Source organism: Winogradskyella sp. PC D3.3, assembly GCF_054366245.1.
In genome coordinates, this window is sequence record NZ_CM135962.1 from 358,528 (window position 1) to 819,900 (window position 461,373).

Below are 461,373 nucleotides of genomic sequence, written 5' to 3' on the forward strand. Positions count from 1 at the left end.
AAACGTATCGATTCTATTTTAAAGAACCACACGTCAACAAGCGGAAAAATTTTAGGTGATGTACTTTCAAAACAAACCAGTTATATTATTAAAAGCTGTGATATGGAAGGCGAAGCACACGACCAGCTTCATGTGGTACTCGTTCCTATTCTAGAAGAAATTACAGATATAAAAGACCTAGAAAATGCGTCAGATATAGATAAAAAGGTAACAACTTTAAAACGCTTAACAGCCACCTATTTTCAATATTTCAAAATATAGCTTTAACTGACATAAATCATATAATTAAAGACAAAATAGTCTGAATTTTGAATTATGATATTAAAGGTTATACATAAAGTCACGGCCTTGTTTTTAACGTTCGTTTTATTAGCGAACAACATTAACAATGTGGTTATTGTAACCGATTTTATAGTCAACCAAGATTTTATTGCTAAAACACTTTGTATTCAAAAAGACGATCAAAAAGGTTGTAACGGAAAATGTCATTTAGCAAAGCAATTAGTACAAAACAACACAAGTTCTAGTTCAGATGCACCACTACCAGACACTGACAGAACACGCTTAGACGTTTTTGTTATTTATGAAACTACAAACCAAACTATTGATAATTTTAATCAATTATCAAGATTCCAAAACAATACATATTACAGAATAAAACAACCAGTTTCTGGCTTTTATGCTATCCCTACTCCCCCTCCAGATTTAAGTTAGTTTTTTGAAGCTTTACAACGCGCAAATTTCCATTTTTTGAAACCAAATCGGCTTCAAACAGAACAATTACATCAAAAAACAACTTAAATACATTAAAATGAAATATCCATGAGCTACATTTCAATGAAATAAGTAGGATCACAAGGATATTCCATCTGACAATAATCTTAAATAAAAACAAACAGATGAAACTTAAATATATATTACCAATTGCATTTTTCGCCTTATTCTTTTCATGTTCAACAGATAACGATGATGACGCAACACCAATTAATGAAATTGAAGATTTAGAACTCATACAAACCATTGTAAACGGTGACCAAACTATAGAGCTTTACAATGAAAAAGGCATGTTTGAAACTGGCTATAATAGGATTAGTCTTAGACTTAAAGACAACACAACAGATAGCTATATTGAGGATGCTACCCTTTCTTGGATGCCAATGATGCAAATGCCAACGATGCAACATTCTTCACCTAAATCTACAATTTCTAAAGCTTTAGGAAAAGATACCGTTTACGAAGGTTTTATCATCTACCAAATGACAAATACAGATGGTTCTGGTTGGTCATTAACTTTAAACTATAATATAGATGGTACAGATTATTCAGTTACTGAAACTATCTCTGTAATGCAATATGAAAACCAAAACACAGCGAGTTTTATGGGTAGCGATGGCACCAATTATATCTTGGCGTTAATTGAACCAAAAGACCCAAGTATTGCCGTAAACGAAATGAAAGTTGGTTTATTTAAAATGCAAGATATGATGACATTCCCTGTTGTTGAAGATTATACTATTGCTTTAGATCCACGTATGCCTGGCATGGGAAATCATTCGTCACCAAACAACACGGATTTAACCTTTAATAATGCAGACAATTTTTACTATGGCGATTTATCATTAACCATGACTGGATATTGGAAATTAAATCTAAAGTTAATGAACGCTAATGGCGAGGTTTTAAAAGGAGAAGACGTAACAGAAGAGAACGAAGCAAGTAGCTTATATTTAGAATTAGAGTTCTAAACTCTCCTTTACTGTTATTTAGAACGAGGCACGACGTGAAGAATCTCAACTGTAATACTGGTTGTGATTCTTCAGGTTCCCCTCTTCTTCTCTAACACATTTTACCCATTGATTTTAAACACTAAAATTTTTAGCTATGAAAACGCTAATAACAGTCGTTCTATGTCTGCTATTGTCTTCTTTAGGATTTACTCAAGACAACAATACAGAGACAAAAAAAGACACTACAAAACTCGAAGAAGTCCTCGTACTTTCAAGACGTAAGTTAAGCAATCACAGACAAGAAAAAACACTGTCTAGCATTGATGATTATCTTGAAAAATCTAACAAAATAACCATGATAAAACGTGGTAATTACGCTTGGGAACCAACCATTAACAACATGGCAAGCGAGCGTCTGGTAGTGACTATCGATGGCATGCAAATTTTTGGTGCCTGCACAGATAAAATGGACCCAATAACGTCTTACGTTGATGTTTCTAATCTCGAAAAAGTCACTATTGGTTCTGGCCAAGAAGGCACAGAAAACGGACATTCAATTGGTGGTGGCATTGATTTAAAATTACCATCGTCTAAATTTAACGGTTCTGGTTTTAAATCTGGATTAGACCTAGGCTATGAAACCAATGGTAACTATAAAGCAACTGGATTAGATTTAGAATACACAGGCAATACATTCTTTATTAGCGCAGATGGTATTTATAGAAAATCTGATAATTATGATGCAGGTGGCAATGAAGAAATCTTATATTCTCAGTTTGAAAAATATAATCTCTCACTACAATCAGGTTATAAGTTTTCTGAAACTCAAAGTATCGATGCTAACCTTATTTACGATAAAGCTACAGATGTAGGTTATCCTGCTTTGCCAATGGATGTTTCTTTAGCTGAAGCTTTAATTGCATCGCTAACGCACTATTACAAACCTGAAGATAAAGTCTTAAAATCTTTAGAAACCAAATTGTATTTTAATACCATAACGCATATTATGGACGATACAAAGCGACCTGTTGTTGCTATAAGAATGGACATGCCAGGTTGGAGCGATACGTATGGGTTTTACAGTAAAGCCGAACTGATGAAAAACAAACATCATTTCACACTTAACATTAATGGATTCTATAATAAATCACTTGCAGAAATGACCATGTTTTCTAATAACCCAAGTGAACCAGATATGTTTATGTACACTTGGCCAGACATTAGAACCCTGTATTCTGGTATTTTTATTAAAGATGATTTTCATTTTAGTGAAGATGAAACACTCGCATCTTCTATTAGATTAGGCTATCACAATAACAAAATAGCAAAAGAAGTTGGCATTCAGAGTCTTGAAATTTTCCATGATACTGTAGACGAACAAAGCAATAGATTTTTAGTGAGTTTAGCATCTAAATATCAACTTAAAAAGGACAATTACAATCTCTCTGTTGGTTTAGGTTATGGTGAACGCGCACCTTCCGTTAGTGAAGGTTATGGTTTTTATTTATTCAACAGTTTTGATAATTACGATTATATAGGCAATCCAAATTTAAAGGACGAAAAAGCCTTAGAAGCCAACTTTAGTTTTAAACAGAAATTCAACGCTTTTGAAATTGGTTTAGAATCATCTTACTTCCACATTATGGATTATATTATCGGTGAGATTGCGCCAGAGGTAAGTTCAATGACTATTGGTGCCAATGGTGTGCGTGTTTATACCGCTTTAGACCATGCTTCTATTTTTAATACCTATGTAAATAGTAGTTATAAAATATCGGAACATTTTGCAATCAATGGAACGGTTGGCTACAATTACGGTAAAGGAAATGATGGCGAAAATTTACCACTTATAAAACCGTTTTCTTACTTTACTGAATTCAATTACAACACACCTAAATTTACTGCCGCATTGCAACTAGATGGCAACGAATCCAAAGTAATTACAGCCGTAAGTATGGCGAAAACAAAACTGCTGATTATGCAATATTAAACCTTAATTTAGGGCATGTATTTTATAATAAACTCGGAAAAACAGTCTTAAAATATGGTGTTGAAAACATATTAGACACCAAATATTCTACTTATGCCGATTGGAATAACTTTCCGAGACAAGGTCGTAATTTTTACTTAAACCTCTCTTTTGTTATACAATAGACCAACTTGTAAAACCCTATAAAAGTGACTTTTATATTATACAGACATGAACACCACAGAGAATACTTTAAAACCGTTATAAACACAGCAGAAATTACTGTTAGTTATGTCTTAATTTCCCTGTAAACTCTTCAATAGTAATAATAAACACTATTGGAGTTTCTTCAGAATCAATCTTAGCAGAAAACTCACTTATAAAATCGAGATTACGTAATTCTTTTCGCAGAATAACATCTTTAACTCCTAAAGAAAATTCATGCAACATGGCTTTGGCACTGCTGCGTTCCAATTCTATAAATTCTCCATGCGCCACAACAGATTTCCAATTGGTAATAGACGTGACTTCAGAAACCTCTAGCGCAACCGACTTATGTTGGCGTAAAGCGTTTAGTTTATGCCCTTCACCAGAATAACAAATAATTCTATCATCCGTATAGAAATATGTAATTGGCACAACAAAAGGTTTTCCTTGATAAACATAAGCCAAATGACCTATATAGTTTCGACTCAATAATAATTTACATTCTTCTTTATTTAAGGTTTTTATCATGGTTTTCTGACTTTAAACATATTGAAATTAGGCTATTAATGACTGTGTAAGACTAGCAATGGTAATTTCATTCTAGACTTTAGAACTTTACTTGCTGAGGTACTGAATAAGCGTTCTAATAACGATTTATCTTGCGCAATAAAAGCCGTTATATCTATCGCGTTAGTTTGAAGGTAACTCGAAACAGCAAAATCTACGGGTACATCTTCAATGAGATAATACTTGGAATCTAACAACGACAAGCGCTCTTTATCTCCTAAAGCAATTTGAGAGGTATCCTTTTCTGATGTCACTCTAAGAACATGTAATTTTAGATCAAAATCTTCTATAAAATCCATAATATCTTCGCGCAAATGGTTGTTTAATTTGCAATCGTTATTTAAGGATACAAGAAATTCTTTAACTGGTAAAAACTCATAATTACTCGGTATAACAAGAGTTTTACATTTCACCTTTTCAATCACGTTAATCGTGTTACTACCAAAAATAACCTCTTTAACGTTAGAGGCACCATTGCTTCCCATCACCACAAAATCGATAGACCATTTTTTTATTGCTTGGTTAATAGCATCGGTAAAGACATCATAATCTATTATGGACTCAAAGTGATAATCATGATTATTATAATCATTTTTTAACGTTTCGATTAAGCTATCTAGTTTAGCTCTTGGTTTATTTGTTATAGAATCGTGAATAGAATTTTGAGAAGACGAAACTAAATCGTCTGTAATATAACCTCTTGCTTTATGCACGTACATAAAGTAAAACGTACATGTTTTAGAAGCAAAGAAACGCATAGCATAGCTTATGGCGTTTGTAGCATTTTGAGAAAAATCCGTAAGTAAAAGTATCTTTTTCATCCTTATAAAACTTATTACTAAAGTTACTGAAACTCGTTAAATTAAACAATGATATAAATCATCGTAACAGTCTCTATTTCCAAAACACATCAATTTCGTTATCAATAAATTTTTCAGGTTGATGTATTAATTCTATTTGGCGCCATTGTGCTTGCGTTGCTACGTTTTGAATTTCCGGAAATAAAATACGTTCTTCAAATCGAATATGTTGCTCTAACGCTTCTTCAATTTTACTCAGTATTTTTATATCATCACTTGTATCTTCAAACAATCGCTTTAGCCTTCTATGCTCAGCTAAACCACGTTTTATCATTTCATTTTCAGCATCCATAATTGTAAAAACATAAGTTTCTTCCAATTCAAAATGAGGCATCAAATGATTCTTAAAAAACCAATTCGCATAAGCTCTAATGCGTTTTGGGTTTATGTCTTTACTAAATCCTGCTCTAATTTTCCAAGACAATAATAACCCTTGATGGTGTTCTCTGCTTAAAGGTTGAAGTGCTTTATGTCGTTTTTGAGGCTTAGGTTGCATAAGTTTTGCATTTAATAATATTGAATAATAGTAAGCTAATACCTAATGGTAAAAAAATACTGAAAAGAAATAGTAATACATAATAATGAGGAATCAAACCGCCTCCGAAGTAAAATAGAGCCCCTTGAATTAACAAGAGTAATTCAGTTAAAACGAAACCAAAAAGGAAACTATAGATTCCGAAATCTAAAGTTTTAGATGTGCTTAACAAATGACTTTTTAAAACAAAAGCAAATAGACCTCCTGAAATGACACCTAACATAAGTAAGTGAATAAAACCAATAACAAAATTGCGATGATTATAAACGACTTGAGAAAACTCGGGTAAGATAGATAAAAATTGACACAAGACTTTTAAAATAAAACAAACGAAAGCAACACGGTACATATAAAACACTAACGCTATGTCTTTATCTATAAATGCGTTAATCTTAGATTTTATGAGTCTGTAAAATTTAAAAAGCATCACCACTTGAAGACTAACACCACAACCATTAATCCATAGTAAACTATTATAAGGAGCAAACCATTGAACCGGTAATGCAAATGTCAATACCGTTGACGCCACTAATAACCTATAAAATTGCCGAAATAATTTACAATCTTCAACCTTTAAAAGATGAAAAAGCACGGCAATAACAGCCATTAAAAACCAGCCATTAAATTGAAAATGTAAAAAGAACTGAATTGCAATTTGATAAATCGCAGAGGCTGATCCAAATATCGCTACTACTGGTCCTAAACACCAAACTCCGATAGTAGAAACCCCCATAAATAGAAGTGCCGTTTTTAATAACTTTTCTGAGACCACAGACGTACTTTTAGCATGTTTCCAGATGAGATACACAAAACAATAACTACAAAAAATATGTAAAGTCGAAAAGGTTATAGAAATAGCAGCATACCCTTGAAGCGGAAAACTGATCATCATCCCAATAACAGCAGATTCAGTTAACCAAAACAACCGATTGAATAGCTTAGTTTCAACAGAAACAAAATAATGAACAAACAGCGTAAATAACATTAAATACACCCAACCCAACATGGCGATATGCGAATGTGCATGCATTAAAAATCTATAATTAACACCTATGGATTCTAAAAATGAAAAGCGCAATGCCAATCCCATTAAAGCAGCAATTAAAAAATTAACAAAACATACGATGACAAGCTTTTTTGGCATGTTGTTAAATTACGAATTAGTTATGAATACAAGAAGAAAACCCCAAAATGCAAGGGATAACATTTTAGGATTTTCATAAAAAAACAATTTAAGGGATTGCTATTAACCAAATTGTTGTTCTAGTTTAATGGCCTCAGGAAACAATATATTATTTTCTAAGTGAATATGTAGGTGTAAATCTTTTTCAAATTCATCTAACATCGCAAAAGTGACTTTGTACGTATTACAAGCATCTTCTGGTGGAGTGTAATTATTTGAAAGCTTATCAATTTCTCTAAAACGTTCACCTTCGGTATCATGCTCTTCCATCATCATAGTAATAGGATTTTCAACTGTACCAAATTGTGGTGATGGCACTGCTCCACCCTTTAATTTAGCTGCTACCATTTTTTTTATGAATGGAAAAAGAATAAGTTCTTCTTTTTTTAAATGCGCCGATAATTCACCTGCCGAAGCTGTAAATAATTCGTTTATTTTAAATAGCTCTGGATGACGTTCTCCATGTACACGACATAATTTATCTAAAAACTGACGTAATACAGGGATTTTTTCCTCCACGTATCTATGGTGTTTTTTTTCAATGTATTCTGCCAACAAATCTAGTGGCCAAGATTTATAATCAATAGTTTCACCAAATCTTGAATTTAAAACGAAATCAATTTCCTCCATTAATTTATCACTATCAATGCCTTTTTTTTCACAAGCCTCTTCTACGGTTCTGTTTCCATTGCAACAAAAATCAATTTTGTATTTAGAAAAAACTGCTGCTGTTCTAAAATCATCAGCAACATATTGCCCTATTTCTTTTTGGGTATTTTTTTGAAGTGTTTCCATATTACAGTTTTATTTCGGATAGTTTTATCCTATTTATATTCAAATTTTTTTTTAGATCTTTAAAAATGAAACTCCAGATTTGATATCTAAAGCGAGTTGCTCTAGGCTTGTGTTTTCTAGCATATGCTTCAATTCTTCTCTAATACTTTTAAATTTATCGTGTACAGGACATGGATGGTTTTCATCACAAGTATGTAATCCTAATCCACAACCATTATAAATACTATCACCATCAATAGCATTAACAATCTGAGAAAGTTTAGTTTCGGCGATTTTATTCTTATCAATTTCAAAACCACCATAAGCACCTCTTACCGACGTTACAATGTCGTTTCGCACTAAAGCTTGTAGAATCTTAGCGGTAAAAGCTTGTGGAGAGTCAATCTCTTCCGAAATTTCTTTTGGACTAACACGTCTATTCTCAGATGAATTAATAGCAATAAAAATTGCAGCTTTTATTCCATATTCGCAAGCTTTAGAAAACATTACATAATTAATTTAGAGGACAAAAATACAACATTATTTTAAATAAGATAAATTTATCTGAAATAAATACCTTAAGCATATTTGGCTTTATACCAAACCTTTTGCCATTCGCGCTGTAACAGCATAAAAGTGACATCTTCCGATAGTTTTAAAGCATCACTACCATCTAATTCTCTTATTTTAGCTTCAGAGACATCAACGATATAAAGTAAATTTAAATAGTCCGAAAACTTAGATTGTATAAGATTAAACACGGTTTCTTGAAGTAGAAATTTTAAACTTGTAGGCAAGATTTCTTCATCAAATTCCAGATCTATATTAGCGTAAAGCAAATCTTTGTTCAATTGAACAATCAATTTCTTATAGAGCTGTAATTCTTCAGCCTCCACTATTAAATCTTCAAAATTTGATGGTAAATTCATTAGGTATTATACGCGTCTATTCATTAATTGCTCTCCAAATGCTCTAAGTGATTGTTTTTTCACTTCTTCAATATTCAAAGTCTCTAAAACGTCAAAAGCTTTGTTGGTATACGCTACAACTGCATTTTGAGTTGCTTCTGCTGCACCAGATTTTTTAAATAGCGCTTTAACCTTTTCAACTTTATTACTGTTGGGGAGATCAACATTAGAAATAACGGTCTTCAAATTTAAAGTATCATCTTTAGAACCCAGTTCCATCGTTTTTAAATATAAATAGGTCTTTTTGTTTTCAATAATATCACCTCCAACTTGTTTTCCAAAGGTTTCAGGGTTTCCAAAAGCATCTAAATAATCGTCTTGTAACTGAAAAGCGATTCCTAATAAGCGTCCAAATTCGTAAATGGCCTCTTGATCTGCATCTGAAGCCTTGGCTACAATCGCACCCATTTTCATAGCGGCACCCACCAAAACAGCGGTTTTGTATTCAATCATTTTTAAATATTCCGAAATCGTAACATCATCGCGAGTTTCAAAATCGATATCATATTGCTGCCCTTCACAAACCTCCAAAGCCGTTTTACTAAAAAGTTTTGCTAATGCCTGAAATCTTTCAGGATCATAATTCTCAAACAATTGATAAGCCATGATCAACATGGCATCACCAGACAAAATCCCGGTATTTAAATTCCATTTTTCATGCACGGTTTGCTCGCCCCTACGCAAAGGCGCATCATCCATAATATCATCATGTACTAACGAAAAATTATGAAAAACTTCAATAGACAAGGCTGCATCCATTGCATTCTCAATAGATTCACCAAAAACCTCAGCGGTCATTAAGGTTAAAATTGGTCGTAACCGTTTGCCTCCCAACTGTAATATATAATTAATAGGACTATATAAATTTTTGGGTTCTCTGTTAACTGTAAAACCCTCTAAATATTTTAGAAAGGGCTTTTGATAGTGTTCAATATGTTGCATAAGACAAAAATAAGGTTTTAAACATATTTTAAGCGAATGTTGCCTGTGTTAAAAAATCATTAAAACTTTGGAAACTTTTTTGGTTTCTAAAGTTTCCTGACGTAATTTTGCACTTTAATAACAAATAAATTCTACGTTTCTAGAGACACATAATGAGAGAAAAAATAATTGATAAATCTTCTAATCTTTTTTTAAATCTAGGTTTTAAAAGTGTAACGATGGATGATATTGCCAATGAGTTAGGCATTTCAAAGAGAACCATTTACCAACATTTTGAAAACAAAACCAAACTGGTTGAAGCAACCACCTCATTTATATTTGAGAACATTTCACATGGGATTGATTGTATTTGCGAATTAAATAACAATCCTATTAAAGAAATATATGAGATTAAAAAATTTGTATTGCGTCATCTTAAGGATGAAAAATCATCACCACAATATCAATTACAAAAATATTACCCTAAGATTTTTGCTAACGTTAAGCATAAGCAATTCGATAAAATGCTAGGTTGTGTTACTCGTAATTTAGAGCGCGGTGTTGCACAAGGGCTCTATAGAGACACCATTAATATCGGTTTTGTAGCACGACTTTATTTTAGTGGTATGATTTCAATAAAAGATCCAGAAATTTTCCCTCAAGATCAATTCTCAATGCGTACAATTATGGATAATTATATCGAATACCATTTAAGAGGTATTTGTTCTGATAAAGGCTTAAAAACACTAACACAATTAAACACCAATCTCAAATAACTAATGAAAAAATCACTAACATTACTGATAGGTTTTATCATTTTTCAAATCGGGTTTTCGCAAGAACAACCAACAAGGTATTCACTGCAAGAAGCGATTGACTATGCCTTAGAAAATAATAGATCTGCCTTAAATGCCGCCCGCGATATTGAATCCGCAAAACAACAGAAATGGGAAACTACAGCAAGTGGTTTACCACAGATAAACGCTAGTATAGATTACCAAAACAATTTAAAACAACAAGTGCAATTAATTCCTGCCGAATTTTTTGGTGGTCAACCCGGAGAGTTTGCAGAAGTTATGTTTGGAACGAAACAGAGCATGACGGCGTTTGCAACATTAAATCAAAAAATATTTGATGGCTCTTATCTTGTCGGGTTACAATCGGCAAGAGTATTTTTAGAAATTTCAAAAAATGCAAAAACAAAAACAGACCTCGAAGTCAGAAAAGCCGTAATACAGGCTTATGGTAACGTCCTTTTAGCTGAAGAAAGTATTAAGATTTTAAATAGAAATATTGAAGTTTTAGAAAAAAACCTTTTTGAAACCAATAAAATCTATGAAAATGGTTTAGGCGAAGAAGAAAGCGTTGAACAACTACAAATAACACTTTCGGGTGTAAAAAGTAGCCTTAACAACACCAATAGACTTAAAACCCTAGCCTACCAGATGTTGAATATTACTTTGGGACGCGATGTTTATAGTACATTGACGCTTACTGATAATTTAGAATCTTTAACCATAGAGAACATTTCACTTCTTTTACTTGAAGCTGAAGCAAATCCAGAAAGCACCATTGATTATCTTATTTCTAAAAACAACAAACAGTCTAAAGCGTTATTATTAAAGCTAGAAAAAAGTAAAGCTCTACCAACCCTTAATGCTTTTATTAACGGAGGCTATTCTGGCTACAATGAAGACTTTGCTTTTGCTAAGAAAAGTCAAGACTGGTTTGGTTCATCATTATTTGGGGTTAGTTTAGATATCCCCATTTTTAGTTCCGGAATGCGAAGTGCTGCAACTCAACGTGCTAAAATAAACCTAGAAAAAGCCGAAACAGATTTAACAGAAACAGAACAGCGTATTAAACTTGAAATCGCATCTGCAAAAAGTGATTATCAATTTGCCATAGAAGATTATGATAACAAAAAACAAAATTTAGCACTCGCCGAACGCATTGAAGCAAAAAACCAAACTAAGTTTTTTGAAGGTATTGGCTCTAGTTTTGAACTCAGACAAGCACAAACCCAATTATACGCTGCACAACAAGAGTTATTACAAGCAATGTTAGACGTTATTAACTCTAAAGCGGCTTTAGAAACAGCATTAAACACACCAATCAACAACTAAAAAATCACTATCAAAATGAAATACCTATATCCAATATTAATCATTGCTGCATTAACGGTCTCGTGTTCTGGCGACAAGAAGAATTCTGTTGATTACGTTATAGAAAATGGTAATTTAGAAACTATAAGAGTAAAACGAGGAGAACTTGTTGGAGAACAACAAGCTATCAACGACAAAATAAAACGCTTAGATGAAAAAATAAAAACCTTAGACACCACTAAAAACGTCCCTTTAATTACCACATTTAAGGCAGAAACTGAAGTTTTTAATCATGTTTTAGAGCTACAAGGAAACGTTACCACCAAAGACCTTTTAACCATCACACCCGAATTCAATGGTATTTTAACCAATGTTTATGTAAAAGAAGGTCAAAAAGTAAGTAAAGGACAAGTCTTAGCTAAAATTGACGATGGAGGACTAAGTCAGCAATTGGCACAATTAAAAATCCAAGCTGAATTAGCAAAAACGACTTATGAGCGTCAACAACGTCTTTGGGAACAAAATATCGGAAGTGAAATTCAATTTTTACAAGCCAAATCCACATACGAATCACAACAAGAAGCCGTTAACCAATTAAACCAACAAATTGCTAAAGCAACTGTTAGAGCGCCTTTTTCTGGTACTATTGACGACATCATTACCGAACAAGGAAGCGTCGTAGCGGCAGGACAATCACCAATTATGCGTATTGTAAATTTAGACAATATGTATATTGAAACAGAAGTCCCAGAACGTTATGTTTCTGATGTTACCAAAGGAAAAAATGTTTCGGTAAACATTCCTGTTTTAGGAAAAACAATAGAAACAACCATTCGTCAAGCCGGGGATTTTATCAACCCAGCCAACCGAACATTTAAAGTAGAAGTTGAAATTCCAAATAAAGACAAGTCCATAAAACCAAACTTATCAGCACGTTTAAAAATTAATGACTACACTAATGAAAATGCGCTATTAATTCCACAAAGTGTTGTGTCTGAAAATTCAGAAGGAGAACAATATGTTTACGTAGTATCTGACAAAAACGATAAAGGTATTGGTACAGCAAAACGTACCATAATAGAAACCGGAAAAACACAAGGTGATATTATTGAAGTGTTAAAAGGCCTAAAATCGGGTGCTGAAATTATTAAAGAAGGTGCACGTAGTGTAAGAGATGGACAATCTGTTGAAGTTATTAATTATGAAACTAAAAACTAATGGCTGAAAATAAAAAAAATACCGAAAAGGAATTTGGCTGGTCATCGTGGGCAATTAACAATAAGACCACAATGTATGTGCTTATTGCTGTGTTTTTCTATTTAGGAATTTCAGCTTTTTTCGACATGCCAAGAGAAGCATTCCCAGAGGTTAATGAAACTAAAATTTACGTTAGTACCATTTATCCAGGAAATACTGCTGAGGATATCGAAAAGTTAATTACAGATCCTGTAGAAGATAAGCTAAAAACCGTAAGTAACGTTGTAGAAATCACTTCAACATCACAAGAAGATTATTCTATGGTGGTCATAGAATTTGATGAGAACATTACTGTAGAACAAGCCAAACAGAAAGTAAAAGACGAAATTGATTCGGAAACAGCAGGTGAAGATTGGCCAACATTTAACGGAGCAAAAGTAGAACCTGATGTATTTGAATTGAGTCTTTCTGAAGAAATGCCAATTCTAAATATTAATATTTCTGGAGATTATCCAATTGAAAAATTAAAGGATTATGCTGAATATCTTCAAGATGAAATAGAAGATTTACAAGAAATTAAGAAGGCCGATATTCGTGGTGCTCAAGATAAAGAAGTTGAGGTTGCTGTTGACATCTATAAAATGATGGCAGCCAAAGTAACGTTTAATGATATTCTTGGTGCCATTGGAAATGGAAATATTACACAGTCTGCAGGTAACTTAAAAGCAAGTGGACAACGACGTACCATAAGAATTATTGGAGAAATTGAAAAACCTTCAGAACTTGAAAACTTCGTTGTAAAATCAGACAATGGGAATCCTATTTATTTAAAAGATGTGGCAACCGTTTCATTTCATGAAGAAGATAAAACCACATTCGCAAGAAAATCTGGAAAACCTGTAGTAATGCTAGACGTTAAAAAACGTGCTGGTAAAAACATGGTTGCGGCTGCAGAGCAAACACAAGTTATTGTGCAGAATGCCATAGACAATGTATTCCCAAAAGATTTAGAAGTTACCATTACAAACGATCAATCACCAGTAACCATTGGGCAAGTAGACGATTTGGTAAACAACATCATTTTTGGAGTTATTTTAGTCGTTACCGTTTTAATGTTCTTTTTAGGATTTAAAAATGCGCTATTCGTTGGGTTTGCCATTCCAATGTCCATGTTTATGTCGCTTATGATTTTAGGTCTTATTGGCTATAGTTTAAATACTATGGTGCTTTTTGGACTTATTATGGGACTTGGAATGTTAGTAGATAATGGTATTGTCGTTGTTGAAAACGTCTATCGTTTAATGGAAGACGAAGGTATGGGACGTGTTGAAGCTGCCAAAAAAGGAATTGGGGAAATTGCATATCCTATAATTATCTCTACAGCGACAACAGTTGCCGCTTTTATTCCGTTAGGACTTTGGCCTGGTATTATGGGAGAATTCATGAAAATTTTGCCAATAACCCTATCCATCGTTTTAGGATCTTCTTTAGTAGTTGCTATCTTTTTTAATTCCGTACTCGTATCGCGTTACATGACTACTGAAGATAAAGATATGCCCTTAAAGCAAATTATTAGAACTACAATTATAATTGCAGCATTTGGAATACTAATCCTCGTTTTTGGTGGAGCTTATAGAGGTTTAGGAACCATAATGATTTTTACAGCAATTATGCTTTGGGCATACCGCTATTTCATTAGAGGTTGGGCAAATAGTTTCCAAAACAAAGCTTTAGTAAGCCTTGAAAACTGGTATGAAGTGCGTTTAAGAAATTCATTATCTAAAAGACAACCATATATTTTAACTATTGCTACGTTTTTATTATTAATTGCCGCTTTTATTGCCTTTGGAATTTCTTTAAGTACACAACGTACAAAAGTAGAATTCTTCCCCGATAATAAACCTAACCAAATTATTGTCTATATAGAATATCCACAAGGTACAGCCATTGAAAAGACCAATGCTATTACCGCACAAATAGAAAAACGTGTAGATGCGGTTATTAACGCAGACCAATACATGGATGGCGACAGAAATTTCTTAGTAGAAAGTGCCGTTTCTCAAGTTGGTGAAGGAGCCGGAAATCCACAAACAGACATGGGATCTGGTGCTGAAATGCCACACAAAGCTAAGATTACAGCGTCTATGCGCGAGTATAAATATAGAAAAGGTGAAGACAGTGAGCTTTTACGCCAAAAAGTACAAGAAGCGTTAGTGGGTATTTTCCCTGGTGTATTGATTTCTGTTGAAAAAGATGCCAACGGACCACCTGCAGGTCCCCCAATTAATATTGAAATAGACGGTAACGACTACAACGAATTAATTGCAACTGCTGAGCAAATGCGAACTTTTATTAACTCTAAAAACATAGCAGGAATTGATGAGCTTAAAATAGATGTTAATAAAGACAAGCCTTCTATGCTAGTTGAAATTGACAGAAAAAAAGCAGGAGAATTAGGAGTTACCGCAAAACAAATTGGAGATCAATTGCGTAATTCTATCTTTGGTTCAAAAGCAGGAATTTTTAAAGAAGATGGAGATGATTTTGATATCTATGTCCGTTTTAATGAAGCTAACCGTTATGATAAAAGTGCCCTTTTTAATCAAAATATTACCTTTAGAGACAATACAGGGCAGATAAAAGAAATTCCATTATCTACAGTTGCGAAGCAGAAAAACAATTCTGGTTTTAGTGCTATTAAACATAAGGACACCAAACGTGTTGTTACCGTTTATTCGGCTTTATCACCAGGTTATACTGATGCTGGAGCAATTGTTGCTCAAATTCAAAATGAAATGAAAAGCTATGAAGGCTTATCTGAAGACATTCATATTGATTACACAGGTCAAATTGAAGAACAAAATAAGCAAATGGCCTTTTTGGTTGGTGCCTTTTTCACTGGACTTGGTTTAATTTTCTTTATCTTAATCTTTCAATTTAACTCCATTTCAAAACCAACCATTATTATGATTGCTATTTTCTTGAGTTTCATTGGTGTCTTTGGTGGTATCGTTATTTCAGGAAGTGCCTTTGTTATTATGATGACCATGGTTGGTATTATATCACTAGCAGGAATTGTAGTAAATAACGGTGTGGTGCTTTTAGATTACGCTCAATTACTAATTGATAGAAAGAAAAACGAACTGGATTTAGAAGAATCTGACTATTTAACAACAGAAGATTTGTTTGAAAGCATCGTTAGAGCTGGTAAAGCCCGTTTAAGACCCGTTTTATTAACAGCCATAACGACTATTTTAGGTCTAATTCCTTTAGCTATTGGTTTAAACATTAACTTCTTTACCCTATTTTCAGATTTAGATCCTAACATTTATATGGGAGGAGATAACGTTGTCTTTTGGGGGCCATTAGCGTGGACTGTAATTTATGGTTTATTTGTAGCAACCTTCTTAACACTGATTGTAGTACCTATTTTATTCTTCTTAAGTATAAAACTTAAAATGTGGATGCGCCTTAAATTTACATCTGAGCCCTTAAGAGCTAATGAAACAGAGGCCTTTAATCAAATTGAAGGTTCATCTCCACTTGAGATAAACAATTAAATTGAAATCATTATTTAAATAAAAAAATCCGAAGTCTTTACTTCGGATTTTTTACTTTTGCAATTCTAATAAAAATCTATGTACAGAAGTCACAATTGTGGTGAATTAAGAGCATCACACAGCAATACAGAAGTTACACTTTCAGGATGGGTTCAAGGTGTTCGCGACAAAGGGTTTATGATCTATATCGATCTTCGTGATCGCTATGGTATAACACAACTCTATTTTGATGAAGAACGCACACCTAAAGCTATTATAGAAAAGGCTCAAAAGCTTGGACGCGAATTTGTAATTCAAGTAAAAGGAAACGTTATTGAGCGTGCTTCTAAAAATCCAAATATTCCAACTGGAGATATAGAAGTATTAGTTTCAGAATTAACCATCTTAAACAAAGCTTTAGTTCCACCATTTACTATTGAGGATAAAACAGATGGAGGAGACGACATAAGAATGAAATATCGCTATTTAGATATTCGTCGTAATCCTGTAAAAAACAGCTTAATTTTTAGAGCTAAAGTCGCTCAAGAAGTAAGAAATTATCTTTCTAATGAAGGTTTTATTGAAGTTGAAACACCATACCTAATCAAATCAACTCCAGAAGGAGCTAGAGATTTTGTGGTTCCTTCTCGCATGAACGAAGGCCAATTTTACGCTCTTCCACAATCGCCTCAAACCTTCAAACAATTATTGATGGTTGGTGGCATGGATAAATACTACCAGATTGTAAAGTGCTTTAGAGATGAAGATCTACGTGCCGACAGACAACCCGAATTTACACAAATAGATTGCGAAATGGCCTTTGTTGAGCAAGAAGATATTCTTAATGTTTTTGAAGGCTTAACACGTCACTTACTTAAAGAAGTGAATGGTGTTGAAATTGAAAAATTCCCAAGAATGTTGTACGACGATGCCATGCGCTTGTATGGAAATGACAAACCAGATATTCGTTTTGGGATGGAATTTGGGGAATTAAATGCAGTGACACAACATAAAGATTTCGGAGTATTTAATAACGCTGAATTAGTCATTGGTATTGCAGTCCCTGGAGGAAACCGTTACACAAGAAAAGAAATCGATAAATTAATTGATTGGGTAAAACGTCCACAAGTTGGAGCATTAGGTATGATCTACGCGCGTTGTAATGACGATGGAAGTTTTAAATCTTCCGTAGATAAATTTTATGACCAAGACGATTTAGCAAAATGGGCTGAAATTACAGGTGCTAAACCTGGAGATTTAATCTGTGTATTATCTGGCGACACTAATAAAGTAAGAGCACAATTAAGTGCCTTACGAATGGAATTAGCAACACGTTTAGGATTAAGAGACCCTAAAGTATTTGCTCCATTATGGGTTATTGATTTCCCATTATTAGAATTAGATGAAGAAACAGGGCATTACCATGCCATGCACCACCCCTTTACGTCACCAAAACCAGGACAAATTGAATTACTAGACACTAATCCAGGCGAGGTAAAAGCTAACGCCTACGATTTAGTTTTGAATGGTAATGAAATTGGTGGAGGGTCTATCAGAATTCACGATAAAGCCACACAAGCTATAATGCTAAAACATTTAGGTTTCTCTGAAGAAGATGCCAGAGCACAATTTGGCTTTTTAATGGATGCCTTTGAATACGGAGCTCCACCACACGGAGGTTTGGCTTTTGGTCTAGATAGATTAGTTGCTATTTTAGGAGGACAAGAAACCATAAGAGATTTTATTGCCTTCCCTAAAAACAATTCTGGTCGAGATGTGATGATTGATGCTCCTGCACCAATTGATGATGAACAACTAAACGAATTAAATTTAAAACTGAACTTAAAATCATAACATTATTTAATCCTGCTTCTTGCAGGATTTTTTAATAGCTCTAAGCCATGCAAACAAAGCGCCCGTTATTTAAGAGGATTTTAATATGGAGAGCAAAACATATTTCAAATAAGCAATTTATATATTTGCTAAGTGTTTTAGTAGGCTTTACTTCTGGGTTAGGTGCGGTAGCTCTCAAAAATTTAACCCACTATATTCAACTATTATTAGAAGGTAACTTCGTTCATTATTACCATCAAGCGTTTTATTTTCTATTCCCAATTATTGGATTGACTTTGGTTTATTTAATTATGAAGTATGTCATAAGAGCGCATGTAAGTCATGGTATTCCATCAACACTTTATGCCATTGCAAAACGAAAAGGCATCATAAAACGATTTCAAATGTTTGGGTCTGTTCTCACCGCACCTGTAACGATTGGTTTTGGTGGTTCTGTAGGATTGGAAGGTCCTGCCGTTGCTACTGGAGCCGCAATTGGGTCTAATATTGCTTGGCTTTTTAGAATGAATCAAAAGACCAAAACCTTACTCATTTGTTGTGCTGCTGCTGGGGCATTATCTTCTATTTTTAAAGCTCCCATTGCTGCTATTATTTTTGCAATTGAAGTTTTTAGTTTAGATCTAACCATTGCATCTATGCTTCCGTTATTATTAGCATCGCTTTCGGCTATTTTAACTTCTTATTTTTTCTTAGGAGATGATGTTTTACTACCCTTTCGAATCGATGATAATTTTAGTATTTCTGATGTTCCTTTTTATGCTATTTTAGGAATTTGTGCGGCGTTTACTTCAATCTACTTTACAGAAGTTTATGAGCGTATTCAAAAGTTTTTTGATAAATTAAACTCACCAATTAAAAAACTCCTTGTTGGTGGTATTGCTATTGGTATACTCGTTTATTTAATTCCACCACTTTATGGTGAAGGTTTCAATGTTATAAATAGTCTTATTGCCGGAAACCCAGAAAAAGCCTTAGTCAATAACTTTCTAAATTTAGATTTATCTAATATTTGGGTGGTAATTGTGCTTCTTGCTGGACTCGTCTTTTTCAAAATTATCGCAAGTGCTTTAACTTTTGGTGCAGGTGGTGTTGGTGGTATTTTTGCACCTACCCTTTTTATGGGTAGTATTATGGGAAATTGTATCGCCAAAATAATTAACCACTGCGGTTTATTTAACACTCCTGTTAATGAAAGTAATTTTACATTAGTAGGTATGGCGGGTTTATTAGCTGGTGTATTGCACGCTCCATTAACGGCCATATTTTTAATTGCAGAACTCACAGGGGGGTATGACTTGTTTATACCTCTAATGATTACAGCTGCAATTTCATTTGGGATAACAAAATACTTTGTTTCACATTCTGTTTATACCATGGAATTAGCACGTAAAGGAGAACTCATAACACATAATAAAGACCATGCTGTATTAACCTTAATGGATATCAATAAGGTTATAGAAACTAATTTTATTCATATCACAACAAATATGATGTTAGGTGAAATTATTAAGGAAGCGGTTATAAAATCTAACCGAAACATTTTCCCCGTTATAGACGATAAAAACAAAACGCTCAAAGGGATTATTTTATTAGATGACTTAAGACCAATAATGTTTGATCAAACCTTATATAATGAAGTGTACGCGAGCGAATTGATGCAAAAACCTCCAGAAGTAATTGATATTGAAAACGATAAAATGACGGATATTATGAAAAAATTTCAAGATAGTAGCGCTTGGAATTTACCGGTTGTAAAAAAAGGTGTTTATGTCGGTTTTATTTCTAAATCAAAATTATTAACTGCTTACCGACGCGAATTAATTAATTTTACATCTTAATATATAGCATATTATCTAACATAAAAGGTTTTAGAAACCTGATCGTTTTTTTGAAAGATGCCAACAAAACCCTTCATAAAACACTTGCTTCTACTGCGATATAAGTATATATCGCAAAAAAACTTTATCTATATACTTAGTATTGCCGTTGGTTTAGTAACCGGTATTGCTGCGGTAACACTAAAAAACATCACCTATACTATTCAATCAGGCTTAGAACAAGGTATTATTTTTTCTCAAAATCAGCTGTATTTCATATTACCTGTAATTGGTCTTTTTTTGGTTTTTCTTTTTACACGATATATCTTTAGAAAAGCACTAAACCCTTCAATTCCTCCATATATAAAACGTGCGATACCTTCACTTTTATATTCCTTATTAAGACAAAAAGGATTACTGTCTTACAAACTTATTTACCATCCATTAATAACGGCCCCTTTAACGGTTGGATTTGGTGGTTCCGTTGGGTTATTAGGACCTGCAATAACCTCTGGATCTGCATTGAGCTCTAATTTAAGTCGGATTTTACGTGTCGACAAAAAAACAAGAACTTTACTTATCGCTTGTGCTACAGCTGCTGCAGTTGCATCCATGTTTAAATCACCAATTGCGGCTATTGTTTTTGCTGTAGAGATATTTAGCTTAGATCTTACATTTGCATCGTTATTACCATTATTAATAGCCTCTATCTCTTCTGTATTAACCTCTTATTTCTTTTTGGGTGATGAGTTACTTTTTAATTTTAATGTCACCGAAAAGTTCAATCCAAAGGACACTGCTTTCTATATGCTTTTAGGATTAGGTACCGGTATAGCTTCTATATATTTCACTAAGATGTATTTTGCTATCTATACCTTTTTTGATCGATTTAAATCCAAATTCACCAAACTTATAGTTGGAGGAATTGCTATCGGTATCATGCTTTATTTTATTCCTCCACTTTATGGTGAAGGTTTAAGTTTTACTAAAGACTTATTTGAAGGCAACTATCTTCATGCCCTAGGGTCTAATCCTTTTGATAAATACGTTCATAACGTATGGGTTGTTATTGTATTACTTATTGGATTTACCATATTTAAAGCCATAGCAATGACAACCACTTTTGCCGCTGGAGGTGTAGGAGGTGTAATTGTTCCAACAATGGTAATGGGAAGTGCCTTGGGAAATGTTGTGGCCAAAATAATTAATAACATTGGTTTTGGTTTTCATGTTTCTGAATCCAATTTTACATTAATTGGTATGGCAGGATTAATTGCAGGAGTAATCCATGCACCATTAACTGCTATTTTTTTAATTGCAGAAATCACAGGAGGTTACATTCTATTCTTACCACTAATGATAACAGTTGCTATTTCCTATATGATTACCAAAACATATATGCAACACACCATATACACGCGCGAATTAGCAGAACGAGGAGATTTATTAACTCATGACAAGGACCAAAGTGTTCTAACCGTAATGACCTTAGATTCGGTTATAGAACAAGATTTTATTGCACTACATCCAGAAATGAGTTTAGGTGAAATGCTAAAAAAAGGAGTTTCAAAATCGAGTCGAAATATATTTCCAGTTACAGATTCTAACGCTATGCTTGTGGGTATTATTCTGTTAGATGATATTCGCTCTGTGATGTTTGACCAAAGTTTATACGAATCTACGACTGTTGAAACCTTTATGCATCAAGCTCCAGATTATATTATATATGAAAAGGATGCTATGCAAACGGTCATGAAAAAGTTTCAAGATTCAAAAGCATGGAATCTACCCGTTATAAAAGACAACAAATATTATGGTTTTGTTTCAAAATCGAAACTATTAACCGCTTATCGTACCGAATTAATTAACTTTACATCTCAAACCTACTATTAGGTTTATTGAAAACTCCCTTTAATGAAACCCATAAAAATCATCACATTTATTGCTTTTTTAGCTTCTCTAACAAGTATCATTAGTGGTTTAATTCTAGATTTAGAACATTCTCAAAAACTCATTGGCTTTGGGGTACTAGGATTATTTTTTGTAGTTTTTCCATTGTTTTCTTACTACAGATGGAAAGACAAAGACGTTAAAGACTACATGCTTACAAAAGAAAACCTTGATAAAATGCGCGAAAATCAACGCAACTCTAAACAATAATTCATTGATATTGTGCACGTATAATGAAGCATTTAAATAAAAAAAAACAATTTCTTAACTTGAGGTTTTATTTTTATTTTATCTTTACGCTTTAATTTTTATTTATATTATAATGACTGGAACAGTTAAATTTTTTAATGATTCAAAAGGATTTGGATTCATTACCAACGAAGAAACAGGAAAAGACATCTTCGTACACGTATCAAACCTTAATGGCGTAGAATTACGCGAAGGTGACACCGTAGAGTACGACGAAGAAGAAGGAAGAAAAGGTTTAGTAGCTGCCAACGTGCAAGTGCTTTAAGTATATATCTTACAAGTTTCAACGCTCAACCAATGGTTGGGCGTTTTTTTTGCTTTATCCTCAATAAAATGAAGCAATATCAAGTTCGCAAAAAGGACACTAAAAAGCCTATTGAAACACTATTGGTAAATCTTGTTTTGCAATCTTTACAATATAATAAGGCTGTGTCAATACACTGGTTGCTTTCCCCTTAGGACTCGAATGTTTTACTGTCACTAACATCTTTTCAGACGTTTTAGAAATATCTAAGTCTATGGCATATCCTCCACTGCCTTTTACATCATTAAACACAGCAATAACTGCATATTTTGAAAAGTCAATTTTTGTTTCTGTAAAATGTTCTGAAACATTATTTACACTATTCATTTGCTCCATTAAACGCTCCCAATCCCTCTGAGTTTCAATGATAGTGTTTTGCTTAGCAATCCCTTCGGATCCTGAACCATAAAGGTTACCTTTTGAAATTAAAACAGGTTCTACAGTCGTCATTTTTGCATTATTTTGATCCATCTTATGGCATTTACAACTAAAAACAAATAGTAATGATAATATAATTAGTGTCTGTGTTTTCATAATAAGTATTGATTTAAAGTCTAAAATTTACGCCAATTAATTTAAGTTCCGTTTTTCAATAAAAAAGCGTTTCATTAGTGATGCTGCTTCTTCAGCCAATATACCACTAACCACTTCCGTCTTTGGATGTAATTGTGCTCCCATCGTTTTAAAACCTCTTTGCTCGTCTGATGCCCCATAAACTATTTTAGAAATCTGACTCCAATACAAGGCTCCTGCACACATCTGGCAAGGCTCTAAGGTAACGTACAAGGTGCATTTATTCAGATATTTTCCACCTAAAAAATTGGCTGCAGAGGTAATCGCTTGCATTTCGGCATGTGCTGTTACATCATTTAAAAGTTCTGTAAGGTTATGTGTTCGTGCAATAATTCTATCTTCTACTACAATAACTGCACCAACTGGTATTTCTCCTTTTTCATAAGCCTTCTCTGCTTCCTGGAGGGCCTTTTTCATAAAGTAAGTATCGTCAAATGGGTTTATCATAGTTGTAAAAATACGATTTCAAAATTATTCTAAATCATTGCGGCAAGAAATTTGATATCTAAAAACAAAGGCCAACCTTATGAAACCACATGACTCCATTTCAATTCCAAAACCATGCCGCGAAGATTGGTCTAAAATGACAAGGAATAAGCAAGGACGCTTTTGCCAATCGTGCTCAAAATCTGTAATTGATTTTACACAAATGCCACAAGAAGAAATTCAAAATTATTTGGCCGTAAATACTGGTACAAACATTTGTGGACGTATTAAAGCATCTCAACTAGAACAGATTCGCATTGAAATTCCACAACACATCATTCAGCAACAAAGGAGTTTTCATAAACTATTTCTTTTAGCCCTATTAATTGCAATGGGAACATCGCTATTCAATTGTTCCGATGGAAATGGAAATATAAAGAAAATTGATGCTGTAAAAATTACCAACACTTTAGATTCTATAGAGAACAAAACGTTTCATACTGATTCAATTTTAACAGATGAGGTAACTGAAATCCCAGAAATTGTTGGTGAAATAATCCTGCCATCTCAAGATGAAATTGTAATTGGATTTTTGATTACAGACACCCCTCCTGAATTTAAAAATACTCCAGATAATTTATCTCCTTCAGAAAAAAAGAACTATTTATCTCGCAAAGTTACCGACATAATTAAGAAAAACTTTAATATTGAAATTGCTAAAAAACTGGGAATAATAGGAAAGCATAGAATTTTTACCCAATTTAAAATTAATGAAAACGGATTTATTACAGATGTCAAAGTTCAATCTTCTACGCACTCTTCTTTAGAAAAAGAGGCTTTAAGAGTAATTAATTTGTTACCACAATTTACCCCAGGAAAACAGAACGGCGTAAATATTGCAACAATACATACCTTACCTATCGTTTTTGTAATCGAAGATTAATAAAATCTCGTATTTTTACAAGGTGAAAACAGCATTGTTAAAACATATCAATCTTCCTGAAGATTTACGCCAACTAAAGCCTGAAAACTTACCTCAACTCGCCCAAGAATTGCGACGCTTTATTATTAATATCGTCGCTACAAAAGAAGGTCATTTAGGGGCAAGTTTGGGAGTTGTAGAATTAACTATTGCCTTGCATTATGTCTTCAACACTCCAAAAGATCAACTCATTTGGGATGTAGGTCACCAAGCTTATGGACATAAAATCTTAACGGGAAGAAAGGACGTTTTTGATACCAATAGACAACTCAATGGTATAAGCGGTTTTCCTAAACGCAGTGAAAGTATATATGATGCTTTTGGTGTTGGACATTCATCAACCTCAATTTCGGCAGCTTTAGGAATGGCAATTGCCTCACAACTAAAAGGTGAAAACAAACACCATATTGCCGTGATAGGAGATGCCTCTATTGCTAGTGGAATGGCTTTTGAAGGCTTAAACCATGCTGGAGTTACAGATGCTAATTTACTCGTCATCTTAAACGATAATGCCATTGGTATAGATCCTAGTGTTGGAGCCTTAAAACAATATTTGACTAACGTCAAAAAAGGCACTGAAAAGCAAGACAATATTTTTGAAGCCTTAAACTTTAATTATTCAGGACCTATTGATGGTCATGATTTACCATTATTACTTTCAGAATTAAAACGATTACAAACGATAAAAGGTCCGAAATTCTTACATATTATTACCACCAAAGGAAAAGGTTTAAAACAAGCTGAATTAGACCAGGTCAAATACCATGCTCCAGGAAAGTTTGATGCAAAAACAGGAGAACTTCCTATTAAATCTCAGTTGAAGCAGCCACCTAAATTTCAAGATGTGTTTGGTAAAACCATTGTAGAACTGGCTTTAAAAAATGACAACATTGTGGGCATTACGCCAGCTATGCCTACGGGTAGTTCTTTAAAGTATATGATGGACACCCTTCCTGACCGTGCTTTTGATGTTGGTATTGCAGAACAACACGCTGTAACCCTTGCAGCCGGAATGGCAACGCAAGGCCTTATTCCGTTTTGTAATATTTACTCCACCTTTTTACAACGTGCTTACGACCAAATCATACACGATGTAGCTTTACAAAATTTACCCGTTATCCTTTGTTTAGATCGTGCTGGATTAGTGGGTGAAGATGGAGCTACACATCATGGCGTATTTGACTTAGCATACCTAAATTGTATTCCTAATCTGGTTATTTTTGCACCACGAGATGCCATAGCTCTTAGAAATATAATGTACACTGCTCAGTTAGGAATAGACTTTCCATTGGCTATTCGTTATCCTAGAGGGCGTGGTCATTTATTAGATTGGAAACAACCATTTAAAGCTATAGAAATTGGAAAAGGTATCTGTTTAAAAGAAGGGAGTCAGATTGCGGTACTTTCTATTGGAACCTTAGCAAAAACAATTGAAGAGGCTATTTCAACCATAGCACAACATGATGCTATTAGTCATTACGACATGCAATTTGTTAAGCCTCTTGATGTCCCTTTGTTACATGAGATCTTTAAGAACCACGATGCTATACTGACTGTTGAAGATGGCACTATAGTCGGTGGTTTTGGGAGTGCAATTCTAGCCTTTGCGAATACGCATCACTACAATCAAAACATCAAAGTCTTAGGCATTAAAGACCAATTTATTGAGCATGGAACGGTTCAACAACTTATGCAGTTACAACAATTGGATGCACCAGCAATTAAGAAAACCCTAGAAGATTTACTCCTCAATCTCAAGAATAGCTAAATCCGACTGATTTTCAACTTGTTCAGTCTTCATCGTTTCATAGCTTGTTTGCTCTAAACTTTCGCTTGTAATATCATCCAAGAGAAGTAAACACGTTACAACAACTAAGAAAATGACTAGCCCTCCAAGTATATTATTCTTCATAAGTAGGTATTTAATGGGTTGATTCTGAAGTAAAAGAAAACAAAATATCGATAAAAAACAAATTTATTCGCTGAAATACACTACCCTATTCTATTTCATTTGAAATTATAAGATCTGACCTTGCAGTTTTTTATGCAATAACATGGCATTTGTATCTGATAATTTCGATATATATAAACACATTGCTAACAGATTTTCATATAACGATTCATTACTGAGTTTTAATGTTTCTGGCAATGTGCTATATAACAACGCATCATAATTAGACATGTTGTTCTCATAATAATGCAGTGCCATATCTCCAAAAGATTCTAATAATTGATTTAGAATTTTATATCCAGCGATTTCTTTATTAATAACTTCTTTAGAGCGATACACATTTTTTATACTAATATTAATAATATCCTTGATTTGTGCTTTATACTGACTAACATCTAATAAAGCGGTTTCAAATTTACCCGCCAAAATAGCCTCTTCGTGCTTCATAAATAGCGAAGCCGCTTCATTAATTAAGCGCCCAATAGCTAAGGCTCGTAAGTAGCTCACCCGATCTTCTGTGGTTTTTAAAGCACTATAATTTTCGGTTTTAATACTCCCTCTCACCAAGTTAATTAAGTACTCTAAAGCATATTCTTCTTCAATTAAGCCTAAGTTGATGCCATCTTCAAAATCGATAATAGTATAGCAAATATCATCAGCGGCTTCCACCAAAAACGCTAATGGATGTCGTTGATAAGTTACATATTCATCACTTCGTTTGGTTAAGCCCAACTCCAATGCTATGGTTTCAAACATTGCTTTTTCACTTTGAAAAAAGCCATATTTTTTATCTACAATATGATCTGATGGTTTTTTAGGCAATGATTCTTTTGGATACTTCATAAAAGCTCCTAAAGTGGCATAACTTAATCTTAAACCACCTTCTCTACCCTCTCTACTTTCCGTGAGAATCTTAAAGCCATTGGCATTACCTTCAAAATCACATAAATCTTGATACTCTTTTTCAGTTAAGTACTTTTTAAATGTAGCACCCTTGCCTTCTTTAAAATAGGCACCAATTGCTTTTTCTCCAGAATGGCCAAACGGAGGATTACCAATGTCGTGTGCCAACGCTGCTGCTGCAACAATAGCCCCAAAATCATTAATTTTATAGCCGTGAACATTTTCTAAGTGTGGATGTTTTTTCAACAACAACTGCCCTACTCTTCTTCCCAAAGAACGTCCCACAACACTTACTTCTAAACTATGCGTTAAACGTGTGTGGACAAAATCGGTTTTAGACAAAGGCACCACTTGGGTTTTGTCTTGAAGTCCTCTAAATTCTGAGGAGAATATAATACGGTCATAATCTACCTCAAACCCTAAACGAGTTTCATCTTGTTCTTTTCTTAGTCTTTTATTGGTATCTCCGTAACGCTTTAAGGAGAGTAGCTGTTCCCAGTTCATAGTTTAATTCTTAGAAGATGCAAGATATATAAATTGCTATACAATTGATTACTTAAAGCTTATATAGATGTTATAAATTTTAATGTTATCTAATTGTTTCCAGAATATAAATCTACATAATATTAAGCTAACAATCACCTAACCTTTTAGTCACGAATCTTTAATTTTCATATAACCTACAAGAACGCTAATCAGAGTTTCTTTGCAGCATAACATTTAATGAACAAAAACAAAATGAAAACAATTAAAAACTTATTTTTCTTACTTACATTTTCGCTTATCGCATTTAACTGTAGTAGTGATGATGATAACAACACTGATGATGGTGGAGACACTAATGAATTGATTCAGAAATCAGGTATTCTAACTGAAGATGAAACATGGACATCAAACAACATTTATCAATTAAATGGAAAAGTCGTTGTAAACGATGGTGTTACTTTAACTATCGAAGCTGGTACTATTATTAAAGGTGCTGAAGGACAAGAATCATTAGCTTCTGCTTTAGTTGTTGACCAAGGAGGAAAAATAATTGCTAACGGAACAGCTAGTGCACCAATTATAATGACCTCTGAATTAGACAACATTACTTTTGGGCAAAACACAGGAACAAGCCTTAACCAAAACGATACTGGTCTTTGGGGTGGATTAATCATTTTAGGTCGTGCACCAATCTCGGTCAGTGGAGATGTTGAAACGGCACAAATTGAAGGTATTCCTGCAACTGAGCCTTATGGTCAGTATGGTGGTACAGATGCCAATGACAACTCTGGTATTTACAAATACATTTCTGTAAGACATGGTGGTATCACTATTGGTTCTGACAATGAAATTAACGGTGTTACCATGGGTGGAGTTGGTAACGGAACGACAATCGATCATATTGAAGTTGTTGCGAACCAAGATGATGGTTTTGAGTGGTTCGGTGGAACTGTAAACGCAACAAACTTAATCACCTGGGGTAATGGTGATGATGGTTTAGATGCGGATCAAGCTTGGTCAGGATCTGTAAATAACGCCTTAGTTATTCAAGGAAGTGAATCTGGTAGCGCATTAGAATTAGATGGTCCTGAAGGATCTGAGGCAACAGAAGATGGTTATACCATGAGTAATATTACTTTAATTGGTGATGCTTCAACGTCTAGCTATATCGCAGATTGTAGAGATGGTTTAATTGTAAACTTAAACAACATATTAGTTTACAACTTCGGAACTGAATCTACAGTAAGAATTAGTGGTGATGACTCACATACGGAATTTGCAAATGATAGAATATCGTTTTCTAACTGGGAAATTGTTTTACCTACAGGTGTTGCTTTAGCTGATATCATTCAAGCTGATGCCAACCAAGAAAAATTCACTGATAATGCTTCTGCTATAACTGAAACAGAAGCGACAACCGGAGCGAACACAAGTGTATTTGGCTGGACTTATGCAGCGTCTCAAAACGCATTCTAAATTAACAAACATAATTCTCAAAATGTCCGGAAATAACTTTCGGACATTTTGTATATTTTAAAATCATATTAAAAATGATTAAATCCGTATCTCTTTTTTTTGCAATCGTATTATCCTTTTCTTTCGTAGCAGCACAACAAACCGGAACTGTAACAGGTAAAATTTTTGACGGCGAGTTTAACGATGTACTTCCTTTTGCTAACGTTGTCGTTAAAAATACCGCAACAGGTACTACTACAGATTTTGATGGTACATATAAATTAACATTAGATGAAGGCGTTTACACTTTAGTATATTCCTTTGTTGGCTATGAAACAAAAGCTATTACAGATGTTAAAATCGAAGCAAACAAAGTCGTAGAAGTCAATGTTACTTTAAATCCATCTTCAGCGGCATTAAGTGAGGTGGTAATAACAACATCTGCTCGTAGAAATACCGAAGAATCGGTATTAAATCTTCAACGTAATTCTGCTGTTTTACTTGATGGCCTTTCCATAGAAAGCATAAAAAAGGCTGGAGCTAGTGATATTGCATCTGCCATAAAAAGTGTTCCTGGTGTTTCTGTTCAAAACGGTAAATTTGTTTATGTTAGGGGCTTAGGAGATCGCTATACCAAGTCGATATTAAATGGAATGGATATTCCAGGGTTGGATCCGGATAAAAATACTGTTCAAATGGATGTGTTTCCAACTAATATTTTAGAAAATATCATTGTCATAAAATCAGGATCTGCCGATTTACCTGCAGATTTTACGGGAGGTGTTGTAGATATTATCACTAAAGATTTCCCTTCAAAAAAAGCCATGAGCTTTTCACTTTCTACAAGCTATAATCCGGATATGACTTTTAATTCTAATTATGTCACTTACGAAGGGAGCGGAACAGATTTTTTGGGTTTTGATAGCGGGGATAGAGATTTACCTATATCATCGTCTACTAAAATTCCAAATCCGGCGTCGGGTAACAACTCTAGTTTAGAAGGCATTACACGTTCATTTAATAGCACCTTAGCTGCGGAGCGCGAAACAAGCTTACCAAACTTTAGCTTTGGTTTTAATTATGGCAACCAATTTGATGTTGGAGAGAATCGATTAGGTTTAATTGCTTCATTAAATTACAAAAATGAAACCTTGTTTTACGAAGGTTTTGAAAACGAAGTTTATCAGAAAAATGAAGACCGTAGTATTAAGGCATTACGATTTGACCGTAGACAAATTGGTGATTTAGGAGAAAATAACGTCTTGTTAAGCGGATTAGTAGGCTTATCTTATAAAACCGATAACGCTAAATACAATTTTAATGTCTTACACATACAAAGTGGAGAGAGCAGAGCAGCTTTATTTACTCAAAACACAGAAATATCTAATGATATTGATGTCGATAAAGACAACTTAGAATATACCCAACGTTCTTTAACCAACTTTTTAATTGGTGGTCAGCATAACGATATCGAAAATGATTTCGTTACAGAATGGAAAGTATCACCTAGCTTTAGTCGTGTTTATGATAAAGACGTAAGATTAACCACTTTTATTTTGAACAATGATGGATCCACAAGTATTAGTTCTGATGCTGGATTTCCACAACGTTTATGGAGAGACTTAGAAGAATTTAATGCGACGGCAAAGGTCGATTTCACAAAGAAGTACGATTTATTTGACAACCAAGCGGCTCTTAAATTTGGAGCTTTAGGAAGTTATAAGCAACGTAATTATGACATTTATAAATATGAAGTTGCCTTTAGAGCAGTAACGACTTCAGATTTGAACGGAGATCCTAATGCGATTTTAGATCCCAATAATATTTGGACACCTGAAACGAATTCTGGTTCTTATATCCGTGGAAACTTTGAACCAGCAAACTCTTATGAATCTACACAAAACACTTTAGCTGCTTATATATCTAATGAATTTAAGATCACAGAGAAATTAAAATCTATCGTTGGTTTACGTGCTGAATACTTTACAACGTTTTTTACAGGACAAAACAATTCGGGTACTCAAATTTATGATAACGAACAAACTATAGATGAATTAGATCTATTTCCTTCAGCGAACTTTATCTATGAAGCTAATGAAAAATCTAATATTCGTTTATCTTATTTCCGTACGGTAGCAAGGCCTAGTTTTAAAGAGTCTTCAGTGGTACAAATTTCAGATTTATTAACGGGACTTATCTTTTTAGGAAATATTGATTTACAGCCTTCTTACATTAATAATTTTGATGCGAGGTATGAATTCTTTGGAGAGAACGCACAGATGTTTGCCGTAAGTGCTTTTTACAAAAGATTTAAAGACCCTATTGAATTAGTAGCTTATTCTTACGTTGCTCCTAATCAATTTACACCTAGAAATTCACCAGAAGCGCAAGTCTTAGGGCTGGAGTTTGAAGGTCGTAAAAACTTTAAGTTTATTTCAGAATCTTTAACTGACTTAAGTTTAAACGTCAATGTTTCTATTATCAAATCTGAAATTGAAATGGCAAAAGGAGAAGGTCAGGAATATGAATCTAGACAACAATTTGCAAGAAATGGTGAGACGATTGACGATACACGTGAATTACAAGGCCAATCCCCATTTTTAGTCAATGTGGGTCTTAATTACAATAACACCGATTCTGGTTTTGAAACTGGACTTTTTTACAATGTTCAAGGAAAAACCTTAGAAGTCGTTGGTTTTGGTCAAAATCCTGATGTATACACACAATCCTTCAATAGTTTAAATTTCAATCTATCAAAACGTTTTGGAAAAGATGACCGTTCTAAAATAAGCTTGAAAATAGATAACATTTTAAATGACGACCGATTAAGTCAGTATGAATCTTATGGAGATGTTACTGCTAATTTTTCCTCAAGAAACCCGGGCACCACGTTTAGCTTAGGCTATAGTATGAATTTATAAAATTCAATACATGTTATAAAAAAGAGCTGTAAAAATATTACAGCTCTTTTCTTATTTATTTAACTAATGAATCTAATCTCTAGAGACCAAAGCTCTATCCTTAGACCATTCTACAACACTAACAATAGCATTGTTTGTATAATCTACTTCTTTTAAAGTTTTATCTGTCCAATAAAACCATTTGCCGACTTTTTTCCCATTATCATAATTTGCTGAAGCACTCTTATTACCATCCATAGTAAAGCTCAACCACTCACCTTGTAATTTACCATCTAAAGTATAAGAACCTGTTTGGCTCACTACTCCATTGTCGTGAAAATAAGTTACATCAATTAAATTGGTGTCTTCATTAAGCTTTAGTTCCCGCTCTTGCTGAGCAAAAGAAACCATACCGATTAAAAAAGCGAACAACATTAAAACATTTTTGCTCATAATTTTGGGTATTAAAAAATTTATATTACTCAAATATAAAGAATAGTTAACATTTAAACAACAATTCCTTAACATTAAGTTTACATAAGAATACTAAACAACTATCTATCAACAATGTAACACAAACCATATAGCACCAAATATTAATAATTACTTAATACTAAGATTACAGTGCCATTAAACGACTTATATACATTTGCCATTGTCTTATAAGACCAATTAGTTTCGTATAATCTATTAGTTTTTGTCGACTATTTATCATGAATACTAATGACTGCCTTTGGCCAAGGCAGTTTTTTTTACACCTAAAATTAACACTAAGGAAACATATATATTTAAAATAAGTAAGTTCTTTGCAACGACAAAAACTGATATTTTAAATGAAATTCGCATTTAGCGCTATTGCTATCATTGCTTTAAGTGTTTTAACTTCTGTAAAAGCGCAAGACCTTAGCGACACTTCATTTGGCAACGGAATAATTAATTACGTAGCCAAGGATAGCTCATTTAGTATAAAATTTGCATCGCGTTTTCAGGTGCGCGCTCTTTCTTCATGGGATTATGATGGAGATCAATACGGTAATGCAGATTACAACTTTATAGTTCGTAGGGCACGATTAAAATTTAATGGTTTTGCCTATTCCCCTAAATTAAAATACAAATTAGAACTTGGTCTTTCCAGTAGAGATTTATCTGGCGCTAATGAATTCAACAGAAATACACCTCGTTATATTTTTGATGCTGTACTTATGTGGAATTTTTCAGGCAACTGGGAACTCTGGACCGGACAAGCAAAATTACCAGGTAATATTGAGCGCATTGTTTCTTCTGGAAATTTACAATTAATAGACCGCTCTTTACTTAACAGTTGTTTTAATATAGATCGCGATTTAGGGCTTCAATTACATCACACAACCAATTTGAGCGCCCATTTTTTAATGCGTGAAAAATTCGCAATTTCACAAGGTGAAGGTCGTAATGTATCAGAAGGCAATAAAGGAGGTTTACAGTACACAGCACGATTAGAGTTTTTACCCTTTGGAGAATTTCAATCTAAAGGAGAATACAGTCAATCGGATTTGAAACGCGAAACAACACCAAAATTGATGCTTGGATTCACTTACAATTATAATGACAGTGCTGTACGAAACCAAAATGGTTTAGGAGATTATATGTTTAGAAGTGATGATTCACTTTACGAAACGGACCAAACGACTCTTTTCGCAGATGCGATGTTTAAATACAAAGGATTTTCATTTATGGGCGAATACGCTAAACGCAGCGCTAGCCATCCAATTGCAACAGAAATAGATGGTACAACTCCAACAGGAGACATTGTACTTACCGGAAATGCCGTTAACCTACAAGCGGGTTATTTATTTAAAACCAACTATGAACTAGCAGCACGTTTTACTACGGTTGATTACGAGTCGGTTACAAATACACTCCCTGTTAAACAATACACCTTAGGAGCTTCAAAATACATTGTAGGTCATAAATTAAAAGTTCAATCCGATTTAAGTTATAAAACCTTAGACGGAAACGACGACAACATTACGTTTAGACTTGGTTTTGATATTCATTTTTAAATCAAAAGAATAACAATTAGATAACACACTCATTAAATTGTATAAAGATATTTGCAAACTTATTTTAATTAAAAATTATGGATAATATTTATTTATTAATGATTATTGCTTTAGCGATTTTAGCTATTGCCGATTTAGTAGTTGGTGTAAGCAATGATGCTGTAAATTTTTTAAACTCAGCTATTGGCTCTAAAGCTATTTCCTTTAAAACCGTAGTGATTATTGCGAGTGTAGGAGTTGCTGTTGGTGCCATATTCTCTAGTGGAATGATGGAAGTTGCACGTAAAGGTATCTTTAATCCTAGTGAGTTTATGTTTAATGAAATCATGATTATTTTCATGGCAGTAATGATTACAGACATTCTACTATTAGACTTCTTTAATACTATAGGGATGCCCACCTCTACTACAGTATCTATCGTATTTGAATTACTTGGAGCTTCTGTAGCTATGGCATTGATAAAAATTGGTCATGCCAATGGGTCATTCTCTGATGTTATTAACTATATCAACACCTCTAAAGCAACAGAAATTATTTTAGGAATACTGCTGTCTGTCGTCGTCGCCTTCTCTATTGGTGCCCTAGTACAATGGTTTGCAAGATTATTACTGTCTTATAATTTTGAACAAAAAGCAAACTGGGTTGGTGCCATTTTTGGTGGACTTGCCTTAACCGCAATTACCTATTTTATTTTTATAAAAGGATTAAAAGGCACTTCTTACGCTAATAACAATTACGATGTGTTAGGTGGTGTAACCATGAAAGATTTCCTAGAACACAATGTCTTATCCATATTAGCTGCAAGTTCTATTTTTTGGTCTGTATTAGCGTTTGCGTTAATTACCTTTTTAAAGACCAACATCTATAAGTTAATTATCATTGTAGGAACCTTTGCCCTAGCACTAGCTTTTGCAGGAAACGATTTAGTTAACTTTATTGGAGTTCCTGTTGCGGCATTTAATGCCTTTGAAGCTTGGGTAGCTTCTGGATTAGCTGCAGATAAATTTCCAATGGCCGTACTTGCTGAAAAAGTACCAACAAACAATTGGTTATTATTTGCTGCAGGAATGATTATGGTATTAACCTTATGGTTTTCTTCAAAAGCAAAAAAAGTAGTTAAAACATCATTAGATCTTTCTAGCCAAGGAGAAACAGAAGAACGATTTCAACCTAACTTTTTATCACGTGGTTTTGTAAGAAGCGCAATGTTAATGTCTCAAATGTCAGCCTATATCTTACCAAACACATGGCAACAAAAAATAGATAAACAATTTGAACCCCAAGTGGTTTCTAAAAAAGTAAAAACAGCAGATCTTCCAGCTTTTGATATGGTTAGAGCTGCAGTCAACTTAATGGTGGCAGCCGTCTTAATTTCTATTGCAACGTCATACAAATTACCATTATCAACGACATATGTAACGTTTATGGTGGCTATGGGTACATCTTTAGCCGATAGAGCTTGGGGAGCAGAAAGTGCTGTGTACAGAGTTGCAGGTGTAATCAATGTTATTGGTGGTTGGTTCTTTACTGCATTTAGTGCATTTACTGCAGCAGCTTTAGTGGCTTATTTATTAAACCTGAACCTTCATGTTATGTTTCCTATTTTATTGCTAACGGCCTTTGGTTTATTAATTAGAAACTATCTATCTCACAAGAAAAAATCTAATGCCATTGCAGAAGAAGATAGCTTAACTAAAACGGGAAGTAGTTCTGTACAAGGAGTTATCATTGAAAGCGCTAGTAATATTGCTAACGTTGTAAAACGTGGAAACCGCATTTACACTAATGCTATTGAAGGCTTAGCAAAACAAGATTTAAACTTACTTAAAAAGAATAAAAAACAAGTTAATAAGCTCTCTGAAGAAGTCGATAATTTAAGAGACCATATCTTCTACTTTATTAAGAACCTAGACGAAACAAGTTTAAGAGCGAGTAGTTTTTACATCAATATCTTAGGCTATTTACAAGATATGACCCAATCTTTAGAATACATTTCTAAAACTAGTCATAAGCATATTAACAATAACCATAAGAAGCTTAAATTTAGTCAGATTAAAGAATTAAAGGAAATTGATTTAGCCCTTGAAGATCTTTTCAATAAGACTAAAGAAGCATTCGATTCGCATTCTTTTGAGAAAATTGGAACCATTATTAAAGGTAAAAAAGACGTCTTTGATTTAGTCACTGATAAAATTGCGAAACAAGTCGCTAGAACACGTACAGAAGAGTCGAGTCCTAAAAACACTACGCTTTATTTTAGTTTACTTCTAGAAACTAAAGATTTGTTAACCGCAGTCATGAATTTATTAGAAGAATACTATAATGCACATGACAGCTCTGTTGAGCCTGCAACAATTCATACAGAAGAAGAATAGACAATCTATTTATTTTAATAAGCATTTAAAAGCTTCAAGTCCCTATAAGATTTGAAGCTTTTTTTATGGACTAAATCAAAAATTAAACCCTACAATTTCAACATGTTATATTAGGTTTAGAAAAACAGCAACGGAAACCGTCCCTTTTCAGAAGTTTTAAATGTCATAGTATTTGTAATAAAATTTAACATTCAACATCCAAAAACCGCCCTTAATCGTATATATGACTTTAAAACTATAATAACCAAAAATTATAATATGAAGAAAGTTTCAATCTTATTAGTAACAATGATTTTATTAAGTGCTTGTGTATCTAAGAAAAAATACTTGGCCTTAGAACAAGAACATGGTGAAACCGTAAGTGAATTGACTAAAACAAGAGTAGAAAAAGAAGATTTAGAACATAAGTTTTCTGTTATTGAAGCCCGCGTTAACCAATACAATGCCAAAATACAATCATTAAATGAAGATGTCGAAGGCTTAACCATTGAAAATCAAGCTAAATTTCAAGTTTCTGAAGACGGCACAGTAGCTTCTGGTGCAAGCAAAGAAAAAATGCGTGAAACATTGAAAAATGTAGATGCAGAAAAATTAGCTGGCGCAAAGACTTTAAAAGATTCTATGAATTTAGCCATTCAGTACAACTTAAGTAAAGCAATGAACACTAGCGATCTTAACGAAGACGAAGATATTGTAGTAGATATTAACGAAACTGTAGTTATGATTTCTATTGCAGACAACATGTTATTTAACACTGCAAGTTACCGCGTAGGAAACAAAGCGGATAAAATTTTACAAAAATTAGCTGATGTAATAAACTCTGAGCCAAGTTTAGATGTTATGGTTGAAGGTCACACTGATTCTAGAAGCATTAACACTGATAAAATTGCAGACAACTGGGACTTAAGTGTATTACGTGCCACCTCTGTTGTTAGAAAACTACAAAATCAATTTAAGGTTGCACCTGAGCAATTAATTGCTTCTGGACGTAGTAGCTACCAACCTTTAGTAGAAAACAACTCTAGCGCCAATCGTGCTAAAAACAGAAGAACACGTATTATTTTAATGCCAAACATTGACAAGTTCTTTGCTATGATGGAAGAAAAATAAATCACAAATCTATCTAGATTTAATACCCAAAGCACCCTCCCGAACAATTCGGCATTGGGTGCTTTTTTTTGTTTGATATATTGTAATTTGTAGAAAAAATAATTACTATGAAATCTTTTCTTGCATTTGCATTCTTCTTATGCGCTTTATCTGGTTTTAGTCAAAATCTATCGTCTCAAGAACTATTAAACAAAGCCATTAATTACCACGACCCAAATGGTAACTGGGAACGCTTTAACGCTACGTTTACTGTGGTAATGACCATGCCAGAAGCCGCAAAACGCACTAGTAGTATTTCAATTAATTTGCCTGCTGAATATTTTAGCGTCACCGCCACAAAAGATACTACAACCACCACATATACTTTAGATAAGAACAAGTGCCAAATGCGTTATAATGGCAAAGTTTTAGATCGCATAGCCGCAAAAGAAAAGAACATGACCTGCGATAGAGCTACACTTTATAAAAACTATTATTCGTATTTATATGGTTTACCTATGAAATTGAAAGATCCAGGCACTAATCTTAGTGATACGGTTGAAACAAAGACCTTTAAAGGCAAAACGTATTTGGTTCTAAAAGTCACATATGATGAAGCTGTAGGCAGTGATATTTGGTACTTCTATTTTAACCCAAAGACCTATGCCATGGAAATCTACCAGTTCTTTAAAACCGATGAGCATGGCAAAGCGAAACCTGATAGTGGTGAATATATATTGCTTTCTGAAGAAAGCTTCTTAAACGGTATTAAAATCCCTAAAGTGAGAGCCTGGTATTACAATAAAGCCGATAAATATTTGGGGACGGATACTTTGGTTGATTAATAGGTCTCTTAATCTATATTTGAATAAAAAAGCATCTCATTTCTGAGATGCTTTTTTTATTTACATTCAATTTATGCAACGTTCCATATCGTTTTAACTTCATCGCAAATCATTTCAATATCATTCACTGTATCAGAAAAATTTTTTGGAACCGAAATAATTGAATCACCAAAAACATCTATAGATAAACAAAGAGAATCAAGAACTTCTTCATCATCTTTTGCAATTACTTCATTCAAATACTTGAAAAGCAAAGTCGATATGTATCTAGATTGTAAATTATCAAATACATTATTCTTTGAAATATGAATTTTAACCGCTCCTAAGTATTTTTTCCCATCTAATTCAAGTCTTATTATAACATCAGGAGAAATAATTATTTCAACTCCATTTAAGAATATCGATTTAAATTTAGGTTTCTTGATTACTTCATGTGGAACATTACAAAGTAGATCTGGTAATTTTAAATTGACAAACCTCTTCATAGCCTCTAATGAGACTACTTTATCATTTATCTGTCTTACTTTTTCAGGTTTTCTAGATAATAAATCATCCATTCCATTAAGAATAGGCTCTAAATCTCCATGTTTTTCTATGGTCTTCTTCATCCTTGCTTTAGCAAGCTGATAATATGCCATCCTAAATTTATTCGGCTCTTTTTGTTGTCTAATAATTGTTCTCTTTTTAGCATCTGTAGCTTTAGAGAAATCAGCAAGCTGATTAATTGAAATTAAATAATTTTTATTCATGTAATATAAGTATTTCTATGGGCTTATTTTTAATTAAAAAACCCAAAAATGTTCATAAGTCCTAAAACGGTTAATAAAAAAAAGCATACTTAAAGCCCTGTTATATATGTGTTTTGAACTCAAAAAATCACTATAGAAATATTTAACTTGGTAGGTAGAAACTAATTTTGTTTCTTTGAAGAAGAAAGTAAGAGATTTTTTAAATCTCATATTATTTTTTTATTACAAAGTAGGCCTAGGAACCAATTCTTGTAAAAAAACAAAACCAAGAGGGATATTTCACGATGTCCCTTTTTCTGTACTTATCTTCAGCTAATATTATTATCTAATCATACTTATTTTTTTTTCAATTTAAACAATTAAAGATCAACACTTTAATCAGCTATTTTCATATTCAATTAAGTCCTAAAAAAAGCGCCTTGAATTGTCTTTATCAAGGCACTTCTCTAATTAACACTTGTACTTTTATTATACTAGCTATTAACCTTCACAGCTCGTACATTCTTTCTTTTGCTTAAACTTCTGTGCAGCATTCATACTGTGTTGGTAGTACAATGATTTTACACCTAATTGCCAAGCCGTCACATAGATTTTATTAATATCTTTTACTGGCATATCTGGATGTACCATAATATTTATAGACTGCCCTTGATCAATGTGGTTTTGTCTATTTGCAGCTTGGTAAATGATGGTCATTTGATCGATTTCAGAATAGGTTTTAAACACCTCTTTTTCATGATCTGTAAGTCCTTCTAAATGTTGTACAGAGCCATCATAATCTCTAATACTTCTCCACACCTCACTAGTATTCATGCCTTTTTCTTCTAAAAGTGCTACTAAATAAGGATTCTTAATTGTGGTTTTTATTTTCGCAATATCCTTAACGTAACTATTAGACCAAATTGGCTCAATACCTTGAGATACTTGTCCTAAAATAAACGCTGAAGATGTTGTTGGTGCTACAGCATTTAAAGTAGTGTTACGTCTTCCGTAACCTTTTAATACTTCTGGCTCACCAAATAATGTTGCTAATTCTTCAGATGCTTTAACTGATTTTTCTTTGATCGTTTTAAATATCTGACTGTTTAAATCAAATGCTTCTTTACTATCAAAAGCTACCATTTTAGATTGTAATAACGAGTGCCATCCTAAAGCTCCTAATCCTAAGGCTCTATTTTCTTTAGCAAAGTTATAAGCCTTCTCCATAAACATGAAGGTTTGTCTGTCATCTCTATCTGCAGAATCTCTATACACTTCTAATTTCGTAATGAATTCTTCTAAAACAGCATCTAAGAAATATACCATTGTTTCAACAGCATCCGTATCTTTCCACTTATCGTAATGCAATAAGTTTATAGAAGATAATACACATACAAACGACCATTTTTCGTTTGTTGGTAACATAATCTCTGAGCACAAGTTACTTGCGTAGATTTCATGATTCTTATCTTGATATACATCTGGAGCTGCATTGTTAGCATTATCTCTGAAGAAAATATAAGGATAACCTATTTCACCTCTACGTTGTAATACTTTTGCCCAAATGGCTCTTTTATCGGTGTCGCCATCAATCATTTCTTGCATCCAATCGTTGCCAACAGTTACCCCATGTGTTAACTCTTGTATAGGATTACCTTCAGTTCCTATTTCTAAAAACTCATGAATATCTTTATGCTCTATTGGTAAATATGGAGAAAAACGACCTCTTCTAACAGAACCTTGACTTACGACATCAACCATTTTTTCAAACAGTTGCATAATGTGTACAGCACCAGAAGATTCTCCGTTATTTTTTACAGGAGCTCCTCTATGACGAAGTTTTCCGAAATAACCTGAAGTACCTCCACCTAATTTAGACATCATACCAACTTCTGACTGTGTATAGAGAATATCTCCCATATCATCAGAAATATGTGAACCAAAACAACTAATTGGTAAGCCTCGTCTTTTTCCAAAGTTAGACCAAACTGGAGATGCTAATGAATAGTAGCCTTCTGCCATATAGCCATAAAACTTATCGGCAAAACCATCAATACCTAATATTTTTTCGGCATTATTAGCAATTTCTCTAATGCGTTCTTCAGGAGTTGTATCTTCAGTAAGATAACCAGAGGCTAAAAACTGACGACTATGCTCGGTTAGCCATTTTATTTCTGGTTCTGCTTTAGCTTCTTTTATAGCTTCTTTTCTGGCTTTAATTAGTTCTTCATGATTTGAAGTTGTTGTAGTTTGAGGGTTCTCTACTTTGTTGTCTAGGTCTAAATTAGTGTTGTCGTTCATGGTTTAAAATAAGTCGTCGCTGGTTATACTTTTTGTTCTTTTGCTATAGTTGATAGATCGCTTCACGAAAAAATCCCCGTGTTTTGTTCCTATAATTTCGTCATCAAACCATTCGGTTTGTGCTATTAATTCCTGATTGACTTCAAATACTTTGTCAATTCCAATACTTTCTAATGAATTATTAAATCTGTTTTTAATAAACTCATTAATAACATCTTTAGGTAAGAAATCTAATTCTCCGGCTTCAAAAATCCAATCAATAAGTTTGCTTTCTGAGATAAAAGCTTCTTCACATAGTTCTTTAACTAAGACGCTATGTTCCTCGTCAAACCATGTTGGGTTTTCACGCTTAATAATTTTGATAACATCAATACCAAAATCACCATGTATTTGTTCTTCCTTAGATGTCGCTTCAACCACATTAGACACTCCTTTTAGCATATTTTTATGCTTATTGAACGCCATAATGATTAAAAATTGAGAAAATAACGATACATGTTCTATAAAGAGAGAAAACAATAAAATGGATTCTGCATACTCTTTATTATCTTCACTTTTCGCATTCTTCAAAGCCGTTTCTAAATAATGAACACGTCTCATTATCACAGGCTTTTTCTTTAGGTTTTTAAACTCGTTGTTAAGACCTAATATCTCTAACAAATGCGAATAAGCATCGTGATGACGCACTTCACTTTCTGCAAATGTTGCTCCTACAGATCCGATTTCTGGCTTAGGCATTTTATGATAAATGTCTCCCCAAAATGATTTTACAGCGACTTCAATCTGCGAAATAGCAAGCATTGTATTTTTAATGGCATTTTGCTCTACAACCGTCAATCTTGTTTTAAAATCCTGAATATCACTTGTAAAGTTAAATTCAGAATGAATCCAATACGAATGTCTTATCGCATCGACATATTCATTAAGCTCAGGATACTCATAAGGTTTTAAGTTAATACGCTTTTCGAAAATATTTGTTTTTCTATTTCTGGCTTGTTCGTCTCTATATAATATGTAGGCTTTAGCAACCCCATGGAACGAACTTTCCATTAATTTTTCCTCTACTAAATCTTGTACTTCCTCTACAGTAGGTAAATAATTATGATCCTTTCCTTTTCTTTCCAACAATGTTTGTAAAACATTTACTGAAATGGTATTAGCATCTTCCTTACTCCCCGTTCCTACAGAAAGCATTGCTTTTTCAACAGCATTAGCAATTTTATTTAAAACAAACGGACTTGTTTCATAATCCCTTTTAATAATCTGAGTAATCTCCATAATTCTTTTAATTTAAAGCCTAAATAGCCATTAGAATGATTTGATATCATTCTAAATTTATTGATGAATCCGTTAAACGTTTTATGTTTTTCCTTTATAGAAATAAAGGGCTGAATTTTATAAAAAATGATTTTAAACAGGCTTTTTCAAATCGAAAAAACTCAAAAAATCTAATTTATTTTGCTCACAACAAAGATTGACAATTGTCATTAAAAATGAAAGGTAATTTTATAAACATTGTCAACAAGTTCTTAACAAATTCGTTTATACCCCAACAAAAAAGAAGATTGTAAAATTTTAACACAACAACCTACAAAACAAGCACTTAATCCAAATAATGAATCTAAAAAAATGTAAGATTTATCGTGTTAAAACAAAGGTTAGTAAGCGAGTTTATTGATAGTTAAGGCAAATAATTTCTTTAGAATTGGACCACAAAAAAGAGCGTTATGATAACGCTCTTTTTTCTCCCTAATAACTAACTAAAATTATTGATAAACAATTATACATTGTTTATCAAAATTTAATAACAGTAATGAAACGTTCAGAATTCTATCTATCCTGAATTATTGCTGATTAATGGCATTTAACCAAAAAGCAAACCCCTAATTTGCTTTGTTTTTTTTTGGTTAATTTCATTACACAAATATCACTATATTTTACTATACTTCCATACACACTTGTATAAATGGTAAAAAAACATGTGTAAATGGAGGCTCAATTATAATCGATTATTTTACGCATTCTATACACAAAACCATGCATTGCATACATATTAACCATCAAAACCATCAAGATATACCTATATTTATATTCAATAATTTATAAGCATGTTAAAAGCAGTAATCGTAGATGATGAACCAAAGGCAATACAAAGTTTAATTTGGGAAATCAGTAATTTTAATGAAGAAATAGAAGTTATGGCCTCTTTTTCTAATCCAGATGACGCCTTGACCTATTTAAATTCGCACACACCAGATTGTTTGTTCTTAGACGTCCAAATGCCAACCATTGGAGGTTTTCAGTTTTTAGAGCAACTCAATAATCCCGAAATTGCAGTAGTCATAACAACTGCCTATGACGAATACGCCATAAAAGCCTTAAAACACGATGCCATTGATTACTTATTAAAACCTATAGATTCGGATGATTTAGCCAACTGCATCACAAAACTTAAAAAGCATAGTGACCGTTCCATTAATTCCTTAAAGTTAGAACGAATGCTCACAAATTTTAATTCGCAATTCAATAAAAAAAGATCACCATCAATACCGATGGGAAACTGCTTTTCTTAGATGTCGACGATATTATATATATAGAATCTGATGGTAATTACAGTACCTTGTTTTTACAAAATCAGAAAAAGATAGTGCTTACCAAAAAACTAAAAGAAGTTGACGCCATTTTACCAGAGCATTATTTCTTTAGGATTCACAATTCTTACATCATTAACCTTAATAAAATAAAAGCCTTTATAAAAAATGAAGGGTATGTTATTATGGAAAGTGAGCATAAAATTCCCGTAGCACGACAACGTAAATCAGATTTTCTTGAAAAACTTTAATTATGAGCATTTGTTTTAAGCATAAGCTACTAAGTTTCTGTTTTATTTTTGTCTTTTTCATTTCGCATAGTGCAACACAACAAACCAGCTTTGAAAATGCTCTTATTTATATAAAGACAAATCAACCTAGGCTTCACATTAAAATAGATTCTCTTTTTAAACCATTTGAAAATGACAGTATAAAAATGAAGCGCTTACTAAATGTATCCAAAGACGTTGATGCTTTAGAAACCGCTAGTTATGCCCTCAACGCATTAGGCGTTATACAACGGAACATTTCTAAATACGACCAGGCCATTCAGTACCACGAGGAAGCTAAAGTTTATGCCGAAAAAGCAGAAAGCACAGAATTTAAGATCATTAGCCTTAATATGATTGGTGTAATTTACAGACGTATGGATATGGTTAAATTAGCTTTAAACCATCATACCGAGGCCTTAAAGATTGCTTATTCGGTTGTTAACCCTTCAAAAACCATAGCACATAATATTGCTATTTCTCAAAATAGTATTGGGAATATTTACTTGACTTTAAAACAATATGATTTAGCAATCATTCAGTTTAATAAATCCCTTAAAATTGAAGCTGAAACTCATAATAAATTAGGCTTAGCCATCAACTATCACAATATTGGTTATGCTGAAGAAGCTAAAGGACATTTAAGCGCAGCCTTATCTAATTATCAAAAATCATTAGAGTATAACAACCAGATTAATTCAGAAATTGGGCGTGTTATTTGTTACAATAGCATTGGTAGCATTTATCTTAAGCAAAACAATTACAAGAAAGCAGAACCTATTATAAAAGAAGCTTTAGACCGCGCCTTAAACATCAATGATCAATATTACATTTCGGCTTCCTACCTTAATCTTGGGCAGCTAAAAATGGAAACTAACCGACTAGAATTGGCGGAAGAACGCCTAACAACTGCCTTGAATATTGCTAAGGCTCACCATCTAAAATCTACTATTGTTGAGGCTAGCAAATTACTATCCCAAATCTACCAAAAGAAAAACGATTATAAAACAGCCTTAAAATACTACCAAGAAGCCGTTGAAATAGAAAACACCATCTTAACAGAACAAAATCTACAGTATGTTAATGATATTGCTATAGAATACGAAAACGAAAATAAAACCAATCAAATAAAAACTTTAGCTCAAGAGAACGAAACGGTGCGCTTACGACTAGAGCGAAACAAACAAATTTTACTTTACACCTCTTTACTCTTAGGGATTATAGGGATTGCCCTCTTTATTATCCACAGAACAAAAGCCTTAAAGCACGACAAACATATTTTAACCTTAGAACAAGATATGTTACGAAGTCAAATGAATCCTCATTTTATTTTTAACTCTCTAAACTCAATAAAACTTTACATCATTAATAATGATAAAACCAATGCTGTTTATTACCTCAACAAATTTTCGAAACTCATCCGAAAAATTTTAATGGCATCAAAGGAAAAAGAAACCTCCTTAAAAGACGAACTTGAAACCATGCAACTTTATATGAATATTGAAAACATTCGTTTCTCAAATGAAATAGACTTTACAATTACGGTAGATCCCTCCATAAATACTGAAGTCACAAAAATACCATCGCTAGTGCTTCAACCTTTTTTAGAAAATGCGTTGTGGCATGGTTTATCTTCCAAATCGGATAACAAAACAATTACCCTAAATGTTATTAAAAACTCAGCAAATTATATTACTGTTGAAATCACCGATAATGGTATTGGCAGAGTTGCATCGCATAAAATTAACGAGAAGAAACAACTCCAAAGAAATTCAGTAGGTATCAATATTACAAAAGCAAGATTGGCTAATTTTTCAGAAGCCTTTCAAAACTCATATACTTTAGAAATTGAAGATTTATACGAAAACAATAAACCTAGTGGTACTAAAATAATTTTACAAATACCAACAAAATTAAAGGCTAACATTACAATTTAAAGCCAAGCATCAAAATTCTATTAGAGTAATGTAACACGTTTTATTTTCCGAAATTTTTCTCAGCCACTTTCTCCAATTCAGCATACCAATCTTCGCCAAATTTTCTTATTAATGCCTCTTTTACAAATTTGTAAACAGGTACTTGTAATTCTTTGCCTAGCGTACAGGCGTCATCACAAATTTCCCATTTATCGTAATTAACACCAGAGAATTCAGTGTATTCTCTAACACGTATTGGATATAAATGGCAAGACACCGGTTTTTTCCAAGAAATCTCACCTTGGTTATAAGCTTCTTCTATGGCACAAAGTGCTGTTTTTCTCTCATCAAAAATAACATACGCACAATCCGCACCATTTATTAAAGGAGTTTCTAGTTCTCCAAATTCTGAGGTTATAGATGTACCTTGAGCTTCAATAGCGTCGATACCTTCTTGTCGCAGAAATGGCTTCACTTTAGGATAAATAGCTTCTAAAATTACCGCTTCTTCTTTTTCTAATGGAGCGCCTGCATCTCCATCGATGCAACAGGCCCCCTTGCACGCTGAAAGATTACAAACAAAATCTTTTTCTATAATGTCTTCTGAGACTATGGTTTTTCCGAGTTGAAACATCTGGCAAAAATACTTAAACTTAACCGATATTTAATATTGCTAATATGTAATATTATCGCACCTTTGCGAAAAATTTCAAATCCACAGCGGATGTTTAGCCAATAAGATCATAAAAACCAAATACTTATAGCTATATTAAGAAACAATATAAAGATTAAAATCACAACGAAATGCAACTTAATTTTAAAGAAATATTTACAGCTTTTATGATCCTTTTTGCCGTAATTGATATTATTGGAAACATTCCAATTGTCATAGATTTACGCAAAAAGGTTGGACATATTCAAAGTGGAAAAGCCTCTATTATAGCAGGTGTAATTATGATTATTTTTCTTTTTGTTGGAAAGAGTTTACTAAGTCTAATTGGTATCGATGTTAACTCGTTTGCTGTTGCAGGTGCTTTTGTCATCTTTTTTATTGCCTTAGAAATGGTTTTGGGTATTACACTTTACAAAGACGATGAACATAGTGCTGTTACAGCTTCTGTTTTCCCATTGGCATTTCCACTTATGGCAGGACCAGGAACATTAACCACTTTATTATCCCTACGTGCAGAATTTGCCATTGAAAATATTATTGTTGCTGTAATTAGTAATGTTGTTGTTATTTATATAGTATTAAAAACATCTTCAAAAATTGAACGTATCATAGGTACCAACGGAATTAACATTATAAGAAAAATATTTGGTGTAATTTTGTTAGCCATAGCAGTAAAGTTATTTGCCCATAACATTAAAGCGTTATTGGCTTAATTTTTTTAAACATGAAAGTATTTACACTTATTCTATCGATTATTGCTTTAGCGCTTATTATTTTTAATGCAACAAAGTTAAATTTCGAAGCACTTTTTGAAGGAGAAAGTCAAACCGCCTTAATTACAATTGTAGCCGCACTTTGCGCACTCGTATTATTGCAAATTCTTAGAATTTCTAAGAAGATTGAGAAACTAAGTAAAAAACGCTAATGCTTTTTGACACGTTAATTATTGGTGGTGGAGCTGCAGGACTATCTTGCGCTTTAATTTTAGGTTCTGCACAACATAAACCTTTTGCAGAAGGCAAACATATTGGCATTATAATGCACCAAAAAACATCGCATCTACAAACCGCTTTGTTTAATAATGTTTTAGGATTACAACCAGGTACGCTTGGTGCTGACATTCTAGAAGATGGTAAAAAGCAATTAACAGACCTTTATCCGCATATTACTCAGATTGAAAATGAAAAAGTAAATGCTATCGAAAAGCATGACGATGGTTTTATAGTTACTACAAATCAAAGCCGTTACCGATCTAAAATTGTAGTTGTTGCAGTAGGTTACACCAACTTAATGACTATAAAAGGGCTTGAAAACTACACAGAACCACACCCTAGAGCTGCTATTGAAAAAGATAGAATTTGGTTAAAAAATACAGATCATCTTATTGAAAAAAACCTTTACGTAGCTGGAACTTTAGCCGGATGGAGAAGTCAATTTGCCATGGCATGCGGAAGTGGAGCACATGTAGCAACCGATATTTTAACCCTTTGGAATGATGGTAAACAAACCAAGATTCACGATAAAATTTAAAAACTTAATCTTGTTTAAAGTTCGGATATTCGGTGCTTAACAAAATTACTTCTTGCACCATAATATCTTCCTTATTTATTATTTCTTCAAACACATTGTCATCAAATAACTGTTGTGCTAACGTTGCTTTAATGAGTCGTTTGATTTCGGCATTATAGACTGTGAAGGTAATATTAGTTCGCTCTCTATTATTAACGTAGTCCTGAAAACGCACCACAATATCATCACTTACTTCAAAATTATTAATAAAATCGTATTTCGTAATATCTTGATACAACGTGCGATCTTTATCTAATTCTTCAAAAACGAAATAACCAAAATGACCGCGTCGTCTTAGATAATTTATAGTTTCATTATCAAACAATCGATCTACAGGAACAAACACATCTGGAATGATACCTCCACCTCCATAAACCACTTTCCCTTTTGGAGTTGTAAACTTTAAGGAATCATCAACAACGATGCTTTCTTCATCGGCTAACTCCCCATTTCTTAAACGTTTATAATAATCATTATAGTAACTTTCGCTATCTCCATTGGTATAGGGTTTTTGAATAGAACGTCCTGTGGGTGTGTAATATCTAGATACGGTTAAGCGTACAGCACTACCATCGCCTAAAGCCATTTCTCGCTGTACCAACCCCTTACCATAAGAGCGTCTTCCAACAATAATGCCTTTATCATTATCCTGAAGTGCGCCTGCAATAACTTCACTTGCTGACGCCGAATTTTCATTGATTAGAATATAAAGTTCCCCTTCTTCAAAGTCTCCTCTACTTGTAGCATAAATACGCTCTTCTTTCCCTCGTTTATCTTTTGTAAATAAAATAAGTTTATCGTCTTCTAAAAATTCATCTGCAATCTGCTCAGCAATTCCTAAAAAACCACCCGGATTATCTCGTAGATCTAACGCAAGTTTTGTTGCTCCAAGATCTTTTAATTCATCTAATGCAGACTTAAATTCTCTAAAAGTAGATTCAGCAAAACGATTCACTTTTATATACCCTAAATCATCTGTGAGCATATAAGCCGCATCCACACTTTTAATAGGAATAGCTTTTCGTTTGATTTCAAACTCTAATAATTCTTCTTCACCTTTTCTATAAACGGTAAGTTTTACATCTGTATTTTTATCACCTTTTAGCTTTTCCCCTATAACTTCGTTAGAAATATTAGGTCCATAAAGCGTATCTCCATCAGCTAAAAGAATACGATCACCACTCATAATACCAGCACGTTCACTTGGTCCTCCTTCGGTAGGTTTAATAACGGCAATACTATCATTATAAGAGTAGAAGTTAATACCAATACCAACAAAATCACCTTTCATATTTTCGGTAATTCGTTCTAAGTCTTCCTTAGGAATGTAAGTGGAATGTGGATCTAAATTATGTAAAATCCCATTTACCGTAACGTCAACAATACTATCCGTATTGACATCCTCTACATATTCATAATCGATATAGTCTATTAACCTGTTGAGTTTATCTTTTTTGCTATTGGTAGTAAAGAGGTTATCTGAAGTATCCGAAAAATTCAATTTTCCTCCCATGACAACACCAGCCCCAATTGCAACTCCGATAATTAATGGTATGTATTTATTCTTTGTTGCCATACTATTTCCCATCAGAATGGGAATCTGTATTTAAATCTTCAATAAGTTCTAATTCTATACCTGCTTTTTCAGAAAATCAACTCCTGAACAGTCCTTATAATCCTGATTATAAACAACTCTTACAATCCCTGCCTGATGAATTAACTTACTACATTCTTTACAAGGAGACAATGTAATATATAAGGTTGCACCTCTACAAGATTGTGTAGATGATGCTACTTTTAATATAGCATTGGCTTCAGCATGTAACACATACCATTTAGTGTAGCCTTCATCATCTTCGCAATAATTCTCAAAACCCGTTGGTGTACCATTATAGCCATCAGAAATAATCATTCGATCCTTAACTATAAGAGCTCCTACTTGTTTTCGCTTGCAATGGGATAGTTTACCCCATTCTTGTGCTATACGTAAATAAGCTTTATCGTAACGTAACTGTTTTGTTTTTGGCATTAAATATTAGTATTAAACAGAGGTTATGTTGTTAGTAACGAAGATAAAGGGATAGTATTTTACAAGCCATTTACTTCTCGTTAAAGTTTTACCAAACTTTTTGGTTTATTTTAGAAAATCACTTTCTATGAGCATAGGAATAACCAAGCCCGTTACAACAGCAGAAATCACCATAACCCAATCGCGCCGCGAAAATCTAAAGACTGTTTGACATAAAAACCCTATAAATAAGACTATAAAGACAATTATAACTTGAGCAAGTTCAATCCCTAAAGCAAATTCAACAAGAAGTTCCAATTTATTTTCCGATTGTCCTGAAAACATTTTAAACTCTCTTGCAAAACCTAAGCCGTGTATAATTCCGAAAAATAAAGTGGTAAAAAACAACAATCCTATTTTATTGTTTTTCGATTTTTTACCCGCCGTAAACACGTTATAAAGTGCCATAATTAAAATAGTAACTGGTATTAAAAATTCTACTAATTCACCATTAATACTCACAATACCATATGCCGCTAAAACCAATGATAATGTATGACCTAAGGTAAATGTTGTTACTAAGAAAAGAACGCGCTTCCAATCATTAAAAACATAAGGCACAGCTAATACCATTAAAAAAAGAATATGGTCATAGCCATTAATATCTAAAACATGGTTCATGCCATATTGCACATTAAACCAGAAATTTTCTAACATAATTATTGTATTTGGGAAAACCAAAGTTACAATTAAAATGCAATATGTTTCCATTAAAATAAAGTGAATAAAATTTGTGTAATCCTATTTTCTTTCGGAATATTGTAACACACAAAGTTCAAATAACTTACTGAAATGTTATCAAGAAAGGTGGAGGGATTAGACCCATTGAAGCCTTAGCAACCCTTAAATTTATTAAGAAGGTGCTAAATTCTACTTAATTGGCGATTCATTTATCGCGAAATTGGATAGATAACCAAACCTAATTACTCATCTGTAATTACTACTCTTTATAACATTTTCTAGAAAATTGCGTCTACGACGTATTTGTTTTTTTGATATTATCAAATGATTAGAAAATGAGTTCCAAACACATTGAAACACAAGCTATACGTACACAGATTGAACGTTCGCAATACTTAGAACATTCAAGCCCTTTATACCTCACATCGAGTTATGTTTTTGAAGATGCTGAAGATATGCGTGCCTCTTTTGCAGACGAAAAACAACGGAATATTTACAGTCGCTATTCCAATCCTAACACTTCTGAATTTGTAGAAAAAGTTTGTAAAATGGAAGGTGCAGAACGTGGTTACGCCTTTGCTTCTGGTATGTCTGCTGTATTTTCAACATTTGCAGCCTTATTAAATTCTGAAGATCACATTGTATCTTGTCGTAGTATTTTTGGTTCTACGCAAACCCTATTTAATAACATATTGCCAAAATGGAACATTGCAACGAGCTACTTTAAAATGGATGAATTAGATACCATTGAAAGTCTAATTCAACCCAATACCAGAGTGATTTATGCAGAAAGCCCAACAAATCCTGCTGTAGATATTTTAGACTTACAACGTTTAGGAGATATCGCTAAAAAGCATGGACTTATATTTATTATCGACAATTGTTTTGCAACACCATATTTACAACAACCTATAAAATTTGGTGCCGATTTAGTCATTCATTCTGCCACCAAATTAATGGATGGCCAAGGCCGCGTTTTAGGAGGTGTTGTTGTGGGGAGTTCCAATTTAATTCAGAAAATTTATTTGTTTTCTAGAAATACAGGTCCTGCTTTATCTCCATTTAACGCTTGGGTGTTATCTAAAAGTTTAGAAACCTTAGCAGTTAGAGTCGATAGACATTGTGATAATGCCTTAAAAGTTGCTACCTTTTTAGAGTCTCATAAGAATGTGAATGTTGTAAAATATCCATTTCTAAAATCACACCCGCAATACGAATTAGCCAAACAACAAATGAAATTAGGCGGAAACGTTGTGGCTTTTGAAATAAAAGGAGGCATTGAAGCCGGTAGAAACTTTCTAAACTCCATTAAATTATTATCACTATCTGCAAACTTAGGAGACACTAGAACTATTGTAACACATCCAGCATCAACAACACATGCTAAAATCCCAGAAGATGTAAGATTAGAAACCGGCATCACTTCAGGATTAATACGAATTTCTGTCGGTTTAGAACATCCTGAAGATATTATTAACGATTTAAAACAGGCTTTAGAAAACTAAGGTCAGTTCGAGTGATTTTATGACATCGGAATAAAATTGTATCGAGAACACATACATATTATGAGCACAATAAAAGACGAATTACAAAAACGAATCTTGGTTTTAGATGGAGCCATGGGAACCATGTTGCAACAATATAACTTCTCGGAAGAAGACTTTAGAGGCGAACGTTTTAAGGATTACCCATCTCCTTTAAAAGGCAATAACGATTTGTTATCCTTAACCCAACCAAAAGCTATAGCTGAAATTCACGCTAAATATTTTGAAGCTGGTGCTGATATTGTGGAAACCAATACCTTTTCTGGAACCACCATTGCCATGGCAGATTATGACATGGAAGATTTGGTGTATGAATTGAATTTTGAATCGGCTAAAATCGCCAAAGAAGTGGCAGATAAATTCACAAAAGCAAATCCTGATCAACCGCGTTTTGTTGCAGGTAGTATTGGACCAACAAACAAAACCGCAAGTTTATCACCAGATGTTAACCGCCCAGAATACAGAGCCATTACGTTTAACGAATTACGTATTGCCTATAAACAACAAGTAGAAGCCTTAATTGATGGCGGTGCCGATTTACTTTTAGTGGAAACTATTTTTGATACTTTAAATGCAAAAGCCGCTTTATTTGCCATTGAAGAAGTCAAAGAAGAACGCCATATTGCTATTCCAATTATGGTTTCTGGAACCATAACGGATGCTTCAGGAAGAACCCTATCCGGACAAACCGTAGAAGCATTTTTAACCTCAATATCACATATTCCCTTATTAAGTGTTGGCTTTAATTGTGCCCTTGGCGCGCAACAGTTAAAACCGTATTTACAGCGTTTATCTAACGAAACGAATTTCTATACCTCAGCACACCCAAATGCGGGATTACCAAATGCTTTTGGAGAATATGACGAAACACCAAAACAAATGCAAGGCTATATTGAAGACTACCTTAAAAATAACCTTATCAATATTATTGGCGGCTGTTGTGGCACTAGTCCCGCGCATATTAAAGCCATTGCAGATGTCGCAAAAAACTACAAACCAAGATTAATACAAGAATTAGCATAATGGCAGAATCTGATTGTAAGAAATACTTAACCTTATCTGGCTTAGAACCGTTAGTGGTAACGCCAGACAGTAACTTTATTAATATTGGAGAACGCACCAATGTAACTGGTTCTCGAAAATTTCTTCGGTTAATTAAAGAAGAAAAATACGATGAAGCCTTAGAAGTTGCCAGAGACCAAGTCGATGGAGGCGCACAAATTCTAGATGTTAATATGGATGAAGGGATGCTCGATGGGGTTTATGCCATGACGACCTTTTTAAACCTCATCGCTTCAGAGCCCGATATTTCTAGAATCCCCTTAATGATAGATAGTTCTAAATGGGAAATCATTGAAGCTGGTTTGCAAGTTGCACAAGGAAAATGCGTGGTTAACTCTATAAGTTTAAAGGAAGGCGAAGCGCAATTTAAACACCACGCCAAACTCATCAAACGTTACGGAGCCGCAGTTGTGGTAATGGCTTTTGATGAAGACGGCCAAGCGGACACTTACAACAGACGAATCGAAATCTGTAGACGTTCCTATCATATTTTAGTGAACGAACTTCAATTTCCTGCGCAAGACATCATCTTTGACCCTAATATTTTTCCAGTAGCCACAGGTATGGAGGAACATCGCAGAAATGCGCTCGACTTTTTTGAAGCGACCAAATGGATTCGTGAAAATTTACCATATGCTAACGTTTCTGGAGGTGTGAGCAATGTGTCGTTTTCGTTTAGAGGAAACAATATCGTTCGTGAAGCCATGCACTCTGCCTTTTTATATCATGCCATTAAAAACGGTATGAATATGGGCATTGTAAATCCAACCATGTTAGAAGTTTACGATGAAATCGACAAAGATTTATTAGAACGTGTTGAAGATGTTTTATTTGACAGACGTGAGGATGCTACAGAACGCTTATTAGATTTCGCCGAATCGGTAAAAGGACAAAAAAAGGAACACGAGGATAAGGTTTTAGAATGGAGAAGTCATCCGTTGCAAAATCGAATTACACATGCTTTAGTAAAAGGTATTGATGCCTTTATCTTGGAAGATGTTGAAGAAGCACGATTGGCATCCGCCAAACCCATTGAAGTTATAGAAGGTCATTTAATGATTGGGATGAATGTGGTTGGCGATTTATTTGGAAGCGGTAAAATGTTTCTGCCTCAGGTGGTAAAATCGGCTCGCGTAATGAAAAAAGCCGTCGCTTATTTACAACCGTTTATTGAAGCTGAAAAAGACGGCAAACAAGAGTTCGCTGGTAAAATTTTAATGGCGACAGTAAAAGGTGATGTTCATGATATTGGAAAGAATATTGTAAGCGTTGTGTTAGGTTGTAATAATTACGAAATCATTGACCTTGGTGTTATGGTACCACCAGAAAAAATTATTGAAACCGCCATTAAAGAAAAAGTAGATATTATTGGTTTAAGTGGCTTAATTACGCCTTCGCTAGATGAAATGGTCTATGTTTCTAAAGAACTCGAAAAACAGAATGTAAAAATCCCACTTATTATTGGTGGTGCAACAACCTCTAGAGCGCATTCTGCTGTAAAAATTGCACCGCACTATAACAATACAGTGGTACATATTAATGATGCCTCGAGAGCGGTAACTGTCGTTGGCGATTTACTAAAATCAGATAGCATAATATATAAAAATCAGATTCGTGAAGAGTATGATTTGTTTAGAGAACAATTCTTAAAACGAACCAGAAAAAAAGAATATTTAACGCTTACTGAAGCTCGAAAAAACAAGTTTAAGATTGATTGGAATACTTCTGAAATTGTAAAACCAAAACAATTAGGCATTCAAGTTATAGAAGATTTTGACATCACTAAATTGGAAGAATTTATTGATTGGTCACCGTTTTTTAGAAGTTGGGACTTACATGGAAAATATCCAGAGATTTTAACGGATAATGTGGTTGGCGAACAAGCCACAGAATTATTTGCCGATGCTCAAGAATTGTTGAAACGCATTTTTAACGAAAAGCTTTTAAAAGCAAAAGCCATTTTTGGTTTGTTTGAAGCCAATACGGTTAATGATGATGATATTGAGGTTAATATAGAAAAATCTCACCTCGAGCGCAGTCGAGAGGTCTCAAATTCAGGATCTCAGAAAAAGATCTCGACGGCACTCGACGAGACAAATTAAAATTCTTAACCCTTCGTCAGCAATCCAAAAAAGCCCAAGGTAAACCCAATATTGCACTAGCCGATTTTATTGCACCTAAAGTTTCAGGAAAACAAGATTATATAGGATGTTTTTGTGTGTCCACAGGATTTGGAACAGCAGCATTAGCTGCTCAATTTGAAGCGGAACACGACGATTATAATTCCATTATGATTAAAGCCTTAGCTGATCGTTTGGCAGAAGCTTTTGCGGAATACCTGCACAAAGAAGTCAGAACCAAACATTGGAGCTATGCAAAAAACGAAAACTTAACTAATGCCGATTTAATAAAGGAACAGTATAAAGGTATTCGTCCCGCACCTGGTTATCCTGCTTGCCCAGACCATTTAGAAAAGACCAGCATTTGGAAACTTTTAAATGTAGAAGAAACCATTGGAGTAAAACTCACGGAAAGTTTAGCCATGTGGCCAGCGGCAAGTGTTAGTGGTTATTATTTTGGAAATCCCGAAGCCAAATATTTTGGATTAGGAAAGATAAAAGAAGACCAAGTGGAAGATTATTCTAAAAGAAGAGACATTTCAAATGAGGAAGCAACAAAATGGTTGAGTCCTAATATTGCAGATTAATAGAGTTATAATTATAGACCTAGCAGATTTTAAAAACCTTGCAAGTCAAAAAATAATGTCTATAAAAAATTAAGATTAAACATTAAAGAGATACCTGCTTTCGCAGGCAATACTATGAAAGTAACAGACCACATAAAAAACGCGAACGGAAAAACCTTATTTTCCTTTGAAATCATTCCACCAAAAAAAGGAAATAGCATACAACAATTGTATAATAATATAGATCCTTTAATGGAATTCAAGCCGCCTTTTATAGACGTTACCACCTCTAGAGAGGAGTATTTGTATATTGAAAAAGAAGGGCTTTTAGATCGTAGAATCACACGTATGCGACCTGGAACTGTGGGTATTTGTGCGGCCATATCGCATAAATATAATGTCGATACGGTGCCGCATGTATTGTGTGGGGGATTTACAAAAGAGGAAACGGAGTACTTACTGGTGGATTGTCATTATTTGGGTATCCATAATGTGATGGCTTTGCGTGGTGATGCTATGAAACATCAAAAATATTTTGAAGCTTGTAATGGAGGCCATCAATTTGCAAAAGACCTCGTTAGTCAAATTCAAAATCTGAATAAAGGACATTATTTACATGATGTGATTGAAACTGATGGTAAATCTGATTTTTGTATTGGTGTTGCTGGTTATCCTGAAAAACACTTAGAAGCTCCGTCACTAAAAACAGATCTAAAACGCTTAAAGCAAAAAGTAGATACTGGTGCTGATTATGTAGTAACCCAAATGTTTTTTGATAACAAAAAATATTTTGAATTTGTTGAAGCAGCTAGAGCCGAAGGCATTAATGTACCTATAATTCCAGGTATCAAACCTATTGCTGTAAAACGCCATTTACAATTATTACCACAAGTCTTTAAAATTGATTTACCTGAAAATTTAATAGACGCTATAGAAAGCTGTAAAACCAATGAACAAGTCAGACAAGTTGGTGTAGAATGGGCTATTGAACAATCTAAAGAACTCCAACAAGCGGGTGTCCAAGTATTACATTATTACTCTATGGGAAAAAGCGACAACGTAAAAGCTATTGCCTCTGAGTTGTTTTAACAGTTGAAGAGTTTAATTAAAATTTTAAAAGGTCTAAAACTTTATTTCTTTTTAGTCATAACATTTAGAGTTAAACCTAAAACAATACATATTATACCCACTAAACTCCAAATGGTGTAGACTTCTTTAAACCAGATTAAGCCAATAATTATGGTAAATATGACTTCAAGGTATTTTAATGGTGCCACTTGATTGGTTTCCCCAACTTGCATGGCTTTTGTCATATACAATTGGGCAAAATACCCAAACACCCCTAAACTCATAAGAACAAACCATTCGTTACCTATAGGGTTTACCCAGCTCGAAATAGATAGCAGTCCTCCAATTACTGCAGAAATAATCATAAAGTAATTGACGATTACAACGGGGTGATCTGCACTTCCTATTTTACGAATAAAAATATAAACGAAGCCTGCGAATAAGGCTGAAGTTAACGCTAAAATCACTCCAAGAAGTTGAATATCGGTATCATCATCAAAACCCTTCAATATTAATACGCCAGTAAATGCAATTCCAAAAAACAACCATTGAACAGGTTTTATCTTCTCCTTTAGTATAAATAATGCGAAAAATGTAGCGAAAATAGGAGCTACATACCTCAAAGAAACTGCTGTTCCCATAGCAATATATTTTAAGGATAAAAAGAATAAGGTCATTGAGATAAGACCGACAATACTTCGCATTATCATTAATCCTCTTTTATTTCCTATTAAAGAAATCCTGTTTTTTAATAAAAATGGTATGGTAAAAAACAAAGAGCCTAAAGCTCTAAAAAACACAATTTGATAAACACTAAAATGGTTTAAGGACTTTACAAATACATTTAAAAATGTAAATGCTAAAGCACTTATTATCATGTATTGTATTGCTTTTTTCAGAATATGTTTTTTTTAATGGTGACTATTATACTCATTTTAGAGCAGGCAATTTACGTATAAAAACGAGGGCTATTCTATATCGTTTTATCAATTAATTTCGAATTGATGTTTTAACTAAAAAAAGAGCAACTTAAAAATTTAAGCTGCTCTTTAACTTTACTAAATATAAATCAACTACTCAACTACAATACGTTTAGTCACTGAATTATTACCAGAATTTATTTTAACCAAATAAACACCAGTTGTCAATTCTGAAACATCAACAGTATCGTTTATTAATTTTTTTATTGTCAATACCTTTCTACCAAGGACAGAATATAACTCTACGGAATCAATCTGAGTATCATCAGAAGACTTGATAGTTAAAAATGACTTCGCAGGATTAGGGTAAACGTTTAAACTAGACGCTGAAAATGTTTTTGTTGATAATACTGTTGTATTAACTAAAGCTAGATTATCTAATCTAATTTCAGAGTCCCCATTCATCCAACCTTTATCTTTACCCGAATCTCCATGTGCTGCTGCATCATATGGACCAACTGCTCTAATAAATATAGCAATACTCGTCTCCGTTCCGGTATTAAAAGTTAACTGCGGCATAGCGTTTGTATCTTCATTTCCTGGAGGAACAATTGTAGTATATGCTAATTGATTAGCGGTATCCTCTACTGCAGCTACAGTATTATAACCAAAGCCATCTTGTAATGCCTCTGAAGGTATAGCATAAAGCGGTGTATACCCGTCTACATAGGCACTCCCTTTTAGGATGATTACTTCAATATAATTTGTAGTTGTTGGATCATCCTTATAAGTATATTCTAAATCTAGCGTATAATTACTCTCAGCAACAACAGCAACTTCTTGATAAATACCATCAGATTCTAAGTCATCTAATTTTAAGACCTCATTTCCTTCCATTGTAGAAGATTCCCCCTGGTCAGCAATATCTTTATTTATCCATCCAGCACAAGAACAATCCGTACCTTCATTCTTAGCTATTTTATCAAAAACAGCATTATGGACAACGGGTTGCACTTGAGCATAACCCAAAGCGGTTACTAATAAAGATAATGTAAAAAGTAGTTTTGTTTTCATAATCGAAGTTTTAATTAATTATTATTCATTTAGTTACACTTACTAAATTGGTTTACCAATCTGGTTTACCAAATATAACAAAAAAATCAAAACCGATAACGTTTTCGCAATTAAATTGATAAAAAACTTTGATATTTTAAGTCATTTTAATAAAAAACAAACCTTTATTTCATATAATAGACAATAAATTAACATACCTATACTTATTACCATAAACTCTGATTATTGCCAAATACATATGTAATACGATGCTCTAACTTTTATAAGATCTAATAAGAAATTTATAGAAGCCCAATTCAATCTTATAAAATGTAACGTTGCAATTCTATGGTAGAAGAAAAGATTACCAATCTCATTTCTCGTAGAGTATAAAGTCCAAATGCTACATCTTTAGTTTCCTATCCTTTTAAAACATTAACTAGACTAAGATGTGAACGTTGTTTTATGTCTTCAATAGAGTGATGCCTATCAATATTTACAAATTCAATAGGAAACGAACTATTTGTATATTGTGATTTATGTTTATGCTCTGAAGAGACAACGATAATACCATCGATGGACCCATCACTGAGGCTCTTTATGTAGTTTAACTCTTTAGTACTCGAATTAAAGGATTGGTAAAATAGTATTCTATACCCAAAACTTTCAGCTGATTTTTGTAAATGACTAAGTGAATGGCTATAACATATTTCGGTAATTTCGGGTATAATTACAGCTATAGACCCTGTTTTTTGCATCCGAAGAGAAACAGCATAATTATTTGGAACATAATTATACTGTTCTGCTATAGTTTTAATTGTATCGCGTGTCGCTTTACTAATTTCATGCTTATTATTTAAAGCCTTAGATACCGTAGATATAGAATATCCTGATAAAAATGAAAGTTCTTTTATAGTTACAGCTGCCGATTTCAATTCTTAAGATTTTAGTGCGCTAATAATACTTAATGCATTTCTGGTATCTGATTCAATTTTAGCTAAATCATAGCTACCATCTGCACCTTTTGCAATCAATTTAGAGCCCATTCCAACACAAGTGACTCCAGCTTTAAACCAACCTTCAAGATTTTCTTTTGTTGGCGAAACACCACCTGTTGGCATAATACTCGTCCAAGGTTGTGGACCACGAATAGCCTTAACAAAATCAGGTCCATAAATACCACCTGGAAACAATTTTACAACTTCACATCCAAGTTCTTCCGCTCTACAGATTTCGGTTAAAGAACCACATCCTGGAGACCAAGCGACTTTACGTCTATTACAAACAATTGCAATGTCTTCTCTTAAAACGGGGGTCACAATAAAATTTGCACCTAAAGCCATAAATCGAGACGCTGATGCTGCATCTGTAACAGAACCAACACCCATAATCATTCCCGGTAATTCTTTAAGCACCCATTTATTAAGCTCACCAAAAACTTCGTGAGCAAAATCACCTCTTGCTGTAAATTCTAATAATCGTGCACCACCATCATAAGTAGCCTTGATTACTTTTTTACTAATTTCTAAATCTGCGTTATAAAACAATGGTACCATTCCGGTTTGTTTCATAACATTTGCGACTTCTATTCTTGTATAATTTGCCATAATTTATCTTGCTACACGTCCTGAGGCATCACCTCCCATTAATTTTTCTACTTCTGCAACTGTGACTAAGTTAGCATCACCTTTTATAGTGTGTTTTAAACATGAGGCTGCAACAGCAAAGTCTAATGCATTTTGATCATCTTCAGGATATTTTAATAATCCGTAGATTAATCCTCCCATAAATGAATCACCACCACCAACACGATCAACAATATCTGTAATTTGGTATTGACGTGTTTCGTACATTTTTTTACCATCATATAACACACCTGCCCACGTATTATGAGACGCAGAAATAGATCCTCTTAAAGTTGTGATTACTTTTTTAGCTCTTGGAAATTTCTCCATCATTTGCTTACATACAGATAAAAAGGCTTCTGCTTTTACATCATGTCCATGTTTATGAACATCTAAACCATCAGGATGAATACCAAAGTGCTTTTCAGCATCTTCTTCGTTTCCTAAAATAATATCACAATACGAAGTTAATTCCGTCATTATTTTTTCTCTATGTGCATCATCACAGAACGTCCAAAGTTTTGCTCTATAATTTAAATCCGTAGAAATAGTCACTCCCATTTCGCTAGCCACTTTTACAGCTTCTAAACATGCATCGGCTGCACCCTGAGAAATTGCCGGTGTAATACCTGTCCAGTGAAACCAAGCCACATCTTTAAAAACAGCTTTCCAATCTACCATTCCTGGTTCAATTTCAGAAATTGCAGAATGCGCTCTATCATATACTACTTTACTACCTCTACTTACAGCACCTGTTTCTAAGAAATAAATTCCTAAACGGTCACCACCATAGATAATTTTATCGACTCCAACACCTCTTTTACGCATTTCCATCATTGCACATTCTCCAATATCATTCTTTGGTAAACGTGTTACAAAATCAACAGGCACACCATAGTTTGCTAAAGAAACCGCAACGTTAGATTCACCACCACCATAGATGACATCAAAATTATTAGCTTGAGAAAATCTTAAAAAACCTTGAGGTGCTAATCTTAGCATAATTTCTCCAAAAGTGACTACTTTTTTCATTCTGAATATTTGTTTATTTAGTTATAAAATTCAATTTGGTTAATCGATTAACCAATTGTTTTAAAAATAAATCAAAACGTACAAGCTTTGATTCTTATGGTTAAACTATTATATTTGCTTAATCGATTAAGCAAATATATAAAAACTTGGCGAATAAAAAAAGAACTACCCTAAAAGACATTGCAACTGCCTTAAACATCTCACCTGCTGCCGTTTCTAAAGCCATGCATGATGATTCGCGCATTAGTGAGAAAACAAAAAAAGCAGTTAAGCGTATTGCTAAAGAATTAGACTATCAGCCCAACCATTTAGCTAGTGCTTTACGAAAAGGAAAAAGTAATTTGGTCGGTGTTATTGTACCAAGAACCAATAGTAACTTCTTTTCTTCGGTTTTAGAACACATGGAAGCCGTACTTAATAAAGCGGGCTACAACATCATCATCACACAATCTAATGAGTCTTTTGAAAAGGAATGCAAAAACATAGATACTTTACTATTCACTCAGGTTGATGGTATCATTGCCTCTATGGCTAATGAAACCGTTGATTTGTCTCATTATGAAAAAATAAAGTCTAAAGGAATTCCGCTAATACTATTTGATAGAGGTGAAAACGACTTAAATGTGGATTATGTTGGAATCAATGATTACGACAGTAGTCATATGATTGTAGAACATTTAGTTGAAAAAGGATGTAAACGCATTGCCCATATTGGAGGTTATAGACGAACGCGTATCTTTAATAACCGAATTAAGGGTTATGTGGATGCTTTAAAGAAAAACAACCTACCAATAGATGACCGTTTAATTATTGAAAGTTCTTTAACACTTGAAGATGGTAGACGTGAAATGGAACGCTTACTTCAACTAGAGAACAGACCTGATGCTGTATATATAGCAAGTGATTATGCTGCTTTAGGTGCCTTACAAATTCTGAATGAAAATAAGATTAATGTGCCAGAAGAAATCCGGTTAATTGGATTTGGAAATGAACCGTTTACGTCGTTAGTCACTCCTTCCATATCGAGTGTAAAACAACACAGTAAAGCTATTGGGCGTCTTGCTGCTGAAACATTTCTTAAACGCGTTGATGAACCTCAACTAAAGCAGCGTTTAAATAAAATAATATTGAAAGCTGAATTAATAGTTAGGGATTCTTCGAAATAAAAAATGCGTTATTGTATCTCTACAATAACGCATAATTAATATCATATTATTTAGCTTACGCTTTAGATACCTAAAGCTTGTCCACCACCAATTTGGATGGTTTCTGCAGTTATAAATGAAGCATCTTTACTTGCTAAGAACGACACAACTCCTGCCACATCTTCTGGCTGACCTAATCGTCCTAACATAATATTATTAGCCCATGAAGCAAAAACTTCTGGTTTAGTCGCTTTAATTTGTGCATGGAACGGTGTATCAATTGTCCCTGGAGATACTGCATTCACTCTAATTCCGTATTCTGCTAAATCCTTTGCTAAGGCTCTAGTTATAGCATGAACACCAGCTTTAGATGTTCCGTAAATTCCAGCTCCTGGTCCACCGGCAGTCCATCCTGCATTAGACGTATAGTTAATTATAGAAGGATGATCTCCTTTTTTTAAGTAAGGTATAGCTGCTCTTGAAGCAAAGAATACTGAATCTAGGTTAAGTGCCATTACATTTCTGTAAAATTCAGTTGTCATTTCTTCAAAGCGAGATCTCCCCCTAAACCACCAGCGTTATTTACAAGTACATCTATTCTACCGTATTTATCACCAATTTTTTTGATGTTTGCTGTAACTTCATCTTCTTTTGTAACATCAAATCCGTAATACTCTGCATCGACGCCCTCTGCAGCAAGTTCTTTAATTCGTTCTGCTCCAGCAGCATCATCAATACCATTTAAAAATACAGTATATCCGTCTTTACCTAATCGTTTTGCCACTTCAAAACCAATACCACCTGTTGCTCCTGTAACTATAGCTACTTTTCCTTTATTCTCACTCATCTTTATTAATTTAATATATATAATTATGTTATACTTTTCTTATCACTGGTTTCACTTTTGGGATAAAAATCCACACGCTAGCTAAGGTTAACAGTGATAAAGTTGCTCCTATTACAAAAGCTGGTGTATAATTTCCACCACTAGTTAGCCATGGAACTAAATAGGTTAAACCAGCAGCTGTAAGTTTAGCGGCCATACCAGAAAAGCCAGCTAAAGATCCTACGGTTTTCCCACTAAAAAGATCACTAGGCAACGTCTGAACATTTCCAATTGCGGCTTGGAAACCAAATAAAATAACGGCCATTAATATCACAGCTGTTGTAGCACCCGGATTTTGCATATCGGTTATGGCCATATCTACGACACCAATACTATTTAAGAAACTAATCACTCCAGTTTCAATCCCAAGTGGGTTTGCCATAGCCAATAATGCTGGAAGCATGATTAAACAACCAAGTGTAATTACCATTTTACGTGTTTTATCAACACTCCAACCTTTTTTAAGCTTATTTCGTGCTAGAATACCACCATAATACGCTCCTACCATTGCACCTGCATAAGGCACCCAACCGTATAACGCCATTGATTTTACATCCATAGCAAAAACTTCATTCAGATAGATTGGAATCCAAAAAACAAATAACCACCAAATAGGATCGATTGCTGCCGACGCTAAAATGACACCCCAACTTTGTTTATGCCCAAGTAATTCTCCCGTATTTGGATTATACTCTTGATCTTCGACACCATCTCCATCAAAATCTTCGTTTTTTTGACCTGTTAAAATATATTCACGCTCTTCATCTGAAATCCAAGGATGATCTTTCGGAGCTGCTTTTACTAAAATCCACCAAGGAATTAACCAAAGTAAACCTGCTAGACCTATAAGAATGAATATCGCTTTCCAACTAAAATATATTGATAAAGTCGCAATTAATGGAATAGAAATAATTCCACCGATGGCGGCACCAGAATTAAAAATTCCTTGGGCAAGCGCACGTTCTTTTGTAGGAAACCATTCCGCGTTACCTTTAGTTGCACCAGGCCAGTTCCCAGCTTCTGACACCCCTAATATGGCACGGAATATTCCGAAACTTAAAATACCATTAGCAAAAGCATGTAATGCCGTAGCGATAGACCAGACCCCAATTGAGAGTACAAATCCCATTCGAGTACCAACCCAATCGAAAATTTTACCAAATATGGCTTGTCCAAACGCATATGAAAAAACGAAAATTATTGAAATTAATGCGTAAATTTCCTTTGTTTCATCCGCTGTATGTCCAGGATACAAATCCTTAGCTATTTCTGGCCAAAGGACACTTAATGACGTACGATCTATATAATTAATAATCGTAGCAAGAGCGATTAACGCCACGACCCACCATCTTAATCCTATTAATTTTCTACCTGTTTTTTTCATTTAAATTGAATTAAGACGACTTTTTAATATTATAACAATACTGATACAACACACTAAAGTGTTCTTTCATTTTTTGTTTTGCTAGTTTTGGATCTTGACTTTTTATGGCTTCATAAATGTCATTATGTTCCTTAATACCTTGTCTGGCTAAATTTTTATCACAGACATGATATTTTTCAAAATTCGTTATGATTTCTGGTGTAATTATTAACATAAAATTATTCATTATACTGTTTCTACTAGCTCTTGCTATAGCCAAGTGAAATAACAAATCTTCTTGTACGGCATCCTCACCTTTTTGTACCTTTTTAGAATACGCATCTAAGGCGTCTTTAATTTTTTCTAGATCTTCATCTGATCTCCTAAGCGACGCTAAGCGTACTGTTTTTAATTCTAACAAAATTCGAGTCTCTACTAAATCTTTAAAATCGGGATCTTCTAATTTGAGAATATCCTCAATCATTCCATTCATTGCAATAACACCGATATTAGCGACAAATGTTCCACTTTGCGGAATTGAATCTAATAAGCCGTATAATTCTAGTTTTTGAATGGCTTCTCTTACAATACTTCGTGATACCCCAAATTTTTCAGATAACATTCTTTCTGAAGGTAACTTGTCACCAGGTTCAAGATTTTTAAAATTTATAAGCTCACCTATTTTAGAAATTATGGTCTTTTGCGTATCGAGATTATCTACTTTTGTTAATATTTTTAATTTCATATTTTAAAAACTTATAAATTGGTTATCCAGATTAATGGCGTTAAAGTTATATAAATAATACTCAAATACTAATCTAAAAAAACTATTTATTAGCGTTCAAAGAATCCCACTTAATCAACTAAACAACAGTAGAATTCGATAAACGACTAACTCAAATATACTTTTTAATGACTCACTTCTAATTCATAATATCTTACTTTGGCAAAGGAGCCTTCATCTCGCGATTGAAAGTAATTCCCTGCTTTAAAATAATTTTCAAATACTCCCCATTTTTTAATATGAATACTTTCATAAGCTTTGTATTCTCTATTATTTAAAATGATTAGCATTTTTCCGTCTGAAACTTTAACTTCTAATGTGAACTTTTTAAAACCAACTTCCTCTTCAAAATTGAAACCTTCATCATCATCCCAGGCATCTTCATGTAATATTTCAGTATCTGAAGCATTTAAGTTCTTTAAAACTTTCGTTTTTACTCTTATTTTACCTTTATCCCAATAAATTTTTAACATCGGTGGAGCATTATTATCATCTTCACCTATTAAGTCACGTTGTTCATTAGTTAACCTACCATGGATTTGCATTATAATGACACGATGGTACTTGCCATTAGCATCTTTAGTAACCTCATCCATTGCCAGCTTACCTTTCATTGTTCCGCCTTCTTCAAATGTCCAGTTTACATTGTTTTCTCCTGGCACCATTTGCTCTCTTAATTCTGACCTTGTATATTTTGTGTTTTTAGTTTTAGAATCTGTAGGCATAGCATGAAATACAATTGCACCTCTTGTAGAATCTATATACATATAAGGTTTGGCAATATCAATACTTGCAAAATTTAAAATCTCTGGCGGCTCTATTTCATAAGGCTTACCCTTTTCATTTGCAACTGGCAACGTCACTTTCCAATGACTTAAATCGATATTAGGTAATTTGTGTTTTTTTCTTTTTTTCTTCTTTTTTTTCTTTTGCTTACTCGTTTCTATATTATTGTTTGAAACGGATTGATTGACTTGACAATTAACAGTAAAGACTGACACTAATATGATAAGAATCGTTGTTTTAAATTTTATTGACATAAGTATCAGTCTTTATGTTATATCTTTTTTACTTTATAAATTAATTATTAGCAACAATAGTTACAGTGTCAATTCGAATTTCTTCATCTCCACTATTAAATCCAAAGTCACCACCTCCACCGCCAGTGCTAGGTCCACCTATACCTCTAATGTAAAGCGCAACACTGTTATTTGCTCCGGCATTAAAAGTGTAAGTCGTAGTGTTGTAATCTTCATTATTAGGATTATTTATAGTCTCAACTAAAAGATTATTTGCAGGATCTTCTACTTGTGCTATAGTTGTGTACCCATAATCATCTTGAGGAAAATCAACCGTCTGAGAATAATATGTTGCTGAATACCCATCAATATATCCAGAACCCGCTAAAACTCTCACTTCAAGAACACTAGGATACATACCTCCTTCTGAACCTTTAAACGAAGTCACTAAAGAAATTGTATAATCCGCATTGGGCACCACTTCAAACTCTTGGTATGTTATATCAGGCTCATTATTATCATATTTAAGGACGTTATTTGAACCACCGTTTCCAGAACTAGATTCTCCTTGATCTCCAATACTCTTATTAATCCATCCAGAACAAGAACAATCAGAACCTGAAGATTTAGGAAGTTTATCAAAATCGGCATTCACTAAAACTGGATCTGGCACTAATGGCTCTTCTGGCTCTACAATTACAATTTCTTGAGATGTAGTACTTTCTACACCTAAATCATCTGAAGCTGTTAACGTCACTGTAAAAGTCCCTTCTCCTGGATACGTGTTAACGGCATCTACATCTGTAGATGTGTTACCATCACCAAAATCCCAAGCATAAGTTGTGGCACTTGTAGAACCATTGGCGAATGTGTAAGTTTTCCAAATATCACCTGTACCTGCTCCTTGTGAATACGAGAAACTTGCACTAGGGGGGGTTGCATCAGCTATAGAGTTTGAACCTAAAGGTTCATATTGCTCAAAATCTTCACAGCTATTAAACATTGAGATGGATGCTACCGCAAGGACAGCCCAAAATGTATTTTTTATCTGATTTTTCATTGTTAATATATTTTTTTAGTAACCAGGGTTTTGTTCTAAGACACCGTTACTTAAGTTAATTTCTCTTTGTGGTATTGGTAATAAAAGATCGGTTGCAGAAAAGCTTCCGTTAGTTGATGCAGAAAATGCTGATAGTACATTTTGAGCTTCGTTAAAACGAATTAAATCAAATAATCTATGATTTTCAAAAGCTAATTCTACGCGTCTTTCATCTAACAATTCTTGTTTTGTAATAGGGTTTGGCGCATCAATAGTTGGCATATTTGCTCTAAGTCTTACCTCGTTAAAAGAATCTCTTGCCGCCTGTACTGTGGTCTGATTACCTCCAGCCATTATTGCTTCAACATGCATTAAAAGCACATCAGCATAACGTAAAACAATCCAATCATTACCAGCAGAAGTTGGATCTGTTGATGTCGGTGCAATACCTAAAGAATCATCTCCATTAGGAAGATACTTTACAACTTGAAATTGTGTTGGTTGTTCAACATCTACACGAAACGAATATTCTGTTCTATCTCCACCTAAATCATTCAATGCTGTTCTTACATCTGCAGTGGTATAGTTTACACCACTTGTTCTACCAACAGCATTTAACCATTCTGCAGAGAAGTTTTGGCTATCTTGAGAATCTCCTTCAAAACCAATAGAAAATATAATTTCGTTATTTAACTCATTATAGAATACATCTTTAAAATTAGGTTCTAAAGCAAATCCACTATTCATAATATCCTCACATAAAATTTGAGCATCTAAATAATTAGTCCCTAATGTTAAGTAAACTTTAGCTAACAATGCTTGTGCAGCAGCTTTAGAAGCTCTTGATTTTGAAGAATTATCTAAACCATTAATTGCTGTAAGTAAATCACTTTCTATTAAATCATAGACTATTGATTTATCAACTCTAGTATATGCCATAGAATTGTAATCTGGATCAGATATTTCTAAAACTTTATCTACTAAAGGTATATCTCCATATAAACGCACCAAGTTAAAATAAGCATAGGCACGTACAAATTTTGCTTCACCTTCAATCTTTGCTAAGTTTTCGGGAGTTGCAACATCTAAATGCTCTAAAACGGTATTTGCTCTAAAAATTACATTATAAAAACTTCTGTAATAATCACCAACAAAACCATTTGTTGCCTGAATCGTATAGTTTTCAAATTGAGCGGCTTCACCTTCACTACTTTTAGTTCTGGTGTTATCGCTTCGCATTTCAGTAAGATAAAACTCGATCTGTATCCCATGATTATCATTGTTACTCGTTGAGTTGACACCTTGAATGCCGTCGTACATGTTTATAAGTGTCGCATCTAAATCTGCTTCAGTTTCAAAAAATGTCGCTGCATTAAGTACAGACGTTGGTTCTGGACCTAAATAATCTTCGCTGCATGAAAATACCGCTACAGCAAGAATTAATAGATTAAGCTTTTTAATGTGTTTTGTTATATTTTTCATTTTAATTTTTTATTAAAATTCTACATTTAATCCTAATGATATCGTCCTGTTTATTGGAGAACCACCTCTTTGGTATCCATAAGTTGTAGACAGTTGTGTACCAGAAGTATGATAAATTGACTCTGGATTAAATCCTGTGTAATTATCTGCAGTGAAGTACAATAAATTTTGACCTGTTGCATATACTCTAAGTTTCGTAATCTTTAAAGTCTCAGCAACACTACTTGGTAATGTATACCCAATATTTACCGTTCTTAACGCCACATAAGATGCGTCTTGGATAATAGAGTTTGTAAATATTTTCTCTTTAATGAATCCTTGATTAGGTGTTGATGAAATAAAATCTTGAGCAGAGTTAAATTGATTAAATATATATTGATCTGCCATGTTTCTAATTTCAGCGCCATGACTTCCTTGGAACATAAAAGAAAAATCGAAATTGTAAATTTTAAAATCATTAGAAAAACTCCAAACTAAATCTGGATAAGGATTACCTAAGATTGTTTTATCATCGTCATCAATTAAACCATCACCATTTAAATCTTTAACATAAACATCTTGTGCTTGACCTCCAATTGGATGGTAAGGGTTAGAAATGTATTCTAATGGAATTTCAGAATCTACGACCCATCCATAAAAAGAAGAAATTGGGTTACCTTCTAAATTAATCCACTCTGCAGCTCTTTTATCATCTACAAATTGAATTTGACCATTTGATTCCGCAAAATCAAGTAATTCATTTTTGTTTTTAGAAGCTATAAGTGTAGAATTCCAAGAAAAATTCTCTTTTGAGAAGTTACGCGAACGCAATTCTAATTCTATACCACTGTTTCTCACTTCTCCTCTGTTAACTAAAGCATCTTGAAATCCTGTAGTTGATGATATTGGATTATAAAGCAATAATTGATCACTTGTTCTATCATAATAATCGAATGAACCTGTAATAACATTGTTTGCAAATCCAAAATCGACACCTGGATTTATTTCTCTTAAACGCTCCCATTGTAAATCGGCATTAGCAATATTTAATGGATTATAGCCATTGGCGATACTTCCGTCGATCACTGCTGTTGTTGAACCAATTAAAGAATACGATGGAAAATGATCTAATTGATTAATATTAGTATCTAAAACGTCGTTTCCTGTAAATCCATAACTGATACGTAATTTTAATTTACTAATGATATTACTTTCTTCTAAGAAACGCTCGTTAGTAACATTCCATCCTGCAGAAAAAGCAGGGAAGTTTCCATATTTAAAGTTATCTCCAAAAATTGAACTCCCATCACGTCTAAAACTAGCTGAGAATAAATATTTATCATCATAAGCATAATTAGCTCTAGCAAAAACTGAGAATAATGATTTTTCATATTCTTCTGAACCAAAATCTATAATAGACGTGGCTGCCGATATGGTTTGTAATTTATCCGTTTCATATCCATTTCCAGAGATCCAATCATTACTAAAATCCCATTCCTCTGCTGCAAAACCAGCAACACCTGAAACATCATGTTTTCCAAAATCCTTATTATAAGAAAAATAACCATCAGTAGACATGTGTGTGCGCTTCTCATTAAATAAATCTAATTGTGCTGCTGACGCTCCATTTCTACTTGCTTCTACACCTTGCCATCGACGTCTTTTAGTATACTGTAAATCTCCACCTACAGAAGCTCTAACACTTAAAGCGTCTGTTATATCATATTGACTATAGATACTACCAAAAATTTTGAATTTATCATCTGTACGATCACGTTCTAAGATCTTAGCAACAGGATTGGTGTTTGATGTATTACTAATACTTGTTCCACCACTAGCTAATGGTGTTCCTGTATCTAAATCATAATTATCGAACATACGTTGTAATGCATAATCCCCAATTTGTGCATCTGCATACGCTCCTCCATCTCTTAATCTATTTACAAACTGAATATTGTTTTCATCCAAATATACTGGCAACCACGATGGTTGACGTAAGATATCGTGCGTAGAACCATCGAATCGACGTCTTGATGTTATAGAAGGCGTAAGGTTTACACCAAATCTAAACTTTTCACCTAATTTCGTATCTACTTTTAATTTAAGGCTGTATTTTTTATAATCATCTGTTAATAAAACACCTTCATCATGGATATAACTTAAAGCTGTACTAAATTTTGTTCTTTTACTACCACCTCTTGCTGAAAACGAATGACTTGTAATAGTACCGCCATCAAAAATAACATCTTGCCAATTTGTATTTGCATTAATAAGTTGTTTGTATTTTGTTCTATCAGACAAAGTTCCTGTTGCTGCTAATTCGGCTGCTGCAGTTTCCTGTACACTAAAGGTATACGCATCACTTTGTCTAGCTTCTTTAAACCCCGTAAAGGTATTTAAGCTAAATTTTGTTTCACCTTCTTTACCATCTTTAGTTGTAATCATAATGATACCGTTAGCACCACGAGAACCATAAATTGAAGAAGATGCTGCATCTTTTAATACTTCAAAAGATTTTACATCATTCATATCTAATGATCCTAAATAATCTGAATCAACAACTAATCCATCAACAACAATTAAAGGAGTAGAGTTCCCTGTAATTGAACCCGCACCACGAATTGTAATCGTTGGAGCAGAACCAGCTTCACCTTCTGTGGCTGCGATATTAACACCTGACACCTGACCAACAAGTGCGTCATCTACACGTGCTACAGCTATTTGATCTAAGTCTTCATTTACAACCTTAGAGATGGCTCCTGTTAAATGACTTTTCTTTTGTGTCCCATAACCAATAACGACAACTTCACTTAACGAATTAGAATCTTCTGCTAAAGCTACATTTAACGTTTTTTGACTATCGATAACAATAGTTTGAGTGACATAACCTATGTATGAAAATTGTACTACATCTCCTTTATTTACATCGAGTTGGTAATTTCCATCAAAATCGGTTGATGTACCTCTAGTAGTTTTGACAACTATAATGTTTGCACCTGGTATGGGCATGTTATCAACTGCCGAAGTGACGGTACCTTTTAAGGTATAAGTCTCTTGAGCAAAGACTATCACACTAAAAAACAGTGTAATAATAGTAATGAGTTTAACTTTTAAATTCATAATTCATTGTTTAGATTAAATTAGTTACTTAATAATTGGTTATTCCACAAATACTTGAATAGTAGGCATATAATATATATGTTAAGTCGGGGCAAATCCTATATTTTTTTGGTAAACCAATTTGGTTTACCAAACTGGTTTACCAAATATATATAAATATTTGTTAATTACAACGTTTTCGTGACTTTTATATGTTAAAATAGCAAAGAATTAAGTTAAAATAGCAAATAACAACTTTAATTGTAGGAATATTATCACACAACTATAACGCGCTCATCTATAGAACTAAAGCCATCTATTGGCTTATCTTCAAATATGCAAGTTATACTGTAAAATATAGTGCGATGTCATGCATTCGGAATATCAATAATCAATTACAAGCGTTTCCCCCTTTAATAATAGCTCGCAGACTCAACTTAAGCCTTATCCCCAAAATAAGCGACCTCACCTCCACTTAAGAAATCTTCTCTTACAGGGCTAAATGTATCAATTAGCTCCCCTGCTTCTAAACAAACAGCACTATGCCATAAATTCGGTTCAATATAGACTCCATCTCCTGCTTCGACAATTTGTTTTTCACCATCAATTTCAAATTCAAATTTACCTGAAACACAAAAGGTCGCTTGGGTGTGAAAATGTTGATGCGGTGCCCCTAATGCTCCTTTTTCAAATTTCACTCTTACCATCATAATTTGATTATCGTAACCTAAGAATTTTCTTGAGACTCCTCCTCCAAGTACTTCCCATTGCATGTCTTTTGTGATGATGTATTTTTCGCTAAATCGTTTCATATGTTTTTATTTATTGGTTTATTTAAAATAATAAGAACCTGACCACTCATAATTCTTATCGTTAATTTTTACTTTGTGAGTCGCTTCTTTTGAAGCATTACTATTTGCGGTTATAAATAGTTTGGTAGTACCATTTACATTGGTTATTGCAATTGCCGTGTAGTCTTCTGAGTCTAATTCTACTTTCAACGTTTTAATACTACTATTTGAATTTACTGCAGATTCTGAAACAGGACTATAACTACCATGCGATTCTATAACTGAAACAAATAGGGTGTTTTTGGTGTTTTTTCGTCTTAGCATTAATGCCGCTTCGCGTCTTAAATTAAATTCTGGATCGTTAGCTCCAATTCTCGTAAATAACAAGTCATCATTCGCATTGGTAACCGAAGTTAACGTATAAAACTTCCCTTTATTCAACCAAGACAGTTTACTATTATCACTAGATGCCTTTGCTGTTCCTTCAACAAACAAATGTTGATAGCCATTTTTAGTTCCTAAAGGGTTTAATGATTTGGGGGTTTGGTAATCGAAACTTGTTTCTACAACCTGTCCTAAAAAATAATAAGGAAAATCATATTGATTTGCTTTATCTGACGTCACCTTCATGATATCTAACATATACGGCTTTTCAAAATCTTCATCTCTCAAAATTGCCATGGTACGAAGCATTTCGGTTCCAGGATATGCATTGACTTCTTTTGCACTTGCGACTTGTACGTTTTTATTTTCTGAAGAAAAATAATTTAAAACCGAATGATGTTGACTCCCTATGTCATACTTCCCATTGAAATGAGAGGTTTCATTTTGTATCACCGTATTGTGTGCAATAGTTTGTTTAGCCCAAGTTTTGTTTTCCTTTAGGTAATTTCCACCACCTTTTTGTTCGATATTTACAAACCGTGCTAAACCATAATCTTGAAGAATTTCTTCTCCTTTTTCATATAATGAATACGACAACTTATCATAATGACCATGACTAGAACCTTGTGCAGCATATTTAAAAACCAGCTCTATATCTTCATTTCTCAAAATAGCAACACCTCCTTGGGTTCCTTCTGGTCCATCAGATAAATTAATTGATTTTTTGTTGAATGGTTTTTCATTACCGTTTTTTATTCCAAGTGCAACGGCCAAACCAGAATCATCCAATAAGACTTTATTCTGTTCTTTAGCAATACTTAATAATCCTGGATCTTGTGTTCCAAAATGATAGGAAATATCTACTGCTGTAACTAAAGCATCATTGTAATAAGACATGCCTTTTTGACCATCGTTAAGCGGAAAGAAATCACCATCTGCATCCGATAAATTTAATAGGGCATTAATCGATTTCAAAAGCACTCCCTCTTTATATTCAAATATTTTTAATTCTGGTTTTACGTTATGTAATCCTTCAGCAAAAATTAAAAACGGATACATGGCGTAACGTTGGTAATATGGGCCTTCGTTATAATAACCATCTGGTGAAAATGGCTCTTCTATATTGGCTAGAAAACCAGCTTTCCCGTCTTTATTTAAAAAGCCACCATCATCATCTTTTTTATCCGCATCTAATGTTAAACCTTTAATGCCATAAAGTGCACGATCGATTAACTCTTCGTCATTCATAACTAAACCAATCATACCCACAGCTGCATTTCCCCATGTACTATGATTGTGTACTCTTTGGTAAAATTGTGGACTATCTATTGAAATATGATCTGCAAAGGGTTTAAACAAATTAGTTTCTAGCGTATTCCGTTCGTCTTCAGACAAATAATTATATATACAATCGTAAGCCTGACTCACATACACCAACCAATTAGAATCGTTTAAACATTGCCAGAATAATTTACCTCGTGCATAAGATCTCGTTTTAGGATGTAATGGCAATGTTTTATACATCGCTTCATATTGCATCAACATATCTTTTACATATTTGGCATATTTTTCGTCATCTAGGATCTGATACAATACACCTGCTTTTTGCATCATTATCATGTTGCGTTTATGACGCACATGGGTATAACCACCAGAATAATCTACAGGAATTGGTGTATCGATACCTAAAGCTATTTCGGCATCGATTTCCTCTTGAACTGCTTTCAAGGTATTATCAAAAATTGGAATATTACCCAATTGGGCTCTAATATCTTTTACGCCTTGTGCTGTAAGTATAAGTTTAGGATGTTCTTCTATTGTTGATGTTTCAGTCGTATGCTCTATAACAGATGTATGTTCTTCTTTGCAAGACATAACAACCATACTTACTAAAATAATCTGAAATAATTTAGTCCATGAAAAATTCATAAGAAAAGCGTTTTTGAATTGGCACACCAAATTGGTTTACCAATATACTGATATTTGTTAATTTAAAATAATTTAACTTTTAGCTAAAAGTTAAGGCTTCATTCATGTGAGCACTACATATTGTAAACACCACCATTGATATCTAAAGTCGCACCTGTAATAAATCCATCGTATTCGGACGCTAAAAATAAAACAGCACGAGCGACATCATCTGCATTACCTGCACGTTGGATTGGAATACCAGCCGTTGTTGCAGCCGCTGATTCTTTCGTTGTATGCGTGTTGTGAAATGACGTCCCAAGAATAAGACCTGGAGCAACAGCGTTAACTCGTGTGCCTTGCGCACCCAATTCTGTAGATAGGGCACGTGTAAATGTTAAGATGGCACCTTTACTAGTCGAATACACCAATGACCCTGGATGACCACCTTTACGTCCTGCAAGCGACGCTAAATTAACAATACTACTGTTATCCTGTTTTGCTAAATAGGGAGCTGCTGCTCGTGTTACAAACATCATAGACGTAAGGTTTATATCCATAACCTTATGCCAAAATTCAGTCTCCATTTCATTCAACATTTTACGAGCCACTAGTGAACCAGCATTGTTGATCAGTATATCTAAACTGCCTAAAGTTTCGACGGTTTTTTCAACCAGAGCATTTGCATCGGCTTCTTTTGTTAAGTCACCTGAAATCGCAATCGCTTTCTGTCCTTTACTATGTGCGTATTCTACTAATTCATTAGCAGTATCAGCACTAGAAAAATAATGGATAGCAACATTAGAACCACTATCTATAAAATGTTTTGTAATCGCTTCTCCAATACCCTGTGCGCCAGCTGTAATAAGAATATTTTTACCAGCTAATTTATTATTGTTCATAGTCCTCTTGTATTAATTGATTTAATCGTTTTTAGTAAAATAACCTTCGTTAGAAACGGCATCTTTACTTATTGAAATACTTCCTTTTTTAAACCATACCTCAGCATAGTTTCCATCTGCATATTGTTTTTGGATATCTCCATTATGTGTTTCAGCACCAGAGCACCAATTTTTATTTACTTCTGGCGATTTTCCATTGGTTTGATTGTAAGCACCAAGCTTAAAAAAACAACCTTCACCATCGTATGCAGTTTTGCGTTCTACTCCATCTTGACCAATTGGAACAAATAATTTTTGTGTTTGCTCAGGAATAGCTTCGGTAGTTGTATATTCTGATTCAATTAAGTTTTTTGTAAAAAATTTAGTATCATGATCTTTACTTGTGAATTTTAGTGTCATAATTCCATTTTTCACTTCAATTTCATAGCTAAACTCTTCACCTAAGGCAATACCATCTTTAGGTTCTTCTGGATATGTATTTACAGAATCACCAACAACAGCAAAGTCATTGCCCCAAACCGCTGAAGAATAATCCCATCGTTTAGAATTATCATCGCCTGCGGTATTAATTTCATAATGCCAAAACACCGAACCTTTGGTATGACCTGGGAATTTTTTATAAAATATTTTAAGCGGTTCGTTTTCAAACGCATCCGCACTATGAATCTGCCCTACAACAACGGCATGCGACGCTGCTACACGCGCATCACCAGTAGCGGAGACATTCATGACTTTAAGTGTTGCTGTTAATTTATCATTAGCCGTTTTTGGATACCATTTTTTTATTTGTGCCAATTCTGTTCTTGTGTTATTAGAGGTCCCGTGGGTATCTCCTCCATTTGGTGCTTTAAACACAACCCAATCGGTATTACCATCATTTACCGTATAAAAGAAATCTTTGTTTTCAAAATTATTAGCAATACCTGCATTTGAGCCATCACCTAAAATCAATTTCCAGTCATCAAAAAATGGAATAACGTCGCTTGCGTAAACGGTTTTTTCAATTTCTTTTTCAACAGGTTCTTTTGCTTCATTTTTACAGCTATTTAGAATTAAGAAGCAACTAAAAAGCATCAATGTTGCTGCAGATAGGGTATGTTTTTTATTCATATTTAAATTATTTAAAGTCATTATTTTTTAATCTTAATTATTAGAAATAGTCTAAAAGTGCTACCACGCCATTATATGAAATCACTAGAGAAAAGAACAAGGCGGCATATAATCCGATGTAAACTCCTAGGCTGGTTTTATAATCTTTCATGACTTTTTTATTGCTTAACATAAGGATGATGCCGAGTATTACAATTGGCAATACAAACACATTAAAGACTTGGGATAGAATTTGAATTTCAATAGGATTTGCTCCAAACGCAGGACCAATTAAAGCCACTAAACAAGCTATAAAAGTTATAATTCTAAATTGTTTGGAATTGGTATCTAATTCCCCAGATTGATAATCTGCAATCAATAAAGGTGCAATTAATAAACAAGGAAAAATAGATGATAAGCCTGCACTTAATGCTCCAAAAAAGAATATGGTCACAGCCCATTTTCCTGCAACGGGTTCTAAAGTATTTGCCATATCTAAAACCTGAGTAACTTCTTTACCTTGATAATACAAAGCACCTGCTGCCACAGCCATAATAACTCCACTAATAATAAAGATTAAAACAGCTGCTGTAATTGCATCTCTTTTTTGTTGCCCTAAGTTTTTGATGGTCCAACCTTTTCCTTTTACAAATAGTGGTCGTGATAAGAATGTCGCAGAAGCCATCGTGGTGCCCACAAAGGCTGCCACTAGCATTTGACCTCCTGGTACATCTGGAATTGTTGGTAGTAATCCTTTTACAACATCTACTGTAAGCGGCTGTACAAAGCATAAGGAAAGCACAAAAGACATTCCCATTAAGGTTACAAATATGACTAATATTTTTTCGAAAAACGTGTACTTACCAACCAACATTAATAAGTAGAATGTCACAATAATAACAATAGCTGTGATGAGTACGGTTTCATATTTATAAGCCGATAAGCCTTCAAAATTTACAGCTAATATTTCAAAAATTATATTCGATGAAATTCCTAAGATTCCCATTAGTGAATTCCATTGTCCGAACGTAATACCAATAATAATGGCAATAGCTAAAACTTTACCTAATTTAAAATGTTTTTTAAATCCAAAAAGTGCGGTTTCTCCGGTAAGCAAGGCGTAATTCCCGTAAGCAAACATTAAAATTCCCGAAAAGACGCAACTGATTAAAAGTACCCACAATAATTGCATATTGAATTTGCTTCCTGCAACAATCATAGAGGTGACACTACCTGTACCAATCGTATAACCAATCGCAAATATCCCTGGACCAAACCCTAATATGACAGCAATGATTTTTTTAAGAAACGATTTTTTTGGTGTGGTTGCTTTCATATTAATAGTGTATTGGTTTTTGGTTGTTAGTTGCTAGTGTCTAATTCCAGTTGGTGTGATGACTTTTCCCAGAATCATCATCTAATCTTTGATACGTATGCGCTCCAAAATAATCGCGCTGTGCCTGAATGATATTTGCAGACGCATATGGTGTTGTAATGCCGTTTAAAAATTGAACAGCTTCTCCCAAAGCAGGTGTTGTAATATCATTAAGTACACATTGAGAAACCACCTTTTTTACTGAAGGTCTGTATTGATTCACAAGGTCAATTAGCTTTGAATTTGTTAAGATGTTGGTGGTGTCTTTAAAAACCTCAACCAAATCTTCCATTAAAGCCGATCTAATGATGCAACCATTTGTCCAGATTCTAGCAATTTCACTAAGATTTAAATCCCATGAAAATGTATTTGAAGCTTCTGAAATCAGTTTAAAACCTTGATAATGATTTATAATTCTAGCAAACTGATACGCCTCTAAAATGTCAATTGTAGTTAGATTTAATTCTGAAGTACTTGAGTTTTTAAAATTCTGACTTAACTGAAGGCGTTCTTCTTTGTAAAAAGAGATATATCGTGAAAATAAAGCAGAAGCGATTAATGTACTTGGTACACCGAGTTCTGCTGACGCCATAGTGGTCCAATTTCCTGTGCCTTTATTTCCGGCCTTGTCTAAAATTTTATTGACCAACCAATCATCTCCTTCTTTCTTTCTAAAAATAGCAGCTGTTATTTCTAACAAGTAGCTATTTGCTGTTGGCTTCCAAGTCTCAAAAGTATTAGCGATGTCATCTGGATTTTGACCTAAAGCTTCTAAAATAGTGGCAACCTCAGCTAACAATTGCATTTCTACGTACTCCACACCATTATGTACCATTTTTATAAAATGACCACTGCCTTCTGGTCCAACATAGGTGCAACAGGGTAAGCCGTTTTTATCTTTAGCCGCTATTTTTTCTAGAAAAGGTTGTACACTTTTATAGGCTTTAAGATCACCACTTGGCATTATAGATGGTCCTTTTAAAGCCCCTTCCTCACCTCCGGAAACTCCAGCTCCTATAAAATGAATGCCTTTGGTTTTTAAATAATCAACACGCGTTTTTGTGTTTACATAGTTAGAATTTCCGCCATCAATTAAGATATCGTTTTCAGACAAATGTGGTAGTAAATCTTCAATAACATAGTCTATTGTTTTTCCGGCATTCACCATAAGCATAATGCATCTTGGTTGTTGCAATGCGTTTACAAAATCTTCAATATCATCAAAAGCTTCAGATTGAGATAATTCAGGAAATTTAGCTTTAAAATCTTTAGCAATATCGACCTCAACACCATCCACATGCCTATTAAACATTGCAATCTTGAATTCGTTATTAGCCAAATTTCGGCATAGGCTTTTCCCCATAACTCCTAAACCAAATAATCCAAATTCTGACTTGTCCATTAATTCGTGTTTTAAAGTTTTTATAATGCTTTCTGGCGTTAAGCTAATATCAATTTGAATAGCATCTTTTGGTTCTTCCAAAGTATCAAACTGCGATTTCAATAATTCTGAAGGCATAAAGTGATTTCGCCTTCGATTCACTCTATTATAAATTTGATTAAAATCTCCTCTTAGATATACCCATTTTGTTTCGGCTTCAATATCTAAACTTAAAATGTCTCTATACTTTTCCTTTAATGCAGAACAGACTATGATGCAACTGTTTTTAGTCAATTGCTTTTGAGCTAAAGCATTCAATGTTTCTAACCAACCTTGTCTATCATCATCATTTAAAGGCAGTCCAATAGACATTTTTTTAATATTCGCTTTTGGATGAAAATCGTCACCATCAAAAAAAGGAAGATCTAATTCTTGCGCAAGTAATTTTCCAATAGTGCTTTTTCCACATCCCGAAACTCCTATTACAAATATGACTTGCTTCAATTTAATTTTCTTTTATTAATTAGGAGGTGTTGCCGAACCTACAGTTGCCGATTTAAACCAAACTTCGGCATAACTTCCGTTGGCATATTGTTTTTCTATATCTCCACCATAGGTTTCAGACTTGGTAGATTTACCGTTAGCCTGATTATAGGCGCCTTGTTTGAAATAATTTATTTCACCAGCATAAGCAATTTCTCTTTCTACACCAACAGTTCGTCTTGATGCATACCTATCTATAATCTGTTGTGGAATTTCAGATTTTGTAGCAAAATCTGATTGTATTAAACTTTTAGTAAATGTTATGGTCTCATGTCCTTCGCTTGTAAAGGTTAAATACATAATACCCTTATAAACATTGACTTCATAGCTAAATTCTTCACCTAATGCAATACCATCTTCTGGTTCGGCAGGACTCGTTGTTTCATCATCTCCAACCACAGAAAAATCATAGCCCCAAACTGCTGTTGAAAAATCAAATCGGCCAGAGTTATCTCCTTCAGTATTGATTTCATAGTTCCAAAACACTGACCCCTTCGTATGACCCGGAAATTTTTTATAGTAGATTTTAAGGGGTTCATTTTCATGACCTTCATCACTATGAATTTGTCCGACAACAACTGAGTATGACGATGCCACATCGGCATTTCCAGTAGTAGATACATGTTGTACTTTTAATGTTCCTGTTAATTTTCCGCCAGTTTCTGGAATCCAATGGGCCTTTTCACCAAGTTCTGTTCTTGTGTTACTCGATGTTCTTGAAGTGATACCAGAATTTGGTGTTTTATATACGACCCAATCCGTTTCTCCATCATTTTCAACATAAAAGAAATCCTCTTTTTGGTAGTTTACTAAATCATCAACATAGGTTCCGTCTCCTAAAAGAATTTTCCATTTGTCCATAAACGGAATAACATCACTTGGGTATTTTATGGCCTGCTCTGTTTCGTTTTCAACTGCTACTTCAGAAGTCGATTCCGTATTATTTTTACATCCAACGATTAGTAAAAGTGTAAAAATTGTATATAGTGATTTTTTCATTTTAAGCGTTTTATGAGATTACTACCTGCGCAGGAATACATTAATACATTAATGTCATTACTAAGTTTTCTTCGGTCTTAATTTGTCCTGAATTAGTTACTGTATTGTCAGATTCTACATTATTTTTTGCTCCCCAAAGAATCGATACAAATTGTACAGGATTGTTTTTAAATGTGTTATTCGTAATAGTTACATTCACAATACCATTGTGGTTTAATAGTCTTTTGTTTTTCTCTTTGGCACCACAATTTGTAAATGTGCTATTAGTAATTAAAAGGTTTCCGCCAATAGTAGACTCATCATAACCACCTCTATAATAATCGACAACATTTTGTTTTACGTTGTTGAAATCACAGTTGTTAATAGTTAAATATTCGGTATTGTAATCTCCTCTATCGTTGGTTTCTTCTGATAATTCTATACCATTTTCACAATTTGAAATAGACGTGTTTTCAAAAGTTACACGTTCAGAAAAGGATTGTTTGTATACTTTTAAAACATAGTTAAAATCGTTGATTTCTGTATTAGAAACCGTTAATCCAAAATGATTAGACATATTCTTTTTTAAACTCGCAAAGGCATAATTGGAACCATTTCCTTTTAAAGTCAAGTTGTTTACGGTCAGTTTCCCTTTAGGTTGTAATGAAAACAATGGTGTATTTGACGCTCCAGAAAAAACAAGTTGTGCTTTTCCTTTCGACTGAATTGTAAGCGTTTTAGTAATGGCTAAAGATTCTGAAATGGCATAAACACCTTCTGCTATGGCGATAATATCTCCATTACTAGCCGCATCAATTTTAGTTTGTAAATCTTCTGCTTTAGTTACTGTATGTGTTACTGGATCGACCGTTTCAATTTCGTTAGAATACCAAGATGGTCCGTATTTGGATTTATCTAAAATATTCGGATTTGTAAAATCGACTCCTACAACGGCACCAATACTGTTACTGTCTTTTCTAGAGTTGCCAAATAAGTCGTTTTTGATGGTTTCAAAATCAAAACCATTAAAAGGTTTTACGTCACTTGGAAGTCCTATTGGAAGTAAAATATTATCAGACACTTTTTTCAACTCTAAAGAGGCAGAAATAATTCCGCCATCAAAGTCTTTAAATTCCAAACCTTGATTATCTACGACATTACTTTTAAAAGTAACACCATCTGCTTTGTCATTTTCAACAACAATATTTTCCAATCCTTTCGCATTGTAAATAACATTATTAGCAACAGTGGTTCTGATTGCTCTTGCAGAACGAATTTCAGATTTTGGCAATACATCTGCTTGCGCAATGTTGGTCCCTACACCAAATTGCCATGGCGAACTACAGTTTACAAATGTGTTATAAGCCACCACCAAATCTGTCACTTGGTTATACCGATTTAATGGTGATTTTGGAATACCATTCATAACCGCCAATGGACTTCTGAAGCTTTTTCCCTTTAGGTTGAAAAAATAATTATTGGTTACCCAATGGCCGGTGTTTATAATACGAATACCTCCATAGTTTTCATTTTCGCCATCACCAATAAAGTAGTTACCGTCAATAGTCACATAGTTTCCATGTCGCGTTACAACAGAACCTTCACTTTTATAAAAAACATTGTTCTTAATTATGTTGTTATTCGTTTTACTTGAAATGATTTCAACCTCACCATTACATTCTTCAAACAAATTATTTGCAATGGTTGTATTACTTGGGCTCATAGACGTAAAACTACTTCCCAACTGAATCGTTTCACCTCTTGCTCCACCTTTTCTAGGTCGCGGTCCAAAATGGTTATTTATAATTTTGTGGTAATTTTTAATGCTTTCAACCCCTTTTAAATCGACTCTAACGGTTGGGCCACCATTTGTTTTTCCGGCCAGATAACTATTGCTTAACTCGTTATGTCTTCCGTAAAACTGAACCCAAAGATCATCATCATCGCGCTGTAGTTTATTGAAGTCTACAATAACACAGTTGGTTACTTTACAGTTATTTGCTATCGTATTTTTGTCTAATCTGAAGGCTATGACATTTTCGGATGGTGAATATCCGTTTCTAAAATGTAAACCGCTAACTTCTAAATATTCACCACCAAAAGCGAGGTTTGAAACCCCTTCAATAAAAACTTTGCCTTCGGTTTCTGCTTTAATGGTTATAGGATGATCTTTGGTTCCTTGTCCTGTAAATTTAATTTCAACATCTTTCCAAACTCCATTTTTCAAAACCAAATTATCACCAGGTTGCGCATTTTTTATCGCCTCATTTAGTTCTGTAACGTTAGAAATTAATTGTCCCGATGCTTTGTTTGTTTTAGTAGACTCATTACAAGACAAAAACAGAACTAATAAACTAATTGCAAATAGATATTTCTTCATTATGTATTCTTTTATTATTTAATGCGTAACCTCAAGTTCGTAATATTTCACTTTTGAAAAAGCTCCTTCTGCTGTTGAGCCCAAATAATTACCTGCCTTAAAATAATTTTCATAAGGCCATTTATCTAAACTTATATCTTGATATACTAAAGGTTCATTATCATTAAGCTGTAATTCTAATCTGGCGTCTGATACGGTAATTCTAAATTCAAATTCTTCAAAACCAACATAGCCCATATTGTCCTTAACATCTGTCCAAGTAGCATTTGATGTTTCTAACAAATCATCTCCAGACGTATTTTCATCTATAAGCGATTTTTTATGAGACCATATATAACCATCTTTCCAATAGATTTTAATTAAAGGTGGACCATTATTTGAAGAAAAGCCATGAGTTTCCATGTCTTCAATAGAAATAATCCCATGAATTTGCATCACTATTGTTTTGTGATATTGACTACTGCTTTCAGAGTCCTGAGAAATAGCAATCAATTTTAATCTTCCTGTCATTTGACCACCTTCTGCTAACGTCCAATTTTCTCTTGCATTTAAAGGATTAATTAACTCTCTTAACTCTGTTCTAGAATAGGAACTATTCGTCGTAGCTATGTCTGGATATGTATAAAACTCAATGGAAGCATCAGAAACATCATCGTACATATAAGGTACAATGGCAGGATTTGTTCTGTAGGCTCCATTCACTAATGCTGCTGGTTGGTATTCATCTGGACTACCATTATTATTTTCATCTACAGGCAAGGTAACTTTCCAGTTAGAGAAGTCGATGTCTGCATAGACTATTGGATTATCATCTTCAGAACCTCCGTCATCGTCATTATAAACGACATCATCAGTAACATCGGCATCCTTTTCAGAACACCCAAATAGAAGTAATGTGCACATTAAAGGTATCAAGATATATTTTAATTTCATATAACCTTCATTAATAATTGGTTAACCAGATTGGTTAACCAAAAATACCATAATTTTTGAGATTACAAAAAGTAATTAGGTTAATTCTGTATATAATTGGGTTAATTGGATAAACATAATATAAAGAAACCAGTCTACAGTCTTATTGCAAAAACACTATAAATAGGCTTACTTGAAAGCTACATTAACATAATATAACCACAAATACTAACTAGTGATTTTTAGAAAAAAAACACGAGCTAATTCAACATAACCTCTATCAAACATTTCAAGTAAATAAAAATTCATAATCATTATCAAAATTAAATATAACATAGCCCTCACCCACAAATACAAGCAGATACCCCATTACTTTTCATTACTAAAAGTTACTGAGAATTAATATTTAATTATACATTTGAACTATTACTAATTACAACATTACATTTTAATATGAAAAACAAATTATCTTTAGTATTCATTTTTTTATTTTCAACCCTTATTTATGCTCAAAAATTAAAAATAAAGGAAGGGGCTTTCAAAAACCTAAAAAACATAAAAGAATACTCTTTAGTATTTGACTACTCTAATTTACAAATACCAAAGTATGACTCTGAAGAAGATTTTCTTAAAGACAAAATGGATAAGCGCGAAGAGAAAGAAGCTGGATCTGGAGAAGAATTTAAGACATCATGGTTTGAAGACAGAGAAAACAGGTATGAACCAAAGTTTATTGAATCTTTTAATAAACGATTTGACGATAACATCGTTGAAGTTAATAAAGGTGAAAACTCTAAACATACAATGGTTATAAAAACCACTCTAATGTATCCTGGCTACAACGTAGGCGTATGGAGACAAAACGCAAAAATCGAAGCGACTATTACCATATTTGAAACTGATAATCCTGACAACATATTATTCTCAGGAGATTACACCAAAATTGAAGGAAATGGAGCGATGGGTTATGACTTTAACTCAGGATATCGTATTTCCGAAGCTTATGCTAAGCTCGCTAAAGAGTTTGCTAAAGGTTTAAAGAAAAAAGGGTTAAAATAAATTTAAAGAAAAGCGAATAATCATTTATTCGCTTTTTTCTTTTTCCATATCTATAACATGTGCCACTGCTTTTACGAGTCTATGGTGGTTTTTCACAAAAGGATTGGTATCATCCCAAACATAACCTGCTAAAACAGAACAAATTTGTTTCTTTATTTCAGGATTTTCAGGTCTATGAAAAAATAATTTTTGCAAATTTCCAGTGTACCATTCTTTTACATAAGTTTCAAAAACACGAACCCCTTTTTTCATGTAATCAGAATAGTCTACTTTCCAATCCACTGTTTCGTTCTGAAGTGATTTAGTAATCAATTTTGCTGCTAACAATGCCGATTCCGTAGCAAATGTAACACCAGAAGAAAACACTGGGTCTAAAAACTCTGCACTATTCCCTGTTAACACATAACCTTTTCCATATAACTGTTTAACAGACTTAGAATAGCTAGAAATCTCAATAGGCTTAAATAAAAACTCAACATCTTCAAATCGTTCTCTATAATAATTAGAGAGCTTCAACATACTTTTTAATTTCTCAGAAGACGTGCCTTTAAATGATTCTAAATAATCAGAAGAACCAACGTAACCAATACTCGTTACTCCATCTGAAAATGGAATAACCCATAACCAAGTTCTTAAATCTATAACATCAAAAGTAATCCGAGTCCCCTCCCAACCTTCAGGACGGTTTATATCTTTTACATGTGTAAATATTGAAGACTGATTAAGAAGTTCTGAACTTTTTTCTAAATCTAAAAGACGCGGCAAAACCCGACCATAACCACTAGAATCAATAATATATTTAGCACCAACACTATTTAACTTACCTAACTTATTTTTAATAGTAGTAACTGAAGAACCATCCTCATTAAAATCAACAGCAATAACTTCTTCTTCAAAAGAAATATCAACACCTCTTGTTAAAAGTTCATCGGTAAGTGTTTTATCAAAATCAGCTCTTGGTACTTGCCAAGTCCAATCCCACCCTTTAGTATGTTTTTTACTAAAATCAAAATTACAAACTTCATCTCCTCTTAAAAATCGAGCACCATCTTTCACTTCATAATTGCGTTTTTTCAAACAATCCAGTAAACCTACTTCCTCAAAATGATCCATACAGCGTGGCAACAAACTTTCCCCAATTACAAATCTTGGAAACAGATTCTTTTCAACCACCTTAACTTTTAAACCTTTATTATGCAAATAAGAGGCCGCAACACTACCAGATGGTCCCGCACCTATAATTAGTACATCTACATTTTCAACACTCATAATAGTAATAGTATAAAAATCATTTATTATTCTAAATTTGCATCCCAAAATAACTTCATTTTTCGTTATTTAACTATTATTTTTATTAAATATTACCAACTTATATAGATGCTAAAATTAACCGGAAGTTTAGATGTTGAAGATTTTTACAAAATCATTTTCGAAAATAACCCCATAGAAATAGACGAAACTGTTTTTCAAACCATAGAAAACAGCTTTAATTTTTTAAGGGATTTTTCTAAAAATAAAATTATCTATGGTGTTAATACTGGTTTTGGACCAATGGCTCAGTACAAAATTGCTGACACAGATCGTATAAAACTACAATACAATTTAATACGAAGTCACGCTTCTGGTACAGGAAACCCAATTCACCCTTTATATGTAAAATCGGCGATGCTTGCGAGACTCAACACGTTGTCTTTAGGAAATTCTGGTGTACATAAATCGGTTGTAGAACTTATGACTCAATTAATAAATCGTGATATTATTCCTTTAATTTACGAACATGGAGGTGTTGGTGCAAGTGGAGATTTAGTACAACTAGCACATTTAGCATTAGTATTAATCGGTGAAGGAGAAGTATTTTATAAAAATGAATTAAGGTCAACAAAAGAGGTTTTTCAAATTGAAAACTTAAAACCAATAACTGTAGTTTTAAGAGAAGGATTAGCTTTAATGAATGGCACTTCTGTAATGACAGGTATTGGCATTGTTAATGCAATTAAAACTAGACAGTTACTGAATTGGACTATTTTATGTTCATCTGCTATTAATGAAATTGTAGAAGCTTACGACGATCACTTATCATCAGAATTAAATAACGCAAAAAGACATAAAGGACAGCGTGAAATCGCAAAACAAATGCGAGCAAATTTAAGCGACAGTAAACTCACTAGAAAGCGTGAAGATCACTTATATAACAAAGCACAAAACGCCACTGTTTTTGAAGAAAAAGTGCAAGAATATTACTCTTTACGTTGTGTACCTCAAATTTTAGGACCTGTTTTAGATACTTTAGATAGCGTTGAAAATATTTTAATTGAAGAAGTAAACTCTGCAAACGACAACCCTATTGTCAATGTAGAAAAGCAGCATGTATATCATGGAGGAAATTTCCATGGAGACTATATATCCTTAGAAATGGATAAATTAAAACTTGTCGTTACAAAAATGAGCATGTTGGCAGAACGCCAATTAAATTATTTACTCAACCCAAGTCTTAATAATATTCTTCCTGCATTTGTTAATCTCGGTACATTAGGCTTAAATTTTGGTATGCAAGGTGTTCAGTTCACAGCCACCTCAACTACTGCTGAAAATCAAATGCTATCGAACCCAATGTATGTGCATAGCATTCCCAACAACAATGACAATCAAGACATTGTAAGTATGGGAACTAATGCCGCATTGATTACTAAAAAAGTAATAGAAAATACATTTGAAGTTGTAGCCATAGAAATGATTACCATTATTCAAGCTATTGAATATCTAGAAATACAAGACAAGGTATCTTCAAAAACAAAAAAAATGTATGATGATATTAGAAATATTGTTCCTGCATTCAAAGACGATGTGGTAATGTACCCTTATGTTAATGAAGTTAAAAACTTTATTATGAATCATAAAAATAACATTGAAAAATAAACCTCAACTAAAAAATCGATATACATGAAGTGCGCACTAATAACAGGGGGCTCTAGAGGCATAGGAAAATCAATTTGCATACAACTTGTGAAGGATTCAGATTATCATATTTTAATTAATTACCAAAGTAACAAAGAAGCAGCCTTAAACACATTAGAAGCAGTAAAAGAAGCTGGAGGAACTGGCGAATTATTACAGTTTAATGTTGTAGACATTGAAGACGTTCAATCTACTTTAGATAATTGGCAAGACAACAATAAAGATGCTATTATTGAAGTCATTGTCAACAATGCTGGCATCACAAAAGATGGCTTATTTATGTGGATGAAACCAGAAGATTGGCATAACGTCATCAACACAAGTCTTAATGGGTTCTTTAATGTTACCAACCATTTAATTCAGAAAATGCTAGTCCAAAAATATGGACGAATCATAAATTTAGTATCGCTTTCGGGGCTAAAAGGCACACCTGGTCAAACCAATTATTCTGCAGCAAAAGGTGCCGTAATTGCTGCAACTAAAGCTTTGGCTCAAGAAATTGCAAAACGTAATATTACGGTCAATGCGGTTGCTCCTGGATTTATTAAAACAGACATGACAAGCGATTTAAACGAAAAAGAACTTAAAAAATTAGTACCTGCAAATCGCTTTGGAGATCCTGAAGAAGTCGCACATCTAGTCTCTTTTTTAGCATCAAAAAAAGCATCTTATATTACAGGTGAAGTTATTAATATTAATGGAGGTATTTACTCTTAAATAAATTACCAAATGGGAAGAGTTGTAATAACAGGCATGGGCATATATTCCTGCATAGGCGAAAATTTAGAAGAAGTCAAAACATCGCTATATAATGGAACGTCTGGAATTGTTTTCGATGAAAAACGCAAACTTTTTGGTTATCGTTCTTGCCTAACAGGCATGGTAAAAGAGCCGCAACTAAAAAAGCTTTTAACAAGAAGGCAGCGCATTAGTTTAGGAGAAGAAGGCACTTACGCATACATGGCAACGATAGAAGCGCTAAAAAATGCAAACATTACCCAAGAGTTTTTAGACGCTAATGAAATAGGTATTATATACGGAAATGACAGTACTGCGAAATCTGTAATTGAAGCCGTTGATATTATCAGAGAGAAAAAAGATACCACTTTAGTAGGTTCAGGATCTATTTTTAAAGGCATGAATTCTACGATCACCATGAATCTCTCAACAATATTTAAACTAAAAGGTATTAATTTCACAATAAGTGCGGCCTGCGCAAGTGGTTCTCATGCCATTGGAATGGCATACCAACTTATAAAAAGTGGTCTCCAAGATTGTATAATATGTGGAGGTGCCCAAGAAATTAACGAATTGGCCATGGGCAGTTTTGATGGTTTAGGTGTGTTTTCGGCAAATGAAGAGCAACCCGAAAAAGCATCGCGTCCATTCGATAAAAATAGAGACGGCCTCATACCAAGCGGAGGAGGTGCAACACTTGTATTAGAGAGTTATGAATCTGCTGTAAAACGTGGAGCACCAATTTTAGGTGAAGTCATCGGTTATGGTTTTTCATCTAACGGTGAACATATTTCAACTCCAAATGTAGATGGTCCGTCTAGAGCAATGAAAAAAGCAATAGAGCAAGCTAATATTCCAATTAGCAGTATTGACTACGTAAATGCACATGCTACCTCAACACCTGTTGGTGATGCCAATGAAGCTAAAGCTATATTTGATGTTTTTGGAGAAAACGGCCCTTATGTAAGCTCTACAAAATCAATGACTGGTCATGAATGCTGGATGGCAGGCGCAAGCGAGGTTATCTACTCTATGCTGATGATGCAAAACTCATTTATTGCTCCTAATATTAATTTAGAAACCCCCGACGAAGATGCCTCTAAATTAAATTTAGTGAGCAAAACTATAGATAAAAAAATTGATGTATTTTTGTCAAATTCTTTTGGATTTGGAGGAACAAATTCAGCCCTAATAATAAAAAAATTATAGTCCCAATTATGAACAAAGAGGTTATTATTGAAAAAATAAACGACTTTCTTATAGACGAATTTGAAGTTGAAGCAGAAGAGCTTTCACCTGAAGCTAATTTAAAAGAAGCACTAGAACTAGATAGCTTAGATTTTGTTGATTTGGTAGTTGCTGTTGAGGCTAATTTTGGTGTAAAGCTAGCTGGAGAAGATTTCATCAATATCTTAACACTTCAAGATTTTTACGACCTTATCGAAAATAAACTAAGCTAAAATTGACTAAAATTGAATGGCTACAGAATGGGAAGGCAAGTCTAGAGGTTCGGTTTTAGGGTATAAAATTTTTGTTTTTTGTATCAAAAAACTAGGCTTACACGCTGCTTATTTCGTCTTAATTTTTGTTGCGTTCTATTTCTGTTTTTTTGCTAAAGATAGTACAAAGTCTATTTATTATTACTTCCGAAAAAGACGTCAATATTCTAAATTCAAAAGCCTTATTAGTATTTATAAAAGCTATTTTGTTTTTGGACAGACTATTATAGATAAGATTGCTATTTCTTCGGGTTTTAGAGATAAATTCAGCTATCATTTTGATGGTATTGATCAGCTCGATACAATATTAAAGTCTAAAAAGGGGGGCATCCTAATTAGTGCCCATGTTGGTAATTTCGAAATTGCCGAATACTTTCTAAACGAACTTGAAGAAGACGTCAACATTAGTTTATTGACAACAGATTCTGAACATGGTGATATTAAAGCTTACTTAGAAAGTGTAACGACCAAATCGAACATTAAATTTATTATCATAAAAGATGATTTATCGCATATCTTTGAAATAAACGCAGCCTTATCTAGAAATGAAATAATATGCATCACTGGAGATCGCTATGTAAAACCATCAAAATCACTAAAGCATAATTTATTAGGTAAAGAAGCACATTTTCCTGCTGGACCTTTTCTGTTAGGATCACGATTAAAAGTCCCCGTAATCTTTGTTTATGTGATGAAGGAAACCACTAAACATTATCACCTTTATGCCAGAACAGCAGAAGTAAAACAACGCGATGCCGAGGGCTTACTAAAATCATATACCGAAAGCTTAGAATGGATGCTCGATAAATATCCGTTACAGTGGTTTAATTATTTTGATTTTTGGAACGATATAAAAGACTAACAATAGCATGAACTTACTTAAAGAACCTATTACGGATTTAAATATCATTTTAAAATTAATTCCGCAACGTGCCCCTATAATTATGGTAGATTCATTATTGTATTTTAAAGAATCTAAAGTTATTTCCGGACTAACCATTGCCGAAGATAATATGTTTGTTCAAAATGGATTATTAACAGAACCAGGACTTATAGAACATATGGCACAAACTGTAGCACTTTATACAGGGTATCATTTTTATATCAACCATACACCTGCCCCAGAAGGCTATATTGGAGCCATTAAAAGTGCTACCATAGAAAAACTTCCTAAAACACAGACACGACTAGAAACGGAAGTTAAAATCTTACAAGAAGTAATGGGAGTTACCTTAGTACAAGGCACTACCAAATTAAACGGAGAAGTGATAATGACTGCTCAAATGAAAACGGTCTTAAAAAACTAAAGTTTAAATGAATTCTAAAAAACTAAATAACACTTCGGAAACATCATTAAAGGTTTCTCACGATATAAGAGTACGTTTCAATGAAACCGATGCTTTAGGTATTGTTTGGCATGGCTATTATCTACATTATTTTGAAGATGGACGTGAGGCTTTTGGAAGAAAACATGGCATCTCGTATTTAGACACAAAAGCGGAAGGTTATGTATCGCCTATAATAAAATCGAGCTGTGAGCACAAATTACCTTTGCGTTATGGAGATATTGCAACTGTAGAAACCACCTATATAAATACACCTGCTGCAAAACTTATCTTTAAATATAAAATTTTAAATGAAGATGGAAAAACGGTTTGCACAGGAGAAACTATTCAAGTTTTTGTAGATGACAACAATGATTTATCACTAACACTTCCACCTTTTTTTGAAGCCTGGAAAGCAAAAAACAAGCTTTTATAATTTCATATGAAGGACATCTTTATCACTGCAAATACCATTATTTCTCCTCTTGGATTTAATTCTGAAGCTAATGTTTCGGCAATCGCTAAAGAACAATCAGGGATTACTCTGCATAACAACATTAGTACTTCACCATGCTATGCTTCTATAATTGATCATATAAAATTAAACGAAGCATTTAGTAAAATAGGAAACCCTACCACTTATACAAAATTAGAGAAAATGATGATTTTGTCCTTAAATGACACCATTTCTCGAGCTTCCTTTTCAATTTCAGATAAAACGGCTTTAATCATTGCTACAACAAAAGGCAATATTGACGCTTTAAACAACAATTTTGAACCAGAACGCGCGTACTTATCTGTATTAGCTCATAAAATTAAAGATTTTTTCGGATTTAAAACCGAACCTATCATCATATCCAATGCTTGTGTTTCGGGGATTTTAGCCATAGCAGTAGCAAAACGATTCCTTCAAAATGAATACTATGATAATGCTTTTGTTGTTGGTGGGGATATTGTTTCTGAATTTACCTTATCCGGTTTTCAATCCTTTCAAGCCATTAGCAAAAAACCTTGTCAACCCTTTTCAAAACATAGAACTGGTATTTCTATAGGAGATGCTGCAGCTTCCGTTGCTATTGCTACTGATACATCAGAAAGTGAAGCTATTCAAATTATAGGAGATGGTTCTTGTAATGATGCTAACCATATTTCAGGACCTAGCAGAACTGGAGAAGGCTTATATTTAAGTATCATTTCCGCATTAAAAGAGGCAAATATAAAACCAGAATCTATAGATTATATTTCGGCACACGGAACCGCTACGGCATTTAATGACGAGATGGAAGCAATTGCTTTTAACAGAGCAAAACTAGAAAAAACACCTTTAAATAGTTTAAAAGGGTATTATGGTCATACTTTAGGTGCTTCTGGTTTGTTAGAAGCCATTGTAGGAATGCATTCCTTAAAAAACAATATGCTATACAAGTCTTTAGGCATGGACGAATTAGGAGTTACTATGCCTCTAAATATTATTGAAACCACATCTAAAAAAGAACTAAAGACCTTTATAAAAACTGCTTCTGGATTTGGAGGCTGCAATACTGCTGTAATCTTTAAAAAAGTGAAACAATGAAAAAGCAGTTAAAGACTATCGCTTATTGCCATATAAAGAATAATACTATTTCTATAAACGGAAAATCGATTATCGCGAAAGATAAAGACCTCTCATTTTCTGATTTTGCAAAACAAATCTATAAAGACAAACAATTGGCTTATCCTAAATTTTTTAAAATGGATAACCTATGTAAACTAGCTTTTTTGGCTTCAGAATTTCTTTTTGAAGCAACAAAACTTGATTCTGAAATTATAAAAAATACAGGTATTGTACTTTCTAATAGAGCTTCTAGTTTAGATACAGACAGAAAGTATCAGGATACCATTACAGACAAAAACAATTACTTCCCTAGTCCTGCTGTATTTGTTTATACCTTAGCCAATATTATGATTGGAGAAATTAGTATTCGGCATCAAATAAAAGGAGAAAATGTTTTTTTTATTTCTGAAAAATTCAATGAAACACTTATAGAACACTATGCTTCAAGCCTAATTACAAATAAAAAAAGTAGTCATATACTTTGTGGTTGGGTCGATGTGGATAACAATAAGTATGATGCATTTATGTATCTTGTGGCAGAAGAAGGATCGTATAACTATTCAAAAAAAATTATAAAAAAAATATATACTCAAAATTAATGGACGCATTAAAAAAAGAACTCAAAGAAAGTATTATTGAACAATTAAACTTAGAAGATTTTACCGTTGAAGATATTGCGGATGATGATGCATTATTTGGAGATGGCTTAGGACTAGATTCTATTGATGCTTTAGAACTTATTGTAATGTTAGATAAAGATTACGGTATTAAATTAACAGATCCGAACGAAGGTAAAGCTGTGTTTGTTTCGGTTGAAGTCTTAGCGACTTACATTGCAAAACACCGCACCAAATAAAATGCAAAAAAATCGTGTTGCCATAACAGGAATGGGAATTATATCTTCTATAGGAACTACTGTAGAAGCGAATTTGCATGCGCTTTTAAATTCTAAAAAAGGCATTGCACCTATTGTAAATATAGACACACGACATAAAAATGAAATTAAGGTTGGGGAAGTTTTACAAACAAATCCGGAACTTGCAAAAAGCCTTCATCTGCATGAAAATCACAACTATTCAAGAACAGCATTATTAGGTTGTATTGCCGCACAACAAGCCGTAAAACACGCTAATATCGATACTATTGACGCCTTTAGAACAGGTTTAATATCTGCAACAAGTGTTGGAGGTATGGACTTAACGGAAAAACATTTCCAAAATTACAACGAGGAAAGTCGAAAATTAATCAACAGTCATCATGCTGTAGATAGTACCGAAAAAATTGCAGCACTTTTAGGCATCACCAATTTTACATCAACCATTAGTACCGCATGCTCCTCTGCCGCAAATGCTATAATGCTTGGCGCTCGACTTATAAAATCGGGACAACTAGACCGTGTAATTGTTGGTGGAACGGATGGATTAGCAAAATTCACCATCAATGGATTTAAAACGCTAATGATTTTATCGGATACCGATTGTACACCTTTTGACGCCAACAGAAAAGGGTTAAATTTAGGAGAAGCTGCAGCCTATTTAGTACTAGAATCTGATGCTGTTGTAAAACAAGACAACAAAACTATTTTAGGGTATTTAGCAGGTTATGGTAATGCGAATGATGCCTTTCATCAAACGGCTTCATCCGAAAATGGTGAAGGTGCTTTTTTAGCGATGACTAAAGCTTTAAAGGTTGCAGAAATCAATCCGGAAGACATCAATTATATTAACGCACACGGTACTGCTACACATAACAATGATTTATCAGAAGGCAAAGCCATAAAACGTATTTACGGAGATTCCGTTCCAGATTTCAGTTCTACTAAAGCCTTTACTGGGCATACATTAGCTGCCGCAGGAGCGATAGAAGCTGTTTATTCTATTTTAGCCCTTCAGAATAACATAATGTTTCCAAATTTGAATTTTAAAACTGCGATTCCAGAACTAGATCTAGTTCCGGTTACCGAAGTCACTAAAAAACCTTTAAACTACGTGCTTTCTAACTCATTTGGTTTTGGTGGGAATTGTTCAACCCTTATATTTTCTAAAAACTAATGAAACCCTGTTATATAAATAGTGCGGTTTCAATTTCGGCACAAGACACCTTAGACAATTCTAGCTTTTTAGAAAACATGATTTCTTTTGAAGGACAACTCGCCAAAGCTATTCACCCTAATTATAAATTATTTATAAGCCCCATTGCAAGTAGGCGCATGGCAACTAGTGTAAAAATGGGAATTGCTGCAGCAAAAAAAGCTTTAGAACTAGCAGAACTAGAAACACCTGATGCTATTATTACAGGCACAGGTATTGGTTGTATAGAAGATTCTGAAAAATTCCTAAATGCCATACTCGACAATGATGAAGAATTTTTAACACCAACATCGTTTATTCAATCGACACACAATACAGTTGGTGCTCAAATTGCATTAACTTTAAAATGTAAAGGTTATAATGTAACCCATGTACAGGGCGCTGCTTCATTTGAATCTGCCCTTCTAGATGGACAACTCTTATTACATGAAAATGAAGCCAAAACGGTTTTAGTTGGCGGTACCGATGAATTAGGAAAACACCTCATTAACGATATCATACTAGCTGAAGCAGCAGAAAAGCAACCCATAACCACACCTTTTGGAGAAGGAGCTCATTTTTTTAGCTTATCCCAATCCAAACAGAACCATAGTTTTGCAGCTATAAAAGGACTTAAAATTTTTAATAAAGCAACAACTGAAACTATTAAAACTAAAGTTGAAGATTTCTTAAAAGAGCATCATTTAACAACCGAAGATATTGATGCCATAGTACTCGGGAAAAACGGGGATGCTTTTGATGAATTATATCAAACACTTCAAGATTTCTCTTTTAAATCCACGCCTCAATTACATTATAAGCACCTTTGCGGTGAGTTTTTTACAGCTTCTGCCTTTGGCTTCTGGACTGCTGCTAATATTATAAAACATCAACATATTCCTGAGGTTTTAAAGCTAAATACCATTAAAAAATCGAGCTATAAAAATATTCTACTTTATAACCAACTAAAAGGGCATCAACATAGTTTCACGTTACTAACATCATGTTAAACTTTAAAAACATAAATCGTTTTACGCTTGTGCTTTTTATTGGATTGCTAATAATTAGCTTTTTTACTTCTATCCCTTTTTTTGTATTTATTTTAGTTCTTATAGGTTGGTTAATCGTTACAATTATAGGCAGTTTTAATATCACCTGGAACTACCATTTAAAAGCTTATAATTTCAATAAAACTTGCGATAAAAAGCAAGTCGCCATAACTTTTGACGATGGTCCAAATGCCGAATTCACACCACAAATTTTAGACTTACTGAAAACTTATCATGCTAAAGCTACTTTTTTCTGTATTGGTAAACATATAAAACAACAACCAAAACTGGTACAACAAATGATAGCAGAAGGACACACCGTTGGGAATCATACCTATTCCCATTCTGAAATTTTTGATTTCTATGGGAAACAAAAAGTGATTGATGAAATTGAAACAACCAATGCTTTAGTTGCTTCTATAATAAATAAAGAAATAATATTGTTTCGTCCACCATATGGGGTTACAAATCCTGCAATTACAAAAGCCCTAAAACACACTAAACACAAAGTTATTGGCTGGAACATACGATCGTTAGACACTGTAAAAAACGACGAAAAAACGATTTTAAACAGAATTACTAAAAACATCACACCAGGAGCTGTTATTTTATTGCACGATTCACAAAATATCACAGTACGTGTTTTGGAACAATTGTTGTTATTTTTGCAAGAGAACAATTATCAATCTATAACAGTAGATACTTTATTTAATATAGAAGCTTATGCGTAATATTTACTTTTTCTTTTTTTAGGTATCGGAATTCAAATCTCTAGTGCACAAAAAACACTAACTACAAACGAAATAAACACATTTAAATCGGCTGTAGAAAAACTAGATAGCAATACAAAAACAATTGTTAGTGATTTTGTACAATATAAACATCTTAGTTTTTTAAGCAATGATGTTGAAACACAAGGAAAACTGGCTTTTAAAGTCCCTGGTTTCGTGAAATGGGAATATACATCACCATATAAATACAGTGTTATTTTTAAAGATGATAAATTATTTATTGATGATGAAGGTGATAAAAGCAAAATAGATATTGGCTCTAATAAAATGTTTAAAGGTCTAAACAGCCTTATTACCAATAGCGTTAAGGGCAATATGTTTGATGATAATGCCTTTGATATTTCCTATTTTAAAGTGGATGATTTTTATTTAGTGAAGTTTATTCCAAAGGATGAAAACATGCTTCAATTCATCGCTAAATTCGAATTAAAATTCGATATAAAAACTAGTGATGTCACCGAAGTAAAAATGATGGAACCCTCTGAAGATTACACCAAAATTGTTTTTAAGAATAAAACTCGAAACACAACTTTAGATGAAGCGGTTTTTAATAATTAATCTATTCATTCTTTCCCTGTTTACGTCTTGTGCAATTCCAACGGTAAAAGGACTTTCGGAATATGATACTAAGTCTACAGATTTTTCAAACCCTTATTTTGCCAATAGTCATACAGATTATGTTTATAAAGCAAAAATTAAGGCTTACCATAACGATTTTGGAGGTATTTTAATTATAAAAAAAATTGAAGAAAACAAGCACCGCATTGTATTTACTACAAATTTTGGTAATAAAATATTCGATTTTGAATTGATAAATAATGAAATAAAAGCACATTTCATTATGAAAGAGTTAGATCGAAAAATCATAATTAATACTCTTAAAAGAGACTTTCAAACTTTAGCACAAGAGCACAATAAAATCAATAAAGCTTTCACGAATAATGATGGAAATATAATTTACCAATCGAAATTCAAAAACGATTTAATCATTACCTAATCAATCAGCAATCACAGCAACTCTTCAGAATTATAAACACGACACATTCCAAAGAAAAAATTATTATTTCCTTTTCTAATGTGAAAAACACTATTGCAGAACATATTAAAATTGAGCATAAAACAGCACCTATTCAAATTGATTTAACTTATTTAAATCACAAAGAATAAACGTTATATTCTTTTCTATTCATAAGATATTTCCTCATTTTTGTGTCCTACTTAACCAATTATAAATCCCTATGAAACACTTAACTATTATCTTAATCACAATATTGTCGTGTACCTTTCTCAATGCCCAAGTTGAAATTAAACCAGGAATAAAAGCAGGCATGAATATTGCAGGGTTGAGCCATCTTAAAGAGAATGGTGGAATAAACAGCGAAAAATTAACAACCTTTCATGTAGGAGCGACCTTATCTTTTAAATTTGCAAGCTTTTACACCCTTCAACCTGAAATCTTATACTCTAAACAAGGAAGCAACTATAAATCTTTTGGATTTACTGATACACAAACCATAGAACTCAATTATTTATCTATACCTGTAAACAACAAATTTTACATTAGAGATAGTGGAATTAACTTTCAAATCGCACCTGTGATTGATATTTTATTGAGTCATAAAAACGTAAACGACCCTCAAACCATTGATTTTGCTATAGCTGGCGCCATAGGTTATGATATAGGCAATGGATTAGTAATGTCTATTGGCTACAAACAAGGTCTAACCGATTTATTAGGTAGAAATGTAGATACTGGTAACGGTTATGAAACTACAGATGTTAGTGAGTTAATATTAAATAACGTTATCCAATTAAGTGTAGGTTACCAATTCAAATTATAAACAGATGTTAATTAAGGATTTTTACACTGTCTTAAAAACAACGGTTATTGACACAAACACGATTCATGTGACTTTAAAACTGAATAAGAATCACGATGTGTTTAATGGTCACTTTCCAGATAATCCTGTGACACCAGGTGTTTGCATGATTCAAACCATTAAAGAAATCACACAAAATCATGTTAATAATTCTCTGTTCTTAAAGCATATTTCTAATATAAAATTTACGGCTTTAATCAATCCTAATATAAATGCTAAACTCATTTTAGAGCTTTCTATTATAGAAGAAAACGACACGTTTAAAATTAAAAATATCACTAAATTTACAGATGGTACTATTGCGTTAAAATGCAATGGCACATTTATCAAAAAACTAAAGAATTAGTCTAGTCTTAAACCTAATTCTCAATAACAAAAATGAAGGATATTACCACGCATCATAAACTAAAAAACTTTCAGTGTTGTGTCATTATACCAACCTTCAACAATCCTAAAACCTTAAAACGCATTATTGAAGGCGTTTTAAATTATACCGAAAACATTATAGTTGTAAATGATGGATCAACCGATATAACATCGAAAATCCTTGAAGACTATGCTCAATTAGAACAAATTCATTTTACAAAAAACAAAGGTAAAGGCCAGGCTTTACGTGCTGGATTTAAACATGCTGAAATTTTAGGTTATGTATATGCGATTACTATAGATTCTGATGGGCAACATTTCCCAGAAGACATTCCTGTATTTATTGAGGCACTTGAAGCTTCTGATAATAAAAACCTCTTACTCATTGGTGCCAGAAATATGAATCAAGAAAGTGTTCCAAAGAAAAGTAGTTTTGGAAATAAATTTTCTAATTTTTGGTATTGGGCAGAAACCGGCATTAAACTACAAGACACACAATCGGGGTTTAGGCTTTACCCAATTCAACATTTAAAAGACTTAAAATTTTATACTTCAAAATTCGAATTTGAAATCGAAGTGATTGTAAAAGCCGCTTGGGCAGGCTCTACTGTAAAAAACATCCCAATTCAAGTTTTATATGACGATGACGAACGTGTTTCTCACTTTAGACCTTTTAAAGATTTTACACGCATTAGTATTTTAAACACGTGGCTTGTTATCTTAACATTACTCTATATAAAACCTCGTGATTTTTTCAGGAAATTAAAAAAAAAAGGATTTAAGCGTTTTATAACCGAAGATGTTATTGGTAGTAACGATTCTCCTCAAAAAAAAGCATTATCTATAGCTTTAGGTGTTTTTATAGGTATTTCTCCGCTTTGGGGTATTCAAACCATTACCGTTATTTTTTTAGCTTTGCTTTTGAGGTTAAATAAAACAATTGCTTTTGCTTTTTCAAACGTAAGCCTTCCGCCTTTTATTCCTTTTATTATTCTTACGAGTTTTCAATTAGGAAATTTTATATTAGGCGAAAATGTAACATTTGATATAAATGAAATTATAGCAGGTTTCGAGGTTTTAAAACATGTAAAATCTTATATCGTTGGGAGTTTTGCTTTAGCGACATTAGCTGCTTTATCCGTCGGAACATTGAGTTATTTTCTTTTTCTATGTTTTGGAAATAAAAACGTAACCGCAACCAATGCATAATATTTTGCACAAAATATATCAATATTTTAATGCCAGAAAATGGTTTGGCTTTTGCATTTTAGGATTTTTACTATTGGGCTTAGTATTCATTGCTTCTAAAATTGAATTTGAAGAAGATATCACGAAACTAATTCCTACTAATGCAGAAAATTCGGAACTGCAGAAGGTTTTAAAAAACGTCAACTTTACTGATAAAATCATTGTTAACATTACCAAAGGTCCTGATGGTTCTGTTGAAGATTTAACCCAATATGCATCACAGTTTATTGATCGCATCAACACCTCTTCTAGTCCATATATAAAACAAATTCAAGGACAGATTGATGACCATGAAATTCAGAAAACAGCCAGTTTTATATATGACAATTTACCGCTTTTTCTAAATGAAGCAGATTATAAAACTATTGCGAACAAAATTCAAAAAGATAGTATTGCTGCCATTACTTTAAAAAATTACAAAACGTTAATTTCACCATCAGGTATTGTTGCTAAAGATTTTATTCTAAAAGATCCTTTAGGCTTATCATTTATTGCTTTAAAAAAACTACAAGAGTTAAGTTTTGGTGAGGATTTCACCTTACAAAACGGGTTTTTAGTAAGTAAAGACAAACAGCATATTCTGTTATTTATTACACCTGCTTTAGGCTCTAATGAAACGGCTAAAAACACCCAATTTGTAAAAAATCTATACGATACCAACGCCAAACTAAACAATGCTTTTACAAATAAAGCAAGTGCCGAATACTTTGGTGGAACACTAATTGCAGTCGCTAACGCCAATCAAATAAAAAGCGATATTCAGCTTACTATAGGTATTGCGTTAACTGTACTTTTACTCATATTTATACTTTTTTATAGAAAAATAACCATCCCAATTATATTATTTGTCCCAACCATTTTTGGTGGACTTTTAGCTATTGCACTACTCTTTTTAATACGCGAAAAAATATCAGCCATTTCTCTAGGGATTGGTTCGGTGTTATTAGGGGTTACACTCGATTATTCCTTACACATTCTCACACACATTAGAAGTAACACTAATGTAAAACACCTGTACCAAGAAATCTCGAAACCTATTTTAATGAGTAGTTTAACTACGGCTTTAGCATTTTTATGTTTGTTATTTATCAACTCACAAGCTTTACAAGATTTAGGAATATTTGCAGCGGTTAGTGTTATTGGCTCTTCGTTTTTTGCACTACTTTTTATTCCTCAAGTATATAAAGAGCAAACAAAAACGTCCAAAAAAAGTACTGTATTAGACAAAATTGCGTCTTACAACATTCATAAAAACAAATGGGTAATTATTGGTTTACTTCTATTGTGTTTTGGTAGTTTCTTTACTTATAACACTGTTATTTTTAACAATGATTTAAGCGAGATGAATTATATGCCAAAAGACATTAAGGCCGCCGAATTACGCTTAGACAAACTTATTAATAGCACTTCAAAATCCATATACATTGCCGCCTACGGTGATTCAGAAGAAAGCACACTGCAAGTTAATGACGCCATTTTAACCAAGCTTCAAAACTTAAAATCGGAAGAAAAACTTATTAACTTCAGTTCTATTAGCTCTCTTGTCCATTCTAAAAAACAACAAACCCAACAAGTGGAACGTTGGCAATCTTTTTGGGACGAAAGCACCATTGCAACCACAAAACAAAACATAACAGAAAGTGGAACTGCTTTAGGGTTTAAACCAGAAACCTTTAACCGTTTTTACACACTTTTAAATACTACATTTAAACCTTTAGATAGTAAAGATTACAAAGCGATAAACACCTTTTCTATTGACGATTATATTACAACTAAAGATAATTATACCACCATTACAACCTTAGTAAAAGTAGATGAAGCAGATGCCGTTATAAATGCCTTTAAAGAGGATCCACAAACTTTAGTGATTGATAGAAAACAAATGAATGAGACCTTTTTAGGCCATCTAAAAAACGACTTCAACAGTTTAATCGGCTATTCTTTAATTGTTGTTCTAATTATTCTATTCTTATTTTACAGAAGCTTATCACTAACTTTAGTAACAGCAATTCCAATTTGTCTAACCTGGTTAGTAACCATTGGAATTATGGGGTTATTTCATTTAGAATTCAATATTTTTAATATCATCATATCTACATTTATTTTTGGTTTAGGCATTGATTATGGCATTTTTATGACCAATGGATTATTGCATGAATACCGAACAGGTGAAAAATCATTGACCATACATAAAACGTCTATTTTACTTTCGGTAATCACCACTATTTTAGGAGTTGGAGTTTTAATTTTCGCGAAACATCCTGCACTATATTCCATATCATTAGTATGCCTAATAGGTATAACCTCAGCAGTACTTATAGCTTTCACGCTTCAACCTTTACTTTTCAAATTGTTTATTGGTAGCAAAAATAAACGCCCTGTTTCGTTGCGGGTATTCATTCATTCTATAGTCTCATTTACTTATTTTGGCTTAGGTAGTATTCTATTATCCTTGTTTAGTGTTACCATCTTAAAAATTATTCCGCTTCCGAAGAAAACAAAAATGAAATGGTTTCATGTTTGTATTTCAAAATTCATGAAATCGGTATTATACACCCATTTGTTTCTGGTTAAAAAAGTAATTAATGAACCTAAAGAAGATTTTAAAAAACAAGCTATTATTATTGCAAATCACACGTCTTTTTTAGATATTCTAGCCATTGGAATGCTACATCCAAAGATTATTTTCTTGGTGAATGATTGGGTTTACAATTCACCTGTATTTGGAAAAGCCGTACAATTGGCTGGATTTTATCCAGTATCAAGTGGTATAGAAAATGGATTAGACCATTTAAAGAAAAAAGTAGAACAAGGTTATACCTTAATGGCTTTCCCAGAAGGTACACGTTCTAAAACCAATAAAATTAAGCGTTTTCATAAAGGGGCTTTTTATTTAGCAGAACAATTTCATTTAGATATTATACCAGTGCTTATTCATGGGAATTCAGAAATTATTCCTAAAGGGGAATCCATGATAAGAGATGGTCATATTACTTTAAAAATCCTGGATAGAATTACACCGGAAGATTGTCGTTTTAGTACTAATTACTCACAACGCGCTAAACAAATTGGGGCTTATTTTAGAACAGAATTTAATGCTTTTAGAAAAGAAAGAGAAGATGCAACCTATTTTCACAACATCCTTTTAGAAGAGTATAGATATAAAGGCGATGTACTATACAAATCTGTAAAAAAAGATATTAACACCAACAAAGATCTTTATAAAAAAATTATAGATACCGTTGGTAAAAAAGACACTATCATACATTTATCTGACCATGCTGGTCAACTTGATTTTTTATTAGCCTTAGATGCTGTAGATAGAAAAATCATTTCATATATTGAAAACACGGAATATAGAATACTTGTTAAAAACAGTTTTATCACCAATTCTCGTAACATAAATTGTGTAGATTCTTTTGAGGAAACATTGTCTTTTAAGGCAAACATCTTAATAATAAGTGCGACTAATATTTCAGAAGCACAACTAAAACCAATGGTCCAATCAGACTTAAATCATATCATTTTATTAAAAGAAGGTAAGCATTTGTTAACGACAAATAAACACAATTTAGATTTTGATTGCACCTATCAGACAGAAAATATGACTATTTTATCAAAACAGTAAAAAAAGCATGAAATCTCATTACGATGTTGTTATAATAGGAAGCGGTTTAGGCGGTTTAGTTTCTGCCAATATATTAGCCAAAGAAGGCTATAGTGTTTGTGTTCTAGAAAAAAACAATCAATATGGAGGCAACTTACAAACCTTTGTTCGCGATAAAACTATTTTTGATACAGGAGTTCATTATATAGGTGGTTTAAATGAAGGTCAGAATCTTTATCAGTATTTTAAGTACCTCGATATTATTGATGATTTAAACCTAAAAAAACTAGATGAAGATGGCTTTGACATCATTACTTTTGAAGGTGATGACAATGAATACAAACACGCACAAGGTTATGATAGATTCATTGAAAATTTATTAATTGATTTTCCTGAAGAAGAAAAAGCCATTGTTACGTATTGCGATAAATTAAAAGAAGTTTGTAGTCAATTTCCTCTATATGGTTTAAAACACGGAAAACCTTATTACGAAAACACCGATATTTTCAGCTTAAAAGCTAAAGATTATATCGATTCTATCACCGATAATAAAAAACTACAAGCTGTACTTGCAGGCACTAATTATCTCTATGCTGGTGATGCAGACCGCACGCCTTTTTACGTACATGCATTAACTATTAATTCATACATAGAAAGTGCATATCGCTGTGTAAATGGAGGTAGCCAAATTTCAAAATTACTAATTAGACGCCTCAAAGAACATGGCGGTGATGCGTTTAAACATCATGAGGTGGTTAAATTCGGGTTTCAAGACAAAAATATCAGCTCGGTTTTTACCAAAAATGGCAAAGAAATAAAAGGGGATTTGTTTATTTCTAATATAGAACCAAAACTGACCATAAAATTAGTTGGTGAAGATAAATTTAAAAAGGTTTACACCAAACGCATTAATAATATCGAAAGTATCATTGCTGGTTTTAGCTTATATATTGTTTTAAAACCGAATACGTTTAAATATCAAAACAAAAACATTTACCATATAAAAGACCCTAACAAAATTTGGGATGGACAAGATTACACGGCACAAACGTGGCCAGAAGGTTATATGGCATCCATGGGGATTAATAAAAAAACCGATATTTATGGCGATAGCATAACAGTAATGACCTACATGCGTTACGAGGAAGTAGAGCCCTGGGAAAACACCTTTAATACGGTTGCTTATAAAAATGACCGAGGACAAACTTATGAAGAATTTAAAGCCGAAAAAGCCGAAATCCTCATTCAAGAATTAGAAAAAAAATATCCTAATATTAGAGACTGTATTCAAGAAATATACACCTCAACCCCATTATCGTATCGCGATTATATTGGGTCAAACAGAGGTTCAATTTATGGCTATGTCAAAGACGCTAATAACCCTTTGGCTTCTTTTGTTTCACCTCGTACAAAAATTAAAAACCTGTTACTTACAGGACAAAGTTTAAACATGCATGGCATTTTAGGTGTTACTATTGGCGCTGTTCTTACCTGTTCGGAAATCGTTGGCATGAAACCGTTATTAGAAAAAATATTAGAAGCGAATAAACCCAAAGAAAGCATCGAAAACTAAAAAACATGAAGCTTAATCTAAGCATATATCACGGGCTTTTACTTTTTCTATTTATAAGTATAACCTCATGTGGCATATCAAAATCATTACACGATATCCCCGATGTAAGTGCTTATAATTCGGTAATTCCGGAACGTGTACAAACTTCCGATTCTACTTTTACGCTAGGAAACAATCACCTCAGCAAAAACCAACAAGGCTTATGGGAACTTTATGTAGAAGGTAATCCTTATGAGAGGGGTTTAATCACAGGAAGCCTTACCCAAGAATTATTCCACAAACAAGAAGGTATCTTTGTGTCTAAAATTGATGAATTTGTCCCTTCCAAAACCAAACAAGCCATATTAAGACGTTTTTTAGCTTGGTACAATCGCAAATTATATCTTAACGTCCCATTAGAATACAAAACAGAAATTTTAGGGCTTTCAAAATACGCTTCACCCGACTATAATTATATTGCAGAACCTTATTTACGTGTGCTTTATTTTCATGGTGCTCACGATATTGGTCATGCCTTACAAGATTTAGCTTTAGTAGGTTGTACATCTTTTGCGGCTTGGGATGAAAAAACTGAGGATGGCAGCCTAATTATTGGTCGGAATTTAGATTTTTATGCTGGTGATGATTTTGCTGAAGAAAAAATGGTGGCTTTTACCAACCCAACCGATGGTTACAAATTTATGTCCGTGACTTGGGCTGGGATGTTAGGCGTACTTTCAGGTATGAATGAGCATGGCCTAACCGTAACCATAAATGCAGGAAAATCTAAAATTCCTTTGGTAGCTAAAACCCCTATTTCTATTTTAAATCGTGAAATTTTACAATACGCTACTACTATTGAAGAAGCCATTGCTATTGCAAAAAAACGTCAAGTATTTGTTTCTGAATCTATTTTAGTAGGAAGTGCCGCAGACCGAAAAGCGATATTAATAGAAGTATCTCCAGAAAATTTTGGGGTTTATGAGGTCGAAAATTCAAATCAATTGATATGTTCTAATCACTTTCAAAGTGAAGCTTATGCCAACGATAAAAAAAACCTAAAACATATTCAAGAAAGTCATTCGCAATACCGTTACGAACGAATGGAAGAACTTCTAGACCAAAACCCAAAGTTAACCCCAAAAATTGCGGTTGACATTTTAAGAAACAAAGAAGGTTTACACAACAAAGCTATCGGCTATGGTAATGAAAAAGCTCTAAATCAATTATTAGCTCATCATGCCGTAGTTTTTAAACCCGAACAGCGTTTAGTTTGGGTCTCTTCCAACCCTTATCAATTGGGTAAATTTGTAGCCTATAATTTAAATGACATATTTAAAACCCCTAGTAAAACGTCACTCGCAGATACAGCATTAAATATTGAAGAAGACCCGTTTCAATACACAGAAGCGTATATAAATTACCAAAGCTATAGACAGTTAAGGCAAGAAGTGCTAACGGTAATTAACAACAACGCTACTATAGCTTTAGACCGTCTTTTAAAACTTGAAGAATTAAACCCAAACTATTGGGAAGCCTATTACTTAATTGGCGTTTATTATTATAATAAAGGCTATTATACAGCAGCTTTACATACATTTGAAAAGGCTAAAACCAAAGAAATTACCACCGTTCCCGATGAAGAACAAGTGGATAACTACATTAAAAAATTAAAAAGAAAGTTAGAGTTATGATTCCTGAGATAGAATATGCATCCAAAGCCGAAATACATAACTTTCAAGTTGAAAAACTAAAGACACTTTTAGAGTATTTAAACACGAATTCTGATTTTTATAAGCGCTTATTTAGTACGCATAATATTGATATTTCAACAATTAATTCGCTTGAAGATTTAAAAGTAATTCCAACCACCACAAAAGACGACCTTCAACAACATAACGATGATTTTATTTGTGTCCCAAAAAACAAAATAGTAGACTACGTGACCACTTCAGGTACTTTAGGCGACCCTGTGCTTTTTGGTCTCACCGATAACGACTTAGACCGTTTAGCATACAATGAAGCTATTTCATTCGCTTGTGCTGGTGTTGGTAAAGACGATGTTATTCAACTAATGACTACCATAGACCGACGCTTTATGGCCGGATTAGCTTATTTTTTAGGCGCAAGAAAACTTGGGGCTGGTATTATTAGAGTTGGTAATGGCATTCCTGAATTGCAATGGGATTCTATTTTAAAATTTAAACCGACCTATATTATTGCAGTACCTTCCTTTTTATTAAAACTAATTGAATATGCTAAACAGCATCATATAGACCTCAACACCTCAGGAATAAAAGGCGCCATTTGTATTGGTGAACCTTTAAGAGCACAAGATTTTTCATTAAACACCTTATCTAAAAAGATAAAAGAACATTGGCATATTGAATTGTACTCTACTTATGCGTCTACCGAAATGAATACGGCTTTTACGGAATGCGAACAACAACAAGGAGGCCACCAACATCCCGAATTAATTATTACCGAAATATTAGATGACAACGACCAAGCTGTAAGTGAAGGAGAATCTGGTGAACTTACTATAACAACTCTAGGTGTTGAAGGTATGCCCTTACTTCGATTTAAAACAGGAGATATTGTAAAAGCACATCACGAAACATGTGCCTGTGGCAGAAACACCATGCGACTAGGTCCTGTGATTGGTAGAAAAAAACAAATGATAAAATATAAAGGCACCACTTTATATCCGCCAGCAATGCATAATATTTTAAATGATTTTAGCGAGGTTGAAGCGTTTGTTATAGAACTTTCTCACAATTCTATAGGAACAGATGAAATCCTGATTAAAATAGCTGTAAACACCCCTACAGAAAGTTTATTAATCAATATTAAAAATCATTTCAGAGCCAAACTAAGAGTGCTTCCTAAAATTGAATTTTACGATAAAAAGGAAATACAGAAATTGCAGTTCCCAAAAATGAGTAGAAAACCAGTAATGGTTATTGATAAGCGAAAATGAATAAAAAAATCAGTCTAAATAGTATTACTTAAAATATAAAAACAAAAAAGCCTCTATCTTTCGATAAAGGCTTTTCGTACTCAAGGCGGGTACACAACCCTGAAAACAAAAGAAAATAAAAGAAACAAAAAAGCCTATTTTAAAGGGGTTAAGGGCGTTTTTAAAAATCACTACTTTCTTTTATTTGCCTTTATTTTCATATTTTTGTTACTGTGTTGTTACTAATTTAAATTCAAAAAAACTATGAGTGTAAAACTCCGAGAAAGAAAATTAGCCAAAGGAGCAGTAAAATTTTACTTAGACATCTACCATAATAAAAATAGACATTATGAATTTTTAGATATTAAAATTGAGGCCACTGACAATAAAACTTCTAAAGCAGAGAAAAAAAAATTAGCAGAATTAATACGATCAAATCGTGAAATTGAATTAATCACAGAAGACACGGATTACATTCCTAAACATATTAGATCTATTAGATTCAAGGATTATGCTAAATCATTCATAGATGAATATCAAAAAAAAGATATTAGAATGATTATTGCCGCTAATAGTAAATTCATGGAATTTGTTAGTAATAAAAATTTAAAACTTTCTGATATAAATCCATCTATAATGAATGGGTTTAAAGATTTCCTAAATGACAAAGCAGGATTAAGTGGTGACTCACCCCACAATTACTACACAAGATTTAAAAAAATATTAAAAGATGCTCAAAACAAAGGATTGATTAAATCTAATCCTGCAGATGGAATAAAATTTAGAAAAAAAAGAAATTCTGATGATCTCACCAAGCAAGTTTTAACTAGCGAAGAATTACAAACTTTAGCAGAAACTAGATGTGGAAATAATGAAGTAAAAAAGGCTTTTTATTTGCATGCTTTACAGGATTGGGATATGCCGAAATTAAGACATTGACATGGATGAATGTAAAAAACAACAGACTTACAACCAGAAGAGCTAAAACTGATCAAAAAATTGAAATAAAATTAAAAGAGAGTTTGATTAAACTAATGGGTGAAAAAACACAAGATTCAGACTTAATATTTGACCTGACTTCTAATAGCAGAAGTACTATTTCAGATAATGGAATAAATAAATGTATAAAAAATTGGGTTGCCAGAGCTAAAATAGAAAAGCACATTACTTTTTACTGTGGAAGACACACTTTTGCTACGCAACTTCTTACCTATGGAGCAAACTTAAAAACAGTAGCCGATGCTCTTGGACATACTAACACACGAAATACAATTAAATATCTTAATTATATAGACAGCTTAAAAGACGATGCTGTTGACAACCTACCTGATATAAAAATATGAAGTACGAAAAACTATACTTAAAGAGCTTTAAAAAATTCACAGAAGAATTTAAATCAAAAATTAAACACGACTTAGAAAATTATAATTCACAAGGTAGAACCTACGAATTTGCCCAGAAAAAAATTATAACTGACATCTATAAAAAACATGGTGAATTAAAGATTGAATCCAACCCAATAAACGTGTTAATTGGGGATTTTGACAGCCGTTTAGATGAATTTGTTGCTGAACATCAAATGCGAGTTCTATCAACAACAATACTCGATAAATTTAAAACTATCAATATTGATAAAGAATATAATTACGATCAATTTATTGAAGAACTAGCTTTTATCAATTCACGGTCTAAAATAACGAACTCCTTTAGAGGAGACATAAGGACATCTACAAATTTCTATAACCAAAAACAAATAGATAAAATTAACTTAACTATTACTCCTTATGATAGCTGGACTAATCATACAGATTCAAACTCTACAGAAGAGAGTCCTTCTGAAAAAGAAATAAAACCAATTAAATCTTTTGACATTCGAAATAAATACAAATCATTATTTAAAGAAGAGTCAAATTTCTATTCAGAATTAACAGATTATTTTATTAATAATGAATTAACGACTTTTCAAGATTTTTACAATGTCTTTACAAAACCATTTGATGAACACAATAGTAAAGTACACTTTTTTTGCGCCACTCAAACAGCCACCTACCTTCTATCTCAACTAAAATTTATCGTCAAAAACTTTTCGCAAAAAAATATAGGTGAATCAAAACTGTTCCGTACAAAATATGGAAGGGTAATTAACGCAGGTCTTCTTTCTAAATCTAAAAAAGATATTTCAAATGAAAACATTATACTCATTAATACTATTCTAGAAAAATACATTAAAAAGTAAAAATAATTGTTAAAGTTTCTTCTTATAATCTTCTTATATGAATCTCATATGAAAAAAAGAAGAAGTCAGTTGTTAGAAATTCCAACATTTGCTATGCGCATAATAAGGAATAGCTATTCCATTTTTAAAAATTTTAAAACAACAAAAAATGGACATGAAAAGTATCACTCAATTATTTAAAAATGAAATTTTTGTATTAAAGACAGTATTAACTTTTGAAGAAGCTTGTTTTTATAGTGGCTTAGCGAAAAGTACTATGTATAAACTCACATCGTCAAACGAAATACCACATTACAAACCAAAAGGCAAGCTTATTTTCTTTAAAAAAGAGGAATTAGAAAATTGGCTTTTACAAAACAGACAAGAATCTAATGAAAATCTTGAAAATGAAGCATTAAAGTATAGTTTAAAAAACAATAAACACTAATAGTATGAAAAATATCATATTAAACATACGTGTTAGTGAATCTACTAAAGATGACTTAGATTTACTTAGTTGTACTTTAGACAAAAGTATTTCGAGTCTAATTCGAAATGCAATAAATGATTTTATTGATAAAACCATTGAACAGTATTCTAACAAAGAATCTATATGTACAATAAAGGATTATGAGCTACTTCAGTCCTTAGGTTTTACAGAGTTTATATTTTGGCTCTATGAAAAAAGGCGAACCCCTTATTTTTATGAAATAAATGAACTCTACAGTCAATTTATTGAACTTATAAATAACTTAGAAACTCATCCATTATTCACAAGTGAAATTATGGATGAGTTTAAAAAAGTAAAACTAGAATTAGAAGCGTATTTAAATACAGACAAATACATTACTGATTTACAATTTCCATTAGATAATGAAAATTGCTTCAACTATGACAAGCTTGCATATTTCATGTACAGCATACGTTATACTGAAGAAAACAAAAAAATAATTCATATTAAATAATACAATTTTATGAATTATGATACAACAGAAAAAATAGATGAAGCTCTACAAGGAATTATGGAGAGCGATTCTGATTCAGCTATTAAAAAACTGAATTATATTCTAGATAATATACCTAATACGTACTCAGACTTAATTAATCAAGCTTTTAAATACAAAAGGATTCCAAAAGAATATTTATTAAGTTCTATATTATTCACTATCAGCACCTCTATTGGTTTAACATTTTATATGAAATCATTAGGTTACAAAAATTATGGTAACTGCTATTTTACAATAATAGGAAGTCGTGGGGATGCAAAATCCGAAGCCATTAAAATTGCTACCAAACCCATTAAAATAACTGATGATAAAGATTATCAGAATTTTAAAACTGAGTTATCCATCTCTACAAATGAGGAGATAAAACCTATAAGAAAACAAATATTAATACAAAATGCAACAATAGAAGCTGCTCAAAAAATTCATGCAGAAAACCCTAACGCTGTAGGTATTGCAATTGATGAAATTTTCGCATTGATTGAAAAGATGGCTAATCCAAATAGCAGAGATGGCATTGCATGGCGAAATTTTTTCTTAGAAGGTTATACTAATGGATATATAGACGTTTCGAGAAAAACAACTGAAAGCTTTAGAATTAACGAAACCTATCCTACTTTAATAGGTGGATTACAACATCAATTCGTTCCTAAGCTTTTTGCTAATGGAAATTTAGAAAGTGGATTTATAGATAGACAGTTTTTCACACCTAAACTAACCTCTAACATAAAGTTATTTTCAGGAAGAATTGACCCAAAAGTCGAAAACAATTACAGTAAGGCTATAGAAAACATTATTGCTTATAAAAAACAAAGTGAATCGCCAGAAGAAGCTATAAAGCAATTTGAAATAGCGCTTGACAAGGAAGCAGATGATAGGATTTTTATATACACTCAAAAGTTAATCAATAGACAAAGTAGAGCGCCATCAATTATAAAAGAATACATGTCTAAAATGCAAATATCTATTCAAAAATTATGTGTAATTCTATTTATTATGGAACATGCACCTAAACGAGAATTTGCATCTAAAATGTCTATTAAAACAGTTGAGCTAGCCATTGAACTTAACGAATTTTACTTTATAAATTTCAAACAAATCATTGAGAATAATAAAAATTTAAAAGAAGATACATCACTGACTACTGATGCCATTATTAGATTAGCTAAAACCAATAATGCATCTCGAAAATCTGTAATAGAAATTACAGGTTTAAATAAATCAACGATTAGTAGAAAGTGGAATAAACCTTAATTAATATTCATGCAACCTGCAACTTTAAAAAAAAGTAAAAACCATCATAAAATATTTATTTACAGAATTTTACGATACAATTTTAATAAAACTAAAGTTGCAAGTTGCATACTATATCTTTTAATATGATGCATAAAATTGAAAACAAATTAGAATTTAGCAACAAAAGAGATAAAAACATAATTACACCTTGTTGCCATAAAACAAATAAAGACAATAAATTCGTTACTTACAAAGGTTACCCAAGCATATATGGATATTGCCACTCTTGTGGTACTACTAACTTACCTCCTACAGTTTATAAAAATGATTCAGGAGAAAACTTTATTTGGAATGAAACCACAAATAAATTTGAAATTCTAACTACACAAATGCCCTATAATAATGTATTACAAAACCGTAATACATATACCGATTTGTATGACAAAAACGTAATACAAAAACAAAAAAAACAACATACAATTGATTTTGAGGTCGTTAAAAAATTTACACAATACCCAAAAGAAAATAATCTATTACAATATTTAAGAAGTAATTACACTTATGAGGAAGTAGAAAAGGTAAAACAAATGTATTACATCGGTACTAATAAAAAGTTATGGACTGTTTTTTGGCAAATAAATAAAAATGGATTAGCACAAAAAGCAAAAGTTGTATTATACAACAAAAACGGCAAGCGTACTAACTATTTTAAAGTCCCTTATAAAAATGAAGATGGTTATAATAGTTGCCTTTTTGGAGAACATCTTTTAAAGAATAATACAAAACCTATTGTATTAGTTGAAAGTGAAAAAACCACTATAGTTAGTGCAATACAATTAATAAATTATACATGGCTATCCTACGGAGGTATAAACGGTCTTACCGATAAGAAATTGGAAGCGTTAAAAAATCAAAACATCACCATAATACCAGATATAAGCAGAAAGGCTGTAAATATTATAAAAAACAAAATTCCTAAGATGGAAGAGCTAAATATAAAAGCAAATATTTTTGATATGACCGACAACTTGAATGACGAAGAACTAAAACGAATAGGATGGTACAATTGTGATATTGAAGATGTTTTTAGGTCGGAACTGAGCATATAATTAATCTAATAGTAATTTTAACTTTAAACCTAAATATTCATCACTTTTGCTATCTTTAGCCTCCCTATTCTAAATTTCAGTCCCCCCTTCTCTATGAAAAATTAATTAGGATAAATAAACATGCATAAACAACCCAACCAAAACCCTGAACAAATAGCAAGGGATCGCATAGACGAAATGCTACATGAAGCTGGATGGTTAGTTCAGTCTAAAAAGAAAGTTGACTTATCTGCTGGAAAAGGAGTTGCAGTACGTGAATACCAAACTGATGTTGGACCTGCCGACTATGTACTTTTCGTTAACCGAAAACCTGTCGGAATTATAGAAGCAAAACGTGAGGACGAAGGGCACAGACTTACCGTTGTTGAAGAACAATCGAAAAGTTATGCAGAAGCAAAATTAAAATACCTAAATAACGACCCTTTACCTTTCGTTTATGAAAGTACAGGAACCATAACAAGATTTACAGACTACAGAGACCCAAAACCAAGAGGGCGACATGTTTTTAGTTTTCACAAACCTGAAACCATTGCTGAATGGTTAAAAAAAGGAAAATCACTTCGAGAAAGATTATTGTCTATTCCCGAATTAGATGTTACAGGATTGCGTCCTGCTCAAATTGTAGCCATCAATAATCTGGAACTTTCATTTAAAAAGAACAGACCAAAAGCCTTAATTCAGATGGCTACTGGAGCTGGAAAAACGTTTACAGCAGCAACTTTTGTGTATCGTTTGCTAAAACACGCTGATGCAAAACGTATTTTGTTTTTAGTGGATACCAAAAACTTGGGCGAACAGGCAGAGCAGGAATTTATGACCTTTCAGCCCAATGACGATAACCGAAAATTCACAGAACTTTACAATGTGCAGCGTTTAACTTCAAGTTATATTGCTTCCGATAGCCAAGTGTGTATTTCAACCATACAACGTTTGTATTCTATTTTAAAAGGAGAAGAATTAGACGAAAGTGCAGAGTTGGAAAACCCAGAAGAAAATACTTGGCTGAAACAACAAATGAGTAAAAAGAAAGCGGTTCCTGTGGAGTACACGCCAAAAGTACCTATTGAACAATTTGATTTTATCGTCATTGATGAAGCCCACCGTTCCATTTATAATTTATGGAAACAAGTGTTAGATTATTTTGATGCTTTCCTTATTGGTTTAACGGCTACACCTGATAAAAGAACCTTTGGTTTTTTTAATGAAAATGTGGTGAGTCAATACACTTATGAAGAATCGGTAACAGATGGTGTCAATGTGCCTTATGAAGTTTATACTATAGAAACCGAGATTTCTAATCAAGGTGCTGTTGTAGAATCGGGTTGGTTTATAGATAAACGTGACAAGTTAACCCGAAAAAAACGTTGGGAACAGCTAGATGAAGATGTGAATTACCAGCGTAACGACCTTGATAAAAAAGTAGTCAATCCTAGTCAAATTAGAAACATTATTCGTGAATATAAAAAGGCTCTAAAAACGACCATTTATCCCAATCGTGTGGATGAAAATGGCGATTACGAAGTGCCTAAAACATTAGTGTTTGCAAAAACAGACAGTCACGCAGACGATATCATCAAAATTATTCGGGAAGAATTTGATGAAGGCAACGATTTTTGTAAAAAAGTAACTTACAAAATTGAAGAAGACCCAAAATCGGTGTTAAACCGTTTTAGAAATTCTTACTATCCTAGAATTGCCGTTACCGTTGATATGATTGCAACCGGAACAGACGTAAAACCTTTAGAAGTTTTATTGTTTATGAGAGATGTTAAGAGCATCAACTATTTTGAACAAATGAAAGGTCGTGGAACTCGAACAATCAATAACGATTCTTTGCAATTAGTTACCAAAACAGCTAAGAGCAAAACGCACTTTGTTATTGTAGATGCTGTGGGAGCTACCAAATCTAAAAAAACAGACAGCAGACCTTTAGAGCGTAAACCTTCTGTGCCAATGAAAGATTTATTGGGAGCCGTTGCGTATGGTCACGTTGACGAAGATTTATTCCTTTCTCTTGCCAACCGATTAATTCGTTTAGAGAAACAGATTACCGATAAAGAAAAAGATAAAATATTGGAGTTTTCTGGTGGTAAAAACCTAAAACAAATTACCAAGGAATTAATTACGGCTTTCGACCAAGATGCCATTGATGAAAAAGCACAAGTAGCCATTGATAAAATTCCTGTGCAAGACCAAACACCTGCCCTAATTGAAGATGCCAAAAAGAAGGCACAAGAAGAATTGATACTTGAAGCCAGCAAGACCTTTAACGGAGAGTTGAATACTTATTTAGAGAATGTACGCAAACAGCACGAACAAATTATAGATAGCATCAACATAGATACGGTGACCAAAAGCGAATGGGACACCACTTCGGTAGATAAAGCCACCCAAATTGTAAAAGATTTTAGCGAATATTTAGAAGCCAACAAAGACGAAATTAAGGCGTTGAGTATCTTCTACAACCAACCTTACAACCGTAGAGATATTACCTTTAAAATGCTTAAAGAGGTGATGGAAAAATTACAATTAGAAAAACCTTTGTTAGCACCCCATTATGTGTGGGATGCCTATGCAACGATAGAAGATGTAAAAAGCAAACAACCAAAGGACGAGTTAACCGCTTTGGTCTCTTTAATTAGAAGAGCCTGTGGTATAGACAGCGAATTAAAAGCCTACGACAAAACCATAGAGAACAATTTTAAAACGTGGATTTTTAAGCAAAACGCAGGACAACACAACCGCTTTACCAAAGAACAATTAGATTGGCTACGAATGATAAAAGACCACGTAATGAGCAGTTACCATATAGAAATAGACGATTTAGACTACACCCCTTTTGATGCCAAGGGCGGAAAAGGCAAAATGTATCAGTTATTTGGGAATGATATGAATGAAATTATTAACGAACTCAATGAAGTACTAGCAGCCTAGCCAATTTTTGAATGATGAATAAAGAATTACGAATGAAAGAAGATTGGGTACAAAGCACTATTGTTGAGTCTTGTAGAATACACGATAATTTAAGAAAACCGATAAATTCAAAAGAAAGAAATGAAAGAATAAGTGGTAAAAAAACTGAAGAGTTATTTCCGTATTATGGTGCTACTGGTCAAGTTGGATACATTGATGATTATTTGACAGATGGAGACTTTGTTTTAGTTGGAGAAGATGCAGCACCATTTTTAGATTATTCAAAAGATGTTGCTTATAAAATTTCTGGAAAAACTTGGGTCAATAATCACGCACATATATTAAAATCAAAATTCAATGATGATTTTTTACTTCATTATTTGAATAACTTTAACTTTAATGGATATGTTTCTGGTACTACAAGATTAAAGTTAACTCAAGGAAAATTAAAACAGATACCTATAGTCCTTCCCCCACTAGTCGAACAAAAAGCCATCGTCAAAAAAATAGAAGCCTTATTTAGCAGTTTAGATAGCGGTATTGCCGACCTAAAAAAAGCACAAGACCAATTAAAAATTTATAGACAAGCGGTTTTAAAAAAAGCTTTTGAGGGGGAATTTAGTATTAATAAATTAGGAGAAGTTGCAGAAGTTAAAAGAGGAAAATCTAAACATAGGCCAAGAAATGATAAATCTCTTTTTGGTGGCAAATATCCATTCATCCAAACGGGAGAAATAAGAGCTACTAATGGTGGCACAATTACAAAGTATAATAATACATATTCCGAAAAAGGTTTAGCACAAAGTAAACTGTGGCCGAAAGGAACACTTTGCTTAACAATTGCTGCAAATATTGGGGAAACAGCTTTTTTAGGTTTTGATGCTTGTTTTCCTGATAGCGTTGTTGGGATTATACCTAATGATGAATTACTTAATTCAAAATATCTGAATTTTTACATACAGAAAATAAAAGAGGAAATGGACAGCAAAGCTTCTGCAACAGCACAAAAGAATATTAATGTAAGAATTTTAGATGCTTTAGAAATTCCAATTCCAACTTTAAAAGAACAACACCAAATCGTTCAAGAAATAGAAAGTCGTTTATCAGTTTGTGATAAAGTAGAAAAAGACCTAGCAGACAGTTTAGAAAAAGCACAAGCCTTACGCCAAAGCATTTTGAAGAAAGCCTTTGAAGGTAAACTATTAAGCGAAGAAGAAATAGCAGCCTGTAAAGCTCACCCCGACTATGAGCCGGCTAGTGTTTTGTTGGAGAAGATAAAAGAAGAGAAAAAGAAATAATCAATTACGAATGATGAATTACGAATGATGAATTAGGAATGATGAAAACAGAAAATGTTATAGTGAGTAAGTCTTATGCTTTTGCAGTTAAAATTGTAAAGCTGTATAAATACTTATGCGAAGAAAAAAAGGAATATACCTTGTCCAAGCAGTTGTTACGTTCTGGAACTTCAATAGGTGCAAATATTGAAGAATCTCAAGGCGGTCAAAGTAGAAAAGATTTTTTTGCTAAACTCACCATTTCATACAAAGAAGCCAGAGAAACAAAATATTGGTTACGCTTATTAACCGATACAAATTATTTAGAAAGAGAAAAAAGTGAAACACTAATTAATGATTGTGAAGAACTTTTAAGAATCATAGGAAGCATTCAAAAAACTATTCGTAATTCATAATTCGTAATTCATAATTCGTAATTCGTAATTCGTAATTCGTAATTCGTAATTCATAATTGAACTTTAAATGAATAAGGAACTAAATACAAGCAACAATTTTTTACTCTACACCAACGAAAATGGTGAAGTAAAAGTAGATGTACTGTTAAAAGACGAAACCATTTGGCTCACCATTAACCAAATGGCTGAATTGTTTGGTATAGACAAAAGCGGAATTTCAAGGCACATAAAAAACGTAATTGAAACAGGAGAATTACAGCGAAATTCAGTTGTTGCAAAAATTGCAACAACTGCCACAGACGGAAAAACCTACCAAGTAGATTTTTATAACCTAGATATGATTATTTCGGTAGGTTATCGTGTCAACTCAATTAGAGGAACGCACTTTAGAATTTGGGCTACCAAACAACTCACTGAATTAATAAGAAAAGGGTTTGTTTTGGATAATGAAAAACTGAAAAACCCAGACAATCCTTTTGGTAAAGATTATTTTGATGAGTTACTGGAGCAAATACGTGATATACGCTCTAGTGAAAAACGTTTCTATCGTAAAATAACAGATATTTATGCGCTTGCTGTAGATTATGAGCCAACTGCCGAAGAAACCCAAGAGTTTTTTAAAGTCGTACAAAACAAACTCATTTTTGCAGCCACAGGAAATACAGCAGCCGAGGTAATTGCACAACGCTCTAATGCAGAAAAAGACAATATGGGTTTAACTACCTGGAAAGGTGCTAAAGTTAGAAAGCAAGATGTAACCGTTTCTAAAAATTACCTCAAAAAAGATGAACTAGATATCCTAAACAGAATAGTTACAATGTATCTAGATTATGCAGAGTTACAAGCCAAAAATCATAGACAGATGTTTATGAAAGATTGGCGAGAAAAATTAGACGCTTTCTTACAGTTTAACGGACAAGAAATTTTACAAAATGCTGGAAATATTTCGAAGAAGATTGCAGACAAATTAGCAATAGAAAAATATGAGCAGTTTCATAAAAATAGGTTGCAATCTGAAAGCCAAAAATTAGATGATATTGACCAAGCAATAAAACAAATTAAGAAATGACAGATTCAAGCATAATATCAAAAATATGGAACCTTGCCAACGTACTTCGTGATGATGGTGTAGGTTATGGTGATTATTTAGAACAAATAACCTATTTGCTATTCTTAAAAATGGCAGATGAACTCAATAAACCACCTTATAACAAAGGTTTGGTTTTTCCAAAGCTAAAAGATGTAGAAGGCAATGAGATTGCAGATGCAGAAATTTGTAATTGGGAAACCTTATCTAGCAAACGTGGTGCTGAATTAGAATCGTTTTACAGCCAATTATTGCGTACACTGAGTACAGAAAAAGGAACGCTTGGACAAATTTTCACTAAAAGTCAGAACAAAATACAAGACCCAGCCAAACTGTTAAAAGTCATCAATCTAATTGACAAAGAAGATTGGAGTATGATGGGAGCAGACATAAAAGGTAAAATCTACGAAGGTCTTTTAGAGAAAAACGCAGAAGATACCAAAAGTGGTGCTGGACAATATTTTACACCAAGAGCCTTGATAAAAACCATGGTGGCTTGTATACAACCCAAGCCTATGAAAACCATTGTGGATCCAGCCTGTGGAACGGGTGGTTTCTTTTTAGCAGCTTACGATTGGATTGTAGATAACAACAAATTAGACCGAGAAGAAAAAGAGTTTTTGAAGAACAAAACTTTTCACGGAAACGAAATTGTTGCCAATACCCGTAGAATGTGTTTAATGAATATGTATTTGCACAACATTGGAGAAATAGATGGTGAATCGTTCATCAATCCAAACGATGCCTTAATTGCAGATGATGGAGAGCGTTACGATTATGTGTTGGCTAATCCGCCTTTTGGTAAGAAAAGCAGTATGACTTTTACCAACGAACAAGGTGAAATCGTAAAAGAAGATTTAAGTTACAATCGTCAAGACTTTTGGGAAACAACATCCAACAAGCAATTAAACTTTTTACAGCATATAAAAACGCAATTAAAAATAAACGGAGAAGCAGCAGTTGTGCTTCCAGATAATGTATTATTTGAAGGTGGAGCTGGCGAGGAAGTGAGAAAGCAATTAATGAAAACCACAGAATTGCACACCATTTTACGTTTACCAACAGGTATATTTTATGCACAAGGAGTTAAAGCGAACGTTTTATTTTTTAACAACAAACCAGCTAGCAAAGACCCTTGGACAAAAGACATTTGGTTTTATGATTACAGAACAAACGTGCATCATACCCCAAAGAAAAGTCCGATGCGTCAAGAGCATTTAAAAGAGTTTATTGAACTGTATAATGCTGGTAATATTAACAAGCGAAAAGAAACTTGGAGCGAAGAAAATGAAGAAGGAAGATGGAGAAAATACACGTATGATGAAATCATTGAGAGAGACAAAACGAGTTTGGATATTTTTTGGCTTAAAGACAAAAGTTTGACAGATTTAGATAATCTACCAGACCCAGACATTTTAGCGAATGAGATAATTGAAAATATAGAATCTGGTTTAAATAGCTTTAAAGAAATTATGGAAGTAATTACATCACAAGACGATTAATTAAATGATGTATGGAAAAAAAAATTTTAGAACTAGAAAAAAAAATTGACCATATAATTGAAATACAAAAACAAATATTAGAAAAACTAACCTATACATCAATTGAAAAACCAAAACCTGCCTTTAAAAAGCTGACTAAAAAACAGGTAAAACAAGAGCTGGAAAATGAATTTAGGCTTTGTATATTAAATGGAAATGATATTAAGCAAAAATTTAATTTAGCAATTACACCTCAAAAGAATCGTATTTTGAAATACTTAAGAACTAATGACCCCTCTATTTTTGATGGCTTAAAGAGAAAAAATTAGAGCATAACTATTTCATACTAAAAATTTAATAAAATGAGATGTCCATTTAATAAACCTGAAAAAATCATTTTAATCTTTTATTAATTATCACAATATTAAATTTTTTCCTAATAGTTATTGAACTCAAAAAAAGGTTAAAATACTAATATTCTGTTACTATTTTGTTACTAAATAAAACATAAAACCCTGTTAAACAGAAGTTTAACAGGGTTTATTCGTACTCAAGGCGGGAATCGAACCCGCACGTCTCGCGACATTGGATTTTGAATCCAACGTGTCTACCAATTCCACCACTTGAGCAATTTCGGATTGCAAAAATAGAAAAATATTTCTGTTCATCCATCAAAATTAGTAGGTTTTATCCTTTTTGTAGTAAAATAATTTTCTAAATTTGACGCGAACAAAAACAACAACACAACACCAACTAAATAACTGATATCAAATGCCATACGAAACTACTGAAGCGAAAATTTTCGCCTGTTCACAAAGTACCTATCTTGCAGAACAAATTGCAGAAACCTACGGAGTTAAACTAGGTAAAGTCATAACATCAACTTATAGTGATGGAGAATTTCAACCGTCTTACGAAGAATCAATTAGAGGAACTCGAATTTTCATTATAGGCTCTACCCATCCTGGACCAAAAAACTTAATGGAAATGTTGTTAATGATAGATGCTGCTAAACGTGCTTCTGCTAGACACATAACAGCAGTAATGCCTTATTTTGGTTGGGCTAGACAAGACAGAAAAGACAAACCTAGAGTTCCTATTGCTGCAAAATTAGTCGCAAAAATGTTAGAAGCTGCTGGCGCAACACGAATCATTACAATGGATTTACACGCAGATCAAATCCAAGGGTTCTTTGAAAAACCAGTAGACCACTTGTTTGCATCAACCATATTTTTACCTTATTTAAAAAGCTTAAATTTAGATAATCTTACCATCGCTTCACCTGATATGGGAGGTTCTAAACGTGCTTATGCTTACTCTAAAGCTCTAAAAAGTGATGTTGTTATCTGTTATAAACAACGTGCTAAGGCTAATGTGATTTCTCATATGGAACTTATTGGTGATGTTACAGGTAAAAATGTTGTACTAGTAGATGATATGGTCGATACTGCTGGAACACTAACAAAAGCAGCTGACCTAATGATTGAACGCGGAGCTTTAAGTGTAAGAGCAATTTGTACCCATCCTATTTTATCTGGAAACGCTTACGAAAAAATAGAAAACTCTAAACTAGAGGAATTAATTGTAACGAATTCTATTCCTATAAAACAAGAAAGCAAAAAATTAAGAGTATTAAGTTGTTCAAATCTATTTGCTGAAGTCATGTATAATGTACATCACAACAAATCTATTAGTAATAAATTTGTAATGTAAATCGCTATTGAGACTATAATAATCAGCTCTTTTTAGTCGTACTATAATTAAGATTATTAAGACTAAAACTTCTAACTTTAGCTAAAAATATATGGTCGCAATAAAAAAGCGCCCCATAACACTAATATTCTCATATAAAATATCTAAATTTGCAGCCCTCAAAATGAGGGAATTAAAAATTAACAAATATTTCAAAAAATGAAATCAATTACAATTAACGGATCTCAAAGAGAAAGCGTAGGCAAAAAGGCAACTAAAGCCTTACGTAATGCTGGTCAGGTTCCTTGCGTTATGTACGGAGGAGACAAAGCATTCCATTTCTCAGCACCAGAATTAGCTTTCTCAAAACTTGTATACACACCTAACGCACACACAGTTGTGATTGTTTTAGATAACGGTGAAGAATACAATGCAGTAATGCAAGATATTCAATTTCACCCGGTAACAGACAGAATTACACACGTAGATTTCTATCAAATTTTCGAAAACAAAGCGATTACAATGGAAATCCCTGTGAAAACAATAGGATCTTCTAAAGGGGTAATGAATGGTGGTAACTTAAGAATGCCTTACCGTAAACTTAGAGTAAAAGCTATCCCTTCTAAATTACCAGATTTTATTGAGATCGATATTACTCCATTAAAAATTGGAAGCAAGTTCTACATTACTGAACTAGCAAACGAAGATTACAAATTTTTACACCCAGACAACACTGTTGTTTGTCAAGTAAGACGTAGTAGATTAGCTGTTGTAGATGCTGATGACGATGAAGAAGAAGTTGAAGCAGGTGATGTGCCAACAACTGAATCTGATGATAATGCACAAGAATAGATAAAAACTATTTTAAATATTAAAAAGAGACTTTCTGTTTAGAAAGTCTCTTTTTTTTGACTAATTTTTTAGTACATTAAAACCAAAATCCAAGATTAAAAAACCAATAACCATTACCCGTATCCGGAGAGTAAGTGTACTTCCCTTCTAATGGTCCTAAAAAGGTTTCTAAAGAATAACCAATCGCATAACCATTATATTTAGGAGACGAAACAAATTCACCAAATTCAAAAAGACCATCATCTATATTAGCATAATTTGCAGCTAATAAAATATGATGCTTTTTAAAAACCTCATAATCTAAAGTGAATGTCCCTTTAACAAAACTATCTCCTGTTAGGGTTAAATAATCGTAACCATAAAACGAATAAAAATTATTTATAAAATTAGTGCCATACCCGCCTAATCCAAATCCTAATGCATTTGTAGACTTATCCCCAACTTTAAACCCACCATTAACTTCCGTTTTTAACGACAACTTATCATTAAAACTCAAGGCGTAACCAAGATCCGCTTTAACTATTGAAAACTTTAAAAACTCGGTATTAAAACCTGAAGCATCAAAATACAAATGGAAATTCCCGTTAAAATAAAAACCGCTTTTAGGAAAATAAAAATTGTCATAACTATCAAATTTTAAATTGCCAAATACACTAAAATAATCTGTATTCTCAAATACAATTTCATTCTCCATGTCGTCATCTAAGATGGTTTCTGAGGTTATTTTAAGGCGCTTATGCTCCGCTCCTAATCGCAATGAAAAATCTTTTCTAAATATTGTTTGTATATACACTTGATTAGTAAAATCTGAAATTTCTGCATCAATTTTATTCAAACCCGAAAGCAATGGTGAGTCTTCCTCTAATGCTAATCTAGGATTAACATTTTTGTTAAACTGATTAAAACGCGATTTAATACCTAAACTAATATAGAATCCCTTATCAATAAAGTAATCGAAATTATACCTCGAATTATCTCCTAAAATTAAATCTAACGACGCAATATCGTTATTAAACAATAATTTCTTTTTAGTTAGATTAGCTAGTAGTGCACTTTTATAAAGTTCATCAAAATGAATCCCTAACTTAAGAAATGTCGTGGTTTTAGATTCTTTAATATTACCTATAAAATTAAACTCATCCTCGTTTTCTGTAGGCTCCAAATGATACCTAAACGTATCAAAATTATTAGTTGCTACAAGACTGTTTATGCCTTGTCTAAAATCAGCATAACTTATTTTTTCGTCTCCCTTTAGTTTTAATTTACCAATCAAAAAGGCTCTGGTGTAGTGTTCATTTCCTTTTAGCTTTACATGGTTAATTTTAAGACTGTCTAATAATTTAATATGTTTTGGTTCTGAAGTATTAGGTTGTTGACGTTTTATATCTTGAAGTTTAGTTAATTGTATTCTCGCTGCAATTTCACCATGTGCAATGATATCTTTTCCTTCATCAAATGAAATTACAGAAAAGTTACTAATATCTGGTTTTATATAAATATCAGTTAATTTCGCCTTGTTTTTCATGGCATTTATGGTCCGAAAATTATTTATCTGTAAAAGAATATCTAATCCCGACTTTAACGCTTCACGATCTTTTAATGCGTCTTGAACATCAACCCCAATAATAACATCCATGCCTTTAGCACGTAATTCTTCAACTGGGAAATTATTAGTCACCCCTCCGTCTATTAAGATATCTCCATTAATCGTTACAGGTTGAAACAAGGATGGTAAAGCAGCACTCGCAGTTACGGCTTCAGCTAAATCACCCTTGTCCATAATCAGAGATTCTCCAGTTTCTATATTGGTTGCTACACAAAAAAACGGAATCGGTAATTTATTAAAATCTCTAATTTTATTAACAGGCATTAATAATTGATACATTAAATTATAGACATTTTGCCCACGAGATAAAGCCGAAGGTAAAGTAATCTTAAAATCCTCAAAAGGTAAATTTACCGCGTATTTTTGAGTGTTTTCGCGTTCATAAAAGGACTTAGAGCTCCTAGAAAATGCATCGTTAATTAAAACATTAAAATCTTGTTCTTTAAATATTTTTTCCAATTGTTTTCCTGAATAGCCCGAAGCATATAGAGATCCTATGATGGCGCCCATACTAGTGCCTGCTACATAATCTATTTTCACTCCTAAACTATCTATAACTTTGAGCACACCAATATGCGCAAAGCCTTTTGCCCCACCTCCACTTAAGACTAAACCGACTTTGGGCTCAGCAGAAATTGAATGCTCTTGTGCTTCTACAGGAAAAAGTACCATTAGAAATAATATGACTATAAGATGTGTTGTTCTCATGCTTCTTTTATACCTGATAGGTTTCGATTTAAAATCGAAAGACTACTTTAATTTATTGCTATTTGACGTTTATGCTTTATGATAATAATTATATACTTTATTTGCCCTTGACACACCAACAACCGCTTCCAATTCATCTAACTTAGCATTCGCAATACGCTTAACCGTTTTAAACTGCTTCATTAAATCTATAATCGTTTGCTCACCTACACCTGGAATATTTTCGAGCTCAGTTGTCAATGCCCCTTTACTTCTTCGATTTCTATGATGTTCTATCCCAAAGCGATGCGCTTCGTTTCTTAGTTGTTGTATCACCTTTAAGGTTTCACTTTTTTTATCTAAATATAACGGAATTGGATCATCTGGATAAAATAATTCTTCTAAACGTTTTGCAATACCGATAATCGCAATTTCATTACGTAACCCTAAAACATCTAAACTTTTTAAGGCCGAAGACAACTGTCCTTTTCCTCCATCTATAATAATCAATTGTGGTAAGGGTTGCTCTTCTTCTTTTAAACGTTTATACCGTCTATAGACCACTTCTTCCATAGATGCAAAATCATCGGGACCCTCTACCGTTTTGATATTAAAATTACGATAATCTTTTTTACTCGGTTTACCATTCTTAAAAACAACACATGCCGCTACCGGATTTGTACCTTGTATATTAGAGTTATCGAAACATTCAATATGCCGTGGCTCTTCAGACAAATGCAAATCGGCTTTCATTTGTGCCATTATTCGATTGGCATGACGATCTGGATCTACAATTTTTATCTGCTTCAGTTTATCCATTCTGTAATACTTTGCATTACGTATAGATAAATCTAAGATACTTTTTTTATCCCCAAGTTTCGGGACTGTTATTTTTAATTCACCTCCTAAATTTACTTTAAAAGGCACATAAATTTCTTTTGAATTAGAATTGAAACGCTGTCGAATTTCAGTGATGGACAATTCTAATAATTGCAAATCTGTTTCTTGTAATTTCTTCTTTAACTCTAAGGTGTGAGATCTAATAATAGAACCATAACTTAACTGTAAAAAATTAACATAAGCGTAGGTTTCATCACTAACTATTGAAAACACATCAACATTATTAATCTTAGGATTTACAATAGTAGACTTCGCTTGGTAATTTTCTAAAACTTCTAATTTTTCTTTTATTTTCTGAGCATCTTCAAATTGCATAGCTTCGGCATGCTGCCTCATTTGTATTCTAAATTGCTGTAAAGAATCTTTAAAATTCCCTTTTAGAATTTCTCTAATCGCCGTAATGTTTGCAGCATACTCTTCTTCGCTTTCATAGCCTTCACAAGCTCCTTTACAGTTTCCTAAATGATATTCTAAGCAAACTTTATATTTACCTGTATTGATCTTGGTTTCAGACAAATCATAATTACACGTCCGTAATTGGTACAAGCCTTTTATTAAACCTAGAAGCGTCTTCACCGTTTTCATACTGGTGTAAGGTCCAAAGTATTCCGAACCATCCTTAATCACACGTCGTGTAGGAAACACTCTTGGAAAGCGCTCTTTCTTAATACAAATCCATGGATATGATTTATCGTCTTTTAATAAAACGTTGTATTTAGGCTTATACTTTTTTATGAGGTTATTCTCAAGCAATAAAGCATCATTTTCGGTTTCAACAACAATATGCTTAACCGAAGCAATATTTTTTACTAAAACACGTGTTTTACCATAGTCGTGATGCTTAGTAAAATAACTACTCACGCGCTTTTTTATATCTTTAGCTTTCCCGACGTAGATTAAACGTTCGTCTGCATCAAAATACTGGTAAACACCAGGCTGATGAGGAAGCGTTTTTATCTGTATGTCTAATGTAGATTCTGGCATTTAACCAAAGGTAATAATTCGTAAAAAGATATGTGTATAATTAATACACTTTATCATTACCTTGCGCCTCTTTTTATATATTTCAGATTATGACAAAAAAAGTGTTGGGACGTGTAGACAAAGTCAATTTTCCCGAATTAAAACTCAACAACATTGATGTTAAAATAGATACAGGAGCCTATACTTCTGCAATTCATTGTTCTAAAATTAGAGAAGAAGACGGCAAACTTTATTGTATTTTTGAGAGTAAAGGCCATCCTAACTTTAAAAGCGAAGAGATAGCTTTTGATACCTATACTTATACCGATGTAAAAAGTAGCAATGGACATAAAGAAAACCGCTACAAAATTAAAACTACCGTTGTATTCTTTGGTAAAAGCTATAAGATTAACTTAACTTTAAGCACTAGAGACGATATGAGGTTCCCCGTATTAATAGGCCGTCAATTTTTAAAACACAAATTCTTGGTCGATGTCGATTTAGAAAATCAATCCTTTAAACAAAACATAACTAAATGAACATAGTAATTCTTTCGCGCAATGCCGAACTCTACTCTACACAACGCCTTGTTGACGAAGCTGAAAAAAGAGGTCATAAAATTGAAATCATTGACCCCTTAAAATGCGACATTATTATAGAGAAGGAGAAACCGACTATTTATTATAAAGACCGTTATTTAGATTATGTTGATGCTATCATCCCAAGAATTGGAGCTTCAATTACATTTTATGGTTGTGCCGTAGTACGACAGTTTGAAGAAATGGGAGTATTTACTATTGCCGCTTCAGATGCCATTACACGTTCTCGCGATAAGCTAAGAAGTTTACAACGTTTAAGTAAAGCTGGTATTGGAATGCCTAAAACCGTTTTCACAAACTATTCTAGAGATGTTGAAGAAGTTATTAATTACGTTGGAGGAACTCCTGTAATTATTAAACTCTTGGAAGGAACCCAAGGTCTCGGTGTGGTTTTAGCCGAAACTAAAAATGCTGCAGAATCTGTTTTAGAGGCTTTTAATGGTTTACAAGCTCGCGTTATTGTACAAGAATTTATTAAAGAAGCTAAAGGTGCTGATTTAAGAGCCTTAGTTGTAGATGGCCAAGTCGTTGGAGCTATGAAACGCCAAGGTAAAGAAGGCGAATTTAGATCTAATTTGCATCGTGGTGGTTCTGCTAAGATTATTAAGTTAGATGAAGACGAACTAAAGTTAGCCATGAATGCTGCTAAGGTTTTAAAACTACCTGTTTGTGGTGTAGATATGCTACAATCTTCACGTGGTCCTTTGTTATTAGAAGTTAACTCTACTCCTGGATTAGAAGGTATTGAAAGTGCAACTCAAAAGAATATAGCCAAAGCCATTATTACTTTTATTGAACGAAATAGAAACTAAAACATGCCAAAAGATATTTTAAATATTTTAGGAGTCGAAGTTCCTCCTGGTAAAAGTGTTACCGTAACCTTTGAAGTGGCAAAATTACATACCAGAAACACGTTAGAAGTTCCTATTATAATTGAACGATCTAAAAAACCTGGCCCAACAGTTTTAATGACTGCTGGTATCCATGGAGATGAAGTTAATGGCGTAGAAATTGTGAGACAAATTATCGCCAAAGGCATTAACAAACCTAAAACAGGTACCATTATCTGCGTACCTGTCATCAATGTTTTTGGGTTCTTAAATATGGACCGCCTTTTTCCTGATGGTCGAGATTTAAATCGTGTTTTTCCTGGGAATTCTAAAGGCTCTTTAGCTAGTAGAGTGGCTAATTTTGTTATGACCGAATTGGTACCACATATTGATTTTACTATGGATTTCCATACCGGAGGAGCTGGTCGATTTAATGCCGCTCAAATTAGAATTGTAAGAGATAATGCAAAACTTACAGAATTAGCTCATGTTTTTGGTGCTCCTTTTATTTACTATTCTCAAAACTTAAATAAATCCTTTAGAAACGCTTGTGATAAGGCTGGTGTACCAATGCTATTGTTTGAAGGTGGAAAATCATTTAATATTGATACAAATATCACCAATACAGGTGTTAATGGAGCAAAACGGGTTTTACATCATTTAGGCATGCTAAGAAGCAAGTTTAAAGTTTCTAGACCTAAGGTTAACGCCGTAGTCATTAAAGACAGTAAGTGGCTCAGAGCTAAGTATTCAGGAATGTTTAAAGCCACTGTAAGCATAAATACATATGTAGATAAAGGACAAGTCTTAGGGAATATTACAGATCCTTATGGTAGTTTTAACTTTTTTGTAAAAGCGCCAAATGCCGGTTATATTTTTAATGTCAACGAATCACCTATAATTTACCAAGGTGATGCTATTTTCCATATTTCTACAGAGATTGAATCCCAATGAGCAAGCCTTTATTAAGAAAAAAATACAAAGATTTACGCCAAGCGCTATCCGAAACCCAAGTTGAAGATTACAGTTTAGCCATTGCCAATAAGCTGCTATCATTAGACATTTGGAATAAAACCTTTTATCATATTTTCTTAACTATTGAAGAACAAAAGGAAATCAATACCGATTATATTCTAAATATTCTATCAGGAAAAGATAAAAACATTGTGATTTCTAAAAGTAATTTTGAAGATTATTCCATGACGCATTATCTACTTATGGATAACACCAAAATTATAAAGAATACATATAATATTCCTGAACCTGTGGATGGTATTGAAATTCCATCCTCGCAATTAGAAGTGGTTTTTATTCCACTTTTAGCTTTTGATAACACAGGACATCGCATTGGATATGGGAAAGGTTTCTACGATCGGTTTTTAGCAGATTGTAAACCTGAAACTTTAAAAATTGGCTTGTCTTTTTTTGATGTTGAAACTGAAACTTTTGAAGCGTCAGAAATGGATGTTAAACTGGACTATTGTGTAACTCCGAATCAGGTGTTTCAATTTTAGAAGGTTCTTCAAATGCTTTTTTATTAAACACAATTAAAATTCCTATTCCGGTACTAATCGCCATATCGGCAACATTAAACACAGGATCAAAGAACGAAAAGTATTTGCCTCCAATCAATGGTACGTTATCTGGTATTACACCACTCCAAATTGGAAAATGTAGCATATCGACCACGTTACCATGAAACACCGTAGCATAGCCACCTTCTTCTGGTAAAAACTCCGCTACCTGCATTACACTGTCATTAAACAAAACACCATAGAATACAGAATCTATAATATTTCCTAAAGCCCCTGCAAAAATTATTGAAATCGCAAAAATTAAAGTTTTAGACTTCTTCTTCTTCGTGACATCAATGAGCCAAAGTGCAATACCTGTTACGGCCACAATTCTAAATAAGGTTAAAACCAATTTTGCGGTTTCATCTGAAATAAAACTTACAAAATCACTCAATTTCGTACCCCAAGCCATGCCATCATTTTCGATAAAAGCAATTTTAAACCATGAAAACACAGTAATATCTTCTCCTAACTGAAAATGTGTTTTGATGTAAATTTTACTAATTTGATCAATCAGTAGAATCACAACAATGATAATTGTAGCTTTCTTTAACGACATGCAATGATTTTGAGTAAAAATAAGCGTTTAATCTGGCTTAACAACGGTAATATTTCCATTTATAGACTTCAATTTCCATATTGAAATTTGATTAGAAAAATCATCTACAGTAATTTTTCCATGATTAGAATGCGCTTGAATAGCTGCACTTTCGGTTATAACGTTAATATCACCATCTAAAGTATTTATGGTTGCTGTTTCCGCTGCACCTACAAAATCACATTGTCCTTCTAACAATGCAACATAACACGATTTAAAATTCCCCTCTAAATATACTGAACCAATATCACTTTTAATAGTTAACGAAAGATTCTCTGGAACTTCCATTTGCAATACGGCCGCAATCACCTTGTGAGCATTACGTTTATCGTCTGGAATATCACCAAATGACAAATGCTCTAAACGTAATTTTAGTGTAGTATCTTTTTGTGTTATTACTATCTGGTAATCATTTTGATATTCGCCATCTAACGTTGATTTAACCTTTATTTTATTTGTTTTTGAAGTTGAAATCGCTATTGAAAAAACTTGATCTCCATCTATTGAAATCATTTCTATCCCAGTTGCTTGTATCGTCTTTTCTAAAACATTCTGAGCTTTGGCACTTAGCGTATTAAAAATAAAAAGTACAAAAAAAGCCATGAAATTAATATTCCATGGCTTTATGATTTTGTTTTTATTCAAAATAGAATCTCATGTCATTGAGATTCCTGCTTTCGCAGGAATGTTACTGCATATTTTTAGCTTCGATACTTAAAGTGGCGTGTGGTACTAATTTTAAACGTTCTTTGTTTATAAGTTTCCCGGTTACACGACATACACCATAAGTTTTATTTTCAATACGAATGATGGCGTTTTTTAAATCGCGAATAAACTTCTCTTGACGAATTGCCAAAGCAGAATTTGCTTCCTTACTCATGGTAGCACTTCCTTCTTCAAAGGCTTTGAACGTTGGAGATGTATCATCCGTTCCATTATCAAAGTCATTCATATACGCACTTTTAATAAGTTGTAAATCGTGCTCTGCTTTTTTTATTTTTTCTTGAAGTATAACTCTAAATTCTTCTAAATCTTTATCCGAATATCTGTTTTTAATTTCTTCTGCCATTATATTAATGTTTTTTAATAAACAATTTAGTATTTACGTCATCAAATACAATTTCTATACCATTGTTTAAGGTGTCCATAATTTGTAATTCTTCAGTTAATGTTTCCGATTTAATATACGCTTCATTTGAAGATATGGCCTTTACAATTTGGTCATCTTTTAGAATTTGTACGTCAATTCTATCTGTAAGCTCAAATCCTGAATCTTTACGTAGGTTTTGAATACGATTTACTAGTTCTCTAGCAATCCCTTCTTTACGTAAATCTTCATTGATGGTAACGTCTAAAGCTACTGTTAAAGCACCTTCATTAGCCACAAGCCATCCTTCAATATCTTGCGATGTAATCTCTACATCTTCCAATCCTAAAGTAACGGTTTTTTCTCCAATTTTAATATCTAATTGACCTTTTTGCTCAATATTTTTAATATCATCAGCACTAAATTGAGCTACCATACTAGCAATCAACTTCATATCCTTACCAAACTTAGGCCCTAAAGTCTTAAAATTAGGTTTTATCTGCTTTACTAAGATATCTGAGGCGTCTTCTAAAAGTTCAATTTCCTTAATATTGACTTCATGTTTAATTAACTCAGAAACAGCTTCTATTTCTTCTTTTTGTTGTTGATTCTGAACAGGAATCATTATTTTTTGAAGCGGCTGACGTACTTTAATCTTTTCTTTAGCCCTTAATGATAACACTAATGAACAGATCGTTTGTGCATTATACATTTTACGTTCTAAAACGACATCAATAACACTTGTATCTGCCTCAGGAAAATCTGCTAAATGTACACTTTCAAACGTTTCTTTTTTAGTCACGGCATTTAAATCTAAATACAGACGGTCCATAAAGAATGGTGCTATTGGTGCACCAAGCTTTGCGATGGTTTCCATACAGGTATAGAGGGTTTGGTAGGCCGAAATTTTATCGGTTTGGTAATCACCTTTCCAAAAACGTCTTCTACTTAAACGCACGTACCAGTTACTTAAATGGTCTTGTGTAAAGTCTGAAATGGCGCGCGCTGCCTTTGTAGGCTCATATTCTGCGTAATATTCATCAACACGCTGAATTAAAGTATTCAATTCCGATAACACCCAACGATCAATTTCTGGACGTTCTTCTAAAGGAATATCGGCTTCACTATAATTAAACCCATCAATATTGGTATATAAGGTAAAGAATGAATAGGTGTTATAAAGTGTTCCGAAGAATTTTCGACTTACCTCAGCAATCCCTTCGCTATCAAATTTTAAGTTATCCCAAGGATTTGCATTGCTTATCATATACCAACGTGTGGCATCTGCACCATATTTAGATAAGGTTTCAAAAGGATCTACGGCGTTACCTAAACGCTTAGACATCTTTTGACCGTTTTTATCTAAAACCAAGCCGTTAGACACCACATTTTTGTATGCCACAGAATCAAAAACCATAGTTCCAATAGCATGTAAGGTATAAAACCATCCACGTGTTTGGTCGACTCCTTCAGCAATAAAATCTGCAGGAAAGGCTTCGTTATTATCAATTAAGTTTTTGTTTTCAAAAGGATAATGCCATTGTGCATAAGGCATAGAGCCTGAATCGAACCACACATCTATTAAATCGCTTTCGCGTTTCATGGGTTGACCAGATGCTGAAACTAAGACGATTTTATCCACTACATTTTTGTGTAAATCGATAGTATCATAGTTGGCTTCAGACATGTTACCAACTTCAAATTCTGCAAAAATATCTTCAGACATCACGCCTGCTTCAACAGCTTTTGCCATTTCCGCTTTTAATTCAGCAACAGAACCAATACAGATTTGTTCTTTTCCATCCTCTGTTCTCCAGATTGGTAATGGAATTCCCCAAAAACGAGATCTAGATAAATTCCAGTCGTTTGCATTTGCTAACCAATTACCAAAACGACCTTCTCCAGTTGATTTTGGTTTCCAGTTAATGGTGGTATTTAACTCGTGCATTCTCCCTTTAACATCGGTAATTTTAATAAACCAAGAATCTAATGGATAGTATAAAATTGGTTTATCCGTTCTCCAACAATTTGGGTAACTGTGCTTATATTTTTCAACCTTAAAGGCCTTATTTTCTGTTTTTAATTGAATAGCAAGCTCTACATCTACAGAACGCTCCGGAGCTTCACCATCCTCATAATATTCATTCTTAACATATTTACCTGCATATTCCCCCATTTCTGGTCTAAACTTCCCTTGTAGGTCTACCAATGGCACTAAATTACCGTTTTCGTCTTTTACTAAAAGAGGTGGGATTTCTGGCGTGGCTTGTTTTGCAACCATGGCATCATCGGCTCCAAAGGTTGGTGCTGTATGTACGATACCTGTTCCATCTTCAATGGTTACAAAATCTCCAGAAATGACTCTGAAAGCATTTTCAGGATTATCGTTTGGTAACGCGTATGGTAATAACTGTTCGTAAGTTATACCTACTAAATCTTTTCCAACGAATTCTTTAACGACGTAATAAGGGATTTTTTTATCGCCTTCTTTGTACTCAATTAATTCTGGTTTGGTTTCAACACGTTTAAATTTTCCATCAAACTGTTTATTGACTAAATTCTTAGCCAATACCACATTCATCGGTTTAAAGGTGTATTGATTATAGGTTTCTACTAAAACATAATCAATCTTTGGACCAACCGTTAGTGCGGTATTACTCGGTAATGTCCAAGGCGTTGTGGTCCAAGCTAAGAAGAAAATATCTCCTTCATCTTGAAGAAAATCTGGCAATGAATCTGCGTTAGCTTTAAACTGAGCTACAACTGTTGTATCTGTAACATCTTGGTAGGTTCCTGGTTGATTTAATTCGTGTGAACTTAAACCTGTCCCTGCTTTTGGGGAATATGGCTGAATCGTATAGCCTTTATATATTAAATCTTTTTCGTAAATCTGTTTGAGCAACCACCATACACTCTCCATGTATTTAGACTTGTAAGTAATATAGGGATCGTCCATATCTACCCAATAGCCCATTTTTTGCGTAAGGTCATTCCAGATATCGGTATAACGCATCACTGCTTTTTTACAAGCTTCGTTATAGTCTTCTACGGTAATTTTTTTACCGATATCTTCTTTGGTAATACCCAATTCCTTTTCTACACCAAGTTCTACAGGTAAACCATGTGTATCCCAACCTGCTTTACGTTTAACTTGAAAACCTTTCATGGTTTTGTAGCGTGGAAAAATATCTTTAATTGCACGTGCTAAAACGTGGTGCACACCAGGTAAACCATTTGCAGAAGGAGGACCTTCAAAAAACACAAAAGGTGGTTTTCCTTCTCTTGTAGTTACACTTTTATCGAAGATATGGTTAGCTTCCCAATAGTTACCGATTTCATCTGCAACGTTTGGCAAGTTAAGTCCTTTGTATTCAGGGAACTTTGTGCTCATTATTCTGTTTTCTTATAAGTCTGCGAAATTAATGAATTTTAAGGAAAAAGAAGACTAATTTTTAAACCAGAAATCCAACCAAATCCTCAATCTTAGAAATGAGTTGAATTTTAATCACTGTCTTTTTTAAGGCTATTTTATTGTATTTAGACACAAAAATGGTTGAAAAGCCTAATTTTTCGGCTTCAAGAATACGTTGTTCTACACGTTGCACGGGTCTAATTTCACCTGATAAACCAACTTCTGCAGCAAAGCAAAAATCACTTTGTAAAGCGACATCTTCGTTAGAGGACAATATAGCTGCAACTACAGCTAAATCTATAGCAGGATCATCAACTGTGATACCACCTGTTATATTTAAAAAAACATCTTTGGCTCCCAAACGAAAACCGGCTCGTTTTTCTAAGACCGCCAACAACATATTTAATCGTTTAGCATTAAAACCTGTAGCAGAACGCTGTGGTGTTCCATAAACAGCAGTACTTACTAAAGCTTGCACTTCAATCATTAAGGGGCGTAAACCTTCTAAAGTTGCAGCAACTGCGTTCCCAGATAATTCTTCATCTTTTTCTGAAATTAATATTTCGGATGGATTAGAAACTTCTCTTAATCCTGAGCCTTGCATTTCATAAATTCCTAATTCGTTGGTTGAACCAAATCGATTTTTGTTAGCTCTTAAAATTCTAAATACATGATTACGATCACCTTCAAATTGTAAAACAGTATCAACCATGTGTTCCAAGATTTTTGGACCAGCGATATGGCCATCTTTAGTAATATGCCCAATTAACAAAACAGGTGTTGCCGTTTCTTTAGCAAATTTAATAAGCTCTGAAGTACATTCTTTTACTTGAGAAATGCTTCCTGCAGAAGATTCAATATAATCGCTATGGAGGGTTTGAATAGAATCGATAACCACAATATCGGGTTCCAAAGCTTCTATTTGCTTAAAAATGTTTTGTGTTTTTGTTTCGGTAAGAATGTAACAGTTATTGCTATTAGGTTGAATACGTTCGGCACGCATTTTTATTTGTTTCTGACTTTCTTCACCTGAAACATAAAGCGTTTTATACTCTAAATTTAACGCAATTTGAAGTAATAATGTACTCTTACCAATACCTGGTTCTCCTCCTAAAAGTGTTAAAGACCCAAGCACCATTCCACCTCCTAACACGCGATTAAATTCACCATCGCGCAGGTCTAAACGCGCTTCTTGTGACGTATCTATCTCATTAATTAGTAATGGTTTTGAAACCCGTTTTGAAGCTGTCGTAGGTGTTTTCCACCCACTTTTCTCAGGTTTTTGAATTACTTCTTCTGTAATGGTATTCCATGCTTTACAAGACGTACATTGACCTTGCCATTTTGCATATTGACTACCACAATTCTGACAAAAAAAAGTTGTTTTTACTTTAGCCATATTTATTTTCCGTAAAAACGGAAATCTCTTTAATTATAAATATGACAAAATTAAGACAATTTTAGTTGATGTCTTTAAACCAACCTATAATAGCTAAAACTTTTAATGTGGCCAATTTTGAAGGCCAATTTGAAAACAAAAATGTTTTTGTTTTCCCATATAAAGATTCAAAAAAATAATCAGATGATAATCTATATTTTCTAGTTCTCTTCCTCATCATCCTCGTTTTCATCATCGACATCAACCACAGTCAGCTCATCGATTTTAGAAAAAATATAATCTCTATCAATATGACTCACATCATTTAACGTTAACGCAGATTCATAAAGTTTTTTAGCCTTTTTTGTTTTACCTAACTTCTCTGCGGATTGTGCTAAATAATATGTTCCCATTAACGATTCTGGGTGAAGTTTATTTGCTAACGCCCCTAATTTACTTAAGGATTTGATATCTTCACGTTGTTCTGCAATTTTTATAACTTTCTCTATTTCGTCTTCACTAATTTCTTTTTTAATACCGAATAGTTTTTCTATTCTTTTGTATCTATCAGTTAAGTAATTATCTAAAGTCCCTTCATAAGGCAAAACTTTTTCTTCCAATTCTTTTTCTCGCAATGGATTATAAATATCAAAAATCTTTTCAAACGAACGTGCCAGAGCACTTGTAACTAACGTATAATGATTTTCGTCTTTAAAATCATCAAAATAATAGGTTAGATTTCGATTCTCAACCGCCTTTATTTGAGCATCAGTAGACAATATACTTTCTCGTATTTCTGGTATATCCTTTTCAGATGTTGCCAAATAATAGAAAATATCATCTTTAAAAAGTGATAAGCGCTTTGAAACAAAGTTATTTAATGACCCTATAAAATCTGGACTAATACACACATAAGCTTGAAAAGCTAAGCCTTCTTTAAACAAATAAGAGTTAATAAAATTCCCCATGTTATCATGACCAACCGCAACCCTAAACTTACTTGTATTGTATTTTTTATCTATATAAGGGAGTAATTCGTCTGAAACAAAATCGTGAAATCGAAGTCCTGATTCTGTTGGCAATCCCGTTGCTGGGTCATAGTAACCATCATAAAAACGGTTTTCACCTTGCATAATACCAACAACTATTGATCCTGGCATATTGTCAAAATACGTTTGAAAATCAACTTGACCCACAACAGGCTCGAACAAATAATCACCATCAAAAACAATAATTACAGGATACTTTTGATCCGCACCTGCATCATAATCTTTCGGTAATTTAATTTTTAGTTTACGTACGGCATTAAGTTCTGCCGAGGATATTTCCTGGTAAGTGACTTGTGCAAATGAAGCGGCACAAATTAAACATGCAAGAACTACGAAAATAGTTTTTCTCATGATAAGTAGGTTTAGATTTGGGATTCCAAACATACTAAATTATCGCCAAGTTGTCAATTTTTTTCGACGAAATACCCTATTCTTTCATTCTGTCTTGAATTTCGTACATTTTATCAAGCATCATTTCTTTATCAACAGATTGCGAAGGTTCTAGTAATAAGCCCGACTTATAACGCTGTAAGGCTCTTTTCAAATTACCTTCTTTTTCATTATACATACCTGAATAATACGCGCTTAGCATTGATTTAGGAAATTCTTTGCTAACGAGCTTTGATAATTTCTCTAAAGAATCTAGATCGTCTTTTTTATTACTAGCTGCGGCAATAGCTCTAATATCATTTTCAATCAATTTTTTTTCAAAACCATAAAAATGCTCTATGTCTTTATACTTTTTAATCAAATAATCGTAAGGGGATCCTTCAAAAGTCAACACTTTTTCCGAATATTCTTTAGCATTAATGGGTTTAAAAAGCGCAAATATCTGATTTAAAGCTTTCGGAATTCCTCTACCAACTAAAGAATAGTGATTGGCATCTTCAAAATCATCAAACTTATAAAGAAGCTTTTTATTCTCAATGCTCGAAATAATTGCATTATTTTCTAAAATTGAAGTCCGCATCGCTTTTATATCTGCATCCGCTGTCGCCATATAATAAAATGTCTCTTGGTTTAAAATAGAAAAACGCTCTTGCAATCTATTAATCATTTCTGGAGCAAAATCTGGACTTAATGCAACATAAGCTCTAAATAATGGCTCATCTTTAAATAAATAATAGTTTATAAAATTAGCACTCAAATCATGACCTACAATAATTCTAAAATTAGAGGCATTGTAATTTTCTTCAATAAATGGTAATAATTCAGCTGCCATAAACTCGTAAAACGCCGCTCCATTATGTGAAGGAAAAAAAGATTCATTATCGTAATAAAAATCATCAATCCGTGTTGTAGCCTGACTAATACCAACCACAATACAATCTGGAATATCTTCCCAATAAGACTGGTAATCAATGTTACCAGCAATAGGCTCAAACAAATAATCACCATCTAAAACAACTATTAGCGGGTATGAGCGCTTTTCTTCAGGATTATAATTTCTTGGTAATTGAATTTTTAATTCACGTTCCCCTTCAAGCTTATAAGAATCAATAGTTTTATAAATCGCCTGGGCTTGCATATTTAAGCCTATAAAAAGAGCGATAAGACATAGGTGAAAATTCTTCATGTTGCGCATAAACTAAAAATTTAAAGTAAGGTAAAAAATATTTTTATAATGATGTTTTCTTTCTATTGTAAATAGGTAAATATAGTAGTGACAAACCACCAATAACAATAATAACTAAGGTTTGCGTTGACCATAATATCCAACCAAACGCTCTACTAGGATCATCTGCCATACCAAATAATGAAAACGCAATAACAATAGCCTCAGGAAATGAGCCTATACCTCCATTGGTAGCCGCAATACTAAAACTAGATAAGATAAACCCAATTAAAATAGCTGCAATTGTTATGTGTTCTAATTCAGGTAAAGCAAATGTCGTAACATAAAACATGAGCACGTACATTCCCCAAATAAAGAAGGTATGCCCTATAAAAGCCCATTTTTTTTTCATCTTAAAAATACTAAGCGCCCCTTCTAATAGTCCGGTTACAAAGCTATTAACTTTTAAAGCGAATTTAGAGCTGCTTTTTTTTAAAAACACAAACAATAGCAAGCCCCCCAAAAGTAACACCGAACCACCTAAAAACAAAGAAGTTATATTAAATTTTTCCGCAAAAAAATTAAAAATAAATTCAAACTCTAAAAAAAAAGCGATGGTAATTATAGCAAGTAACATTATAGTATCTGCAATGCGTTCTGCAACGATAGTACCAAAACCTTTTTCAAAGGGAACCCCTTCATAATTCTTCAAAATGGTTGCTCTTACCACCTCTCCTGCTCTAGGAATAGTAAAATTTATTAGATATGCCGCATATACCGCCATTAGACTATTACCAAACTTAGGTTTAAAACCTAATGGTTCTACCATGTAAAGCCACCGATAAGCTCTAGACATATGACTTAGTACACCTAATGAAACACCAAGAATTATCCAACTATAATCAGCATCTTTAAAATATTGAATTAAAGTTGGTATGGAAATTTTAGACAAAGAATACCACACTAAGCCAACCCCTAAGAGCAATGGCAAAACAACTTTTAGGATGGATTTAGGTTTGCCCACGCTTTACTTTAGAAGATTAGTAGCTTCGTCTGGAAACACTAAGGAAGGCTTAAACACTTTAGCTTCTTCAATATCCATAAATGCGTAAGTAATAAGAATAAGCGTATCTCCTACAGCTACTTTTCGCGCCGCAGCTCCGTTAAGGGTTATTTCACCACTATTACGAGGGCCAGGAATACAATAGGTCTCTAAACGCTCACCATTGTCGTTATTAACAATCTGAACTTTTTCACCTTGTATTATATTAGCCGCTTCCATTAAGTCCTCGTCAATAGTTATACTACCAATGTAATTAAGTTTGGCTCCTGTAACCTTTACACGATGAATTTTAGATTTTACAACTTGTATTTGCATACCACAAAGATAATTAATTTAAAGCGATATTATCTATCAATCTTATATCGCCTGCATATACAGCTATAAATGCTCTATATGTCTTTTTTGTTGATTTTCGTTTTACCGGTTTTAAGGTCGCAATATCCGCAATAACAAAATACTCTAACTCTAAGAGTGGTTGTTTTTTAAATTGCTCAGTAACCCATTCCGTTACTAGTTTAGCACTTTCTGTGCCAAACTTAGTTTTGGCAGATTTTAGTGTTTTATAAATAAATGGAGCAGCAGCCCTATGTGCCGATGAAAGTCTTGCATTTCTAGAATCTCATAGCTAAACCATCTTCAGCTCTGTGAATCGGACAACCAACAACTTTAACAGGGATGTCATGTAGCTCTAACAACTTTCTAATAATTTGTAATTGCTGAAAGTCCTTCTCCCCAAAATAAGCAAAATCGGGCTTAACAATTTCAAATAAACGTTTAACAATAGTACCAACTCCATCAAAATGCCCTTGCCTAAAGGCACCTTCCATTTCATGCTCTAAACCATCATAACTAAAGGCCTCTGACGTAATATTACTGCCATAAATATCTTCCTCGGAAGGAGCATAAACAATAATACGACTATCACTCACCGTAGTCAATAAGGCAATATCAGCCTCTAAAGTTCTTGGATATTTAACCAAATCTTCAGCATTGTTGAACTGGGTGGGATTAACAAAAATGCTAACAACAACAAAGTCGTTTTCACTTAACCCTTTATCAACCAATGACAAGTGTCCTTTATGCAATGCACCCATTGTAGGCACAAACCCTATTGAGCTTTTTTTAGCTCTTAAAGCATCAATATGATGCGACAAATCTGTTTTATTTAGAAATCTTTTCACTGTGATAACAAAAAATTAACGCGTGCAAACATAATATAATACTAGCAATCTGCACAAATTTTTGTAATTTTGCATGTTTTTTACTATTAATTTCAAAAGCAGCAGATTTATGAAAGATAAACGAATATTATATGTGTCCTCGGAAGTTGTTCCATATTTACCAGAAACTGAAATTTCTTCAATGTCATTTGAAGCCCCAAGAATGGTGAACAAACAAGGAGGTCAGATAAGAATATTTATGCCTCGCTTTGGAAATATCAACGAGAGAAGACATCAACTTCATGAAGTAATTAGACTATCGGGTATTAATTTAGTCATTAATGATTTGGATATGCCTCTGATTATAAAAGTAGCATCTATTCCAAAAGAACGCATTCAAGTTTACTTTATTGATAATGAAGATTATTTTAAAAGAAAAGCAACCTTAACAGATGAAGACGGAAAATTGTTTTCTGACAATGATGAACGTGCCATTTTCTTTGCAAAAGGTGTTATTGAAACTGTTAAAAAATTGAATTGGGCTCCAGACATTATTCATGTTAATGGTTGGTTGGCTTCCTTATTGCCTTTATACTTAAAAGAGTTTTATAAAACAGAACCATTGTTTACTGAAAGTAAAATAGTTACCTCTGTATACAATCAAAGCTTTGAAGGTACGTTAGATAAAGATATGATATCTAAAGTAAATTTTGACGGATTAGATACTGAGGCAACACAATTATTAAAACAACCTGATTATATTAACTTAATGAAGGTTGCTATAGATAATTCTGACGCTATTATTAGAGGATCTGAAGCACTACCTGAGGAATTAGACACTTATTTAAACAATTTAACAAAACCTGTATTGGACTATTATTCTATTGACGAATTTGCAGACCCCTATACAGAATTTTATAATAATGCTGTCTTAAACAGTTAATACGACTTATGAAAAAAAACAGAATTACCCTCCAGGTTATATCTTTCGGTTTAATTATTCTAAGCTTTGTGGCTTGCGATAATGATTTTGCATCCTTAGAATCTGATGTTCTTAACAGTGATGTCGCAACTAACTTTGATATAGATTCAAAAAAATACGATGTTATAACTTACACAAAAAAACTAGGACCAGTTCAAACCAACAGACTCGGTCTAAGCACCCTAGGCATCTATGATGATCTTTATGGCAGAACAACAGCTAGTTTTGTAACTCAGGTTACACCTAGTATCTATAATCCAACCTTTGGAGACGATGTTCAAATTGACTCTGTAGTGCTAAATCTGCCTTATTTTAGTGAAGCAACAGGTTTTGACGATAACGGTAATACATTATATACTTTAGACTCGGTAATATCTAAAGGAGAAAATTATAATAAAATAAAATTGAGAATCTTTGAAAACAATTATTTTATTAGAGATTTTGACCCGAGTGGGAGTTTTGATGAGAGTCAAGTGTATTATTCAGATAAAACAGCAACAAACTCAGAAGTCATTTCTGAAGGAGTTTTAGAAGGTGAAGAATTAACTTTTATTGATAATGATGATCCTAACGGAGATGTTTATGGTAATATTATTACAATAAGCGAAAAGGGCCACATACTTACCGATGTTAATGATATCGATGACGATGGTAATAAAACCGTCTTATTGAGACAGCCACCTGGTATAAGAATAAAACTAGATCCGGACTTTTGGCTAAATAAAATTTTTGAAAAAGAAGGGGACCCGGTTTTAAGCAACCAAAATAATTTCACTAATTACTTTAGAGGCTTATACTTTAAAGCTGAGGCCGTTAATAATGATGGTAGTTTTCTTATCTTAAATACAGGAAGTGCTAATAATGCAAATGTTACTATTTATTATACAAAACTAACAGCATCAACTACGGATGACCCAGATCTTACAGATCAGTCTACTGTTGTTCTCAACTTTGGCACAAATAAAATTAATTTCCTTGAAAACACGTTTTCACAACCAATACCTGATGGAGATGAAAATCTTGGAGATAACGAAATATATTTAAAAGGAGGACAAGGATCTGTCGCTGGCATAAAACTATTTGATGGTTTTGATAATGATGCAGGTATTAGTGAGTTCGATAAATTCAGAAACGATTTTGTTAACCTAAACCCTGACGACAATACCTTTGAGAGTTCTAAACGCCTAGTAAATGAAGCAAATCTTGTTTTTTATGTTGATAGAAATCAACTCGACTTATTAAACGAAGACCCAAACAACGAACCAGATCGCCTTTATTTGTATGATATGACAAATAAAACACCTTTAATCGATTATGATTTAGATATCACAAATACTAGCTTACCTTCGTTCTCTAAAGCTAATCATCTTGGAATTTTACAACGTGTTGACGATGAATCTGATGCGGACTACGAAAAAGGGGTTAAATATAAAATGAAAATCACTGAACATATTAATAATTTATTATTGAGAGATTCAACAAATGTTGAACTTGGTCTCGCTGTTTCTTTAAATGTAAATATTGAAGATCCTAGTATTAGTATCTCACAGAATAAAGTTAAAACTATTGATGGTTCAGATGAAACTGTTCCTGTAAGTTCCATTTTAACACCAAGAGGAACCATATTGTATGGCAATAGAGTGTCAGATGACAGTAAACGTGTGTATTTAGAAATATATTACACAGAACCAAATTAAAAAAACAAACCTATGTGCGGAATTGTTGGATATATTGGCCATAGAGAGGCTTATCCTATTATTATAAAAGGACTTCAAAGATTAGAATACAGAGGCTACGATAGTGCTGGTATTGCCTTATACGATGGTAATGCAATTAAGCTATCAAAAACCAAAGGCAAGGTTTCTGATCTTAAAAACAAAATAGAAAGTGAGATTTCAACTCAAGGAACGCTAGGTATTGGTCATACACGTTGGGCTACACATGGTGTCCCAAATGATGTCAATTCTCATCCACACTACTCTAATTCTGGAGATTTAGTAATTATTCATAATGGTATCATTGAAAATTATGATTCCTTAAAGAAGGAATTAATTAAACGTGGATACACTTTTCAATCAGATACAGATACAGAAGTATTGGTAAATCTTATTGAAGAAATAAAGAAAAACGACAACCTAAAGTTAGGTAAAGCAGTTCAAATTGCCCTAAACCAAGTTGTAGGTGCATACGCCATCGCTGTTTTTGATAAAAACAAACCAAACGAGATTGTTGTAGCAAAACTCGGTAGTCCATTAGCCATTGGTATTGGTGATGATGAGTTTTTTATAGCAAGTGATGCCTCGCCTTTTATTGAATATACTAAGAATGCCATTTATCTTGAAGATGAAGAAATGGCAATTGTTAGAAGAGGTAAAAAAATAAAAGTTAGAAAAATTAAAAATGATGTTTTAGTTGATCCATACATTCAAGAACTTCAACTTAACCTTGAACAAATTGAAAAAGGAGGCTACGATCATTTTATGCTCAAAGAAATCTATGAACAGCCAAGTGCTATTTTAGACACCTTTAGAGGTCGACTTTTAAGTAACGAAGCCATTATTAAAATGTCTGGGGTTGAGGATAATATGAAAAAATTCTTAGCAGCAGATCGTATCATAATCGTAGCATGTGGTACATCTTGGCATGCTGGTTTAGTTGCAGAATATATTTTTGAAGATTTAGCTAGAATCCCTGTCGAAGTAGAATATGCCTCAGAATTCAGATATAGAAATCCTGTAATAACAGAAAAAGATATTGTTATCGCTATTTCTCAATCAGGAGAAACCGCAGATACTTTAGCCGCTATAAAATTAGCAAAATCTAAAGGAGCATTTGTTTTTGGAGTTTGTAATGTTGTAGGTTCAACAATCGCAAGAGAAACAGACGCAGGCGCCTATACACATGCTGGCCCAGAAATAGGTGTTGCATCAACAAAAGCATTTACAACGCAGATCACGGTTCTAACTTTAATGGCACTCCGATTAGCAAGAGCCAAAGGAACAATGTCTAGTTCAGAATTCAGACACCATCTTATTGAATTAGAAACAATACCAAGCAAAGTTGAAGAAGCTTTAAAATCTGATGCTTACGTAAAAACTGTAGCAGATATCTATAAAGATTCTACAAACTTCTTATATTTAGGTCGTGGTTTTAATTTCCCAGTAGCATTAGAAGGGGCTTTAAAACTAAAAGAAATATCTTACATCCACGCAGAAGGCTATCCTGCTGCTGAAATGAAACATGGTCCTATCGCTTTAATCGATGAACAAATGCCTGTTGTAGTTATTGCGACTAAAAAAGGACATTACGAAAAAGTAGTTAGTAATATTCAAGAAATAAAATCGAGAAAAGGTAAAATTATCGGTATTGTAACAAAAGGTGACACTAGCGTTAAGGAATTAGCCGATCACGTAATTGAGGTTCCAGAAACCTTAGAGTGTCTTACCCCTTTACTGACCACTATACCATTACAATTATTATCGTATCACATTGCCGTAATGCTAAATAAAAACGTAGATCAACCTCGTAATTTAGCTAAATCTGTTACTGTAGAGTAGTAAGATTTTTATAAAAATCATCTTTCTGAAGCCTTAAAATTGAATAATTATCAGTTTTAAGGCTTTATTTTATCAATAAAAAGCTATGCACGCATAATTTTTATATATTTATTCATTAATATTCATATATTTAATTAAATTGCTAATCTAATAAATTAACTAATCTCTAACATGAAGACAATTTTAAAGCTTTTCACGATGCTTTTTTGCGTGGTATCTTTTGCACAAACCACTATAAAAGGTACAATTAATGACAATACTGGGTTACCATTACCTGGTGCAAACATTGTAGTAGTAGGTACTAGTACAGGTACCGTATCAGATTTTGATGGAAACTACTCTTTAAAAGTAACACAACAACTCCCTTTCTCAATTCGTGTAAGTTACGCTGGTTTCGAACCTCAGACTATTGAAATAACAGAGAACAACCAAACAGTAAATATTACATTAGCTGAAGGTAACGAATTAGACGAAGTTGTAATTTCTGCTTCTCGTACGCCAGAGCGAATTTTTGAATCTCCTGTCACAGTAGAGCGTTTTGGTTTAAAAGAAATTAAAAACACGGCTTCAGCAGATTTTTACGGTGGTTTAGAAAACTTAAAAGGTGTAGATGTCAACACTAGTAGTTTAACCTTTAAGTCGGTAAACACAAGAGGTTTTGCAACAACCGCAAACACACGTTTTATGCAATTAGTTGATGGAATGGATAATTCTACACCTGCTTTAAATTTCCCAATAGGAAACCTTGTCGGTATGGTTGAAACAGATGTGCATAGTGTTGAATTATTACCAGGAGCATCTTCTGCATTATATGGTGCAAATGCCTTTAATGGTATTTTATTTATGCGAAGTAAAAATCCTTTCGATCATCAAGGTATTAGAGTTGCTATCAAAAAAGGAATTACCTCACAAGAAGCCGCAGGCGATAATGAATATACAGATGTAAGTCTAAGTATGGCTTATAAATTTAGCGATAAATTTGCCGCTAAAATAAACTTCGGTTATTTAAATGGTACGGATTGGGCCGCAACGAGCGAAGTTGACAGTGATATGTTTGGTGGTACAAGAGCTACTAACTTAAACTACAATGGAATTAACGTTTATGGAGATGAAGTGTCTGCAAATATTAATGATTTATCAGGAGGAACTGGCATTGTTCCAGATGTATTTGTAAGTAGAACAGGATATAACGAACGCGATTTAACAGAGCATAAAGCGCAAAGTATTAAAGCGGATTGGGGATTATATTACCGTCCAATAGAAGATAGTAATTTTGAAATACAATATGTAGGTAAAGTAGGTACTGGTACAACAATATACCAAGGAACTAACCGCTATAATATTGATGGATTCTTTCAAGAACAACATAAAATAGAATTAAAGAACGACAATTATTATTTAAGAGGTTACGTCGTTGGTGATAAAGCTGGTGATTCTTACGATATGGTATTTACTGGGATAAATATTAACAGAGCTTGGAAAAGTGATGCGGATTGGTTTGGTGATTACATAAATACTTACGTAGCCGCAACTTTAGGTGGTGGTGCTACAGATGCTCAAGCCCATGCTGCCGCAAGAGCAGCCGCAGAAAGTGGAAGATTTGAACCAGGTTCAGCAGAATTCAAGAGTGCATTCAATAGAATTATAAAGGACCCTGATTTAGCTACAGGATCTCAATTCCGAGATGCTTCTAAATACTATCATGCCGATGGTAATTACAATTTTAGCCACCTAACTGATATTGCTGATATCCAAGTTGGGGGATCTTACCGAAAATATAAATTAAACTCTTTCGGATCTATCTACACAGATTACGATGGTACTATTGACTATAGTGAGTTCGGTGTTTATACACAAGTTCAAAAAAACTTAGAACTTAATGATGATATGGAATTGAAAATAACAGCGTCTGCACGTTATGATAAATCAGAATTCTTTGATGGTTTTGTATCACCTAGACTTTCATTAGGTTTAACATTAAACAAAAACCATAACATTAGAGCCTCTGCTCAAACTGGATTTAGAAATCCAACAACTCAAGATTTATTTATTGGATTAGATGCCGGTAGAGCTATATTAGTGGGATCTGCACCAGATAATTTAGATCGCTATTCTAGAGATTTCACATCAAGTAACGGAACCGTTTACACACAAACTGGTGCTGCCGCATACAATAACTCTTACACAGCATCTTCTGTACAACAGTTAGCAGCAACGGGTGATCCTTCTGTTTTAAAAATAGCGAATCCTAACCTTGTATCTCCAGAGAAAGTAAGTTCTGTAGAAATTGGATATAGAGGTAAATTTGATAAAGTGACTATAGACTTTAGCACCTATTATAATAAGTACAAAGACTTCATTTCTTCAGAGGTTGTAATAGCACCACTATACGGATCTGTTGCAGATGGTTCAGCAGTTGCCGCTATAGCTAATAGTGATTTCACTACATATAGTGCATATACAAATTCTGATGTAGACGTTAATTCTTATGGAGCGTCAATAGGATTATCTACTAAAGTGATGGGTGATTTCGACCTAGGTGGAAGTTATACATTTACAAAACAAGATTTTGATCAAGCTGCTAATCCTAATTTTGAAACCAACTTTAACACGCCAGAACACAAGTTTAAAGCGCATTTTGGTAACACAGAGTTATTTAAAAACTTTGGATTCAACGTTGCATACAAATTTACTGATGATTATTTCTGGGAAGCAACTTTCGGTGACGGTATTGTACCAGAATTCCACACCGTTGATGCACAAATTAGTTACACTATTCCAACCTTAAAGTCTACAATTAAGATCGGTGGTACAAATATTGGAGGTAAAGAATACTTCACTGTATTTGGATCAGGTTATATCGGCTCAATGTATTATGCTTCTTGGACAATTAATAACTTATAAAAAATAGCAAAATGAAAAATATAAAATATTTATTACTATCAGCTGTCCTAATTGGTTTTACAGCATGTAATGATGAAGAAGATTTTGAAGAACTTTTAGATAACCCTACTGAAGAAGTTATCCTTCCTGAACTCACTGCAGGTTCAGCAAATTTCGCTAAGTATGTATCTATAGGAAATTCTTTAACTGCTGGTTTTACAGACAATGCTTTATTTATTGCAGGTCAAGAAAACTCGCTACCTAACATTCTATCTCAGAAATTTGCGTTAGTTGGTGGTGGTGATTTTACACAACCATTAATGAACGACAATATTGGAGGGCTATTATTTGGAGGTAACCAAAATGCAAATGGTAGCTTTGGTCCTAGACTATATTTTGATGGCTCAGGACCGGCAAGTTTACCCGCAACATCAACAACAGAAGCTTTTGCTCCTTCTTTAGGAAGCCACAACAATATGGGGGTTCCTGGTGCAGCAAGTTTTCACTTACTATATGACGGCTACGGAGATCCTGCAAATTTATTATTAGAAACTCCAACTGCAAATCCTTATTTTGTAAGAATAGCATCAGCACCAAACGCAACTGTCTTAGGTGATGCTTTAGCACAACAACCAACATTTGTGTCTTTATGGATAGGAAATAATGATGTCTTAGGTTATGCTACTTCTGGTGGTGATGCCACATTAGGTGCTATTACACCTGAAGCAACATTCAATGTTTCTATCAATACTATCATGGGAGCTTTACAAACGGCAAATGTCCAAGGTGTTATGGCGAATATTCCTTATGTAACCACAATACCTCATTTTACTACTGTACCTCATAATCCTTTAGACCCTACAAATCCTAGCTTTGGACCACAAATACCAACATTAAATGGTGTTTTTGGAGCTTTAAATCCTATTTTTAATGCTGTTGACCCAAATAGGGCTATCGTTTTTTCTACAACAGAAGCCAGTCCTGTAGTTATTAAAGATGAAAGTTTAGCTGATATTTCTAGTATAATCACAGCTCAGTTAAATGCTAGTCCTACCTTCCCAGCATTTATAGCGCAATTCGGACTACCAGCAAGCGCAGCATCTTCAGTTGCCACTCTATTAGGATTAACATATGGACAAACAAGACAAGCTACCGCTGATGATTTATTAGTATTACCAAGTAGTAATGTTATAGGAACCGTTAATACAGATCATGTTGCCTTTTTAATGACACAAGGTTTACCTCAAGCTGTAGCAGGGCAATTTGCTATTGAAGGAGTAACCTTACCATTAGCAGACAAATGGGTATTAATACCAAGCGAACAAGATGAGATCAAAACAGCTATAGACACGTTTAATGCAACCTTGCAGTCGGCTGCAAGTACAGCTGGTTTTGCTTTTGTAGATGCCAACTCGTTAATGTCACAATTAGATAATGGAGGTTATTCAGATGGTAATTTTGTATTAACATCGAGTTTAGTATCGGGTGGTGCATTTTCTTTAGATGGTGTACATCCAACAGCAAGAGGTTATGCATTACTTGCTAATCAATTTATGAAAGCAATAGATGAAACTTACGGTTCTAACTTTGAAGCATCGGGTAATTTTGTTGATATCGGAAATTATCCTACCAACTATCCGCCAACACTACAATAAATTCATATATTATTCTATAACAAAAACACGCTCTTTTCGAGCGTGTTTTTTTATTCAAAAAACTCCTTTACTTTTTAAATAAAACGCTATATTTGCAGCGCGAAAAACGCAGGTACTCAACTTGATTGGGACTTCCGTTTTTTACATTTAAACTATTGCAAAACAAAAACATATAAGTAATGTCAAAAGTTACAGGTAAAGTTGCACAAATCGTAGGTCCAGTAATCGATGTAGAATTCGCTGCTGGTTCAGAGCTTCCAAAGATTTATGATTCGTTAGAAATTAACAACCAAGATGGTTCTAAATTAGTATTAGAAGTACAATCTCACATTGGTGAAGATACTGTACGTACTATTGCTATGGATTCTTCAGATGGTTTAAGTAGAGGAACAGAAGTTATTGCGACTGGTGCTCCAATTCAAATGCCAATCGGTGATGATGTTTACGGACGTCTTTTCAACGTTATTGGTGATGCTATTGATGGATTAGGAGATTTACCTAAAGCTGGTGATGCGGGGTTACCTATTCACAGACAAGCTCCAAAATTCGAAGACTTATCAACGTCTACTGAAGTTTTATTCACAGGGATTAAAGTAATCGATTTAATTGAGCCTTACGCTAAAGGTGGTAAAATTGGTTTATTTGGTGGTGCTGGTGTTGGTAAAACAGTATTAATTCAAGAGTTGATTAACAATATTGCAAAAGGTCACGGTGGACTTTCTGTATTTGCAGGTGTCGGTGAAAGAACACGTGAAGGAAACGATTTACTTCGTGAAATGTTAGAGTCAGGTATTATCAAATATGGTGATGACTTTATGCATTCTATGGAAGACGGTGGATGGGATCTTAAAAAGGTTGACAAGGCAATCATGAAAGAATCTAAAGCGACTTTCGTATTCGGACAAATGAATGAGCCTCCTGGAGCTCGTGCTCGTGTAGCACTTTCAGGATTAACTATAGCTGAATATTTCCGTGATGGTGCTGGTGAAGGACAAGGAAAGGATGTATTATTTTTCGTAGATAATATCTTCCGTTTTACACAAGCTGGTTCTGAGGTATCTGCATTATTAGGTCGTATGCCTTCTGCGGTAGGTTACCAACCAACTTTAGCAACCGAAATGGGTGCGATGCAAGAACGTATTACTTCAACAAAGAGAGGATCTATTACATCTGTACAAGCGGTTTACGTACCTGCAGATGATTTAACGGATCCAGCTCCAGCAACAACGTTTGCTCACTTAGATGCAACAACAGTATTATCTCGTAAAATTGCAGAGTTAGGTATTTACCCAGCGGTAGATCCATTAGATTCTACATCGCGTATTTTAACAGCTGACATTTTAGGTGATGAGCACTACGCTTGTGCACAACGTGTAAAAGAGCTATTACAACGCTATAAAGAATTACAAGATATTATTGCCATATTAGGTATGGAAGAATTATCTGAAGAAGATAAAATGGCTGTAGGTAGAGCAAGACGTGTACAACGTTTCTTATCACAACCGTTCCACGTAGCTGAGCAATTTACAGGTATTCCTGGTGTATTAGTAGACATTAAAGAAACCATTAAAGGTTTTAATATGATTATGGATGGTGAATTAGATCACTTACCAGAAGCTGCATTTAACCTTAAAGGTTCTATTGAAGAAGCGATTGAAGCTGGAGAGAAAATGTTAGCTGAAGCTTAATTGGTTTATAGTTGTTGGTTGCTAGTTTTTCCAACAACCATCTACTAACAACAAACAACTAAAAGAATATGTACTTAGAAATTGTATCACCAGAAGCCACATTATTTAGCGGAGAAGTTACTTCGGTAACCGTTCCTGGAGTAAATGGTGAGTTTGAAATGTTAACCAATCACGCACCTATTGTGTCTATTCTTCAAAAAGGATATGTAAAAGTTGCAGGTAACGTTCAATTAGAAGAAGACGTTGAAGCAAAATTCACTAAATCTGATAGAGGCGTTTGGCTTGCAATCAATTCTGGAACACTTGAAATGAAAGACAATAAGCTAATTATTTTAGCCGATTAATCCTTTTATTTAAATCATTATATAAAAAACGCGAAGTAGATACTTCGCGTTTTTTTGTTTTAAAAACTCCCTAATATCTTATCCATAACCCAAGCCGTATGCAATCCACTCTGCCCTGTGGAAGGGTGTTGCTCAACTCCATCGAGATGCTTTTTCATAGACTTTACATGATAAAGTTGTATATGTTTAGGATTCTCAATTGTAAAAGTATCTGTATTATTTTTAGTGATTAACACTATAGGATTATCCCCAAATACAGAAAACTGTATTTCTCCTTTACTACCAACAATTCTAACATTGTCTTCTCTCTTATAAGCTCCAAAATTCCAACATGCAGATCCTATAGCGCCCGATTGGTGTAACCAAAATCCAGATACAGCATCCTTTGCTGTATATAAGTCTTGCTGATTTAAGCTCACTCCCTTAACCTCTTTTATATCCCCTAATAAATGGATAAACAAATCCAAACCATGGCTTGCCAAATCATCAAAATAACCTGCAGGTGCTATTTTAGCATCGGTACGCCAATTATAATCCTCAGATAAATCTATTGGGCTTGGTGTACGCGATAAATTCCAATGGACATATCTTATGTCTCCAATAGATTTTGTATCGATCAATACTTTTACTTTATCAAACCGTGGTAACGATCTACGGTAATACGCTATAAATAGGGGTAACTTTCGTTCTTCAAACGCATTATAGATGTCAAGACATTCCTTATAGCTTGGTGCCATTGGCTTTTCTATACAGCAAATTTTACCCGCTTCTGCCACTTTTAAGGCATACAAATGATGGCTATCTGGAGGAGTAGCAATATAGACTGCATCAACCTCTTTATCATTGATAAGTGCATCGGCAGTATCATAATATTTTTCTACATGATGGCGTGCTGCATAATCTTTAGCCAACGCAAATGTTCTACGCATTACAGCCACAAGCTTAAATCCATCAACCAAACGATAAGCTGGCCCACTTTTAACTTCTGTAACATTACCACAGCCTATAATTCCCCATTTGATATCCTGTTTCATAATGCCTTACATTCGTTTTACCGCCTCTAACTCAACCTTCAACTCTTGAAATAGCATCATAATACTACTCAATTTCAGTTCTTTTTCATCGTATTCTTGGGTATTAATACAGCAAGTAAATTCCCATATTTCTAAAATGTTTTCACGAGGAATTAAATAGGGTTGATAGGTTTTATTATCGGAACTTAACATCAAATTTGCCTGATCTCCTTCAGGAATATAAACCCGTTTATACACCAAACCATCATCCTTAGTTAAGATAATATACGTACGTCCGTTTTTAACATCCCTAATATCGTCCACAAATTTTGCGACTATAAACGCACCATCTTTTACAGGTAACATAGAATCTCCTTTAATAGGAAATGCTCTGTGTGTACCTGTTGGTAAAAACGGTAATTTAATCTTTTGAAGTTGTTCTATATATTCCGGATCATCGTAACCCGACAAATAACCAGCGGATGCTTTTACTGGGATAATTTCAATTAAATCTTCGTTATCTTCATTGACGGTTACAGGAAATAACACACGCTTGTTCCCGACTTCAATAAACGAGGTGTCTTTAGCTTTGCGCAAATCGTTTTTAACTAAAATATCAATAGGAATATCAAAGAAGTTAGACAGGTCTATTAAGCGATCTATTGGCGGCTCTGAGCGCCCTTCTTCATAAGAACCCACCATTGAGCGACTCCACTTTAATTCATCGGCAAAGCGCTCTTGAGAAAGCTTTTTTAAAGATCGTAAATGTTTTATATTGGCCTGAATCGGTTTCATCTATAATTTTATTTTTATTAATCATCCATTAAAAAAAAGCGACAAGCAGGAAACATAAATTATCATTTCTTGTGTTAAAATTATCTCGAAAATCTCAGAATCAAATCATTTCAAAACACCAAGTTTTACAATAACGCTTCACTCTTCACTCTTCACTTTTCACTTTTTCAAATATTACTACAAATATAAGCAATAAAAACTACACACAGTAGCTAAATTTACAATCTAGATTTTTAGTTATGTATTTAAATTGTCACACCTATTACAGCCTTCGTTATGGTACTATAAAGCCAGAACAACTCCTTGCCATTGCATCAGAAAATGGTGTACAAACCCTTGCACTAACCGATATTAATAGTACATCTGCTTGTTTAGATGTAATGCGTTTATCAAAAAAATACAAAATAAAACCCGTGCTTGGTGTCGATTTTAGAAATGGCGTACAACAGCAATTCATTCTTATTGCCAAAAACAATCAAGGGTTTCAAAATATCAACAGCTACCTCTCTAAATTTCTTCATAATCACGATTTACAAATCCCTGAACGACCAGATGAAGACCTAGAGGATTGCTTCGTGATTTACCCTTATAAAAATGATAATCATTTTGAGTTAAAACCCAATGAGTTTTTAGGTATCACCCCTCAAGATCTCCAATACCTTAAAATTCTCAAAATGGAATGAATTCAAACATAAACTCGTGGTTTTAAAAACGGTGTCCTTTCAGAATAAAAAAGGATTCAACACCCATCGTTTACTACGTGCTATTGATAACAACACCTTATTGAGTAAGCTTCCAAAGTCCGAAGAAGGTCATGAAAATGACATGATGCTACCGTACAACGACCTCTGTGAAACCTATTCAGAATTCCCAAACCTCATCAGTAATACAGAGCAACTTTTAGAAACCTGCACCACTACTTTCGATTTTGAAAACACCGAGCCTAAAAACCAAAAATGTCTAACTGAAAATGAAACTTCAGATTATAAGCTATTGAAGCAATTAACATACGATGGTATTCACTATCGCTACGGCACTAAGGTTGAGCAGAAGGTTTATGATCGTATTGAAAAAGAGCTTCATATCATTAAAAAAAAAGGCTTCGTCTCCTATTTTCTCATCAATTGGAAAATCCTAGAATACGCCCGAAGTAAAAATTATTACTACGTTGGTCGTGGTAGTGGCGCCAATAGTATTATTGCGTATTTACTACAAATCACTGATGTAGATCCAATTGAACTCGATTTATATTTTGAACGTTTCATTAACCTCTTTCGTCAGAATCCGCCAGATTTTGACCTTGATTTTTCTTGGAGAGATAGAGATGATATTACTAATTATATTTTCAACACTTTTAAACACACAGCCCTTATTGCGGTTTATAATACCTTTAAATTTAAAGCGTCTATCCGCGAATTAGGAAAAGTATTTGGCCTACCTAAGTCCGAAATGGATAAACTAACCCGAGGAAAATATAACCTTAACCAACTCGATCAATTATCACAACTCGTCATTAAATACAGCACCTATATTGAAGGATTCCCTAATTATTTAGGGATTCATGCTGGTGGTATTTTAATTTCAGAGCAACCCATTCATTCGTATTGCGCCACATTTATGCCTCCAAAAGGTTTTGCGACAACACAATTTGATATGGTGGTTGCTGAGGATATTGGGCTATATAAATTCGATATTCTCAGTCAGCGTGGGTTAGGAAAAATAAAAGAAGCTGTAGAAATAATTGATGCCAATTATAAAGACCAACCTCCAATTGACATTCACAATATTAAAGGCTTTAAAAAAGACGAACGCATTAAAAATTTGTTGCGTAATGCGAAAGCCATTGGTTGTTTCTATGTAGAATCGCCAGCCATGCGTATGTTATTAAAAAAATTACAAGTCGATAATTATTTAGGCTTAGTCGCTGCCAGTTCTATCATTAGACCTGGCGTTGCAAAAAGCGGCATGATGCGCGAATATATTTTACGGTACCGCTATCCCGAAAGACGAAAAGAAGCACACCCTGTTTTACAAAAAATTATGCCAGAGACGTATGGTATTATGGTGTACCAAGAAGATGTCATTAAAGTCGCACACCTTTTTGGTGGTTTAGATTTGGGAGAATCAGATATGTTGCGTCGTGGTATGTCTGGAAAATTCCGATCGCGAGATGAATTTGCCAAAGTGAAACAAAAATTCTTTGACAATTGTAAACATGATGGAAAACCGTACGAGTTAGTTGCAGATATTTGGCGACAAATTGAAAGCTTTGCTGGTTATGCGTTTGCCAAGGGCCATTCTGCTTCTTATGCCGTAGAAAGTTACCAAAGTCTATTTTTAAAAGCCTATTATCCTTTGGAATACATGACAGCGACCATTAATAATTTCGGTGGATTTTACAACACAGAATTATATGTTCATGAAGCTAGAATGCACAATGGTATCATTGAAGCACCATGTATTAATCGGTCATTTACCCAAGCGATTATAAAAGAGAAAACGATCTATTTGGGCTTTATGTTTTTACAATCCTTAGAAACTAAAACTATAAATCGCATTCTTAATGAACGACAAGAACATGGTAAATTTCAATCGCTCGACGATTTTATAGAACGTGTCCCAATTTCTATTGAGCAAATCTCCATTTTAATTAAAATCAATGCCTTTCGGTTTACAGGAATTAATAAACGTGAATTGCTTTGGGAGGCGCATTTAAAAATTAGTAAAACCGTCATTAAAGAAGACCTCATTACACTGTTTAAAACCGAACGTGTGACTTATAGCACACCTGAACTACCCAGTACAGATCTAGAAAATGCTTTTGATTCGATTGAATTATTAGGATTTAGCCTTTGTAATCCGTTTAATTTATTAAAAACACATTCGATTAGTAATTTACGTGCAAAACAGCTCATACAATTAGAAAATAAACTTATTAGCATTGAAGGCTACTTGATTACGACCAAAAACACCAAAACGGCGAATGGAAAAATGATGCATTTTGGCACCTTTTTAGATCGTGATGGTGATTTTTTAGACACCGTTCACTTCCCTCCTACTGCTACTAAATATCCATTTAGAGGAAAGGGTATTTATGCCATTACAGGAAAAGTAATGGTAGAATTTGATTGTGTGACGATTGAAGTTTCAAAACTTGAACGTTTAGGGATTATTGAAGATCCTCGTTATTCTGTAAAATCTTTGAATCCAACGTTTCAGAATAAACGAAGTTTTACAGATTTAAAAAGAGCGATCAGTTAAAGAATTTTAAAAGACAATATCTCGTCACTTCGAGTGATTTATAAGCTAACGTAAATATAAATTTTATATATCCTGCAAGGCTTCAAAAACCTTGTAGGTACAATTAAAAACAGTTTAAAAAATAACATGGCGTCACTTCGAGTGAATTTGTGAAGCATGAGCAAATTTGTATCGAAAAACTTTCTTTAATCATAAGGTTCTCGATACAACAATTTTTTCCGCTTTAGCTACAAAAATGGCCACTCGAACTGACGGGAATTTCCCAAATTAAAAAATGAACAACAACCGCAGCATCGTACATATGGATTTAGACACGTTCTTTGTATCGTGCGAAAGACATATGGATAGCAGCCTTAACGGAAAACCGATTCTTATAGGTGGTACTAGCGACAGAGGTGTAGTAGCATCTTGTAGTTACGAAGCGCGTACTTTTGGCGTACATTCTGCGATGCCAATGCGTATGGCAAGACAGCTTTGTCCAGAAGCTATTGTACTCAGAGGAAACTCTGGTATTTACACCAAATTTTCAAACGCTGTTACCGATGTGATTAAAGAAAGTGTACCACTTTATGAAAAAACATCAATAGACGAATTTTACATCGATCTCACCGGAATGGATAAATTTTTCGGTTGTCACAAACTCGCTTCCGAATTACGTAAAAAAATCATCAAAGAAACCGGTTTACCGATTTCCTTTGGATTATCACTTAACAAAACGGTATCTAAAATTGCGACTGGAGAAGCTAAACCCAATAACGAAATTCGTGTTCTTTCTGGTACCGAAAAACCATTTTTAGCTCCACTCTCAGTTAAAAAAATTCCTATGGTTGGTAATGTGACTTATAAAGCCTTATGCGATTTGGGTGTAAAACGCATTCAAACCATACAAGAAATGCCTATGCAATTAATGCATAAAGTATTAGGAAAAAATGGTTTAATTATTTGGAAGAAAGCCAATGGCATAGACAACTCTCCTGTGGTACAATACCACGAACGCAAGTCTATTTCTACAGAGCGTACGTTTAATCAGGATACTACAGATGTTGCTAAACTCAAAGGTATGGTCGTTGCAATGACAGAGAATTTAGCCTACCAATTACGTCGTGGTCATAAACTAACGGCTTGCGTCACCTTTAAGATTCGGTATTCCGATTTTCAGACCTATACACAACAGCAACGCATTCCTTATAGTGCTATGGACCATATGCTAATTCCTGTGGTATTAGATTTGTTCAAAAAACTATACCATCGTAGACTTTTAGTACGGTTAATTGGTGTAAAATTTAGTCATTTGGTAGAAGGAGGCCATCAAATTAATTTATTTGAAGACAATGAAATGCACCTCAACCTAACCAATGCTATGGACAAAATGCGCGAACGCTATGGAGACAGAGCTGTAATGAGTGCTGCTGGTATGGAAGCAAAAACCATTAGCCGTTTTAACCCGTTTAATGGTGAACCACCACCTTTGTTGCCCAATCGACGTCGCTAGAATTACTTAGCGCCCAACCAAGCCTCACGATTTGCTTTAGCCCCTTCAGATAAAGCATCTAAACTTGAAATAGCATAAGACGTATCGGCATCTAAAGTTAGTTTTACAGTGCGTTGTTTTCCGAAGCGCTCATAAACCACCTCAACAGTTTGATTCGGTTTTACTGTACCTAAAATTTTATTTAAGTCTGATGTTTCATTAATCTCAACACCATCAATTTTAAGTAATTTATCACCTTTTTCGAGTCCTGCGGCATAAGCTCCAGAACCGACCATTGTATTACTTGTAATGACTTGATTCTTTAAACGCAATCCAAAAGCAGGTTGCTCCGTGTTTTGTTGTAATTGCACACCAACCGTTTTAAACAAGCTTTCAAAATCTGGCATGCCACTTTTATAGATGTAATTGTTGAAAAAAGCATCACCAAATTCAGCACCTGCATAATCCTTTAACGTTTGCTGTAAATCCGCAATGGTATAATAGGTTTCCGTCTTGCCGTAGGTCTTCCAAACCAATGTCATGTAATCGTCTAGATTCAAGTTTTCTGCCCTAAGCGATAAATCTAAAGCCAAACCTAGCATACTGCCATACGAATAATAGGAAATAAAAGTATTGCTACGATTGATATCATCTACAGAACGTGCCGCATCTACAAACGGAGCTTGATAGCTCATCTCAATAGGATTAAAAAACTGTCGTCCTGGTGAATTCCAAACGTAATTAAACGTTCCTGTAAGCCCTTTTATATAATCTTCTTGTGTAATAAGTCCGGCTCTAGTTAAGGTTAAATCGTCATAATAACTGGTAAACCCTTCAGCAAACCAAAGTTCGCCACTCATGTTAGCTGCTTCAAAATTAAAAGGCTCTAAACTTTGTGGTCGTATACGTTCTACATTCCAGCAATGAAAAAACTCATGACTAACAGTCCCTAAATTACGATCGGCTCCATCAGCTAAACTTCGTGTACTGGTGACAACAGTAGAGTTTCGATGTTCCATACCATCCCCTGTGGCATTAGGAATATAACAACCTAAAAACGTGTATTCTCCGTAATCGAAAGTTGGTAATTCGCCAAAAACTGCTTTTTGTTGTAAGATTGTTTTTTTGACCTTTTCAAAATAGTCATCAAACTCTGCTGCGGTTCCATTATGGTGCAATGCAAAATTGATCTTTTGACCATCCACCTCAAACGAACGTACCATATGGTCGCTAATTTCCGTTGGACTATCCATAAAATACTGTAAGTTTTCAGCGGAATAGGTGTTGCCTTCTACGAGCTTTAATTGCGTTGCAATTTTCCAGTTGAAGTCTTCACGTGGTTTAAATTCAATGTTGAAGGTGTCGTTTTCCAAGCTCGGAGCATACATAAAGGCCGCTGGCATATTAAGATGGGCATGCGTTTCATCAACTTGTGCATAGGTGCCATCTCCATGATTGGCATATAAGGTATAATTGACTATGATAGTGCCATCGTGATTATTCACAATCCAAGAATACGGATCGGGGCGTGTCGTTTCTAAAACATTACCCTTCCCATCTGTCACTTTTACGTTATAAACATTCTTAGCAAATTCGTGAATAGCATAACGTCCTGGTGAGCTTCTAGACATTCTAAATTCAGCTTCACCGGATTTTAAACCTTTAAAAGTAGCCGTGATTTCAGCTTCATGATGTGCTGCATTTTCAAACGAAATGGTATAACTTGAACTTCCTGTAGTTGTTAATTCTGTTTCAGAAATTTTGTCTTCCTTGCAATTCACTAAACATAAAAAAGACAGTAATAAAATTAGGCTTCGCATCTATTCAATTTTTTAGACACCCAAGATACTAATTTTTAAAACCTTTTAATCTTCTACGTATTCTAGAATATCACTAGGCTGACAATCTAAAGCTTTACAAATAGCTTCTAAGGTTGAAAACCGAATGGCCTTTGCTTTTCCTGTTTTTAAAATGGACAGGTTTGCGGTTGTAATCCCAACACGTTCAGCAAGTTCGTTACTCTTCATACCGCGTTTGGCTAATATGAGGTCTAAGTTGACTATTATGGGCATGGTTATATGGTTAAATCGTTTTCTGCTCTCAAATGTTCACCTTCTTTAAAAATCTCTGCCATTACAAAAGCCAAAAGCATATAAATTACTGGGGTTAATGATAGGTGTGCAAGAGTTTGACTTCCACTTTCAAATCGAAGTACCGTATAACTTATCAGAATTGTAACCACAATAATATAGATTCCAATCTTCCTAAACAGTTTTGCATTACGACTACTAAATGTATGTAATGTTTTTACAGACAACATAATTTTTTCGAATGTTCTAAGTATTAGAAATAGTAACACGGCAACACTAATGACTTTAAAATAATTGATATACAAGGATACTGTTTTTAGTTTTCCAAAAGTATAAGGTTTTTGATCATAATCCGCATCAGTATCAAGCTTCCAAACCGTTGTGTATATATTTGAAATACGCACAATACTTGGATTAGCCTTTAATACAATCTCTTCATTTGCGAAAGTGTCTTTATCAATTTGAGCATATACAAATAAGCTCGTAATACCTATCGCAGCAATTACTAAGACGATTTTCAATAGTCTCGTCACCCAAATGGCGATATTTAAAAGTGTGTTTTTAGTCATAATTATATAGTTAAATTATTTTCTTCTTTAGCTTTTTTTGCCACCTTAAACACCTCACTCAACACCATAAAAAACAAACCCAAACAGATTAACATAATATAAGGACTTAATCCAAGGTTTATCTTTAGTTGACTTGTAAAAACTAATTGTGCTAAAAAGAACAATACAGAGGACGCTATTCCAACACCTGTAAGCAAATAACCTATCCTATAAAAATTGACTATTACATCCATATGAAAAGGTTTGACCCGCTGAAAATAGCGCAAAGTTTTTCTAAACAAGTACACACAATAAATAGTCACAAACCCCAAAGCAATAAAAACCAAGCCAAATAGCTGAGCAGATATTGAAAATGTTTTAATAATGGACTTGTCTGCATCTAAGATAATATCCAAAGATTGTGGTTCAATAAACATGTAGACAGCCAAAAAACTAAGTATCAATAGTGCAGGAATACAGGTCACTATCCAGACAAAATCGATTAAACTTTTTAAAATTATTAATTTTCGCATGGTAAATAATTATCGTTTTACGATAACAAATATATAAAAATTATCGATAAACAATAATTAATTGTTAAAAAAGATGATTTCAATAGTAGACCTAGCAGGTTTTGAAAACCTAGCAGGTCTTTTTCATATATTTGAAACATGCTACATCCATAACTCGCTTTTATACCCAAGGGAATGATAAAATAGATGTACCATGTGACCGATAAAAAACAATAAAATAAACACTTGAATCCCAACACCATCATTTCAGAAAGCCCTAGACCTATTTGGCAAATTCCCATTGCTGCGTTATTTTTTACATTGGCTTTCGGGATTATAGCGTACAAATTTTTTCTTTGGATAACAACAAACCAACCGCTTGGTATACGAATATTAGATTTCGAAGGTGTTATTTATTTTGCTGGTATTGGCGCCAGTTTTTGTTCCAGAAAACGTATCTATATAGACATTGCTAATTCCAGATTTAGACCAACCATTGAAGTTGGTCCTATAAAATTTGGCTCGTGGCAAACCATTAAAAACTATCAATATGTTTCAGTATTCCATCAACCCACAGTAGGTGGTGATTATATATTTGAAGTGAATTTGTGGTACGACAATAACAAACATTTTGAACTATACGAAGAAGACAATTACAAAGAAGCCTTTCTCATCGGTTTTGAACTCTCAGAAGAATTAAATATTGACTTATTAGACGCCACAGAACCCAATAACTTTAAATGGGTTGACAAAGAGGATTGGAAAACCAAAATGGCATCTGGTAAAATAGATTAACTTCCCTCGAAACCTGTCAGGTTTTAAAAACCTGACAGGTCTTTTTCTTATCTTTACCAAATGCAAGACACCTTCGTTACCATAGCCCGATTCCCCTATTCTACAGAAGCACAAATAGCAAAAGGACGATTAGAAGCCGATGGTATTGAAGTCTTTCTAAGAGATAATCTTACCATAGACACGGATCCTTTAGTGAGTCAGGCCATTGGAGGTGTAAAATTAAAAGTACTTGCCAAGGACGAAGAACGAGCGCGAGCAATTTTAAAATCAATTAAAGCCTATTCTGTAGACAACGAAGGGCATCCTATTGTTTGTCCCAACTGTAAAGGCGAACATATTGAAATGTACACCACCATTAATAATTTTAAATCCTTGATGTCTTTTCTAATTGGCCTCTTGTTCTTCACACTACCTTTTAGCGCGCGCTATCAATACAAATGCGAGGATTGTAAGACGGAATTCCCTATTAAAGACTAAGCACCGTATCATAAGCACGTTTCAGTTTTTTAATCACAATTTCGAGTTCGTCTTCATTTAAATGTCCAAATCCAAAACGAATTGCACAGGTCGTTTTATCTTGATATAAAATGGTTTTTGGAAGAAACAAATCTATACGCGCTGCTGCTTCGGCAAGCTTTACTAACGACAAAGGATGCTTAAATTGTAACCAAATAGCCAAACCTCCAGAGGGTTGTTCATAGCTTATAATGCCATTAAAGTATTGCTGCAAGTATTTACACAAGCAATCACGGCGTTGTTTATAGGTCACAATATTCTTTTTCACTAGCCTATAAATTTCACCTTCAGATATAAGCTCAGACAACATTTGCTCTTGTATTAAATCACCTTGCTCATCAAGTAAACTTAAATAGTTGTGAGCTTCGGCAATTAAATTATCTGGAGCAACTACAAAACCCGTTTGAAAACTAGGAAACAATGATTGGCCCATTTTACCCAAATAAATTACCATACCGTTGGCATCTGCGCTTGCCATAGGTAACATAGCAGATCCTTCAAACTGAAAATCGTAATCATAATCATCCTCAATAATAGCAAACCCATAAGTTTTTGCTAATTGCAAAAGTTGTAATCGCCTTTGAGCACTTAATGTTTTGGTCGTTGGATACTGTCTATGTGCACAGACATAAACACACCTAATGCTGTGTTTTATAAAATGCTTTTTTATATAATCTACATCTAAGCCTTCGTCATCTACAGGAATAGCTTTTAACGCTGCTCCAGCTTCTTGAAAAATTGTATTTGAGGCATAATGACTTAATTGTCCAACCAGCACCACATCATCTTTCTTAATTAATAGTTGCGATACAATGTACAAACTCATCTCTGTGCTACGCGTGCTTATGACATTGTTCGGATTAATACGAAAGCCACGTGTCGCATTTAAATAATTACACAATTGTGTTTTAAACACCGAAGGCGTTGCTACCGATGCTCTATTCCATTTATTAATTAAGGGTTTGCGTTTCATAGCAGCACTATACCATCTCGAAAACTGATGTACTGGATGCAAACGTAAATCGGGCTGACCATCATTAATAGAATATTTAGCAGTCGTTTCTTGTACTGTGGAAGCCAAATGAAACGATTTCTGAAATGGAAAACCAGCGACTTTAGGATAATTATAAGCACGATCTATACGCTCTGCTGTAGCTTTTATTTTTGCAGTAGCCTGCTCTGGCACCAAAACAAAAGTCCCTCTATTTGGTATAATATCTACCCAACCTTGAGAGGCTAATTCTTCATAAATAGCCACAGCGGTATTACGATGTATATTTAACAACTCACTAAAGACACGAGTACCTGGCAATTTGCTCCCTTTAGATAAATAACCACGTTGTATACCATTAATTATTTGCTGTGCTACTTGTATATATATAGGTTGCACCGAAGCTTTGTCAAAACTAACAAGCTGTTTTATAAGATCACTAACCGGACTATTCATTGTTTTAAAACTGGACTATCTTAATCGTCCGGAAAGTTACGACTTTTGCAGCGTTAAAATTAAATGATGCAATAGCAACAATTGCAAAACTCAAACAGATGAAAAATACAGTCTTACTTTTTATATTCATAGTAATCGCGTTTTTTAAACTAAACGCTCAAGAAGAAGAACTAATAATCAAAACCGATTCTTTAAACGAAGTAATCATCACTTCAACACGTATTGATTTACCCTTCAAGGACAATTCCAGAACCATAAACATTATCACCGCAGCAGATATTAAAAGTAGTGCGGCGGTAACCATTTCAGATGTATTACAGCAAATCGCAGGTGTCGATATTAGACGTCGTGGCACCGGAGGAAGTCAGGCCGATTTATTTATTAGAGGTGGTGGTTTCGATCAAACATTGTTATTAATTGATGGCATTAAAATGGACGATGCGCAAACAGGACATCACACCTTAAATGCTGCGCTTCCGCTTGAAGTCATTCAACGCATAGAAGTCATAAAAGGACCTGCAGCACGTGTTTTTGGTCAAAACGCCTTTACAGGAGCTATTAATATTGTAACGAAATCGAGTTTAGACAATGCCGTGTCTGCCAATATTGAAACCGGTTCCTTTGGTCAACTTAATGGTTCTGTAACTGTTGGTAATGAATTAGAAAACTCAACACACATCCTTCATGTGGGCAAAATGACCTCTGAAGGCTACCGGAACAATTCAGATTATGACAATTCTAATTATTTCCTAAAAAGTGTCTTCAATAAAAACGCCCAAGCTATCGAAATGATTGCCACATTTTCTGAACGTAAGTTTGGTGCCGAAAACTTTTACACCACTAATTCTGCTTATAATGAATACGAAGAAACCCAAAACAGCTTAATCGCCTTCACCACAAAATTTCAATCTGAAAAACTAAAAATTCAACCACGTATCTATTGGAAACGCAACCAAGATATGTTCCTTCTAAAACGTTTTGAACCTGAATTCTTCAGAAATTTCCACCTGTCTAACAAAATTGGAGCCGAGGCCAATGCGGCATACACCTCTAAATTAGGAGTTACAGGCTTTGGGATAGACCTCTCTAAAACCTATTTAAAAAGTAATAACTTAGGTAATCGCAACCGTTTTATGACCACTGTATTTTTAGAGCATCGTTTTCAGTTTATAGATAACCGTTTAGACATTACGCCTGGTGTTGCCGTCACCTATTTTTCGGATTTTAAATTTAACGGATTCCCAGGATTAGATGTCGGATTTGACATCACCAACAACCTTAAAGCCTACGGAAACATTGGATTTACCTATAGAATTCCGACCTATACCGATTTATATTACAGCGATCCAAGAACCAACGGCAACGAAAATTTAGAACCTGAAAAAGCCTTTGCTCAAGAAATGGGTATTAAATATAACTCTCAAAAAATTAGAGCAAGTCTATCTGTTTTTAATCGCGATGCCAAAAACTTGATTGATTTTATAAGACCAAACACCATTGAAGAAATTTTTACTGCAACCAACATTGCAGAAGTCAATACCAAAGGGCTCGAAATTGATGTGGCTTATAATTTTGAAATGAATAGCTTTAACCAAACCTTAGCTTTTGGCTATGCTTATTTAGAAGATGATATTTTAGAGCAAAACGAAGAACTATCGCGTTATGCCTTAAACACCTTAAAACACCATTACACCACTAGACTAAGCACGCAATTGTTTAAAAACCTTAGTCAAAGTATCGTTTACAAATATGCCGAACGCACCACAGGACAAACCTATAATGTTTGGGACGCTTCAATAATTATGAAATTGAACCAGATGGAATTATCCGTAACAGCAAGCAACATTTTTGATGCCGATTATATTGAATCTGGCTTTACACCAATGCCACCGAGTAATGTGTTGTTTGGCTTGCGCTACAAATTCCTTTGAAAGAAGAAATTTATTTGAATATAAAAAACACCCCTAAAGTCCCCTCAAGGGGACAGTCTCACTGTTGCGAATAAAAGTAGACTTTCATTGAAGATACCGAGCGTAGCTCAATAGGAGTGTTATATTCACAATTCAACAACAACCACAAATCAAAATCCGCGAAAATCTTAAAAAATCTGCGGGAAATAAAAACCACCTAGCAATCACCAACAAAATATTTTTCAAAAATCTTGTAACAAAATTCCTTCAAGTACTACTTATATATTGAAAGTGGTCTAAATCTCAAAACTATATTGAGACCCCAAAGTATAGAAACGACCGTACTTGCAATAACCATCATAATACAATCATAATACCAAGCTTGAATTACTAAAATTCAAACGTGGCTAAAAACTAAGACTTAAAACGTCTGTCTGCTGGTTAAATTTGGTGCGACTTACTTTCAAAAAAGATTGTATAATCTTACAATGGTCGTATATTTAGTAACTCAAATTTAAACAGCATCTTATGGCAGAATGGTTTTCAAATTTAGAATTTCTATCCAAAATGTATTGGTTAGTGGCTATCATTGGCTCACTCATTTTCTCTATAGTTATGATTATGGCTTTTACAGGAGGAGATGCCGATGATATTGGCGACCTAGACTCCGATATTGATGCTGATGGAGCTGGTTTTCAATTTATATCCTTTAAAAACCTTGTGGGCTTTTTTACCATATTTGGCTGGAGTGGTATTGCATGTATAGACGCCGGACTTTCTACACCACTAACTATAATTATTTCGGTGATTTGCGGATTGTTAATGATGGTAATTATGGCTTCACTATTTTATTTTATTAGCAAACTTTCAGATAGTGGTACTTTAAATTATAAAAATGCGCTCGATGCCGTTGGCGAAGTCTATCTAACTATTGGAGCAGAGCGCTCTAAAATGGGAAAAGTAACCGTAAGTGTACAAGGTACCATGCGCGAATTAGATGCCCTTACCGATTCATTAACCCAATTAAATACAGGCACTATTATAAAAGTTGTCGATGTTACTTCTAACGGCATTCTCATCGTCGACCAAACACGGAAACCTATTGAACCCTCAAAACACATAAAAGACCCCTTATTGAGTAATGCTACTCAAAAGAAAATTTCAAAATAAAACTAATTCTTCAAATTTATAAACTATGTATTTACTAACCATTCAAGAAAATTTTAACCCCGAAAGTCTTGGCGGACCAATGCTTCTCATTTTTGTAGCACTATTTATAGTAGTAACACTAATTATCTTAATAAAACGCTACAAACGCTGTCCTTCAGATAGAATTTTAGTGGTTTACGGAAAAGTTGGAGGTGGTCAATCTGCCAAATGTATCCATGGTGGAGCGGCTTTTATCATTCCTGTCATTCAAGATTATGAATTTTTAGAATTAACACCTATTTCTATCGAAGTAAATTTGGTTAACGCCTTATCTAAACAAAACATTCGTGTTAACGTACCATCGCGTTTTACTATTGGTGTATCTACCGAACCAGGTATTATGCAAAACGCAGCAGAGCGTTTATTAGGCTTAGGACAAAATGAAATTCAAGAATTGGCTCAAGAGATTATTTTTGGCCAGTTACGTTTAGTGGTTGCTTCAATGGATATTGAGGAAATTAATAATGACAGAGACAAATTCTTAACTAACATTTCGCAATCTGTAGAATCAGAATTAAAGAAAGTAGGTTTAAAACTCATCAACGTAAACATTACAGATATCGTTGATGAGTCGGGTTATATTGAAGCCCTTGGTAAAGAAGCTGCAGCTCACGCTATTAACGCTGCACGTAAATCGGTTGCAGAGAAAACCAGAGATGGATCTATTGGTGAAGCCAATGCAGTACAAGACGAAAGAACTCAAGTTGCTGCGGCTAACGCGCAAGCCGTAGAAGGTGAAAACACCGCAAAAATTGCCGTTGCAAATTCAGACTCCTTACGTCGTCAACGTGAAGCAGAAGCAGAACGTGTAGCAATTGCATCAGAGAAAGTCCAAAGCGCAAAAGCATTGCAAGAATCTTATGCTGCAGAACAAGAAGCAGAAACAGCGAGAGCAGAGCGTGAGCGTTCTTCTCAAATGGCTGATGTTATTGTACCTGCAGAAATTGATAAACGCAAAGTTGAAATTGATGCTGAAGCCGAAGCAGAACGCATTAGAAGACGCGCAAAAGGTGAAGCCGATGCTATACTCTTTAAAGCACAAGCAGAAGCACAAGGTCAGTTTGAAATCTTAACTAAACAAGCTGCTGGTATGGAGCAAATTGTAAAAGCTGCTGGCAATAATAGTAGAGATGCTGTATTATTATTAATTGCAGATAAATTGCCAGAACTTGTAAAAACACAAGCCGATGCGATCAAAAATATTAAAATAGACAAAGTAACTGTTTGGGACAATGGCAGCAGTGGTGAAGACGGAAAATCATCAACCGCAAACTTCCTGTCTGGCATGTACAAATCAGTACCGCCATTACAAGAAATGTTTAATATGGCTGGTATGGATTTACCTGAATATCTAAAAGGAAAAGACAAAAAAGAGATTGAAGCAGATGATGCTAAGATTGAACCTTCTAGCAAAAAATAAACACGCATCATTTTGAATAATATGGTTCATAAAAGACCAGTACCAACGGCAAAGTTAATTTATGGTACTGGTCTTATTTTAATTGGAGGCATTACTGCTATAACCGGAAATATCATAGGTATTATAGGCATTGCATTAGGGTTTTACTTCCTTAAATCTGATGGTATCGAAATAGATTTACAAAATAAGAAATACCGTAACATAATCAGTCTCTTTGGCATATCATACGGACAATGGAAAGCATTCCCTGAAATAGAATATGTGTCGGTTTTTAAAACAACTCAAACCACAAGAGTTTGGGTGTCTACCGCAAGTACAAATGTTACAAACACTGTTGTAAAGGTCAATTTGTTTTACAATACCAACAAGAAGATCGAAGTTTATGTTTGCGATAATACAGATGACGCGTTTAAAATTGCTAAACAAATGGCTAATGCCTTAAATATTGATGTTTTAGATGCCACCTCACGCGAAACAAAATGGCTATAATCTAAAACAAAGGTCAGTTCAAGTGATTTTTAAGGCATAAGAAAACCAGCCCAATGCAAATAATTTTAAGACAAAAAACCGTCAAAATCAAAATTATAGCAAAAACCAATCTTTATCCCCTTTCAACAAGCACTTAACTTAACCTAACTTTTCGTAACTTTGACTCCTAAAATTTTCTAACATTTGAAACTCAATCTTCAAGATATTCCACGTGTTAAAACCATCACTAAGGAAGATTTTATAAACAACTACTTCAAACCACAAAAACCTGTGGTAATAGAACAGTGTATTGAAGATTGGCCAGCCTATTCCAAATGGAGCTTAGACTACATCAAAACCATTGCTGGTGATAAAACCGTTCCGCTTTACGACGACAGACCCGTAGATTACAAAGAGGGCTTCAACCAAGCACATGCCACAATGAAAATGAACGATTATGTAGATCTACTACAACGCGAACCAACGCGATATCGCATTTTTTTATGGAATATTTTAAAAGAAGTCCCACAACTACAAAAGGATTTCAAATTTCCTGATTTTGGACTTCGACTAATGAAAAAGCTACCCATGCTATTCTTTGGTGGACGCGACTCTTACACCTTTATGCATTACGATATCGATTTGGCGAATATCTTTCATTTTCACTTTGAAGGCAAAAAACAATGCATCTTATTCGATCAAAAGCAAAACAAATACTTGTATAAAGTTCCACATGCTTTAATAACAAGAGAAGATATCGACTTTGCTAATCCTGATTTAAAAAAATGGCCAGGCCTAGCAAAAGCGAACGGTTGGGTCTGCAATTTAAATCATGGTGAAGTTTTATACATGCCAGAAGGTTATTGGCATTATATGCGTTATCTTACTCCAGGTTTTTCAATGAGTCTAAGAGCTATTGCCCGAAATCCCAAAAACCTAAGCAAAGCCATTTACAATGTGTTTATCATGCGAAATTACGATAACCTCATGCGACGTCTAAAGGGCCAAAAGTGGATTGATTGGAAGAACAAAAAGGCCGTTACCAATACCAACCGTTATATTTAATTTTCTGACATTAATAAAATACTATTTGTATATTTGAGCCCTATTTTTAAAATTAAAAACATGAAAAACATTGTATTAGTAGTCGCTTTATTAGCTTTTAGTTTTGGTAACGCCCAAGCCTTTGAAGGTAAAGGAGATCAAAAATTTCAAGTAGGTGCTAATATTCAAGATAGCGCGACAGGAATTAATGTAAGCTTCGATCACGGTTTAGGTGAAAACATCTCTGTTGGGGTATCCTCTTCTTATGCTTTAGGAGGTGCTAGTTGGATTGAAGATCTTGATTTTGGAGATCGTTTCGATTTAAAAGCGCGTTTTAACGCTAACCTTGGTAACGTTATTAACATTGATGAAAACTTTGATTTTTATCCTGGGTTAAACCTTAGCCTTAAAAACTTTGGTGGCCATGTTGGTGCACGTTATTTCTTTTCTGAAGGTTTTGGTGTTTATACAGAAGCCAACTTTCCTTTAGCCAAATATGACACAGATGACGTAATAGATATACACAACCAATTTGCATTAAACATTGGTATGACGTTTAATTTATAAGAACGGATTAACACATATAAAAAAGCCTTTTCATTAATTTGAAAAGGCTTTTTTATTGTATTAAACCAATCCAGTAAGACCTTTATATTTCCTAATAAATCCATAAAAAAGACATAAAAAAACAACATCCCCAAAAACCCACAAGACCCTAATAAAAAAACAAAATCTGCGAACATCCCAAAAAATCTGTGGAAACCCTAATAAATCAAACAAAAATCCCCAAACATCTTCAGAAACCCACAAGACCCCTAATAAAAAAATAAAATCTGCGAACATCTCCAAAATCTGCGGGAACCCTAATAAATCAAACAAAAATCTGAGGGAACCCAAATAAATAACAAAAATCCCCAAACATCTCCAGAAAACCACAAGAATCAACAACTACAAATACGCATTCAGTTTCTCATAAACCAAAGCCGATTCCCAACCACGATACAACAAATAATCCGCCACCTTTTTCTTCTTCTTAAACACATTAGGTTCCTTAACTTGAGCAATCCGTTTTTGCACCAAATCGTCTAAGGTGTTATAATAGTCATCCAAGTCAATCTCTTTTAGCGCCACATCAATACTATACTTAGAAATATCTCTAAATTTCAACTCGCGCAGCAAACGGTTTTTACCCCATTTCTTAATTCTAAATTTCCCACTAACAAAGGTTTTAGCAAAGCGTTCTTCGTTCAAAAAATTATGTTCAATAAGATGCACCATAATAACATCAATAGCTTCAGGAATCATATGCATATCGCGGAGCTTTTGGCGTACCTCTTTATGGCAACGCTCTTGGTAGGCACAATAATGTTCTAGCTTTTTTTGCGCTTCCTTTACAGTATATGTTTTATTGCTATCCATCTAGTCCAAAAATACAATAGATTAATAAAAAATAACGGTTTAAAAACTATAAATAAAGCAGAATATAAAGCCATAAAACAACAGCCCTACAAAGCCATCCCTTTCCTACGATTTACACTTAATCGGTTTTTTATGAATTTAAAAGAGAACCTGAGAGAAAACTTAACTATTTGTTAATAAATTCCTACTTTGCAAGACACTGACTCACAGTGATTTTAATATATCTTTGGTCAGCATTAATTAAATCTAGATATCCCTTGTACCCTATGATAAAAAACTACTCCCTCGTTTTTATAGCATTCTTATGTTTTAGCTTGTCTGGTTATGGGCAAACAACAGTAACTTATGATTTTTCTGCTTCAGGAGCAACAACATCTGGAGCTTTAGATAGTAATATAGGTTTTACAACTGCAAAAAATAGTGGTACTGCAACACCTACTATTAACTCTGGACAATTAAGATTGTATCAAAATGGAACAAAAGGTGGGTCTATTATAATTACACCTTTAAATGGTGTTATAATAACAGAAGTTATAGTGAATGCATCTGGAACAACAGGACCTGCAGGATATAATGTTGACGGATCTTTTGTTTCTAATTTAAGTACATCAACAATATATACAATGAGTGGGCTTTCAGCTGCAACTGATGTTGAGTTTTTCCAAAGAGATACTAGTAGTAGTAATAGAATTTATGTTGATAATTTTGAAGTTACCTACGAATCAGCTTCAGCGGATACAGAATTAAATTTCGCTTCAACAACTTATTCTACAAGTGAAGGAGGTAGTTCTATAAATTTATGTGTAGATATCACCAATCCAAGTGCTACACCAACTACAGCTAATGTTGTTTTAACCTCATCTAGTTCTCCGCATTTAAGTTTCACTTCACAAGCTATTACTTTTGCTTCAGGCAGTTCTGTGTCACAATGTGTTTCAATTCCAATTACAAATAATGGAAGTTGTGGAGATGATACAGATTACACTTTTAAAATACAAAATGTAAGTGGAGGATCAAGCGCTAGTGTTGGAACTGTAAATGAAACGATTTTAAGCGTAAATGATGATGATGGAACCTCAGGAGCTTTTAAGACGCTTTCTTTTGAAACTGGGGACGATTGGGGTTATTCTGGCACAGGTCAGTTGGAAAATGATTTCAATAAATACAATGGCACTATGTCTTATGAGATGAATGATAATGAGTCTATTGAATTGGACAATGTTTCTCTCACAGGATATACAAACGTGACGCTTTCTGTTGCTTATGCCGCCACTAATGTAGATTCAGGGGACGACTTGTATTTAGAAATCTCATATGATGGGGGGAGTACTTATACAAGAACCAAATTAATCGATGGTACATCTGATTATGATTTAAATATCAATTCTACAGGTTCAGTGACAAGAAATCCAGTTCAAGCAAACCCATACATAGTTAATATACCACCAACAGAAACACAAATTAGAGTTCGTTTTTCAGATCATTATGCTGACGCAAGTGATTATTATTATGTTGACGATATCATATTATCTGGTGACGCATGCCTCTGCTCAGCACCAGCAGACCCAACAGGAAGCATTACAGGCACCACGCCAGCATGTACCTCTACAGACCTAACGTACACAGGTACTGCCGCACCAGGCACCACAAACTATTGGCAAACTAGCCCTACAGGCACAGCTACAACGGATAATGCTACCGGAACATATACAGTAACAACAACGGGCACTTACTATGTAAGAGCCTATGATACAGCAGGCACATGTTGGTCAGATGGTAATCTAAGCTACGCCGTAATTATAGAAAATGGAGTACCAACCTTAACACAGCCAACCAACCAAACCGAAGTGATACCAGACACCGCGACCTTCTCGGTAAGCTCTAGCGATACGGATACTTACCAATGGCAAGTATCTACGAATGGTGGTGCTACTTGGACAAATGTTTCAGGAGGAACAGGTGCAACAACGGATACTTATACAACAGGTGTTACCTCGGCTTCAATGGATGACAATCAATACCGTTGTATTTTAACCAATATTTGTGGAGCAACAACATCTAATGCCGCAACGTTAAATTTAACCAATGAAGCACCAAACAACGTAAGAAATATTCAAGGCTGTTTTGAAGATACAAGTGTGACTTTAAATTGGGATGCACCAGCTTCTGGTGTAACTCCAACAGGCTATATGGTATTTGCAAGAGATGGAGGCACAGACCCAACAGGAACAAAAACAGATGCCAACACCTATACAGCTAACACTAACTTTGCAGCAGCAACATCGGTAACACCAGCCTCTTTAGGACGTGTGGTGTACAAAGGAACGGCAACTACAGCAACAATAACGGGCTTAATTGAAGACAACAACTATTCATTTACAGTTTACGCTTATGTTGGTGAAACATTAACAGGATGGGCTAATGGTGGTACTACAGGAAGTACGGTAACAAATGGTTTAGCACAAGGCGATATAACCAACCTAACAGCAACACCATTAACAAATCAAGTCAACTTAAACTGGAATAACCCACTACCTACAGCATGTTGGGATCAGTTAATTATTGTGGCTAACCAAGGTGGTGTTACGTTTACACCATCGGGTGACGGTTCTGCTTATACCGGAAATGACAATGATGTTTACACTACACCAAATCAATTGGTTTATGAAACTACATCAAGCACCTCTAGTAAATCAATAACGGGTTTAACCAACGGTACCAATTATTGCTTTAAAATATTTATTAGACGAGGTACGACATGGACAACAGGTATTGAAGTTTGTGCAACTCCGTCTTTAACCTATTGTGATTCTTATGGAAATGGAAGTGATGGTTGGTTAACATTAATCAATAATGTAAAATTCAACACTATTGATAATACTTCACCAAATATTGATAATGATTATACGGATTTCACAGCAATATCAACAACAGTAACTATAGGGCAAACTTATAATTTAGACGTTAGAGTAAATACTGGTGGCACCTATACAACCGTAACTCGGGCATGGATAGATTGGAACAATGATGGTGACTTTTCTGATGCAAACGAAGTTTACGAACTAGGTAATGCATACGATGTGGTAGATGGATCTACAGACGGAAGCCCATTATCTATTGAAGTGCCATCTAATGCCGTTATTGCCGCAACAAGAATGCGTATTTCAACGAAATTTGGATCAACGCCTTCAACACCTTGCCAAACAACTTTTGATGGTGAAGTTGAAGATTACACAATTAACATACAACAACCTGTAAATGCAGAAATCAATGTTAAAGGAAATAACATCTCTATAGCAAACGGATTTAATGCACCTTACGGTTTAAACAATACACTATACGCTTCTACAGATGTTGGATCTACAGGTCCTGAAAAAAGCTATATTATCGAAAACATTGGTGCAACTGCTTTAAATTTAACAGGGACACCAAAAGTTGAAATAATTGGTACACATGCTAGTGATTTTATAGTAACCTTACAACCTAGCACCTCTATTAGTTCTGGATCTAACTCAGAGTTCAGAATAGAGTTTAACCCAACTTCAGACGGAGTGCGTAAGGCTAAAGTAAGTATTGAAAATTCAGATAGTGACGAAGACCCATATATATTCGATATTGAAGGCTCAGCAGTTTGTAGTACCGTATTAACGAGCTCAATTTGGCCAACCGAAGGCCCAGAAAACACAGAGATTACAATTACATCTGCTAATAACCTAACCGGTGCCATTGCATCTATAAATGGCTTAGCAATGACAACAGTAACAGCATCAGCATCAGAATTAGTGGTTTTATTACCTGCTGGCGCTACCAGCGGAGATATTACCGTATTGTTTTCAACAGGATGTTCTTCTGCAAATGCCTTTACAGTGTTAAATGATGATATCACAAGTTGTGAAACAACATCGGCTTCAACGCCTCCAACCGATTTGTTTATAAGTCAAATATCTGATGCTACGACTGGAAGTTCATCTTTAGTTGAAATATTTAACGGAACTGCTTCAACAGTCAACCTAAGTAATTATAGCATCCGAGTTTTTAATAATGGAAATGGATCTCCATCTTCTACTTTAAATTTAACAGGAACCGTTGTTTCGGGAGGCGTTCATGTAATCAGTATTGGTACATCTTCATGCGACTTTTCTGCCGCAGGTTTAGACGGCAGCTTACCTCACCAAGCATTTGATACGGCAAGTGGGATTAACTTTGATAATAATAGTTCAGATTTAATAGAATTATACAACCATACGACGTCGACCTCAATAGACGTTTTTGGAGTTTTTGGCAGCGACAATTGGGCTAATGGTCTAGGTGCTGGTGATAACGGTATTAATTTTAGCAGACTAAATACCGCTAGTATGTTACCAACTACAACTTTTGACCTTGCAGATTGGGATATTACAGACTGGATCACCTGTAGTGACTCAGATTATAGTGATTTTGGCGTTTATGACTTTGCGTTGGCTACACCGCCTACGGTATCAGTTTTAGCTCCACCTGTATTTAATTGTACTAACTCAATTCAAATATCAGTAATTGCAACTGAAGGAGTCCCATCTGGTTTAGGTCTAACTTATCAATGGTTTTATTTAGAACCAGGAACGGCAACATTTGTGGCTGTACCAAATAATGCAGATTTTGATAATGTAACAACAGCCATCTTAGATATTATAAATCCATTATCATATCTAGATTATCAATTCTATTGTCAAGTTAGAGAAGACGTCGCTACTTGTTACAAAGCTAGTAACGCTGTAAAATTAGAAGCAATCACTGCAGTTTGGGACGGTACAACCTGGTCTACAGCTCCTGCATCAAATAAATTTGTAATAATCGATGGGGATTACGATACAGGTCTAGGTGGTGCACAAACAAGTTTTGAAGCCTGTAGTTGTACAATTACAATAGATAACGAATTAATTATCAATGACAACACCTATGTTTTAGCAGAAAACAATCTTATTGTAGATGGTAAATTAACCCTAAAGCCATATGGATCATTTGTACAAATTAATGATGCAGGAACAACTTCGGGTAATGTCTTAACAGATAGAACTAAAATACAAGTCATAAAAAAGACGGCAATGCTAGCATCACGCCACGAATACACCTATTGGAGCTCCCCTGTTTCTGGGGAACAAATCAGTAATGGATTGGCAGAAGCTAACCCAGGTAGAATCTATTCGTATAGTGGGCAAAACTATTTAGATGCTACAACTGAAACGAACAATGATAATACAACAGTTGCAGGACAAGATGATATTGATGATGACGCTAATGATTGGGTATATGAAAATGGAACAACAATAATGGAGCCCGGAGTTGGTTACGCCGCAACACAAAATAGCTTTGCCCTTTTCCCAACACAAATCGACTATGTCTTTGAAGGGCCATTTAATAACGGTGTATACAATATTCCTATTTACAGAAATGATTCAGAACTAAATGACAATAACTGGAATCTTATTGGTAACCCATATCCATCTGCAATTAGTGCCGATTTGTTTCTAGCTGAAAATGCAAGTATTGGTCAAAATATTGGTGCTACTAATGGAGCTATTTTCTTCTGGTCACACAATACTGACGCCGATGGAGCAACCAATGGTAATGAGAACTTAAACTATGCCCAAAGTGATTATGCAATAATCAATGGATCTGGGCAAACCATGGGAGGTGATGGCCTAATGCCAACAAGATATATCCCATCAGGACAAGCCTTTTTTATAGCCATGGACAATGCATCTCCAGCAACTGTAGTAAGTGGAGATATTAAACAAACAACGATTCTATTTAACAATAGTATGCGTGTCACAGCAAACAATAATCAATTTTTTAGATCAACTAACACGGCTACACCAAATAAGCTATGGTTGAATTTAGAGACCGACAACGGAGCCTTTAATCAAATCTTAGTAGCTTATGTTAATGGAGCAACAGACGAAGATGATGGCATGTATTACGATACACAAAGAAATTTATCTACGGAAACTAATACCATTATATATTCTTTAATTGACGAAGATGTAACTAAAAAGTTTGCCATTCAAGGTAAAAACCCAAATAGCTTAACGCTTGATGAAGTGATTCCGCTCGGTTTCAACACCTCTATTACAGCACCGACTATTTATCGCATTTCAATATATCAATTTGAAGGTGATTTTATGAGCGACAACCCTATTTACATTAATGACAAATTGTTAAACACAACACACAACCTTAAAGATTCAGACTACACCTTTACCTCAGAAACAGGGGAATTTAAGGACCGTTTTGAAATTGTGTTTACACCAACAATATTACTTTCAATAGACGACAACATAGTTGACGCTAATGAAGTAAAGATTACAGAATTACAAAATGGTAATGTTGAAATCAAAGTTGGAAACACACATACCATAAAGCATGTCGCTATTATAGATGTTACAGGACGCCTCATTTATAGCTTACAAGGCCATAATGCTATTGAAGTTTACAACTTATCTAAATTAAGTCAGGCAGCTTATATTGCTAAGGTCACCTTATCTAATGGACAGGTGATAAGTAAAAAAGCAATCAAACGCCACTAAATACAAAACCTTTATATTATGTAGAATAAGCCTCATTCAAAAAATGAGGCTTATTCTATTTTAGGTCAGAGATGGCAAGGCTTTAACCAGAATCACACCCAAATTTCAATAAAGGTTCACCCCTAGTTACGTCGGGCCTTTTTCAGGTAAGAGTCAAACAGAAGTCGTCATTAAACAAAATTTCAAAAAAGGTTAATATCTACAGAAACCAAATAAATTCTAAAGCTTATAATTTAAAGCAAGAATAATGTTTCTACCAGCAGCAGTGATCCCAGAAGAATAAGGTCTATAACGTTGGTCTGTTATATTTTCTACACTAGCCGTTAAGCTAAGTTTATTATTGTATTGATATTGCATTCTAACATTAAGTGTATGCCAAGCTGGTGCATACGGATCACCATTAGCATCCAAAGCATAAATATAATCTTTCGATGTTTCCGAAGGAGACAATTGGTTAAACGATAATTCATTATTATAAACCACAAAAGCATCAAATAACCATTGGTTACGTTTCCAACTCAAATGGGTACGACCAAAATTAGGCGCCACGTGCCGCACAGGCTCTTCTATTCCATTATTATCTTCTGTGCCTCCTATAACATTGTACTGAGAACGCAACTTCAATTGTTCGGTAAAATGGATTTCCAACCCTGCTTCAAAGCCATAAATCCATGCTTTTGACGCGTTCTGTATCGCTTGCACACGACTTAATTCTCCATCATAAACAATCGCCGTTTCACCATTGAGCTCATAATCGCGTCGTATTAATGCATTATCCAAAAACGTGTAATACGTCGCCAAATCGATAATAACTTTATTCTCAAAATTCAATTGCAAACCCAACTCTCCACTATAAGCATATTCCGCTTTTAAATCCTTATTGGGCACAACAACAGCTCCAGGCTCACTGTCAAACACCTTACCAATATCATCAATATTTGGAGCTCTAAAAGCCGTTGCAGCGTTCAGTTTCCATTGAATCAATTTACTAGGAGACCATGTAATACCAGCAGTACCAGTTAGCGCCCCTGTATTAACCTCAGCATCGTCAAAAGGTAAGTTTAAAAACTCATTATTCTCCGTAAAATCAGCTTTCGCAATCACCTGATTAAACCGTAGTCCAGACTGAAATACAAACTTCGAATTCGGTTTATGTTTTAAACTCGCATAAGCCGCAATAGACTGCCATGTAGACCCATCGGGATATCGGCTAACCGCAACCATATGCTCTCCTGTTTCAATAGACGTATCATAGCCTTTAGAATGCACCGTATTGTGCAAATATTCTAGACCATAAAAAACACTCGTTTTAGAACTTAATGTTTTTTCTAAATCTAAATTAAATGATATAGCATCAACGGCTTCTTCTCTAACAGCACGTATTACAGATTGAAAATCACGATCTTCTCTACCTTCTTTAAAATTTTGGTACGCTAAAGTGGTTTGTATTTTATCATAGAGATTTGAGCTACTACTTAATTTAGTCAACTGAAAATTCCCCATAAACCATTGTTGTGGTTGGTAATTCCATTCCGCAGAACGCAAGACATCACCGCTATAACGTATCAGTCTATCATATCTAGAATACGCCGAAGTTGTGGAATAATATAAGCCTAAATCAAAATCTAAATTATCAGAAGATTTATACCGCAACTTTTGCATCAAATTAATTTGATCGTAACCAGTTGGTGTCTGCACTTTAGGATTTTCATTGGCTACAATAACGTCCTCTCCATGATCTTGCGTCACAACTTCTGGTCTAAGATAGTCATCTGGTCCATGGCTCCCCATTCTTAAATCATCAAAATCCGTATAACTAACACTAGTTAAAAACGCCCATTTTTTATAGCCTAAATTCACATCTACATGACCTGTTTTTTCATGGTTTGCTGAAGCGAATCGAGTTAAAGCATTTGCACTAAAGTTCAAATCATCCGTTTCTGAAAATTGTGGTTTTTTGGTATAAAAACTCATAACACCACCAATAGCATCACTTCCATAAACTACTGAACCAGCACCAAGTGTAACCTCCGTATGTTGCACAGAAAACGGGTCTATAGCAATTACATTTTGTAAGTTCCCTCCTCTAAAAATAGCATTATTCATGCGTACTCCATCAACCGCAATCAACAATCGATTTGTAGAAAACCCTCTAATCATTGGACTTCCACCTCCTAATTGACTTTTTTGAATATAAATATTACCCGTATTCTCCAATAAGTCTGCGCTAGTTTGTGGATGTGCTAAAGCAATGTCTTTCGCATTAATATTAACAATGGTCTGTGGAATGTCGCGTTTGTTCTGTTCAAACCGAGATGCTGAAATTAAAATTTGATCTAAACCTTCTACTCTAGGTGTGAGATAAACAATATAATTCTTTTTAGCTATTTCAGATTTTGTTAAATGCTGTGTTTCATATAAAAAATCCTTAAAACGAATAATGTCTCCTGCCTTGAAGATTTCCAAAGAAGCTTCACCATTTGCATCGGTCATAACCGTTTTACTCGCCTTAGAATTAACCAGTACAACTCCAGAAATAGGCATAGCACTTTCCGCTTCCAAAACAGTAACTGTTTGAGAAAACGTTAGTTGTAAAAAAAGAAATAAAAAAATAGTATGTATGCTAATACGCTTCACTTGTGAGCTCACAATCCTTATAATTTTTTTTGAAAAAAAATAGCTTAATGAAATACCTCGTTAAGCACTTGTAATGATTTCGGTTTTTTAAAACTACCTAAATGTAATTCAAAATAATGCAACAGCATATTTAAAAACTCTTGCCTTTGTTTTGCTTTAATCGATACGGTATTTAAGGCATCAAAACTTGTGCCTAACAACTGTTTTAGAAGAGTTAAATTTTCTCCTGATACAGAATAAATCCCATGATTTGAAGCTTCAAAAACCCCTGTTTCTAAATTAAAAAAAGGATAATTATTATGTATGTTTTCTGGCTGAAAACCTAAATAGCGGGTTAGCTTTAAAAGAAACAACAAATGAAAGTTGGAAAACTGATCTTCATTATCTAAATATTGAAGCGCAGCCGTTATAAAATGAAATAAGTCTGCATTCTTTTCTTCTTCTTTTAACACATTTGAAAGAATTTCAGATAAAAATAAAACGATTGAACTTTTATAGATATTGGTATGAAGACTTTTGTAAATGTAATTAAACTTTGTTTCTTTTATAAAATGAAGGGACTGATTGGGCTTGTAATTTTCTTCGATTTGAAGTTGCGATAACGCTTGAAAATATACCGTTTTAGAAAGGCCTTTTTTAGATTTTAAAACACCTCGCAATAGATAACTAACAACTCCACGTTCCTCGGTATAACATTTTACAATAAGGTCGTGATCTCTATATCTTAATTTAGAAAGAACAATGCTATTATTTTTTGAAAGCATGTTTTATCGGACTATTAGAACTTTAAGCACTTTGGTTTCAAACGAATCTAAATCTGAAATTAAGATTAAATAAACCCCTGTTCGCACTACATTATTGCCTAGATTTTTTCCATTCCAAACTGCTGTTCCACCATCTATGGCAAAATTATAGTTGGTATTAGAAGACCTTAAATTAACATTAGATTGTGCTTCGGCAACCAAATTACCTTCAATATCTGTAATCTTAATATTCACACGCTCAGTAAGCCCACTAACCTTAATCCCTTTATTTATATCATTTAGATCATTAAAACCAAGAATATTATATTCTGGTCGCACAGGATTTGGATAAACAAAAGCATCTTCTAAGGTCGATTCTGTTTTGGAACCGCCGGCTTTAAAAGACAATAAACCTTTTGTTGTAGCAATGTAAACAATACCATTATCAGAGTCTACTGATATATCATTAATAGTATTAGATGGTAACGGAGAGTTATTCTTAGTAAAATGATAAATAGTCGTTTGGCCATCTGATGAAAAATAAAACACACCAGAATCTACCGTGCCAATCCATTTATTATTAGAACCATCGACTTTAATATCTGTAATCGTCTGCCCTTCTAGTAATTCTTTAGGAATACCATCTTCTAAAATAATAATTGAACTTAAGGTTGGATTAGTGTCTTCGTAAAACCCAGAAGTATTGTAAAGCACTTTCAATCCATTTGTTGTACCAACCCAAAGCTGATTTCTATTGTCGATAGCTAAACTTATAAATCGAGTAAATGGATCTACGTTTTGCGCTTCCGTATTAATATTACGCAATGGATTATTTGCTATATTTTCATTGTAAGCTATCAGTCCATTATTATAGGATCCAATCCATTTTGTTCCATTATCATCGATTTCCATATCAAAAAACCCATTTTCAGAACTTGGCGGATCAATTAAATCAGAAAAACTATAAGCGCGCCATGCACCAGAATTAGGATCGTAAGACTTTAGCGGTCTTTCAACAAAACTTGTTAATGTCCATAATAATCCACTGGGATCAAATTCTGTTGCCGAAACCCTAATATCTATATAGTTAGGATCATCACTTAACACAAGAGATTCTAATCCACTATTCGTTTCATTTAATAAAACCGTAGGTTCAAAATCATTAATTTCTACTATACCGTTAAAAAAAGAACTGATAAACACTTGATTGGGGTTAAATATATTAGGTGTTATTTCATTCAATTCATAGGCATTAAAAAGACTATCAACAGGCAAACTCGTCCAATAACCATCATTTAAATAACTTATCCCCTTTGACGTCAGTGGATAGGGATTAAGCGCACTTGTATATTGACCGTAAGTAGCCCAAACGGTCTGAGTTGTAGCATTTAATTTATATATATTATTTTCCAATGGACCATTTGGTCTAATCACTGTATAGTCAGTACCACCATTAATTTCAGTTGTTAATACACCAAAATCTTTGGTTCCTATATAAACAAAACCATTTATAAGCGTTGCAGTACTAAAACTAGTATCAAAATCTACTGTTGGCTGAAAGCTATTTACTAAAAGCAGATTTTCATCATAGATATAAGTTGTGTTTTGTGTTGAATAGATAAGATTAGATCCAGACATATCAGAATCTAATGGTAATAAAGGAAATGTAAACAATGAAGTTATTGCGGCTCCATTTAACTCATAAAGTACTTTATTTCCTCCTACTGCATATTGTTTATTATTGACCGCATTAACGGTATAAAAATTCCCTGAAATAATAGTCTGCCATTGTTGGTAATCTATTAGATTAGGATTACTTAAATCAGCTTTTTTTAGACCATTATTATCCAAGCAAGCGACGTAAATTTCATTATTTGAAACAGACACTTGTTTCACTGTAATCTGAGCTCCACCATTCCCTAGAAAAAAAGTATCTCCAAATTCTAAGCGTTCTAAATCATACGTAGACACACCATAATCTGTAGAAATATAAACGAGACCTTCGTTTTCAAAAAAGTGATTTATACGTTTATTGACAGGAGTAATGTTTTGTTTTTCTAAAATATCGACGACAGTCAATACCGACTTTTCGGTTTCAGAATAGACTTCAATTAATCCCGTGTCATATCCTATGAGTAAATATTGATAAAGCTCACTATAATATATGCTGGTAATTTGTTCACCAGAAAGACCTTCAACCGATGTGATTGTTAAAAGCTCATTGGTTAACGTATCATATTCAAAAACAGCATTTTGAGCTGCTGCAAATATTTTATTTTCACCATTAACAACATCTACAATATTATTGTATGAATAATGACCTTGCCATAACGTTGAGAAATCTTGCGAATGATTAAATTGAAAGCATAAAATAAAACTAAGAAAGGTAAGTGTTTTAATAATTTTCATCAGTTGCTATGATTGCTTTATGAGAAGAACCAAAAATAGTATATTTTATTGTAATTTGAGCCACAATTAATACATCTACATGCTATTTAGCAGCACTGTTTTTTTATTCTTCTTTTTACCAATTGCAATAATTGTTTATTTTTTTTCTCCTAAAAAATTAAAGAATTTTGTCCTACTACTCTTCAGTTTAGCTTTTTATACTTGGGGCGAAGGCGTCATGGTGGTACTTATCTTACTATCTGCTTTAGTCGATTACGTATGCGCTTTAATTATAGAAAAAGGGAACAAAAAATTGGGCTTAATATGTTCTATGCTTTTTAATTTAGGCCTCTTAATTTATTTTAAATATGCTAATTTTATTTTTGAGAATGTTAACGCTTTATTATATGCTTTCGATTTAAACCATTCCGAAACGACGCAACTTGCCAATATTACACTACCTATTGGAATTAGTTTTTTTACGTTCCAAACGATGTCCTACACCATAGATGTGTATAGAGGCAAAGTAAAAGCGAATAAAAATTTTATAGACTTTGCTACTTATGTGGCTTTTTTTCCACAACTTATAGCAGGTCCTATAGTTAGATACACAGACATTAAAAACGAACTCACAAACCGAAAACATAATGTCGTTCAATTTTCTCAAGGTGTAGAACGCTTCATTATAGGGCTTTCTAAAAAAATGCTTATTGCTAATAATTGTGGCTTCATCGCTGATGGTATGTTCAGTTTAGCTAATAACGACTTATCTATGAGCATGGCATGGTTAGGACTATTAGCCTATACGCTTCAAATATATTTTGATTTTTCGGGTTACTCAGATATGGCAATAGGACTAGGTAAAATGTTTGGTTTTAATTTCCCTGAAAACTTTAACTATCCCTATATCTCCAAATCTATAAAAGAGTTCTGGAGACGCTGGCATATTACACTTTCTCAATGGTTTAAAGATTACCTATATATATCCTTAGGTGGTAATAGAAAAGGAAATTTACAAACCTATATTAACCTATTCATAGTATTTTTCATTACTGGTCTTTGGCATGGTGCTAGCTGGACATTTATTCTTTGGGGCCTTTTTCACGGTTTTTTTATTATTCTAGAACGCACCAAACTAAAAGCTCTGCTCCGCAAAGTTCCTTCAGTTTTCTCACATTTTTATTTACTATTAGTTGTTATGCTTTCTTGGGTACTTTTTAGAAGTGACTCCATCGCTCATGCGCTGTATTATTATGAGTCGCTTATTTCATTTTCAAAAACGACTAATTTTAATTATCTGAATTTTTACTTAACAGTGGAAAGTACGCTAAGTCTCATTTTAGGAGTTTTATTTTCAATCCCAATATATAAAACGTTGAAACCTCTGAGATCAATTAATGTCAATTTGAAGCTTACACTAAAAGCTTTCGTATTAATCGTATTATTTAGTTTAAGTATATTCTATGTTGCTAATGAAAGCTATAATCCATTTATTTACTTTAGATTTTGATTAGACAAACCCAATATCGATACTCAAAAATAATTACCATAGTTTTTTTGGCTACCATAATAGTGCCTAGCATAATTTTACTTATTCGAGATATATGTTGCAACCAGCACATTTTACAAATTAATTTTACAAATCCTAAAGACGTAAAATCTAACATAAAACGCTATTACACTGAAGACTTTATGTCTAATTCTCCCTTTGTTAATTATTACCTTCAATTTAAAACAGATGTACTCAGAGAAAATCCTATTCCACATAACGTTATTTCCGGACAAAACGGATGGTATTTTTTAGGAAACAACTATCTAAATACACTTAACGATGCTTATGGAAATGATCGTTTTAGCCATAATGAATTAGCTGCTATTGAAAGCAAACTCACCACTATTCATAATTATCTAACATCGAAAAACATACCACTTTACATTGTTATTGCTCCAAATAAAAATAATATTTATAAAGAATACCTACCATACAAACTAAAACAAGGTGAAACCAAATTAGATCAGTTACAGCACCACTTACAAAATTCTAAAGTTTCATTTATAAACCTTACGCAGCATTTAAAGTCGTCCAAACCTATAAATCCATTATACTATAAAACAGACTCTCACTGGAACACCTTTGGAGCGTTCTTAGCCTATCAGAACATTATAGCGCAAATGCAAAATCGTTTTCAAATTAAATCTCAAAAATTATCTAATTATGAAGTGGATGATAATTTTGAGATAGCAGGAGATTTAACAAGGTTGTTAAAAATCAATACCCCTGAAAAATCAATCTACATAAAAAAGGCCAATGATAACTTATCTGAAGATTATACAAAACCTTATTTACGATATACAAATCCTAACAATAATTTAAAACTTTTAATGTTCCGAGATTCATTTGCTAATCATCTCATTCCTTTTTTTAATGATACTTTCAGCGAAACCTTATACCTAAAAGACTATACCTTTAATAAAGATTTAATAGACACAGAAAAACCTGATGTTGTTGTGATTGAAATTGCTGAAAGAAATTTAAGAACACTACTAAATTTAAAGACTGAAATTCTATAAAAAAACTTCCGTCAAAAAACAGAAGCTTAAATTTAATTCTCATAGTCTTGCTTATACGACTCCTTGTGCAAGCATAGCATCTGCTACTTTTACAAAACCGGCAATGTTGGCTCCTCTAATGTAGTCTATAGAACCATCTTCATTTTTTCCATATTTAACACATGAATCGTGAATGGCCTCCATAATACCTTTCAATCTTGAATTAACCTCTTCTCTAGTCCAGCTAAGACGTAGCGAATTTTGACTCATTTCTAATCCTGAAGTAGCAACACCTCCTGCATTTGAAGCTTTACCAGGAGCAAATAATAATTTTGCAGTTTTAAACACGTCTATAGCCTCTGGAGTTGAAGGCATATTTGCGCCTTCTACAACACAAATACAACCATTATCTACCAACTGTTTTGCTTCGTTACCGTCTAATTCGTTTTGAGTGGCACAAGGTAAAGCAATATCACATTTTACAGACCATGGCCGTTCACCAGGATAATACTTTGCATTAGGATATTGATTAACATACTCGCTAATACGTCCACGTTTTACATTTTTAAGATGCATTATATAACTTAACTTTCCGCTATCAATACCATCTTCGTCTACAATATAACCACCAGAATCTGATAATGTTAATACTGTCGCTCCTAATTCTATCGCTTTTTCTGTTGCATATTGTGCAACATTACCAGATCCTGAAATGACAACATTCTTATCTTGTAATGAATCATTCTTAAGCTTTAGCATATTTTGAACAAAATAAACCGTTCCATAACCTGTAGATTCTGGTCGAATTAAAGAACCACCCCAAGATGGCCCCTTACCTGTTAAAACTCCTGTAAATTCATTTTTAAGTTTCTTATACATGCCAAACAGGTAACCAATTTCTCTTCCGCCAACACCAATATCACCTGCAGGAATATCTGTAAACGGTCCAATATGCCTATATAATTCACTCATAAACGCTTGACAAAAACGCATAATCTCATCATCTGATTTGCCTTTAGGATCAAAATCAGAACCTCCTTACCTCCTCCCATTGGAAGTGTCGTTAACGCATTTTTAAACACTTGCTCAAAAGCCAAGAACTTTAAAATACTAGCGTTTACAGAAGGATGAAAACGCAAACCGCCTTTATAAGGACCAATTGCAGAGTTCATTTGTATTCTATAACCTCTATTGACTTGTATCTCTCCATCATCATTTATCCAAGTGACTCTAAATGAAATTAATCGCTCCGGCTCTACCATTCGTAATAAAATGTTTTTACCGCTATATAATTTATGCTGTGCTATATAAGGAATTAATGATTCTGCTACTTCTTGAACAGCCTGTAAAAATTCGGGTTCATGACCATTTCTTGCTTGTACTTCTGCCAAAAAAGCATCTATTTTTTCTCTCATGAAGTTTTATTTGGTCTCTAAATTATCTAATCCTTTTACCAATTCTAAAAATTAATCTATTTTTAGCAAAATATTGGGATATTTTATTTTAAACAAGTAATTGTAAGAATATTTTGATATATTGTGCCGTTCTTATTTCTTTAATAATAAGGCAAATATCAATTCTTTTAGTATGATATTCTAAATATCATATTCAATATAAAAAGGGTTTAATTTTTATGCAAAAAAAATAAAAATAATGTATTTAATCGGTTTTATTTGGTAGTTTATCGAGTTTTTATATATTTGCTCGGTAGAAGCTTCAATTTTAGAATTACATGATACTAAAGATACAAAAACTACTCTTTCCATTGATATTACTGTTATCAATGCAATTGAGTTACTCACAATTAGGCTTTTCTCATGAGATCGGTATAATCGCCGGTCCTGTAGCATTTCAATCTGATTTTGGTGAGCGCTATGACTTTGAAACCAATGCTGGTAACACCGGGTTTGGTATAGGTCTCGTCTACTACATGAACTTTGATTACCTAACAAACTACTATTATTATTCAAAGAATAATTATTTCACTGACCACTTTAAAATTCGAGCTGAAATCTCTTGGAACAAAACAAAACTTAATCATTTTGGAAAATGGGTTGATGAGAATAGAACAAGTGCTTCTGCTGATAAATTAAGAGCACATTCTGGTGAGGCCCAAAATTGGGACCTAGGGATACAATTAGAATATTACCCACTAAGTATAAAAGATTTTTCACAAGGAGGAGCTTCTTTTGCTCCATTTTTAAGCTTAGGTGTACACTATGTAACTTATAATCCTGACGTAAGCACTTCCTATGGTGATCAAAACATAGATAATGCTAGTAACTTTTATCCGAATTGGGAGCCTGGCTCTATAAGCGACCAAAGCGGCACCACTTTGTCTGTTGTCGGCAGTATTGGTACAAGATATAAACTTTCAACACTTTCCGATTTAATGATTGATTTGAGAGTTCAAAGTTTCTTTGATGATAAAACGGATGGATTAGATCACCAGTTAGCCTCTAACAAAACCAATGATTGGTTAGTCTGGTTAAATGTTGGTTATATCTTTTACTTCGATTAATACCTTAACTAAAAAAACGAATCCCAGAATTCTATTTTTATATTTTCACACAAGACTGTTATTATCCAATGGCTTGTTTTAGATCAGCTATTAAATCTGCTTCATCTTCAATACCAACGCTTAATCTAATTAGCGCATCCACAACACCTGTTTTTTCACGTTCTGCTTTAGGAATACTAGCATGGGTCATACTTGCCGGATGACCAGCTAAAGACTCAACACCTCCAAGGGATTCTCCTAAAGTAAACACCTTTAGATTTTCAACAATCTTAATGGCTTCTGCATAGTTATTTCCTTTTGGCACAAAGGACACCATACCACCAAAATCTTTCATTTGAGCTTTAGCAATCTCGTAATTAGGATGGTGTTTAAACCCTGGCCAATACACGGTTTCAATTTTAGGGTGGTTTTCTAAATACTCCGCTACTGCTCTACCGTTTTCGCAATGACGTTGCATTCTAACATGCAAGGTTTTTAAACCTCTTAAAGCTAAAAAGGCATCCTGAGGACCACAAATAGCACCACTTGCATTTTGAATAAAATACAAACGCTCTGCTAAATCTTTAGCTTTAACAATTAATGCTCCCATTACCAAATCACTATGACCTCCAAGGTATTTTGTAGCAGAATGCATTACAATATCGGCTCCCAAATCTAATGGTCTTTGTAAATAAGGCGTCGCAAATGTATTATCAACAGCTAATAAAACTTTATGGTTATTTGCTATTTTAGCAACCTTTACAATATCAATAATATTCATCATTGGGTTTGTTGGAGTTTCAATCCAAATTAATTTTGTTTTATCATTGATATAACCTTCGATACAATCTGCATTCTCCATACCAACAAAATGGAACTTTATACCAAAGTCTTCATAGATCTTAGTAAATAAACGATAGGTACCTCCATATAAGTCATTCGTACAAATCACTTCATCACCTTGTTTTAACAACTTTAAAACAGCGTCAATCGCCGCTAATCCAGAACCAAAGGCTAAACCATGTGCCCCATTTTCAATACTTGCAAAAGCCCGCTCTAGAGCATGGCGTGTAGGATTGGCAGAACGCGCATACGCATAACCTTTATGTTCTCCAGGAGTCGATTGTGCAAATGTAGACGTTTGATAAATCGGTGGCATAACAGCACCATATGCTGCCTCTGGTTTTTGACCACCATGAATTGTTTTAGTATTGAATTTCATTTATAAATAATTTAAAACTAATCTCTTAAAACTTTTTAAAGAATTATCGTTTTGAACCTTAACAAATTTAACGGATAATTCGTTCTATTCAAATCTATATAATACCTTTATTGTTTATTAAACATAACCTCAACTGTTTTGAAACGAATAATTCCTTTTGTCGTATTTGCCATTGTACTACATTCTTGTACTTCTGAATTTAAGCCCGCTACTTTTGACACTATTTCGGTTGAAGAACCTTATGAGGCTGAAATCTCAGCGGTATATAGCAAAGCCACAGGAAGCAACGAGCTCAGCAATACCATTAATGCAAACGTTGAACATGCCATTATTGAAACCTTAAATACATCTGAAAACAAAACCAATTTAGAGGCGGTTTTAAATGCTTTTAATGAAGAATACCTCAGCTTTAAAAAAGAATTTTCTGAAGCTACTGAGCCGTCTTGGGAGCTACATATTGAAACCGAATTAATTTATCAATCTGAAGAGATTATTACCATAGCCATTAGCACTTATGAGTTTAAAGGTGGTGCACACGGTAACGATAAAATAAAACTATTAAATCTTGATGCTAAGACTGGACAAACCATAGAAATCAATGATTTTATTAACGACATCGATGGGTTTACAGCATTGGCTGAAACTCAATTTATTTCATCTTTAGAAAACGATAAAGATCATTTAACCATTGAAAATTTCTTCTTCGGTGAACCTTTTCATTTACCAAAGAATATTGGATTTAGTGATGAAGGCCTAGTGCTAATCTATAATGTTTATGAAGTAGCTTCTTACGATTTAGGCTATACCGAGTTTATGATTCCATTTAGTGATGTAACCCCTTATTTAAAGAAAAACTAAACGGTTTTTCTTGTCAATCGTTTTATAATTGGCCCAACAGTTAAACCTTGTCCTACAATAGAAACCACAACCACCACATAGGTTATTACTAAAAATAATTCTCTATGCATGTCTTTAGTTAAACTTAGCGCTAATGCAATAGAAATACCTCCGCGTAATCCTCCCCAAGTCATTATTAAATTTGTCTTTGGCACAAAATCTAATCGTTTTTCAAAGAATTTTATTGGTAACCACAGCGAAAGATAACGACACATCAATATGATAGGAATAGCCAATAAGCCCGCATAAATATATTTTCCGTCTAAGGTTAAAATCAGCATTTCCATACCTATCATAACAAACAATACGGTGTTCAATAAAACATCTACCAACTCCCAAAATTTATCAACATACAACTCTGTAGTTTCAGACATCGCAGAATTCCTTACGGTATCATTTCCCACAATTAATCCTGCTGTTACCATGGCTAATGGTGCCGATAAATGAAAGTTGTGTGCTAACATAGTTCCTCCCATAACGGTTGCAAGGGTTAAGATGACTTCAATTTCGTAACTATCTATAGATCGCATTAAACGATACGTAACCCAGCCTAGAAAAAGCCCCAAAATAATACCACCAATAACTTCTTGTCCAAATAAGGTAGCAATATCAGAAAGCGCAATCGCAGCATCTGGTTTTGCAGCAATTGCAAAAATGGTTAGAAATACCACAACACCGACTCCATCATTAAACAATGATTCTCCTACAATTTTAGTTTCAAGCTTTTTCGGAGCTCCTGCTTTTTTCAATATACCTAAAACAGCAATAGGGTCTGTTGGCGAAATTAAAGCTCCAAATAATAAACAATAGATAAAATCAATATTGAAACCCATTGCCATTAATACATAATACATACCAATACCAACTAAAAACGTAGACACCAATACACCTAACGTCGCAAAAGCCATAATTGGCCATCGTTGCACCTTAAGCTGATTAAAATTAGTATGTAGCGCACCCGCAAATAACAAGAAACTCAGCATAATATCTAAGAGCACCGTTTCAAAGTCAATCATAGCTATAAACTCTCGTTCTTGTATTAGTAGCGTGTCATCGAATTGAGCAATACCCACCAAAACTACAGTAAATACAATAGTAATTACCATTAAACCAATGGTGATTGGCAACTTTAAAAACTTCTCATTTATATAACCAAAACCCGCAGAAAGAACGATTAAAATAGTCGCAATTGAATAGTAATCCATAGAATTAAATTGATTTTCTAAGTGCTAAAATATAACCTAAATGAATACCTTCATGGAAATTATTGAAATCAATAGCCTCTTCAACATTAGTTAATGTACTTTTTGTAGTCACGGTATACGCCTTATAGTTTTGAAATATTTTATTATTATAATCTTCCTTCGTCTTTTCAATGGTAGAAAACAATAACCCTTTTATTGTATCGACTTCAGACTGTGACAAATCCCGTTCCGTTTTTGTTCCTTTTTTAAAGTCCTCTACCATCTCATCAGAAACGGCCATTGGCAATCCAGACAACTTATAAACCAATAACTGCTGTGTAACCACTGTATGTGCAATATTCCAAATGATATTATTATTAAACCCTTGTGGCACTTTATTTAACTCTTCTAAAGTGTGGTTTTCAATAAAACTTTTTAATAATTCTCTATTTTTAATTGATACGTCGAAAGCAAAATCCATAAAATCATATTTTTCTTAAAAGTAATAAAATTCGTTAGAAATACGGTTTCTTTGTATAGTGTAAATAAAACCGTTTCTATTATGAACAAAATATACTACCTAAGCAGTTGTAATACGTGTACTCGTATCATTAATGAACTGAATTTACCAGAAGATTTTCAACTTCAAGATATTAAAACAGATCCAATTACTGAATCTCAAATTAAGGAAATGAGAGCCCTCACAGATAGTTATGAAAGCTTGTTTAGTAAACGTGCTAGACTTTATAAAGAATTGGGCTTAAAAGACAAATCCCTATCGGAAGACGATTATAAAAACTTCATTTTAGAACATTATACATTTTTAAAACGTCCAGTAATTTTATACAATGGTACTATTTTTATTGGCAATTCTAAGAAAACAGTAGAAGCAGCCCAACGCGCTATACATGAATAGTAGAAAATTTGCCATTTTTGCATTGATTATGGTGCAAGTATTATATGGTCTCAATTTCACCATTGCAAAAACGGTAATGAATGAAAATTTCATCAAACCTTTTGGGTTTGTACTTATAAGAGTAGCTGGAGCTACAGTATTATTTTGGGCAATGAGTCTCTTTTTACCAAAACAAAAAATTGAAAAAAAAGACTATCTAAAACTCTTTGTCGCTGCCATTTTCGGAGTGATGATTAATATGCTTTTATTTTTTAAAGGCTTGGAATATACCTCACCAATACACGCCTCTACCATTACCATTACAGTACCTATTATCATTTTAATTTTGTCCGCTATAATTTTAAAAGAAAAGGTTTCTAAGCTAAAAATAATTGGAGTTACTTTAGGCTTAATTGGTGCATTAGTTTTAACTATTTATGGTAAATCTGCAAGAGCGGGAGATAATGTACCTTTAGGTAATTTACTCGTGTTTTTAAATGCTATTTCGTACAGTATCTATGTTATAATGATTAAAAAACTGACTTCTAAATACCACCCGTTTACATTTATTAAATGGTTGTTTTTGTTTGGTCTCATTATGTTAATTCCGTTTGGTTATAATGACTTAAAAGCTGTAGAGTGGCACACATTTACACCTAATGCTATTTGGTCGGTTGTATTTGTTGTTGTCGGAGCAACTTTCGGAACCTATTTATTTAACCCACTAGCATTAAACAAATTAAAAGCATCTACTGTAGGCATATTTATTTATCTTCAACCTGTAATTGCTGGGCTCTTTGCTATTTCAATTGGTGCAGATTTTATAGACCTCATAAAACTTGGAGCCATGTTACTCATATTTTTAGGGGTATTTCTTGTATCCAAAAAACCTAAAAATGCCATTTAAATTGCCTCTAAAATCTCAAGTTTTCAAAAGTGTTGATACCATTCCACAAACGTATTGGGATAGTGTCAATTGCTGCACAAATATTTATTATTCACCAGAATTTTTAAAAGCTTTTGAACTTGCCAATACAGACATAGAATTTAATTATATTTTCATCCTTAAAGACCAAGAAGCTGTTGCTTTTGCTAACACACAGATTGTAACCATTGGTGTTGAAACCATTACAAAAAACATTAAAATGTCTGATAATATAAGATATCGGGTTAACAATCTATTTTGCAACAATCATATTCGTGTGTTATTCTGTGGAAATATCTTTTTAAGTGGAGAGTATGGTACTTTTTTAAAGCACGGAGAAGATAAAATAGCAACTTTTAAAGCCATTGCTCAAGCGGTAAAACAACTTTCAAAATCCACCAAAAAACTAAAAGCTATTTTTATTAAAGATTTTGAAAACGAATCACTTCCTATTACAAATCACTTAGAATCTTATGATTACACAGCTATGAACGTTGAGCCTAATATGATTATTACGCTTAAACCCGAATGGCATTCTTTTGATGATTACACCAATGCTTTAAAATCTAAATACCGCATAAAAGCGAATAGAGCGGATGCTAAAAGCCAGGCTTTAGTAGCCAAATTATTTTCTGAAGAAGAAATCGAAACACACAAAGATGCCCTTCAAGCTTTATATCAAAACACTATCGACAATGCGGACTTTAATGCTCAAATTTTAAATCTTGATACTTATATTCTCCTAAAAAAAGCATTTCAAGATACTTTTATAGTAAAAGGGTATTTTCTAGAAGATAAACTCGTTGGCTTTCTCTCGGCCATGCAAAACGAAACCCACCTCGATGCACATTTTATTGGTATTGACTATTCTAAAAACAAGGAATTTGCCATCTACCCAAGAATTTTAAATGATTATGTACGGCTTGGTATTGCGACAAAATCGACTCAGATTAACTTAGGTAGAACAGCTTCTGAAATAAAAAGCACGCTCGGTGCCGAGCCCAAGACCTTAACCTGTTACTGTAAACACAAGCGGTATTTGCCTAATCGGATTTTAAAACCGTTTATTAAAAATGTTCATATTAAATCATTTAAGCAACATTCGGTTTTTAAGTAAAGTTATAATGCCATCGGCTTTGGTCGTACGCCATGCTTCCTTGTATCTTCCTTTGTCAACACTTTAAAGCTTTTAGATTTTGGGAATTTATGAGCTAATTCTAATAGAGGAGCAGGCAAAGCTGTTAACTTTCTTGTTTTTAAATCAATCCAAGCACCTTGCATTTCGCAGTAGGCTAAATTATCACCTTTATCATTGTAAAAGTTATGCTCAAACATAAACAACATACCATCTTCACTTAAACCCGAAACCTCCATAGTTACTGTAATTGGAGTTCCAAGGAATGATTCTTTAAAATAATACATATGCTCATAAAATACCACAGGCCCCACATTGTATTTTTTCATTTCTGGCATTGAATAGCCAAACTCAAGAAAGAAAGCCATTCGTGTATGACTCATAAAATTAGTATACGCAGAATTAGCTAAATGACCATTAGCATCTACATCACTCCAACGAATTTCGAATTGTTTTTTATACATCTTTATAACTTTACATTTAAAAAACAAAGTTAAGAAAGTAACCTATCCACATCTAAGAGTTGGTAAAAATTTTAATACACTTCTAAAACCATTCAATTTTGTACCTTTGCGCAACTTTAATCGCAATGTTTTAATGATACAATCCATGACAGGTTACGGGAAATCTGTACTTCAGCTCCCAACCAAAAAGATCTCTATAGAATTAAAATCTCTAAATAGTAAAAGCTTAGACCTCAATGCTCGTATGCCTTCAATGTATAGAGCTAAAGAATTAGATATTAGAAAGCTTATTGCTAAAAATCTTGTTAGAGGAAAAGTAGATTTTTCACTATTTGTAGAAATCACAGGAGAAGATACCAGCTCTAAAATCAATAAAACCGTAGTTAAAGAATACATTAGACAACTAAAAGAAGTTGTAGATGGCGATGCTACAGAACTATTAAAAATGGCCATTCGCATGCCAGATGCTGTAACGACAGAACGCGATGATATTGATGAAGAAGAGTGGTCGTTAATTAGCAAGGAAATTAATAAAGCCATTGCTAATATTGTTATTTACAGAAAGGACGAAGGCGCCACACTAAAACAAGATTTCGAAGATAGAATTGCCACACTTAGACGCTTATTGCAAGAAGTCATCACTATGGATCCAGAACGTATTGATGGTGTAAGAGCACGATTAGAAAAAGGTGTTGCTGATATTAAAGAGAAAGTAGATGAAAATCGTTTTGAACAAGAATTGGTGTATTACATTGAAAAATTTGATATTACCGAAGAAAAAGTACGATTAGAAAACCACTTAGATTATTTTATAAAGTCGTTAAATTCTGACGATTCCAACGGAAAAAAATTAGGTTTTATCTCTCAAGAAATTGGAAGAGAAATTAACACTATTGGTTCAAAATCTAACTATGCTCCCATGCAAAAATTAGTGGTTCAAATGAAAGATGAACTCGAGAAGATTAAGGAACAATTATTAAACGTACTTTAATTAGTAAGACGTAAAAACATACATTTTGTCAGAAATAAAAAACAAAAAACAAGGTAAGCTTATTGTCTTTTCAGCACCTTCTGGTTCAGGAAAAACTACTATTGTTCGTCATTTATTAAAACAGCCAGAACTCAACTTAGAATTTTCTATTTCGGCAACATCGCGAGAAGCTAGAGGTAATGAAACTCACGGAAAAGATTATTACTACTTATCACTTCAAGAATTTAAAAACAAAATTAAAGCAGATGAGTTTTTAGAATGGGAAGAAGTGTATAGAGATAATTTTTACGGCACTTTAAAAGCTGAAATTGAACGTATTTGGGCCAAAGGCAAACATGTCATTTTTGATATCGATGTTTCTGGTGGCTTGCGTATAAAACGAAAATTTCCAGAACAAACCCTTGCCATTTTTGTTAAACCTCCAGATTTAAATGAACTGGTAAGACGATTAAAAGAAAGAGGTGAAGAAAGTGAAGACAAAATTAGTATGCGCGTAGCAAAAGCACCTGCTGAACTCGCTACTGCTCCACTTTTTGATGAAATTGTCATCAATTCTAACTTAGATGAAGCTTTAGAGAATGCTTACAAATTGGTTTCAGATTTTATAGCAAAATAACATGAAAATTGGTTTATTTTTTGGAACGTTTAACCCCATTCATATTGGTCACTTAACCATTGCCAATCATTTAGTTGAACATAGCGATTTAGACCAAGTTTGGTTTGTGGTAACTCCCTTAAGTCCCTTTAAAAAGAAAAGTAGTCTATTAGATAATTACCAACGTTTAGAGATGGTACATTTAGCTACTGAAGACTACGATAAATTAAGACCTAGCGATATAGAATTTGGACTGAAACAACCCAATTACACCATTGACACCTTAACTTATCTCATTGAGAAATTTCCAAATTATGAATTTTCTTTAATTATGGGGGAAGACAATCTTAAAAGTTTTCATAAGTGGAAAAACTATGAGCTTATTTTAGACAATCACGATATTTATGTCTATCCTAGGCTTTCAAAAGGGAAGACAGAAACACAGTTTGATGCGCATCCTAAAATCCATCATGTTAATGCTCCAATAATGGAATTGTCATCTACCTTTATTAGAAAATCAATAAAAGAGGGTAAAAATGTAAGACCAATGCTCCCTGAGCATGTTTGGAAATACTTAGATGAAATGAATTTTTATCGGTAATATTAAAAATGATAAAAGGCATTTTCTAAATGTTCTATTTCAAATCCTTTTTCTTTTTTAATAATTGCAATAATATCGAATCTCACTTCAATATCTAAGTTGTTCTCATTGACGTATTCATCTACAGCCTTTACTAAATTTTTAATTTGTTTAGGCTTTACAAAATCTTGCGGATTTCCAAAATCAATAGAAGATCGCGTTTTCACTTCAACAATTGCTAAAACATCATCTTTTTGAGCGATAATATCTACCTCAGCCTTTTGAAAACGGTAATTACGCTCAAGAATATCATAATTATGTTTTAGCAGAAAATCTACGGCTAACTGTTCACCTTTTTTACCAAGTTCATTATGCTGTGCCATTGTTTAATATTCAGTTGGCATTATAAACTACGCATTCGTTTATTTAAATAATATGACTATCTAAATGATAATTTACTCCCTTTTTTTTCAACCTTCAAATCAACAGTTCTACCTAGAACTAAAGCTCTATTGTCCTTTTCATGACCTGCTGGCACATTAAAAGCAATAGGAAAATCATAGTCAGCTAAAGCATCTAAAATTAATTGTTCTACCGAAGTTCCCCAAAGCGTGGTGTTTTTTCGCATTTTAGACATATCACCAACCACAAGCCCATTTAAATTATCAAAATAACCAGCGCGTTTCATGCTTTGTAACATGCGATCTATATGATATTTGTATTCACCAATTTCTTCAATAAAAAGGATTTTTCCAGAGGTATCAATACTCTCTTTAGAACCTAACATAGTATGTAACATCGTGAGATTCCCACCAACCAATTCTCCTGAAGTTTCTCCTACTCTATTATACTTAGAGCCCTTTAAAGTATAATCTGTTGGTTCCCCAAATAAAGCAGATTTAAAGGTAGCAACCGTTTCTTTAATGTCATTTAAATCCTTTGTTAAACTCACGCACATTAAAGCATGTAATGACTGAAATCCTTCATTATGCACTTGGTTATGCAAAGCTGTAATATCAGAATACCCAATAATCCATTTTGGTTTTTTGTTAAATGCCGTATAATTTAATTTGTCTAAAATTCTAACCGTTCCATAACCACCTCTAGCACACCAAATGGCACTAATTTTAGGATCGTCCATGGCGTTTTGCATATCTTCACAGCGTTCAGCATCTGTACCCGCAAAATGATTTGCCTTACTAAACACATGCTTACCAACAACGGCATGCAACCCCCAACTTTTTAACAGTGCCACAGCCTGTTGCACTTCACCTTCACGATTTTTTAAAATCCCAGACGGAGCAACAATAGCAACCGTATCGCCTGCTTTCAAATATGGTGGTTGTATTAATTTTGAAGTCATTTCTGTAGAATTATCCGTTTCTGTTTGAGCATTGATATCTGTATTTACAACCATAAGTAGAATTAAAATTAGAACTAGAAAGGACTTTTTCGAAATCATAAATAGAGTTTTTGTAAATATAAAAAGTAAAAATTGAAGCCAATAAAATAATATAACGAATAACACTTTAAAAAAGTACTTCTGTATTTTCAACTTCAATTTAAATCAGTCAGAAGTTTTAACACATAAAAAAGAGATGATCCTATATTAAGACCATCTCTTTTGTAAAAAATTAGTACAATTATTAATTGAATAATGCTTTAGTTTTTGTTGTATTAGAAGCTTCTGATCGACTTAATTCAGATGAGTAATCAACAGACACTAAAGATCCTGTATAGTATCCCGAAAAAGAAGTACCGTTAGATACCGTTCCTTCAAATTCAAACTCGTAAGAAGAACCATCATCTAAAACTGTAAACGTTCCTGAGTTTATTTCGAATGCATCGTAATCTTCATCAACAGTAGTTTCGATGATTATCTCAGCAGAGCCATAAGTACCCGCTTCTGTGCTATTTCCCAAGGTATACACACCCTCTTCTATATCTTGTGAATTTGATGTAAATAATTCAAAATATACTCCAGAAAAAGTATCATTAGTAGGTATAGTTTCACCATCTACAATTCTAAGTCCTGAGTCTACTAAAGAAATATCAAAGTTATATACACCATCAAAATATTCGCCATAATCCGCAATAACTCCAGATTTTAATTGATATTCCGTATCACCATAAACTAATACACCTGAACCACCAGCCGTTCCTCCGTCTCCATCATCATCACTTCCACAAGAAAAAGATACTAAGCTAATTGACACTAATAGAAAAAGTAATTTTAAATTCTTCATTTTATAAATTTGTTTGATTAAGTCGCCAAAAGTATTTTTTTTTGTAAAAAATCAAAATAATCTGCTTTTTTTTTCGACGAATCGTTTCTTTATTTCATTACAATTCACACTACAAAATGCTTACTTTTGTAGCTTCAAAAAAAAATAAAAACCATGTCGAAGAGATATACCATAACAGCAGCATTACCATACACTAACGGCCCAATTCATATTGGACATTTAGCTGGTGTTTATATACCTGCAGATATTTATTCTAGATATTTAAGATTAACTGGCAATGACGTTGCTTTTATTTGCGGAAGTGATGAGCACGGTGTACCCATTACCATAAAGGCCAAAAAAGAAGGAGTGACTCCTCAAGATATCGTTGATAAATACCATGCCATTATCAAGCAGTCTTTTATTGATTTTGGTATTACATTCGATAACTACTCACGTACCACAGCTAAAATTCATCATGATACGGCTCAAGAGTTTTTTAAAACCCTTTACGACAAAAATGAATTTGTAGAAGAAGTGACTGAACAATTATACGATGCTGAAGCGAATCAGTTTTTAGCAGATCGTTTTGTCACAGGAACCTGTCCTAAATGTGGGAATGAAGAAGCTTATGGTGATCAGTGTGAAAGCTGTGGATCCAGCTTAAATGCTACAGATTTAATAAACCCAAAATCGGCAATCACAGGAAATGTGCCTTCTTTAAAAGAAACCAAACACTGGTTTTTACCTTTAAATAAACACGAAGACTTTTTACGTGAATGGATTTTAAAAGGTCACAAAAAAGATTGGAAACCCAATGTTTACGGTCAAGTAAAATCTTGGATTGACGATGGCTTACGTCCACGTGCCGTAACTAGAGATTTAGATTGGGGAATTCCGGTACCTGTTGAAGGTGGCGAAGGCAAAGTGCTTTACGTTTGGTTTGATGCTCCTATTGGTTACATTTCTGCAACCAAAGAATGGGCAGCACGCGAAGGTAAAAACTGGGAAGATTATTGGAAAGACGAAGACACCAAATTGGTACACTTTATAGGAAAAGATAATATTGTGTTTCACTGTATTATTTTCCCATCCATGTTAAAAGCTGAAGGCTCGTATATTTTACCAGACAACGTACCTGCTAACGAATTTTTAAACTTAGAAGGTCAAAAATTATCGACGTCAAAAAACTGGGCGGTTTGGTTACCAGATTATTTAATCGATTTCCCGAATCAGCAAGATGTACTGCGTTATGCCTTAACGGCCAATGCACCGGAAACAAAGGATAACGATTTTACGTGGAAAGATTTTCAAGCTAGAAACAATAATGAATTGGTGGCTATTTTTGGAAACTTTATCAACCGCGTAGTGGTTTTAACTAACAAATATTACGGCGGTATTATCCCAACACCATCGGATTATTCTACGATTGATGAAGAAACTTTGGCAGCTGTAAAAGCATATCCTGCTGTAATTTCGAGTTCTATTGAACGTTACCGTTTTAGAGAAGCAAGTCAAGAATTGATGAATTTAGCACGACTAGGAAACAAATACTTAGCCGACGAAGAACCTTGGAAAACCATTAAAACAGACGAAGCACGCACAAAAACCGTGATGTTTGTGGCTTTACAAATCGCTTCTGCACTTGCTGTGTTGTCAGAGCCGTTCTTACCATTTACCTCAACCAAGTTAAAAGGTATTTTAAATTCGAATGAGAACGAATGGGAAGACGTTTCAACTAAAGACATTTTAATTCAGGCCTCACATCAAATTGGAAAAGGAGAATTATTATTCTCTAAAATTGAAGATTCTGAAATTGAAAAACAATTAGAAAAACTAGAAGCCAGTAAAAAAGCTAACGAAGTAGCAAATAAAGTGACAGAACCACAAAAAGAAGAAATTACTTTTGAAGATTTTACAAAATTAGATTTACGAGTAGGAACAATTCTAGAAGCCGAAAAAATGCCTAAAACAAAAAAGCTTTTAGTTTTAAAAGTAGATACAGGTATTGATACACGTACAATTGTTTCTGGTATCGCTGAAAGCTTTAAACCAGAAGACATTATAGGAAAACGAGTTACTGTATTAGTCAACTTAGCACCAAGAGCTTTACGAGGAGTTGAAAGTCAAGGGATGATTTTAATGACGGAAGATGAAGGTGGTAATTTGGTGTTTGTGAATCCTGATAAGGATGAAGTTTCTAATGGACTTCAAATAAGTTAAGCCCTCCTATTTTATTTATTAAAATTATAGGTTCCCTTTTGTAAACACTGCAAAACGGAACCTATTTTATATCCTAATTTTTAGTTAATGAATCAATAATTTTTTCTTTTCAAGTAATACAATCTTTAGCCTTTACGTAACTTTGTATAACAACTTTATTTAAAGAAAAAGAGCATGAAAAAATTAACGCTATTATGTTTAACCGTCTGCTTTTTGGCTTGTGGCGCTTCAAAAACAATTCGTCAATCGAAAAAGACAATTAAAGGAGATTGGACATTAACTTCTGTAAAATCTTCAGCAATCGGAGATTTAAAAATCACACTACTTAATGATGCCGAAAAAGTGTGTTTTGAAAATAGCACATGGCAATTTATACCCAACAATAATACTGGAACGTATACTCTTTCAGGATTACATTGTGCAACAGATCAGCGTTATTTCGTATTCACGATTGACGAAATTGACGAAGCCACTGGCTTATATAACTTTCTACTAAAACCTACCAATGAAAAGGGTAAATCGGAAACTAATGCAGGATTCAGACTCGAACTCACGTCTTTATCTGAAACCACTATGCAGTGGCAACAAATGGTGACCTTAGATGGAAAGCCCATCACCATTACAATGAACTTTATTAAACTATAAATATTATGAAATTATTGAATTATAAATTTACATTAGCCATAACCTTATCCCTACTTTTAGTACTGATGACCAATTGTAAGGCAATAGATAATGCGAATAATAAACAAAAAGGAGCTGCTATTGGTGCTGCTGGCGGTGCCTTACTTGGAGCCATCATTGGAAACAATATTGGCAAAGGTGGTAAAGGAGAGTTAGGAGCAGTTATCGGAGGAGTTGTAGGCGGAGGAGCTGGAGTGCTCATAGGAAACAAAATGGATAAACAAGCACAGCAAATTGAAGAAGAAATTCCTGGTGCAACGGTAGAACGTGTAGATGATGGAATCGTCCTTACTTTTGACGAGCAAAGTGGAGTATATTTCGCCACCGAAAAATATAATATCAATGCTAAGTCACAAGAAACATTAAATAAATTAGCGCGTGTATTTGCTGAATACCCAGATACCAACATTTTAGTTGTTGGCCATACAGATAGCTCTGGTAATGCTGCTTATAACATGACGTTGTCTAAAAACAGAGCTGAAGCCGTAACTAATTATTTAACAAGTAAAGGTTTAAGTAGCAACAGATTTACAACACATTGGTTTGGAGAAGAACAACCAACAAACGATAACAGTACAGCCGAAGGACGCTCTAAAAATAGACGTGTAAATATTGCTATTGTGCCTAACGATACCATGGTTAATGATGCAAAGAAAGAAGCCGAATCTAATGAATAACTTTTGCTAAAACTATTCGGCAATTACAGCAGAGTTAAATATATTACAGACCTTATAATTTTAAATGTATAAGGTCTTTTTTTATGATGATAACATATATAGTTAAACACACGCAATTAGCAGAAAAAAACATAAAAAGCACCATTCAGTTACTGAATGAAGATTGTACCATTCCTTTCATTTCGCGTTACCGAAAAGAAGCTACAGGAAATTTAGACGAAGTACAAATTGGTGATATTGTCAAATACAAAGAGTTATTTGAAGCTTTAGAAAAACGAAAAATCGCCATTTTAAAAGCTTTGGAAGAACAAGACGTTTTAACCGAAGACTTAAAACAAAAGATTGAAAACACTCAAGACCTCACCACGCTTGAGGATCGTATTTACCCTTCAAGAAAAAACGAAAAACCAAAGCCGAAACGGCTCGTAAAAATGGTTTAGAGCCTTTGGCTAAAATCATCATGAGTCAAAAGGCAAATGACATCGAATCTATTGCATTTAAATATGTAAAAGGCGACCTTTCATCTGTTGATGAGGCTTTAGAAGGAGCCAGACATATTATTGCCGAATGGATCAATGAACGTGTGGATATTAGAAACAATCTACGAAACCAATTAGAGCGTCATGCTCAAATTTCTACTAAAGTTATAAAAACTAAAAAAGACGATGAAAAAGCGCAAAAATTTAGAGACTACTTTGATTGGTCCGAAAGTTTAAGCCGTATTCCTTCTCACCGACTATTAGCTATTTTAAGAGCAGAAAACGAAGGTTTTATTCGTGTGAAGATTGAAATTGACGACGTACGTGCTTTAGAACATATAGACAATAGAATTATACGCAGCAAAAACGCCTGTGCAGACCAAATTGAACTCGCTATTTCAGATGCTTACAAACGTTTATTATTTCCATCGTTAAGCAATGAAGCCCTTCAAAAGGCAAAGGAAAAAGCCGACGAATCTGCGATTACCGTTTTTGCCAAAAATTTAAAGCAACTCTTATTAGGCTCACCTATTGGCGAAAAACGCGTTTTAGCCATCGACCCTGGTTTTAGAACGGGATGCAAAGTCGTTTGCTTAGATGCACAAGGAGCTTTAAAACACAATGAAACCATTTATCCACACGCTCCAAAAAATGATAGCATTGGAGCTATAAAAAAAATTTCCTCTTTAGCTGAAGCTTATAAAATTGAAGCCATTGCCATTGGAAACGGAACCGCATCTCGCGAAACTGAAGCTTTAATTCGAAAAATTCAGTTTAAAAACGACATCCAAGTGTTTGTGGTTAGTGAAGCTGGAGCAAGTATTTATTCGGCATCAAAAATTGCTAGAGACGAATTCCCCAATTACGATGTTACGGTTCGTGGTTCAGTTTCTATTGGAAGACGTTTACAAGATCCTTTAGCAGAATTGGTAAAAATTGATGCTAAATCTATTGGTGTTGGACAATACCAGCACGATGTGGATCAAACAAAGCTTCAAAAACAACTCGATGTTGTGGTTGAAAATTGTGTGAATGCCGTTGGTGTTAACATTAACACCGCAAGCATACCACTACTCAGTTCGGTCTCAGGTATTGGACCAAAACTAGCAGAAAACATTTTTAATTACCGAAGCGAAAACGGAGCCTTTACATCGAGAAACGCTATTAAAAAAGTACCACGTTTAGGAGAAAAAGCCTACCAACAAGCAGCTGGCTTCTTAAGAATTCGCGATGCTAAAAATCCATTGGACAATTCATCTGTACATCCCGAAACCTATAAAATAGTCGAAAAAATGGCTAAAGACGAAGGGGTTTCACTTCAAGACTTAATTGGAAACAAAACCATTCTTCAAAAAATAGACTTAAAAAAATATTATACAGAAACGGTTGGTTTGCCTACGCTTCAGGATATTATAAAAGAACTAGAAAAACCTGGATTAGACATTAGAGAAACAGCCAAGGTATTTACGTTCAACCAAAATATAAAAACCATCACCGATTTACACGAAGGACAATTATTACCAGGCATCGTTAATAATATCACCAATTTTGGGTGTTTTGTAGATGTTGGGATTAAAGAAAGTGGACTGATTCATGTGTCAAATTTATCAGATAGTTTTGTAAAGGACGTTAACGAACATGTGCATTTACATCAGCAAATTATCGTCAAGGTTTTAGAGGTTGATGTGGCTCGAAAACGGATTCAATTAAAGCTTCATAACTAGATGCTCAAAATAGCTTTTCATCCTATATATAAACATCCACTTCCAGAAGGCCATCGGTTTCCTATGGAAAAATATGAATTATTACCACAGCAACTTTTACACGAAGGCACCTGTACTCAGGCTAATTTCTTTCAACCAGAAAAGCCTAATGACAAACATATTCTTGCTGTACATGACCCTGAATATTATTATGATTTAGTGAATTTAACTCTAGATCAACGCGCTGCTCGTAAAATAGGGTTTCCGTTAAGTAGAGCTTTAGTGCATCGGGAAATATTGATTGCAGACGGTACAATTAAAGCTAGTGAATTTGCTTTAAAACATGGTATCTCCATGAATATTGCAGGTGGTACACATCATGCCTTTTCAAATCGTGGAGAAGGATTTTGTATGCTAAATGACCAAGCAATTGGAGCAAGGTACCTTCAACAAAATAGCTTAGCACAAAACATTTTAATTGTAGACTTAGACGTACATCAAGGCAATGGAACAGCAGAGATTTTTCAGAACGACGCTTCTGTTTTTACATTTTCTATGCATGGAAAAAGCAATTATCCATTTAAAAAAGAGCAAAGTGATTTAGATATCGCTTTAGAGAATGATACTGATAATTCTGCTTATTTAAAATTATTAGAAAAGACGTTACCAAACCTCATCGCAGAACAACAACCAGATTTTATTTATTATTTATGTGGTGTTGATGTAATTGAAACCGACAAATTAGGAAAACTGAGCCTGACCGTTGATGGCTGTAAAGCTAGAGACCGTTTTGTTTTAGAACAGTGCAAAGCCAATCAAATTCCTGTTATGTGTAGCATGGGCGGCGGTTATTCCCCAAAAATTAAAACGATTGTAGACGCGCACGCTAACACATTTCGATTAGCGCAAGAGCTTTATTTTTAATCTAAAAAGCAATTTTTCACAAATATTTTACCAACGGATTAACTATGCCTATCTTTGTGAGAAACACTACAAATATGTTATCAAAATCTATAGAAACCGCACTAAATAAGCAAATTAGAATCGAAGCTGAATCCTCTCAAGCCTATTTGGCTATGGCTATTTGGGCAGAAGTAAAAGGCTTAGAAGGTATTTCTAGTTTTATGTACAGCCAATCTGATGAAGAGCGCGAACACATGCTAAAGCTCGTTAAATTTGTTAACGAACGTGGTGGACATGCACATATTTCTGAATTAAATGCTCCAAATGTTAGTTTTGACTCTTACAAAGTTATGTTTGAAAAACTATTGGAACATGAAATTTTTGTATCTGAAAGCATCAATGACTTAGTTCATATCTCTTTACAGGAAAAAGATTATGCTACACACAATTTCTTACAATGGTATGTGTCAGAACAAATTGAAGAAGAAGCTATGGCTAGAACAATCTTAGATAAAGTAAAAATGATTGGAGATGACAAAGGTGGATTATATTTATTTGATAGAGATATAAAGCAACTCACAGTTAGCTCAGCTGCGGATACACCTGAGGCCTAAATGTTAAATAGTATTTAGATTAAATATAAATAGTTATTTTTACCTTGAAAACTTAAAGATTTCCTTTTACAAGGAAACTAAAAATGGGCAAAAAGAAGAAAAACAAAAAGCTAAAAAACAACGCATTAAAATTCTTGAGGCTTCTGGTATTGAAACACTTGGACATGTAAAAACCAAGTGCTGTAAAAAATATAAAAAAGCCGAAAACAAGCGTTGTAAAAAATGTCCTTGTTTTGATTTATTAAAAAAGGTGGCTTAAACTAAATACGTAATAAACTTCAAATCTACAATAGATTTACAAACGGCAACAGCAACCCTATTGGTTGCTGTTGCCGTTTTTTTATAGACTTTCCTAAATCATAAAAACACGTTATAACTACAATCTATAATTACGGGGTGCTTATCTTCAATCATTATACTTGTGTTTTATGTTGTGAGCATTAACAATGCAAAAAAATTAACTATTGAACTCACTCAAAAAATAGAATTAACGCATTAAAATCATCTTTAATTCTCTTAAAACAAATTAAAAGTCACACCTAAATATTTTAAATGTATATTTATCATAATTCTATTTTTATGTGAAAATATATAAAAGTCACACCTTTATAAACAAAAAGAATAAAGCCTAAAATTATTTAAAGTTTGTTACTTGTTTCTAAAGAAATATATTGAAATGATTGCATCAGACCAATTAGTCACCTACATGTGGATTTTATTAGCAGTTTATGCTGCTGTAATCTTATTTTTTGTAATCCGAGGAGCTCGGAAAAACACAAGTATCAACGATTACGCTGTAGGTAATATTGGGTTTCCTTCTTGGGTTGTTGGTCTATCCTTAGCAGCTTCTATGACCAGTGCTGCGACTTTTATTATTAATCCGGGCTTTATTGCGCTCTACGGCATTTCAGGAGTTATTTCTTTTGCCTTGGTATTACCAATAGCAGCATTTATTTCATTAATCGTATTTACAAAAGGCTTTGTAAAACAAGGTAATGCCGTAAAAGCAACAACCATGGCGCAGTGGATTGGCAAACGTTATAATAGTAAAAATTACGCTTTTTTCTTTGGCATTATTGCACTTTTACTCATAACGTTTATTGTGCTTATTAATGTTGGATTAACGCAAGTGATTTCAAAATCCTTAAATGCCGAACCTTTTTATGTTTTAATGGGTATAACAGCTTTTGTATTTGGCTATATGATGTTTGGTGGAGCGAATTCTATGGTTTATACCAACACCATTCAAGCCATAATAATGTGTATCGTTGCCCTTATTTTAATTGGCTCCGGTTCCGACTATTTTGCAGATGGCATTACTGGTTTCTTCGATAAATTAAATACCATAGATCCAAATCTTACAAAACCAACAAACCCTTCGAGCTTTCTATTTCGAGATTATTTTGAAATTATTGTTACTCAAATCGTCATTGGTGTTGCTATTGTTTGTCAGCCTCATATTATTACAAAATCGCTATTACTAAAAGATTCAAGCAAAATAAACACTTATCTTTTTAGTGGTATAGCTTTTATGATTGTGTTCTTTTTAGTGGTCATTGTCGGTTTATATGCACGAATCAGTTTCCCAGATTTAATGGTTAACGGAGAAAAACTACGAATGGATGAAATTATCCCAACTTATGTGGTTACCAAGTTCTCGGTAGGCGTTGGCTTGGTCATTGTCGTTGGATTAATTTCAGCAGGACTTTCGACTTTAGAAAGTTTAATTCAATCCTTATCCATAACCATTACTTCAGATATCATCAACCCTTTGTTAAAGGATAAGTTTACTAAACATACTGTAAGCATTAATAAAGTGGTGATTATTGGTTTAGGGATTGTGAGCTTTCTATTAAGTTGGGAACAAATTAAAAACCCAGATGTCAGTGTCGCTATTTTTGCTCAAAATGGTGTGTATGCTTACTTTGCTGCTGCTTTTGTACCTGTTTTGTTTGGTACATTTTTAAAACACGTATCCATTCGGTCGGTGTTTATTGCAAGTATCACAGCCATTGTAGTGCATTTTGGCATTTATTACGGTAGAATTACACCATACATGCAAGAACCTGTAAATAATCCTGGTGTTTCAGCAGCTATCGGAATTATAGTATCCTTAATTGTAGGTTATAGTATTTATAAAATAGATTCAAAAAAAATAGAACGTGGACACGCTAGATTGGACAGCTAAATGGGCAGATTATACGCCAGAAAAAAACGCGCTTACATCATATGACGCTAACAAAAGCTATACCTATAGCGACTTACATTGTTATGCCAATAGGTTAATTCAAAAATTTACAGCACTAAATCTCGAAGAAGGAGATCGAATTGCCGTTTTAGCCGATCACAGCTTAGAGTACATTGTGCTTTTTGTAGCCTGCCAGCGTATGGGACTCGTTATTGTCCCCCTTAATTATCGTCAATCTGTAAGTGAAATATCCAAACTGGTAATAGATTGTACACCTAGCCTATTTATTCATAATGCAAACCATAAGGATAAAGCTGAACAATTACCCATTCAAAATTTAAAAGTAACTTCCTTTGAAGCCTTAGAAGCTTATTTCAACACTTCGAGTTTCACAACCACCAAAACCTTCCAAATTAAGGAAAACAATCCATTATTTATATTCTACACATCAGGAACAACAGGCACACCAAAAGGCGTTATTTATACCAATAAAATGCTCTTTTGGAATAGTCTAAATACTTCGATGCAGCTGGGAATTACATTTAGAGATTCTACAATAAACACATTACCTCCTTACCATACCTCAGGATGGAATGTTTTTGTCACTCCATTATTACACAAAGGTGCTCATATTGGTATGTTAGAAAAATTTGATGCCGAAAAAATATTATGCCTTTTAGAACTCAACAAAACCACTTTATTTATGGCATTACCCACTATGCTATTAATGATGCAAAAAACGCCTGTTTTTAAAGAGGTCAATCTTAAAAAATTGCGTTATATCATTTCTGGTGGTGAAAAAGTACCATCAGAACTCGTTAGTTTCTGGAAAAACGAAAAAAATATTTATATAAGACCAGGTTATGGTTTAACTGAAGCAGGACCAAGCATTACCTCCTTGCACCATAATATGGCAGAGCTAAAACCAAACTCCATTGGCAAACCTAATTTTTATTTAGATCTTAAAATCGTGAATCAAAATGGAGAAACCGTTAAAGCAAATGAAGTTGGAGAACTCTGTATAAAAGGAGATATTGTAACGCCAGGTTATTGGAATAATTCGGTTAAAACAAGCAACAAAATAAAAAAGGGTTGGCTATTTACAGGTGATTTTGCTTATAGTGATGCTGACGGTTTTTTATATATGAAAGGCCGAAAAAACGACATGTATATTTCTGGAGGAGAAAATATTTATCCGCAAGAAATAGAAGTTCAATTAGAGCTTATTAAGGACGTAAAAAAAGCGGTTGTTCTAAGTATAAAGGATGAAAAATGGGGAGAATGTGGCATAGCATTTGTAACTTCAGAAAGCGAAGCCCTTACCGTTTTAGACATACGTAAAGAACTCACAACAAACTTAGTGGCTTTTAAACACCCAAAGTATATATTTATTTTAGACGAAATTCCATTAACGAGTTTAGGAAAAGTATCCCGAAAAAAACTCTTTAAATATTTTAACTCCATAACATCGGAACAATGATCAAAACAATGAAAAGACTTAGCATACTATTACTATTTACACTAATTAACACCACTGTATTTTCCCAAAACTCCAAACAACTCATGAAAGATATACTTTCGGAATACAATTTTAAAACCCAATCTACAACTATAGATAGTTTAGATATCAGTTATATCGAAGAAGGGAAAGGACCAAAAACATTACTTTTTGTACATGGTTTAAGCAGTAATTCTGATGCTTGGGCAAAAAATATTGCACAGCTAAGAAAAAATTATAAATGTATTGCATTGGATTTACCAGGTTATGGTAAATCCTCTATACCCGAAGCGGATTATACACCAACGTATTTCGCTGAAATTCTATATAAATTCATTGAGAAATTAGAATTAAAAAACACCATACTTATTGGGCATTCTATGGGAGGACAAGCCAGCATTAAATTTGCAACAACGTATCCTAATGCTATAGAAAAACTAATTTTAGTAGCACCTGCAGGTCTCGAACAATTTTCAGAAACTAATGCTCAGTTTATGAAGGCTTTTTTTACACCTGAATCTGTAAAAAACACATCCGAAGAACAAATAGAAAAAAATTACGCGCTTAATTTTTATGTTCAACCTAAGGATGTTTCTAAAATGATAAACGACCGAAATAGAATTAAAGAAGCTTCAGATTTTGAAGCCCATTGCAAGGCAATTGTTAATAGCATTTCAGGAATGTTAGATGATACTGTTATTAATGACTTAGAAGCGATTTCACAACCTACCTTAGTTCTTTTTGGTGATAAAGATATGCTTATTCCCAATCGTTATTTTAACCCCAATCTAACTGTTGAAACTGTTGGAGATATTGCAAAGGAACATATCCCTTCCGTAACCGTTACCTTTATAAAAGAGGCAGGTCACTTTGTTCAGTTTGAAAAACCAACAAAAGTTAACACGCTTATTCAGCAATTTGTAAATTAAGGATGAAAACGAAGCTTAAAAAGTTTACAGAGTTTAGTAAAACCATTCTACCAAATGAAGCCAAATATCTTGAATCGCGATATCAGTTTACAGATGATGAAAAGCTTGAAATAATTAAACGTCTCATCGCTAATGCACTGTCTAAAAACAAGCGTATAGATTTTGATGCCAACATTAATAAGCGCAAATATTCATACATAAAAGATTGGGTTGAAAAAAAATTGAGAAGCATCGATGTTGATGCAACCATTGCGTGGATTATGTCTTTAAAAGAAAAGATTTTAACAGACGCCATCTCCGCTCACGAAGAAAAAGCCTTTTTACATTACATTTCAGCCTATAAGAGCATTGAATTTAACTTTCAGAATTTATATGATCTAGCCAAAGAATATAAATCTTATCTATTGGTAAGAATGCGCTATAAAGACCATAAAATTGTAGCCGATTTTTTAGAGGCTTATTTAGACAGTTATACCCAAGCCAAAGCCACTAAAGACAAACTTTACGACGCCACTACAGAAATCACCAACCAATACACACTTAATAATAACGAAACAAAACATTTAGAAAAATGGTTACTTCATGTTTTTAAAAGCGAAGACATTGATGGCAAAAACAGGTACCAAGCTTTTGTTTTATTAGCTTTTATGTACACTAATTACAATGAGAATGATAAGCTAAAAGCTATATTTGATCAAATTGATTATTACTTCAGTCAAGGAGAAATGTACTCTAGACGCTTACTTTCTAATTATTATGCGAGTCGTGTTTTGCTACATTCTAAACAAGATGAATTTGAAGAAGCTGAATTTTATGGCTATCTATCCATTCGACAAAACAACAATGACACCTTAATGTATGTCAACAATTTGGTTGCTATTTTACTACGAAACAACACACCCGAAAAAGCATTTTCACTATTAGAAAAACATCATACTTTATATAAGGAAACGCATAATTATCATCAAAAAATAGGATATTGTTCTTATCAAATCCGCGTCCTCTCTGAACTTCATAAAAACAAACTTGCAGAAGCGACAGCGAGAACCTTTCTACGACAATATAAAACCGAAGTTTTAAACCATCGTTGGCATCACTTTTTTACATCTTATTTTAATGTCTTAATAATTCAAGAAAAGTACGAGGATGTTTTAAAACTGTCTTCAAAATTCAATCTCATAGAAAAGGAAACTGAACGTCAAAAGCAAAGTAACTATGTACCTAATATTTCATGGAGCATCTCACTTTCTCGATATATGGAAGGGAAAATAAATTCCTCTCGTTTATTAGAAGAAATTAAAGCACCCCTTAAGAACATTCAACCTTCAAAAAATCAAAAACAATTGATGATTAAGGTGATTGATAGACTTTCAAACAACCTCCCTGAAGCTTTTTTAAAATTAAAGTCACACATCTAATTATTTACAGTAAAAACAGAGCTTATTCTATACAATCCATAATTTATTAGCACTTAATTTACAAAAGTCACACTAATAAGGTTATGTATTTATCAATATTTAATTTGTTTTTCATAATAGATTGCCATTCAAACTAACTTAATCAATAGTCACGAATTATGAAAAAATTATTTTTTTTACTAACCCTCATTAGTTCCTTTATAGCTACTGCCCAAGAAACGGGTAGTATTAAAGGAATAATTACAGAAGAAAGCGGTATACCGTTATCTGGCGCAACTGTATACATTAAAGCCTTAGACAAAGGAACAGTAACCGATTATGACGGGAAATTTATTCTAGAGAACATTGCAGAAGGTACATATGACATTTCTGTTTCTTATGTTGGATACGGAACTTCTACTACAAGCATTTCGGTAACAGGCGGGAATGCAACCTCACTAAATCTGAAGCTAAATGAATCTAATAGTCTTTTAGACGAGGTGATATTAACAGCAAATAAACAACCTCAAAAAATAACCGATGTCCCTGCAACCGTCAATGTTATTACAGCTAAAGATATTGAAGAGTTTCCAAGTTTTAATATTGGTGAATTAGCAGCAAGACAAAAAGGAGTTGACTTTGTTAGAAGTGGTGTTTTAGGAACCGGAATTAACATTAGAGGGTTTAATTCGGCGTTTAACTCTAAAAACTTACAAGTTACTGACGATAGATTATCTACATTAATCGCAACAGGCTTACCAATGGGCTCCTTCTCTACGGTGACCAAAGATGACATTGCACGTGTTGAAATTTTATTAGGACCAAACGGAACGCTTTATGGACCAAACGCACACAACGGTTTAGTAAGTACAATTACTAAAAACCCAAGACAATCTGAAGGAACGACTGTAGCTTTAGGTTTTGGTAATCAAAGTGTCTTTACCACGCGATTAAGACATGCTGAAGCCATCAATGACAAATTTGCTTATAAGTTCCATTTTGAACATTCACAAGGTAAAGAATTCAATTATGCAGATAGTGTTTATGTCGGCACAAAAGCCTATAAAGAATTGGAATTAGATCGCGATTTTGAATCTTCAAAATATGGTGCTTCTTTATATTACAAGCCAACAAAAGCATCTGAAATCATTGGATATTATGGACATAGTAACAATAATAATATAGGAGTTACAAGTGCTGGTCGTAATCAAATTAAAGATTGGAGTATTGATGTAGCACAACTAAAATTTGTATCTAAAAACTTTTTTGCCAACACCTATTACACGTGGAGTAATACGGAAGACACCTATGCTATGAACCAAAGAACACAAAATTATGTGTCTTTTATAGAAAATGGATTTTCTGAGGCTGAAGCACTCGAACGGTCATATACAGAACAATGGTTTCAATTTGGACCTAATCCAGGTGATGGCATTCCATTAGAACGTGGTGCCCTTTTTAAAGATGATTCACAGCGTTTTAATGCCGAAGCACAATACAATAATAATTGGGACAAACTGCATGTGACTTTAGGAGCGCAATACCAATTAGACATGGCAGATTCTAAAGGCACGTATCTTTTTGATGAAGGTGGCATTGATTTAGGTCAAACAGGTATTTACACACAATTAGAATATAAATTAGACGATTCTGGATGGGGATTTTTATTAGGAGGACGTTATGATAATCACGACTTATACGGCTCTAACTTTATCCCAAAAGTAGCCGTTACTAAAAAGCTTAACAACGGAACGTTTAGAGTAACTTATGGAAAAGGAATTGCTGTTCCTTCTATCTTAAACCTTAAAGGAAACTTGTTTGGTGGTTTAGTTATCGGAAATGGTGAAGGGTTTACATTAACAGATGGTACCAAAATTCCGAAATTAGAAGTTGAAACCATCAATTCTTATGAAATTGGTTATAAAGGTCAATTAACAGAAAAATTATTTATTGATGTTAATGCCTATTACAACCAATCGGATAATTTTATAAGTCCACTAGTTAACGTTGCAGATGCTGCAAATGGAAATAATGTAACACATGTTGGTAATACGCCTATTGGAGATCTTGTAGCTGGTTCTGATGGTTCGTATGTTTTAACCTATTTAAACTTTGGTCATGTAGATACATATGGTGCTGATATTGGTTTAAACTATTATTTCAATAACAACTTTAGAACGACTGTTAACTATTCGTACTTCGGTCGTAACTTGGATACGGATGACCTTGCTAATGACGGAAATTTAGACGGACAAGTCTTAGAAAGCGAATTACCAATTAACACTCCAAATCACAAATTTAGCGTTGGCTTTCATTATAACAAAGGAAAATTTTATGGTGCGATATACGGACGTTTTGTTGAAAAATATGATTTCTTCTCTGGTATAAATGTAGCGGCAGAAACACAAGATCAAGATGGAGATGGCATCAATGAAATTGTTGAAAATGCACAAGTCGGAAGAACTTGGAATTACGGTCAATTAGGAGGTTTCACTATAGATGCAAATGCAGGTTATAATGTTACTGATCAATTATCAATGGGTCTAAGCATCACCAATTTATTAAATGCTAAAAACAGAGAGTTTGTTGCTTCACCAATTATTGAAACATTAGTTTCTTTTGAATTAAAGTACCAATTCAGTCTTAAACAAAAGAATGCAACTGTAAACTAAGTTTCTAAGACATGTTAAAAGCACAAGTTAACGATATAGAACTAGATTATGAAGATCACGGCAAGGGGAAGGTTCTCTTACTGCTTCATGGTTTAGGATCCACTAAAAAAGATTGGGACGCACAAGTCCCATTCTTTTCTAAAACACATCGCGTAATTACCGTAGATTTAAGAGGTCATGGCGAATCTACTAAACCACAAGATGCGTATAGTGTAGCATTAATGACCGAAGATGTAAAGCAACTCTTAGACCAACTAAATATTAGTAAAGTAACAGTTGTTGGTTTTTCAATGGGAGGTGCAATTGCTTTCGAAATGGCAGCAACTCACCCTGAATATTTAGAAAATTTAGTCATCGTAAATAGCGGTCCAGATTTTAACAATATGGGTAAAATTGGAGAGGACCTTTTAGACAAGCGAACCACGTTCTTAGAAACTAAAGGATTAGAGGCTTTAGCAAAAGAAATTTCATTTAATATGTTTCCCGAAGACCATCAAATAGATCTAAGAAACGAATTTGAAACCCGTTGTAAAAACAACGATTACAATGCGTACTACAAATCATTTGTCACCTTAATGGATTGGGGCCTAGGAGAAAGACTTAAAGACATCACTACAAGAACCTTAGTTGTAGCATCAGACATGGATTACACACCTATAGTTTTTAAAGAAGCCTATGTTAATCGCATGCAAAATGCCACACTAGCTGTAATTAAAAATTCTAGACATGGAGTGGTTTTAGACCAACCCGATGCTTTTAATTTAGAACTTCAAAAATTTTTAAATCATGATTAAAACCGTTCTCATTACAGGAAGCACAAGCGGAATTGGTTTAGGCATTGCACAGCAATTTGCTAAAGAAGGTTACAATATTATGTTTCATGGTTTAGAAGCTAACGGACAAGATATAGCCGACGGTATTGCTAAAACACACCATATCAAAGTCGGGTTTTCTAATGCTAATTTATTGCAACCTGAAGCCATAGACCGTTTAGTCAATGAAACCATAGACACCTTTGGAAGCTTACACGTACTTGTTAATAATGCTGGAATTCAATTTGTGTCTCCTATTGAAGACTTTCCAAATCATAAGTACGAAACTATTATAGCCATAAACATGAACGCTGTATTCTATGCTTCAAAAGCCGCATGGAAGCAGATGAAAAAACAAAACTTTGGAAGAATAATCAATATATCTTCCGTACATGGCTTAAGAGCATCAGAGTTTAAATCAGCTTATGTCACTGCAAAACACGGTGTTATTGGCATGACCAAAGTACTCGCCTTAGAAGGAGCCGAATTTAATATTACCTGTAATGCTATTTGTCCTGGCTATGTAAAAACTCCTTTAGTTGAAGGCCAAATAAAAGACCAGGCTAAAGCACACCATATGACAGAAGACGAGGTTGTAGAAAAAGTGATGCTTAAAAAACAAGCCGTAAAACAATTTGTCCCAATTGAAGCCATTGCAGATATGACCATTTTATTAGCGAAAGATAGCTCAACAACCATAACCGGAACATCATTTGCTTTAGATGGAGGTTGGAGTGCTCAATAATTGTTAGAAACTGTAATTTATATGTCTGTATTTTTATAAACTTCTGCTATTTATAAAATCATACATTTAATAAAAAATAGGCATCAGAACCTTTAAGTGTTAGTCTAAAAATCTGGTGCCTTTTTTTCTTTATTTAGAGCGCTTCACAAATAATGCTCATGTTTTGTAATTTTATAGCTACTTATTAGACTTAGTAGCTATGACTCATACTTTTAAAGAATTTTCAACAAACGCTATTTTCAACATTGGAAATGAAAACGACTTACTTTCTTTTCAAAAAGCGAAGCAGTGTGAGCTTTATACGTTTATTTGGGCAAAATCAGAAGCCATTCATCTTATTATTGATAGTGTTCCACTAACCATCCAGCCCCATAGTATTTTAGCTTTAACACCTATTCAATACCTGCAATATATAGACGGTAAGGATGCTATTGTTTATCAATTTAACAGAGAGTTTTATTGTATTAAAGATCACGACCAAGAGGTGAGTTGTGTAGGAATTTTATTTTTTGGAAACACAAATATTCCAATCATTCATTTAGACCCTATTGAACAACATAAATTTCTGACGCTTCATGACGTTTTTATAGACGAACTAGAAACTGAAGATACTATACAAGCCGAAATGCTTAGAATGTTAATGGCACGGTTTATTATTAAAAGCACACGATTATTAAAGGCTAAAGAAGGTATCATTGAAACGCCAAAAAGTTCTAAAGTCGATTTACTACGTGAATTCAACTTTTTAGTAGAGCAACATTTTAAAACAGAACACAGTGTTACATTTTATGCTGAAAAACTATTTAAATCTCCAAAAACCTTATCAAATAATTTTGCCAAACTAAATAGAAGTCCTCTACAGATCATCCATCAACGTATTGTTCTAGAAACGCAGCGTCAATTAGCTTATACTGATAAAACAGCAAAAGAAATAGCTTATGATATTGGTTTTGAAGACGCTTCTCACTTAAGCCGTTTATTCAAAAAACACACGTCGTTATCTCCTTCAGACTACAAAAAGAGGTTAAATTCGTTTAGTTAGGAAAAATTGACAAGCCATAGGGCAAATTCTTCATTTTACAGCACTTCCTTCTAACGCATCTTTGCATTGTAATATTAAAACAATAACAAGATGACACTAAAAAACAAATCCATATTTAATCTCATTGAGATATTTATAAACAGGCCTAAAAAGCTAATAAATACTATTAACACAGAAACACACTGTGCTCAAAAACACATTCACGATTACTATTGTGATGCTGAAAAACCATTTTTAGGTTAAACAAAAACAAAGGAATAAATGACATGCTTTAGGGAATTACAAGCATTCTTTAGCACTGAAATTTCAAGCACCTTTGTACTAACAAAAAAATCAAAACAAATAATTATACAATCTGAATTCATTTCAGAATAAAAATTTAAAATTATGAATACATTTAATGTGCCATCAAGAGAAGACGTAAGTACTAATAACCAAGCTATTTTCGACAACTTAAATAAAGCTTTAGGCTTTGTACCGAATTTATATGCTACTTACGCACACAGTGATACCGCTTTAGAAAACTACCTAACATTTGCCAATGCTAAAACCTCTTTATCTGCTAAAGAAAAAGAAGTTGTAAACCTCGCTGTGAGTCAGGTCAACGATTGTATTTATTGTTTATCTGCACATACAGCTATAGCCAAGATGAATGGTTTTACAGATGAACAAATTTTAGAATTAAGAGCCGGTTTTTCTAGTGTCAATGACAAATTTAATGCTTTAGCAAAATTAGCTAAAAACATTACCGATAACAGGGGAAAAACAGACAGCAGAGTTTTAGAAAACTTTTTTAATGCAGGTTACACCACAGCAAATTTAATTGATGCTATTTCTTTAGTTGGAGACAAAACCATCTCTAATTACATCCATAGTACCACTCAAGTGCCTGTAGATTTTCCTATAGCACAACCCTTAGAATTAGAAACAGTTTAATTAATAATAACATCCCATAAAAATAAAAAAAAGATGAAAAACATTATTGCACTACTCGTAATTGCATTAACCTTTACATTAACAGGAAATGCACAAGACAACATGACTACTAAAGCAACAACGGTTTCTTTAGAACAAACAAAAGGGGTCTTTACTCAAACAGAATTGACCTTAGAAGAAGGCGACTATATTTTTGAAATTGCCAATAACAATGTTGGTCAACAAGTTGGTTTTGTATTAGTTCCTAAAGGAAAAGATGCTTCTAAACCAGAAAACCATATCAAAACGGCTTATGTTACAAAAGCTGTAGAAAACAACACTAAAGAATCTAGTAAGGTAACCACATTGACTAAAGGAGAATATGTGTATTTCTGTCCTTTAAATCACACACCTCAATATACGCTAACCGTAGAATAAATCTCGTTAAAGCAATCCATTTTACAACCAAAAAAAGAGCAACCCAATAGGTTGCTCTTTTTTTTGGTTCATACAAATGATGACGTGCTATTTGCCTAACATTAAAAGCTCATTGCAAACGACTTCTGTAACATAACGTTTTATACCATCTTTATCTTCCCAAGATCGCGAAGTTAGTTTTCCCTCTACAGCTACTTCTTTTCCTTTAGCAACGTACTTCTCAACAATTTGTGCTGTTTTTCCCCAAGCTACAATATTGTGCCATTGGGTATCTGTTACTTTTTCACCTTGCGCATTTTTATAGCTTTCATTTGTCGCTATTGTAAATTTGGCCATAATTTTTCCCGACTCAAAATTAGTGATTTCAGGATCTCCACCTAAATGCCCAATCAACTGTACTTTGTTTCTTAATGTACTCATGTGTTTTATGTTTTTATGTTAAACAGTTAATACCATTGAATCACAATTAATTCAACATTGCAAAGATGGTCACACCTAAAAAAAAGACTCGGTTGTTACACATTTAAATTCGTTTGTAAATGATTGTAGTCGTTTACGAACGACTAAAGCATTGTAAAAACAGCCCATTCTTAGGACTTAAAAAAAGAAGTCAATGAAATTTTATCCTTAAATAAACACAATAGTTTTTGACATATACTACTCTGCGATTCAACACACTCTTTAACAAAGTAAATTGAATAAAAAAACTAAGAATTTATGTAAGCAGTCTAGTCCTAGAAATGAAAGTCAATCAATCTAGCATATTATAACATCGCTAAAAAAAATAAACACAGCCTAATGAACATAAGGAAGGTTCCATATCCAGCATTACTATACATCGTTTTTTTTAAACATTAACATAGCATTTATTAAATACTCCTATAATATTTATTTCAACGAGAAGTTCATTATTTGCAACATTATCCCTACTATAAAGTACCATTAGTTATAGTCTATAAACTATACGCTGTTCACTAAACAATAGATAACTCCACACCTAATTCTGCCAACCTCGTTTTAGTTTTTTCATCTATGCCCGAATCAGTAATAATTTGATCAACATCATTAAGTCCACATATTCTACCAAACCCTTTTTTATTAAATTTAGAAGAATCCGCTAGTACAATAATTTTTTGAGAAGCCTTAATCATTTCTTTATTTAAGGACGCCTCCATTAAATTGGTTGTTGTAAGGCCATAGTCAAGATCAATACCATCAACACCTAAAAACAACTTAGTAAAACTAAATTCTGCCAACATTTTTTCTCCAATAGGCCCAATAACAGAAGCAGAACTAGACCGCACCATCCCTCCTAATTGCATGACATCAATTTCTTTAATTTTAGACAAAATAATGGCCGTATTCAAAGAAGCCGTCAACACCGTTAACCCTTCCAAAGGTTTAATATGTCTAGCAAACTCAATAACCGAAGTCCCTGAAGCAATAATAATACTATCGTGAGGCTCTAAACTTCCTGCTGCAGCTCTTGCAATTTTGTTTTTTTCCTTTGTATGAAGTTTCTCCTTAATTTTTACGGGGTGCTCTGTAATATACGGATTTACAGGCACTGCCTTTCCATGGGATCGGAATAATAATTTTTTCTCTTCTAGAAGTTTTAGATCTTTTCGTATTGTAACCAATGAGACATTAAACTCTTCACTTAGATCATTAACATTTACAAAGCCCTCAACTTCTAATTTTTTTAATATAAGCTTATGACGATCTATGATATTTAGTGACATTTCAGTTTCGTTTTAAACAAAAATAAAGCTTATAGAACTTATAACGAAGACCAAACCTTAGTTTTTTTTAATTACTTACAATAAAACGAAACCAAATGTTTAATATTTCTTACAAAATCTTACAAAAAATTAAAAAAAACTAAAAATAACTTTTTTTTAGTTTCGTTTTGTTGTAGTTTTAATCACTCTTAAAACAAAATCATAAAAATCACATAACCAAACAGTCATGAATAGAGACAAAATGATAGATAAGTTAAGAAGCAATTCTACAACTTACGATTTCGTAATTATAGGAGGAGGAGCCACTGGCATTGGTATAGCCCTAGAAGCATCTGCTAGAGGATACTCTGTTGTTCTACTAGAGAAATCCGATTTCACTAAATCCACATCGAGTAAAGCGACAAAACTAATGCACGGCGGGGTACGTTATTTGGCTCAAGGAGATATTGGTTTAGTGAGAGAGGCCGTTGTAGAACGAGGGCTAATGCTCAAAAATGCCCCTCACATCACTAAAACTCAATCCTTTATTATACCAACACATGGCTTATATGATGAGATATTATATACTGTTGGACTCACTTTCTACGACCTATTAGCAGGAAAATTAAGTCTAGGACGCTCTAAACGCATTTCAAAAGCAAAAACATTACAACGTATATCCCTGATAAATCCCGATAAAATTTCGGCTGGAGTCGTCTATTACGACGGTCAATTTGACGATTCTCGTATGGCAATAAACGTTTTACAAAGCGCCACAGAGATGGGAGCTATCGTTGCTAATTATTGCTCAGTAAACAAATTAAACAAAGACAAAAATGGCTCTATAATAGGTGTTAGCGCTTATGACGAAATCAATAACGAAACTTTCGAAATAAAAGGAAAGCAAATTGTAAACGCTACTGGAGTTTTTGCAGATGACATTTTACAAATGGATTCTCCAGGCGCCAAAAAAACGATTGCCCCTAGTCAAGGTGTTCACCTTATGCTAGACAAATCTTTTTTACCTGGCGACGATGCCATTACCATACCCAAAACAGACGATGGCAGAGTACTGTTTTTAGTACCATGGCACAATAAAGTTATTGTAGGAACAACCGACACTCCTATTAAAAAAGAATCTCTAGAACCTGTTGCTCTCGAAAAGGAAATTGGCTTTATTTTAAATACAGCTAGTCGCTACCTAACCAAGGCTCCTAAACGATCAGATGTTTTAAGTGTGTTTGCCGGACTACGCCCCTTGGCTGCTACCGATGATAAAAAAAATAAAACAAAAGAAATATCTAGAAGTCATAAAATCTACTCTTCTCAATCAGGACTACTTACCATTGTAGGTGGCAAATGGACCACATTTAGAAAAATGGGAGAAGATTTAGTAAATAAAGCCGAAAAAAATCATAAATGGAAACATATTCCTACTAAGACGAAACATTTAAAAATACATGGCTATAAACAAAATGTTAACTATAATAACCCTCTATACTTCTATGGTAGCGACGAAGAACAAATACAAATCTTATCTCAGCAAAATGGATGGAACAAATCCATAAGTGATTCCATGGGAGTCATAGAAGCGCAAGTGGTGTGGGCCGTAAGAAACGAAATGGCTCTCAACGTAGAAGACTTCCTTGCTCGTAGGGTACGATGTCAATTACTCGATGCAAAAGAAAGCATTAAAATGGCGCCAAAAGTCGCTGAAATAATGTCTAAAGAATTAGGTAAAAATAAAGCTTGGGAAACCCAACAAATTGAAAATTACACTAAGGTAACCTCCAATTACATTTTATAAATTCAAATAACTAAACTAATCTAAATATGAACAATAAACTTATTTTAGCATTTGACCAGGGAACCACATCTTCCCGAGCAATTTTATTTAACCACGAAGGAGAAATAGTTAGAGTTTCTCAAAAACCGTTCGAACAAATATTTCCAAAACCCGGATGGGTTGAGCACAATCCTAATGATATATGGTCTTCTCAAATATCCGTAGCTGCCGAAGTAGTTGCACAAGAAGGAATTAACGGAAAAGAAATTGCTGCAATTGGGATTACCAATCAAAGAGAAACCGTTGTTGTTTGGGATCGTGAAACTAGTGAACCTATATACAATGCCATTGTATGGCAAGATAGAAGAACTTCACGCTATTGCGATGAATTAAAAGATGCAGGCTACACAGACACTATTAAAAAGAAAACCGGCTTAGTTATTGACGCTTATTTTTCTGCTACCAAACTCAAATGGATATTAGATAATGTAGAAGGAGCAAGAAAAAAAGCAGAAGCTGGAAAACTATGCTTTGGCACGGTAGATTCGTGGCTCATTTGGAAACTTACCAGAGGAAAAATGTTTATAACCGATGTGTCTAATGCCAGTAGAACCATGTTATTTAACATTCACACTATGAGTTGGGATGAAGAATTAATGGCCTTATTTAAAATTCCAAAAACCATGCTCCCTGAAGTTAAGGAAAGTAGTGAAATCTACGGAACAACATCAACTACATTATTTTCAACAAAAATTCCAATTGCCGGTATTGCTGGCGACCAGCAGGCTGCTTTATTCGGCCAAATGTGCACCAAACCAGGCATGATAAAAAACACCTATGGGACAGGATGTTTCTTACTAATGAATACTGGTGACAAAGCGGTATATTCTAAAAACAACCTTCTCACAACCATTGCCTGGAAAATAAACGGCAAAACCACCTATGCCTTAGAAGGTAGTGTTTTTGTTGGTGGTGCTGCCATACAATGGTTACGTGATGGACTAAGAACAATAAGAACAGCACCCGGCATAAATTATTTAGCAGAAATGGTTGAAGATAATGGTGGAGTTTATTTTGTTCCTGCTTTAACAGGTTTGGGAGCACCTTATTGGGATCAATATGCCCGTGGTGCTATGCTAGGCATTACCAGAGGCACAACAGATGCACATATTGCACGAGCAACACTAGAAGGCATCGCTTTTCAAGTCTACGATATTGTAAAGGCAATGGAAGCTGATGCTGGTAAAAAAAGTATTGAACTCAGAGTAGACGGAGGCGCTACGGCAAGTAATTTATTAATGCAAATTCAATCCGATTTATTTAGATTTAAAATCATAAGACCGAAAACTCTTGAAACCACAGCTATGGGCGCTGCTTACTTAGCTGGTTTGGCCGTAGGATATTGGGACAGTATAGACGATATTCAATCACAATGGAGCATAGATAGAGAATTCTACCCAGAAGCACCTCAAGAAAAAACAGACAACATGCTATATTACTGGCATAAAGCTGTTAAATGTGCTCAACATTGGATTGAAGAATAATAAACCAACCTATAACTTAAAAACACAAAATCATGTCAATATTAATTGCAGAAATATTAGGCACAATGATCCTTATTATATGTGGTAATGGGGTTGTTGCAAATGCCTTATTAAAAGACACTAAAGGCCACGGATCTGGATGGATAGAAATAACAACAAGCTGGGCGCTTGGTGTATTCTTAGGAGTCATCGTTGCCGGCCCCTATAGCGGCGCACATCTAAACCCTGCGGTAACCATTGCCTTAGCTACAGCTGGAAAAATTTCTTGGGCTGTGGCTCCACAATATCTTGCAGGCGAAATGATTGGAGCTATGTTAGGCGCCTTTTTCGTTTGGGTATTCTATAAAGATCATTTTAAAATTACTGATGACCAAGGTGCTAAATTAGCTTGTTTCTGTACTGGACCTGCTATAAGAAACACCTTTTCAAATTTAACCAGTGAAATTATCGGAACCTTTATTTTAATATTCGTCATATTTTATATCGCAGGCCCAACCGTTAATTTAGGAATCGAAGGAAGCGCTGAAGCCACTATTGGTTTAGGATCTATTGGAGCTATTCCTGTAGCGTTCCTTGTTTGGGTTATTGGATTAGCACTAGGCGGCACTACAGGTTATGCTATTAATCCAGCACGAGATTTAGGTCCAAGAATTATGCACTCCATTTTACCAATTAAAGGCTCGAGCGACTGGAGCTATGCATGGATTCCTATAGTAGGCCCCATCATCGGTTCTTTATTAGCTACAGGATTATACATAGCCTTAACGTAGAACAATTTTCAGATACAAAACACCATGAAAAAAATACAAATTATACTCTTAGTGCTCATTGCAGCACAAGCAGGCTATGCTCAAACAACAACCTTAAAAGAAAGTCCGTATGACTTTAATCTAGACATAAAAACAAACCACTTATGGAGAGGCTTAGTTATTACCGACAAGCCAATGGCCGCTGTTTTTTCAAAATTAAAACTAAATAAATCAGGTAGTTTTTCTACAGGTTTTTGGGGAGGAATGGCTTTTTCTAATGATGCAGACAACACATCCTATAAAGAAATTAACTATTACGTACAATATGCAAAAAATGGTTGGTCTATTGCTCTATGGGATTTATTTAACACCCGTCATGTAGAAAATCCCGATATATGGAATTACGACAAAAACACAACAACCCATCTATTAGATTTACGAACATCTTACTCATTTAATGAGCGTTTTCCATTACGCTTAGAAGCCGACGTTTTACTCTTTGGAAGTGCCGATTCTCAAACAAATGACAGCAACCAAGAACAAAGATATTCTACCTATATAGAAGCCTCTTACCCTTTGATTAGTAAATCTAAGGTTAATATCAATGCTTTTATTGGCGCAGGTTTTTCTTTAAACGGAGATACACACCTCTATGGAGACGGTCAACAAAATTTTGATTTGGTCAATGTAGGTTTTACAGCAACAAAAACTCTCAATTTTTCAGAATTAAGTATTCCTGTATCCGCAACAACCCTATGGAACCCTTCTCAAAACATAGCTAGAATACAGTTGGCAATTAGCGTATTCTAACACTACCTATTTTATCTTTGTCACCCCATAATATTCTAATATCATGGGGTTTCAACCTGCTTTAATAGAACAGAGACACCTCCAACCACCTTCTTAATAATTTATCACAACAATTATTAGCTTTCCTTACTCCTTCTTAAGACAACTGCCTTTCCTTTTTTTTATAAAATTCAATTATCAAAATTTAACTCTCATAAAACAACAGAATACTATAAAAAAAACATGATTAATCGTACATTTAGCCACAATGAAACGCATTATAAGTTATATTTACCCCGTTACAAAGACCATAAAATCTCAATATAGTGGCTTACTAGAAATCACTTGGTATAATGGCAAAAAACATCTCAATTCAAAAAATGCTAATTACAGCTACGGCTCATTGCAACGAATATTAAAATTTGGATTAAAAAACATTACGCTTTCTAAAATTAATTCTGTTCTCATATTAGGTATGGGAGGTGGAAGCGTAATCAAAACATTAAGACAAGATTTTAATTATACCAAACCGATAACCGCTGTCGAGATTGACCCCGTAATAATTGATATTGCTCAAACCGAATTTGGAATTACAGAAGACGAAACCCTAAAGATTCACTGTGAAGATGCTTATACCTTTGTAAAAAGCAATACCACTCAATTCGACTTGATAATAGTAGATTTATATATTGACTTAACCGTTCCTAATAAATTTTTAAATCTAGATTTCTGGGAGGCCGTTTTAAATGCTAAGTCTTTAAAAGGAGATATTATTTTTAATGCCGCTGTAGCGACCGATTTTACCACTTCAAATTTAAACCAAGTTGTTTCCTACCTACGTTCTAAGGTCTTTAAAATTTCTGTATTTAAAAAAGTGAATAATACCAATACTGTAATTATTGCAAGCGGTTTGTAATCAATTTATTAGTATATTGTAGCCACTTAATTTATAGAACTATGCAAAAACAATGTCTAGAGTGTGGGGACAAAATTATAGGTAGAATTGATAAAAAATTCTGCAGTGACGCCTGCAGAAACACCTACAACAACCGTATAAATAAAGACTCTAAAAACCTCATTAGAAACACCAACAACCGTTTAAGAAAAAATTACAGAATATTAGAAGAACTCAATCCAAATAAAAAAATCAAATGCTCTAGAGCCCAATTAATAGAGTACGGTTTTGATTTTAATTATTTTACTAGCATATACACCACAAAAGCAGGCACGATTTATTACTTTGTATACGATCAAGGGTATTTACCTTTGGAAGGTGAGTATTATGCTTTGGTAAAACGCGACGACTAAGAACTTCCTTTAGTTGTGCTATTCCAATTCTCACCCTTAAGTTGTAAAGCCGCTTTTAAAATATCTTTTTGACTAATTTGACCAACCAATTTTCCATTTTCCACAATTGGGAAACGTCGTCTTTTAGATTGCAAGAACTTGTTTGCAGCATCAAACACATCCATATTACCATCAATAGTTTCAACATCTCGTGCCATGCGTAATTCAACATTATCGTGTTGTAATGGCATATTATAATACCGACTTTCACTCAGCTGTTTTAAGCAATCACCTTCAGAAATAATCCCAATTAATTCTTGTTTATCATTAACAACAGGACCACCAGAAATCTTATTTCGTATTAAAGCTTCTACGACCTCTTGCACTGTTTGATCTGGTCTAAACGTTATTAATTTTGTACTCATATAATCTTTTACTTTTAACTGTATTGGGGCACTAGCATTTTGCTGCTTACGAGCTCCTTGAAAACTTTTTATAGCCATAACGTTGTGATTTTTAGATGAGTATTAATTTTAAAGTTACTGAAAATTAATCATTTAAAAAAATCAAAATGTAAGCGCCAATATATTCCGTATTTTTAAACTTCATTTATAGCACTTCACTTTGAAAACACAAATAAGCATTATAGGTTGTGGTTGGCTAGGTTTACCTTTAGCTACTAAATTAGTTGAAGAAGGCTTTACCATTAACGGTTCTACGACATCTGAGACTAAGTTACAAGTATTGCAAGAGCATCAGATCAATCCGTTTTTAATCACTTTAAATGAAACCGCTGTTTTAGGTCCTTATTCCAAATTCTTAACGGGAAGTGAAACCGTAATTATTAATATTCCACCTGGATTAAGAAAACAGCCTACTAAAAATCATGTTGCAGAACTAAAACATTTAATGCATAAAATTGAAGCACAGGCCATAAAACAGGTATTATACATTAGTTCTACCTCTGTATTTGAAGACCAAGAAGATTTCCCCATAATAACAGCAGACAGCATTCCAAATGCCAGTTCAGACAGTGGAAAACAACTTATTGAAATAGAACAAATGCTTCAAGCTAACTCTAATTTTAAAACAACAATTTTACGTTTTGGAGGCTTAGTGGGTAATGAACGCCATCCTTCTAAGTTTTTATCAGGAAAAACCAACATTTCAAATCCTGAAGCTCCAATTAATTTAATTCACCAAACCGATGGTATTGCTATTATTGTTTCCATTATTAAAAATGGCTTATGGAACAAGACATTGAACGCAGCATACCCAGAGCATCCTAATAAAAAAGACTATTATTTAGACTATTGTAAGCGTGAAAAATTACCACGTCCAGAATTTAATTCTTCAGAAAAAAGTAAAGGAAAAATTATACAAAGTAAAATACTGGTACAACTTTTGAATTACACCTTTAAAGTGCTGCCATAGAAATTAATAGATTTTTAAGACCATTTCTTATTAATTTTTATAGATTTAGCACTTTAAAAAACGAAAAAATTAAAGAACAATAAACACAGAACAGATGAAGACGATTACAATTGCAATTCTTATGTTATTCTCAGTAAGCGCATTTGCACAAACAAATACAGAGTTAAAAAAACATTTTGAAGCTTATTATAAACAAATGAAAGCGCAAGGTGATAAGCAAGGTGTTATTAATGCCATGACACACCTTAACATTTTAGAACCTTCTGAAGCACGTAAAGACACTTTAGCTTACGTTTACCTTTCCGAAGGACAGTATATGCAAGCCTTAAACACTATAGGTGTAGAAAAAAACGCGACGGATTCTGACATGAATGTTGAAGTTAAAGCTTTAGCCTTAAAAAATCTTAATCAGATAGCAATGGCTTTAGAGCATTTCGAAGTACTCTATAAACGTAACCCAAATGTATATTTAGCATACGAAATGGCTGATATGAAAATTCAGACGAATGATTTAGCAGGTGCACGATTAAACATCGATTACGCTATGGCCAACGTTACAGACGACATGAAACGTGCGTTTTACGAAAAGCAACAACCTTATGAAACGTCTATGAAAGCTGCTTTAACATATTTAAAAGGGCTTTTAACGTTTACAGAAAACAAAACAGCTAATATGGATGCTGCTCTAAAATTAATGAACGATGCCTTAGCCATTGACCCTAATTTTAATTTAGCTAAGATTAGTAGAGAAGCACTAGAAGCTCAAAAAGCACAACGTGCACAAAGAGCCGCTGCAGAGAAAAAAGGTTAAGCCTAATCTCTCTTTAATAAAAAAAAGCAGCTCAATGAGCTGCTTTTTTTATACATTTTTAATGTTTACCAGATTCTAACACGATCTTCGGGTGCTAAATACATTGCATCACCTTCCTTAATATCAAATGCTTCATAGAATGCATCTATATTTTTTAAAGGTTGTGTTGCTCTGTAAACACCTGGAGAATGTGGATCTGTTTTTATCTGAGACCTTAATCCATCTTCTCTGGTTAATGTTCTCCAAACTGTTGCCCAAGACATAAAGAAACGTTGCTCTGGTGTAAAACCATCGATATTTCCTGGTCTTCCATTCTCTTCATAATATAATTGTAGACCATCATAAGCCCCTAATACACCACCAAGATCACCAATGTTTTCACCTAAAGTAAAAGCTCCATTAATATAAACGCTATCTAAAACCTGAATAGCAGAATACTGATCTGCTAAAGCTTTTCCTCGTTTTTCAAATTCAACCAAATCTTCTGGAGTCCACCAATTATTTACATTTCCATCTCCATCAAAACGGGCTCCAGAATCATCAAAAGCATGTGAAATTTCATGGCCAATAACCGCACCAATACCACCATAATTTACAGCTTCATCTGCTGTATAATTATAAAACGGAGGTTGTAAAATAGCTGCAGGAAAAACAATTTCGTTATTCATTGGGTTAAAATAAGCATTAACCGTTTGAGGAGCCATTCCCCATTTTGATTTATCAACAGGTTCGTTAATATCATCAATATTTTTCTTTTGCGCCCAAGCACCTACAGCTAACATATTCTCTGCATAAGAATTACCTTCTTTTACTTGCATCGCTGAATAATCTTCCCACTCATCTGGATAAGCTATTTTAACCGTAAATTTATCGAGCTTCGCAATAGCTTTCTTTTTAGTTTCTTCACTCATCCAATCTAGTTTATTAATTCTATTTTGGAACGCCTTAATAACATTAGCAATCATTTTTTCTGCTTTCTCTTTTGCTTCTGGCGGAAATTTTGCTTGTACATACAATTGACCAATAGCTTCACCAACAGTACCATCTACAGTACCTAGAGCACGTTCTTTTGCTGGACGCATCGCTTTAGAACCATTAAGTGTTTTACTATAAAACTCCCAATTAGCCTTTTCCATTTCTGTGGTAAGCATACTTGCAGCATTATCTAATGTACTCCAAGTCATAAGTGTTTTTATATCTTCTATAGAATTAGTTTTCAAAAACGCATCCATAGCTTTTAGATACTTAGGTTGCATAACCATAAGGGTATCTACTTTTTTCTCAATCCCCATGTCATCCATTAATTTTTGCCAATTAATAGAAGGTGCCATTTTTTGTAAATCTGTAAGCGCTGTAGGATTATTAAAATTTCTAATATCTCTACTCGCTACTTTATCTAAACGTGGCTCTGCCAATTGCGTTTCTAACGCTAAAATCTTTTCTGCTGCAGTGCGCGCATCAGCTTCAGAATAATTGATAAATTGAAGCATTCTTGTAATATGATCTACATATTTACCTCTTATCTCTTTCGTTTTTTCATCTTGGTCTAGGTAATAATCGCGTTGCAATCCTAATCCACCAGGGAATACCCACGCAATATTCATGCTACTATCATTAAGATCGGCACTAGCTCCAATACCTGCAAACGGTGCGCTAACCCCTAATGTAGACGCGTAAACCGTCTGCATATCGCTAAGGTTTTTAACCCCATTAATCTTATCTAATAAAGGCTGAATAGGTTTAATACCAGCTTCATTACGCGCAAGCGTATCTAACTCAGATTCATAAATTAATAATGCTTTCTTTTGATCAGAACCTTCTTTATACGTTCCTAATTCTTTTGAAACATTTAAAATCTCTAAAACATCTTGTCTTGTAGATTTGCGTAAGACTCCAAATCCTCCCCAACTAGTTTCATCATCTGGAATGGTATTATTCTTTGCCCAATTTCCATTGACATAATTGTAAAAATCTTGTTTTGGATCTACCGAAGTATCCATATTCTCCAAAACAATTCCGGGTATTTTTACCTCTGTCATGGCAGAATCTTTTTTGACCTCTTCCTTACACCCTACTAGTGTAATAAATGCCAAACTTGATAGCGCTAATGCGCGACTAATATTAGTTTTCATAGTTTATGTTAATTAGTTTTAATTAAAAGTAATTGCGTATAAGACCCAAAAAGCATTGATTTGTTACAAACATATTAGATATTATTCTGGTTGAATTTTACTGTACTCATCACTTTCTAGTTTCTTATTAATCTGATAATTAAGATTAGAAAATGCCGTAAACAGAGCTTTAATACTTAATGTTTTCTCACGTCGATCAATATTATCTAAGGTTAAATTTTCGTTTAGCTTTAAAAGCGCTGTTTCAACAATAGCATTACGCGATACAATAGGGTTTGTTCTAAACTGATCTGGCATTTGTACCTTAAACTCATTTATAAACTTTTTTAAGAGTTCTATATCACCATTAAAAAAGGAAAAGTCTGCTTTCTTTAAATAACTAATTTGTGTTGCTAATTCATGGTATTTTTCCCAAGTTACCATCGCTTTTTCACTTTCACTACTAAGTGCATAATCTTTATAATCTATGCTTTCAATAGTTTTAGCTGTAATTTTCGCATTCTGCTCTACTGCTTCTGTTGCTTCTAATGCTGATGTCCCTTTAGTATCATCGTCACAACCTATAGCCAAAACACAACTTAAAACTAAAACTAACAATCTAATTTTCATATGTATTTACCAATTTGAATGTAAATATACTAAACTATCCTTTTTATGACTTAGTATATACTCTTGAAACTAAATTGTGGAATTCATAATTAAACGGTCTTTTTCTGAAAATTTTAATATTCCGAAGCATTAATTCTTATTACTTTTGGCGATAATTTAAAAAAAACAGATGTCTTCAAAAATATTAATCATAGGTGCCTGTGGGCAAATAGGAACAGAATTAACAGCTAAGTTAAGAGATATCCATGGTGCAGATAACGTTATTGCCAGTGACATTAACACGCGCAAGTTAGATTTAGTAAATGCTGGACCTTTTGTAATTTTAGATGCTAAAAACTTTAATGCCATTAAAGATTGCTGCATTAACCATAATGTTGACACCATTTACTTAATGGCTGCCTTACTAAGTGCTACAGGTGAAAAATACCCAATGGAAGCCTGGGATTTAAACATGAACTCATTGTTTCATGTCCTTAATTTAGCCAAAACAGGACAAATAAAAAAAGTATTTTGGCCAAGTAGTATTGCTGTATTTGGACCAACAACCCCAAGAGAAAATACCCCTCAATATACCATTTGCGAACCAACAACGGTATACGGCATTACCAAGCAAGTCGGAGAACGCTGGTGCGAATATTACCATAATAAATATGGTGTAGATGTAAGAAGCATTCGCTATCCAGGTATTATTAGTCATAAAGCCATGCCTGGTGGTGGTACTACGGATTATGCCGTAGAAATTTATCACCAAGCTATAAAAGAAGGCACATACGAAAGCTTCTTAGACCAAGACACAAGTTTACCTATGATGTTTATGGACGACGCCATAAAAGCAACTACAGACCTTATGGCTGCGCCTGCTGAGGATTTAACTATAAGATCGTCTTATAACTTATCAGCCATCAGTTTTACTCCAAAAGATATTGCTGAAAGTATTAAAGCCGAACTACCAGAATTTACAATAACCTATAAGCCTGATTTTAGACAAGCTATTGCCGATAGTTGGCCATCGTCTATTGATGACAGCGTAGCTCGTAAAGATTGGAATTGGTCGCATGATTTTGACCTTAAAAAAATGACTTCGGAAATGTTAACGCAGTTGAAGAAGAAGTATCAGTCATAGCACAAATATCATATTTACATAAATAAAAAAAAGCAAGAGAAACCTAACTCTTGCTTTTTTGCTCTACAGAATTTAATACTATGAATTATCAATCAGTAGTAGTATTCAGCATACTCTTATAAACAATTCCTTTAGAGGATTCTAAGTCAGCTCCAAGTAAATAAGCTGATAGGGTGGGAATATCTTCCATTTGTATTTCAGGAAAAACTATGCCTTTTTTAAAATCAGGACCAAAAGCTACAAAACCAGTTTGGATATTTTTAGTGTCAGGATATTGACCATGCTTACCACCATGTGCCGTTTTAATTAACTCCCCATCTCTATCATTATTAAAACTAAAACCATCGTTTGCCGTCAAAGCTAATACTGCATTTGGATTGGCTCCTCTAGAAGTCATGTCATCCCTTGAAATAATTCTAAATGCTTTTTTGACACTAAAAGGTAAACTTTCAAGTTTCTTTACAATTTTATCTAATGCTTTTTTATCGTTTTTATTCCCCAAATGTAAGAATGCCGAACCACCAGTACTTAGAAAGAAGGTTTCTTTATCAAGCAATCCTAATTCTTTCAACCACAGATTGGGAGCTATACTAGAATGCACTGTATAAAACCCATGATCACCTGTGATGATAATATTGGTTTGCTCTAAAATATCCGCTTTTTTTAAGGCATCAATTATAGTACTAACAGCTTGGTCTGCACCAGCAATTGCCTTTTCCACACCAATACCATCACGTCCATTTTTATGCTGTGCACCATCAGTATTTGGCAAATGAATCGTTAATAAATTAGGTGTATACGTTCTAATTATATAACCTGCTATTCTAGCTAAATTTTGATCCATGCTTAAGGAACTTAAGTTATAATCCTCTATTTCTAAATTACCTGTAGCATTACTTATAGCCTCTTCAAATAACCCTTTAGGCGTTGCATACTTTTGAGTAGCACCACGACGATCTCTGGGGTTATCAAATGACCATATTTCTGGTATATTATAATCTATAACGGTTGCATTTACCGTTATAGGCCAAGAAACAGAGGCTGTTTTTAGTCCAGCGTTTTTTGCCGCTTCCCATAAGGTTTTAGCTTTTACAGAATTAAAATCATAATACCAATTCCCAGGAGTACCTTCCTCTGAGACTTTAGTGTTGTAATAGATCCCATGCTCATCAGGCCCCACACCTGTTATTAAAGTGGTATGTGATGGGTATGTAACTGTTGGAAAAATACCATTTACACCTTGTGAGGCAATTCCATTATTTGCTAAATCTTTAATGTTGGGTGTTGGCCATTGCTCTTGCAAGTAGAAGTCTGGCCTAAAACCATCGATACTAATAACAACTAAGTGTTTCGCTTCTTGTGCAGCGATTAGGTTTAAACCAAAACACGTTACGATTACGACAAAAATATATTTAAATAACTGTTTCATATTATAGAATTAATTGAAAGGCAATACATGATTTGACGTTTTATTTTCTACTAATACGCGATTCATATCGTAAAGCATAGTCACATTTCCTGTTACCTCTTCTACAGTAAAATCATCTAAACCTAAATTTAAAGGGATAAAACTAGGTATGGTAGGTTGTGTAAACTCATCTGAAATATTAGCATTGTTTAACTGCTCAGTTTGAGAAACAGGAAACTTAATCCCTAAATCATTTGAACGTCTACCTTCACTAATAAAAATCTCTTGACGCATTAAATAAATAAGATACAATACATCATCTGTATTTCCTGAAGCATCAATATCGCTATGGGTTACACTTGTACCAGAAACGGTATAAACCGGAATTAAGTCTGACTGGCTATCTAAAACATAACCTGATTGAAACCCTTGTCCGCTTTCAAAGCTAACCGCTACGGCTGTCGTTGGATAATCTTGTCTATTAGTACCATTTCTCAATTCTTCACTATCATCTAAATACATAATTGGTCTAGAAACTAGCACGTTATCAAGTAGGTTAATTAATGTAGATTTAGCCATTTCTAAATTATTTTCTGCAGCATAAGCTTCTGCCAAAATTAAATAGGCTTCTTCCACTTTAGCTAGAGACAAGGATTTTTGATCTTCTGAAGCTGTTCCTAAATCAAAGAATTTAGGGTCTAAAAAGTCTAACCTTGGAAGTGGTGCAAATCTATTCTCACTAGCCGTAAAGGTGGCATTTTGGATTTCATTAGGAACACCATTGGCACCATCAAATTCTACAACAAACAATAAGCTATTATTACTCATTACTGTTAACGCCAATGATTTCGCATTCGCTACATCTCCTAAACTACGGTACACTCTAGATTTCAATAACTGGTAGGCTAAAATGGTTTCCGAGTTACTTTCGTTTTCTATGGCAAGGTCTAGATAACCTAAGCTAGCTTCTAACAATTCGCTTGAAGTATAAGCTTCACTATTGCTATTCATAGGAAGACCTGTAAAATTTTCGCCAGATAAAATTAACGCATAAGCTTTTGCAAAATAAGCATAAGACCATTGTTGAGTTGTAGCGTCTGGATCGCTTGGTAGTACTGTTTCTAAAGCATACTCTGCCATTTCTCTTAATGCTCCAATTTCAACCTGCATACTATTTCCATCGATATCTGTATAGTCAATTTGTGGAATATCGAATACCTTATTGTAAAGGGTATAGTTATTAAAATAATTATCAGACACCATTTCCGAATTAATTACGATATCATTTATGGTTAAAGCCAGCTGTCTTTTAATACCCATAATCCAACTGGTAGCTGAATTGTTATTTTCTAGGAAATCATCTTCGGTAACATTAGGGTTATCAACACAAGCGGTAAGTGTCAGAACCAAAACTGTGATGTATATATAAATTGTTTTCATGTTTTTTGTTTTTAGAAATTTATTTTTAATGAGGTTAAAAATTCTCTAGGCGCAGAGTACGTAGCATAAGATATTCCTCCATTAGAGGCACCACCTTGGCCCGTTGCGGAACCACTAATTGTTGCTTCAGGATCAAACGACGATGCGGTAAAATTGAGTGGATTATTAACACTAAACCCAATTAATATAGATTTAATGGTCTTGGTATTTTTAGGTATTAAATTATAATTTATTCCAATCGTTCTAATTTTTATAAAATCAGTCTTTTCTGTGAAAAGATTTGTGAAATTTAACCAATTTGAAGTTCCATTAGCTTCCACCTCTGCTTCTGGCACTATATCATCTGAAGCTCCATAGAGAAATCTAAACTGCTGGTCAAAACTATTTGCATAAGCTCCTTTTTGATAATTACCATTTGCAAAGAGACTGAAGTTTTTATAGGCGAAATTCATGCCTAGGTTACCAAATAAATCTGGGATAGTAGTCCCTAAATAAGATTGTGCTGTAGTGGACTCTAAAACACCATTCTCATCAAAAGTTCCATAGTTTCCTCTTATATATCCTATAGGATACCCTTCTTCTACCACAGTTTGAATGGTTCTTGCACTAAACCCATTAATATTAAATGGTGCTACACCACCAGAATCCACCACTAAGTTATCTAAAGTGTTTATAGACACATTTAATGAGAGCGTTACATTTTCTGTCTGTATAGGAATAAAACTTGCATTTATTTCCCAACCTTTATTTTCTATTTCACCTATATTATATAATTGACTACTTGCATAGCCACTAGATGGTGTTAGTGGCACGTAAAATAAAGCATCTTTAGTATTGGCGTTATAATAGCCTACTGATAAGTTGACTCTATTATTAAACAATGCTGCGTCTACACCTACTTCAAATGTTGTTGTTTTTTCAGGTCTTAAATCTGGATTTCCAGATTGTCCAAAAAATGCGGCTTGTTCTCCTAAAAAGCCATCAAAATCTATGGTTCTTTCATTTACAAAAGCAGGAGGTAAATTACCTGCCACACCATAATTTCCTCTTAATCTTAAAGAATTTATAGCCGTTGAATTAGCCAGCCAAGGTTCTGAACTCAATAAATAAGAAACACCAGCTTTAGGATAGTATTGCGTACCAATATTATCACCAAAGGACGGGTTACGATCCCCTCGAATACCTAAGTCAAAGAACAACTTATCTTTAAAGCCAATATTTTCTTGAAAATAAAAGCCATAGTTGAGAACTTCTGCCAAATATTCTTCACTCGTTTTTATAGCGGCATCGCTAATGGTTTCTGCTCCGTCTCTAATATTTGTCCCTACGTATTGAATTTGATGATCTGAGTTTCTGAATAATTGACCACCTACGGTTGAGATAAATGAAAACTGACCTGTTTCAAATTTATGTTGTGCACTTAATTCTAGCGTAATCCCAAAGTATTTACGTTCTATATTAGCAATACTTCCTTCGTCTGTAACGTTAGTTTGACTCGTATGCGATAAATATTCGTTGGTCTGAATGGTTTGATCGTTCTGAACTCTATAATCAATACCTCCAATGAATTTAGTTTCAAAATTATTCGTTGGTTTATAAGCGAAACTTTGAGACGTTGTAAATCTATTAATAGAGATTTCGTTGTTTTGTAATTCTTCCGCCGTTTTTACAAAATCATTTATGTCATTAAACTCCGCAGAACTAAGATCATCTAATCTATTGTTAAATCCTTTTAAAACAGACGCTCCACTTTCTGCAAACCACAAACCAGTATACCCGCCTTGGTTACCATTTCGGTTTCTATTGTATATGTTATTCACGTAAATAAAGAAACTATTATACGTTACTTTTTCTCCTAAGTTTGCTTTAAAACCAGTACTAAAATCCACTTTTCTATTAGCATTATTATCTGCGATCTGAGCACCAGTATTGTCTAAAAAATTTCCAGAAAAACTGTAACCAAAACCGTCGGAGTTTCCACCACTTATACTTAAGTTATATTTCTGGTAGGTTCCTGTGTTAAATAATAAGTCTTTAGTACGATCAAAATATAGAAAATCTGTCGTTGGTGCTACGATTCCCATTTGAGTTGAAGCTGTAATTTGCGTACCTCTAGAGCTTCCTTTTTTAGTAAAAATCTGAATCACTCCATTCGCTGCATCTGAGCCATATAATGTTGTTGCAGCTCCACCATTAATATATTCAATTCGGTCTATATTATCCATTGGAATATCGGCAATAGAACTCATAGCCGCACCTTGTGCACTACCTCCACCTAAGGCACTAGTTGTATTTAAGTTATCCATACGTACACCATCTATATAAAATACTGGTGTTGAACTTAGGAAAGCAGAATTAATACCTCTTGATCTGATTAAGGTTGTTGCTCCCGATTGGCCTCCCGTAAAGTTAATCTGTGTATTAGGCAATTTAGTTGCAATTAACTGGTCTATACGTTGCGACGGTAATCCGGCTAAATCTTCAGACTTAAGGACTTCAACGTTACTAGATAATCTTTTTCGTTGTACACTTGCGCCTTGTCCTGTAATAACAACTTCGTTAAGTGCTGCAAAATGAGGTTTTAGATTAATTGTGATTTCTAATTTACCTTCTAAAGGATAATCTACGTTTTCATATCCGATATAAGTAATTTTCAACATCTTAGTATCGGCAGGAACTTTGATTGTAAACTGGCCATCATAATCCGTTACCGCACCAATATTATATGCTGTAGCGTAAATATTAGCTCCAAGCACAGGCGTATTAGTTTCATCATACACCACACCTTTTATAGTGATATTTTCTTGACTAATTTTAGAAACTGTTTCGGCGATTGGTTTTACAAGTATGCCGTTATCGGTGATTTTAAAATCGATTGGTGATTTCTGCTTTAGTGTCTTTAAAACAGCTTCTAAAGGTTGATTATTGACACTTAAATCTATTTTAGTGTTTTGGTAAAGCTCGTTAGAAATATAGATAAATTTTAAATTGGTTTGTTTTTCAATTAAATTAAAGACCTGAATTAAAGATGCTTTTCTTAGCTGTAAATTAATGGTGTTATTATTATTGTAATAACTCTTAGTGTTGCTATTTATCGGATGTACACTTCCGTAAACATTGAGCCAACTTGTTAAGATGATGATTGTGCTCAATATGAATCTATGATATTTCATAAAGTTGTTGTTATTTTTTTTAATTAATGGTTAGTTGTTAGTGTTATAATATCGTTTGGGATTAAAAAGGATGGATTAACGAGTAGCTGCATGTTTATACATACTACTTAAACCTATTTATATTTATACTAATATGCTTTAGAGCTAGCCCAATATGATTCTCTACGGTTTTAGGGGTTATTTCTAGTAGTTCTGAAATTTCTTTATATTTAAATCCGTCAATTCTGCTCATTTCAAAAATTTGACGTGTGCGTTTTGGTATAGATTCTAAAACATTTTTAATGACATTTTTATTAATTTCTTTTTGTTCGTTAGCTATAATTTCATCTTCGACACTTGGATAAAGACTGTTAGCATTTAGGTGGTCTTCATGTTGTAGTGGTCTAATTTGGTAATTGTTCTTAACTCTTAGGAGATCGTTTTTTAGTATGGCATAGATATATGATTTTGGATTTTTAATTTTATTAAGCTGGTCTCTATTAGACCATAATTTGATGAAAACATCATCTACTTTTTCCTCTATGATATGATTATTAGATTCGAATAAAACACCGAATCTGCAAAGGTTTTGATAGTATTTTTTGAAAAATAAAGCGAGCGCTTTAGTATCACCTTCTTGTATCTTTTCAAATAAATAATGGTCATCATTTTTGATTACTGAATGCCGAATGCTTTTAATCTTCATATTTTTTGAGTTATTAGATATTCGTTATGACTCACCTTCTTTATTTTAACATCAGCAATGAATTCTATTGAGTTAATAAATTCATCAATGTCTTGTTCCTTAAAAGCACCTGTAATCTTTTTTTGATTAATTTTTTCATCAGTAATCTTGAAGCTTACTCCGTAAAAACTATTTATTTTATAGAGTGCATCTTTGAATATTAAATTATCGAGAATTAACATATTATCTTTCCATGCTAAAGCCTTGGTGGTATTGAAGTTTCTTTTAGTAACATCTGAAGTTTTAATGTTATATATAAGCTCTTCTTTCGGTAACAAATTAAGACTGTTTTTAGACTCCTTAATTAACACATTCACTTTACCACGTTCTAATGAAACTGATTTATTATCAGATGCTGTATTAACGTTAAATGCGGTTCCTAAAACCGTAATATTTAAGTCTTCTGTATGAACTACAAAGGGTATATTTTCATTATGAGTAACATCAAAGTAAGCCTCCCCTTTTATATAAACACGGCGTTGATTTCTGAAGTCTGAGTTATATTTGATTTCGCTTGAAGCATTCAAAATAACAAGACTACTATCAGGAAGGTACACGGTTTCTCGCTGACCTTTGCTTGTAGTAACCTGATTGATATAGCTTAACTCGTTTAAAGGTAAAAAATAACCATAGGCTATAAATATTAAAGTAATAGCAGCCAGACTAAATGCGACGCGATTAATTACTTTTCTCTTTTGTTTTATATGTCTTTGTACAACCTTAGATTTTAATGGCACTTCTTTTTGCTCATGATACTCCTTTAAGCTAGCTGGATAGTTCTCCCAAATTAATTTATAGTTTTCGTAAGTTGATTTTAACTCATGATCTCAAGTCAGTTCTATTTCGAAAATAGCTCGAGCAGCTGTAGATAACTCATGCGTTAAATAACGAACGCATTTTCTCTCATTTTTAGTCATATTAATCATGGAGTACTCCTTTTACTACTATGAGTAGAAAATTAGAAAATACCCTCAGTGATTCACATCAAGAGATTGACAAATAATTATTAAGTAAATGTTAATTGTATTATATGAAGACTAGTTATACCTTAATGACATGCATAAAAAGGCAGAACAAAAGAAATACTTAAAACGGAAGAAAAAAGCGCTATAAAATAAAAGAGGACACCACATAGGGCGCATTAAATGAAAATGCTCTCAAAAAAAATGTTGTTACAGCTTTTATTGTAAGATCCTTTTCTATAGATCTTATAAAACACAAAAAAACCGACACTTTCGTATCGGTTTTGTTTGCTCCTCTTCTTAGGCTCGAACTAAGGACCCTCTGATTAACAGTCAGATGCTCTAACCAACTGAGCTAAAGAGGAAGGTTATTTTTCGCTTTTGCGAGTGCAAATATATATAGTATTTTCATTATTACAAAAAGAAATATTATTTTTTTTTAAAAAAATTTAATTTGTCAGGGCTTTAAAAATATCATTACCGTTGGCAAACAGTACTAAAGCGATTAAAATAAAAAATCCAATTACTTGAGCACGCTCTAAAAACTTTTCGCTTGGCTTACGTCCAGAAATCATTTCATATAGTAAAAACACAACGTGTCCTCCGTCTAAAGCTGGTATTGGTAATAAATTAAGGATTGCTAGCATAATAGATAAAAATGCCGTTAAACCCCAAAAATATGGCCAGCTCCATGAACTTGGAAACTGATCGTAAATAGCTTTAAATCCTCCTAAACCTTTATAAGCTCCGGTACTTGGATTAAAAATAGCCGCTAATTGATCTCCATAATTGCTTATAGTCTTTGTGAACTTATTCCAACCAGCACCAAAGCTTTGACCAAACGTATATTCTTTTCTAAAAATATCGTAATATCCTAATTCTTCAAATCTAGGCGGATTGTTATATGGTCTGATTCCAAATTTTCCTTCAGCATCCAAAACCAATTCTTTATTTACAATCGAATTATCTTCTCTTAACACCTCAACAGAAACCGTTGTGTTTTTTAATCCCTTAGTTACTTCATCTAATTGATCAAAATATTTTAGTTCCTTACCATTGATACTTTTTATAACATCTCCAACTTTTAAATCTTTCTTAGCATTTAAAGACGAATCTGCAACTTCACCAACCATAAAAGGAATACGGAATTCGAAATTAAGCTTACTCTTACTAGAAGAGTATTGCCCTAAGAAATCTTCAGGTAAATCTATTTTTAAATCCTTACCGTCTCTATTAACTGTAATAGACTCTGCACTAATAAGATTAAAACCAATATCTGAATCATTGACTACTGGAGTGTCATTAATCGCTAATACTTTATCACCGGTTTTGAAACCAATATCTACTAATGTAGGATTATCAATCCAATATCCATCTTTTAAACTCTCTACTTTAACATCAGAATCACCATAAGTAAACGACGTTGCTACATAAATAACATAAGCCAAAATAAAGTTTACCGTAACCCCTCCTAGCATAATAATTAAACGTTGCCAAGTTGGTTTAGAACGGAATTCCCAGGGTTGTGGTGGTAAAGCCATTTGCTCTTTATCCATACTTTCATCAATCATTCCTGCGATTTTCACATAACCGCCTAGTGGTAACCATCCTATTCCATAAACCGTGTCCCCTATTTTCTTTTTAAAGAGTGAGTATTTCACATCAAAAAAGAGATAAAACTTTTCAACTTTGGTTTTAAAAAGCTTTGCAGGTATAAAATGCCCTAACTCGTGCAAGACAATAAGCAAAGATAAACTAAGTAAAAATTGAGATATTTTTATAACAAATTCCATGTAATTATTTTCAAATTTCGATGTGCAAAAGTAATGTATTTATATCAAACGTATATTTAAAAAAAACATAGGAATACGTTAAAACAGCACCTTAGCTATATTTTCACAACTCTTTTAGTGATTGTCTTATCCTTTGTTTGAATTTGCACAAATAACAAACCTGATGCTAAAGCATCTAAATGAATTTGAGAACTCCAACGGTGCTGCAATACTAATTGCCCTAAACTATTATACACTTTAATTGATTCAACCTCTATATGCTCTGGCTTTATAAGGTTTATTACAGATGTTGTTGAACTGGGATATACTATTATATCATCTTCAAAATTAAAATCAGATGTACTTAAACTTACCGAATTGTTTTTTGAAATTAAATGGTAATCCGGATCAATTAACACCTCTTGAACTGTAAAATTGACGGTTTCAAAAAACTGTTCATTGTTAGTTGTATTGTTCAAAACAAGATCAAAAAATTCTCCCGACGTTCCTAAAATTCTAATTGGCACATCAGCTTCAAAAAAAGAAACGGACGCGTGGCTTTGGGTTTGCGATAGCATCAACTGCAACTGATTTTCATTCTGATTCCAATTCACGGTATAACTTGGATAGCCTTCATTATAAACCCAATCATTAAAAAATTCTTCTAAATTTTCACCCGTTGATAATTCAATAGCATCAATAAAATCTTGAGTTTTCGCATAATCAAAAGCTAAATCTGGTGTATCTAAATAATCCTGTAGCCCTTGATAAAAATCAGTATCACCCAATTTTCTTCTTAACATGTGTAAAACCATAGCCCCTTTATTATAACTAAGACGACTACTAAAAATCCTATTAACGCTTGTGGTATCTTGATCTGTAAGATGTACAGACCCACCCGGTTGTGATGTAATGTTGTTAATAGCTTGTTGCCTCCATGATTTAAAACTAGACTCACCATCTAAATCTTCAATCACCAATCCAGATAAATACGTTGCAAAGCCTTCGTTTAACCAAATATCTTTCCAACTTCCGCATGTTATTTTATTACCAAACCATTGATGGGCCAATTCGTGCGCAATAAGTCCTCTATTAAAAGAACCTATAAAAGAAACCGTAGTGTGTTCCATGCCACCTCCCCAACCAAATTGGGCGTGACCATATTTTTCATCTGAAAAAGGATATTCTTGAAACAAATTTGTAAAAAGATTCATAATATCTACAGTCACTTCGGTACTTACTTGCGCACTTGCCAAATTTTCTGGATACACATAATTTACAATATCAAATGAATTTCCATTATTTGCAACTTCATGAGAATACACCGCATAATTAGTAACTGCAACAGCAATTAAATAAGCAGGAATAGGATGACCATGTTTAAAATGGGTGACTTTCTGAGAGCCTACAATGGTTTGGCTTTGTTCTAAACCATTAGATACTGCAACATAGGTTTTATTTAGCGGACTTAATTCTGGGGTTGTAATAAACACATCAATTGAATCAATTTTATCTATTAAATCTTGTTTACACGGCCACCAACCTTTAGCACCATAAGGCTCAGACAGGGTCCAGATAATAGGATCATTATCGCTACCATGAGTTGTTTGTTCAAAAGAACCAAAACCAGAACTCACAGGGTTACCTGCATAACTTACCGTTAACGAATCTAAAACTCCTTGCGCTTGTGTTATGGGTAAAGTAATAACCAATTCGTCATCGGAATTTTGGATATAACTTAAACTATTACCACGTTGTAACACTTGAGACACAATCATATTATTTGCCAAATCAAAAGTAACCTCTGTCATCGCTTCTTTAGCTTCAAAATACGTAGTGATGTCACCAGAAATTTCAGCTATAGATGGATCGACATTCAATTCTAACCGATGGTATTTCACATCGTAATTTCCTGTATTAGCATTTTGAGCATTCATTACTTGGCGTAATGCTGTGTTAGCCTCCGAATTGCGAATTGCATTTAATGTTTCATTATAATCTTGGGCATTTAATTGCAACGTTAATAGAAGTATTAAACACATTAGAAATCGTTTCATAGAACTGGTTTTAATGTTAAAAATAAAGCTTTTATTGAGATTGAGTCGTATTTTTGCCTCTCAACTATCTTTAATACATACCTAATGTCATTTCTTTCTTTTTTCAAAGGCTATAAAAACTTCGGGATTTTTTTTTCAATACTTTGTATCATCATCATTACCATAATATACAACGTCTTAAATGTAAAGCAACCACTTCCTATTTATCAGCCTGGCATGGTCAGTGAAGAATTGGTAGACAGCACCATTCAACATCAATTAAAATATCATAAAATTGCCGATTTTAGCCTGACTAATCAAAATGGAGAAACGATAACTCAAGAGACTTATAAGGATAAAATTTATGTCGCCGATTTTTTCTTTACAACGTGTCAAACGATTTGCCCAATAATGACTGATCATATGTATTTAATTCAAAAGGAAATTATTAACGACGATGATGTAATGCTGCTATCACATTCTGTAACACCAAAAATTGATAGTGTCGCACAACTAAAAAAATACGCTATGGAAAAAGGGGTTATAGATCGCAAGTGGAATTTAGTTACAGGCGATAAAAAACAAATCTACGAACTTGCTAGAAAAAGCTACTTAGCCGTAAAAACCGATGGAAATGGAGATGCCTACGATATGATTCATACCGAAAACTTTATGTTGATTGATAAAAAACGTCAAATTAGGGGGTTTTACGATGGTACAAAACCTGAAGATATTGCGCGTCTCCTGGAAGATATTGAAACTTTAAAATACTTTGAAGGCTCTTAAAAAAACGTTAAGCATTTAAATATTCATCGCCTCGCTTTTTACACTAATAAATTTCTCTTACTTTTGCTTCTTTAAAACAATTCTAAATAAGCGAAAGTTGACATTAGCAGAATTAAAACGCGGACAACAAGGCATTATTACTGATGTCTCTTCCATTCATATCCCATTAAAACTACTTGAAATGGGCTGTTTACCTGGCAATATGGTAGAACTTGTACAAGTCGCTCCTTTCGCAGACCCAATGTATCTTAACATTAACGGTACGCATTTAGCTATACGCAAAGAAACTGCTATTCACATTTTAATCGAGACGGAACATGAGTAAGCAAATAAACGTCGCGTTAATAGGAAATCCAAATACTGGAAAAACATCTGTTTTCAATGCACTAACTGGATTAAATCAAAAAGTTGGAAATTATCCTGGTATTACGGTTGAAAAAAAAGAAGGGATCTGTAAACTACCACGAGGTGTTAAAGCGCATATCATTGATTTACCTGGAACGTATAGCTTAAACGCATCGTCCTTAGATGAAAATGTTGTTATTGAATTACTACTAAATAAAACCGATAAAGATTACCCTGATGTTGCTGTTGTTGTTAGTGATGTAGAGAATTTAAAACGTAATCTTTTACTGTTCACTCAAATTAAAGATTTAAAAATTCCAACAATTCTGGTCATTAATATGGCCGATAGAATGGAGTACAAAGGTATTTCATTAAATCTAGACCATTTAGAAGAAAAACTTAAAACTAAAATTGCATTAGTAAGCACAAGAAAAAACAAAGGCATAGACAAGCTAAAAGACTTAATAGCAACTCACAAAGAACTCTCTACCGAACCTTGTCTAGATGCCTCTATCATAGATAAAGCCTATTTTGATAATTTAAGAAAAGCATTCCCTAATCAATTATTATACAAACTTTGGCTAGTCATTACACAAGATGTTAACTTCGGAAAAACAGACCGAGCTACCTTTGATAAAGTTGAAGATTTTAAAACGAAGTCTAAGGCCGATTTAAAACGTTTGCAACAAAAGGAAACCATAAAACGTTATCAATTTATAAACGAAACACTAAAGGTAGGACAGACTATAGACCTAAAATCTGCTAAGGATTTACGCATTAAGCTAGATAGAATTCTAACCCATAAAGTTTGGGGCTACTTAATTTTCGGAATCATTTTACTCACCATTTTTCAAGCGATTTACGATTGGTCGAGTATTCCAATGGACTTTATAGATAGTTCTTTTGCCTCCTTAAGTGAGTGGACAAAAAACACCTTACCAGAAGGAGCATTTACGAATCTTTTAGCAGAAGGTATTATTTCAGGACTTGGAGGCATTATTATATTCATTCCGCAGATTGCCTTCTTATTTCTGTTTATTTCCATTCTAGAAGAGAGCGGCTATATGAGTCGTGTGGTCTTTTTAATGGATCGCATTATGCGACGTTTTGGACTTAGCGGAAAAAGTGTTGTGCCTTTAATTTCGGGAACAGCCTGTGCTATTCCTGCTATTATGGCAACTCGAAACATTGAAAGCTGGAAAGAGCGCTTAATCACCATTTTAGTCACTCCTTTCACTACGTGTTCGGCAAGGTTGCCTGTTTATCTTATTATTATTGCTTTAGTTATACCCGAAGGACGAATATTAGGATTAAGCTATCAAGCCTTAACTTTAATGCTCTTATACCTTATTGGATTTGGAGCTGCTGTTGGTTCTGCTTGGATTTTAAATAAAATTCTTAAGATAAAAAGTAAGAGTTTCTTCGTTGTTGAAATGCCAAATTATAAATTACCGTTATTTAAAAACGTTGCCTTAACAGTTTTAGAGAAAACAAAAGCTTTTGTGTTTGGAGCGGGTAAAATTATACTTGCCATTTCTATTGTGTTATGGTTTTTAGCATCTTATGGCCCTGGAGACGATTTTAATAACGCCGAAACCATTGTTACAGAACAATACGCTTCAGAAAACTTATCTGAAGAGGAATTAAATCAAAAAATAGAATCTCATAAATTAGAACATTCCTTTATAGGTATTGCAGGTCATGCCATAGAACCAGCAATAAGACCATTAGGTTACGATTGGAAAATTGGTGTTGCCATAGTGAGTTCTTTTGCGGCACGTGAAGTATTTGTTGGAACTCTAGCCACTATTTATAGTGTTGGTAGTGATGAGGAAGAAACTATTAAAAACAGAATGGCAGGAGAAATAAACCCTATCTTAGGTGGACCACTATTTAACTTTGCTTCTGGTATTTCATTACTGTTATTTTATGCCTTTGCTATGCAATGTATGAGTACACTTGCCATTGTGAAAAAGGAGACAAATTCTTGGAAATGGCCCATATATCAATTAGTAATTATGAGTGGTTTTGCTTATATTGTAGCTTTAATCGCCTATCAAGTCTTAAAATAAATGAATACAATAATTCAAAATATATTAGCTTTTTCTGCGGTAGGTTTAGCCATACTTTATCTCCTGCGAAAATATATTTGGTCACCTAAGAAAAAATCGGCCAAAGCTTGTGGCGGTGATGATGGCTGCGGATGTCACTAAATCCCATTGAAATCCAAGATTCACGAATTCCATATTATTAAAATAAAGTCAATGAGTAAAAAAGGGATCTCATTAATTATAACTTGTCAATTCTAATCCTCTTATAAGCTTACATTTTCGATTACAAATCTAAATAAATCAACATTTTTAAAAGACCTCATAAATGGCATTCTTATAGGCATTGGTCTTTTAATTTCGGCATTAGTAGTTGTAGCCATATTTAATCTAACTATTGTTCATGGAATTTTCTATATAGGCATAGAAATCATTCTCGTATTCGTCCTAAAAGCCTTTATACAGCGTAATAACAATAGTAATAAATAAGCTGCTCCTATTTTTCTATAAAACCTGAAGGAACAGAAAATGTATCAGCATCTGGTGTTACAAACTTTACATTGTTTAACGTTGCATTACCGATAACTTTTCCTAAGCCTCCCTCTTTAGACCATTCATAAAATTCCCAGTGATGTGCTATTGGTACACCATCTATCATTTTAGAATTAGAGTAACCTATGGCATGCGGATCTGATTCAGCTGCTTCTGTAGATTTATTAACGGTAACAATGTAAGCTGCATAAGCTATCATATGTGTTGTTGGATCGCTGTAAACCACATACCAATCATCTGGAGCATCTCCTGTATTGGCTTCAAACGTTAAACGTTGCGAATTGTATGTTTTATCATTAAGCTTTGCGCTTTCTACATCAGACCAAATAGTTCCTTGGTCACTCAACTTAGTAGGAAATAGTAAGAAATACATCCAAGTGTAAGCATCAAATCGCGCTGCTTTAGCATTTGTAAGATTTGGCGAATGAAATACCTTATCACCATCAAAATAAATAAAAGTCCCATCATTTAATGCAATCTTCCCTTTTGTAGAATTGGTTAAATACGTCATTTTGCCATTAAGACGTTCTTTACCACCAAAACTAATGACCATATCTAATTCAATAGCTTCTTTAGACAAAAATACATCCTTATTATATGCCTCTTCAATAGTTTCTATAGGTGTGAGCATTTTATTTTCTATGGTAGGCTCAGAGGTTTCTACTTCAACTGGTGCTTTCTTTTCGCTTTTACAACTTATCGAAACAATTAAAAGCAATACACAGACAATACTAAACTTAAACATATAAGACATATTTTGGGGTTTTATTAAACAAATCGACCAAATTAGAGTGTAAAATGAACACTAGCGATTAGAGCTAACAATTTTGTGATAAGTTTAGCTTTTTAAACAAAAAAACTAATTAGCGAAGAATTAAATCTTCTTTAAGTATAAATTTTTAGCCACACTTTGAGAGACTACAATTTCTGAATGCTCTAAAGCTATTTTTATAGAATTATCAAACGGCTCTTTATGCTTCACTGTAATTATTGTGCCAAGTGCAATATTATTGCTGTCTAGGTATTTCAAAAATTTAGAAGAGGTATCATCTACTCCAACACATTTGTATGTAGAACCTACTTCAGCTTTAGCCAAAACTATTTTTTCAATATGCTTAAAGTTTCCCTCCTTATCCGGAATTGGATCTCCATGAGGATCATACGTCGGAAATTCTAAAAATGCATCGAGTTCGTCAATCAACTTTTCAGACTTAATATGCTCTAAGTGTTCTGCCACTTCATGAACCTCATCCCAAGAAAAGTTTAATTTTTCTACTAAAAACACCTCCCAAAGGCGATGCTTTCTAATAATATTTACTGCGACACGTCTACCATCATCTGTTAAAGTAACACCTTGGTATTTTTTATAATCCGCATAATTCTTTTCAGATAGTTTTTTAATCATATCTGTAACAGAAGATGCTTTGGTCTGCATAGCAGAAGCGATAGCATTTGTATTTACCGTTTTTTCGCCATTACTACTTAAGTGGTAAATCGCTTTAATATAATTTTCTTCTGTTAGTGTAATCATAAGTTTATCGTGTTCTGCAAATATAGAAAAACTAAACTTCTTAAAATATTTTTAGACTAATCTAAAAGTATTTTTATATTTGTGTAAAATTAATTCAAGATGAGACTAATTAATATAATTATATTTATGATTTGTGCTAATACAACAGCACAATCAACTTTTAGTTTAGAAGGAAAAGTTCTATCCAACGGTAAGCCTCTTCCGTATGCAAATGTGTATATTGAAAACACAGATAAAGGTGCCACAACTAATGAGAATGGTGTCTTTAGCATCCCTAACTTAGCGTCTGGAAATTATTCAGTAGCTGCTTCTTTTACAGGGTATACTCTTCAAAAGAAAACGGTTATAATTAAAGCCAAGAATAGCTATATCACCTTTAACTTAAACGAAGATGATGCACTTGATGAAGTGATTATCACAGGAACCTTAAAAGCGGTTTCAAGATTAGAAAGCCCTGTCCCTGTAGAGGTTTATACACCTACGTTTTTAAAGAAAAATCCAACACCAAATATTTTTGAAGCGCTTCAGAATGTTAATGGAGTTCGTCCACAATTAAACTGCAACGTTTGCAATACTGGCGACATTCACATCAATGGTTTAGAAGGACCTTATACCCTTGTTTTAATCGATGGTATGCCTATTGTCAGTGGATTATCTACCGTCTATGGGTTATCTGGAATTCCTAATTCACTTATTGAACAAATAGAAGTAGTTAAAGGACCTGCATCTTCATTATATGGTAGTGAGGCTGTTGGTGGACTTATAAATGTGATTACCAAATTACCTGAAAATTCCCCTCGTTTCTTTGCAGATGCCTTTGTAACGGGTTGGGGCGAAACCAACTTAGACCTTGGTTTTAAAGCCCAAGTAGGTAAAAAAGCAACTGTTTTAGTAGGTACTAACTACTTTAAGTTTGATGAACTTGTAGATAATAACAATGATAATTTTACAGATTTAACTTTACAAGATCGCATTTCAATATTTCAAAAATGGGATTTTAAAAGGGCAAGTAACCGAAAATTATCTTTGGCTGGTCGTTACTTTTATGAAGATCGTTGGGGAGGCGAACTCCAATGGAACAAAACGTATAGAGGTGGAGATGCTATTTATGGCGAAAGCATTTATACGTCGCGCTTTGAAATCTTAGGAGACTACGAATTGCCGTTGAGTGAAAAAGTAAACTTTCAATTTTCATATTCCGATCACGATCAAAATTCAGTATATGGAAACACTCCTTATTTAGCACAACAACGCATTGGTTTTGGACAGTTAATTTGGGATAAAAAAATAGACAAACACGACTTATTATTCGGAACTGCATTACGTTATAATTATTATAATGACAATACAACCGCAACCATAAGTGCCGACGAAGTAACAATGCCTTCACTATTCATTCAAGATGAAATTGCTTTCAACAAAAAGCAAAGTTTATTACTTGGTATGCGTTATGATTACGATAGTAGACATGGCCATATTTTTACACCAAGAATAGCCTATAGATACAAACCCACTGATAATGACATTATACGCCTTAATGCAGGTACCGGCTTTAGAGTCGTCAATTTATTTACCGAAGAACACGCAGCACTTACCGGAGCAAGAGATGTTATCATAGAAGAGGCTTTACAACCTGAAGAATCCTATAATGTTACACTTAATTATTTGAAAAAATTATACCTAGACAATGGTATGTATTTTACTTTTGACACCTCAGCTTGGTACACGTATTTTACTAACGCTATACTACCAGATTACGACACCAATCCTAATAAAATCATATACAGTAACTTGGATGGTTACTCCACGTCTAAAGGTCTTAGTTTTAATGTCGATGCCGTTTTTGGCAGTGGTATAAAAGCGTCTATAGGAGCTACTTATCAAGATGTTTCTCAAACTGAAAATGGCCAACGCATTAAACAAATTTTAACCGAGCAATACGCTGGCGTATGGTCGCTGTCCTACAAGAATTATAAAACAAATTTGACATTAGACTATACAGGAAATCTTTACGGACCAATGCGATTGCCATTGTTAGGAGATTTAGATCCAAGACAAGAGTATTCACCAACATGGAGCATCCAAAACATACAAGCAACCTATGATGGTCTAAATAATCTTGAAATTTATGCTGGTGTAAAAAACCTATTAAACTGGACACCAAATGAAGGAAACCCTTTTATAATCGCTAGAGCAGATGACCCTTTTGATGAAAACGTTCAATTTAATGGAGATGGTGATGTCATTCCTACAACAGACAATCCATACGCACTCACATTTGACCCATCATATGTTTATGGCCCCAACCAAGGTATAAGATTATTTTTTGGAATGAGATATAACCTAAATTAATCATACAATTTTAGTACCTTCGTAATAAATATTTAGATATATGAAAAAAATAATTTTCTTCTTAGCTATCACGCTCATTTTTACGGCGTGTAAGGATGAATCTAAAGATAACGGCAAACTCAATATCGTAACCACTACGACCATGATAACCGATTTGGTGCAAAATATTGGTGGTGACATGGTGAATGTACAAGGTTTAATGGGTTCCGGAGTAGATCCACACCTTTATAAAGCCAGTGAAGGAGACGTTTCTAAATTAGTCAATGCAGATATTATTTTTTACAGCGGATTACATTTAGAAGGTAAACTCGTAGAAGTCCTTGAAAAAATGAAAAGCACCAACAAAACCACGATAGCACTTTCAGATGCCTTAGACAAAAAAACATTAATAGGTTCAGAGTATTTTGCTTCAAATTACGATCCACACGTTTGGTTCGATATTAATTATTTTCAGCAATTTGCAATAAAAGTAGCCAGTGTTTTATCAGAAAAAGACCCTAAAAATGCTTTAAAATACGAAACTAACAAGAAGGCTTATATCATTAAATTAGAAGCACTTCAAGACAAGGTAAAACAAACAATAACCACACTTCCCAAAGAAAAACGAATATTAGTAACTGCTCATGATGCGTTTAATTATTTTGGAAAGGCCTACGGATTTGAAGTGGTTGGTTTACAAGGCATATCTACAGCAACTGAAGCAGGTGTGCAAGATGTTCAAAAATTGGCTACATTTATTATCGAAAAAAATATTCAAGCTATATTTATAGAAAGTTCTGTACCCAAACGAACAATTGAAGCCTTACAAGCTGCAGTAAAATCAAAAGGACACGATGTAAAAATTGGAGGCACCTTGTATTCTGATGCACTCGGAAATGCAGGCACAGCAGAAGGCACTTATATTGGTATGTTTGAATATAATGTAAACACGATTGTAAATGCTTTAAAATAAAATTCAGTTGCAGTTTGTAGTGAAGGCTATTTTAAAGAAATTAAATAAAAAGAAATTGAAAACTAATATTGCAAAGAAGAATGTCCTAATCAATTTAGAGAATTGAACATCAAAATTCAAACATAATGAACGAAGGAACGTAGATGCGAGGCGCAGCCTCAAGCACGAAGTTCTGAAAGTGAGTGATGCTTTTTAGCAAATGCTCTACATTCACGAATTCCTTATTGAATCTATAAAAATCAATGAGTAATTTCCAATTTTGATTGTGATTTTTTGGTTCGTTTTGTATCAAAACAAAATGAACAGAACTAAAATTATGAAAGAACAAACTATTGATAATAAGACTCCCGTTTCCGCAGGAGTAATTGCTGTAAAAGTAGACGACCTTACCGTTGCCTACAACTACAAACCTGTACTTTGGGACATCGATTTAGAAATCCCAGAAGGAGTTTTAATGGCTATTGTTGGTCCAAATGGAGCCGGAAAATCGACACTTATAAAATCTATTTTAGGAATTTTAAAACCTATTGCTGGTAGTGTAACTATTTACGGCAAACCTTATGAAAAACAACGCCAACTCGTCGCATATGTTCCTCAAAAAGGCAGCGTCGATTGGGATTTCCCAACCACAGCACTAGATGTTGTGATGATGGGAACTTACGGCAGTTTAGGCTGGATAAAACGTCCTGGACAAAAAGAAAAGAAAGCATCACTCGAAGCCTTAGAAAAAGTAGGTATGCTAGCGTTCAAAGGCAGACAAATAAGTCAACTTTCTGGTGGACAACAACAACGGATTTTCTTAGCCAGAGCATTGGTACAAAACGCCTCTATTTATTTTATGGATGAACCTTTTCAAGGCGTTGATGCGACGACCGAAATTGCTATCATAAATATTTTAAAAGAATTACGAAAAGCAGGAAAAACAGTGATTGTAGTGCATCACGATTTACAAACTGTTCCAGAATATTTTGATTGGGTAACCTTTTTAAACGTGAAAAAAATTGCCACAGGCCCCGTAAAGGATATCTTTAATGATGATAATTTAACAAAGACTTATGGCATTAATTATAAAGTAAGTATACAGGAGTAAAAAATAGTTGTCAGTTTTGAGTCGCAGTAAGCAGTGCTTACGCTATTACAAACATGAAATCAATAAAAACATGAAATACGCATACACCATTTTATATGTCGAAGATGTTGAAAAGACCATGTCATTCTATGAAAATGCTTTTGGATTTCAAAAAAAATTCATCACACCAGAGCATGATTATGGAGAGTTACTTTCAGGTGAAACCACAATCGCTTTTGCATCTCATTCCTTAGGCAATTCAAACTTAAAAAAAGGCTTTAAACAACTTTCAATACATGAAAAACCCAACGGAATTGAAATGGCTTTTACAACTGAAAACATTGAAATAGACTTTAAAAACGCATTAGCAGCAGGTGCTACTGAATACGAAAGTATTACCCAAAAACCTTGGGGACAAAAAGTAGGATATTTAAGAGATATTAATGGGGTTCTAATAGAAATTTGCACCCCCATAAAACATTAAAGGCCATAAACTTAATCGAATACATAGAACTTGTCTTTACAGACTACACGCTAAGAACCATCACACTTGGAACAGCCATATTAGGAGCTGTTACTGGAATGCTTGGTAGTTTTGCTGTACTTAGAAAACAAAGTTTATTAGGAGATGCTATTTCTCATGCCGCTTTACCAGGTATTGCGATTGCTTTTTTAATTACTGGAGCTAAAGACAGTAATACGTTATTAATTGGAGCTTTAATTAGTGGCTTAATTGGCACGTTTTGGATTAGAGGTATTGTCACCAAAACCCACTTAAAATCAGATACCGCTTTAGGTTTAATTCTGTCTTTGTTTTTCGGATTTGGAATGTTATTACTCACCTTTATTCAAAAACAACCTAATGCTAACCAAGCCGGATTAGACAAGTACCTTTTCGGACAAGCAGCTACCTTAGTAGAAAGTGATGTCTGGTTAATGGCTATTGTTACAGGAATCTGTTTTATAGTCATGCTCACCTTCTGGAAAGAGTTTAAAATTTTACTCTTTGATGCCGATTACGCCAAAACACTTGGTTTTAACACCAAATTTATAGATATTCTTATCACAACATTTATTGTTTTAGCTATTGTGTTAGGACTTCAAACCGTTGGAGTGGTTTTAATGAGTGCTATGCTATTAGCTCCTGCTGCTGCTGCCAGACAATGGACAAACAGTTTATCAATTATGGTACTCTTAGCAGCGCTTTTTGGTGCCTTTTCTGGCGTCTTTGGAACAGCAATTAGTGCGAGTCAAGATAATTTATCTACTGGTCCTGTTATTGTTTTAGTCGCTGGAGTTTTTGTAATGTTTTCATTTATATTTTCTCCAAGTCGTGGCTTGCTATTTAAGCAAATCCGATTTATTAAAAATCGTCGCGATTTAGAACTACATAAAACACTCGCATTTATGCATCATATTGCAGAAACTCACGAAGATATTTCACATCCACATGCCATAAAACTTTTAAATAATTTTCAAGGTTATACACGCTCTACCCTTCAAAAATTAGTAGATAAAGATTATGTTCAACTTGATGGAAATATGTGGAGTTTAACCAAAACTGGTTTTGACGCAGCTGCTAATTTGTACACTAAACAATCCACCGAAGATGAGTAACGCGCAACTTGAAATACAACTTATAGCAAGTTTAGTGGCCGTTGCTTGTGCCATTCCTGGGACGTTTTTAGTCCTTAGAAAAATGGCTATGATTAGCGATGCTATTAGTCATTCTATCTTACCTGGTATTGTTGTTGGTTTTTTTGTAACACAAGATTTAAATTCACCTTTATTAATTCTACTAGCGGCTTTAACAGGTATTATTACGGTGGTTTTAGTAGAATATATCCAGAAAACAGGATTGGTAAAAGAAGACACAGCCATAGGACTAGTATTTCCTGCCATGTTTAGTATTGGAGTCATTCTAATTGCTAAAAACGCCAACGATGTCCATTTAGATGTCGATGCTGTTTTATTAGGCGAATTAGCCTTTGCTCCTTTTGATAGGTTACTCATTGCCGGAACTGATGTAGGTCCAAAATCACTTTGGGTCGTTGGCACTATTCTACTCATCACAATTACACTTTTAATTCTATTTTTTAAAGAATTAAAACTAAGCACCTTTGACAAAGGTTTGGCGGCATCCTTAGGGTTTTCACCAGCGATTATTCATTATGGATTAATGTCTGTAGCTTCAGTTACTACAGTTGGATCTTTTGATGCTGTTGGTGCCATTTTGGTAGTCGCTTTAATGATTGCTCCTGCTGCTGCTGCTTATTTACTGACTACAGATTTAAAGAAAATGCTCGCTTTAGCGATAAGTTTTGGGGTTTTCAGTGCTATTTTCGGGTACTGGGTGGCGCATTGGCTAGATGCTTCTATTGCAGGTTCTATAACAACCGTTCTTGGTTTAGTATTTTTACTAGTGTATTTATTTGCACCATCAAAAGGTATTATAGCCGTTATTTATCGCGAAAAGCAACAACGCACCGAAGTCTCTTTACTCACGTTCTTATTGCATTTAAAAAACCATGATGAAATTGAAGAGCGCCACGTTAATCACCTCAACGAGCATATTAATTGGCAAAAAGTACGTGCTAAAACCGTTCTCGATTTAGCCAAAAAAAATAATATGATTCATATTGAAGACAATATTGTGTCCTTAACTAAAAAAGGAGATGAATTCACATCTAAAGCCATTGATTACATTATTACTAATGAAGATGCGCAAATTGAAGATATGAAGGATGACTTCTTTTTGTTTAGAGGGTAATACAATGAAAGATTTCACCGTAATTAACGACAGAGATTAAATATTTTAAATCATTATGAAACTACTCAATTACGTTACAGGAAAAAATGGATTAATCCTTGTAGGATTTATTGTGCTATGTGTTTTCATTTACAACAAGTATAAAACGCAACGCTACTTTAAATACATTGAAAAAAGACAGAAAGAAAAAGAAAGGAAAAAATAAACTTTTGTAGTTTCAAATTTGTCATCTTCTAATTAAACACAAACAACCATCAACTACAAGTTTACTTAAACCCTCGTTCCTTCTGAATATGTTCATAAGCTTCTTGCACTTGTCTAAACTTAGCTTCAGCACCTTCGCGATGTTCTTTTCCTAAATGACCAACACGATCGGGATGGTATTTCTTAGCCATAGTCCGATAGGCTTTTTTAACCTCTGTATCAGAAACTGACTTATCAATTTCTAATATTTTATAAGCATTATCGCTACTGTTATAAAACATGGCTTTTATGCTTTCGTAATCCCTATTACTAATTCCTAAATACCCTGTTATGGTATAGATTTGGCGCAATTCATCCTCAGTCACTAAACCATCAGCTTTTGCAATTCCGAATAGGAAATGAAGTAATTGTAATCGCGATGCATGATCCATCATTTGTTTAATCTGCAAACACACTTGGCGCGTAGAAATGTTCTGCTTAGCAATACGTTTAAACAATTCAAAGGCTTTATTAGCCCTATCTTTACCATACATATTGGTAAATTGTTGACGTACAAAATCTAATTCCCGTTGATCTTGTTTGCCATCGGCTTTAATAACAATAGACGCTAAAATTAGCAGGCTGACTTCAAAATCTCCGGATTGTGTTTGTGATTGCGACGTTCGTTTACCATAATTTGGCATTGTTCGGTACGAATCACGTTCACGTTTTCCCGTTTGACGATCACCAATTAACGGAGTCCCATTATCTGTTAAATTATCAACAAAACTACCAAGTGCCAATCCTATTATAGCACCAATCGGACCTCCAAAAGACCAACCTAAAGCACCACCAATCCATTTTGCAAAACTCATAAATTTTATATTTATTTCTAAAATTCAAATATACTATTTGTTAGTGGTATCGAAATGCAATTTGTTACGTTTTGGACGCAACCATTTCAGCAAAATTGTATTTTACAACTATATCACCTACCTTAACACTATGAAAATCAATATATTTATTTTACTCATTTGCGCTTCCATGCTTATCGCTGGCCGTATTTAAGACTACTGATAATACCTCAATTGATGATTTAGAATACCTTATTGTTGATGACGATTATAATTTAAAACGATTAGAATACATAAATGCTGCGTTAACATTAGATGACGGAGTTCCTCTTGATAGACTTCTATTAACATTTAAAACCTATATACTATAAATTATGAAAACAACCTATTATATTTTGATACTAATGCTATTGACAATAAGTTGCAACAGTGATGATACACAACAAAACATAGAGCCAACACCAAATACCCCTTGGTCTTTAGTAAACGTTTCTGGCGGTTTAGCCGGAGTTGATGATGATTTTGAAATCGGCCTCATAACTTGGGATTTTAATCCTAATAATTCAGAATTAACTGTTACCAACAACAATACCGCAAATGTTGTTTATGACGGATTCCCTACTGGTACTTACGACTATGAAGTTGTTACACAAACCAATGGAGACATGTCGGTAATTATCAATTCCTTTAGCTATAATATTACAAGCTTATCAGCAACACAACTTATACTAGACGAAGGTGTTCTTGCTGATGGTTTTTTACTCACATTCAGCAGGTAATCCGTTTTGGTTAGAACTTGTTATATTGAAAAACAATATACCACCATTCAAAGTGCTTACTAAACACATTATACACGCGACTATTTTTCATTATCTTTGCAATTCAAATTAAGATTAATTAAAACATAAAAATATGTATCCAGCAGAATTAGTAAAACCAATGCGTGAGGATTTAACCAACGTCGGTTTTGAAGAATTACACACCTCAGAAGCTGTAGATAAGGCCATTGCAAAAGAAGGAACAACTTTAGTGGTTGTAAATTCTGTTTGTGGTTGTGCTGCTGCAAATGCAAGACCAGGTGCTCGCATGAGTTTAGCGAATGCAAAAAAACCAGACCATATCGTCACTGTTTTTGCAGGTGTTGATAAAGAGGCTGTTGATGCCGCCAGAGCACACATGGTGCCTTTTCCTCCAAGTTCGCCATGTATGGCTTTATTTAAAGACGGAGAGCTAGTACACATGTTAGAGCGTCACCATATTGAAGGTCGTCCTGCAGAATTAATTGCAGAAAATCTTAAAGATGCTTATAACGAGCATTGCTAAAAAAAGATAAAAAAACGAAGTATTTAAACCACGATTTTTATCGTGGTTTTTTTGTACATAAATTGCAATGATTACCTTTGTGACATGAGAAAACTACTAGCCTATCCGCTTTCTATTATATTTTATTTATGCTTTGGGTTAACCTTGGTTATATTTCATATAATCCAATGGATTAGCTTTAATGTGTTTGGTTATAAAGCACTTAAGATTAGTGTAGATTGGCTACAATTTTTTATTATGCGCTGCCTTAACCTTTTGGGTACTAGAATCTCATTTTACAATCCTTATAACATTAGTACAGACAGACCCTTAATTATTGTTTGCAACCATCAAAGTATGTACGACATTTCACCTATAATGTGGTATCTACGCAAGCACCATGTAAAGTTTGTTTCTAAAAAAGAACTAGGAAAAGGTATTCCAAGTGTGTCCTATAATTTACGTCACGGAGGCTCTGTTTTAATAGACCGAAAAGATGCGAGACAATCGCTATCTGCAATGATGGCCTTTGGAGACTATATTGAAAAAACAAAAAGAGCAGCCGTTATTTTCCCCGAAGGTACGCGAAGTAAGAATGGAGTTCCAAGACCATTTAAAACGAAAGGCTTAGAAATGCTTATTAAAAAAGTTCCTTCGGCACTCATTGTTCCTATTACAGTTAATAACTCATGGAAAATGTTACGCTATGGAAATTTCCCAATGGGAATTGGAAATCATATAAAATTTACTGTTCATAAGCCCTTAGAAATTGTTAACTTTACAACTAAGGCTGAATTAATTCAGCAAGTAGAACAAACCATTGTTGCTGCCATTGAGAATTAATTACCAAAAAACACTATTAAGATGTCGCTAAAAAATGTAAGATTAGAAGTGATGCAGCATCTCGAAAAAGATGTACAATCGCTTATTGAAAAATATTTAATCCCTGTTGAGAAAATCTGGCAACCTACAGATTTCCTTCCAGACTCTACAAAAGATTCATTCCATGAAGAGGTTAGAGAAATTAGAGAGTTATCTAAAGAACTACCATACGATTTTTGGGTCGTTTTAGTTGGAGATATGATCACCGAAGAAGCCTTACCTAGTTACGAATCCTGGCTTATGGATGTTGAAGGTGTTGACCAAATTGAACGTAACGGATGGTCAACATGGTTAAGACATTGGACAGGTGAAGAAAACAGACATGGTGATGTTTTAAATAAATACTTATACCTATCTGGTCGTGTAAATATGCGCGAGATTGAAAAAACCACACAATATTTAATTAATGATGGTTTTGATATTGGTACAGGCAGAGATCCTTATAAAAACTTTGTATACACAAGCTTTCAAGAATTAGCGACTTATATTTCTCATAATCGTGTCGCTAAAATTGCCAAACAAAAAGGCAATAAACAATTGGCTAAAATGTGTAAAATCATTTCAGGAGATGAAATGCGACACCACCATGCCTATTCGGAATTTGTAGAGCGCATTTTTGCTATAGATCCTAACCAGATGATGATGGCTTTTCACGATATGATGAAACGAAAAATTGCGATGCCAGCACACTTTTTAAGAGAGTCTGGTGAGAGTATTGGTACGGCTTTTGAAGAATTTTCGAACACTGCACAACGTCTTGGAGTTTATACCTCTAACGATTATGTAGATATCTTACAGAAACTAATTGACCGTTGGGACATAGGAAAAATGACCGGACTAAATGAGGAAGCTGAAAAAGCAAGAGATTACTTAATGAAACTACCTCCAAGAATGTATCGTTTGTCTGAACGTATGAAGATTCCTGAAAATTCATATCAATTTAAATGGGTCGATCCGGCATAATTATTTCGTATGACAATTTCTGATGCGCAACTCATTGAAGCTACTATTGATTTCGTTAAAACCGAACTTAAACATGCTGAAGGAGGCCACGATTGGTTTCATATTGAACGCGTTTATAAAAACAGCTTATCAATTGCCAAACATGAGCATGTAAACCTTACAGTTGTGTCGTTAGCAGCTTTACTACACGATATTGCGGATCCTAAATTTCATAATGGAGATGAAGCTTTAGGCTCTAAAATAGCAAGTACATTTCTACTAAAACACAATGTAGATAGTGAAATTATTGAACATGTGACTCAAATTATCGACAACATGTCCTTTAAAAATTCATTCGATTTGAATACTGCATTTACGTCTAAAGAAATGGAAGTCGTACAAGATGCCGATCGCTTAGATGCTATTGGTGCCATTGGTATTGCACGTTGTTTTAATTATGGAGGGTTTAAAAACAGAGCACTCCATAATCCAGACATTAAGCCTAATCTTAACATGACTAAGGCCGAATACAAACATTCTGAAGCACCAACAATAAATCATTTTTACGAAAAATTGTTACTTCTAAAAGATCAAATGAACACTAAAACAGGACAACGCATGGCCTTAGAGCGCCATAATTATATGGAAGGCTTTCTGAAACAGTTTTATGCAGAATGGGAAGGAAAGCTGTAATTAATCCCAATGTACTTTTATATTTAATGTTTTTCCATTTATAACCTCAACGGTTTCATTAATTATAAAATATTTACTTAAGGGTGCTTCTTCGATGCCTCCAGTATTGTAACTATTTTCTGTTCCCCAGAATTCAAACGTGTAATTATATATGCCAGAAGACACATTTTCAAGCCTAACCTGTTTATCACCAGATCCGCTTTCTTCTTTTATAATATTAACTTCTGGAAATTCAACACGAACTCTTGCCATAGCATAATTATTAGGAATATTAAAATCAATCGCTATAGCCCCTGTATTTAACGATGTACCACTACCACCTGAAACATATTCAGCATCTGAAACTTTAATCTCATCTTTTTCGCAGCTTACTATCAGTAGCGTTAAACATAGAACTACTACATTAAAAAATGTTGTGTATTTCATATTGAAAATTATTTTGCCAATTTACAATATTTTTAAAAGAGGAGTTAAAGCCATACTATTACTTTAGATATTGTTTATAAATTCTTAATACAGCCTCCTGTAAGGAATGGGAATAAAAAAAATAGGCTAACTCTCTTTAGCCACCTCTAAAGCCGTTAACTTATATTCAATAGCTGCCATTTCCTATCCCTAATGAATAATTTCATCTGCAGACAAGTTATTATTAGAATTTACTGCATCTAAAATATCTTGGCCTTTTTTAGAATAATAAAGTATTGCAATATCTATTTTGTCATCCATAAGTATGAAATTTAATTATTGAACCATTAATTTCAATTCACCTCTATATTTAGAAGCGCTTTTTCCTGTAAACTCTTTAAATAATTTATTAAAGTGTGAAAAATTATTAAATCCACATTCAAAACTAACATCTGCAATACTCATCTGACTTTCAGAAAGTAGTTTGGTGGCATGTACAATACGATATTCGTTAACTAATTTTGTAAATGTTTTACCCGTTACTTTTTTAAAGTAGCGACAAAACGCAGGAACCGTCATACTCACTTTATCTGCAATCTCGTCTAAACTAATATGATCTTGAAAGTTTTGGTTAACATGCTTAAAGATAACATCAATCTTAGCACTATCTTGAGGCTCTGTTTCAAAAGCAAAACCATCTGCATTTAAAATGGTATAATCCTCAGATTTTGCCAAACCGTGTAATACCTCTAATAAAATCAGTATTTTTTTAAAGCCTTCTTTTTCATTTAACTTCTCGATCTTCTTCCCTAACTTCTGTTTGGTCTTAACACCAAAAAGAATCCCTTTTTTAGACAATTCAAACATTTTATTAATAGCCTCCATCTCTGGAATATCAAAAAAATGACTTCCTAAAAATTCAGGTTTAAACTGCACTAACGTTTCCGATCCATTAATTGTTAAACGATCGGTAAAACCATTATGCGGTAAGTTAGATCCAATTAGCAGTAATTGACTGTTATTAAAATAAGATAAATGATTTCCTATATGACGTTTACCTTGGCCTTTATTAACATAAACCAATTCTATTTCAGGATGAAAATGCCAAAATGGTTTCTTTTCCCCTTTATAGGCATCAATTTTATGTTTCCTTACTAAAATTGAACTACCAAATTCAGGGCTTATCTTTTCTAAAGTAGGTTTTCTTGTATTCATAGTCTATTTGTTATTGCAAAGTTAGCCCGATAGAAGTCTAAAACCTATGGCAGATTAACAATAATATACACTATTTTAACCTAAAATCATAATATAATACCCGTTAATGATAATTATGTATATAAATATGCCAAAATCGATGTTTTAATGAAGACAAAACCACTATACCTTTGTCATGTAAAATCATTTCAACTGATCTTTAGAATGTTGTCGCATACCATTATTGTAATAGCAAATCATAAAGCGCAAATTTTCAATTTCAGTTGCAATAAAAAAATGAAACATTATGAAAACATTATTTAAAACCATTTTAGTATTAGCTGTAATGTTAGGAACATGTACAAGCTACGCCAATGCAACATTAGAAGTTATACCAACTTTTAATAATGTAAAAAAAGGAAACTCCATTTCTGTTACTAATGCTTCAGGAAAAATAGTATTTAGTGGTCTTATTAATTTTAACGGTAACATTAGTCGTCTTTATGATTTTTCACAATTACAAGACGGTATATATATTATTGAAGTTAATAAAGATTTTGAAATTGACATTACTACGGTAGAGGTTAAAAACAACAGCGTTAATTTTATAAAAACTAAAAGCGAAAAGATTTTTAAACCCGTTTTTAGAGTTGAAAAAAATAAACTATTGATTTCAAAATTAGCTTTAGATACTTCAGAAATGGAAATAGAACTCTATTTTAATAATGAATTAATCCATTCTGAAACCATAAAAGGAAGCGAAATATTAAATAGAGTTTACAAACTAGACCATAGTATTAATGGAGATTATACTGCTCTTGTTAGATCTAACGACAGAGTATTCATCGAAAACTTCAAAATATAAATAGACGTATTTATTTTAAAAGTGGATCTTGATTGGTCCACTTTTTTTTGTTTAAAACAACTGTATCCCTCTATAATATGCATTTCAATCTAGAGACACCTCTCAATACAAAAAAAACAATACAACTTAACCCTGACTAAGGTGCTAAACTACACTATGTGATAATTCCTTATGACACGCAAGTAATCAAACACTTAGCTCAATCACAAGCAATAAACCTATAGAAGATTAACATTAATATATGCTATTTTAACCCATAAAATTACACATTAAATCCTTAAGGTTAATTTTGCATACAAATGTGCCAAAATGGTTGTTTTGTACCATACAAAACCACCATAACTTTGCAGTATCAAAACGTTTATAGTTGAGAGCATCGCTCTCGCAAAAACGATTAAAATTAAAAATTATGAAAACATTCTTTAAAAATATTTTAGTATTAGCTGTCGTGTTAGGAACATACACAGGCTACGCCAATACAACATTAAAAGATACACCTTCTTCTAAGATACTTAGCAAAGGTGATTTTATTTCAGTATCTGATGCTCATGGACAAGTTGTTTATAGCGGCCGCATCAATTATAACGGAAGCATGAAAAACCTTTATGATTTTTCACAATTAAAAGATGGTATTTATACTGTTGAAGTAAACAAAGACTTTGAAATTGATATTAACTCAATCCAAGTTAAAGGTAATAGCGTTACTTTTTTAGAGACTTCAAATAAAAAAATCTTTAAGCCTGTATTTAGATCTGAAGATTCTAAACTTTTTATTTCAAAATTAGCCATTGACACTAACGAAATGGTTGTTGAGTTGTATTTTGAAAATGACCTTATCCATACTGAAAAAGTAAAAGGAGATGAGATTATAAACCGAATCTACAAATTAGACCAAAACCTTAGAGGTAACTACACTGCAATTATTAGAGCAAATGGTCGTGTATTTGTTGAAAATTTTAAAATTTAGATTATTGTTTATTTATTAGTTTATTTAGTTAAAAGTGGGCAGTAGAGAGCCCACTTTTTTTTGTTTAAAACAGTTTCATTTGCCTATTTTTATTCAGCTCATAAAGTGTTGTATTTAATTGTGGTATAGCCTTATTTTTAAAATATTTTAATCTTGCCAGCCTCACTAAATCATTGATTTGTTGTGCAATTTGTCCTTCACCACGCATTCTAACTCCGTAGCGACTTTCGTTTAAAGTACCTCCATGGCAATTTTCAATTTGACGCAATACTTTATCAGCTCTGTCTGGCATTGTTTTTTTTATCCAATCGCTAAAAATTTCTCCAATTGCCCCATTTAATCTTACAATAGTATGTGCAATACTTAAAGCCCCTGCTTCTGATACTACTTTCGCCATTGGCAGAATTTCATGACTATTAATCGACGGAATTATGGGTGCCAACATCACATTTACAGGAATACCACTATCACTCAACTCCTTTACAACTTGAAGTCGTTTTTTAATCGTTGCTGTTCTTGGTTCTAAAACTCGTCTAGTGTCTTCCGATAGTGATGTTATAGAAACATTTACTGATATTAAGTTATCTTTAGCTAAGGCTTTTAGCAAATCTAAATCTCTTAAGATTAAAGCATTCTTGGTAATGATACCAACAGGATGTTTATATTTTAAAAACACCTTTAAACATTCTCTTGTTATCTCAAATTGCTTTTCGGCAGGTTGGTAACAATCGGTATTGCCAGACATAATAATTGGGTATGCCTTCCAGCTTTTCCTTTTCAGGTGTACTTCTAAAAGCTTTGCTGCGTCTTTTTTAACCAAAATACGACGTTCAAAATCTAGACCCGCACTGTAACCCCAAAATTCGTGCGAATTCCGTGCGTAACAATAAATACAACCATGTTCGCAACCTTGGTACATATTCATAGAATAGGCCATACCAACATCTGGACTCGCTACTTTATTGACAATCGTCTTTGGAAATACATTAAGATATTGAGTTTTGTTTTTATCTACAGTTTCACCTTCTTTATGGCAAAACTCTAGAAAATCATCACGCATTTCGTAAGACAACTCAAAAAAACGATTATGTGTGTTTTGTTGTGCGCCTCTACCTTTAATTGTGGATTTGGGATGTATCATACCCTAAAATTAGTATGAAAAACGGCTGAACGTGGCTACAGGTTGTAGTTTTAACTTAATTAACTATGGTATCCAAAACCGTATTAGTTTTTGTATCTAACACTATTACTTTGGTGTTTTACTCAAAACTAGAAATACCAGCTTAAATACCAGAATGTGCATTATTTAGAGCACTAAAAGTAGATACTCATGTAAGACGACCTATTGAGATCTATAACTTTTACTAATAATAAAACTCTGAATCTGTCGATGGACAAATCCAGAGTTTAGATTTAAAATAATAGAGGCTATTTTGTCTATTACAATAGCTCTAAAAGTTTTTATCTTTTGAGGCTTTAATTGATAATAGAACAACAACCATTGCTCCTAGTATTGAAGCAACAACATTAATCTCTCCTGTTATTAACCAAAATATCAATGATACCACTGTAACGGCTAATAAAGCTGCTAATAAGATGTAGATTAAACGTTTCATAAGGACTAATAATAAATTTTGAAGAAAAGCATTTACATTAAAGCGAACCAACTACAACTCTATAAGTTGTATTTAAAAATTACTCCTGCATTTAATATGCCACCAGGAGCAATACTGCTGTAAGTTGAAACTACCCTAAGGCCATAATGCAGTTTACTTTTTAAACCAAATAAGACTTGAACACCTAAATCAATCCCTAATCCATTATCGTCTTCAAGTTCTAGCTTCTTATCAAAATTAACGTAAGACAACCCAAAAATAGATTCAAACTTAGAACTTTCAGACTTTCCGAAATCATAGTTTACTTGAAATGCATATTTGTCTAGTTTATACTTTAAGTCTAAATCCTTATTTTCCATTGTTGCATTGGACGCACTTAGAACCAGAGTTATATCAGAATTTAAGTTGTAACCTAACAAACCTTCAATGTTTAGTCCCGCATCCTTTTGCATAAACTGCTCACTAAGATCAAAGCCTAATGTAAATTTAGATTGAGCGAATAGGATAGAATTAAAGAGAAAAAATGCAATAATAAATAATCTTGTTTTCATGATTTTAAGTTTAAATTGTTTATTTGGATTTATATAAATTATGTTGTTAGTTGAAAACCTTATTTCAAGTATTTTACACAAAAACTAAACACTGTATATTCTGGTTTTAGAAAATTTGTGACAGCACTTTACTTATAGCGGCTTTCTCGATTATATTTCAACTATCTGCTTTTATAAAATATGTAACTATACCCTCGTTTTTGTTTAAAAATATATTGGTTACCACCAAAAATATTTACAGCACTTAAGTTGCAACCTATTGTAATTGTGAATTTAATATAAAAAAAAGAGGTGCTATTACGGTAAAACCGTAATCTATGTTAAAGTCAAAAAAAATGGAATAGCTAAAGCATATTATTTAATACCAATAAGATTTTCTATTTTACTTTGGGTATCATCGTAATAACCTTGCTGAAATCCCGACCACTTTTCTATGAGCTTACCATTAGGAGAAAACAGATAATACGTCGGTGTGCTATTAAATGTAAGGCTTTCAGCTCCTCTCCTAATTGTCCATTTTTCTTAGTGGTATAGTATGCCTTTTGTGCAAAATAAAAAGCCGAATCATTATTTTTTATATCCTTATAATACTTCGCCAAAAGCAACTCTCCCGTACTACGAGACGGCGAATTTACACTGTCGTGTACGCGCAACGCTTTATTAAAAAGCGGCATCACTTTATTTTTTTTTAATTTATGCCTATTATAGGCCCAATTCTCTAATAAATAAGCATAATTAAAAGGGTTCTGCTTAGAAAGCACACCTAGGTTATCTGTTTGCTCAAAATAGGTTTCGGCTTCCTTATAAAGGCCTTGCTCCATTTTTAAAATACCAATATTTAATAACGATTGAGCCTTTAATCTTAATTGATAGTTTTTTTGCTTTTCATTAAAACGATCTGTTACATTATGCGCTTTATTGTGGTAATCAAAAGCTAAATCATATTTTCGGGTCTCAGTAAATAATTTACCCAACGTATTATAAACCCCATATTTAGATAAATAATTATTATCACTTTCCACTACTTCTAGTGCTTCAATTACATATTTCTCACTTTTCGTATAATCCTTTACTGACCGTAAGATTATAGACAAATTTAAAAGGGCGCTCCTCTGCGTTTTAGTATCTTTAATAATAGAGAGTAAAGTTGAGGCCTTATAACTATAGTAAAAAGCACTATCCTTTTTGTTTAGATGTAAAAAATATTTCCCGAGATACATATAGCTCCGAGCAGTAATGAAAGTATCTTGTGCTTTTATGGCTAATTCGTTAGCTATTTTAGCACTTTCATAATAAGAATTATAATCATTTATACTAAAATATCTATTAGCAACTTTTAGAAAATTTCTTCTCTTAGTAGAATCATTTTCTCGTTGATTTAGATAATTTTCAATATTATTAATGGCATCTTTTCTAGTTTTTACAGATAGGGCATTATTGTGAGCTACACTAAACAAAGAATCCACCTCTTTAGGTAGAGGTGGCTCTTCGTTAATATATACGTCTTGTTTACAAGAAATAAAAACGAATATGGTTAATAAGAAAAATAAATACTTTTTCATTCTCTAAAAATAAAGAAATAGAAATAACAGAGAGACCCATTACGGTAAAACCGTACATTTTGTTAAAGTGAATGATTAGAAAATAAAAACCTCTGCTAATTGACAATCAATGATTGTCAGCTAACAGAGGTCATATGCTAATAATAGTCGTTTATTTCGTATGGTTACTTCCCAGGAAAATCCGCCTTACGCTTCTCTAAAAAAGCCGTCGTACCTTCTACAAAATCTTCGGTACCAAAACAATTACCAAAAGCTTCTATTTCTACCTCAAAACCATTAACACCATCTTCGTAATTGGCATTAATTGCTCTTATAGCTTCAGCTATAGCTACAGAAGAATTTCGCATAATCTTACTCGCAATCTTTTCTGCCAATGGAAGCAATTCATCTTGAGCAACAACATGATTCACCAACCCGTAACTTAAGGCCTGATTAGCATCTATCATACCTGCTGTCATTACCATTTCCATAGCTCTTCCTTTACCTACTAATTGTGGTAAACGCTGTGTACCTCCATAACCAGGAATCACCCCAAGAGAAACCTCTGGCAATCCCATTTTTGCATTATCGCTCGCCAGTCTAAAATGACAAGCCATTGCTAATTCTAAACCTCCTCCAAGCGCAAAACCATTAACTGCAGCAATTACAGGTGTGCTTAAATGCTGAACAAAATCGAATAATAAGGCCTGACCTTGTGCCGCCAATTGACCTCCCTCTTCGACGCTAAAATCTGCAAATTCACTAATATCTGCACCTGCTACAAAAGCTTTTTCTCCGCTACCCGTGACAATTATAACTTTAGTATTTACATCCGTATCAGCAGCTTCAAAAGCATCATGTAATTCTTGAATCGTAGCTTTATTCAAGGCATTCAACTTCTTTGGTCTGTTGATGGTAATGATTGTAATTCCGTTTGAATGTTCTGATAGTATATTTTCGTAGTTCATTGAAAAATTATTTTTCGTTCTCATAAAATTGAGAATCTCGTTATTATTTTCTATAGTTCTTTTTGCAAATAATTAAGCTTCAGCATTAATTTTAGCTTATTTACGTTGCGTTTCCTGACTGTTCAGGACTTTGATTTTTAGGAAAATTTACAGTAAAAATTGTGCCTTTTCCTAGTTCCGTGGTAAAGGTAATACTTCCATTATAAGTTTCTACAATGTTTTTTACCATAGCTAAACCTAAGCCCATTCCACTCGATTTAGTGGTGAATTTTGGTTCAAATATTTGGCTCTTAGTGTCTTCATTAATCCCCGAACCATTATCCTCAATTGTAATATTTACATTTTGACCTTCGCTAAAGACACGGACTTTTATTTTTGGAGATTCAGTAGTATCAGGAATAGCTTGAATTCCATTTTTCACCAAATTAGTCACCACTCGTATTAATTGTGTTCTATCAAATTTAGCGGTAATTACTTCTGCTTCTGGATAGAACTCAATGTAGTCTTCATTAAAAATATCGAGTGCCATCTTTACAATATGCACTACATTAAGATTTTCACTTTTTTGAGCTGGCATTTTCGCAAAATTTGAAAATGCAGAAGCTATAGAGCTCATGGTATCTATTTGTTGGATTAACGTGTTACTATATTCTTCTACTTTTTCGTATATTTTTTCGTCTTCAGGATTAAATTTACGCTGAAAACTTTGCACTGTCAATCGCATTGGTGTTAATGGGTTTTTAATCTCGTGTGCAACCTGTTTTGCCATTTCGCGCCAAGCTTGTTCGCGTTCATTGGTTGCTAAAACTACAGCACTAGCTTCGAGCTCATCAATCATGCTATTATAAGAATTGACAAGTGTTTCTATTTCTTCACTAGAAGATTCAATCTGTATTTTCTTATTGCGCTTTTCTAGTCGCGTTTCATTCATTTTATCACTAATGGTTCTCAGTGATTTGGTGATGTATTTAGAGATAAAATAAGCAATGACTATAGCCACTAAAATTAATACTAAATATGCATAAGCCAAGCGCATTAAGAATTCCTTTAGTTCTTTATTAAAAAAATCATCATTCTCTAAATAAGGTAAGTTTAATATGGCTAGTGTCTTAAACTTTTCATCCATAATATAAGAATAAGAGGATTGAAACGTTTGTCCGGCCACTTTATTCTTCACAACATAACGATGCTCTAATGTGTTAGATAAGGTATTTAATATTTCAGCATCTAAACAGAAATCCGAAGAATCTCTTAGAATGGTTCGTTTTGAGCTTTTTAATAGTTGCCCCTCTAAATCGTAGAGGTTAATTTGTAAATTATGAATGGCATCAATTTCAAATATTTCATCTTTAAAAATTAAAGGAATATTCTCAGTAGTAACAGGATATGTGGTTTCTCCAATAACAAAATTAATACTTTGTTTAATGGCTTTTTCTTTACGCTCTAAGCGCTCTGTGTGATATTCCTTAGCTTCTTCACTATATTGATAAATAGTTACTGCTGCGATTAAAACGGATGCCACAAGCACCAATAGTATCATGGCTAAATTTATACGAGCTCTTAAGGATAAGCGTTTTTTAATCATAGAAATGCCATGAAAATGGGTCTATTTTAATACTGAATTCTAAGTTTTAAAGATAGCAATAATCAATCCAAAGTCAGCATTCGTAAATTTCAAATTCATAAAACCTCAAAATTTAGCGCTTAACTAGTTGATTAAGCGTCTGGATTTTTAGAACGAATATGTTTATAAAGCTTAAAACCTAACATTAATAATATTCCTAATACAATAATGCCTAGTACGCCAAAAATCCAATTGATAGAACTTTTTAGAATGACTAAAAAAACCACGGCAAATAGGATAAAAGTAGCGCCTTCATTCCAAATGCGCATAAAACTAGATGTAACCTTAACCTCATCATTTTGAAGTTGTTTAAAATACATGTGCGTTTTAAAATGATAGATAAACAACAGAAGTACAAATAACAATTTCACATGCATCCAACTTTGTTGCAACCAACTCGGCATTAAAATTAGTAACCAAACTGCAAATAGTGTTGCTAAAATTGCAGAAGGCCAAGTGATGATAAACCAAAGGCGTTTGGCCATTAATTTTAACTGTTTACCTAAAATTTCTTTTTCTGGAGATGGCTTATGAAAAGCTTCTATTTGATAGACAAATAATCTTGGAATATAGAACAAGCCCGCAAACCAGGTAATCACAAAAATGAGATGTAGCGATTTTATATAATTATAATATTCCATAGAGTTAACGTTTATCTATTAATGTTTTTTTAATCTCTCTATTCAAAAAATAACCTGTTACAATGGTTGATAATACATCGGAAATAGGAAACGACATCCAAACTCCTAATTCTCCAAAATATAATGGTAAAATATAGAGTAATGGAATAAAGAAAATAGCTTGTCTCGTCAACGTGAGTAATAAAGCTGGTAAGGCCTTACCTACCGCCTGAAAATAAGCTGCGCCTATAAGTTGCAATGCTAAAACTGGAACTGCAGCAAAGGCCCACCTCATATTATTTGGGGTTTCTCTAATAACAGCAAGGTCTGATGTAAACCATTTTGTGATAATTTCAGGAAAAAACATTAAACCAGCAAAGACTATAGTTCCCAAAATAGAAGCATACTTTATAGCTGTATAAATGGATTCTTTAACCCGCTCATATTTTTTTGCACCATAATTAAAACCAGCGATAGGAATAAAGCCCTGTGTGATTCCAAAGACCGGAAATAATACAAACATCATCATCCTACCAACAATAGCATAAGCTGTAACTGAGGTTTCACCACCAAAGTTGTAAAGGGCATTATTAACCAATAAAAAGGTGATACTTACAACGGCTTGTCGTGCCAAAGTCACAAAACCCAATGAGGCTATTTCAGAGACAATAGACTTCTGTAATTTAAAATGTGAAAAATTGATTTTTAATTCGGATTTATCGGATAAAAAATACCAAAAAATAAACAAAAATGCGGCGATATAAGACCCTGTTGTCGCCCATGCTGCTCCTGCCATTCCGTAATCTAAAACACTAATAAAGACGTAATCTAAAACCAAGTTTCCTACAGAAGGAATCAGCATCGCATACATTGCAAATTTCGGCTTTCCTTCTGCTCTAATGACCGTATTTCCCATCATCACAAATCCGAGAATAGGAACACCGTATAAAATGATTTCATAATATACTTTTGCAGGCTCAAAAATATTGCCTTTACCTCCAAAAGCAGGAATTAATGTATCTACAAAATAAAGCCCACATACGGCAAAGGTCACCGTAAACAATAATGTTAAGGTTAACTGGTTTCCAAAGGTTTTAAGTGCTTTAACAGCATTATCGGCACCTAAGGCTCTAGAAATGATAGACGCCCCACCGATACCAATAGCCATTCCAAGTGCAGCAATAAAAAAAGACACGGGCAACACCACATTAATCGCCGCAATGGCTGTGGAACCAATCCAATTCCCCACAAAAATCGTATCGACTAAGATATTAAGCGACATCACCAAAATACCAATTGATGCTGGTACGGCTTGCCTAATAAGCAATTTACCTATCGGTTCATTTCCTAGATCTTGTGACGATACATTTGCCATTACACGGCTTTGGTTTTAGCAGTTACCCATTCCTCTACGATATTGGTAAGCACGTCAGCAAAATCGTCGCGCTCATTAAGGCAAGGAATAACTGTAAATTCTTCTCCTCCCATTTCGTGGAAAATTTCTTCTCCTTCCATCGCAATTTCTTCCAAAGTTTCTAAACAATCGCTTACAAAAGCGGGTGTTACAATGGCCATTTTTTTAATACCAGCCTTACCCATTCTTTCAATAGTACGATCGGTATAAGGTTTTAACCATGGATCAAAACCAAGTCTCGATTGAAACGTCGTAGAATAGGTTCCATTTTTTAAACCTAATTTTTTAGCCACATTTACAGTAGTAATTTCGCACTGATGACGGTAACAAAATTCGTGTTGCTTGCTCCCCATTTTAAAACAGCATTTGCCATTCATTTGGCAGTTGCCATTGGTAATATCACTTTTGCGAATATGTCTTTCAGGAACTCCGTGATAACTAAAAAGGATATGCTCATAATCCAAATCATTCAAGGTTTCACCAATGCTTTTAGACAATACATTGATATAATCTTCACGATTGTAAAATGCTGGCGTTCGTGTAATTTTTACTTCTGGAAAATGCTCAGCGACCAACTCATCTACTTTGACATCAATCGTTTCAGTTGTTGCCATTGCAAATTGTGGATATAGCGGAATAGTCTTTATTTCAGTACAGCCTTTATCAACCAATTCTTGTAACCCCTTTTTAATCGTCATGCTGCCATAGCGCATAGCCAAAGCCACAGGGTAATCTACTCTTTGCTGCACTTTTTCTTGAAGGCGTTCCGAAAGTACAATTAACGGAGAACCTTCTTCCCACCATATTTTTTGATACGCTGCTGCAGATGCTTTAGGTCTGGTATTTAAAATAATCCCTTTTACCAAAAGCGTACGCGCCCATAGTGGCACATCAATAACGCGTTCGTCCATTAAAAACTCACCAAGATATCGCTTAACATCTTTAGGTTTAGGACTGTCTGGAGAGCCCAAATTGACTAATAAAATTCCTTTTGACATGCTTTACGTTTTCAACTACAAAAGTACGATACTAATTGCAAAACTATATAAGGGTTTGCATTGGTTTTATTTATCCTACTATCTTAAAATATTTTATATACTTTTAAGTTATAGATACCTTATAAATAGTTTTATTACGTGTTTTTAATCGAGTTTAACTATTTATATAAATCTGTTTAAAGGATTTAAATATCTTTACAAGCCTTGATTAAATTTTATTACGAAAGGAATTTGTTTAAAATAGCATCATTTAAAGCAATGATCAATAACAAACAACATGTGACAATTAGAATGTCAATAAATACAAACACATGAAAAAACACCTATCACTATTTTTATTTTTATTTACCATAACAGCCTTTTCACAACAACAATATCAGAGTTTACTTTGGAAAATTACAGGAAACGGATTAGAAAAACCGTCGTACCTCTATGGCACCATGCACGTCAGCAAAAAAGTAGCGTTTAGACTAGACGATGTCTTTTATAAAGCTTTAGATAAAAGTGACTGTATTGCTCTAGAATCAGACCCTACCACTTGGCCTGAATTTAATTATGAAATGATGCTTGGTCAAATGGCTGCCTACACTAATTATAATGACGATTTCTATACCAACCTTTTTAAGTTAACGCATCCTGAAGAAATGGCAATCAGAGGTTCCGTGCGTATGGATAACAATGCTGTAAACGCCTATTTATACAGAAAGAGTAGCGCTTCAGATAATTTTGAAGAAGAAACGTACTTAGACATGTTTATTTTCCAAGCTGGAAAGAAAAATAACAAAAAAATATATGCTTTAGAGGATTTAGAAGAATCTAGATATTTAACTACAAAAGCCGCTTATAATGCCAATAAGAAAGAATTGGCTCCTTGGTTACAAAAACTATACGCCAAAGAGAATGCGTATTTAATTCAAGAAAACTTATATCGCGATAGAAACTTAGACCTACTTGATTCCATTGGAGCTGGAGTAAATACTGAATTCTTTAGAGAAAACATGCTCTATATCCGAAACGAGAATATGGTGATCGCTTTAGAAAAACTCATGCCAACAAAATCTGTATTTGCTGGTGTAGGAGCTGCACATTTACCAGGAGAACACGGTATGATTAATATGTTGCGTCAACGCGGATATACTGTTAAAGCGTTAACATCAGAACAAACCGAATACAGTAAAATAGAAAAAACAAAACTCGACAGCCTCTTCGTAGCTCCTGAACTAAAAAATCACAGCACTCCAGATGGATTTTTAAGCATTAACACGTATGATAAGCTTAGAGAGTTTTCTTATGGTGGACAAAAATATTATCTAGATCCAGATATGACAAATGGTGCCTATTTAACCATCAATAGAATTAGCCGTTTTACCTATTTACCTAACGAAAAAGAAAACATTAGCCTTAAAGAGATCGATCATCTATTATATGAAGACATTCCTGGAGACATCATTAAAAAAGAGGAATTAACCCAACCTTATCCTGGCATCAGTATCGTTAATAAAACCAAAAAAGGAGAATTTCAGAAGTACCATATTTATGAAACACCTTTAGAAATTATAATTATAAAATTTGCGGGCCGCAGTGATTTTGTCTTAAAACATGAAGAAAAAATATTCAATTCTATAGTTTTAAAACGCCCTTCAAACGCCACACAATTATTTGTGTCGCCAGAGAAAAAATTTCAAGTTAATTTCCCAGAGTATTACACCTCTAGCAACATGCATAACTATGGTAAAAAGTTAGTAGAAGGTTATAAAAATGACGCTTATTATTTTCTTGAAGAAGCTGTATTAAATGACATAACTTATATTGAAGAAGATAGTTTTGAAGCGAAGTATTTTCACCATGCCTTATACAAAAACTACAAGCTTACTGAAGCTGAAGGTGGTTTTAAAGCTGGCGATTACAAAACCTATGAATCTAACGCCATTTTAGATACCGACACTAACAAAAGGCTCTATTTAAAAACCATTGTAAAAGATGGCAGTTATTATTTGTTAGGTTATGTGGGCACCAATGAAGCTGATAAATCGGCATATTTTAAATCGTTTAAGTTCAATAAAACAGATTACAAAGGGTTTGAAAAAGTGATAGACACCTCTTTACATTTTTCTGTAAATACAAACGGAAAAGCCCCTTTACCAAATCCGTATAATTATAATTACAACGGTGGTAAAAAAGCTAAAGATTATGAACAAACCATTAACGAAACTGTTTATTCTACAGATGCCAATGAGCAAATAGCCGTATCTCGAACTAAGTTTCACGATTTACAAATGTTTCATAATGCAGATAGTTTGTGGAAAGATTTAGAAGCGAAAGTAAATTATAGAGCACGTTATTATAGAGCCGAAAAAGCATTCCATATCGCCAATCGTAAGTCCTATAAAACTGATGATAACATTTACATCAATAGTTTTAGCTACACAGATTCTTCAAGCGCAAAACAAGTCTTGGTTAAAAATATTCTGAAGGAAGGAGTCCTTTTCGAATTAAAAACTTTAGTAGATTCTATAAGCGGTCCTTCAAAATTTGTAACCGAATTTTACGAGTCATTTACACCAAAAGACACCCTTTTAGGTAAAAATGTGTTAACCGATAAAACCAAACAATTTTTTGAAGCCTTACGAGCAAAAGACAGTATTGTTTTAGAATCTTATGGCCTTATTAAATTTAAGAAACACAATAGTAAAGACATTGTTTCTATTCTGAAGGATTTTGAATTTGATAAAGAGCGCTTAGACATCAAATCGTATCTCGTAGAACAACTTATTGAAATCGACTTAAAGAACAATCTGCCTTTTATAAAGCAATTGTATCACGATAGTTATTGCGATCCTCAAACCCAAACCTCTATTTTAGAAGGCTTGTTAGATTCTAACACTAAAGAAGCCTATACCATTGCTTTAGAATTAATGGAGCGCGATTTACCCTTAGGAAGTGTGGGCAGCATGTTTTACAATTATAATCGCAAAGACTCTTTAGAACTAAAAGCCTCTTTATTTCCTAAAATACTAGAGTACAGCACCATACAAGAATACAAACAACCACTTTACACTTTATTAGCTAAACTAAAAGACAGCGGATTAGTAAAGCAAAAAACATATAAAAAATATAAAAATCAGTTGATAAATGATGCTAAAATGGAGATTAAGCGAAATTTAGGAAGCTATAATAATTACGGTTACAATTCGTATTCTCACAATTTGGCGACCTATGTTCGACTCATTTTTCCTTATAGAGAAGAACGTACAGCTAAAGATTTCTTTTCAAAATTACTTAATGTAGATGATATAAATGCCTTGGTAAAATATTATGTATTATTAACGAAGGCCAAAGAAACAATTCCTGCTCAACTTACTGAAAAGCTTGTTAATGATGAAGAAAACCAATATTTACTTTTAGAAGAATTAGATGCTTCTAAATTATTAGGTAAACTAAAATCTATCGGTATTAATCAACAACAATTTGCCAAATCGAAACTTTTATCGGACGCTAATTATGAAAAAGAAAAAGATTCTATTGCCTTTCTTTTTAAGCGCGATTTTGTGACCGACAAAGGTAAAAATGCCGTAATGTATTTCTTTAAAATAGATAAGGATGATGAGTATTCCGGAAAGGTTGAAGCCTTACATTACATTTCATTTATTAAGCCAAAAGACCCTAAGCAATTGGTTGTAGATTACTATTCTAAATCTGAGAATTATGGTACAGTAGTAGATAAAACCAAAGAATTAGAAGAGCAATATACTGAAATTCTTAATCTAGCGATTTACAAGGATAGACAACGTGTTACGCCAACTGGAGGTGATGGGTATTATGATTATTAAAACAAGAATATTAATTAATGAAGATAACGTAAGTGCGTCGGAATGAAATATAACTATCAAGTCTAGATATTAGTTATATATAAAGACTACATAATCTTAGTTAATCTATTTTTATTTTTAATGATACATTGCCATTATGTTTTTGTTTATTATCACCAATAATTTTTAAAAATTAATACATTAACCTAAAACTTTAACAAAATTTTAGTGTGAAAAAACCGTACTTTCTAGGATTAATAGGATCTATAACGAATATGATTTTTGCAATAATTTTGTTTTTTCAGTTTTTTTTTTCTATATTTGTAATGTTCAGATAGTTACACGAATGTAAAGCAAAGGCATTTAAGTAGTTTTTGGACAGGTATTGATACCAAAAACCGACGTTGGTTTATTTTTCTTTGCACACTTTGCTAAATTCCCTCTTTGCATACTTTGCTAAATTTCTTTGCATAAAATTTATTTGTTAATCTAACCTTTTAATTAGGGTTAAAATCTTTAAAATTTATGAAAAAAAGTGTTTTCTTTTTATTATTATTTTCAGTAATGTTTTCATATGCTGCTGAAAAGACAGAAAGTTCTAACGACAAAGAAAATGTTCTTGAGCTAACCAATTTAGAATTTAATATCAATGGAGATATTATCGATTTTGATTTTGCTAGAGCGTTTTGTACAGAAACAAGAGGTAGTGTTACCTACGAAGCAGAAGTTGGGTGTTTTTTATGTAATCCACAGCAAGCTGCCGATAGATGCGCGAGGGTTCTTTCAAGAAGAATAGATCGAGTTAATCCAGAAGAAATTTATTAAAAATTATATATGATGAAAAATTTATATCCAATTGTTGTGCTAATTTGCGCGTTAAGCCTAATGTCATTTACTTCAATAGAAAGTAATGACATAAAAGAAAAAGTCAATATTATTAATTATTCTACTTTGGACTTCAATAAGATAGGTGGTATAGAAACGTTAGATTTTGCAACTGCAACATGCTCAGAAATAAGAGGAGGTATCAAATACACAACTACTGTAGGTTGTTTTCTTTGCGGTGAAGAAAGAGCAGCGGATAGATGTGAAAGAGTATTATCGAGAAGATTGGATGAATTAAATCCTGGGTACAATAGGTAATAGAAGAATTGTAAAATGAATAAAAAAAGAAATAGTCTTGATATTTATAACAGGCTATTTCTTTTATTAAAATTATATTATATGAAATATTTAATTATACTTTTTAGTTCCTTCGCATTTGCGCAAAATGGGATAAGTATTGAGTATCTCTCTGAAATTAATAGGGACAATAAAGAGTCTAGTGAGAAAGAAGTTTATGTTCTCGATAATTTCGATGAAAAATCTATTTACAAACCCAAAATATCAAACAACATAAAGAAATATGTTAACGCGTCTAGTTTAGAAAAAAAATGGTATAGCAAAAAGCAAAATATTACAGCCTATAAATTATCCTCAACAAATACAGTTTACTCTACCGACAAAATTGTATATAAAGATTTAGCAAATAATGAGCTTTTCACAAATAGAATTTTAATCACTTCTCGTGCCATTACAGATGAATCCGATATAGATTTCAATTGGGATATAGTAACCAATAAAGATTCTGTAAGTGTATTAGGATATAATTGTCAAAAAGCTTTCACAAATTTTAGAGGCAGAACATATGTAGCTTATTTCACTTCAAAGCTTCCATTTCCAGATGGCCCATACAAATTCAAGGGGTTACCTGGTATGATCTTAAAAGTAGAAAGTACAGATGGTTATTATAAATTAGAGGCCGTAAATATTAACCTCAACAAAAGTAAAGATGCCAGTCTAGAAAACCCTTTTTCAGAAGAAAAAGTTTTAACTTTAGATAAGTACAAAAGTATAACAAAAGAAACTTTAATTAAAAGATTAAAATCTTCAAAATCTGTTGTTAATAGCGATGATGATGAAGGCCCTATTGTTATCAAATTCACTGACCAATTAGAAAATATTGGTATGGGAGTTATAAGAGTAGATTGATGTCTTGTTTCAAATTTAATAATATAGTCCTGATTGGGCTATTATTTTTTTTGGCTGTAAACAAAAGTTATTCACAGCTAATTAAAGGTGTAATTCATAACAAACCTAATGGTGTATCCGCTAACATAATTACTAAATCAGGGAGCTCAAACCAAATTCAAGAATTTAGAATAGTATATACGGATTCTTTTCAATTAAAATTGAAAAAATCTTACGATACTTTAAAAGTATATTGTAATGTTAATGGTTTTAAAACTGAATCAATTCTGTTTGTAAATCCATCAAAAAGTAAGCATCTTAATGTTGAGTTTTTTTTAACAAAGGACAGTATTTATTCATTGGACACAGTTATTATAAATGTCAAAAAGAAATTCTACCAAAAAAAAGACACAATAGGTTATGTAGCTTCAGAATACATTGATGGTACTGAGCGTAAAGTAAAAGATTTACTCAAAAAATTGCCAGAGATAGATGTAAATGAAAGAAATGGTACAGTAAAATATAAAGGTAAAGAAATAGAAACAATAACTTTAGATGGTGATAATTTATTTGGTAGTAATTATACTTTGGCCACTAAAAACATAAATGTAGATATCATAAAAGCAGTAGAAGCTATCGATAATTATGAAGAGAACGAACTACTTAAGGGTATTTCCTCTGGTGGTAAGGTATCGTTAAATCTCGTTTTAAAGGAAAATAAAACTGATTTTTCAGGTACAGGAGAATTGGGCTTAGGTTTATTAAACGATAATGAATTTGCAAGAGGTTTAAGTGCTTCTTTATTGACTATTAATAAAAAGCAGAAGAGTTTCTTCACACTTACGAGCAATAATGTTGGAGTTAATAACAGTCCTTTCGTTTTTGAAAATGGTATAAAAACTAGTGAACAACGACGAGAAGAAAATTATTTAGCATATTCCGTTTTAAGTTCCTTGAGTTCTAACTCAAGCTTTGGAACTGAAAGAGGAAATATAAATAATCAATATTTTGGAAACTTTAATTCGCTTATTCCTTTGAATAAAAACCTTAAGATAAAGTTAAATGGTTACTATTTAAAGGATGAAGTAAGTGGTAGAAACTTTTCTGAACAAGTACTTTTTGATTCAGAAAGTGGCGCAGTCACATCTATTTTTGATAATACTACATTTACAAATAAACCAAAATATTATAGAGGGGATATCGATATAAAATACCGCTTAAATAAGAGGTCTATGTTATCATTTATTTCAAAAATTCAAAACGAGAATTCTGATGATTATAGAAAAACTAATTCTAATAATGACAATTTTATTATTAATTTAAATTCGAGAAATAATTTCTTCAAAAACTTGTTAGAATACACATATAAGTTAAATGATAGCACTGTTTTTCAATCACGTATTCATTATTCAAAGAATAAGCTACCTCAAAGTATGAATCTGAATATGCAAAGTCCAGTTAATCAATCTGAAAGAATCAATCAGTTTAGTGAATTTTCTAAAGATTACCTTAGCTTTGATAGCCGTTTAATTGGTAAAATTGGTAAATGGAAATATGGTACACAGCTTGAATTTTATATAAATAATAATGACTACAACTCAAGTTTATTAAATACAGTCGATTTAAGCAATAACTCAGTAAATGACCTAGATCGTGCAAATGTTAGCTTCTCAAACCAATCATACTGCGTCGTAGAATACAACCAGTGGCGATTTTCAATAAAAAACAGGTTTGAATTTCTTGAACAACGTCTCACAGGGTTTTCAAATCAACAAAACTTTATAATTAACCCCTCATTAGCGGTTGTCTATACATTAGGCGAAAAAAGAACTTTATCCTTAAATACGAGCTATTCTAAATCACCTTTAGATATACAAAATTCGTTTATTAACCAAGTTCTAATCGATAATAGAACACTGATATTAAATTCCCCAACTTTAGATCTTCAAGAAAATTTTAGCCTAGGTCTATATTATGCTAACAATAATATATTTAAGCAACTTGTCGTATCTAGCGGAATACAATATTCAGAAGTTGTCGGTGACTATTTTCAAGACTTAAGTTTTGACTCAGAGAATATTTTTATCAGGAATTTCTACCTCTCAGAGAAAAGTAAAAATCTATCTACAAACTTTTCACTTAGAAAATATTTAAATGCAATTTCTTCTAATATAAAAGTTAGATTAAGTGGCAATTATAATCAATATTTCAATTTAGTTAATTCATCTAATCTAAGAAGTAATGAGTTGTTTAGTTTTAATACAAGTATAGAGTTCAATACAAGTTTTGATTTCCCCCTTAATTTTGGAAATGAATTTTCATATAACTATACTGAGAGTAAGTTTGATAATAATATTAATGTTTTTAGAACAATAAATAATAATTCAAAATTAATATTTAAGTCTAAAAACAGAATGATATACAGTTTAAATTCTGCCTTTTTTAATCCGAATATAGATAGCTCTCTAAATACAGCACATTTTTTGGATTTTAAGTTTAGGTATAATCCGAAAGGTAAAAATTGGAATTTCTCATTTCATGCAAATAATCTATTGAATAATTCAACATATGAGAGATTTGAAATCTCAGATTTTTCAAGTTCAAAATTTCAAAACCAGCTTTTGGGGCGCATATTTATGGTGTCTTTAGAATATTCCTTTTGAAGGAAGTTTTTGAATTAAAATAGCTTAACTAGAAGCCAAAACATACTTCTTAGGCGTCGTCCCAAATTTCTTCTTAAAAGCCGCAATAAAATGGCTTCCTGTGCTGTAACCTACTTTTAGTCCAACTTCGTTTACATTATAATCGCCAGATTCTAAAAGTTTACGTGCGACTTCCATTTTATAATCAAACAAAAAGCTAAAAACCGAGTCGCCATAAATCTGTTTAAAACCTTCTTTTAATTTTTTTAAACTAAGGTCTATTTCATCTGCCAATTCTTGCAAACTTGGTGGTTCAGCCATATTTGCTATCATAATGTCTTTTGCTTTTTTTAATTTGGCCACATTGACCTCATCCACTAAAAACGGACATTGTTCAATATCGGCATCTTCACTTCGGTTAAAAAACAGACTCAATAATTCATAAGCTTTACCTTTAAAATATAAGGGTTTAATGGAATTGTTAAGGTTAAAACTGATGAGCTGATTCAAAACCACAGCCATTGAAGGCGAAATTTTTCCGTCTTTATAATACTTCTTCCCCTTATTATCATCTGTTAAAAAGGTGACATAATTGGCATCTTCAGAAAATAAACCATGAAATTTTTTAATGGAGATCACTAAAGACACCAACCAAGAATGGGGTTTTAATTCTAAGTGAATAGGTAGATCGCGCTGTGGATTATAAAGCAGCAAAGACGTTTCCTCATCAATATTCAAGGTATAATTCCCTTGATTAAAAACAAACGCAGCCGTTCCTTTAGTACAAAAATGAAACTGAATATAACTACTATCAATGTCGCGCTCAAGCACTTCAACCGTATCATTCTCATTTTTATGCGTTAGCACAAAAAAACCATCTTCAATACGCGTTTCTTCAAAAGTACCTTTAGCGATACTTTTTGAGTTAGTATTTTCTAAATTCATTTCATTCTTATTTAGATTCGTTCTAAACAAAAGACCAAAAAGCCCTTGATTTCACTACAAAAATATGACATTTATCATGTTTTTGTAAAAAACTAAGCCAAAAAACCAGAATCGACACTTTAAGTTCCTTTAGCGTTGTTTTTATTTAAATATCAAATTTACATTTGTGCTGTTACTTTCCAAAGTCAGGTAAACGAGCGAACGCAACACATGCAACATAAAAGCAAATATTTTTACGCTATAGGTCTCAGCTATAAAAAAGCTGATGCGGAAGTGCGTGGTCATTTTAGTTTAAGTGATACCGCCAAACAAAATGTATTAGAACAAGCTAAACAAAACGGCATAAAAAGTGTTTTGGTGGTTTCCACTTGTAACCGTACAGAGCTGTATGGTTTCGCGGAGCATCCCTATCAATTGATTCAACTGTTATGTAATAACACAAAAGGCACCGTTGAAGAATTCCAAAAAGTCGCTTATGTTCACAAAAACAAAGAAGCCATTAACCACATGTTTCGGGTTGGTTCTGGTTTAGATAGTCAGATTTTAGGGGATTTTGAGATTATTTTTCAACTTAAAGCTGGAGCGAGAGCTTCAAAAAAAGTTGGATTATTAAATTCATTTACCGAGCGTTTAGTGAATTCTGTTATTCAAGCAAGCAAACGCATTAAAAACGAAACACAATTATCATCTGGTGCCACTTCGGTCTCTTTTGCCTCTGTTCAATACATCATGAAGAATGTTAAGAACATTTCTGAAAAGAATATTTTACTCTTCGGAACTGGAAAAATAGGAAGAAACACTTGTGAAAATTTGGTAAAACACACTAAAAATTCACATATCACTTTAATAAACAGAACTAAAGATAAAGCTGAAGAAGTTGCTGGTAAATTTAACCTCATCGTTAAAGATTACGAGAAACTAGAAGATGAAATTAATGCTTCAGACATTGTTATTGTAGCAACAGGAGCACAAAACCCAACAGTTTATAAAAGCTTAATTTCTACTAAAAAACCATTGTTGGTTTTAGATTTATCGATTCCAAAGAATGTAAACGAAGACGTTAGAGAACACACTAACATCACATTGATACATATGGATGATTTAGCTAAAATTACAGATGATACTTTAGAAAATCGTAAAGCATTTATTCCAGCTGCAGAAGCCATAATCTCAGAAATTACAGAAGAATTTAATGCTTGGTTAGACACTTTAAAATTTGTTCCAACCATTCAAGCCATAAAACATAAGTTAACAGATTTTAAAATCTCCGAACTTAATACACAACGCAAGAAAATTGCTGATTTTAATGAAGATCAAGCAGAATTGATTAGTAATAATATCATTCAAAAAATCACCAATCAATTTGCACACCACCTTAGAGAAGATAGTAACTCTTCTGATGAAAGCATAGAGCTCATCAAAAAAATATTTCAGTTAGAAACTACAGATAATGTCTAAAATAATTCGCATTGGCACACGCGACAGCCAGCTCGCTATGTGGCAAGCAAAAACCGTTCAATCGCAACTTGAGCATTTAGGTCACAAAACCGTTCTTGTTCCAGTAAAGTCAACAGGAGATTTGGTCCTCGACAAGCCATTATATGAACTTGGTATTACCGGGGTTTTCACCAAAACCTTAGATATTGCCATGCTAAATGGACATATTGATATTGCGGTACACTCACTAAAAGATGTTCCAACGGTTCTACCAAAAGGCATAATTCAAGCGGCAGTTCTAAAACGTGGAAATATTAATGACACCTTAGTTTTTAAAGACAATGAAGAGTTTTTATCTGCTAAAGATGCCATTATAGCCACAGGAAGTTTAAGGCGACGAGCACAATGGTTAAACCGCTACCCAACACATACCATAGTTGGTTTGCGTGGTAACGTCAATTCAAGACTAGAAAAATTAGAAGAAAACGACGATTGGGATGCTGCTATTTTTGCAGGTGCCGGTTTAGGGCGTTTAAATATTACGCCAGAAAACTCAATTAATCTACACTGGATGGTTCCAGCACCAGCACAAGGAGCTATTATGATTACAGCTTTAGAAGCTAACGAGGACACTAGAGCAATCTGTGCAGAAATTAATCACGAAGAAACACAAATTTGTACGTCTATTGAGCGCGAATTTCTAAATCGCTTAGAAGGAGGTTGTACTGCACCAATTGGAGCGATTTGTTATATAAATAAAGAAGAAGAGGTTAACTTTAAAGGTGTTCTTTTAAGTAAAGACGGTACTAAAAAAATAGAAGTTACTAAAGTGGTACCTCTAGGCAAACATGAAGAGGTCGCAGAATTCTGTGCCAATTATATCATTGGAAAAGGTGGTAAAGTTTTAATTGACGAACTAACCCAAGGTGACAAAATCACTAATATCTATTCCACAAAAAAACTAACCAACGATCAGTTAGCCAAGTTTCATGAAGCAGTGGTTGCTGAAAGTAATGATGATATTAAAATTAATCCTAACCGATTAAATAAAACTATCGTCCGTAATGAAATTGAGAACGTTATCATTACGAGTCAGAATACTGTAGATTCTTTACTTACTAATTTTTCACCTATTGAATTACAATTCAAAAATATTTATTGTGTAGGTCGAAAGACAAAGCGAATGGTTGAAAAACGTATCGGAAAAGTAAAACATTACGAGCAGTACGCTAAAGATTTAGCTGAACACATGGCTGAATACATGGATGGTACCGAAGTGACCTATTTCTGTAGTAATTTAAGATTAGACACGATACCTGATATATTATCTAAACACAACATCAAAGTCAACGAAGTTGAAGCCTACGAAACTAAGCTTGATGCTAAGAAAGTTGAAGGAGATTTGGATGGCGTGATGTTTTATAGTCCATCAACGGTTCAAAGTTTTTTACAACTAAATGAAGCTAAAGGCATTGCATTTTGTATTGGAGAAACGACGGCTACTGAAGCTAAAAAGTACTTTAAAGAGGTGAGAGTGGCTAAAGTTCCTTTGGTTGAGAGTGTTGTTGAGTTGGTGAATGCGTTTTATGCTTAATTGAATGAGACCTAGCAGGTTTTTAAAACCTTGCAGGTCTAAAAGCTAAATCTAACCACAATTCCAATCAGCAAATTGCCATATCAAGCATTAAAGCTTGATTCACAAGGACGGAAAGTTTTAAACCTAATAAAGTAATCCTGCAACGTTTCTAAAACCTTGTAGGTGTCAAAATATAAGTTGAATAAAAAAGCGACTCTAATTTGAGTTATTTATAATATGAGCAATTCAATTAACAAGATACCTGCTTCCGCAGGCATTAAAAACGATTTATTTTTAAGAGCATTAAAAGGAGAAACTGTAGAACGTCCACCAGTTTGGATGATGCGTCAAGCGGGCAGATACTTACCTGAGTTTATGGAAATCAAAGCGAAATATGATTTCTTTACACGTTGCCAAACACCAGAATTAGCAAGTGAAATTACGGTACAACCTATTCGTAGATTCGGAATGGATGCTGCGATTCTGTTTTCAGATATTTTAGTAATTCCACAAGCGATGAATATTGAGGTACAAATGAAGCCTAATTTTGGGCCTTACTTACCAAATCCAATTCGCTCTCAAAAAGACGTCGATAACGTCATTGTTCCTGATGTAAAAGAGGCTTTAAACTACGTTTACGAGGCTATAAAAGTGACCAAAGAAAAGCTAAATGACGATATTCCGTTAATTGGTTTTGCGGGTTCACCTTGGACCATTTTATGTTATTGTGTGCAAGGTCAAGGCTCTAAAAACTTTGATAAAGCTAAAGAGTTTTGTTTTACAAATCCGATTGCTGCACATGGTTTACTGCAGAAAATCACAGATACAACGATCGCCTATTTAAAGGAAAAAGTAAAAGCGGGTTGTAATGCTGTACAAGTTTTTGATTCTTGGGGAGGCATGTTATCTCCTGTAGATTATCAAGAATTTTCTTGGCAATATATACAACAAATCATTGATGCCTTAAAGGATGATGCACCTGTTATTGCGTTTGGAAAAGGCTGCTGGTTTGCCTTAGATACAATGGCTAAATCTGGAGCTTCTGCTTTAGGTATCGACTGGACGTGTTCTGCAAAAAATGCACGTTACCTCACCGGAGGGAATATCACTTTACAAGGTAATTTTGATCCTACACGATTATTCTCGCCACCGGCAGAAATTAAAAAGATGGTGACTCAAATGATTAACGACTTCGGGAAAGATAAATACATCGTTAATTTAGGACATGGCATTTTACCAAACATTCCATTAGAGAATGCCAAAGCATTTATTGACGCCGTTAAGGAATACAAAGCGGAGTAAGATTAATTCTCTATTATTGTAACTTAAAACACCTTTTAACGTCTTTTAAGTATCATCAATTAAAAACAATAATATGATTAATAACATATTAAAAGGTATACAAGCCTATACCGGAACTTTCGCTTTAATTTCAAAATTAAAACTTTGGAAATACTTCGCTATTCCTATACTTATTAGCATTATTACGGCTATCATTATTGGACTATCAGCTTATGGTTTTTCTGATAATATGGGGCGTTTTATAGCTAAAATATGGGTTTGGGATTGGGGCAAAGAAACCTTTACTACCATTTCTACCTTTATTGGTGGTATAATGATAGTGGCTATTGGTTTAATTCTTTATAAGCATATCATTATGGCCTTGTCTGCACCTTTTATGAGTCCGGTTTCAGAAAAAATTGAAACACACTTAACAGGCATCGACAAGCACAATCACAGAACGTCCTCTTTTCAAGAACAATTATGGAGAGGTATTCGTATTAACGTTAGAAACTTAGGAAAGGAATTACTAATTACACTACCCATTTTATTATTGAATTTCATTCCACTAATTGGAAATATTGCATCTACAGTTATATTGTTTTTAGTACAAGCGTATTATGCCGGATTCGGTAATATGGATTATACGCTAGAACGTCATTTTAAGTATCGTGAGAGTATTCAATTTGTAAGAAAATATAGAGGTGTTGCTATAGGAAATGGTATTGTTTTTATGTTGTTTTTATTCATTCCTGTTATTGGTGTTATCATCGTTTTACCCTTAAGTGTAACAGCTGCAACGCTAAAGACCGTTGAGCTTTTAAAGAATGAAAACCTATTAAACAAAGAGCTTTCCAACATAGAAAAATGGAAAGCATGATAACGGCATTTAATGGTTTTAAAATCACCCCCATTCATGAAAGAGACGCATGGAACATTTGTGATTTTTGTGTCGCAAATGCAGATAGACTAAAACTATATTTTCCAAAAACTTTAGAACAGAATTTAAACCCAACCTTATCTCAACTCTTTGTTGAAAAAATGGTGAAACAGTTCAAAAACAAAGAAACGTTTCTATTCACATTAAAACATACTGAAACCAGAGAACTCGCAGGACTTATTTACATCAAGGAACTCGATTGGAACATAAAACAAGGAGAATTTGCCTACTGCATTGGTTATCCTTTTGAAGGGCAAGGCTTAATGTCTAAAGCGATTAAACAGCTATCTCAATACGCTATTGGTGATTTAGGCTTAGAAACACTTCAAATCATAGCACATAAAGATAATTTAGCAAGCGTGAAGGTCGCTTTAAACAATAATTTTAAGTGGATAAAAACCTTGGTTAACGAGTTTACGCCAATTGGAGAGGAAGCTTTAGATATGGAGCTGTATGAGTTAGCTAAAACCTAGCAGGTCTGCCCCTATCCCCTCAAAAACAAGACAAAATTTGTAATAAACTAGAATTATTAAATTAAACGTTCAAATAATAAAATAGTACTTTACACTTATTATTTAGCAACCAAATGAGCACACTCAAACCTGACCTAGCAGGTTTTAAAAACCTAGCAGGTCTTGTTCACGCTCACAAAACAAGACTAAATTTGTAATACAATGGAATTACTAAAAAAAGACAATTACTATCATATTTATAATCGTGGTATCAATAGTGAAACTGTTTTTCATGACGACAACAATAGGTCTTATTTTCTCAAACTTGTTGAGAAATACCTAATTCCAAAAGTTAACATTCTAGCTTACTGTTTACTCAATAATCATTTTCATTTTGCTATTGAAGTCACAACAGACACCAAAGAAGTTAATCAAGCTTTTTCAAATTTATTTAATGCCTATACCAAAGCTTACAACAAGCAGAATTATAGAACAGGTGCTTTATTTGAAAGACCATTTAAAAGAAAGCACATTAAAGATGAAAATTATTTAAAACAACTCATTTTATATATACATAGAAATCCAGAAAATCATAATATTGTTGAAGATTTCAAATTTTATGAGTTTTCCTCTTTTAAATTATACAGTACTGAAAATACTACATTAATTAGCGAGAAAAAGCCATATATTATTGGGCTTTTTGATGACTTAAAGAACTTCAATATAACACATAACAATAATACACCGAACGCATTACATATGGAATACGATGATTCTAGACCTGCTGGGTTTGAAAAACCCGCTAGGTCTTCAATGAAAGACCAATTCTTCAAATACATACACCAATTACAAGACACTATTACCTCTAAACTAGAGGAAGTAGACAGCAAGGCTAAATTCCAAGAAGACCTTTGGGACCGACCAGAAGGCGGAGGAGGAAGAACACGCGTTATTGAAAACGGTTCTGTTTTTGAAAAAGGAGGTGTGAATATCTCTGGTGTTCACGGCAAATTACCAGACTCTATGCAAAAATATTTTGGTGTAGAAGATGCCGATTTTTTTGCTTGTGGATTAAGCTTAGTCTTACATCCCAAAAATCCAATGGTACCAACCGTACACGCCAACTGGCGCTATTTTGAAATGTATGATAAAGATGGTAATATTGTAGACCAATGGTTTGGTGGCGGACAAGACCTAACGCCTTACTATTTGTTTGAAGACGATGCGAAACACTTCCATCAAACTTGCAAAACGGCTTGCGACAAACACAACCCTGAGTTTTATGCTAAATACAAAGCCCGTTGCGATGAATATTTTTATAACGCACACCGCAATGAAGGTCGTGGTTTAGGCGGTTTATTCTTCGATTATTGCAAAGCCACAGACGAGATGAGCATGCAAAATTGGTACGATTTTGTCACTGAAGTTGGCGATAGCTTTTTAGAAGCTTATGTGCCAATCGTTGAAAAACGAAAGCATTTAGAATACACCAAACCGCAACGCGATTGGCAAGAAATTAGGAGAGGACGTTATGTGGAATTCAATTTAGTCCATGATAAAGGGACCTTATTCGGATTAAAAACCAATGGTCGGATTGAAAGTATCCTCATGAGCTTACCGCCACATGTGCAATGGGTATACGACCATAACCCTAAAGCAGGAAGCGAAGAAGAAAAACTAATTAAAGTGTTACAAAACCCTGTAGATTGGGCTTAATTTAAACAGACCTAACAGTTGAGATTATGTCTGACCTTGCAGGTTTTTAAAACCTTGCAGGTCTCTAAAAAAAAGTACAGTAATAATGAACTGCCACTGCGGAAATAACAAAACCTACAATGAATGCTGCGAAGTTTTCCACTTAAACAACGGAAAAACAACTACAGCCGAACAACTCATGCGTTCAAGATATTCTGCTTTTGTTTTAGCCAATGGCGATTATTTGATGGCCACCCATCACCAATCCACACGACCAATAAAAGAGAAAAAAGCCATTGTAAAATGGGCAAAATCAGTACAATGGATTAAGTTGGAAGTTTTAGAAACCTCAAAAGGCACCAAAGACAATATTGAGGGAACAGTAACCTTTAACGCTTATTTTTTTGAAAACGGAAAAGTGGATGTTATCCATGAAAAATCAGCTTTTGTAAAAGAGAATGAGCAATGGTTTTACTTAGGCTTGAGTCGATAGCAAAAACCTCAAACCTGACCTAGCTAGTTTTAAAAACCTTGCAGGTCTAACTTATCACTTCCAAGCCATCACTTCCTTAGTCACTTCTTTAAAAGCATTATACACATGAAATAATCGTGCTTTTAAAAGTAGTTTTCGGCCTTCCACGCTTCGTGTAAAAACCAGTTTGTTATTGCCTAAATACTGTTTCCAATGGTTTTGAAACACTAAGGCATTTTCTTTTTTATCGCCAAACAATTCTGGAACTGGATAGAAATTTTCAACATCTAATCGCTTTCTGAAAAAATTCGTCTTTACAATTAAATATCTTGGCGATTCTATAGGTTCTAAAAGCTCAGTCAACGCTTTTGCGAATAGCGAATTTTCAAGTGCATTAGCACCAACCAAATTACAAACCACATCGCCTTTTCCTAAGACATAAGAATTCACGTTTATACTAGCTCTAGCCGAAGTGACATAACCTAACTCATCTAAAGTATCCAAAATAGCTAATCCCATTTTCCCGATTTTTTTATACAAATAACCATGACGAATGTAGAGTTTTAACGCTTTCCAAAGCTTATACCCAAAAACACCAACAAAGGCCGCTAAAAGCGCATATATAAAATAAAAAACACCACGTTGTAAGATGAGATGAAAACTTTGAGTAACAAACTCAACATAAAACAGCATCATAGTAAATAACAATTCGACTATAAAAAAGCGAAGCACATCAAAATAATAGATTTGTTTCTGCTTTTTAAAAGGCCGTTGTCCGGAATGTAAAATCTTAACTTCCTTGGTTAATTTAGTGCCTTTCCCGATGGCATTATTCCATTTTTCGGTAATTAGAATCCGTTTTGATGCCTGATTTAATGTCGACTTGTTTAAAGCCTCTATGGTTTCAACCGGAATCTTATCAGGAATATTTAAGCGCTCAAAACCATTTGAAATAAACGGAATCGTACTGTTGGTAACCCCTACAAAAGCTTCAAACCGTCGCTTTAAAGTATCTACTTCTCTTCCGCCATCTAAAACGGTAGGGTCCACACAGGCCAAATGCCAAATGTTTCCGGTTTTTTTTGGTGCATTGGCGTCTTTCCGAATCGCGCGACCTCGCATTTGATTAGACGACACAAACGAACCAATAAAAGACGCCAGAATTAAACTGTTTATGGATGGTGCATCCCAACCTTCGCCTAATAAGGATTTTGTACCGACTAAAACTCTAATATAACCAGCTTCAAAAAGTTGGGTGAGAATGCTAACGATGGACGTTTTGGATTGCCCTTTTGGTGTGACTAATAAAAAAGATTCGTCAATTTGTAATGGCGAAAACGAAAAATGCTCTAAAGCTTCAATCGCCTCAAAATGCCTTAAAATGGATTGATGAATAATAACAATACTGCCAGAAAGCACCGCTAATTCTTCAGGCCTATTACAATAATAACGCACATATTGAAAAATAGGAAGCACACCAATTTTATCGATGTCTTCTATTTCTTCAGTTTTAATATTTAAAAATTCTTTTCGAATATAATCCGTTAGAATCACACATCTTAAATCGCGTTTTAAACTCTTACGTTCGGCATTTACAATACTTACGATGCTTTTTAATTTACTCGGACTGTTTGAAAGGGATTTATAAAGTCGTTGTTCGCCAATAAAATCGACTGAATTTCGTTCAAAAACATGAAGTCGTCTGAGCCGTTTTTCTAAAGCAGCAACGTAGTCTTCTTGTTCAATTAATTGTTCTCTATCGGAAACTAATAGGTTCTGAAATAAAATTCCTAACCAATGTAAATCGAGTTCAGGAAACTGAATCAGTTCTTGTTTTTCAAAGCCTAAAACTTCTAGTTTTTGATGATCAATTTCAAAGCCACAAGCATATAAAAATATGAGAATGGCCGAAAAGTATTCCGTATTTGAATAGAGTTCATCCAAATGCCAATTCGGATTTTTATAAAAACGATGTTCAATTAAAAAGTCGATAAACGTATCATCCTTTAATAATTCATCTTTAAAATCGGCTATATCTCGTCTGTAATCGACGATAAAATTAATCTCTAAATCTTCGGGTTTTGAGAAGTAAACAAAATCTTGATGTGGACTTAAATCGCCTTCGCGTACCAAGTCAGGAACCGCAATTTCATCATCAACCTCACCACAAAGTGTAAAATATTTAGACACCTCTGCTCTACTGCTATCGTAAGGTGGTGTTGCTGTGAGCGCAACAATGTAAAATTCAGAATTCCGTTTTAAATCCATTAAGCAATTCCACCACGCATTTTTTAAATGATGGGCTTCGTCTAAAACTAAAGTTTCAATGTGATGGCTTTTGAAGAATTGATAATAGTCATTTTTATCTTCAAACGTTTTATAAAACGCATGAAGTGATTGATAGGTAGAAAACGTGATATCGCTTGGAGCTTTAATATCGAATGAATAGGCTTCAAAATCACAATTTTCGGTGAAAAAGTTTTGTAAGCGGTCTCCCCATTGGTTTCTTATGGTCAATGTTGGAGCAAGGACAAGTGTTTTCTTTCCTAATTTTCTAACGATTTCTAATCCTAAGATGGTTTTCCCTGAACCAGGAGGTGCGATAACATGAAAATGATTGTCTGCAATATGACTATTAAAATGCTTTAAAAGTTCAGCCTGATAACTTCTCCATGGAAAAATAAATTCTAAATCATCTAGGGATTTGAGCACTTAAAAATGGGTTTAAATCGTTAACTTTGTATTTGATAAAAGTAATCATAATCTCACACAAAGACCTGCCAGGTTTTAAAAACCTAACCGGTCTGCAAAATATATAATCATGTTTCCATTACGAAGAAATAGAAGACTAAGAACTAACGCGGCTATTAGAAGTTTAGTTAGAGAAAACTACATTACACCAAATGATTTTTTAGTACCACTTTTTGTGGTTGAAGGCAAGGGCGTAAAAGATGAAATTCCGTCTATGCCCAACTATTTTAGGTACAGTTTAGATTTACTTGAAGGTGAAGTCAAAGAATTATGGAACTTAGGTTTAAAAGCGGTGTTACTCTTTGTAAAAGTTCCGGATAACTTAAAAGATAATAAAGGTACAGAGGCATTAAACCCAAACGGATTGATGCAACGCGCTATTAAAACGGTAAAAAATGCTTGTCCGGATATGATAGTGATGACAGATGTTGCCCTTGACCCTTATTCTTCTGTTGGTCATGATGGTATTGTACAAAACGGGATGATTATTAATGACGAATCGGCCGAAGTACTGGCAAAAATGGCCTTAACACACGCTCAAACGGGTTCTGATTTTGTAGCACCTAGCGATATGAACGATGGAAGAACGTTACAAATTCGCCAATTATTAGAACAAGAAGGCTATAAAAACACTGGTATTATGGCTTATACTGCTAAATACGCGTCTTCGTTTTATGGCCCTTTTCGCGATGCTCTTGATTCTGCACCTGTGGATTTAGTAGATGTCCCAAAAGATAAAAAAACCTACCAAATGGATTTTGGTAACCGAATTGAAGCGGTTAGAGAAACTTTAATAGATATTGAGGAGGGTGCCGATATTGTTATGGTTAAGCCAGGCCTTTCATATCTTGATATTTTAAGAGATATTAAAAATGAAGTCGATGTGCCTGTGGCAGTTTATCAAGTCTCTGGCGAGTATGCCATGATAAAAGCGGCTGCAGAAAAAGGTTGGCTTAATCACGACCAAGTGATGCTAGAAACCACAATGGCTTTTAAGCGTGCTGGTGCTGATATTATTGCTTCCTATTTCGCTAAAGATGTGGTTAAACTACTTAACGATTAATAAATACCAAACACTAATCAAATTAATTTTTCTATATTTAGTTCCGAATCAATTGAATAATCAACAAATTAATTTCGAAACTAAAAATGGACGCTATTGACGATAAAATCATAAAAATGCTTAGAGCAAATGCGCGTGAGTCCTTTGCTACTATTGGGAAATCTGTAGATTTATCTGCTCCTGCCGTTGGAAAACGTGTTAAACAACTAGAAAAAAAAGGCTATATTTTAGGATACTCATTACAACTCAATCATGAAAAATTTGAAGTTACAGTTAAAGCCTATATAAATCTAAAAATCCATCACTCTAGCACCATTAGAACGGCCTACACCCAAATTAAGACCATAGATGAAGTACAACGTTGCGATCGTATTACAGGAGAAGATAGTCTCTTTATTTTAGGTTTTTTTAAAAACAACAAGGCCTTAATTACTTTTTTAGACCGTATTTCTCATTATGGAGTTCCTAATACACGTATTATTTTAGAAAGTTAAGCGCTATTTGAATCTGTATAATTTAGGTTAACGCAAGGTTAACATCTCATTTTTTTACGCATATTAAAATCTTCAACCTACATTTGTGAATACACATAAATCTAGTGAAGAAAAAAATCAATATTTTAATTAGTGCGTCTATTATAGGATTAATTGCCTTATCTCTTATTCAAGGCTATTTAATCAACAATACCTACAAATTAAAAAAAGAAGCTTTTGTTAATGATACCAAACGCTCTATTTCTCGCTTAGATGATTTTTCACCAACACTCGATTCGCTTTCTAACCTTTGGCAGGAAAATTTTCTAAAAACACTTGCCGATTACAAAGCAAAAACGGCCACTAAAACGGATGTTATTAATAGTTTAAAGCAAGTTATCGATTCTATTAACACCCCCTTTAAACAAGGCTATCAAAATGAATTACGGAACAACAATATTCCATATGGTATAAAATTTCATAAGAAAGTAAAAACTATTGTCTTAATAGATTCTATTAAAAACGACACTGTTTTTAATTATAAAAAAACACCTAAAGCTATTATTTTAGGAGATGCCATTCCTGAAGAAGATGCACTAAACGCAAGTAATACAATATGGGAAACTGACCATACAAGCACTCGTGAAATTGATGGTAAAACCATAAACACATCTTTATATCTCATGTTTCACACACAAGATGTTATAGACATTGATGGCTGGAAAACTGAGGTTTTTAAACGAATGATTGGCCTTTTAACATTATCTGTTTTAATATTTTTATTTGTTTTTGGGCTACTTTACTATTCCATAAAAAACCTCATTACACAAAAAAAAATTGCTGATATAAAAACAGATTTTGTAAATAATATTACCCACGAACTTAAAACTCCTTTAGCCACATTAAGTTTAGCTACAGAACTTTTGAAAAACCCTAAAGTAAAAGACGAACCTCAGCTTTTAGATTCCACCATAAACTCTATAGAACGCCAAAATAAAAGACTTCAAAAACTCATAGACCAAGTCTTAAATAATAGTTTAGGTTATAATGAAATTCAGCTTCACAAGGAATATGTCGAAATTGAAACCTACCTCAATACCATTTTAGATGATTTCCTGTTAGCCGTAAAGTCGGAACAAGTAATTTTGAATCGCAATTTTGCGTTAACAAAGACGCGCATTCAAATAGACAAATTTTACATCACAACAGCCCTATTAAATATTCTTGAAAATGCTGTAAAATATTCAAATGACACTTGTATTATTGATTTTAATGCAGAGTGTAATTCTAACTTAAAAATTAGCATTTCAGATAATGGTATTGGCATTTTAGAACACAATCAAAAGCAACTATTTGATAAATTTTACCGCGTTGAAAACAAAGAAATTCACGATGTAAAAGGCCTAGGTTTAGGGCTATATTATTCTAATCAAATTATAAAAGCCCACAACGGCACAATTACAGTTAAAAGTAATAAAGGCACTGGCACCTCCTTTATCTTAACGCTGCCATTTAATTAGTACTGAACATGAAACACATCCTCTTAGCAGAAGACGATTTAGATTTTGGACATATTCTAAAACAATATTTAGAACTTTCGGGCTATACCATTACTTGGGCTAAAGATGGAAACGAAGCTTTAGCGCTTTTTAAGACCAAAACATTCAATATTTGTGTGTTTGATGTAATGATGCCAAAATTAGATGGATTTTCGTTAGCCGAAAACGTTATTGCAATTAACCCCGAAATCCCTTTTGTATTTCTTACTGCTAGAAAATTAAAAGACGATAAAATTAAAGGCTTGAAACTTGGCGCCGACGATTATATTGTAAAGCCCTTTGAAGCCGACGAATTAGTCTTACGATTAAATAATATTTTAAAGCGTACTCAAAACAATTCAAACCAATTACAAGCATCAAAAGTTATATCTATCGGAAATTACCATCTGAATACTCTCCGACTAGAATTAAGTTGTAAGGACTTTAAAAAACAATTAACTCAAAAAGAGGCCGAGCTGATCCTATTTTTGTTTCAACATAAAAATCAACTCTTAAAACGAGAAACGATTTTAAAAGCAGTCTGGGAAAACGACGACTTTTTTTCAGGTCGAAGTATGGATGTATTTATAAGCAGATTACGAAAATATTTTAAACACGACACTTCAATTTCAATTGAAAGTACTCGAAATGTAGGTTTAGAATTTAAAATAAGTTAATCATGTTTTCTTCTGGGTTAACGCTAGGTTAACGCTTCCAATTTTCTTTTTTCAACGACCATAACCTTATAAATTTGAATCATCAATAAAAACGAACACTTATGAATGTTTCAAAATCAAATCAAAAAATCATGAAAACAAAAACGTTAAACAAAACTACAGCCCTCTTTGCTGTCGTAGCATTATTTTCAGCATTACATGGTAATGCACAGGCAACACCAAATGCGCCAACACCACCAACGACAACCAGCATTTCTACTTCAAGTAACTCACATTCCATTACTGTAGAAAACAATGATGACGTACAAAACAACAGTTCTGTATCTGTTTCAATATCAAACAATTCTTATAAATTCAGAGCACGTTTTGACAATTCAAAAAATGAAGGAATAAAAACCTTATTACTTAAAAAATTAGGAACTGATAATCTAAAGATTAATGGCAACACCTATTTATGGACCAACCAAAAAGACGGTAACGATGTCTTTGAATGTAAACTAAACAAAGGGACACTTAAAATTTATATGGATAAAGTATCAACATCAGATGCTTTTCAAAACAAAATAGTTGACCTTGGCAAAGACTTAAAATATTACATTTCAGGCAAAAATCGCTCGCGAGAAGAGGCAAAAAATGCGGAACAAGCCAAACGTGATATTGAAAAAGCTGAGAGCGATTTAGAACGTGCTAAAGAAGAATTAAAACGCGCAGAGCAAGCCGCAAAAAATGCTAAAGGAAACTAAAGCACCAGACAATTCTTAATTCTTATAAAAACGTCCTTACCAGAATTTGTTAAGGACGTTTTTTATTTAATCTTATTATGTTCTTATACTTTAATTATCACCAAAAGGATTACCACCAAACTTTACAAACTCCTCTTGTGTTAAAAGTTCTCCTTCAATGGGTTCTATAATGTCATTAGCTTCAAGATTATCAAAATCTATTTTTTACAACTGTCCATTGCAAGATAACATCTTCTATTTCCATAATTAAACCTGACAAACCGTTAAAACCTCTTGGGCCATGTTTTACTGGAATATCTGGTGTATACCACGCTTTTACTTTCTTATCGTTAAGCTTATCAATTGTTGCCAAATAGCAGGTATAACCATTTATAACTTTAGATTCTTCAGTAATTGTCCATACTTTCGGTTTTTTTTATGACCCTAATAGGTGTACCCGTAATATATTTTGAGTGATACTATAATCGCGACTCCAATCATTGTAATAGGTTGAACTTCCTCCAGCCATCATCCATGAAATATTAATATTACTTCGGGTAATCATAAGACCATCACTGCTATTATTTCATCCAGGAATATCAATTTTCGGTTCCACATTATAAATAGCTATACTATCATTAAACACCAAATAACCTTCAACAGGTTCCGAATCATGGATCATTGCAAATACTTCATTTTGAGCATCTGTATTTTTACGATTTTCAAAAGGTTGCTCTACACTATCTTTAATGGTTTCGAGACGATACGTTACTTTTCCCTTAATTTGTGCAGATAAGCCATAAGAACCTAGTAAAACGAGTATTAAAAATATGTTCTTCATAGTTCAATTTACAAAATATTTTAACTTGATGGTTCTAGTTATTAAATATAACTTGATAATAACTAAAAAAATACCACACCTAAAATTAGTATTCATTTTGTAACTTTACACCAACTAAACTTCAATATATTAATGGGCTTACTCATTTTTTACGCTGTTATTTCTATCTTTTTTTCATTTCTATGTTCTATTTTAGAAGCTGTACTATTAAGCTTAACACCAACATTTCTTAATATTAAAAAGAAAGAAGGTAAGGCTTACGCTTTTGAATTAGAGGAATTAAAAAAAGATGTCGATCGTCCTCTAATCGCAATACTTACACTAAACACAATAGCGCACACCGTTGGAGCAATTTTAGTTGGTGTACAAGCCAAAGTGGCTTATATTGAACTTTACGGCACTACAAAACACACCGTTTTTGGCATTCAATTTACTGAAGATCTTATGGTAGGAGTTGTATCAACAATAATGACCATTCTTATATTAGTCGCTTCAGAAATTATACCTAAAACTATTGGTGCAACTTACTGGAGACAATTATCTCATTTCACTGCAAAAGCTTTAAACATATTAATTTTCCCATTAAAGTGGACTGGCATTTTATGGCTCCTTCAACTAACCACTAAATTAATTGGAGGTAAAGGTCATGGTAGTGTTTTAAGCCGAGAAAGTTTTGTTGCCATGGCCGATATTGCTCATGAAGAAGGAGTTTTTGAAGAAAGTGAAAGTAAAGTTATTAAAAACCTACTTAACTTTAAAGAAGTCCAAGCTAAAGATGTTATGACACCACGTACTGTTATGAAAACAGTAGATGAAAGCATGAGCATTGAAGATTTTTTTATCGCGAATTCTAATGTGCGTTTTTCAAGAATACCTGTATATACAAACGACTCTGATAATATTACTGGCTTGGTTTTAAAAGCAGAAGTCTTTAAAGAAATGGCATTGGGTAATGGCTCTAAATTATTGTCAGAAATTAAACGAGATATCATTATTGTGAACCGTAGTTTACCAATTCCGACACTATTTGAACAATTGGTAGAAAGCCGAAATCACTTAGCTTTAGTCGTAGACGAATACGGTTCTGTAAGTGGCTTAGTAACCATGGAAGATGTTATTGAAACATTACTCGGATTAGAAATTATGGACGAAAGTGATAATGTGTCAGACTTACAATTACTTGCAAGAAAAAGCTGGGAAACTAGAGCAAAACGGTTAGGTATCATTGATAACGAAAATCCTGAAAACTAAACTTCATATTGCAACAGTCGTATCTCCAAATCTGCTATATTGAAACGCCACTTGGGCATGTAAAAATTAGTGGAAATCAAAATGGCATTGCGTCAGTTTCAATATTAGATACACAAGTAGCATTATCTGAAGCTATACCAGAAGCCTTATTAGATTGTGTGATTCAACTTAAAGCATACTTTAACAACACCCGAAAAACATTCGATCTAAAACTAAACACGGAAGGCACAGAATTTCAAAAAAAAGTATGGAAAGCACTTGAAACCATTCCGTTTGGTAAAACAATTTCATATTTACAATTATCTAAACAATTAGGAAATACAAAAGCCATTAGAGCAGCAGCAAGTGCTACCGGCAAAAACCCACTTTGGATTATTGTACCCTGCCACAGAGTTATAGGTAGCAATGGAAGCTTAACAGGATACGCAGGTGGATTACACCGAAAACAATGGTTGCTCAATCACGAAAGCGACCACAGACAACAATCTTTATTTTAGATTATATGTACAAAATTGCAACCGAATTTTTAAAACGGTTTATGACTCCGTCTACCATTTACAAATACGGCTTTAATTGGTCACCTATGTATAGACGCACCACGGCAAAACTCATAGCTGTCAGCGATGATTTACATTATGTAAAAATTAGATTAAAACTTAATTGGAAAAACCGCAATTACGCAGGAACACTTTTTGGTGGTAGTATGTTAGCTGCCACTGATCCCATTTACATGATTCAACTTATTCAAATACTTGGTAACGACTATGTGGTTTGGGATAAGGCCGTTGAAGCCCATTATAAAAGACCAGCTAAATCTACGATTTACGGTGAATTCATCTTTTCAACAGAGGAAATTACCACGATAAAAGAACTTGTTTCAAAAGATCAACAAACCGACATTATCAAAACCATGAATCTCGTTGACGACAAACAAAATATTATTGCTACTTTTAAAAAGACGTTATACATTGCTAACAAAACCTTTTATAAAGAAAAGCTAAAGGCAATAAAATCAAAACCATAAATATTTATAGCAACATCAATATGAAATTCATTAAAACACTATTAAAATGGCTTATTGGCATTATTGGCTTACTGATAATAGCTGCTTATATTTTTGACTACGACTACATTTTAAAAGGTGTTCGTGTGGTTTATTTCACGGGGCATTCTACAGCTTTTATTGATGATTATCCCTATTTTGAAAATGACACCATTAAAAAAGGCGAAAAATCTGAAGCATGGCCATTGCACAAAAATTACAACACAGTAAATGCCACAGAGAGGTTAAAAGCAATAAATGATGACTATGGTACAATTGCATATTTAATTATAAAAAATGATAGCATTTTTTATGAACAGTATGCCGAGGATTATAGTAAAGATTCTAAAACCAATTCATTTTCAATGGCTAAAAGTATAACTTCAGCATTACTTGGCAAGGCCATAATGGATGGATATATAAAAAATTTAGACCAACCTATTGGTGATTTTTTCTCGCAATTTAAAGGTACAAAAACTACTGTTGGCGACTTGTCTTCAATGGCTTCTGGCTTAGATTGGGTAGAGTCATATACAAGTCCTTTTTCCATTACAGCAAGAGCAAATTATGATGATGATTTAGCTGAAACGATTTTAAATCAAAAAGTCGTTAAAACACCTGGAAAAGAATTTGAATACTTAAGTGGTAGCACCCAATTACTTGGTATGGTCATCAAAGAAGCTACAGGAAAACAACTAGCCACTTATCTTTCCGAAAGTTTTTGGCAACCCTTAGGAGCCGAAAATGATGCCTTGTGGCAATTAGATGATGATGAAAATAGATTAGCAAAAGCCTTTTGCTGTATTTCTAGTAATGCACACGATTTTGCACGATTTGGTAAGCTCTACAAAGACCATGGAAAATGGAATGGCAAGCAACTATTAGATTCTACTTTTGTCGCTAAATCAACACAATCTAGATTTAAAGGTCAGCCCTATGGTTATGGCTTTTGGATAAGTAATTATAATAATAAACACACTTTTGCCATGATAGGTATTTTAGGACAATATGTGATTACAATTCCTGAAGACAATTTAATTATCGTAAGGTTAGGACATCATAGAAGTCCTGATAAGGTTAATTTTTTCCCTTCGGATTTTTATGTTTATATTGATGAAGCTTATGCGATGATGGAGAAATAGACTTATTTAGAATTAAAATCTCTAAAGCTTTTTAAATCTTTTGAGATTTAGAAAATTGATAACTATGATTTCAAAACTCAATCTAGAACACATTTTATTCTTAGACATAGAAACCGTTCCTGAAACAGAACATTTTTCAGATTTAAGCAAAACGAAACAAGAGCTTTGGGAGGCAAAATCACGCTACCAACGTAAAGACGAATTTACTGCGGAAGAATTCTACGACAGAGCTGGTATTTGGGCTGAATTTGGTAAAATCGTTTGTATTTCAGTTGGGTATTTTAAAATGACAGGTGAATCTAGAACCTTTAGAGTTACATCGTTTTATGGAGATGAAATTAAAATTCTAAAAGACTTTAAAAATTTACTGATTTCACATTTCAGTTCTAACAAGCATTTACTTTGTGCGCACAACGGTAAGGAATTCGACTTTCCTTATATCGCTAGACGAATGATTATCCACAACATAGAATTACCATCTAAGTTAAATCTCTTCGGAAAAAAACCTTGGGAAGTACCACATCTTGACACCTTAGAACTCTGGAAATTTGGAGATTACAAAACCTATACTTCTTTAAAATTACTCACCAACGTTTTAGGCATTCCATCACCAAAAGATGATATTGATGGCAGCGAAGTTTACCGTGTTTATTATAAAGAGAAAGAAGTAGATCGCATTATTGTGTATTGTGAAAAAGATACCATTGCCGTAGCTCAGATATTTCTGCGATTACGAGGAGACGAATTACTTCAAGACAATGAAATAAAACATATATAAAAAAGTCCAGATTTAAAATCTGGACTTTTCCTTTTTTAACTAATTCATTAAGATATTACTCCTTAATAAATCTCTTTATTTTGGTTTTCTCACCAATGTTTAATTGTAAAATGTAAACGCCATTATCAAACTTAGACACATCAATCGTAGAAGTGTATCGTCCTTTAACTACCGTTTGTCCTAACATATTTTTAATCTCATAGCTTTGCGCTTCATAACCAACCAAGTCAACATTAAGTGTTTGCTTAACAGGATTTGGATGTACTTTAAAATATTGGTTTGGATTATCTGAAATTACCCCAGGATTCACATCAAAGTTTGAATTTGCATTCCCCAAACAGAAATTAGTCGTTTGAGAACTTGTAAACGACGCTCCGGATACTAAGATTATTCCAGAATCTGCATTTGTTAATGTATAAGACCCATTGCCATAAGAACAGCAAATACCATCACCATAGACATCAGTAATTACAAAATCATAACAACCACTATCTAAACACCCTACATTGATATTTAACGTAGAACCATCTGCCTGAGAACCGTAAGTACCTCCAGAAGCTACCGTAGTACCAGATGCATCTAGAATGCTCCAAGCTGTTTCTTCAGGATAGTTATCAAATGTAATTGAAAGCTCCACTTTTGAACAAGAACCTGATGTACTTCCTGTAGTAAGACTTATAGCATCAATAGCCATATCACCTTGCCAAGTGGTTCCTGTTATTCCATTAAAACGCAATTGAATAGAAGCCCCAACATAAGAACTTAAATCAACACTACCTGTTAACCAAGCATTTCCTTGATTACCAGATTTACTCCAAATACTCGACCACGATGCTCCATTATCATCACTTAACTCTAAAGCTAAACTTCCCATTGAAGATGCGCCATACATATGATATTTAAACGTAAATATAGCTTGAGAAGCACTTCCTAAATCAAAACAAGGAGAGTTTAAAATGGCTCTTTTTGTTGCATAATTAGGAGAAGAAGATTCCATAAACACATAATAAGAACCTGAATCTGCACTCGAAGGCCCTGTGCTACCTGATGGTGTACTTCCGCTTCTATTTGTCCAATCAAAATCATCACCAGAATCCTGAGACCAAGCTCCTAAAGTATTTTCGAAACTCTCAGTATAAGGAAAACTAGCAATCCCATTTGTACAACTACCTGTTGAAGCTTGTGAAACAATAATAGATCTTGTACGTTGTGTTGCTGCATTTCCTGCTGCATCACTTACATTATAATATTTGGTATAAGTTCCTACCAAATTAGTATTAACCGTTCCTGTGATGACAATACTCGATGTTAAGTTACCATCTACATTATCTGTTGCTGTTGCTCCTAACTCATTATATGTATCTCCTACTTCTAAATTAATAGTCGCCGCTCCTGTTAAAGTAATTACTGGCGCTGTTGTATCTGCTGACTGTGTTACAACAACCGTTCTAGTACGTTGTGTTGCGGCGTTACCTGCGGCATCACTTACATTATAATATTTAGTATATGTTCCTGCAGAATTGGTATTAACCGTTCCTGTAATAACAATACTAGATGTTAGGTTGCCATCAATATTATCCGTGGCAGTAGCTCCTAGTTCGGTATATGTAGCTCCTACTTCTAAATTAATAGTTGACGCTCCATTTAATGTAATAACAGGAGCAGTAGTATCTGGTGTTCCAGCTACTAGATTTATCGTATAATCTTCAACTTCTCCGTAGTTAAACGACTGACATGCCGTAGGCACCGCATTATAACTCATAGATACTCGCATTCTTGTCGCTCCTGAATACGTTCCAGATGGAATTGTAAAACTACCACTAACAGGTGATGTTTGCGTTGCTGTTTGAGACCAAACTTGCTCTCCTGCATCGGTAAAATCTCCATCGTGATTATAATCTATCCAAGCAGAATACCCTTCAGCATACGTTGTTCCCGTCCACGTTGGTGTTACTGTAATTGTATAACTATTTCCTTGACTTAAAGTCGTAGATAAATTGGTGAAATCTGAATAAAATTGAGCTCCAGAAGCATTATCAATAGTTCCTAATTGAACACGACCTATATACTCGTCATTAACATTTGTACTTGCCGAAGCACAATAATTAAGTTGAACTTCTGTCGTTGTAAAATTAGACGAACTCGTATATGAAGATGTCGAATTATCAGCACAAATACTTCTAACTTGCACCTCATAAGACGTTTCAGGACTTAAACCAGTTAAAGACGTTGATGTCCCAGAAACTGATGATGTCGTCCATGTTGATGTTCCGACTTGGCGATATCTAAAATCGTATGACGCACCAGGTACAGCATCCCAAGATACTGTTGCTGTAGATGATCCAAATCCATCAACAGATAATCTGGTTGGTGTTGTTGCACTACAAACTATAGGAGTTCCTGATAAACCTGTTACAATTAATGAATAGTTTTGACTTCCTCCTGTTAATGTTCCTTTGTGTGTTACCGTAATTGTATATGTTCCTGAAGCATTTGCTACATCTACGCGCTCGTAAGGATCTTTAGTGTTATCCCCTTTTCCATTTGTTGTAACTCCTGTTAACCTCCAAGGTGTATAGCTTGTACCACCTTGAGTAACTCTAATATCTAAATCATTAACCAAATTAGATGCTGTAGAGTTCACTGTTGTTGTCGCTGTTCCTGCTCTATCTGTCCATGAAATTGATGCATACAAATCATTTATACCATCAGAATCTACTGTAATTTGATACGATTGACCATTAGATAAGGTTAACTCTTCAATTTTAGATTCATTTCCATTATTTGTAATAGCTTCAGCAGCACGCTTACTATTCATTAATCCCCATCCAAAAACAGCATCAGGTCCATTAGAACCAGCATCATCGGCAGTATGAAGAGCCAATCCTTTTAAGGTCGCAGCTCTTAAATAACTCCCGTTAACGTTATTAGCATGTTGTTGTAATAATAATAAAGAACCTGCTACATTTGGTGACGCCATAGACGTACCTGTTATACTATTATATGCGGTATCACTAGACTCATAAGTAGAATACACAGATGTTCCATTACCCGTAATATCTGGCTTAATTCTATAATCATCAGTAGGACCTTCACTACTACTGCTATTAATACTAACGCTTACTAAATTACCATTAGCATCAATATTAGCATCATTAGCATTAGCAACAACCATATTGTTTTTAGCGGTTGCATGACCTGAAAGCTTATCATAAGACGAATTACCATCTAAAGGAGCACTATTTGCTGAATTATCAGAACCATCATTTCCTGCTGCTACAACCATCAGATAATACGGAGCATTAAACATAATGTCATCCCAATCTCTAGAATCGGTGATATACCCCCCAAAATAATAACTTGGTAATTGTGCTTGACCTGCCGAGTTTCTAGCTGCATAACCGTAAGAATGATTTGAAATTAACATTCCATTTCCAGCCGCAGTTGATGCTTCAGAAGTGTCATTATTCCATTCGTAACCCACGGCACTTGCCTGAGGTGCCATTCCTTTTGCATTAGCAACCACACCAGATGCTATAATGGTTCCTGTAACGTGTGCTGAGTGGTAATTTAAAGTTGTAGTACCATCTCCAATTGAAAATCGATTATTACCACCTGGCCCATCATATTCTTGATGAGACGCACGAGCTAAACCTCCATCCCACACATGGGCTACCATATTTTGACCATCTAAACTCAATCCTAATGAACCTCCAGAATTTAAATGATTCGCTCTTGTAGATTTTGATGCTGCAACATTAAACGTACTGTAATAAATAGGTTTACCTTCAGATGAAATTTTTTGTAATTCCATATAAGTGTCGTCAGTCTTAATAATAAGTGGCCAACCATTGGCTAATGCTATTTTTGTAGCATTTTCCTTTTCAGCTTTAGCCTGTTCATTAAGCTTATTACTTAATTCTTGAATCGCTTGTGTGTCATAGCGACTAATAATTTGTTCTTTTTGAAGATTGGTTTGTGAATATGCTGATAGAACAGACAGTATTAATAAGATTACACAAAAACCATTAAAATATTTTTTTTTCATACGTAATAGCGATTATTTAAGATTATATTTTTATTAATTTCCCTCAAAGTATTAAAATTTTGTTAAAACCACAATTTAACGAAAACGTTTTCGATAAAAAATAGGTGTCTTTTTTTAGGTTACGGTTTTACCACAGCACTATTGAAGAAAATAACTACATTTACATATGAAAAATGCAAATTTGCTTACAGTTGATTCTTTAAATATTTCGTTTTTTAAAGGCACTGCTGAAAATCATATTATTAAAAATATTTCTTTTGAAATAAAACCAAATGAAATTATTGCTGTCGTAGGTGAATCTGGTTCAGGTAAATCTATTTCGTCTTTAGCTTTAATGGGCTTATTACCAAAACAAATTTCTAAGATTACGTCGGGCACTATTGTATTTGAGGATAAACACTTAGAAAAATTGTCCAAAAAGGAATTTCAGGCCCTAAGAGGAAAAGACATTGCCATGATCTTTCAAGAACCCATGAGTTCTTTAAATCCTTCTATGCGCTGTGGTAATCAAGTTGAAGAAATCTTAAATCAACATTTTAAATTATCACCATCAGCTCTTACAACTGAAGTTCTAAATCTTTTTGAAAAAGTTAAACTTCCGAATCCTAAACGTATATTTAAAGCCTATCCTCATGAAATTTCTGGTGGGCAAAAACAACGGGTAATGATTGCTATGGCAATTGCATGCAAACCAAAGCTCCTCATTGCCGATGAACCCACAACAGCTTTAGACGTTACAGTTCAAAAAGAAATTTTAGAATTACTAAAAGCCATTCAGACAGAAACAAAAATGAGTATACTGTTCATTTCTCATGACTTGTCTTTAGTTTCTGAATTAGCTGATCGTGTTGTTGTAATGTATAAGGGTGAAATTGTAGAACAAGATATCACAAGTACCATATTTAATACACCAAAGCACAATTACACTAAGGCTTTAATCGGAGCACGTCCTTCAACCGAATTTCGTTTAAAACATTTACCTACCATTTCAGATTTTATGAATGACAAGGTAGATACCACTATTATTTCTGAAGCCGATAGAGCTAAAAACCACAACATATTATATGCACAAGAGCCTTTGCTAGAAGTTATTGATGTAGAAAAAACATATATATCTAAGACAGGTTGGTTTTCAAAAGACCAATCCTTTAATGCTGTTGATGGCGTGAGTTTTAAAGTATTTCCTGGTGAAACCATAGGCCTAGTTGGCGAATCTGGTTGTGGAAAATCAACATTAGGAAATGCGATTTTACAATTAGACAAAGCCACTTCTGGATGTATTTTATATAAAGGAAAAGACATTACAAACTTAAGTCGCAAAGAATTGCGATTGTTACGAAAAGATATTCAAATTATATTCCAAGATCCGTTTGCATCATTAAATCCCAGATTAACCGTAGGAAATGCAATTCTAGAACCTATGACAGTTCATCATATTGGCGACTCAAAGGAAGCCCGAAAAGAAAAAGTTATAGATATTTTAGAAAAAGTCGGATTAGATGCCTCAGCTTTTGATCGTTATCCACATGAATTTTCAGGAGGCCAACGACAACGTGTAGGCATTGCAAGAACTATTGCATTAGAACCTCAACTTATAGTTTGTGATGAATCCGTTTCAGCTTTAGACATATCGGTACAAGCACAAGTTTTAAACTTACTGAATGATTTAAAAGCCCAATTTGGGTTTACCTATATATTTATTTCGCACGACTTAGCCGTTGTAAAATACATGGCAGATCAGTTACTAGTAATGAATAAAGGAAAAATTGAAGAAATTGGTGATGCTGATATCATTTACGCATCTCCTAAACGCGCCTATACAAAAAAGCTCATTCATGCTATTCCAAAAGGACTATAGCATGAATACTTTTTTTGCTAATTTTAAAACACTTGATACTAACTCAACAGTGTTTTCTAATACTGAAAATCCATGATCTTCATTAAAAGCAGGTTCTGGTAGATTTGATTTAGTTTCCATAAGCAGTAATTCTTGGTAGATTTAGGGCAAAAAGGTAAATTAAGTTTATGTTAAATCAGGTCAATACTTTAATTTGTTTACACCGCAATATGAAACATATTTTCAATTTATCGGGCTAATGACACTATAAATCGATGAAATACCTATATTTTTAACACTTAACTTCTTTTATGAGGATTTTACGTACAAAAAAGCCGCTATAATTTAGCGGCTCGTTTTTAATATTCCAAAATTAGCTACAATTCCATTTCAGGAATATCGCCATCGATTATTAATTCACCCTCTGTAGCGTTTATAATTTCATCAACCGATACTCCAGGCGCCCGTTCTAAAAGTTTGAAGCCATTTGGAGTTACCTCTATAACCGCCATGTTTGTTACTATTTTCTTTACACAACCCACACCTGTCAATGGTAAAGAACAGTTTTTCAACAACTTAGACTCACCAGCTCTATTAGTATGCATCATGGCTACAATAATATTCTCAGCACTAGCTACTAAATCCATAGCACCTCCCATGCCTTTCACCATTTTCCCTGGTATTTTCCAATTCGCTATATCACCATTTTCTGACACTTCCATAGCTCCAAGTATCGTTAGATCCACGTGTTGCCCTCTAATCATTGCAAAACTCATAGCGGAATCAAAAAATGAAGCCCCTGGTAAGGTTGTAATAGTTTGTTTTCCTGCATTAATAATATCAGCATCTTCTTCACCTTCAAAAGGAAATGGCCCCATTCCTAAGACCCCATTTTCACTTTGAAATTCCACTTCAATATCTTCTCTAACATAGTTAGCAACTAAAGTTGGTATACCTATCCCTAAGTTGACATAATACCCGTCTTGTACTTCCTTAGCAATGCGTTTTGCTACTCCGTTTTTATCTAACATAATTATACTTTTTGTCTAACGGTTAGTTGTTCAATTCTCTTTTCGTATGTTTCACCTTGAAGGATACGTTGTACAAAAATACCTGGGATATGAATCTGATTTGGATCCAATTCGCCTACTGGTACTAATTCTTCAACTTCGGCAACGGTAATTTTAGCCGCACCACACATCACAGGATTAAAATTACGAGCTGTCCCCTTAAAGATTAAGTTTCCGGCAGCATCACCTTTCCACGCTTTTACAAACGCAAAGTCCGCTTTAAACGCATGTTCTAAAACATACATTTTTCCATCAAATTCTCTGGTTTCTTTGCCCTCGGCCACTTCGGTTCCGTATCCGGCAGGTGTGTATATTGCAGGAAAACCAGCTTGTGCTGCTCTACAACGTTCTGCTAGAGTACCCTGAGGTATTAACTCCACATCTAATTCGCCAGAAAGCATCTGACGTTCAAATTCATCATTTTCACCAACGTAAGATGAGATCATCTTGTTGATTTGTTTTTGATGCAACAATAAACCTAAACCAAAATCATCAACTCCGGCATTATTAGAAATACAGGTGAGTCCTTTTACATTAAGTTTTACGAGTTCAGCGATTGCATTCTCTGGAATACCAGACAAGCCAAAACCACCGAACATAAAGGTCATATTATCACTGACACCCTTTAGAGCTTCAGAAATATTAGCCACTTTTTTATTAATCATATTTAGAAAAATTTTGCTCTTGAAAAATACAAAACTAAGTCTAAAATTTATAATTAATAGTCATAAAATAAGGGTGTGACTATTACAGGTTCTTAGAAATCAAATTCAATATTTTCTATAGAATCTGATTCATCTCTAAGGTCGCCTTCATCTTTAGCCGTGCAGTCTATGTCAATTTTTAAATTTAAAGGTTTTTCAAATTCTCCTTTAGACACCTTTAAAGATTCATCAGCGTAACAAGCTTTCATATATAATCCCCAAATAGGTAACGCCATTGAAGCCCCTTGACCATAAGTGATTGACCTAAAATGGACGGCTCTATCTTCAGCACCAACCCAAACTCCAGTCACTAGGTTTGGTACCATACCCATAAACCAACCATCACTTTGGTTTTGTGTTGTACCTGTTTTACCTGCTATAGGATTTGAAAGCTTATATGGATAACCTGTCATCACTTCTTTATACATCGCAGTATTCTTTAAGTAATCAGAATCATGTCTTAATCGTTTACCTGACCCCGCTTGCGTTACTCCTTCCATAAGATTTACAGTTACATAAGCCACTTCTTCACTTAAAACATCTTTACTCTCAGGAGCAAATTGATACAATACCGTTCCATTTTTATCCTCTATACGAGTTACCATTACAGGTTTATTATACACCCCTTTGTTTGCAAAGGTAGAATACGCAGCAACCATCTCGTAAACACTTATATCGGCTGAACCTAAAGCAATTGCTGGTACTGGTAAAATTTCTGAAGTAACTCCTAATTTTTTAGCCATTTCAACAACAGGTTGTGGCCCAACTTCATTCATTAACCGCGCTGTAATTGTATTAGTAGAACTCGCTAACGCATCTTTAAGAGTTTGTTTACCAGAATAATTACCATCTGAATTTTTTACGGTCCATGATTCTGGATTACCAAATTTATTTGCTTCAATCGTAATTTGTGTTCTGGGAAACGAATCGCAAGGTGAAAATTGCAGCTGATCAATAGCTGTCGCATATACAAAAGGTTTAAATGTAGATCCTACTTGGCGCGCTCCCTGATTTACCATATCGTATTGAAAATGCTTATAGTTCATACCTCCAACCCAAGCCTTTACATGCCCTGTTTGCGGATCCATAGACATCATTCCTGGACGCAAAAACGATTTGTAATAACGCATAGAATCTATCGGTTTCATAATCGTGTCCACTTCACTAGCCTTACCATCTACCCATTTAAACACCCTCATATCCGTTGGAATCTCAAACGACGCTTCAATTTCTGCATTCGATTTTCCTTGGCTTTTAAGTATCCTCCAACGCTCACCACGTCTCATCGCATTTTTCAACAATTTATTAATCTCTGACTTGCTCAGTTCTAAAAAGGGCGCTGTTTTATTACGTTCTGGAGTATTTTGATTGTCAAATTCCGCTTGTAACCTTGGCATATGTTGTGCCACTGCATCTTCGGCATATTGTTGCATACGCGAATCTATAGTGGTATAAATTTTAAGCCCATCTGTGTATAAATCGTACTTATCACCATTTGGTTTTCTATTGGATTCATCTTTTGCCCAATCTTTCATAAACCCACGAAGATATTCTCTAAAATAAGTAGCAATACCTTCGCGATGTGATTCTGGTGAATAGTTTAAATCTAATTCAGTTTTTTGAAGTGAATCTTTTTGAGTTTCTGTGATGTAATCATATTTAGCCATTTGCGCTAATACAACATTTCTTCTATTTCTAACACCAATAGGATTTTTATGTGGTCGTGGATTGTATAACGATGGATTTTTTAACATCCCAACAATCATGGCCGATTCTTTAATCTCTAAATCCATAGGCTCTTTTCCAAAATATATCCTAGAAGCACTACGTATACCATCTGCATTGTTATTAAAATCCACAATATTAAAATACATCGCTATTATTTCTTCTTTGGTATATTGGCGTTCTAAACGAATTGCAATTACCCATTCTCTCACTTTTTGTGAGAGCCGTTCTATAATATTGGAAGAAACCTGTTTTGTAAATAAGTTCTTTGCTAATTGTTGTGAAATAGTACTAGCTCCTCCTCCACTTCCAAGTTTAAAAATGGCTCTAAGGGTCCCTCGTCCATCAATACCAGAATGATCATAATAACGCACATCTTCAGTAGCAATTAAGGCATCTACTAGATTTTTTGGAAGATCTTTAAAACCAATTGGAGTTCTATTGTCATCAAAATAAAATTTACCTAATGTTTTCCCATCTGAAGAAATTATTTCTGAAGCTAAATTTGTTTCAGGATTTTCTAACCTTGTATAATCTGGCATTTCGCCTAAAACACCCCAAGATGCCAATAAAAATACGAATACTATAGCTAAGACGCCACTTAAGAATAGTACCCAAAACCAACGTACGTATTTTGAAAAATCTAAAGTATTTGGTTTAGATTTCGTTGTTTTCTTTTTTGCCATATCCACTATTTTTGAGCCTGTTCTACTCTAAAACCTATATCTGTTATACCTTCTAAATTCTCAACACCATTAACACTTCCATTATTTCGCATAGCATGCTGAATAGTTACGGTGTAATCTCCTTCTTCCTTAAATTTAAATGGTTCATTAAATCCTTTAAACCATAATTTATTTTCTTTTAAATCTGAAAATCCAGTACCTAAAAGTTCGCCATTTGGCGCCGCCATCTTATATTCTAAAGTATCTTTAACGACCTTTCCATTAGGGTAATCGAGTTCTACAATAAGAAATAAATTACTAAATTTATAAGCATTAGTATTCCTTAAATTCACATATAAGTTGTACTGGTTTAACGTATCTGGTGCTTTAAAATTAAAGGTAGCTACTGAATCTTTATGCCATTGGTTTGGTACTGATTTATAACTGTCAAACACAGCATTTGAGTCGCAACTAGTACATAAAACACAACTAAAAACGAGAAATAATACCCCATTAATTTTTCTTAGCATTTGGTTTTGACTTTGCATTAGAGTTTTGATTGCGGTTTCGATTTCGAGGTTTGTTTTTGTTGTTACTTCTGTTGTTCTTATTGTTTTTACGTTTCTTATTCGATTTTGGATTATCGAAACGTGTTAAACTATCTTGCCCTACAACGTTTTCAAACTCGTTTTTAGTATCTTGTAAATGTTCTGCGGCATATTCTTCTAAGCTTGCAACTTTCTCTCTTTTCTTATTTTTTTGAATAATTTCATTAGCTTGATCTGTAGTAATGACGTGCCAATTCATCCATTCTCCTTCATAAGCATACCACATTAAGCCTTTAAAAATATCTGTTTTTTGACAAACGGCATTTCCTTTTTCGGTGTATAATTTAACATCAGATTTTGGAAATGCTTTTAAGGCATCTAAATACGCATCTAATTCATAGTTAAGACAACATTTTAGCTTTCCGCATTGTCCTGCTAACTTTAGAGGGTTTAAAGATAATTGTTGATAACGCGCTGCAGATGTACTTACCGATCTAAAATCAGTTAACCATGTAGAACAACACAACTCTCTACCACAAGAGCCGATACCTCCAAGTCTTGCGGCTTCTTGTCTAAAGCCCACTTGTTTCATTTCTATACGTGTTCTAAACTCACGTGCAAACACTTTAATTAACTCTCTAAAATCTACGCGTTCTTCAGCTGTGTAGTAGAATGTGGCCTTACTAGCATCACCTTGAAATTCGATATCTGAAATTTTCATTTTCAAATTTAAATCAATAGCAAACTGACGCGCTTTAACTTTCATTGGTTCTTCTCTATCTCTAGCTTCAGACCAAATATCGATGTCTTTTTGGGACGCTTTTCGATAAATCTTTAAAACATTTTCAGCGTCATCAAGTCTTACCTTTTTGCGCTTCATTTGTACACGTACCAACTCACCTGTAAGTGTTACCATACCAATATCGTGGCCAGATTTTGCCTGAGTAGCCACAATGTCTCCTATGCTTAGCGTAAGGTTTTCGGTATTTTTGTAATATTGTTTTCTGCCATTTTTAAAACGTACTTCAACTCCAATAAAGGGGTCTTGTCCGTTTGGAAGTGACATGTTAGCTAACCAGTCAAAAACAGTCAGTTTATTGCAGCTATCTGTACCACAAGTTCCGTTGTTTTTGCATCCTTTTGGTTGGCCATCATCACCAGTTGAGCAACTGTTACAAGCCATAAAATTTATATATTAAATCTAGACAAAATTAGTCTAAATAGAGGATTCGTAAATAATTAATGAGTAAAGATAAGATTATTTCCTTAGTTAACTAAAGTCTAATTTTTTATTGCAATGTCTCGGCGATTTACTCCACTCTAAAACAGTGAATTTGACCATCAATTAATTTTCACACTTATGATTTTAACAGGACAAGCTTTTGAAGCATTTTCACAAGCTTCTAAAATTGAATAGTCATTAGATTTTAATGTAAAAAAACCTTTATTCTCCTTTGTGTTTAGCAAAACCGACTTTCCATCTTTTTTGGACATTTGAAACTGGCTAGGTGCCATTTCAACACAATAATTACAGCCAATACATTTTTGGCGTTGTAGAGTGACAATAACCATTAAGCTTCGACTTTATTTTCAACAATTTTATAGAGTTTATCAGACGGTCTAATTCTAAATTCCATAGGTATAGTAATTAAATCCCCTTTAGTGCCTTTGTTGGTTTTTATATCATTGACCATCATTTCTACAACCTCCATTTCTTTTGCACCAGTTGTTGGCCCAGTTATTAATATAGTATCACCAACTGAAATATCGAAAGCTTCAATTTTAAATTCACCAATTTTAGCTTTAGGGTAAAAATGTGTGCCTTTACCTAAATACACTTTCTTCTGTACCGCATGAGAACCAGAGCCGGTACTCCATTCCCCCAATTTCTGACCTAAATAATAGCCACTCCAAAAGCCTCTGTTATAGACTTTTTCTAAATCTTGCATCCAAGAAATCACCTTTTCCTTGCTATACGTTTCGTTTTTAACACTATCAATAGCATCGCGATAGCATTTAATAACTTTAGCGACATATTCTGGAGCTCTCCCACGACCTTCAATTTTTAAAACTTTGACTCCTGCATCAACAATTTCATCTAAAAAATCGATAGTACATAAATCTTTAGGAGACATTATATACTCATTATCTAGTTCCATTTCAAAACCGGTATCCTGATCAACTACTGTGTATTTTTTTCTACAATTTTGTTTACAAGCCCCTCTATTGGCTGAAGAATTATTAGAGTGCAAGCTTAAGTAACATTTACCAGAAACAGCCATACAAAGTGCGCCATGACCAAATATTTCAATTTCGACCAACTTACCAGATGGGCCTTTTATTTGCTCCTTTTCAATACGCTCTGTAATATGTTTTACCTGTCGCAAACTCAACTCTCTACTCAACACCATGGTATCCGCAAAAAGCGCATAGAACTTTACCGTTTCAATATTGGTAATATTAATTTGTGTAGAAATATGAACTTCCATACCGTGTTCTCTGGCCACAGCAATAACAGCCTGATCCATAGCAATAACCGCCGTTACATTGGCTTCTTTTGCTTTTTTAATTAACGTTTTTACGATGGATAAATCGTGATCGTAAATTATGGTATTTAAAGTGAGGTAACTTCTAACGTTTTTAGCTTCGCAACGCTTTACAATTTCGTGTAAATCATCTAAGGTAAAATTAATCGATGCTCTCGCCCGCATATTAAGCTGCTCTACCCCAAAATAAATAGAATTTGCACCATTATCTAAAGCCGCCTGCAAGGATTCAAAATTTCCTGCAGGTGCCATTAATTCAATGTTTTGCATCGGAATTTAGATTTTATCAGTTTTTAAAGTCTCAAAAATATTTCTCAAGTCCTTTTTATACGGCAAGTGATCTGCTCTTCCTTTTTTGAAAATATCGTTACTATTCCCTTGACCTTTTCGCAGAGCTTTTTGTTCTTCGTACGGTAATCTATTGATCTCCATACAATTTGTAGAACAACAATTTTCCATTTTCTCCTTACAAGAATCGCACTGAATAAACAATAAATGACAAGCTTCGTTAGCGCAATTAGTATGTAAATCTGCAGGTTCTCCACATTGGTGACAATTGGCAATTACATCATCACTAATGCGTTCTGAGCGTCTTTCGTCGAAGACAAAGTTTTTACCTATGAATTTATTTTCTAACCCTTCAGCTTCAATCTGCCTAACGTAGTTAATGATTCCTCCTTCAAGCTGAAACACATTTTTAAAGCCTTTATGTTTATAGTAAGCACTTGCTTTTTCGCAGCGAATTCCGCCTGTACAATACATGACTAACTTCTTGTCTTCTTTGTGCGCTCTTAAATCTTCTTCAATTAAATCTAAAGATTCACGAAACGTATCTACATCTGGTGTAACGGCATTTTTAAAATGACCAATTTCACTTTCGTAATGGTTTCGCATATCCACTAAGACTGTGTTTGGATCTTCAATAAGCTCGTTAAATTTCTTAGCATTAACATGAACCCCTTTATTAGTCACATCGAAAGACGCATCGTTTAGTCCATCTGCTACTATTTTTTTACGCACTTTTACTTTTAGTTTTAAAAAGGCAAAATTATCGTGCTCTATAGCAATGTTTAATCTTACATTTTCTAAAAACGAAATAGTATCTAAGTGGTTTTTAAAAGCTTCAAAGTTTTCTGCAGGCACAGAAAGTTGCGCATTAATCCCTTCAGTAGCCACATAAATTCTTCCTAAGACTTCTAATTCATCCCAGGCGAGAAACATATGGTTTCTAAAAATTTCGGTATTATTAATTTTGGCGTACTTGTAGAAAGAGATGGTTAAGCGTTCTTTTCCCGCTTGTTCAATAAGTTCTGCTCTCTCCTTAGCACTTAAGTTATTGTACAGTTGCATGCTATACTAATTTTAAGGTTAAAGACTAATTAAGCGACAAAGGTATCAATTTTAGTGCGTCTCATAAAAAAAGCACCTTGAATATTTCAAAGTGCTTTACTAGATTAACTTACCAACTTAAAACAAATTAAAAAGTTAATCTACATCGGCTTAACAGTTATTGAGGGTTTAACAGCAACTGAAACACCTAATACCTAACTAATGATGTTAAAAAGCAGAAAATTAATTCTGCTTTTTAAGGGTATTCATAGCAATTCTTTCCTTTTTCATTTAGTAGATGCAAAACATGTGAAATGGTTGCGTCAAAACAATAAAAAAATCTATACTTTTTTTTATAACGCTATCTAAAATATGCTTTTCTAGTCTATAAATCATTAGAAGCGCCAACTCAATCACTCGAGGAAACCATTGAAAAAATCGATCTTATTCTACAATTCAATGAGTTAAAAACATGCTGTAAAGACAATTAAAAAATAATCGCTATTTTTATTTGGAATAAATATAAATAAGGATATTTTTGTCAAAAATTTTAGACGTGTCCCAAGTGAAAATATTTTCTGTTTTTTTATTTCTGGCTTTTAGCACCATTGGTTTTAGTCAAGATGGAAGTTTCTACGGAAAGGTAAAATACAATTCTAATGAACCTGCTGTTTCTACCTTTATTGTACTAAAAGGAAATGATATCACTAAAGAAACCAACTCCAATATAAATGGTAGTTATAGCTTTAAAGACATTCCATTTGGAACTTACACCATAGCATTTTATTCATTAAACGACGTTCCTAAAACAGTAACCGTAGCGTTAAATTCAAAAAACCAAGAGGTTAACGTTACTTTAGAAGTTGCAGCATTAGATGAAGTTTTTGTAAAATCTAAAACCGTACAACAAAAAATTGAAGAAAAAGGATTTGCCGTTAATGTTATAGAAACCAAGGAAGCCGCAATCCAATCGATACAAGTTAATGAATTACTCGACCAATCTGCAGGAGTTAGAGTGCGTCAGTCTGGTGGTTTGGGCTCGCATGCGCATTACAATCTTAATGGTATGACAGGTAATTCTGTTAAGATCTTTATTGATGGAGTACCTATTCGAAACTTTGGTCCTTCCTTTTCTTTAAACAGTATTCCTCCGTCTTTAATTAAACGTATTGAAGTGTATAAAGGAGTTGTGCCACCTCATTTGTCTGATGATGCTATGGGTGGAGCTATCAATATCGTCTTAAACAGCATTACCAAAAATGAATTAAAAGCCTCTGTTTCTGCAGGATCTTTTGGAACTTATAGAACCGACGTTAATGGTGGTTATAGAAATAACAAAAACGGTTTTACGGCAAGAGGTTCTGCTTTTGTGAATTATGCCGATAACGATTATAACGTATGGGGAGACCAGGTGGCTGTAGCGCTTTCTGCCGGCACACCAGATGTGTATATCAAAGCCAAACGGTTTCATGATCGCTATAGATCGCAAGGTGGTAAAGCTGAATTTGGATACACCAATGTACGTTGGGCCGATAAATTATTAGCTGGTGTGTTACTCTCTAATATGGATCAACAAATACAAACTGGAGCTACCATGGAAATTGTATATGGCAATCGATTTACGGAACAGAACACCTATATGTATAGTCTAGATTATGCAAAAAACGATGTGATTAAAAATTTAGACGTCAGCGCTTTTGCCTCTTATTCGCGTCTCAATCGAAAAACCATAGATACTATTGCTACACAGTACAGTTGGTTAGGTTATCCTACGAATTATTATAATGATCCTGATGTATGGGCTACAGGCGCAGAAGCTGGAGACCCAACATTACAGAAAGATATTGATGAAACTATTAATGCGCGTACTAATTTAGCATATCATATCAATGACAATAACAGCATTCAGCTAAACCATTTACTAAACACCTTTACGCGAGATTCTGATGACCCAATGCTTCCTGCTGCAGAAAATGCATTAAAAGAAGAACGCAACTATCTAAAGTCCATACTAACGCTTTCATTTGAAAATAAAGCCTTTGAAGACAAGTTAAGAACTTCAATTTTTGGAAAATCGTATTATATGGATAGAACTTCAAAATTACGAACCCGAAGTTCTAACACCTCAAATTCAACAATCAGTATTGAAGAAAATAACATCTCCTCTAACGACTTTGGTTATGGCGGCTCTATTTCTTATACAATTTCACCTCAACTAACCGTATTTGGATCAGCAGAAAAAGCGATTCGTTTACCAGAAGCCAATGAAGTCTTTGGTAATGTTGCTGCTAATGTAAATGCTTCCGTAAATTTAAAACCAGAACACAGTAATAATTATAATCTGGGATTTAGTTACGACAATATCCAATTTAAAAAACACACCTTTGGAGTCACCTCTAACTTATTTATAAGAGATACAGAAGATTTAATTATGCAATTTCCTACGGGAAGTAATGAAGAATTTTTTGAAAACTCAAATATTGGAAAAATATACACAGAAGGATTCGACTTTACATTAAACTACAACTATAACGAAACAGTTTTCTTTAGTGCCAACACTTCATTCTTTAATGCTAGAGACTATAATGTGACGTATGACGTGAATGGCAACCCAATTACGCCAAGTTACGAACGCCTTGCCAATACTCCTTATTTTACAATGAACTATAACCTAAAATACAGTGCACAGAACGTCATTCAAAAAGGGTCTAGCCTATCTACTTATACCAACTTATTATATGTACACGAATTTTTTAGACACAGTAGTGTACTTGGTGGTTCAGGAAAAACGGTAATTCCAAGTCAGGTTTCTTTAGATGCCGGTTTTGCTTATACATTTCCAAAACACAAGGTTTCACTGAGTTTTGATGTAAAAAACATATTAAATAATCAATTATTCGACAATTATGCCCTTCAAAAACCTGGTAGAGGGTTTTATGGGAAACTTACTTTTTCAATTTTATAAATCAATTAATTTAATACTTATGAATTTTAAATATTTATCTCGTATTGCTTGTTTATCAGCTTTATCTTTAATGACGTTTTCATGTAGTGATGATGACACTCCAACTTCGGGGCCTACAAATCCTTCGGATTATAGACCATATCATTTAGTTATTGGATCGAGTCCAACAGGAGAATCAGAAACCTATATTCAAGGGACCACTGTAGAAGAACTTAATGATCCTAATAAAACCTATACCTTTAATGGTTATGGTCAAGAAATACCTTCTACACGTACGGCGAGATTATACACTTCTAATGATGGTGAAACCGTTTATAATTTAAATTATGGAGGCGGTGATATTTCTAAATATGATTATATCAGTGGACAAAATTACGACTTAGTTTTAACAACAGATATCCAAGCAGTGATGGGAACAGCCTATCCACGTTGGACAAAGATTGATGATAATTATGCTATGTTACACAATGTAACTACAGAAAATATCTATGAAAATCCAGATGAAGAAACGTCGCCTTACGTAAGAACTAAAGCCACTGTTACTTTAGCTCGTGTAGATTTAAATACAATGAGTGTATTAGAAAATACGTCTTTTGAATTTCCTTATAGTGAAGACAACTCTGCAGAAGGGATTCATACCTTTCGTATTGATGCCCCAGTAATTGCTAACGGAAAGCTTTACTACGGAGTTGCTAAACGCTTTTATGATGCTTTAACTGGTGAAAATGGCACTATGGTTTATGATAATGTAGAAACTCTAGTCGTAGATTACCCATCTTTAGAAAACGAAACTACAATAACCTCAACACTTGCACAGGGTTCTACTAATGGCTACAGAACACCTGTTGCACATAAAGATGAATTAGGTGATACTTACCAATTAATAACTTCTGGTGATGCTTCAATTATGAAAATCAGCAACGGAGCTTATGATACAGCTTATGGTAAATTTGATATTAAATCGCTTTTAGGTCATAATGCCGAAGCAAATACCGGTTGGTTTTATGTAGGTAACGGCATTGGTTATGTACCCGTTTTAAATACCGATTTAGGAGATAATGCAAGCTCTAATTGGGATATCGTTCGTGTTGATGTTTACAATAAAACCGCGGTTAAAATGAATATTCCAATAGATTTATGGTTACGTCAATACCAATGGGCAAGTGTTATTGATGGTAAATTATATATGGCTTTAGCTTCTTTAGGTGGAGTAGGTAATGTTTATATTTTTGACCCTAGCTCTACTAGTGCAGACGGCTTTACAAAAGGTGCAACGTTACAAACAGGAACAACAGATGCTTCATACATTGGGTTATTCTAAAAATACAATCAACCTATAGCCCTAAGACGAGGTTCACTATTTCAATAAAAAAGCCAGAGTAAATATTTACTTTGGCTTTTTTATGACTAATAACGCGCATTACTACGATCACTTCTTCCTGTTTTTAAAAAAGTCAAAAAAATCATCACTTTCATTTGTAGTAATTTGAAACGAGAAATGTTATTAATTAAAATAAGTGGTATTTTTGAATAATTATTTAATGAAGAATTCTAAGAAAAAAGAACATATGAGTAGCGAAAAAGATGCAAAATTAAAAGCTTTAAAATTAACTTTAGACAAGTTAGATAAAGCTTACGGAAAAGGAACAGTAATGAAAATGAGTGATCAAGCTGTGGTTGATGTTGAAGCTATACCTTCAGGCTCATTAGGATTAGATATTGCATTAGGCGTTGGAGGATATCCAAGAGGCCGTGTAATTGAAATATACGGTCCAGAATCTTCTGGTAAAACAACATTAACACTTCATGCTATTGCCGAAGCTCAAAAAGCGGGTGGTATTGCAGCTTTTATTGATGCAGAGCACGCTTTTGATCGTTTCTATGCTGAAAAATTAGGAGTAGATATTGATAATTTAATTATTTCTCAACCAGATAACGGAGAGCAAGCTTTAGAGATTGCTGATAACTTAATTAGATCTGGTGCTATTGATATCGTAGTCATTGATTCTGTCGCAGCCTTAACACCTAAAAGTGAAATTGAAGGTGAAATGGGAGATTCTAAAATGGGCTTACACGCACGTTTAATGTCTCAGGCTTTAAGAAAATTAACAGCTTCTATTAGCAAAACAAATTGTACCGTAATTTTCATTAACCAATTACGTGAAAAAATTGGTGTAATGTTCGGTAATCCTGAAACAACCACTGGTGGTAATGCCTTAAAATTCTACGCTTCAGTTCGTTTAGATATTAGACGATCTACACAAATTAAAGATAGTGACAGCAACGTAATGGGTAATAAAACCAGAGTTAAGGTTGTTAAAAACAAAGTAGCTCCACCATTTAGATTGGCTGAATTTGACATTATGTATGGCGAAGGTATTTCTAAAGTCGGTGAAGTTTTAGACTTAGCTGTAGAACATGAAGTGGTTAAAAAGAGCGGATCTTGGTTTAGCTACGGAGATACCAAACTTGGTCAGGGCCGTGATGCAGTGAAAATGATTATTAAAGATAATCCTGATCTTATGGACGAATTAGAAGCGAAAGTGAGAACGCTGATTAACGATTCTAAATAGAAAATTAAAAAAATCCTGATTATTTCAGGATTTTTTTGGTTTTAGACGCAACCCTTTTGCTTTTTTTACATCTATAAGGTGAAATTGATTATTTTTAATTATGAAAAGATATGCCCTTTTAGTCTTTATTTTTATCTCAGCGTTTACGTCTTGTAGTCTTGAGGATGATAATAGCTATGTTGGTACAGAAGTAATGCCAATAGAAAGTGTTGAAATACCAGAACACTTTATCTACGGAGAAAGTTATGAGATTTTGATAACTTATAATCGTCCATCAACCTGTTATCAATTTTATAATTTCTTATATGATATTGAAGGAAATGAACGTACTGTTGCCGTGGTTAACTCAGTGTACTCCAATACATCTTGTGTGGATGACTTAGAATCGGTTACTGTAAGTTTAAATTTTATGGTTACAGGAACAGAGACTTATCTTTTTAAGTTTTATCAAGGTCATGATGAAGAAGGTGAGGATCAGTATTACTTAGCAGAAGTGCCTGTTCTCAATCAGAGATCTGGTTCTGAAAATACACAGTTAGACTAATTATTAATTAATCCGTAAACTAATGTGAGTTTAGACCAACTCATACAAAATTGTATTAATAAAGATGTACAAGCTCAAAGCCAATTATACAAGCAATATGCAAGTAAATTATTTTCGCTTTGTCTTAAGTACTCTAAAAACTATGCAGAAGCAGAAGATAATCTGCATGACGCATTTTTAACTATTTTTAATAAAATAGAGCAGTATAATAATAAAGGTTCTTTTGAAGGTTGGCTAAAACGCATTGCAATTAACACGGCATTGCAACGGTACAGGGAAGATGTTGGAGTCTATGATATCGTTAACGAAGGTAATATTGAAGATGTTTCTGTTGATATTAATGATGATAACGTAAGTATTGATTTTTTATTAAAAATCATTCAAGAATTACCAGACCGATATAGATTGGTGTTCAATTTATATGTTTTAGACGGCTATTCCCATGTTGAAATTAGTGAATTAATTCAAATTTCAGTTGGCACCTCAAAATCTAATTTAGCACGAGCAAGATTAATTTTAAAAGAAAAGATTGAAACCTACAACGCGACCTCAAAGTCGCAGAGTTTATAAAAATGAGTGATAAGAAAAACATAGATCGACTTTTTCAAGAAAAGTTTAAAGATTTTGAAGTTGCACCTAATGATGCACTATGGGATCGTATAAACGAAAGTCTTCCAAATAAAAAGAAAAAGCGGAGAGTTATGGCACTTTGGTGGCAACTTGGTGGAGTTGCTGCTGTCATTGCGCTCTTGTTAACGGTTGGTATTACGGTATTTAATTCAGACGAAACTAATTCGCAAGAATTTCCTGTTGTAGATATGGAAGACGTAGACCACAAATCAGAAAAAGAAAATTCTAATACGTTACCACTTAAGGATCAAAATGATCTTAAAACGACTAAAGACGACAACACCAAGATTGTTGATTCTAACATTGATTCTAACTTAAATACAAAACAAAACTCTAATGTAGCCGACTATGAACATGAAAGCTCGCATCATACACGTTCATCAGATGAATTAATAACATCTAATAAGTCGACACCAAAATCAAATACTGTTGCTAATAACACGATTAAAGAGCGCACCAATTCATCTCAGTCTCAGCAACAGAAAAAGTCTCTAGCAGTAGTTCGCAAGACAACTAAAACAAACGATGTAAATCAACCGAAAACGTCTAATTCTAATTTAAAGACAGATAGCAAAACACAATTAGCATCAGAAGCAGAACAAAAATCTGCAATTAAAAAGAATATTGAAGAACATAGTACTGCTATAGCAAAAAATACAACGTCTAAAACGTTAGAATCAGAAACACTTATTGATGAGGCCAATACAACAAAAACAGAGGATGTAATAGTTGAAATTCCAGAGCAACAAAGTATTGAAAATGCTATTGCAGAAAATAACGAAACTATAGATGAAGAAGAAAAAGAAGATGACCAAAACAGGTGGAGCATTGCCCCAAATGTTGCGCCTGTTTATTTTAATTCCTTTGGTCAAGGTTCTTCATTAGACAAGCAGTTCAACGAAAACGGCAAAAGCTCTGATGTTAATATGAGCTACGGTATTGCTGGTAGTTATGCTATTTCTAAAAAACTAAAAATTAGAGCTGGGGTTAACCGCGTTAAACTCAATCAAACCACGTCAGACGTATTTGCTTTTACAGGCGCAGAAACAGCTGCTAGAGGCGCAGATGCTTCTTTTAGCAATATCTCTTTTAGTTCAGACGAGCAACAAGTGTCTCTTGTGAGTTCTAAAATGATGAATATGGCTACAACACCAGAATTATTCAATACTAAAATTATAGGAGAAATAGACCAGCGTTTTGGATTTATAGAAATTCCGTTAGAATTAGAATACCGATTATTAGACACAAAATTTGGGATTAATGTTATAGGCGGATTTAGTACCTTCTTTTTAAGTGAAAATGAAATTTATGCCGATGTCAACGGAAGTACAACTTCAATTGGAGAGGCCAACAATATTAATGATACAAGTTTTAGTGCCAACTTTGGTTTAGGTTTAGATTATACCCTTTCTAAACAATGGAATATAAATCTTGAACCTACATTTAAGTATCAAATAAACACCTTCAATAATACAACAGGAGATTTTAAACCCTACTTTATTGGTGTGTATACAGGATTAAGTTATAAGTTTTAGGTTAATTTAGGTTAGGTTATTGCAACTAATAAGCTATGAAAATGCAATGATGACAAAAGCTACTCTTGGTTAGAGTGGCTTTTTTTTGTACCCTGCCCGCAACGTAATTCTTCCAAAATTAAAGTCCGTGTTTTATTGTTTAACGCTTTGGTATCTGCAGTGGCTAAACCTTTCGTTGGTATAAACTGATGTATTTTTGCGCGCATTTTACCGGGACCACCACTAAAAAAAGTATAAGAAAATCGTTTTTTATTATCGTAGAAAGTTATAGGGACTATGGGTATTTGATGGTTAATTGCTAATCTAAACGCCCCATCCTTAAACTCATCTAATAAAATATGTTCATCTGGCACACCTCCTTCTGGAAAAATACAAATACTTACTCCTTGTTTTAAGCGACGTTGCGCTCGTAAAAATACAGCTTGCCTACTCTTAGCACTCGATCTATCAACGAGTATGCATGTACGCTTATAAAAGAATCCAAATAGTGGAATTTTAGCCAATTCTTGCTTTCCAACAAATACAAATGGGTTTTTCACAGCCACCAACATTAGCATAATGTCTGCCATAGAGGTGTGATTAGCTACAAACATGTAACTCTTATCAGGGGATGGTATTTCTTCTCTTTTAATTCTATACCTAAAGCCCATACCGATTAAAATACACTTAGACCAGATGCGCGCTAGCTTAAAAAAATAGCAATACCATTCCTCTCTAGAGATAGAAATAATCAATAAAGGCAACATTACAATAATCGGAATAGCTACTAAAATGTAGAACCAAATACGATATAAAAACCAAAATGGATATTTAAAAAACGCCATAGCCCCAAAACTAATTAATTAAATTAAATGACTTCTTATAGTCTACTAAAAAATTTACCTTTGTTTTTTATTTCAATACTGAAGTTTAATTTTAAAGAGATACCTGCTTTTGCAGGTAATGTTATGGCAAGAATACTAACAGGAGTACAAAGTACAGGAACACCACATTTAGGAAATATTTTAGGTGCAATTTTACCAGCAATAGAAATGGCAAACGATGCTAAAAACGAGTCGTTTTTATTTATTGCTAATTTGCATACGCTAACGCAAATTAAAGATGCTGACGAACTAAGAAACCATACCTATTCTGTTGCTGCAACTTGGCTTGCTTGTGGTTTAGATATTGAAAAAACGGTGTTTTACAGACAAAGTGATATTCCTCAAGTCACTGAACTTTCGTGGTATTTAAGCTGTTTCTTTCCATACCAACGTTTAACCTTGGCTCATGGTTTTAAAGACAAAGCCGATCGCTTAGAAGATGTTAATGCAGGTTTGTTTACCTATCCAATGCTTATGGCTGCAGATATTTTAATTTATGATGCAGACATCATTCCGGTAGGAAAAGATCAATTACAGCATATTGAAATGACACGAGATGTCGCTTCTCGTTTTCATGCGAAAATGGGAGACGCTTTTGTTTTACCAGAAGGAAAAATACTAGAAAGTGGTATGCTTATTCCAGGAACAGATGGTGAAAAAATGAGTAAAAGTCGCGGTAACTTCATCAACATCTTTTTACCCGACAAACAACTACGTAAAAAAATAATGTCTATTGAAACCGATAGCACACCGCTTGAAGAACCAAAAGACTGGGCTTCATGTAATTGTTTTGCTATCTATAGTTTATTAGCATCGGATACTCAAATTGCAGAAATGAAAGCTAATTATGAAGGTGGAAATTACGGTTATGGTCATGCCAAACAAGCCTTATATGAATTGGTGGTAGAGCGTTTTGAAAAGGAAAGAGAACGCTACCATTATTATATGAGTAATCTTGATGAAGTTGATGCTGCATTAGCCAAAGGAGCTGCAAAGGCAAAACTTGTCGCAGATAAAGTTTTAAAACGCGTTAGAGAAAAAGTTGGGTATTAATTTTGCTCCTTTTTAAAAAGATTTAAACAAAAAAAAGACCTCTATGATTTTAATAAAGGTCTTTTTTTTATTCAACTAATTAATCGTTAATTTAGAATTTTCTTTGTTACCACACTACCATTATCTAACTTGATAGCAGCAATATAAATACCTTTTGCGAACGAAAATTGTGTATCGAATGAATTTGTATTGTCGTTTATAGTGTAGTTTATAAGTTGTTTACCATTCATATCAAAGATTTCAATAGAGTCTAACTTACTATTAGACTTTACATAAAACATGGCATTACTAACATAAGCAAAGGTATCTGAGGCAACATTCTCATTTACAGAAAGCGTTACAGATGTTGTATATCTTAAAATAAAACGATCATTAAACTCTCCCACTTCTCCTGTAAAAGTATAAGGTGACGTTCTTAAATTATGAATTACGCCGGTGTATGTATCCTCTAAATAAATAGCTTGTTCTTGCGTTTCAAATAAGCTTCCCTTAACATCACCAATAGCAATATTATAGATACCACTTTTAACTAATTCTATACCTAAAGGCACCGTATTAGAATCTATAAAAGGTAATGGAAGCCCTTGTATTACTAATTTTTCGTCATCTGAGATTAAAGAATATAAATTAAAGCCCTCATTATTAGTATAAGCATCATAAAGTCTATCTTTTCCTTCTGTAGCTCCATCTGCATAACCTATTAATGTACTAATAGCTCTATTGTTCTCATCAGATAAGCTTAACCATACTAATTGTTTTTCGGTAGCGGCAGCAGTGTCTTCAGTATTTCTATAAAATTCTGAATTATCATAAGTTACTAAATCATTATGACGCATAGAGTTAGTAAACTGCACAGAAGTTGTATTTGGAGCTGTATCAGCAACCCTCACAAAAAAGGCTTGCCCAGAAGCAATCTTGCCATTAAATGATGATGGCGTTGACGTCCCTAACGCATTATAAGTAATGTATTGGTCTCCGTAATTGACTCCAAAGTGATCATAAAATGGATCAGTAGCACCAGTATCAAATACATATTCATCATGAGTCCATATATCTACACGTCCTTCAAGGTATGAATTAGCCGTTAAGAATTTTTCCGCATCTATAGCCGAAGGATAAGGATTTCCTATTAAGTTCCAACTGCTGTCATTATGGTCCATAGACAAATAATCAGGAGACTTATAAACATCAATATTAAATGCCCCATTATTTGGTGTACCATAAAATCTTGTTGTAAAACCACTTACTTGATTATTAGCCACTCTAACAATATAACCTTTGCCTGGTATCATTACAGCATTAGATGCCGATTCCCAATCTCCATTACCCGCTCCATTATTTCCTGCATTTACGTTCCATTGATACGTTGGAGTATTAGAAATTTCTGAAATATTAAAATTTTCTACTGGAGAAGACCAATACACATAATCATATTGTTTGACCTCCTCATTACGTAACCTGCGTTTCACAGTAATTTCTCCACTATTTTCAACATCATTAATTTGCACTAGACTCGCATCATCTTCTAAAGTGAAGGTAGCTGCAGGCAAATGATTCACAAGTATTATATCATTACCTTCTTCGTCTTTTTCAACATTACCAAATTCATCTAATTGCTTAACCTCCAAGACTTCTGGCTCTACCGTTATTTCGTTATAAATTAACATTGTTTTACCTTCAGGAATAACAACGTTGGCCCCAGACGTCACCCTACAATCACATCCTACTAAATCTTCTGATTGCGTTGTGTAATCACCAGTATAAACTAAACCTCTTTCTTTCTCTTCTACTGCCCCATATGGAGAACTCCATTCAGTACCATTCCAATAATATGGTGTACCACCTTCACTTAAGGTAACAGGTAATATTATAGTCCCACCATTATCGTTAGAAATTTCAATTTTATAAGTCGCTAAGTCATCAAGCTCAACATTATTTATAGTAAAATCCTCATTTGTTTGAGTATCAAGTTTTGAGTTGTATTTTCTCCATTGATACTTTAATGCCAAATCAGGATCTCCTGCTGGTGGATCTGTTATATCTCCTGCCCCATCATCTATACCAGCCTCAACACTAAAAGTTACACTTGTAGTTCCATCTGCTTTACAAACAAAACGAGGTAAGATTGGTCTTGCTATAGGCGCTTTAATATCAAAAGCAGATTGGTTATAAGCAATAAATGCCATGTCTGCAGAACCTCCCGCTACTGAATTAATATTTTTTACAGAATCTATATTAGAAGCATTTAAATCAAAATCCTCTAAATTAAGAGCAATTAACTTAATTAATCGATCTTCATTATTACCATAAGTTCTGGATTGCGGAACTGCTGTATTAATATCTGCTCCACTAGGAAGTTTATACAGATCTAATTGCCAACGACCTTGATTATTATATTGATTATGCAAAAACAATTTTATAGGTCTCCCTATCACATTTCCTCTATCATCTGCGTAATAATAAGTATCCCAACTACCGGAATCTGCAATTTGTGTAATCAATAAATCTGGAATTCCATCATTAATTGCACCAACCTGTCCGTTCCCACTAAAAAAACGAATAGATGCTGTTTGATTATAATTAGTTACTCCTGTTCCTAATTCCAAACCGTTCTTCCCATCTATCATTACTTGAAAAACAGTTAAATCAGCAACCTCGTTAGACGTAATAACGGTTCCTTCACCAACCACACCATCTACTAAATCTGCTGTAGCTATAAAATTAGCTCCAGAATTAATGGTTCCAGTAATTCCATTTGTAGAATAGGCTTTAAAAACCTCATTACTAATATTTAGACCACTTATCGTTGAAAGCAAAGCATCATCCACTCCTGTAGAATAAGTTACTCCATCATATGTAAAACCTATTAATTCATGGTAATCGTTTGGATACGTACTCGTATCTCGATAAACATAACTAGAAGATCTCCAATACCCTTGTCCGTTATGATTCCAATTAGTAAAGATTTCAGTTACATGCTTAAAGGACTCAGAACCACTACTACGATCATTACGTTTCAATTTAGCTCCTACATAATCAATTTTCACTAAATTTTCTGGGGCATTCGACCCTAAATAGACATTATTACCGTTTACTTTTAAAATAACATTCGAAATATCATTAGTACCATCTGTAGTGATTTCAAAACTTAACTCCGTACCATCTGGAGTAGCCGTAACTGAGCTAGTGCTTATACCATAAATAGAAACAGTTGAAGAGTTTGTAAATCCAGTACCCACTAAAGTAACGACACTGCTCTTAGTAACTCTTGTAGGAAAAACGTCACTAACGATTATTTGCGCATAAAAAGAAGTACTTAACAACAACAAAATCAAAGTTGTTGTTTTTTTAGATAATACGAAAGATAAAATTGTATTCATAGGTTATTTTGTAATTAATCTTTTGAACGATATATTAAGACTTAGTCTAATAATACATATCAATTCAGTGTAAATTTGGGTTTAACACTGCAAAAATGCTACAGTTTAAAAGAGACACAAAAAAAATTAGTTGTTTTGCAGATAATTTCCTTTCAAAGGCATTATTTCCAATCCTAATTCACACAAATAATGTATTTTAGAATAAAACCAAATAAAACATTCAGCCTCTATGTTTACGGTCATTTCTAAGTTTCTAGTTAATTCAAGCAAAAACTGTTAATTTTATGTAAAAGCGCTAATTAAGATGCCATAGAATCTAACATTAGTCTATAACTTATAAAATTTTGCTAAAACTAAATTGCTTCAAACAACTTTCCTGGTAAAGGCCTCACTAAACCTTTCAATTCCATGTTCAATAAAATTCCTGCGAGTTTATAGGTCGGCATTTCGCATCGTAAAGCAATAACGTCTAACATCGTTTTATTGTTTTCTATTAAAAAATTATAAACTATTTTTTCGTCGGGTTCCAAGGTTACAAACAGCTGGTGTTGTACTGCTGGTTTTTTATCTGACTCTAATTCCCAATTCAACATATACGGCACATCTAACGGGTTAGATAACAAATGTGCTTTATGGAATTTTATTAAATTATTACAACCCACACTTTGACTATCTGTAGTTCTGCCTGGTACTGCAAAAACTTCTCTATTATAAGAATTAGCGATATCAGCCGTAACTAAGCTCCCTCCTTTTTCGGCAGATTCAATAACGATTGTGGCTTCACTAAGTCCTGCGATAATTCGATTTCGTTTTAAAAAGTTATTTCTATCAAACACATCAGAACTCCAAAAGTCCGTATAAAAGCCTCCATAATTTTCAATGTCTGCCACATACTTTTTATGCACCTTAGGATAGATTTGATTGAGACCATGTGCCAGACATCCTATAGTTTGTAGATTGTGTTTTACCGCTGCCTTTTGCGCCGTAATATCAGTTCCGTATGCAAAACCAGAAACAATTATAGGGTTAAACGGCGCCAACGTTTCAACTAATTTTTCACAAAAGGCAATACCACTTGTAGTAATTTTTCGGGCACCAACAATACTAATAATGTGTTGTTCTTTTAGATTAATGTTTCCGGATTGAAATAACACAATTGGGCCATCAATACAATGTTTTAAACGCTCTGGATAAGTTTCCTCTGTAAAATAATGGGCTACAATATTGTTATCCTTAATGAATTTCAATTCTTGTTCAGCTTCTTCAAGATGAATTTCATCAAAAAGCCCCTGAATGGTTATGGCACCAATACCGTCGATTTTTAAAAGCTTCGCTTTCTTTTCTTTTAAAACGGCTTCAGCAGACCCACAATGATTAATAAGTTTCTTGGCGGTTGTAGCACCAATTTTAGGAACGTGCTGTAAAGCTAAGGCGTAGATAAGTTGCTGATCTGTCATTGAATACAAAATCTTTGAAGAAATTAGTTATCTATAACACGAATATAATTATTTAATTTTGAATGCATTTAAAATCATCTTAAACAGAAAGCATGATGAATGCCATTCGATAACTCCAATTAAAAAAATAGAATTATTTCAAAAAAAAAAGTCAATGTAAATTCCAAGAAAATCAATCAAATAGGCAACTATTTATTTTGATGTTAATAACTATACTCCACTTAATTTCATTCAGAAATAAAAATTTTTAACTTTGCCTTAATATGCAGTTAGAGACTTACATTAGCGACCTTTTATACCGTTACGATTGTGTTACCGTTCCAGAATTTGGGGCCTTCTTAACACGTCGTGTTTCGGCAAAAATACACGAATCCACACATACGTTTTATCCTCCTAAAAAGGCTTTGTCTTTTAATGAGCAATTACAGCAAAATGATGGCTTGTTAGCTAATTATATTGCGGAGGTTGAAAAAATACCCTATTCGACAGCTTTAAATAAAATTTCGAAGCAGGTAAAATCAATTAAATCGTATTTAGTTGAAGGTGAAACTATTCAGCTTAAAAACATTGGTGAAATGGCATTAAATGTTGATGGAAAAATTCAATTTGATCCGTCTAGCCATATCAATTACCTTACCGATTCTTTTGGGTTATCTCACTTTTCGTCTTCAGATATTACACGTGAGGTATATAAGGAAACGGTAGAAGCTGTAGAAGAAACTGCACCTATTACATTAACACCAGAGAAGCGCTCTAACCGTAATTGGTTAAAATATGCTGCTACTGCTGTTATTTTATTAGGCTTAGGTGGTTTTGGTGCTGCAAATTACTACACTACTACTATTGAGAACCACAATCAATTAGCACAAGAGCAAGCCAATGAGCAACTCGATGCAAAAGTGCAAGAAGCCACTTTTGTTATCAGCAATCCATTACCTGCTGCAACATTATCTTTAGATAAACAAAGTGGTAATTATCATATTGTTGCTGGTGCATTTAGAGTAGAAGCTAATGCTATGAAGAAGGTTAACCAATTAAGGGCACAAGGTTTTAAAGCCCGTCAAATTGGCCCCAACCGTTATGGCCTACACGAAGTTGTTTATGGCAGTTTTGATACTAGAGCTGAAGCACAAAACGATCTTTTAAAGATTCGTAATGAGCATAACCGTGATGCATGGTTATTGATAAAGAAGCTTAAATAAGTTCCTTATTTTTTCCTAGATCTTTTTAATACAACTATCATTAATTTGGATAAATGGGTATGTTTTACTCTTGTGGAATGCCAACTTCACATAAAACCCTATTGTGCCTAATTTAGACCATAACTTATTATATACATTAGGAAGCTTATCATAGCTATTAACATCAAATGATATATAATTAAGCCTTTTCACTTTTTAGTTTTTAGTTTTTAGTTTTTAGTTTTTAGTTTTTAACTATAATACTACTACTTCATCCTAAATTCGCTCTATCTTTGCACAAATTTTAATAACCTATGCCATCTAGAACCGCATTTCAGTCTAAAACCATTGTTACCGATTTGGTATTACCAAGCGAAACGAACCCTATCAATAACTTATTTGGTGGCGAATTATTGGCTCGTATGGACAGAGCAGCTAGCATTTCTGCAAGACGACACTCTAGACGTATTGTTGTAACCGCTTCTGTAAACCACGTGGCCTTTAATAGAGCAATTCCACTAGGTAGTGTTGTAATGATTGAAGCTAAAGTATCCCGAGCATTTTCATCTTCTATGGAAGTGTATATGGATGTTTGGATTGAAGATAGAGAATCTGGTGACCGAGTTAAAGCTAATGAGGCCATTTACACCTTTGTTGCTGTAGACGAAACCGGACGACCTGTAAAAGTCCCTGATCTTGTGCCAGAAACAGAATTAGAAAAACAACGTTTTGATGCTGCTCTAAGACGTAAACAATTGAGTTTGGTATTAGCTGGCAAAATGAAACCTTCTGAAGCAACTGAGTTAAAGGCACTTTTTAACTAATAAAACGCAGTTATTTTTATAGTGATAATACTGAACAAGTTTAAAACAACACTGTTTTTTCCCTTGTTAGCATCTAAAATTTAACCAACCAAGGTTCTGGGTTCATTACCTGATCATTTTTATAAATTCTAAAACCTAATAATGATTCTCCTTTTATTTTATTAGTAAATACTTTCCCTATAACTTGACCTGCAACAACTTTATCTCCCTTCTTTACATTAACCTGAGATAAGTTCATGTAAACACTAAAATAGATACCATGTCTAATAAATACAGCCGGATTTCCGTTTTTAATCACTAAAATCCTTGAAACCTCACCACTAAAAACAGATTTAACATCCGATTTTTCTTCTGTTGCAATATAAATACTCTTATAGTTTTGTGTTACTGTATTATCTACTAGTGACCGTTGTTTCCCATACTTTACTTTAACAACCCCTCTAGATACTGGCCATCCCAATTTCCCTCTATTAGATTCAAAATTTGAAGACAATAACTTTGCTTCAGGTGTTAATACAAACTTACCTTTAGAAGATGTTGTACCAGATTTTTTATTTGCAGCAGCTATTGTTTCTCTAATAATCCGGTTGATTTCCTTATCTAATCGGTCCGCTTCTTGCTTCTTTTGTTTAATTTGAGACGCGAATTTCCCCATATCAGACTTAATGGAAGCCATTAAAACCTCACGTTGTTTTAATTCATCTTCCAATTCGCGTTTAGCAATTCGGTTTTCTTCAATAAGTTTTTTCTTATCTTCTTTTTGTTTAGATAATTGAATATTTAACTCTTGAAGTTCCTTTGTTTTAAGCTTTATCGCTTCCCCTTGTTCTTTTTGATATTCTCTATATTGTCTTATATATTGAAGACGCTTGTATGCCTGCTGAAAGTTACTCGAAGACAATAAAAACATCACTCTGCTTTGTTCAGATTTACTCTTATACGATTTTACAATCATTGCAGAATAATCGTTTTTTAATTCCTCTAGTTGAGTTCTTAAACTTGTAATTTCTTGTTGATTCGTATTGATTTCTCGAGTCAATAAATTAGCCTGCTCGTTGGTAATTCTAATTAAGTTTTTTCTAACGTTTACTTTGTAATTGATATCTTCAATAAGTGTTATTGCCGATTTTTCTTCTTTCTTTTTAGTGAATAACAACGCATTGATTTGCTTAATCTCTCTTAGCTTTTGCTGACGTTGTGCCTCTAACTCTTTTTGCCTATCACTTTGAGCAAAAACAGAGAAGCTAGACATTAAAAGTCCAGTTATTAAAATAATATAGAAACGATTTTTAGTCATTATTTAATCACAATTTCTTTATATCCTGAAGGAATATTAAACGGGAAACGCACATCAGCATTCAAAGATACAGATTTGAACTCCATGGTAATCGCAACTTCGTCAGTATCTTCAACAGCAATAATTCTTATATTCTGTGGTATAATTTGTTTATCAACTTCTTGATACGACGCATAATCGACCTGAAGCATTCGTTTTTTCAGTATTTGTTGTAATTGCAAACTATCCATTTTAAAATGTGATGGATTAATTAAATAAAACAACTCCATAAGTGCATTTTGATCTTGGGGCTGCAACGCATAAGAATTATTATTAATGGAAACTAGGTATGGTTCTTCTTTTAGATCATAAATCGCTTGACCTAAAAGGATATTTTGCACTTTCATAAAATCGAGATCTATCCCTACAACATCACTTAATAGTTTATAATCTCCATCAAAATATTCATTATCTAGTTTATTATAAAACTTCACTTTATCTGGCGTAATCATCATACGTGCCATGCCTAATACGGACTCACTTAACCAAATCACTTTATCTTTTTCCATTCTAAGCGTGAAACCAGCCCCTTGCGAACTGTTATTCTGAGTAATATCAATTTTAACTCTTGCTCGTAATGTTTTAAATTCAGAATCATTCTTTTGGTGAAGCTTAATCACTTGTTTTGCAGAAAGCTTATTACTTGCTTCTCCCGATTCTATAACGCTTTTGGTAGAATTACAACTGAATGCAAATGCGATTAAAATGACACTTAGCGTAAGTTTCAAATTACTATATCCTTGAGATAAATTCATTAATTATTGGGCTTTTAAGGCTTTTGCCTTTTTAGCAAACGTTTCAGATTTACTAATATTATTTAGGGCTTTGTAGGCTAGACTTAATTCTGAATAAAAATCGGCTTCCATACTAGGGTTATCAATTAAAAAATCTAATCCCATTTCTAGATTCTCAATGGCTTTTTTAGGTGCGCTCATATTATTATGTGCTACAGCATTTACTAAATATAAAATAGGTTGCGCAGGATATAATTCTAAAGCACGCTCACTATCTATTATAACGGCATTATAATCCTTTATATCTAATTGAAGTAGTAATACGTCTTTTATTAATTTAAAATCGTTAGGACTTTGTTTTAAGGCTTCTTTAAAGTTTGAAAGTGCCTTAACCTTATCACCCGCTTTTAAATAGTAGTGTCCTAAATCACTATGCGTTTGTGCATCTTTATTATCATCTATAAGCGCTGTAATATCTATGAGGTCTGTTTCGTATTTTGGATGTTTCGCCACAAAAGCGACAAAATCTTTAAGGACTTTGGTTTTTGCATCTGCATTAATTTCTGGACTTGTTAAAACTTTCTTTACAGAGTTAATAGCTTCGTCTACTTTTTTATCTTGAAGATAAAACTTATACAATGCCAAGTGCACAAACTTTGAGTCTGGTTTTACTTTTAATAAATTCTTAGCGGCTTTATAAGCCTTTTTATAATCACCTGTTTGGCTGTAGCGATAAATCAGTTTTAAATGATTATCTTCATTATTAGGATTTTTAGCTATACGTTGTTCTAAGTTTTCAATTCTGTCATCTGCGTTGCCTGTAATGCTATAAATGTCATTTCTCATGGCATCTCTAGACTCGCTTAGACCATATTCCGCATCTAACTCATCTAATAAATCTAAAGCTAATTTGTATTTTTCTTCTCTTACATAAAGCGCTGCTAAATCCTCTTTATAATCGGGATGATATTTTACCAATTGCTTAATGGTTTTTAGCGCATTCTTTATATCACCTTGTTGAAAATAGACATCATAAAGCTCATCTAGAAACCAAACATTGTCGGGCTGCATGCTTATTGCTTTCTTTAGGTTCTCTTCAGCGGCTCCAAAGTTTTTAAGTTTGTTATAGTTTTTACCCAGTTCAAAATAGATGACCGGTTTTTTACTATCTAAATTCAAGCATTTTTGAAGTGCCTCTACTGCTCTATCATAATTTTCAATACCTTTTTGCAATAGAGCTTCAAAAAAATACTCCTGAAATTCATCTTCTACATTACCTAAATCATCATCTGGTCGTTTATTAAAATCGACTTGAGCATAGGTATGCTGCGGAACTATTACCATTCCGAAGAGAAAAATCAATACTAAGATGTAGTTCTTATTCACTTTGTTGTTGCTTTAACAAGTCTTCAATCACTTTAAATTTTTCTAACACTTCAAATTTTTCGCAAGATGCTTTCATCATTTGTCTAAAATGATTGGCTTCTTCAGGCAAATTTCCCCCAGCATTATCAAACGTATTTTTATCAGGCCATTGTGCATAAGCCAAGAAGTTTAGCGTATCCTTTTTATGTAATCTAGACCCTAAACTTCCTTCATATTTGTAAATCAATGCTGTTAACCCTTTCCAAGCTTCAACAAACGCTTCTTCTTGATTAGGTTTTATTGTAATTGTGTACAAAACGATATACATCTTTGCTTGATTTGAATAGCGAGATTATTCTATTTCAATAATTATTCCATAATGGTATAATCACCAATACTAATCTTTGTAAACTCACCATTATACTTTACGTGATTACCAATCATAGCTTCGTCTAACTTAGCATTTTTAATTGTTGTTTGGTTTTGTATTAAGCTATTTTTAACGGTTGAGTTTTCAATAACGCAATCTTTTCCAATTGAAACATAAGGGCCAACGGTTGTATTTTTTAATACCGTACCTTTTCCAATATAACAAGGCTCAATAATTGCTGAGTTTTCTAAAACAACAGAAGCATCAATTAATGGCTCTTCATTATCTGCTGTTAAAAAACCTAACATTCTGGCATTTGTTTCTAGAGTAACGGCTTTGTTTCCGCAGTCCATCCATTCATCTACAGTTCCTGTTTTAAAGATTTTTCCGTCTGCCATCATGCGTTTAATACCATCGTTAATTTGGTATTCGCCACCGTTCATTATGTTTTCGTCTAAAATTTCTTGTAATTTTTCTTTTAAAACAGCAACATCTTTAAAGTAATATATTCCTATAACAGCTTGATCACTTACAAAAGTTTCTGGCTTTTCAACTAATTCAACAATATTTTGGTCGTCGTTCAATTTTACAACACCATAAGCTTCAGGGTTGGCCACACACTTCGTCCAGATGACACTATCTGCCGTTGGATCTAAATCAAATTCTGCTCTAATCAAGGTATCTGCATAAGCAATTACCGCAGGACCTGATAAAGACGGCTTAGCGCTCATAATAGCATGCCCTGTACCTAAAGGCTGATCTTGTCTGTATATAGAAGCTTTTGCCCCTAAACCTTCTGCCAATTCTGTTAAACTCTTAACCACATCGTCTCCAAAAAATGCTGGATCACCTAAAACAAACGCAATCTCTTCAATAGGTTGCTTTAGTACTTTAGCAATATCCTTCACCAAACGATGTACTATTGGTTGCCCAGCAACTGGTATTAATGGTTTTGGTACGGTTAAACTATGTGGTCTTAGGCGCGATCCTCTGCCTGCCATTGGTACTATTATTTTCATCGAAAAATTGTTTTCGTTTCCACAACAATGGAAATCTGTTTAATTTTATTTTAGGTCATTGATTTCAACCTAATCTTTATTTTTTAGATTTTATATCTACAAGGTTTTTCAAATCTTACAGGAGTCACCTAAGAAACACCCGTACTTCCAAAGCCACCTTCCCCTCTATCTGTGTTAGATAATTCATCTGTGAGTTCCCATTCAGCACGTTCGTGTTTTGCTATGACGAGTTGCGCAATACGTTCTCCTGTTTGAATGACGAAATCTTCATTAGATAAATTCACTAATATTACTCCTATCTCACCTCTATAATCGGCATCAATAGTTCCAGGGGCATTTAATACCGTTATACCTTTTTTTGCTGCTAAACCACTTCGTGGTCGCACTTGCGCTTCATATCCTACTGGCAGTTCAATAAATAAACCTGTCCCTACAATACTACGTTCTAAAGGTTTTAAAGTTCTCGGTTCTGATAAATTGGCACGTAAATCCATACCAGCAGAAGCCATCGTTTCGTAATGTGGTAAATCGTGATTGGATTTATTGATGATTTTTATTTTCATATGTTTTTATAAAAGTGCTTTCTATTGTGCTAAAGCTGATATTCTGATTATAGCTTTAAGACTTGTTTTAACTCTTTCTTTTCAAGTAAAATACCTAAGCCCAAAAATACAATTAACATTGCAATTCCGATAATATAATTCTCTCGATAGTTATAGAAATAGATAAATGAAAACAGAATAGATACCAAAAGGTATAGGCTTATTTTCTTTAAGTCATAAGGAATTGGATAAAATTTCCTTCCATAATAAAACGATAATAGCATCATTATTAAATACGCTGAAAGCGTTGCTATTGCAGATCCTTTAAAGCCAATTACAGGTATTAATGCGTAATTTAATACCAAAGTTATAAGCGCTCCAAAAATTGAAATATAAGCACCAAACTTGGTACGATCTGTTATTTTATACCAAACCGAAAGGTTATGATAAATTCCCAAACAAAAGTTAGCCAGTAATATAAATGGCACAATCCACATCGCTTCGTAATAAGCTTCGCTTCTAATAATATATGGTTTTATAACATCTGCAAAAACCACAACCGATAAGAGAATTGCAGAACCAAGAGCCACAAAATATTCTAAAATTTTAGCATAGTTTTTCTGTGGGTTATCTGTTTTAGAATGACTAAAAAAGTAAGGTTCTATACCTAAACGAAACGCTGTAGCAAACAAGGTCATAAACAACGAAAGCTTGTAACAGGCCGAATACATACCAACTTGTTCATCGGCGACATCAGAAGGCAACAATTTTTCTAGTAAAATACGATCAAACGTTTCATTAACCGAATAGGCAATTCCTGCAATAAGAACAGGGATGGCATAATGCATCATTTTTTTCCATAAAACAGCATCAAATTTTAATTTAACACGAACATAGAAGGGAAGTAATAGAAGCAAGGTAAATCCGCTTGCTATGACGTTAGAAATGAAAATGTAGCTAATTTCAAAATTGGGCTTATAAATACGATCTAAAATTGCATTATCCGCTGCTAAATCCTTTAAATACAATAAAAGGAAAACATTGAGCCCTAAGTTAACAGCAACATTAAATATTTTAATAATTGCATAACGCATTGGCCTCGCCGTAGCGCGTAACCACGCAAATGGAATAATAACTAAAGCATCTAATAACAAAATGACAAAAACCAAATTGAGATACTTAAGCTCTATATTTATTAGTGTAGAAATTTGATGTCTAAAAAGAAAAGCAATTCCTAACAATGCAAAAGAGCTAATTATTAATGAAACTGCAGAGGTACTCGTCACTTTATCTTGATGGTCTTCTTTATTAAAAAACCTAAAAAAAGCAGTTTCCATACCATAGGCTAAAACCACATTAAACAATACAAAATAGGCAAATATAAACGAAACACGACCATACTCTTCAACAGAAAGTACTGTTGGATTAGTGTACAGTGGTACCAAAATAAAACTCAACATTCTAGGTAGCACAGTAGCTAGTCCGTAAATAAATGTTTGTTTAAAAAGTGATTTAAATCCGCTCAATTTAATTGTGTTGATTTAGCCCAAAAGTATTGAAATATTATCAAAAGTCGAGCTATTTAAATACGTGTTTATATGCACTCCTCAATATCGTCATAAAGTTCACGATTGTAATTCGATTATTTTCCATAAAAAAAGTCTCACAAAAATAGTAAGACTTTAATATATAGTTTAACACGGGTTTATTCATTATCATCTATGGCTGAAGCAACATCAGTTGATGACGTATTATTATAAATTGAAGGAGGTCCATCCTCATAATAAATCCCTGTCACTTCATTAAGATCCGTAATTTTCACATATTTCGTTTCTCCGTTTTCTACAAAACTAATTGCACATTCTGCATCTGCTAAGTCAAATGGATAATCTTGTGGTTTTTCTGCTTTTGTAAAAGTATAATACGGATTATTGTTCTTTAAAACCGCAACGTATTTATCATTCTTATGAACAAGTTTGCCCTTAAGGTTTCTAAAGTAAATACTATCTATAATAACATGAGCACTTTTATTTGCTACTGGAACAAAAATATTGATTCCTGTACCACCAACTTTGATTCCAGCAAACCACTCTTGAAACGTTACAGGTTCTACTTTAAACGGAGTAGATTCTTCAAAAACTGAGGTATCGACTTTAGAACTTGAACACTGAACCGTGAACGATAAAGCAATAGCTAAAGCACTGGCATAAGACGCCCTTCTTAGTAGTTTCATTATATAGTAGGTTAAGGTTTGGGGCATCAATATATAAAAAATAATAAAATTTACTCCTTTATACGCACTATAAACCGATAAGGTGATTATATAAGTAAGAAATTACTCAATAAAAAGATTTAATTACACTACATAAAAAATCTCAATAGCACCTATCTTGTTAAACATCAACACCTTTTGTTTCCCCCTAATGTTACGTTAAAAATCGCTTAGCTAAATAAATTGCATAAAAAAAACCTAACTCATTAGAATTAGGTTTCTTATTATATTAAAATTTATCGCTTATGCTAAAATTCTGTTTTAATTATTTAAAGCTTCAGCCCCACCTACAATCTCAAGGATTTCGTTTGTAATAGCGGCCTGACGTGCTTTATTGTATGTTAATTTAAGTTGATCTCTTAATTCCGTTGCGTTGTCTGTTGCCTTATGCATTGCTGTCATACGTGCACCATGTTCTGAGGCAAAAGAATCTCTAATACCTTTGTATAATTGCGTTTTTAAAGACTTAGGAATTAACTCTTCAACAATTTCTAATTTAGATGGTTCAAAAACATAGTCTAAATTAATGTTATCGTCGCTTTCTACAGGCACTATAGGTAAGAACTGCTCTGTCATTATAATTTGTGTTGCAGCGTTCTTAAAGTGGTTGTAAACGACTTCAATTTTATCAAACTCACCTGATACGAATTTATCCATCAGCATTTCTGCGATAACAGAAACATTATCAAAGGTTAAATCGTCAAAAATTTCACTTTTATTTCCAATAACTCTATTTTGTTTTGCAAATGCATCATTAGCTTTTTTACCAATAGCTAATACTGAAACATTTTTAGTTGCATAAACATCATTAATCAAAATATTAGTTTGCTTAATAATATTAGAATTAAAGGCACCACATAGCCCTCTGTTAGATGTAACTGCTACAATAAGTACGTTTTTAATCTCACGTTGTTCTGCATACTTACTTCCAGAATCTGCATCTAAAGTTGCACTTAAACTCTGAAGCAATTCCGTTAACTTATTAGAATAAGGACGCATCGCTGTAATAGCATCTTGGGCTTTCTTTAACTTAGCAGCAGATACCATTTTCATGGCACTGGTAATCTGCATCGTTGATGACACCGATGATATTCTGTTTCTAATTTCCTTTAAATTCGCCATTCTTTATATGATAAAGACTCTTTGCCAAAGCTCAGAGTGACATTAGTTTAATACTTAAAATTTAGAGTTATGAGTTGGTTGACTCATAACTCTAAACTTATAACTTTATGATCTGTACTTTCCTGAAAGGTCTTTTGCTACACTTGTTAGCGTATCAATAACCTCATCAGTTAATTTACCTGCCTTTAATAAATCTAAAGTATCCTTATGCTTTGCATTTAAGAACTCTAAATAGTCGCGTTCAAATTCTTTTACTTTTTCTACAGGAACATCTTTTAATAAGTTCTTAGAACCCGCATAAATAATAGCAACTTGATCTTCTACTTTAAAAGGATCGTTTTGCGCTTGTTTTAAGATTTCAACATTACGCTTTCCTTTATTAATTACATTTAACGTCACAGCATCTAAATCCGAACCAAACTTAGCGAAAGCTTCAAGTTCACGATATTGTGCTTGATCCAGTTTTAACGTACCAGATACCTTTTTCATTGATTTTATCTGAGCGTTACCACCCACACGAGATACCGAAATACCTACGTTAATTGCTGGACGAACACCTGAGTTAAATAAATCACCATCTAAGAAAATCTGACCATCAGTAATAGAAATTACGTTGGTTGGAATATAAGCCGAAACGTCACCTGCTTGCGTTTCAATAATTGGTAATGCTGTTAATGAACCACCACCTTTAACCATAGGTTTTAAAACATCTGGAAGGTCATTCATTTCTCTAGCAATAGCATCATTATTAATGATTTTTGCAGAACGTTCTAATAATCTTGAGTGTAAATAAAATACATCTCCAGGATACGCCTCACGTCCCGGTGGACGTCTTAATAATAACGAGACCTCACGGTAAGCAACCGCTTGTTTTGACAAATCATCAAATACAATTAGAGCTGGACGACCAGTATCTCTAAAGTACTCTCCAATAGAAGCTCCTGTAAACGGTGCATATACTTGCATTGCAGCAGGATCTGATGCATTTGCAGCTACTATTGTTGTGTATGCTAAAGCTCCTTTTTCTTCTAAAGTTTTAGCAATTAAAGCTACTGTCGACGCCTTTTGACCAATAGCAACATATATACAATATACAGGCTCACCTGCATCGTAAAATTCTTTTTGATTTAAGATAGCATCAATACAAACTGCTGTTTTTCCAGTCTGACGGTCACCAATGACCAACTCACGTTGTCCTCTACCTACTGGAATCATAGCATCAATAGCTTTAATCCCTGTTTGTAATGGCTCAGTTACAGGCTCTCTGTAGATAACACCTGGCGCTTTACGCTCTAATGGCATCTCATAAGTTTCACCTACTATTGGACCTTTACCATCAATTGGGTTACCTAAAGTATCAACAACACGACCAACAATACCTTCACCTACTTTTACAGATGCGATACGTTCAGTACGTTTTACCGTAGACCCTTCTTTAACTCCTACTGAAGTTCCTAAAAGTACAATACCTACGTTATCCTCTTCAAGGTTAAGAACGATTCCTTCTGCACCACCATCGAATTCAACTAATTCGCCATATTGCGCATTAGCCAATCCGTAAGCACGTACAATACCATCACCTACAGTTAATACTGTTCCTACTTCGTCTAATGAAGCACCTGCTTCAAAACCTGAAAGTTGTTGTTTTAAGATTGCTGATATTTCAGCTGGTTTTACTTCTGCCATCTCTTTTAGTCTTTAGCTTTTAGCTGTTAGCTTTTTAGAACTAACCTAAAACTATATTAATTAAATGTAAATTCTCTTTTTAATTTATCGAGTTTGTTTGCAATACTAGCATTGTACTGAATATCGCCTACTCTTAATATGAAACCACCTAAAATGTTTTCATCTATTATATTTTTCACCTCTGCTTCTTTTCCTGTAAGCTCTTTAACTTTAGCTAATACTTTAGTCTTTAAGTCTTCAGTTAATGGAACCGCTGTTGTAACTGATGCTACTTGACTTCCTCTTAACGTATCATATAAGTGCATATAACTTGATGCTACGTCGTTTAATAAAGGTAACCTCTTATTAGCAATTAAGACATCTATTAAATTTGTGGTTATTGTATTAGCATCTGTAAATACAGCAAATAACACCGCTTTTTTATCCGAAGATTTTACAACAGGACTTTGAAGCATCTGATTTAAATCTTCACTTTCAGCGATTGCTTTAGTGATTGATTTCATATCATTATTCACCACCTCAGCGGATTTCTGATCTGTTGCTAAGCTTAAAACCGCTTTAGCATATCGAATTGCAGCTCTTGATCCTGACATCTCTTACTAGTTTAAAGTTGCTTCACCTAACATTTCTTCAATCAACTCAAGTTGCTTGTCTTTGTTAGATAATTCGTTACGCACTACTTTCTCTGCAATATCTAAAGATAAACCTGCAACATGGCTTTTTAATTCTGCCATAGCTGCTTTCTTTTCACTTACAATTGCTTCTTGAGCTTGTGCAATCATTTTATTGGCTTGTGATTGTGCTTGGGTTTCAGCATCAGAAATCATTTTAGCTTTCAATTCACGTGCTTCCTTAAGCATACCTTCTCTTTCTAAACGTGCTTCTTGCAATAATCGTTCATTGTCTGCTTGAAGATTAGCCATTTCACGCTTCGCTTTTTCAGCAGCATCTAAAGCGCTTTGAATTCCTTCTTCTCTCTCATTTAAAGAATTAAGAATTGGTTTCCACGCAAACTTCACCATAAGGGCTATTAATGCCAACATTAATATTGTTGATACTACAAATAATCCTGGTGAAAAATCGTTTAATAATGTTTCCATACTATTAAATAATTAAATGTTTTGTCTTTTTTTAATTTAAAAACACATCCTGCAACCAACCGTTGCAGGCTTGTGTTCTTGTAAATTTATTTTGGTTCTTATTTTCCTAAGAATAAAGCACCAAATGCTAAACCTTCTAAAAGTGCAGCAACAATAATCATTGCTGTTTGGATTTTACCTGCTGCTTCCGGCTGACGAGCAATACCTTCCATTGCTTTTCCACCGATTTGACCAAGTCCAATACCTGCTCCGATTACGATTAATCCTGCTCCAATTAAATTGTAAGTTACTGGTTCCATAAAAATTGATATATAAAATTAAATTAAAAAAATTCGTATTAAATGAAATCTCCTCTCACGTCTTCTACGTCAGAAACTTCATGTTCATGATCATGTTCATGATCGTGTTCTGCGACAGCCATACCAATAAATAAAGCTGAAAGCATTGTAAAAATATACGCTTGTAAAAACGCTACTAATAATTCGATTAATAAAAGGAAAAATGATAATACAAACGATAAGCTTGTTGCTCCAACAACACCTAAAGATTCTTTAAGTGTAAACATAATGGCAATTAAACTCATTAATACAATATGTCCTGCAGAGATGTTTGCAAACAAACGCACTAATAATGAGAATGGCTTAATAATAAACGCACCTACCAATTCAATTACAGCTAATATTGGTTTTACAAAAATTGGAACCCCTGGCATCCATAAGATGTGCATCCAGTAATCTTTATTACCACTTATAGTATAAATAATTAAAGTAAATATTGCTAAACATGCGGTAACAGCTAACTGACCTGTAACGTTAAATCCTAATGGTGTTAAGCCCGCTAAGTTTAAAATCCATATAAAGAAAAACACCGTTAACAGATACCCTGTAAATTTACGGTAGTGCTTTTCTCCAATATTTGGTCGAGCAATTTCGTCTCTTACGTAAAGCACTAATGGCTCTAAAACACGTCCAAAACCAGTTGGAATTTGTTTTTTCTTGTATTGCTTTGCTAATCTAGAGAACCAGAATAACATTAAAAGTCCTATTAATAAGATTCCAACCACACTTTTAGTAATTGAAAAATCTAAAACCTTTGAAGCATTAGTCGCATGATGATCTGCATCAAACGCAACAGCCGTAGCTCCTTTTTCTAATTCGTAAATTTTAGAGTGAATCTTTGTAAACTTAAGACCATCTTTTTCTACAATAACTTGTCCGTTATCATCATGGTGAAATTCTGAAGACATAAACGTCACCAATCCTTCAGAAGACCAAAGAATTACCGGTAATGGCACACCAAAATGCTGACGTTTACCAGAATCATCGGTATACGAAAACAAATTAAAATCGTGAGCGTCTTTAAGGTGGTGGACAATATAATCCTCTACCTCTTGTTTACCAGAAACTTGACCACCATCTCCCTCAGCGTTGAACGCTAAAATAGATGTTGGTAAAAACATCAAAATTGCTAATACTAAAATCTTAAAACTTTGTTGAACTATCTTCATTCTAATAAAATAAAAAAAACCTCTTCTCAAATTCCGTGCAAAAGTACGCAATTAATTAAAATAACAATATGTTTTTTGTGTCTAATATTTAAACCCCATTTTTGATATTATTTTAACGACAAAAAACACCTCTAATCCTAGAAATAAGAGTAATGGAATTAAAATACTCAATCTTTCGGCTGTATTTAAAATCGCGATATTAAAAACAGAATCTTTAAATGCAACATAAAACAATACACCTTTTATAAAAAGCGTCGGCAAATAAATAAATCCGAGTTGGGTCTCTAAACTTTTAATAAGGGAAAAAAATTGAAAGTGAACACATATCATTACCGAGGCCACAGCAAAAAACATATTGGTATCCCAAAGGTTAAATCGGACTGGACTATTGACTTTGCTTAAAATGTAATCTTGTGAACAATGTATAATCAAAAATAATATTGAAAATGACACCACATACACAGCAAGGGACTTAATCATCTTCTTTTGATATTTTTATAACTTGAGCAATCACCAAATACATTGAAATAAATACAGAAACAAGTGTTATTGTGGTTTCTAAATAATCCTTGTTATATTTTGCATCTAGCCATTGCCCCAAATAATTCCCGATAAAAATGGTGCCACCCATTTGAAAAGCAATAGATGTAAATCTAATAAATTTGTTAGGACCTTTATTTGCTTTGGACACTTTGCGCTGGTGTAGATTGCGATTTAACAGGCTCATTAGATAATGACTTCACTGTACCTTTCATACTACAAGTAGCATTAAAAGTTGCCCCAGGCTCTACAGCTAACTTGTTAATATGAACCTCACCCTCTATATGCGCTGTGGATTTTAAAGACAATGTACCCGATAAAATTAATTTACCCGAAAATTTACCTTCAAAATCAGCATTCTCACCTTGTAAAGTTCCTTTTATATACCCCGATTTCCCTACAACTACTTTTCCGGAAGTTTTAACATTCCCTTCAATTGTTCCATCAATTCTAAACGGTCCTTGACTTGCAATATCACCTACTATTTTAGTGCCTTGTGCTATAATATTTTGTTGTGTAGTTGCTTCCATAGTTGATTGGTCTTTTTGTTTTTTTCTATCTGGAGAAAACATGATAATATAGTTTTAAATTACTGTAGTTCTAAATACGCATTTAAATTTTTATGCCGTTGAATAATCGCATAGTTCGGCGATGAAATCGAAAAATAATCTCGCGTTATTTTTGGTTTTATTTGTCGACCTCTTTTGTCCTTTTCCGCAGATTTAAGTAATTCGGCAAAACCTTTTGCTCCATCTATACTTTTTAATCCGTGTACAACCACAAATGTAATATTTTCATTGTAAACATCCTTTGATGTACTAAGATTGAAATACTTAATTTTAGCGACTTCTTCGTCTAAAGTTTTAATAAAACCATCAATATCTTCATCTAAATTATTTTCAAATTGAAATATAACATTAAATTGATCTACATCCTCATCTGCAATAAATTCCTTTTTTTCTAAAACAGGAAACGCTTCCTTAATGATTTCTTGAGCGCGTTTACCTTCCTCTGTATTAGCATAAGTTAAAGCAATGTAGTTTATGCCTTCTTTATACGCCTCAAAACCATAAAGCCTTCCTTTGGCCGATGCTTTTAGAATTTCGAATTTAGGCACAAAATCATCCCCTTCAAATCGCTTCACTTGCGCTTCTGCTTCGGCAATTACCGCAGCATACGCTTCATTTTCAAATTGCTTATAGAGTTTTGTGTAAATGGCTTCAGGACTATTCTCATCCTTAGACAATTCCGATTGTGGATTTAAAAGAATTTCGGCATATCGGGACTCTGGATAATCGTTAATAATAGCCGCTTTCATCGCTTCCGCTTTTCGGTTTAACCCTAATTCTAGATAAATACGATATAAATTATATTTGGAAGGTAAAATTAAGCGGTCTTCAGGATTATTCTCTAAAAGCGTTTCAAGCTTTGTTTTTGCTAAATCAAATTCCTTAAATTTTTCCTTATAAATAATTCCTAATTGATAATAGGCATAGTTTCGTTCTTTAATAATGCTATCAATTTCACTTTGACCCGTTGGTAATAATGCTAAATAGGTTTCAGGATTAAAACGTTTATCTTCTACAGTTGTAGCAACCGACTCATCATCTTTAGCATCGTTTACAACATCTGCTCTTTGGTTATTAAATCTCCAATTATCTTGAAGTTTACGTTTTCCCCAAAGTTTAAGAAACTCATTTTTACCATAAGCTACAGTGGTTGGATTGTAGAAATAAAAACTACTATTACTTTTACCTGTACCTATGGGCTGAGGCATTCTAGATGCATTTGTCGGACTCCCCATACGTCTTGAGGTTTTATTATCTAGTTGGCCAAGCTTTGTTTGCCCTGATGCAGATTCCTTATGTTGCTTTTCTAAGGCCTCTTCCTGTTGCTTTTGCTCCTCTAAAGCTTGTATTCGCAGGTCTTCAGTATATTTTGTATAGATCGCTAATTGCTCTGATTTTGGAAGACTAACCATACTTAGAATACTATCATTTGTTTGTGCAATGCCTTCATAATAAATCACATCATCAAGATTTTCGCGCTTCTTTTTGATAACCCTGTAAGGCTTCGTATTTACAACCATGACCCTCATAGTACTATCGTAGTATGCTCCTGCGGTTTTATATACATTTCTATCGAAGTACATGTTCCCTAACGTTTCATAACTAAGTGATCTTAAATACTTATCTGAAGTTGCTTTTCTAAGCGACTTATTATAATAGACTTCTGAAAGACTATCAGTGCCCTGACTGCGATGATATTCTGCGATGCGATAATAAATCTTATCTAAAAACGGTCTGTTCTCTCTATTCTCTTCTAGCGCTGTAAGATATTCTTCAAACTCTAATGTATTGCCCGTTAAAGCATCAAAATTATTAGACTTTTCAAGATGTGCATTGATATAAAAGGATCTTGGTATTTGACGATGCATATCTATTATAGCATCAAACTCTATGTTAGCACTATCTTTTTTACCAAATTCATTATACAGTTGCCCCTTAATAAAATGGTAGCGTGCTTTTTCTCTTTTAATCTTAGTATGCTCTGCCGCAATAGCAAGCTGAGCAATAGCACTATCCTTAGATTTGATATTGATATAAGCCTGAGCTAAAGCTGCTGTAGCATCTGCTAAATCCTGACCTTCTAGATCCTCCTCTTTTAATAAACGCTTTAATTTATCTATGGCCCCTTGATTATTATCTAAACGCATATTTGTTTTTTCGCGCCAGATTTTAACCTGATTAATTTTATCGCTTGTTGGGTATTTATTTAAAATATTGTTGAAAGCTGCCATAGCAGGAACAAAACGCTGATCAAAATAACGCGCTTGGCCTAAAAGTAAATATGCTTCATCAATCTGCGGATTTTTTTCCTTTCCTCCGATATTCATACCGTGCACCTGAATTGCTTTAATGGCTTTTTCCTCAGCACGTTCAAAATCGGCATTTTTGGTTTGCCCAGGAAGAAAGATATCTTCAGACACATTCATACGCTCAACAGGTAAAAGCTCCCAGAAGTTTTCTGTAAACTCATTATTAACCTCATCTTTACCACGTTCTAACGCAATATTACCATTGTAGAGCACATTATATTTAGTGCCCATAGCATGGAAGTTTCTGTTAATGAATTTATCTTTTTTACGCGAACAACTTTGTGTAAGCATTACCACGCAACATAGAGATAATATGATTTTGTAATAGGTTTTCAATCGTTGGTTCTATTTGGTTAATAGATAACTTAAAAACACCCTGTTTAGTGTGTTCTGTGGTAAAAATAAGGATCTTTTTGAATTTTTGATGTTATTTCATGGTTTTTCGAGGTAGTACAATATATGAAAGCATAAAAAAGCTCGTAATTAAGTAATAATTACGAGCCCTAAATTGTATAAAAAAATTGTTATTCTTCTTGCGAAACAACTGCTCCACCTGCAAAATGCGCTTCCAATTCCTTCAACGTTGCAGGATTGGTTTCTAGATCCTTAATCACATTTCCTTTTTCTAACACAACAATACGCTCACAAACGTCTGTAACATGTGTTAAATCGTGACTAGAGACTAGAACAGTAACACCTTGTTTTTCGGCTAAATCTTTAATGATTTGCTTTAAACGAATTTGGGTTGTAGGATCTAAATTAGCAAAAGGTTCATCTAAAATAATAACTTCAGGATGACCAATAAGTGCTGCTACAATACCTGCTTTTTTCTGATTTCCTTTACTTAAATCTCTGAGGTATTTTTTCTTTCCTATGATTTCTCCGTTAAAGAAGTCTTCAAACTTAGCTGTTAAACTATCAACGTCTGCTTTGTTTTGTCCACGAAGTTCACCAATGAAATAGAAATATTCTTCTGGTGTTAAATAGCCAATTAAAAAGCTTTCGTCAATAAAAGACGAGGTAAACGGTTTCCAATCTTCACTGTCATTAACAACCACACCATTACTAGTAATGTTTCCCGTGGTAGGCTGAATTAAGTCGAGCAATAAACTAAAGTATGTTGTTTTACCAGCTCCATTATTTCCCACTAAACCAAAACTTTGGCCTTTAGGAATGGTTAATTCTTCAATATTAAGAACCGTAGTTCCATTATATGCTTTTGAAAGGTCTTTAGTATATATCATGATGTATAATCTTAAGTGTTAATTAATTATCTTGACTAAAAGCGTCAATCATTTTGTATTTTGAATCGAGATATTTTTTAGTAATACCTTTCATTAATTTTTTATGAAAAACTATTCCTAAAACCCCAAGAACAATTAATAAGGCTATTGCGGCACTAAATCCAGCCAACCAATTTACAAGTCCAAACAGAGCCATTGGCACCAACATTAATGGAATACCTATGAGCCACTGTACAGCACCTGTACCTTGATAATTAAAGGCGGCTTTTTTATCTAAATCTATTTTTTTTCGGTTGAAGGATCCTCCCAAAGTATCACATGGGTATTAACACCAATGTTATAAATGGCAGCCGCAAAATGTGCGATTAAAATCTTGTATCCGAAATACACATAAGGAATACCCAACACAAAAAGCAACACAACACTAATCACCATAAGGATAAATTTTGAACGTAGATACTGTTCGTATTTAATATTCTGGCTCATTAAAAGTTTATAATAACCACTATCCCAAGCCGGAATAAATTGTCCGAAGTTGATAAGGAAAAATCCGGTTGAGAAAATCCCAATAAATGCAGACATAAAGGTCATTTCTCTATACATAGGTTGTGGATAGAAAAACAAACCGTAAAGTACACCAACCAATAATAACATGGCCATTGATTTGGTTCGTTTATTTCTCCAAATCAGTTTTAAATCGAGTTTCATAAATGGTGCAATGTCTCCAAAACGCTCTGTCCATGATAAGTCGGAAGCATTAACTTCGGTGACCTTAGCTTTTAATGAGCTGTCTAAATACAGTTTCTTTCTTAAGGTTTTAAAATTGAAACCATAGCACAATGCTAAAATTGCGATTGGAATTAAAATAAGCATTGGATGATGTACAATGGCCAAGAATCCACTTCCTATTAACGAAGTCATTGATACAATTTCAAAATAATTTAAACCAAATAAAACACTTACTACAACGATTATAGGTAGAAATGACAATTCTGATTCTGCCGAAAACGCTTCAATTATAAAATTCAAGAAATTAATAATGAGCACTGTTATAATTAACGCAAACAGCCAGGTTATAATTTCAGAAACAGCATAACCATCTCCTATTAGCATTATACTAAAGGGTATGATAGCAAATAATGGTAAAAAATTAAAAAATGACAATGCTGATTTTCCTAACACATAATTAACTACAGTTGACCGCTTAATAGGCAACGTTAATAATGGTTTTACACTCATTACTGGTAATTTTTGCAAAAAGAAACGCATTAATAAATCGCCAATAATCCAGTAAAACAAAAATCCATTGGCTACTACAAATGGGTCCTGCTCAGGATACATTTTTTTAAGGATAAAAAGAAGGCCGAATCCTAAGCCTAAAAACATGGCAACAAAATAAAGTGCAAAAAATACCATTAAGATATTGATAACCATATTTTTTTGCCAATAGGACGAACGAAAATATTGTTTCCATTCGAGATTGAGAAAGTGTTTTATCATAGTGTAACGATGGGTTGGTTTATGTAGTAAGTATTAAAAAATAGGGATTTGTTACAAACTAAATTCTGGATAGGTTTCGTTTAGTAGTTTTTCGGCCTTACTTGGAATCACTTTTAAGCTGATATAATTAACTAAAGTTAATATCGTAAAAGCTAAAGAAAAGAGCAGTAAAAACAAGGTGTTTATTTCAAACTTATCTGGAATTGTAAATACATTATACAATTGTGAAATAAATATTAAAGATGTTCCACTTGCTTGCTTAAAAATTAGTTCTTCTAATAACCATTTTTTATTAGAAATTTCTTTTCTACGCCTAAACTGCCTATTGAGTTGTGTACCTTTATAGATACACCAACCTGAAATTATAACATAAAAAACCATAGTAAGAATGGCTGTATATTTTGAAGAAAAAGCGACATAAAACATTAAAAACAAAGCTATAGTTCCAATAATTTGCGGTAGCTCAAACCATTTTTTAAGTTCCGTCCACATGTAACGCATATAGCGTTTGTTCATGGCCTTTTGTTTCTGCTCAATGGCATCCATAAAACCAAAAATCCCGAACTTTTTAAAGGCGTTGTTTTTAGCCTCTTCAAAACTGAGTTTGGGTTGCTTTTGCCATTGGGTTTCTATATCATTCGCTAAATGATCTACAAGTTCGGTTTGTAAGTCGTAGTGCTCTACAAAATGTTGTCTTGTAAAAGCGTAGAGGTCTTGTATTTGAGGTTCGGTAAGTTTCATGTGATTATTCTTATTGTTTTTTAATGGACACATGTTTCATTTATAAAAACTTAAGGTTAAACGTTTTCTTATTTTCTTTATATACGTTCTGATACACTTCAATATTGACTCTAATAATAGGATAAAATAAACATGCTACAATAACAAAGAAACCATGAGGCATATTTGCAACAGTCTCATAACTATCCTTTAAGATATAAAACGAAAGATTATATAACGACCACACTGCCATCGCAGAACTTGTAGCCATAGCAAAATTTAATGATTTTCGAGTAGACTTATCTTTTATAGAATAATACGCAGAGTATATGTTAGGTAGAATTAACACTAATAAACCAATGAGAAAACAGGACTTTGGTTTAAATTGATAGGTTGTCATAAAAAACAAAATAACAGCCAAATACGCTAACCAGAACTTAAAGGTGGAAAACTTAACCTTCAGATGGTTCCACGTCATTTTTCGGTATTTCCTACCCAATTCTTTCTGCTTATTTCTCGTAAACGTCTTAAATCCAATATTACTTTGATATAATCCACTTTCAAATATTTTGTCTTTAGGTACACCAAATTCTATAAACTGATTACCAAAATCTTTATGAATTTCGAGCAACGCTTCGTTAAACGAAACACCACTATTGGTCATTTTATCTTCAACCGCAGACACAATATGATCTAGAAGTTCTAAACGCACATCCCAATACTTCACCTCGTTTTTAATGAGATAATTATCTATGAATTGTATGTCTTCTTTGGTTAGTTTCATTTTGTTTTTCAACTAAGACCTGCAAGGTTTTTAAAACCTGCTAGGTCTTCTTCTATTTAGGCTATATTTTTAAATCGTTTTTCGTAACTCATAAATAATTTCACACTTATAATTACCAATACCAACATTAAGGTAAGCGCTAAACTCGCTCCGCCAATTGTCCAAAATAAATCGCTTGTTTCATTTAATTCTCTTGTTCTAATTAATAAAATATTAGGTAATTGGTAAAAGGCTAAAAAAGGAAAAGCTAATCGCTCAACCACAGAGAACCTTTTATTGTCTTTTACTCCTTGATAAACCACATAGGTTAATATAAACCCTGTTAAACCAATCAGTGGCACTATTGACAAACACATCCTAAACGTCTCTAAACTTGAATTTTGATATAAAACATAAAAGCCAATACACGACGCCAAAAACAATAAAGGTGTTATTGGCTGTTTAAGTTCCTTTAAAAATGTTTGTTCAATTTTTTTGTCGGCAGATTTTAAAAATTTTTTGTTATCATTTAAAAGTTGCGCTTTATTTTCAACCATATAATCCTTAAATACATAATAAAACCCACGCGTATCTCCGGATTCCATTCTAGATTCTATATCCGAAGCTACATGATCTACCATTTCCATTCTTATATCTGCAAAAACCACATCAGAATTAACTAAGTAGTTATCTATAAATTGTATGTCTTCTTCTGTTAGTTTCATTGATTAATTAATACCTGTCAGGTTTTAAAAACCTGACAGGATACGTATCATTAGGATTTCTTTTAAATTATGCCAATTTAGGGTTTACCAAAGCTTGCATTGTTTTAATATACTCAGCTAATTCTTCAAGCTTGTTAACCGTTTCTTTAGTTCCGGTTTCTGTGAGTTTATAATATTTACGCAGTCGGTTATCTACTTTTGCCACTTCAACATCTAACAAACCTTCGGCTTCTAACTTATGTAACGCAGGATACAAAGCACCTTCTGTAATCTTAAGTTCACCTTTTGTTAATGCCTTCACCTTTTGGGTAATTTCGTAACCATACATTTTATCGTGCTCATTTAAAAGCTTTAAAATGATAGTGGTTAAACTCCCTTTATATAATTTTGAATTGCTCATCGTAGTACAAATATATACATAATTTTCTTATGTATAAGAACCTTATGTATGTAAAAATACTCGACAGGTTTTAAAAACCTGCTAGGTCTATGGAAGATTAGTTATCTTTGCAAAAAATTATTTTTAATGTCACATTTTCATTCACTCTCAATAAAATCAATTGATAAAGTAACGGACAATTCGGTTGCGATTACCTTTGATATTCCTGAAAATCTTAAAGAAAAGTTTAGCTTTAAAGCCGGACAATATATCACCTTAAAAACCACTATTAATGGTGAAGACATCCGTAGAGATTACTCTATTTGTGCGTCTCAAAATAGTGGAAACATTACCGTTGCTGTAAAAGCGGTTGAAAACGGAACATTTTCTGTTTATGCCAACAACACCTTAAAAGCAGGTGACGTATTAGAGGTTGCAGAACCAAATGGTCGTTTTATATTTGAAGCTAATGCTGCCAAAACCAGAACTATTGCTGCCTTTGCTGCAGGAAGTGGAATTACTCCAGTACTTAGTATTGCTAAAACACTTTTAGAAGAAGAACCATTTAGCAATTTTATATTGGTTTATGGTAATAAAACCTTAGCTGACGCGATGTTTGTTGATGAATTATTGCAACTAAAAAAACAATACGATAACCGTTTTCATGCGCATTTCATCTATAGTCAATCTCAAGAAACCGATGCCTTATTTGGACGTATTGAAAAAAGCACGGTAAACCTCATCGTAAAGAATAAATACAAAGGAGTTACCATTGAAAATTTCTACCTCTGTGGACCAGAACAAATGATACATACGGTAAAAGAGGTGTTGATTGAAAATGGTGTAAAAGAAAAAGCCATTAAGTTTGAATTGTTTACAGCTCCTGTTGAAGCCGGTTCTGATGCTACTACTGATTTACCTTCTGGCGAAACCAAAATTAAAGTTGTGGTAGATGAAGAGGAATTTGAATTTAACATGTCACAAAAACAAACGATTCTTGAAGCCGCTTTAAAACAAGATATTGATGCGCCTTATTCTTGTCAAGGTGGCATTTGCAGTAGTTGTATTGCTAAAGTAACCGAGGGTACAGCAGAAATGCGTCAGAATAATATTTTGACGGATAGCGAAGTTGCAGAAGGATTGATATTAACTTGCCAAGCACATCCAACGTCTGCTACTATTGCGGTAGATTATGATGATGTTTAGAGAAAGTTGTTAGTGTTTAGTTCGCTACGCTTTTAGTCGTTAGATATAAAGACCTTTCATGTTTTAAAAACACGAAAGGTCTTTTGGTTTTCGATAGGTTCTCGATATAAAATTCTAGAAATGAATTTAACTTGAACTAACGCATCGTATCTGAAAGAAATAATTGTCACTTCGAGTGATTTTTTTGGTACAAAAACATAGTATTGAGAAGTTTTAACGTTAAATAACTTCTTTTATCTTAGAAATGATTACCGCTTCAGAAACACTACTTGCCGCCTTTTCATAACCTTCAGGGAATTTATTACCGTAAATAGACGTTGGGATTAATGGGAATTGATCTCTATTTGCCGTAAGCGCAAAATCTATAGGCTGATTAAACGGTGCAAATCCAGCAAAAGGATGTGTTACACCCCAAATTGTGATTACTTTTTTACCCAACATTGCAGCTAAATGTGCATTACCAGAATCCATAGCTAGCATGAGGTCTAAATTTGAAATAAGTAGTAACTCTTCCTCTAAATTCAATTGTCCTGCAACGGATTTTACGTTAGTGTATTTGGTTTCAAGTTGATTTAAAAGCGCTATTTCTTTAGCTCCACCTCCAAATAAAACTATATTATAGTCTTTAGAAAGTTCATTAATTACAGTTTCCATTTGCTCTAAAGGATACATTTTACTTTGATGTGCCGCAAAAGGTGCAATGCCTATAGTTTTGAAACTTTTGTTTGAAATAAAAGCACTTAGTGGTTCCGTTAAGACTTTTGGTTTTGGGAATATTGGATTGGATAAATCTACTGTGAAACCTAGGTCTTCAAAAACATCAGCATAACGTTGATGTGTGGTTTTTAATTGCTTAAAAGACACACCTGAAGTCAGTGCTTTTTTTTCGGTTCTACCTTTATCTAATTGTACCACTTTTTTTCCAAAGAAAAAGAACTTTAAAATTTTACTACGTAGTACGTTATGCAAATCTGCAACCGCATCAAAATCGAGAGCTTTAAGTTCTTTAGATAATTTATAAAGCCCTAAAACACCTTTGTGTTTACCTTTTAAATCAGCCTCATAAACGCTTACATTTTCTAAATCTTTAAAAAAAGGTTTAAAAAAGGCTCTAGTAACTACTGTGATTTTTAATTCGGGATTTTGCGATGTGAATGCTCGCAACACAGGTACTGTCATGGCCACGTCTCCCATGGCAGAAAACCTAAGGACGAGTATGTGATTTGGTTTTAGCATTTTTTGAACTAAACCTGTCAGGTTATAAAAACCCAACAGGTTGGTGAACTATTTCTGTCCTCTCAAAACAGGGTTTAGTTCATCGTCATTGTACATTTTCATTTGCTTGTACACTTTCATGTACTTGTCTCCATTAGAAATGTCGGTAAGCAAATCATCAATTGCTGTACTTAAATCTACACGTTGGTCTAATAACACATCTAGTTTCTTTTGGCAGGCTGCTTTATGAGCCTCACTAGCATCTTCTCTTATGGTTTCAAGATGCATATGGTAAATTTTTAATGCTAAAATAGATAAACGATCTATGGCCCAAGCTGGACTTTCAGAATTAATTTTAGCATTTGGCTTTACGGTGACATCTTTATATTTATCTAGAAAATAACTATCAATATATTCAACGGTATCTGTTCTGTCTTGGTTAGAGGCATCAATCATTCGTTTCAACTTTAAAGCTGCAACAGGATCAATATTTGGGTCTCTAATAATATCTTCGTAAGCCCACTGTACAGTATCTATCCATGATTTTCTATATAGCAAATGAGCAATAAGATCTTCATTTTTATCATACTTATTTGTAAAAGGCTGATCTACTGTATTTAAAACTTTATACGTCTTAATAACATCTTGAAATATGGCATTTGCTTTTTGTGAAAACATAATGAAATTGATTTAATGTTTACAAATATAGTAGGAATTATTAACTTTAACGACTGAACCAATTCCCATAATATGCAAATTCATAACCTTTCTGAAACACCTTCGATTTTAAATACATTTATGTCTGAATTAAGAGATAAAACGGTTCAGAAAGACAGCATGCGCTTCCGAAGAAATATAGAGCGTATTGGTGAAATAATTGGCTATGAGCTGAGTAAATCACTTCAATTTAATGCACATACTATTGAAACACCTTTAGGCGCTTCTCAAACTGTTTTACATCACAATGATATTGTATTATGTTCTATTTTAAGAGCAGGTGTACCGCTTCATAATGGCTTACTCAATTATTTTGATGCTGCTGAGAATGCTTTTATTTCGGCTTATAGACAACACAAACACCATCCTGAAAGTTTTGAGATTGTTGTTGAGTATTTAGCTTGTCCAAGCTTAGAAGGTAAAACTTTAATTTTAGCAGATCCGATGTTGGCTACAGGACAATCTATGGTGGCTACTTATGAAGCTTTAAAACCCTTTGGTACACCAAAAGAAATTCATTTGGTAAGTGTTATAGGTGCACAACCTGGTGTTGATTATATCTCTAAGGCCTTTGATACCGATGTACAACTTTGGATTGCAGCCATTGATGATGCTCTAAATGAAAAAGGTTATATTATTCCAGGATTAGGAGATGCTGGCGATTTAGCTTTTGGTAACAAATTACAACAGTAAACCAATAATTGGAGTTATCACTAAAAGCGCTATAAAGACTTCTTTAAACCAACGTTCTGAAATCACCTCAATGTAATTTGCCATTATGATTGCAAACGGTGCAAATAAAAACAAAAATTCACTTCCATTTTTAGCAGGAGCAATAATCGCCACCAAAACAGCGATTACTGAAGACCAAGCTATTAAAAAATATGATGGTTTTAGTTTCTTGTTCTTATCAGGGATGTTTTTAAAGAAATAAATAAGCGTCCAAACAAATGACGTAAACAAAACGGTAAGCTTTAAAATATAACCTTTACTGTTGTAGGCTGTAAAATCTAAACTAGCATAACGTTTAAAATTTGTAGGCTTAAAATACACATCATCTACAATAATATTATATACTAAAAGTAATACGATTACTGTTGCGACTCCAACAAATGGGACAATTACATTTTTAAAATCGTTTTGAGAATGGTAAATCAATGCCACAATAACTAAAGCAAAAAATAAGATAGCCCAAAAATAGAATAATGTCGCTAGTGCAATCCAGAACGCGGCATCAAACAATTTCTTTTTAATATGTAGGTTAGAATGTAAACTTATTAATCGTCTTAAAGCAAAAACGATAAATAGATTTGCAAGCAATATATCAATGTGAGTCATTGCCTCGGGAAACATTCCAAAGAGCAGACCAAAGGTCATAATAGCATAACTATTTCTTTGTGTTAGATTATTTTTAGAAACAATAAAGTCAATTAAGAAAACTAAAAATAATGTACTACCCCATTTAAAAACCGTTGCTAATGAACTATTTAAATCTGAAAAAAGTAGTGTATAGTTAGTTACTACAAATAAAATAGACACATAAACTGCAACAATTATGAAGTTTATAGGCTTAGATTTACTAAAAATACTTGTTATCATTAACTCTTTTTGTATTTTTGCTGCTCAATCCCAATTCGAAATTAGAATTGGTGTAAATTTATAAAGTTATGAGTGATTTCTTTAACGGAATAGCGGATTTATTTGTAAACGTGTTATTTGCACCATTTGATGCACTTAAAGCATTAGAGTTAGAAAGCTGGTTTGCTGCTAACACGGTTTCATGGTTATTTATTATCATAGGATTTGTTGCATTTGTATATTGGATGATACAACTTAAAAAATACGATGACAACGGAGAAGAAGATAAAAGTATTTCTTCGCATTCCTATTTATAGGTCGAAACCAATATCCTTACGATAATACATCTTATCAAAATGTAGATTTTCTATACTTTGATAGGATTTTTTTATGGCCTCTGGGTACGTATTTCCGTATGAGGTAATTGCCATAACACGACCACCAGAAGTCACTACTTTACCGTCTTTTTCAATTGCTCCTGCATGAAAAACTATAGAATCTGAAATATTTTCTAGACCTGTAATTTCTTTGCCTTTCTCGTAAGCTTCAGGGTAACCACCAGAGACTAACATTATTGTTGTTGCCGCACGCTCATCAATATCAATAGTCACTTGACTTAAAGTTTGGTTGGCCATCGCTTCAAAAACATCTACTAAATCTGTTTTTAATCTTGGTAATACTACTTCTGTTTCGGGATCTCCCATTCTAACGTTGTACTCAATCACTTTAGGATCGTCTCCAACTTTAATCAGGCCAATAAAAATGAATCCTATGTACGGTAAGTTATCTTTCTTTAAACCTTCAACTGTAGGTATTACAACTTGATTTTCGATTTTATCGAGAAATTCTTTTGTTGCAAATGGAACTGGAGAAACGGCACCCATTCCTCCTGTATTTAAACCTGTATCTCCTTCGCCAATACGTTTATAATCTTTAGCAGTTGGAAGAATTTTATAATCTTTTCCGTCTGTTAAAACAAAACAACTCAGTTCAATACCGTCTAAAAATTCTTCAATGACGACTTTAGTGCTTGCGTCACCAAATTTAGCATCCACGAGCATACTTTTGAGTTCGTCTTTGGCTTCTTGTAAATCATTCAAGATTAAAACACCTTTTCCTGCAGCTAATCCGTCTGCTTTTAAAACGTATGGAGGACTTAAGGTTTCTAAAAACGTGTACCCTTCCTCAACATTGTCTTTTGTAAAACTCTCATAAGCTGCTGTCGGAATATTATGTCGCATCATAAACTCTTTAGCAAACTCCTTACTACCTTCTAATGCTGCTGCTGCTTTTTGAGGCCCAATAACCGCCACACGTTTTAAAGCTTCATCTTCTAAAAAGAAATCGTGTATACCTTGTACCAATGGATCTTCTGGTCCAACAACAACCAAATCAATACGATGCTCTAAAACCGCTGCTTTAATAGCTTTAAAATCGGTAACGCCAATGTTTAAGTTAGTCGCAATAGCTTTTGTTCCTGAGTTTCCTGGAGCTACAAAAAGCGACTTACAACGGTTGCTTTGCGCTAATTTCCATGCAAATGTGTGTTCTCTTCCTCCAGAGCCAAGTACTAAAATATTCATCTTAAAAATTGTTTCGACAAAAATAATTGGTTTTAAGTTTAAAAAACAATTAATTTACGGAAACCTTAAAGGCAAAAAACACTTTGCGATTATTTGATTTTTCTTTAAAAGTAAATGGCTTTGCTATAAACAAGGCTAAAGTTGCTTTAGCGGAAATTCAAGCTATAAGTGATTTGGACTATGAAGCTTATGTTGAAAGCCGTAAAAAAGCCATTATAGCTTATCATTTAGAGCATAATGCCTTTTATAAAACCATAGGAAAAGCAATTGATCTCAACGATTGGAATTCCGTGCCCATTATTACCAAACGTCATTTACAACAACCTTTAGAACAACGCTTAAGCAAAGGATTTACAGTTAAAAATGTGTATGTAAATAAAACGTCTGGCAGTTCTGGTGATCCCTTTATTTTTGCTAAAGATAAATGGTGCCATGCATTAACATGGGCAGAAATTATGAATCGGTTTGGATGGTATGATATAGATTTTAATCGCTCTAAACAAGCGCGGTTTTACGGTATTCCACTCGACAAAAAAGGCTATTACAAGGAACGGCTAAAGGATTATTTTAGTAACCGATTCCGTTTTTCAGTATTTGATTTGAGTCCTGCTGCCTTTGAAACAGCCTTAACTAAATTTAAAACCACCAATTTTGATTACATCAATGGTTATACGAGCTCAATTGTACAATTTGCGAAATTTTTAAATCGTAAAAACATTATTTTAAATACAGTTTGTCCTAGTTTAAAAGCCTGTATTGTAACTTCAGAAATGTTATTTGAAGATGATAAGCTGTTGCTTGAAACTCAATTTGGACTACCTATTATTAACGAGTATGGTGCTTCGGAATTGGATCTTATTGCGTTTCAAAACCCAAATGATATTTGGCAACTTAATAGTGAAACACTTTATGTAGAAATATTAGATGAAAATGATCGGGTTTTACCTTATGGGGCGGAAGGCAGAATCGTGATTACCGCACTATATAATAAAGCCCATCCATTTATAAGATATGACATTGGCGATATTGGGATTTTATCTAAAAACAGTACAATTAAGACACCAATTCTTCAAAAATTAATTGGAAGAACAAATGATATTGTGGTTTTACCAAGTGGGAAAACCGCAGCCGGACTCACATTTTATTATATTACCAAAAGCGTTATTGAAAATGATGGTAATGTTTCAGAGTTTATTGTAGAGCAATTTCAACGAGACACTTTTAAGATAAGCTACGTTAGCCGAAATGAACTTTCTGATACGGAAAAATCAATGATAAAAAATGAAGTCATCCGTTATCTCGAACCTCATATCACAATTCACTTTAAACGTGTTGAAAAACTTCAACGTTCAAAATCAGGAAAGTTGAAACAATTTACATCTCATTTAAAATAAGATTCTAGTGAAAAAACTAATGATTATAACCAGTTATTTTCCACCAGAAATCGGTGCGGCTTCTAATCGCATTTATCATTTGGCGGAGGGCTTAAAAACCGATTATGATATTAGTGTTGTTACTCCACTACCCAACTACCCTACTGGGAAGATTTTTGCAGCTTATAAGGGGAAATTTAGTTTAAAGACTGAAGAAAATGGCATTAAAATTCACAGATTATGGATTTATGCTTCCGTTTCTAAAAATAAATTTTTGCGTTTAATAGCCATGCTATCTTACAGTTTTAGTTTGATTTGTTTTTTTATATGGCATAAGATTCCGGATAAAGTTATAGTACAATCTCCTCCGCTTTTAGTATCCTTTACCTGTATGTTTTTCTTGAGATCTCGAAAACGCAAACTCATACTCAATGTTAGTGATTTATGGCCAAGTGCCGGATTAGAATTAGGAGCTTTAAAAGAAGGTTTTGCATATAGGCTTCTAAAAAAACTTGAAGCCTTTAACTACAAAAAAGCAGACCTCATCTTAGGACAAAGCAATGAAATACTAACCCATATTAAAACTATAACCACAAAGCCAAAGCTATTTCTATACCGAAACTTTCCTGAAATTAATTATCCTAAACTCAAGGAAGGCCCATCATCTAAAGGCAAAATAAAACTGGTTTACGCGGGTCTTTTAGGCGTCGCCCAAGGCATTTATAAGCTCTGTAATGAGATTAATTATGAGACTATAGAGTTTCATATTTATGGTTCTGGTGCAGAAGAAACGGCAATCAAAAACCTCATTGAGTCTAAAAAAGACTTACCGCTTTTTTTTCATGGTAGAGTAGATAGAGATGAATTGCATAATGTTCTTTTAGGATATGATATAACTATAATTCCCTTATTAAATAGAATTTATGGATCTGTACCATCTAAGATTTTTGAATACGCTAAACTAGGTTTACCAATGTTATATTTTGGAGGAGGCGAAGGAGAAGACATTATTGCGAATAATAAGCTTGGCTGGATTGCAAATGAAGGCGATTACAGCCATTTAAATAAAATATTAGCCTCTATCACCTCTGAAGACCTCAACGACGCGCTAAGCGTATCTATTCAAAACACAGCACGACTTCAATTTGATTTCAAAAAACAGCTAACAGCCCTTAGGAAAGTCATTTAATAGGCTTTATCCTCTCCTTTAATTGCATTAATAAAAGTTTGGATAATAATCTTTAAATCTAGTAATAGCGACCAATTTTCTATATAAAAGATATCGTATTTCACTCGACCTATAATATCCTTATCCGTTTCCACTTCTCCTCTAAACCCACTGGTTTGCGCTAAACCAGTAATGCCAGGTTTTACAAAGTGTCTTACCATAAATTTGTCTATTTTTTTTGCATACATATTTGTATGACTTACCATATGAGGCCTAGGGCCAACAACTGACATATCTCCAAAAAGAACATTGAAAAATTGTGGCAATTCATCAATACTTGTTTTTCTAATAAATCTTCCGACTTTAGTAACGCGCTGATCCCCTCTAGTGACTTGGTATAGATGTGCATCTTTATTTGGCATCATTGACCTAAACTTATAACAATCAAACTCTTTAAAATTAAAACCGTTTCTAGATTGTTTAAAAAATACAGGCCCTTTAGATTCAAGTTTTATTAAAATAGCGATTATAGGTGTTAACCACGATAACACAAATATAATGACCAAACTAGAAAACAAAATATCAAAACCTCGTTTAATAAAGGTATTTACAGAATCCTCTAATGGAATATTTCTTAAAGTTAAAATTGGGATATAGTCATAATACTCATAACGTAATTTTTTAGCATAGATTTCCTTACTATCTGGAATAAACTTTAAGATTTTAAGATTATTATCAGCAAAATCAACAATATCTGCAATGTCTGAATTACTTAATTCTGAAATCGAACAGTAAATCTCATCAACACCTTCATTTAAAATGTATTTAAAGCACTCTTCTAAAGAATGCTCTTTCTCTTTAAAATTAAATGTTTTTTTGTGTAAATAACCATATTCAGGGCTCTTATTAAAAAAATTTTCTAAGGCTATTGTTTTCTTATTGAGGCCTAAAATAACTGTTGACCTATAATTACCACCAAAGGATGTTCTATACTTCTGCAACAAATAATAAATAGCAAACTTAAAAATGGTTATTAGCAGAAAACACAATATGGCGTATTTAACAATTGGTCGCGGATATATATCTAACTCATGATATAAGCCTGAAAACGCAAAAACTAAGAGTAGAAACAAAATGAATTGCTTCACTATAAGCGATAAAATATTAATTGGTCTTGTATATCTGTAGACTTCATAAAACTGTGAATAAACAGATAATAAAATCCAACAAACCGAAATTATTGTAGAAAATATAATTGGGTCTTTTCCTTTGAGTAAATAAAATACTCCTATTCCATTAATGATGGCTAAATCAATAATATATGAAATAGGTCTTAAGTATCCTGAATATCTTCCTTGTTTAAATAAACTCAATTTCTAAATTTTAATATAAAAATATAAAAGTAAGTTGAATTACCTAATGGCAAGTAACTATATTCATTATTTTCCGTAATGACTCACTGCTTGGTTAAATTTATTTAGTGAATTTTTCTTTCATGACTAAATAGATAAACTTTGAATTCCCAATTAAATACCGTTTCCACATGCGTTTTGGTTCTTGAGCAAATCTATAAAACCATTCTAAACCATACTTTTGCATCCAAATTGGAGCGCGTTTTACTTTTCCAGCCACGACATCAAAACTACCTCCTACACCCATAATGAAATTCACATTTTTAAGTAAGGCCTTATTATCGTATAAAAAATTTTCTTTAGTAGGAGAACTAATAGCAACAAATAACATATTTGCACCACTATTAGCTATTTCTCTTGCAATGTCTTGCTCTTCTTCTTTTTTAAAATAACCATTTCTGTAACCGGCAATAATATCTGGTGAGTAAGTTTTAGCATATTTATTGACAACTGTTTTAACCACCTCTTCTTTCGCCCCGAAAAAAAAGACTTTATATTTTTTTTTATGTGCTAATTCAACTAAGTTGACCATAAGATCAATACCTGCCACACGCTCTTTTAGAGGCTTACCAAGCATTTTTGAAGCCCATACAACAGCTTGCCCATCGGCATTAATTAAGTCACTCTCATTTACGCTTTGTCGCAATTGCAGATCCGTTTGCATAGCAACTATTTTTCCTGCGTTAACAACGACATGGTGAATTTGTTTATTAGTATCAATAGCTCCCTTTACAAGATGTAAAGTTTCATCCATTGAGAGGTTGTCTATTTCGGTATTTAAAAATTTACGTCTATTCATCTTCCAAATTATAAAAACTTAAAGCATAAAACATCCAACCTTGAGCCCAGCGCATATATGGAATTTTAGAAGATACTGATTTTCTCTTTTGATACATAAAATAGCCTTTTTGTGTTTGCATATTACTAATCGTCCAATTTAAAACACGATCAACAAGTACTTTATTTTCTTTTATATTTCTATTCTTATAAAGCGTTACAATAAGTTGCGCTGGTGCATGCACATCAATAGGATAGGTTTGGTTGTTATAATATTTTGACATGCCTTCTTCTGTAAAGAACGTGTTCAAATAATAATTCATGCCTTTATCTATATTAGCGCCAAATGTGTTATCACCTGATACATCTTGATAGATTTTTAAGCACTCTAAATTATAGCCTGTATGAAAGCTATCAATCCACTGATGAAAAGGCAATGTTCCATAAGCCCATGATCCATCTTTATTTTGTTTTTTACAGACATATGAGGCTACCGATTTTGCTGCAACTAATAAGCTATCATCCTTAGTATATTTAAAAACTAAACTTAAAAGCTTAGCACCCAGTAAACCTGCATTATAAACTTGAGTATTATCTATTGGTGAGTAAGAAAATGTAAAATTACCATCATCATCATAAGATCTATTTAAATCGTTTAATACAAATTGGGATGCATTAATAGCAACATCTAAATAGTCATTATTCTTGGTAATCTCATAAGCTTCGATTAATGCATCAGCTATAAACGTAGTTGCAACTACTGTTGGTGTATACTTAGGCTGAAAAAAGGCCCTAGCTTGCCAATCAAAATTATAACCCCAACACGATCCTGAATAGCCCTTAGTTTGAAGTTTAATTATCTTTTCTGCTAAAAAATTAATCTTTTCTAAATTAGTATCATTAGGGTCTTTCTTATATAGATTACAATAGCCCATAAGAAAAAGCCCTAACCCTTTTGGATTATAGTCTTTTTTTATCCCAAATATGGGTCTTAAGTTTATTGGATTTCGTTTAAACAATTGAATCCATGCCAATCTAAAAAAACGCGATTTTCCAAGTGGTGTTTTTTGAATCACCCAACTATTTAATCCATCATAAGGATCCCAACCTTTAAATGTCTCATTCTCACAATATTTTCTAAGGCTTTCAAAACTAGTTCTTGTACTCAAAATTTTAATAAATCAATTGGCTGCAAAAATATTAAATATTCCCCTTCAAATAGCATGTGTTCATTATAAATAAACAAAGACTATGATTCGGTATTGGAATAAGTTTTATTTCCTGTGATAAAACATTTATAAGTATTAATAATCTTTAAAATGGGGTAGTTTTACAAAACTAAACGTACCATCAAACATTACTTATTGATTTCCGATTTTAAGATTAAAAACTTTCCGTTAGGATTTATAATCAACTTTTTAACTATCACAATTTCAATCTTAGTTGAAACGTGTAATCTACTTTGAAAATGCGCTATAAGTTTCTTTTTTATAGCATCGTTATAGCTACCGTTCGGAATTATTAGAACTTCTAATTCGCCTTTTCTTCTCTGATAATACTGAAGTCCTTCAATATATGTATATAACTCATTGTGAAGATTTAAGGCTGTTGGAGAAACAAAAGTATCATCTTTATTATATATTTTCATTTCCTGCCATCTCCCTTCTATAGTATCTAAAAGACATGCACCATTAACGTTATATTGACTATAAGAAGAATAGTCTCCTGTTTTATAACGTATTAAGGGCTGCCCATAGTTATCTAAAGTCGTGGTAACTATTTCTCCAATTTTACCAACTTCTCTAATAACCTTATTATTTTTATCTATCAGTTCTAAATAACCATAATCATTTAACACTTTATATTTACCATCTCCCTTAAAATCTACAGCTAAGCCTAATTTTTCACTATGACCATAAACCGAAATAACAGGTAGTTTAAGTTTGTCCTTTAATAATGCCTTTTGGTGAGGTAAAAATATTTCTGAGCTTAAAAAAACGCCTTTAATGAAGCTTAAATCCCATTTTTTTTTATCCGCAATAACAGCAAAATGATATGCCGAAGATGGATAGCATTGTAAATAATTAATCTTGTATTGTATTAATGTGTTGTAAATAATTTCAAAATATTCTTCTGTATTTCGAAATCCATCAAATACTAACTCTCTAGTAAAGGGGTTTATTTTATAGTTTATATTGTCATCTAATTTATTATTTCTAATAACACCTCTTAGTTGGTTTTTATATCCTTTTGTAGCCCATATTTTGTGGAAAAAGGCGTATTCCTTTTTAAATCTATCTTTTTTTAGATAAAATCTGCTGGGTTTACCAGATGTACCACCTGTAGTTACTATTTCGTATTCTTTAGTATCAAATTTTTTAGATAATAAATCTTGATTATCTTGGAATAAGTTATCTCTTGTTAAAAAGTCTATTTTATTTTCAAAATCGGCTCTACTATTAATTTTTAATTTGTGATATTTCTTAACGTAAAAGGGTACGTTGTTAAATGCGTAATTAACAATATTATATAGTTTATTTTCATTGATTTTGGAATCAAAATTAATTTGATTGTAAAAACGCCTATAGGTTTTACCAAATAAGATTCTATTTCCTGGAAGGATTTTATATAATAAAAAAGCAAACAACGGATACTTATCCAGCTGAGAGTTAATTTTTTTTATAAATTTTATAATTGAATTCATTTGTATTCACTTTTTAATCTATTATTACTACAAGCACAAATAAAACTAATCAATAAACTAAATAGTATAATTCCCCTTTGCCTCACCAGCACAGATTCTGTAAGCATAAAAATTACAAATGCAGATACAATTATAATAGACAGTGTATTTTTAGATTTTATGGCATAAAACATAGTATATGCTAAAGTTGCTATTAAAAAAACAAATCCCAATATTCCATAATAAATGGTATGTTCTAAATATTGATTATGAGCGTTATATTTATATCTAAAGCCCGATTCAAAACCTACGAGGTCGTATTCGTTAATCAACAATTCTGATCCTTTTTCTCTTCCGCTACCAACCCATAAGTTTCCTTTTTGAATAGATTGAACTACTGCTTTCCAATGAACCCATCTGGTACTTAAACTAGGTGCGTTAAAATCTGCACTAGAGTTTAACGAATTTCTTTTTTGAAAATTTGGTGATAGCATGAGTCCAACTACCGCAATCACGACTATTGATATCGCTATTATTTTTTTACTAATTGAAAATTTTGGAAACAATTCAAAGCATAAAAATAGTATTGCGGATACTAAAAGAACCAATAAACTAATTCTAGCACTTACGATATACAAGGATGTTATTAGAAGAAGGATACACAAGTAGTTTATCCACTTTTTATTAACCTTGTCAATAAAAACATCTTTAACAAAATAGAATATAGCAATTACGATAAAAAGTGCCATATACGTGGTATGCATATCTAACATTTTAGAAAAATCCGTGTAGTAAAAATAGGAGCCTAAGTCAAATATTTTAAATAACAATGCTTTTATTAAACCGATACTTAAGCTTAAAACAACACCAAAACTAAAAACCTTTATTACATAATCAAACAGCTTCTTTTCTTTAAATGAAGTTAGAATGATTGTAGGTAAAATTAAAAAAGGTAGGTTTTTTGTTATAAGTTTAAAGTCGAAATTATCTATGAAAAAAGAGTTTATTAAACCTAACCAAAATGGGGAAGAAATAAGTATAATTGGAATACTATTTCTTTTAAATTTATCGAACCAACACGACCAATCATTGTAAAAAACCCAGGATACAACAAACACAATTAAGCTTAAAGAGTTTAAGCTATATTTTGGTAATGGCACAGTAATTACGAATAAAAACAAAGACCAATAAAAAAACGGTGCAATTTTTTTTTTCATTTAAGCGCACTAATTAAGTTTAATGTAAGAATATCTTGACCTACAGGATTTAAGTGTATTCCATCTGCCATAAATATATTAGTATTATGAGGTGCTAATTTTTCCAAATCAATAATCTCTACATTATCATTTTTTTCAAATTCTTTATAAACTGTCTTAATATTTTGATACGACTTTTCAAAATTAGGTGCTTTGTAATGTGGAGGCGAAACTAAAATAAGTTTCGATTTATGTTGTAATAATTTATTTACTATTGCTCTTAAATTCTTCTTTGTTTGCGGCACTTTTTCCTCATGTGCACCTACAAATAATATGTAAGTTTCAGATTGTGGTACCTGATCAATTTCATTTAATAATCTTTCACTATTATTTAAGAGCTCTACTGAGTGGTTAAAGCCAAAGACATCGGAGTTATTTCCAACAAAATTTATGTTTTCTAACTTTTGACTCATATCTCTTCGTAGATATTTTAAATCTAACCATATCAATTGCGAATCTCCAATCATACACACAGTATGATTCCCTTTTTGTTCAATTCTAAATTGACAATTGAAAAATTAAAGATATTTGTTTGCTGATTTGGCTTAGCATTTATCCAATACACCCCTTTAAATTCTATAGTATCAGATTCCTTTGATATACTAACACACCTAAAATAATAGCTATCGTTTATTGCGTATGAACTATATGGACTTAAGTCTTCAACCGCTATAGTATTATTATTGATAAGTCTTAAATAATCATAAGAAATGGAATCTAACTTCACATTTGTAAAACTTTCTATTGTTTTGACTTCACTCCAATTATAATTTAATTGAAAAAACTTATTCTTCGCCTTATTTTGAAAATCTATCGTTAGATAAATTAAAATGGATAGAATTGTCAAAAAAACAACGTTATTAGATGGAAGGTTCTTCACTTTGATATTTAATTATTTTTGCAGGAATACCTGCAACTATAGCATTATCTGGAACATTACTGATCACAACAGCATTTGCGCCAATAGTAACATTACTACCAATTGTTATTGGCCCTAAAACCTTTGCGCCTGTAGCAATATATACGTTATTTCCTATCTTAGGTACTTCGTAGTGTTTAGACTTTCCGCCAATAGTTACATTGGTACCAATTGTGCAGTTACGGCCAATAGAAACTCTTTTATGTATAACAACCCCTATTCCACCATATCCAAAGCGTGTTCCTTTATTTATTACACACTGATATGGAATACTAGAATTATAGAGTAAAAAACATAGAAGTTTAATTAATTTGGGCAGTATTGGAATATGCCATTTGTATAACTGATGACTAAGTTTATATAAAAAATAAGCGTTTAGCATTAATTAAGAGTATGGATTATATAGTTTTAATTTAATTAATAAAGTTCTTATAAATTGTGTAATCAAAATATAGTTATACTTTAACGGAAAAGCAAAATTGCTATAAGAATCAAAAATAGGGTAATACTTAGAAGCTTTTTTGTTTTTTATATAAAATTGTAAATATTGCTTATTTGAAAATCCTTTAAAAGGATTCTTTTCGAGCATCTTATCAATATTTAACTCCTTATCATAGCTAACTTTATTTTCCTTTTGATTCATTTTAACCCTATGAACTCTTATATTTTCTTTATTTTCATATTGAATTATATAGCCGAGATTAGTTAGTGAGTTATTATAATTTAACTTTTTTCCTAAATAAACGGTTTCAGGTATCGCAAAATTTCCTATTGAATAAAAAATGTATTTGTCCTTATATTTTTCTACATCTTGAACAATGTGAGGGTGGTGAGCAATAACAATATCTACTCCAAAATCAATAAATTTCTTAAACAAGTCTCTATCTGCAGGCACAGGATATGGGCTTAATTCTAAGCCGCAATGCGCTACTAATATTATTGTTGTGTTAGGGTTTGCTTCTCTATATTTTTTTACGTTTTCAAGGCTATCCTTATCAATAGAATTCACCCCTTTATTAGTAACTGGGAGTGTAAGTTTATTATTAAAGGCAAATACACAGTAGTTCTGGTTATCATCTGTGCTTTTATATTCTAAGTAAGGTTTTTTATGTGTTCCGAAATAAGGTAAATTATGATTATCAAGAATACTAATAGTAGCATTTAATCCGTTCTTAAAATCATTGATATGGTTGTTTGCTAAAATTAATGAAACATTATAGTCTTTAAAACCCTCTAGCGCATTACTATTTGAATACAAATTGTATTTATGAGGGTTTACTGGTTTGCGGTCGTTATCATTGAGAATAGGCCCCTCTAAATTCAATATTAATTCATCATGTTCGTTTATTAAGTTTTTGAGAAAAGGGAATTCAATATTTCCGTTTGGATTAACAAAATCACCTAAAAAAAACAAACTCATAAATTTCGATTTATATAATTAAAGAAGTTATTTGACACCACACCATTAGAATAGTTATGAATAATTCTATTTTTGGCCTTTTCAGATAAACTTAGCCATTGTTTATTCTCTATAACTTGTTTAATTGCATTAGCATAATCATGTTCTGATGCCTCCTTAGAAAGAACAATACCACAATTGTCCACAATCGTTTTATTAAAACCGTTGTTAGACACAACAGGGACAAGTCCATATGCCATAGCTTCGGTTAATGCGTTAGATTGGCCTTCACCTGGGTGCAATGATGGAAATATAAAAAAATGTGATTGTTCTAATAATTTATTTATTTCGTTTTTACTCTTTGGTGGCAGAATAATTAAATTATCAGTAGCATAGCGCTCTACATCGTGTTTTAAATCTAAACTATCAAAACCACCTATTACTATTAGCTTTATATTAAAATGTTCTTGTAATAACTCATATGCTTTAAGAATTGTATAAATTCCTTTCGTTTTAGTTATTCTTCCAAAATAAATGATCTGAATTGTTTCGGTACCTAGAAAAGTTCGCTTAATTGGTAGTATTTGATCATCTTTAACATAATTAGGGTAGTATAAAATATCTTTTTTTTGACCTAAATTTTCGATAATAAAATTTTTATAAATTAATCCCTCTACAGCAATATGCTTTGATAAAGAGAGAAGGTTTCTAATAAAAAATCTATAAACCTTTGTGTTTTTATTATAATAATCTATAAACGAGCCTGCTCTGATATCTGTTAAAATATCTTTGTTAGAAATTTTGAAAACCAACACAAAAAAAAACTCGATATAAATAAAATACTTATAAAGAGGAGTAATATGCACTAATGTAGCCTTTGAAGAATTAAAAAGAGAATAGTACACACATTTAAAAAAATATACGACCCATTTTAAAAGATATAAAACAATTTGAAACGGATTCTTGGTATATAAAATTGGGTAGGGAATAGCTAATACGTCGATATTCTGTTTTGCATATTCTTCAATATTTCTCTTATTTGCTGTAGCGTAACCTCCTACGAGTTCTCTCTTGTTATTTGGTATTATCCCTAAATAAATAACCTTTCTATACTTCATTCTAATAAGGTTTTTTGCTTGTTATACAATATTGGATAGACAAATAATATGGTCATTGTTAGCATTACTAAGTTATTTAATGAAAAGGAAAATAAACTATCAAAAAACAACATTCCATAAACAATACATAACATCTTGAATTTATTATATTTCATCCTCCTGTACATCAAAGGGGTTAAGAGAACAGCAAGATAGGATAATCCGCCTAATATTCCCATTTCTACAAACAAGTGAGGATAGTATGTATCCGTTGTCGCTAGAAGTTTGGTGTCATACCAATTAAAATTAATTTCATCATAATACGGTGATTTATATTTTGTTGAGGCTGGCCCACCAAAAACCCCAATACCTTTTCCAAATAAATTAAAATCTGTAAACTCGCTAAACATAGCTCTATAAGATTCCGATTTGCAGAATTGCCTTCGGTAACATAAAGTCGTAATCTTATTTCAATAGATTTTTCTATAGAATTACGTATTTCACTACCTACAAGAAAATAAAGACATATCACCAAAGGAGGTAATATTAATAAATACTTCAGCTTTTTATAATACTTAATAGCCAACGTTACTAAAAAAAAGCCAATAGTTTTAAAGGACGTACTAATAAACACACCTAAAGAAAAGATTACTAAACATAGTTTTCTATACCTACCAAAATAATAGTAATATGTAAGCCAAAAAGCCATGAAATTCAAAATTCCAAATGCGCCAAAAAAGATTACCAATCCTGTAGCCCTAAGTACACCAAATGCTTTGGCTGGCCAATAAATTGTTTTATTCTGACTTTCAATAAAATAGCTTATATAGAACCATTGCTGTTGTGGATCAATATAGTAGTAGTAATAATTTTTTAATTGTACTATAAAGTTCAGGAAAGCAAATACAATAATAAAACCAACAAAAAGGTTAAGTTTATGTTTATTGTAATACCCATATAAAAGCACCGCTATTGGGAAAAAATATCTAATTCCATCTTCTAATGCAGCTTTATAATTATAGGATTTAGTAAAAGCAATTATAAAGAAAAAAATAAAAACCAATAGTGTTAAAAGCAATTTGCTTGGTATTCTTATTTTTAGCCAAACAGGACAAATTAAAATTAAACAGGTAAATACCTTTATTGGTGATGATAAAAACGGATAAATATAAGAGACTATTTCACCTACAAAGACCATAATAATAGGAAAAAGTATAGTCAAATTATGTAAATCTTTTAATTTCATCTAATTATAAATCAAATCTTGTTATTTATTCTCACCAATAATATAAACCTAATAATTAAACTCATCAGGCTTGAAAGAGCTATTCCTATCAAGCCAAATTTATTATATAACAAATAACTTAATATAACATTGACTATTAAGGCAGAGAGGTTAATTGTTAAGTTTTGTGAAAATAATTTCCTTATTAAGACCACTGCTCCATAGGAGACTGAAATAGCTTGGATAAATTTAGCCCCTATAATTATTAAAAACACATATAATACAGAGCTATAACTTTGAAAGTAAAAATGTGTTAAGAAAAGAAAGACCATAACCAAAACTAAAGTCATACCAGCAACTAAATACAAAATTTTCTTTCTGAGCACTTTAAAATAACTTATTTGCTTTTTTAGCTTTTCAATATCCACCTGAACCAAGGTTAAAGGTATAATTATTAATGCATTAGCAATATTTAATGAAAAACTATAATTCGCAATTTCAATATCTGCATTATTAGAAAGTATTTTTATTATTAATATATCGGTATACAAAAACATCATATTAGCAAAATTACTCACAACAATTGTTAATGAACTAATAATAAGACGCTTAAATATAAACCAATACCTTTTTAAAGTGCGTAAAATGATGTTATGCTTATAAACGTAAAAGATTGTATAGAATAATAACACAGGTAATAACAAGTAGCTTACATATACAAATGCTAAATCTGGTTCTTTAGAGTATAAAATAGTTATTAGTACAATTGTATAAAATAATAATGAAATTACAGCCTTATAAATTGATGCATAGTTACTTCCCTTGTACGTTAATATAAATGGAGCTACAATTCCATTATTAAAAAAAATAGAGTGAAAATATATTGGTATTAATAGAAATAAGTAATTAAAAATATTAAAAAAAGGCGCTACTATTACAGATAAAGCAGTAATAAACATTAGAGCTATAAATGTAAAGTAAACCTTACTTTCATTACTTTTAGGATAACTTAATATTAATGTAGGTAACCCAAATGTTAGAATAGCCGCACCAAGTTCAATTATTTTTTTATAGAACTCTAAACTCCCATAATTCTCCTTTGTAAGATATAATGGAGCAATTAGAAGTATTAAATACTCTAAGCCCCTACTAAATAATATGGAACTACCATAAAAAAAATATTTTTTCAAAATACTTATTTTCTAACCCCACAAAAATCTAACACCACCTTATCTGAGGATATCTTTAAGGTTTTAAACTCATCATGAGCTACTAAAAAAGCAATAATATCGGCTTGCTCTACGGCTTCTAGATACGGTGTAATTTTAAACACCTTATGGTCAACGATATTGGGTTCTACGATGTAATATGCTTCGTTATTGGCATTTTGTAACACTTTCTGTGCAATGTACTTCGCTGGCGATTCTCTTAAATCATCAATATTAGGTTTAAAAGCAAGTCCCATTAAAGCAATACCAGGTTTACGCCCATGTTTTAATTCAAACTCTAATTTAGCCGTTTGTACTTTTTCTGCACACCAAAATGATTTATAGTTATTTATCTCCCTAGCTTTTCCTATAATCTTAGATTCCATAGGATAATCCGAAACAATAAAGTACGGATCAACGGCAATACAATGTCCACCTACACCGCAACCAGGTTGCAAAATATTTACACGTGGGTGCTTATTGGCTAATTCTATTAATTCCCAAACATTAATACCCGCCTTGTCACAAATTAAGGACAGCTCATTAGCAAAGGCAATCTGCACGTCTCTAGAAGAGTTCTCAACCAACTTACACATCTCCGCAGTACGCGCATTAGTTTTGTGCAACTCACCTTTTATAAATTGCTGATAAAAGGCTACCGCTTTTTCTGTCGCTTTTTCATTAACACCACCAATAACGCGATCGTTATATACTAATTCATACATTACATTCCCTGGTAATACGCGCTCAGGACAATAAGCAATATTAATTTTATCTACCAGCTCTGGACGTTCAGTATAAATCAATTTCATCATCTTTTCAGTTGTCCCAATAGGAGAAGTCGATTCTATAATATATAAATCATTTTCTTTTAGCAATGGCAGTACTGCTCTTGTTGCGGCTTCTACAAAAGAAATATCAGGCTCATTTTTAGCCTTAAAAGGTGTAGGCACAACAATTAAATACGTATTTGCTTCTACAGGTGTTGTTGCAGCTTTTAAATAGCCTTCTTTTACCGCTTCTGCAACTGCTGTATCTAATTCGGGTTCTACAATATGTATTTTTCCTTTATTAATTGTTTCTACAACCGCAGGATTTATATCTACACCGTGTACATATGTTTTATTTTGAGCGATTAAGGCTGCTGTTGGTAAGCCTATATACCCCAAACCAATCATTACAACTTCAGGTTTATTCATATTATAAATTTAAAATAAAATCAACTATACGTTGACAAGCTTTTCCATCTCCGTAAGGATTATGTAGCTTACTCATGGTATCATAACTTTTTTTATCGCTTAAAAGTAATTCTGTTTCATTTATAATTTTACTAGTATCAGTACCTACTAATCTTACTGTGCCCGCTTCTACCGCCTCAGGACGTTCTGTTGTGTCTCTCATTACTAAAACAGGTTTACCTAAACTTGGTGCTTCTTCTTGCACTCCACCACTATCTGTAATAATTAAATAAGATTTATTCATTAACCACACAAAAGCAGGATATGATAACGGTGTTATTAATTTAATATTCTCTTGATCACTAAGTAATTCATAAACGGGCTTCTGAACATTAGGATTTAAATGAACCGGATATATAATCTGAACATCCTTGTGATTTTGAGCTATTTTCTTTAGAGCAGAACAAATATTTATAAACCCTTCTCCGTGATTCTCTCGTCTATGGCCTGTTACTAAAATTAATCGTTTTGAAGTATTTACAATAGTCTTTAAATCTTCAATTTCCTTATCTGAATAATCTCTGGAATTTACTATGCTTGAACTATAATCTAAAGCATCTATTACGGTATTACCAGTAACTAAGATATTAGTTTCTTTTATGTTTTCGTTTAATAAATTTTCTTTAGAGGTTAAAGTTGGTGCAAAATGATAATCTGAAACACGACCAGTAATACTTCTATTTATCTCTTCGGGAAACGGTGACCGTCTATTAAACGTTCTTAAACCCGCTTCTACATGGCAAACTTTGGCTCCAGAATAAAACGCAGCAATACTCGCTGACATTGTAGTCGTTGTATCACCATGAACATAAACAAAGTCTGGATTAAAATCATCTAACACGGGTTTAAGTCCTGTAATAATATCAGAAGTTAAAGTAAAGAGATTTTGATTAGGTTTCATTAAATCTAAATCATAATCTGGAATAATACTAAAAAACGCTAATACTTGATCTAACATTTCTCTATGCTGAGCAGTAATACAAACCCTAGTTTCAAACTCATCAGAGTATTTTAAAAATAGCTTTACTAATGGTGCCATTTTAATGGCCTCTGGACGGGTTCCGAATATGATAAGGTTTTTCTTTTTCATGTAAGAATATGGTCTCTTTTTGTATAACTTCTATACAATAAACTCTGTTAATGCAAAAGTACTATTATTAATGGTTTCACCAATAGAATACAGCACTAAACAAATCATCAAAACACCTTTGTTTTAAGATGTTTTTCTAAAAAACTCATTATAAATGTAGTTAAACCGTAATCTTTAAGAGATTATAATATTACTATATGCAACATAGAAATAAAATTAGTATAAACAATATAAATTCTAACTTTTTAGATATGATACATAGTCAAAAATTACTACTAAAGAAAAACCAATTTTGCGATTTCTGATTGAATAAAATTCATTGTAAGCATACTTATAAATACTGTAGAGATTGAACGATACTTTAATTAAACTTGATGATATACTATGTAAAGCTATTTTCCTTTTTTAATTACGTTTTAACGCTAAATTAGAATATGCTCTCCTCAAACTATTTTTCCAATTAGGAATATCAATATCTAAAGCGTTTTTAATCTTTGATGTCTTTAAAACACTATACTTTGGTCGTTTTGCTGGTGTTGGATAGTCTTTAGTACTTATACTATTTAGCTTTATATTAGAGTTGCTCAACCTAAAAATTTCACTCGCAAAATCATACCAGCTAGCAACACCTGAATTACTATAGTGATAAATTCCAAAAGAATCATTCCTTGTATAAATACATTTTAAAATAACCTCAGCCAGATCTTTAGCATATGTTGGACTTCCTATTTGATCATCTACGACCCCTATTTCATCACGTTCTTTAGCTAACCTCAGCATGGTTTTTAAAAAATTATGTCCATATTCCGAGTACAACCATGACGTTCTAATTATAAAATAGTTCGGTATCGTTTTAATAATAGCCTGTTCGCCTGCCAATTTCGTTTTACCATATACTCCTAGAGGATTCGTAATATCCTCTTCTAAATACGGAACCGACGCTTCACCATCAAAAACAAAATCTGTAGAAACATGAATTAATGTAACCTTAAAATTCTTACAAGATTCAGCTAATAGCTTCACTCCTATATGATTTACCTTATTTGCTAATTCTATTGTTTCTTCGGCCTTATCAACAGCTGTATAAGCCGCACAATTAATACAATAATCAAATGTATGTGCGCTAAATACGTCTTCGACATTAGCTTGATTTGTAATATCTAAATCGGATGACGTTTTAAAATCAAATTGAATATTAGGATGTTTTAATGCTAAACTTTGAAAGCATTGTCCTAATTGACCGTCTTTTGCAGTCACAAGTACATGTATCATAGTTTAGCCTCTTTTAAGGTAGGCAATGAGATGTCTTTTTCTGAAAGAATAAAATCTGTACTAGGCAGTCTCCAATCTATATTTAAATCATCGTCATTATAAATGATGCCTGCTTCTGATGCTTTGCGGTAATAATTATCACATTTATAACTAAATATAGTTTCATCTTCTAATACAAGAAAACCATGTCCAAAACCTCTAGGCACAAATAATTGAGTTTTATTTTGTTCTGAAAGTTCAATTGTTAAATGCTCACCAAAAGTAGAAGAATTTTCTCTTAAATCAACAACAACATCTAAAACCTTACCTTTAATGACTCTTACTAATTTAGCTTGCGCGTACTGCCCTAATTGATAGTGTAAGCCTCTTAAAACTCCTCTAGAAGATTTTGATTCATTATCTTGAACAAATTCAACATCGATACCCAAAGCTATATTCAATGCCTTTTGATTATAGTTCTCTACAAAATAACCACGTTTATCTTTAAAAACCTGAGGCTCAATTATAAAACACCCTTGTAACTTCGTCTCTTTTACAACCATACTATTCTGACAACAAGCTTAATAAGTGCTTACCATAACCACTTTTAGTTAATCGCTCAACTACATTTTTAAATTGTGCTTTATCGATATACCCCATTCTATAAGCAGCTTCTTCTATAGATCCAATTTTTAGCCCTTGACGTTCTTCAATCACTTGAACAAATTGTGAGGCTTGCATTAACGATTTAAAGGTACCCGTATCCAACCAAGCTGTTCCTTTGTCTAATACACTCACTTTCAAATTTCCTTGCTTTAAATACGCTTTATTAATATCCGTAATTTCTAATTCTCCGCGTTTACTAGGCTTTATATTTTTTGCAATTTCTACAACCGAATTATCGTAAAAATAAATACCAGGAACGGCATAATTAGATTTAGGTTTTTCTGGTTTTTCTTCAATAGATATTGCAATATCATTTTCATCAAATTCTACAACTCCATAGCGTTCAGGATCATGAACATGATAGGCATAAATAATACCTCCATCCGGATCATTGTTCAATTGAAGTAAATCAGCTAAACCGGTTCCGTAAAAAATATTATCTCCAAGAATTAAGGCCACCTTATCATCTCCAATAAAATCTTCCCCAATAATAAAGGACTCTGCCAACCCATTAGGGGATTCTTGTACCGCATACTCAAAATTACAACCATACGGTTTTCCATCTCCTAAAAGCTTTTTAAACAATGGTAAATCTTGCGGAGTTGAAATAATCAATATATCCCTTATTCCAGACCACATCAAAGTAGATATTGGATAATATATCATTGGTTTATCATAAATAGGCATTAACTGCTTACTTACAGCAATAGTCAAGGGATGTAACCTCGTTCCAGATCCGCCAGCTAAAACAATTCCTTTCATTACTTCTTATATTTGCTTAAATACCATTTAATCGTTTTTACGATACCAGACTCAAAGTTTTCATTCGCTTTCCAACCTAGTTCGTTTTCAATTTTTGAAGCATCGATGGCGTATCTAAAATCATGCCCTGGTCTATCTTTAACAAATCTTATCTGTTCAGAATACGCATTCTCTTTAGGTCTTAACTCATCTAATATAGCACAAATTTTATGTGCTATATATAAATTATCACGTTCATTTTTTCCACCTATATTATAGGTTTCTCCTGCTTTTCCTTGTTGAAAAGCTAAATCGATCCCCTTACAATGATCTTCAACATATAACCAGTCTCTGATATTTTTTCCATCTCCATAAATAGGTATGGATTCATTATTTATTGCTTTTCTAATAATCGTAGGAATCAACTTTTCATCATGCTGCTTAGGCCCGTAATTGTTACTACAATTTGTCGTAACCACATTCATACCATACGTATGAAAATAACTTCTCACTATAAAATCTGAAGATGCTTTAGAGGCACTGTATGGACTATTAGGGGCATAAGGTGTTTCCTCTGTAAACAACCCTGTTTCGCCTAATGTCCCATAGACCTCATCTGTAGAAATATGATGAAACCTATTATTATCACAACCCTCTTTAAATGAAAATGGAGCATTCATCCAATGATTCTTAGCGATATTTAGCAAATTAAAGGTCCCGTAAACATTTGTATTAATAAAAGCATCAGGATTTTTTATAGAATTATCTACATGAGACTCTGCCGCAAAATGGATTACCCCTGAAAAGTTATAGGTTTTAAAGAGCCTATGAACAAGATCCGTATCACAAATATCACCTTCGACAAAAGTGTAATTATCATTATTTTGTAAAGCCTTTAAGTTAGAAAGCTCACCTGCATAAGTGAGCTTATCTAAATTAACAACTTTAACATCTTTATGATGTGTTAAAAAACTAAATATAAAATTAGAACCTATAAAACCTGCACCACCTGTTATTAAAACATTATTATTCATAGTTTTTAATGAAATTAAATATTTTAGCAACCAAAACACTTAACAACAATAAAACTATTGCTAAAGCAGGAAACACGATTGAATAGCGCTGTTTAAACGTATGCTCTATACTACCAACCTTAACAAATGAAGACAATACATCAAAATAGGTATCTTCTTCGGCTACAGATTGATCTAACTCATTTAATGACCTCCTAATTTCTTGTTCTTTTAAAAATAACTCGTATTCCTTGGTTGCTGTCTTCTCTTCCTGAAGTGGTAATGCTCCGCTTATCCCTAGAGATAATTTATTATTTTGAGATTGATTTTTAAGAACTTGCAAATACGTTTTTTGAATACTATCTAAACGGGATAGTTCTGTTATATATGATACGCGTTGTATATATGCCGTTGTATCTCTTATCTTTTTTTGGTGTTTTGAAAAATCATTCTCAAAGGTCTTTCTAAACCCTTTATGCAACTTAGGGAAAATATCAATTTTAAATGATTTAGCTTTTATAGCAAATAAACTACCTGATAAAAGATCTCTATTTTTTATATATTCAACATAACTCAACTCATCCACCAATGAGGTATCAATTGATTTTACATATCTATTATACTCAACAAATAAGTCATTTTGGGTCTCTGGCCCCGGCTCCAATTCAAACCCTACCAATTCTTTAGCATCTAAAGTATCTATCTCAAAAATATTGGACAATTCCGTAAGATTCCCAGAACCTATCAGTGAATTAAAGTAATCAATATTACTAGACAATTGGTATTTTGAATCAAAATGAGGTTTAACCACCATTTTAGAAAAATAAACGGGCTCCGCATTTTTTTCATAAATGTATCCAACTATAAACGTAATTATAAGAACAGCAGCCACAAGTTTATAATACTCTACTAATGGTTTTAACACAAAAATTATAGTAGACAAAATGCCCTTAAAAATACTACCAATAAAAGAAAATAATTTTTCAAATAGCTTTCCAATTGCATTAAACAACTGTCCTAAATCAACCTCTTCATTTTGAGGTTGCTGTGGTAATTTTTCACTCATGTATTAAGAATTAAATATTTGTTCTAATATTTTTTTTGTAATGACGTATGTTGGTTTAACACCTGAAGTTCCTAAACCTCCAGAAGCTAATGTACCTCCTGTTTCTAAAGGATTATCACTAGCATAATAAGCATATCTTACTTTAACATCTTCATTTATACTACCTCTAACTCTTGATGCTGCTTGTATTGCTTTTTGATAATGTGCACCTTCCATCTCTAAACCAATAACATTCCAGGTTGATTTTTTAAAGAATTTTAAAATCTCTTTATTTTGAAGAGAAGTTCCTAAAACAGTTACCATAGTACCTTCAAAAACAGAAACTCCACAATCTGCTAAATCCTTTTTACTTAACTCATTTTTAAATGGATAGTTATCTGCTGTACCTTCAAAAATATGAGCTGTTGGAATCATTACATCGCCTTTTCCTCCTTCTAAAATCCCTGCTTTTCCCATAATCGAAATAGATTTTACATCTAAATGAATGTCCTTACCATCTACATTTATAGGTTTTAAAAACTCGTCTAAAGTTTCATAAGCCTGTTCTCCAAAGGCATAATCCATTACAAAAATAACAGCCTTCTTATCCTTATGCTCTTCTAGATATTTAAATTCATTTTTAGAGAAATCTATTTTATCCGTATCAAAAATTTGAATATCAATATTAGTCCCTGAGGTGTCTTTGATATGAATCATTCCATTTTGCAACGCTAGTTTTTCAACTTTATTGCGTAATGCAGCATTCTTAGAATCACTTAACGCCTCATAGGTTTGAAAAATATCTTTTTTAGCGTCAGCTCCTTTAAGTGCTCCTTTTGCAAATAAAGAATTCATCACACTATGCATATTAGCACTAATAATGTGTATTGGGCGCTCAAGTAAACCATGTTTATGTAAAGCAGATTTTATAGTATCTGCCCATATCTCCCCATGGATATGATGCCCTAAACGTTCTCTCAAAACAGGACTAAATGTTATCGTACGCTTTGTGTTATTAATCGTTTCTTCTATAGCCAATTTACCTAACCAATACACAATATGTAATAACCGTTCTGGTTGACTTTCAGTAGCAAATTTTGGATAAGCCTCTGTCAGTTCATTAAAGGTTCTGCCTAATATGTTAGCGGTATGTGTAATGGCTATTTCTCGTTCTTTCTGTGTGAGTTTTTGTGTAGAAAGTACGGCATTCTCTAATTTTTGCCAATCTCTAATTGTTGTACCTTCTTCATCAATTATAACACGCTTACTTATTTTATGAGATTCGACAAACAAAAACGTAAGATGCGTTAAAATATCGTAAATCTCTGAGCGACCTCTTGTAATTTCAATATTCATCTGCTCATCATCAATACGATAGCAATTACGTCTTCTCTTTGGTGGAATTATAGCTTTAAAATGTGAATTTGCATAACCTTCATCACTAGTAAGGTTAATAAATGTACATTCTTCTATGCCTTGTGGTAAACGGTCTACAACATAAAGTAAACCTTCAAGCTCCGCTTTTTCTTCACCTATTGAACCATAGATTTCTGGACGTAATAATAATAACGCTTCACGTAATGTTTCACCAGAAACTCCCATAGGTTTATAAAACCCACGATTGAATAGGTGTCTCATCGTAATATACATGCGTTCTATAGCACTAGAACTCTCTTGAGCTCTAGTTCTTCCTAGTTTCTTTTTATTTGTAATCATATCTTCGTTTGACCTACAAATATAGGCTTATTTCGTTAAATTAAGTTGATGTATGCGATCTGCTATTTTTCGGTCATTAGCGAGTCTTGGGATTTTATTTTGACCTCCTAATTTTCCAATTGATTTCATATAGGTTTGAAAACCATCCTTTTTAATTCTTGTAACTTCTAAAGGTCTTAAAACTTTACCTTTTATCAAATCCAAATAATAACTATTTTGTTGCTGTAAAGACTCTTCTAATGCCAATATAAAATCCGTTATGTTTTCTGGTTCGTTTTCAAATTCAATTAACCATTCGTGATAAGGCAAGCCTTCTTGTGGTGTAATTTGAGGGGCAACCGTGAATTCATTTACGGAAATCGATGTGTTTTCAGTAGCTTCCTTTAAAGCTTGTTCTACTTCTTTCCCTATGACATGCTCACCAAAAGCTGAAATGAAATGCTTTATTCTTCCACTTACAATCACTCTATAAGGTTTTAAGGATGTAAACTCAACAGTGTCACCAATATTGTATGCCCATAATCCTGCGGTAGTAGAAATAATCATTACATAATTTACACCTAACTTTACATCTGCAATAGTGATGCGTTTTGGGTTGTCTTCAAAGAAATGTTCTGCCTCTACAAACTCGTAAAAAATACCAGAATTTAGCTGCAGTAACATACCGCGCTCATGCTGCTTATCTTGAAACGCAAAAAATCCTTCACTTGCTGGGTAAAGCTCAATACTATCTACTTTTCTACCAATTAAATTTTCAAATTTCGCACGATAAGGCTCATAATTAACCCCTCCAAAAATAAAGAGATTAAAGTTTTTAAAGAGATCACCTACATTTTTTCCTGACTTTTCAATCAGCTTTTCAAAGTACATTTGTACCCAAGATGGAATTCCAGAAATGATACTCATATCTTCGTGTATCGTTTCTTCTACAATAGCTTCAACCTTAGTTTCCCAATCATCAATACAATTCGTTTCTAGACTTGGTAATCTGTTTTTCTGAAGATATTTAGGGACATAATGGGCTACAATTCCTGATAATCTTCCCAACTTTATACCGTGTTTTTCTTCCAAAATCGGACTACCTTGAAGGAAAATCATTTTACCATCTACAAATTTTGAATTTCCTGTTTCATGTATGTACATTAAAATGGCATTTCTAGCAGCTTCAACATGTGTAGGCATACTTTCCTTTGTTATTGGGATGTATTTAGCCCCTGAAGTTGTACCAGAAGTTTTAGCGAAGTAAATAGGTTTCCCTTTCCAAAGGATATCTTCTTCTCCTGCAACAACACGTTCTACATAAGGTTTTAGTTCTTCATAATCCCTTATAGGAACATGAGATTGAAAATCTTCAATAGTTGCAATAGAACTAAAATTATGATCCTTACCAAAAACGGTATTTTTAGCCTCTGAAATTAATTCGTTAAAGACGTTTTGCTGTGTTTTTATAGGTTGCGATGACCATTTATTAATGCGTCTTGCTATATACTTAGCAAACGGCTTTGAAAGTGCTGCTTTTAATGAAGGCATTATTCAAAATTGATAAAATTAGTTGGATCTACAGAATAGCCTTTACTCCATAATTCAAAATGAAGATGAGGCCCTGTAGTTAATTCTCCTGCATTACCAGACATAGCGATAACTTCACCAGATTTCACTAAATCGCCTTGCGTCTTAGTTAGTGCAGAATTATGTTTATAAACTGAAATCAATTCTCTATTATGTTCTATTATGACCACATAACCAGTTTCTACAGTCCATTCGGCAAAAATTACCGTACCATCTGCTGTCGCTTTTACTGGTGTATTTACAGGCACAACAACATCTACGGCAAAGTGTTTTTCTTTTAAATTATAGCCTTCCGAAATGGTGCCGTTTACTGGTGGAAATAAAATATAACTAGAATGATCTCCTGAAACTTCAAACAAATTGTATTTATCTTCTTTAGCGACTTTTTCTCTTAAAAGAGAATCTTCTCTATTGGTAGGGACTTGCAATATATCAAGATCATTTTGAGCCGCCTCAATTACAGAATCTCTATCAAAATCTAATGTAGCTACATCTCCTGTAAGTACTTTTCTAATCGATGCATAGTAACGTTTATTCAATTCTAATTCTTGAACTAACGAATCTGTTTTGTAATTCAGTATGGTCGCTTTTTTTTCAATTTTGCTGAAGAATACCCTGGAATATACTCTCTTAAAGGCGTGAAAGCGATTAATAAAACGGTAAGAAACACTAGCGAAATGGCAGATACTGAAGACAATATAAAAACATTAAGCCGTGTTAATTTTATAGCAAAACGCTCTTCAAAAGTATCTTCATTAAGTATGACTAAACGATACTTATGCAGTAACTTTTTTGTGAATTTCTTTTCTTTTTTTTCTTTTTTGTCATCGAAACAAAATTAGTCAAAATACTCAAATAGTCTCATGATATTATCTTAAAGTTGCTATAACAACGCTATTATTAAACTATAATTACTTAACTTTGCGGTCTAAATTAAAAAATTATGAATTTAAGCATTATACCTTTATTTGTAGGTCCATGGCAGTGGGTTATTATAGGTCTTGCAATTCTTTTATTATTTGGTGGTAAAAAAATTCCTGAATTAATGAAGGGATTAGGCAGCGGAATTAAAGAATTTAAAGACGCTAGCAAAGACGAATCTGCAGATAGTAAAGAGAAACAATAGCTCAGAAATATTGGACTGGATCCATTAAACAATAAAAAAAGGTCATCTTAAAATAATATATTTTTAGATGACCTTTTTTGGTTCGTTTATACGCTATTTTACGATCGATTAAAAATTAATTTATAGTTATCGATTTAATAATCGATTCTAATTCAAAAATATAATCTCGCTTTTCTAAAGATGGTGCATACACATAGCCATCTGCAATTAAGTAACGATTATTTATTTTATCTTCTATTGCATACGTAATAAATGGCCCAGCCATAGTAAAACCTCTCATTACCCACATACCTCTAACTTCGAAGGCTGGTTTGTTATCTATAATTGTTTTAAACATAGAAGGCGCGTAAGCATCTTCTACGGCCATATAAATACCGTCTTCACCAGGAATTTTGGACTTCGTAATCTGATCTCGCATCTTAACAATATCTACAATGGTGCTATCTCCATTAGAAATCGTTTCAAAAGGCACTTCGTAAAACATTAGTTCCATGGTTTTTGTATTTGATAGGTTTTTTCTTACCCAGAAAAAATCGTCATCAATCTTACTAATTCTATACACCGAAGGAATATTAATCGTAATACCTAATCTATCCTCCATAACTTTATCATCTAGTAAAGACAAGTTAATACGCCGTTGCTTTTCTTTAACTTCTTCCTTAGTAAATGCATCAATAATTTTGGCTTTATTTTCTTCTAACTGTGCAATGATATCCTTGTCTGTCTTACCTCCAACAACAGCAACAGTTTGCGGTTTAGCAAAAGCATCATTTACAATTTTTGTAGTCGCCTCAATATTCCCTTTTTCAATTTTGAGAACAATTCTACTTCGTGCCGCAAAACCATCAAAAACCTGAGTAGGAATTTGCCTCATATTAAACATAGGTTCATCTGTTGGCAAACCATTTAATGGTGCCGCAAAAATGGCTCTAATGCTTTCACCTACTTCACCTTCCCAAACCATGTTATCTGCTACAATAGAAATGGTATTTAAATTCCCGTTAGAAGCTGGTAAATAAATGGAATTATCTTCTTCCTTTTTATCTCCACATGCTAATAACAATACACAAAATAATACAGTGTAAAACGCTCTCATAAGTTTAGTTTTTTATTGATTTTATTTAGACACAATAAGGGTCATTCCTATTTTTAGTTTATTACCACTAATATCGTTCCAATCTCTAATATTTTGAACAGAAACTCCAGAAAATTTTTGAGAAATAGTCCAAAGCGAATCTCCAGACTTTACTTTATAGGTTTGTCTCCCTGCCGTATTCAATACTTTTTTAGGAGATGACGCAGCCATTGAAGCTCCATAATTTTTAGGATAAATTGTTAACCTCTGCCCTATTTTTAGGTTGTTTCCTCTCAGCCCATTCCATTGCTTTAACTGGCTAACTCTTACTCCATATTTTCTTGCAATTTTACCAAGATAATCTCCATTCTGAACCCGATACCTAATTTTTGTATCATCAGTAACCAATTGAGGTAATGGCTTTTCACGTTTATTGAATTCAGCATCTGCAAAAGCATAGATTCTATCTTCATTGGTCACAAATGTTCCTATGGCCTCTCGAGGTAATCGCAACGCATAGGTTTTACCTTCAACTTTTGGGATAATGTCTAACTTATACGACGGATTTAAAAATTGTAATGCTTCTAGCTTTATACCTGTAGCTTCAGACACATGTTTTAACGAAATCATTTGCTTAACATGTACTGTATCGGTTTGTATCAACTGAAATGCTGGTCGTTCTGGCTGAAAACCATGTTCTTTAGCATATTCAAAAATATACATCGTTGCTAAAAATGCAGGTACATAACCCGCTGTTTCTCTTGGTAAATTATGGCGAATATTCCAATAATTTTTAGAACCGCCAGAACGTCTAATCGCTTTATTTACATTACCAGGACCAGAATTATAAGCTGCTAAAGCCAAATCCCAATCATTAAAAACGCGGTACATTCTATTCAAATATTCTCCCGCTGCTTTTGTAGCCTTTATAGGGTCACTTCTGTCGTCGACATAACTACTTACTTCTAAATGATGCTCTTTTCCTGTGCCATACATAAATTGCCAAATACCAGTAGCACCAACTCGCGAACGCGCTCTTGGCTTTAAAGCAGATTCTACAATCGCTAAATACTTCATCTCTAATGGAATATTTTGATTGTCAAACTCTTGCTCAAACATAGGAAAATAAAAATGACTTAAGCCCATTAAACGTTCTATAGAATTACGTCTATGCTTAAGATAACTTTTAATTACACTTTCTAAGGAGGTATTGTATTCTACATTAAAAGGCGTTCTGGCATTAAGTCTTTCTAAGCGTGCCTTTAATGTATCTGTAGAAAGCTCAGGATAATCTACAGGCGCATAGTCTAACTCTGTAACCGATTTATATATTGTATCAAAAAGAGAATTACTATACAGCTCTTCTAGCCATTTTTTATCGAGTTCTGCAACCTCATCTAAATCTTTCAGATTTTTAACATCTAAAGAATCTGTAATAGCTTGTATTTTTTCACCAGACTTGAATAGTTTACCATCAATAACGGCACCTTTGGTTGGAACTACTTCAGACGATTTATTTACAATGCTATCCGTTTTAACTTGAGAATACCCATAGCATACAGACAGACATAGAGAAGCTAATAAAAACGTTTTTAATGTCATGATTTACAAGAATTGATTAAATACCAATACCCAATTAAAATTCATTAAAGTGAAAGCACTGCTTTTTACCTCCCAAATTTCAATTGGTAACTGATATGGCGTTCAGCATAATACAACGCTGATATCGCTAAAAATAGTATATTTTAAATTATTAGTTTAAAATAGCGGCAATACCAGGCAAGGTCTTACCTTCTAGACTTTCTAACATAGCACCACCACCTGTACTAACGTAGCTAACTTTGTTTTCAAAACCAAATTGCTTAACAGCTGCCACAGAATCACCACCTCCTACTAAAGAAAAGGCTCCATTTTTAGTCGCATTGGCAATAGAGTTTCCAAGCGCAATAGTCCCTTTAGAAAACGCATCTAATTCAAAGACACCCAAAGGACCATTCCAAAGTATCGTTTTACATTGATTAACAACGGCATCGAAATTTTTAATAGATTTAGGTCCAGCATCTAAACCTTGCCAACCATCAGGAATGGCAGTAACATCACAAACTTGTGTATTTGCTGTATTACTAAACGCATCAGCTGCAATAACATCTACAGGTAAATGAATTTTAACTCCCTTAGCTTCTGCTTGTTTTAAAATATCTAAAGCCAATTCCATTTTATCGTCTTCGCAAATAGAATCACCTATTTTACCTCCCTGTGCTTTTATAAAAGTAAATGTCATTCCTCCACCAATGATCAAGTGGTCTACTTTATCTAATATATTTTCAATAACCGTAATTTTTGAAGACACTTTTGCTCCACCAAGTACAGCTAAAACCGGTTTTTCACCATCTTCCATTACCTTTTTAATACTCACAATTTCTTGAGCTAAAAGATAACCAAAGCATTTATGATCAGGAAAAAATTGCGCTACAATAGTAGTTGAGGCATGTGCTCTGTGAGCTGTACCAAATGCATCATTCACGTAGATATCACCTAACTTAGATAGCTGTTTCGCAAAATCTTTATCTCCTTTGGTTTCTTCATCGTGAAACCTTAGGTTTTCAAGCAATAAAATTTCACCAGGTTCTAAGGCATTTGCTTTCTCTTCTGCTTCTGCTCCAACACAGTCGCTTGCAAACTGTACTTCAACTCCTAAAATATCTTCTATTTTTGGAATAATATGTCTTAACGAAAATTCATCTTGAACACCTTTTGGGCGTCCTAAATGCGACATTAAAACGCAACTTCCGCCATCTTCTAAAATTTTAATGATGGTTGGTTTTGCAGATACAATTCGTGTAGCATCCGTAACTTCAAACTCATCATTTAATGGCACATTAAAATCGACACGTATTAATGCTTTTTTATCTTGAAAATTAAAATCGTCTATTGTCTTCATTTTTTTAGGTTTTGAAACACAAATATAAAGATTAGAAACAGAAATTTTTTATATAGTTTTGCTTTATGCAATTTTCAAAGGTTTTAGGACAAAAACATATTAAAAAACATCTTACCACAAGTGTAGATGCGGGTCGAATTGCGCATGCGCAACTATTTGTTGGTCCAGAGGGTTCTGGCACGCTTCCGATGGCTTTGGCTTATGCACAATACATACTTTGTGGCAACACTGATGGAGAAAACACAGGAGGAAATGAGTCTTGTAATATAAAATTTAATAATTTTTCGCATCCCGATTTGCACTTTGCTTTTCCGGTTACAACCAGCGATAAAGTAAAAAGCAAACCTGTATCTAAATATTATCTCGAAGAATGGAGACAACTTTTAGACCAACAACCTTATGGCAATCTTTTTGATTGGTACAAACTATTAGGTGTTGATAATAAACAAGGTCAAATTGGTGTTGAGGAAGCTATAGAGATTGTAAAGGCACTGACCTTAAAATCGTACGAAGGAGGATACAAGGTGATGCTCATATGGATGGCTGAAAAAATGAATACAGCCAGTGCCAACAAGCTTTTAAAATTAATTGAAGAGCCACCAAAAAACACCATTTTTATACTTATAGCTGAAGATGAAGAGCAAATCATTAACACGATTCGATCGCGTTGTCAAGTATTGCATTTTCCGCCATTAGCAGAAGAAGCCATTGTTGATGCTTTAGTTGAAAATTATCAAATTGAGACCTCAGAGGCTATAAAAATAGCCCACCAATCTAATGGTAATTATAACAAAGCTTGTGATCTTATTTATCACGATAGTGAAGATATTCAGTTTGAAAAATGGTTTGTATTTTGGATTCGTTCAGCTTTTAAAGCTCGGGGTAATAAAGCGGCCATTCACGATTTAATCTCATGGTCTGAAGAGATTGCTAAAACTGGACGAGAAACACAAAAGAAGTTTTTGAGTTTTTGTTTAAATTATTTTAGACAAGCCTTATTACTTAATTATAAAGCTCAAGAACTGGTCTATTTAGAACCAAAATCTGATGATTTTAAACTCGAAAAGTTTGCTCCTTTTGTTCATGATTCTAATATATTAGAAATTTCAGATGAGTTACAGGATGCTATATATCACATTGAACGTAATGGAAATTCTAAAATTATCCTTACCGATTTATCCATTAAGTTAACGCGTTTATTACATAAAAAAAGCCAAGCGTCTTAGGCTTGGCTTTTTTAAAATAAATTATTACTTTTTATTATTTTTCTGTAGTTGCTTCCGTTGAAGTAGCTTCAGTTTTAGAATCCTTAGCGCTGTAAGCTGCATTAATTTCTTTTGTAATGACTTCAGTAATATCACTTGCATCATCTCCATAAACCACGCTTCCTGCTTGATTTCTTCCTAAGATAAAAGTGTAACCATTCTTTTTACCGTAATCTTCCACAAATTGGTTCATTTTTGAAATCACAGAATCCATTTCTGTATTAAACATTTGCTCCATCTGTTGTTGTTGCATTTGCATTTGTTGTTGAATCGGTTGCCATTTTTGAGAAAATGCTTGTGACTCTTCTTGTTGTTTTTGTGGAGACAATTTACTTAAACGTTGTTGTACCGATTGCATCTCCATTTGATATACTCTAGCGATACTATCTCTTTGTTTTGTAAAATTATCACTCTTAGTCTTGAACTTTTCCTCAATGTCAATTTTCATTTGATAATCGTTGATAACATCTCCGTTATCTATAAAAGCAATTTTTTGTTGTTCTTGGCAAGATGCAGCAGCAACCAAAACCATTACGCTTAAAACTATTTTTTTCATGTTGTTTCTATTGTTTTAATATTTCAGAAAATTCTTAAAACTTTCCTGTTTACGTTTCAAATTAATTTTTGCAAATGTATAAAAGTTACGTTGTGATTAGCTCAATTTTTTCACTATTGATATTTTCTATTATATTTTAATAATGCTATTTTAAAAATCTATCAAAATCAACGCTAAATAAAGCGTTTTAAGCGCGTTTCTATTTTTTTGGTTATTACGACACATTTATAATACTTAAAACACATCTAACCCTCTTAAATTACGAATTAGCATTCTTTAAAACATAAATATGAGAAGAATACTCTCCAGACTGTTTTGCCTTACGATTAGATTGCCATCCCAACCAAAATGCTTTCAACGGATTCATAAAACCTGATTTATATTTTTCAGAAAGTAGACAAACATAATAAGCATCAAAAACCATAGGTAAGGTATTAATCAATTCCATGTGCTCCTTTTTAAACAATTTTGAAATGGAGGTTTTTGAAAAATGCCAAAGATGTCTCGGCACATCATAAGCTGCCCAAAAGTCTTTATAGTATTTTGCGTCGTAACTTTTATAATTAGGTACCGCAATAACCAATGTTCCATTGGATTTTAAAAGTGATTTAAACAAAGCCGTTTGTTTTTCTAAATCTGGTAAATGTTCTAACACATGCCAAAGCGTTATAACATCAAAACTATGGGGTTTCAAGTTTTCCAATGCGCTCGTTTCAAAAACCGCATGCTTTGTTTTTGAATTTGCAATCTGTCGCGCTTTTTCATTAGGCTCAATTCCGGTAATTTTCCAATTCGCCTTTAAAGCGGTTTCTAAAAAATCACCTGTTCCGCATCCAATATCTAAAAGTGTTTTAGATTCGGATTGAAACGAATTGATAAGTTTAAGTTTTCGCTTTAAAGAAACTTCTCTCACTTTATGATAAGCAAATTCTAACAAATTTCGCTTCGTATCTGTGTGTGAAATATAGTCTTCACTTTTATAATATTCAGATAATTTTTCACCTTCTGGTTGCGGATATGTTTCTAACATATCGAGGTCCTTATTGTGCAATAGTTGGAATTCTTCTTTAGAAACAGAATGATCCTTTAAGCTTAGATATGTTGGATTATTTTTTGACACGATTATACGTCGACTTTTAAAATGAATTACAATATTAATTATATAAGTTCACTTCTATTTGTTTAACAAATGAAATATTATTCTTTTCTGAACTAAAAAAAACCAAGAGTCTTTAACTGATTATAGATTCCTAAATAATAATCACAATTAATTAAAATAGATTCCTACTTCACCCAATTTTAGTCCAAATCATGTTCAACTGCGAAATCAAATTTCCTCCCATAAGTTTTACGATTTAATATAAAACCATAAAACTTCAATTTATTTATAGCCTAATTTTACAGACTTAGGAAAATCAATTTTAACCGTTATTTATGTTTACTGAATAGCAAAATCTTTTACAGTTTATTTAATACTATTTCATTTTAAAACTCAAAGACGAGAACCCTAGTTCATACAAAAACCATATTTCAGAATTACAAAAAGAAGCTTTTCCATTTTGCTTATTAATCCATCCTAGTGTTGATAAAACGAAATTTATATTTTATAAAGACTATTATTAACACAAACAAAAAAAATAAGATTAGCCTTAGTTTTATGAAATCAGTTATAATTATCACAGCCATATCTTAGGATTTTTCAAGTTAAGCTAAACAACAAAATAGATATATTTCTAACTATTGTTTCACGTGGAACATTTTATTCTCACAAAAGTGAGACTCTATTTTTACCTACCCAGATAAACCAATAAAACAGAAATATCATTTGGGTTCACTCCACTAATTCGAGATGCCTGAGAAATAGTTACAGGTTGAATTTTCGTCAATTTTTGTCGTGCTTCTATACTCATAGATTTAAGTTTTGAATAATCAAAACCTGCAGGAATTTTTAAATTTTCTAATCTATTCAATTTGTCCGCATTGTTCTTTTCCTTCTCAATATATCCAGCATACTTTACTTGGATTTCGGTTTGTTCTATAACTTCCCTATCTAAATTATTAGATTGAATATATTGTTCTACCGATTGAAATTGTCTAACATCATCGATAGTAATATTCGGCCTAGCATACAACTTAAACATCTTGTCTTGTTGTTTCACAGGTGCCGAATTTTTAGATTCTAATATCGGATTTGCTTCTTCAGGAGTTACACTCGTATCTCTAAAAAACTGTACAAAGGCATCTGATTTAGACTCCTTTTCTTCCATACGCTTTAAACGTTTTTCAGAAGCCAAACCTAATTTATACCCTTTTGGTGTTAATCTAAAATCAGCATTATCTTGTCGTAATAAGGTTCTATACTCCGCTCGCGACGTAAACATTCTATAAGGCTCTTCAGTACCTTTTGTAATTAAATCATCAATTAAAACTCCGATATAAGCTTCATCACGTTGCAAGGTAAAAGCATCTTTTTCTTGCACTTTTAAACTTGCATTTATACCTGCCATTAAACCTTGAGAAGCTGCTTCCTCATATCCCGTAGTCCCATTTATTTGCCCAGCAAAATATAACCCTTCAACTAACTTAGTTTCTAAAGTATGCTTTAATTGAGTTGGCGGAAAATAATCATATTCGATAGCGTAACCAGGCCTAAAGAATTTTACGTTTTCAAATCCTACAACAGAACGTAAGGCTTTAAATTGAACATCTTCTGGTAAGGACGTAGAGAACCCATTAATATAATATTCGCAAGTCTTCCAACCTTCAGGCTCTACAAACAATTGATGTCTATCCTTATCGGCAAACCGATTAATCTTATCTTCTATCGACGGGCAATAACGAGGTCCAACACTTTTAATCCGACCATTAAACATTGGTGAACGATCAAAACCTTCACGAAGCAAATCATGAACTAACTCACTCGTATAAGTCATATGACAAGAGCGCTGTTCTTTTAAGGGCTGCGTAATATCTAAATACGAGAATTTCTCGGGTTGCTCATCACCGGGTTGCTCCACCATTTTAGAGAAATTTAAAGAACGACCATCCACTCTTGGAGGTGTTCCGGTTTTCATTCTACCCGATTCAAAGCCTAAATTAACGAGCTGTTCAGTAATTCCTGTTGCTGCTCTTTCACCTGCTCTACCACCGCCAAAATTCTTATCACCAATATGAATTAATCCATTTAAAAAAGTACCATTAGTTAAGACCACAGACTTTGCTCTTACTTCAATTCCAAGTGATGTTTTTACACCAACGACTTTATGATTTTCGACGAGTAATCCTGAAACCATTTCTTGATAGAAGTCCAAATTAGGTGTACCTTCTAACAACAATCTCCAATCTTCAGCAAAGCGCATTCTATCGGATTGCACTCTTGGACTCCACATTGCAGGACCTTTTGATTTATTCAGCATTTTAAATTGAATAGCTGATGTATCTGAAACGATACCACTATATCCTCCTAAGGCATCAATCTCTCTTACAATTTGTCCTTTAGCAATTCCACCCATTGCAGGATTACAAGACATCTGTGCAATATTTTGAAGGTTCATGGTAATCAGTAAGGTCTTACTTCCCATATTTGCAGCAGCAGCTGCCGCCTCACTTCCAGCATGGCCAGCACCAACAACTATAACATCATAAACTTCGTTAAACATATCGTAATTCCTTTTTGTTCCACGTGGAACAATTAACTTTTAAAATTTTGAGTCTGCAAATATACACTGAAATAGTAGGTATTATTTTCGCTTCGCTAAGTAGTAATCTTCTTTAGATCGCATTACTTTTTCGTCTGCATCTGTCTTGTCTTTATACCCACAATAATGCAATACTCCATGAATAATCACCCGTGCTATTTCATCTTGAAATGCAACATTAAAATCAGCCGCATTTTCTTCAACCCGTTCGACCGAAATATAAATATCACCATGTAGTTCCTTTCCTACCGAATAATCAAAACTAATAACATCTGTCAACGTATCGTGATCTAGAAAATCTACATTTAATTTATGTAAATAATTATCGGTACAAAAGATATAATTAATCTCTCCTTCTTTACAGTTTTCTTCTGATATGGTATTAGAAATCCATTCAGAAAGTTGTTCTGTATTTTCTAATATAAATTGGGTTTCGTAATTAAAACTAATCATTGGTGCTTTTAAAATACTCTTGAATTTTTTTCTTAAAATGATTTTGCAAAGGTAGTGCTTGGCGATTTAAAATTTCGGTAGTATTAAAATATTGTTTCGCTGTTTGAATTTGACTCGGATTATTTTGATTAAATTCCTCTGTATTAGTTTCAGATTTACGTTTAGAATCTTGGCCTTGCATAAAGGTAGCATTCTCTAATTTTAATAAATTATGTTGCAAATCCATCATCTTTTGAAGCGTCTGATTCGTAAACCCAAAATTCAGTAAATCGAGTTCAATATCCTCCATTTGTTTGATCAACTGTCCAGCAGATTCAATGTTACCATCTTTAGCAAATCGATCTTCTAATGCTTGTCTTAATTGTTGTTGTTGCTGATAGATCTTAAATAGCTCAGCGTTTTGTTCTTCACTTCCACCTTCTCCATATCCATCATTCTTTTCCGCTTCGCCGTTACCATTTCCATCACCTCCATTTTTTCCACCTTTACTTCCCTTACCTTCTTTGCCATTCTCTCCTTGCTTTCCTCCTTGTTGTCCTTCTAGATTTTGAGATCCGTTTTCACCAGATTGACCACCTTCACCGTTCTCTCCTTCTTTTCCAGATTTTCCTTTATCACCAGGCTTTTCACCTTCACCTTCTTTTCCATCCTTACCTTTTTCACCCGGTTTCTCTCCCTCTCCTTCTTCACCTTCCTTTCCTTGTTTATTTTTCTTAACACCTTCCTCCATCTTCTTATTAAGCTCTTCTTGGCTCATAATAATATCTGGTAACTGTTCACCACCTCCACTACCTTCACCCATAGATGGATTCATTTGCATTTCCATATTATCTAAAACATCACTTAAAAAACTCGCTAATTCATTGGTCGCTGTTACCGCATATTGTTGTGCACCGACGCCTTGATACAATTTATTTTCTGTCAATTGTTCTAAAGCCTTATCGATATTAAAATACACCTCTGAAATTTGCGAATTCACTTGCTCAGAAATCTTAGGTTGTCGTAATGACAAGGCAAATAAACTATCATCAATATGCTCAAAATGTGCTCTGAGATTACTTTGCTGAATAATATATTTGCCATATTTATTGTTATTAATATCAATATTTTCAAACGTATTCATTAGGGCTTCCTGATCGAACGAATAAAGCAATAGATTTTCTAATATTTGACGTAAGGCATCAATATCTTCCGACATTTCACTACCTCCGCCACCGCCACCACCAGACATTTTCATCATATCGCTTAACTGCTTCATCTTCTTAGCCGCTTTCTTTTGCTTCTCGTTAGCCTTTTTTTGCTGCTCTTGGGCATCTTGTGTTTTTGTTTCAGAATCCATTTCTTCCTTTTTTTCTAGGGCTTCTTTGGCTTCTTTTTGATCAAATTTTATTTCATCTTCCAAAAACTCATCCCTCGGAATGTCCATTGGTTTTTGAAGTTTACGATCGTCACTATTTAGTTCTTCTAAATCCTTCTGCAGTTTATTAAATTCTTCAATTAATTTCTCTTGAGCTTCCTTTGTATTCTCTTCATTTTTTTTAGATAACTTTTCTTGTTCTTCAGATAATTTTTCTAATTCACTAGCCACCTTTTCAGCTTTTTTCATCACATAAAACCGCTTAGTCAATTCCAATAGCTGTTTCATGCTACGTTTTTTATTCTTGTTTTGTTTGGCTAATTCTTCAAGTTTCTGTGTGAATTCTTCCTTATTGATTTTATCCTTTAATTGTTCAAGTTCCTCTAAAAGCTTTTCATCCCTTTTAAGTTGCTCTTCATTTTCCTTTAAACGTTCTTTTAAATCCTCCTTAAATTGATCATCTTTCTTTTCGTCTTTCTGAAATTCTTCTAAATTATCTTGAAGCTTTTTGTTGAAATCTTTCATCAACTGTTCTTGATTTTTCTGACGCTTTAAAAAATCTTCAAACTTCTTTTTATCATTAAAATTTAGGCTTTCTTTTTCCTTTTGCGTTTTAGATATTTCTTCGAGTTTTTTATCTTGTTCTTGAAGTTTATCAAACGTCTTACTAATATCCTTTATCGTTTCATTTTGCTCATTAAGCTGCTTCTGCTCTTCTTCTTCTTTAGTTAATTTACGATAACTAAACACCGAACTTTTCGACCGTTTGTAGTTATGAAGTGCATCGTTATCAAAGACTTCAAAATAGAGTTGATAACTTACACCCTCTTCAAGATTAAACTGATTAGGAAACGCACTTACAAATTCGGCAAAATTAGATTTTGATATAGAAATAGGTTCAACCACTTTTTTAGATTCATCTTCTACAGGATAATAAACCAATTGTAGTTTTAATAAGCCATAATCATCACTCGCTTGTCCATAGAAATATAAACTTTGTTGATCTACAGAATCTTTCTGCACCTTAATATTAAGTTCTGGGTAACTATCTCTAACCACATTAATCGTATAAGCGAGATTCTCATAATCCTTTAAATCTTCATTACTCGTAGTAATACTGTAGTTATAATTTTTATAAAGTCGTTTTGAGGCTTCAAAATTATCATTCGAATTTAGAGTAAAACTTAAAGTATCTTCTGCATAAATATGAACTCCTGTCGTAGCCTTAGTCTTCGCATTCCAAGTCACCTTAGTGCCTTCTGGAACAACAGCCGAGCCCGTACTTTTTAAGACCTCATCTTGCTTATTAGTATGTGCAGGATAATCTAAAACCATATCAAAATGAACTAAACTTGGCGTATTCACCACTTCTAATCTATACGGTTTTGAAGTCACATCATTAGCCATCAAGGTAAATTCTATCGCTTCTTTTGGCAAGTTAAATGTGTATTGAAATTCCCCAGGCGCTATTTGCTGTAAGAAGTACGATTGTCCATTAAATTTAATTTGTGCATTCTCAGGAATGACATTTCCTGCCGTTGAGACATTTAATTTAAAATCCTTATTTTCAATAGCTTGCAAATATTCATTCAATACAAAAAATTGAAAAGGTGCTGGTGGTTCATAAGCCGTTTTATAATTTACAACACGCTCATAACTATCGCTAAACCAATCAATCTTTCCTGTTACCAATGATAATATTATAATTACCAGAGGAATAGCAGCATATTTTAAATATTTGGTGTTCGACTTAAAATTAATAGCTGCTTTAAAAGGAACAGGTTGCAATTCTTGAGACTTTTGCTCAATACTCGCTAATAATAAATCCGATTGATGAGGACTTTGATTTAATTGAAGTACGTTTAATAGTTTGTCATTAACTTCTGGAAAATGATTTCCAATTAATTTGGAAGCCGTTTCAAAATTAATACCTTTTCTAAGTTTGAATAAATGGGCTAATGGAATGGCGATGAATTTAACAAACAAGACTAATTCTACAATAATGAAGGTCCAAAATAATAAGGTTCTTGCTGTAGGATTCAACCATAATACATATTCTACAAACAAGGTTAGAATAAGGTATAACAAGCCTATGGCAAAAAATAAGATTGCACCTTTTAGTAATTCATTAGTGTAATACCTTTTAATGAATTGCTCTAGTTTTTGTTTTATCGTATTGAAATTGCTCATTAGATTTGGCTATTGAATTTTAGCTATTAGCCTTTGGTTTAAAATGCTAAATTACCTTTAACTGACTAAACTACGATTTTATTTTAATAGACATTAATTCAAAATTGGTAAGATTCTGTTAATTATAGACGAATTATTAGCTAAATACGGTAAAACTTAACTAGTGCTTATTTTCTTTGTTCTAAAATTCTATCAAACTATCTTTGCGCTTTAATATACAATTATGTCTAAAAAAGTACGTGTGCGTTTTGCACCAAGTCCAACAGGACCATTACATATTGGTGGTGTAAGAACCGCTTTATTCAATTATTTATTTGCTAAAAAATATGGAGGTGATTTTGTTCTTAGAATTGAAGATACCGACCAAAACCGTTATGTAGAAGGTGCAGAAGACTACATTATAAAATCTTTAGATTGGTGTGGAATGCCTTTTGATGAAGGTCCAGGTAAAAACGAAAAATTTGGTCCTTACAGACAAAGTGAACGTAAGCATTTATATAAACAATATGCTGATGATTTAATTGCTAGTGGAAATGCTTATTATGCATTTGATACTGCAGAACAACTAGATGCAGAACGCAAAGGCCATGAAGCCGAAGGTAAAACCTTTATCTATAACTGGCATAACCGCGAAAAAGGACGCTTGGTCAACTCTTTGGTATTAACTGAAGCAGAAACTAAGGCTAAAATTGAAGCTGGTGATGATTACGTAATTCGTTTTAAATCTCCTCAAGACCAAACCTTACATCTTACCGATATTATTCGTGGTAACATGAAAATTGATACCAATATATTAGATGATAAAGTGTTGTTTAAAAGTGATGGTATGCCAACCTATCACTTAGCCAATATTGTAGATGATCATTTAATGGAAATTACACATGTGATTCGTGGTGAAGAATGGTTACCCTCTTTAGCATTACACCAATTATTGTATGATGCTTTTGGATGGGACGCTCCAGAATTTGCGCATTTACCATTGATTTTAAAACCAACAGGCAAAGGAAAATTAAGTAAACGTGATGGCGATAAAATGGGCTTCCCAGTATTTCCATTAGAATATACAGCACCAGACGGAACCGTATCTAGAGGTTATAAAGAAGATGGGTATTTCCCTGAAGCTGTGGTTAATTTCTTAGCCTTTTTAGGTTGGAACCCTGGAACCGAACAAGAGTTGTTTAGTTTAGAGCAATTAGTTTCAGATTTTGATTTAGCACGAGTCAACAAAGCTGGTGCACGTTTTGATCCCGATAAAATTAAGTGGTTTAATCATCAGTATATGCAGCAGCAATTAGATTTAGACTTAGCGGAACAGTTCAAACCTATTGTTGATTTAAAAATTACTTTAAATTCATCAGATTTAACTGAATCTGATATCGATGTAAATTATATTGCGTTGGTTGTAGGTTTAATAAAAGAACGTGCAACGTTTGTTCAAGATTTTTGGGACTTAAGTCATTTCTTTTTTACAGCGCCAACAGCTTATGATGAAAAAGCCTCTAAAAAGGCTTTAAAAGAAGGAACCGCTGATGTAATGACAAAGGTTATTGAACTTGTTAATGCTACTGATGACTTTACGGTTGAAAATCTTCAAACTAACATTAAAGGTTGGATTACGGATAATGACATTGGTTTTGGTAAAGTAATGATGCCCTTAAGATTAGCTTTAGTTGGTGCATTACAAGGACCAGATGTTTTTGATATTATGTATATGATTGGTAAAGCGGAAACGATAAAACGTATTGAAGCATTAATCAAACATCTTTAGTATACTAAATAAACACTAAAAACACCTCTAAAGTCTCCTTGTCGGAACTTTAGAGGTAATTACAGAGTTTATAGACAATTGTTAAATAAACACTATACTGATAATTCATTTGGTATTATCAATATTGCCTTATCTGGTAAAACTATTTCTGCAACTTCAGAAAAAGGACACGACTTTCAAAAACCTAATGCATCTTAGCACCATTATTATACCTATAACAACCTCTTAATCATCTGATTCCAATAGATTATTAATTTTAGAAACTGATTCGATGTATCGTTTAGTTTCTAAAAGACGTGAATTGCGCTCTGAAGCTTGAAGTAATTATAGCATCTATATTAAAAATGGTAATGCCTTGAAGACTAATTCTATTTCTATAACCGTAGCGAAGGTAGAACTATTGGCTAACGTTAATCAACATTATTGAATCCCTAAACACAAAACCAGAATATTGAATTTGGTTATAATGGTTCATTTCAAATTATCTCATTAAAATAACTTACATTTAATGACACTTATTTTTAACTAAAAAAAAACATGTTATGGGTCAATTTATTCTAGTTCCAATTATATTTTTTGGATTAATTATTTTAGCCTCCTCTTTCTTTATGGTAAAGCAACAAACAGCCGCCATTATAGAACGTTTTGGTAAATTTCACAGTATTCGTCAATCAGGTTTACATATGAAAATTCCAATTGTGGATAAGGTAGCAGGACGATTGAGTTTAAAAATTCAACAATTAGATGTGATTATTGAAACCAAAACTTTAGATGACGTATTTGTAAAACTAAAGGTTTCTGTACAGTATAAAGTAGTAACAGAAAGTGTTTATGATGCGTTTTATAAACTAGATTATCCGCATGATCAAATTACGAGTTATGTCTTTGATGTGGTACGTGCTGAAGTTCCAAAAATGAAATTAGATGATGTTTTTGTAAAGAAAGATGACATTGCCTTAGCCGTAAAAGCAGAATTAAATGATGCGATGATGGACTACGGATTTGATATCATTAGAACTTTAGTTACCGATATTGATCCAGATCCACAAGTAAAAATAGCGATGAACCGTATTAACGCGGCAGATAGAGAAAAAACAGCGGCACAATATGAAGGTGATGCACAACGTATTTTAATTGTTGAAAAAGCCAAAGCAGAAGCCGAAAGCAAGCGTTTACAAGGACAAGGTATTGCCGATCAACGTCGTGAAATAGCTCGTGGTTTAGAAGAGTCGGTTGATGTTTTAAATCGTGTTGGTATTAACAGTCAAGAAGCTTCAGCATTAATAGTTGTCACACAGCATTACGATACTTTACAAGCTATTGGAAGTGAAACCAATAGTAATTTAATCTTATTACCAAATTCGCCACAGGCCGGTAGCCAAATGTTAAATGATATGGTTGCTAGTTTCACTGCTAGTAATCAAATTGGAGAAGCCATGAAAAATCAAAAAAATAAAAATGATGAATAACATAAAAAAAATATTAGCATTTGTTTTAATAGTAACTAGCATAAATGGATTTTCTCAAACCAAAACAGACGCTTTAAAAGACGCTAAAACTACATCAAAAGCCACTTTAGAAATGGATTATGAAACCGTTCTAAAGCATACCCTTCCGTCGGTATTAGACATGATGGGAGGCAAAGATGCTGCTTTAAAAGTGATCGAATCGACATTTGAAGGTATGAAAGCACAAGGCTTTAAATTTGAAAAAGCTGATATTAATGGTGTTTCTGAAATTGTAAAAGAACAAGGTCAATTTCGTTGTGTTGTTGAAGGTTATAATCAAATGGTGATGTCTGGACAGCGTATTTCTTCTAAAAGCTATCTTTTAGGAATTTATAATGAAGCTGATAATTATTGGTGGTTTATTGAAGCTAAACAATTAAAAAATGACGCTTTAACCAATCAAGTTTTACCAAATTTTGAAACCAGTCTAGACATTCCTGATGATGATTTAAAGGTAGAACCTATAGAAAACTAAATTATAAAAAAACCTCGAAAGTTAATTTTCGAGGTTTTTTTATGGTTAAAATATATTATAATCAATGGCCTTCTTCTTTATATTTATCTCGAATTTCTTTTAATTCATTGAGATAATTTTCTAAATCTGAAGTATCCAAACTCGCATTTTCATTGGAACCATGTGGTAATGTACTTCGGGTTTCGCTTAAATATTTTTGAAGTTCTGGATAATTCTCTTCGATGTCTCTAGTAACTGTAGAGATTTCTGTAAGTATTCTTTGTGATTTATTCATAATTAACTGGCTTTAGCTAAAGTTAAGTAATTATAAATGCAGTCTATCTCAAAAAATTGTTAAATCCCAGAAGCTTCAGCCACTAACACCTCATTTTTATCCGCTTTAGCCTTCTCAATAAACTCGTTAATTGCATCATTTCGCTCTAAGCCATTTTTAAGCAACTCTTTTAACGCAATTAAAACTGCGATACGAGTACCTGCTTTTTTTACAGCTGTGCCAAATAAAGGCTCTAAATCATCGTAAGAAACATCTTTAGCTAGCTCTTGTATTTCAGATTTAACTTTTAACTGCTTTTCTTCAGATAAATTGGTGTATTTTTTTCCAAACTGTTGAATTACACTAATTGCCGAACGTTTTTGTTGTTGCGGTTTTGCTTTATTCTGATTTTGATTATTCTGAGGTTTTGGCTTTTGCTTTGCCCAACTATCTCTTAAACCAACCGTTTTATTGAATACTAATTTTTCAGCTGTAGAATCATCATCCACATTAAAATAGCCTAAACGTTGAAACTGAAACTGCTCTCCTACTTTAACTGATGCTAAACTTGGTTCTAAATAACCTGTTTTAATGGTTAAAGATTTCGGATTTATAAATTCCATAAAATCTTTGTCTTTATCACTATCAGGAGATTCGTGCATAAACAAACGATCGTATTCTCTAATTTCTGCAGTAATAGCATGTTTTATAGATACCCAATGTAAGGTTCCTTTAACCTTTTTAGATGTATCTTCATCATAGGTACAATGAATTTCTGTAATCTCACCATTGGCATCTTTTACAACCGCATTTGCCTTAATGATGTACGCATTTTTTAAGCGGACTTCACCTCCAAGTTTCAACCTAAAATATTTACTTCCAGCTTCTTCTTTAAAATCGTCTTTTTCGATATAAATTTCTCTAGAAAAAGGGACTTTTCTAAAGCCTGCCGAATCATCTTCCTGATTATTTTCGGCTTCTAACCATTCTTCTTTACCTTCAGGATAATTGGTGATCACCACTTTTACCGGATCTAAAACGGCCATCACACGATTGGCTGATTTATTTAAATCTTCTCGAATACAGAATTCTAAAAGCGAGACATCAATGACGTTTTCGCGTTTAGCTACACCAACTTTTTCGATAAATTTTCTAATAGAATTTGGTGTATAACCTCTGCGACGTAAACCTGAAATCGTAGGCATTCGCGGATCATCCCAACCAGACACAATACCTTCTTCTACTAATTTAAGTAATTTACGCTTACTCATTATAGTATAACTAAGATTAAGACGTGCAAATTCGCGTTGTTTAGGCAACATTGGAAGCGTATCTGAAGCATAGTTATAGATATGCTCTTTAAACCAGTTATAAAGTTCTCTATGTGGCTTAAATTCTAAAGAACACAAACTGTGAGAAACTTGCTCTATATAATCGCTTTCTCCATGTGTCCAATCGTACATAGGATAAATACACCAATCATTACCTGTACGGTGATGATGTTTCTTTAAAACACGATACATAATAGGATCACGCATTAACATGTTAGGATGTTGCATGTCTATTTTTGCACGCAGAATATGTGCACCTTCTTCAAACTCACCATTTTTCATGCGTTCAAAAAGGTCTAAATTTTCTTCAACAGAACGATTTCTATATGGACCATCTACTCCAGGTTGTGTTGGTGTCCCTTTTTGTTCTGCCATGGCTTCAGACGATTGACTATCGACATAGGCCTTTCCATCTTTAATTAATTGTACTGCCCAATCGTATAATTGTTGAAAATAATCTGAAGAATACAATTCATTTTCCCATTGGTAACCTAACCAAGCGACATCCTTTTTAATAGCATCTACATATTCTTGTTCTTCTTTGGCAGGATTGGTATCATCGAATCTTAAATTTACAGGTGCGTTGTACTTCTCTCCTAACCCAAAACTAATACCAATAGCTTTGGTATGACCAATGTGTAAATACCCATTTGGCTCTGGTGGAAAACGAAAGCGCAATTTATCTTTTGACAAACCGTTGGCTAAATCTTCTTCTATAATATGCTCAATAAAATTGAGTGACTTTGTTTCTTCTGACATTATTTAGGTGTTAGCTGTTAGGTATTAGCTGTTAGGTAAAATCCTTATACAGCTAGAATTCTCAACATCATTATTCCAGGTGGTAAAATTAAACAAATTGTAACATTTATTTATGTTTTTAGACTGATACTATAAATCCATAATTAAATATTAAAATGAACTATAAATGTCCAAAATGTCATAATACCACCTGTACTGTCGATCAGATGCGAGCCACAGGTGGTACGTTTTCTAAAATCTTTGATATTCAGAACAAAAAATTTACTAGCGTAACGTGTAAAAAGTGCACCTATACTGAATTCTATAAAGCTAAAACAAGCGCTATGAGTAACATTTTTGATTTGTTTACGAATTAGAAAAGCGTAAATACCGCTTTGCTCTATTATCTTTTATATTATTTTTGCTTTATGGGAATAATAAAAGTTGAAAATATAAGAGTATTTGCCAATCATGGTTGTTTAAAGGAAGAAACCGCTATTGGTAGTGATTACAGAGTAGATTTAAAAGTTAAAGTTAATTTAATAAAATCTTCAAAGTCTGATGACTTACGTGATACTGTAAGTTATGTTTTTTTAAACAAAGTGGTTAGAGAAGAAATGGCCATACCTTCAAAGTTATTAGAAGCTGTTGCACAACGTATTTTAGATCGTATTTTTAGTGAAGACTCCTTAATTACCAAAGCTACAGTTGCTGTAAGTAAAATTAATCCTCCAATTGGTGGTGATGTTGAGAAGGTTACCATAAAAATGACTCAAAAGCGAAAAAAGTAATCCTCTTTAGGCTATAACATATATAATTTTTATATTTGCGCTCTCATTAAATTAATGAGATCCCTAGTTTACTAGGAAAATAAGGTGTCGTGGCCGAGTGGCTAGGCAGTGGTCTGCAACACCATCTACAGCGGTTCGAATCCGCTCGACACCTCAAAAAGCTTCTAAGTTTTCTTAGAAGCTTTTTTTATTTTTAAATTTTAAGAAATTTTGGATTAATGGTTACAAGATTTGAACCTTATAGCTTTAGGAACTTCAAAACACCTTCAACTTCTATAAGGTGTTTTACTAATCTAACTTAATATTTGAGAGATTAAAGTCACACTAAATAAGGTTAGAAGATTCAACCAATAAAGCCTTCAATTATTGCTAAGTATCTTCCAATTCCTTTTATTGGAATTTCTCCAAAACCTAAGGTTGTAAATGAATTAATACTAAGCGTTAGCGCATTAAACAGAATAGATAATACTTTTATGAGTAGATACCCAAGTATTATGACGCCTATTAAAAAGCTATAAAACATTCTTTTGTATGATGATAAATCATACCAAGTATTTTTTACGACATTAAGATAGTTCCAAAATGATAATTTAATTTCTATGAGTTTCGTTTGAGTATTTATAAATAATAGTGAAAAAAAAGAAAATACTTTAGGTACATTGTTTCTATTATTAATCAAAGCTGCTTTTGTATTCGTATTTTGAAATATCTTATTTTCATCTATCTCGTATGCCTTTAATATAGTAGTATTTGATGTAAAATAATTAATGGATTGTTCGATCCCTTTATTATATCTATTAAGTTTAATTTTATTCCAAGAATTAGTAGAAAACAGAAATAAAAAGGCAAAAAGTAAAATAATTTTAAAAGAAGAGATCACAATTTTAGAAGGACTCGTTCCATAATCCGAAAACCGTTCTAAAAATCGATTGACAATCATTTCAAAGTAGTTTGTAAATGATTTATCATGTTCATAAAGATATTTTAGACGTCCAGTTTCTAGATGCTTTATTTTAATATATACATCATTTGCGGATTGTCTGTTGTAAAATTCTTTAAAATAAGTATAAAATTTACTTAGGTGAGTGAGTTCATATTTATAATAAGAGTCATCACTAACTCTACTATTTATGTAAAGCGAGTCAAAGGTTTTATTATTAGTATTTCTTATCTTTTCTTGATTATAAATTATATAATTAACAGGAATTAATTTATGTTCAGTTATAGGCCATTGCATTCCATATTCAGTTTTCAATTTGTCAATACCAAAAAGTAAGTCAGACTCAATGGTATTATTAATAAATGATAACTTATCCGAATTATCTAAATATAAATAGTTCCAAAATTTAGATTGTATCTTATTCTTTTGAAAATAAACTTCACTACTATTAGAAGTGATAATACTAAACGTTGCATTGTTATAATTTATAATATTGTTAATAAATCCAAGTGAAGCTCCATCTGCTATGCTAATTCGTAATAATGGTTCGACAAACGTTTCTGTATAATTATCAGTTTCTAAAACATTGAAAGTATTACTATCTATGATTAAATTAAGCTGTTCATTATCCCCTAAATCATTGACATCTACCTTTGAATTAAACGTACAGTTTTGAACCCAAAATAAATTATCATTACTTAAGTATGTATTATCAGAACTACGAGAAATAGAGCTATCAAACTGACAATTGAAAAATATGACATCAGAAGTGTTCTTGAATTTTATAGGTTTATAGAAGTGAAAATTAATAAAAGCATAATTATAAACAGTTAGATTTTTATCAAAATGAACATTATCAAAATTGATAGTTTTATAGATATGAATGGTATCAGTAGGATACTTTTTTCCTTTAAATCTGTATTCATATAAGCTATACCTTTCACTTTTTTCTTTATCGAATTTAACAATGGCATTTTTAAGAGAAAAAATAGAATCTTTACCGTTAGTTAACTCACTAATAAGTTCTGAAAAGGCTATTTCTCTTAATTCACCAGTATTATTAGTAGTTTGAGCGTGAATACTAAAAAAGGAAAGGAAAAAAAATACCAGCCGTAATCTATATGCCATTCTATAACTTATTTTAAACATAAATACAATGATGTTGAATTTACTAATAATATTATAAAATAGCTTTAGTACTTCTTTTATACACCAATAAAATCTGTGGAAATACTTAATCTATAGGATTAACCTTTTCAATTTGTTCCATACTTTTTTCATAAAGCTCTGGAAATAGACCTTGGCTTAATAGTATAATTCCAAAAACTAAAATCACTAAGGCCACAATTTTTTTAGTCTTAAAAATACGTCGAGGAGTTAATTTGTTTTTTAATCGTTTTGCAGCCGCTATTTTAACCAGATCAGTTAAAAAATAAGAAATCAACATTGTTACAATAAAGACCGTTACACCATTCTCAGAACTTGTTATTGATGTTCCAATAACAATAAAGCCTAACCAACCTAATAGTACACCAATATTAATAAAATTGAGTAAGAACCCTTTTATAAAGAGCTTTCCATAATCTTTTTTAGGTAATTCTATTTTAAGGTGTTCTCTTACAATGGATCGAAACGATTTTGAGGTTTTTATAAAACTAATTAATCCATAAATGGTTAATAAGGTACCTCCAAAAACCAAAAGTTTTGGGTCGTCTTTAATTTTATCTAAAAGTGAGTCTGTACTTTTAAAAATGACAAAAATGAATACAATATCTGCCAAAATAACACCTAAATCGAAAATAATAGCACTAGTAAAACCTTTGGTAGCACTAGTTTCGAGTAGTACAAAAAACACAGGACCAATGGTAAAGGCTAAAATAATTCCGAAGGGAATAGCTGTTAAGATATCGTCTAACATGTAAAATCTTACGGTTTACACAAATGTAAGAAACTCAACGGATATTACATACGTTTTATTCGACCTCCAAGAATAGTACTTTCTTCAACTTGTTTTGGTTTACCATAAATATAAACCTGACCACCAGCTTTAATCCTAACATTTGCAGAATCTGTAGCATGTACATAGGCTTCACCAGCAGCATTAATACTAACGTCTGTATTTTCGGTAATAAAATCTTCGCCATTAAAAATTCCACCTGTATAAATCGTAATATCTTGATGTTTTGACTGTCCAGTCACATTAATTACACCACCTGTTACTGCTCTAAAATTAGCATAAGTCGTTTCTAAATTAGCTGTAATCTCTGCACCTTCCTGTACTCTTAAATCTATTTCGTATTGTTTAATAGTTTCTTTTACCGTTACTTTTGCACCTTCATTGGCATCAATTTCATCTACAGTCGTAAAGTAAAGTATTACAACAGTGTCGTTACCATCATAACTTTCTCTAAGATTCATACGTATTTTTAGTTTTCCGTTGTTGTTTACAACTTCAACGTCTTTCCTATTTTTACCCGTAATAACCACTTTATTTTCATCAGAAGCCATCATTTTAAGATGAATTAAGTCAAATACTTTTACGGTTGAAAATTCTCCAACTTTTTTTTCAATTGCATCTTGAGCATTAATAAATAAAGTGCTCATTAACATTAATACTAAACCTATTTTTTTCATAAAACATCCTTATTTTAAGGTAAATACTTTTTTAATAAAAAGCCATTTCAACTGAATTTCCTCTCCAGAACGTTTTTTAACAATACGTCTTTGAGGAGTTAATATAATGGTGATAACAGCAGATAGCACTGCTAATAGCATTTGATTAATATCTACAAAAATAGCTTGAATACTCAATCGGACAATAATGTAGATAACGGCAAATATTACAAAAACGTATATGCCAGCTTTGGTACTTGTTTTCATTATAGGGTTACTTTTACAGCCGTTCCTGTTACAGAAACCATGGCATAATTACTTGTTGTTAATTCTATTTCAACTTTAATACCTACCACAGCATTTGCATTTAATCTTGCCGCATTAGTTTGTAACTTTTGAAATGCTTCTTCTTTTACAGTTTCTATACTTGATTGAATTTTAGCATAATATTTAGACATACTAAAGCCTATAGCTATCGCTTCTTTATTAATAGCAACACCTGTTACTATGCCTAAATAATCGATTATATTATGACCTTCTATAGAATTGGTTGTGGTAAGAATCATCTATTAAAACTTTATATATAAATCTCTTTTATAGTTGAAATGGTACAGCATAATTTTATGCTTCGGGTTTACCGATCATGTAAAAATCTAAATGCTTTTTAACTAAATCTGCATTTTTAACTTTTACAATAACCTCGTCACCAAGTTGATACATATTTCCGGTTTTTTGGCCAATCATAGCATATTGATCTTGGTCAAACTGATAGTGATCGTCTTTCATATCTCTAACACTAACCATACCTTCACATTTATTAGACACAATTTCTATATAAATTCCCCAATCTGTAACTCCAGAAATCACTCCCAAGAAGTCCTCGTCTTGATGATCTTGCATAAAACGAATCTGCATATATTTAATAGAATCGCGCTCAGCTCTTGTGGCTAAGTATTCCATATTACTCGAGTGCTTACACTTTTCTTCGTAAATTTCTTGATTAGCCGATTTTTCACCATCTAAATACTGTTGTAGTAAACGATGTGCCATAACATCTGGATAACGACGAATTGGCGATGTAAAATGACTGTAATACTCAAAAGCTAAACCATAATGCCCTATATTGTGTGTGGTATATTCGGCTTTAGACATAGTACGAATTGTTAATGTATCGACTAAATTTTGTTCCTTTTTACCAACAACATCTTTTAGTAAATTATTTAAAGACGATGCAATACTGCCTTTATCTTTAAAATTTAATTTGTGTCCAAAACGCGCCACAACCGTTTGTAGCTGTGCTAATTTAGATTCGTCTGGTTCATCGTGTACACGGTACACAAATGTTTTCTCAGGTTTTTGTTTTCCAACAAATTCCGATACTTTTCTGTTAGCTAATAACATAAATTCTTCAATCATTTTATTAGCATCCTTACTAGTCTTAAAATGAATACCTATTGGATTAGCTTCAGCATCTAAATTAAATTTAACTTCAACTTTATCAAATGAAATGGCTCCATCACGCATACGTGCCGAACGCATTTTTCGAGCCAATTGGTTCATTTTTATAGTAGCCTGAGCCACCTCTACAGACGTTTGATATGTTTCTCCTGTTAATGAAACTTCAGCCGGAATTGTAGTCTCTATTTTATCAGGGTTCTTTAACACTTCAACGTCATTAATGGTTGCATTATTCTCAATAATCGCTTGTGCTTCTTCATAGGCAAAACGCGCATCAGAATAGGTTACTGTTCTACCAAACCATTCGTTTTTAATTTCACATTTATCATTCATATGAAACACCGCAGAAAAGGTATATTTCTCTTCATGTGGACGTAATGAACAAGCTCCATTAGATAATATTTCTGGTAACATTGGCACTACTCTATCTACTAAATAAATAGACGTCGCACGTTCGTAAGCTTCATCATCTAAAATGGTTCCTGGTTGTAAGTAATGCGAAACATCTGCAATATGAATTCCGATCTCATATAAGCCATTATCTAAGACTTTAAAGGATAAGGCATCATCAAAATCTTTAGCGTCCTTAGGATCTATGGTAAAGGTTAAATCTTTACGCATATCTCTACGTTTTGCAATTTCTTCGGCTGTAATTGACGTATCAATTTTATTAGCGAAGGCTTCAACCTCTTCTGGAAACTCTAATGGCAAGCCATATTCTGCTAAAATAGAATGGATTTCTGTACTGTGTTCTCCAGGTTTTCCTAGAACTTCAATCACTTTTCCGTTAGGTGAATCTGATTTTTCTGGCCAATCTTCTAAAGCAACCAATACTTTATCACCATCTTCTGCCTTATTTATTTTATTAATAGGTACAAAAATATCGGTGTACATTTTGTTGCTATCGGCTACAACAAAGGCAAATCCTTTTTTATCATGAATTTGAATGGTACCAACATACTCCGTTTTTGCACGTTTTATAATATTAGTAATTTCTCCTTCTTGCTTGCCTCTATGCTTTCTTTTGTAAGCGTAAAATTCTACTTCATCGCCATTTAAAGCTTTATTAATATTGTTTGAAGCAATGAATACATCGTCTTCAAAATCATCTGAAATAATATATCCGTTGCCTTTAGCACCCAGGTCTAAAATACCCGTATGGTATTCGGTATTAACGATAGCTTTAAACTTACCACGATCGACTTCTTCAATCTCTTGTTTTGCTTTAAGTTGTTGCAATTTCTTTATAATCTGATTGCGACTACTGGCATCATTAACGCCTAATTTAGCTGCAATTTGTTTATAATTAAAAGTTGAATTTCTGTCTTTTTTTAAAATACTAAGAATTGTATTTGTAAGGTTGGAAATCTTATTATTTGAAGGTTTCCTGTGTTTCTTTTTTGTCATTTATAATTGTAATCTATTATTGTATTTGTTATTCTATATAAGCTTACAAATCCTTTAGATTGTACAATAAGTCTAAGAATAACAACTTATTTAAAACTTAACTTTAGCGAAGAGAGGTTATTAAGTTTGTTGCAAAGTTACGTTTTAATTTTTTAATGGTGTTGCTTTAAGGTTAAATTAATAGTATTATCGTATTAATACCTTTAATACTTCGACTAACAGTATGGGTTTTTAAAAAGTACTTTTTTTATTGTTACTGAAAATACCTATACCCTATTCAATTTAAGAAAAACGTCTTCTATCTTAATATTTGAACTTAACTGTACTTTAAAAGAGAAGTTCATCAAACTTAATTTAAAAAAAATTTACAGTTATGAACATATATATACATATTATCAGTTTTCTTTTAAAATTTTAAAAAATAAATAGTGGTTATTATAGTATGTTAATAGTGGCTATAACTTTTTGAAGATTTATTTTGAATAGTCGTAGTTTACATTTTACTACATTTTAATTAACATTGAGTTTACATCTAAATGCTTCATTTTTAAGTTAAATAAAAAAGCTATTAACAACTGTTAATAACGAATGTTAATAGAAATAGCTCATATATATTTTTAAAAATACTGTTCATTTCATCACTTTTTAGTTTGATAACTTATTTTAAAAAAACCGTTAACTTATTTGGATAAGATGTTTCAATTTTGGTTTGGAAAAATAACTGAATAATCCTAATTTTTATTTTTAAGAGTTATGAACAGCTATTAACAATTAGAGTTCATTTTATTTAGAGTTATCAACAATGTTAATAAGCCATATCTCAAAACTTAATATCAAACTTAAAACTAATAGATAAGTAAGCTCTTATAAGTTATGCTTAGTTGTAAGCAATTATTAACTTTGAAGTCTAATAAGTAAAGATAATTTATTATGACAATTTCAATAGGAAACGATCACGCAGGTCCAGATTATAAATTTGCTATCGTAAAGCACTTAGAAGCAAAAGGACATACTGTTATTAATTATGGTACGGACACTATAGATAGTGTAGATTATCCAGATTTTGTACACCCAGTAGCTAAAGATGTAGAAGCTAAAAAAGTAGATTTTGGTATTCTTATTTGTGGAAGCGCAAATGGTGTTGCTATGACGGCTAATAAATACCAACATGTGAGAGCTGGAGTCTGTTGGACGAATGAAATCACTGAATTAACACGTCTGCATAACAATGCTAACATTATTTGTATTCCAGCGCGTTTCACCTCTATACCACAAGCTATAAAAATGGTAGATACGTTTTTAGAAACTAAGTTTGAAGGTGGTCGCCATCAGAACCGAGTGGATAAGATTCCGGCGTCATGTTAATATCAATTTGTAATTGATATCAAATGAGTCACCATCACAACCATTCTCACAGTCCTAAGGATTTAAAGGGGCAAAAGTTATTAATTTCAATACTCTTAAATATTGTTATTACGGTAGCTCAGGTTATTGGTGGACTCGTTTCAGGTAGTTTATCTTTATTAAGTGATGCCTTACATAATTTTAGTGATGTTGTTTCTTTAATTGTTAGTTATGTCGCTGCAAAATTATCGAAGCAAAAAGCGTCTATTAATAGAACCTTTGGCTATAAACGTGCCGAAATTTTAGCAGCATTCATCAATGCTAGTACACTAGTTATAGTTGCCATTATTTTAATTTTTGAAGCTGTAAAACGTTTTAAAAATCCTCAAGAAATAGGATCTGGCTTAGTGATTTGGTTAGCTATTATAGCCATTATAGGAAATGGTCTAAGCGTTTTATTATTAAGAAAAGAGTCTAAAAATAACATCAATATGCGTTCTGCTTATTTACATTTGCTTACAGATATGTTAGCTAGTGTGGCAGTATTGATTGGTGGGTTATTAATGAAATACTATCAATTGTTTTGGGTCGATAGCTTATTAACCTTATTAATTGCTTTATATTTAATTTGGGTGGGTTACGATTTATTAACAACATCAACACGCATGTTAATGTTGTTTACTCCAGAGGATATTAATATTAAAGATGTTGTAAGAACTGTTAATAAGCTACCTAAGGTTAGTAAACTACATCATGTTCATATTTGGAACTTAAGTGACGATGAATTACATTTAGAAGCGCATTTAGACTTAAAAGAAGATATTTCTACCACTGAATTTAATACTTTACTTTTAGATATTGAAACAGTCTTACATGATGAATTTAATATCAATCATGTTACCATTCAACCAGAGTTTAATAAAGAAGATCCTAAAGAAGTCATTGTACAAGATTAATGCTTAAGATAACAACAAAACATTTCAACGAATTAACAACACAAGAACTCTACAATATCCTTCAATTAAGAAGCGAAGTCTTTGTAGTTGAACAAGATTGTGTGTACCAAGATATAGATGGAAAAGATCAAAATGCACTTCATAGTTTAGGTTATGATAATGGTATTTTGGTAGCTTACACACGTATTTTTAAACCGGGCTATTATTTTGAAGAAGCTAGTATTGGTAGAGTTGTAGTGCAACAAAAATATCGAAAATATAAATATGGTTACGCTATAATGGAAGCTTCAATAGAAGCTATAAAAACATATTATAATGCAACTACGATTAAAATTTCAGCACAGTTATACTTAAAACAATTTTATAACAATTTGGGTTTTATTGAAGTTGGTGAGGACTATCTAGAAGATGGTATTCCGCATATTAATATGATGAAATCTTAATTATTTTTTTTCGTAAATACGAGTTACTAAAATTTCAACACGTCTATCTAATTGAGGATCACCTCCAAGAGGTTGTTTTCTTCGCATACCCACGAATTTCATTCGGTAATGTTTAACTCCTTTATCTACTAAATAATCATAAATATATTTTGCTCTAGCCACAGAAAGATTTCGTTTTTTAGTCTTACGATCTATAGCATCTCTTTCACCTTGAGTACAACACACATGGCCTTCAATAGTAAAATACACATTGGTACGTTCTACTAAAATATCTGCAATTCTATCGAGTACAACTTTAGATTCTTTTGTTAAATAGCTATAGCCTGTTCTAAATAATAAATTATCTAATAAGATTTTATCTCCTTCTTTTAAATCTCCTTTTAATAAATCTTCAGTTTTTTCTACTACGGTTTTTTCTTCTTTAGGTTTAGGTGGAAAAACAGGAGTTACAATGATTTCTACCTTTCGGTTTAGACCTCTAATTTTATTAAGATCGTCTTCTTTAACAATATTAACTAAGATTTTACCTTTACCATCTACATTGCTAATTTTAGATTCATCAAATTCATTATTAGAAAAGACTTCTCTAATAGCATCTGCCCTATTTTGCGATAAAACTAAGTTGTAATTATCGCTTCCTCTATCGTCTGTAAACCCGTAGATTGTGATTTTATCAATATCTACATCTTCAATTTTAGATAAAAACAGTAATAATCTACTGTGTTCTGTTTCGGGAATATCGTGTTTATCGGTTTCGAAATAGACTTCGTGTTTCAATTCCTTTTGAGAAAAAGAGAGCTGAAAACATAGGCATAAAAAAATAATTAGGGGTTTCATTTTAGTATAATTTTCTTGCTTATAGAAAACACTTATGATGATAAATATAAATAATTTAAGTGCTATCTCAAAATGCTTGCATATTGCGACGGATTATTAAGAATACTTACGGCTTTCTTAATTTCTGCATTATTTGCAGTATAATAAGTGTATAAACCTTCACTGTAAAAGTAACGTTTAATAATTTCGTCTGTAAGTAATGATTTTAATTGTGTTTTATTGTCTTCTATAGCGTTGGTTTTATAGGCCTGTAAAGCCTTATTTAAGGCGTTATATTCTGAATTAATTTCGGTATCTAATTCTTCTTCTTCTGCAATTTTAAGTGCATTGTGTAAAGCGATTTCTGTTTTAGTTTCGAAATTAAAACCTTTTGTTTTGATGTAATTTTTAAATTTTTTAAAGTCAGAATCTGATAGTGTAAAACTTTTTAAGTCTTCAATTTTATGATTGTAATAATAATCGGTTGCAAAGTTGAAAACTAAATTTTCATTAGAAATGGCTTTAGTAATGGTTGTATGTTTAGAAAATTCGACTTCAATATCTGGCTCTACTCCACCACCATCAAAGACGTTACGACCATTTCTGGTTTTAAAGGCATTGTAATTTTCTTTTTTTGTTCTTGTAGCTTTACCATTTTCATCTCGATTCCAGTAATCTAAAGCCTGAATACAACGTCCAGAAGGTGTGTAGTATCTAGATATTGTAATCTTCATTTGGGTACCATACGTTAAAGGCTTAGGTCTTTGTACCAAACCTTTTCCAAAGCTTCGTGTACCCACAATTACAGCACGATCCATGTCTTGTAAGGCACCAGAAACAATTTCACTTGCCGAAGCACTTTTACCATTAATTAATACCACTAAAGGCATTTCTGTGTCAATAGGTTCGCGTTGTGTATAGTAGGTTTTGTTATATTTTTTGACTTTAGATTTTGTAGTCACAACTAATTGGTTTTTTGGAACAAAAATATTAGTAACGTTAACAGCTTCGTGTAATAAACCACCTGGATTCCCTCTTAAATCTAAAATTAATTGTGTAGCTCCTTGATTTTTTAAAGCTTTAATTGCACTAATGGTTTCGGCAGAGGCTTTAGCATTAAACTTTCTTAGTACAACATACCCCGTTTTTTCATCTATCATAGAGTAGTGCGGTACAGCTTTAATTTCTAGAGATTCTCTAACAATGTTTACTGTATTAGTTTTTCCTTGTCTTTTGTAGGTTACAGCGACTTCGGTTCCGGCAGCTCCTTGTAATAGGTTTGCGGCATCATCTTTAAAATCGGCAACAACAACTTTGTCTACTTTTATTATTTCGTCACCAGCTTTAAGTCCTGCTTTATCAGCGGCATAATTTTGATAAGGTTCAACAATGACCAATTTATCTTTTAAGGTTAAAACCTTAGCTCCTATGCCTGTATAATCACCTGCATTATTAATTCTAGAAGCTTCTACGTCTTGTTCGTTATAAAACTGGGTATACGGATCTAAATCATCTAACATGCTCTTAATCGCTGTATCCATTAAGTCTCCGGGATTTGTATCATCAACATAATTCATATTGATTTCTTTAAAAAGCGTCGTAAATATTTCTATTTGTTTAGCGATTTCAAAAAAATCATTTTTGAATGCTGTAGTACCAAAAAAGATAAGCACAGCGATAACTGGAACTAGTAGTTTTTTACGTAAAAGTGTTTTCATCTGTCGATTTCTATTGGTTTTTATAGGCCACATGTGGTGTGCTATTTATCATTTTATTGAAAAATAAAACGTTAACAAGCTTGTTTTATGTGTCAGAAATATTAGCATCTGATTGTTTTAACAAAGGTTCATTTTTATCTAAAAATTTTTCAAATAACAATTTGATGCTACGATTTAGTTTATCAAAAGTTGTTCCATCTTTACTAAGGTACAAAATCATAAACGCATAAGAAGCAGAACTATTGTTAAAATACAGTGGTTTGTTAAGTCTATAGGCTTCACGAAGTAACCGTTTTATTCTATTTCTTGAGACTGCAGTTTTATGCAAGCGTTTACTTACCGAAACACCAGTTTTTAGCTTAGATCCGTCTACAAATTCTGTTTTAAGATAGACCAATCGCAACGGATAAGCCGTAACAGCTTTCCCTTCGGTAAAAAGTTGTTCAATTAGCTTTTTACTTTTTAGTTTGTCTTTTTTTGAATAGGTAAAATTCACGTTTAGTTTATCAGGTTTAACAAAAATAGAAAACCACATTGATTTGATGCTGTTTTCTAGTCGCTATATTATTTTTTTGCACAATTTTATGCTATTGGATTTCAATAGTTGCTCTATAAAAGATATTTATGCTAGTACGAGTAATAGAATTTGTGACGAAAGCGAAAATATTTAATTATAATCGCTCTTTATAATTTTATAATAGTCTTAAATTTGAATAGATTATATACAAATGAAGACTGAAAATAGGTTAGAAAGTATAGCCGATTTGTTATTAGAAATAGCATCAATATTAATGGTTTCTGGTGCAAATACAAATCGCGTAGATGTAAATATTGATCGTTTTGCTGCGGTGTTAAATTGTGAATCTTATAGTTTAATAAGTCAAAAAACAATGATACTCACCGTAATCGATAGTAAAACAAATGAAAATTATACCAAGGTAAAAAATTTACCTCCACACAAAATAGATTTTACGATTATCTCGGCCATAAGTAAAGCGAGTTGGAATGCCCTTGATGGCAATTGGTCGCTTTCTCAAATTACACAAGAAATAGAAACGATTAAGCAGCAACAGAGGTATCCGAGACTGGTGGTGCTATTAGCAGTAAGTTTTGCAGGAGCTGGTTTTTGCAAAATATTTGGTGGTGATTATCTAAATTTAGGATTAGCATTTATGAGTACATTTTTTGGCTTATTTATACTTCAAGCAGCTCATAAAAGGAAATTTAATACTTATGTCAGTGTGTTTTTAGCGTCATTAACAGCATCGCTTTTGGCTTCAATAGGTATTCATTTTAATTTAGGAACACAACCAGATGCCACATTAGCAACGTCCATTTTGTTTTTAGTTCCGGGTGTTGCACTCATCAATTCTTTTACAGATCTTATAGATAAAAATGTTCTAAACGGTGTAGTGCGTTTTACAAATGGGATAATGACAGTTTTAGCCATAGCACTAGGACTTTTTGTAGCCATGTTAATATTTCAATTAAAATGATAACAACAATATTAGAATTATTAGAAGTCTCTGTTTGGGCAGGTATTGCTGCAGTAGGTTTTGGGATCTTATTTAACATCCCTCGGAAAGCCATACTTACCGTATTTCTGTTAGGATTTGGTGCGGGTTTTATAAAATTTATTTTGTTACACTATAATATCAATATTGTATTAGCAAGTTTAATAGCAGCGTCTTTTGTAGGCATCTTAAGTTTACCATTAGCCCATGGTATACATCAACCTCCTGTTGTATTTTCTATACCAGCAGTAATACCTATGATCCCAGGATATTATGCCTATGAAATGGTATTATCTATTATGTCGTTTACATTTTTAGAAAAAGATGATTCAAAAAGATTGGTTTTTATGGAAGCTATATTTTCTAATGGCTTTACCATGTTATTTATATTAATCTCTTTAACTATTGGAGTGTCTTTACCACTATTACTGTTACGAAAGCATACTGCTAAAAGAGTCGATTTGAGATAAAGATTTGAGCTACTATCATCTTCTTATTAGCAATAATTTGTAACAAGGAGGCTTTAATTTGAGTATAAAAAAAGGTTACAGTTATAAGAAATAGCTGTAACCTTTTATAGTTTTAGAATGTTGCGTTATGCTATAAATTTAGTTTAAACGAAACACATTATTATCACGATTGACATCTGCCATCATTTGAGAAGCATCGATTTCTACTGATTTCACTTCTTTTTTAGCATTAAAAGAATAGGTTGGTATGGCCCAAGCCCAATCATTAATAATAGTTGCTGAGGTCGGTTTTTCACCACGCATCATTTGTAATGGAATATAAAAATCTTCAGTAGAACCATCAGTATAAGTTACTCTAAGATCTATAGGCATTGGCATTAAACCAATACGTTCTAAGGTGATAGACTTACCTTCAACCGATTTTACACCATAATCAATCGTATTTGTAGTTTGTGCAAAATCTGTAAAATACCAATCCAATTCAAAATCCGTAATACGTTCTGCAGTTCTAATAATATCGAAAGGCTTAGGGTGTTTAAAAGAAAAATTCTCAAAATATGTTTTAATGGTTTTAGCTAAGTTATCGTTTCCAATAACATAACCCAATTGCGCTAAAAATACGGCCCCTTTACTATAAGCAGCTGCTCCATACACACCATTAGTGGCATAACGATCAGAATGTGTTGTTAAGGGTTGCTCAACTCCAGAATTTGCTAAACCTATGTAATTTGCATAAGATCTTGCTAAAGGATAATCGCTTTTAGTATCTTTAAAAGATTCCATAGCTAACGTAGATATGTAGGTTGTAAAGCCTTCATCCATCCACTCGTGTTTAGATTCATTTGATGCTAACAAAAATTGGAACCAAGTATGGGCCAACTCGTGTGCTGTAACACCTAATAAGCTACCGTAGCTGCGTTTTCCTGTAATTAAAGTACACATAGCATACTCCATACCACCATCGCCACCTTGTATTACAGAATATTGCTCATAAGGATAGTTCCCTATATGAGCATTAAAGAAATCCATTAATAAGGCTGTATCCGATTGTAACTTTTTCCAATTATCAAGATACTTTTGCTCTAAATTCTTTTTATAATAAAAATTAAGCGTTGGACCGTTAGGCATTTGAAAGGTATCATGAATAAAATCTGGATCTGCAGCCCAAGTAAAATCATGTACATTAGGAGCTTTAAAATGAAGCGTTTTCTTTCCAGATTTTACAGTAGGTTCTCCTTGAAGATAACCGGTACCACCAACAACATAAGCTGCATCTATGGTTAATTTTACATCAAAATCTCCCCAAACACCATGAAACTCTCGTCCTATATAAGGATCAGCATGCCAACCTTCATCATCATATTCTGCTAATTTAGGATACCATTGCGCCATAGATAAGGCAACACCTTCTTTATTATTTCTTCCTGAACGACGAATTTGTACTGGAACTTGAGCATCAAAATCCATATCAAAAGTTACTTTTTCACCAGGCTGAATAGGCTTATTTAGCTGTACTTCTAAAACGGTACCAACTGTTTCATGAGAAACAGAGGTGCCGTTTTGACGTAATGAATTCACTTTTATAAAACCAATTTCATTAGGTTGTAGTTGACTAATGCGATCACCAACACGACGATCTGGATCTTGAATAGTACGAGAACGTACATCCATTTCACTTCCAGGCTGAAAAGCATTAAAAAATAAATGGTAATACACACGATTGATGACATCTGGTGAGTTATTGGTATACACCAATTTTTGTTTTCCTTTATACTGATAGTTATTGACATCCATATCAATTTCCATGGTATAATCTACGTGTTGTTGCCAATAATTATTTGTAGAATTATTTGATGTTTTAACCACTTTACTTGTCTGTCTTGTTGCACCACAAGAGACAAGAATTAAGAGTGAAAAAAGACTAAGAACGGAATGTTTCATAACAGTTGTGTTTTATAAATATGAAATTAAAAAATCGTATAAAAATTGGGTTATTTAGATAAATTGACTAAATAACCCAAGAATTAAATTTAACCCGAAATGGATTATTATAATTTTGAAGCCATTATTAAGGCATTATAAGCATTTACAATTCTACCTGTAGTAGATAAATCTGAAAAAGACTTAACGTTAGAAGCATCTCCACCAACCACGACTTTCGTTGTAATAGGTAAACCAGATTCTAAAATCACTTGTTTTACCTGTGCAGCCGTTAATTTTGGATAGTAAGAACGTACTAAAGCTGCAACACCAGCAACAGCAGGTGATGCCATAGATGTACCACTTATGCTTTTATAATCATTTTCTGGAAATGTAGAATATATCGCAGAACCTGGTGCAAAAACATCTACATTCTTTTTACCATAGTTAGAGAATCCAGAAACCATTTTAGAACCATATTTAGACGTTAATGATCCTACTCTGATGTACGTATTAGAAATTTCTACATAATTTACATTATCATCAGGAAAATTAGGTTCTACATCTACATTTTCGCTAGAGTTACCTGCCGCATGTACAAATATGACATCATTATCTGAAGCGTATTTTATAGCATCTCTTACCCATTCGGCATGTGGAGAAAATGATTTACCAAAACTTCCATTGATTACTTTTGCTCCATTGTCAACAGCATAACGAATTGCTAAAGCGACATCTTTATCGTATTCATCTCCATTAGGTACGGCTCTAATAGCCATAATTTCTACATTGTTAGCAACACCATTAGCTCCTTTTCCATTATTACGTTCTGCAGCAATAATACCAGCAACGTGTGTACCATGAGATTCTGATTTTTTTACAGGCTTAACGTTTCCGTTTCCATAGCCTGGTTTATCATTTAAATCGTCTGGATTGTCACCTGTTTTACGACCAGAAAAATCTTTATTTAAATTGAAGTTTAAACGCTCATTAATGCTTTCTAAAGCGTCATTAATTTCGTTATTTGCATCAGCTAATGATAAGCCATTAGCATTCATTTGATTTGCAATTTGAATGGCTTGAGATAATGCTGTATCTTCCGTTTTAATAGCATTAACCTCTTCAATGGTGTAGTCGCTTTTTCCTAAATGTTTAGTTAAAGTATCGTGCGCTCCTTTTACTGCTTGTGCAATTTGATCGTATTGTGCTTTACGTCCTAACCAAAGTTGATAGTCTTCATCGTATTTTGCTTTAGCAGCAGCATAACTTGGGTTAGAAGTATCTCCTGAAGCTAAAATACGTACATATTCTAATTGTTCGTCGTAACCATCACCTAAGAAATTCCAACCATGGATATCATCTATATAACCATTGTTATCATCATCTATGCCATTATTAGGAATTTCTCCTTTATTGGTCCAGATTACTCCGTCTAAATCTTCGTGATCGATATCAATACCAGAATCGATAACCGCAACAATAACTTTTTTTCCTTTTTTATTTTTTATAATTTCGGCATAAGCTTTATCGACGCTCATACCAGGAATGGTATCGTTTATAAGATCTAAATGACTCCAATGTTTAGCCTCCGCATCTGTTAATTCTGTCACTTTTAAAGGTGCAGTATCGATGTTTTCAATGGGTGTAGAAAGTATTTCTGCTGTACCACCACATCCTAAAAATAGTGTTCCTGCAAATCCTAAATAAGCTATTAATCTGTAATTAAATTTCATTTGTTTTTATTTATTGTTTTTATGCTTTAGTTAAATAATGTGTTTGCTGTAAATGTCTCATTAAGGCGTACACCCTTTTCAGTATGTTTTACGGTGATAATTTCGTTATGTGCATCGTGTTCTAAAAATAGATAGAAATTTTGATCTGCAGCCATATTCAAAAACACTTCTTTTTCATCGAGAGTTAATAGAGGTCTAGTATCATAACCCATTACAAATGGTAATGGCAAATGCCCTGCGGTTGGTAATAAATCGGCCATAAAACAAATGGTTTTTCCTTTGTATTGTATCATCGGAATCATTTGTTTATCGGTATGTCCATTAGCAAAAAAGAGGTCAAATCCCAAATCAGAATTTTTTAAAATAGGGGTATCAGGAACCGAAGTAAATTTTAATTGCCCACTCTCTTCCATTGGTAAAATATTTTCTTTTAAAAATGAAGCAACTTCTCGTCTGTTAGGTTCAGTTGCCCATTTCCAATGGTCTGCATTGCTCCAAAAATAAGCGTTTTTAAATGCAGGTTCGTAGCCTGTTCGGTCCTTATTCCATTGAATACTTCCTCCACAGTGATCAAAATGAAGATGCGTCATAAATACATCTGTAATATCATCGCGATGAAAGCCATAAGAAGCTAATGATTTATCAATACTATCATCTCCATAAAGAAAATAATAACCGAAAAATTTATCGCTTTGTTTGTTGCCCATTCCTGTATCAATTAAAATAAGACGATTACCATCTTCAATTAACAGACAACGTGCAGCAATATCTATCATGTTGTTATTATCAGCAGGATTGGTACGTTGCCATAATGATTTTGGTACAACACCAAACATAGCACCACCGTCGAGTTTAAAGTTTCCAGATTGGATTGGATATAACTGCATTTCTTAAATTTTTTGAATGTCTTGCAAATTACTAAAAGCTTTAAAACAAATTGTTGTTAGTTACAATTAATTAGAGGATATTTAACAAATACTATTTCTATTTGTTAACATTCAAAAAGTCTAACTAAATGCATTTTCTAAAAAAGAATTACTTTTAGATGGATAAAATGAATGAGTCATGAAACGTCTATCAAAATCTCCTTTGAAAATTAAAAAAATAAAACTTTTGCGTTTTGGACGCGATTTTAAACCAGATCAGCAAGTTATATTAAGAGATTATTTGGCCATAGAACGGACAAGATTGGCCAATGAGCGTACACTTTTATCCTATATTCGGTCGTCTTTATATTTATTATTGGGCGCTATAGCTTTATTTCAGCTTAAAGAATTTTCAAATTTTGAATATCTAGCATTAACAGCACTTGTTTTTAGTATAATATTTTTTATTATTGGTGTTTATAGATTTACCTTATTAAAGAAAAGTTTGAAACGCGTTTATTATAAATCTGAAGAAAAGGAAGCAAATAAGACCGAAAATTAGGGTGTTGTAGTTTAAGAAAATCTATAGAAATTTTGATTTTAGATAGCCTTTGTATTTTATATGAGGTATTTAATAGTCATCAAGTCATATGAGTTATTATACATTGAAATCCCTCTATAAAATTAGAATTTGGTATTTTCACAAAAAAGTAAATAGATGTTAGAATTAGCAGGAATAATTATCCTAGGAATATTGGCACAATGGGTGGCTTGGAAATTTAAAATTCCAGCTATTTTACCCTTAATATTAATAGGATTATTAGTTGGTCCTATTGCAGCCGAGTTTTTGAGTGAAGATGGTACTAAATGGATAGAACCTATTTGGAATGGTGAAAAAGGATTGTTTCCAGGAGATAGTTTATATTACTTTGTTTCCTTAGCGATTAGTATTATTTTATTTGAAGGTGGTTTAACCTTAAAACGCGCTGAAATAAAAAATGTGGGTCCTGTAATTACCAAGTTAATTACCGTGGGATCTGCTATTACCTTTTTTGGTTCTGGTATCGTAGCGCATTATATTTTTGCTTTAAGTTGGGATATATCCTTTTTATTTGCTGGTCTTATTATTGTAACCGGACCAACAGTTATAACACCTATTTTACGAAATATTCCGCTTAAAAAAGATGTTTCTACAGTTTTAAAATGGGAAGGTATTCTCATTGATCCTATTGGAGCTTTAGTAGCCGTTTTAGTGTTTGAATTTATTAGTGTTGGTGGGGATAGTGGTTTTACAAAAACGGCGCTTATAGAGTTTGGAAAAATTGTGCTCTTTGGGACAACATTTGGTTTTACCTTTGCGCATGCTTTAGCCTTTGCAATTAACAAAAAACTTATTCCGCATTATTTATTGAATGTTGTTTCACTTTCTACTGTATTATTAGTGTTTGTAGAGTCTGAATTATTTGCACACGAGTCTGGTTTACTAGCGGTTGTTGTTATGGGAATGGTATTAGGAAACAGTAAACTTGAAAATCTTAAAGAACTGCTTTACTTTAAAGAATCACTTAGTGTATTATTGATTTCTATTTTATTTATTCTTTTAGCAGCAAATATTGATATTGATGATTTACTCTTACTTTACACATGGAAAACAGCGGTTCTTTTTGCTGTAGTTGTCTTTGTCATTAGACCATTGGCTGTATTTGTAAGTACGCAAGGGTCTAAACTTAATCTAAATGAAAAACTGTTTATAAGTTGGGTTGGACCACGTGGTATTGTGGCTGCAGGTATTGCTTCACTATTTGGTAGTAAACTAATGCGACAAGGTGTTGAAGGTGCAGAGTACATTACACCTTTGGTGTTTATGATTGTATTAGGAACCGTTTTATTAAACGCTACGACAGCCCGTTTATTTGCGAGGTTAGTTGGTGTGTTTTTAACAAAATCTAATGGGATTTTAATTGTTGGTGCCTCTAAATTATCACGATTATTAGGTCATTATTTGGTAAACAACGGAAGACATGTAGTGCTTATTGATAGCAATCAAAACAATATCGATAAGGCTAGAGAATTAGGCTTAGATGCATTAAGCAGCAATATTTATTCTGATACGCTTTCTGATAATATAGAATTAAATGATGTGGGTTATATTATGGCCATGACTGGGAATTCAGATATCAATGCTTATGTTATTGAAAAGTTTAGTAAAGAATTTGGAGAAAATGGGTCGTATAGATTGGTGACTTCAGATGAAATGAACTTTCCAGATAAAAGTCCAAAAGAAGGTTTATTTTCTCCTACTGATGATTATATTAATTTAACGGAGGTCACTCGTAAATATCCTGCGATACAAGAAATAGATATAGTTGATGCAGCGCATTATGAAAGTCTTATGGAGATGGCAAGTAAGGATAAATATATGATTCCTTTGTTTTTAAAAGACGATGAAGGCGAACTTCATATTATTTCAGTTCACAATACTAAAGATGATGAGATTGGGCAAGATTATAAATTGGTGTATTTAGGTAAACCTTTTGATGTTGAAAAAGTAGCTAATGAAGACACTAATTCTTAATAATTAAAACCACACAATTTAGTCTTAATGTTTAGTAAACTAGTATTTACAAACAAAAAGATTCCTGCTTTTGTAGGAATCTTTTTTGTTTATAAGAAAGAAAAGTTAATCTAAAACGAGCCTTAATCATTTAGTTTTAAAACGGCCATAAACGCTTGTTGAGGTATTTCTACATTACCAACCTGACGCATACGTTTTTTACCTTTTTTCTGTTTTTCAAGTAACTTACGCTTACGAGAAATATCACCACCATAACATTTTGCGGTAACATCTTTACGAAGTGCCTTTACGGTTTCTCTTGCAATAATTTTGGCACCAATAGCCGCCTGAATAGGAATATCGAATTGTTGACGTGGAATAAGTTCCTTCAACTTCTCACACATCTTTTTACCTATGTTATGTGCGTTGTCTGCGTGTATCAAAGCCGAAAGGGCATCAACGGGTTGTGCATTTAATAAGACATCTAAACGCACCAATTTTGACACCTTCATACCTATTGGATGGTAATCAAAAGAAGCATAACCTTTAGACACTGTTTTTAAACGATCGTAAAAATCGAAAACAATTTCTGCTAAAGGCATCTCAAAAATTAATTCAACACGTTCTGTGGTTAAGTAGGTTTGATTAACAATCATACCTCGTTTTTCAATACAAAGACTCATTACGTTACCAACAAAATCAGATTTAGTAATAATAGTTGCTTTAATAAACGGCTCTTCTACACGGTTGACGGTTGTTGGCTCTGGTAAATCACTTGGATTGTTTACAATAAAAGCTTCGTCTGGATTTTTATTGGTATAAGCATGGTATGACACGTTAGGAACTGTTGTAATTACAGTCATATCAAACTCACGCTCTAAACGTTCTTGTATAATTTCCATGTGTAACATGCCTAAGAATCCACAGCGGAAACCAAAACCTAAAGCGGCAGAACTTTCGGGTTGAAACACTAAGGATGCATCGTTAAGTTGCAGTTTTTCCATAGAGTTTCTCAACTCTTCGTAATCTTCTGTATCTACAGGATAGATTCCTGCAAAAACCATAGGTTTTACATCTTCAAAACCTTCAATAATATTTGTAGTTGGGTTGGCAAAATCCGTAATGGTATCACCAACTTTTACTTCTTTAGCTGTTTTAATACCTGTAATTAAATAACCAACATCACCCGCTTTTACACTTTGTTTGGCAACTTGAGTAAGTTTTAAAGTCCCAACTTCATCTGCAAAATATTCTTTATCTGTGGCAACGAATTTAATCTTCTGACCTTTTTTAATTTCCCCATTAAACACTCTAAAATAGGTTTCAATACCTCTAAATGTGTTGTAAACGGAATCAAAAATTAAGGCTTGAAGCGGTTCATCTACATTGCCTTTTGGAGCAGGAATACGTTCTATAATTGCTTTTAAAATATTTTCAACACCAAAACCAGTTTTTCCACTAGCATGAATAACGTCTTCAGGATCACAACCTAAAAGATCAACAATATCATCTGTAACTTCTTCAGGATTTGCACTTGGTAAATCAACTTTATTTAATACAGGAATAATTTCTAAATCATTCTCTAATGCTAAATATAAGTTTGATATGGTTTGAGCTTGAATGCTTTGGGCTGCATCTACAATTAATAGTGCGCCTTCACAAGCAGCAATAGATCTAGAGACTTCATAAGAGAAATCCACGTGACCAGGAGTATCGATAAGATTTAGAACATAGTTTTCTCCTTCATATACATAATCCATTTGTATGGCATGCGATTTTATGGTAATCCCACGCTCGCGTTCTAAGTCCATACTATCTAAAAGTTGTGCTTGCTGTTCGCGAGCGGTTACAGAACCTGTAACATCTAATAAACGGTCAGCTAATGTACTTTTACCGTGGTCAATATGTGCAATAATGCAAAAATTACGAATGTTTTTCATGTCTCTTCTCTAAGGCAATAACTAATTGGCAAATATAATCGATTTCTTGTGCTTTAACGTATCAAATACAACAATAAAAACAGTCGTAATTATGGTAAAACCACAGTATAATATAAAAAACAATTTATATCTTGCAATCAAACCTATTTTATGATTATTCGTTTGCGCCTCTTTTTTTGTGTATGTCTTTGTATACTCTCTTCTGTGGTGTTTGCTCAAGAATTTTCTGTTTCTGGTCGTATTGTCGACGCTGATAATAACCCAATTGAGTTTGCTAATGTTGTTATTTTAACGGGTGTTGATGGTGATTGTTTGAAAGGAACTTCTACAGATTATAATGGATTTTTTAGTTTAAATAATTTATCAGAAACGACATTTTATCTCAAAGTTAGTTATTTAGGTTTTGAAGAGTTTCAACAAAAAATCAATCTAACAGGACATTTAGATTTAAAAACTATTCTACTTAACGAAATTCCTGAAAGTTTAGATGAGGTTACTATAATTTATCAAAAACCTACGATTGAAAAAAGAGCAGACCGTTTAGTTTTTAACGTAGAAAATACGGCTTTATTAGAAGGCTCTACGTTTAGTGTTTTAAAAAATACGCCAGGAGTTATAATTTCTGATGGTAGTATTAATATTAAAAATGCAAGAGCAGATATATATATTAATGGTCGACGAGTTCAATTAACTTCAGATGAGCTAATACAATTGTTAGAGAGTTCTCCTGCTAATAGTATTAAATCTATAGAAGTAATTTCTAATCCACCAGCAAGTTATGATGCAGATAGTAATGCCGTAATTAACATTATAATGAGTAAAAATCTTATTACCGGTTATAGAGGTAATGTTACAACGAATTATACGCAAGGTGTTTTTCCAAGATATAATACCGGAACAAGTCATTATTTTAAAAATAATAAGATTAATCTCAACCTCAATTATAATTACACGCATCAGAAAATAAATAGAGATCAAGACGATACGATTAATTATTTAGACAATGCTAATGAGTTAGAAGAAGTTTGGCAGTCTAATGTCAATAGAAACACGTGGTCTCAAACACATAATCTAACACTAAATTTAGATTATTATATTAATGACAAAAACACATTAAGTTTAACAACTACAGGGTTATATACTCCATATTTTAAATATAAAATTAAAAACAAGACAAATGTTTTAGACGAAAATTTTGAGTTTTTATCAAGATTTACAGCAGATAATTTATCTCGAGATAATAAGTATAACATTGGAACCGATCTGATTTTTAGACATGATTTTGAAAATAGCTCTAGCCTAACGTTTAATGCACATTCTACGTTTTATGATTACGATCGCGACCAAAACGTGCTGACTAATGATTTTGATGTAAATCATATGTTTATAGCAGATTCAAAATTTAAAACTAACGCCAATCAAAATACAGATATTCTATCGGGTAAAATAGATTATAGTTTACCTATAGATGAGACATCAAGTTTTGATGTTGGAGTTAAGTATTCTAATGTAAATACAAATAGTGATATTACAAGATTGGATATTATTAATGGTAATGAGGTTTTAAATTCAAATAATACTGATGCCTTTAAATATGAAGAAAAAGTATTTGCAGCATATTTTAACTATACTAGATCATGGGATAAATTAGATTTAAGTCTTGGTTTAAGGTCGGAGCAAACTAATGTTGAAGGTGAATCACTAACCTTAGGAGAAACAAATAAACAAGATTATTTTAATTTATTTCCTAATGCTAGTATATCGTATGAAATACTAGAAGGTGTGATTATTGATGGTAATTACAAACGTAGTATTACAAGACCAAGTTATACTGATTTAAATCCGTTTACCTTCTTCTTAAATGAAAATACAGTTGTCCTTGGAAATCCTAATTTAGTACCTACTTATTCAGATTACTATAAACTGGGCGTTAATTTTTTAGAGTACTTTACGGTAGAGGCTTATTATATGAATTATGATGGCTCTATAGAAGAGTTACCAAGACAAAATAATGAAACTAATATTATAGCTTATACACCAACCAATTTAGATAAGACGGTTGATTATGGTTTTGATTTTATTTTTAATTATTACCCTTCAAATAAATTAGGGATATACGCCGCCTTTTCATTGTACAATGTTGAAGAAGAAGTTGATTTTGGAAATGGTTTTGTTAATCAAAATCAATGGTCGCAACTTTTTGTATTATCTCCAAATTTCTCACTTCTTAAAGATAATAGTTTAAACATTAATGCGTCGTTATGGTGGTTTAGTAAAAATCTTCAAAAATTACAATCCGTAGATGGAAGACTTATATCTGAATTAAGTATTTCGAAATCTATTTTTAATAAAAAAGCAGTGATCTCCTTAGCTTTTGAAGATATATTTAACATGCAAGACTATACGACATCTGTAGACTATTTAAACCAATCGAGTTCTGCTTTTTTAAATGCCGATAATAGAACCGTTAAAATAGGTTTGCGTTATAATTTTGGTAATACTAAACTTACCACTAATGAACGCGCTACAAGTGAAGAAGAGCGAGATAGACTTAAAGATTTACAATAGTATCGTTAGATATTCCTTTTTTTATGAGCCTTTGTAATTTGCCTTTATAAACTTATTTATGAGGTTTAAAAAAGCAATGTATTAATCCTGCCATTCAGCAATAAACAAGTTAGTATCACGTCCACCACCATTATTTCTATTAGAAGAAAACGCTAAATATTTACCATCATTAGAAAATACAGGAAATGCATCAAACGTCTCACTATGCGTTACACGTTTTAAATTCTTACCATCAATATCAATTAAATACAAATTGAAAGGGAAGCCACGTTCAGATTCAAAATTAGAAGAGAATAAAATTTTCTCACCAGAAGGATGGAAAAATGGACTCCAGTTAGCATTCCCTAAATCGGTAAGTTGACGTAAATCAGAACCGTCAGCATTACAGATGTATAATTCCATATCTGTTGGTTCAACCAAACCTTCAGCTAATAAATCTTTGTAATTTTTAATTTCTTCTTCAGTTTTAGGGCGTGAAGAACGGAAGATTAATTTACTGCCATCTGGTGAAAAGAAGGCACCTCCATCATAGCCCAACTCATTTGTAATTTGTTTGACATCAGAACCATCTAAATTCATGGTGTACAATTCTAAATCTCCACTTCGTGTAGACGTAAACACAATTTTATCACCTTTTGGAGATACGGTTGGTTCCGCATCGTAACCTACTTCGTTAGTTAATTGTTTTACAATATTACCTTCTAAGTCGGCAACAAAAATATCATAGCTATCATAAATTGGCCAAATGTATTTTCCATTTTTTCTAAGCGGAGTATCAGGACATTTTTCATCTCCAAGATGTGTAGAAGCATAAATGATATGTTTATTATCTGGCATAAAGTAAGAACAGGTTGTTCTCCCTTTTCCTGTACTTACCATTGGAGGAGCAATACTATCTGTAAATGTTTCGTTAGCATTCATTAAAAACATTTGGTCGCAACTTACATTCCATTTGGTATTATTAGATTGAAACACCAATTGCTTATCATCAAAACTCCAATAGGCTTCTGCATTATCACCACCATAAGTCACTTGTCTTATAGACTTAAAATGGGTTTCTTCTGGGTAGATTAGAGAATCGTATTTTTTGGTAGCACCTGAAGTTGTTTCAACGGCTCCTTCTGATGTTTTAGTCGTGTCATTTTTACAAGATGAAAATGTAACGAGTAGAATTAAAATGGTAACGATTCTGTTCATAATAAAGAATTATAATAAGTGGCATTTAATGCCTAATTTTGTGCAAAAGTAAGATTTATAGACGACATAAGCCATGAATTACTTCTGATTAATATATCAATAGTTAATGGTGAAATCAGGTTTCTTACAAAAATTAAAAAAACAGATTTCAAAATGAAAAAAGCATTGATGTTATTAGTTTTAATAGGATTTCTATCTTGTAAAAACGAAGCTAAAGTTGCAGAAAATAAGATTAAAGATGATGTGACGTATCTCGCTGACGATAAATTAGAAGGTCGTCAAACAGGCACAGAAGGAGAAGTTTTAGCATCAGAATATCTTATTAAGCGTTTTAAAGAAATTGGAGTGCAACCAAAAGGAACAGATGGTTTTTTACAATCGTTTTCTTTTAAGCCTAAAACAGATCCACATAGCGAAGTAGAATTTACAACAAATGCAGACAGTACAATAACGGGCCACAACGTCGTTGGCTTTATAGATAACAATGCGAAAACAACAGTGGTTATTGGTGCGCATTACGACCACCTAGGTTTTGGAGGAGAAGGCTCTTTATATCGAGGTGAAGATAAAGCCGTACATAATGGAGCAGATGATAATGCGAGTGGAGTAGCAGTGATGCTAAATTTAGCGAGTAGATTAAAAGTAAAAAATGACCAGTCTAAAATTAAAGATAAAAACAACTACTTGTTTCTAGCATTTTCGGGTGAAGAAATGGGATTATTAGGCTCTAATTATTTTTCCAAAAACCCAACTATTGATGCAGCATCTATCAATTACATGATAAATATGGACATGGTTGGTAGAATGAAAGCTGATAGCACTCTAGCTGTTTACGGTACAGGAACGTCGCCAATATTTAAACAAACCTTAAGATCTAATAATGACAAGTTCAAAATCGTTGAAAATGAAAGTGGAGTAGGCCCTAGTGATCACACCTCGTTTTATTTAATAGATATTCCCGTGTTGCACTTCTTTACAGGTCAGCACGAAGATTACCACAAACCAGGTGATGATGCTGAAAAATTGAATTATGAAGGGATGAATTTAATAGCCGATTACATCTATGATATTATTACCGATTTAGATGATAACGGAGAATTGGCGTTTCGTAAAACAAAAAATGAAAGTGAAGAAACACCACGTTTTAAAGTTGGTTTAGGTGTTGTACCAGATTATCTATATGATGGAAAAGGGATGCGAATTGACGGAACAAGAGAGGATACTCCTGCATTTAACGCCGGTTTACAAAAAGGTGATGTGGTTTTAAAACTTGGTGATAGTACCATTACCGATATGATGAGTTATATGCGTGCCTTATCTGTTTTTGATAATGGAGATGAAGCGGCAATCACAGTGAAGCGTGGAGATAAAGCTATTAATACTAAGGTGAAGTTTTAAGAATTAGGCGAACAACACCATATTTAATATAATGATAGACCTTGCAAGTTTTAAAACTTGTGAGGTCTTTTGATAAAAAGCCCTAATTTTGCATCAAAATATATACTCTTGGTTAAAATAGGCGACATAGAATTACCCGACTTTCCATTGCTTTTAGCACCTATGGAAGACGTCAGCGATCCACCATTTAGAGCACTTTGCAAAGAGCAAGGCGCTGATGTGGTGTATACGGAGTTTGTAAGTAGTGAAGGTCTTATTCGTAATGCAGCAAAAAGCGTTATGAAATTAGATATTTATGAAAAGGAACGTCCTGTTGGAATTCAAATTTTTGGAGCCAATATGGAAAGTATGTTGCAGACCATTGATATTGTTGAAAAATCCAATCCAGATATTATTGATATCAATTTTGGTTGTCCGGTTAAAAAAGTCGTCTCAAAAGGTGCAGGAGCAGGTATTTTGAAGGATATCTGTTTAATGGAGCAATTAACTGCCGAAATGGTAAAGCGTACTAATTTACCAGTAACTGTGAAAACCAGACTAGGTTGGGATCACGATTCTATTAAAATTGTTGAGGTTGCAGAACGTTTACAAGATGTAGGTTGTAAGGCCATATCTATACATGGTAGAACCAGAGCACAAATGTATAAAGGGGATGCGGATTGGAAACCGATAGCAGAGGTGAAGAATAATCCACGTATGCATATTCCTGTGTTTGGAAATGGAGACATCGATACACCTGAAAAAGCAATGCTAATGCGCGATTCTTATGGATTAGATGGAGCTATGATTGGAAGAGCATCTATTGGAAACCCTTGGTTTTTTAAACAAGTGAAGCATTTTTTTGAAACCGGAGAACATTTAGCACCGATTTCTTTAGCAGAACGTGTGGATGCAGCACGTCGTCATTTACAAATGGCAATCGACTGGAAAGGTGAAACCTTAGGTGTTTTTGAAACCCGAAGACATTATACGAACTATTTTAGAGGCATTCCACATTTTAAAGAATACCGAATGAAAATGGTGACTAGTGATGATTCTAAAGATGTATTTGCAGCTTTTGATGAGGTATTAGATGTGTTTTCTGATTATCAGTTTGTGTAGTAGCTCGAAGCTTGAAGCTTGAAGATTCTTGAAAAGGAGCAAAGCTAATGAATAGGTTTGTGTAAGTTGATTTGAATTTTCTATTTTATTCTCTGTGAATCTCTGTGCAATCTCCGTATTACTCTGCGTAATAACAATTCTCACGAAGTCGCAAAGGCGCAAATTTGGATGAATAGGTAAGTGTAAACCCTAAACTAATTTAGCTATTTATCAACCCAGGAGTAATTCGCTGAGAGGCAATTTTAGAAGCCACAATTCCTAAACCAAAAATGGTTATTAAAACAATAAGGACGTTAAAAAAGTTAATACGAACAGGATACGCTAAATCTGGAGTTAGCATTACCAACTCAAAAGACTGTTGTATAAACACAATTAGTAATCCGAGCGTTACTCCAATAAGCCCACTTACTACCGTCATTAAACTACCTTGTAAAAAGAAAATTGATTTAATCGTTTTGGTTTCTGTACCCATATTAAATAGGGTATTTAGTGATTTTTTCTTGTCTAGAATCATCATTATAATGGCACCAATGACATTAAATAATGCAATGATAATGACTAAGGTAAAAATGAGATAGATGGCAAGGTTTTCGGTATTCAACATTTTAAATAAAGCATCATTTAATTCGGCTCTATTTTTTATATGGAATTGATCTCCAAAGGCGGTTTTAATTTGAGTTCTAACCGTGGCTTCATTGGCTTCGGGTTTCAATTTAACCTCAATAGCGGTGAGTTGATTTTCTTTATAGTTAAGTAAGCGTTTAGCGAGTTCAATGTCTGAAAACACATAATTATTATTTAACTCTTCATTAATATCAAATAGACCAACATTATTAACATACACTGAATTATAATACCCTTGAATGGATGTGGCTTGACCTTTTCCAACTTTAGGAACATAAAATGATAGTGGTTTTAGGTAGTCTAAAACGCCAAAAGAAAGATTATTTGAGATTCCCCAACCCGAAACGACTTCATTACTTTCTGGTGTAATCCAATTACCTTTGGTAACCATAGAGTCAATACTTGTTACCTTTAAGTAGTTTTTATCGACTCCTTTTAAAGTGGCGATGAGGTTTTTATTTTCAGATTTAATAAAAATGCGTTCTTCTATAATTTTAGAAGTGGCAGCAATACCTTCAATGTTTAAAAGCTGACTATTGTCGTTATCGGTCCATTGAAACGATTTACCTGTTGAAGGAGTTAATTTCAAATCTGGATCGACAAAAGTGGAAAAGTTGAGACTATAATCCTTTAAACCCGCAAATACAGATAACACAATAAAGAGTGCTGCTGAAGCAATAATAACTCCACCAGAAGCAATTAAGGTCATTATATTTATAGCATTATTACTGCTTTTAGAAAACAGATAACGTTTTGCTATATATAAAGGGAAATTCACTTAAGATTTTTTACGCTTGCCTAACAGATCAGGATTTTCTAAAGGGTTATCTTCACCTTTTAAAGAACGCTCTATACCATCAATATATTCTAGTGAATCGTCTATAAAAAATTCTAATTGTGGCATACGTCTCAATTGATGACGTGTGCGTTGCGCTAACTCGTGTCTAATAAGTGGCTTGTTAGATCTAATACCTTCTAGCAGCGGTTGCGCTTCTTTATTTGGAAAAATACTTAGATATACCTTAGCCACAGACAAATCTGTAGTTACATTTACTTTACTAACTGAGATAATTACGCCTCGCAATCCACCATCGGTTGCTGCTTTTTGTAATACATCTGCTAAGTCTTGTTGGAGGATACCTCCTATTTTTTTTTGTCTTTGTGTAAATTCTTCCATGGCGATTATTATAACTAATCATCTGCAAAAGTAGAGGTTATTTAAGTATTATCTTATTTTTGAGTGCAGAAAATGATTTTAGCGTTAATAACTTTTTACTAATAATTTAAAAGGTACCTGCTTTTGCAGGCATTGGAATGAAAAAAATAGAACATATAGGCATCGCAGTAAAGGACATCGAAAAGTCAAATTCGCTTTTTAAAGCTTTATTTGGAGAAGACCATTATAAGATTGAAGCTGTTGAAAGCGAAGGAGTAAAAACATCATTTTTTAAATGTGGACCGAACAAAATTGAATTGCTTCAAGCAACAAACGAAGACAGTCCCATTGCAAAATTCATTGAGAAAAAAGGTGAAGGTATGCATCATATTGCTTTTGCGGTTGATGATATTGTTGAGGAAATACAACGCCTAACTAAGGAAGGCTTTACAATGATTCATAAACAGCCAAAACGAGGAGCAGATAATAAATTAATCGCTTTTTTACATCCAAAATCGACCAATGGAGTTTTAATTGAGCTATGTCAAGATATAAAGGACTAAAAATTCTTTGACAGTTTTAAAATATGTAGTAATATTGCACACTCTTTTAACGAAGAGTAAAAATTAACAGTAATGTTAATGGGTCCCATAGCTCAGTTGGTTAGAGCACCTGACTCATAATCAGGTGGTCCTTGGTTCGAGCCCAAGTGGGACCACTGATTAAGAGTTCACTTCAAGTAATATTGAAGTGAGCTCTTTTTTTATGTCTAATTTTCAGTGACTTAAGTCATATTTGTTTTTTAGTGAACTTCACCAATTTCCATTTCAATTAATTTCGAGGGGTACAATTCGGAGTACTTTTTAAAAGTACGAGGGGTACTTTTATAAAAACTTAAACACATGAAAAACAATAAGATATATGTATTATTTATTCTTCAAAGAGTAAGAATTAATAAAAATAATAAGTGTTCTATTAAATGTAGAATCACCTTCAGTAAAAAACGAAAAGAATTTGCAACGGGCTTATCTGTTTCTCCAGAACATTGGAATATAAAACAGCAAACCGTTGTGACTATAGATGAATTAAGCGCTATAAAGAACATTCAATTAAGCCTTATTAAAGAAAAAATTAATAGGGCTTTTTTATTTCTACAAGTTAACAAAGAACAGTTTGACGTCGATGATGTATATCTTAATTATTTAGGAAAGGGTTCTAGAGAGAATAAAACGGTCTTGACATTATTTCAGGAGCATAATGATAAGGTAGAAAAGCTAATTGGGAAAGAATACGTATTACCCACCTTATGGAAATTTAAACAATCTAGAACTCTTTTAAAGGATTATATAAAATTTCAATATGGAAAAAACGACTTCTTATTTAAAGACTTGGATTTAAAGTTTATAAAGCAGTATGGTTTTTATCTAATTACCGAAAAAAATCTAGCTCAATCAAGTACCTATAAGGCAATTCAAAGGTTTAGAAAAATCATTAAAGTGGCAATTGCTGAAGAGTTTTTAGACAAAGACCCATTTATCTTTTACAAAGCAAAAAGACCTAAGACTAAAGTTGTTTTTTTAAATGTTGATGAGTTAAAATCTCTTGAAAACATGAATTTCAAACAACCAAGATTACAACTGGTTAAGAATATGTTTGTATTTTGTTGTTATACAGGATTAGCGTTTAATGAGATGGATAGTTTATTAAAAAAACATGTGATTATTGGGTTTGATAGTAATACTTGGATTCAGATGAATAGAATTAAGACAGACAAACTTATTTCCATCCCATTACTAGCTAAAGCTAATGAAATTCAATCAAAGTACAGTGTTTTAAGCGACAATCAAAAAGTGTTTCCTAAAATATCAAACCAGAAATTTAACTCTTATTTAAAGGAAATTGCTGAAATTACAGGTATTGATAAAAGATTAACACATCACATTGCTCGAAAAACATTCGCTACAACAGTTTTGCTATATAATGATGTTCCAATTGAAATTGTTTCAGAACTGTTAGGGCATTCTAAAATAAGTATTACTCAAGAACATTATGCTAAAATAGTACAGAAAAAGGTTAGTGAGCACATGGTTAACTTAGGTAAGAAATTGAAGAAGAAAGATGAATGATTAAATTGCGTAATCTGCAAAATTTGCATTTCTTGCAGTATCAATCAAAGAACATAATGGGTAGAGAATATCGTTGGAAAAATTTCACAGAGAATAAATATGTAGATTTAGTTGAAGAATTAACGCAAATTAATGTATATAATATTTCAAGTGACATCAAATTTGATGAGACTTTTCACTCATTGTGTCTTTTATTTTCAAAAGAGTATAGTACTTTTAAAATTCCTCTAGTTGTTGAAAAGAAACTTGGCGAGTTGTTTTTAAGATTTAACATAGAAAAGTTTAAGCCCCAAATGCGTATCATTGGATGCGCTTTGCAGGATAGTTATTCAAATAATTTTGGAATTGTTAAAGATGACCTACTTAATGATTTTGATACTAATTTTAAGGACTTTAAAGAGCTTTTAGAAGTTCTTAAAGAATACCTCTATTCGGAGAATCTAAAGCGAATGCCGGACGTTTCATTTAAAACAATGACAAATGGAACAACAAACATTAAAAATTTTTTTGTAAAACTGGATATTTATGAAGCGCTTTGCAGTGGGTTTGACTTGACTAAAGAAAATTATGAAGCACGTAGTCAAGAATTATTAAATAAGACCAATAAAATTATTTTACACAAATACGCAGAAAAAGTTAAGGTCGACTTTATTCAAGGCATCCATAAGTATCTAGTAAGCAATAATTTATTAGATACGTCAAATTCGTTAAAATTTATTGGAGTTTTTTTTAAATACTTCCAAGTAAAGATTAATAATAGCAAAGTTGAATTCGAATTATACGATACTTTAGAAGACAATATCAAGTCATTAGACTTAAAGAATCTCAATCATTATTTAACCAGACCACGCAAGCTTTTCCATTACTAAATATTTGAAACAGATTATAATCAATAATAGGTGTGTTTCTGTTTCAACTTTATTCATCATAATATAAGAATTTTGCATTTGTGAATAGGATTATCCTATTCTTTAATTTAAAATTAAATTATTATGAATATTGAAAATTCTATAATTGATGAAGTTATAACTTCGGGTTCGACTGTTATAACGGAAGATGTAAGTGTCAATAAATATATACTAGAAAGTGTATATGATAACTTACCAGAACCACTAAAGAAAATAACAATGTCTTTTTCTGGTAGAGAAAAGGATATCGTTTTGTTATCTACACTTGGAGTATTAAGTGCAGCCATGCCTAATGTTGTTGGCACTTACGACCACAGGTCAGTTTTTACAAACCTTTACGTTTTTATCATTGCTCCTCCAGCATCTGGAAAAGGGGTTATGGCGTGGTCAAAGTATCTTGTTGACCCAATACATGATAGGTTAGTGGCTGAGAGCAAAAGAGAAATTCAACAATACAGAAGTTCTACTAACAATACACTTCCAGAACCTAAAATGAAAGTTAAACTCTTACCAGGGAATGTTAGTTCTGCAAAATGTTATTCACATCTAGAAGAAGCAGATGATAGTTTATTGATTTTTGAGACAGAAGCAGATTCATTATCTAATATGTTGAAACAAGATTGGGGAGATTTTTCAGATATTTTAAGAAAATCGTTCCAACATGAAACGTGTTCAATTAGTAGAAGTGATAGATTTTCTGAAGTAAAAACACCAAAAATGTCACTTGTTTTATCTGGAACACCAAATCAATTAAGACCCCTAATAGATTCAAAAGAAAATGGGTTGTATAGTAGGTTTGTGTTTTACTTTTTTGATGATATCCAAGGGTGGAAGGATGTTTCTCCGTTAGCTATAAGAATCAATTACAAGGAGCTTTTTATTACTGAAGGTCAAGAAATCTTATTGTTGCATGATAAGCTTAAAGAACTAGATAGTTTAGAAATAGAACTGACAGAAGAACAATGGGGTAGTTTCCAACAACAAATGCAATTAGCTACTCAAATTATTATTGAAAGCAATAAAACAGAATTTCTATCGGTTATAAAAAGGTTTGGATTGATATTCTTTAGGGTTTGCATGATATTAACGGTGCTGAGAAACAGATATTTAATTACGGATGAGACTGAATTACTGATAGCGACGGATGAAGATGTTAATACAGCCATAAACATAATAAAACCCTTAATAGACCATTCGTTGTTATTATTTGATAAGTACAAAAAAAATGCTATTGTATTACCAATGAAAGAAAGGTTTTTATATAATGCATTAGCTAGAGATTTTAGAAGAGGTGAAGGCTTAGAAATCGCAATACAATTAAATATCGCCGAAAGAACGTTTGATGATATTTTAAAGAGATGGATGGAAGTAGAAATATTACAAAAGGTCTGTCATGGATTATATAAAAAATTAGGTATAAAATAACCTTGCAAGCTTTGCAAATACTGCAATACTTGCGAATAAATTTTAAAAGCGAGAGCCATTAGGTTTCTCGCTTTTTCATTTCTATTAACTCAAATATTAATCATTTTAAACAAAAAAAACATGAAACTACAACAAAGTAAAAGACAAAATGTAAAGCTCCGTTTAGGAATTTCTGGAGCAAGCGGGTTTGGAAAAACCCATAGTTCATTATTATTAGCATTCGGGATGACTCAAGACTGGTCGAAAATTGCCGTTATTGATTCAGAAAACTCTTCTGCATCTTTGTATTCAGACCTAGGGAATTTCAATGTATTAGAACTTTCAGCACCCTTTAGTCCAGAAAGGTATATTGAAGCCATTAAAACCTGTGAAAACGCTTCTATTGAAGTAATTATCATTGATAGTATTACTCATGAATGGAATGGTACAGGCGGTTGTTTAGATATACACGCTAAACTAGGTGGGAGATGGCAAGATTGGGCATCAGTAACTCCAAGGCATCAAGCATTTATAAATAAGATTCTCCAATCTAGTTGTCACATCATTACTACTACAAGAAGAAAAATAGATTACTCTTTGGATATTGGTAGTAATGGTAAAAGCAAGGTAGTTAAACATGGAACTAAGGAAATAACTAGAGATGGTTTTGAATATGAACTGACAGTTAATTTTGAGATTGTAAACGACCAGCATTTAGCAAAAGCGTCAAAAGATAGGACTAATCTATTTTCTAATATTCATGAATTTGTAATTAGTTCAAAGACTGGAGAAAAACTTCTAAAATGGTGCAAGGCTGAACCTGTTAGCGTAAAAGACATTGTAGAGCGTATTAATAATGCCTTATCAGTATCTGAATTAACAAAGCTTTACAATGACAACCCTTCATTTCAACAAGGTTTGCAGCCACAGTTTAGAAGTAAAAAAGAACAATTAGAAAAATTATCTAACCATCAAAATTTCAGTACAAATGGAACTACAAATCATTCAGCCTAAAATGGATTTACAGTTAAACCCTGTAACACCTACTATTATTCTAGAAAGTAGTATAAACAAGCCTATATTTAAGTCTAAACCCTTTATAGAGGCTAATACTCTAGAAGTCCAGTTAAATCATCTTAGACAAGACTGTATTATTCCTGTTTTTTCAAAAGATAATGAAAGGACAATAAGCCATAATGAGTTTATTGAAGTAGCACAAGACTGTGTGCAAAAGGTGTTTCCTCATCATATTTATGATGCTCCAGAAATTAGAGTGAGCCATCAGATTAAAGGCAGAGTTCCAAGTGCTGTTAATAAACAAGTAAAGGAACTGCTAGACCATGAGAAGACTATTTATTATGAAAGGATGGCTTTTATTATACGCATACCTAGTATAACTGAAAATATAAATGGGAATGAGATAGCATTAACCATAGGTGGTGTAAGAGCTTATAATCAAGAGAATTTATACTCAAAGAAGACCTATGAGAGGTTTAAGTTTTTTATTGGTTTTCAGAACCTCGTATGTTGTAATATGTGTGTTTCAAGTGATGGGTATGTGGAGGACTTACGTGCTGATAGTTATATTGGAATGAGAGCTAAACTATTAGAAATTCTACAAGGCTATCAGGCTGAAAAACATCTAAATAGTATGAAGCAATTATCACAAGAATCTTTAACTGAACATCAATTTGCTCAATTAATAGGTAAGACTAGACTATATAATTATTTACCTAAAAAGGATAGGCTTCAGATTCCTGAGTTAATGCTTAATGATGGACAGATATCCACTGTAGCTAAAGATTATTATCAAGACGAAAGCTTTAGTAGAAATGATGATGGTGATATTAACTTGTGGAGTGTGTTTAATCTATTTACACAAGCTAATAAGAGTAGTTATATAGATACTTTCTTAGACAGAAACTTGAATGCTTTTGAGTTTTCTAAAGGAATAGCACAAACTCTCAATGGTGATAGTACTTACCATTGGTTTTTGAGTTGAATGAAACGCCCAACTATTTGTTGGGTGTTTTTATTATCTTTAAGAGAAATTATTTTAGAGCAATGGAAGAGATGTCATTTAAAGAATTAGGTCTAGAACCTGTTGATATACCAGAAGGTTTTAGTGTGGTAATAAATATTAGTGAAATAGATATATCAAATGAAGATAAAATATTTCAAGTTGTATTAACCGAGGAGATTAATAATAGTGCCAATGATATTTTAGTTGGATTAGCAGAATTTTCAAATGGTCAAATTAAACCATTCTCACCTATTGTATCCTATTGGGATATAAGTGGGCAGCTTAACCCTAAAAGCCAACCTGATTTTCCAATAGCGTATAGAAAAGCGAAAAATAGTTTAGTTAAATTAGTCTAATTTTTCAAGACTTTCTTTAGAGTAGAAATAAGCATTTCCTCGTTTTTCAAACTCAAGTTTACCTTGAATTCTATAGTGCATTAAGTCACAACTTTTTATCTTTGCAGACTTTTGTGCTTCCTTACTAGTTAACCATTTTTGCGTGTTCTTCATTAAGATATGCTATTAATAAGTTTAGTTAGGTTTCTTAGATAAAATTATAATAAGTATAAGTAGACTAATCGTGTTAATAATTTAATAATTAATAATTAGAATTCAAATTAGCTATTGGAGCTAATATGATTAATTTTGAAATATCACATAATATTATGATAAAAATTAGAAGTAAAAAAGTTGAGGGTATAATTTCTGAAATTATGGACCAATATACTTACGCAGATACAACAGATAGACCATGGATTATTGGTTTTAGTGGTGGAAAGGATTCAACAGTTTTATTAACCTTAGTTTGGATTGCTTTACAGAGAATAAAAGAAACTTTACCCTATCCATATCAATTAAGAAGACCTGTATACGTAGTGTGTAATGACACTATGGTTGAGAACCCAATAATATCTAGCTACATTGATGATGTATTAGTTAAGGTTGAAGAAGGAGCTAGAGATCAAGGAATTCCTATTATAGTTAAAAAGACAGTTCCTAAATTAGAAGAATCTTTTTGGATTAATGTTATAGGTAAAGGTTATCCTGTACCAAATAATACTTTTAGATGGTGTACAGATAAGCTTAAAATTAGACCAACATCTAATTTCCTTTTAGAGCAAATTGATGAAAAAGGAGAGGCTATTGTTTTACTTGGAACTAGATATGAAGAAAGTGCTACTCGTGAAAGATCTATGAGAAAGCATGAAGTTGAAGGTAAGAGATTGTCTAAGCATAATACAAATGCAAACACTTATGTATATGCACCAATAAAAGAAATGTTACTTGAGGAAATATGGTATGTAATTAATACAGTTAAGTCTCCTTGGGGTTTTGATAATTCTATTTTATTTCAGATATATTCTGATGCAAGTGCTGATGATTATGAGTGTCCTACTGTAGTGACAAATAAAACACACTCTTCATGTGGTCAAAGTAGATTTGGATGCTGGACATGTACTGTTGTAAAGCAGGATAAGTCCATGACAGCTTTAATTGAAAATGGTCAACATTGGATGCAACCTCTTTTAGAATTCCGAAATGGATTAGTAGAAAACCGAAATATCAGTGAAAACAGGATGCCCACTAGAATAAATGGTCAAATAGCAGTAACAGAGGAAGGTCACAATCAGGGATATTATACTCCAGGCTATAGAGCTAAATTATTAAGTGAATTATTGACTATTCAAAATGAGCTTCAAAAAGAAAGACCACATGTAACCTTAATAACTAATCAAGAGTTGATTGCTATTCAAGTAATGTGGAATAGAAAGTTAGAATTTGATTTCACTGTTGGTGAAATTTATAAGAAAATATACAATAAAGATATTAGTACTAATAATATCAAATCATTAGATGATACAGAAAGAAGAATCTTAAAAGAGGTTTGTAAAGAAGATGCTTCATATTATCATTTAATAGATAATTTAATAACACTTCAAGAAACAAAGACTCTTATGATTTCTAAGTATGGATTGCATAATGATGTTGAAAATAGAATTGAGTCTTTTGTTAATGAAAATCAATTATGAAAATAAGCAAAATAAAACTAAATAACTTTAGGATATATAAGGGACAAAATGAATTGAACCTTACAGCTAAAGGAGATAAAAATATAAGTATTATTGCAGGTAAAAATGGTTTTGGTAAAACAACGTTTTTAACGTCTTTAATATGGTGTTTTTATGGAAAACTTATGACTCAAGTAGAGGATAAGTATAAAAAGGATATTAAGAATATTGGAGGTTATGATAATTATTTACTATCATTAATAAACAAGGATAGTAAAGATGATTCATCAGAAACTACATTTTCAGTAGAAGTTGAGTTACAAGATTTACTAATTCCTTCAATACCTTGTAGAACAGTAAATATTATAAGAACGTATAGCTTAAAAACCAAGCAGGAAACACTACAGATTCTTATAGATGGAGATGAAAATGAGTTAACTAAAGATGTAGGTTTTGAAGTTTTTATTAATGACTTTATTTTACCTAGAGAGATAGCTAAGTTCTTCTTTTTTGATGCTGAAAAAATAGTGTCACTTGCAGAAGCAAAGTCTAAAGCTGAATTAAGAAGTTTAAGTAAAGCATATTCTGAAGTTTTAGGAATAAAGAAGTATGAAGAGCTTAAAAACAACTTAGAATCCCTTTTAACTAAGCTTAGAAGAAGGGGGGTTTCAGACCTTGAGGAATATAAACTTAAAGAACTGTTATCTGAAGAAGAGGAACTTGAAAAATTAATTAATCACAATCAAGATAAACAAGATGAGATAGATAAACATTTAGTTATTTTAAAATCTGAAAGTGACTCTCTTCAAGAAAAGTTAATTCGCGAGGGTAATTCCATTACTTTAGAAGAGTTAAAGGAGCTTAAATCTAAGCGTGATGGTTTAAAAGAAGAGTCTGTAAATATAAAGCAAGAGTTAAGAAAATTACTAGACCTTACACCACTTGTAATAGCAGGTAAACATCTTAGTAAGTTATATAATCAGCTTGTATTGGAAAATGATGTTTTATATGGGGCTTTAACAGAAAAGCTTTTAAAGAAAGAATTGGAATCTTTTTCAACAAGCATTCTTGCAAATCAAGATTTACTAAGCTTAGATGCTTCTATTAAAGATAAAATTGAAAAAGCTATAAGCAATTCAATGAAATCTAAATTCAAGAAAAAAGATTCAAAATCAAAAGTAGGTAAGGTTTACCTAGAGTTTAATGAAGAGTCTTTTAGAGCGTTTGAAGCTATTTATAATAATATTAAAACAACTTTTTTAAGCCAGTTTAATGCTATTGTTAAGGAAGAGAAAATCAACAGAGCTTTACTTAGCAGAACCAATAATAAAATTAAGCAAGGAGAAGCCAGAAAAGATAATCATTTAGCAAAGCAGTTTAGAGTTGAAAAAACTAGTGCTGATACTAAAATTGAAAATCTTTTAAATGAAAAGAATGATCTTTTAGAAGAAATTGGTGGACTAAGATTGAAGCTAACTTCACATAAAAAAGTGAGGTCTGAATATGAAAAGAACTTTAATTTAGTTGAAACTGATAAAAAGAAGTATGAGGTTACCCAAAAGCTTTTAGTTAAGATTAATGAGTTAATTAAAAGAATCAAGGAAGATAAAAAGTACTCTTTACAAAAATCTGTGTCTTTAGGTTTAAAGAAGTTAATGCACAAAAAAGATTTCATTTCTAATGTTAGAGTTAACATTATAGATGATGTTATGGATATTGATTTACTAGATAAAAAAGGACAGGTAATAGATAAGGATTCTTTGTCTAAAGGAGAGCAACAGCTTTATGCTACGGCTTTATTAAAAGCTTTGGTTGATGAGTCTGGAATTAAATTTCCTGTGTTTATAGACAGTCCTTTACAGAAGTTTGATAAGTACCACTCTAAAAACATAATTAAAGAGTTTTACCCATCTATTTCGGAGCAAGTAGTACTGTTTCCTTTATTAGAAAAAGAGCTATCTGAAGCAGAGTATGAGCTTTTAAAGCCTAATTTAAATAAAGCCTTCTTAATACATAATACTGAAAATGGGTCTGAGATTATCTCTTCTCGTGTAAATAATTTATTTAAAGAATTTAAAAAAGAAAAAGATGTTTACACATATTAAAACCAGTAAAGAAAATAAAGAGGTTGTATCTAAACTAACACGTAGACTTAATCTTGGGACAGAAAATATTATTTCTAGAATTGCATTAGCACATTCTTTGTCTCAAGATAGAGTTTTAAAGTTAGAAGACATACAAAACTCTGGAGGTAAAGATTACTCTAAAGCTGTGCTTTTTGGAGATTACTTAGATTATTATTTAGGTATGGTTGCTTTACATTATGGCATTCATATAACAGATAAAGACTTACCTAAATATATAAAAATGCATATTGATGATGGACTTCAGTTGTTAAATGAAGAACTAAACCAAATATTTAATATTGATGGTTTTGATTTTTTAGTTGAAAAGATTGAGTTAGGATTGTTTGAGTTAACTTAAGCTCCACTCAGTAACAAAGCCCATATTCTTGGCTATCTCGCATTGAGGCAGATAAAAATTGTCCATTTTAACTATAAACTGCTCTTGTGATAAACTGTTTAGTTCTTCATTAGAGCAGTTAAATAGCTTATAGTAGTCTTCTAATGGTTTATTTAAATTCTTTTTTAAGAGAAAATTACAGAAACCATACTGTAAATTATAAAATTGTTTAAAGTAGTTTTGATTAGGGATATAGTTGCTCTTCGCGCTATTTACACTTTTATTTATTGGGTGTAAATTCCATATTAAATCATGAGTTAAGAAACTCCAAGGTAGAAAATGATCTATACTCAAACCCTTGATGTCGTTTAATGGTATATTTTGGAAAACATCTATTTGATTAGGGGCTTCAGTAATAAAGTTACCCCAATATTTAGTTGCACTAGAAAGATTTCTAAATTTGGGCTTTTCAAGTTTTTTGGTGAGATTAACCACGTTAGGATTCTCTTTTTCTAGATATTTGATTAACTCAAATAAAGTATAAGCTTTTAATAGAGTGTAATTGTTTTTTATCCAACTCAACCATTCCGAATTAATTATTACTGCATTTGAGTATAAATTAATATTATATGGAGCAGAATCATTTTGTAATTCTAATACCTTTGAATTTACTTGGCTATCTATTATGCCTTTAGTTTGCGTGCTGTACCAAGATCTTATAAATCTATAAGGAACATACCTTGTAAGTTCTTTTGTTATTTTAATCATCAAATTAGAGTTCTTATGCTTAATTAGAAAATCAAACAAATCTTGCTCACTCAAATTATCCTCAAGGTGATAGTTTTTTTGTATTTGTTTTATAAGTTTAGAACACTGATCTATTTTGCCAAATGAAAGTTTGAAATAATTTACGGGATACCATAGTTTACTTATTAATTTAAACACTATTTCTTCATAGCTTATTTCCTTTTTTTCTTCCTTGAAACAAATCTCAATAATAGATAACCACCAATAGTATTTGTAGCTATTTTGAGTGTTATTAAAGACCTTGTTCAAATGTTTTAAAACCATATGTTTTATAGAAAAATATTACTTAGGTTTAAATGTATTAACATCTTTCAAAAATTCAAAAATAGTTTTGATACCATGTTTAGTAGAAGGTATTTTTAAATTTCCTTTTATAAAAGATTCTGATTTTTTAGGTAATGTTATTTTATCTACTTTCTTTTTTAAAGATATTAGTTCATTCTTTGTGTCAATTAATGAAAGTCCCTTATCAAATAGGAAATATCTTAGAAGTCTGATAAATGCAGATACATATTTAGATGAAATTAAAAAAGTATTAGCGTCTTTAGACCAATCATATTTAAAAACTTGTTTTATATAGCTAAAATATTGTTCTAATAGATTTTTAGATTTTTTGCATAATGCTAATGGGTTTTTTTCAAAATAGTCTCTACTATTTCCAAATAAATCTTCAAATCTTTTGTCTGTGATACTTGTTTTATCGGTTTTAATACCTTTTATAAATGGAATTAAGTCGTTGTCAACAATTGTTGTAATTGGAATACTTGGGAGGTTAAATTTATTTTTTCGATTAAGAGAATTAGTTAAAAAAACATTTCCAAGAGATTTTGATTCAGGAGAAGAGTTGCAAAGTAGCATAATCTTACCTGCAAGAGCTTCATCATCTTTATCTCCTAATACATCATATTTTATTAAATAAATTAAATTATTTTTAACTCTGGCTTGATTAGAATTTATTTCAACAAAAACTTTTGCTGCATTTTTAGTTATTTCTTCATTTTTTTTAGTTTGAAATTTTATAGCAGTAGCTAAGATTTCAGATTTTTTTAATGTTTCTTCTTTAATATTGTTTTTCGTATAACCATAGAGCCTGTGTTGTCCATCAATGATATCAATTGAACTAAATTTTTTAGGTATAGATAATTTTGTACTACCTTCTTTAGTTTCTTCAATACAATCATTGTTTAAGACTAAAGTTATTGTATTAGGAAATAACTTTCTTTTATCATCTTGAATAAAGTTTTTAGAAATATTTTCTATCTTACGTTCAATTAAAAGTCTTTGGTAGTTATGTTTTGTAGTTTCCTCTTCTAAAATAAAAGGAATGCCCTCATATCTGGAAACCCTTGCTATCCTTAATAATTGATCGACAGTAAACTTTAATAAGTATACATCAGCTTTAACTTTACTTCCTGTAATATATTTATTATCCGCTTTTAAAAAATCTAATTTTATTGACTCATCACTTTCTCCATATTCTTCGGGAGTAAATTCAAGTGCTGATAAAAATTCATTTTTTGAATGATGACTTATTAAATTTGAGAGTTGTCTTAAATATTCAAGGGTGTTGGGTTTAATGATATATAAGTTCTTTTGAATAATTGGATAATCGGGAAAATCTTTTCTAGAAAGTGCTTCATTTTGAATTTTAGTATTAGTTCCAAAATAGACATACTTATAATTTTCAGCTTCAGCAAAATCTTCTAATTTATCGTGAGGTATATCAAATAATTCAAACTTTTTTTCTAAAGTTAAATGTTTGGAAGAGATAAATAAATTACAATTTCTATTAAATTTTTTAATTTTGTTCTTGAAATTACTGTTTTCGGAAGTATACTCTAAAAATATACAAGTTTTATTAATAAGTAATACACCATCGATTTCAAGATGATTTCCTTTGGCTTGACTGGGGTCTAATATAGATAGTTCTATTTGGCCAGAACTTGGGTAATAATTATTAAACCCAAGATCAGTTGTCAAAAAGGATTTGAACCAATCCTCTAGTTTATCACCCGTTAAATTTTCAAAAGTTTTAGCCATTGTTTAATTATTATAAAGATCAATAAACATATAATGGGAGTTTTCTAACTCTCCTTTTTCATAAAGGTTTTCAAGGTACTCAAGTCCACCATTAGCATATTCTTCAATAAGAGTAACAACATCTGAGATCACTTTATTTAATTGATCTTCTTCCATGTCTTCTAACTCATTCCAGTTAATGTTTAAATCTTCTGTTTGAGTGAAAATTACCATTAACAAGAAGTCTACTAAAGAAGAGTCTCTTTTCCATTTACCTATTTCTAAAAAATCTGAAGTTAGATTTCTAGGAGGTAGAGGTAAGCGTCTTTTCTTTTTTATGCCAGTCATCATAGCATATATGTAAAGCTCATATATAGGTCCAAATTGGCTATATTCTGATGATCTTGAACCTTTGTTAGCTAATGCTTCAAGTAAAGGTATTCTACTGTTAGCATAGCGAGGTCTTTTTGAGACTAAATTTGATTTGAATTCTTGGCTATTCATTATTTTCTTCTTTCAATTTTAGTAGTTCTTTCTATTTGTGAAGATTCTTCATCCACTTCATTTAGGTAAAATGTTTTAATAACATCACTTTTTATTAGTTGTTGACCTAAATCTGTTAGTTTATCTTCAGAATCTTTATCATAAAGGTCTTTAACCAAAATAATACTCTGAGGGAATACATCTGGAATAGCTTCAAAGAATCCTTTGTTAAAAGCTTTACCAAAGGCAGATAAAGGTGCGTCAGCTAATAAAGGGTAATTGTATTGAGATGTATTTGCTGATATAATAGACATAACAACTGCAAACTTTTTCATTCTTTGAAACCCTTCAGAAGCTCCAGAAACTTCATTTCCTAAATCATCTATGTAATCTAAAGAAATACCACCAGAAGGAGATTTTTGAAATCTTAAAACACCACCTTTAATATCATTGTACTTAATTAAGCTTTGGAAATGTTTATTAGCGTGGTCCTCTAAAAGACTAACCATTTTATCAAAAACACGTTCTTTAGCAAGTAGAGTAGCATCTACTAAATCTTTACTAATTTCATAATTAACTGTATAACCTTCTGGTATATCTTTAGGGCGTAAATTAGAAATCTCTTTTTCGGTGTTAGAAATTTGAGTTTTTAAACTTTTAATAGTGTCTTGGAGTCTTTCAATTCTTGAAGAGGCTTGCTCCATTCTTCTTATAGATCCTTTATACTGATTTATAATAGTTGTTGCATTGTCTACTCCTTCACCTTCAGTACCTGCAATTAAAATATCCTTTCTTTGAGATTTTAGAGCTTTCAATTCTGAACTTAATTTATCTAACCTTTGTTTTAATTCTAGTTCTTTTTCTCTGGTTCTTAAAACACTAGATGGTATAGATTCAAATTTGTTTAAAAAAGGAGCTGCATTTAATTGAAGGTTTCCAAAGAAGTCTTCCAAATCATTTTTAACAAACTCTTTTTTTGCACTATTTTCATTAGGTCTGTTTTTAAGCTTTAGTAGGTAATTGTATGCATCTGTTCCTTCCTTAGCATCTCTATTACATACATAACATTTCTTATCCTCTATCATCTGATCTAATGTAACAGCATCTGGTGAATTAACAGGAAGCATTGTAAAGTAATCATTAGGATTCTCAGCTGCATTCTGTAATGCTTTTTTCTCGTATCTTTTTTGTCGAAACTCTTTGATGTTATTTTTAAAATTATTTATCGAGTCTTCAAAACCTAAAGTAATCCAAGAGAAGTTTCCGTCAAAAAATCTATTGTTAATACCATCAAGAAAAGAGTCATAGTCATCTTTAACACGTTTTAAAACTTTATTTTTTTCAGAGATTTTATCATCTAACTCTTTTCTCTTTTCTGCATTAGCAAAGTTTTGTTCTAACTCATTTTTTTCCTGTTCAGCAGCTTCATATAATGTGTTAAATTCTGTTAGTTTTTCTGTTTCTTGAATTAGTTTTTCTTGTAATTCTTTTTTAACAACAATAGCCTTATCAAGTCTATCATTATGTTCACTAG

Annotated in this window: 396 protein-coding genes, 4 tRNA genes, 8 pseudogenes and 1 riboswitch (2 of these 409 cut by a window edge); of the genes and pseudogenes, 209 read left to right on the forward strand and 199 right to left on the reverse strand. The window is 33.2% G+C overall.

Features of this window, described 5'->3' with window-relative positions; genetic code table 11:
* From ACXGSQ_RS01565 to ACXGSQ_RS01580, 4 genes are all read left to right on the forward strand, one after another.
* Positions 1 to 261 carry the 3' portion of a hypothetical protein gene (locus tag ACXGSQ_RS01565; protein ID WP_458627898.1) on the forward strand. The gene continues 159 nt to the left of window position 1, outside the view, so the window shows 261 of its 420 coding nt (coding positions 160–420); its start codon lies beyond the left edge, outside the window; its stop codon occupies positions 259 to 261.
* Between the two features lie 54 nt (positions 262 to 315).
* Positions 316 to 714 (forward strand): hypothetical protein, encoded by a 399-nt coding sequence (locus tag ACXGSQ_RS01570; RefSeq protein WP_458627899.1) that lies wholly within the window; start codon positions 316 to 318, stop codon positions 712 to 714.
* A 185-nt stretch (positions 715 to 899) separates the two neighbouring features.
* Positions 900 to 1,745, forward strand: coding sequence for a hypothetical protein (locus ACXGSQ_RS01575; protein ID WP_458627900.1), 846 nt, complete (start codon positions 900 to 902; stop codon positions 1,743 to 1,745).
* 136 nt (positions 1,746 to 1,881) lie between these two features.
* Positions 1,882 to 3,717 carry a TonB-dependent receptor plug domain-containing protein gene (locus ACXGSQ_RS01580; protein WP_458627901.1) on the forward strand — a complete coding sequence of 612 codons (1,836 nt, stop codon included), beginning with the start codon at positions 1,882 to 1,884 and terminating at the stop codon, positions 3,715 to 3,717.
* A 264-nt stretch (positions 3,718 to 3,981) separates the two neighbouring features.
* Here ACXGSQ_RS01580 and ACXGSQ_RS01585 read toward each other — a convergent pair whose 3' ends face one another.
* From ACXGSQ_RS01585 to ACXGSQ_RS01620, 8 genes are all read right to left on the reverse strand, one after another.
* Positions 3,982 to 4,431, reverse strand: a complete 450-nt coding sequence (locus ACXGSQ_RS01585; protein ID WP_458627902.1) for a pyridoxamine 5'-phosphate oxidase family protein — start codon at positions 4,429 to 4,431, stop codon at positions 3,982 to 3,984.
* Positions 4,432 to 4,466: 35 nt separating this feature from the next.
* Positions 4,467 to 5,291: a universal stress protein gene (locus ACXGSQ_RS01590; RefSeq protein WP_458627903.1), complete on the reverse strand. Its 825-nt coding sequence runs from the start codon at positions 5,289 to 5,291 to the stop codon at positions 4,467 to 4,469.
* Between the two features lie 73 nt (positions 5,292 to 5,364).
* Positions 5,365 to 5,826 (reverse strand): hemerythrin domain-containing protein, encoded by a 462-nt coding sequence (locus tag ACXGSQ_RS01595; RefSeq protein ID WP_458627904.1) that lies wholly within the window; start codon positions 5,824 to 5,826, stop codon positions 5,365 to 5,367.
* On the reverse strand, positions 5,816 to 7,009 hold the full coding sequence (locus tag ACXGSQ_RS01600; protein WP_458627905.1) for a hypothetical protein: 1,194 nt from the start codon (positions 7,007 to 7,009) through the stop codon (positions 5,816 to 5,818). Before ACXGSQ_RS01600 ends, ACXGSQ_RS01595 begins: the two co-directional genes overlap by 11 nt.
* Before the next feature lie 102 nt (positions 7,010 to 7,111).
* A complete protein-coding gene (ric, locus tag ACXGSQ_RS01605) occupies positions 7,112 to 7,843 on the reverse strand; it encodes an iron-sulfur cluster repair di-iron protein (protein WP_458627906.1) in 732 nt (243 codons plus the stop codon).
* Positions 7,844 to 7,894: 51 nt separating this feature from the next.
* The gene (locus tag ACXGSQ_RS01610; RefSeq protein ID WP_458627907.1) at positions 7,895 to 8,329 is read right to left on the reverse strand and encodes an RrF2 family transcriptional regulator; all 435 of its coding nucleotides are present in this window, start codon (positions 8,327 to 8,329) and stop codon (positions 7,895 to 7,897) included.
* A gap of 71 nt (positions 8,330 to 8,400) precedes the next feature.
* The gene (locus ACXGSQ_RS01615) at positions 8,401 to 8,751 is read right to left on the reverse strand and encodes a hypothetical protein (RefSeq protein WP_458627908.1); all 351 of its coding nucleotides are present in this window, start codon (positions 8,749 to 8,751) and stop codon (positions 8,401 to 8,403) included.
* A 6-nt stretch (positions 8,752 to 8,757) separates the two neighbouring features.
* Complete coding sequence (locus ACXGSQ_RS01620) at positions 8,758 to 9,732, reverse strand: polyprenyl synthetase family protein (protein ID WP_458627909.1); 975 nt, start codon at positions 9,730 to 9,732, stop codon at positions 8,758 to 8,760.
* 152 nt (positions 9,733 to 9,884) lie between these two features.
* Here ACXGSQ_RS01620 and ACXGSQ_RS01625 point away from each other — a divergent pair, with 152 nt between their 5' ends.
* The 9 genes from ACXGSQ_RS01625 (at position 9,885) to ACXGSQ_RS01665 (ending at position 22,687) form a co-directional block, all read left to right on the forward strand.
* The gene (locus tag ACXGSQ_RS01625; RefSeq protein WP_458627910.1) at positions 9,885 to 10,487 is read left to right on the forward strand and encodes a TetR/AcrR family transcriptional regulator; all 603 of its coding nucleotides are present in this window, start codon (positions 9,885 to 9,887) and stop codon (positions 10,485 to 10,487) included.
* 3 nt (positions 10,488 to 10,490) lie between these two features.
* On the forward strand, positions 10,491 to 11,837 hold the full coding sequence (locus tag ACXGSQ_RS01630; protein ID WP_458627911.1) for a TolC family protein: 1,347 nt from the start codon (positions 10,491 to 10,493) through the stop codon (positions 11,835 to 11,837).
* Positions 11,838 to 11,852: 15 nt separating this feature from the next.
* The gene (locus ACXGSQ_RS01635; protein ID WP_458627912.1) at positions 11,853 to 13,034 is read left to right on the forward strand and encodes an efflux RND transporter periplasmic adaptor subunit; all 1,182 of its coding nucleotides are present in this window, start codon (positions 11,853 to 11,855) and stop codon (positions 13,032 to 13,034) included.
* On the forward strand, positions 13,034 to 16,573 hold the full coding sequence (locus ACXGSQ_RS01640) for an efflux RND transporter permease subunit (protein ID WP_458627913.1): 3,540 nt from the start codon (positions 13,034 to 13,036) through the stop codon (positions 16,571 to 16,573). The genes ACXGSQ_RS01635 and ACXGSQ_RS01640 overlap by 1 nt, the downstream gene beginning before the upstream one ends.
* Positions 16,574 to 16,651: 78 nt before the next feature.
* Positions 16,652 to 18,406, forward strand: a complete 1,755-nt coding sequence (aspS, locus tag ACXGSQ_RS01645) for an aspartate--tRNA ligase (RefSeq protein WP_458627914.1) — start codon at positions 16,652 to 16,654, stop codon at positions 18,404 to 18,406.
* A 47-nt stretch (positions 18,407 to 18,453) separates the two neighbouring features.
* Positions 18,454 to 20,244, forward strand: a complete 1,791-nt coding sequence (locus tag ACXGSQ_RS01650) for a chloride channel protein (RefSeq protein ID WP_458627915.1) — start codon at positions 18,454 to 18,456, stop codon at positions 20,242 to 20,244.
* Between the two features lie 57 nt (positions 20,245 to 20,301).
* Positions 20,302 to 22,116, forward strand: coding sequence for a chloride channel protein (locus ACXGSQ_RS01655; RefSeq protein WP_458627916.1), 1,815 nt, complete (start codon positions 20,302 to 20,304; stop codon positions 22,114 to 22,116).
* 21 nt (positions 22,117 to 22,137) lie between these two features.
* Complete coding sequence (locus tag ACXGSQ_RS01660) at positions 22,138 to 22,383, forward strand: hypothetical protein (protein ID WP_458627917.1); 246 nt, start codon at positions 22,138 to 22,140, stop codon at positions 22,381 to 22,383.
* 112 nt (positions 22,384 to 22,495) lie between these two features.
* Positions 22,496 to 22,687: a cold-shock protein gene (locus ACXGSQ_RS01665; RefSeq protein ID WP_020898101.1), complete on the forward strand. Its 192-nt coding sequence runs from the start codon at positions 22,496 to 22,498 to the stop codon at positions 22,685 to 22,687.
* A gap of 108 nt (positions 22,688 to 22,795) precedes the next feature.
* Here ACXGSQ_RS01665 and ACXGSQ_RS01670 read toward each other — a convergent pair whose 3' ends face one another.
* Both ACXGSQ_RS01670 and ACXGSQ_RS01675 read right to left on the reverse strand, forming a co-directional pair.
* The gene (locus ACXGSQ_RS01670; protein ID WP_458627918.1) at positions 22,796 to 23,260 is read right to left on the reverse strand and encodes a protease complex subunit PrcB family protein; all 465 of its coding nucleotides are present in this window, start codon (positions 23,258 to 23,260) and stop codon (positions 22,796 to 22,798) included.
* Between the two features lie 36 nt (positions 23,261 to 23,296).
* Entirely contained in the window at positions 23,297 to 23,746 is a 450-nt protein-coding gene (locus ACXGSQ_RS01675) for a nucleoside deaminase (protein WP_458627919.1), read from the reverse strand.
* A 79-nt stretch (positions 23,747 to 23,825) separates the two neighbouring features.
* Between ACXGSQ_RS01675 and ACXGSQ_RS01680 the strand changes: the two genes are divergently transcribed.
* Both ACXGSQ_RS01680 and ACXGSQ_RS01685 read left to right on the forward strand, forming a co-directional pair.
* Positions 23,826 to 24,668: an energy transducer TonB gene (locus ACXGSQ_RS01680; RefSeq protein ID WP_458627920.1), complete on the forward strand. Its 843-nt coding sequence runs from the start codon at positions 23,826 to 23,828 to the stop codon at positions 24,666 to 24,668.
* 22 nt (positions 24,669 to 24,690) lie between these two features.
* Positions 24,691 to 26,475: a 1-deoxy-D-xylulose-5-phosphate synthase gene (locus ACXGSQ_RS01685; RefSeq protein ID WP_458627921.1), complete on the forward strand. Its 1,785-nt coding sequence runs from the start codon at positions 24,691 to 24,693 to the stop codon at positions 26,473 to 26,475.
* Here the strand turns inward: ACXGSQ_RS01685 and ACXGSQ_RS01690 are convergent.
* Positions 26,449 to 26,619: a hypothetical protein gene (locus tag ACXGSQ_RS01690; protein ID WP_458627922.1), complete on the reverse strand. Its 171-nt coding sequence runs from the start codon at positions 26,617 to 26,619 to the stop codon at positions 26,449 to 26,451. The genes ACXGSQ_RS01685 and ACXGSQ_RS01690 overlap by 27 nt on opposite strands.
* A gap of 105 nt (positions 26,620 to 26,724) precedes the next feature.
* On the reverse strand, positions 26,725 to 28,065 hold the full coding sequence (locus ACXGSQ_RS01695) for a deoxyguanosinetriphosphate triphosphohydrolase (RefSeq protein WP_458627923.1): 1,341 nt from the start codon (positions 28,063 to 28,065) through the stop codon (positions 26,725 to 26,727).
* A 234-nt stretch (positions 28,066 to 28,299) separates the two neighbouring features.
* On the opposite strand from ACXGSQ_RS01695, the gene ACXGSQ_RS01700 reads away from it, so the two are divergent.
* Both ACXGSQ_RS01700 and ACXGSQ_RS01705 read left to right on the forward strand, forming a co-directional pair.
* Positions 28,300 to 29,523 carry a hypothetical protein gene (locus ACXGSQ_RS01700; RefSeq protein ID WP_458627924.1) on the forward strand — a complete coding sequence of 408 codons (1,224 nt, stop codon included), beginning with the start codon at positions 28,300 to 28,302 and terminating at the stop codon, positions 29,521 to 29,523.
* Between the two features lie 74 nt (positions 29,524 to 29,597).
* A complete protein-coding gene (locus tag ACXGSQ_RS01705; RefSeq protein WP_458627925.1) occupies positions 29,598 to 32,423 on the forward strand; it encodes a TonB-dependent receptor in 2,826 nt (941 codons plus the stop codon).
* A gap of 72 nt (positions 32,424 to 32,495) precedes the next feature.
* Here ACXGSQ_RS01705 and ACXGSQ_RS01710 read toward each other — a convergent pair whose 3' ends face one another.
* Entirely contained in the window at positions 32,496 to 32,855 is a 360-nt protein-coding gene (locus ACXGSQ_RS01710) for a toxin-antitoxin system YwqK family antitoxin (RefSeq protein ID WP_458627926.1), read from the reverse strand.
* Between the two features lie 380 nt (positions 32,856 to 33,235).
* Here ACXGSQ_RS01710 and ACXGSQ_RS01715 point away from each other — a divergent pair, with 380 nt between their 5' ends.
* The 4 genes from ACXGSQ_RS01715 to ACXGSQ_RS01730 all read left to right on the forward strand — a co-directional run bounded on the left by ACXGSQ_RS01715 (position 33,236) and on the right by ACXGSQ_RS01730 (position 38,753).
* Positions 33,236 to 34,444, forward strand: a complete 1,209-nt coding sequence (locus tag ACXGSQ_RS01715; RefSeq protein ID WP_458627927.1) for a porin — start codon at positions 33,236 to 33,238, stop codon at positions 34,442 to 34,444.
* 77 nt (positions 34,445 to 34,521) lie between these two features.
* Complete coding sequence (locus tag ACXGSQ_RS01720; protein WP_458627928.1) at positions 34,522 to 36,819, forward strand: inorganic phosphate transporter; 2,298 nt, start codon at positions 34,522 to 34,524, stop codon at positions 36,817 to 36,819.
* A gap of 258 nt (positions 36,820 to 37,077) precedes the next feature.
* A complete protein-coding gene (locus ACXGSQ_RS01725) occupies positions 37,078 to 37,929 on the forward strand; it encodes an OmpA/MotB family protein (protein ID WP_458627929.1) in 852 nt (283 codons plus the stop codon).
* Positions 37,930 to 38,036: 107 nt separating this feature from the next.
* Positions 38,037 to 38,753 (forward strand): DUF6503 family protein, encoded by a 717-nt coding sequence (locus ACXGSQ_RS01730; RefSeq protein WP_458627930.1) that lies wholly within the window; start codon positions 38,037 to 38,039, stop codon positions 38,751 to 38,753.
* A 71-nt stretch (positions 38,754 to 38,824) separates the two neighbouring features.
* Here ACXGSQ_RS01730 and ACXGSQ_RS01735 read toward each other — a convergent pair whose 3' ends face one another.
* The 3 genes from ACXGSQ_RS01735 to ACXGSQ_RS01745 all read right to left on the reverse strand — a co-directional run bounded on the left by ACXGSQ_RS01735 (position 38,825) and on the right by ACXGSQ_RS01745 (position 43,060).
* Complete coding sequence (locus tag ACXGSQ_RS01735; protein ID WP_458627931.1) at positions 38,825 to 39,502, reverse strand: hypothetical protein; 678 nt, start codon at positions 39,500 to 39,502, stop codon at positions 38,825 to 38,827.
* A gap of 480 nt (positions 39,503 to 39,982) precedes the next feature.
* A complete protein-coding gene (locus ACXGSQ_RS01740; protein WP_458627932.1) occupies positions 39,983 to 41,782 on the reverse strand; it encodes a ribonucleoside-diphosphate reductase subunit alpha in 1,800 nt (599 codons plus the stop codon).
* Positions 41,783 to 41,785: 3 nt separating this feature from the next.
* A complete protein-coding gene (locus ACXGSQ_RS01745; protein ID WP_458627933.1) occupies positions 41,786 to 43,060 on the reverse strand; it encodes a ribonucleotide-diphosphate reductase subunit beta in 1,275 nt (424 codons plus the stop codon).
* Between the two features lie 830 nt (positions 43,061 to 43,890).
* Here ACXGSQ_RS01745 and ACXGSQ_RS01750 point away from each other — a divergent pair.
* A pseudogene (locus ACXGSQ_RS01750) lies at positions 43,891 to 44,624 on the forward strand (LytR/AlgR family response regulator transcription factor).
* 185 nt (positions 44,625 to 44,809) lie between these two features.
* Positions 44,810 to 46,579: a tetratricopeptide repeat-containing sensor histidine kinase gene (locus tag ACXGSQ_RS01755; protein WP_458627934.1), complete on the forward strand. Its 1,770-nt coding sequence runs from the start codon at positions 44,810 to 44,812 to the stop codon at positions 46,577 to 46,579.
* A gap of 40 nt (positions 46,580 to 46,619) precedes the next feature.
* On the opposite strand, the gene ACXGSQ_RS01760 is transcribed toward ACXGSQ_RS01755, so the two are convergent.
* On the reverse strand, positions 46,620 to 47,192 hold the full coding sequence (locus ACXGSQ_RS01760) for a DUF3109 family protein (protein ID WP_458627935.1): 573 nt from the start codon (positions 47,190 to 47,192) through the stop codon (positions 46,620 to 46,622).
* A 170-nt stretch (positions 47,193 to 47,362) separates the two neighbouring features.
* Between ACXGSQ_RS01760 and ACXGSQ_RS01765 the strand changes: the two genes are divergently transcribed.
* Genes ACXGSQ_RS01765 through ACXGSQ_RS01775 form a run of 3 tightly spaced genes read left to right on the forward strand, consistent with a single transcriptional unit; the run spans position 47,363 to position 48,761 of the window.
* Positions 47,363 to 47,944, forward strand: coding sequence for a MarC family protein (locus ACXGSQ_RS01765; protein ID WP_458627936.1), 582 nt, complete (start codon positions 47,363 to 47,365; stop codon positions 47,942 to 47,944).
* A gap of 11 nt (positions 47,945 to 47,955) precedes the next feature.
* A complete protein-coding gene (locus ACXGSQ_RS01770; protein WP_458627937.1) occupies positions 47,956 to 48,156 on the forward strand; it encodes a hypothetical protein in 201 nt (66 codons plus the stop codon).
* Positions 48,156 to 48,761 carry an NAD(P)-binding domain-containing protein gene (locus ACXGSQ_RS01775; RefSeq protein ID WP_458627938.1) on the forward strand — a complete coding sequence of 202 codons (606 nt, stop codon included), beginning with the start codon at positions 48,156 to 48,158 and terminating at the stop codon, positions 48,759 to 48,761. The genes ACXGSQ_RS01770 and ACXGSQ_RS01775 overlap by 1 nt, the downstream gene beginning before the upstream one ends.
* Before the next feature lie 4 nt (positions 48,762 to 48,765).
* Here ACXGSQ_RS01775 and ACXGSQ_RS01780 read toward each other — a convergent pair whose 3' ends face one another.
* From ACXGSQ_RS01780 to ACXGSQ_RS01790, 3 genes are all read right to left on the reverse strand, one after another.
* Positions 48,766 to 50,376 carry a S41 family peptidase gene (locus ACXGSQ_RS01780; protein ID WP_458627939.1) on the reverse strand — a complete coding sequence of 537 codons (1,611 nt, stop codon included), beginning with the start codon at positions 50,374 to 50,376 and terminating at the stop codon, positions 48,766 to 48,768.
* A gap of 54 nt (positions 50,377 to 50,430) precedes the next feature.
* Positions 50,431 to 50,829: a deoxycytidylate deaminase gene (locus ACXGSQ_RS01785; RefSeq protein WP_458627940.1), complete on the reverse strand. Its 399-nt coding sequence runs from the start codon at positions 50,827 to 50,829 to the stop codon at positions 50,431 to 50,433.
* Between the two features lie 105 nt (positions 50,830 to 50,934).
* Positions 50,935 to 51,525, reverse strand: a complete 591-nt coding sequence (locus tag ACXGSQ_RS01790) for a HupE/UreJ family protein (protein ID WP_458627941.1) — start codon at positions 51,523 to 51,525, stop codon at positions 50,935 to 50,937.
* Positions 51,526 to 51,660: 135 nt separating this feature from the next.
* A riboswitch (SAM riboswitch) is annotated at positions 51,661 to 51,784 on the forward strand.
* Between the two features lie 100 nt (positions 51,785 to 51,884).
* Between ACXGSQ_RS01790 and ACXGSQ_RS01795 the strand changes: the two genes are divergently transcribed.
* The 4 genes and pseudogenes from ACXGSQ_RS01795 (at position 51,885) to metF (ending at position 57,930) form a co-directional block, all read left to right on the forward strand.
* Positions 51,885 to 53,054 (forward strand): trans-sulfuration enzyme family protein, encoded by a 1,170-nt coding sequence (locus ACXGSQ_RS01795; RefSeq protein ID WP_458627942.1) that lies wholly within the window; start codon positions 51,885 to 51,887, stop codon positions 53,052 to 53,054.
* Positions 53,055 to 53,114: 60 nt separating this feature from the next.
* Positions 53,115 to 54,116: a homocysteine S-methyltransferase family protein gene (locus ACXGSQ_RS01800; RefSeq protein WP_458627943.1), complete on the forward strand. Its 1,002-nt coding sequence runs from the start codon at positions 53,115 to 53,117 to the stop codon at positions 54,114 to 54,116.
* Positions 54,116 to 56,862 (forward strand): annotated as a pseudogene (metH, locus tag ACXGSQ_RS01805) (methionine synthase). The gene ACXGSQ_RS01800 and the pseudogene metH overlap by 1 nt, the downstream one beginning before the upstream one ends.
* 114 nt (positions 56,863 to 56,976) lie before the next feature.
* Entirely contained in the window at positions 56,977 to 57,930 is a 954-nt protein-coding gene (metF, locus tag ACXGSQ_RS01810) for a methylenetetrahydrofolate reductase [NAD(P)H] (RefSeq protein WP_458627944.1), read from the forward strand.
* A 41-nt stretch (positions 57,931 to 57,971) separates the two neighbouring features.
* On the opposite strand, the gene ACXGSQ_RS01815 is transcribed toward metF, so the two are convergent.
* From ACXGSQ_RS01815 to ACXGSQ_RS01835, 5 genes are all read right to left on the reverse strand, one after another.
* A complete protein-coding gene (locus tag ACXGSQ_RS01815; RefSeq protein WP_458629304.1) occupies positions 57,972 to 58,811 on the reverse strand; it encodes a DMT family transporter in 840 nt (279 codons plus the stop codon).
* 171 nt (positions 58,812 to 58,982) lie between these two features.
* Positions 58,983 to 59,903: a T9SS type A sorting domain-containing protein gene (locus ACXGSQ_RS01820; RefSeq protein WP_458627945.1), complete on the reverse strand. Its 921-nt coding sequence runs from the start codon at positions 59,901 to 59,903 to the stop codon at positions 58,983 to 58,985.
* A gap of 398 nt (positions 59,904 to 60,301) precedes the next feature.
* The gene (locus ACXGSQ_RS01825) at positions 60,302 to 60,817 is read right to left on the reverse strand and encodes a LacI family DNA-binding transcriptional regulator (protein ID WP_458627946.1); all 516 of its coding nucleotides are present in this window, start codon (positions 60,815 to 60,817) and stop codon (positions 60,302 to 60,304) included.
* 3 nt (positions 60,818 to 60,820) lie between these two features.
* A complete protein-coding gene (locus ACXGSQ_RS01830; RefSeq protein ID WP_458627947.1) occupies positions 60,821 to 61,489 on the reverse strand; it encodes a bifunctional 4-hydroxy-2-oxoglutarate aldolase/2-dehydro-3-deoxy-phosphogluconate aldolase in 669 nt (222 codons plus the stop codon).
* A 3-nt stretch (positions 61,490 to 61,492) separates the two neighbouring features.
* Positions 61,493 to 62,539 carry a PfkB family carbohydrate kinase gene (locus ACXGSQ_RS01835; RefSeq protein WP_458627948.1) on the reverse strand — a complete coding sequence of 349 codons (1,047 nt, stop codon included), beginning with the start codon at positions 62,537 to 62,539 and terminating at the stop codon, positions 61,493 to 61,495.
* A gap of 146 nt (positions 62,540 to 62,685) precedes the next feature.
* Here ACXGSQ_RS01835 and ACXGSQ_RS01840 point away from each other — a divergent pair, with 146 nt between their 5' ends.
* Positions 62,686 to 63,705 carry a LacI family DNA-binding transcriptional regulator gene (locus ACXGSQ_RS01840; RefSeq protein WP_458627949.1) on the forward strand — a complete coding sequence of 340 codons (1,020 nt, stop codon included), beginning with the start codon at positions 62,686 to 62,688 and terminating at the stop codon, positions 63,703 to 63,705.
* 62 nt (positions 63,706 to 63,767) lie between these two features.
* Here ACXGSQ_RS01840 and ACXGSQ_RS01845 read toward each other — a convergent pair.
* The 16 genes and pseudogenes from ACXGSQ_RS01845 to ACXGSQ_RS01920 all read right to left on the reverse strand — a co-directional run bounded on the left by ACXGSQ_RS01845 (position 63,768) and on the right by ACXGSQ_RS01920 (position 85,969).
* Positions 63,768 to 64,531 (reverse strand): annotated as a pseudogene (locus tag ACXGSQ_RS01845) (SDR family NAD(P)-dependent oxidoreductase).
* 28 nt (positions 64,532 to 64,559) lie between these two features.
* Complete coding sequence (locus ACXGSQ_RS01850; RefSeq protein WP_458627950.1) at positions 64,560 to 65,954, reverse strand: MFS transporter; 1,395 nt, start codon at positions 65,952 to 65,954, stop codon at positions 64,560 to 64,562.
* Between the two features lie 10 nt (positions 65,955 to 65,964).
* The gene (locus tag ACXGSQ_RS01855) at positions 65,965 to 66,678 is read right to left on the reverse strand and encodes a FadR/GntR family transcriptional regulator (RefSeq protein WP_458627951.1); all 714 of its coding nucleotides are present in this window, start codon (positions 66,676 to 66,678) and stop codon (positions 65,965 to 65,967) included.
* 164 nt (positions 66,679 to 66,842) lie between these two features.
* Positions 66,843 to 67,757: a polysaccharide lyase family 7 protein gene (locus ACXGSQ_RS01860; protein WP_458627952.1), complete on the reverse strand. Its 915-nt coding sequence runs from the start codon at positions 67,755 to 67,757 to the stop codon at positions 66,843 to 66,845.
* 40 nt (positions 67,758 to 67,797) lie between these two features.
* Positions 67,798 to 68,796 carry a PKD domain-containing protein gene (locus tag ACXGSQ_RS01865; RefSeq protein ID WP_458627953.1) on the reverse strand — a complete coding sequence of 333 codons (999 nt, stop codon included), beginning with the start codon at positions 68,794 to 68,796 and terminating at the stop codon, positions 67,798 to 67,800.
* A gap of 15 nt (positions 68,797 to 68,811) precedes the next feature.
* A complete protein-coding gene (locus ACXGSQ_RS01870) occupies positions 68,812 to 70,257 on the reverse strand; it encodes a RagB/SusD family nutrient uptake outer membrane protein (protein ID WP_458627954.1) in 1,446 nt (481 codons plus the stop codon).
* 12 nt (positions 70,258 to 70,269) lie between these two features.
* A complete protein-coding gene (locus ACXGSQ_RS01875; RefSeq protein WP_458627955.1) occupies positions 70,270 to 73,356 on the reverse strand; it encodes a SusC/RagA family TonB-linked outer membrane protein in 3,087 nt (1,028 codons plus the stop codon).
* Between the two features lie 416 nt (positions 73,357 to 73,772).
* Entirely contained in the window at positions 73,773 to 74,147 is a 375-nt protein-coding gene (locus tag ACXGSQ_RS01880; RefSeq protein ID WP_458627956.1) for a cupin domain-containing protein, read from the reverse strand.
* A gap of 18 nt (positions 74,148 to 74,165) precedes the next feature.
* Positions 74,166 to 76,439 carry a heparinase II/III domain-containing protein gene (locus ACXGSQ_RS01885; RefSeq protein WP_458627957.1) on the reverse strand — a complete coding sequence of 758 codons (2,274 nt, stop codon included), beginning with the start codon at positions 76,437 to 76,439 and terminating at the stop codon, positions 74,166 to 74,168.
* 113 nt (positions 76,440 to 76,552) lie between these two features.
* On the reverse strand, positions 76,553 to 77,320 hold the full coding sequence (locus ACXGSQ_RS01890; RefSeq protein WP_458627958.1) for an SDR family NAD(P)-dependent oxidoreductase: 768 nt from the start codon (positions 77,318 to 77,320) through the stop codon (positions 76,553 to 76,555).
* Positions 77,321 to 77,341: 21 nt separating this feature from the next.
* The gene (locus tag ACXGSQ_RS01895) at positions 77,342 to 78,430 is read right to left on the reverse strand and encodes a polysaccharide lyase family 7 protein (RefSeq protein WP_458627959.1); all 1,089 of its coding nucleotides are present in this window, start codon (positions 78,428 to 78,430) and stop codon (positions 77,342 to 77,344) included.
* Between the two features lie 40 nt (positions 78,431 to 78,470).
* Positions 78,471 to 79,745: an Nramp family divalent metal transporter gene (locus ACXGSQ_RS01900; RefSeq protein WP_458627960.1), complete on the reverse strand. Its 1,275-nt coding sequence runs from the start codon at positions 79,743 to 79,745 to the stop codon at positions 78,471 to 78,473.
* A 40-nt stretch (positions 79,746 to 79,785) separates the two neighbouring features.
* Positions 79,786 to 81,669 (reverse strand): NADP-dependent phosphogluconate dehydrogenase, encoded by a 1,884-nt coding sequence (gndA, locus tag ACXGSQ_RS01905; RefSeq protein ID WP_458627961.1) that lies wholly within the window; start codon positions 81,667 to 81,669, stop codon positions 79,786 to 79,788.
* A gap of 15 nt (positions 81,670 to 81,684) precedes the next feature.
* Positions 81,685 to 82,707, reverse strand: coding sequence for a polysaccharide lyase family 7 protein (locus ACXGSQ_RS01910; RefSeq protein WP_458627962.1), 1,023 nt, complete (start codon positions 82,705 to 82,707; stop codon positions 81,685 to 81,687).
* 40 nt (positions 82,708 to 82,747) lie between these two features.
* On the reverse strand, positions 82,748 to 85,066 hold the full coding sequence (locus ACXGSQ_RS01915; RefSeq protein ID WP_458627963.1) for a chondroitinase-B domain-containing protein: 2,319 nt from the start codon (positions 85,064 to 85,066) through the stop codon (positions 82,748 to 82,750).
* Between the two features lie 18 nt (positions 85,067 to 85,084).
* Complete coding sequence (locus tag ACXGSQ_RS01920) at positions 85,085 to 85,969, reverse strand: polysaccharide lyase family 7 protein (protein ID WP_458627964.1); 885 nt, start codon at positions 85,967 to 85,969, stop codon at positions 85,085 to 85,087.
* 462 nt (positions 85,970 to 86,431) lie between these two features.
* Between ACXGSQ_RS01920 and ACXGSQ_RS01925 the strand changes: the two genes are divergently transcribed.
* Entirely contained in the window at positions 86,432 to 87,037 is a 606-nt protein-coding gene (locus ACXGSQ_RS01925) for a hypothetical protein (protein ID WP_458627965.1), read from the forward strand.
* A 24-nt stretch (positions 87,038 to 87,061) separates the two neighbouring features.
* Here the strand turns inward: ACXGSQ_RS01925 and ACXGSQ_RS01930 are convergent, their stop codons facing one another.
* A complete protein-coding gene (locus tag ACXGSQ_RS01930) occupies positions 87,062 to 88,306 on the reverse strand; it encodes an NAD(P)/FAD-dependent oxidoreductase (protein ID WP_458627966.1) in 1,245 nt (414 codons plus the stop codon).
* Between the two features lie 108 nt (positions 88,307 to 88,414).
* Between ACXGSQ_RS01930 and ACXGSQ_RS01935 the strand changes: the two genes are divergently transcribed.
* From ACXGSQ_RS01935 to ACXGSQ_RS02105, 35 genes are all read left to right on the forward strand, one after another.
* Positions 88,415 to 89,953: an HAL/PAL/TAL family ammonia-lyase gene (locus ACXGSQ_RS01935; protein ID WP_458627967.1), complete on the forward strand. Its 1,539-nt coding sequence runs from the start codon at positions 88,415 to 88,417 to the stop codon at positions 89,951 to 89,953.
* Positions 89,954 to 89,977: 24 nt separating this feature from the next.
* Positions 89,978 to 90,709 carry a 3-oxoacyl-ACP reductase FabG gene (gene fabG / locus ACXGSQ_RS01940; RefSeq protein WP_458627968.1) on the forward strand — a complete coding sequence of 244 codons (732 nt, stop codon included), beginning with the start codon at positions 89,978 to 89,980 and terminating at the stop codon, positions 90,707 to 90,709.
* Positions 90,710 to 90,721: 12 nt separating this feature from the next.
* A complete protein-coding gene (locus ACXGSQ_RS01945) occupies positions 90,722 to 91,939 on the forward strand; it encodes a beta-ketoacyl-[acyl-carrier-protein] synthase family protein (protein ID WP_458627969.1) in 1,218 nt (405 codons plus the stop codon).
* 8 nt (positions 91,940 to 91,947) lie between these two features.
* On the forward strand, positions 91,948 to 92,190 hold the full coding sequence (locus ACXGSQ_RS01950) for an acyl carrier protein (RefSeq protein ID WP_458627970.1): 243 nt from the start codon (positions 91,948 to 91,950) through the stop codon (positions 92,188 to 92,190).
* A gap of 16 nt (positions 92,191 to 92,206) precedes the next feature.
* Entirely contained in the window at positions 92,207 to 93,091 is an 885-nt protein-coding gene (locus ACXGSQ_RS01955) for an LpxL/LpxP family acyltransferase (RefSeq protein WP_458627971.1), read from the forward strand.
* 7 nt (positions 93,092 to 93,098) lie between these two features.
* Complete coding sequence (locus ACXGSQ_RS01960) at positions 93,099 to 93,536, forward strand: hypothetical protein (protein ID WP_458627972.1); 438 nt, start codon at positions 93,099 to 93,101, stop codon at positions 93,534 to 93,536.
* Positions 93,537 to 93,543: 7 nt separating this feature from the next.
* Positions 93,544 to 93,990 (forward strand): acyl-CoA thioesterase, encoded by a 447-nt coding sequence (locus tag ACXGSQ_RS01965; RefSeq protein ID WP_458627973.1) that lies wholly within the window; start codon positions 93,544 to 93,546, stop codon positions 93,988 to 93,990.
* 6 nt (positions 93,991 to 93,996) lie between these two features.
* Complete coding sequence (locus ACXGSQ_RS01970; protein ID WP_458627974.1) at positions 93,997 to 95,127, forward strand: beta-ketoacyl-[acyl-carrier-protein] synthase family protein; 1,131 nt, start codon at positions 93,997 to 93,999, stop codon at positions 95,125 to 95,127.
* Complete coding sequence (locus ACXGSQ_RS01975) at positions 95,124 to 95,747, forward strand: 3-oxoacyl-ACP synthase (protein ID WP_458627975.1); 624 nt, start codon at positions 95,124 to 95,126, stop codon at positions 95,745 to 95,747. The genes ACXGSQ_RS01970 and ACXGSQ_RS01975 overlap by 4 nt, the downstream gene beginning before the upstream one ends.
* A complete protein-coding gene (locus ACXGSQ_RS01980; RefSeq protein WP_458627976.1) occupies positions 95,747 to 96,004 on the forward strand; it encodes a phosphopantetheine-binding protein in 258 nt (85 codons plus the stop codon). The genes ACXGSQ_RS01975 and ACXGSQ_RS01980 overlap by 1 nt, the downstream gene beginning before the upstream one ends.
* A gap of 1 nt (position 96,005) precedes the next feature.
* Positions 96,006 to 97,199, forward strand: coding sequence for a beta-ketoacyl-[acyl-carrier-protein] synthase family protein (locus tag ACXGSQ_RS01985; protein ID WP_458627977.1), 1,194 nt, complete (start codon positions 96,006 to 96,008; stop codon positions 97,197 to 97,199).
* Positions 97,199 to 98,227, forward strand: coding sequence for a beta-ketoacyl synthase chain length factor (locus tag ACXGSQ_RS01990; protein WP_458627978.1), 1,029 nt, complete (start codon positions 97,199 to 97,201; stop codon positions 98,225 to 98,227). Before ACXGSQ_RS01985 ends, ACXGSQ_RS01990 begins: the two co-directional genes overlap by 1 nt.
* Positions 98,221 to 98,997: a polysaccharide deacetylase family protein gene (locus tag ACXGSQ_RS01995; protein ID WP_458627979.1), complete on the forward strand. Its 777-nt coding sequence runs from the start codon at positions 98,221 to 98,223 to the stop codon at positions 98,995 to 98,997. The genes ACXGSQ_RS01990 and ACXGSQ_RS01995 overlap by 7 nt, the downstream gene beginning before the upstream one ends.
* 123 nt (positions 98,998 to 99,120) lie before the next feature.
* The gene (locus tag ACXGSQ_RS02000; RefSeq protein WP_458629305.1) at positions 99,121 to 99,615 is read left to right on the forward strand and encodes an outer membrane lipoprotein carrier protein LolA; all 495 of its coding nucleotides are present in this window, start codon (positions 99,121 to 99,123) and stop codon (positions 99,613 to 99,615) included.
* A complete protein-coding gene (locus ACXGSQ_RS02005) occupies positions 99,593 to 100,054 on the forward strand; it encodes a hypothetical protein (RefSeq protein ID WP_458627980.1) in 462 nt (153 codons plus the stop codon). Before ACXGSQ_RS02000 ends, ACXGSQ_RS02005 begins: the two co-directional genes overlap by 23 nt.
* A 241-nt stretch (positions 100,055 to 100,295) precedes the next feature.
* Positions 100,296 to 100,898 (forward strand): porin family protein, encoded by a 603-nt coding sequence (locus ACXGSQ_RS02010; protein WP_458627981.1) that lies wholly within the window; start codon positions 100,296 to 100,298, stop codon positions 100,896 to 100,898.
* Between the two features lie 4 nt (positions 100,899 to 100,902).
* Positions 100,903 to 101,283, forward strand: a complete 381-nt coding sequence (locus tag ACXGSQ_RS02015) for a 3-hydroxyacyl-ACP dehydratase (RefSeq protein WP_458627982.1) — start codon at positions 100,903 to 100,905, stop codon at positions 101,281 to 101,283.
* Between the two features lie 32 nt (positions 101,284 to 101,315).
* Positions 101,316 to 102,512, forward strand: a complete 1,197-nt coding sequence (locus tag ACXGSQ_RS02020; RefSeq protein WP_458627983.1) for a DUF2062 domain-containing protein — start codon at positions 101,316 to 101,318, stop codon at positions 102,510 to 102,512.
* Positions 102,505 to 106,179: an MMPL family transporter gene (locus ACXGSQ_RS02025; RefSeq protein ID WP_458627984.1), complete on the forward strand. Its 3,675-nt coding sequence runs from the start codon at positions 102,505 to 102,507 to the stop codon at positions 106,177 to 106,179. The genes ACXGSQ_RS02020 and ACXGSQ_RS02025 overlap by 8 nt, the downstream gene beginning before the upstream one ends.
* A 7-nt stretch (positions 106,180 to 106,186) precedes the next feature.
* A complete protein-coding gene (locus ACXGSQ_RS02030) occupies positions 106,187 to 107,731 on the forward strand; it encodes a phytoene desaturase family protein (protein WP_458627985.1) in 1,545 nt (514 codons plus the stop codon).
* Between the two features lie 5 nt (positions 107,732 to 107,736).
* Positions 107,737 to 109,404: a C45 family autoproteolytic acyltransferase/hydolase gene (locus tag ACXGSQ_RS02035; protein WP_458627986.1), complete on the forward strand. Its 1,668-nt coding sequence runs from the start codon at positions 107,737 to 107,739 to the stop codon at positions 109,402 to 109,404.
* A complete protein-coding gene (locus ACXGSQ_RS02040; protein WP_458627987.1) occupies positions 109,401 to 110,690 on the forward strand; it encodes a phenylacetate--CoA ligase family protein in 1,290 nt (429 codons plus the stop codon). The genes ACXGSQ_RS02035 and ACXGSQ_RS02040 overlap by 4 nt, the downstream gene beginning before the upstream one ends.
* Positions 110,691 to 110,933: 243 nt before the next feature.
* Positions 110,934 to 111,608 (forward strand): phage integrase SAM-like domain and Arm DNA-binding domain-containing protein, encoded by a 675-nt coding sequence (locus ACXGSQ_RS02045; RefSeq protein WP_458627988.1) that lies wholly within the window; start codon positions 110,934 to 110,936, stop codon positions 111,606 to 111,608.
* A 5-nt stretch (positions 111,609 to 111,613) separates the two neighbouring features.
* Positions 111,614 to 112,012, forward strand: coding sequence for a tyrosine-type recombinase/integrase (locus ACXGSQ_RS02050; RefSeq protein WP_458627989.1), 399 nt, complete (start codon positions 111,614 to 111,616; stop codon positions 112,010 to 112,012).
* Positions 112,009 to 112,905 carry a hypothetical protein gene (locus ACXGSQ_RS02055; RefSeq protein ID WP_458627990.1) on the forward strand — a complete coding sequence of 299 codons (897 nt, stop codon included), beginning with the start codon at positions 112,009 to 112,011 and terminating at the stop codon, positions 112,903 to 112,905. Before ACXGSQ_RS02050 ends, ACXGSQ_RS02055 begins: the two co-directional genes overlap by 4 nt.
* A gap of 154 nt (positions 112,906 to 113,059) precedes the next feature.
* Positions 113,060 to 113,332, forward strand: coding sequence for a helix-turn-helix domain-containing protein (locus tag ACXGSQ_RS02060; protein WP_458627991.1), 273 nt, complete (start codon positions 113,060 to 113,062; stop codon positions 113,330 to 113,332).
* A 4-nt stretch (positions 113,333 to 113,336) separates the two neighbouring features.
* Positions 113,337 to 113,849: a ribbon-helix-helix protein, CopG family gene (locus tag ACXGSQ_RS02065; protein ID WP_458627992.1), complete on the forward strand. Its 513-nt coding sequence runs from the start codon at positions 113,337 to 113,339 to the stop codon at positions 113,847 to 113,849.
* A 9-nt stretch (positions 113,850 to 113,858) separates the two neighbouring features.
* Positions 113,859 to 115,142: a DUF3987 domain-containing protein gene (locus ACXGSQ_RS02070; RefSeq protein ID WP_458627993.1), complete on the forward strand. Its 1,284-nt coding sequence runs from the start codon at positions 113,859 to 113,861 to the stop codon at positions 115,140 to 115,142.
* Positions 115,143 to 115,267: 125 nt separating this feature from the next.
* Positions 115,268 to 116,233: a DUF6371 domain-containing protein gene (locus ACXGSQ_RS02075; RefSeq protein ID WP_458627994.1), complete on the forward strand. Its 966-nt coding sequence runs from the start codon at positions 115,268 to 115,270 to the stop codon at positions 116,231 to 116,233.
* Positions 116,234 to 116,353: 120 nt separating this feature from the next.
* Positions 116,354 to 119,167 carry a type I restriction endonuclease subunit R gene (locus ACXGSQ_RS02080; protein ID WP_458627995.1) on the forward strand — a complete coding sequence of 938 codons (2,814 nt, stop codon included), beginning with the start codon at positions 116,354 to 116,356 and terminating at the stop codon, positions 119,165 to 119,167.
* Between the two features lie 32 nt (positions 119,168 to 119,199).
* The gene (locus ACXGSQ_RS02085) at positions 119,200 to 120,444 is read left to right on the forward strand and encodes a restriction endonuclease subunit S (RefSeq protein WP_458627996.1); all 1,245 of its coding nucleotides are present in this window, start codon (positions 119,200 to 119,202) and stop codon (positions 120,442 to 120,444) included.
* Between the two features lie 41 nt (positions 120,445 to 120,485).
* Complete coding sequence (locus ACXGSQ_RS02090) at positions 120,486 to 120,839, forward strand: four helix bundle protein (RefSeq protein WP_458629306.1); 354 nt, start codon at positions 120,486 to 120,488, stop codon at positions 120,837 to 120,839.
* Positions 120,840 to 120,906: 67 nt separating this feature from the next.
* Positions 120,907 to 121,908, forward strand: coding sequence for a virulence RhuM family protein (locus tag ACXGSQ_RS02095; protein ID WP_458627997.1), 1,002 nt, complete (start codon positions 120,907 to 120,909; stop codon positions 121,906 to 121,908).
* On the forward strand, positions 121,905 to 123,428 hold the full coding sequence (locus tag ACXGSQ_RS02100) for a class I SAM-dependent DNA methyltransferase (RefSeq protein ID WP_458627998.1): 1,524 nt from the start codon (positions 121,905 to 121,907) through the stop codon (positions 123,426 to 123,428). The genes ACXGSQ_RS02095 and ACXGSQ_RS02100 overlap by 4 nt, the downstream gene beginning before the upstream one ends.
* A gap of 11 nt (positions 123,429 to 123,439) precedes the next feature.
* The gene (locus ACXGSQ_RS02105) at positions 123,440 to 123,736 is read left to right on the forward strand and encodes a hypothetical protein (protein WP_458627999.1); all 297 of its coding nucleotides are present in this window, start codon (positions 123,440 to 123,442) and stop codon (positions 123,734 to 123,736) included.
* Between the two features lie 218 nt (positions 123,737 to 123,954).
* Here ACXGSQ_RS02105 and ACXGSQ_RS02110 read toward each other — a convergent pair.
* A tRNA-Leu gene (locus ACXGSQ_RS02110) sits at positions 123,955 to 124,036 on the reverse strand.
* A 142-nt stretch (positions 124,037 to 124,178) separates the two neighbouring features.
* On the opposite strand from ACXGSQ_RS02110, the gene ACXGSQ_RS02115 reads away from it, so the two are divergent.
* Both ACXGSQ_RS02115 and ACXGSQ_RS02120 read left to right on the forward strand, forming a co-directional pair.
* Entirely contained in the window at positions 124,179 to 125,120 is a 942-nt protein-coding gene (locus ACXGSQ_RS02115) for a ribose-phosphate pyrophosphokinase (protein WP_458628000.1), read from the forward strand.
* A gap of 198 nt (positions 125,121 to 125,318) precedes the next feature.
* The gene (locus ACXGSQ_RS02120) at positions 125,319 to 125,951 is read left to right on the forward strand and encodes a 50S ribosomal protein L25/general stress protein Ctc (protein ID WP_458628001.1); all 633 of its coding nucleotides are present in this window, start codon (positions 125,319 to 125,321) and stop codon (positions 125,949 to 125,951) included.
* Positions 125,952 to 126,027: 76 nt separating this feature from the next.
* On the opposite strand, the gene ACXGSQ_RS02125 is transcribed toward ACXGSQ_RS02120, so the two are convergent.
* Positions 126,028 to 128,265: a patatin-like phospholipase family protein gene (locus ACXGSQ_RS02125; protein ID WP_458628002.1), complete on the reverse strand. Its 2,238-nt coding sequence runs from the start codon at positions 128,263 to 128,265 to the stop codon at positions 126,028 to 126,030.
* A 69-nt stretch (positions 128,266 to 128,334) separates the two neighbouring features.
* A complete protein-coding gene (gene uvrC / locus ACXGSQ_RS02130; protein WP_458628003.1) occupies positions 128,335 to 130,128 on the reverse strand; it encodes an excinuclease ABC subunit UvrC in 1,794 nt (597 codons plus the stop codon).
* An 89-nt stretch (positions 130,129 to 130,217) separates the two neighbouring features.
* Between uvrC and ACXGSQ_RS02135 the strand changes: the two genes are divergently transcribed.
* The 4 genes from ACXGSQ_RS02135 to ACXGSQ_RS02150 are packed head-to-tail and all read left to right on the forward strand — an operon-like array spanning position 130,218 to position 133,050.
* A complete protein-coding gene (locus ACXGSQ_RS02135) occupies positions 130,218 to 130,646 on the forward strand; it encodes an ATP-dependent zinc protease family protein (protein WP_458628004.1) in 429 nt (142 codons plus the stop codon).
* Entirely contained in the window at positions 130,643 to 131,518 is an 876-nt protein-coding gene (gene rimK / locus ACXGSQ_RS02140; RefSeq protein ID WP_458628005.1) for a 30S ribosomal protein S6--L-glutamate ligase, read from the forward strand. Before ACXGSQ_RS02135 ends, rimK begins: the two co-directional genes overlap by 4 nt.
* Positions 131,519 to 131,521: 3 nt before the next feature.
* Positions 131,522 to 132,490: a succinylglutamate desuccinylase/aspartoacylase family protein gene (locus ACXGSQ_RS02145; RefSeq protein ID WP_458628006.1), complete on the forward strand. Its 969-nt coding sequence runs from the start codon at positions 131,522 to 131,524 to the stop codon at positions 132,488 to 132,490.
* On the forward strand, positions 132,487 to 133,050 hold the full coding sequence (locus ACXGSQ_RS02150; RefSeq protein WP_458628007.1) for a 5-formyltetrahydrofolate cyclo-ligase: 564 nt from the start codon (positions 132,487 to 132,489) through the stop codon (positions 133,048 to 133,050). The genes ACXGSQ_RS02145 and ACXGSQ_RS02150 overlap by 4 nt, the downstream gene beginning before the upstream one ends.
* On the opposite strand, the gene ACXGSQ_RS02155 is transcribed toward ACXGSQ_RS02150, so the two are convergent.
* From ACXGSQ_RS02155 to panC, 10 genes and pseudogenes are all read right to left on the reverse strand, one after another.
* Entirely contained in the window at positions 133,004 to 133,669 is a 666-nt protein-coding gene (locus ACXGSQ_RS02155; RefSeq protein WP_458628008.1) for a lipoprotein signal peptidase, read from the reverse strand. The genes ACXGSQ_RS02150 and ACXGSQ_RS02155 overlap by 47 nt on opposite strands.
* Before the next feature lie 27 nt (positions 133,670 to 133,696).
* On the reverse strand, positions 133,697 to 134,311 hold the full coding sequence (locus tag ACXGSQ_RS02160; RefSeq protein WP_458628009.1) for a hypothetical protein: 615 nt from the start codon (positions 134,309 to 134,311) through the stop codon (positions 133,697 to 133,699).
* A gap of 85 nt (positions 134,312 to 134,396) precedes the next feature.
* On the reverse strand, positions 134,397 to 134,777 hold the full coding sequence (locus ACXGSQ_RS02165; RefSeq protein ID WP_458628010.1) for a TraR/DksA family transcriptional regulator: 381 nt from the start codon (positions 134,775 to 134,777) through the stop codon (positions 134,397 to 134,399).
* A gap of 4 nt (positions 134,778 to 134,781) precedes the next feature.
* Positions 134,782 to 138,186 carry an isoleucine--tRNA ligase gene (gene ileS, locus ACXGSQ_RS02170; protein ID WP_458628011.1) on the reverse strand — a complete coding sequence of 1,135 codons (3,405 nt, stop codon included), beginning with the start codon at positions 138,184 to 138,186 and terminating at the stop codon, positions 134,782 to 134,784.
* A 61-nt stretch (positions 138,187 to 138,247) separates the two neighbouring features.
* Positions 138,248 to 139,606 (reverse strand): DNA repair protein RadA, encoded by a 1,359-nt coding sequence (radA, locus tag ACXGSQ_RS02175; RefSeq protein ID WP_458628012.1) that lies wholly within the window; start codon positions 139,604 to 139,606, stop codon positions 138,248 to 138,250.
* A gap of 200 nt (positions 139,607 to 139,806) precedes the next feature.
* Positions 139,807 to 140,985: an alpha/beta hydrolase gene (locus ACXGSQ_RS02180; RefSeq protein WP_458628013.1), complete on the reverse strand. Its 1,179-nt coding sequence runs from the start codon at positions 140,983 to 140,985 to the stop codon at positions 139,807 to 139,809.
* Positions 140,986 to 141,061: 76 nt separating this feature from the next.
* Complete coding sequence (locus ACXGSQ_RS02185) at positions 141,062 to 142,210, reverse strand: alpha/beta hydrolase (protein WP_458628014.1); 1,149 nt, start codon at positions 142,208 to 142,210, stop codon at positions 141,062 to 141,064.
* Between the two features lie 43 nt (positions 142,211 to 142,253).
* Entirely contained in the window at positions 142,254 to 143,213 is a 960-nt protein-coding gene (locus tag ACXGSQ_RS02190) for a lysylphosphatidylglycerol synthase transmembrane domain-containing protein (protein ID WP_458628015.1), read from the reverse strand.
* Positions 143,214 to 143,216: 3 nt separating this feature from the next.
* Complete coding sequence (gene panD, locus ACXGSQ_RS02195) at positions 143,217 to 143,567, reverse strand: aspartate 1-decarboxylase (protein ID WP_215935692.1); 351 nt, start codon at positions 143,565 to 143,567, stop codon at positions 143,217 to 143,219.
* Positions 143,568 to 143,580: 13 nt separating this feature from the next.
* Positions 143,581 to 144,433: pseudogene (panC, locus tag ACXGSQ_RS02200) on the reverse strand (pantoate--beta-alanine ligase).
* 109 nt (positions 144,434 to 144,542) lie between these two features.
* Here panC and ACXGSQ_RS02205 point away from each other — a divergent pair.
* The 7 genes from ACXGSQ_RS02205 (at position 144,543) to ACXGSQ_RS02235 (ending at position 155,521) form a co-directional block, all read left to right on the forward strand.
* A complete protein-coding gene (locus ACXGSQ_RS02205) occupies positions 144,543 to 145,355 on the forward strand; it encodes a glycogen/starch synthase (RefSeq protein ID WP_458628016.1) in 813 nt (270 codons plus the stop codon).
* Positions 145,356 to 145,363: 8 nt separating this feature from the next.
* Positions 145,364 to 147,091: a DUF4270 domain-containing protein gene (locus ACXGSQ_RS02210; protein ID WP_458628017.1), complete on the forward strand. Its 1,728-nt coding sequence runs from the start codon at positions 145,364 to 145,366 to the stop codon at positions 147,089 to 147,091.
* Between the two features lie 12 nt (positions 147,092 to 147,103).
* Positions 147,104 to 148,951 (forward strand): glutamine--fructose-6-phosphate transaminase (isomerizing), encoded by a 1,848-nt coding sequence (glmS, locus tag ACXGSQ_RS02215; protein WP_458628018.1) that lies wholly within the window; start codon positions 147,104 to 147,106, stop codon positions 148,949 to 148,951.
* A 171-nt stretch (positions 148,952 to 149,122) separates the two neighbouring features.
* Positions 149,123 to 151,855 carry a TonB-dependent receptor gene (locus tag ACXGSQ_RS02220; RefSeq protein ID WP_458628019.1) on the forward strand — a complete coding sequence of 911 codons (2,733 nt, stop codon included), beginning with the start codon at positions 149,123 to 149,125 and terminating at the stop codon, positions 151,853 to 151,855.
* A gap of 11 nt (positions 151,856 to 151,866) precedes the next feature.
* Entirely contained in the window at positions 151,867 to 153,489 is a 1,623-nt protein-coding gene (locus tag ACXGSQ_RS02225) for an SGNH/GDSL hydrolase family protein (protein WP_458628020.1), read from the forward strand.
* 179 nt (positions 153,490 to 153,668) lie between these two features.
* A complete protein-coding gene (atpD, locus tag ACXGSQ_RS02230) occupies positions 153,669 to 155,177 on the forward strand; it encodes a F0F1 ATP synthase subunit beta (RefSeq protein WP_458628021.1) in 1,509 nt (502 codons plus the stop codon).
* A gap of 68 nt (positions 155,178 to 155,245) precedes the next feature.
* Positions 155,246 to 155,521 carry a F0F1 ATP synthase subunit epsilon gene (locus tag ACXGSQ_RS02235; RefSeq protein WP_458628022.1) on the forward strand — a complete coding sequence of 92 codons (276 nt, stop codon included), beginning with the start codon at positions 155,246 to 155,248 and terminating at the stop codon, positions 155,519 to 155,521.
* Positions 155,522 to 155,580: 59 nt separating this feature from the next.
* Here the strand turns inward: ACXGSQ_RS02235 and ACXGSQ_RS02240 are convergent, their stop codons facing one another.
* On the reverse strand, positions 155,581 to 156,555 hold the full coding sequence (locus tag ACXGSQ_RS02240; RefSeq protein ID WP_458628023.1) for a Gfo/Idh/MocA family protein: 975 nt from the start codon (positions 156,553 to 156,555) through the stop codon (positions 155,581 to 155,583).
* 6 nt (positions 156,556 to 156,561) lie between these two features.
* Positions 156,562 to 157,329: an XRE family transcriptional regulator gene (locus tag ACXGSQ_RS02245; RefSeq protein ID WP_458628024.1), complete on the reverse strand. Its 768-nt coding sequence runs from the start codon at positions 157,327 to 157,329 to the stop codon at positions 156,562 to 156,564.
* A gap of 239 nt (positions 157,330 to 157,568) precedes the next feature.
* On the opposite strand from ACXGSQ_RS02245, the gene ACXGSQ_RS02250 reads away from it, so the two are divergent.
* The 3 genes from ACXGSQ_RS02250 to dinB all read left to right on the forward strand — a co-directional run bounded on the left by ACXGSQ_RS02250 (position 157,569) and on the right by dinB (position 162,082).
* Positions 157,569 to 158,012, forward strand: coding sequence for a PHP domain-containing protein (locus tag ACXGSQ_RS02250; protein ID WP_458628025.1), 444 nt, complete (start codon positions 157,569 to 157,571; stop codon positions 158,010 to 158,012).
* Positions 158,013 to 158,028: 16 nt separating this feature from the next.
* Positions 158,029 to 160,590 (forward strand): DNA polymerase III subunit alpha, encoded by a 2,562-nt coding sequence (locus tag ACXGSQ_RS02255; RefSeq protein WP_458628026.1) that lies wholly within the window; start codon positions 158,029 to 158,031, stop codon positions 160,588 to 160,590.
* Between the two features lie 274 nt (positions 160,591 to 160,864).
* A complete protein-coding gene (dinB, locus tag ACXGSQ_RS02260; protein WP_458628027.1) occupies positions 160,865 to 162,082 on the forward strand; it encodes a DNA polymerase IV in 1,218 nt (405 codons plus the stop codon).
* Between the two features lie 2 nt (positions 162,083 to 162,084).
* Here the strand turns inward: dinB and ACXGSQ_RS02265 are convergent, their stop codons facing one another.
* Genes ACXGSQ_RS02265 through ACXGSQ_RS02280 form a run of 4 tightly spaced genes read right to left on the reverse strand, consistent with a single transcriptional unit; the run spans position 162,085 to position 165,232 of the window.
* Entirely contained in the window at positions 162,085 to 163,881 is a 1,797-nt protein-coding gene (locus ACXGSQ_RS02265) for a M61 family metallopeptidase (RefSeq protein WP_458628028.1), read from the reverse strand.
* 45 nt (positions 163,882 to 163,926) lie between these two features.
* Entirely contained in the window at positions 163,927 to 164,133 is a 207-nt protein-coding gene (locus tag ACXGSQ_RS02270; RefSeq protein WP_458628029.1) for a helix-turn-helix domain-containing protein, read from the reverse strand.
* A 2-nt stretch (positions 164,134 to 164,135) separates the two neighbouring features.
* Positions 164,136 to 164,720 (reverse strand): DUF2975 domain-containing protein, encoded by a 585-nt coding sequence (locus ACXGSQ_RS02275; RefSeq protein ID WP_458628030.1) that lies wholly within the window; start codon positions 164,718 to 164,720, stop codon positions 164,136 to 164,138.
* Positions 164,721 to 164,722: 2 nt separating this feature from the next.
* Positions 164,723 to 165,232 carry a DUF2975 domain-containing protein gene (locus ACXGSQ_RS02280; protein WP_458628031.1) on the reverse strand — a complete coding sequence of 170 codons (510 nt, stop codon included), beginning with the start codon at positions 165,230 to 165,232 and terminating at the stop codon, positions 164,723 to 164,725.
* Positions 165,233 to 165,457: 225 nt separating this feature from the next.
* On the opposite strand from ACXGSQ_RS02280, the gene ACXGSQ_RS02285 reads away from it, so the two are divergent.
* The gene (locus ACXGSQ_RS02285) at positions 165,458 to 166,006 is read left to right on the forward strand and encodes a hypothetical protein (RefSeq protein ID WP_458628032.1); all 549 of its coding nucleotides are present in this window, start codon (positions 165,458 to 165,460) and stop codon (positions 166,004 to 166,006) included.
* Positions 166,007 to 166,066: 60 nt separating this feature from the next.
* Positions 166,067 to 166,483, forward strand: coding sequence for a putative signal transducing protein (locus ACXGSQ_RS02290; RefSeq protein ID WP_458628033.1), 417 nt, complete (start codon positions 166,067 to 166,069; stop codon positions 166,481 to 166,483).
* On the opposite strand, the gene ACXGSQ_RS02295 is transcribed toward ACXGSQ_RS02290, so the two are convergent.
* The gene (locus ACXGSQ_RS02295) at positions 166,473 to 167,969 is read right to left on the reverse strand and encodes an aminotransferase-like domain-containing protein (RefSeq protein ID WP_458628034.1); all 1,497 of its coding nucleotides are present in this window, start codon (positions 167,967 to 167,969) and stop codon (positions 166,473 to 166,475) included. The genes ACXGSQ_RS02290 and ACXGSQ_RS02295 overlap by 11 nt on opposite strands.
* 98 nt (positions 167,970 to 168,067) lie before the next feature.
* Here ACXGSQ_RS02295 and ACXGSQ_RS02300 point away from each other — a divergent pair, with 98 nt between their 5' ends.
* From ACXGSQ_RS02300 to ACXGSQ_RS02325, 6 genes are all read left to right on the forward strand, one after another.
* The gene (locus ACXGSQ_RS02300; protein WP_458628035.1) at positions 168,068 to 169,900 is read left to right on the forward strand and encodes a TonB-dependent receptor plug domain-containing protein; all 1,833 of its coding nucleotides are present in this window, start codon (positions 168,068 to 168,070) and stop codon (positions 169,898 to 169,900) included.
* A 507-nt stretch (positions 169,901 to 170,407) separates the two neighbouring features.
* A complete protein-coding gene (locus ACXGSQ_RS02305) occupies positions 170,408 to 171,049 on the forward strand; it encodes a hypothetical protein (RefSeq protein WP_458628036.1) in 642 nt (213 codons plus the stop codon).
* Positions 171,050 to 171,074: 25 nt separating this feature from the next.
* A complete protein-coding gene (locus ACXGSQ_RS02310) occupies positions 171,075 to 172,508 on the forward strand; it encodes a flotillin family protein (protein ID WP_334465932.1) in 1,434 nt (477 codons plus the stop codon).
* A 21-nt stretch (positions 172,509 to 172,529) separates the two neighbouring features.
* Positions 172,530 to 172,997 carry a hypothetical protein gene (locus ACXGSQ_RS02315; protein WP_458628037.1) on the forward strand — a complete coding sequence of 156 codons (468 nt, stop codon included), beginning with the start codon at positions 172,530 to 172,532 and terminating at the stop codon, positions 172,995 to 172,997.
* A 183-nt stretch (positions 172,998 to 173,180) separates the two neighbouring features.
* Positions 173,181 to 174,041: a cupin-like domain-containing protein gene (locus ACXGSQ_RS02320; RefSeq protein ID WP_458628038.1), complete on the forward strand. Its 861-nt coding sequence runs from the start codon at positions 173,181 to 173,183 to the stop codon at positions 174,039 to 174,041.
* A 60-nt stretch (positions 174,042 to 174,101) separates the two neighbouring features.
* Positions 174,102 to 174,587 carry a DUF6646 family protein gene (locus tag ACXGSQ_RS02325; protein ID WP_458628039.1) on the forward strand — a complete coding sequence of 162 codons (486 nt, stop codon included), beginning with the start codon at positions 174,102 to 174,104 and terminating at the stop codon, positions 174,585 to 174,587.
* 381 nt (positions 174,588 to 174,968) lie between these two features.
* Here ACXGSQ_RS02325 and ACXGSQ_RS02330 read toward each other — a convergent pair whose 3' ends face one another.
* The gene (locus ACXGSQ_RS02330) at positions 174,969 to 175,439 is read right to left on the reverse strand and encodes a regulatory protein RecX (RefSeq protein ID WP_458628040.1); all 471 of its coding nucleotides are present in this window, start codon (positions 175,437 to 175,439) and stop codon (positions 174,969 to 174,971) included.
* Positions 175,440 to 175,705: 266 nt separating this feature from the next.
* Here ACXGSQ_RS02330 and ACXGSQ_RS02335 point away from each other — a divergent pair, with 266 nt between their 5' ends.
* Positions 175,706 to 182,002 carry a GEVED domain-containing protein gene (locus ACXGSQ_RS02335; RefSeq protein ID WP_458628041.1) on the forward strand — a complete coding sequence of 2,099 codons (6,297 nt, stop codon included), beginning with the start codon at positions 175,706 to 175,708 and terminating at the stop codon, positions 182,000 to 182,002.
* Positions 182,003 to 182,221: 219 nt separating this feature from the next.
* Here the strand turns inward: ACXGSQ_RS02335 and ACXGSQ_RS02340 are convergent, their stop codons facing one another.
* The 3 genes from ACXGSQ_RS02340 to porZ all read right to left on the reverse strand — a co-directional run bounded on the left by ACXGSQ_RS02340 (position 182,222) and on the right by porZ (position 187,791).
* Positions 182,222 to 184,546 (reverse strand): TonB-dependent receptor plug domain-containing protein, encoded by a 2,325-nt coding sequence (locus ACXGSQ_RS02340; protein WP_458629307.1) that lies wholly within the window; start codon positions 184,544 to 184,546, stop codon positions 182,222 to 182,224.
* A gap of 137 nt (positions 184,547 to 184,683) precedes the next feature.
* Positions 184,684 to 185,403, reverse strand: a complete 720-nt coding sequence (gene recO / locus ACXGSQ_RS02345; protein ID WP_458628042.1) for a DNA repair protein RecO — start codon at positions 185,401 to 185,403, stop codon at positions 184,684 to 184,686.
* Positions 185,404 to 185,406: 3 nt separating this feature from the next.
* A complete protein-coding gene (porZ, locus tag ACXGSQ_RS02350) occupies positions 185,407 to 187,791 on the reverse strand; it encodes a type IX secretion system anionic LPS delivery protein PorZ (RefSeq protein ID WP_458628043.1) in 2,385 nt (794 codons plus the stop codon).
* Positions 187,792 to 188,008: 217 nt separating this feature from the next.
* Here porZ and ACXGSQ_RS02355 point away from each other — a divergent pair, with 217 nt between their 5' ends.
* Positions 188,009 to 189,280 carry an MBOAT family O-acyltransferase gene (locus ACXGSQ_RS02355; protein WP_458628044.1) on the forward strand — a complete coding sequence of 424 codons (1,272 nt, stop codon included), beginning with the start codon at positions 188,009 to 188,011 and terminating at the stop codon, positions 189,278 to 189,280.
* Positions 189,281 to 189,462: 182 nt separating this feature from the next.
* Complete coding sequence (locus tag ACXGSQ_RS02360; protein ID WP_458628045.1) at positions 189,463 to 190,341, forward strand: alginate O-acetyltransferase AlgX-related protein; 879 nt, start codon at positions 189,463 to 189,465, stop codon at positions 190,339 to 190,341.
* A 51-nt stretch (positions 190,342 to 190,392) separates the two neighbouring features.
* On the opposite strand, the gene ACXGSQ_RS02365 is transcribed toward ACXGSQ_RS02360, so the two are convergent.
* Both ACXGSQ_RS02365 and ACXGSQ_RS02370 read right to left on the reverse strand, forming a co-directional pair.
* Entirely contained in the window at positions 190,393 to 191,199 is an 807-nt protein-coding gene (locus tag ACXGSQ_RS02365; protein ID WP_458629308.1) for a dehydrogenase family protein, read from the reverse strand.
* Positions 191,200 to 191,247: 48 nt separating this feature from the next.
* Positions 191,248 to 191,735: pseudogene (locus ACXGSQ_RS02370) on the reverse strand (Glu/Leu/Phe/Val dehydrogenase dimerization domain-containing protein); the annotation flags it as partial.
* A gap of 317 nt (positions 191,736 to 192,052) precedes the next feature.
* Here ACXGSQ_RS02370 and ACXGSQ_RS02375 point away from each other — a divergent pair.
* Positions 192,053 to 192,841 (forward strand): THC0290_0291 family protein, encoded by a 789-nt coding sequence (locus ACXGSQ_RS02375; RefSeq protein ID WP_458628046.1) that lies wholly within the window; start codon positions 192,053 to 192,055, stop codon positions 192,839 to 192,841.
* Between the two features lie 61 nt (positions 192,842 to 192,902).
* On the opposite strand, the gene ACXGSQ_RS02380 is transcribed toward ACXGSQ_RS02375, so the two are convergent.
* Positions 192,903 to 194,042, reverse strand: coding sequence for a cystathionine gamma-synthase (locus ACXGSQ_RS02380; protein WP_458628047.1), 1,140 nt, complete (start codon positions 194,040 to 194,042; stop codon positions 192,903 to 192,905).
* A gap of 138 nt (positions 194,043 to 194,180) precedes the next feature.
* Here ACXGSQ_RS02380 and ACXGSQ_RS02385 point away from each other — a divergent pair, with 138 nt between their 5' ends.
* On the forward strand, positions 194,181 to 194,900 hold the full coding sequence (locus tag ACXGSQ_RS02385; protein WP_458628048.1) for a DUF3298 and DUF4163 domain-containing protein: 720 nt from the start codon (positions 194,181 to 194,183) through the stop codon (positions 194,898 to 194,900).
* On the opposite strand, the gene ACXGSQ_RS02390 is transcribed toward ACXGSQ_RS02385, so the two are convergent.
* Positions 194,897 to 196,144 (reverse strand): cation:proton antiporter, encoded by a 1,248-nt coding sequence (locus ACXGSQ_RS02390; RefSeq protein WP_458628049.1) that lies wholly within the window; start codon positions 196,142 to 196,144, stop codon positions 194,897 to 194,899. The genes ACXGSQ_RS02385 and ACXGSQ_RS02390 overlap by 4 nt on opposite strands.
* Before the next feature lie 4 nt (positions 196,145 to 196,148).
* Entirely contained in the window at positions 196,149 to 196,604 is a 456-nt protein-coding gene (locus tag ACXGSQ_RS02395; protein ID WP_458628050.1) for a DinB family protein, read from the reverse strand.
* A gap of 81 nt (positions 196,605 to 196,685) precedes the next feature.
* On the opposite strand from ACXGSQ_RS02395, the gene ACXGSQ_RS02400 reads away from it, so the two are divergent.
* The 3 genes from ACXGSQ_RS02400 to ACXGSQ_RS02410 are packed head-to-tail and all read left to right on the forward strand — an operon-like array spanning position 196,686 to position 199,060.
* Positions 196,686 to 197,039, forward strand: coding sequence for an arsenate reductase family protein (locus tag ACXGSQ_RS02400; RefSeq protein ID WP_458628051.1), 354 nt, complete (start codon positions 196,686 to 196,688; stop codon positions 197,037 to 197,039).
* The gene (locus ACXGSQ_RS02405) at positions 197,032 to 197,925 is read left to right on the forward strand and encodes a DMT family transporter (protein WP_458628052.1); all 894 of its coding nucleotides are present in this window, start codon (positions 197,032 to 197,034) and stop codon (positions 197,923 to 197,925) included. The genes ACXGSQ_RS02400 and ACXGSQ_RS02405 overlap by 8 nt, the downstream gene beginning before the upstream one ends.
* The gene (locus tag ACXGSQ_RS02410; protein ID WP_458628053.1) at positions 197,915 to 199,060 is read left to right on the forward strand and encodes a hypothetical protein; all 1,146 of its coding nucleotides are present in this window, start codon (positions 197,915 to 197,917) and stop codon (positions 199,058 to 199,060) included. Before ACXGSQ_RS02405 ends, ACXGSQ_RS02410 begins: the two co-directional genes overlap by 11 nt.
* A 2-nt stretch (positions 199,061 to 199,062) precedes the next feature.
* Here ACXGSQ_RS02410 and ACXGSQ_RS02415 read toward each other — a convergent pair whose 3' ends face one another.
* Positions 199,063 to 199,542: an acyl-CoA thioesterase gene (locus tag ACXGSQ_RS02415; protein ID WP_458628054.1), complete on the reverse strand. Its 480-nt coding sequence runs from the start codon at positions 199,540 to 199,542 to the stop codon at positions 199,063 to 199,065.
* A gap of 133 nt (positions 199,543 to 199,675) precedes the next feature.
* Here ACXGSQ_RS02415 and ACXGSQ_RS02420 point away from each other — a divergent pair, with 133 nt between their 5' ends.
* Genes ACXGSQ_RS02420 through nadD form a run of 3 tightly spaced genes read left to right on the forward strand, consistent with a single transcriptional unit; the run spans position 199,676 to position 201,729 of the window.
* Positions 199,676 to 200,533 (forward strand): YicC/YloC family endoribonuclease, encoded by an 858-nt coding sequence (locus tag ACXGSQ_RS02420; RefSeq protein ID WP_458628055.1) that lies wholly within the window; start codon positions 199,676 to 199,678, stop codon positions 200,531 to 200,533.
* Between the two features lie 25 nt (positions 200,534 to 200,558).
* A complete protein-coding gene (gene gmk / locus ACXGSQ_RS02425) occupies positions 200,559 to 201,149 on the forward strand; it encodes a guanylate kinase (protein ID WP_458628056.1) in 591 nt (196 codons plus the stop codon).
* 1 nt (position 201,150) lies between these two features.
* Positions 201,151 to 201,729 carry a nicotinate (nicotinamide) nucleotide adenylyltransferase gene (gene nadD / locus ACXGSQ_RS02430; RefSeq protein WP_458628057.1) on the forward strand — a complete coding sequence of 193 codons (579 nt, stop codon included), beginning with the start codon at positions 201,151 to 201,153 and terminating at the stop codon, positions 201,727 to 201,729.
* Positions 201,730 to 201,731: 2 nt separating this feature from the next.
* Here the strand turns inward: nadD and ACXGSQ_RS02435 are convergent, their stop codons facing one another.
* The 3 genes from ACXGSQ_RS02435 to ACXGSQ_RS02445 all read right to left on the reverse strand — a co-directional run bounded on the left by ACXGSQ_RS02435 (position 201,732) and on the right by ACXGSQ_RS02445 (position 203,954).
* Positions 201,732 to 202,091, reverse strand: coding sequence for a YraN family protein (locus tag ACXGSQ_RS02435; RefSeq protein WP_458628058.1), 360 nt, complete (start codon positions 202,089 to 202,091; stop codon positions 201,732 to 201,734).
* A 56-nt stretch (positions 202,092 to 202,147) separates the two neighbouring features.
* Positions 202,148 to 203,170, reverse strand: coding sequence for a S66 peptidase family protein (locus tag ACXGSQ_RS02440; protein ID WP_458628059.1), 1,023 nt, complete (start codon positions 203,168 to 203,170; stop codon positions 202,148 to 202,150).
* A 184-nt stretch (positions 203,171 to 203,354) separates the two neighbouring features.
* The gene (locus tag ACXGSQ_RS02445) at positions 203,355 to 203,954 is read right to left on the reverse strand and encodes a hypothetical protein (RefSeq protein ID WP_458628060.1); all 600 of its coding nucleotides are present in this window, start codon (positions 203,952 to 203,954) and stop codon (positions 203,355 to 203,357) included.
* Positions 203,955 to 204,107: 153 nt separating this feature from the next.
* Between ACXGSQ_RS02445 and metG the strand changes: the two genes are divergently transcribed.
* The 16 genes and pseudogenes from metG to ACXGSQ_RS02525 all read left to right on the forward strand — a co-directional run bounded on the left by metG (position 204,108) and on the right by ACXGSQ_RS02525 (position 223,852).
* On the forward strand, positions 204,108 to 206,156 hold the full coding sequence (gene metG, locus ACXGSQ_RS02450) for a methionine--tRNA ligase (RefSeq protein ID WP_458628061.1): 2,049 nt from the start codon (positions 204,108 to 204,110) through the stop codon (positions 206,154 to 206,156).
* 174 nt (positions 206,157 to 206,330) lie between these two features.
* Complete coding sequence (locus ACXGSQ_RS02455) at positions 206,331 to 206,801, forward strand: lipocalin family protein (protein WP_458628062.1); 471 nt, start codon at positions 206,331 to 206,333, stop codon at positions 206,799 to 206,801.
* A 5-nt stretch (positions 206,802 to 206,806) separates the two neighbouring features.
* Entirely contained in the window at positions 206,807 to 207,517 is a 711-nt protein-coding gene (locus ACXGSQ_RS02460) for an OmpA family protein (RefSeq protein ID WP_458628063.1), read from the forward strand.
* An 86-nt stretch (positions 207,518 to 207,603) separates the two neighbouring features.
* A pseudogene (locus ACXGSQ_RS02465) lies at positions 207,604 to 209,720 on the forward strand (Tex family protein).
* Positions 209,721 to 210,623 (forward strand): histone deacetylase family protein, encoded by a 903-nt coding sequence (locus ACXGSQ_RS02470; RefSeq protein ID WP_458628064.1) that lies wholly within the window; start codon positions 209,721 to 209,723, stop codon positions 210,621 to 210,623. It abuts the pseudogene before it with no gap.
* Between the two features lie 74 nt (positions 210,624 to 210,697).
* Entirely contained in the window at positions 210,698 to 211,216 is a 519-nt protein-coding gene (locus tag ACXGSQ_RS02475) for a ferritin (RefSeq protein WP_458628065.1), read from the forward strand.
* Positions 211,217 to 211,892: 676 nt separating this feature from the next.
* On the forward strand, positions 211,893 to 213,404 hold the full coding sequence (locus tag ACXGSQ_RS02480) for a sodium:solute symporter family transporter (RefSeq protein WP_458628066.1): 1,512 nt from the start codon (positions 211,893 to 211,895) through the stop codon (positions 213,402 to 213,404).
* Complete coding sequence (locus ACXGSQ_RS02485; protein ID WP_458628067.1) at positions 213,379 to 214,884, forward strand: class I adenylate-forming enzyme family protein; 1,506 nt, start codon at positions 213,379 to 213,381, stop codon at positions 214,882 to 214,884. The genes ACXGSQ_RS02480 and ACXGSQ_RS02485 overlap by 26 nt, the downstream gene beginning before the upstream one ends.
* 83 nt (positions 214,885 to 214,967) lie before the next feature.
* Positions 214,968 to 215,831, forward strand: coding sequence for an alpha/beta fold hydrolase (locus ACXGSQ_RS02490; RefSeq protein ID WP_458628068.1), 864 nt, complete (start codon positions 214,968 to 214,970; stop codon positions 215,829 to 215,831).
* Positions 215,832 to 215,833: 2 nt separating this feature from the next.
* Positions 215,834 to 217,249, forward strand: coding sequence for a hypothetical protein (locus tag ACXGSQ_RS02495; protein WP_458628069.1), 1,416 nt, complete (start codon positions 215,834 to 215,836; stop codon positions 217,247 to 217,249).
* A gap of 158 nt (positions 217,250 to 217,407) precedes the next feature.
* Positions 217,408 to 219,900, forward strand: coding sequence for a TonB-dependent receptor (locus ACXGSQ_RS02500; RefSeq protein WP_458628070.1), 2,493 nt, complete (start codon positions 217,408 to 217,410; stop codon positions 219,898 to 219,900).
* Positions 219,901 to 219,911: 11 nt separating this feature from the next.
* Positions 219,912 to 220,694, forward strand: coding sequence for an alpha/beta fold hydrolase (locus ACXGSQ_RS02505; protein WP_458628071.1), 783 nt, complete (start codon positions 219,912 to 219,914; stop codon positions 220,692 to 220,694).
* Positions 220,687 to 221,457: a 3-hydroxybutyrate dehydrogenase gene (locus ACXGSQ_RS02510; RefSeq protein WP_458628072.1), complete on the forward strand. Its 771-nt coding sequence runs from the start codon at positions 220,687 to 220,689 to the stop codon at positions 221,455 to 221,457. The genes ACXGSQ_RS02505 and ACXGSQ_RS02510 overlap by 8 nt, the downstream gene beginning before the upstream one ends.
* A gap of 199 nt (positions 221,458 to 221,656) precedes the next feature.
* Positions 221,657 to 222,499 carry an AraC family transcriptional regulator gene (locus ACXGSQ_RS02515; protein ID WP_458628073.1) on the forward strand — a complete coding sequence of 281 codons (843 nt, stop codon included), beginning with the start codon at positions 221,657 to 221,659 and terminating at the stop codon, positions 222,497 to 222,499.
* A 387-nt stretch (positions 222,500 to 222,886) separates the two neighbouring features.
* Positions 222,887 to 223,435, forward strand: a complete 549-nt coding sequence (locus ACXGSQ_RS02520; RefSeq protein WP_458628074.1) for a carboxymuconolactone decarboxylase family protein — start codon at positions 222,887 to 222,889, stop codon at positions 223,433 to 223,435.
* 33 nt (positions 223,436 to 223,468) lie between these two features.
* On the forward strand, positions 223,469 to 223,852 hold the full coding sequence (locus tag ACXGSQ_RS02525) for a hypothetical protein (RefSeq protein WP_458628075.1): 384 nt from the start codon (positions 223,469 to 223,471) through the stop codon (positions 223,850 to 223,852).
* Between the two features lie 87 nt (positions 223,853 to 223,939).
* Here ACXGSQ_RS02525 and ACXGSQ_RS02530 read toward each other — a convergent pair whose 3' ends face one another.
* Together ACXGSQ_RS02530 and ACXGSQ_RS02535 are read right to left on the reverse strand one after the other, a co-directional pair.
* Positions 223,940 to 224,272, reverse strand: coding sequence for a single-stranded DNA-binding protein (locus ACXGSQ_RS02530; protein ID WP_458628076.1), 333 nt, complete (start codon positions 224,270 to 224,272; stop codon positions 223,940 to 223,942).
* Positions 224,273 to 224,826: 554 nt separating this feature from the next.
* Positions 224,827 to 225,594 carry a DeoR/GlpR family DNA-binding transcription regulator gene (locus tag ACXGSQ_RS02535; protein WP_458628077.1) on the reverse strand — a complete coding sequence of 256 codons (768 nt, stop codon included), beginning with the start codon at positions 225,592 to 225,594 and terminating at the stop codon, positions 224,827 to 224,829.
* Between the two features lie 226 nt (positions 225,595 to 225,820).
* Between ACXGSQ_RS02535 and ACXGSQ_RS02540 the strand changes: the two genes are divergently transcribed.
* The 6 genes from ACXGSQ_RS02540 to ACXGSQ_RS02565 all read left to right on the forward strand — a co-directional run bounded on the left by ACXGSQ_RS02540 (position 225,821) and on the right by ACXGSQ_RS02565 (position 231,749).
* The gene (locus ACXGSQ_RS02540) at positions 225,821 to 227,380 is read left to right on the forward strand and encodes a glycerol-3-phosphate dehydrogenase/oxidase (RefSeq protein ID WP_458628078.1); all 1,560 of its coding nucleotides are present in this window, start codon (positions 225,821 to 225,823) and stop codon (positions 227,378 to 227,380) included.
* Positions 227,381 to 227,406: 26 nt separating this feature from the next.
* Positions 227,407 to 228,903, forward strand: coding sequence for a glycerol kinase GlpK (gene glpK, locus ACXGSQ_RS02545; RefSeq protein WP_458628079.1), 1,497 nt, complete (start codon positions 227,407 to 227,409; stop codon positions 228,901 to 228,903).
* A 32-nt stretch (positions 228,904 to 228,935) separates the two neighbouring features.
* Positions 228,936 to 229,673 (forward strand): MIP/aquaporin family protein, encoded by a 738-nt coding sequence (locus ACXGSQ_RS02550; RefSeq protein ID WP_458628080.1) that lies wholly within the window; start codon positions 228,936 to 228,938, stop codon positions 229,671 to 229,673.
* Between the two features lie 24 nt (positions 229,674 to 229,697).
* Complete coding sequence (locus tag ACXGSQ_RS02555) at positions 229,698 to 230,462, forward strand: hypothetical protein (RefSeq protein WP_458628081.1); 765 nt, start codon at positions 229,698 to 229,700, stop codon at positions 230,460 to 230,462.
* 247 nt (positions 230,463 to 230,709) lie between these two features.
* A complete protein-coding gene (locus ACXGSQ_RS02560) occupies positions 230,710 to 231,357 on the forward strand; it encodes a spermidine synthase (protein WP_458628082.1) in 648 nt (215 codons plus the stop codon).
* A gap of 41 nt (positions 231,358 to 231,398) precedes the next feature.
* Complete coding sequence (locus ACXGSQ_RS02565) at positions 231,399 to 231,749, forward strand: hypothetical protein (RefSeq protein ID WP_458628083.1); 351 nt, start codon at positions 231,399 to 231,401, stop codon at positions 231,747 to 231,749.
* On the opposite strand, the gene ACXGSQ_RS02570 is transcribed toward ACXGSQ_RS02565, so the two are convergent.
* Positions 231,746 to 232,231, reverse strand: a complete 486-nt coding sequence (locus ACXGSQ_RS02570; protein ID WP_458628084.1) for a CBS domain-containing protein — start codon at positions 232,229 to 232,231, stop codon at positions 231,746 to 231,748. The two genes, ACXGSQ_RS02565 and ACXGSQ_RS02570, sit on opposite strands and share 4 nt — an antisense overlap.
* Positions 232,232 to 232,352: 121 nt before the next feature.
* On the opposite strand from ACXGSQ_RS02570, the gene ACXGSQ_RS02575 reads away from it, so the two are divergent.
* Together ACXGSQ_RS02575 and ACXGSQ_RS02580 are read left to right on the forward strand one after the other, a co-directional pair.
* Positions 232,353 to 233,162 (forward strand): Rossmann-fold NAD(P)-binding domain-containing protein, encoded by an 810-nt coding sequence (locus ACXGSQ_RS02575; protein WP_458628085.1) that lies wholly within the window; start codon positions 232,353 to 232,355, stop codon positions 233,160 to 233,162.
* Between the two features lie 94 nt (positions 233,163 to 233,256).
* Positions 233,257 to 233,973, forward strand: coding sequence for a hypothetical protein (locus ACXGSQ_RS02580; RefSeq protein WP_458628086.1), 717 nt, complete (start codon positions 233,257 to 233,259; stop codon positions 233,971 to 233,973).
* Between the two features lie 65 nt (positions 233,974 to 234,038).
* Here ACXGSQ_RS02580 and ACXGSQ_RS02585 read toward each other — a convergent pair whose 3' ends face one another.
* Entirely contained in the window at positions 234,039 to 236,105 is a 2,067-nt protein-coding gene (locus ACXGSQ_RS02585) for a M13 family metallopeptidase (RefSeq protein ID WP_458628087.1), read from the reverse strand.
* 81 nt (positions 236,106 to 236,186) lie between these two features.
* Positions 236,187 to 236,714, reverse strand: a complete 528-nt coding sequence (locus ACXGSQ_RS02590) for a hypothetical protein (protein WP_458628088.1) — start codon at positions 236,712 to 236,714, stop codon at positions 236,187 to 236,189.
* Positions 236,715 to 236,883: 169 nt separating this feature from the next.
* Between ACXGSQ_RS02590 and ACXGSQ_RS02595 the strand changes: the two genes are divergently transcribed.
* A complete protein-coding gene (locus ACXGSQ_RS02595) occupies positions 236,884 to 237,837 on the forward strand; it encodes an NAD-dependent epimerase/dehydratase family protein (protein WP_458628089.1) in 954 nt (317 codons plus the stop codon).
* Between the two features lie 88 nt (positions 237,838 to 237,925).
* Here ACXGSQ_RS02595 and ACXGSQ_RS02600 read toward each other — a convergent pair whose 3' ends face one another.
* The 8 genes from ACXGSQ_RS02600 to ACXGSQ_RS02635 all read right to left on the reverse strand — a co-directional run bounded on the left by ACXGSQ_RS02600 (position 237,926) and on the right by ACXGSQ_RS02635 (position 249,373).
* Positions 237,926 to 239,266 carry an alkaline phosphatase family protein gene (locus ACXGSQ_RS02600; protein ID WP_458628090.1) on the reverse strand — a complete coding sequence of 447 codons (1,341 nt, stop codon included), beginning with the start codon at positions 239,264 to 239,266 and terminating at the stop codon, positions 237,926 to 237,928.
* Between the two features lie 9 nt (positions 239,267 to 239,275).
* Positions 239,276 to 240,685: a tetratricopeptide repeat protein gene (locus ACXGSQ_RS02605; RefSeq protein WP_458628091.1), complete on the reverse strand. Its 1,410-nt coding sequence runs from the start codon at positions 240,683 to 240,685 to the stop codon at positions 239,276 to 239,278.
* 11 nt (positions 240,686 to 240,696) lie between these two features.
* On the reverse strand, positions 240,697 to 243,858 hold the full coding sequence (locus tag ACXGSQ_RS02610; RefSeq protein ID WP_458628092.1) for a SusC/RagA family TonB-linked outer membrane protein: 3,162 nt from the start codon (positions 243,856 to 243,858) through the stop codon (positions 240,697 to 240,699).
* A gap of 103 nt (positions 243,859 to 243,961) precedes the next feature.
* A complete protein-coding gene (locus ACXGSQ_RS02615; RefSeq protein ID WP_458628093.1) occupies positions 243,962 to 244,543 on the reverse strand; it encodes an RNA polymerase sigma factor in 582 nt (193 codons plus the stop codon).
* The gene (locus ACXGSQ_RS02620) at positions 244,540 to 245,319 is read right to left on the reverse strand and encodes a FecR family protein (RefSeq protein WP_458628094.1); all 780 of its coding nucleotides are present in this window, start codon (positions 245,317 to 245,319) and stop codon (positions 244,540 to 244,542) included. The genes ACXGSQ_RS02615 and ACXGSQ_RS02620 overlap by 4 nt, the downstream gene beginning before the upstream one ends.
* Positions 245,320 to 245,835: 516 nt before the next feature.
* Positions 245,836 to 245,909 (reverse strand) — tRNA-Asn (locus ACXGSQ_RS02625).
* A gap of 84 nt (positions 245,910 to 245,993) precedes the next feature.
* Complete coding sequence (rseP, locus tag ACXGSQ_RS02630) at positions 245,994 to 247,337, reverse strand: RIP metalloprotease RseP (protein ID WP_458628095.1); 1,344 nt, start codon at positions 247,335 to 247,337, stop codon at positions 245,994 to 245,996.
* A gap of 95 nt (positions 247,338 to 247,432) precedes the next feature.
* A complete protein-coding gene (locus ACXGSQ_RS02635) occupies positions 247,433 to 249,373 on the reverse strand; it encodes a M1 family aminopeptidase (RefSeq protein WP_458628096.1) in 1,941 nt (646 codons plus the stop codon).
* Positions 249,374 to 249,457: 84 nt separating this feature from the next.
* Here ACXGSQ_RS02635 and ACXGSQ_RS02640 point away from each other — a divergent pair, with 84 nt between their 5' ends.
* The 3 genes from ACXGSQ_RS02640 to feoB all read left to right on the forward strand — a co-directional run bounded on the left by ACXGSQ_RS02640 (position 249,458) and on the right by feoB (position 252,555).
* Positions 249,458 to 250,138, forward strand: a complete 681-nt coding sequence (locus ACXGSQ_RS02640) for an SCO family protein (protein WP_458628097.1) — start codon at positions 249,458 to 249,460, stop codon at positions 250,136 to 250,138.
* A 97-nt stretch (positions 250,139 to 250,235) separates the two neighbouring features.
* Positions 250,236 to 250,463, forward strand: a complete 228-nt coding sequence (locus ACXGSQ_RS02645) for a FeoA family protein (RefSeq protein WP_458628098.1) — start codon at positions 250,236 to 250,238, stop codon at positions 250,461 to 250,463.
* Positions 250,456 to 252,555 (forward strand): ferrous iron transport protein B, encoded by a 2,100-nt coding sequence (gene feoB, locus ACXGSQ_RS02650; protein WP_458628099.1) that lies wholly within the window; start codon positions 250,456 to 250,458, stop codon positions 252,553 to 252,555. Before ACXGSQ_RS02645 ends, feoB begins: the two co-directional genes overlap by 8 nt.
* Before the next feature lie 472 nt (positions 252,556 to 253,027).
* Here feoB and ACXGSQ_RS02655 read toward each other — a convergent pair whose 3' ends face one another.
* Together ACXGSQ_RS02655 and ACXGSQ_RS02660 are read right to left on the reverse strand one after the other, a co-directional pair.
* Positions 253,028 to 253,837, reverse strand: a complete 810-nt coding sequence (locus tag ACXGSQ_RS02655) for a DUF6503 family protein (protein ID WP_458628100.1) — start codon at positions 253,835 to 253,837, stop codon at positions 253,028 to 253,030.
* A 120-nt stretch (positions 253,838 to 253,957) separates the two neighbouring features.
* Positions 253,958 to 254,614, reverse strand: coding sequence for a metal-dependent transcriptional regulator (locus ACXGSQ_RS02660; protein ID WP_458628101.1), 657 nt, complete (start codon positions 254,612 to 254,614; stop codon positions 253,958 to 253,960).
* Positions 254,615 to 254,713: 99 nt separating this feature from the next.
* Between ACXGSQ_RS02660 and ACXGSQ_RS02665 the strand changes: the two genes are divergently transcribed.
* The 6 genes from ACXGSQ_RS02665 to ACXGSQ_RS02690 all read left to right on the forward strand — a co-directional run bounded on the left by ACXGSQ_RS02665 (position 254,714) and on the right by ACXGSQ_RS02690 (position 261,757).
* Positions 254,714 to 256,966 (forward strand): TonB-dependent receptor, encoded by a 2,253-nt coding sequence (locus ACXGSQ_RS02665; protein ID WP_458628102.1) that lies wholly within the window; start codon positions 254,714 to 254,716, stop codon positions 256,964 to 256,966.
* Between the two features lie 40 nt (positions 256,967 to 257,006).
* Entirely contained in the window at positions 257,007 to 257,918 is a 912-nt protein-coding gene (locus tag ACXGSQ_RS02670; RefSeq protein ID WP_458628103.1) for a metal ABC transporter solute-binding protein, Zn/Mn family, read from the forward strand.
* Positions 257,919 to 258,234: 316 nt separating this feature from the next.
* Complete coding sequence (locus tag ACXGSQ_RS02675; protein ID WP_458629309.1) at positions 258,235 to 259,008, forward strand: metal ABC transporter ATP-binding protein; 774 nt, start codon at positions 258,235 to 258,237, stop codon at positions 259,006 to 259,008.
* Between the two features lie 70 nt (positions 259,009 to 259,078).
* A complete protein-coding gene (locus ACXGSQ_RS02680) occupies positions 259,079 to 259,471 on the forward strand; it encodes a VOC family protein (RefSeq protein ID WP_458628104.1) in 393 nt (130 codons plus the stop codon).
* Between the two features lie 5 nt (positions 259,472 to 259,476).
* A complete protein-coding gene (locus tag ACXGSQ_RS02685; protein ID WP_458629310.1) occupies positions 259,477 to 260,604 on the forward strand; it encodes a metal ABC transporter permease in 1,128 nt (375 codons plus the stop codon).
* Positions 260,597 to 261,757: a metal ABC transporter permease gene (locus tag ACXGSQ_RS02690; protein ID WP_458628105.1), complete on the forward strand. Its 1,161-nt coding sequence runs from the start codon at positions 260,597 to 260,599 to the stop codon at positions 261,755 to 261,757. The genes ACXGSQ_RS02685 and ACXGSQ_RS02690 overlap by 8 nt, the downstream gene beginning before the upstream one ends.
* Before the next feature lie 266 nt (positions 261,758 to 262,023).
* Here ACXGSQ_RS02690 and ACXGSQ_RS02695 read toward each other — a convergent pair whose 3' ends face one another.
* Positions 262,024 to 262,815 (reverse strand): TerB family tellurite resistance protein, encoded by a 792-nt coding sequence (locus ACXGSQ_RS02695; RefSeq protein WP_458628106.1) that lies wholly within the window; start codon positions 262,813 to 262,815, stop codon positions 262,024 to 262,026.
* Between the two features lie 353 nt (positions 262,816 to 263,168).
* On the opposite strand from ACXGSQ_RS02695, the gene ACXGSQ_RS02700 reads away from it, so the two are divergent.
* From ACXGSQ_RS02700 to ACXGSQ_RS02720, 5 genes are all read left to right on the forward strand, one after another.
* Entirely contained in the window at positions 263,169 to 263,573 is a 405-nt protein-coding gene (locus ACXGSQ_RS02700) for a hypothetical protein (protein WP_458628107.1), read from the forward strand.
* A gap of 133 nt (positions 263,574 to 263,706) precedes the next feature.
* Positions 263,707 to 264,117 (forward strand): BrxA/BrxB family bacilliredoxin, encoded by a 411-nt coding sequence (locus tag ACXGSQ_RS02705; protein WP_458628108.1) that lies wholly within the window; start codon positions 263,707 to 263,709, stop codon positions 264,115 to 264,117.
* 84 nt (positions 264,118 to 264,201) lie between these two features.
* Positions 264,202 to 264,939, forward strand: a complete 738-nt coding sequence (locus ACXGSQ_RS02710; protein ID WP_458628109.1) for a lysophospholipid acyltransferase family protein — start codon at positions 264,202 to 264,204, stop codon at positions 264,937 to 264,939.
* Between the two features lie 21 nt (positions 264,940 to 264,960).
* Positions 264,961 to 265,941 carry an acyl-ACP desaturase gene (locus tag ACXGSQ_RS02715; RefSeq protein WP_458628110.1) on the forward strand — a complete coding sequence of 327 codons (981 nt, stop codon included), beginning with the start codon at positions 264,961 to 264,963 and terminating at the stop codon, positions 265,939 to 265,941.
* A gap of 9 nt (positions 265,942 to 265,950) precedes the next feature.
* Positions 265,951 to 266,613, forward strand: a complete 663-nt coding sequence (locus tag ACXGSQ_RS02720) for an HD domain-containing protein (protein ID WP_458628111.1) — start codon at positions 265,951 to 265,953, stop codon at positions 266,611 to 266,613.
* On the opposite strand, the gene ACXGSQ_RS02725 is transcribed toward ACXGSQ_RS02720, so the two are convergent.
* On the reverse strand, positions 266,614 to 267,039 hold the full coding sequence (locus ACXGSQ_RS02725) for a hypothetical protein (RefSeq protein ID WP_458628112.1): 426 nt from the start codon (positions 267,037 to 267,039) through the stop codon (positions 266,614 to 266,616). It abuts the gene before it with no gap.
* A 315-nt stretch (positions 267,040 to 267,354) separates the two neighbouring features.
* The gene (locus ACXGSQ_RS02730) at positions 267,355 to 268,233 is read right to left on the reverse strand and encodes an AraC family transcriptional regulator (RefSeq protein ID WP_458628113.1); all 879 of its coding nucleotides are present in this window, start codon (positions 268,231 to 268,233) and stop codon (positions 267,355 to 267,357) included.
* A 286-nt stretch (positions 268,234 to 268,519) separates the two neighbouring features.
* On the opposite strand from ACXGSQ_RS02730, the gene ACXGSQ_RS02735 reads away from it, so the two are divergent.
* Both ACXGSQ_RS02735 and ACXGSQ_RS02740 read left to right on the forward strand, forming a co-directional pair.
* Positions 268,520 to 269,077, forward strand: a complete 558-nt coding sequence (locus tag ACXGSQ_RS02735; protein ID WP_458628114.1) for a hypothetical protein — start codon at positions 268,520 to 268,522, stop codon at positions 269,075 to 269,077.
* Between the two features lie 409 nt (positions 269,078 to 269,486).
* The gene (locus ACXGSQ_RS02740) at positions 269,487 to 270,044 is read left to right on the forward strand and encodes a hypothetical protein (protein WP_458628115.1); all 558 of its coding nucleotides are present in this window, start codon (positions 269,487 to 269,489) and stop codon (positions 270,042 to 270,044) included.
* Positions 270,045 to 270,108: 64 nt separating this feature from the next.
* Here the strand turns inward: ACXGSQ_RS02740 and ACXGSQ_RS02745 are convergent, their stop codons facing one another.
* The 9 genes from ACXGSQ_RS02745 to hemH form a co-directional block, all read right to left on the reverse strand.
* Positions 270,109 to 271,185: a PA0069 family radical SAM protein gene (locus ACXGSQ_RS02745; protein WP_458628116.1), complete on the reverse strand. Its 1,077-nt coding sequence runs from the start codon at positions 271,183 to 271,185 to the stop codon at positions 270,109 to 270,111.
* Between the two features lie 310 nt (positions 271,186 to 271,495).
* Positions 271,496 to 271,660, reverse strand: coding sequence for a hypothetical protein (locus ACXGSQ_RS02750; protein WP_458628117.1), 165 nt, complete (start codon positions 271,658 to 271,660; stop codon positions 271,496 to 271,498).
* A 59-nt stretch (positions 271,661 to 271,719) separates the two neighbouring features.
* The gene (locus ACXGSQ_RS02755; protein WP_458628118.1) at positions 271,720 to 272,211 is read right to left on the reverse strand and encodes a hypothetical protein; all 492 of its coding nucleotides are present in this window, start codon (positions 272,209 to 272,211) and stop codon (positions 271,720 to 271,722) included.
* Between the two features lie 431 nt (positions 272,212 to 272,642).
* Positions 272,643 to 273,773, reverse strand: a complete 1,131-nt coding sequence (locus ACXGSQ_RS02760; protein ID WP_458628119.1) for a tetratricopeptide repeat protein — start codon at positions 273,771 to 273,773, stop codon at positions 272,643 to 272,645.
* Positions 273,774 to 273,937: 164 nt separating this feature from the next.
* A complete protein-coding gene (locus tag ACXGSQ_RS02765; protein ID WP_458628120.1) occupies positions 273,938 to 274,720 on the reverse strand; it encodes an enoyl-CoA hydratase/isomerase family protein in 783 nt (260 codons plus the stop codon).
* A gap of 100 nt (positions 274,721 to 274,820) precedes the next feature.
* A complete protein-coding gene (locus ACXGSQ_RS02770) occupies positions 274,821 to 276,305 on the reverse strand; it encodes a sensor histidine kinase (protein ID WP_458628121.1) in 1,485 nt (494 codons plus the stop codon).
* A gap of 131 nt (positions 276,306 to 276,436) precedes the next feature.
* A complete protein-coding gene (locus ACXGSQ_RS02775) occupies positions 276,437 to 276,985 on the reverse strand; it encodes a CopD family protein (protein WP_458628122.1) in 549 nt (182 codons plus the stop codon).
* Between the two features lie 4 nt (positions 276,986 to 276,989).
* Entirely contained in the window at positions 276,990 to 278,339 is a 1,350-nt protein-coding gene (locus ACXGSQ_RS02780) for an MATE family efflux transporter (RefSeq protein ID WP_458628123.1), read from the reverse strand.
* Entirely contained in the window at positions 278,339 to 279,376 is a 1,038-nt protein-coding gene (gene hemH / locus ACXGSQ_RS02785; protein WP_458628124.1) for a ferrochelatase, read from the reverse strand. The genes ACXGSQ_RS02780 and hemH overlap by 1 nt, the downstream gene beginning before the upstream one ends.
* Before the next feature lie 311 nt (positions 279,377 to 279,687).
* On the opposite strand from hemH, the gene ACXGSQ_RS02790 reads away from it, so the two are divergent.
* The 5 genes from ACXGSQ_RS02790 to ACXGSQ_RS02810 all read left to right on the forward strand — a co-directional run bounded on the left by ACXGSQ_RS02790 (position 279,688) and on the right by ACXGSQ_RS02810 (position 287,858).
* Complete coding sequence (locus tag ACXGSQ_RS02790) at positions 279,688 to 283,206, forward strand: TraB/GumN family protein (protein ID WP_458628125.1); 3,519 nt, start codon at positions 279,688 to 279,690, stop codon at positions 283,204 to 283,206.
* Between the two features lie 504 nt (positions 283,207 to 283,710).
* A complete protein-coding gene (locus ACXGSQ_RS02795) occupies positions 283,711 to 284,010 on the forward strand; it encodes a hypothetical protein (protein ID WP_092446081.1) in 300 nt (99 codons plus the stop codon).
* 9 nt (positions 284,011 to 284,019) lie between these two features.
* Complete coding sequence (locus tag ACXGSQ_RS02800) at positions 284,020 to 284,328, forward strand: hypothetical protein (protein ID WP_458628126.1); 309 nt, start codon at positions 284,020 to 284,022, stop codon at positions 284,326 to 284,328.
* An 81-nt stretch (positions 284,329 to 284,409) separates the two neighbouring features.
* Positions 284,410 to 285,216, forward strand: coding sequence for a GLPGLI family protein (locus tag ACXGSQ_RS02805; protein ID WP_092446077.1), 807 nt, complete (start codon positions 284,410 to 284,412; stop codon positions 285,214 to 285,216).
* A gap of 200 nt (positions 285,217 to 285,416) precedes the next feature.
* A complete protein-coding gene (locus ACXGSQ_RS02810; protein WP_458628127.1) occupies positions 285,417 to 287,858 on the forward strand; it encodes a TonB-dependent receptor in 2,442 nt (813 codons plus the stop codon).
* 24 nt (positions 287,859 to 287,882) lie between these two features.
* Here ACXGSQ_RS02810 and ACXGSQ_RS02815 read toward each other — a convergent pair whose 3' ends face one another.
* On the reverse strand, positions 287,883 to 288,782 hold the full coding sequence (locus ACXGSQ_RS02815) for a helix-turn-helix transcriptional regulator (protein ID WP_458628128.1): 900 nt from the start codon (positions 288,780 to 288,782) through the stop codon (positions 287,883 to 287,885).
* 210 nt (positions 288,783 to 288,992) lie between these two features.
* On the opposite strand from ACXGSQ_RS02815, the gene hemA reads away from it, so the two are divergent.
* The 7 genes from hemA to ACXGSQ_RS02850 all read left to right on the forward strand — a co-directional run bounded on the left by hemA (position 288,993) and on the right by ACXGSQ_RS02850 (position 296,656).
* Positions 288,993 to 290,240: a glutamyl-tRNA reductase gene (hemA, locus tag ACXGSQ_RS02820; protein WP_458628129.1), complete on the forward strand. Its 1,248-nt coding sequence runs from the start codon at positions 288,993 to 288,995 to the stop codon at positions 290,238 to 290,240.
* The gene (hemC, locus tag ACXGSQ_RS02825; protein WP_458628130.1) at positions 290,233 to 291,813 is read left to right on the forward strand and encodes a hydroxymethylbilane synthase; all 1,581 of its coding nucleotides are present in this window, start codon (positions 290,233 to 290,235) and stop codon (positions 291,811 to 291,813) included. The genes hemA and hemC overlap by 8 nt, the downstream gene beginning before the upstream one ends.
* Before the next feature lie 219 nt (positions 291,814 to 292,032).
* Positions 292,033 to 293,097, forward strand: a complete 1,065-nt coding sequence (gene hemE, locus ACXGSQ_RS02830; RefSeq protein WP_458628131.1) for a uroporphyrinogen decarboxylase — start codon at positions 292,033 to 292,035, stop codon at positions 293,095 to 293,097.
* 73 nt (positions 293,098 to 293,170) lie between these two features.
* Positions 293,171 to 293,956, forward strand: coding sequence for an EI24 domain-containing protein (locus ACXGSQ_RS02835; RefSeq protein WP_458628132.1), 786 nt, complete (start codon positions 293,171 to 293,173; stop codon positions 293,954 to 293,956).
* Complete coding sequence (locus ACXGSQ_RS02840) at positions 293,953 to 294,489, forward strand: GNAT family N-acetyltransferase (RefSeq protein WP_458628133.1); 537 nt, start codon at positions 293,953 to 293,955, stop codon at positions 294,487 to 294,489. The genes ACXGSQ_RS02835 and ACXGSQ_RS02840 overlap by 4 nt, the downstream gene beginning before the upstream one ends.
* 792 nt (positions 294,490 to 295,281) lie before the next feature.
* Positions 295,282 to 296,184 (forward strand): oxygen-dependent coproporphyrinogen oxidase, encoded by a 903-nt coding sequence (gene hemF / locus ACXGSQ_RS02845; RefSeq protein ID WP_458629311.1) that lies wholly within the window; start codon positions 295,282 to 295,284, stop codon positions 296,182 to 296,184.
* 85 nt (positions 296,185 to 296,269) lie between these two features.
* On the forward strand, positions 296,270 to 296,656 hold the full coding sequence (locus ACXGSQ_RS02850) for a YchJ family protein (RefSeq protein WP_458628134.1): 387 nt from the start codon (positions 296,270 to 296,272) through the stop codon (positions 296,654 to 296,656).
* Between the two features lie 54 nt (positions 296,657 to 296,710).
* On the opposite strand, the gene ACXGSQ_RS02855 is transcribed toward ACXGSQ_RS02850, so the two are convergent.
* Positions 296,711 to 299,347: a DEAD/DEAH box helicase family protein gene (locus tag ACXGSQ_RS02855; RefSeq protein WP_458628135.1), complete on the reverse strand. Its 2,637-nt coding sequence runs from the start codon at positions 299,345 to 299,347 to the stop codon at positions 296,711 to 296,713.
* 109 nt (positions 299,348 to 299,456) lie between these two features.
* On the opposite strand from ACXGSQ_RS02855, the gene hemB reads away from it, so the two are divergent.
* The 5 genes from hemB (at position 299,457) to ACXGSQ_RS02880 (ending at position 303,880) form a co-directional block, all read left to right on the forward strand.
* Positions 299,457 to 300,449 (forward strand): porphobilinogen synthase, encoded by a 993-nt coding sequence (hemB, locus tag ACXGSQ_RS02860; RefSeq protein ID WP_458628136.1) that lies wholly within the window; start codon positions 299,457 to 299,459, stop codon positions 300,447 to 300,449.
* 86 nt (positions 300,450 to 300,535) lie between these two features.
* Complete coding sequence (locus ACXGSQ_RS02865) at positions 300,536 to 300,943, forward strand: Lrp/AsnC family transcriptional regulator (protein ID WP_458628137.1); 408 nt, start codon at positions 300,536 to 300,538, stop codon at positions 300,941 to 300,943.
* 104 nt (positions 300,944 to 301,047) lie between these two features.
* Positions 301,048 to 302,442 carry a sensor histidine kinase gene (locus ACXGSQ_RS02870; protein ID WP_458628138.1) on the forward strand — a complete coding sequence of 465 codons (1,395 nt, stop codon included), beginning with the start codon at positions 301,048 to 301,050 and terminating at the stop codon, positions 302,440 to 302,442.
* A gap of 8 nt (positions 302,443 to 302,450) precedes the next feature.
* A complete protein-coding gene (locus tag ACXGSQ_RS02875) occupies positions 302,451 to 303,137 on the forward strand; it encodes a response regulator transcription factor (RefSeq protein ID WP_458628139.1) in 687 nt (228 codons plus the stop codon).
* Between the two features lie 131 nt (positions 303,138 to 303,268).
* A complete protein-coding gene (locus tag ACXGSQ_RS02880; protein ID WP_458628140.1) occupies positions 303,269 to 303,880 on the forward strand; it encodes a hypothetical protein in 612 nt (203 codons plus the stop codon).
* Positions 303,881 to 304,070: 190 nt separating this feature from the next.
* Here the strand turns inward: ACXGSQ_RS02880 and ACXGSQ_RS02885 are convergent, their stop codons facing one another.
* Positions 304,071 to 304,274, reverse strand: coding sequence for a GLPGLI family protein (locus tag ACXGSQ_RS02885; protein ID WP_458629312.1), 204 nt, complete (start codon positions 304,272 to 304,274; stop codon positions 304,071 to 304,073).
* 171 nt (positions 304,275 to 304,445) lie between these two features.
* On the reverse strand, positions 304,446 to 304,700 hold the full coding sequence (locus tag ACXGSQ_RS02890) for a hypothetical protein (protein ID WP_458628141.1): 255 nt from the start codon (positions 304,698 to 304,700) through the stop codon (positions 304,446 to 304,448).
* Between the two features lie 132 nt (positions 304,701 to 304,832).
* On the opposite strand from ACXGSQ_RS02890, the gene ACXGSQ_RS02895 reads away from it, so the two are divergent.
* The 5 genes from ACXGSQ_RS02895 (at position 304,833) to ACXGSQ_RS02915 (ending at position 308,913) form a co-directional block, all read left to right on the forward strand.
* Entirely contained in the window at positions 304,833 to 305,951 is a 1,119-nt protein-coding gene (locus tag ACXGSQ_RS02895; protein WP_458628142.1) for a CNNM domain-containing protein, read from the forward strand.
* Between the two features lie 8 nt (positions 305,952 to 305,959).
* A complete protein-coding gene (locus ACXGSQ_RS02900; RefSeq protein ID WP_458628143.1) occupies positions 305,960 to 306,448 on the forward strand; it encodes a methylated-DNA--[protein]-cysteine S-methyltransferase in 489 nt (162 codons plus the stop codon).
* A 5-nt stretch (positions 306,449 to 306,453) separates the two neighbouring features.
* Positions 306,454 to 306,975, forward strand: coding sequence for a DUF4442 domain-containing protein (locus ACXGSQ_RS02905; RefSeq protein ID WP_458628144.1), 522 nt, complete (start codon positions 306,454 to 306,456; stop codon positions 306,973 to 306,975).
* 20 nt (positions 306,976 to 306,995) lie between these two features.
* Positions 306,996 to 308,135, forward strand: coding sequence for a serine hydrolase domain-containing protein (locus ACXGSQ_RS02910; RefSeq protein ID WP_458628145.1), 1,140 nt, complete (start codon positions 306,996 to 306,998; stop codon positions 308,133 to 308,135).
* A gap of 64 nt (positions 308,136 to 308,199) precedes the next feature.
* Entirely contained in the window at positions 308,200 to 308,913 is a 714-nt protein-coding gene (locus ACXGSQ_RS02915; protein WP_458628146.1) for a 3'-5' exonuclease, read from the forward strand.
* A 55-nt stretch (positions 308,914 to 308,968) separates the two neighbouring features.
* Here the strand turns inward: ACXGSQ_RS02915 and ACXGSQ_RS02920 are convergent, their stop codons facing one another.
* A complete protein-coding gene (locus tag ACXGSQ_RS02920; RefSeq protein WP_458628147.1) occupies positions 308,969 to 312,961 on the reverse strand; it encodes an immunoglobulin-like domain-containing protein in 3,993 nt (1,330 codons plus the stop codon).
* A gap of 166 nt (positions 312,962 to 313,127) precedes the next feature.
* Between ACXGSQ_RS02920 and ACXGSQ_RS02925 the strand changes: the two genes are divergently transcribed.
* Entirely contained in the window at positions 313,128 to 314,819 is a 1,692-nt protein-coding gene (locus tag ACXGSQ_RS02925) for an ABC transporter ATP-binding protein (protein WP_458628148.1), read from the forward strand.
* Here the strand turns inward: ACXGSQ_RS02925 and ACXGSQ_RS02930 are convergent.
* From ACXGSQ_RS02930 to trhO, 9 genes are all read right to left on the reverse strand, one after another.
* Complete coding sequence (locus ACXGSQ_RS02930) at positions 314,814 to 314,939, reverse strand: hypothetical protein (RefSeq protein WP_458628149.1); 126 nt, start codon at positions 314,937 to 314,939, stop codon at positions 314,814 to 314,816. The genes ACXGSQ_RS02925 and ACXGSQ_RS02930 overlap by 6 nt on opposite strands.
* 236 nt (positions 314,940 to 315,175) lie before the next feature.
* Entirely contained in the window at positions 315,176 to 315,829 is a 654-nt protein-coding gene (locus ACXGSQ_RS02935) for a CoA transferase subunit B (RefSeq protein ID WP_458628150.1), read from the reverse strand.
* 2 nt (positions 315,830 to 315,831) lie between these two features.
* On the reverse strand, positions 315,832 to 316,533 hold the full coding sequence (locus tag ACXGSQ_RS02940) for a CoA transferase subunit A (RefSeq protein ID WP_458628151.1): 702 nt from the start codon (positions 316,531 to 316,533) through the stop codon (positions 315,832 to 315,834).
* Positions 316,534 to 316,625: 92 nt separating this feature from the next.
* Positions 316,626 to 318,983, reverse strand: coding sequence for a penicillin-binding protein 1A (locus ACXGSQ_RS02945; RefSeq protein WP_458628152.1), 2,358 nt, complete (start codon positions 318,981 to 318,983; stop codon positions 316,626 to 316,628).
* A 5-nt stretch (positions 318,984 to 318,988) separates the two neighbouring features.
* Positions 318,989 to 319,492: a gliding motility lipoprotein GldH gene (locus tag ACXGSQ_RS02950; protein WP_458628153.1), complete on the reverse strand. Its 504-nt coding sequence runs from the start codon at positions 319,490 to 319,492 to the stop codon at positions 318,989 to 318,991.
* Positions 319,476 to 320,693: a PSP1 domain-containing protein gene (locus ACXGSQ_RS02955; protein ID WP_458628154.1), complete on the reverse strand. Its 1,218-nt coding sequence runs from the start codon at positions 320,691 to 320,693 to the stop codon at positions 319,476 to 319,478. The genes ACXGSQ_RS02950 and ACXGSQ_RS02955 overlap by 17 nt, the downstream gene beginning before the upstream one ends.
* A 158-nt stretch (positions 320,694 to 320,851) precedes the next feature.
* Entirely contained in the window at positions 320,852 to 321,082 is a 231-nt protein-coding gene (locus tag ACXGSQ_RS02960; protein ID WP_458628155.1) for a ferredoxin, read from the reverse strand.
* Positions 321,082 to 322,326, reverse strand: coding sequence for a peptidase U32 family protein (locus tag ACXGSQ_RS02965; RefSeq protein ID WP_458628156.1), 1,245 nt, complete (start codon positions 322,324 to 322,326; stop codon positions 321,082 to 321,084). Before ACXGSQ_RS02965 ends, ACXGSQ_RS02960 begins: the two co-directional genes overlap by 1 nt.
* A gap of 6 nt (positions 322,327 to 322,332) precedes the next feature.
* Entirely contained in the window at positions 322,333 to 323,406 is a 1,074-nt protein-coding gene (gene trhO, locus ACXGSQ_RS02970; protein WP_458628157.1) for an oxygen-dependent tRNA uridine(34) hydroxylase TrhO, read from the reverse strand.
* Positions 323,407 to 323,923: 517 nt separating this feature from the next.
* On the opposite strand from trhO, the gene ACXGSQ_RS02975 reads away from it, so the two are divergent.
* The 6 genes from ACXGSQ_RS02975 to ACXGSQ_RS03000 all read left to right on the forward strand — a co-directional run bounded on the left by ACXGSQ_RS02975 (position 323,924) and on the right by ACXGSQ_RS03000 (position 331,632).
* Positions 323,924 to 326,350, forward strand: a complete 2,427-nt coding sequence (locus ACXGSQ_RS02975) for a TonB-dependent receptor (protein WP_458628158.1) — start codon at positions 323,924 to 323,926, stop codon at positions 326,348 to 326,350.
* 19 nt (positions 326,351 to 326,369) lie between these two features.
* The gene (locus ACXGSQ_RS02980) at positions 326,370 to 327,671 is read left to right on the forward strand and encodes a hypothetical protein (protein ID WP_458628159.1); all 1,302 of its coding nucleotides are present in this window, start codon (positions 326,370 to 326,372) and stop codon (positions 327,669 to 327,671) included.
* Positions 327,672 to 327,918: 247 nt separating this feature from the next.
* Positions 327,919 to 328,923: a recombinase RecA gene (recA, locus tag ACXGSQ_RS02985; RefSeq protein WP_458629313.1), complete on the forward strand. Its 1,005-nt coding sequence runs from the start codon at positions 327,919 to 327,921 to the stop codon at positions 328,921 to 328,923.
* Between the two features lie 100 nt (positions 328,924 to 329,023).
* Positions 329,024 to 329,467 carry a hypothetical protein gene (locus ACXGSQ_RS02990; RefSeq protein WP_458628160.1) on the forward strand — a complete coding sequence of 148 codons (444 nt, stop codon included), beginning with the start codon at positions 329,024 to 329,026 and terminating at the stop codon, positions 329,465 to 329,467.
* A gap of 24 nt (positions 329,468 to 329,491) precedes the next feature.
* Positions 329,492 to 330,037, forward strand: a complete 546-nt coding sequence (locus ACXGSQ_RS02995; protein WP_458628161.1) for an RNA polymerase sigma factor — start codon at positions 329,492 to 329,494, stop codon at positions 330,035 to 330,037.
* A gap of 2 nt (positions 330,038 to 330,039) precedes the next feature.
* Entirely contained in the window at positions 330,040 to 331,632 is a 1,593-nt protein-coding gene (locus ACXGSQ_RS03000; RefSeq protein ID WP_458628162.1) for a hypothetical protein, read from the forward strand.
* 59 nt (positions 331,633 to 331,691) lie between these two features.
* On the opposite strand, the gene ACXGSQ_RS03005 is transcribed toward ACXGSQ_RS03000, so the two are convergent.
* Positions 331,692 to 332,456 (reverse strand): lysophospholipid acyltransferase family protein, encoded by a 765-nt coding sequence (locus ACXGSQ_RS03005; RefSeq protein WP_458628163.1) that lies wholly within the window; start codon positions 332,454 to 332,456, stop codon positions 331,692 to 331,694.
* A 123-nt stretch (positions 332,457 to 332,579) separates the two neighbouring features.
* Between ACXGSQ_RS03005 and trpS the strand changes: the two genes are divergently transcribed.
* The gene (gene trpS / locus ACXGSQ_RS03010) at positions 332,580 to 333,548 is read left to right on the forward strand and encodes a tryptophan--tRNA ligase (RefSeq protein ID WP_458628164.1); all 969 of its coding nucleotides are present in this window, start codon (positions 332,580 to 332,582) and stop codon (positions 333,546 to 333,548) included.
* 86 nt (positions 333,549 to 333,634) lie between these two features.
* On the opposite strand, the gene ACXGSQ_RS03015 is transcribed toward trpS, so the two are convergent.
* A complete protein-coding gene (locus ACXGSQ_RS03015) occupies positions 333,635 to 336,928 on the reverse strand; it encodes a T9SS type A sorting domain-containing protein (RefSeq protein WP_458628165.1) in 3,294 nt (1,097 codons plus the stop codon).
* A 353-nt stretch (positions 336,929 to 337,281) separates the two neighbouring features.
* The gene (gene dprA, locus ACXGSQ_RS03020; protein ID WP_458628166.1) at positions 337,282 to 338,385 is read right to left on the reverse strand and encodes a DNA-processing protein DprA; all 1,104 of its coding nucleotides are present in this window, start codon (positions 338,383 to 338,385) and stop codon (positions 337,282 to 337,284) included.
* A gap of 263 nt (positions 338,386 to 338,648) precedes the next feature.
* Here dprA and ACXGSQ_RS03025 point away from each other — a divergent pair, with 263 nt between their 5' ends.
* Together ACXGSQ_RS03025 and ACXGSQ_RS03030 are read left to right on the forward strand one after the other, a co-directional pair.
* On the forward strand, positions 338,649 to 339,587 hold the full coding sequence (locus ACXGSQ_RS03025) for an HU domain-containing protein (RefSeq protein WP_458628167.1): 939 nt from the start codon (positions 338,649 to 338,651) through the stop codon (positions 339,585 to 339,587).
* A 293-nt stretch (positions 339,588 to 339,880) separates the two neighbouring features.
* The gene (locus tag ACXGSQ_RS03030) at positions 339,881 to 340,390 is read left to right on the forward strand and encodes an acyl-CoA thioesterase (protein WP_458628168.1); all 510 of its coding nucleotides are present in this window, start codon (positions 339,881 to 339,883) and stop codon (positions 340,388 to 340,390) included.
* Between the two features lie 73 nt (positions 340,391 to 340,463).
* On the opposite strand, the gene ACXGSQ_RS03035 is transcribed toward ACXGSQ_RS03030, so the two are convergent.
* From ACXGSQ_RS03035 to ACXGSQ_RS03150, 24 genes and pseudogenes are all read right to left on the reverse strand, one after another.
* Positions 340,464 to 341,687: a murein hydrolase activator EnvC family protein gene (locus tag ACXGSQ_RS03035; protein WP_458628169.1), complete on the reverse strand. Its 1,224-nt coding sequence runs from the start codon at positions 341,685 to 341,687 to the stop codon at positions 340,464 to 340,466.
* Positions 341,687 to 342,481: a DUF4292 domain-containing protein gene (locus ACXGSQ_RS03040; protein WP_458628170.1), complete on the reverse strand. Its 795-nt coding sequence runs from the start codon at positions 342,479 to 342,481 to the stop codon at positions 341,687 to 341,689. Before ACXGSQ_RS03040 ends, ACXGSQ_RS03035 begins: the two co-directional genes overlap by 1 nt.
* 3 nt (positions 342,482 to 342,484) lie before the next feature.
* A complete protein-coding gene (locus tag ACXGSQ_RS03045) occupies positions 342,485 to 343,846 on the reverse strand; it encodes a tetratricopeptide repeat protein (RefSeq protein ID WP_458628171.1) in 1,362 nt (453 codons plus the stop codon).
* Positions 343,839 to 344,141, reverse strand: coding sequence for an antibiotic biosynthesis monooxygenase family protein (locus ACXGSQ_RS03050; protein WP_458628172.1), 303 nt, complete (start codon positions 344,139 to 344,141; stop codon positions 343,839 to 343,841). The genes ACXGSQ_RS03045 and ACXGSQ_RS03050 overlap by 8 nt, the downstream gene beginning before the upstream one ends.
* Positions 344,142 to 344,194: 53 nt before the next feature.
* Positions 344,195 to 345,214 carry a sugar nucleotidyltransferase gene (locus tag ACXGSQ_RS03055; protein ID WP_458628173.1) on the reverse strand — a complete coding sequence of 340 codons (1,020 nt, stop codon included), beginning with the start codon at positions 345,212 to 345,214 and terminating at the stop codon, positions 344,195 to 344,197.
* Between the two features lie 128 nt (positions 345,215 to 345,342).
* The gene (gene dut / locus ACXGSQ_RS03060) at positions 345,343 to 345,777 is read right to left on the reverse strand and encodes a dUTP diphosphatase (protein ID WP_458628174.1); all 435 of its coding nucleotides are present in this window, start codon (positions 345,775 to 345,777) and stop codon (positions 345,343 to 345,345) included.
* A 47-nt stretch (positions 345,778 to 345,824) separates the two neighbouring features.
* The gene (locus ACXGSQ_RS03065) at positions 345,825 to 347,282 is read right to left on the reverse strand and encodes an oligosaccharide flippase family protein (protein ID WP_458628175.1); all 1,458 of its coding nucleotides are present in this window, start codon (positions 347,280 to 347,282) and stop codon (positions 345,825 to 345,827) included.
* Between the two features lie 179 nt (positions 347,283 to 347,461).
* On the reverse strand, positions 347,462 to 347,989 hold the full coding sequence (locus ACXGSQ_RS03070; protein WP_458628176.1) for a hypothetical protein: 528 nt from the start codon (positions 347,987 to 347,989) through the stop codon (positions 347,462 to 347,464).
* Between the two features lie 300 nt (positions 347,990 to 348,289).
* Entirely contained in the window at positions 348,290 to 349,150 is an 861-nt protein-coding gene (atpG, locus tag ACXGSQ_RS03075; protein ID WP_215926480.1) for an ATP synthase F1 subunit gamma, read from the reverse strand.
* A gap of 105 nt (positions 349,151 to 349,255) precedes the next feature.
* Positions 349,256 to 350,836, reverse strand: a complete 1,581-nt coding sequence (gene atpA, locus ACXGSQ_RS03080) for a F0F1 ATP synthase subunit alpha (RefSeq protein WP_458628177.1) — start codon at positions 350,834 to 350,836, stop codon at positions 349,256 to 349,258.
* A gap of 56 nt (positions 350,837 to 350,892) precedes the next feature.
* Positions 350,893 to 351,429, reverse strand: coding sequence for an ATP synthase F1 subunit delta (gene atpH, locus ACXGSQ_RS03085; protein WP_458628178.1), 537 nt, complete (start codon positions 351,427 to 351,429; stop codon positions 350,893 to 350,895).
* A 6-nt stretch (positions 351,430 to 351,435) separates the two neighbouring features.
* Positions 351,436 to 351,936, reverse strand: a complete 501-nt coding sequence (locus tag ACXGSQ_RS03090; RefSeq protein ID WP_458628179.1) for a F0F1 ATP synthase subunit B — start codon at positions 351,934 to 351,936, stop codon at positions 351,436 to 351,438.
* A 98-nt stretch (positions 351,937 to 352,034) separates the two neighbouring features.
* Positions 352,035 to 352,235 (reverse strand): ATP synthase F0 subunit C, encoded by a 201-nt coding sequence (atpE, locus tag ACXGSQ_RS03095; RefSeq protein WP_020896353.1) that lies wholly within the window; start codon positions 352,233 to 352,235, stop codon positions 352,035 to 352,037.
* Between the two features lie 38 nt (positions 352,236 to 352,273).
* On the reverse strand, positions 352,274 to 353,443 hold the full coding sequence (gene atpB, locus ACXGSQ_RS03100) for a F0F1 ATP synthase subunit A (RefSeq protein ID WP_458628180.1): 1,170 nt from the start codon (positions 353,441 to 353,443) through the stop codon (positions 352,274 to 352,276).
* An 81-nt stretch (positions 353,444 to 353,524) separates the two neighbouring features.
* A complete protein-coding gene (locus ACXGSQ_RS03105) occupies positions 353,525 to 353,923 on the reverse strand; it encodes a DUF6168 family protein (RefSeq protein WP_458628181.1) in 399 nt (132 codons plus the stop codon).
* Entirely contained in the window at positions 353,916 to 354,134 is a 219-nt protein-coding gene (locus ACXGSQ_RS03110; protein ID WP_458628182.1) for an AtpZ/AtpI family protein, read from the reverse strand. Before ACXGSQ_RS03110 ends, ACXGSQ_RS03105 begins: the two co-directional genes overlap by 8 nt.
* The gene (locus ACXGSQ_RS03115) at positions 354,118 to 354,555 is read right to left on the reverse strand and encodes a bactofilin family protein (RefSeq protein WP_458628183.1); all 438 of its coding nucleotides are present in this window, start codon (positions 354,553 to 354,555) and stop codon (positions 354,118 to 354,120) included. Before ACXGSQ_RS03115 ends, ACXGSQ_RS03110 begins: the two co-directional genes overlap by 17 nt.
* Before the next feature lie 17 nt (positions 354,556 to 354,572).
* Complete coding sequence (gene porW, locus ACXGSQ_RS03120) at positions 354,573 to 357,152, reverse strand: type IX secretion system periplasmic lipoprotein PorW/SprE (protein ID WP_458628184.1); 2,580 nt, start codon at positions 357,150 to 357,152, stop codon at positions 354,573 to 354,575.
* Positions 357,153 to 357,385: 233 nt separating this feature from the next.
* Positions 357,386 to 358,105: an ABC transporter ATP-binding protein gene (locus ACXGSQ_RS03125; protein WP_458628185.1), complete on the reverse strand. Its 720-nt coding sequence runs from the start codon at positions 358,103 to 358,105 to the stop codon at positions 357,386 to 357,388.
* Positions 358,106 to 358,127: 22 nt separating this feature from the next.
* Positions 358,128 to 359,605: pseudogene (locus tag ACXGSQ_RS03130) on the reverse strand (DUF5687 family protein).
* A gap of 51 nt (positions 359,606 to 359,656) precedes the next feature.
* Positions 359,657 to 360,346, reverse strand: coding sequence for a hypothetical protein (locus ACXGSQ_RS03135; protein ID WP_458628186.1), 690 nt, complete (start codon positions 360,344 to 360,346; stop codon positions 359,657 to 359,659).
* 40 nt (positions 360,347 to 360,386) lie between these two features.
* A complete protein-coding gene (locus ACXGSQ_RS03140) occupies positions 360,387 to 361,109 on the reverse strand; it encodes a hypothetical protein (protein WP_458628187.1) in 723 nt (240 codons plus the stop codon).
* Positions 361,110 to 361,165: 56 nt separating this feature from the next.
* Positions 361,166 to 361,813: a hypothetical protein gene (locus ACXGSQ_RS03145; protein WP_458628188.1), complete on the reverse strand. Its 648-nt coding sequence runs from the start codon at positions 361,811 to 361,813 to the stop codon at positions 361,166 to 361,168.
* Between the two features lie 67 nt (positions 361,814 to 361,880).
* Positions 361,881 to 362,213, reverse strand: coding sequence for a PadR family transcriptional regulator (locus ACXGSQ_RS03150; RefSeq protein WP_179337539.1), 333 nt, complete (start codon positions 362,211 to 362,213; stop codon positions 361,881 to 361,883).
* Positions 362,214 to 362,339: 126 nt separating this feature from the next.
* On the opposite strand from ACXGSQ_RS03150, the gene ACXGSQ_RS03155 reads away from it, so the two are divergent.
* On the forward strand, positions 362,340 to 363,398 hold the full coding sequence (locus ACXGSQ_RS03155) for a 2Fe-2S iron-sulfur cluster-binding protein (RefSeq protein ID WP_458628189.1): 1,059 nt from the start codon (positions 362,340 to 362,342) through the stop codon (positions 363,396 to 363,398).
* A gap of 219 nt (positions 363,399 to 363,617) precedes the next feature.
* On the opposite strand, the gene ACXGSQ_RS03160 is transcribed toward ACXGSQ_RS03155, so the two are convergent.
* The gene (locus tag ACXGSQ_RS03160) at positions 363,618 to 364,634 is read right to left on the reverse strand and encodes a glycosyltransferase family 9 protein (RefSeq protein WP_458628190.1); all 1,017 of its coding nucleotides are present in this window, start codon (positions 364,632 to 364,634) and stop codon (positions 363,618 to 363,620) included.
* A 48-nt stretch (positions 364,635 to 364,682) separates the two neighbouring features.
* Positions 364,683 to 365,291: a DUF4254 domain-containing protein gene (locus ACXGSQ_RS03165; protein WP_458628191.1), complete on the reverse strand. Its 609-nt coding sequence runs from the start codon at positions 365,289 to 365,291 to the stop codon at positions 364,683 to 364,685.
* 72 nt (positions 365,292 to 365,363) lie between these two features.
* On the opposite strand from ACXGSQ_RS03165, the gene upp reads away from it, so the two are divergent.
* A complete protein-coding gene (gene upp, locus ACXGSQ_RS03170; RefSeq protein WP_458628192.1) occupies positions 365,364 to 366,023 on the forward strand; it encodes a uracil phosphoribosyltransferase in 660 nt (219 codons plus the stop codon).
* On the opposite strand, the gene ACXGSQ_RS03175 is transcribed toward upp, so the two are convergent.
* Positions 366,012 to 366,929: a DUF6427 family protein gene (locus tag ACXGSQ_RS03175; RefSeq protein ID WP_458628193.1), complete on the reverse strand. Its 918-nt coding sequence runs from the start codon at positions 366,927 to 366,929 to the stop codon at positions 366,012 to 366,014. The genes upp and ACXGSQ_RS03175 overlap by 12 nt on opposite strands.
* Before the next feature lie 68 nt (positions 366,930 to 366,997).
* On the opposite strand from ACXGSQ_RS03175, the gene ACXGSQ_RS03180 reads away from it, so the two are divergent.
* Entirely contained in the window at positions 366,998 to 367,225 is a 228-nt protein-coding gene (locus ACXGSQ_RS03180; RefSeq protein ID WP_458628194.1) for a DUF6341 family protein, read from the forward strand.
* Here the strand turns inward: ACXGSQ_RS03180 and purD are convergent.
* On the reverse strand, positions 367,220 to 368,491 hold the full coding sequence (purD, locus tag ACXGSQ_RS03185; protein WP_458628195.1) for a phosphoribosylamine--glycine ligase: 1,272 nt from the start codon (positions 368,489 to 368,491) through the stop codon (positions 367,220 to 367,222). The two genes, ACXGSQ_RS03180 and purD, sit on opposite strands and share 6 nt — an antisense overlap.
* Positions 368,492 to 368,574: 83 nt before the next feature.
* Here purD and ACXGSQ_RS03190 point away from each other — a divergent pair, with 83 nt between their 5' ends.
* Positions 368,575 to 369,885, forward strand: a complete 1,311-nt coding sequence (locus ACXGSQ_RS03190) for a phenylacetate--CoA ligase family protein (protein ID WP_458628196.1) — start codon at positions 368,575 to 368,577, stop codon at positions 369,883 to 369,885.
* Positions 369,886 to 369,904: 19 nt separating this feature from the next.
* Positions 369,905 to 371,053: a glycosyltransferase family 4 protein gene (locus ACXGSQ_RS03195; RefSeq protein ID WP_458628197.1), complete on the forward strand. Its 1,149-nt coding sequence runs from the start codon at positions 369,905 to 369,907 to the stop codon at positions 371,051 to 371,053.
* Here the strand turns inward: ACXGSQ_RS03195 and ACXGSQ_RS03200 are convergent.
* The 21 genes and pseudogenes from ACXGSQ_RS03200 to ACXGSQ_RS03300 form a co-directional block, all read right to left on the reverse strand.
* Positions 371,050 to 372,405, reverse strand: coding sequence for an exopolysaccharide biosynthesis polyprenyl glycosylphosphotransferase (locus tag ACXGSQ_RS03200; protein ID WP_458628198.1), 1,356 nt, complete (start codon positions 372,403 to 372,405; stop codon positions 371,050 to 371,052). The genes ACXGSQ_RS03195 and ACXGSQ_RS03200 overlap by 4 nt on opposite strands.
* 100 nt (positions 372,406 to 372,505) lie before the next feature.
* Positions 372,506 to 373,243, reverse strand: a complete 738-nt coding sequence (locus tag ACXGSQ_RS03205) for a WecB/TagA/CpsF family glycosyltransferase (protein ID WP_458628199.1) — start codon at positions 373,241 to 373,243, stop codon at positions 372,506 to 372,508.
* On the reverse strand, positions 373,236 to 374,390 hold the full coding sequence (locus ACXGSQ_RS03210; protein WP_458628200.1) for a glycoside hydrolase family protein: 1,155 nt from the start codon (positions 374,388 to 374,390) through the stop codon (positions 373,236 to 373,238). Before ACXGSQ_RS03210 ends, ACXGSQ_RS03205 begins: the two co-directional genes overlap by 8 nt.
* A 188-nt stretch (positions 374,391 to 374,578) precedes the next feature.
* Complete coding sequence (locus ACXGSQ_RS03215) at positions 374,579 to 375,925, reverse strand: acyl-CoA synthetase family protein (protein WP_458628201.1); 1,347 nt, start codon at positions 375,923 to 375,925, stop codon at positions 374,579 to 374,581.
* Positions 375,922 to 377,121 carry an O-antigen ligase family protein gene (locus ACXGSQ_RS03220; RefSeq protein WP_458628202.1) on the reverse strand — a complete coding sequence of 400 codons (1,200 nt, stop codon included), beginning with the start codon at positions 377,119 to 377,121 and terminating at the stop codon, positions 375,922 to 375,924. Before ACXGSQ_RS03220 ends, ACXGSQ_RS03215 begins: the two co-directional genes overlap by 4 nt.
* Complete coding sequence (locus tag ACXGSQ_RS03225; protein ID WP_458628203.1) at positions 377,118 to 377,573, reverse strand: SGNH/GDSL hydrolase family protein; 456 nt, start codon at positions 377,571 to 377,573, stop codon at positions 377,118 to 377,120. The genes ACXGSQ_RS03220 and ACXGSQ_RS03225 overlap by 4 nt, the downstream gene beginning before the upstream one ends.
* Before the next feature lie 447 nt (positions 377,574 to 378,020).
* Positions 378,021 to 378,461 (reverse strand): serine O-acetyltransferase, encoded by a 441-nt coding sequence (locus tag ACXGSQ_RS03230; RefSeq protein WP_458628204.1) that lies wholly within the window; start codon positions 378,459 to 378,461, stop codon positions 378,021 to 378,023.
* A 3-nt stretch (positions 378,462 to 378,464) separates the two neighbouring features.
* Entirely contained in the window at positions 378,465 to 379,499 is a 1,035-nt protein-coding gene (locus tag ACXGSQ_RS03235; RefSeq protein WP_458628205.1) for a CapA family protein, read from the reverse strand.
* Positions 379,496 to 380,596 (reverse strand): glycosyltransferase family 4 protein, encoded by a 1,101-nt coding sequence (locus ACXGSQ_RS03240; RefSeq protein ID WP_458628206.1) that lies wholly within the window; start codon positions 380,594 to 380,596, stop codon positions 379,496 to 379,498. Before ACXGSQ_RS03240 ends, ACXGSQ_RS03235 begins: the two co-directional genes overlap by 4 nt.
* Positions 380,597 to 380,852: 256 nt before the next feature.
* Entirely contained in the window at positions 380,853 to 381,821 is a 969-nt protein-coding gene (locus tag ACXGSQ_RS03245; protein WP_458628207.1) for a hypothetical protein, read from the reverse strand.
* Positions 381,822 to 381,832: 11 nt separating this feature from the next.
* Positions 381,833 to 382,990 carry an MATE family efflux transporter gene (locus ACXGSQ_RS03250; protein WP_458628208.1) on the reverse strand — a complete coding sequence of 386 codons (1,158 nt, stop codon included), beginning with the start codon at positions 382,988 to 382,990 and terminating at the stop codon, positions 381,833 to 381,835.
* A 5-nt stretch (positions 382,991 to 382,995) separates the two neighbouring features.
* Positions 382,996 to 384,207 carry a UDP-N-acetyl-D-mannosamine dehydrogenase gene (gene wecC / locus ACXGSQ_RS03255; protein ID WP_458628209.1) on the reverse strand — a complete coding sequence of 404 codons (1,212 nt, stop codon included), beginning with the start codon at positions 384,205 to 384,207 and terminating at the stop codon, positions 382,996 to 382,998.
* 1 nt (position 384,208) lies between these two features.
* Positions 384,209 to 385,336, reverse strand: coding sequence for a non-hydrolyzing UDP-N-acetylglucosamine 2-epimerase (wecB, locus tag ACXGSQ_RS03260; RefSeq protein ID WP_458628210.1), 1,128 nt, complete (start codon positions 385,334 to 385,336; stop codon positions 384,209 to 384,211).
* 405 nt (positions 385,337 to 385,741) lie between these two features.
* Positions 385,742 to 386,608 (reverse strand): dTDP-4-dehydrorhamnose reductase, encoded by an 867-nt coding sequence (rfbD, locus tag ACXGSQ_RS03265; protein WP_458628211.1) that lies wholly within the window; start codon positions 386,606 to 386,608, stop codon positions 385,742 to 385,744.
* Positions 386,605 to 387,150, reverse strand: coding sequence for a dTDP-4-dehydrorhamnose 3,5-epimerase (gene rfbC, locus ACXGSQ_RS03270; RefSeq protein WP_458628212.1), 546 nt, complete (start codon positions 387,148 to 387,150; stop codon positions 386,605 to 386,607). The genes rfbD and rfbC overlap by 4 nt, the downstream gene beginning before the upstream one ends.
* A gap of 1 nt (position 387,151) precedes the next feature.
* A complete protein-coding gene (rfbA, locus tag ACXGSQ_RS03275) occupies positions 387,152 to 388,015 on the reverse strand; it encodes a glucose-1-phosphate thymidylyltransferase RfbA (protein ID WP_458628213.1) in 864 nt (287 codons plus the stop codon).
* Entirely contained in the window at positions 388,015 to 389,028 is a 1,014-nt protein-coding gene (gene rfbB, locus ACXGSQ_RS03280) for a dTDP-glucose 4,6-dehydratase (RefSeq protein ID WP_458628214.1), read from the reverse strand. Before rfbB ends, rfbA begins: the two co-directional genes overlap by 1 nt.
* The gene (locus ACXGSQ_RS03285; RefSeq protein ID WP_458628215.1) at positions 389,021 to 390,073 is read right to left on the reverse strand and encodes a hypothetical protein; all 1,053 of its coding nucleotides are present in this window, start codon (positions 390,071 to 390,073) and stop codon (positions 389,021 to 389,023) included. The genes rfbB and ACXGSQ_RS03285 overlap by 8 nt, the downstream gene beginning before the upstream one ends.
* A gap of 3 nt (positions 390,074 to 390,076) precedes the next feature.
* Entirely contained in the window at positions 390,077 to 391,768 is a 1,692-nt protein-coding gene (locus ACXGSQ_RS03290; RefSeq protein ID WP_458628216.1) for a DUF6909 family protein, read from the reverse strand.
* A 27-nt stretch (positions 391,769 to 391,795) separates the two neighbouring features.
* Positions 391,796 to 393,298, reverse strand: coding sequence for a GH3 auxin-responsive promoter family protein (locus ACXGSQ_RS03295; RefSeq protein WP_458628217.1), 1,503 nt, complete (start codon positions 393,296 to 393,298; stop codon positions 391,796 to 391,798).
* Positions 393,298 to 394,121, reverse strand: a pseudogene (locus ACXGSQ_RS03300) (M23 family metallopeptidase). The gene ACXGSQ_RS03295 and the pseudogene ACXGSQ_RS03300 overlap by 1 nt, the downstream one beginning before the upstream one ends.
* 159 nt (positions 394,122 to 394,280) lie before the next feature.
* On the opposite strand from ACXGSQ_RS03300, the gene ACXGSQ_RS03305 reads away from it, so the two are divergent.
* Positions 394,281 to 394,463: a twin-arginine translocase TatA/TatE family subunit gene (locus tag ACXGSQ_RS03305; RefSeq protein ID WP_458628218.1), complete on the forward strand. Its 183-nt coding sequence runs from the start codon at positions 394,281 to 394,283 to the stop codon at positions 394,461 to 394,463.
* 115 nt (positions 394,464 to 394,578) lie between these two features.
* On the opposite strand, the gene ACXGSQ_RS03310 is transcribed toward ACXGSQ_RS03305, so the two are convergent.
* From ACXGSQ_RS03310 to ACXGSQ_RS03320, 3 genes are all read right to left on the reverse strand, one after another.
* On the reverse strand, positions 394,579 to 395,559 hold the full coding sequence (locus ACXGSQ_RS03310) for a DUF4837 family protein (protein WP_458628219.1): 981 nt from the start codon (positions 395,557 to 395,559) through the stop codon (positions 394,579 to 394,581).
* A 21-nt stretch (positions 395,560 to 395,580) separates the two neighbouring features.
* Positions 395,581 to 397,140 (reverse strand): LysM peptidoglycan-binding domain-containing protein, encoded by a 1,560-nt coding sequence (locus ACXGSQ_RS03315; RefSeq protein ID WP_458628220.1) that lies wholly within the window; start codon positions 397,138 to 397,140, stop codon positions 395,581 to 395,583.
* Positions 397,141 to 397,291: 151 nt separating this feature from the next.
* Positions 397,292 to 398,479, reverse strand: coding sequence for a phosphoglycerate kinase (locus ACXGSQ_RS03320; protein WP_458628221.1), 1,188 nt, complete (start codon positions 398,477 to 398,479; stop codon positions 397,292 to 397,294).
* A gap of 65 nt (positions 398,480 to 398,544) precedes the next feature.
* Between ACXGSQ_RS03320 and ACXGSQ_RS03325 the strand changes: the two genes are divergently transcribed.
* The gene (locus tag ACXGSQ_RS03325; protein ID WP_458628222.1) at positions 398,545 to 399,705 is read left to right on the forward strand and encodes a DNA polymerase III subunit; all 1,161 of its coding nucleotides are present in this window, start codon (positions 398,545 to 398,547) and stop codon (positions 399,703 to 399,705) included.
* A 34-nt stretch (positions 399,706 to 399,739) separates the two neighbouring features.
* On the opposite strand, the gene ACXGSQ_RS03330 is transcribed toward ACXGSQ_RS03325, so the two are convergent.
* From ACXGSQ_RS03330 to ACXGSQ_RS03350, 5 genes are all read right to left on the reverse strand, one after another.
* On the reverse strand, positions 399,740 to 400,300 hold the full coding sequence (locus ACXGSQ_RS03330; protein ID WP_458628223.1) for an OmpH/Skp family outer membrane protein: 561 nt from the start codon (positions 400,298 to 400,300) through the stop codon (positions 399,740 to 399,742).
* Positions 400,301 to 400,559: 259 nt separating this feature from the next.
* Positions 400,560 to 401,420: a class I SAM-dependent methyltransferase gene (locus ACXGSQ_RS03335; protein WP_458628224.1), complete on the reverse strand. Its 861-nt coding sequence runs from the start codon at positions 401,418 to 401,420 to the stop codon at positions 400,560 to 400,562.
* Between the two features lie 667 nt (positions 401,421 to 402,087).
* Positions 402,088 to 403,959, reverse strand: a complete 1,872-nt coding sequence (gene mnmG, locus ACXGSQ_RS03340) for a tRNA uridine-5-carboxymethylaminomethyl(34) synthesis enzyme MnmG (RefSeq protein WP_458628225.1) — start codon at positions 403,957 to 403,959, stop codon at positions 402,088 to 402,090.
* Between the two features lie 81 nt (positions 403,960 to 404,040).
* Entirely contained in the window at positions 404,041 to 404,451 is a 411-nt protein-coding gene (gene ybeY, locus ACXGSQ_RS03345) for an rRNA maturation RNase YbeY (protein ID WP_458628226.1), read from the reverse strand.
* A complete protein-coding gene (locus tag ACXGSQ_RS03350; RefSeq protein ID WP_458628227.1) occupies positions 404,444 to 407,998 on the reverse strand; it encodes a DUF4175 family protein in 3,555 nt (1,184 codons plus the stop codon). The genes ybeY and ACXGSQ_RS03350 overlap by 8 nt, the downstream gene beginning before the upstream one ends.
* A 223-nt stretch (positions 407,999 to 408,221) precedes the next feature.
* On the opposite strand from ACXGSQ_RS03350, the gene gltX reads away from it, so the two are divergent.
* From gltX to ACXGSQ_RS03365, 3 genes are all read left to right on the forward strand, one after another.
* Positions 408,222 to 409,766 (forward strand): glutamate--tRNA ligase, encoded by a 1,545-nt coding sequence (gltX, locus tag ACXGSQ_RS03355; protein ID WP_458628228.1) that lies wholly within the window; start codon positions 408,222 to 408,224, stop codon positions 409,764 to 409,766.
* A 542-nt stretch (positions 409,767 to 410,308) separates the two neighbouring features.
* Positions 410,309 to 411,235: an SPFH domain-containing protein gene (locus tag ACXGSQ_RS03360; RefSeq protein WP_458628229.1), complete on the forward strand. Its 927-nt coding sequence runs from the start codon at positions 410,309 to 410,311 to the stop codon at positions 411,233 to 411,235.
* The gene (locus tag ACXGSQ_RS03365) at positions 411,225 to 411,749 is read left to right on the forward strand and encodes a hypothetical protein (protein ID WP_458628230.1); all 525 of its coding nucleotides are present in this window, start codon (positions 411,225 to 411,227) and stop codon (positions 411,747 to 411,749) included. The genes ACXGSQ_RS03360 and ACXGSQ_RS03365 overlap by 11 nt, the downstream gene beginning before the upstream one ends.
* Positions 411,750 to 411,810: 61 nt before the next feature.
* Here the strand turns inward: ACXGSQ_RS03365 and ACXGSQ_RS03370 are convergent, their stop codons facing one another.
* Both ACXGSQ_RS03370 and ACXGSQ_RS03375 read right to left on the reverse strand, forming a co-directional pair.
* A complete protein-coding gene (locus tag ACXGSQ_RS03370; RefSeq protein WP_458628231.1) occupies positions 411,811 to 412,023 on the reverse strand; it encodes a hypothetical protein in 213 nt (70 codons plus the stop codon).
* A gap of 59 nt (positions 412,024 to 412,082) precedes the next feature.
* Positions 412,083 to 414,092, reverse strand: coding sequence for a glutamine--tRNA ligase/YqeY domain fusion protein (locus ACXGSQ_RS03375; protein ID WP_458628232.1), 2,010 nt, complete (start codon positions 414,090 to 414,092; stop codon positions 412,083 to 412,085).
* Between the two features lie 155 nt (positions 414,093 to 414,247).
* Here ACXGSQ_RS03375 and ACXGSQ_RS03380 point away from each other — a divergent pair, with 155 nt between their 5' ends.
* The 3 genes from ACXGSQ_RS03380 to ACXGSQ_RS03390 all read left to right on the forward strand — a co-directional run bounded on the left by ACXGSQ_RS03380 (position 414,248) and on the right by ACXGSQ_RS03390 (position 415,016).
* A complete protein-coding gene (locus tag ACXGSQ_RS03380) occupies positions 414,248 to 414,448 on the forward strand; it encodes a zinc ribbon domain-containing protein (protein WP_458628233.1) in 201 nt (66 codons plus the stop codon).
* Between the two features lie 51 nt (positions 414,449 to 414,499).
* Positions 414,500 to 414,862, forward strand: a complete 363-nt coding sequence (folB, locus tag ACXGSQ_RS03385) for a dihydroneopterin aldolase (protein ID WP_458628234.1) — start codon at positions 414,500 to 414,502, stop codon at positions 414,860 to 414,862.
* Positions 414,863 to 414,945: 83 nt separating this feature from the next.
* Positions 414,946 to 415,016: transfer RNA gene (locus tag ACXGSQ_RS03390), tRNA-Cys, on the forward strand.
* 189 nt (positions 415,017 to 415,205) lie between these two features.
* Here the strand turns inward: ACXGSQ_RS03390 and ACXGSQ_RS03395 are convergent.
* From ACXGSQ_RS03395 to ACXGSQ_RS03420, 6 genes are all read right to left on the reverse strand, one after another.
* Positions 415,206 to 416,930, reverse strand: coding sequence for a hypothetical protein (locus ACXGSQ_RS03395; protein WP_458628235.1), 1,725 nt, complete (start codon positions 416,928 to 416,930; stop codon positions 415,206 to 415,208).
* A gap of 106 nt (positions 416,931 to 417,036) precedes the next feature.
* Positions 417,037 to 417,720: a LysE family translocator gene (locus ACXGSQ_RS03400; protein WP_458628236.1), complete on the reverse strand. Its 684-nt coding sequence runs from the start codon at positions 417,718 to 417,720 to the stop codon at positions 417,037 to 417,039.
* A gap of 44 nt (positions 417,721 to 417,764) precedes the next feature.
* Positions 417,765 to 418,436, reverse strand: a complete 672-nt coding sequence (locus ACXGSQ_RS03405) for a head GIN domain-containing protein (RefSeq protein WP_458628237.1) — start codon at positions 418,434 to 418,436, stop codon at positions 417,765 to 417,767.
* Between the two features lie 9 nt (positions 418,437 to 418,445).
* Positions 418,446 to 418,682, reverse strand: a complete 237-nt coding sequence (locus ACXGSQ_RS03410; protein WP_458628238.1) for a hypothetical protein — start codon at positions 418,680 to 418,682, stop codon at positions 418,446 to 418,448.
* Positions 418,682 to 418,981, reverse strand: a complete 300-nt coding sequence (locus ACXGSQ_RS03415) for a YbjQ family protein (RefSeq protein ID WP_458628239.1) — start codon at positions 418,979 to 418,981, stop codon at positions 418,682 to 418,684. The genes ACXGSQ_RS03410 and ACXGSQ_RS03415 overlap by 1 nt, the downstream gene beginning before the upstream one ends.
* Positions 418,982 to 419,036: 55 nt before the next feature.
* Positions 419,037 to 421,280: a ribonuclease R family protein gene (locus tag ACXGSQ_RS03420; protein ID WP_458628240.1), complete on the reverse strand. Its 2,244-nt coding sequence runs from the start codon at positions 421,278 to 421,280 to the stop codon at positions 419,037 to 419,039.
* Between the two features lie 930 nt (positions 421,281 to 422,210).
* On the opposite strand from ACXGSQ_RS03420, the gene rpiB reads away from it, so the two are divergent.
* The 3 genes from rpiB to ACXGSQ_RS03435 are packed head-to-tail and all read left to right on the forward strand — an operon-like array spanning position 422,211 to position 424,023.
* Positions 422,211 to 422,645 (forward strand): ribose 5-phosphate isomerase B, encoded by a 435-nt coding sequence (gene rpiB, locus ACXGSQ_RS03425; protein WP_458628241.1) that lies wholly within the window; start codon positions 422,211 to 422,213, stop codon positions 422,643 to 422,645.
* Positions 422,646 to 422,668: 23 nt separating this feature from the next.
* A complete protein-coding gene (locus ACXGSQ_RS03430; RefSeq protein WP_458628242.1) occupies positions 422,669 to 423,580 on the forward strand; it encodes a cation diffusion facilitator family transporter in 912 nt (303 codons plus the stop codon).
* The gene (locus ACXGSQ_RS03435; protein ID WP_458628243.1) at positions 423,580 to 424,023 is read left to right on the forward strand and encodes a GNAT family N-acetyltransferase; all 444 of its coding nucleotides are present in this window, start codon (positions 423,580 to 423,582) and stop codon (positions 424,021 to 424,023) included. The genes ACXGSQ_RS03430 and ACXGSQ_RS03435 overlap by 1 nt, the downstream gene beginning before the upstream one ends.
* Here ACXGSQ_RS03435 and ACXGSQ_RS03440 read toward each other — a convergent pair whose 3' ends face one another.
* The 3 genes from ACXGSQ_RS03440 to rnpA form a co-directional block, all read right to left on the reverse strand.
* A complete protein-coding gene (locus ACXGSQ_RS03440; RefSeq protein ID WP_458628244.1) occupies positions 424,024 to 424,860 on the reverse strand; it encodes an OmpA family protein in 837 nt (278 codons plus the stop codon).
* Between the two features lie 62 nt (positions 424,861 to 424,922).
* Positions 424,923 to 426,557, reverse strand: a complete 1,635-nt coding sequence (locus tag ACXGSQ_RS03445; protein ID WP_458628245.1) for a S41 family peptidase — start codon at positions 426,555 to 426,557, stop codon at positions 424,923 to 424,925.
* 85 nt (positions 426,558 to 426,642) lie between these two features.
* Entirely contained in the window at positions 426,643 to 427,053 is a 411-nt protein-coding gene (gene rnpA / locus ACXGSQ_RS03450) for a ribonuclease P protein component (protein WP_458628246.1), read from the reverse strand.
* Positions 427,054 to 427,285: 232 nt separating this feature from the next.
* Here rnpA and ACXGSQ_RS03455 point away from each other — a divergent pair, with 232 nt between their 5' ends.
* Both ACXGSQ_RS03455 and ACXGSQ_RS03460 read left to right on the forward strand, forming a co-directional pair.
* A complete protein-coding gene (locus tag ACXGSQ_RS03455; protein WP_458628247.1) occupies positions 427,286 to 428,053 on the forward strand; it encodes a threonine/serine exporter family protein in 768 nt (255 codons plus the stop codon).
* Positions 428,050 to 428,541: a threonine/serine exporter family protein gene (locus ACXGSQ_RS03460; protein WP_458628248.1), complete on the forward strand. Its 492-nt coding sequence runs from the start codon at positions 428,050 to 428,052 to the stop codon at positions 428,539 to 428,541. The genes ACXGSQ_RS03455 and ACXGSQ_RS03460 overlap by 4 nt, the downstream gene beginning before the upstream one ends.
* A gap of 138 nt (positions 428,542 to 428,679) precedes the next feature.
* Here the strand turns inward: ACXGSQ_RS03460 and ACXGSQ_RS03465 are convergent, their stop codons facing one another.
* From ACXGSQ_RS03465 to ACXGSQ_RS03475, 3 genes are all read right to left on the reverse strand, one after another.
* Positions 428,680 to 430,482, reverse strand: a complete 1,803-nt coding sequence (locus tag ACXGSQ_RS03465; RefSeq protein ID WP_458628249.1) for a M1 family metallopeptidase — start codon at positions 430,480 to 430,482, stop codon at positions 428,680 to 428,682.
* Between the two features lie 107 nt (positions 430,483 to 430,589).
* On the reverse strand, positions 430,590 to 432,194 hold the full coding sequence (locus ACXGSQ_RS03470) for a S8 family serine peptidase (RefSeq protein ID WP_458628250.1): 1,605 nt from the start codon (positions 432,192 to 432,194) through the stop codon (positions 430,590 to 430,592).
* 26 nt (positions 432,195 to 432,220) lie between these two features.
* Complete coding sequence (locus ACXGSQ_RS03475; RefSeq protein WP_458628251.1) at positions 432,221 to 433,081, reverse strand: MBL fold metallo-hydrolase; 861 nt, start codon at positions 433,079 to 433,081, stop codon at positions 432,221 to 432,223.
* Between the two features lie 178 nt (positions 433,082 to 433,259).
* Between ACXGSQ_RS03475 and ACXGSQ_RS03480 the strand changes: the two genes are divergently transcribed.
* Positions 433,260 to 433,622 (forward strand): DUF202 domain-containing protein, encoded by a 363-nt coding sequence (locus tag ACXGSQ_RS03480; protein WP_458628252.1) that lies wholly within the window; start codon positions 433,260 to 433,262, stop codon positions 433,620 to 433,622.
* A 156-nt stretch (positions 433,623 to 433,778) separates the two neighbouring features.
* Positions 433,779 to 435,635, forward strand: a complete 1,857-nt coding sequence (locus ACXGSQ_RS03485; RefSeq protein ID WP_458628253.1) for a cation:proton antiporter — start codon at positions 433,779 to 433,781, stop codon at positions 435,633 to 435,635.
* Positions 435,636 to 435,757: 122 nt separating this feature from the next.
* Here ACXGSQ_RS03485 and lepA read toward each other — a convergent pair whose 3' ends face one another.
* Positions 435,758 to 437,554: a translation elongation factor 4 gene (lepA, locus tag ACXGSQ_RS03490; RefSeq protein ID WP_458628254.1), complete on the reverse strand. Its 1,797-nt coding sequence runs from the start codon at positions 437,552 to 437,554 to the stop codon at positions 435,758 to 435,760.
* A gap of 150 nt (positions 437,555 to 437,704) precedes the next feature.
* On the opposite strand from lepA, the gene ACXGSQ_RS03495 reads away from it, so the two are divergent.
* A complete protein-coding gene (locus ACXGSQ_RS03495; RefSeq protein ID WP_458628255.1) occupies positions 437,705 to 440,122 on the forward strand; it encodes an outer membrane beta-barrel family protein in 2,418 nt (805 codons plus the stop codon).
* Between the two features lie 81 nt (positions 440,123 to 440,203).
* On the opposite strand, the gene ACXGSQ_RS03500 is transcribed toward ACXGSQ_RS03495, so the two are convergent.
* Entirely contained in the window at positions 440,204 to 441,319 is a 1,116-nt protein-coding gene (locus tag ACXGSQ_RS03500; protein WP_458628256.1) for a TolB family protein, read from the reverse strand.
* Between the two features lie 153 nt (positions 441,320 to 441,472).
* Between ACXGSQ_RS03500 and ACXGSQ_RS03505 the strand changes: the two genes are divergently transcribed.
* A complete protein-coding gene (locus tag ACXGSQ_RS03505) occupies positions 441,473 to 442,717 on the forward strand; it encodes a M28 family peptidase (protein ID WP_458628257.1) in 1,245 nt (414 codons plus the stop codon).
* Positions 442,718 to 442,825: 108 nt separating this feature from the next.
* On the forward strand, positions 442,826 to 443,818 hold the full coding sequence (gene dusB / locus ACXGSQ_RS03510) for a tRNA dihydrouridine synthase DusB (RefSeq protein ID WP_458628258.1): 993 nt from the start codon (positions 442,826 to 442,828) through the stop codon (positions 443,816 to 443,818).
* 199 nt (positions 443,819 to 444,017) lie between these two features.
* On the opposite strand, the gene ACXGSQ_RS03515 is transcribed toward dusB, so the two are convergent.
* The gene (locus tag ACXGSQ_RS03515; protein ID WP_458628259.1) at positions 444,018 to 445,220 is read right to left on the reverse strand and encodes an ABC transporter permease; all 1,203 of its coding nucleotides are present in this window, start codon (positions 445,218 to 445,220) and stop codon (positions 444,018 to 444,020) included.
* Entirely contained in the window at positions 445,221 to 445,619 is a 399-nt protein-coding gene (rbfA, locus tag ACXGSQ_RS03520) for a 30S ribosome-binding factor RbfA (protein WP_458628260.1), read from the reverse strand.
* 137 nt (positions 445,620 to 445,756) lie between these two features.
* Here rbfA and mce point away from each other — a divergent pair, with 137 nt between their 5' ends.
* From mce to ACXGSQ_RS03560, 8 genes are all read left to right on the forward strand, one after another.
* Positions 445,757 to 446,161, forward strand: a complete 405-nt coding sequence (mce, locus tag ACXGSQ_RS03525) for a methylmalonyl-CoA epimerase (RefSeq protein ID WP_458628261.1) — start codon at positions 445,757 to 445,759, stop codon at positions 446,159 to 446,161.
* Positions 446,162 to 446,242: 81 nt separating this feature from the next.
* Positions 446,243 to 446,316: transfer RNA gene (locus tag ACXGSQ_RS03530), tRNA-Ile, on the forward strand.
* 184 nt (positions 446,317 to 446,500) lie between these two features.
* Positions 446,501 to 447,724: a site-specific integrase gene (locus tag ACXGSQ_RS03535; RefSeq protein WP_458628262.1), complete on the forward strand. Its 1,224-nt coding sequence runs from the start codon at positions 446,501 to 446,503 to the stop codon at positions 447,722 to 447,724.
* A 56-nt stretch (positions 447,725 to 447,780) separates the two neighbouring features.
* On the forward strand, positions 447,781 to 448,593 hold the full coding sequence (locus ACXGSQ_RS03540; protein WP_458628263.1) for a hypothetical protein: 813 nt from the start codon (positions 447,781 to 447,783) through the stop codon (positions 448,591 to 448,593).
* Between the two features lie 123 nt (positions 448,594 to 448,716).
* Entirely contained in the window at positions 448,717 to 450,057 is a 1,341-nt protein-coding gene (locus ACXGSQ_RS03545; protein WP_458628264.1) for a DUF3987 domain-containing protein, read from the forward strand.
* 120 nt (positions 450,058 to 450,177) lie between these two features.
* The gene (locus ACXGSQ_RS03550) at positions 450,178 to 451,050 is read left to right on the forward strand and encodes an AAA family ATPase (RefSeq protein WP_458628265.1); all 873 of its coding nucleotides are present in this window, start codon (positions 450,178 to 450,180) and stop codon (positions 451,048 to 451,050) included.
* Positions 451,025 to 452,038: a DUF3871 family protein gene (locus ACXGSQ_RS03555; RefSeq protein ID WP_458628266.1), complete on the forward strand. Its 1,014-nt coding sequence runs from the start codon at positions 451,025 to 451,027 to the stop codon at positions 452,036 to 452,038. Before ACXGSQ_RS03550 ends, ACXGSQ_RS03555 begins: the two co-directional genes overlap by 26 nt.
* A gap of 71 nt (positions 452,039 to 452,109) precedes the next feature.
* The gene (locus ACXGSQ_RS03560; RefSeq protein ID WP_458628267.1) at positions 452,110 to 452,415 is read left to right on the forward strand and encodes a hypothetical protein; all 306 of its coding nucleotides are present in this window, start codon (positions 452,110 to 452,112) and stop codon (positions 452,413 to 452,415) included.
* Here the strand turns inward: ACXGSQ_RS03560 and ACXGSQ_RS03565 are convergent.
* Positions 452,407 to 452,568, reverse strand: a complete 162-nt coding sequence (locus tag ACXGSQ_RS03565) for a hypothetical protein (protein WP_458628268.1) — start codon at positions 452,566 to 452,568, stop codon at positions 452,407 to 452,409. The two genes, ACXGSQ_RS03560 and ACXGSQ_RS03565, sit on opposite strands and share 9 nt — an antisense overlap.
* Before the next feature lie 155 nt (positions 452,569 to 452,723).
* On the opposite strand from ACXGSQ_RS03565, the gene dndC reads away from it, so the two are divergent.
* The 3 genes from dndC to ACXGSQ_RS03580 are packed head-to-tail and all read left to right on the forward strand — an operon-like array spanning position 452,724 to position 456,551.
* On the forward strand, positions 452,724 to 454,088 hold the full coding sequence (gene dndC, locus ACXGSQ_RS03570) for a DNA phosphorothioation system sulfurtransferase DndC (RefSeq protein ID WP_458628269.1): 1,365 nt from the start codon (positions 452,724 to 452,726) through the stop codon (positions 454,086 to 454,088).
* On the forward strand, positions 454,085 to 456,172 hold the full coding sequence (gene dndD / locus ACXGSQ_RS03575; protein WP_458628270.1) for a DNA sulfur modification protein DndD: 2,088 nt from the start codon (positions 454,085 to 454,087) through the stop codon (positions 456,170 to 456,172). Before dndC ends, dndD begins: the two co-directional genes overlap by 4 nt.
* A complete protein-coding gene (locus ACXGSQ_RS03580) occupies positions 456,156 to 456,551 on the forward strand; it encodes a DndE family protein (protein ID WP_458628271.1) in 396 nt (131 codons plus the stop codon). The genes dndD and ACXGSQ_RS03580 overlap by 17 nt, the downstream gene beginning before the upstream one ends.
* Here the strand turns inward: ACXGSQ_RS03580 and ACXGSQ_RS03585 are convergent.
* The 4 genes in view from ACXGSQ_RS03585 to ACXGSQ_RS03600 are tightly spaced (at most 18 nt apart) and all read right to left on the reverse strand, a layout consistent with a single transcriptional unit that may run on beyond the window.
* The gene (locus ACXGSQ_RS03585) at positions 456,543 to 457,601 is read right to left on the reverse strand and encodes an HNH endonuclease domain-containing protein (RefSeq protein WP_458628272.1); all 1,059 of its coding nucleotides are present in this window, start codon (positions 457,599 to 457,601) and stop codon (positions 456,543 to 456,545) included. The genes ACXGSQ_RS03580 and ACXGSQ_RS03585 overlap by 9 nt on opposite strands.
* Before the next feature lie 18 nt (positions 457,602 to 457,619).
* The gene (locus ACXGSQ_RS03590; RefSeq protein ID WP_458628273.1) at positions 457,620 to 459,377 is read right to left on the reverse strand and encodes a DGQHR domain-containing protein; all 1,758 of its coding nucleotides are present in this window, start codon (positions 459,375 to 459,377) and stop codon (positions 457,620 to 457,622) included.
* A 3-nt stretch (positions 459,378 to 459,380) separates the two neighbouring features.
* Positions 459,381 to 459,860 carry a hypothetical protein gene (locus ACXGSQ_RS03595; RefSeq protein WP_458628274.1) on the reverse strand — a complete coding sequence of 160 codons (480 nt, stop codon included), beginning with the start codon at positions 459,858 to 459,860 and terminating at the stop codon, positions 459,381 to 459,383.
* Positions 459,860 to 461,373, reverse strand: the 3' portion of a protein-coding gene (locus tag ACXGSQ_RS03600) for an AAA family ATPase (RefSeq protein ID WP_458628275.1). Its footprint extends 679 nt past the window's final position; only the last 1,514 of its 2,193 coding nucleotides appear in the window; the start codon falls outside the window, past its right edge; the stop codon is at positions 459,860 to 459,862. The genes ACXGSQ_RS03595 and ACXGSQ_RS03600 overlap by 1 nt, the downstream gene beginning before the upstream one ends.

Coding starts and splice junctions, on each gene's coding strand:
- ACXGSQ_RS02790 (WP_458628125.1), top strand. CDS start 279,688: ATGAAAAAACACCTATCACTATTTTTATTTTTATTTACCATAACAGCC.
- rseP (WP_458628095.1), bottom strand. CDS start 247,337: ATGGAATTTGTTATAAAAATATCTCAATTTTTACTTAGTTTATCTTTG.
- ACXGSQ_RS02935 (WP_458628150.1), bottom strand. CDS start 315,829: ATGTTAGATAAAAACGGAGTAGCAAAACGCATTGCTAAGGAAGTACAA.
- ACXGSQ_RS01910 (WP_458627962.1), bottom strand. CDS start 82,707: ATGAAAAAATCACTATATACAATTTTTACACTTTTACTAATCGTTGGA.
- ACXGSQ_RS01900 (WP_458627960.1), bottom strand. CDS start 79,745: ATGAAAGCAACCACACCAAAAAAATCGTTTCTTAAAAAAATCATTGCT.
- ACXGSQ_RS03150 (WP_179337539.1), bottom strand. CDS start 362,213: ATGAGCAATTCAAAATTATATAAAGGGAGTTTAACCACTATCATTTTA.
- ACXGSQ_RS03560 (WP_458628267.1), top strand. CDS start 452,110: ATGTCATTTAAAGAATTAGGTCTAGAACCTGTTGATATACCAGAAGGT.
- porZ (WP_458628043.1), bottom strand. CDS start 187,791: ATGAAAATTATTAAAACACTTACCTTTCTTAGTTTTATTTTATGCTTT.
- ACXGSQ_RS01800 (WP_458627943.1), top strand. CDS start 53,115: ATGAGCACAATAAAAGACGAATTACAAAAACGAATCTTGGTTTTAGAT.
- ACXGSQ_RS02910 (WP_458628145.1), top strand. CDS start 306,996: ATGAAATTCATTAAAACACTATTAAAATGGCTTATTGGCATTATTGGC.
- ACXGSQ_RS03025 (WP_458628167.1), top strand. CDS start 338,649: ATGCAGTTAGAGACTTACATTAGCGACCTTTTATACCGTTACGATTGT.
- ACXGSQ_RS02555 (WP_458628081.1), top strand. CDS start 229,698: ATGAAAAAAATACAAATTATACTCTTAGTGCTCATTGCAGCACAAGCA.
- metG (WP_458628061.1), top strand. CDS start 204,108: ATGTCGAAGAGATATACCATAACAGCAGCATTACCATACACTAACGGC.
- ACXGSQ_RS02160 (WP_458628009.1), bottom strand. CDS start 134,311: ATGGCTTTTTTTGTACTTTTTATTTTTAATACGCTAAGTGCCAAAGCT.
- dinB (WP_458628027.1), top strand. CDS start 160,865: ATGAACAACAACCGCAGCATCGTACATATGGATTTAGACACGTTCTTT.
- ACXGSQ_RS01600 (WP_458627905.1), bottom strand. CDS start 7,009: ATGCCAAAAAAGCTTGTCATCGTATGTTTTGTTAATTTTTTAATTGCT.
- glpK (WP_458628079.1), top strand. CDS start 227,407: ATGAACAATAAACTTATTTTAGCATTTGACCAGGGAACCACATCTTCC.
- ACXGSQ_RS01795 (WP_458627942.1), top strand. CDS start 51,885: ATGAGTTCCAAACACATTGAAACACAAGCTATACGTACACAGATTGAA.
- ACXGSQ_RS03240 (WP_458628206.1), bottom strand. CDS start 380,596: ATGAAGTATAGAAAGGTTATTTATTTAGGGATAATACCAAATAACAAG.
- ACXGSQ_RS03320 (WP_458628221.1), bottom strand. CDS start 398,479: ATGAAGACAATAGACGATTTTAATTTTCAAGATAAAAAAGCATTAATA.
- ACXGSQ_RS02615 (WP_458628093.1), bottom strand. CDS start 244,543: ATGAAGATTAAAAGCATTCGGCATTCAGTAATCAAAAATGATGACCAT.
- ACXGSQ_RS01625 (WP_458627910.1), top strand. CDS start 9,885: ATGAGAGAAAAAATAATTGATAAATCTTCTAATCTTTTTTTAAATCTA.
- ACXGSQ_RS01895 (WP_458627959.1), bottom strand. CDS start 78,430: ATGAATAAAAAACATACCCTATCTGCAGCAACATTGATGCTTTTTAGT.
- ACXGSQ_RS02960 (WP_458628155.1), bottom strand. CDS start 321,082: ATGGTTATTGTCACTCTACAACGCCAAAAATGTATTGGCTGTAATTAT.
- upp (WP_458628192.1), top strand. CDS start 365,364: ATGCAAATTCATAACCTTTCTGAAACACCTTCGATTTTAAATACATTT.
- ACXGSQ_RS01890 (WP_458627958.1), bottom strand. CDS start 77,320: ATGAACAATAATAAATTAGCTGGTAAAAATATTCTTATTACAGCTGGC.
- ybeY (WP_458628226.1), bottom strand. CDS start 404,451: ATGATTAGTTTTAATTACGAAACCCAATTTATATTAGAAAATACAGAA.
- trpS (WP_458628164.1), top strand. CDS start 332,580: ATGGCAAGAATACTAACAGGAGTACAAAGTACAGGAACACCACATTTA.
- ACXGSQ_RS01745 (WP_458627933.1), bottom strand. CDS start 43,060: ATGGAGATTACTCAGATTATTAAAAGGGATTATGAAACAAGTCCGTTT.
- ACXGSQ_RS02455 (WP_458628062.1), top strand. CDS start 206,331: ATGAAAAAATTAACGCTATTATGTTTAACCGTCTGCTTTTTGGCTTGT.
- panD (WP_215935692.1), bottom strand. CDS start 143,567: ATGCAAATACAAGTTGTAAAATCTAAAATTCATCGTGTAAAGGTTACA.
- ACXGSQ_RS02990 (WP_458628160.1), top strand. CDS start 329,024: ATGAAAAGATATGCCCTTTTAGTCTTTATTTTTATCTCAGCGTTTACG.
- ACXGSQ_RS02595 (WP_458628089.1), top strand. CDS start 236,884: ATGTCTTCAAAAATATTAATCATAGGTGCCTGTGGGCAAATAGGAACA.
- ACXGSQ_RS02865 (WP_458628137.1), top strand. CDS start 300,536: ATGGACGCTATTGACGATAAAATCATAAAAATGCTTAGAGCAAATGCG.
- ACXGSQ_RS03580 (WP_458628271.1), top strand. CDS start 456,156: ATGTTTACACATATTAAAACCAGTAAAGAAAATAAAGAGGTTGTATCT.
- atpD (WP_458628021.1), top strand. CDS start 153,669: ATGTCAAAAGTTACAGGTAAAGTTGCACAAATCGTAGGTCCAGTAATC.
- ACXGSQ_RS01775 (WP_458627938.1), top strand. CDS start 48,156: ATGCTTTTTGACACGTTAATTATTGGTGGTGGAGCTGCAGGACTATCT.
- ACXGSQ_RS02045 (WP_458627988.1), top strand. CDS start 110,934: ATGAGTGTAAAACTCCGAGAAAGAAAATTAGCCAAAGGAGCAGTAAAA.
- ACXGSQ_RS02730 (WP_458628113.1), bottom strand. CDS start 268,233: ATGAATACAAGAAAACCTACTTTAGAAAAGATAAGCCCTGAATTTGGT.
- ACXGSQ_RS02080 (WP_458627995.1), top strand. CDS start 116,354: ATGCATAAACAACCCAACCAAAACCCTGAACAAATAGCAAGGGATCGC.
- ACXGSQ_RS03585 (WP_458628272.1), bottom strand. CDS start 457,601: ATGGTTTTAAAACATTTGAACAAGGTCTTTAATAACACTCAAAATAGC.
- ACXGSQ_RS02890 (WP_458628141.1), bottom strand. CDS start 304,700: ATGAAGAACATATTTTTAATACTCGTTTTACTAGGTTCTTATGGCTTA.
- ACXGSQ_RS03545 (WP_458628264.1), top strand. CDS start 448,717: ATGAATATTGAAAATTCTATAATTGATGAAGTTATAACTTCGGGTTCG.
- ACXGSQ_RS01885 (WP_458627957.1), bottom strand. CDS start 76,439: ATGAATTTTTCATGGACTAAATTATTTCAGATTATTTTAGTAAGTATG.
- ACXGSQ_RS03290 (WP_458628216.1), bottom strand. CDS start 391,768: ATGATTACAAATAAAAAGAAACTAGGAAGAACTAGAGCTCAAGAGAGT.
- ACXGSQ_RS03055 (WP_458628173.1), bottom strand. CDS start 345,214: ATGAAAATAATAGTACCAATGGCAGGCAGAGGATCGCGCCTAAGACCA.
- ACXGSQ_RS01725 (WP_458627929.1), top strand. CDS start 37,078: ATGAAGAAAGTTTCAATCTTATTAGTAACAATGATTTTATTAAGTGCT.
- mce (WP_458628261.1), top strand. CDS start 445,757: ATGAAAAAAATAGAACATATAGGCATCGCAGTAAAGGACATCGAAAAG.
- ACXGSQ_RS03125 (WP_458628185.1), bottom strand. CDS start 358,105: ATGATATATACTAAAGACCTTTCAAAAGCATATAATGGAACTACGGTT.
- ACXGSQ_RS01710 (WP_458627926.1), bottom strand. CDS start 32,855: ATGAGCAAAAATGTTTTAATGTTGTTCGCTTTTTTAATCGGTATGGTT.
- ACXGSQ_RS01730 (WP_458627930.1), top strand. CDS start 38,037: ATGAAATCTTTTCTTGCATTTGCATTCTTCTTATGCGCTTTATCTGGT.
- ACXGSQ_RS01660 (WP_458627917.1), top strand. CDS start 22,138: ATGAAACCCATAAAAATCATCACATTTATTGCTTTTTTAGCTTCTCTA.
- ACXGSQ_RS02040 (WP_458627987.1), top strand. CDS start 109,401: ATGATTCCTGAGATAGAATATGCATCCAAAGCCGAAATACATAACTTT.
- ACXGSQ_RS01780 (WP_458627939.1), bottom strand. CDS start 50,376: ATGGCAACAAAGAATAAATACATACCATTAATTATCGGAGTTGCAATT.
- ACXGSQ_RS02375 (WP_458628046.1), top strand. CDS start 192,053: ATGATACTAAAGATACAAAAACTACTCTTTCCATTGATATTACTGTTA.
- ACXGSQ_RS01575 (WP_458627900.1), top strand. CDS start 900: ATGAAACTTAAATATATATTACCAATTGCATTTTTCGCCTTATTCTTT.
- ACXGSQ_RS01760 (WP_458627935.1), bottom strand. CDS start 47,192: ATGTTTCAACTCGGAAAAACCATAGTCTCAGAAGACATTATAGAAAAA.
- ACXGSQ_RS02305 (WP_458628036.1), top strand. CDS start 170,408: ATGGCAGAATGGTTTTCAAATTTAGAATTTCTATCCAAAATGTATTGG.
- ACXGSQ_RS03565 (WP_458628268.1), bottom strand. CDS start 452,568: ATGAAGAACACGCAAAAATGGTTAACTAGTAAGGAAGCACAAAAGTCT.
- ACXGSQ_RS01700 (WP_458627924.1), top strand. CDS start 28,300: ATGAAAACAATTAAAAACTTATTTTTCTTACTTACATTTTCGCTTATC.
- ACXGSQ_RS02760 (WP_458628119.1), bottom strand. CDS start 273,773: ATGAAAAAGTATTTATTTTTCTTATTAACCATATTCGTTTTTATTTCT.
- dprA (WP_458628166.1), bottom strand. CDS start 338,385: ATGACAGATCAGCAACTTATCTACGCCTTAGCTTTACAGCACGTTCCT.
- wecC (WP_458628209.1), bottom strand. CDS start 384,207: ATGAATAAACCTGAAGTTGTAATGATTGGTTTGGGGTATATAGGCTTA.
- ACXGSQ_RS01880 (WP_458627956.1), bottom strand. CDS start 74,147: ATGAAACGATTTAGCGAAAAATACATCATCACAAAAGACATGCAATGG.
- trhO (WP_458628157.1), bottom strand. CDS start 323,406: ATGCAACTGTACAATAACTTAAGTGCTAAGGAGAGAGCAGAACTTATT.
- ACXGSQ_RS02055 (WP_458627990.1), top strand. CDS start 112,009: ATGAAGTACGAAAAACTATACTTAAAGAGCTTTAAAAAATTCACAGAA.
- ACXGSQ_RS03005 (WP_458628163.1), bottom strand. CDS start 332,456: ATGGCGTTTTTTAAATATCCATTTTGGTTTTTATATCGTATTTGGTTC.
- ACXGSQ_RS03040 (WP_458628170.1), bottom strand. CDS start 342,481: ATGAATTTATCTCAAGGATATAGTAATTTGAAACTTACGCTAAGTGTC.
- ACXGSQ_RS01680 (WP_458627920.1), top strand. CDS start 23,826: ATGAAACCACATGACTCCATTTCAATTCCAAAACCATGCCGCGAAGAT.
- ACXGSQ_RS01720 (WP_458627928.1), top strand. CDS start 34,522: ATGGATAATATTTATTTATTAATGATTATTGCTTTAGCGATTTTAGCT.
- ACXGSQ_RS01595 (WP_458627904.1), bottom strand. CDS start 5,826: ATGCAACCTAAGCCTCAAAAACGACATAAAGCACTTCAACCTTTAAGC.
- ACXGSQ_RS02675 (WP_458629309.1), top strand. CDS start 258,235: ATGAAAGAACAAACTATTGATAATAAGACTCCCGTTTCCGCAGGAGTA.
- ACXGSQ_RS03495 (WP_458628255.1), top strand. CDS start 437,705: ATGATTATTCGTTTGCGCCTCTTTTTTTGTGTATGTCTTTGTATACTC.
- ACXGSQ_RS02905 (WP_458628144.1), top strand. CDS start 306,454: ATGTACAAAATTGCAACCGAATTTTTAAAACGGTTTATGACTCCGTCT.
- ACXGSQ_RS02540 (WP_458628078.1), top strand. CDS start 225,821: ATGAATAGAGACAAAATGATAGATAAGTTAAGAAGCAATTCTACAACT.
- ACXGSQ_RS01740 (WP_458627932.1), bottom strand. CDS start 41,782: ATGAACGACAACACTAATTTAGACCTAGACAACAAAGTAGAGAACCCT.
- rfbD (WP_458628211.1), bottom strand. CDS start 386,608: ATGATACATGTACTTGTGACTGCAAAAGACGGTCAATTAGGACAATGC.
- ACXGSQ_RS02270 (WP_458628029.1), bottom strand. CDS start 164,133: ATGCCCATAATAGTCAACTTAGACCTCATATTAGCCAAACGCGGTATG.
- ACXGSQ_RS02775 (WP_458628122.1), bottom strand. CDS start 276,985: ATGGAATATTATAATTATATAAAATCGCTACATCTCATTTTTGTGATT.
- ACXGSQ_RS03310 (WP_458628219.1), bottom strand. CDS start 395,559: ATGAGAGCGTTTTACACTGTATTATTTTGTGTATTGTTATTAGCATGT.
- ACXGSQ_RS01945 (WP_458627969.1), top strand. CDS start 90,722: ATGGGAAGAGTTGTAATAACAGGCATGGGCATATATTCCTGCATAGGC.
- ACXGSQ_RS02735 (WP_458628114.1), top strand. CDS start 268,520: ATGAAAACATTATTTAAAACCATTTTAGTATTAGCTGTAATGTTAGGA.
- ACXGSQ_RS02315 (WP_458628037.1), top strand. CDS start 172,530: ATGGTTCATAAAAGACCAGTACCAACGGCAAAGTTAATTTATGGTACT.
- ACXGSQ_RS03000 (WP_458628162.1), top strand. CDS start 330,040: ATGAGTGATAAGAAAAACATAGATCGACTTTTTCAAGAAAAGTTTAAA.
- ACXGSQ_RS02585 (WP_458628087.1), bottom strand. CDS start 236,105: ATGAAAACTAATATTAGTCGCGCATTAGCGCTATCAAGTTTGGCATTT.
- ACXGSQ_RS02770 (WP_458628121.1), bottom strand. CDS start 276,305: ATGATTAAAAAACGCTTATCCTTAAGAGCTCGTATAAATTTAGCCATG.
- ACXGSQ_RS02495 (WP_458628069.1), top strand. CDS start 215,834: ATGAAAACGAAGCTTAAAAAGTTTACAGAGTTTAGTAAAACCATTCTA.
- ACXGSQ_RS01755 (WP_458627934.1), top strand. CDS start 44,810: ATGAAGCGCTTACTAAATGTATCCAAAGACGTTGATGCTTTAGAAACC.
- ACXGSQ_RS03315 (WP_458628220.1), bottom strand. CDS start 397,140: ATGACATTAAAAACGTTTTTATTAGCTTCTCTATGTCTGTCTGTATGC.
- ACXGSQ_RS02940 (WP_458628151.1), bottom strand. CDS start 316,533: ATGATTAATAAAAAAGTGGCTAATATTTCTGAAGCTCTAAAGGGTGTC.
- ACXGSQ_RS02395 (WP_458628050.1), bottom strand. CDS start 196,604: ATGGATTTTGCTTTCGACGTATCAATTAAAAATAGAGAATTATTAAAA.
- ACXGSQ_RS03015 (WP_458628165.1), bottom strand. CDS start 336,928: ATGAATACAATTTTATCTTTCGTATTATCTAAAAAAACAACAACTTTG.
- ACXGSQ_RS02850 (WP_458628134.1), top strand. CDS start 296,270: ATGAACTGCCACTGCGGAAATAACAAAACCTACAATGAATGCTGCGAA.
- ACXGSQ_RS01930 (WP_458627966.1), bottom strand. CDS start 88,306: ATGAGTGTTGAAAATGTAGATGTACTAATTATAGGTGCGGGACCATCT.
- ACXGSQ_RS02945 (WP_458628152.1), bottom strand. CDS start 318,983: ATGGCAAAAAAGAAAACAACGAAATCTAAACCAAATACTTTAGATTTT.
- porW (WP_458628184.1), bottom strand. CDS start 357,152: ATGCTTACACAAAGTTGTTCGCGTAAAAAAGATAAATTCATTAACAGA.
- ACXGSQ_RS02180 (WP_458628013.1), bottom strand. CDS start 140,985: ATGAGAAAAACTATTTTCGTAGTTCTTGCATGTTTAATTTGTGCCGCT.
- ACXGSQ_RS03400 (WP_458628236.1), bottom strand. CDS start 417,720: ATGTTAGACGATATCTTAACAGCTATTCCCTTCGGAATTATTTTAGCC.
- ACXGSQ_RS02550 (WP_458628080.1), top strand. CDS start 228,936: ATGTCAATATTAATTGCAGAAATATTAGGCACAATGATCCTTATTATA.
- hemH (WP_458628124.1), bottom strand. CDS start 279,376: ATGTCAAAAGGAATTTTATTAGTCAATTTGGGCTCTCCAGACAGTCCT.
- ACXGSQ_RS02640 (WP_458628097.1), top strand. CDS start 249,458: ATGTCATTTCTTTCTTTTTTCAAAGGCTATAAAAACTTCGGGATTTTT.
- ACXGSQ_RS02125 (WP_458628002.1), bottom strand. CDS start 128,265: ATGAGAACAACACATCTTATAGTCATATTATTTCTAATGGTACTTTTT.
- atpE (WP_020896353.1), bottom strand. CDS start 352,235: ATGGAACCAGTAACTTACAATTTAATTGGAGCAGGATTAATCGTAATC.
- ACXGSQ_RS02725 (WP_458628112.1), bottom strand. CDS start 267,039: ATGAAATACACAACATTTTTTAATGTAGTAGTTCTATGTTTAACGCTA.
- ACXGSQ_RS02580 (WP_458628086.1), top strand. CDS start 233,257: ATGAAGACGATTACAATTGCAATTCTTATGTTATTCTCAGTAAGCGCA.
- ACXGSQ_RS02705 (WP_458628108.1), top strand. CDS start 263,707: ATGTATCCAGCAGAATTAGTAAAACCAATGCGTGAGGATTTAACCAAC.
- ACXGSQ_RS02420 (WP_458628055.1), top strand. CDS start 199,676: ATGATACAATCCATGACAGGTTACGGGAAATCTGTACTTCAGCTCCCA.
- ACXGSQ_RS03505 (WP_458628257.1), top strand. CDS start 441,473: ATGAAAAAAGCATTGATGTTATTAGTTTTAATAGGATTTCTATCTTGT.
- hemC (WP_458628130.1), top strand. CDS start 290,233: ATGTCTAAAATAATTCGCATTGGCACACGCGACAGCCAGCTCGCTATG.
- ACXGSQ_RS01980 (WP_458627976.1), top strand. CDS start 95,747: ATGGACGCATTAAAAAAAGAACTCAAAGAAAGTATTATTGAACAATTA.
- ACXGSQ_RS03550 (WP_458628265.1), top strand. CDS start 450,178: ATGAAACTACAACAAAGTAAAAGACAAAATGTAAAGCTCCGTTTAGGA.
- ACXGSQ_RS02280 (WP_458628031.1), bottom strand. CDS start 165,232: ATGCGAAAATTAATAATTTTAAAAAGTTTAATCGATTTTGTCTGGATA.
- ACXGSQ_RS02240 (WP_458628023.1), bottom strand. CDS start 156,555: ATGAAACAGGATATCAAATGGGGAATTATAGGCTGTGGTAATGTTACA.
- ACXGSQ_RS03245 (WP_458628207.1), bottom strand. CDS start 381,821: ATGAAATTAAAAGATTTACATAATTTGACTATACTTTTTCCTATTATT.
- ACXGSQ_RS01950 (WP_458627970.1), top strand. CDS start 91,948: ATGAACAAAGAGGTTATTATTGAAAAAATAAACGACTTTCTTATAGAC.
- ACXGSQ_RS02410 (WP_458628053.1), top strand. CDS start 197,915: ATGCCATTTAAATTGCCTCTAAAATCTCAAGTTTTCAAAAGTGTTGAT.
- ACXGSQ_RS02390 (WP_458628049.1), bottom strand. CDS start 196,144: ATGGATTACTATTCAATTGCGACTATTTTAATCGTTCTTTCTGCGGGT.
- folB (WP_458628234.1), top strand. CDS start 414,500: ATGGGAATAATAAAAGTTGAAAATATAAGAGTATTTGCCAATCATGGT.
- ACXGSQ_RS03595 (WP_458628274.1), bottom strand. CDS start 459,860: ATGAATAGCCAAGAATTCAAATCAAATTTAGTCTCAAAAAGACCTCGC.
- ACXGSQ_RS03535 (WP_458628262.1), top strand. CDS start 446,501: ATGAAAAACAATAAGATATATGTATTATTTATTCTTCAAAGAGTAAGA.
- ACXGSQ_RS02815 (WP_458628128.1), bottom strand. CDS start 288,782: ATGAATTTAGAAAATACTAACTCAAAAAGTATCGCTAAAGGTACTTTT.
- ACXGSQ_RS01970 (WP_458627974.1), top strand. CDS start 93,997: ATGAAGGACATCTTTATCACTGCAAATACCATTATTTCTCCTCTTGGA.
- ACXGSQ_RS02335 (WP_458628041.1), top strand. CDS start 175,706: ATGATAAAAAACTACTCCCTCGTTTTTATAGCATTCTTATGTTTTAGC.
- ACXGSQ_RS02415 (WP_458628054.1), bottom strand. CDS start 199,542: ATGTATAAAAAACAATTCGAAATTCGTTGGAGTGATGTAGATGCTAAT.
- rbfA (WP_458628260.1), bottom strand. CDS start 445,619: ATGGAAGAATTTACACAAAGACAAAAAAAAATAGGAGGTATCCTCCAA.
- ACXGSQ_RS02300 (WP_458628035.1), top strand. CDS start 168,068: ATGAAAAATACAGTCTTACTTTTTATATTCATAGTAATCGCGTTTTTT.
- ACXGSQ_RS03295 (WP_458628217.1), bottom strand. CDS start 393,298: ATGCCTTCATTAAAAGCAGCACTTTCAAAGCCGTTTGCTAAGTATATA.
- ACXGSQ_RS02330 (WP_458628040.1), bottom strand. CDS start 175,439: ATGGATAGCAATAAAACATATACTGTAAAGGAAGCGCAAAAAAAGCTA.
- ACXGSQ_RS02145 (WP_458628006.1), top strand. CDS start 131,522: ATGCCAAAAGATATTTTAAATATTTTAGGAGTCGAAGTTCCTCCTGGT.
- ACXGSQ_RS02525 (WP_458628075.1), top strand. CDS start 223,469: ATGAAAAACATTATTGCACTACTCGTAATTGCATTAACCTTTACATTA.
- ACXGSQ_RS02065 (WP_458627992.1), top strand. CDS start 113,337: ATGAAAAATATCATATTAAACATACGTGTTAGTGAATCTACTAAAGAT.
- ACXGSQ_RS02440 (WP_458628059.1), bottom strand. CDS start 203,170: ATGATTTCGAAAAAGTCCTTTCTAGTTCTAATTTTAATTCTACTTATG.
- ACXGSQ_RS01695 (WP_458627923.1), bottom strand. CDS start 28,065: ATGAACTGGGAACAGCTACTCTCCTTAAAGCGTTACGGAGATACCAAT.
- ACXGSQ_RS01735 (WP_458627931.1), bottom strand. CDS start 39,502: ATGAATAAAAATTATTTAATTTCAATTAATCAGCTTGCTGATTTCTCT.
- ACXGSQ_RS03105 (WP_458628181.1), bottom strand. CDS start 353,923: ATGATTAAGTCCCTTGCTGTGTATGTGGTGTCATTTTCAATATTATTT.
- ACXGSQ_RS01675 (WP_458627919.1), bottom strand. CDS start 23,746: ATGATAAACCCATTTGACGATACTTACTTTATGAAAAAGGCCCTCCAG.
- ACXGSQ_RS02655 (WP_458628100.1), bottom strand. CDS start 253,837: ATGTCTTATATGTTTAAGTTTAGTATTGTCTGTGTATTGCTTTTAATT.
- ACXGSQ_RS02690 (WP_458628105.1), top strand. CDS start 260,597: ATGAGTAACGCGCAACTTGAAATACAACTTATAGCAAGTTTAGTGGCC.
- ACXGSQ_RS02275 (WP_458628030.1), bottom strand. CDS start 164,720: ATGACTAAAAACACACTTTTAAATATCGCCATTTGGGTGACGAGACTA.
- ACXGSQ_RS01570 (WP_458627899.1), top strand. CDS start 316: ATGATATTAAAGGTTATACATAAAGTCACGGCCTTGTTTTTAACGTTC.
- ACXGSQ_RS02360 (WP_458628045.1), top strand. CDS start 189,463: ATGTCTAATTCTCCCTTTGTTAATTATTACCTTCAATTTAAAACAGAT.
- ACXGSQ_RS02925 (WP_458628148.1), top strand. CDS start 313,128: ATGAAAAATGCAAATTTGCTTACAGTTGATTCTTTAAATATTTCGTTT.
- ACXGSQ_RS03455 (WP_458628247.1), top strand. CDS start 427,286: ATGAAGACTGAAAATAGGTTAGAAAGTATAGCCGATTTGTTATTAGAA.
- ACXGSQ_RS02185 (WP_458628014.1), bottom strand. CDS start 142,210: ATGAAGAATTTTCACCTATGTCTTATCGCTCTTTTTATAGGCTTAAAT.
- ACXGSQ_RS01620 (WP_458627909.1), bottom strand. CDS start 9,732: ATGCAACATATTGAACACTATCAAAAGCCCTTTCTAAAATATTTAGAG.
- ACXGSQ_RS03370 (WP_458628231.1), bottom strand. CDS start 412,023: ATGAATAAATCACAAAGAATACTTACAGAAATCTCTACAGTTACTAGA.
- aspS (WP_458627914.1), top strand. CDS start 16,652: ATGTACAGAAGTCACAATTGTGGTGAATTAAGAGCATCACACAGCAAT.
- ACXGSQ_RS02950 (WP_458628153.1), bottom strand. CDS start 319,492: ATGCTAAGAAAAATTAATGGGGTATTATTTCTCGTTTTTAGTTGTGTT.
- ACXGSQ_RS01635 (WP_458627912.1), top strand. CDS start 11,853: ATGAAATACCTATATCCAATATTAATCATTGCTGCATTAACGGTCTCG.
- ACXGSQ_RS02405 (WP_458628052.1), top strand. CDS start 197,032: ATGAATAGTAGAAAATTTGCCATTTTTGCATTGATTATGGTGCAAGTA.
- metF (WP_458627944.1), top strand. CDS start 56,977: ATGAAAGTAACAGACCACATAAAAAACGCGAACGGAAAAACCTTATTT.
- glmS (WP_458628018.1), top strand. CDS start 147,104: ATGTGCGGAATTGTTGGATATATTGGCCATAGAGAGGCTTATCCTATT.
- ACXGSQ_RS02700 (WP_458628107.1), top strand. CDS start 263,169: ATGAAAACAACCTATTATATTTTGATACTAATGCTATTGACAATAAGT.
- ACXGSQ_RS02875 (WP_458628139.1), top strand. CDS start 302,451: ATGAAACACATCCTCTTAGCAGAAGACGATTTAGATTTTGGACATATT.
- ACXGSQ_RS02105 (WP_458627999.1), top strand. CDS start 123,440: ATGGAAAAAAAAATTTTAGAACTAGAAAAAAAAATTGACCATATAATT.
- uvrC (WP_458628003.1), bottom strand. CDS start 130,128: ATGCCAGAATCTACATTAGACATACAGATAAAAACGCTTCCTCATCAG.
- ACXGSQ_RS02720 (WP_458628111.1), top strand. CDS start 265,951: ATGACAATTTCTGATGCGCAACTCATTGAAGCTACTATTGATTTCGTT.
- ACXGSQ_RS02670 (WP_458628103.1), top strand. CDS start 257,007: ATGAAAAAAATAATTTTCTTCTTAGCTATCACGCTCATTTTTACGGCG.
- ACXGSQ_RS02565 (WP_458628083.1), top strand. CDS start 231,399: ATGCAAAAACAATGTCTAGAGTGTGGGGACAAAATTATAGGTAGAATT.
- ACXGSQ_RS02515 (WP_458628073.1), top strand. CDS start 221,657: ATGACTCATACTTTTAAAGAATTTTCAACAAACGCTATTTTCAACATT.
- ACXGSQ_RS02805 (WP_092446077.1), top strand. CDS start 284,410: ATGAAATATTTAATTATACTTTTTAGTTCCTTCGCATTTGCGCAAAAT.
- ric (WP_458627906.1), bottom strand. CDS start 7,843: ATGGAAACACTTCAAAAAAATACCCAAAAAGAAATAGGGCAATATGTT.
- ACXGSQ_RS01715 (WP_458627927.1), top strand. CDS start 33,236: ATGAAATTCGCATTTAGCGCTATTGCTATCATTGCTTTAAGTGTTTTA.
- ACXGSQ_RS03350 (WP_458628227.1), bottom strand. CDS start 407,998: ATGAGCAATTTCAATACGATAAAACAAAAACTAGAGCAATTCATTAAA.
- ACXGSQ_RS01670 (WP_458627918.1), bottom strand. CDS start 23,260: ATGAAAACACAGACACTAATTATATTATCATTACTATTTGTTTTTAGT.
- ACXGSQ_RS02665 (WP_458628102.1), top strand. CDS start 254,714: ATGAGACTAATTAATATAATTATATTTATGATTTGTGCTAATACAACA.
- ACXGSQ_RS01985 (WP_458627977.1), top strand. CDS start 96,006: ATGCAAAAAAATCGTGTTGCCATAACAGGAATGGGAATTATATCTTCT.
- ACXGSQ_RS01585 (WP_458627902.1), bottom strand. CDS start 4,431: ATGATAAAAACCTTAAATAAAGAAGAATGTAAATTATTATTGAGTCGA.
- ACXGSQ_RS03195 (WP_458628197.1), top strand. CDS start 369,905: ATGATTATAACCAGTTATTTTCCACCAGAAATCGGTGCGGCTTCTAAT.
- ACXGSQ_RS03215 (WP_458628201.1), bottom strand. CDS start 375,925: ATGAATTCAATTATAAAATTTATAAAAAAAATTAACTCTCAGCTGGAT.
- ACXGSQ_RS02400 (WP_458628051.1), top strand. CDS start 196,686: ATGAACAAAATATACTACCTAAGCAGTTGTAATACGTGTACTCGTATC.
- ACXGSQ_RS02500 (WP_458628070.1), top strand. CDS start 217,408: ATGAAAAAATTATTTTTTTTACTAACCCTCATTAGTTCCTTTATAGCT.
- ACXGSQ_RS03225 (WP_458628203.1), bottom strand. CDS start 377,573: ATGAGTCAAAAGTTAGAAAACATAAATTTTGTTGGAAATAACTCCGAT.
- ACXGSQ_RS03590 (WP_458628273.1), bottom strand. CDS start 459,377: ATGGCTAAAACTTTTGAAAATTTAACGGGTGATAAACTAGAGGATTGG.
- ACXGSQ_RS03140 (WP_458628187.1), bottom strand. CDS start 361,109: ATGAAACTAACCAAAGAAGACATACAATTCATAGATAATTATCTCATT.
- ACXGSQ_RS02715 (WP_458628110.1), top strand. CDS start 264,961: ATGTCGCTAAAAAATGTAAGATTAGAAGTGATGCAGCATCTCGAAAAA.
- ACXGSQ_RS03435 (WP_458628243.1), top strand. CDS start 423,580: ATGCTTAAGATAACAACAAAACATTTCAACGAATTAACAACACAAGAA.
- ACXGSQ_RS02235 (WP_458628022.1), top strand. CDS start 155,246: ATGTACTTAGAAATTGTATCACCAGAAGCCACATTATTTAGCGGAGAA.
- ACXGSQ_RS03235 (WP_458628205.1), bottom strand. CDS start 379,499: ATGAGTTTGTTTTTTTTAGGTGATTTTGTTAATCCAAACGGAAATATT.
- dndD (WP_458628270.1), top strand. CDS start 454,085: ATGAAAATAAGCAAAATAAAACTAAATAACTTTAGGATATATAAGGGA.
- hemF (WP_458629311.1), top strand. CDS start 295,282: ATGAAAGACCAATTCTTCAAATACATACACCAATTACAAGACACTATT.
- ACXGSQ_RS02750 (WP_458628117.1), bottom strand. CDS start 271,660: ATGAAACGTTTAATCTACATCTTATTAGCAGCTTTATTAGCCGTTACA.
- wecB (WP_458628210.1), bottom strand. CDS start 385,336: ATGAAAAAGAAAAACCTTATCATATTCGGAACCCGTCCAGAGGCCATT.
- ACXGSQ_RS01580 (WP_458627901.1), top strand. CDS start 1,882: ATGAAAACGCTAATAACAGTCGTTCTATGTCTGCTATTGTCTTCTTTA.
- ACXGSQ_RS02340 (WP_458629307.1), bottom strand. CDS start 184,546: ATGCCTATTTCTGGAGTTGTACTGGTTAATTCTAAGGCGAGTAAAACG.
- ACXGSQ_RS02120 (WP_458628001.1), top strand. CDS start 125,319: ATGAAATCAATTACAATTAACGGATCTCAAAGAGAAAGCGTAGGCAAA.
- atpH (WP_458628178.1), bottom strand. CDS start 351,429: ATGTCAGGATCAAGAGCTGCAATTCGATATGCTAAAGCGGTTTTAAGC.
- hemB (WP_458628136.1), top strand. CDS start 299,457: ATGTTTCCATTACGAAGAAATAGAAGACTAAGAACTAACGCGGCTATT.
- ACXGSQ_RS02955 (WP_458628154.1), bottom strand. CDS start 320,693: ATGGCTTGTAACAGTTGCTCAACTGGTGATGATGGCCAACCAAAAGGA.
- purD (WP_458628195.1), bottom strand. CDS start 368,491: ATGAATATTTTAGTACTTGGCTCTGGAGGAAGAGAACACACATTTGCA.
- ACXGSQ_RS02365 (WP_458629308.1), bottom strand. CDS start 191,199: ATGTATAAGAAACTTAAAAATGAATTTACAGGAGTTTTAACAGGTAAG.
- ACXGSQ_RS03430 (WP_458628242.1), top strand. CDS start 422,669: ATGAGTCACCATCACAACCATTCTCACAGTCCTAAGGATTTAAAGGGG.
- ACXGSQ_RS01870 (WP_458627954.1), bottom strand. CDS start 70,257: ATGAAAAATATAACAAAACACATTAAAAAGCTTAATCTATTAATTCTT.
- ACXGSQ_RS02210 (WP_458628017.1), top strand. CDS start 145,364: ATGAAAAAAAACAGAATTACCCTCCAGGTTATATCTTTCGGTTTAATT.
- ACXGSQ_RS02560 (WP_458628082.1), top strand. CDS start 230,710: ATGAAACGCATTATAAGTTATATTTACCCCGTTACAAAGACCATAAAA.
- ACXGSQ_RS02095 (WP_458627997.1), top strand. CDS start 120,907: ATGAATAAGGAACTAAATACAAGCAACAATTTTTTACTCTACACCAAC.
- ACXGSQ_RS02155 (WP_458628008.1), bottom strand. CDS start 133,669: ATGTCGTTAAAGAAAGCTACAATTATCATTGTTGTGATTCTACTGATT.
- recO (WP_458628042.1), bottom strand. CDS start 185,403: ATGCTTTCAAAAAATAATAGCATTGTTCTTTCTAAATTAAGATATAGA.
- dndC (WP_458628269.1), top strand. CDS start 452,724: ATGATAAAAATTAGAAGTAAAAAAGTTGAGGGTATAATTTCTGAAATT.
- ACXGSQ_RS01835 (WP_458627948.1), bottom strand. CDS start 62,539: ATGAAAAAAGTAGTCACTTTTGGAGAAATTATGCTAAGATTAGCACCT.
- ACXGSQ_RS02150 (WP_458628007.1), top strand. CDS start 132,487: ATGAGCAAGCCTTTATTAAGAAAAAAATACAAAGATTTACGCCAAGCG.
- ACXGSQ_RS03030 (WP_458628168.1), top strand. CDS start 339,881: ATGCCATCTAGAACCGCATTTCAGTCTAAAACCATTGTTACCGATTTG.
- ACXGSQ_RS01630 (WP_458627911.1), top strand. CDS start 10,491: ATGAAAAAATCACTAACATTACTGATAGGTTTTATCATTTTTCAAATC.
- ACXGSQ_RS02765 (WP_458628120.1), bottom strand. CDS start 274,720: ATGAACTACGAAAATATACTATCAGAACATTCAAACGGAATTACAATC.
- ACXGSQ_RS03175 (WP_458628193.1), bottom strand. CDS start 366,929: ATGATAACAAGTATTTTTAGTAAATCTAAGCCTATAAACTTCATAATT.
- ACXGSQ_RS02435 (WP_458628058.1), bottom strand. CDS start 202,091: ATGGCACAGCATAATGAACTTGGTAAAAAAGGTGAACAGTTAGCCGTA.
- ACXGSQ_RS03220 (WP_458628202.1), bottom strand. CDS start 377,121: ATGAAAAAAAAAATTGCACCGTTTTTTTATTGGTCTTTGTTTTTATTC.
- ACXGSQ_RS03500 (WP_458628256.1), bottom strand. CDS start 441,319: ATGAACAGAATCGTTACCATTTTAATTCTACTCGTTACATTTTCATCT.
- ACXGSQ_RS03475 (WP_458628251.1), bottom strand. CDS start 433,081: ATGCAGTTATATCCAATCCAATCTGGAAACTTTAAACTCGACGGTGGT.
- ACXGSQ_RS01995 (WP_458627979.1), top strand. CDS start 98,221: ATGTTAAACTTTAAAAACATAAATCGTTTTACGCTTGTGCTTTTTATT.
- ACXGSQ_RS02015 (WP_458627982.1), top strand. CDS start 100,903: ATGTTAATTAAGGATTTTTACACTGTCTTAAAAACAACGGTTATTGAC.
- ACXGSQ_RS02250 (WP_458628025.1), top strand. CDS start 157,569: ATGTATTTAAATTGTCACACCTATTACAGCCTTCGTTATGGTACTATA.
- ACXGSQ_RS03485 (WP_458628253.1), top strand. CDS start 433,779: ATGTTAGAATTAGCAGGAATAATTATCCTAGGAATATTGGCACAATGG.
- ACXGSQ_RS02085 (WP_458627996.1), top strand. CDS start 119,200: ATGAAAGAAGATTGGGTACAAAGCACTATTGTTGAGTCTTGTAGAATA.
- ACXGSQ_RS01920 (WP_458627964.1), bottom strand. CDS start 85,969: ATGTGCACATTACTTCTATTTGGGTGTTCTGAAAAGGATGCCGATGTT.
- ACXGSQ_RS02530 (WP_458628076.1), bottom strand. CDS start 224,272: ATGAGTACATTAAGAAACAAAGTACAGTTGATTGGGCATTTAGGTGGA.
- rfbC (WP_458628212.1), bottom strand. CDS start 387,150: ATGGTTGTAAAAGAGACGAAGTTACAAGGGTGTTTTATAATTGAGCCT.
- ACXGSQ_RS02600 (WP_458628090.1), bottom strand. CDS start 239,266: ATGAAACAGTTATTTAAATATATTTTTGTCGTAATCGTAACGTGTTTT.
- ACXGSQ_RS02505 (WP_458628071.1), top strand. CDS start 219,912: ATGTTAAAAGCACAAGTTAACGATATAGAACTAGATTATGAAGATCAC.
- ACXGSQ_RS03415 (WP_458628239.1), bottom strand. CDS start 418,981: ATGATTCTTACCACAACCAATTCTATAGAAGGTCATAATATAATCGAT.
- ACXGSQ_RS01925 (WP_458627965.1), top strand. CDS start 86,432: ATGAAAAACAAATTATCTTTAGTATTCATTTTTTTATTTTCAACCCTT.
- ACXGSQ_RS02355 (WP_458628044.1), top strand. CDS start 188,009: ATGGTGGTACTTATCTTACTATCTGCTTTAGTCGATTACGTATGCGCT.
- ACXGSQ_RS01855 (WP_458627951.1), bottom strand. CDS start 66,678: ATGAAATTAAAAATATTAACAAAAGTAGATAATCTCGATACGCAAAAG.
- ACXGSQ_RS02535 (WP_458628077.1), bottom strand. CDS start 225,594: ATGTCACTAAATATCATAGATCGTCATAAGCTTATATTAAAAAAATTA.
- radA (WP_458628012.1), bottom strand. CDS start 139,606: ATGGCTAAAGTAAAAACAACTTTTTTTTGTCAGAATTGTGGTAGTCAA.
- ACXGSQ_RS03205 (WP_458628199.1), bottom strand. CDS start 373,243: ATGAATAGACGTAAATTTTTAAATACCGAAATAGACAACCTCTCAATG.
- ACXGSQ_RS03540 (WP_458628263.1), top strand. CDS start 447,781: ATGGGTAGAGAATATCGTTGGAAAAATTTCACAGAGAATAAATATGTA.
- ACXGSQ_RS01975 (WP_458627975.1), top strand. CDS start 95,124: ATGAAAAAGCAGTTAAAGACTATCGCTTATTGCCATATAAAGAATAAT.
- ACXGSQ_RS02380 (WP_458628047.1), bottom strand. CDS start 194,042: ATGAAATTCAATACTAAAACAATTCATGGTGGTCAAAAACCAGAGGCA.
- ACXGSQ_RS03480 (WP_458628252.1), top strand. CDS start 433,260: ATGAAACGTCTATCAAAATCTCCTTTGAAAATTAAAAAAATAAAACTT.
- ACXGSQ_RS03375 (WP_458628232.1), bottom strand. CDS start 414,092: ATGTCAGAAGAAACAAAGTCACTCAATTTTATTGAGCATATTATAGAA.
- ACXGSQ_RS02835 (WP_458628132.1), top strand. CDS start 293,171: ATGATTAATAACATATTAAAAGGTATACAAGCCTATACCGGAACTTTC.
- ACXGSQ_RS03420 (WP_458628240.1), bottom strand. CDS start 421,280: ATGACAAAAAAGAAACACAGGAAACCTTCAAATAATAAGATTTCCAAC.
- lepA (WP_458628254.1), bottom strand. CDS start 437,554: ATGAAAAACATTCGTAATTTTTGCATTATTGCACATATTGACCACGGT.
- ACXGSQ_RS03090 (WP_458628179.1), bottom strand. CDS start 351,936: ATGGAAACATTATTAAACGATTTTTCACCAGGATTATTTGTAGTATCA.
- mnmG (WP_458628225.1), bottom strand. CDS start 403,959: ATGTTTAACGAAGTTTATGATGTTATAGTTGTTGGTGCTGGCCATGCT.
- ACXGSQ_RS01765 (WP_458627936.1), top strand. CDS start 47,363: ATGCAACTTAATTTTAAAGAAATATTTACAGCTTTTATGATCCTTTTT.
- ACXGSQ_RS02060 (WP_458627991.1), top strand. CDS start 113,060: ATGAAAAGTATCACTCAATTATTTAAAAATGAAATTTTTGTATTAAAG.
- ACXGSQ_RS02915 (WP_458628146.1), top strand. CDS start 308,200: ATGATTTCAAAACTCAATCTAGAACACATTTTATTCTTAGACATAGAA.
- ACXGSQ_RS02480 (WP_458628066.1), top strand. CDS start 211,893: ATGATTGCATCAGACCAATTAGTCACCTACATGTGGATTTTATTAGCA.
- ACXGSQ_RS02310 (WP_334465932.1), top strand. CDS start 171,075: ATGTATTTACTAACCATTCAAGAAAATTTTAACCCCGAAAGTCTTGGC.
- ACXGSQ_RS03365 (WP_458628230.1), top strand. CDS start 411,225: ATGATGAATAACATAAAAAAAATATTAGCATTTGTTTTAATAGTAACT.
- ACXGSQ_RS01690 (WP_458627922.1), bottom strand. CDS start 26,619: ATGAAGAATAATATACTTGGAGGGCTAGTCATTTTCTTAGTTGTTGTA.
- gltX (WP_458628228.1), top strand. CDS start 408,222: ATGTCTAAAAAAGTACGTGTGCGTTTTGCACCAAGTCCAACAGGACCA.
- ACXGSQ_RS02635 (WP_458628096.1), bottom strand. CDS start 249,373: ATGAAACGATTTCTAATGTGTTTAATACTTCTATTAACGTTGCAATTA.
- ACXGSQ_RS02290 (WP_458628033.1), top strand. CDS start 166,067: ATGCAAGACACCTTCGTTACCATAGCCCGATTCCCCTATTCTACAGAA.
- ACXGSQ_RS02070 (WP_458627993.1), top strand. CDS start 113,859: ATGAATTATGATACAACAGAAAAAATAGATGAAGCTCTACAAGGAATT.
- ACXGSQ_RS03285 (WP_458628215.1), bottom strand. CDS start 390,073: ATGAGTGAAAAATTACCACAGCAACCTCAAAATGAAGAGGTTGATTTA.
- ACXGSQ_RS01590 (WP_458627903.1), bottom strand. CDS start 5,291: ATGAAAAAGATACTTTTACTTACGGATTTTTCTCAAAATGCTACAAAC.
- ACXGSQ_RS02680 (WP_458628104.1), top strand. CDS start 259,079: ATGAAATACGCATACACCATTTTATATGTCGAAGATGTTGAAAAGACC.
- ACXGSQ_RS02840 (WP_458628133.1), top strand. CDS start 293,953: ATGATAACGGCATTTAATGGTTTTAAAATCACCCCCATTCATGAAAGA.
- ACXGSQ_RS02800 (WP_458628126.1), top strand. CDS start 284,020: ATGATGAAAAATTTATATCCAATTGTTGTGCTAATTTGCGCGTTAAGC.
- ACXGSQ_RS02445 (WP_458628060.1), bottom strand. CDS start 203,954: ATGAAGAATTTAAAATTACTTTTTCTATTAGTGTCAATTAGCTTAGTA.
- ACXGSQ_RS03035 (WP_458628169.1), bottom strand. CDS start 341,687: ATGACTAAAAATCGTTTCTATATTATTTTAATAACTGGACTTTTAATG.
- ACXGSQ_RS01960 (WP_458627972.1), top strand. CDS start 93,099: ATGAACTTACTTAAAGAACCTATTACGGATTTAAATATCATTTTAAAA.
- ACXGSQ_RS01785 (WP_458627940.1), bottom strand. CDS start 50,829: ATGCCAAAAACAAAACAGTTACGTTACGATAAAGCTTATTTACGTATA.
- ACXGSQ_RS01955 (WP_458627971.1), top strand. CDS start 92,207: ATGGCTACAGAATGGGAAGGCAAGTCTAGAGGTTCGGTTTTAGGGTAT.
- ACXGSQ_RS02470 (WP_458628064.1), top strand. CDS start 209,721: ATGCTCAAAATAGCTTTTCATCCTATATATAAACATCCACTTCCAGAA.
- ACXGSQ_RS01705 (WP_458627925.1), top strand. CDS start 29,598: ATGATTAAATCCGTATCTCTTTTTTTTGCAATCGTATTATCCTTTTCT.
- ACXGSQ_RS02510 (WP_458628072.1), top strand. CDS start 220,687: ATGATTAAAACCGTTCTCATTACAGGAAGCACAAGCGGAATTGGTTTA.
- ACXGSQ_RS02035 (WP_458627986.1), top strand. CDS start 107,737: ATGAAGCTTAATCTAAGCATATATCACGGGCTTTTACTTTTTCTATTT.
- hemA (WP_458628129.1), top strand. CDS start 288,993: ATGCAACATAAAAGCAAATATTTTTACGCTATAGGTCTCAGCTATAAA.
- ACXGSQ_RS02460 (WP_458628063.1), top strand. CDS start 206,807: ATGAAATTATTGAATTATAAATTTACATTAGCCATAACCTTATCCCTA.
- ACXGSQ_RS03470 (WP_458628250.1), bottom strand. CDS start 432,194: ATGAAATTTAATTACAGATTAATAGCTTATTTAGGATTTGCAGGAACA.
- ACXGSQ_RS02520 (WP_458628074.1), top strand. CDS start 222,887: ATGAATACATTTAATGTGCCATCAAGAGAAGACGTAAGTACTAATAAC.
- ACXGSQ_RS02965 (WP_458628156.1), bottom strand. CDS start 322,326: ATGCAAAACATTGAATTAATGGCACCTGCAGGAAATTTTGAATCCTTG.
- ACXGSQ_RS03230 (WP_458628204.1), bottom strand. CDS start 378,461: ATGCTAAACGCTTATTTTTTATATAAACTTAGTCATCAGTTATACAAA.
- atpG (WP_215926480.1), bottom strand. CDS start 349,150: ATGGCGAATTTAAAGGAAATTAGAAACAGAATATCATCGGTGTCATCA.
- ACXGSQ_RS02475 (WP_458628065.1), top strand. CDS start 210,698: ATGTTATCAAAATCTATAGAAACCGCACTAAATAAGCAAATTAGAATC.
- ACXGSQ_RS03465 (WP_458628249.1), bottom strand. CDS start 430,482: ATGAAACATTCCGTTCTTAGTCTTTTTTCACTCTTAATTCTTGTCTCT.
- ACXGSQ_RS02780 (WP_458628123.1), bottom strand. CDS start 278,339: ATGGCAAATGTATCGTCACAAGATCTAGGAAATGAACCGATAGGTAAA.
- ACXGSQ_RS02030 (WP_458627985.1), top strand. CDS start 106,187: ATGAAATCTCATTACGATGTTGTTATAATAGGAAGCGGTTTAGGCGGT.
- ACXGSQ_RS03410 (WP_458628238.1), bottom strand. CDS start 418,682: ATGAAAACAAGTACCAAAGCTGGCATATACGTTTTTGTAATATTTGCC.
- ACXGSQ_RS02020 (WP_458627983.1), top strand. CDS start 101,316: ATGAAGGATATTACCACGCATCATAAACTAAAAAACTTTCAGTGTTGT.
- ACXGSQ_RS03395 (WP_458628235.1), bottom strand. CDS start 416,930: ATGGCATATAGATTACGGCTGGTATTTTTTTTCCTTTCCTTTTTTAGT.
- ACXGSQ_RS03145 (WP_458628188.1), bottom strand. CDS start 361,813: ATGAAACTAACAGAAGAAGACATACAATTTATAGATAACTACTTAGTT.
- ACXGSQ_RS03160 (WP_458628190.1), bottom strand. CDS start 364,634: ATGCTAAAACCAAATCACATACTCGTCCTTAGGTTTTCTGCCATGGGA.
- ACXGSQ_RS02740 (WP_458628115.1), top strand. CDS start 269,487: ATGAAAACATTCTTTAAAAATATTTTAGTATTAGCTGTCGTGTTAGGA.
- ACXGSQ_RS03135 (WP_458628186.1), bottom strand. CDS start 360,346: ATGAAACTTACCGAACCTCAAATACAAGACCTCTACGCTTTTACAAGA.
- ACXGSQ_RS02590 (WP_458628088.1), bottom strand. CDS start 236,714: ATGAAAATTAGATTGTTAGTTTTAGTTTTAAGTTGTGTTTTGGCTATA.
- ACXGSQ_RS01610 (WP_458627907.1), bottom strand. CDS start 8,329: ATGTTTTCTAAAGCTTGCGAATATGGAATAAAAGCTGCAATTTTTATT.
- ileS (WP_458628011.1), bottom strand. CDS start 138,186: ATGAGCACAAAGTTCCCTGAATACAAAGGACTTAACTTGCCAAACGTT.
- ACXGSQ_RS02100 (WP_458627998.1), top strand. CDS start 121,905: ATGACAGATTCAAGCATAATATCAAAAATATGGAACCTTGCCAACGTA.
- ACXGSQ_RS01830 (WP_458627947.1), bottom strand. CDS start 61,489: ATGGCAAATTATACAAGAATAGAAGTCGCAAATGTTATGAAACAAACC.
- ACXGSQ_RS03115 (WP_458628183.1), bottom strand. CDS start 354,555: ATGTTTTCTCCAGATAGAAAAAAACAAAAAGACCAATCAACTATGGAA.
- ACXGSQ_RS02005 (WP_458627980.1), top strand. CDS start 99,593: ATGAAGCGGTTTTTAATAATTAATCTATTCATTCTTTCCCTGTTTACG.
- ACXGSQ_RS02075 (WP_458627994.1), top strand. CDS start 115,268: ATGATGCATAAAATTGAAAACAAATTAGAATTTAGCAACAAAAGAGAT.
- rfbB (WP_458628214.1), bottom strand. CDS start 389,028: ATGAATAATAATGTTTTAATAACAGGTGGTGCAGGTTTTATAGGTTCT.
- ACXGSQ_RS01655 (WP_458627916.1), top strand. CDS start 20,302: ATGCCAACAAAACCCTTCATAAAACACTTGCTTCTACTGCGATATAAG.
- ACXGSQ_RS02205 (WP_458628016.1), top strand. CDS start 144,543: ATGAAAGATAAACGAATATTATATGTGTCCTCGGAAGTTGTTCCATAT.
- ACXGSQ_RS01865 (WP_458627953.1), bottom strand. CDS start 68,796: ATGAAAAATCAGATAAAAAATACATTTTGGGCTGTCCTTGCGGTAGCA.
- ACXGSQ_RS03440 (WP_458628244.1), bottom strand. CDS start 424,860: ATGAAACCCCTAATTATTTTTTTATGCCTATGTTTTCAGCTCTCTTTT.
- ACXGSQ_RS02220 (WP_458628019.1), top strand. CDS start 149,123: ATGAAGACAATTTTAAAGCTTTTCACGATGCTTTTTTGCGTGGTATCT.
- ACXGSQ_RS01965 (WP_458627973.1), top strand. CDS start 93,544: ATGAATTCTAAAAAACTAAATAACACTTCGGAAACATCATTAAAGGTT.
- ACXGSQ_RS02265 (WP_458628028.1), bottom strand. CDS start 163,881: ATGCGAAGCCTAATTTTATTACTGTCTTTTTTATGTTTAGTGAATTGC.
- ACXGSQ_RS02325 (WP_458628039.1), top strand. CDS start 174,102: ATGAAAAACATTGTATTAGTAGTCGCTTTATTAGCTTTTAGTTTTGGT.
- ACXGSQ_RS02880 (WP_458628140.1), top strand. CDS start 303,269: ATGAAAACAAAAACGTTAAACAAAACTACAGCCCTCTTTGCTGTCGTA.
- ACXGSQ_RS01860 (WP_458627952.1), bottom strand. CDS start 67,757: ATGTCAATAAAATTTAAAACAACGATTCTTATCATATTAGTGTCAGTC.
- ACXGSQ_RS03555 (WP_458628266.1), top strand. CDS start 451,025: ATGGAACTACAAATCATTCAGCCTAAAATGGATTTACAGTTAAACCCT.
- ACXGSQ_RS02710 (WP_458628109.1), top strand. CDS start 264,202: ATGAGAAAACTACTAGCCTATCCGCTTTCTATTATATTTTATTTATGC.
- ACXGSQ_RS03070 (WP_458628176.1), bottom strand. CDS start 347,989: ATGAAACTACTAAGAAGGGCGTCTTATGCCAGTGCTTTAGCTATTGCT.
- atpA (WP_458628177.1), bottom strand. CDS start 350,836: ATGGCAGAAGTAAAACCAGCTGAAATATCAGCAATCTTAAAACAACAA.
- ACXGSQ_RS02025 (WP_458627984.1), top strand. CDS start 102,505: ATGCATAATATTTTGCACAAAATATATCAATATTTTAATGCCAGAAAA.
- ACXGSQ_RS01665 (WP_020898101.1), top strand. CDS start 22,496: ATGACTGGAACAGTTAAATTTTTTAATGATTCAAAAGGATTTGGATTC.
- hemE (WP_458628131.1), top strand. CDS start 292,033: ATGAGCAATTCAATTAACAAGATACCTGCTTCCGCAGGCATTAAAAAC.
- ACXGSQ_RS02755 (WP_458628118.1), bottom strand. CDS start 272,211: ATGAAAACAAGATTATTTATTATTGCATTTTTTCTCTTTAATTCTATC.
- fabG (WP_458627968.1), top strand. CDS start 89,978: ATGAAGTGCGCACTAATAACAGGGGGCTCTAGAGGCATAGGAAAATCA.
- rpiB (WP_458628241.1), top strand. CDS start 422,211: ATGACAATTTCAATAGGAAACGATCACGCAGGTCCAGATTATAAATTT.
- ACXGSQ_RS02920 (WP_458628147.1), bottom strand. CDS start 312,961: ATGAAAAAAAAATATTTTAATGGTTTTTGTGTAATCTTATTAATACTG.
- ACXGSQ_RS02980 (WP_458628159.1), top strand. CDS start 326,370: ATGAATTTTAAATATTTATCTCGTATTGCTTGTTTATCAGCTTTATCT.
- ACXGSQ_RS03305 (WP_458628218.1), top strand. CDS start 394,281: ATGAATTTAAGCATTATACCTTTATTTGTAGGTCCATGGCAGTGGGTT.
- ACXGSQ_RS02490 (WP_458628068.1), top strand. CDS start 214,968: ATGAAAGATATACTTTCGGAATACAATTTTAAAACCCAATCTACAACT.
- ACXGSQ_RS02570 (WP_458628084.1), bottom strand. CDS start 232,231: ATGGCTATAAAAAGTTTTCAAGGAGCTCGTAAGCAGCAAAATGCTAGT.
- ACXGSQ_RS02605 (WP_458628091.1), bottom strand. CDS start 240,685: ATGAAAACAATTTATATATACATCACAGTTTTGGTTCTGACACTTACC.
- ACXGSQ_RS03380 (WP_458628233.1), top strand. CDS start 414,248: ATGAACTATAAATGTCCAAAATGTCATAATACCACCTGTACTGTCGAT.
- ACXGSQ_RS01770 (WP_458627937.1), top strand. CDS start 47,956: ATGAAAGTATTTACACTTATTCTATCGATTATTGCTTTAGCGCTTATT.
- atpB (WP_458628180.1), bottom strand. CDS start 353,443: ATGAAGATAGTTCAACAAAGTTTTAAGATTTTAGTATTAGCAATTTTG.
- ACXGSQ_RS02090 (WP_458629306.1), top strand. CDS start 120,486: ATGAAAACAGAAAATGTTATAGTGAGTAAGTCTTATGCTTTTGCAGTT.
- ACXGSQ_RS01820 (WP_458627945.1), bottom strand. CDS start 59,903: ATGAAAACAAAACTACTTTTTACATTATCTTTATTAGTAACCGCTTTG.
- ACXGSQ_RS02695 (WP_458628106.1), bottom strand. CDS start 262,815: ATGAGTTTTGCAAAATGGATTGGTGGTGCTTTAGGTTGGTCTTTTGGA.
- ACXGSQ_RS02050 (WP_458627989.1), top strand. CDS start 111,614: ATGAATGTAAAAAACAACAGACTTACAACCAGAAGAGCTAAAACTGAT.
- ACXGSQ_RS02795 (WP_092446081.1), top strand. CDS start 283,711: ATGAAAAAAAGTGTTTTCTTTTTATTATTATTTTCAGTAATGTTTTCA.
- ACXGSQ_RS03460 (WP_458628248.1), top strand. CDS start 428,050: ATGATAACAACAATATTAGAATTATTAGAAGTCTCTGTTTGGGCAGGT.
- ACXGSQ_RS02225 (WP_458628020.1), top strand. CDS start 151,867: ATGAAAAATATAAAATATTTATTACTATCAGCTGTCCTAATTGGTTTT.
- ACXGSQ_RS02115 (WP_458628000.1), top strand. CDS start 124,179: ATGCCATACGAAACTACTGAAGCGAAAATTTTCGCCTGTTCACAAAGT.
- ACXGSQ_RS03325 (WP_458628222.1), top strand. CDS start 398,545: ATGCAATTTTCAAAGGTTTTAGGACAAAAACATATTAAAAAACATCTT.
- feoB (WP_458628099.1), top strand. CDS start 250,456: ATGAGTAAGCAAATAAACGTCGCGTTAATAGGAAATCCAAATACTGGA.
- ACXGSQ_RS03180 (WP_458628194.1), top strand. CDS start 366,998: ATGAGTGATTTCTTTAACGGAATAGCGGATTTATTTGTAAACGTGTTA.
- ACXGSQ_RS03155 (WP_458628189.1), top strand. CDS start 362,340: ATGTCACATTTTCATTCACTCTCAATAAAATCAATTGATAAAGTAACG.
- ACXGSQ_RS01640 (WP_458627913.1), top strand. CDS start 13,034: ATGGCTGAAAATAAAAAAAATACCGAAAAGGAATTTGGCTGGTCATCG.
- ACXGSQ_RS01650 (WP_458627915.1), top strand. CDS start 18,454: ATGCAAACAAAGCGCCCGTTATTTAAGAGGATTTTAATATGGAGAGCA.
- ACXGSQ_RS02610 (WP_458628092.1), bottom strand. CDS start 243,858: ATGAAATATCATAGATTCATATTGAGCACAATCATCATCTTAACAAGT.
- ACXGSQ_RS02135 (WP_458628004.1), top strand. CDS start 130,218: ATGACAAAAAAAGTGTTGGGACGTGTAGACAAAGTCAATTTTCCCGAA.
- ACXGSQ_RS01990 (WP_458627978.1), top strand. CDS start 97,199: ATGAAACCCTGTTATATAAATAGTGCGGTTTCAATTTCGGCACAAGAC.
- ACXGSQ_RS02745 (WP_458628116.1), bottom strand. CDS start 271,185: ATGATACATCCCAAATCCACAATTAAAGGTAGAGGCGCACAACAAAAC.
- ACXGSQ_RS01875 (WP_458627955.1), bottom strand. CDS start 73,356: ATGAATTTAAAAGTTAAACTCATTACTATTATTACACTGTTTTTTAGT.
- dut (WP_458628174.1), bottom strand. CDS start 345,777: ATGAAAATAAAAATCATCAATAAATCCAATCACGATTTACCACATTAC.
- rfbA (WP_458628213.1), bottom strand. CDS start 388,015: ATGAAAGGAATTGTTTTAGCTGGCGGATCTGGAACGAGGTTACATCCC.
- recA (WP_458629313.1), top strand. CDS start 327,919: ATGAGTAGCGAAAAAGATGCAAAATTAAAAGCTTTAAAATTAACTTTA.
- ACXGSQ_RS01790 (WP_458627941.1), bottom strand. CDS start 51,525: ATGTTAGAAAATTTCTGGTTTAATGTGCAATATGGCATGAACCATGTT.
- nadD (WP_458628057.1), top strand. CDS start 201,151: ATGAAAATTGGTTTATTTTTTGGAACGTTTAACCCCATTCATATTGGT.
- ACXGSQ_RS02895 (WP_458628142.1), top strand. CDS start 304,833: ATGGGCTTACTCATTTTTTACGCTGTTATTTCTATCTTTTTTTCATTT.
- ACXGSQ_RS02010 (WP_458627981.1), top strand. CDS start 100,296: ATGAAACACTTAACTATTATCTTAATCACAATATTGTCGTGTACCTTT.
- ACXGSQ_RS03360 (WP_458628229.1), top strand. CDS start 410,309: ATGGGTCAATTTATTCTAGTTCCAATTATATTTTTTGGATTAATTATT.
- ACXGSQ_RS01615 (WP_458627908.1), bottom strand. CDS start 8,751: ATGAATTTACCATCAAATTTTGAAGATTTAATAGTGGAGGCTGAAGAA.
- ACXGSQ_RS01915 (WP_458627963.1), bottom strand. CDS start 85,066: ATGAAGAAATATCTATTTGCAATTAGTTTATTAGTTCTGTTTTTGTCT.
- ACXGSQ_RS01850 (WP_458627950.1), bottom strand. CDS start 65,954: ATGAAAAAAACAGGTAGAAAATTAATAGGATTAAGATGGTGGGTCGTG.
- ACXGSQ_RS02930 (WP_458628149.1), bottom strand. CDS start 314,939: ATGGAAACTAAATCAAATCTACCAGAACCTGCTTTTAATGAAGATCAT.
- ACXGSQ_RS02165 (WP_458628010.1), bottom strand. CDS start 134,777: ATGGCAGAAGAAATTAAAAACAGATATTCGGATAAAGATTTAGAAGAA.
- ACXGSQ_RS03405 (WP_458628237.1), bottom strand. CDS start 418,436: ATGAAAAAAATAGGTTTAGTATTAATGTTAATGAGCACTTTATTTATT.
- ACXGSQ_RS01935 (WP_458627967.1), top strand. CDS start 88,415: ATGCTAAAATTAACCGGAAGTTTAGATGTTGAAGATTTTTACAAAATC.
- ACXGSQ_RS03165 (WP_458628191.1), bottom strand. CDS start 365,291: ATGTTTTCACAAAAAGCAAATGCCATATTTCAAGATGTTATTAAGACG.
- ACXGSQ_RS03445 (WP_458628245.1), bottom strand. CDS start 426,557: ATGAAAACACTTTTACGTAAAAAACTACTAGTTCCAGTTATCGCTGTG.
- rimK (WP_458628005.1), top strand. CDS start 130,643: ATGAACATAGTAATTCTTTCGCGCAATGCCGAACTCTACTCTACACAA.
- ACXGSQ_RS03330 (WP_458628223.1), bottom strand. CDS start 400,300: ATGAAAAAAATAGTTTTAAGCGTAATGGTTTTGGTTGCTGCTGCATCT.
- ACXGSQ_RS02295 (WP_458628034.1), bottom strand. CDS start 167,969: ATGAATAGTCCGGTTAGTGATCTTATAAAACAGCTTGTTAGTTTTGAC.
- ACXGSQ_RS02245 (WP_458628024.1), bottom strand. CDS start 157,329: ATGAAACCGATTCAGGCCAATATAAAACATTTACGATCTTTAAAAAAG.
- ACXGSQ_RS02660 (WP_458628101.1), bottom strand. CDS start 254,614: ATGATTACACTAACAGAAGAAAATTATATTAAAGCGATTTACCACTTA.